Annotated in this window: 365 protein-coding genes, 4 tRNA genes, 1 rRNA gene, 10 pseudogenes and 1 CRISPR repeat array (2 of these 381 cut by a window edge); of the genes and pseudogenes, 233 read left to right on the top strand and 147 right to left on the bottom strand. The window is 61.2% G+C overall.

The window, feature by feature from the left end; genetic code table 11:
• Positions 1 to 230: the start of a calcium:cation antiporter family protein gene (locus AC6H1L_RS08810; RefSeq protein WP_497601123.1), read on the bottom strand. Its footprint begins 1,180 nt before the window's first position; 230 of the gene's 1,410 nt are visible here — the first part of the coding sequence; its start codon is at positions 228 to 230; its stop codon lies beyond the left edge, outside the window.
• Between the two features lie 421 nt (positions 231 to 651).
• Between AC6H1L_RS08810 and AC6H1L_RS08805 the strand changes: the two genes are divergently transcribed.
• The 3 genes from AC6H1L_RS08805 to AC6H1L_RS08795 all read left to right on the top strand — a co-directional run bounded on the left by AC6H1L_RS08805 (position 652) and on the right by AC6H1L_RS08795 (position 3,684).
• Positions 652 to 1,287 (top strand): GtrA family protein, encoded by a 636-nt coding sequence (locus tag AC6H1L_RS08805; protein WP_497601122.1) that lies wholly within the window; start codon positions 652 to 654, stop codon positions 1,285 to 1,287.
• 241 nt (positions 1,288 to 1,528) lie between these two features.
• Positions 1,529 to 2,323 (top strand): type I methionyl aminopeptidase, encoded by a 795-nt coding sequence (gene map / locus AC6H1L_RS08800; protein WP_497601121.1) that lies wholly within the window; start codon positions 1,529 to 1,531, stop codon positions 2,321 to 2,323.
• A 155-nt stretch (positions 2,324 to 2,478) separates the two neighbouring features.
• Positions 2,479 to 3,684, top strand: a complete 1,206-nt coding sequence (locus AC6H1L_RS08795; protein WP_497601120.1) for a WD40/YVTN/BNR-like repeat-containing protein — start codon at positions 2,479 to 2,481, stop codon at positions 3,682 to 3,684.
• A gap of 205 nt (positions 3,685 to 3,889) precedes the next feature.
• Here the strand turns inward: AC6H1L_RS08795 and AC6H1L_RS08790 are convergent, their stop codons facing one another.
• The 4 genes from AC6H1L_RS08790 to AC6H1L_RS08775 all read right to left on the bottom strand — a co-directional run bounded on the left by AC6H1L_RS08790 (position 3,890) and on the right by AC6H1L_RS08775 (position 10,608).
• Positions 3,890 to 6,625, bottom strand: coding sequence for a valine--tRNA ligase (locus AC6H1L_RS08790; protein ID WP_497601119.1), 2,736 nt, complete (start codon positions 6,623 to 6,625; stop codon positions 3,890 to 3,892).
• A gap of 950 nt (positions 6,626 to 7,575) precedes the next feature.
• Positions 7,576 to 8,283 (bottom strand): protein disulfide oxidoreductase, encoded by a 708-nt coding sequence (gene pdo / locus AC6H1L_RS08785; RefSeq protein ID WP_497601118.1) that lies wholly within the window; start codon positions 8,281 to 8,283, stop codon positions 7,576 to 7,578.
• 258 nt (positions 8,284 to 8,541) lie between these two features.
• Positions 8,542 to 9,981 (bottom strand): MBL fold metallo-hydrolase, encoded by a 1,440-nt coding sequence (locus AC6H1L_RS08780; RefSeq protein ID WP_497601117.1) that lies wholly within the window; start codon positions 9,979 to 9,981, stop codon positions 8,542 to 8,544.
• Positions 9,982 to 10,251: 270 nt separating this feature from the next.
• Positions 10,252 to 10,608 (bottom strand): rhodanese-like domain-containing protein, encoded by a 357-nt coding sequence (locus tag AC6H1L_RS08775; RefSeq protein WP_497601116.1) that lies wholly within the window; start codon positions 10,606 to 10,608, stop codon positions 10,252 to 10,254.
• Between the two features lie 177 nt (positions 10,609 to 10,785).
• On the opposite strand from AC6H1L_RS08775, the gene AC6H1L_RS08770 reads away from it, so the two are divergent.
• The 3 genes from AC6H1L_RS08770 to AC6H1L_RS08760 all read left to right on the top strand — a co-directional run bounded on the left by AC6H1L_RS08770 (position 10,786) and on the right by AC6H1L_RS08760 (position 12,938).
• Positions 10,786 to 11,199 carry an ArsR/SmtB family transcription factor gene (locus tag AC6H1L_RS08770; RefSeq protein WP_497601115.1) on the top strand — a complete coding sequence of 138 codons (414 nt, stop codon included), beginning with the start codon at positions 10,786 to 10,788 and terminating at the stop codon, positions 11,197 to 11,199.
• A gap of 299 nt (positions 11,200 to 11,498) precedes the next feature.
• Positions 11,499 to 11,909, top strand: a complete 411-nt coding sequence (locus AC6H1L_RS08765) for a DUF302 domain-containing protein (protein ID WP_497601114.1) — start codon at positions 11,499 to 11,501, stop codon at positions 11,907 to 11,909.
• Between the two features lie 120 nt (positions 11,910 to 12,029).
• Positions 12,030 to 12,938 carry a GntR family transcriptional regulator gene (locus tag AC6H1L_RS08760; RefSeq protein ID WP_497601113.1) on the top strand — a complete coding sequence of 303 codons (909 nt, stop codon included), beginning with the start codon at positions 12,030 to 12,032 and terminating at the stop codon, positions 12,936 to 12,938.
• A 70-nt stretch (positions 12,939 to 13,008) separates the two neighbouring features.
• On the opposite strand, the gene AC6H1L_RS08755 is transcribed toward AC6H1L_RS08760, so the two are convergent.
• Together AC6H1L_RS08755 and AC6H1L_RS08750 are read right to left on the bottom strand one after the other, a co-directional pair.
• A tRNA-Asn gene (locus tag AC6H1L_RS08755) sits at positions 13,009 to 13,080 on the bottom strand.
• A 249-nt stretch (positions 13,081 to 13,329) separates the two neighbouring features.
• Complete coding sequence (locus tag AC6H1L_RS08750) at positions 13,330 to 13,950, bottom strand: DUF2269 family protein (RefSeq protein WP_497601112.1); 621 nt, start codon at positions 13,948 to 13,950, stop codon at positions 13,330 to 13,332.
• 452 nt (positions 13,951 to 14,402) lie between these two features.
• Here AC6H1L_RS08750 and cydD point away from each other — a divergent pair, with 452 nt between their 5' ends.
• The 9 genes from cydD to AC6H1L_RS08705 all read left to right on the top strand — a co-directional run bounded on the left by cydD (position 14,403) and on the right by AC6H1L_RS08705 (position 26,712).
• On the top strand, positions 14,403 to 16,172 hold the full coding sequence (gene cydD / locus AC6H1L_RS08745) for a thiol reductant ABC exporter subunit CydD (protein WP_497601111.1): 1,770 nt from the start codon (positions 14,403 to 14,405) through the stop codon (positions 16,170 to 16,172).
• Positions 16,169 to 17,938, top strand: a complete 1,770-nt coding sequence (gene cydC, locus AC6H1L_RS08740) for a thiol reductant ABC exporter subunit CydC (RefSeq protein ID WP_497601110.1) — start codon at positions 16,169 to 16,171, stop codon at positions 17,936 to 17,938. The genes cydD and cydC overlap by 4 nt, the downstream gene beginning before the upstream one ends.
• A 103-nt stretch (positions 17,939 to 18,041) precedes the next feature.
• Complete coding sequence (locus tag AC6H1L_RS08735; RefSeq protein WP_497601109.1) at positions 18,042 to 19,442, top strand: cytochrome ubiquinol oxidase subunit I; 1,401 nt, start codon at positions 18,042 to 18,044, stop codon at positions 19,440 to 19,442.
• A 28-nt stretch (positions 19,443 to 19,470) separates the two neighbouring features.
• Positions 19,471 to 20,517, top strand: a complete 1,047-nt coding sequence (cydB, locus tag AC6H1L_RS08730; protein WP_497601108.1) for a cytochrome d ubiquinol oxidase subunit II — start codon at positions 19,471 to 19,473, stop codon at positions 20,515 to 20,517.
• Positions 20,518 to 20,760: 243 nt separating this feature from the next.
• Positions 20,761 to 22,935 (top strand): sigma-54-dependent Fis family transcriptional regulator, encoded by a 2,175-nt coding sequence (locus AC6H1L_RS08725; protein ID WP_497601107.1) that lies wholly within the window; start codon positions 20,761 to 20,763, stop codon positions 22,933 to 22,935.
• Between the two features lie 422 nt (positions 22,936 to 23,357).
• Complete coding sequence (gene dhaK / locus AC6H1L_RS08720) at positions 23,358 to 24,359, top strand: dihydroxyacetone kinase subunit DhaK (protein ID WP_497601106.1); 1,002 nt, start codon at positions 23,358 to 23,360, stop codon at positions 24,357 to 24,359.
• A 336-nt stretch (positions 24,360 to 24,695) separates the two neighbouring features.
• A complete protein-coding gene (gene dhaL / locus AC6H1L_RS08715; protein ID WP_497601105.1) occupies positions 24,696 to 25,325 on the top strand; it encodes a dihydroxyacetone kinase subunit DhaL in 630 nt (209 codons plus the stop codon).
• A 378-nt stretch (positions 25,326 to 25,703) separates the two neighbouring features.
• Positions 25,704 to 26,156, top strand: a complete 453-nt coding sequence (gene dhaM, locus AC6H1L_RS08710; protein ID WP_497601104.1) for a dihydroxyacetone kinase phosphoryl donor subunit DhaM — start codon at positions 25,704 to 25,706, stop codon at positions 26,154 to 26,156.
• Between the two features lie 193 nt (positions 26,157 to 26,349).
• Positions 26,350 to 26,712 carry an HPr family phosphocarrier protein gene (locus tag AC6H1L_RS08705; protein ID WP_497601103.1) on the top strand — a complete coding sequence of 121 codons (363 nt, stop codon included), beginning with the start codon at positions 26,350 to 26,352 and terminating at the stop codon, positions 26,710 to 26,712.
• On the opposite strand, the gene AC6H1L_RS08700 is transcribed toward AC6H1L_RS08705, so the two are convergent.
• Complete coding sequence (locus AC6H1L_RS08700; RefSeq protein WP_497601102.1) at positions 26,709 to 27,284, bottom strand: glycerol-3-phosphate responsive antiterminator; 576 nt, start codon at positions 27,282 to 27,284, stop codon at positions 26,709 to 26,711. The genes AC6H1L_RS08705 and AC6H1L_RS08700 overlap by 4 nt on opposite strands.
• A 282-nt stretch (positions 27,285 to 27,566) precedes the next feature.
• On the opposite strand from AC6H1L_RS08700, the gene AC6H1L_RS08695 reads away from it, so the two are divergent.
• The 5 genes from AC6H1L_RS08695 to AC6H1L_RS08675 all read left to right on the top strand — a co-directional run bounded on the left by AC6H1L_RS08695 (position 27,567) and on the right by AC6H1L_RS08675 (position 34,206).
• Entirely contained in the window at positions 27,567 to 28,181 is a 615-nt protein-coding gene (locus tag AC6H1L_RS08695; RefSeq protein ID WP_497601101.1) for a glycerol-3-phosphate responsive antiterminator, read from the top strand.
• A gap of 751 nt (positions 28,182 to 28,932) precedes the next feature.
• A complete protein-coding gene (locus AC6H1L_RS08690; protein WP_497601100.1) occupies positions 28,933 to 30,627 on the top strand; it encodes a glycerol-3-phosphate dehydrogenase/oxidase in 1,695 nt (564 codons plus the stop codon).
• A 485-nt stretch (positions 30,628 to 31,112) separates the two neighbouring features.
• Complete coding sequence (gene menA, locus AC6H1L_RS08685) at positions 31,113 to 32,030, top strand: 1,4-dihydroxy-2-naphthoate octaprenyltransferase (protein ID WP_497601099.1); 918 nt, start codon at positions 31,113 to 31,115, stop codon at positions 32,028 to 32,030.
• A gap of 64 nt (positions 32,031 to 32,094) precedes the next feature.
• Positions 32,095 to 32,895, top strand: a complete 801-nt coding sequence (locus AC6H1L_RS08680) for a class I SAM-dependent methyltransferase (protein ID WP_497601098.1) — start codon at positions 32,095 to 32,097, stop codon at positions 32,893 to 32,895.
• A gap of 177 nt (positions 32,896 to 33,072) precedes the next feature.
• The gene (locus AC6H1L_RS08675) at positions 33,073 to 34,206 is read left to right on the top strand and encodes a sensor histidine kinase (RefSeq protein ID WP_497601097.1); all 1,134 of its coding nucleotides are present in this window, start codon (positions 33,073 to 33,075) and stop codon (positions 34,204 to 34,206) included.
• Between the two features lie 47 nt (positions 34,207 to 34,253).
• On the opposite strand, the gene AC6H1L_RS08670 is transcribed toward AC6H1L_RS08675, so the two are convergent.
• Positions 34,254 to 34,730, bottom strand: coding sequence for a TIGR03668 family PPOX class F420-dependent oxidoreductase (locus tag AC6H1L_RS08670; protein WP_497601096.1), 477 nt, complete (start codon positions 34,728 to 34,730; stop codon positions 34,254 to 34,256).
• Positions 34,731 to 34,851: 121 nt separating this feature from the next.
• Positions 34,852 to 35,760: an LLM class F420-dependent oxidoreductase gene (locus AC6H1L_RS08665; protein WP_497601095.1), complete on the bottom strand. Its 909-nt coding sequence runs from the start codon at positions 35,758 to 35,760 to the stop codon at positions 34,852 to 34,854.
• Between the two features lie 336 nt (positions 35,761 to 36,096).
• On the opposite strand from AC6H1L_RS08665, the gene AC6H1L_RS08660 reads away from it, so the two are divergent.
• From AC6H1L_RS08660 to AC6H1L_RS08635, 6 genes are all read left to right on the top strand, one after another.
• A complete protein-coding gene (locus AC6H1L_RS08660) occupies positions 36,097 to 36,747 on the top strand; it encodes a GlcG/HbpS family heme-binding protein (protein ID WP_497601529.1) in 651 nt (216 codons plus the stop codon).
• Positions 36,744 to 37,676 carry a hypothetical protein gene (locus AC6H1L_RS08655; protein WP_497601094.1) on the top strand — a complete coding sequence of 311 codons (933 nt, stop codon included), beginning with the start codon at positions 36,744 to 36,746 and terminating at the stop codon, positions 37,674 to 37,676. Before AC6H1L_RS08660 ends, AC6H1L_RS08655 begins: the two co-directional genes overlap by 4 nt.
• 576 nt (positions 37,677 to 38,252) lie before the next feature.
• On the top strand, positions 38,253 to 39,326 hold the full coding sequence (gene aroF, locus AC6H1L_RS08650; RefSeq protein ID WP_497601093.1) for a 3-deoxy-7-phosphoheptulonate synthase: 1,074 nt from the start codon (positions 38,253 to 38,255) through the stop codon (positions 39,324 to 39,326).
• A gap of 485 nt (positions 39,327 to 39,811) precedes the next feature.
• Entirely contained in the window at positions 39,812 to 40,393 is a 582-nt protein-coding gene (locus tag AC6H1L_RS08645) for an ANTAR domain-containing response regulator (RefSeq protein WP_297162365.1), read from the top strand.
• A 386-nt stretch (positions 40,394 to 40,779) separates the two neighbouring features.
• Positions 40,780 to 41,832 carry a PSP1 domain-containing protein gene (locus tag AC6H1L_RS08640; protein ID WP_497601092.1) on the top strand — a complete coding sequence of 351 codons (1,053 nt, stop codon included), beginning with the start codon at positions 40,780 to 40,782 and terminating at the stop codon, positions 41,830 to 41,832.
• 32 nt (positions 41,833 to 41,864) lie between these two features.
• Entirely contained in the window at positions 41,865 to 43,436 is a 1,572-nt protein-coding gene (locus tag AC6H1L_RS08635; RefSeq protein ID WP_497601091.1) for an SPFH domain-containing protein, read from the top strand.
• A gap of 214 nt (positions 43,437 to 43,650) precedes the next feature.
• Here the strand turns inward: AC6H1L_RS08635 and AC6H1L_RS08630 are convergent, their stop codons facing one another.
• Positions 43,651 to 44,595, bottom strand: coding sequence for a LolA-like protein (locus tag AC6H1L_RS08630; RefSeq protein WP_497601090.1), 945 nt, complete (start codon positions 44,593 to 44,595; stop codon positions 43,651 to 43,653).
• A gap of 251 nt (positions 44,596 to 44,846) precedes the next feature.
• Positions 44,847 to 45,857 (bottom strand): LolA-like protein, encoded by a 1,011-nt coding sequence (locus tag AC6H1L_RS08625; RefSeq protein WP_497601089.1) that lies wholly within the window; start codon positions 45,855 to 45,857, stop codon positions 44,847 to 44,849.
• A gap of 466 nt (positions 45,858 to 46,323) precedes the next feature.
• Between AC6H1L_RS08625 and AC6H1L_RS08620 the strand changes: the two genes are divergently transcribed.
• The 53 genes and pseudogenes from AC6H1L_RS08620 to rpsI all read left to right on the top strand — a co-directional run bounded on the left by AC6H1L_RS08620 (position 46,324) and on the right by rpsI (position 100,097).
• The gene (locus AC6H1L_RS08620; protein WP_497601088.1) at positions 46,324 to 49,449 is read left to right on the top strand and encodes an AAA family ATPase; all 3,126 of its coding nucleotides are present in this window, start codon (positions 46,324 to 46,326) and stop codon (positions 49,447 to 49,449) included.
• Positions 49,439 to 50,710, top strand: a complete 1,272-nt coding sequence (locus AC6H1L_RS08615) for a DNA double-strand break repair nuclease NurA (RefSeq protein WP_497601087.1) — start codon at positions 49,439 to 49,441, stop codon at positions 50,708 to 50,710. Before AC6H1L_RS08620 ends, AC6H1L_RS08615 begins: the two co-directional genes overlap by 11 nt.
• 137 nt (positions 50,711 to 50,847) lie before the next feature.
• Positions 50,848 to 51,624, top strand: a complete 777-nt coding sequence (locus tag AC6H1L_RS08610; protein WP_497601086.1) for a CpXC domain-containing protein — start codon at positions 50,848 to 50,850, stop codon at positions 51,622 to 51,624.
• A 10-nt stretch (positions 51,625 to 51,634) separates the two neighbouring features.
• Positions 51,635 to 52,120, top strand: coding sequence for a molybdopterin adenylyltransferase (gene mog / locus AC6H1L_RS08605; RefSeq protein WP_497601085.1), 486 nt, complete (start codon positions 51,635 to 51,637; stop codon positions 52,118 to 52,120).
• 227 nt (positions 52,121 to 52,347) lie between these two features.
• Positions 52,348 to 53,280, top strand: a complete 933-nt coding sequence (locus AC6H1L_RS08600; RefSeq protein ID WP_497601084.1) for a WD40 repeat domain-containing protein — start codon at positions 52,348 to 52,350, stop codon at positions 53,278 to 53,280.
• 105 nt (positions 53,281 to 53,385) lie between these two features.
• Complete coding sequence (locus tag AC6H1L_RS08595) at positions 53,386 to 53,658, top strand: hypothetical protein (protein WP_497601083.1); 273 nt, start codon at positions 53,386 to 53,388, stop codon at positions 53,656 to 53,658.
• A 73-nt stretch (positions 53,659 to 53,731) separates the two neighbouring features.
• A complete protein-coding gene (locus AC6H1L_RS08590; RefSeq protein ID WP_497601082.1) occupies positions 53,732 to 54,541 on the top strand; it encodes a class I SAM-dependent methyltransferase in 810 nt (269 codons plus the stop codon).
• A 685-nt stretch (positions 54,542 to 55,226) separates the two neighbouring features.
• On the top strand, positions 55,227 to 56,891 hold the full coding sequence (locus AC6H1L_RS08585) for a cytochrome c biogenesis ResB family protein (RefSeq protein WP_497601081.1): 1,665 nt from the start codon (positions 55,227 to 55,229) through the stop codon (positions 56,889 to 56,891).
• A 214-nt stretch (positions 56,892 to 57,105) separates the two neighbouring features.
• Complete coding sequence (locus AC6H1L_RS08580; protein ID WP_052890681.1) at positions 57,106 to 57,546, top strand: RrF2 family transcriptional regulator; 441 nt, start codon at positions 57,106 to 57,108, stop codon at positions 57,544 to 57,546.
• Between the two features lie 383 nt (positions 57,547 to 57,929).
• Positions 57,930 to 58,340 carry a response regulator transcription factor gene (locus AC6H1L_RS08575; RefSeq protein WP_497601080.1) on the top strand — a complete coding sequence of 137 codons (411 nt, stop codon included), beginning with the start codon at positions 57,930 to 57,932 and terminating at the stop codon, positions 58,338 to 58,340.
• Positions 58,341 to 58,362: 22 nt separating this feature from the next.
• Entirely contained in the window at positions 58,363 to 59,298 is a 936-nt protein-coding gene (gene cysK / locus AC6H1L_RS08570; protein WP_497601079.1) for a cysteine synthase A, read from the top strand.
• A gap of 552 nt (positions 59,299 to 59,850) precedes the next feature.
• Positions 59,851 to 60,702, top strand: a complete 852-nt coding sequence (locus AC6H1L_RS08565) for a hypothetical protein (RefSeq protein WP_497601078.1) — start codon at positions 59,851 to 59,853, stop codon at positions 60,700 to 60,702.
• A 714-nt stretch (positions 60,703 to 61,416) separates the two neighbouring features.
• The gene (rpoB, locus tag AC6H1L_RS08560; RefSeq protein WP_497601077.1) at positions 61,417 to 64,914 is read left to right on the top strand and encodes a DNA-directed RNA polymerase subunit beta; all 3,498 of its coding nucleotides are present in this window, start codon (positions 61,417 to 61,419) and stop codon (positions 64,912 to 64,914) included.
• A gap of 353 nt (positions 64,915 to 65,267) precedes the next feature.
• Complete coding sequence (gene rpoC / locus AC6H1L_RS08555) at positions 65,268 to 69,614, top strand: DNA-directed RNA polymerase subunit beta' (protein WP_497601076.1); 4,347 nt, start codon at positions 65,268 to 65,270, stop codon at positions 69,612 to 69,614.
• 82 nt (positions 69,615 to 69,696) lie between these two features.
• Positions 69,697 to 70,155, top strand: coding sequence for a 30S ribosomal protein S12 (gene rpsL / locus AC6H1L_RS08550; protein WP_297166256.1), 459 nt, complete (start codon positions 69,697 to 69,699; stop codon positions 70,153 to 70,155).
• Positions 70,156 to 72,088: 1,933 nt separating this feature from the next.
• Positions 72,089 to 72,538, top strand: coding sequence for a 30S ribosomal protein S7 (gene rpsG, locus AC6H1L_RS08545; RefSeq protein WP_497601528.1), 450 nt, complete (start codon positions 72,089 to 72,091; stop codon positions 72,536 to 72,538).
• A 9-nt stretch (positions 72,539 to 72,547) separates the two neighbouring features.
• Positions 72,548 to 74,623 carry an elongation factor G gene (gene fusA, locus AC6H1L_RS08540; protein ID WP_497601075.1) on the top strand — a complete coding sequence of 692 codons (2,076 nt, stop codon included), beginning with the start codon at positions 72,548 to 72,550 and terminating at the stop codon, positions 74,621 to 74,623.
• 548 nt (positions 74,624 to 75,171) lie between these two features.
• Positions 75,172 to 76,386 carry an elongation factor Tu gene (gene tuf, locus AC6H1L_RS08535; RefSeq protein ID WP_497601074.1) on the top strand — a complete coding sequence of 405 codons (1,215 nt, stop codon included), beginning with the start codon at positions 75,172 to 75,174 and terminating at the stop codon, positions 76,384 to 76,386.
• A 65-nt stretch (positions 76,387 to 76,451) separates the two neighbouring features.
• Positions 76,452 to 76,769: a 30S ribosomal protein S10 gene (gene rpsJ, locus AC6H1L_RS08530; RefSeq protein WP_052890671.1), complete on the top strand. Its 318-nt coding sequence runs from the start codon at positions 76,452 to 76,454 to the stop codon at positions 76,767 to 76,769.
• A 198-nt stretch (positions 76,770 to 76,967) separates the two neighbouring features.
• The gene (rplC, locus tag AC6H1L_RS08525; RefSeq protein WP_497601073.1) at positions 76,968 to 77,795 is read left to right on the top strand and encodes a 50S ribosomal protein L3; all 828 of its coding nucleotides are present in this window, start codon (positions 76,968 to 76,970) and stop codon (positions 77,793 to 77,795) included.
• Between the two features lie 8 nt (positions 77,796 to 77,803).
• Positions 77,804 to 78,427, top strand: a pseudogene (rplD, locus tag AC6H1L_RS08520) (50S ribosomal protein L4); the annotation flags it as partial.
• A 153-nt stretch (positions 78,428 to 78,580) separates the two neighbouring features.
• Positions 78,581 to 78,880, top strand: a complete 300-nt coding sequence (rplW, locus tag AC6H1L_RS08515) for a 50S ribosomal protein L23 (RefSeq protein ID WP_322481034.1) — start codon at positions 78,581 to 78,583, stop codon at positions 78,878 to 78,880.
• 10 nt (positions 78,881 to 78,890) lie between these two features.
• Positions 78,891 to 79,724, top strand: a complete 834-nt coding sequence (gene rplB, locus AC6H1L_RS08510; RefSeq protein ID WP_497601072.1) for a 50S ribosomal protein L2 — start codon at positions 78,891 to 78,893, stop codon at positions 79,722 to 79,724.
• A gap of 44 nt (positions 79,725 to 79,768) precedes the next feature.
• Positions 79,769 to 80,056 (top strand): 30S ribosomal protein S19, encoded by a 288-nt coding sequence (gene rpsS / locus AC6H1L_RS08505; RefSeq protein WP_052890667.1) that lies wholly within the window; start codon positions 79,769 to 79,771, stop codon positions 80,054 to 80,056.
• 61 nt (positions 80,057 to 80,117) lie between these two features.
• The gene (rplV, locus tag AC6H1L_RS08500; RefSeq protein WP_497601071.1) at positions 80,118 to 80,468 is read left to right on the top strand and encodes a 50S ribosomal protein L22; all 351 of its coding nucleotides are present in this window, start codon (positions 80,118 to 80,120) and stop codon (positions 80,466 to 80,468) included.
• Positions 80,469 to 80,509: 41 nt separating this feature from the next.
• Positions 80,510 to 81,253, top strand: a pseudogene (gene rpsC / locus AC6H1L_RS08495) (30S ribosomal protein S3); the annotation flags it as partial.
• 738 nt (positions 81,254 to 81,991) lie between these two features.
• Positions 81,992 to 82,423: a 50S ribosomal protein L16 gene (rplP, locus tag AC6H1L_RS08490; RefSeq protein ID WP_297165228.1), complete on the top strand. Its 432-nt coding sequence runs from the start codon at positions 81,992 to 81,994 to the stop codon at positions 82,421 to 82,423.
• Positions 82,410 to 82,619, top strand: coding sequence for a 50S ribosomal protein L29 (gene rpmC, locus AC6H1L_RS08485; RefSeq protein WP_497601070.1), 210 nt, complete (start codon positions 82,410 to 82,412; stop codon positions 82,617 to 82,619). Before rplP ends, rpmC begins: the two co-directional genes overlap by 14 nt.
• Before the next feature lie 101 nt (positions 82,620 to 82,720).
• Positions 82,721 to 83,062, top strand: a complete 342-nt coding sequence (rpsQ, locus tag AC6H1L_RS08480) for a 30S ribosomal protein S17 (RefSeq protein ID WP_497601527.1) — start codon at positions 82,721 to 82,723, stop codon at positions 83,060 to 83,062.
• The gene (gene rplN / locus AC6H1L_RS08475; protein ID WP_497601069.1) at positions 83,059 to 83,427 is read left to right on the top strand and encodes a 50S ribosomal protein L14; all 369 of its coding nucleotides are present in this window, start codon (positions 83,059 to 83,061) and stop codon (positions 83,425 to 83,427) included. Before rpsQ ends, rplN begins: the two co-directional genes overlap by 4 nt.
• A gap of 94 nt (positions 83,428 to 83,521) precedes the next feature.
• Positions 83,522 to 83,866, top strand: coding sequence for a 50S ribosomal protein L24 (gene rplX, locus AC6H1L_RS08470; protein WP_497601068.1), 345 nt, complete (start codon positions 83,522 to 83,524; stop codon positions 83,864 to 83,866).
• Positions 83,867 to 83,871: 5 nt separating this feature from the next.
• Entirely contained in the window at positions 83,872 to 84,414 is a 543-nt protein-coding gene (rplE, locus tag AC6H1L_RS08465; RefSeq protein ID WP_497601067.1) for a 50S ribosomal protein L5, read from the top strand.
• A gap of 5 nt (positions 84,415 to 84,419) precedes the next feature.
• A complete protein-coding gene (locus AC6H1L_RS08460) occupies positions 84,420 to 84,605 on the top strand; it encodes a type Z 30S ribosomal protein S14 (protein WP_297165238.1) in 186 nt (61 codons plus the stop codon).
• 360 nt (positions 84,606 to 84,965) lie between these two features.
• A complete protein-coding gene (gene rpsH, locus AC6H1L_RS08455; protein WP_297160156.1) occupies positions 84,966 to 85,361 on the top strand; it encodes a 30S ribosomal protein S8 in 396 nt (131 codons plus the stop codon).
• Between the two features lie 15 nt (positions 85,362 to 85,376).
• Positions 85,377 to 85,964 (top strand): 50S ribosomal protein L6, encoded by a 588-nt coding sequence (gene rplF, locus AC6H1L_RS08450; protein ID WP_497601066.1) that lies wholly within the window; start codon positions 85,377 to 85,379, stop codon positions 85,962 to 85,964.
• A 186-nt stretch (positions 85,965 to 86,150) separates the two neighbouring features.
• Positions 86,151 to 86,351 (top strand): annotated as a pseudogene (locus tag AC6H1L_RS08445) (50S ribosomal protein L18); the annotation flags it as partial.
• Positions 86,352 to 86,576: 225 nt separating this feature from the next.
• Positions 86,577 to 86,789: pseudogene (locus tag AC6H1L_RS08440) on the top strand (50S ribosomal protein L18); the annotation flags it as partial.
• Positions 86,790 to 86,822: 33 nt separating this feature from the next.
• Positions 86,823 to 87,320: pseudogene (rpsE, locus tag AC6H1L_RS08435) on the top strand (30S ribosomal protein S5); the annotation flags it as partial.
• A gap of 307 nt (positions 87,321 to 87,627) precedes the next feature.
• Positions 87,628 to 87,810, top strand: coding sequence for a 50S ribosomal protein L30 (gene rpmD, locus AC6H1L_RS08430; protein WP_497601065.1), 183 nt, complete (start codon positions 87,628 to 87,630; stop codon positions 87,808 to 87,810).
• Positions 87,810 to 88,346: a 50S ribosomal protein L15 gene (rplO, locus tag AC6H1L_RS08425; protein WP_497601064.1), complete on the top strand. Its 537-nt coding sequence runs from the start codon at positions 87,810 to 87,812 to the stop codon at positions 88,344 to 88,346. The genes rpmD and rplO overlap by 1 nt, the downstream gene beginning before the upstream one ends.
• Positions 88,347 to 88,654: 308 nt before the next feature.
• The gene (gene secY / locus AC6H1L_RS08420) at positions 88,655 to 89,986 is read left to right on the top strand and encodes a preprotein translocase subunit SecY (protein ID WP_497601063.1); all 1,332 of its coding nucleotides are present in this window, start codon (positions 88,655 to 88,657) and stop codon (positions 89,984 to 89,986) included.
• A gap of 51 nt (positions 89,987 to 90,037) precedes the next feature.
• On the top strand, positions 90,038 to 90,709 hold the full coding sequence (locus AC6H1L_RS08415) for an adenylate kinase (protein WP_497601062.1): 672 nt from the start codon (positions 90,038 to 90,040) through the stop codon (positions 90,707 to 90,709).
• 119 nt (positions 90,710 to 90,828) lie between these two features.
• Positions 90,829 to 91,578, top strand: coding sequence for a type I methionyl aminopeptidase (gene map, locus AC6H1L_RS08410; protein ID WP_297160148.1), 750 nt, complete (start codon positions 90,829 to 90,831; stop codon positions 91,576 to 91,578).
• Positions 91,579 to 92,414: 836 nt separating this feature from the next.
• Complete coding sequence (gene infA / locus AC6H1L_RS08405; RefSeq protein WP_052890653.1) at positions 92,415 to 92,636, top strand: translation initiation factor IF-1; 222 nt, start codon at positions 92,415 to 92,417, stop codon at positions 92,634 to 92,636.
• A 586-nt stretch (positions 92,637 to 93,222) separates the two neighbouring features.
• A complete protein-coding gene (gene rpmJ, locus AC6H1L_RS08400; RefSeq protein ID WP_112431582.1) occupies positions 93,223 to 93,339 on the top strand; it encodes a 50S ribosomal protein L36 in 117 nt (38 codons plus the stop codon).
• Between the two features lie 544 nt (positions 93,340 to 93,883).
• A complete protein-coding gene (gene rpsM / locus AC6H1L_RS08395) occupies positions 93,884 to 94,267 on the top strand; it encodes a 30S ribosomal protein S13 (RefSeq protein WP_322480700.1) in 384 nt (127 codons plus the stop codon).
• A 301-nt stretch (positions 94,268 to 94,568) separates the two neighbouring features.
• Positions 94,569 to 94,967, top strand: a complete 399-nt coding sequence (rpsK, locus tag AC6H1L_RS08390; protein WP_497601061.1) for a 30S ribosomal protein S11 — start codon at positions 94,569 to 94,571, stop codon at positions 94,965 to 94,967.
• Between the two features lie 42 nt (positions 94,968 to 95,009).
• Complete coding sequence (gene rpsD / locus AC6H1L_RS08385) at positions 95,010 to 95,639, top strand: 30S ribosomal protein S4 (protein WP_322480702.1); 630 nt, start codon at positions 95,010 to 95,012, stop codon at positions 95,637 to 95,639.
• A gap of 59 nt (positions 95,640 to 95,698) precedes the next feature.
• Positions 95,699 to 96,688 carry a DNA-directed RNA polymerase subunit alpha gene (locus AC6H1L_RS08380; protein ID WP_322480730.1) on the top strand — a complete coding sequence of 330 codons (990 nt, stop codon included), beginning with the start codon at positions 95,699 to 95,701 and terminating at the stop codon, positions 96,686 to 96,688.
• Between the two features lie 5 nt (positions 96,689 to 96,693).
• On the top strand, positions 96,694 to 97,320 hold the full coding sequence (locus tag AC6H1L_RS08375; RefSeq protein ID WP_497601060.1) for a bL17 family ribosomal protein: 627 nt from the start codon (positions 96,694 to 96,696) through the stop codon (positions 97,318 to 97,320).
• 744 nt (positions 97,321 to 98,064) lie between these two features.
• Positions 98,065 to 98,940 (top strand): tRNA pseudouridine(38-40) synthase TruA, encoded by an 876-nt coding sequence (gene truA / locus AC6H1L_RS08370; RefSeq protein WP_497601059.1) that lies wholly within the window; start codon positions 98,065 to 98,067, stop codon positions 98,938 to 98,940.
• 140 nt (positions 98,941 to 99,080) lie between these two features.
• Positions 99,081 to 99,572, top strand: coding sequence for a 50S ribosomal protein L13 (gene rplM / locus AC6H1L_RS08365; protein ID WP_497601058.1), 492 nt, complete (start codon positions 99,081 to 99,083; stop codon positions 99,570 to 99,572).
• A gap of 150 nt (positions 99,573 to 99,722) precedes the next feature.
• Positions 99,723 to 100,097: a 30S ribosomal protein S9 gene (gene rpsI, locus AC6H1L_RS08360; RefSeq protein WP_497601526.1), complete on the top strand. Its 375-nt coding sequence runs from the start codon at positions 99,723 to 99,725 to the stop codon at positions 100,095 to 100,097.
• A 276-nt stretch (positions 100,098 to 100,373) separates the two neighbouring features.
• Here rpsI and AC6H1L_RS08355 read toward each other — a convergent pair whose 3' ends face one another.
• Both AC6H1L_RS08355 and rocF read right to left on the bottom strand, forming a co-directional pair.
• Positions 100,374 to 101,315, bottom strand: a complete 942-nt coding sequence (locus tag AC6H1L_RS08355; protein WP_497601057.1) for a branched-chain amino acid transaminase — start codon at positions 101,313 to 101,315, stop codon at positions 100,374 to 100,376.
• A gap of 256 nt (positions 101,316 to 101,571) precedes the next feature.
• Entirely contained in the window at positions 101,572 to 102,468 is an 897-nt protein-coding gene (gene rocF, locus AC6H1L_RS08350; RefSeq protein ID WP_497601056.1) for an arginase, read from the bottom strand.
• Between the two features lie 455 nt (positions 102,469 to 102,923).
• Between rocF and AC6H1L_RS08345 the strand changes: the two genes are divergently transcribed.
• Together AC6H1L_RS08345 and AC6H1L_RS08340 are read left to right on the top strand one after the other, a co-directional pair.
• Positions 102,924 to 104,645: a peptide ABC transporter substrate-binding protein gene (locus AC6H1L_RS08345; protein WP_497601055.1), complete on the top strand. Its 1,722-nt coding sequence runs from the start codon at positions 102,924 to 102,926 to the stop codon at positions 104,643 to 104,645.
• A 515-nt stretch (positions 104,646 to 105,160) separates the two neighbouring features.
• Positions 105,161 to 106,414 carry a Glu/Leu/Phe/Val family dehydrogenase gene (locus tag AC6H1L_RS08340; protein WP_497601054.1) on the top strand — a complete coding sequence of 418 codons (1,254 nt, stop codon included), beginning with the start codon at positions 105,161 to 105,163 and terminating at the stop codon, positions 106,412 to 106,414.
• Positions 106,415 to 106,496: 82 nt separating this feature from the next.
• On the opposite strand, the gene recJ is transcribed toward AC6H1L_RS08340, so the two are convergent.
• The 6 genes and pseudogenes from recJ to rpsF form a co-directional block, all read right to left on the bottom strand.
• The gene (recJ, locus tag AC6H1L_RS08335) at positions 106,497 to 108,299 is read right to left on the bottom strand and encodes a single-stranded-DNA-specific exonuclease RecJ (RefSeq protein WP_497601053.1); all 1,803 of its coding nucleotides are present in this window, start codon (positions 108,297 to 108,299) and stop codon (positions 106,497 to 106,499) included.
• Between the two features lie 43 nt (positions 108,300 to 108,342).
• Positions 108,343 to 109,566, bottom strand: coding sequence for a radical SAM family heme chaperone HemW (gene hemW, locus AC6H1L_RS08330; RefSeq protein ID WP_497601052.1), 1,224 nt, complete (start codon positions 109,564 to 109,566; stop codon positions 108,343 to 108,345).
• A 212-nt stretch (positions 109,567 to 109,778) separates the two neighbouring features.
• Positions 109,779 to 111,236 carry a peptidylprolyl isomerase gene (locus AC6H1L_RS08325; RefSeq protein ID WP_497601051.1) on the bottom strand — a complete coding sequence of 486 codons (1,458 nt, stop codon included), beginning with the start codon at positions 111,234 to 111,236 and terminating at the stop codon, positions 109,779 to 109,781.
• Between the two features lie 720 nt (positions 111,237 to 111,956).
• Positions 111,957 to 112,181, bottom strand: a pseudogene (gene rpsR, locus AC6H1L_RS08320) (30S ribosomal protein S18); the annotation flags it as partial.
• A 245-nt stretch (positions 112,182 to 112,426) separates the two neighbouring features.
• Entirely contained in the window at positions 112,427 to 112,837 is a 411-nt protein-coding gene (locus AC6H1L_RS08315; protein WP_297160125.1) for a single-stranded DNA-binding protein, read from the bottom strand.
• A 193-nt stretch (positions 112,838 to 113,030) separates the two neighbouring features.
• Positions 113,031 to 113,633, bottom strand: a complete 603-nt coding sequence (gene rpsF, locus AC6H1L_RS08310; RefSeq protein ID WP_497601050.1) for a 30S ribosomal protein S6 — start codon at positions 113,631 to 113,633, stop codon at positions 113,031 to 113,033.
• 992 nt (positions 113,634 to 114,625) lie between these two features.
• On the opposite strand from rpsF, the gene rpmI reads away from it, so the two are divergent.
• The 3 genes from rpmI (at position 114,626) to AC6H1L_RS08295 (ending at position 116,301) form a co-directional block, all read left to right on the top strand.
• On the top strand, positions 114,626 to 114,832 hold the full coding sequence (gene rpmI / locus AC6H1L_RS08305; RefSeq protein ID WP_497601049.1) for a 50S ribosomal protein L35: 207 nt from the start codon (positions 114,626 to 114,628) through the stop codon (positions 114,830 to 114,832).
• A gap of 86 nt (positions 114,833 to 114,918) precedes the next feature.
• Positions 114,919 to 115,308, top strand: coding sequence for a 50S ribosomal protein L20 (gene rplT, locus AC6H1L_RS08300; protein ID WP_497601048.1), 390 nt, complete (start codon positions 114,919 to 114,921; stop codon positions 115,306 to 115,308).
• 147 nt (positions 115,309 to 115,455) lie between these two features.
• A complete protein-coding gene (locus AC6H1L_RS08295; RefSeq protein ID WP_497601047.1) occupies positions 115,456 to 116,301 on the top strand; it encodes a TrmH family RNA methyltransferase in 846 nt (281 codons plus the stop codon).
• 598 nt (positions 116,302 to 116,899) lie between these two features.
• On the opposite strand, the gene AC6H1L_RS08290 is transcribed toward AC6H1L_RS08295, so the two are convergent.
• The 4 genes from AC6H1L_RS08290 to rny form a co-directional block, all read right to left on the bottom strand.
• Positions 116,900 to 119,221: a methyl-accepting chemotaxis protein gene (locus tag AC6H1L_RS08290; protein ID WP_497601046.1), complete on the bottom strand. Its 2,322-nt coding sequence runs from the start codon at positions 119,219 to 119,221 to the stop codon at positions 116,900 to 116,902.
• 583 nt (positions 119,222 to 119,804) lie between these two features.
• On the bottom strand, positions 119,805 to 120,392 hold the full coding sequence (gene lepB, locus AC6H1L_RS08285) for a signal peptidase I (protein ID WP_497601045.1): 588 nt from the start codon (positions 120,390 to 120,392) through the stop codon (positions 119,805 to 119,807).
• A 171-nt stretch (positions 120,393 to 120,563) separates the two neighbouring features.
• On the bottom strand, positions 120,564 to 121,448 hold the full coding sequence (locus AC6H1L_RS08280) for a PHP domain-containing protein (protein ID WP_497601044.1): 885 nt from the start codon (positions 121,446 to 121,448) through the stop codon (positions 120,564 to 120,566).
• A gap of 81 nt (positions 121,449 to 121,529) precedes the next feature.
• Positions 121,530 to 123,095: a ribonuclease Y gene (gene rny / locus AC6H1L_RS08275; RefSeq protein WP_297165820.1), complete on the bottom strand. Its 1,566-nt coding sequence runs from the start codon at positions 123,093 to 123,095 to the stop codon at positions 121,530 to 121,532.
• Between the two features lie 260 nt (positions 123,096 to 123,355).
• Between rny and AC6H1L_RS08270 the strand changes: the two genes are divergently transcribed.
• Positions 123,356 to 123,826 (top strand): NUDIX domain-containing protein, encoded by a 471-nt coding sequence (locus AC6H1L_RS08270; protein ID WP_497601043.1) that lies wholly within the window; start codon positions 123,356 to 123,358, stop codon positions 123,824 to 123,826.
• A 156-nt stretch (positions 123,827 to 123,982) separates the two neighbouring features.
• Here AC6H1L_RS08270 and AC6H1L_RS08265 read toward each other — a convergent pair whose 3' ends face one another.
• A complete protein-coding gene (locus AC6H1L_RS08265) occupies positions 123,983 to 125,548 on the bottom strand; it encodes an NAD(P)H-hydrate dehydratase (protein ID WP_497601042.1) in 1,566 nt (521 codons plus the stop codon).
• A 208-nt stretch (positions 125,549 to 125,756) separates the two neighbouring features.
• On the opposite strand from AC6H1L_RS08265, the gene AC6H1L_RS08260 reads away from it, so the two are divergent.
• A complete protein-coding gene (locus AC6H1L_RS08260; protein WP_497601041.1) occupies positions 125,757 to 126,770 on the top strand; it encodes a TRM11 family methyltransferase in 1,014 nt (337 codons plus the stop codon).
• Positions 126,771 to 126,817: 47 nt separating this feature from the next.
• Here AC6H1L_RS08260 and AC6H1L_RS08255 read toward each other — a convergent pair whose 3' ends face one another.
• The 4 genes from AC6H1L_RS08255 to AC6H1L_RS08240 form a co-directional block, all read right to left on the bottom strand.
• On the bottom strand, positions 126,818 to 127,927 hold the full coding sequence (locus AC6H1L_RS08255; protein ID WP_497601040.1) for a LolA family protein: 1,110 nt from the start codon (positions 127,925 to 127,927) through the stop codon (positions 126,818 to 126,820).
• Positions 127,928 to 128,150: 223 nt separating this feature from the next.
• A complete protein-coding gene (locus AC6H1L_RS08250; protein ID WP_497601039.1) occupies positions 128,151 to 128,582 on the bottom strand; it encodes a FixH family protein in 432 nt (143 codons plus the stop codon).
• A 9-nt stretch (positions 128,583 to 128,591) separates the two neighbouring features.
• Entirely contained in the window at positions 128,592 to 129,551 is a 960-nt protein-coding gene (locus AC6H1L_RS08245; RefSeq protein WP_497601038.1) for a Rieske 2Fe-2S domain-containing protein, read from the bottom strand.
• A 57-nt stretch (positions 129,552 to 129,608) separates the two neighbouring features.
• Positions 129,609 to 130,181 (bottom strand): RNA polymerase sigma factor, encoded by a 573-nt coding sequence (locus AC6H1L_RS08240; RefSeq protein ID WP_497601037.1) that lies wholly within the window; start codon positions 130,179 to 130,181, stop codon positions 129,609 to 129,611.
• Positions 130,182 to 131,031: 850 nt separating this feature from the next.
• On the opposite strand from AC6H1L_RS08240, the gene sdhC reads away from it, so the two are divergent.
• From sdhC to AC6H1L_RS08215, 5 genes are all read left to right on the top strand, one after another.
• On the top strand, positions 131,032 to 131,412 hold the full coding sequence (gene sdhC, locus AC6H1L_RS08235) for a succinate dehydrogenase, cytochrome b556 subunit (protein WP_497601036.1): 381 nt from the start codon (positions 131,032 to 131,034) through the stop codon (positions 131,410 to 131,412).
• A 512-nt stretch (positions 131,413 to 131,924) separates the two neighbouring features.
• Positions 131,925 to 132,344 (top strand): succinate dehydrogenase, hydrophobic membrane anchor protein, encoded by a 420-nt coding sequence (gene sdhD / locus AC6H1L_RS08230; protein ID WP_497601035.1) that lies wholly within the window; start codon positions 131,925 to 131,927, stop codon positions 132,342 to 132,344.
• Positions 132,345 to 132,357: 13 nt separating this feature from the next.
• Positions 132,358 to 134,094 carry a succinate dehydrogenase flavoprotein subunit gene (gene sdhA, locus AC6H1L_RS08225; protein ID WP_497601034.1) on the top strand — a complete coding sequence of 579 codons (1,737 nt, stop codon included), beginning with the start codon at positions 132,358 to 132,360 and terminating at the stop codon, positions 134,092 to 134,094.
• A 45-nt stretch (positions 134,095 to 134,139) separates the two neighbouring features.
• Positions 134,140 to 134,847 (top strand): succinate dehydrogenase iron-sulfur subunit, encoded by a 708-nt coding sequence (locus tag AC6H1L_RS08220; protein ID WP_497601033.1) that lies wholly within the window; start codon positions 134,140 to 134,142, stop codon positions 134,845 to 134,847.
• A gap of 333 nt (positions 134,848 to 135,180) precedes the next feature.
• Positions 135,181 to 136,107 carry an alpha/beta fold hydrolase gene (locus tag AC6H1L_RS08215; protein WP_497601032.1) on the top strand — a complete coding sequence of 309 codons (927 nt, stop codon included), beginning with the start codon at positions 135,181 to 135,183 and terminating at the stop codon, positions 136,105 to 136,107.
• A 13-nt stretch (positions 136,108 to 136,120) separates the two neighbouring features.
• Here AC6H1L_RS08215 and AC6H1L_RS08210 read toward each other — a convergent pair whose 3' ends face one another.
• A complete protein-coding gene (locus AC6H1L_RS08210; protein WP_497601031.1) occupies positions 136,121 to 137,767 on the bottom strand; it encodes a molybdopterin-dependent oxidoreductase in 1,647 nt (548 codons plus the stop codon).
• A 476-nt stretch (positions 137,768 to 138,243) separates the two neighbouring features.
• Here AC6H1L_RS08210 and AC6H1L_RS08205 point away from each other — a divergent pair, with 476 nt between their 5' ends.
• From AC6H1L_RS08205 to AC6H1L_RS08150, 12 genes are all read left to right on the top strand, one after another.
• Positions 138,244 to 139,314 (top strand): ROK family protein, encoded by a 1,071-nt coding sequence (locus AC6H1L_RS08205; protein WP_497601030.1) that lies wholly within the window; start codon positions 138,244 to 138,246, stop codon positions 139,312 to 139,314.
• A gap of 31 nt (positions 139,315 to 139,345) precedes the next feature.
• On the top strand, positions 139,346 to 140,095 hold the full coding sequence (locus AC6H1L_RS08200; RefSeq protein WP_497601029.1) for a TlyA family RNA methyltransferase: 750 nt from the start codon (positions 139,346 to 139,348) through the stop codon (positions 140,093 to 140,095).
• A gap of 644 nt (positions 140,096 to 140,739) precedes the next feature.
• Positions 140,740 to 142,350 (top strand): benzoate-CoA ligase family protein, encoded by a 1,611-nt coding sequence (locus AC6H1L_RS08195; protein ID WP_497601525.1) that lies wholly within the window; start codon positions 140,740 to 140,742, stop codon positions 142,348 to 142,350.
• Between the two features lie 92 nt (positions 142,351 to 142,442).
• Positions 142,443 to 143,306: a hypothetical protein gene (locus AC6H1L_RS08190; protein WP_497601028.1), complete on the top strand. Its 864-nt coding sequence runs from the start codon at positions 142,443 to 142,445 to the stop codon at positions 143,304 to 143,306.
• The gene (locus tag AC6H1L_RS08185; protein ID WP_497601027.1) at positions 143,303 to 143,911 is read left to right on the top strand and encodes an NUDIX hydrolase; all 609 of its coding nucleotides are present in this window, start codon (positions 143,303 to 143,305) and stop codon (positions 143,909 to 143,911) included. Before AC6H1L_RS08190 ends, AC6H1L_RS08185 begins: the two co-directional genes overlap by 4 nt.
• Positions 143,912 to 144,387: 476 nt before the next feature.
• Positions 144,388 to 145,143, top strand: coding sequence for a response regulator (locus AC6H1L_RS08180; protein ID WP_497601026.1), 756 nt, complete (start codon positions 144,388 to 144,390; stop codon positions 145,141 to 145,143).
• A complete protein-coding gene (locus AC6H1L_RS08175; protein WP_497601025.1) occupies positions 145,140 to 146,750 on the top strand; it encodes a sensor histidine kinase in 1,611 nt (536 codons plus the stop codon). The genes AC6H1L_RS08180 and AC6H1L_RS08175 overlap by 4 nt, the downstream gene beginning before the upstream one ends.
• A 136-nt stretch (positions 146,751 to 146,886) precedes the next feature.
• Positions 146,887 to 147,306, top strand: a complete 420-nt coding sequence (locus tag AC6H1L_RS08170; protein ID WP_497601024.1) for an FAS1-like dehydratase domain-containing protein — start codon at positions 146,887 to 146,889, stop codon at positions 147,304 to 147,306.
• Positions 147,307 to 147,361: 55 nt separating this feature from the next.
• Positions 147,362 to 147,443, top strand: a tRNA-Leu gene (locus AC6H1L_RS08165).
• Between the two features lie 130 nt (positions 147,444 to 147,573).
• Positions 147,574 to 147,655, top strand: a tRNA-Leu gene (locus AC6H1L_RS08160).
• Positions 147,656 to 147,741: 86 nt separating this feature from the next.
• A tRNA-Val gene (locus tag AC6H1L_RS08155) sits at positions 147,742 to 147,815 on the top strand.
• Between the two features lie 544 nt (positions 147,816 to 148,359).
• Complete coding sequence (locus AC6H1L_RS08150; RefSeq protein WP_497601023.1) at positions 148,360 to 150,009, top strand: acetolactate synthase; 1,650 nt, start codon at positions 148,360 to 148,362, stop codon at positions 150,007 to 150,009.
• Between the two features lie 571 nt (positions 150,010 to 150,580).
• Here AC6H1L_RS08150 and AC6H1L_RS08145 read toward each other — a convergent pair.
• The 3 genes from AC6H1L_RS08145 to AC6H1L_RS08135 all read right to left on the bottom strand — a co-directional run bounded on the left by AC6H1L_RS08145 (position 150,581) and on the right by AC6H1L_RS08135 (position 153,634).
• Entirely contained in the window at positions 150,581 to 151,240 is a 660-nt protein-coding gene (locus AC6H1L_RS08145) for a LysM peptidoglycan-binding domain-containing protein (protein WP_497601022.1), read from the bottom strand.
• A gap of 480 nt (positions 151,241 to 151,720) precedes the next feature.
• Positions 151,721 to 152,890: an ABC transporter ATP-binding protein gene (locus AC6H1L_RS08140; protein WP_497601021.1), complete on the bottom strand. Its 1,170-nt coding sequence runs from the start codon at positions 152,888 to 152,890 to the stop codon at positions 151,721 to 151,723.
• A 468-nt stretch (positions 152,891 to 153,358) separates the two neighbouring features.
• A complete protein-coding gene (locus tag AC6H1L_RS08135; RefSeq protein WP_497601020.1) occupies positions 153,359 to 153,634 on the bottom strand; it encodes a helix-turn-helix domain-containing protein in 276 nt (91 codons plus the stop codon).
• Between the two features lie 678 nt (positions 153,635 to 154,312).
• Between AC6H1L_RS08135 and AC6H1L_RS08130 the strand changes: the two genes are divergently transcribed.
• The 16 genes and pseudogenes from AC6H1L_RS08130 (at position 154,313) to AC6H1L_RS08055 (ending at position 173,348) form a co-directional block, all read left to right on the top strand.
• Positions 154,313 to 155,563, top strand: coding sequence for a Gmad2 immunoglobulin-like domain-containing protein (locus AC6H1L_RS08130; protein WP_497601019.1), 1,251 nt, complete (start codon positions 154,313 to 154,315; stop codon positions 155,561 to 155,563).
• Between the two features lie 318 nt (positions 155,564 to 155,881).
• A complete protein-coding gene (locus tag AC6H1L_RS08125; RefSeq protein WP_497601018.1) occupies positions 155,882 to 156,733 on the top strand; it encodes a sulfurtransferase in 852 nt (283 codons plus the stop codon).
• A gap of 403 nt (positions 156,734 to 157,136) precedes the next feature.
• Complete coding sequence (locus AC6H1L_RS08120; protein ID WP_497601017.1) at positions 157,137 to 157,493, top strand: NADH-quinone oxidoreductase subunit A; 357 nt, start codon at positions 157,137 to 157,139, stop codon at positions 157,491 to 157,493.
• A 68-nt stretch (positions 157,494 to 157,561) separates the two neighbouring features.
• Positions 157,562 to 157,970: pseudogene (locus tag AC6H1L_RS08115) on the top strand (NADH-quinone oxidoreductase subunit B); the annotation flags it as partial.
• A gap of 278 nt (positions 157,971 to 158,248) precedes the next feature.
• Positions 158,249 to 158,710, top strand: a pseudogene (locus tag AC6H1L_RS08110) (NADH-quinone oxidoreductase subunit C); the annotation flags it as partial.
• An 848-nt stretch (positions 158,711 to 159,558) separates the two neighbouring features.
• Positions 159,559 to 160,719: an NADH dehydrogenase (quinone) subunit D gene (gene nuoD / locus AC6H1L_RS08105; RefSeq protein ID WP_497601524.1), complete on the top strand. Its 1,161-nt coding sequence runs from the start codon at positions 159,559 to 159,561 to the stop codon at positions 160,717 to 160,719.
• Positions 160,716 to 161,264, top strand: a complete 549-nt coding sequence (gene nuoE, locus AC6H1L_RS08100) for an NADH-quinone oxidoreductase subunit NuoE (RefSeq protein WP_497601016.1) — start codon at positions 160,716 to 160,718, stop codon at positions 161,262 to 161,264. Before nuoD ends, nuoE begins: the two co-directional genes overlap by 4 nt.
• Positions 161,265 to 161,317: 53 nt before the next feature.
• Complete coding sequence (nuoF, locus tag AC6H1L_RS08095) at positions 161,318 to 162,616, top strand: NADH-quinone oxidoreductase subunit NuoF (RefSeq protein WP_497601015.1); 1,299 nt, start codon at positions 161,318 to 161,320, stop codon at positions 162,614 to 162,616.
• Positions 162,617 to 162,712: 96 nt separating this feature from the next.
• The gene (gene nuoG, locus AC6H1L_RS08090; RefSeq protein ID WP_497601014.1) at positions 162,713 to 164,881 is read left to right on the top strand and encodes an NADH-quinone oxidoreductase subunit NuoG; all 2,169 of its coding nucleotides are present in this window, start codon (positions 162,713 to 162,715) and stop codon (positions 164,879 to 164,881) included.
• Positions 164,874 to 166,115 (top strand): NADH-quinone oxidoreductase subunit NuoH, encoded by a 1,242-nt coding sequence (nuoH, locus tag AC6H1L_RS08085; RefSeq protein ID WP_497601013.1) that lies wholly within the window; start codon positions 164,874 to 164,876, stop codon positions 166,113 to 166,115. The genes nuoG and nuoH overlap by 8 nt, the downstream gene beginning before the upstream one ends.
• Positions 166,116 to 166,338: 223 nt before the next feature.
• Positions 166,339 to 166,995: an NADH-quinone oxidoreductase subunit NuoI gene (gene nuoI / locus AC6H1L_RS08080; protein ID WP_497601012.1), complete on the top strand. Its 657-nt coding sequence runs from the start codon at positions 166,339 to 166,341 to the stop codon at positions 166,993 to 166,995.
• Positions 166,992 to 167,528, top strand: coding sequence for an NADH-quinone oxidoreductase subunit J family protein (locus tag AC6H1L_RS08075; RefSeq protein WP_497601011.1), 537 nt, complete (start codon positions 166,992 to 166,994; stop codon positions 167,526 to 167,528). Before nuoI ends, AC6H1L_RS08075 begins: the two co-directional genes overlap by 4 nt.
• A gap of 44 nt (positions 167,529 to 167,572) precedes the next feature.
• The gene (nuoK, locus tag AC6H1L_RS08070) at positions 167,573 to 167,881 is read left to right on the top strand and encodes an NADH-quinone oxidoreductase subunit NuoK (protein ID WP_497601010.1); all 309 of its coding nucleotides are present in this window, start codon (positions 167,573 to 167,575) and stop codon (positions 167,879 to 167,881) included.
• Between the two features lie 4 nt (positions 167,882 to 167,885).
• Entirely contained in the window at positions 167,886 to 169,943 is a 2,058-nt protein-coding gene (gene nuoL / locus AC6H1L_RS08065) for an NADH-quinone oxidoreductase subunit L (protein ID WP_497601009.1), read from the top strand.
• Positions 169,944 to 169,949: 6 nt separating this feature from the next.
• Positions 169,950 to 171,500: a complex I subunit 4 family protein gene (locus AC6H1L_RS08060; protein WP_497601008.1), complete on the top strand. Its 1,551-nt coding sequence runs from the start codon at positions 169,950 to 169,952 to the stop codon at positions 171,498 to 171,500.
• Between the two features lie 90 nt (positions 171,501 to 171,590).
• Positions 171,591 to 173,348, top strand: coding sequence for an NADH-quinone oxidoreductase subunit N (locus AC6H1L_RS08055; protein ID WP_497601007.1), 1,758 nt, complete (start codon positions 171,591 to 171,593; stop codon positions 173,346 to 173,348).
• A 337-nt stretch (positions 173,349 to 173,685) separates the two neighbouring features.
• Here AC6H1L_RS08055 and AC6H1L_RS08050 read toward each other — a convergent pair whose 3' ends face one another.
• The 8 genes from AC6H1L_RS08050 to AC6H1L_RS08015 form a co-directional block, all read right to left on the bottom strand.
• Positions 173,686 to 175,080, bottom strand: coding sequence for a pentapeptide repeat-containing protein (locus AC6H1L_RS08050; protein WP_497601006.1), 1,395 nt, complete (start codon positions 175,078 to 175,080; stop codon positions 173,686 to 173,688).
• Positions 175,077 to 176,561 carry a pentapeptide repeat-containing protein gene (locus tag AC6H1L_RS08045; protein WP_497601005.1) on the bottom strand — a complete coding sequence of 495 codons (1,485 nt, stop codon included), beginning with the start codon at positions 176,559 to 176,561 and terminating at the stop codon, positions 175,077 to 175,079. Before AC6H1L_RS08045 ends, AC6H1L_RS08050 begins: the two co-directional genes overlap by 4 nt.
• Complete coding sequence (locus AC6H1L_RS08040; protein ID WP_497601004.1) at positions 176,558 to 177,916, bottom strand: pentapeptide repeat-containing protein; 1,359 nt, start codon at positions 177,914 to 177,916, stop codon at positions 176,558 to 176,560. The genes AC6H1L_RS08045 and AC6H1L_RS08040 overlap by 4 nt, the downstream gene beginning before the upstream one ends.
• Positions 177,917 to 178,421: 505 nt before the next feature.
• Entirely contained in the window at positions 178,422 to 178,547 is a 126-nt protein-coding gene (locus AC6H1L_RS08035) for a hypothetical protein (RefSeq protein WP_497601003.1), read from the bottom strand.
• A 527-nt stretch (positions 178,548 to 179,074) separates the two neighbouring features.
• Positions 179,075 to 179,380, bottom strand: coding sequence for a co-chaperone GroES (groES, locus tag AC6H1L_RS08030; protein WP_497601002.1), 306 nt, complete (start codon positions 179,378 to 179,380; stop codon positions 179,075 to 179,077).
• Between the two features lie 196 nt (positions 179,381 to 179,576).
• Positions 179,577 to 180,380, bottom strand: a complete 804-nt coding sequence (locus AC6H1L_RS08025; RefSeq protein ID WP_497601523.1) for an ABC transporter permease — start codon at positions 180,378 to 180,380, stop codon at positions 179,577 to 179,579.
• Positions 180,381 to 180,402: 22 nt separating this feature from the next.
• Positions 180,403 to 181,203, bottom strand: coding sequence for an ABC transporter ATP-binding protein (locus tag AC6H1L_RS08020; RefSeq protein ID WP_497601001.1), 801 nt, complete (start codon positions 181,201 to 181,203; stop codon positions 180,403 to 180,405).
• The gene (locus AC6H1L_RS08015; protein ID WP_497601000.1) at positions 181,200 to 181,796 is read right to left on the bottom strand and encodes a MarR family winged helix-turn-helix transcriptional regulator; all 597 of its coding nucleotides are present in this window, start codon (positions 181,794 to 181,796) and stop codon (positions 181,200 to 181,202) included. The genes AC6H1L_RS08020 and AC6H1L_RS08015 overlap by 4 nt, the downstream gene beginning before the upstream one ends.
• A 469-nt stretch (positions 181,797 to 182,265) precedes the next feature.
• Here AC6H1L_RS08015 and AC6H1L_RS08010 point away from each other — a divergent pair, with 469 nt between their 5' ends.
• From AC6H1L_RS08010 to radC, 3 genes are all read left to right on the top strand, one after another.
• Positions 182,266 to 182,694, top strand: a complete 429-nt coding sequence (locus AC6H1L_RS08010) for a hypothetical protein (protein ID WP_497600999.1) — start codon at positions 182,266 to 182,268, stop codon at positions 182,692 to 182,694.
• Positions 182,695 to 182,926: 232 nt separating this feature from the next.
• On the top strand, positions 182,927 to 185,275 hold the full coding sequence (locus AC6H1L_RS08005; protein WP_497600998.1) for an ATP-dependent helicase: 2,349 nt from the start codon (positions 182,927 to 182,929) through the stop codon (positions 185,273 to 185,275).
• Between the two features lie 659 nt (positions 185,276 to 185,934).
• Positions 185,935 to 186,663 carry a RadC family protein gene (radC, locus tag AC6H1L_RS08000; protein WP_497600997.1) on the top strand — a complete coding sequence of 243 codons (729 nt, stop codon included), beginning with the start codon at positions 185,935 to 185,937 and terminating at the stop codon, positions 186,661 to 186,663.
• Positions 186,664 to 186,971: 308 nt separating this feature from the next.
• Here the strand turns inward: radC and lon are convergent, their stop codons facing one another.
• Both lon and AC6H1L_RS07990 read right to left on the bottom strand, forming a co-directional pair.
• On the bottom strand, positions 186,972 to 189,773 hold the full coding sequence (lon, locus tag AC6H1L_RS07995; protein WP_497600996.1) for an endopeptidase La: 2,802 nt from the start codon (positions 189,771 to 189,773) through the stop codon (positions 186,972 to 186,974).
• Between the two features lie 72 nt (positions 189,774 to 189,845).
• A complete protein-coding gene (locus AC6H1L_RS07990; protein ID WP_297161285.1) occupies positions 189,846 to 190,328 on the bottom strand; it encodes an Hsp20/alpha crystallin family protein in 483 nt (160 codons plus the stop codon).
• A 1,347-nt stretch (positions 190,329 to 191,675) separates the two neighbouring features.
• On the opposite strand from AC6H1L_RS07990, the gene AC6H1L_RS07985 reads away from it, so the two are divergent.
• Positions 191,676 to 192,188: a hypothetical protein gene (locus tag AC6H1L_RS07985; RefSeq protein ID WP_497600995.1), complete on the top strand. Its 513-nt coding sequence runs from the start codon at positions 191,676 to 191,678 to the stop codon at positions 192,186 to 192,188.
• A gap of 740 nt (positions 192,189 to 192,928) precedes the next feature.
• Here the strand turns inward: AC6H1L_RS07985 and AC6H1L_RS07980 are convergent.
• The 9 genes from AC6H1L_RS07980 to AC6H1L_RS07940 all read right to left on the bottom strand — a co-directional run bounded on the left by AC6H1L_RS07980 (position 192,929) and on the right by AC6H1L_RS07940 (position 201,174).
• Positions 192,929 to 193,387 (bottom strand): hypothetical protein, encoded by a 459-nt coding sequence (locus tag AC6H1L_RS07980; RefSeq protein WP_497600994.1) that lies wholly within the window; start codon positions 193,385 to 193,387, stop codon positions 192,929 to 192,931.
• Positions 193,388 to 193,787: 400 nt separating this feature from the next.
• On the bottom strand, positions 193,788 to 195,044 hold the full coding sequence (menA, locus tag AC6H1L_RS07975) for a 1,4-dihydroxy-2-naphthoate octaprenyltransferase (RefSeq protein WP_497600993.1): 1,257 nt from the start codon (positions 195,042 to 195,044) through the stop codon (positions 193,788 to 193,790).
• Between the two features lie 225 nt (positions 195,045 to 195,269).
• The gene (locus AC6H1L_RS07970) at positions 195,270 to 195,923 is read right to left on the bottom strand and encodes a haloacid dehalogenase (RefSeq protein WP_497600992.1); all 654 of its coding nucleotides are present in this window, start codon (positions 195,921 to 195,923) and stop codon (positions 195,270 to 195,272) included.
• Positions 195,924 to 196,152: 229 nt separating this feature from the next.
• On the bottom strand, positions 196,153 to 196,602 hold the full coding sequence (locus AC6H1L_RS07965; protein WP_497600991.1) for a hypothetical protein: 450 nt from the start codon (positions 196,600 to 196,602) through the stop codon (positions 196,153 to 196,155).
• A gap of 342 nt (positions 196,603 to 196,944) precedes the next feature.
• Complete coding sequence (locus AC6H1L_RS07960) at positions 196,945 to 197,310, bottom strand: translation initiation factor (RefSeq protein WP_497600990.1); 366 nt, start codon at positions 197,308 to 197,310, stop codon at positions 196,945 to 196,947.
• A 102-nt stretch (positions 197,311 to 197,412) separates the two neighbouring features.
• Positions 197,413 to 198,303, bottom strand: coding sequence for a metal ABC transporter permease (locus tag AC6H1L_RS07955; protein WP_497600989.1), 891 nt, complete (start codon positions 198,301 to 198,303; stop codon positions 197,413 to 197,415).
• Between the two features lie 53 nt (positions 198,304 to 198,356).
• On the bottom strand, positions 198,357 to 199,208 hold the full coding sequence (locus AC6H1L_RS07950) for a metal ABC transporter permease (RefSeq protein WP_497600988.1): 852 nt from the start codon (positions 199,206 to 199,208) through the stop codon (positions 198,357 to 198,359).
• 43 nt (positions 199,209 to 199,251) lie between these two features.
• Complete coding sequence (locus tag AC6H1L_RS07945; RefSeq protein WP_497600987.1) at positions 199,252 to 200,118, bottom strand: metal ABC transporter ATP-binding protein; 867 nt, start codon at positions 200,116 to 200,118, stop codon at positions 199,252 to 199,254.
• A gap of 120 nt (positions 200,119 to 200,238) precedes the next feature.
• The gene (locus AC6H1L_RS07940; protein ID WP_497600986.1) at positions 200,239 to 201,174 is read right to left on the bottom strand and encodes a metal ABC transporter solute-binding protein, Zn/Mn family; all 936 of its coding nucleotides are present in this window, start codon (positions 201,172 to 201,174) and stop codon (positions 200,239 to 200,241) included.
• 455 nt (positions 201,175 to 201,629) lie between these two features.
• Between AC6H1L_RS07940 and AC6H1L_RS07935 the strand changes: the two genes are divergently transcribed.
• The 4 genes from AC6H1L_RS07935 (at position 201,630) to hemH (ending at position 206,082) form a co-directional block, all read left to right on the top strand.
• Positions 201,630 to 202,742 carry a dipeptidase gene (locus AC6H1L_RS07935; protein WP_497600985.1) on the top strand — a complete coding sequence of 371 codons (1,113 nt, stop codon included), beginning with the start codon at positions 201,630 to 201,632 and terminating at the stop codon, positions 202,740 to 202,742.
• A gap of 63 nt (positions 202,743 to 202,805) precedes the next feature.
• Positions 202,806 to 203,588 (top strand): class I SAM-dependent methyltransferase, encoded by a 783-nt coding sequence (locus tag AC6H1L_RS07930; protein WP_497600984.1) that lies wholly within the window; start codon positions 202,806 to 202,808, stop codon positions 203,586 to 203,588.
• Between the two features lie 278 nt (positions 203,589 to 203,866).
• Positions 203,867 to 204,958: a uroporphyrinogen decarboxylase gene (gene hemE, locus AC6H1L_RS07925; RefSeq protein ID WP_497600983.1), complete on the top strand. Its 1,092-nt coding sequence runs from the start codon at positions 203,867 to 203,869 to the stop codon at positions 204,956 to 204,958.
• Between the two features lie 140 nt (positions 204,959 to 205,098).
• Positions 205,099 to 206,082 carry a ferrochelatase gene (hemH, locus tag AC6H1L_RS07920; protein ID WP_497600982.1) on the top strand — a complete coding sequence of 328 codons (984 nt, stop codon included), beginning with the start codon at positions 205,099 to 205,101 and terminating at the stop codon, positions 206,080 to 206,082.
• Positions 206,083 to 206,515: 433 nt separating this feature from the next.
• Here the strand turns inward: hemH and AC6H1L_RS07915 are convergent, their stop codons facing one another.
• The 8 genes from AC6H1L_RS07915 to AC6H1L_RS07880 form a co-directional block, all read right to left on the bottom strand.
• Positions 206,516 to 207,274 carry a TolB family protein gene (locus tag AC6H1L_RS07915; RefSeq protein WP_497600981.1) on the bottom strand — a complete coding sequence of 253 codons (759 nt, stop codon included), beginning with the start codon at positions 207,272 to 207,274 and terminating at the stop codon, positions 206,516 to 206,518.
• 341 nt (positions 207,275 to 207,615) lie between these two features.
• A complete protein-coding gene (locus tag AC6H1L_RS07910) occupies positions 207,616 to 208,980 on the bottom strand; it encodes a hypothetical protein (RefSeq protein WP_497600980.1) in 1,365 nt (454 codons plus the stop codon).
• 10 nt (positions 208,981 to 208,990) lie between these two features.
• Positions 208,991 to 209,410: a hypothetical protein gene (locus AC6H1L_RS07905; protein ID WP_497600979.1), complete on the bottom strand. Its 420-nt coding sequence runs from the start codon at positions 209,408 to 209,410 to the stop codon at positions 208,991 to 208,993.
• 438 nt (positions 209,411 to 209,848) lie between these two features.
• Complete coding sequence (locus AC6H1L_RS07900; protein WP_497600978.1) at positions 209,849 to 211,459, bottom strand: hypothetical protein; 1,611 nt, start codon at positions 211,457 to 211,459, stop codon at positions 209,849 to 209,851.
• A 310-nt stretch (positions 211,460 to 211,769) separates the two neighbouring features.
• Positions 211,770 to 213,101: a hypothetical protein gene (locus AC6H1L_RS07895; protein WP_497600977.1), complete on the bottom strand. Its 1,332-nt coding sequence runs from the start codon at positions 213,099 to 213,101 to the stop codon at positions 211,770 to 211,772.
• 187 nt (positions 213,102 to 213,288) lie between these two features.
• The gene (locus AC6H1L_RS07890) at positions 213,289 to 214,656 is read right to left on the bottom strand and encodes a hypothetical protein (RefSeq protein WP_497600976.1); all 1,368 of its coding nucleotides are present in this window, start codon (positions 214,654 to 214,656) and stop codon (positions 213,289 to 213,291) included.
• Positions 214,557 to 215,081 (bottom strand): hypothetical protein, encoded by a 525-nt coding sequence (locus AC6H1L_RS07885; RefSeq protein WP_497600975.1) that lies wholly within the window; start codon positions 215,079 to 215,081, stop codon positions 214,557 to 214,559. The genes AC6H1L_RS07890 and AC6H1L_RS07885 overlap by 100 nt, the downstream gene beginning before the upstream one ends.
• Before the next feature lie 113 nt (positions 215,082 to 215,194).
• Positions 215,195 to 215,479 carry a hypothetical protein gene (locus tag AC6H1L_RS07880; protein ID WP_497600974.1) on the bottom strand — a complete coding sequence of 95 codons (285 nt, stop codon included), beginning with the start codon at positions 215,477 to 215,479 and terminating at the stop codon, positions 215,195 to 215,197.
• Positions 215,480 to 216,005: 526 nt separating this feature from the next.
• Between AC6H1L_RS07880 and AC6H1L_RS07875 the strand changes: the two genes are divergently transcribed.
• Both AC6H1L_RS07875 and AC6H1L_RS07870 read left to right on the top strand, forming a co-directional pair.
• Positions 216,006 to 216,917 carry a hypothetical protein gene (locus AC6H1L_RS07875; RefSeq protein WP_497600973.1) on the top strand — a complete coding sequence of 304 codons (912 nt, stop codon included), beginning with the start codon at positions 216,006 to 216,008 and terminating at the stop codon, positions 216,915 to 216,917.
• On the top strand, positions 216,896 to 217,861 hold the full coding sequence (locus AC6H1L_RS07870; protein ID WP_497600972.1) for a hypothetical protein: 966 nt from the start codon (positions 216,896 to 216,898) through the stop codon (positions 217,859 to 217,861). Before AC6H1L_RS07875 ends, AC6H1L_RS07870 begins: the two co-directional genes overlap by 22 nt.
• Before the next feature lie 697 nt (positions 217,862 to 218,558).
• On the opposite strand, the gene AC6H1L_RS07865 is transcribed toward AC6H1L_RS07870, so the two are convergent.
• A complete protein-coding gene (locus tag AC6H1L_RS07865; protein ID WP_497600971.1) occupies positions 218,559 to 219,389 on the bottom strand; it encodes a hypothetical protein in 831 nt (276 codons plus the stop codon).
• 710 nt (positions 219,390 to 220,099) lie between these two features.
• Entirely contained in the window at positions 220,100 to 220,909 is an 810-nt protein-coding gene (locus tag AC6H1L_RS07860; RefSeq protein ID WP_497600970.1) for a hypothetical protein, read from the bottom strand.
• Positions 220,910 to 221,014: 105 nt separating this feature from the next.
• Between AC6H1L_RS07860 and AC6H1L_RS07855 the strand changes: the two genes are divergently transcribed.
• Positions 221,015 to 221,359, top strand: coding sequence for a hypothetical protein (locus AC6H1L_RS07855; protein WP_497600969.1), 345 nt, complete (start codon positions 221,015 to 221,017; stop codon positions 221,357 to 221,359).
• 240 nt (positions 221,360 to 221,599) lie between these two features.
• On the opposite strand, the gene AC6H1L_RS07850 is transcribed toward AC6H1L_RS07855, so the two are convergent.
• The 4 genes from AC6H1L_RS07850 to AC6H1L_RS07835 form a co-directional block, all read right to left on the bottom strand.
• Positions 221,600 to 221,959 (bottom strand): hypothetical protein, encoded by a 360-nt coding sequence (locus tag AC6H1L_RS07850; RefSeq protein ID WP_497600968.1) that lies wholly within the window; start codon positions 221,957 to 221,959, stop codon positions 221,600 to 221,602.
• A gap of 752 nt (positions 221,960 to 222,711) precedes the next feature.
• Entirely contained in the window at positions 222,712 to 223,938 is a 1,227-nt protein-coding gene (locus tag AC6H1L_RS07845) for a hypothetical protein (protein ID WP_497600967.1), read from the bottom strand.
• Positions 223,939 to 223,998: 60 nt separating this feature from the next.
• The gene (locus tag AC6H1L_RS07840; RefSeq protein ID WP_497600966.1) at positions 223,999 to 224,364 is read right to left on the bottom strand and encodes a hypothetical protein; all 366 of its coding nucleotides are present in this window, start codon (positions 224,362 to 224,364) and stop codon (positions 223,999 to 224,001) included.
• A 442-nt stretch (positions 224,365 to 224,806) separates the two neighbouring features.
• Positions 224,807 to 225,475, bottom strand: a complete 669-nt coding sequence (locus AC6H1L_RS07835; protein WP_497600965.1) for a hypothetical protein — start codon at positions 225,473 to 225,475, stop codon at positions 224,807 to 224,809.
• A gap of 382 nt (positions 225,476 to 225,857) precedes the next feature.
• Here AC6H1L_RS07835 and AC6H1L_RS07830 point away from each other — a divergent pair, with 382 nt between their 5' ends.
• On the top strand, positions 225,858 to 226,085 hold the full coding sequence (locus tag AC6H1L_RS07830; RefSeq protein WP_497600964.1) for a helix-turn-helix domain-containing protein: 228 nt from the start codon (positions 225,858 to 225,860) through the stop codon (positions 226,083 to 226,085).
• Positions 226,086 to 226,515: 430 nt separating this feature from the next.
• Here AC6H1L_RS07830 and AC6H1L_RS07825 read toward each other — a convergent pair whose 3' ends face one another.
• The 13 genes and pseudogenes from AC6H1L_RS07825 to AC6H1L_RS07765 all read right to left on the bottom strand — a co-directional run bounded on the left by AC6H1L_RS07825 (position 226,516) and on the right by AC6H1L_RS07765 (position 241,053).
• Positions 226,516 to 227,019 carry an HIT family protein gene (locus tag AC6H1L_RS07825; RefSeq protein WP_497600963.1) on the bottom strand — a complete coding sequence of 168 codons (504 nt, stop codon included), beginning with the start codon at positions 227,017 to 227,019 and terminating at the stop codon, positions 226,516 to 226,518.
• 169 nt (positions 227,020 to 227,188) lie between these two features.
• Positions 227,189 to 227,662 carry a winged helix-turn-helix transcriptional regulator gene (locus tag AC6H1L_RS07820; protein WP_497600962.1) on the bottom strand — a complete coding sequence of 158 codons (474 nt, stop codon included), beginning with the start codon at positions 227,660 to 227,662 and terminating at the stop codon, positions 227,189 to 227,191.
• Between the two features lie 202 nt (positions 227,663 to 227,864).
• Positions 227,865 to 229,571, bottom strand: a complete 1,707-nt coding sequence (locus AC6H1L_RS07815; protein ID WP_497600961.1) for a tetratricopeptide repeat protein — start codon at positions 229,569 to 229,571, stop codon at positions 227,865 to 227,867.
• 157 nt (positions 229,572 to 229,728) lie between these two features.
• Positions 229,729 to 231,987 carry a serine/threonine-protein kinase gene (locus AC6H1L_RS07810; protein WP_497600960.1) on the bottom strand — a complete coding sequence of 753 codons (2,259 nt, stop codon included), beginning with the start codon at positions 231,985 to 231,987 and terminating at the stop codon, positions 229,729 to 229,731.
• A gap of 196 nt (positions 231,988 to 232,183) precedes the next feature.
• On the bottom strand, positions 232,184 to 232,369 hold the full coding sequence (locus AC6H1L_RS07805; protein WP_497601593.1) for a hypothetical protein: 186 nt from the start codon (positions 232,367 to 232,369) through the stop codon (positions 232,184 to 232,186).
• 23 nt (positions 232,370 to 232,392) lie between these two features.
• Positions 232,393 to 232,488: pseudogene (locus AC6H1L_RS07800) on the bottom strand (tetratricopeptide repeat protein); the annotation flags it as partial.
• Between the two features lie 27 nt (positions 232,489 to 232,515).
• Positions 232,516 to 232,755, bottom strand: coding sequence for a hypothetical protein (locus AC6H1L_RS07795; RefSeq protein WP_497601592.1), 240 nt, complete (start codon positions 232,753 to 232,755; stop codon positions 232,516 to 232,518).
• A gap of 46 nt (positions 232,756 to 232,801) precedes the next feature.
• Positions 232,802 to 233,026: pseudogene (locus tag AC6H1L_RS07790) on the bottom strand (tetratricopeptide repeat protein); the annotation flags it as partial.
• Between the two features lie 786 nt (positions 233,027 to 233,812).
• Positions 233,813 to 235,876, bottom strand: a complete 2,064-nt coding sequence (locus AC6H1L_RS07785; RefSeq protein WP_497600959.1) for a tetratricopeptide repeat protein — start codon at positions 235,874 to 235,876, stop codon at positions 233,813 to 233,815.
• Between the two features lie 526 nt (positions 235,877 to 236,402).
• Positions 236,403 to 237,653 (bottom strand): MFS transporter, encoded by a 1,251-nt coding sequence (locus AC6H1L_RS07780; RefSeq protein ID WP_497600958.1) that lies wholly within the window; start codon positions 237,651 to 237,653, stop codon positions 236,403 to 236,405.
• Between the two features lie 619 nt (positions 237,654 to 238,272).
• Positions 238,273 to 239,541 (bottom strand): serine/threonine-protein kinase, encoded by a 1,269-nt coding sequence (locus AC6H1L_RS07775; RefSeq protein WP_497600957.1) that lies wholly within the window; start codon positions 239,539 to 239,541, stop codon positions 238,273 to 238,275.
• Between the two features lie 519 nt (positions 239,542 to 240,060).
• Positions 240,061 to 240,306, bottom strand: a complete 246-nt coding sequence (gene secG, locus AC6H1L_RS07770; protein WP_297160892.1) for a preprotein translocase subunit SecG — start codon at positions 240,304 to 240,306, stop codon at positions 240,061 to 240,063.
• 171 nt (positions 240,307 to 240,477) lie between these two features.
• The gene (locus AC6H1L_RS07765) at positions 240,478 to 241,053 is read right to left on the bottom strand and encodes an HNH endonuclease signature motif containing protein (protein ID WP_497600956.1); all 576 of its coding nucleotides are present in this window, start codon (positions 241,051 to 241,053) and stop codon (positions 240,478 to 240,480) included.
• Between the two features lie 584 nt (positions 241,054 to 241,637).
• On the opposite strand from AC6H1L_RS07765, the gene AC6H1L_RS07760 reads away from it, so the two are divergent.
• From AC6H1L_RS07760 to AC6H1L_RS07750, 3 genes are all read left to right on the top strand, one after another.
• Entirely contained in the window at positions 241,638 to 242,315 is a 678-nt protein-coding gene (locus tag AC6H1L_RS07760; protein ID WP_497600955.1) for an MBL fold metallo-hydrolase, read from the top strand.
• A 461-nt stretch (positions 242,316 to 242,776) separates the two neighbouring features.
• Positions 242,777 to 244,486 (top strand): CTP synthase, encoded by a 1,710-nt coding sequence (gene pyrG, locus AC6H1L_RS07755; RefSeq protein WP_497600954.1) that lies wholly within the window; start codon positions 242,777 to 242,779, stop codon positions 244,484 to 244,486.
• A 58-nt stretch (positions 244,487 to 244,544) separates the two neighbouring features.
• Entirely contained in the window at positions 244,545 to 245,822 is a 1,278-nt protein-coding gene (locus AC6H1L_RS07750) for a magnesium transporter (RefSeq protein WP_497600953.1), read from the top strand.
• 194 nt (positions 245,823 to 246,016) lie between these two features.
• Here AC6H1L_RS07750 and AC6H1L_RS07745 read toward each other — a convergent pair whose 3' ends face one another.
• Positions 246,017 to 246,766 carry a hypothetical protein gene (locus AC6H1L_RS07745; RefSeq protein WP_497600952.1) on the bottom strand — a complete coding sequence of 250 codons (750 nt, stop codon included), beginning with the start codon at positions 246,764 to 246,766 and terminating at the stop codon, positions 246,017 to 246,019.
• A 99-nt stretch (positions 246,767 to 246,865) separates the two neighbouring features.
• A complete protein-coding gene (locus AC6H1L_RS07740; RefSeq protein ID WP_497600951.1) occupies positions 246,866 to 247,885 on the bottom strand; it encodes a ribose-phosphate diphosphokinase in 1,020 nt (339 codons plus the stop codon).
• 803 nt (positions 247,886 to 248,688) lie between these two features.
• Between AC6H1L_RS07740 and AC6H1L_RS07735 the strand changes: the two genes are divergently transcribed.
• Together AC6H1L_RS07735 and AC6H1L_RS07730 are read left to right on the top strand one after the other, a co-directional pair.
• Positions 248,689 to 250,035 carry an MFS transporter gene (locus AC6H1L_RS07735; protein ID WP_497600950.1) on the top strand — a complete coding sequence of 449 codons (1,347 nt, stop codon included), beginning with the start codon at positions 248,689 to 248,691 and terminating at the stop codon, positions 250,033 to 250,035.
• Between the two features lie 29 nt (positions 250,036 to 250,064).
• Positions 250,065 to 251,198, top strand: a complete 1,134-nt coding sequence (locus tag AC6H1L_RS07730) for an aminopeptidase (RefSeq protein WP_497600949.1) — start codon at positions 250,065 to 250,067, stop codon at positions 251,196 to 251,198.
• A gap of 200 nt (positions 251,199 to 251,398) precedes the next feature.
• On the opposite strand, the gene greA is transcribed toward AC6H1L_RS07730, so the two are convergent.
• Together greA and AC6H1L_RS07720 are read right to left on the bottom strand one after the other, a co-directional pair.
• Complete coding sequence (gene greA / locus AC6H1L_RS07725; protein WP_297167568.1) at positions 251,399 to 251,911, bottom strand: transcription elongation factor GreA; 513 nt, start codon at positions 251,909 to 251,911, stop codon at positions 251,399 to 251,401.
• A 1,036-nt stretch (positions 251,912 to 252,947) separates the two neighbouring features.
• Entirely contained in the window at positions 252,948 to 254,198 is a 1,251-nt protein-coding gene (locus AC6H1L_RS07720) for an alpha/beta fold hydrolase (RefSeq protein WP_497600948.1), read from the bottom strand.
• 327 nt (positions 254,199 to 254,525) lie between these two features.
• Here AC6H1L_RS07720 and AC6H1L_RS07715 point away from each other — a divergent pair, with 327 nt between their 5' ends.
• Both AC6H1L_RS07715 and plsY read left to right on the top strand, forming a co-directional pair.
• A complete protein-coding gene (locus tag AC6H1L_RS07715) occupies positions 254,526 to 255,407 on the top strand; it encodes a 4-phosphopantoate--beta-alanine ligase (protein WP_497600947.1) in 882 nt (293 codons plus the stop codon).
• A gap of 484 nt (positions 255,408 to 255,891) precedes the next feature.
• Positions 255,892 to 256,593, top strand: a complete 702-nt coding sequence (gene plsY / locus AC6H1L_RS07710; protein WP_497600946.1) for a glycerol-3-phosphate 1-O-acyltransferase PlsY — start codon at positions 255,892 to 255,894, stop codon at positions 256,591 to 256,593.
• A 103-nt stretch (positions 256,594 to 256,696) separates the two neighbouring features.
• Here plsY and pgsA read toward each other — a convergent pair whose 3' ends face one another.
• The 5 genes from pgsA to AC6H1L_RS07685 all read right to left on the bottom strand — a co-directional run bounded on the left by pgsA (position 256,697) and on the right by AC6H1L_RS07685 (position 263,409).
• Complete coding sequence (gene pgsA / locus AC6H1L_RS07705) at positions 256,697 to 257,323, bottom strand: CDP-diacylglycerol--glycerol-3-phosphate 3-phosphatidyltransferase (protein ID WP_497600945.1); 627 nt, start codon at positions 257,321 to 257,323, stop codon at positions 256,697 to 256,699.
• A 650-nt stretch (positions 257,324 to 257,973) separates the two neighbouring features.
• The gene (locus AC6H1L_RS07700) at positions 257,974 to 259,041 is read right to left on the bottom strand and encodes a M42 family metallopeptidase (RefSeq protein ID WP_497600944.1); all 1,068 of its coding nucleotides are present in this window, start codon (positions 259,039 to 259,041) and stop codon (positions 257,974 to 257,976) included.
• Positions 259,042 to 259,259: 218 nt separating this feature from the next.
• The gene (locus AC6H1L_RS07695; protein ID WP_497600943.1) at positions 259,260 to 260,585 is read right to left on the bottom strand and encodes an NYN domain-containing protein; all 1,326 of its coding nucleotides are present in this window, start codon (positions 260,583 to 260,585) and stop codon (positions 259,260 to 259,262) included.
• A 1,262-nt stretch (positions 260,586 to 261,847) separates the two neighbouring features.
• Positions 261,848 to 262,147 (bottom strand): hypothetical protein, encoded by a 300-nt coding sequence (locus AC6H1L_RS07690; RefSeq protein WP_497600942.1) that lies wholly within the window; start codon positions 262,145 to 262,147, stop codon positions 261,848 to 261,850.
• Between the two features lie 263 nt (positions 262,148 to 262,410).
• Positions 262,411 to 263,409, bottom strand: a complete 999-nt coding sequence (locus AC6H1L_RS07685; RefSeq protein WP_497600941.1) for a hypothetical protein — start codon at positions 263,407 to 263,409, stop codon at positions 262,411 to 262,413.
• A gap of 727 nt (positions 263,410 to 264,136) precedes the next feature.
• On the opposite strand from AC6H1L_RS07685, the gene AC6H1L_RS07680 reads away from it, so the two are divergent.
• Positions 264,137 to 267,282: ribosomal RNA gene (locus AC6H1L_RS07680) — 23S ribosomal RNA — on the top strand.
• A gap of 192 nt (positions 267,283 to 267,474) precedes the next feature.
• Here AC6H1L_RS07680 and queG read toward each other — a convergent pair.
• From queG to AC6H1L_RS07665, 3 genes are read right to left on the bottom strand one after another with little or no spacing between them, the layout of a single operon-like run.
• Positions 267,475 to 268,731, bottom strand: coding sequence for a tRNA epoxyqueuosine(34) reductase QueG (gene queG, locus AC6H1L_RS07675; RefSeq protein WP_497600940.1), 1,257 nt, complete (start codon positions 268,729 to 268,731; stop codon positions 267,475 to 267,477).
• A 15-nt stretch (positions 268,732 to 268,746) separates the two neighbouring features.
• On the bottom strand, positions 268,747 to 269,706 hold the full coding sequence (locus AC6H1L_RS07670; protein ID WP_497600939.1) for an ABC transporter permease: 960 nt from the start codon (positions 269,704 to 269,706) through the stop codon (positions 268,747 to 268,749).
• Between the two features lie 23 nt (positions 269,707 to 269,729).
• A complete protein-coding gene (locus AC6H1L_RS07665) occupies positions 269,730 to 270,833 on the bottom strand; it encodes an ABC transporter ATP-binding protein (protein ID WP_497600938.1) in 1,104 nt (367 codons plus the stop codon).
• 394 nt (positions 270,834 to 271,227) lie between these two features.
• On the opposite strand from AC6H1L_RS07665, the gene AC6H1L_RS07660 reads away from it, so the two are divergent.
• The gene (locus AC6H1L_RS07660; protein WP_497600937.1) at positions 271,228 to 272,370 is read left to right on the top strand and encodes a nuclear transport factor 2 family protein; all 1,143 of its coding nucleotides are present in this window, start codon (positions 271,228 to 271,230) and stop codon (positions 272,368 to 272,370) included.
• Between the two features lie 487 nt (positions 272,371 to 272,857).
• The gene (locus tag AC6H1L_RS07655) at positions 272,858 to 273,925 is read left to right on the top strand and encodes an Rv0361 family membrane protein (RefSeq protein ID WP_497600936.1); all 1,068 of its coding nucleotides are present in this window, start codon (positions 272,858 to 272,860) and stop codon (positions 273,923 to 273,925) included.
• Between the two features lie 198 nt (positions 273,926 to 274,123).
• Here the strand turns inward: AC6H1L_RS07655 and hutU are convergent, their stop codons facing one another.
• The 11 genes from hutU to AC6H1L_RS07600 all read right to left on the bottom strand — a co-directional run bounded on the left by hutU (position 274,124) and on the right by AC6H1L_RS07600 (position 287,213).
• Positions 274,124 to 275,833 (bottom strand): urocanate hydratase, encoded by a 1,710-nt coding sequence (gene hutU / locus AC6H1L_RS07650; protein WP_497600935.1) that lies wholly within the window; start codon positions 275,831 to 275,833, stop codon positions 274,124 to 274,126.
• 167 nt (positions 275,834 to 276,000) lie between these two features.
• The gene (locus AC6H1L_RS07645; RefSeq protein WP_497600934.1) at positions 276,001 to 276,162 is read right to left on the bottom strand and encodes a hypothetical protein; all 162 of its coding nucleotides are present in this window, start codon (positions 276,160 to 276,162) and stop codon (positions 276,001 to 276,003) included.
• A gap of 525 nt (positions 276,163 to 276,687) precedes the next feature.
• Positions 276,688 to 278,160 (bottom strand): hypothetical protein, encoded by a 1,473-nt coding sequence (locus tag AC6H1L_RS07640; RefSeq protein ID WP_497600933.1) that lies wholly within the window; start codon positions 278,158 to 278,160, stop codon positions 276,688 to 276,690.
• Between the two features lie 55 nt (positions 278,161 to 278,215).
• Positions 278,216 to 278,515 (bottom strand): hypothetical protein, encoded by a 300-nt coding sequence (locus tag AC6H1L_RS07635; RefSeq protein ID WP_497600932.1) that lies wholly within the window; start codon positions 278,513 to 278,515, stop codon positions 278,216 to 278,218.
• Between the two features lie 395 nt (positions 278,516 to 278,910).
• Positions 278,911 to 279,804, bottom strand: coding sequence for a hypothetical protein (locus AC6H1L_RS07630; RefSeq protein ID WP_497600931.1), 894 nt, complete (start codon positions 279,802 to 279,804; stop codon positions 278,911 to 278,913).
• A 230-nt stretch (positions 279,805 to 280,034) separates the two neighbouring features.
• Positions 280,035 to 280,931: a hypothetical protein gene (locus AC6H1L_RS07625; RefSeq protein ID WP_497600930.1), complete on the bottom strand. Its 897-nt coding sequence runs from the start codon at positions 280,929 to 280,931 to the stop codon at positions 280,035 to 280,037.
• Between the two features lie 408 nt (positions 280,932 to 281,339).
• On the bottom strand, positions 281,340 to 282,398 hold the full coding sequence (locus tag AC6H1L_RS07620; RefSeq protein ID WP_497600929.1) for a hypothetical protein: 1,059 nt from the start codon (positions 282,396 to 282,398) through the stop codon (positions 281,340 to 281,342).
• Between the two features lie 736 nt (positions 282,399 to 283,134).
• The gene (locus tag AC6H1L_RS07615; protein ID WP_497600928.1) at positions 283,135 to 284,547 is read right to left on the bottom strand and encodes a hypothetical protein; all 1,413 of its coding nucleotides are present in this window, start codon (positions 284,545 to 284,547) and stop codon (positions 283,135 to 283,137) included.
• Between the two features lie 78 nt (positions 284,548 to 284,625).
• Positions 284,626 to 284,787 (bottom strand): hypothetical protein, encoded by a 162-nt coding sequence (locus AC6H1L_RS07610; RefSeq protein WP_497600927.1) that lies wholly within the window; start codon positions 284,785 to 284,787, stop codon positions 284,626 to 284,628.
• A 615-nt stretch (positions 284,788 to 285,402) separates the two neighbouring features.
• Positions 285,403 to 286,296 (bottom strand): hypothetical protein, encoded by an 894-nt coding sequence (locus AC6H1L_RS07605; RefSeq protein WP_497600926.1) that lies wholly within the window; start codon positions 286,294 to 286,296, stop codon positions 285,403 to 285,405.
• A 20-nt stretch (positions 286,297 to 286,316) separates the two neighbouring features.
• Positions 286,317 to 287,213, bottom strand: a complete 897-nt coding sequence (locus tag AC6H1L_RS07600) for a hypothetical protein (RefSeq protein WP_497600925.1) — start codon at positions 287,211 to 287,213, stop codon at positions 286,317 to 286,319.
• Positions 287,214 to 287,255: 42 nt separating this feature from the next.
• Here AC6H1L_RS07600 and AC6H1L_RS07595 point away from each other — a divergent pair, with 42 nt between their 5' ends.
• Positions 287,256 to 287,402: a hypothetical protein gene (locus tag AC6H1L_RS07595; protein ID WP_497600924.1), complete on the top strand. Its 147-nt coding sequence runs from the start codon at positions 287,256 to 287,258 to the stop codon at positions 287,400 to 287,402.
• Between the two features lie 262 nt (positions 287,403 to 287,664).
• Here the strand turns inward: AC6H1L_RS07595 and AC6H1L_RS07590 are convergent, their stop codons facing one another.
• Positions 287,665 to 288,006, bottom strand: a complete 342-nt coding sequence (locus AC6H1L_RS07590; RefSeq protein WP_497600923.1) for a WXG100 family type VII secretion target — start codon at positions 288,004 to 288,006, stop codon at positions 287,665 to 287,667.
• Positions 288,007 to 288,821: 815 nt separating this feature from the next.
• Here AC6H1L_RS07590 and AC6H1L_RS07585 point away from each other — a divergent pair.
• Together AC6H1L_RS07585 and AC6H1L_RS07580 are read left to right on the top strand one after the other, a co-directional pair.
• Entirely contained in the window at positions 288,822 to 290,048 is a 1,227-nt protein-coding gene (locus AC6H1L_RS07585; RefSeq protein ID WP_497600922.1) for a M20 family metallopeptidase, read from the top strand.
• 512 nt (positions 290,049 to 290,560) lie between these two features.
• Positions 290,561 to 292,393, top strand: a complete 1,833-nt coding sequence (locus AC6H1L_RS07580; RefSeq protein WP_497600921.1) for an FAD-dependent oxidoreductase — start codon at positions 290,561 to 290,563, stop codon at positions 292,391 to 292,393.
• 176 nt (positions 292,394 to 292,569) lie between these two features.
• On the opposite strand, the gene AC6H1L_RS07575 is transcribed toward AC6H1L_RS07580, so the two are convergent.
• Positions 292,570 to 293,451, bottom strand: a complete 882-nt coding sequence (locus AC6H1L_RS07575; protein WP_497600920.1) for a DUF1028 domain-containing protein — start codon at positions 293,449 to 293,451, stop codon at positions 292,570 to 292,572.
• 686 nt (positions 293,452 to 294,137) lie between these two features.
• On the opposite strand from AC6H1L_RS07575, the gene AC6H1L_RS07570 reads away from it, so the two are divergent.
• The 7 genes from AC6H1L_RS07570 to AC6H1L_RS07540 all read left to right on the top strand — a co-directional run bounded on the left by AC6H1L_RS07570 (position 294,138) and on the right by AC6H1L_RS07540 (position 300,731).
• Positions 294,138 to 294,806: a sigma-70 family RNA polymerase sigma factor gene (locus AC6H1L_RS07570; protein ID WP_497600919.1), complete on the top strand. Its 669-nt coding sequence runs from the start codon at positions 294,138 to 294,140 to the stop codon at positions 294,804 to 294,806.
• Entirely contained in the window at positions 294,787 to 296,091 is a 1,305-nt protein-coding gene (locus AC6H1L_RS07565; protein WP_497600918.1) for a hypothetical protein, read from the top strand. Before AC6H1L_RS07570 ends, AC6H1L_RS07565 begins: the two co-directional genes overlap by 20 nt.
• 247 nt (positions 296,092 to 296,338) lie before the next feature.
• Positions 296,339 to 296,569 carry a helix-turn-helix transcriptional regulator gene (locus AC6H1L_RS07560; protein WP_497600917.1) on the top strand — a complete coding sequence of 77 codons (231 nt, stop codon included), beginning with the start codon at positions 296,339 to 296,341 and terminating at the stop codon, positions 296,567 to 296,569.
• A 163-nt stretch (positions 296,570 to 296,732) separates the two neighbouring features.
• Positions 296,733 to 297,983, top strand: coding sequence for a PQQ-dependent sugar dehydrogenase (locus AC6H1L_RS07555; RefSeq protein WP_497600916.1), 1,251 nt, complete (start codon positions 296,733 to 296,735; stop codon positions 297,981 to 297,983).
• 114 nt (positions 297,984 to 298,097) lie between these two features.
• A complete protein-coding gene (locus tag AC6H1L_RS07550) occupies positions 298,098 to 298,718 on the top strand; it encodes a TetR/AcrR family transcriptional regulator (protein ID WP_497600915.1) in 621 nt (206 codons plus the stop codon).
• A 61-nt stretch (positions 298,719 to 298,779) separates the two neighbouring features.
• A complete protein-coding gene (gene ccmA, locus AC6H1L_RS07545; protein ID WP_497600914.1) occupies positions 298,780 to 299,568 on the top strand; it encodes a heme ABC exporter ATP-binding protein CcmA in 789 nt (262 codons plus the stop codon).
• Positions 299,565 to 300,731 carry an ABC transporter permease gene (locus AC6H1L_RS07540; RefSeq protein ID WP_497600913.1) on the top strand — a complete coding sequence of 389 codons (1,167 nt, stop codon included), beginning with the start codon at positions 299,565 to 299,567 and terminating at the stop codon, positions 300,729 to 300,731. Before ccmA ends, AC6H1L_RS07540 begins: the two co-directional genes overlap by 4 nt.
• A 188-nt stretch (positions 300,732 to 300,919) precedes the next feature.
• On the opposite strand, the gene AC6H1L_RS07535 is transcribed toward AC6H1L_RS07540, so the two are convergent.
• Entirely contained in the window at positions 300,920 to 301,387 is a 468-nt protein-coding gene (locus AC6H1L_RS07535; protein WP_497600912.1) for an SRPBCC family protein, read from the bottom strand.
• Between the two features lie 834 nt (positions 301,388 to 302,221).
• Between AC6H1L_RS07535 and AC6H1L_RS07530 the strand changes: the two genes are divergently transcribed.
• The 3 genes from AC6H1L_RS07530 to AC6H1L_RS07520 are packed head-to-tail and all read left to right on the top strand — an operon-like array spanning position 302,222 to position 303,966.
• On the top strand, positions 302,222 to 302,557 hold the full coding sequence (locus tag AC6H1L_RS07530) for a hypothetical protein (RefSeq protein ID WP_497600911.1): 336 nt from the start codon (positions 302,222 to 302,224) through the stop codon (positions 302,555 to 302,557).
• A 16-nt stretch (positions 302,558 to 302,573) separates the two neighbouring features.
• Entirely contained in the window at positions 302,574 to 303,644 is a 1,071-nt protein-coding gene (locus AC6H1L_RS07525) for a hypothetical protein (RefSeq protein WP_497600910.1), read from the top strand.
• Between the two features lie 13 nt (positions 303,645 to 303,657).
• Positions 303,658 to 303,966 carry a hypothetical protein gene (locus tag AC6H1L_RS07520; RefSeq protein ID WP_497600909.1) on the top strand — a complete coding sequence of 103 codons (309 nt, stop codon included), beginning with the start codon at positions 303,658 to 303,660 and terminating at the stop codon, positions 303,964 to 303,966.
• 252 nt (positions 303,967 to 304,218) lie between these two features.
• Here AC6H1L_RS07520 and AC6H1L_RS07515 read toward each other — a convergent pair whose 3' ends face one another.
• Positions 304,219 to 306,531 carry a WD40 repeat domain-containing serine/threonine protein kinase gene (locus AC6H1L_RS07515; RefSeq protein ID WP_497600908.1) on the bottom strand — a complete coding sequence of 771 codons (2,313 nt, stop codon included), beginning with the start codon at positions 306,529 to 306,531 and terminating at the stop codon, positions 304,219 to 304,221.
• Positions 306,532 to 306,832: 301 nt separating this feature from the next.
• The gene (locus AC6H1L_RS07510; RefSeq protein ID WP_497600907.1) at positions 306,833 to 307,735 is read right to left on the bottom strand and encodes a Yip1 family protein; all 903 of its coding nucleotides are present in this window, start codon (positions 307,733 to 307,735) and stop codon (positions 306,833 to 306,835) included.
• Positions 307,736 to 308,050: 315 nt separating this feature from the next.
• Here AC6H1L_RS07510 and AC6H1L_RS07505 point away from each other — a divergent pair, with 315 nt between their 5' ends.
• A complete protein-coding gene (locus tag AC6H1L_RS07505; protein WP_497600906.1) occupies positions 308,051 to 308,854 on the top strand; it encodes a COG4280 domain-containing protein in 804 nt (267 codons plus the stop codon).
• A complete protein-coding gene (locus AC6H1L_RS07500) occupies positions 308,854 to 309,051 on the top strand; it encodes a hypothetical protein (RefSeq protein ID WP_497600905.1) in 198 nt (65 codons plus the stop codon). The genes AC6H1L_RS07505 and AC6H1L_RS07500 overlap by 1 nt, the downstream gene beginning before the upstream one ends.
• A 183-nt stretch (positions 309,052 to 309,234) precedes the next feature.
• Here AC6H1L_RS07500 and AC6H1L_RS07495 read toward each other — a convergent pair whose 3' ends face one another.
• The 5 genes from AC6H1L_RS07495 to AC6H1L_RS07475 all read right to left on the bottom strand — a co-directional run bounded on the left by AC6H1L_RS07495 (position 309,235) and on the right by AC6H1L_RS07475 (position 316,517).
• Entirely contained in the window at positions 309,235 to 310,689 is a 1,455-nt protein-coding gene (locus AC6H1L_RS07495; protein WP_497600904.1) for a selenium-binding family protein, read from the bottom strand.
• 226 nt (positions 310,690 to 310,915) lie between these two features.
• Positions 310,916 to 312,109, bottom strand: coding sequence for a 2-isopropylmalate synthase (locus AC6H1L_RS07490; RefSeq protein ID WP_497600903.1), 1,194 nt, complete (start codon positions 312,107 to 312,109; stop codon positions 310,916 to 310,918).
• A gap of 406 nt (positions 312,110 to 312,515) precedes the next feature.
• Positions 312,516 to 313,514, bottom strand: coding sequence for a carboxylesterase family protein (locus AC6H1L_RS07485; protein ID WP_497600902.1), 999 nt, complete (start codon positions 313,512 to 313,514; stop codon positions 312,516 to 312,518).
• Positions 313,441 to 314,898 carry an acyltransferase gene (locus AC6H1L_RS07480; RefSeq protein ID WP_497600901.1) on the bottom strand — a complete coding sequence of 486 codons (1,458 nt, stop codon included), beginning with the start codon at positions 314,896 to 314,898 and terminating at the stop codon, positions 313,441 to 313,443. Before AC6H1L_RS07480 ends, AC6H1L_RS07485 begins: the two co-directional genes overlap by 74 nt.
• Positions 314,895 to 316,517 carry an AMP-binding protein gene (locus AC6H1L_RS07475; protein ID WP_497600900.1) on the bottom strand — a complete coding sequence of 541 codons (1,623 nt, stop codon included), beginning with the start codon at positions 316,515 to 316,517 and terminating at the stop codon, positions 314,895 to 314,897. The genes AC6H1L_RS07480 and AC6H1L_RS07475 overlap by 4 nt, the downstream gene beginning before the upstream one ends.
• 496 nt (positions 316,518 to 317,013) lie before the next feature.
• Here AC6H1L_RS07475 and AC6H1L_RS07470 point away from each other — a divergent pair, with 496 nt between their 5' ends.
• A complete protein-coding gene (locus AC6H1L_RS07470) occupies positions 317,014 to 317,721 on the top strand; it encodes a response regulator transcription factor (protein WP_497600899.1) in 708 nt (235 codons plus the stop codon).
• 49 nt (positions 317,722 to 317,770) lie between these two features.
• Positions 317,771 to 319,324 carry a sensor histidine kinase gene (locus AC6H1L_RS07465; protein WP_497600898.1) on the top strand — a complete coding sequence of 518 codons (1,554 nt, stop codon included), beginning with the start codon at positions 317,771 to 317,773 and terminating at the stop codon, positions 319,322 to 319,324.
• Between the two features lie 159 nt (positions 319,325 to 319,483).
• On the opposite strand, the gene AC6H1L_RS07460 is transcribed toward AC6H1L_RS07465, so the two are convergent.
• Together AC6H1L_RS07460 and AC6H1L_RS07455 are read right to left on the bottom strand one after the other, a co-directional pair.
• Positions 319,484 to 320,434, bottom strand: coding sequence for a PLP-dependent cysteine synthase family protein (locus tag AC6H1L_RS07460; RefSeq protein WP_497600897.1), 951 nt, complete (start codon positions 320,432 to 320,434; stop codon positions 319,484 to 319,486).
• Positions 320,435 to 320,487: 53 nt separating this feature from the next.
• A complete protein-coding gene (locus tag AC6H1L_RS07455) occupies positions 320,488 to 321,951 on the bottom strand; it encodes a pyridoxal phosphate-dependent decarboxylase family protein (RefSeq protein ID WP_497600896.1) in 1,464 nt (487 codons plus the stop codon).
• Between the two features lie 434 nt (positions 321,952 to 322,385).
• Between AC6H1L_RS07455 and leuC the strand changes: the two genes are divergently transcribed.
• The 7 genes from leuC to AC6H1L_RS07420 all read left to right on the top strand — a co-directional run bounded on the left by leuC (position 322,386) and on the right by AC6H1L_RS07420 (position 330,863).
• Positions 322,386 to 323,795 carry a 3-isopropylmalate dehydratase large subunit gene (gene leuC, locus AC6H1L_RS07450; protein WP_497600895.1) on the top strand — a complete coding sequence of 470 codons (1,410 nt, stop codon included), beginning with the start codon at positions 322,386 to 322,388 and terminating at the stop codon, positions 323,793 to 323,795.
• Positions 323,796 to 323,955: 160 nt separating this feature from the next.
• Positions 323,956 to 324,576, top strand: a complete 621-nt coding sequence (leuD, locus tag AC6H1L_RS07445; protein WP_297159955.1) for a 3-isopropylmalate dehydratase small subunit — start codon at positions 323,956 to 323,958, stop codon at positions 324,574 to 324,576.
• A gap of 378 nt (positions 324,577 to 324,954) precedes the next feature.
• Positions 324,955 to 326,052, top strand: a complete 1,098-nt coding sequence (gene pdhA / locus AC6H1L_RS07440) for a pyruvate dehydrogenase (acetyl-transferring) E1 component subunit alpha (RefSeq protein ID WP_497600894.1) — start codon at positions 324,955 to 324,957, stop codon at positions 326,050 to 326,052.
• Between the two features lie 42 nt (positions 326,053 to 326,094).
• On the top strand, positions 326,095 to 327,060 hold the full coding sequence (locus AC6H1L_RS07435) for an alpha-ketoacid dehydrogenase subunit beta (RefSeq protein ID WP_497601522.1): 966 nt from the start codon (positions 326,095 to 326,097) through the stop codon (positions 327,058 to 327,060).
• A 211-nt stretch (positions 327,061 to 327,271) separates the two neighbouring features.
• Entirely contained in the window at positions 327,272 to 328,621 is a 1,350-nt protein-coding gene (locus AC6H1L_RS07430) for a dihydrolipoamide acetyltransferase family protein (protein WP_497600893.1), read from the top strand.
• A 134-nt stretch (positions 328,622 to 328,755) separates the two neighbouring features.
• Positions 328,756 to 329,097 carry a hypothetical protein gene (locus AC6H1L_RS07425; protein ID WP_497600892.1) on the top strand — a complete coding sequence of 114 codons (342 nt, stop codon included), beginning with the start codon at positions 328,756 to 328,758 and terminating at the stop codon, positions 329,095 to 329,097.
• A 389-nt stretch (positions 329,098 to 329,486) separates the two neighbouring features.
• Positions 329,487 to 330,863 (top strand): dihydrolipoyl dehydrogenase family protein, encoded by a 1,377-nt coding sequence (locus tag AC6H1L_RS07420; protein WP_497600891.1) that lies wholly within the window; start codon positions 329,487 to 329,489, stop codon positions 330,861 to 330,863.
• Between the two features lie 126 nt (positions 330,864 to 330,989).
• Here AC6H1L_RS07420 and AC6H1L_RS07415 read toward each other — a convergent pair whose 3' ends face one another.
• Entirely contained in the window at positions 330,990 to 331,517 is a 528-nt protein-coding gene (locus AC6H1L_RS07415; protein WP_497600890.1) for a hypothetical protein, read from the bottom strand.
• Positions 331,518 to 332,096: 579 nt separating this feature from the next.
• Here AC6H1L_RS07415 and AC6H1L_RS07410 point away from each other — a divergent pair.
• Complete coding sequence (locus AC6H1L_RS07410) at positions 332,097 to 332,813, top strand: hypothetical protein (protein WP_497600889.1); 717 nt, start codon at positions 332,097 to 332,099, stop codon at positions 332,811 to 332,813.
• 334 nt (positions 332,814 to 333,147) lie between these two features.
• Here the strand turns inward: AC6H1L_RS07410 and AC6H1L_RS07405 are convergent, their stop codons facing one another.
• On the bottom strand, positions 333,148 to 333,381 hold the full coding sequence (locus AC6H1L_RS07405; RefSeq protein ID WP_497600888.1) for a hypothetical protein: 234 nt from the start codon (positions 333,379 to 333,381) through the stop codon (positions 333,148 to 333,150).
• 54 nt (positions 333,382 to 333,435) lie between these two features.
• Positions 333,436 to 334,164 (bottom strand): hypothetical protein, encoded by a 729-nt coding sequence (locus AC6H1L_RS07400; protein WP_497600887.1) that lies wholly within the window; start codon positions 334,162 to 334,164, stop codon positions 333,436 to 333,438.
• 239 nt (positions 334,165 to 334,403) lie between these two features.
• Between AC6H1L_RS07400 and AC6H1L_RS07395 the strand changes: the two genes are divergently transcribed.
• From AC6H1L_RS07395 to AC6H1L_RS07380, 4 genes are all read left to right on the top strand, one after another.
• Positions 334,404 to 334,628, top strand: a complete 225-nt coding sequence (locus tag AC6H1L_RS07395) for a helix-turn-helix domain-containing protein (protein WP_497600886.1) — start codon at positions 334,404 to 334,406, stop codon at positions 334,626 to 334,628.
• A 429-nt stretch (positions 334,629 to 335,057) separates the two neighbouring features.
• Complete coding sequence (locus tag AC6H1L_RS07390; protein WP_497600885.1) at positions 335,058 to 335,294, top strand: helix-turn-helix domain-containing protein; 237 nt, start codon at positions 335,058 to 335,060, stop codon at positions 335,292 to 335,294.
• 271 nt (positions 335,295 to 335,565) lie between these two features.
• The gene (locus tag AC6H1L_RS07385; RefSeq protein WP_497600884.1) at positions 335,566 to 336,408 is read left to right on the top strand and encodes a hypothetical protein; all 843 of its coding nucleotides are present in this window, start codon (positions 335,566 to 335,568) and stop codon (positions 336,406 to 336,408) included.
• Between the two features lie 18 nt (positions 336,409 to 336,426).
• Positions 336,427 to 337,020, top strand: a complete 594-nt coding sequence (locus AC6H1L_RS07380) for a nucleotidyl transferase AbiEii/AbiGii toxin family protein (RefSeq protein WP_497600883.1) — start codon at positions 336,427 to 336,429, stop codon at positions 337,018 to 337,020.
• A 101-nt stretch (positions 337,021 to 337,121) separates the two neighbouring features.
• Here AC6H1L_RS07380 and ilvD read toward each other — a convergent pair whose 3' ends face one another.
• Entirely contained in the window at positions 337,122 to 338,822 is a 1,701-nt protein-coding gene (gene ilvD / locus AC6H1L_RS07375; RefSeq protein ID WP_497600882.1) for a dihydroxy-acid dehydratase, read from the bottom strand.
• 462 nt (positions 338,823 to 339,284) lie between these two features.
• Here ilvD and AC6H1L_RS07370 point away from each other — a divergent pair, with 462 nt between their 5' ends.
• Positions 339,285 to 342,875: a TIR domain-containing protein gene (locus AC6H1L_RS07370; protein ID WP_497600881.1), complete on the top strand. Its 3,591-nt coding sequence runs from the start codon at positions 339,285 to 339,287 to the stop codon at positions 342,873 to 342,875.
• A 25-nt stretch (positions 342,876 to 342,900) separates the two neighbouring features.
• Here the strand turns inward: AC6H1L_RS07370 and lhgD are convergent, their stop codons facing one another.
• Complete coding sequence (lhgD, locus tag AC6H1L_RS07365; RefSeq protein ID WP_497600880.1) at positions 342,901 to 344,151, bottom strand: L-2-hydroxyglutarate dehydrogenase; 1,251 nt, start codon at positions 344,149 to 344,151, stop codon at positions 342,901 to 342,903.
• A 185-nt stretch (positions 344,152 to 344,336) separates the two neighbouring features.
• On the opposite strand from lhgD, the gene AC6H1L_RS07360 reads away from it, so the two are divergent.
• The 4 genes from AC6H1L_RS07360 (at position 344,337) to AC6H1L_RS07345 (ending at position 348,412) form a co-directional block, all read left to right on the top strand.
• Entirely contained in the window at positions 344,337 to 345,785 is a 1,449-nt protein-coding gene (locus AC6H1L_RS07360; protein WP_497600879.1) for an NADP-dependent isocitrate dehydrogenase, read from the top strand.
• A 235-nt stretch (positions 345,786 to 346,020) separates the two neighbouring features.
• The gene (locus tag AC6H1L_RS07355) at positions 346,021 to 346,455 is read left to right on the top strand and encodes an OsmC family protein (protein ID WP_497600878.1); all 435 of its coding nucleotides are present in this window, start codon (positions 346,021 to 346,023) and stop codon (positions 346,453 to 346,455) included.
• A gap of 625 nt (positions 346,456 to 347,080) precedes the next feature.
• Positions 347,081 to 347,962, top strand: a complete 882-nt coding sequence (locus AC6H1L_RS07350) for an ROK family protein (RefSeq protein WP_497600877.1) — start codon at positions 347,081 to 347,083, stop codon at positions 347,960 to 347,962.
• 252 nt (positions 347,963 to 348,214) lie between these two features.
• Positions 348,215 to 348,412: a hypothetical protein gene (locus AC6H1L_RS07345; RefSeq protein ID WP_497600876.1), complete on the top strand. Its 198-nt coding sequence runs from the start codon at positions 348,215 to 348,217 to the stop codon at positions 348,410 to 348,412.
• A 151-nt stretch (positions 348,413 to 348,563) separates the two neighbouring features.
• Here the strand turns inward: AC6H1L_RS07345 and AC6H1L_RS07340 are convergent, their stop codons facing one another.
• Both AC6H1L_RS07340 and AC6H1L_RS07335 read right to left on the bottom strand, forming a co-directional pair.
• Positions 348,564 to 350,240, bottom strand: coding sequence for a tetratricopeptide repeat protein (locus AC6H1L_RS07340; protein ID WP_497600875.1), 1,677 nt, complete (start codon positions 350,238 to 350,240; stop codon positions 348,564 to 348,566).
• Between the two features lie 241 nt (positions 350,241 to 350,481).
• Positions 350,482 to 352,065, bottom strand: a complete 1,584-nt coding sequence (locus AC6H1L_RS07335) for an acyl--CoA ligase family protein (RefSeq protein WP_497600874.1) — start codon at positions 352,063 to 352,065, stop codon at positions 350,482 to 350,484.
• Between the two features lie 650 nt (positions 352,066 to 352,715).
• Here AC6H1L_RS07335 and AC6H1L_RS07330 point away from each other — a divergent pair.
• The 11 genes from AC6H1L_RS07330 (at position 352,716) to AC6H1L_RS07280 (ending at position 368,076) form a co-directional block, all read left to right on the top strand.
• Positions 352,716 to 360,029: an RHS repeat-associated core domain-containing protein gene (locus AC6H1L_RS07330; protein ID WP_497600873.1), complete on the top strand. Its 7,314-nt coding sequence runs from the start codon at positions 352,716 to 352,718 to the stop codon at positions 360,027 to 360,029.
• A gap of 94 nt (positions 360,030 to 360,123) precedes the next feature.
• The gene (locus tag AC6H1L_RS07325) at positions 360,124 to 361,506 is read left to right on the top strand and encodes a tetratricopeptide repeat protein (protein WP_497600872.1); all 1,383 of its coding nucleotides are present in this window, start codon (positions 360,124 to 360,126) and stop codon (positions 361,504 to 361,506) included.
• A 39-nt stretch (positions 361,507 to 361,545) separates the two neighbouring features.
• Positions 361,546 to 361,749 carry a hypothetical protein gene (locus AC6H1L_RS07320; RefSeq protein WP_497600871.1) on the top strand — a complete coding sequence of 68 codons (204 nt, stop codon included), beginning with the start codon at positions 361,546 to 361,548 and terminating at the stop codon, positions 361,747 to 361,749.
• Between the two features lie 94 nt (positions 361,750 to 361,843).
• Positions 361,844 to 362,188 (top strand): hypothetical protein, encoded by a 345-nt coding sequence (locus tag AC6H1L_RS07315; protein ID WP_497600870.1) that lies wholly within the window; start codon positions 361,844 to 361,846, stop codon positions 362,186 to 362,188.
• A gap of 44 nt (positions 362,189 to 362,232) precedes the next feature.
• Complete coding sequence (locus AC6H1L_RS07310) at positions 362,233 to 363,231, top strand: tetratricopeptide repeat protein (RefSeq protein WP_497601521.1); 999 nt, start codon at positions 362,233 to 362,235, stop codon at positions 363,229 to 363,231.
• 39 nt (positions 363,232 to 363,270) lie between these two features.
• Entirely contained in the window at positions 363,271 to 363,474 is a 204-nt protein-coding gene (locus AC6H1L_RS07305) for a hypothetical protein (protein ID WP_497600868.1), read from the top strand.
• 85 nt (positions 363,475 to 363,559) lie between these two features.
• Positions 363,560 to 364,948, top strand: coding sequence for a tetratricopeptide repeat protein (locus AC6H1L_RS07300; RefSeq protein WP_497600869.1), 1,389 nt, complete (start codon positions 363,560 to 363,562; stop codon positions 364,946 to 364,948).
• Positions 364,949 to 364,987: 39 nt separating this feature from the next.
• Positions 364,988 to 365,191: a hypothetical protein gene (locus tag AC6H1L_RS07295; protein ID WP_497600868.1), complete on the top strand. Its 204-nt coding sequence runs from the start codon at positions 364,988 to 364,990 to the stop codon at positions 365,189 to 365,191.
• Between the two features lie 94 nt (positions 365,192 to 365,285).
• Positions 365,286 to 365,426: a hypothetical protein gene (locus AC6H1L_RS07290; RefSeq protein ID WP_497600867.1), complete on the top strand. Its 141-nt coding sequence runs from the start codon at positions 365,286 to 365,288 to the stop codon at positions 365,424 to 365,426.
• A gap of 244 nt (positions 365,427 to 365,670) precedes the next feature.
• A complete protein-coding gene (locus AC6H1L_RS07285) occupies positions 365,671 to 366,336 on the top strand; it encodes a TetR/AcrR family transcriptional regulator (protein WP_497600866.1) in 666 nt (221 codons plus the stop codon).
• A gap of 60 nt (positions 366,337 to 366,396) precedes the next feature.
• Entirely contained in the window at positions 366,397 to 368,076 is a 1,680-nt protein-coding gene (locus tag AC6H1L_RS07280; protein ID WP_497600865.1) for a DHA2 family efflux MFS transporter permease subunit, read from the top strand.
• Here AC6H1L_RS07280 and AC6H1L_RS07275 read toward each other — a convergent pair.
• The gene (locus tag AC6H1L_RS07275) at positions 368,073 to 368,753 is read right to left on the bottom strand and encodes a class F sortase (RefSeq protein WP_497600864.1); all 681 of its coding nucleotides are present in this window, start codon (positions 368,751 to 368,753) and stop codon (positions 368,073 to 368,075) included. The two genes, AC6H1L_RS07280 and AC6H1L_RS07275, sit on opposite strands and share 4 nt — an antisense overlap.
• Before the next feature lie 175 nt (positions 368,754 to 368,928).
• On the bottom strand, positions 368,929 to 369,768 hold the full coding sequence (locus tag AC6H1L_RS07270) for a DUF4397 domain-containing protein (RefSeq protein WP_497600863.1): 840 nt from the start codon (positions 369,766 to 369,768) through the stop codon (positions 368,929 to 368,931).
• Between the two features lie 418 nt (positions 369,769 to 370,186).
• Here AC6H1L_RS07270 and AC6H1L_RS07265 point away from each other — a divergent pair, with 418 nt between their 5' ends.
• The 10 genes from AC6H1L_RS07265 (at position 370,187) to AC6H1L_RS07220 (ending at position 382,177) form a co-directional block, all read left to right on the top strand.
• Positions 370,187 to 370,927, top strand: a complete 741-nt coding sequence (locus AC6H1L_RS07265) for an RNA polymerase sigma factor (RefSeq protein ID WP_497600862.1) — start codon at positions 370,187 to 370,189, stop codon at positions 370,925 to 370,927.
• On the top strand, positions 370,920 to 372,302 hold the full coding sequence (locus AC6H1L_RS07260; protein ID WP_497600861.1) for a hypothetical protein: 1,383 nt from the start codon (positions 370,920 to 370,922) through the stop codon (positions 372,300 to 372,302). The genes AC6H1L_RS07265 and AC6H1L_RS07260 overlap by 8 nt, the downstream gene beginning before the upstream one ends.
• Before the next feature lie 488 nt (positions 372,303 to 372,790).
• Positions 372,791 to 373,813, top strand: coding sequence for a phytoene/squalene synthase family protein (locus tag AC6H1L_RS07255; RefSeq protein ID WP_497600860.1), 1,023 nt, complete (start codon positions 372,791 to 372,793; stop codon positions 373,811 to 373,813).
• Complete coding sequence (locus AC6H1L_RS07250; protein ID WP_497600859.1) at positions 373,803 to 375,041, top strand: glycosyltransferase family 2 protein; 1,239 nt, start codon at positions 373,803 to 373,805, stop codon at positions 375,039 to 375,041. Before AC6H1L_RS07255 ends, AC6H1L_RS07250 begins: the two co-directional genes overlap by 11 nt.
• Positions 375,038 to 376,732, top strand: coding sequence for a carotenoid biosynthesis protein (locus AC6H1L_RS07245; protein WP_497600858.1), 1,695 nt, complete (start codon positions 375,038 to 375,040; stop codon positions 376,730 to 376,732). Before AC6H1L_RS07250 ends, AC6H1L_RS07245 begins: the two co-directional genes overlap by 4 nt.
• Positions 376,729 to 378,309 (top strand): phytoene desaturase family protein, encoded by a 1,581-nt coding sequence (crtI, locus tag AC6H1L_RS07240; protein WP_497600857.1) that lies wholly within the window; start codon positions 376,729 to 376,731, stop codon positions 378,307 to 378,309. The genes AC6H1L_RS07245 and crtI overlap by 4 nt, the downstream gene beginning before the upstream one ends.
• Positions 378,310 to 378,343: 34 nt before the next feature.
• Positions 378,344 to 379,261 (top strand): UV DNA damage repair endonuclease UvsE, encoded by a 918-nt coding sequence (gene uvsE / locus AC6H1L_RS07235; RefSeq protein ID WP_497600856.1) that lies wholly within the window; start codon positions 378,344 to 378,346, stop codon positions 379,259 to 379,261.
• 103 nt (positions 379,262 to 379,364) lie between these two features.
• Positions 379,365 to 380,669, top strand: a complete 1,305-nt coding sequence (locus AC6H1L_RS07230) for an NAD(P)/FAD-dependent oxidoreductase (RefSeq protein WP_497600855.1) — start codon at positions 379,365 to 379,367, stop codon at positions 380,667 to 380,669.
• A gap of 40 nt (positions 380,670 to 380,709) precedes the next feature.
• Positions 380,710 to 381,207, top strand: coding sequence for a hypothetical protein (locus AC6H1L_RS07225; protein ID WP_497600854.1), 498 nt, complete (start codon positions 380,710 to 380,712; stop codon positions 381,205 to 381,207).
• A 172-nt stretch (positions 381,208 to 381,379) separates the two neighbouring features.
• On the top strand, positions 381,380 to 382,177 hold the full coding sequence (locus tag AC6H1L_RS07220) for a ferritin-like domain-containing protein (RefSeq protein ID WP_497600853.1): 798 nt from the start codon (positions 381,380 to 381,382) through the stop codon (positions 382,175 to 382,177).
• Positions 382,178 to 382,531: 354 nt separating this feature from the next.
• Here AC6H1L_RS07220 and AC6H1L_RS07215 read toward each other — a convergent pair whose 3' ends face one another.
• The 4 genes from AC6H1L_RS07215 to AC6H1L_RS07200 all read right to left on the bottom strand — a co-directional run bounded on the left by AC6H1L_RS07215 (position 382,532) and on the right by AC6H1L_RS07200 (position 386,261).
• Entirely contained in the window at positions 382,532 to 383,491 is a 960-nt protein-coding gene (locus tag AC6H1L_RS07215; RefSeq protein WP_497600852.1) for an aldo/keto reductase, read from the bottom strand.
• A 60-nt stretch (positions 383,492 to 383,551) separates the two neighbouring features.
• Positions 383,552 to 384,220 carry a hypothetical protein gene (locus AC6H1L_RS07210; RefSeq protein ID WP_497600851.1) on the bottom strand — a complete coding sequence of 223 codons (669 nt, stop codon included), beginning with the start codon at positions 384,218 to 384,220 and terminating at the stop codon, positions 383,552 to 383,554.
• Positions 384,221 to 384,510: 290 nt separating this feature from the next.
• Complete coding sequence (locus AC6H1L_RS07205; RefSeq protein ID WP_497600850.1) at positions 384,511 to 384,936, bottom strand: hypothetical protein; 426 nt, start codon at positions 384,934 to 384,936, stop codon at positions 384,511 to 384,513.
• Between the two features lie 98 nt (positions 384,937 to 385,034).
• Entirely contained in the window at positions 385,035 to 386,261 is a 1,227-nt protein-coding gene (locus tag AC6H1L_RS07200) for a 5'-methylthioadenosine/S-adenosylhomocysteine nucleosidase family protein (RefSeq protein ID WP_497600849.1), read from the bottom strand.
• Between the two features lie 580 nt (positions 386,262 to 386,841).
• On the opposite strand from AC6H1L_RS07200, the gene AC6H1L_RS07195 reads away from it, so the two are divergent.
• From AC6H1L_RS07195 to AC6H1L_RS07180, 4 genes are all read left to right on the top strand, one after another.
• Positions 386,842 to 388,173, top strand: coding sequence for a phosphorylase family protein (locus AC6H1L_RS07195; RefSeq protein ID WP_497600848.1), 1,332 nt, complete (start codon positions 386,842 to 386,844; stop codon positions 388,171 to 388,173).
• 250 nt (positions 388,174 to 388,423) lie between these two features.
• Positions 388,424 to 389,734 carry a TRM11 family SAM-dependent methyltransferase gene (locus AC6H1L_RS07190; RefSeq protein WP_497600847.1) on the top strand — a complete coding sequence of 437 codons (1,311 nt, stop codon included), beginning with the start codon at positions 388,424 to 388,426 and terminating at the stop codon, positions 389,732 to 389,734.
• Positions 389,735 to 389,737: 3 nt separating this feature from the next.
• A complete protein-coding gene (locus tag AC6H1L_RS07185; protein ID WP_497600846.1) occupies positions 389,738 to 390,604 on the top strand; it encodes a DNA methylase in 867 nt (288 codons plus the stop codon).
• 549 nt (positions 390,605 to 391,153) lie between these two features.
• The gene (locus tag AC6H1L_RS07180) at positions 391,154 to 392,125 is read left to right on the top strand and encodes a DMT family transporter (protein ID WP_497600845.1); all 972 of its coding nucleotides are present in this window, start codon (positions 391,154 to 391,156) and stop codon (positions 392,123 to 392,125) included.
• A 57-nt stretch (positions 392,126 to 392,182) separates the two neighbouring features.
• On the opposite strand, the gene AC6H1L_RS07175 is transcribed toward AC6H1L_RS07180, so the two are convergent.
• Together AC6H1L_RS07175 and AC6H1L_RS07170 are read right to left on the bottom strand one after the other, a co-directional pair.
• On the bottom strand, positions 392,183 to 393,187 hold the full coding sequence (locus AC6H1L_RS07175; protein ID WP_497600844.1) for a DUF3761 domain-containing protein: 1,005 nt from the start codon (positions 393,185 to 393,187) through the stop codon (positions 392,183 to 392,185).
• Between the two features lie 310 nt (positions 393,188 to 393,497).
• Positions 393,498 to 394,697 (bottom strand): DUF3761 domain-containing protein, encoded by a 1,200-nt coding sequence (locus AC6H1L_RS07170; RefSeq protein WP_497600843.1) that lies wholly within the window; start codon positions 394,695 to 394,697, stop codon positions 393,498 to 393,500.
• 567 nt (positions 394,698 to 395,264) lie between these two features.
• On the opposite strand from AC6H1L_RS07170, the gene AC6H1L_RS07165 reads away from it, so the two are divergent.
• On the top strand, positions 395,265 to 398,522 hold the full coding sequence (locus tag AC6H1L_RS07165) for a glucodextranase DOMON-like domain-containing protein (protein ID WP_497600842.1): 3,258 nt from the start codon (positions 395,265 to 395,267) through the stop codon (positions 398,520 to 398,522).
• 384 nt (positions 398,523 to 398,906) lie between these two features.
• Here AC6H1L_RS07165 and AC6H1L_RS07160 read toward each other — a convergent pair whose 3' ends face one another.
• The 3 genes from AC6H1L_RS07160 to AC6H1L_RS07150 form a co-directional block, all read right to left on the bottom strand.
• Complete coding sequence (locus AC6H1L_RS07160) at positions 398,907 to 399,554, bottom strand: GerMN domain-containing protein (protein ID WP_497600841.1); 648 nt, start codon at positions 399,552 to 399,554, stop codon at positions 398,907 to 398,909.
• Between the two features lie 307 nt (positions 399,555 to 399,861).
• Positions 399,862 to 401,232, bottom strand: a complete 1,371-nt coding sequence (locus AC6H1L_RS07155; protein ID WP_497600840.1) for a D-arabinono-1,4-lactone oxidase — start codon at positions 401,230 to 401,232, stop codon at positions 399,862 to 399,864.
• Positions 401,233 to 401,396: 164 nt separating this feature from the next.
• Positions 401,397 to 402,539, bottom strand: coding sequence for an amino acid deaminase/aldolase (locus AC6H1L_RS07150; protein WP_497601520.1), 1,143 nt, complete (start codon positions 402,537 to 402,539; stop codon positions 401,397 to 401,399).
• 607 nt (positions 402,540 to 403,146) lie between these two features.
• Between AC6H1L_RS07150 and AC6H1L_RS07145 the strand changes: the two genes are divergently transcribed.
• From AC6H1L_RS07145 to AC6H1L_RS07125, 5 genes are read left to right on the top strand one after another with little or no spacing between them, the layout of a single operon-like run.
• The gene (locus AC6H1L_RS07145) at positions 403,147 to 403,848 is read left to right on the top strand and encodes a sigma-70 family RNA polymerase sigma factor (RefSeq protein ID WP_497600839.1); all 702 of its coding nucleotides are present in this window, start codon (positions 403,147 to 403,149) and stop codon (positions 403,846 to 403,848) included.
• Positions 403,841 to 405,064, top strand: coding sequence for a bifunctional diaminohydroxyphosphoribosylaminopyrimidine deaminase/5-amino-6-(5-phosphoribosylamino)uracil reductase RibD (ribD, locus tag AC6H1L_RS07140; protein ID WP_497600838.1), 1,224 nt, complete (start codon positions 403,841 to 403,843; stop codon positions 405,062 to 405,064). The genes AC6H1L_RS07145 and ribD overlap by 8 nt, the downstream gene beginning before the upstream one ends.
• A gap of 38 nt (positions 405,065 to 405,102) precedes the next feature.
• The gene (gene ribA / locus AC6H1L_RS07135) at positions 405,103 to 406,422 is read left to right on the top strand and encodes a GTP cyclohydrolase II (RefSeq protein WP_497600837.1); all 1,320 of its coding nucleotides are present in this window, start codon (positions 405,103 to 405,105) and stop codon (positions 406,420 to 406,422) included.
• The gene (gene ribH, locus AC6H1L_RS07130; protein WP_497600836.1) at positions 406,400 to 406,924 is read left to right on the top strand and encodes a 6,7-dimethyl-8-ribityllumazine synthase; all 525 of its coding nucleotides are present in this window, start codon (positions 406,400 to 406,402) and stop codon (positions 406,922 to 406,924) included. The genes ribA and ribH overlap by 23 nt, the downstream gene beginning before the upstream one ends.
• Before the next feature lie 6 nt (positions 406,925 to 406,930).
• Positions 406,931 to 407,650 carry a riboflavin synthase gene (locus tag AC6H1L_RS07125; protein ID WP_497600835.1) on the top strand — a complete coding sequence of 240 codons (720 nt, stop codon included), beginning with the start codon at positions 406,931 to 406,933 and terminating at the stop codon, positions 407,648 to 407,650.
• A 123-nt stretch (positions 407,651 to 407,773) separates the two neighbouring features.
• Here the strand turns inward: AC6H1L_RS07125 and AC6H1L_RS07120 are convergent, their stop codons facing one another.
• A complete protein-coding gene (locus AC6H1L_RS07120) occupies positions 407,774 to 410,344 on the bottom strand; it encodes a beta-sandwich domain-containing protein (protein WP_497600834.1) in 2,571 nt (856 codons plus the stop codon).
• Between the two features lie 523 nt (positions 410,345 to 410,867).
• Between AC6H1L_RS07120 and AC6H1L_RS07115 the strand changes: the two genes are divergently transcribed.
• Together AC6H1L_RS07115 and AC6H1L_RS07110 are read left to right on the top strand one after the other, a co-directional pair.
• Entirely contained in the window at positions 410,868 to 412,616 is a 1,749-nt protein-coding gene (locus AC6H1L_RS07115) for a DUF2079 domain-containing protein (protein ID WP_497600833.1), read from the top strand.
• A gap of 167 nt (positions 412,617 to 412,783) precedes the next feature.
• A complete protein-coding gene (locus tag AC6H1L_RS07110) occupies positions 412,784 to 413,464 on the top strand; it encodes a GntR family transcriptional regulator (RefSeq protein ID WP_497600832.1) in 681 nt (226 codons plus the stop codon).
• A 194-nt stretch (positions 413,465 to 413,658) separates the two neighbouring features.
• Here AC6H1L_RS07110 and AC6H1L_RS07105 read toward each other — a convergent pair whose 3' ends face one another.
• Complete coding sequence (locus AC6H1L_RS07105) at positions 413,659 to 414,987, bottom strand: MFS transporter (protein WP_497601519.1); 1,329 nt, start codon at positions 414,985 to 414,987, stop codon at positions 413,659 to 413,661.
• A 381-nt stretch (positions 414,988 to 415,368) separates the two neighbouring features.
• Between AC6H1L_RS07105 and AC6H1L_RS07100 the strand changes: the two genes are divergently transcribed.
• The gene (locus AC6H1L_RS07100; RefSeq protein WP_052890408.1) at positions 415,369 to 415,527 is read left to right on the top strand and encodes a DUF5679 domain-containing protein; all 159 of its coding nucleotides are present in this window, start codon (positions 415,369 to 415,371) and stop codon (positions 415,525 to 415,527) included.
• Between the two features lie 216 nt (positions 415,528 to 415,743).
• Here AC6H1L_RS07100 and AC6H1L_RS07095 read toward each other — a convergent pair whose 3' ends face one another.
• From AC6H1L_RS07095 to AC6H1L_RS07070, 6 genes are all read right to left on the bottom strand, one after another.
• Positions 415,744 to 416,307: a VOC family protein gene (locus AC6H1L_RS07095; RefSeq protein WP_497600831.1), complete on the bottom strand. Its 564-nt coding sequence runs from the start codon at positions 416,305 to 416,307 to the stop codon at positions 415,744 to 415,746.
• Positions 416,308 to 416,445: 138 nt separating this feature from the next.
• Positions 416,446 to 417,498 (bottom strand): SMP-30/gluconolactonase/LRE family protein, encoded by a 1,053-nt coding sequence (locus AC6H1L_RS07090; protein ID WP_497600830.1) that lies wholly within the window; start codon positions 417,496 to 417,498, stop codon positions 416,446 to 416,448.
• Positions 417,499 to 417,541: 43 nt separating this feature from the next.
• Positions 417,542 to 418,588 (bottom strand): fumarylacetoacetate hydrolase family protein, encoded by a 1,047-nt coding sequence (locus AC6H1L_RS07085; RefSeq protein WP_497600829.1) that lies wholly within the window; start codon positions 418,586 to 418,588, stop codon positions 417,542 to 417,544.
• Between the two features lie 6 nt (positions 418,589 to 418,594).
• The gene (locus tag AC6H1L_RS07080; protein WP_497600828.1) at positions 418,595 to 418,924 is read right to left on the bottom strand and encodes a putative quinol monooxygenase; all 330 of its coding nucleotides are present in this window, start codon (positions 418,922 to 418,924) and stop codon (positions 418,595 to 418,597) included.
• A gap of 133 nt (positions 418,925 to 419,057) precedes the next feature.
• The gene (locus AC6H1L_RS07075; RefSeq protein WP_497600827.1) at positions 419,058 to 420,038 is read right to left on the bottom strand and encodes an NAD-dependent epimerase/dehydratase family protein; all 981 of its coding nucleotides are present in this window, start codon (positions 420,036 to 420,038) and stop codon (positions 419,058 to 419,060) included.
• Positions 420,039 to 420,482: 444 nt separating this feature from the next.
• Entirely contained in the window at positions 420,483 to 424,298 is a 3,816-nt protein-coding gene (locus AC6H1L_RS07070) for a WD40 domain-containing protein (protein WP_497600826.1), read from the bottom strand.
• Between the two features lie 515 nt (positions 424,299 to 424,813).
• On the opposite strand from AC6H1L_RS07070, the gene AC6H1L_RS07065 reads away from it, so the two are divergent.
• The 3 genes from AC6H1L_RS07065 to AC6H1L_RS07055 all read left to right on the top strand — a co-directional run bounded on the left by AC6H1L_RS07065 (position 424,814) and on the right by AC6H1L_RS07055 (position 428,175).
• Complete coding sequence (locus AC6H1L_RS07065; protein WP_497600825.1) at positions 424,814 to 425,845, top strand: VOC family protein; 1,032 nt, start codon at positions 424,814 to 424,816, stop codon at positions 425,843 to 425,845.
• 68 nt (positions 425,846 to 425,913) lie between these two features.
• Complete coding sequence (locus AC6H1L_RS07060) at positions 425,914 to 427,053, top strand: FAD-dependent oxidoreductase (RefSeq protein ID WP_497600824.1); 1,140 nt, start codon at positions 425,914 to 425,916, stop codon at positions 427,051 to 427,053.
• A gap of 132 nt (positions 427,054 to 427,185) precedes the next feature.
• A complete protein-coding gene (locus tag AC6H1L_RS07055) occupies positions 427,186 to 428,175 on the top strand; it encodes an amidohydrolase family protein (protein WP_497600823.1) in 990 nt (329 codons plus the stop codon).
• A 308-nt stretch (positions 428,176 to 428,483) separates the two neighbouring features.
• Here AC6H1L_RS07055 and AC6H1L_RS07050 read toward each other — a convergent pair whose 3' ends face one another.
• Positions 428,484 to 429,908, bottom strand: a complete 1,425-nt coding sequence (locus AC6H1L_RS07050) for an FAD-binding oxidoreductase (RefSeq protein ID WP_497600822.1) — start codon at positions 429,906 to 429,908, stop codon at positions 428,484 to 428,486.
• Between the two features lie 999 nt (positions 429,909 to 430,907).
• Between AC6H1L_RS07050 and AC6H1L_RS07045 the strand changes: the two genes are divergently transcribed.
• From AC6H1L_RS07045 to AC6H1L_RS06980, 14 genes are all read left to right on the top strand, one after another.
• Entirely contained in the window at positions 430,908 to 431,669 is a 762-nt protein-coding gene (locus AC6H1L_RS07045) for an SDR family NAD(P)-dependent oxidoreductase (protein WP_497600821.1), read from the top strand.
• A gap of 204 nt (positions 431,670 to 431,873) precedes the next feature.
• Positions 431,874 to 433,586, top strand: a complete 1,713-nt coding sequence (locus AC6H1L_RS07040) for an ATP-binding cassette domain-containing protein (RefSeq protein ID WP_497600820.1) — start codon at positions 431,874 to 431,876, stop codon at positions 433,584 to 433,586.
• Between the two features lie 174 nt (positions 433,587 to 433,760).
• Positions 433,761 to 434,978 (top strand): amino acid ABC transporter substrate-binding protein, encoded by a 1,218-nt coding sequence (locus AC6H1L_RS07035; RefSeq protein WP_497600819.1) that lies wholly within the window; start codon positions 433,761 to 433,763, stop codon positions 434,976 to 434,978.
• Positions 434,979 to 435,233: 255 nt separating this feature from the next.
• Entirely contained in the window at positions 435,234 to 436,103 is an 870-nt protein-coding gene (locus tag AC6H1L_RS07030; protein WP_497600818.1) for a branched-chain amino acid ABC transporter permease, read from the top strand.
• Positions 436,100 to 437,182 carry a branched-chain amino acid ABC transporter permease gene (locus AC6H1L_RS07025; protein ID WP_497600817.1) on the top strand — a complete coding sequence of 361 codons (1,083 nt, stop codon included), beginning with the start codon at positions 436,100 to 436,102 and terminating at the stop codon, positions 437,180 to 437,182. Before AC6H1L_RS07030 ends, AC6H1L_RS07025 begins: the two co-directional genes overlap by 4 nt.
• Before the next feature lie 134 nt (positions 437,183 to 437,316).
• On the top strand, positions 437,317 to 438,294 hold the full coding sequence (locus AC6H1L_RS07020; RefSeq protein ID WP_497600816.1) for a fumarylacetoacetate hydrolase family protein: 978 nt from the start codon (positions 437,317 to 437,319) through the stop codon (positions 438,292 to 438,294).
• Between the two features lie 138 nt (positions 438,295 to 438,432).
• Complete coding sequence (locus AC6H1L_RS07015) at positions 438,433 to 438,708, top strand: hypothetical protein (protein WP_497600815.1); 276 nt, start codon at positions 438,433 to 438,435, stop codon at positions 438,706 to 438,708.
• A gap of 37 nt (positions 438,709 to 438,745) precedes the next feature.
• A complete protein-coding gene (gene yhfZ, locus AC6H1L_RS07010; RefSeq protein ID WP_497600814.1) occupies positions 438,746 to 439,669 on the top strand; it encodes a GntR family transcriptional regulator YhfZ in 924 nt (307 codons plus the stop codon).
• A gap of 104 nt (positions 439,670 to 439,773) precedes the next feature.
• Positions 439,774 to 440,160, top strand: coding sequence for a hypothetical protein (locus AC6H1L_RS07005; protein ID WP_497600813.1), 387 nt, complete (start codon positions 439,774 to 439,776; stop codon positions 440,158 to 440,160).
• Positions 440,161 to 440,348: 188 nt separating this feature from the next.
• Positions 440,349 to 440,720 (top strand): DUF2620 family protein, encoded by a 372-nt coding sequence (locus AC6H1L_RS07000; protein WP_497600812.1) that lies wholly within the window; start codon positions 440,349 to 440,351, stop codon positions 440,718 to 440,720.
• A 294-nt stretch (positions 440,721 to 441,014) separates the two neighbouring features.
• Positions 441,015 to 442,385, top strand: coding sequence for a YhfT family protein (locus AC6H1L_RS06995; protein WP_497600811.1), 1,371 nt, complete (start codon positions 441,015 to 441,017; stop codon positions 442,383 to 442,385).
• A 137-nt stretch (positions 442,386 to 442,522) separates the two neighbouring features.
• Positions 442,523 to 443,482, top strand: a complete 960-nt coding sequence (locus tag AC6H1L_RS06990; protein ID WP_497600810.1) for a phosphotriesterase family protein — start codon at positions 442,523 to 442,525, stop codon at positions 443,480 to 443,482.
• A complete protein-coding gene (locus AC6H1L_RS06985; RefSeq protein WP_497600809.1) occupies positions 443,479 to 444,606 on the top strand; it encodes an aminotransferase class V-fold PLP-dependent enzyme in 1,128 nt (375 codons plus the stop codon). The genes AC6H1L_RS06990 and AC6H1L_RS06985 overlap by 4 nt, the downstream gene beginning before the upstream one ends.
• A gap of 4 nt (positions 444,607 to 444,610) precedes the next feature.
• Positions 444,611 to 445,831 (top strand): alanine racemase, encoded by a 1,221-nt coding sequence (locus AC6H1L_RS06980; RefSeq protein ID WP_497600808.1) that lies wholly within the window; start codon positions 444,611 to 444,613, stop codon positions 445,829 to 445,831.
• Positions 445,832 to 446,009: 178 nt separating this feature from the next.
• On the opposite strand, the gene AC6H1L_RS06975 is transcribed toward AC6H1L_RS06980, so the two are convergent.
• Positions 446,010 to 446,720 (bottom strand): siderophore-interacting protein, encoded by a 711-nt coding sequence (locus AC6H1L_RS06975; protein ID WP_497600807.1) that lies wholly within the window; start codon positions 446,718 to 446,720, stop codon positions 446,010 to 446,012.
• A 350-nt stretch (positions 446,721 to 447,070) separates the two neighbouring features.
• Positions 447,071 to 448,324 carry a helix-turn-helix domain-containing protein gene (locus tag AC6H1L_RS06970; protein WP_497600806.1) on the bottom strand — a complete coding sequence of 418 codons (1,254 nt, stop codon included), beginning with the start codon at positions 448,322 to 448,324 and terminating at the stop codon, positions 447,071 to 447,073.
• 237 nt (positions 448,325 to 448,561) lie between these two features.
• Here AC6H1L_RS06970 and AC6H1L_RS06965 point away from each other — a divergent pair, with 237 nt between their 5' ends.
• Positions 448,562 to 448,885 carry a hypothetical protein gene (locus AC6H1L_RS06965; protein ID WP_497600805.1) on the top strand — a complete coding sequence of 108 codons (324 nt, stop codon included), beginning with the start codon at positions 448,562 to 448,564 and terminating at the stop codon, positions 448,883 to 448,885.
• 253 nt (positions 448,886 to 449,138) lie between these two features.
• Here AC6H1L_RS06965 and AC6H1L_RS06960 read toward each other — a convergent pair whose 3' ends face one another.
• The 3 genes from AC6H1L_RS06960 to AC6H1L_RS06950 form a co-directional block, all read right to left on the bottom strand.
• Complete coding sequence (locus tag AC6H1L_RS06960; RefSeq protein WP_497600804.1) at positions 449,139 to 449,615, bottom strand: hypothetical protein; 477 nt, start codon at positions 449,613 to 449,615, stop codon at positions 449,139 to 449,141.
• A 65-nt stretch (positions 449,616 to 449,680) separates the two neighbouring features.
• Positions 449,681 to 449,848: a hypothetical protein gene (locus AC6H1L_RS06955; protein WP_497600803.1), complete on the bottom strand. Its 168-nt coding sequence runs from the start codon at positions 449,846 to 449,848 to the stop codon at positions 449,681 to 449,683.
• On the bottom strand, positions 449,845 to 450,039 hold the full coding sequence (locus AC6H1L_RS06950; protein WP_497600802.1) for a hypothetical protein: 195 nt from the start codon (positions 450,037 to 450,039) through the stop codon (positions 449,845 to 449,847). The genes AC6H1L_RS06955 and AC6H1L_RS06950 overlap by 4 nt, the downstream gene beginning before the upstream one ends.
• Before the next feature lie 313 nt (positions 450,040 to 450,352).
• On the opposite strand from AC6H1L_RS06950, the gene AC6H1L_RS06945 reads away from it, so the two are divergent.
• From AC6H1L_RS06945 to AC6H1L_RS06925, 5 genes are all read left to right on the top strand, one after another.
• The gene (locus AC6H1L_RS06945) at positions 450,353 to 451,615 is read left to right on the top strand and encodes a helix-turn-helix transcriptional regulator (RefSeq protein WP_497600801.1); all 1,263 of its coding nucleotides are present in this window, start codon (positions 450,353 to 450,355) and stop codon (positions 451,613 to 451,615) included.
• 511 nt (positions 451,616 to 452,126) lie between these two features.
• Positions 452,127 to 453,389, top strand: coding sequence for a helix-turn-helix transcriptional regulator (locus AC6H1L_RS06940; protein WP_497600800.1), 1,263 nt, complete (start codon positions 452,127 to 452,129; stop codon positions 453,387 to 453,389).
• A gap of 755 nt (positions 453,390 to 454,144) precedes the next feature.
• Positions 454,145 to 454,963 (top strand): helix-turn-helix domain-containing protein, encoded by an 819-nt coding sequence (locus AC6H1L_RS06935; RefSeq protein ID WP_497600799.1) that lies wholly within the window; start codon positions 454,145 to 454,147, stop codon positions 454,961 to 454,963.
• A gap of 102 nt (positions 454,964 to 455,065) precedes the next feature.
• Positions 455,066 to 455,320: a hypothetical protein gene (locus tag AC6H1L_RS06930; RefSeq protein WP_497600798.1), complete on the top strand. Its 255-nt coding sequence runs from the start codon at positions 455,066 to 455,068 to the stop codon at positions 455,318 to 455,320.
• 396 nt (positions 455,321 to 455,716) lie between these two features.
• Positions 455,717 to 457,009 (top strand): hypothetical protein, encoded by a 1,293-nt coding sequence (locus tag AC6H1L_RS06925; protein WP_497600797.1) that lies wholly within the window; start codon positions 455,717 to 455,719, stop codon positions 457,007 to 457,009.
• A gap of 227 nt (positions 457,010 to 457,236) precedes the next feature.
• Positions 457,237 to 458,384: a CRISPR direct-repeat array (repeat unit 37 nt; unit sequence GTTTCAATCCCAGACGGGGGAGGAAAGGCCTTTCGAC).
• A 523-nt stretch (positions 458,385 to 458,907) separates the two neighbouring features.
• Here AC6H1L_RS06925 and AC6H1L_RS06920 read toward each other — a convergent pair.
• Positions 458,908 to 459,270, bottom strand: coding sequence for a hypothetical protein (locus AC6H1L_RS06920; RefSeq protein ID WP_497600796.1), 363 nt, complete (start codon positions 459,268 to 459,270; stop codon positions 458,908 to 458,910).
• Between the two features lie 522 nt (positions 459,271 to 459,792).
• Here AC6H1L_RS06920 and AC6H1L_RS06915 point away from each other — a divergent pair.
• A protein-coding gene (locus AC6H1L_RS06915; protein ID WP_497600795.1) for a PEP-utilizing enzyme crosses the window boundary here: on the top strand, positions 459,793 to 461,373 show its 5' portion. 153 nt of this gene lie beyond the right edge of the window; only the first 1,581 of its 1,734 coding nucleotides appear in the window; the start codon lies at positions 459,793 to 459,795; the stop codon falls past the right edge of the window.

The raw sequence follows: 461,373 nt of genomic DNA, 5'->3' as shown, positions 1-461,373 counted from the left end.
CCAATAATCAGCTCAGTGACGTTCCCAAAGGTGGCAAACAGCAGGCCTCCAATGCGCTCGCCAGTATGTTCGGCCACAGCCTCAACTGCCCGCCCAATCAGCGCCGCCAGCGGAAGAATCCCCAGGGCAGCACACCCAAAGCGCACCAGTGGAGGAATCTCTACCTGCAACAGCTCCAGCGCCACTGCCAGCGCTGCGAAAACTAATAGACTATAGAACCAGCGCGACATAGATGTCCCTTCCCATTTCGCTGACCTGGAGCCACTCCCAGGCTCCCACAAAGAGCCAGAAGCGAACGGCCCCTGTCTGCCAGTAGTTAAGCCTATGCTCTTCCCCTCTGTCCACCGTAATCCTGCGGAAAGGGCCGCATTGCTGCTTATCATTAGATGCGGCACCTATGCTGAAAAAGAGAACTCAGCCACTCAGCCCGGTGCAGCAAGTCCCTGGCTGTGGCCTGCAAGCGAGATTGTCAGTTTCGCTCACCTGCCCGCTGATTGAACACCAGCTACCAGGGAGAACGCAGGAGGCGCTACCCAGGGAGACGCTGGTACTAACATCCCTGGCTGGAAACGGGGCTGTTACTTTATCGATCTCTCACTCGCTTGTGCCAATGTAACAATTCTAAGTGGCCATTGTAGGCACGGAGAACGCATGAAGAATACGATTACGCAAGATCGTCAGGACGACCTACTGGATCTGATCGCTCTGGTTGAACATAGCACGCAACCACAGCCGGCTGTCTCGGCCAGTGGGGCCGGGGCCGCCGCTCAAGCCTCGGCGCCCGGTCTGCCGAGCTATCAGCCAACCTCCCTGGCTGTTGTGAACCGCTTCCTTGATTTCGTCGATGCTATCACTGGCGGCAAAGCCGGCTGGTTTCAGCGGCTCTTCACATATCTTTTCATCGGTGGTGCAGCGGCTGTCGTCAATATGGTTGTCTTCTATATTGTTTTCTATCGCATGTCTATACCGGTTAATACTACGCTGCACAATGCAATTGCGAATATTAGCGCCGCTGAAATCTCGATTATTGCCAATTTCGCAGCCAACGATTACTTTACCTTTCGCCATCTCCCAGGCCACCAACGCGCCTGGTGGCAGCGCTGTCTGCGCTTCCACCTCACGGCCATTATTGGTAGCCTGTTGAATTTCTGTATCGAATTGAGTCTGACCAGCTTTGCGCATATGCCTGCGCTCTTGTCGCAAGCCATCGCGATTCTGCTGGTCTTGATCTACAATTTCTCCTTCCATCACATCTTTACCTATGGAGGGATGAGCACAGCCCACTGAGGAAGCGGCCTGGCTGGCAGAGACAGCGCAGCAGACGGCGGCTTCTGGCAGTAGAGGCGGACGCGGCCCGGCCCGGCGCCGCGCGATGAGCTGCTGCGGCAACGACAGTCAGGCAAGCCTGCGGCCTGGCTCACCGACCGACTCACTGGCTCATCTAACTGACGGTAACTGAACCGAAGCGAAGCGCTTGAGGCAGCGGAGTGATTGTCTGTCTAAAGTGAGCTGGGGATAAGCACAAGCCATGAGCAGCAAGGGAGTGACCTATCGACTAAAGTCGCGCGCTGAGATTGAAGCTATGCGCGCAGCAGGAGAGATCGTCTGGCGTGCCCATCAGGTGGCGGCTTCGCTGGTGAAACCTGGGGTGAGCACTGCCGAAATTAACGAGGCAGTCGAAACGTTTCTCACAGAGCAGGGAGCGGCACCGCTCTTCAAAGGGGCCCCGGGACCGGTTCCTTATCCGGCGACTACCTGCATCTCGCTCAATGAGCAGATCGTCCACGGCATTCCCGGCAAGCGCCGCCTCCAAGAGGGAGACATCGTTAGCATCGACATTGGCTGCCGCCTCGATGGCTGGTGCAGCGATGCTGCCGTGACGCATGCAGTAGGCCAGGTTGATGCGCGCGCCAGACGGCTGCTGCAGGTAACCGAAGGGGCCCTGCATTTGGCCATTGAACTCCTTGCACGCAAGTCACGCTGGGCCGACGTCGCGCGCGCCATGGAGCAATCTATTCGCCAGGCCGGTTTCACCGTGTTTGAGCAGTTGATCGGGCATGGCATTGGACGGGAGATGTGGGAGCCTCCCCAGGTCCCCAACTTCTACCGCCGCGACATGGACTTCCCGCTGCGGCCCGGCCTGGTCATTGCCGTTGAGCCGATGGTAGGTATGGGCAGCAAGGAGATTCGCATTCTGCCTGACCACTGGACCATTGTCACCGCCGACGGCTCGCTCAGCGCCCATTTTGAGCATACCATTGCCCTCACCGAAGATGGTCCCCAGGTGCTTACTACTGGTAGCGGTGGCCTCGTCTGGGGTTGATCCGTTGGTCGTGGGGGCCTCGACTCAGCTCAACTCAAGGCAAGTCTTAATCTCTTGCAACAATGAGGGCAAGCAGTACCTTGTTAGAGCAGTCAATGGGCCATGAAGGGCCTACCGCCCGTTGGCAGGCCAGCGCAGCGAGGAGGGTTCGCCCTATGCAGGAAGCAATAGCAGAAGTATATTGTGATGTTCAGCAGCAGGACCTGCACAGAAGGCAGATTTCTCTGAAGTGGCTGGCGCTCACAACCTTGGTCCTCCTGGTGCTTGGCAGCGGCTGCGGCCCCCTGGGGAATGCGCCTCCGCCCTCGCCGACCTCACCTGTCAGTGCGGCGGCGCAGCAGATGCAGGCCCTCTGGATGTACGATGAGCAGCATGGCTGGGCCTCAACGCAGAGCTCCGTCTTGCGTACTACGGATGGAGGCGTTCACTGGCGCGATGTCACTCCCCGGCCCGAAGCTGACTCGGCCTCGCAAGGGCCAGTCGAGCGCATCGTCACCGCCTATCTGGATGCTCAGACGGCCTGGGTAGCGCTGATCTTCCAGAACGCCCGGACGACTCCCATTTACCATACGAGCGATGGGGGGCAGAGCTGGCGGCGGACAAATGTCCCTGCTCCAGGCATCGGCGTTGTGCAGCTAACCTTTGTTGATGCGCTTCACGGCTGGCTACTGGTCAATCTCGGCATTGGTAGCAATGCCGAAGCCGTTGCTATCTGGCGTACCAGCGATGGAGGCGGCCACTGGCAGCGAGTCATGCAGGTCTCGGCGGCTCAGGCCCAGACGGCTCAAAGCCTGACCACTCTTCCCTACAGTGGCAGCAAATCGGGCCTGGCCTTTATCAATACAACTACTGGCTGGGCCACCGGCAGCGAACCGGGCCTTAATCGAGCCTGGCTCTATGTGACCCATGACGGCGGCCAGAGCTGGCAGTTTCAGTCTCTGCCGCTCCCCACTGGAAGCGAGAAAGCCCAGATCGCTACCTTGCCGCCGCGCTTCTTCTCCAGTCGCGATGGCCTCCTGCCCGTCAATCTCTATGCCGCTGGCAAGGCAAGTCTCTATTTTTACATCACCCATGATGGCGGCCAAAGCTGGCGCTATGGGGCAGCTCTCCCAGCCTCCGTTATTGCCTGGTCCTTTGTGTCGGCCACTATCGGCTATGCTACCGACCGCACAAGGCTCTATGTGACTCGCGATGGGGGACAACATTGGAGCCAGCAGCTATCCGCTGGCCCCTTTAGCGACGTCATTCAACTGGATTTTCTGACGGCTAACATTGGCTGGGCCTTATGTCTGGCGCCGCCGGCGCAAACTCATATTCTGAAGACCACCGACGGTGGCCAGAGCTGGCAACAGCTCAGCTAGTGCCGTGATCAGCCGGACAAACCAGCCAAACAGACAGGCAAAGCAAGATCGTTTCTCTCCTCGTCGGTGGCGTGTCTGGAAAAAGGAGCGGCCCATCGCAGTAGGCGATGAGCCGCTCCCTGCCTGTGCGCGCGAAAAAGGAGGAACATGGGGATTGCTACTCTGCTCTGTTCTCCGCCGAGAAGCGAGAAGAAGGAAACTGCCCCTAGCTGCTCAGAGCCGCGCGCCGCTCACGCAGCTTCGCTAGCCGCTCCTCTTGCTCGCTGAGGCGCTCGCGCTCGCGCTCCACCACTTCAGGCTTGGCGCGCTTCACAAACTCCTCGTTCGCCAGACGCGCCTGAAAACGGGCGATCTCCTGCTCCGTGCGAGCGATCTCCTTATCGAGACGCGCTAGCTCCTTCTCCACATCAAACATCCCAGCCAGCGGCAGATAGATCTCCACTGGTCCCGCCAGTAAGCCCATAGCCCCCTGTGGCTTCGGCTCCAGGCGCTCATAGAAGCGTGGTGCCTCGGTGCGTGCCAGGAACTCAATCAAGGGCGCCTGCTCGCTGAGCAAAGCCAGTTTCGGACCGGCGGCCAGCAAGACCTGAATGCGGCGCGCCGGCTCCACGCCGAGCTGATTGCGAGCGTCGCGGATGCGCGTGATCAGCTCCTGTAACAGGGCGAAGTCCTCCTCAGCCTCCTCATCTCTGGCCGAGGGCAACGGCTGGGGCCAGGGCGCCACGATCAGCGCTGGCGCGGGCCAGCGCACCGCCTCTGGCTCGCTGAAGCGATAGAGATGCTGCCAGACCTCTTCTGTCACGAAAGGCATGAAAGGATGGAGAAGGCGCAGCGAAGCATCGAGCACCGAGCGTAGAATAGCCGCCGTCGTTTCGCGGGCTGCGGCATCCCCCTGGAGCTGCACCTTGGCGATCTCCACATACCAATCGCAGTATTCGGTCCAGAAGAACTCATGAATGCGGCGTCCGGCTTCACCAAGCTGGAACTCCTCAAGAAGCTGCGTCACCTCGGCGATCAGCTGTGAGATGCGGCTCACAATCCAGCGATCAGCCAGTGTCCGAGGACGCAGGGCCTCCAGAGGAGGAACGCCGCCCCCGATCTCTGCGGTAGCTGTCAGCACGAAGCGCGAGGCGTTCCAAATCTTATTCGCGAAATTGCGATTGCCGACGATGCGCTCCGGCACCAGCTTCATATCGTTGCCCGGCGTACTGCTCGTCGCCAGAGTGAAACGCAGGGCATCGGTGCCGTACTGATCCATGACCTCGATCGGATCGACGACGTTGTTTTTCGACTTGCTCATCTTCTCGCCCTTGGCGTCGCGCACCAGGCCGTGTAGATAGATCGTATGGAAAGGAATGGTCCCCATGAAATGGATGCCGGCCATCACCATGCGCGCCACCCAGAAGAAAATGATGTCGTAGCCTGTCTCCATCACCGAGGTCGGATAGTAGCGACGCAGATCCGGCGTATCGTCGGGCCAACCGAGCGTACTGAAGGGCCACAGCCAGGACGAGAACCAGGTATCAAGCACATCCTCATCCTGATGCAAGCGCTCGCTCTCGCAATGTGGACAGCGCGTCACATCCTCGCGACTCACGATCGTCTCGCCGCAATCGTCGCAGTACCAGACAGGGATACGATGACCCCACCAGAGCTGACGCGAGATGGTCCAGTCGTGGATATTCTCCAGCCAATCGCAGTAGATTTTCGTGAAGCGCTCGGGCACAATGCGGATCTGACCGTACTTGACCGCATTGAGGGCCGGCGTAGCCAGCGGCTTCATGCGCACAAACCACTGTTTTGAGACCAACGGCTCAATGACCGTATTGCAGCGCTGGCAATGACCCAGAGGAACCGTATAATCCTCGATCTTGACGATCAAACCCTCCTGCTGAAGCTGCTCGACCAACTGCTTGCGAGCCTCAAAGCGGTCCAGACCGGCAAAAGGCCCGGCCTCTGGGGTCATCTTGCCGTCGAAGCCGATCACCTGCACGCGCGGCAGGCCGTGGCGCTGACCGATCTCGAAGTCGGTCGGATCGTGGAAGGGGGTCACCTTGACCGCGCCGGTACCGAAGCCCATTTCCACGGCCTCATCGGCGATAATCGGAATCTCTCGCCCGATAACCGGCAGAATGGCTGTACGCCCCACCAGGCTCCGATAACGCGCATCACGCGGATTGACTGCCACCGCTGTATCGCCCAAGATCGTCTCTGGGCGCGTCGTGGCCACACTGATATATTCAGGCGCCTCGGCGCTGCGACCAGCCTCCGGCTTGAGCGGATAGCGCACATAGGTCAACTTGCCGGGCGTATCCTCATGCTCCACTTCCAGATCAGAGATGGCACTCATGCAGCGCGGGCACCAGTTAATGATGCGCTCGCCGCGGTAAATCAGGCCCTCCTCGTAGAGGCGCACGAAAACCTCACGCACCGCTCGCGAGAGGCCTTCATCCAGAGTAAAGCGCTCCCGCGACCAATCACAGGAGGCGCCAAGGCGGCGATGCTGGTCCTGAATGCGCTTCTTATAATGGCCGACCCACTGCCAGACCCGTTCGAGAAAGGCAGCACGGCCCAGGCGATGACGATCAGTACCTTCCTTGGCCAGCTCACGCTCTACCACCGCCTGGGTCGCAATGCCGGCATGGTCTTCTCCCGGCACCCAGAGCGTCTCATCTCCACGCATGCGGTGGTAGCGAATCAGAATATCCTCAATGGTAGCCGTGATGGCATGGCCCAGATGCAGCGCACCGGTCACGTTCGGGGGCGGCATGCTGATCACAAAGGGAGGCCGCTGCGGATTTGGGCGCGGCTTGAAGTAGCCGCCTTCCTCCCAGAAGCGATACCATTTTCCCTCAACCGCCTGCGGATCATAGGCTTTGGGAAGCGCCGCTAACAACCGTTTCTTCTCCTCGGTGCTGGCTATCTTGTCCTGTTCAATCATGTTTCCTCCTGCGGTAGTAGGTGGACTGCTCTGTCACCGCCTGACTAGCACTGCTCTTGTACACGAAACTGATGAATGCTGGCAACGATAATGACAACAAGGGATAGATACTTGAAAAACTGAATAAATGCCGCAGCAGGCTGAACTGAACCCGAGGCAGGTCCAGTCAGGTCAAACATCAATCGTTGAGAGCATGGCGCTGCCTGGCTGACCGTCTTCTTGCCTATTGCCTGGCAACCAACCAGCGCCTTGCCATTAAGCTTCCCTCCCGAGGTAGGGAGCCAGGCGGATAACGGTTTTAACAGAAAACCCTTCCCGTCGTCAAGGACGAGAAGGGTTCATACTCGTGGTACCACCTTGCTTCAGCCAACCGTCCTGCTCCTCTCCTGGTTGCCTGCCTGAGTAGACTGCCGGCAAGGCGCTCGCTCGCCAAACAGCAAGCAGAGCAGCTTTTTGCTCGTCATTTTCCCCGCATCCTGGAGGACGATTGACCCTCATTAGTGCATTAACGGGCACACCGGAGCAGCTCACGCCTCCACCGGCTGCTCTCCCTCTCCTGCCAGCCTGCAGGTAGACTGACAGGCCCGGATTGGCCGGACCGCCAGCGGGAGCACAGCGGGGAAAAGACCCCACCCTCGTGCAAGGATGTTGAGGATCGGGCGCGATGCTGCCTCTTTCAGACTCCCAGGCGACCTTCAGCGCTCGCCATCCGGGGAAGACTTGCAGCCGATGATCTTCCCTCTCTGCCGGGGTCAGAGCGCCTACTCCTCCTGTTCAGCGTCTGCATCGCTATGATGGCGCATCAAGTGCGCCTTTGTTCGGATTATTTTTAGTGTAACGGATCGCGTAGCAAATGTCAAGCAGGGGAGGAAACCAGGCCGCCGAACGGGCAGTCAGCGCGCCAATGGAGGAGTGGGGCCTGCCGCGTAGACGAGCGCCCTGAGACAGCCTCACGGCTGTGACTGAGCAGCCTGGGAGGTCTGAGCTGCCTGGGGTGCGAAGGCCTGAACGATCTGCTGCATGAGACGCGTCTCCGGCACCGCCCCCAGCACCTCAAGACGATCATTGACAACCGTCTTGGGCACCCCCTGAACGCGATAGCGCTGGGCCAAATCGACAAATTCCGAAATCTCTACAACATCCGCTGTCACCCGTTCACTGGCCATAGCTAGCTGATGAGCCAGCAAGGCCATGCGTGGACAGTAGGGGCAGGTCGGCGTAACAAACACCTGAATGTGCAGGTCCTGCTGGAGCGCCTGTAATTGCTGCTGTGTCTGGGGACTGAGCGTCAGCTCACCCCGCGAGAGCGCGCGAATATCCTCGATCAGCGTACTAAACTCGTAGCCTGCAGGAATACCAAAGAAGCGCAGCCGTCCTCTGGCCTTGCCCTCCAGAATGAAGGCCGGAATACGCTCAATCTGGAGCTGCTTGGCCTGCGCCTCATCGCGATAAAAATCCTTGATCTGAAGATGGATCTTCTCCGAGAGGCCAGCCACCTCCTCCAAAAGCTCACGCGTCTCCTTACAGAACTGGCATTCGTGTCCGGGGATCAGCAGCGGCGACTCACGTTGTGTAAAGTAGGTGATCGTCACCTCCCCATCCAGATCCTTGAACAGGTCGCGGATCTTTTCACGGTCGCTTGCACCGATCAAAGCCATAGTATCACCTTCTTTTTCTGGTTACAGCTTAGCGTCACACTGCTCCTCTGCTGGCAAGCTACCGGCAACCCTCGCGAAGACGGGTCCCATCTCCCTCCGCCCATAGCAGAGAATCTGGTAGGGAGACGGGGGACCCGCCACATTCTACCGCGCCACGCAGCAGCTTGCATGCACAGCTATAGCGGCCAGCAAGACCAGGGCCAGCTACCGTGCGCGGGCAGGGGCCGAGCGCTAACTGACAATAACACCGACCGCACCTCACGGATGAGCGTGGGTCGCCAGGTCCTCGGCAGTTGTCAAGGCAGGCTCCTCTACCGGCTCGCTCACCAGCGGCAGACCGCGGGCCTCCCAATCGGGGACGCCGCCGTCGACCGCCACAACCTCACGTCCCGTAGCCGCTAGCATACTGGCAGCGATCGAGGCGCGGTGACCGCTGTGGCAGATGACCGCCAAAGGCGTATGGCGCGGCAGGCTCTCCAGGTGCTGCGGTAAATCGCCGATGTGCATATGGAGAGCGCCAGGAATATGGCCCTGTCGCCACTCATCGTCACGGCGCACATCCAGGACAGTCAGCGACGGCTGGCCCTTCCAGCGGCGATAGAGCGTCTCAATGTCAATGCGCTCGAAGCTGCTCGTCGGTAGAGCCGCAGCCTTCCAGGCGGCGATACCGCCCGCCAGGTAGCCCTGAGCCTGCTCATAGCCAATGCGGATCAGCTGAACCACGGCTTCGCGCCGGCCCTCTTCGTCCTCGATCAACAGCAAGAGCGGCGTATTGAAGGGCAGCAGCCACCCGACGTAGGTTGCAAAGGAGCTGTCTAGCTCGATGTTCAGCGAGCCGGGGATATACTCACGAGCGAACTCACGGCGGGAACGCCCGTCGATCAACGGCAGACCCTGCTGTAGCCAGCGCTGCACCTCCTGCGGCGAACGTGGCGGTAGCTCCGGTAGATGGCCCAAAATGCGCGGCCCCTGCTGGTTAATGTCATGCATGTAGCGGTAATAGTGCGGATAGGCAGTGTAGCTGGCGATTTGGCGGCGCACAAAGTCGGCCTCGTCGCGCGCCCGCACAACAGGGTTGGCCAGGCGCTCCTGACCAATAGTCGTGCTGCGCTTGGCCCCAACGGCGCTGGCTACGCAGAAGGAACCGGCTCCGTGGGTCGGGTAAACCAGCACACTATCGGGCAAGGTCTGCAAGAGGCGCATGAGCGAATGATATTGCTGGCGCGTTAGGGTCAGAGTCAGCTCGGGACCCAGCAGGTCAGTACGGCCCGCGCTGCCAACGAGCATGCTGCCACCGCTGAAGAGGGCGTAGGGCTGGCTACTCTCCGGCTCATAGACCAGGTAGCTTGTATGCTCGGGTGTGTGGCCCGGCGTTGCCAACGCCTGAAAGGTTAGCTCGCCCACGCGGAAGCGCTCGCCGTCGCGCACCGGCTGGTGGGGATAGCGCAGGTGAGCATCAGCGCTGGCGACAATGGTCGCGCCGGTGCGTTCCGCCAGCTCACGCCCGCCGGTCACGTAGTCATTGTGAATATGCGTCTCCAGGATGTGGGTGATGCGCGCCTGGGCCCGCGCGGCAGCCTCCAGGTAGACATCGACATCGCGGCGTGGGTCAACGACCGCTGCCTGACCACTGCGCCCATCGCTGACGAAGTAGGATTGGTGCCCCAGTCCTTCAATGTAGAACTGCTCAATTTGCATGGCTCTCACCTCGCTGCCACCCGCCTGCTACCAGCTTCGGGAGGGGTGGCGCTCGCCCAAAGCTGGGCCGCTCTCTGGTCTACGGGAGCGGCCGCTCTCCTCTATCAGTATATCATCTTGATACGTTATGTCGATATGACAACTTTTGCCGAACGAAAAACGAAGGCTACCAGACTGCTTAACACATGCCCCTGACGGGACCTCGCCATCCTGCGGCCTCTCTGCTCCTGGCCTGGCGGCGCGCAAAGAGCGACTGGGCTGACGGGCTGCCTATTCAACCGGTAGCCCATGCAGGCGCCAACGGGCCATACCACCTTTGACATTGACTACGCGCGAGAAGCCCAGATGTTGTAGCTGTCTAGCTGCCTGGGCGCTGCGGTGTCCACTCAGACAGATCAGCAGCAGCTCGCAATCGCGGGGTACTTCGCTCACGCGGCTGCCAAGTTGGCCAAGTGGAATATTGAGCGCGCGCGGTGCGTGGCCGCTGCGATATTCCCACGGCTCGCGTACATCGATCAGCACAGCGTTGCTGTTTGCACTGGCGAGCCGCTCCCAGGCTTCCCGCACGTCGATTGTCGGGATCGCCTGCTCTCCGGTTTCTGAACGTCGTAGGAAGCGTTCAAACATTGGTCTTACTCTCGTACCTGCCTTCCACTCGCATTGCGGGGGAAGCAGCCATCCCTTGGTGATGGGCTGCCACCCTCCTTGACTTTCCTCTTTAATTATATTACTATATAGTCATGAAGTCAAGGGGTGATGGGTGGCAGGTGGTAGTCAGTACTCACAGTGAGAAAGGAGAGCATCTTGACTGAGGAAAGACTCTATGCAGCTCAGGAGAGAGAGGAGCGGCGACCGCAGGACCTTGCGGGCGGGGCGCGCTGGAAGCAGATGAGCAGCGAGGGGGGCTTTCCTGATCCGCTGCTGGAGCTGATTGCGGCGCGCTTTCGGCTCTTGGGGGAGCCGCTGCGTCTCAAGCTCCTGGCGGCCCTCACAGGCGGTGAGCGCAGTGTTGGCGAGCTGGTAGCCATGACGGGGGCCAGCCAGCCGAACGTTTCCAAGCACCTGGCGGCTCTCATGCAAGGGGGGCTAGTCAAACGGCGCAAAGTCGGCACGAGCATCTACTATGCTCTCGCCGATCCCAGTGTTCTGACGCTATGTGACATCGTCTGTGCTGGCGTCCAGGAGCGCTTTACCTCGCTGGCTCAGAGCCTTCAGTAGCCATCGGCGGCAGGCAGTACTAAGGGGACGCTGATCGGGCGGAGAAGTCCGGCCCTGTCGCCTCAAGAGAAAGGGCGCTCAAGAGCGCTTCACCCCGTGCAGCCGGGGCCTGACTTCCTACAACTGCCGTCTGCGGTCCAGCCTGCGCTTGCTTACATTCGCTGGCGAACGTGACCAGCACGGCGCTGAGCGAGCCAACGACGATCAGGCTTACTCGCGGATGCCGGGCAGAAAGAAAGCCTGTTTCCAGGCAGCGCTCATCAGAGCATAGATAGATCATAGAAGGAGGGAGAAGACTGATGGCAAGTTACGGTTTTGGTATCACGTTGGCTTTACCCTATGAGCAGGCGATTGAGCGCGTCAAGGAGGCTCTCAAGGCGGAGGGCTTTGGTGTCCTGACCGAGATCGATGTGCGACGGACTCTGCGCGAAAAGCTCGGGCTGGAGACGGCCCCCTATGTGATTCTGGGGGCCTGCAATCCACACCTGGCTCATCGCGCTCTAGAGATCGAACCGGAGATCGGTCTCCTGCTCCCCTGTAACGTCGTTGTGCGCGCCGCTGAGAACGCTAGCCGCGTTGAGATCGCTGATCCCAAGGCCATGCTGGCTATTAGTGGCAATCCGCAGCTTGATCAGCTTGCGCAGGAGGCGAGGGCACGGCTACAGCGTGCTCTCGCTGCGCTTGCTCCATTGAGTGCCCCCTCAGCATGATGCCTTGCTGCCTGTGCCCTGGTATCCTATAATGAGGGGCAGCGTCCCGCTGTGAGCATATCGTCATGACCATAGCCGCATAAGCGGACGCGAGCGAACTGGGCCAGGCTGAGGAGGAGTATGCCAACACCGCAACAATTGACGCCTGGGCCGACGCCGCTCTATCATCAGCTCAAGCAGATTCTGCGTGGCGAGATTGAGCGCGGCGTCTACCGTCCCGGCGACCGCCTGCCGACCGAGCAGGAGCTGATGCAAACCTACGGCGTCAGCCGCATTACGGTACGCCAGGCTCTGAACGAATTAGAAGATGAGGGCCTGGTCATACGGCGTCACGGCAAAGGCACCTATGTAGCCGAGAAGCGCATCGAGCAGAGCCTTGTCCGCCTGACCGATTTTGTCGAAGACATGGAGTTGGCCGGCCTTGAGCCATCTTCGCGGGTGCTGGCCTTTCGACGCGAGACGGCCAGTCGCGCCGTGGCGACGGCCCTGGGTCTGCGTGAGGGTGAGGAGGTGATGCGCCTCGACCGTCTGCGCCTGGCCAATGGCCGGCCCATTGCCTTCGACGTCACCTGGCTACCGATGCGCTTCGGTGTGCTCTTGCCTGAGGAAGAGCTGAGCCGCGAGACCATCTATCATCTGCTGGAGTCGCGCTACGGCATCCCTATTGAGGCCGGCACCTTTGAGATTACGGCAGCCAATGCGACGCCCGAGCAGGCGCGCCTGCTGGAGGTGTCGGTAGGGACCGCTCTGCTGCTGATTCGCCGTCTCTCCTGTACAGGAGGCAATGCACCTGTTTATATACAAGAACGCTACTATCGGCCCGACCGGGTGAGCTATCGGCTGTGCCTGCAGCGCCGCAGCGGTACGGGAGGCCGCCCACCGACGATCAGTGAGCTGCGCCCAATTTTCGCCGAAGCCGAGGCAGGTACTTCGCCGTCCCAGGGCCTGCGAGGGCGCGCCCATACGGAACCTGGGAGAACGCGCGAAGAGACCGCTGAGGGGAGAGAAGAAGGCTCGTCCGCCCAGTAGTGAAGGCTGACCAGCGCGCAAAAAACAGAGCCACAGAAGCTCATGCTTCTGTGGCTCTCGTCTTCGGAGGCTCCTCGAGCAGGATTCGAACCTGCAACCCACCGGTTAACAGCCGGTTGCTCTACCGTTGAGCTATCGAGGAATGGAACTCTCACAACGGCTTGCGACATTATTATAACGCGGACGGCTGAATTAGTCAACACCCTTTTTCTGACTGGGGAGCCAGGCCAGAGTGACACACTCCCAGGTCGGCGCTGTGGCAGCAGTTCCAGCCCAGCAGGTAAAAGAACCGCTGCAGGGGCGAGAAAGCGGTCCGAGCCAGCCCTAGCCTGGCACTTCCTTTAGCATGTCCTCTAGGGTTCCGCCGCTCATCGTTGAGCGTCCTGGCAGATCACCCCTCGCTGCGAGGCTGGCGAGGAAGGTGGGTGGCCGAAAGCAGCTCATGGGGGACTGCCGTTGCGCTGGCTCTGTTACGACGAATCATGAGCCAGGAGCTGATGATCCCGAAGATCAGGGCGATGAGGATAGTGACCAGCGTGCCAGCGAGGTCCGGCTTGATTACCATCAGGAAGACGATGCCAATGGCCAGGAATGAGGTCGTGATGGTGGTAGCCCAGTGCAGCGGATAGGTCAGCGCCTGGCGCAGCTCTAGGCTGACCGGTCCCTCGCTGGCTTGCGCCAATAAAGCGCCGAGGCGGCGCCCATGCGCCCCGTTGACCGGGGAGACAACCAGGCCAATGAGCAGAAAGAGCACAAGCGAGACATCGAGCCAGGCGTGACGCCATCCCCAGGCGCCCAGGAGCATGGCCAGCCCTGCAAAGAAAATGACGGACGACGTAAGAGGCATGAACAGCGCCAGGGGACGATTAACACTAGACCAGACGCGCACGGCCTCAACGCTTCTCGCCTGACTTGCTCCGATCATAGCGGTTAGCTCAATAGCCACCCCCATGAAGAGGCCGAGGGCACCTAGAATGTGTAAGAAGAGCACAAGATGGTACCAGTCAAGCATAGACGGTCTCTCCTTTGCGGACACTCCTCTGTCGGTCATTGGTTGGGCGACGAAAGGGCACTCTCAAAACCCCTGCGCCAATAATTATGCCGGGCGGCTCCTTGCTGAACCAGGAACGAGTTCACAGACAGACTGCCCAACTCCTCACTCCAGGAATGTGAGCGCTTTCGCTCTCGCTCTGCGAGCGTTGTCGCGCATGGCCAACCCTGGAATTACTTACGATCTCATCACAAAAGGGCTGAGGCCCTTTCTCGACGACCTGACAGCGTTGCAACTTCGCTGCTCAGGTGTTCTACTATTTGTCAGGAGCTGGCGGATACGGTATTCTCCGCAAAAAAGTTCAGGTTCTCTCCCGATGGCAGCGACCTGCTATTACGCTAGAGTAAAGAGTGTCGAGAGCACATCTGAGAGAGCTGAGAAGGCGGAGAGCAGAATTTGCCAAGAGGAGTGCGATGGAAAAGCAGATATTGCGCAACTGCACAGCGGCGCGCTGGCCATTAGCTCTCAGCGTCGTGGCCGGCCTGCTGGCGCTGCTGGCGACCGTTGGGCAGATGGCCTTACTGAGCTGGATCGTCGCACGGGTCTTTCTTGGCCGTGCTGGCCTGCAGCAAGTCGCAGCAGCCCTAATCGCTCTACTGCTGATGATCTGCTTGCGGGCAGGGCTGGTCTGGTTGCGCGAGTTCTGGGCGCGGCGGGCTGGCCATCGGGTCAAAAGCCAGATGCGACGGCGCCTGTTTGCTCACCTGCTACAACTTGGCCCGCTCTTTGTGCGCGGCGAGCGCAGCGGTGAGCTGGTCGCTACGCTGAATGAGGGCTGTGAGCGCCTGGAGACCTATGTAGCTCGTTACCTGCCGCAGACTGTTTGGAGCCTGGTCATTCCGCTCCTCTTGCTGGCCATCATTTGGCCGCTCGATCATCTCAGCGCCGTGCTCCTGTTGATCACCGGGCCGGTCATTCCTATCCTGATGATCGCTGTCGGCAGCTATTCCCAGAAGCATATTCAGCGCCAGTGGACGACCCTCGCTCGCCTGAGCGCCCACTTTCTGGATACGATCCAGGGCCTGGTGACCCTCCACCTCTTCGGGCGCAGCGGCGCCCAGGAGGCGCGTGTGGCTCATCTGAGCGAGGAGTACCGCCGCCGCACGCTGAAAGTCTTGCGCTACGCCTTCCTCTCTGGCGCGGTCCTGGAATTTATGACCATGCTGGCCATTGGCCTTATCGCTGTTTTCCTGGGTGTGCGTCTTCTCAATCGAGAAATACCTTTTGAACAGGCTTTTCTTGTCCTGCTGCTCATACCAGAATTCTATCGCCCGCTGCGTGAACTGGGCACCCAATATCATGCCGGCATGGAGGGACGTGTCGCGGCGAAGCGCATGCTAGAGATCCTGGCTGCCACGCCGCCGGTCAAGGAACCGACTGCGGCCCCGTCAGCGTCAGCGCTGCCCGTTGCTCCCTTGACCATCACCTGCGAGCAGGTGACCTGTCGCTACGCCGATAGCGAGCGTCCGGCGCTCCAGAATCTGACCTTTACGCTGCCGGCGGGGTCGTGCACCGCCCTGGTTGGGCGCAGCGGCGCCGGCAAAAGTACGCTGGTCAATCTACTCATGCGCTTCATGGAGATCGAGAGCGGAGCCATCCTTGTCAATGGGCTGCCCCTGGACCGCTTGCCGGCGGACCTGTGGCGGGAGTACGTGGCGCTGGTGCCGCAGCGTCCCTATCTCTTCAGTGGCAGCGTACGCGACAATCTGCGTCTGGCGCGACCGGAGGCCAGTGACGAAGAGATCGAGCGCGCCGCTGAGCTGGCGGGGGCGGCCTCTTTCATCCACGCGCTGCCGCAGGGGTATGAGACCGAGCTTGGCGAACGAGGCTTACGCTTAAGCGCCGGGCAGCTCCAGCGTCTGGCTTTGGCGCGTGCTTTCCTCAAGCAGGCGCCGCTGCTGATCCTGGATGAGCCGACCTCTAGTCTTGATCCCGAGAGCGAGACCCTCCTACGCGAAGCGCTGGCCCGCTTGCGTCGCGAGCGTACTCTACTGGTCATCGCTCACCGGGTCAACACAGTGGCCGCCGCTGATCAGGTGCTTGTCCTTGACGGCGGACGCCTGGTCGAGGTTGGCGAACCGGCAACGCTGCTGGGGCAGCCTACCAGTGCCTATGCTCAATTGATGACGGCTCGTATGCGTGAGGCTGGGGCCTTACCCGGAAAGGAGGCCGAGGCGCTATGACTCGCCGGCGATCAGCTCCACTAAGAACAGCCTGGCGTCTGCTGGCCTTTTTACGGCCTTTCATCCCTCAGATTGTGGTGACGGTGCTGCTGGGAGGCGTCATGGTCGTGTCCAATATGCTCTTATTGAGCATGGCCTCCTATCTGATCGCCGGCGCGGCCATCGTGACCATGATCGTCCTGCTGAGTATCCCGATCACGATCGTGCGCCTGATGGGCCTGGTGCGGGCCGCGGCTCGCTACGGGGAGCGCCTGCTCTCGCATAATGTCACCTTCCGCCTGCTGGCTCACATTCGCGTGGCTGTCTATCGACGGCTGGCACCGCTGGCGCCGGCCCGCCTGCTCCAGTTGGGCAGCGGCGACCTGCTGGCTCGTCTGGTCTCGGATGTGGACGAGCTGCAGAATCTCTATCTACGTGTTGTGTCTCCGGTGCTGGTGGCGGCTCTCGTGACGATTGTGACCTGCTGGCTCTTTGCCATCTTTCATACCGTTCTGGCTCTGACGGCGCTGGTCTTTCTGCTGGTGACCGGCCTCGGGCTGCCGCTGCTGGCTTTGCGCCTGACGCGCGGACTAGGTCGAGAGCAGCTCGCCCTGCGTGGCAAGCTCAATGAGCACATCGTTGAGAGCCTGCAAGGTATGAGCGATCTCCTGGCTTATGGGCAGGCCACTCGCCGCCGTGAGGAGTTGGCTGCCTGGGAGCAGCGGCTTGATCGTCTTCAGCGTCGCCTGGCCGTGGCGGGCGGTCTGCAGGAAGGCCTGCAAGAGCTGCTGACGGGCCTGGCCGTTTGGGGCATACTGCTGCTTGCTATCCCTCTGGCGGTGACCACCCAGATCAACAGCGTCTACCTTGGTTTCCTGGCCATGCTCATCCTGGCCGCTTTCGAGGCCATTACGCCGCTGGCGCAGGCCTTTGGCCAACTGGGTCACTCCCTGGCCGCTGGCGAGCGCCTCTTTCGCATCATCGATACACCGCCTGCCGTCAGCGATCCGCCCCAGCCCGCCCCCTTACCGGCCAGGGCCTCGCTGGAGCTAGCCTTTGACGGGGTCCATTTCCGCTACGAGGAGCAGGGCCTGCAGAGAACGCTGACTGACATCTCTTTTCGCGTTCCTGCCGGGGCGCGCGTGGCCATTGTCGGCCCCAGCGGCGCCGGCAAAAGTACCTTGCTGCGCCTCGCCCTGCGCTTCTGGGACCCGCAAGAGGGGCGTATTCTGCTGGCCGGCCAAGATATTCGCTCCTTTGCCTTAGCCGATCTGCGCAGCCTGATGGGAGTCGTTACTCAGGAGACCTATCTCTTCAACGACACCATCCGCGGCAACCTGCGTCTGGCGGCGCCCTCTGCCACAGAAGAGCAGATCTGGCGCGCTCTGGAGCTGGCTCAGCTTGATGACTTTGTGCGCCAGCTCCCTGCCGGCCTCGACACCTGGGTCGGCGAGCAGGGCCTGAAGCTGTCGGGCGGCGAGCGCCAGCGCCTGGCCATTGCCCGCGCCCTGCTCAAAGATGCGCCCATTCTCTTACTCGATGAAGTGACCGCTCATCTGGACCGTCTGACTGAGCAGGCTCTGCTTGAGGCGCTGAATACCTTGATGGAAGGCCGTACCACGCTGCTCGTGACCCATCGTCTCCTGAACATGGAGCGTATGGATGAGATTCTTGTACTAGATGAGGGGCGCATTGTCGAGCGAGGCAGACACGAGCAGCTTCTTGCTCATGATGGTCTCTACCGACGTTTGTGGGAAGTGCAAAACGCCCTGCTGCCTGTCGCCTGAGCCTGTGGACCCGGCGGTCGATCTAGCTAGCCGGCCAGCCACGGGCTAAGGAGCAGCAACCGTCGTGGCGTTTCGGTCAGTCTGTGGGAGGTTTTGCCTGCACATGGATCTATCAACCATCTTATCACGTGTACAATTCGCCTTTACCGTAGGCTATCACTATATCTTTCCCCAAATCACAATGGGGTTAGCCTTCTTGATCGTCCTCTTAAAGACGCTCTACCTGATCAAGAAGGACGAGCGCTACAACATCAGTGCCCGCTTCTGGGCCAAAATCTTCGCCACCAGCTTTGTGCTGGGCGTCGTCACCGGCATACCGATGGAGTTCCAGTTTGGCACCAACTGGGCCCGCTTCTCAGCCTACGCCGGCGACATCATTGCTCAGACGCTGGCAATGGAGGGAGCCTTTGCCTTCTTCCTGGAGTCGGCCTTTCTTGGCGTCTTCCTCTTCGGCGAGAAGGTTTTTGGGCAGAAAGTGCACTGGTTTGCTGCCGTCATGGTCTGGCTAGGCACCTGGGCCTCTGGGGCCTTCATTGTGGCCTCCAACGCCTGGATGCAGCACCCTGTCGGTTACACCATCGTTGGCAATCGCCTGCACATCTCCAATTATTGGGATGTCCTGCTCAATCCCTGGATCTTCCCGCAGTATCTGCACACTATGAGCGGGGCGGTTGTCACAGGTGCCTTCATCATGGCTGGGCTGGGGGCCTACTACCTGCTGGCCAAGAGCCACGTTGACTACGGACGCATCTTTGTGACCCTGGGCGTCATCGTTGGCCTCATCGCCAGCATCATCCAGCTCTACCCCAGCGGCGACCTTGAGGGCCAGCAGGTGGCCAAATATCAGCCGGCCAAGCTGGCAGCCTTTGAAGGCCTCTTTCACACCGAACAGGGGGCCGGCATCGTCATTCTGGGCCAGCCGAATACAGCGACTGGTCAGCTTGATAACCCGCTGATTGTCCCCAAAGTCCTCAGCTTCCTGACGTATCGCCGTTGGGAGGCCGTGGTCAAGGGCCTGGACGCTTTCCCGCCGGATCAGCGGCCCGACTCGATCGAGCTGCTCTACTATAGCTATCACATTATGGTTGGCCTGGGAACCTTCTTTATTCCGATCATGGGGATGGCCTGCCTGCTCTGGTTCTGGAAACGGCGCCTCTTTACAGCCCGCTGGATGCTCTGGATCTTGATGCTGGCGACCCCCTTCCCGGTGATCGCTAATACCGCAGGCTGGTTCACCACCGAGCTGGGACGGCAGCCGTGGATCATCTACGGCTTGTTGCCCACCGCGCAAGGCTCGTCGGCCAACTTATCGGCGGGTAATGTCCTCTTCACTCTCATCGGCTTTGCCGGCATGTACCTGTTGCTCGGCTTGCTCTATGTGGTGCTCTCTGTGACCGAGGCCCTTAAGGGACCTGAGAGCGGCGAGGGCGAGGGCGAAGAGGCTGGAGTCGAGACAGAGGGCGGTCTGCCCGGCCTGGCTACCGGTACGGTGGCAGAAGGCTAAAGGCGCTGGTTGAGGGAGGTCAAGGCTGATGGCAACACTCTGGTTTATTCTTGTCGCCTTCATGCTGACGATGTATGTTCTGCTGGACGGCTTCGATCTGGGGGCTGGCATCATCCATCTGATTGCTGCCCGCACCGACCAGGAGCGGCGCCTGATCCTGCGCGCCATTGGGCCGGTGTGGGATGGGAATGAGGTCTGGATTATCGCCGCTGGCGGTACCCTCTTTTTCACTTTCCCGGTCCTCTATGCGTCCAGCTTCAGCGGCTTCTATCTGCCGCTCTGTATTGTGCTCTGGCTGCTGATGTGGCGGGGCGTCTCCATCGAGTTGCGCTCTCGCGTGCCTAGTCCCGTCTGGGCCTCCTTCTGGGACGGCATGTTCTTTATCGGCAGCACTCTGCTGGCCATCTTCTATGGCGCCGCCCTGGCGAATGTCATCCGCGGCGTGCCACTCGATGAACATGGCGTTTTCTTTGAGCCGCTGTGGACCGATTTCGACCCCTTCAGCAAGACGCCCGGCATTCTCGATTGGTATACCATCCTGATCGGTCTGATGGCCGCCAGCACCCTGACCATGCACGGGGCGGCCTACATCGCGCGTAAGACCGACGGGGCCCTGAATGCGCGGGCGCGCCGCATCCTGCGCATCAGTTGGCCGATTACTATTGTGCTGACTGTGGTGAGCACGATCGCGACCTTTGCTGTGCAGCCACAGATCTACGCCAGCTTCAATGCTCGCCCCTGGGGGGCAATCTTCCCGCTGGTGGCCTTCATCGGCCTGCTCGGTGTGGGCCACTTTGCTTTCCGCAATCGGGACCTGGCGGCCTTCTTCTCCTCCTGCGCCTTCATTGCCGGAATGTTGGCCAGCTCGGCTTTCGGCCTCTATCCCGATGTGCTGCCCGCCGTTGATCCGGCCCATAGCCTGACCATCTACAATGCCTCGGGCAGCCCCTACGGGCTGACCGTTGGCCTGGTCTGGTGGATCATCGGTATCGTGCTGGCCGTCATCTACTTCGTCTTTACCTATCGCCTCTTCTGGGGTAAGGTGACGGCCAAAGGAGAGTACGGCGGCTACTAGCTAGCATTATTCAGGAAGTGAGCATAGAGCTGCCATTAAGCTGCTCGCTCCGCAGCGCTGGTCTCGCCAGGAGGCCCCTGGTGGGCCAGCGCTGTGCTATACTGTACTATCCAGGCCAGTCGCAGCAGTTCATGACTGTACCTGTTGCTCCTTTCTTGCTGGCTCTTCTATCGAACGAGCGAGCGGTCAGTAAGAGCAATGAAGAGGGGTAAGAGCAAAGCAATAGCCAGAGACGGAGGGAACATGCTCGGCAGCGCCCAAGATTATCGCGCCATTTGGGAGCAATTTGTACTGCGGGGCCGTCTGCGCGAGGATCTGTTACCGCCGGCCCTTGCTCAGGCGTGGCGGCGCTGCGCAGCGCTAGGCCTTGATCCCTATGGCCAACCACCTGAACCTGACCCCCCCGGTTTCCCAACCACACAGCCGCTCTCGCGGCGCCTGCTGGCCCTCATCCGACCAGCGATGGAGGACCTCTATCAGTTTATCGAAGGGTCCGATTGCCTGGTAGCTTTCGCCAACGCCGAAGGGCGCATCATTGATCTCATCGGCGATCACGAGACGCGAGCCCGGCTTGAACCCCTGGGGATGCGCGTCGGGTCGCTATGGACTGAGGAACAACAGGGGGCCAACGCCCTGGCCCTGGCTCTTCAGGAATCCTTCCCCATGCAGCTAGAGGGGGCAATGCACTACCGCGCTGCCCTGCATGACCTCTACACCGCTGCCGCGCCGGTGCACGATCCTCTTGGGCAGGCCGTGGGCGTTCTGGCGGTTGTGGGTCCCTGTGACCGGGCCCATGTACATACCCTGGGGATGGTTGCCGCCGCGGCCCAGGTCATCAGCGGTCAGCTCCAAATGCAGGTCTGGCTTGGCAATGCCAACGAGCTACTCGCCGAACTCAAGATCATTCTGCAGAGCCTGCCGGAAGGCATCCTCCTGCTGCGGCGCGATGGCGTCATCTCCCAGATGAATGGGCCTGCTGGCGCCCTGCTCGGCCTTGTGCCGGCGCGCGTCATGGGGAGACGACTACGCGACGTCTTGCCCCTGCCCTCGCTACTGCAGCAGGCGCTTACCTGCCAGCAGCCCCTGAACGAAGAGGAGATGGTCTTTGAAACTGCGCGCGGGCGTGTCACCTGCCTCTGCTCGCTCAAACCTATCGCTCTCACGGCTGGAGAGCCTGAACCCATCTTCGGACGCCTGACGACAGGTGCGGGTACTGGCTCGGGCGGCCCGCTGATCTCCGATGGCTTCGTGCTGATCCTGCGCAGTATTGAGCGTGTGCAGAAACTGGTCAATAGGATGACCGGCACGCGGGCCCGCCTGACCTTTGCCGACGTTGTGGGCAAGAGCGCCCCTTTGCAAGAGGCCCTGCGTCTGGCGCGCCTGGCCTCGCACAGCAATTCTACTGTCCTCTTACACGGCGAAACCGGCGTTGGCAAGGAGATCTTTGCTCAGAGCATTCACAATAACAGTCCGCGAGCCGATGGGCCTTTTGTGGCTATCAACTGTGCCGCCATTCCGCGCGAGCTGATCAACACCGAGCTGTTCGGCTACGAAGGTGGCTCCTTCACTGGGGCCGACCGCCAGGGGCGCTCGGGCAAGTTTGAGCAGGCCCACGGCGGCACGCTCTTCCTCGATGAGATCGGCGATATGCCCCTCGACCTGCAGACCACCCTGCTGCGCGCCATCGAGACGCGCACCATCATGCGGATCGGAGGCCAGCGCCTCATTCCCGTCGACGTGCGTATCATCGCAGCCACCCATAAGGATCTCCGCGAGGAGGTCCGACGAGGGACCTTCCGCTCCGATCTCTATTATCGCCTCAACGTCCTATCTATTCACATCCCACCTCTACGGGCGCGCCTGGAGGATCTTCCCCTGCTTGTAGAGCATTTTCTGCAGCGCCAAAGCCGGACGCTGGGACGCTCCTTTCGGATTACACCAGAGGCGCTAAGCCTGATGGAGCGCTATAGCTGGCCGGGCAACGTGCGCGAGCTGGCCAACCTCGTGGAGCGCCTCACCTATCTGGCCCGCTCCGATAGCATTACCGTGCAGGACCTGCCGCCGGAGATCCGCCAGGCCGCAGAAAGTGAAGCGCCCAATATGGCCCTGCCGCCGTCGACGGTGGCCTCAGCGCCTGAGCCGCCGGACCAGCCTGCTGACACTGATGCCGGCTGGCAACCGGAGCCAGCCGGCGCCACGCCGGCCCTGCATCCGCTCAGGGAGCGCAGTCGCTCGACAGAGGCCAGCGCCATTCTCCAGGCCCTAGAGCACTGCCAGGGCCGTCCGAGTGCGGCAGCCCGCCTGCTTGGCATCAGCCGGACGACCCTATGGCGCAAAATGGTCCGCTATGGTCTGCGTCCCGGTCCCGTCACATCGCCGCCCTCAGCCGCCGACCAGAGCGAGATGTTTCCACAATGAAACAGTCGCCGTTGCAATAATGAAACTGTGACAGAGAAGTGTTGCAATAATGCAACATAGCCCAGACAGCTGCGGAGCGCTGCCCGAACGCGCAGCGCCTGCTCCAGGCTGCCTCACGTTGCTCTCGGGGAACTGGCACGAATCTTGCATATCTCAGAGACAGAGATAGGCAAAGCCAGAGGCTCTCATCTGTAGCGAGTGGGTAGCGAGTGAGCGCCCGCGTCAGCTCAGGCGGGCAGATAAGCCGGAGGAGCCAGCGACAGCGGAGAAAGCTCTCCCTGGGCAATGGCGAACCGGCGGGCGGGATGGGCGGGCGGCTCTGAAGGCGGGGCCGAAAGCAGGCGAGCCAGGCAGCAGAGCCGCTGTCCACGAACAGGGGAGGGCAACGGAGCAGCCCTCGACTTCTGGGAAAAGGAGGCAGCATGAAAAAGCTCATCAACAGTCCAGAGACAGTCGTCAAAGAAGCGCTAGAAGGCATGGCGGCCATGCATCCCGAGCTGATCCGCGTTGATCTGGAAAACCAGATCATCGTGCGAGCAGACGCGCCAGTACGCGGCAAAGTAGGCGTGGTTTCGGGGGGAGGCAGCGGCCATGAGCCGATGCATGGAGGATTTGTCGGGCGGGGCATGCTCGACGCGGCCTGTCCGGGTGCCATCTTTACATCACCGGTTCCCGATCAAATCCTGGCGGCCATGCGGGCGGTCAACGGTGGAGCGGGCGTCTTTCAGATCATCAAGAACTACACGGGCGATGTCCTCAACTTCGAGATGGCGGCGGAGCTGGCCCAGGCGGAGGGAATTGAAGTCGCCAGCGTCATTACCAACGATGACGTTGCTGTTCAAGACAGCCTCTACACTGCCGGTCGGCGCGGTGTTGGGGTCACCGTGCTGCTGGAGAAAATCGTAGGTGGCCTCGCCGAGAGCGGTGCCCCGCTAGACCAGGTCGCGGCCCTTGCCAGGCGCGTCAACGAGCAAGGGCGCAGCATGGGAATGGCCCTGACCTCCTGCACGGTTCCCGCTAAAGGGACGCCCACCTTTGAGTTGGGAGAGGACGAAATGGAGATCGGCATCGGCATCCACGGCGAGCCGGGCCGACGACGTGTCAAGCTGGCGCCGGCTGCCGACATTGTAGAGATGCTCGCCAACCCCATTATCGATGACCTCGGCCTCAAGGCTGGCGAACGCGTCCTGGCCTTTGTCAATGGCATGGGAGGCACGCCCTTGATCGAGCTATACGTCGTCGCCCGAGAACTGGCGCGTATCCTTAAGGGGCGCAACATCACGATCGCCCGCTCCCTGGTAGGCAGCTACATCACTTCGCTAGAGATGGCCGGCTGCTCTATTACACTGCTGCGCGTCGACGACGAGATGCTGCGCTACTGGGATGCTCCTGTCTTAACCCCGGCTCTACGCTGGGGCATCTGAACCTGGTTGGAGCGATCGCAACGGCCTCGTTCGTTTGCTCGCTCGTCGTACTGGCTCAGGCCGGCCTGAACGTCAAGCCAACGAACGCAACGGGCAGGGCAAGGGTCTTCTTAAGCCAGCGCCCACCCCTTGCCTTGCTCTCCACGCTGGTCTCGCATAGACGGGCTGTGCCGGGCTGGCGCTGAGCCGGAGCCCAACCCAGTGGCAGACAAACCAGGCCAGGCGATCGGTGCGCAGAATCACAGCATCTCTCGATGCGACTTTGACCAGGCGTATGCTGCGCGGGCGGACCGCCCGCACCCGCCCGTACCGCAACACTACGGAGGAGAGCAGGCTATGCCAATCACAACAGAGGATGTCTTACGCTGGATAACGCAAGCGGCCCAGGTGTTTCACGAACAGCGTGATTATCTGACCCAGCTTGATGCCCCGATCGGCGACGCCGATCATGGGGTCAACATGGATCGTGGTTTCCGCGCCGTTCTTGACAAACTGCCCTCACTGAGCGGCATGGATATCGGTTCAATCCTGAAGACGGTGGGCACAACCCTGGTCTCAACGGTAGGCGGCGCCAGCGGTCCGCTCTACGGAACTGCTTTTCTACGCGCCGGCGTGGTGACCGCCGGTAAGCATGAACTGGATGAGACGGACATCATTGAGCTGCTGCAGGCTGCCCTCGATGGCATTAAGGCCCGTGGAAAGGCTCATACGGGTGAAAAGACGATGGTGGACGCCCTGGAGCCAGCGCTAGCGGCGGCTCGTAAGGCGCAAGAAGAGCATGAAGGCTTGTCCATGCTCCTGCGCCGCGCCGCTGAAGCTGCTGAGGAGGGAATGAAGGCCACGATCTCCATGCAGGCCACCAAGGGTAGAGCCAGTTACCTGGGCGAACGCAGCATCGGTCATCAGGACCCGGGTGCTACCTCTAGCTGGCTGCTATTGAAAACGCTTGCCGAGGTCGCTGGCTAACTGGTTAACCGGCTGAGCAGCCTGAGCTAAGCCGGAAACAGGCCGCAAGCTGTACGGCTCAACTGAGGCCCTCGCTGTCTATTTGTTTGTCTTTTCTCTCGTCTGCTCGTTTGCTATTAGCCTGGCCTTTCAGGTGAAGAGGGCTGTTCGCTCTGGCAAGCTGGGCGGACGGAGAGCGGAGGCCCAGCCCCTGATTGGAAAGGCCTCGCTCGTCTCCCTTGAGAGAGCGAGGATAGGCCTCAGTCGGCCTGAAGAGCAGGATCAGCTCAGTCGATCGACCTGGGTGATCAGGTCAGACTGGGTATGCGCTGATACGGAACCGCGGCAGGAGGCCCGGAGCCGGCCCTCCTCTGTTGCTTATGGCGAGGAGAGTATCTGATGACGGTTGGCTTAGTGATTGTCTCACATAGCGCGCGTCTGGCCGAAGGGGTTGCCGAGCTAGCAGGCCAGATGGCGCAGGGAAAGGTTGTGATTGCGCCGGCGGGGGGGGCTGCCGAAGGAGGACTCGGTACCTCGGTTGACAAGATCCTACAGGCCCTACGCCAGGCAGCCAGCCCTTCAGGGGTTCTGATCTTACTTGACCTTGGCAGCGCTGGCATCGCCGCTGAGATGGCTCTAGAACTCTTCAAGCAAGATCAGAATTGCCCGGTGATAATTAGTAGTGCCCCGTTGGTCGAAGGGGCGGTAGTAGCTGCTGTTGAGGCCTCGATCGGCAGTCCGTTGCAGGCCGTGGCCGAGGCAGCGGCGGCGGCTATCAATCTACCGAAGCTGCCTTCGTCGGCAGAAGGGCCGACAGCCGGGGAGGTGCCCCCTGCCGATCACCGGGTGTGAGTAAGGTAAGAGCAAAGGCCGGCAATGTGCCCCCAGGGAAGAGAAGGCGAGGCCCGGCCAGGTGCGCCTACCTGAGACGCGCCCTGGCCGGAGCAGCGCCAGGCGCCGAGCAGAGATGGTTGGATTGAGGGAGGAAGAACAGCGCTGGGCGGCGGCAAGCGGAAGGAAGGAAGAAAGGGAGAAAGAGACGATCATGCCCGTCGTAGAACGCAGTCTTGTCATTACCAATAAAGTCGGCTTACATGCCCGTCCAGCCCGCTTGCTGGTGCAGACGGCGGCCCTTTTTCAGTCGCAGATCCTGCTCCAGTATGGGGCGCAGACGGTCAATGCCAAGAGCATCGTGGGCGTGCTGCGCCTGGGTGCGCGCTGTGGAAGCACGATACATCTGCGCGCCGAAGGAGAAGACGCTGAAGAGGCGGTACGCTCCATTGCTGAGCTAGTCCTGCGTAATTTCGACGAGGAAGCAGACAACAAAGAAAAAGACCAGGAAGACCCCAGCAGGTCCCAGGAAGAGCATACGGGGGCAACGGGAACCTCTGGCGAGACCGTGGCCTAGGCAGCCGCTTGCCAGAGCTGGCGTGCGCTGCTGCTGACCAGCACGCAGCCGGTCGCCAGGAGCTGAGCCACCTCTTGGGGCGTGCGAATGAAGCCACCAGCGATGAAGGGGCCAGGCACAAGGGCGCGAACGGTGCGCGCAAAGGCGGGGAAGATGATGCCGGGGAGCACTTCGATCAGGTCGGGCTGGGCCTGCGCGATCTGACGAACGCAGCTCACCACAGCTGACTCTTCGGTCAAGAGGAGCGGCTGAATGGTTAGCAGTCCCTCGGCCCTGGCCGCGCTCACCAACACGGGGCGGCTGGTAATCACGGCGTCAAAGCCGATCTGGCGCAGGTAGGCCAGGCCAGCGCGATCCTTGCCAATGCCGGCCAGCAGGTCGAGATGGGCCACCATCCTCTTGCCCCGGGCATGAGCCTGCTCGACCAGCGGTGCGAGCGCGAAGGCATCGCCTTGGAGGGCAAAGAGCAGGCAGGCCCGACTCTCTAGGGCCGGGGACCAGTCTTTCTCTGCTTTGATAGCCGCGGCCACCGGATGGACGCGGGCCAACCTGAGAAACTCGTCTCTGGTCATTACGCTCTCATTGTAGCAAAGAAAGCGTGGCGCCTACCAGGGTACGGCTGCCACTTGACAGAAAGTACCTGGGACAGGTATGATTACTCTTGGAAAGGCTGTCCTAACCAGCAGGTACAGCGCAGCGGGGAGGGGGACCCTTCTCCCCGGTGTGATTGATCATCGCGAATATCGTCCGGACAGAGACGTGAGAAGTCCTGGCGCTGCCACGGTTGTGGCAGGCTCAGGACTTTATTGTTTTTTAGGCGTTTGTTCCAGGCACGTGCGAGATGGGTGATGCGTATGCAGTCCGGTATATCACTGCTCAACCTACCGGCCTCCAGCGTGCTGGTGCCCGTTGTGGAAACCCGCCCGCGCTTTGTACAGGCGCTGGAGACGCCGGCGGTGCGGGCCATTCTGCTCAGACACTGCAACCTGTTCGAATTCAAGGCACTGGTTGAGCGCGCCCATCGCAACGGCTATGCCCTCTATGTGAATATGGATCACATCGATGGTGTCAACGCCGATTACGCGGGCCTGCGCCACCTTGCGACTCACTTTCATATCCGGGGCGTCATTTCCAGCCATCCCAAGGTGATGGTCCTTGCTCACGAGCTAGGGCTAGAGGCCATCCAGCGTATCTTCGCGGTCGATTCGACCGGGCTGGAAATGGCTCTGGAGTCGGTGGACCGTGGTGTGGTGGATATGCTGGACTTCACCCCGGCGCATGTGGTGCCTTACATTATGCCTGCGCTCAGGCCAACCCTCGATCTGCCGTATATGGCCTCGGGCCTCCTCTATGGGGCGAATCAGTTACGCGCCGTGCTGGCCAGCGGTGTCCGCGCGGTGGCGGTAACCCGCCTTGATCAGTGGCTGCCCGTGATCAGCGCCTGTAGCTCTTCGGCAGAAACGCACTGAGTGAGGGGATTGGTCATGCGAGATTGAGGTACGCGCTCGCTCGACTCGACTCGACTCGACTCGGCTCTCTCTCCCCGCTCGCTGGCTCGCTCGCTCGCCTGCGCACCTGCTGGCAGGATAGCTAAGCCCAGGATATGGGTCGGATCGATCAATCGGTCGGCTCGGTGTAGGCTCGTGCTCGCTGCTGTCGCCAGCGGCACAGGTGCGCTCGTATGCTTGCTTCGCTGCTGTGAGTCGATCTGACAAGCAAGGACACGCTGGTGTTGGCAAGGTGGCATCATGATGAGCAGTCTACGATACATCCTGTAAACTTCCGCAAGCAGGGGTGTCAGGGAGGTTGGGGCCGCTGGTGGATCAGCCAGAGACCCGGCCCATTACAGGCCGGGGAGAGCCAGGGCAGGAGCATCTCCAGCGGCGCCGCGGAGTGGAGCGGGATGACGATCGTCGCTGCAGCTCAGCATGGTATGGGCAGGCGTAGGAACCGTCTCATCTTATGGAGATAGAGAACGAAGGCGATGACAGCAGGAGCAAGATCCACTATCGCATCTGCTGAGATGATCGATCCGTCCTGACCTTGACGGCCCCCACTGGCTCGCGTGGGTGCGGGCTGGTGGGGCAATGCACGTACGCTGGCTGGCGCTGGGGGCTGAACCTGCTTGGGTGACATGGTGGCCGCCTGAGCAAGCGCCGTCAGCAGCGGACGTAGCTCGGCCCCAGGCCGGCGCTGGCCAGATCTCTACAGATGGGAGCCATGCAATTGCTATCAGCAACCACACGCCGTCAAAACCTCAACGCACTGCAGCAGGAGCGTTTCGACGTCCTGGTCATTGGGGGCGGAGTGACCGGGGCCGGTGTCGCTCTCGAAGCCGCTGTACGCGGCTACCGTGTTGCTTTGGTCGAGAAGGCCGATTTTGCCGGCGGCACCAGTAGCAAATCGACCAAGCTCGTTCATGGCGGCATCCGCTATCTACCCAATTTTGATTTCCCGCTGGTACATGAAAGCCTGGTTGAGCGTGGCCTGCTGCTGCACAATGCGCCCTTTCTGGTGCAGCCGCTGGCCTTTGTGCTCCCGCTCTATCGCGGTGATCGCCATCCGGTCGGCATCCCTTTTACAACGCCGGGGGGGATCGGCTTAAGCGCTGTGCTCGATATTGGCTTAACGCTCTACGACCTGATGGCGGGCCGCTACGGTATCGCGCGTCACCGGCGTCTGAGCCGCCAGGAGGTGCTACGCTATGCGCCTGATCTGGTGAGTGCCAGTCTCAAAGGCGGTTTTCTGTACTACGATGCCCAGACCAACGATGCCCGTCTGACTATGACCCTCATTCGCACGGCGGCTCGCTACGGAGCGGTCATTGCCAACTACTGCGAGGCGGTGGGGCTCCTGCTTGAGAAGGGGCGTGTCTGTGGGGCGCGCCTGCGCGATACGTTGGATGGCACTGAGCTGACGGTCCAGGCGCGCCATGTGGTCAATGCCGCGGGCGTCTTCGCCGAGCGAGTTGAGGCCCTTTGCGGGCTGAAACCGCGCGTGAGCATCGAGCCAAGCAAGGGCGTCCACCTGGTCTTTTCGCGCGAGGATCTCCACGTCGGGGAGGCGGCTGTTGTGCTGCCCGAAACCGAGGACCGGCGTATTCTCTTCATTGTCCCCTGGCAGTCACGCGTTATTGTCGGCACTACGGACACCGGCTCGGGTGATCTGGATCATCCCCTGCCTGATACCGGCGATATTGCCTACTTGCTGAAGCATCTCAATCGCTATCTGTCGCTTAGATTGACACCCGAGCAGATTATTAGTAGTTACGCTGGCTATCGCCCGTTGTTCAAGCCAAGTGAGCAAAGCGGTGGCGATACGGCGCGCCTTTCGCGCACTCACGCCGTGCTCGAAAATGAGGCGGGTCTGGTGACGATTGTAGGGGGGAAGCTCACCACCTACCGGCGCATGGCTCAGGATACGGTGGATCGGCTTGACGAGCGTGATGGGCGTCAGCCGCGCCATCCAACGCTACGGCTACGCCTGGCCGGCAGTGAAGATTGGTCGCTGGCGCGTCCTGAGCTTGAGCAGCGTGCGGCTGCTGCTGGTTTGGCGAGCGATATTACGGCCCATCTGTTGCAGAGCTATGGCACCGAGACGCGAGCGATTCTGCAACTGATCGCAGACGATCCGACGCTCGCTCAGCGCCTTGTTGCTGATCTGCCGTATATTCGGGCCGAGGTCATCTATGCCTGCCGCCATGAGATGGCCATGACGCCCGCCGATGTACTGGCCCGTCGGACCTCGCTGATCCTGGAAGATCGGCGGCGCGGCTTGGAAGCGCTGGAGGCGGTGGCCGCCCTGATGGCGCCCGAGCTAGGTTGGTCTCCCGAGCAGATGCAGCGCCTGAAAGCGGCCTATCGTCAGGAGGTCGAGCGCCAGCTTGCCGCCGAGGAGGCGCGCCTGAGTGCTTGACGGGTCGCGGGGTCTTGCTGGTGACAGCTTCCCCGCGACCTACGTTTGCGCCCTTGAGCAGCTCCCTCCAATGGGTGCTAAGGCCCTCGCTCGTTCCTTCGTTGGCTTCCTCGCTCGCCACTCCCTCGGCTGCTCTTCGTCGCACCGCTACCTGTCTGCCCTTTGATCCTGACCAGCTCAGAGCGCGACGCTGGGCGGTGGTGCGCGTCTCTGCTGAGGCAGATAGCTGTGACCTGCCCTTATCTGTCCTGATCGAAGCCAGTTTGACGTTTTCCGGCTGGCGCACTATCCTTAATTATGAGGATGAGATGAAGAGAACAGCCTGTCTCTGCCTCGCTCCCGTCAAGCGTGTCCATCTGCTCGGCTGCTCAGCGAGCCTTTCTCTCGCTCTCCGGGGAGAGGGAGGAGCATAGCGGGTCAGACGTGGCACAAGCTAGCTACCTGCGGGCTGCCTGGCAGAGGGCCATAGAAGGGGGAAAAGTAACGTGCCAGCCTCGTGGAAAGACTGGAGAATCTGGGTCAAGAATGCCCGCCCGTTCTCGCTGACGGCGACCGTGAGTCCGCTCCTGGTCGGTACGGCGGTGGCGGCCTACGAGGGCGTCTTTCGCCCGTGGCCGTTTATCCTGGCGCTGCTAGCGGGCCTCTTCCTCCAGATTGGCACCAACTACTTTAATGAATATTTTGACTATCGCTACGGTCTCGATAGCCCGCAATCGCTCGGTGCCAGCACTGTCATCTTTCGGGGCGAGATGACGGCGGGTCAGGTCTTGGGAGGCGGAATCGCCTGCTTTGTGCTGGCGGCGCTGCTCGGTTTGGTGCTTGTTTTCCTCTGTGGACCGGCTATCTTACTCTTTGGTCTCATTGGCATGGTCATCGCTTATTTCTACAGCGCCAGACCGTTCCAGTTGGCGGCGCGTGGCCTGGGCGATCCGCTTGTCTACATCGCGATGGGCTTTCTCATGACCTGGGGAGCCTACTATGTGCAGATCCCGCGCTGGTCCTGGGTAGCCTTCGCCGCCAGTGTGCCAGTGGGCTTCCTGGTGACGGCCATTCTCAACATGAACAACATTCGCGATTATGAAGAGGACCGCGCTGTACGCAAGCTGACGCTACCGGTGCGCCTGGGCCAGACGTTTGCCCGCCGCTATCATGCCACGCTAGTCGTAGGCAGCTATCTGGCAGTCAGCCTCTTTGCGCTCGCTGGCCTGCTGCCGCTGCATACCCTCATTGTCTGGATCAGCTTCCCGCTGGCCTTTGTCAACGTGCGCGCCGTCCTCACTGCGCGCGAGCGCGCCGCCTTTATCGTTGGTTTCAAGCGCACCGCTGCCTTGCATCTGCAGTTTGGCCTGCTCCTGGCCTTGGGAATCACTGCAGCAGCTCTGTTGCGCCCGCTTGGCCTCTAAGCCCGAGTCGGGGCGCTGAGGTCAGCACGGCTTGCGGTCGCCTTGGATAGAAGATGAGGAAGGAATGGAAAAACCTGTGACTGGGGATACGCTTCTTGAAGAGTCCTTCAGGCGTGCTGGAGGTAAGCGCTCCTACGTCCAGCGGCTCTTTGCGCGGATTGCAGGAGTCTATGATCTGCTCAATCGCTTGATGAGCTTTGGCCTCGATCGGCGCTGGCGGGCTTTTGCCGCCCGCTGTCTGGCGCTGGGGCCGGGCGAGGTCGGCTTGGACCTGGGAGCGGGTACGGCGGACCTGTCAATTGCTGTCATTCGACAGGCCGGCCCGGGGGCGCGCATGATCGGCATGGATATTACTCCTGAGATGCTGGAGCTGGGGCGGCGCAAGCTAGCGCGCCTGGGACTGCAGGATCGGATTGAGCTGCGTGTGGGCGACGCTGAGCATATCGATCTGCCAGATAACAGTGTCGATGGCTGCTGCTCTGCTTTTATGATGCGTAACGTCACTGATCTGCGCCAGACGCTGCGGGAAATGCTGCGCGTCGTACGGCCCGGCGGGCGGATGGTCTGCCTGGAGATCAGTCATCCGCCTGGGAGGGTGCTGGGCACCCTCTTTCACTTCTATTTCTATCGTATAGCACCGCTCTTCGGGGCTATCATTGGCAAAGCCGCCGAGGAATATCGCTATCTGCCGCGCTCGCTCACTCACTTTCCAGACGCGCCGGCTCTCAAGGCCATCATGGAAGAGGTCGGTTGGAGTGCTGTGCACTTTTATCGCCTGAGCGGCGGCATTGTCGCCGTGCACGTTGCCACCAAGCCAGCCCCCGCCAATAGCGCTGCCTCAGAGACCGGCGCGAGCCAGGCTTAGCCGCGTTCGGCTGAGGGAGCACGGCCAGGCGCCGAGACGCCGGGCTATGCCAGGGTGGACAGCCCCCTCTGAGGAGCGCGGGCGCAGATGAGAACAAAAGATGGTGAGACAAACAGTGCAACCGCCGCAGACGGTTGGCTTGCTGGGTTGCCTATGCAGCGAAGCGAGGAAACAGTCTTGACAGAGCGCACCACTGCCGAGAAGGCAACGAGCATCAACTATCGTCATTTCTTCCTGCAGCTACTGGAGGCTGCGCCCTGGCCAGTGCTCGTCATTGATCGCACGCTCACGATTCGCTACTATAACCGCCATGTCTGCAGCCTCCTGAGCGTCAGCGGGCCGCTGCACAAAGAAAAACTGGACCGGCTCATCACCAGCGCCGCCATCATTCAGCTTGTACGTGAGAGCATCGAAGGCAATCGCTCCCAAAGCGCCGAATTTAACGAAGGGCCGTCTGGCCCCTGTTGGAAAGTCTCGGTCACGCCTCTGGAGCACCAGAAGCCTCCGGCGGGCCAGGAGCGACTGACAGAGTACCACTACTTTGCCGTCGCCATTGAAGATCTGACCGAGCTGCGGCGCCTGGAGCGCGTCCGCCGCGACTTCGTGGCCAACATCTCCCATGAGCTGCGGACCCCCCTGGCCTCGGTGCGCCTGCTGGCTGAGACCCTGGAAGATACCATCGAGACTGATCCAGAGCAGGCGCAGGTCTTTGTCGAGCGCATCGAAAAAGAGGTCCAATATCTGACCTCGCTGGTCTCCGAGCTGCTAGAACTATCGCGCATCGAGTCGGGCCAGCTCCCGATGGTCATCGAGCCGGTCGAAGCGCAGCAACTTGTCCGCGAAGGCATGGCCCGTTTGCTCCCACAGGCGCAGCGCCACCGCGTGAAACTGAGAACAGAGATCCGCGATGGGCAGGTGCTGGTGGCTGCCGATAGCAAGCAGATCGGGCGCGTGCTCGTCAATCTCATTCACAATGCCATCAAATTCACGCCCTCCGGCGGCGAGGTCGTGGTTGGCACCTTTGCAGAACCAGATGGGCGTAGCCAGCGCTTCTTTGTGCGCGATACGGGGGTCGGTATCCGGCCTGAAGACCTGCCGCGGATCTTCGAGCGCTTCTACAAGGTCGACCGCTCGCGCTCGAAATTCGACCAGATTGGAGCTGGTGGAGGGGGGAGCGGCCTGGGGCTGGCCATCGCGCGTCACATTGTGGAGGCCCACGGGGGACGCATCTTCGCCGAAAGCACCGTCGGCAAAGGAAGCACCTTCTTCTTTACCTTGCCTGTTGCCCACGCGGAGCGCCCGACCTCCTGAGCGACTGACTTGGCTGACCGCTGATGGTCTTTGTCCTTTCTTACAGCTCATGCTGACTCGGGAGTCGGTGCGCCAGGGACCAGGCCCAAGGCCGGCCCCCACGAGGCCACGGCGCGCGGTATCAGCATAATCACGGGCAACTGCTCGAGCGCCATCCTCTGGTACTGAGGATAGCGCGCGCGCAGCAGCGCTACGGCGCGCCGCTGCCGCTCATCACCAGGTTGCAAGAGATGGGCCTCCCCTTCGATCAGCACGTAGCCGAGGCGCGACCAATCCTCCTCGTAGTGATCGATCAGCAGCGCCGCCTCATGGCGTGCCTCAATGTTGCGCACCCGGCGCAGCTCCGTGACGGCCACGCGCTTCGGCTTCTCATCGAGCGGCGTATAGAAGCAAGCCCCATCGAAAGCGTAGCAGACCGGTACCAGATGAGGATGACCGTCAGCATCAGCCGTGGCCAGGCGCGCCACCCGCTGGCCGAGCACAAAGCGCCGCTCCTCCTCGGTGAGCACAGTACGCTTGCTCATAACGCGCCTTGCTTTCCTTCTTCTCAAGCTTCTCTGCCTGCTGACAGGGCCTGCGTCAGCGGCCTGCAGGCCGCTGACGTCGAAACCCACCCTGATTATGAGAGATGGCTGCCCAGCCCTATCAGCGGCCGGCGACTGCTATCTTCTCCACCTGGGGCACGATCTCCGTCGCCAGTAGCTCGAACGGCTCCAGCTCGTGGACGTTCGGCAGGCTAAAAATAGCGTGATCGATGCCTAGCTCGGCCAGGCTGCCGAAGAAGTCCACAGCCGCGGCTGGCGAAAGCGAGCCATTGCGCCCATCGCGCGTCAGGCGCAGCGTCCCTAGAGTGGTCTTCTCGATCTGCTCGTACGGTCGCCCAATAGCCTCACAATGCTCCCGAAGCACCTCCAGCTTGTGCCGTAGCTGCTCGCTGCCGGCGTAGGCGAAGAGATTACAGGCATCGGCATAACGAGCGACCAGGCGCAAGGTTTTCCGCTCGCCGCCGCCGCCGATCAAGATTGGAGGATGAGGCTGCTGTACTGGACGTGGCGAATTCAGAGGACGTTCGAGCTGATAGTACTTGCCCCGAAATGGGCGCTCATCGCCTGCCCACATTTGGAGAGCGATCTGTAGCGTCTCCTCCAGTCGCTCAAAGCGCTCGGCCAGCGGCGGGAAAGGTACTCCCAGGCCACGATGCTCCTCTTCATACCAGGCGGCGCCGATGCCAAAATAGCTGCGCCCGTGGGAAAGCACATCGAGAGTTGTCGCCGTCTTCACCAGCAGGCCGGGATGGCGGTAAGTCACACCGGTCACCAGAGTGCCCAGGCGAATGCGGTGCGTGCGGCCGGCAGCAAAAGCCAGCGCCGACCAGCCCTCCAGCATCTCATGTTCGGCTGGCCCCACAACCGGAATCTGGAAAAAATGATCCATGACCCAAAGACTATAAAGACCGGCCCGCTCAGCCCGCTCGGCAATAAGGGCAAACGTATCGCCAAGCGCGCCCTGCTCAATAGGCCAGGTAAAGTTTGGTACCTGTAGGCCCAAACGCATGCCGGTGGCTGCCTCCTTGTAGAGTAGCTAGCTAGAGAGACACACTTACTTTATTATAGTGAGTATGGTCCAGACACCTGGCAGCTCTCCCAGAGCGGTAGGCCGTGCTGCCTGGGAGACGAGGCGAGTTGAACCCGCCATCAACAGAGGAGCCGTAAATTTCTATCTATTGCACCGTTTCAACGAGTGCGATACAATGTGCGCAATGCAATGGACACTGAGGATGGTCCCAGCTAGGGCAGCAGAATAGGCACCAGAGGATTATACTGGAAGCGGAGGCTGCTAGAGGAAGAGGGGCCGGCCTGCTGGTGTCGAGGAGGAGCAAACCGCGTGAGCATGTCGATTGAAATTGCGCGTCGCATTGCAGAAGCATGCAAGCAGCGCGCCAGAGAATTGCGCAGTCCTGTCAGCATAGCCATTGTTGATGCGGGAGGGCATTTAGTCCTGTTTGAGCGCATGATGGCGCCGTATGGCTGGGCCACAGCCAACATTAGTATTGCCAAGGCCACCACAGCAGTGATGTTTAACCAGCCGACGGATGCGGTAGCCCAGTGGGGGTCGGCCATTCCGGGTTTTGCTTCCAGCCTGGCGGTCATGTCCCAGGGGCGCTTTATCATGGCTGCCGGCGGTTGGCCGATTCGCCTGGGGGGAGCCACCATCGGAGGCATAGGCATTAGCGGAGGGAATGCCCCAGGTCGCGATGACGAAATTGCCCGCGCCGGCCTGGCGGCTCTCGAAGCCCTGGCCCCTGCGCTTATGCCGCAGCCGCAGCCTCAACTCCAGCCTTCTGTAGCCTATCCTACCGGCTCAACCGGTCCTGGCCAAGAGCTAGCGGGAGCCGCGCAAACGGCGGACTATGCGCTCCAGGAGCAGCCTGCTAACCAGCGAGCGGCGGGAGAGAGAGAGCTAAGGGGACAAAGCAATGAGCAGATTCCTCAAAGTGAGGAAGTGACCTTGCGGCAACATCCTGCGGGAGGTCCCTCATGACCCGTGATGCTGACCAGCGCCCAGCCAATCCCCGGAGGCAGCGTCCCCTGCTGGTGATCTCCAGTAACGCCAGCACTGGCGCCACTGCCGACCAACCATCTAAGGAAGGGGCACAGCGGGAGCCGACTCGGGAGGAAAAGCCGGCTGCCCCTTCTTCTGAGAACAAGACAACAGGCGCTACTGCTCAGAGCAGTAGCACCCGGCGTCAGCCCGGCTTTTTCGCCTCAGTCACTCAACCTGCGGGAGAGCAGGAGCAGAAGGGCCAGAACCTACAAAGCGCTGCGGGCAAGATGCGCCTCTGGCGAGCCTTGCGCCTGCGCAGAGGGCAGAGTCCCGAAAGCGAAGCTGCCGGCGCCGCGCGTGCCGGAAAAACGCCAGCCGAGGCAGCCGCCAAAGGACAGCCGCCCAAGGCCATGCTGCGCAATGTCAAGAAGTCCCAGCCCGGCCAGGAGCCGAGCAGCGCCTCCCGCAACGTCCCAGCTAAAAGCGGTGGCCAGCCAGCCAGCAGCGCGGCTGACCAGCCGAGCCAGCCACTCCTGAAATCGCGCCACTTCCTGGGCCTGCTCATTTACATCGTGGTGGCCACCTTGCTTGAGGTGCCGCTAGCCTATCTCTCGGAGATCTTTCATCTCAATCAGATTTTGTTCCAATTCTCAATTTTCAGCTTTTCCGCAGCCATCAGGCAAGTACATGTGATTTACCTGGTTTTGCTCGTGGCCTTACTCATCATCCTGAACCGTTTCGACCTGCTTCCCTCCTTTAGCCGGACGGCGGCGGAGCGGGGGAAGAGTACGGCCCAGAGCGGCAGTCGGAGCAAGGCCAGAGCCAAAGGAAAGGAGAAAGAGACCGGCAAAGGCGAGCATGATCACCTCTACGAGGACTATCGCGATCTGCGACGCTACCTGCGTCGGCGGGCCCGTAAGCGCTAGCGCCGGCCCTGCCCTGGCACATGGCCCGCGTCGGCTCTCATCCGACCAGACATTTGGGCCCCGGCCTTGACAGCAGGGCTAATCGTGCCTATACTTCTCCTACAGAAGATCATTCGAGTGGCGGCAAAGACTCGCCCTCAGCCTGATGCCCGCACAGTGGCCCTCGCGCCACTGTGGCAAGTGTTGCACGGCACCTGTGCGCGTTAGCAGGCGCGCAGCGTGGCAGCAAAGCGAAGCGAAGCAAAGCAAAGCAAGGCAAGAAAAAGGATAACGATCTCATGCTCAGTAAGCCCTGGCAACCACACCTGCAGCTTCAGCAGAAAGCAGAGGCGCGCTGCTGGCAGAGCGAGCGCGCAGTGGTTGCCTGCGCTTTTTATTACTACTTTTACTTTAGCCCTCCAGCATGCTGGTGGGCCGCTTCAGGCTGAGCTGAGCAGAACCACCTAATCCGTGCAGATCCCCAGCATGCTGGAGTAAGCAGAGGCGAAAAACCTCTGCTTTTTTATTTCCCTGAAAACTTGCCCTGTCTGGGAGCACGCAGTCAGGAGTTTAGGAGAAGAAAGGAACTGACAGCCAATGATCATCGTCATCGATGCCCAAGCCAACCAAGAGGAACGCGCCGCCTTACTGGCGCTTGTAGAGCAAGCCGCTGGTCACCGCAGGCCGGTGGCCGCCACCTGTATTGGAGAGAGCGAGGTCATCGCCATTGACCACGCCGTTATCGATGCCCAAATGCTCGAAGCCATCCGACGTCAACCCGCTGTCGCCCAGATCCTTACTCTCAACACTCCCTACCAGCTTGTCAGCCGCCACTTCAAAGCCAGCCCCAGCCGCATTGTTGTAGGAGACCCACGCCACTGTGAGCCCGTCACCATCGGAGGAGAACAGGCCGTACCGGTCATCATGGCGGGGCCGTGTGCTGTCGAGAGCCGCGAGCAGCTGCTAGAGACCGCCCGCGCCGTAAAGGAAGCGGGGGCCACGGTGCTGCGAGGAGGAGCCTTCAAGCCACGCACCTCACCCTACCAGTTCCAGGGGCTTGGCATCGAAGGCTTGCAACTGCTGGCCGAAGCGCGCGAAGAAACAGGCCTGCCCATCATCACCGAGGTCATGGAGCCGGAGATGGTCGAGGTGGTGGCAGACTACGCTGATATCTTGCAAATCGGCGCTCGCAATATGCAGAACTTCCCCTTGCTGCAGGCCGTCGGTCGACGGGGACGGGGCAAACCAGTCATGCTCAAGCGAGGTCTCTCCGCTACCATTGATGAATGGCTGCTTGCCGCCGAATACATTGTCGCTGCTGGCAATCCGAACGTCATCCTCTGTGAGCGCGGCGTACGTAGCTTTGATCCCCAAACACGCAACCTGCTAGATCTTGCCTGTGTTCCCCTGCTACACGAACTGACTCACCTGCCAGTGATCGTCGACCCCAGTCATGCCACCGGACGGCGCGAGCTGGTGCCCACGATGGCGCGTGCTGGTATTGCCGCCGGGGCCGAAGGCCTGATCCTGGAGGTCCATCCTGATCCCAACAGCGCCCTCTGCGACGGGCGCCAGTCCATCACGCCGGCTGAGCTACACACGATCGTCTATGAGGCCCGCTTGATGGTCCAAATCATGCACGGCGCTGACAGACTATCACAGGTCGCCTGAGCAGGCCGCTACTTACCAGGCTACACGCCGCTTTGCTCTGCCAGTCTCTGTCTCCGATGGCAGCGCTGCCAGTGCTCGCGAAGAGGAGGGCACGTCAAACACCAAAAAAGCGAGGCCATACCGCGTGGCGGTATGCTTGGACGAAAGAAAACATGGGGGTGCGACGGCGCGCCCTTTTTTTATGAGGGCGAGTTACAGCAAGCGTGAGCGATCAGTGGTCAGCAAGACCAGCCTGGAGCGGACCAGTTCAGAGGGATGCGTGGGGAAGGGTTCAAAGCGAGACCGAAAGTGCCAATAACTGGCAGAAAACTCTATCTCGACTCTCATCAAACACATATGGTATACTCTTGGTACAAGCCAGAGAGCACAGAGCGAAGACCGGAGGACGGTCGTTGTGTCTGTGCTAGCGGCCAGGTCGAATACGTCGTTTGAGAAGTTGCAAGAAGTCTGGTTTGTTTTTGAAGTCATACCGACAGGATACGAGCATGCCAACACGTGTGATCATTGCCGACGATGAACCCATTCAACGCATGGACCTGAAAGATGTCCTCACCAAACAGGGCTACCTGGTCATTGGTGAGGCCGGTGACGGGCAGAGCGCTGTGAACCTGGCTCGCGAACTGCGCCCGGACCTGGTGATCATGGATATTCGCATGCCCGATATGGACGGCATTGCTGCCGCCGAGATTCTGACGCAGGAACGCATCGCACCGGTGCTGCTGCTGACCGCCTTTGGCGATCAACCGCTGGTCGAGCGTGCGAAGCAGGCTGGTGTCGTGAATTATATTGTGAAGCCGCTCCGCGAGAGCGAGGTGGCCCCGGCCATTGAAGTGGCTCTCGCCCGCTACAACGAGTTCCGCGCTATGGAGGGGAAGGCGAAGGAGCTGAGCGAGCAGCTTGAGACACGCAAGGTGGTGGAGCGGGCGAAGGGGCTGCTAATGCAGCGCTATGGCCTGACCGAGCAGGAGGCTTTCCGCAAGATCCAGAAGGCCAGCATGAACAATCGCAAGTCGATGCGCGAGGTGGCGGAGGCCATCCTGCTGACCAACGAGATCAACGAGATGTAGCCTGGCCAGTCGAGCCGCTTGCGCCCTTTATCTGGCTCTCCTGTCACCTGGCTGAACCTGTTCTGGCTCTATGCAGGTCAGGCGAAGCTGGTGATAGAAAGTGCTGCAAGCGGGAAGTGAGCGAAGCGGTTCGGCCTGGTAAGAGAATGAGCTGCGCTCGGAGAGAGCAAAGAAGGCTCAAGCCGGGGGCGGCGTTGCCGCCGTCCCCCCCTCTAGATTGTCCTCGTTGCGCGTCACGTAAGGTCGCATCGGCTTAAGGAGAGCTAGCTGTCTGTCCCGTCCGCCTGCTCCGGGGCGAGGCGCGTAAGCAAGGCAAGAGGAAGAGGGAACAAAGCAGAAGCAAGCCGAGACGGAAGGAAAGACAAGAAGGGCATCAGACGGGAGCGATGCAGCCGACGGTTTCTGCTACTGAGAACGTTGTCACAGTTGTCGGTATCCGGTTCCGTCCCGCCGGGCGCATTTACTATTTCGATCCCCAGGGACAGACCTATCGCACAGGCCAGTATGTGATCGTCGAGACGGTGCGTGGGGTGGAGGCGGGTCGTGTAGTGATCCCCTCGAAGAAGGTGGCAGAAAGCGAGCTGAGCGATCCCCTGAAACCTGTACTCCGCCTGGCAACCGAAGAAGAGCTGCGCATGATGCTCGCCTATAAGAGTAAGGAAAAGGAGGCACTGGTCCGCTGTGCGCAGCGTATTGCTCAGCACAAGCTTCCTATGAAATTGGTGGAGGCGGAGTATACTTTTGATGGGAGCCGTTTAACGTTCTACTTCACCTCGGATGAGCGCGTTGACTTTCGGGCCCTGGTACGCGATCTGGCAGCTACCTTTCGCACGCGCATCGAGCTACGCCAAATCGGTGCTCGTGACCAGGCCAAGCTTCAGGGTGGCGTGGGTCCCTGTGGCAAGACGCTCTGCTGCAGCTCCTGGATCAGCGATTTCGGCATTATCTCGATCAAGATGGCCAAAGAGCAGGGGCTTCCCCTGAACCCGGCCAAGATCTCGGGGGTCTGTGGCCGTTTGCTCTGCTGCCTGTCCTATGAGAATGAAAACTATATCCAGGCTAAGAAGCGGATGCCGCAGATCGGAACGATCCTGGAGACCCCCAGCGGACCCGGCAAGGTAGTTTCGATCAATGTGCCTAAAGAGACGGTCGAGGTCATGTTAGAAAGCGGGGCGACCATCCAGATCCCCGCTCCTTTGCGACAGGAGCAAGATCCTGACCCAGGCCCAGTTTCAGGGCGCGCCCCATCCGCGGGTGGCGGTTGTTGCCAAACCTGTCGGCTGAACCCTCATCGTCAGGATGAGTCTGCGGCCCCTGGCGTCGGCTGTAGTTGTGGTAGTGCGGGCGCTGGTCCCTGTCCGCGCTGCGGTTCTCAAAACGGCTGCCGGTCGGGCTGCAGCACAAACAACACCAATGGAAATCAGCAACGGGCGGATTAGCTTCTCTGGTGCTGAGAGAGGGAGGCGCGTCTATGTCTTCACAATGGATGGACCCGGGCCAGGCCGATGACCTCGTCGCTGGGGCGATCTGGACGGCCCCAGCCCAGGAGCCGCAGGCGGCGCAAGCTGGCGCTGCCCACCAGGGTCCATTAGCTTCTGAGGCCTCGACATCCGTTTCCGCTCTGCCTGAGACAGAGGCGGATACCGAAGGTTTAGCCGATGAAGGCTATCCTTCCTCGCGTTTTGAAACGCTGTGGCTGCTGCTCAAGCAGTTTTCTCCTGTACTTCTTCCACTACTATTTGGTACCGTTACGTTTCTGCTCCTGGTGCCGGCTGCGCTACATGGCAAGGCCTACCTGTCGCATGCTGGTCTGTTGCCGGCGGCTCTGATCCTGCTGGCGATCGCCATTCTGCATGGCGTCATGCTCTATTATGCGGCTGACAACACGGTGCTGTGGTCGCTGGCGCTGGCCTGTGGTGTGGGCTTATTCCTCATCGCCGGCTCCTTTGCTCTCTTCGGTCCTCTCATCAGCCTGATCCTTCTGATCCTGTTGGTCGCGGTCGGGGTCGCCGTGCTGCGCTATCTGCTCCATCCCGTGCCTGAAGGCTATGTTGATGTGGTCTTCGCCTTCGGGCAGTATCGCCGCACGCTTTTCCCCGGGCCGAATCTGTTGCTCCCCTGGGAGCATGTGGCCCAGCGTCTGAATACGCGACGCACGCAATGGACCTGTCCGCCCCAGGTAGTGCACCTGACCCCTGAAGAGGACGTCTATCTTTCTGCAACGGTCTGCTATCAGCTGCTGCCAGAAGATGCCTATCTGGCGGTCACCGAGGTCAATGATTGGGAGGCCAGTCTCCAGCAGCTCCTGCTGACGACCATCCAGGCGGTGGTGTCAACCTTCAGTGTGGGCTATTTCCTGGCCCGTCGCTCGCCGGTCTATGAGTCTGCCACGTCTTTTGATGAGGGGGCCACCAGTTGGGAGGTGGTCAACAGCGAGCTGACAGAGCGCATGCAGGATCAAGTAGCGATCTGGGGGGTGCAAATTCACTGGGTGCATATTCATGATGTGGCCGTGGTCCCGCGTGGCTCGCTGCCACCGGATACGGACGCTATGGAGACGGTGAAGGCCGAGAGCAGGGCCGCCAACGGTTCTGAGACGGGAAAAGAGTCGGGCTTAGCCACTTCGGGCAGTGGCGTCGCCCAGAGTCTGGCGGCGACCGCTCGTGTTATCGATCCTGCTCGTGGTCCAGGTAGGGCTGTCAATGCAGCTCCGACGCAGGCTGAAGAGCAAAGTGCTGGGGCTGCCCCATCCGCTCCGTCGCCGTCGCCCAAGACGCTGAAAGAAGAGATCCTGGTGAGCACCTATAATGCGGTGCGCGAGGGGCGTATCACTGATCCCGAGACAATTTCCTCAATCGCGGCCCGTTTTGAGGCCGTGGCCAACGATCCAGAGCTGAATCGCCAGGTCAGTTTTGATGCGGCGCGGGCGGCGCGGGCCCTCCGCCAGCGCGCTGAGTTGATACGCGAACAGCGGCAGCGTATACAGGCCTATGCCCCGCAGTACGCCGATCGAACAGAGCTGGAGCGTCCAGGCCATGATTAGCTCACCGGAGCGCTGAGGCCTTATTTGGCCCTGCTCTACCCTGGGGGACCAGACGCGAGATTAAGTGCGAGCAGTAGAGAAGGGCATGAAGCTGGGCGAGAGCAAGACCGCCCGTTCGCGGGTTTGGTCGCTCTCGCCCTTGTTGGTCCTGGCAGCGAGTCGCTCTCTCTTCTCGTGAGCCGTTAGCGACTCGCTGCTCATTCAGGCCTGACGGTCACTGTTCGAAAACGATCAGCGGGTTAGTGGTAGGGATGGCGTTGGCTGGAGCGTTAATCGTCACTGGTTGATTGAACTTGCTGTAGTCTACGGTGGCGTTGTTCTGCACAGTGAAAACGCCGCTCAGACTCGAGGCGCCGGACGTTGGCGTAGCTTGCAGTAACTTACTCAAATCGATATCTATAATCGTCTTCAGATTCAGCTCGTGAACATAGAAGTTCTGCTCGTCGATCCAGAGTTCCAGGTTAGCCTGTCGCAGCGTGAGAGACTGCTCGATTTGTTGCAGATCACTCTGGCTGAGGCCACTGGGAAGCTGCCCAAAGGAGCTAAAAAGGTCCTTAAGAGCGTCTTTCCCAAAGGTGACGCTGATATGGCGCAGACTCTGGCCATGCAGGGTCTGGTCTCCATGATCGGTAAGCTGCCCTTTCTGCGCCAGCGAGAGCAGGCGACTGTACTGCTCATTACTGGCTGTCCCAAAGAGGTTGCTTGAGCCGCTCAGGCTGCCTTGATCCAGGACGTACCACTGTCCCTGCTTGTTTTGCAAATAGATCTTACCGTCTTTCAGAACTTCATGCACTTGCAGGTCCGAGCCAAGACCAGGTATCGTCAGTCTGAGCTGGGCCGCACCCTGATCTGGAAGAATATCATCGCTGCTGCCTTGCATGGAGAGGGTCTGGTTGGTGGGCAGCGTGCTGCTTTGACTGGCTGGCGTAGCTGTTCCCTGTCCTTGCATCTGGAGGTTGTCAGTCAGAACAAAGTCCAGATGGACTGTCTTCAGGTGCTGCATACTCGCAATTGCCTTCTGTAGCACTTGCCCTGCAGTGAGCGTACTTTGGGTGTTGGTGCCACTGCTGCTACTGGCGTTTCCGCAGGCACTGAGCAGAAGCATCAGCCCAAGCAAGCCGAAGAGAAGCGAACTGATCGATAGCCGGCGGATCAGCATGACAGGCTCCTTTCTTCAGGGGTTTCTCCTCTAAGAAAGGATAAACGAATGATAGCGAGATCTATAAAATCGGGAGCTTGCTGCGCTGTTTTACCCGCAGATAGTCTGAACCTCGCTCCTGTAGCCGGAATCTCCATCATCCTGGAGCAGACCAAAAATCCCGCGTCGCTGGCAAGGCCACGGCATTATTGGCCGTAGTGCTCACTCGACGCGGGATTGTCTCGCCTGCTCCGCCTGAAATTTTAAAAATCTTATCCTGCCTGAAAAACAGCGCTTGGATCATCAGTCGGAATAGCGTTTGATGGGGCGCTGATGGTCACAGGCTGGTTGAACTGCTGGAGGTCAGCGGTACTGGAGAGATTCACCACAAGCGTGGGTGGCAGCAGCGTGCTCGCCACACCGGCGACCGGCGTCAGCAGGCCGCTCGTCTCGGCGTTCAGCGCGAGCTTAAGCTGGACGCGGTGCAGGTAAAACTGGGTTTCGTCGATCCACAGATCAAGGGTAGCCTGGAAGCTGCGCGTGTGGTCGACCAGGCTGTCCAGGTTCTGGCGGCCTATCAGATTGCCGAGTTGTGTATTGCTGGTGAGCAATTGACGCAGGCCCTCTTTATCAAGAACAGCGCTCAGATGCCGCAAGCTCTGACCGTTGAGGGTCTCGTCGCCGTGATCACTGATGCGGCTATGCAGAGCCAGCGTCAGGAGCGCATTAGTATCTAGCTTCCAGCCAGCGAGCAGGTTTCCCCCGGCTGCCTGCAGGCGCGAGGCATCGATAACGTACCACTGACCACGCGGATTCTGTAAGTAGACCTGCTGGCCGATGATAATCTCCGCCAGCCGGGTGCTCTGGTTCAGGGTCAGATGCAGGGCCTGCTTCCCCTCGGCTAGCGATTGTTGACCATCGCCTGTTACGTTAAAGGTCAGGCTGATCACAGGGGAGGCGCTGGCGGTCGCCGTGGGCACGGAGCTCCCAGCCCCGGGCGTGGCGCCAGCGGTAGCGCTGGCCTGGCCCTGGCTGGTTCCCTGCAAGGTACCGCTGGCCGCCAGGGTAAAGGCGAAGCTCTTGAGCTTCTGCATGGCCTGACTGCTCTTTTGCAGAACCTGACCAACTGAGAGCTGGCTGCCCTGCTGTGCTGGCGTGATACTGACAGTACAGGCACTAAGGGCCAAAGTCAGGCCCAAAGCCAGGCTGATCCCCAAGGCTCGCCAACCAGCTAGCGCCTTGCGCTCTGCTCGGTACTTCTGTGCTACAGCAATGCTCTGCATGTAAGACTCCTCTGGCTATGCTCTCCTGTTCCTCGCTAGTTCAAGGCGAAAGCGGCTGCTTCCTGGCGGAAACCCCCTGTTCCTGTCCCACTGCAACACCTGGCCTGCACCGTCGCAGGGCCGACGCGCCTGCCCCGCTGCAGGAAGCAGAAACCCGCTGTGCATCTTTTCGCATCTTCCTTCCCCTGACACGTGGTAAGGCGATGCTGTGTTTCAGAGCGCGGGCATGGTATAATGCGCCTGGGCACTACCGCTTTCGGCCTCGCAGGGAAGAAACAACAACCATCACCTTGTCGATAAGCAGGGTTTTTGCTTGCTTCTTTCACTATCCTGAGTAAGCGCCTGCCTCCGCGCGCAGCGCGGCCTCTCTGGCCGACGGCGGGAGGGCGTAGTACTGAGGAGAGCACCAGTGCAGACCGCTCCCTATCTTTGCAGGGAGCAGAGCAGAGCAGAAGGCTAGTGCGGCATGTTGATTACGCGTCTTGAGTTGGAGAACATCAAGAGCTACCGTCATCTGGCGGTCGAGTTCCGTCGAGGGACAACGGCCATTCAGGGGGCCAATGGAGCCGGCAAAACCACGCTGGTCGAAGCCATTGGCTTTGCCCTCTTCGATGCTTTGCCCTATAAGCAGCATAGCCAGTTTGTGCGCGAAGGCGAAAAATATGGCCTGATTCGCGTCCATCTGCTGGGCAACGATGAGCGACGCTATATTGTTGAGCGCCGCTGTGGCGCCGGCGCCTACTGGCAGCTCTACGACTGCGAGGCCGATTATCGCCTGGAGCAGCGCACCGACGTGCTCGATAAACTTCATGAGCTGTTCGGGATCGAACGTGAGCGCCCCTTGCCAACGCTCTTCCAGGATGCCCTTGGCGTTCCTCAAGGAACTTTTACCGCGGTCTTTCTGGAAACACCAGCGAAGCGCAAGAAAACCTTCGACGAGCTGCTGCAAATCGAGGATTATCGTCTGGCCTCTGATTACCTGCGAGAGGTGCAAAATTGCTATAAAGATCAAATGCAGCAGAAACAACAGGAAATTCAAAGCCTCAGCTTTGAAACGCGCGACCTGGGCCAATGGCGGCAGGAGCTGGAGCAGGCTCGCCAGGAGGAGCGGCGCCAGACGGAGCTGATTGCCGCTGGTTCGCGCCGGCTGGCGGAGCTGGAGAGCCATTACGCCACCTTGCAGCATCAGCGCGATGAGCTGCTCAACTTGCGCCATCGCTTCGAGCAAGCTCGCCTGAGACGCGACGCCGCCCGCCAGCGATTGCACCAGTGCGAGCAGGAACTGACGCTAGCTCGCCAGGCTCAGGAGCAGGTCGAGGCCAATCGAGCCGCCTATCTGGCCTATCAGGAGGCCGAGGCCACCTTACAGGAACTACGCCAGGCCGAACGCCAGCGTAACGCCTTGCGTCAGCAACAGACCGCCCTTCAGCACCGCCAGGCTGGCTTGAGCGCCAATAAGACCCATCTAGAGACCGCGCTCAAGGAGATCGAAGGCGCTCGCCAGCGCGTCATCGAGCTGTCTCCGCTCGCCGATCGCCAGCGCGAGCTAGAGCGCCAGCGAGAGGAGCTACGTCAGCAGGCCCAGCGCTATGATGAGCTGGTCGAAGAAGGGCGTAACCTACGCCGCCAGCAAGAGCAGCAACTAAAACGCTTACAGGAGTTGCAGAGCCAAATACGCGAGATCGAGCCGCTCCAGGAGTTGGCTAACCAGCTCCCTGAGCGCATTACCCAGCTCACCCGACTCCAGGCCCGCCTTTCAGAGCGCAGCCAGAAACAGCTTCAACTCCAGGAGAAGCTGGAAGCTCTGCGCCAGAAGGAAGAAGAGCGCGCCCGAACCGCGGAGCGCCTGCGCAGCCTGGAAGAGACAATCGCCTCAGTCGAAGCGCGACGCTCAGAGGTAGAAGCCCTGCCAGCCCTGCGCGAAGAGCAGGCCCAATTGACTGCCCGCCGCTATCGGCTAGAAGGGAACATCGATAGCTATCGCGAATCGTACCAGCGCTCGCGCGGGGGCCTGTGTCCTCTGCTCCATGAGCCGTGCCTCAATATTCGCCAGAAGGGGCTGACCAGCCTCGAATCCTATTTCTCCCAGCTCATCGCTAACGATGAGGCTCAACTTGCTGATCTTCGTAAACAGCAACAAGAGCTAGAAAACAGGATTTCTGAAATCACTATCTACGCTCAAGAATATGAGCGCCTGGGCAATTATCGGGCGCAGCAAACTGAATGCGCAGAGCGCCTGCGCCAACTGGCCGCCGAGCTGCTGCGCTTGCAACGGGACGTCGACGGTCTGCGCCAGGATCTGAGTGAATTGCAAAGCTTGAATCAAGAGATTGCTCAAGCTGAGCAGGCCAGGCGAGAGAGTGAGGCTGCAGATCAGCGTGTGCGGGCTTTGCCTGGTCTGCGGGCACGGGTAGAGCAGCTTGAAGAGCAGTTAAAACACCTTGAAGATCAGCTTGTTGAGCGCCGTCAGCAAGTGCAGCAGTTACAAGGCGCTCGCGAGCAGCTCAAGGAGGTCGAAGAGCAGCTCACAGCACTGGATGACCCCGCTGGCCAGATTCGGGGCCTCTTAACCACGATCGAGCGCGAGCCCCGACTACGTGAGCAGCTTGCCAGGCTCATGCAAGAGGAAGAGGAGCTAGAGCAGAAGCTGCAGGCTCTCACTGAGCAACTGGCCGCTTATCAAGACCTTGATGGGCGGCTGGCTGAGCAAGAGGCCCGGCGTCAGCGTGCTCAGGCTGGTTATCAGACCTACCTGGCCCACGAACAGGGAGCGCGTCAACTGCCGCAGCGGCAGCAAGCCTACGAGCGTGCCGCTGCCGACCACCAGGCGGCTGAGCGGGAGCTGCAGCAAGCTGAGCGCACCTATCATCAAGCTCAGATCGCCTTTGATGAAGCCGAGTTTCAGCGCACCGATGAAGAGATCAAGAAGCTGCGTGCCGACCTTAAAGGCTATACCACAGCGCTCCAACATATGCGCAGTCGCATCGCTGAGCTGGAGGCGCGCATCCGCCAGGCCGAAGCTCTGCTTGTCGCACTGGAAGCTGCTCAGCAAGAATATCGCACACTTGAAGAATTGAGCAGCACAGTGGATTTCTTCCGACAAGTGCTCAAGGAAGCCGCGCCGCAGATCCTGCGGGCCCGCCTGGCCGAGATCTCCGCCGAGGCCAATCGCATCTTTGGCGAAATCATGGGTGACCGCAGTGCGCAACTGAGCTGGCAAGAGGACTACGAGATTATTGTACGTAACCGCAGCGCCACGCGCACCTTTGCCCAGCTCAGCGGCGGAGAGCAGATGAGCGCTGCCCTGGCCGTGCGCCTGGCCCTACTCAAAAAGCTCTCCAATCTGACGATCGCTTTCTTCGACGAGCCGACCCAAAACATGGATAGCACGCGCCGCACCAACCTTGCTGAACAGATTCGGCGCGTTCGCGGCTTCGATCAGCTGATTGTCATCAGCCATGACGATACCTTTGAACAGGGACTAGACAGCCTGATCCGTCTGCGCAAAGAGAACGGCGAGACGCGCCTGGTCAGTGACGAAGAGTGGCAGATGGCCTTTGAGCGGGAGGAGGAACACGCCCATGCTCCATAGAGGCAAGCTACTGGCTGCCCTGGCCAGCAAGCGAGATCAGTTTGCGCTCTACGGTGGGGCCTACAGCGATCAGCTTGGGGCCTACCGTCATGCGCTGGAGACGCTCCATCGCCGTTACCGTTCAAGCGCCCATCTAGAGCAGCACCTGCCGCCCGCCGGGCCAGGTCTGCCGCCAGCGGGGGCGCGCCCGACGATCGAATTTGACCGCTGGCTTGTTCAGGCCACCCAGGATGACTATCACGGCCCCGTCTTTCGTTTCGCCGAGCACTTTGCCAACCATGAGCAGGCGCGGCAGTGGGCGGAATGCATCGAAGGAATCACCACCCTGGCCGTTGATGGCAGCCAGCTACAGCCCTGGCGCGACGCCTCAATCCCCGTAGCACTGGTCCAGGTTGGCCTCTTTCTCAATCCGCACCAGCGTGGGCGCCCCTACGTCAAAGATGTGCGCCTCGAAGTGCTGACGCCCGATGAAATCCTGGAGGAAGCACCCAGCGAGAGCGCCGACCCCAGTGGCTACCCCTACTCTGAGCTCCAGGTCTCGCTGCGCCGCTTCCAACTCGAAGTCGAGACCCTCTGCAGTCAGATGGAGCAGCTCGCCCGTCGGCGTCGCCCCGACGAGCCGGCCCACAGTCCAGTTGTCTTCTTCGATGGCTCTCTGGTCGTCTCCTTCGCCCTGACGATGCCCAGTCCTTACCGCGAGCGTTACATCGCCGGCGCTGTCTCACTGCTGCAAGCCTCGGAGCGCTTTCGCGTTCCCTTAATTGGCTACATTGATACCAGCTATGCGCGTGACGTCATCACCATGCTCCTGCGTCTCGACGCCATGCAAGCACAGCCGCTGCTACGCGAAACGAAGCGCATTCACGATGCCTTGCTCTGGCAGGGACGTCTGCGCTGGGGCGACCGCACGCCGGCCATGCTCTGCGCCCGTGGCGATGTCCTTGACCACTATGGACCCTATCGCGACCGCATCGCCTTTTGCTATCTCCAGGCCGTCAGTCAGCGTCCGCCAGCGCGCCTCGAATTCCCACGCTGGATCGTCGACGAGGGCCTGCTTGATGCGGTCATCGATGTCGTACGGGCCGAAATCATCGCTGGTGGCCAGGGCTACCCTTACGCCATCGAAACCGCTGACGCCGTGGCGGTAATTACTCTGCAGGATCGCAACGAATTCTACGCCCACTTTCAGCACTTTATCGAGAGCCAGGGCCTGAGCTTCACCTTCTCCTCCAAAGCGTTGAGTAAGAGTCGCAGAAGATGAGGGCAAAAGCACGGCCCTGAGAACAGTGGCGGCAGATGGGCGCGCTGAGAGGAACCAGGTCGGGGCCTCGGCGCCAGCCCGTTTGGTCCGGCGCCGAGCGCTGTCGATGTGATATGATAAGGATGTTTAGAGCTTGTGTGGTCAATTTTGCTGGAGAGGATGTCATTTTCGAAGCGCTATCATCTATGTCACAACTTGCCTCACGGACAGCCAGCTACCGGCTGACCTGTCGCTGTGGTCATAGCTTTGAGTGCCAGGTATATGAATATGTCAACGTCGCGCGCGATCCTCACCTGCGCTATGCTGTCCTGGCGGGTCGCCTCAATGTGGTCACCTGCCCCGCTTGTGGACGGCGGGCTCAGGCGCGGCGACCGTTCATCTACTCCGATTTGCCCAATCGCCTGCTGGCCTATGTGCATCCCCGCGACAACGTGCCGCCTGAAGGACGCGAGCTAATTGAGGCCAAATTGCGCGATGTCTATGAGCGCGTGGCGCAGCGGGGGCCAGCGGAAGAAGGGCCGGACACCCTGGCCCAACAGGGAAGGGGAACGCCGGAGCCGCCTGATGGGGCAGAGGCCCCTCATGAGGACGAAATAGCTGCCTCGCTGGCCGCTGCCGGGCCTGGTCGAGGGGAGGAGGTCCCTCCCTTACAGATCATCTTTGGCCTGGATCAGCTCGCCCTCCTCATCAATGCCGGCCTGAGCCAGGAGGAGCGGCTTGGCAAAATCGCTTTGCGGACCCAGAGCCGTAGCACGGCCCAACGTGGCCAGATGTTCGACATCGCGCGGCGCCTGGCGCGTGAAATGCAGTGTATTGTCGAAGAGGAAGAGCAGGGAGAAACGTATACAGTATGGCTGTATGGCCCGCGTCGTCAAATCGGCGCCATCATGCGCGCGCTGGCTCCCAGGGGGTAGCGAAGCCATCATGATTACAGTAGGAGTCTTGACGATCAGCGACGGCGCCGCCCGCGGGACGCGCCAGGATACGAGCGGCGAGACCATCCGCTCCCTGGTAGCCCAACTGCCCGAGGCGGTGGTGAGCACTAGCGCCATTGTGCCCGATGAGCGGGACCAGATCGAGGCTGTGCTGCGGTCCTGGTGCGACGATCTGCGGCTGAATTTGATCTTGACAACCGGGGGTACCGGCCTGGCCCCTCGCGATGTGACGCCCGAGGCAACGAAGGCCGTCATTGAGCGCGAAGCTCCAGGCCTGGCCGAGGCGATGCGGGCCGCAAGCCTGCAACATACGCCCTTCGGCATGCTCTCGCGTGGCATCGCCGGTACGCGCGGGCAGACCCTCATTGTGAACCTGCCAGGCAGCCCCAAGGCCGTCAAGGAATGCCTGGAGACCATTCTGCCCGTTCTCCCTCACGCGATTAACCTGCTGACCGGTGGCCCCAGCGAACACTAGCTACCAGCTAGTAAACAAGCAAGCAAGAGAGGCGCGGCGCGGGGAGTCTCTCCCTCCGACGAAGAAGCGCTTTTCAGCCCACTGGCCATGACTTTAGCTTTGGCCCGTAGCTGGCCCAGCGGAGAGCAGACAACAGCGGGCGCTGCCTGCTATCCTGCCAGACGGTGCCTTCAAACGCTATGTGACAGGCGCCGCCATTGCCACTGAAGGGGACTGAAAAGCCGGCCATGCGTACGACAATCAGACGCTACCCAGGTCACAGCGATGCTATCTTCGCTCTGGCCTGGTCGCCAGATGGTCAGTTCCTCGCCTCTGCTGGACGTGATCGCAGCGTGCGCCTCTGGCGCTCTGCCGAGGAAGGCGCGCTTGAGCTTATTGCCGTTTACGCAGACCACGAACAGTGTGTTCTCTCCCTGGCCTGGTCCCCCGATGGGCAGCTCCTGGCCTCGGGGGACACCGCCGGGGCCGTTCACTTGTGGGAAGTGGCTGCGCCCCAGCGTCGCCGCCTGATCTACCGTGGGCATCGCCGCTTCGTGCGCTCCCTGGCCTGGTCTCCTAGCGGGGATTATCTCGTCTCGGGCGGCGACTACGGCGACAGCAGCCTCCAGCTCTGGGAGAGCCACAGCGGGCGCTGCCTGCTGTGCGATCGTCAGCAATACCGGCTCTTTGCTGTCGGCTGGTCCCCCAGCGGTCAGCAACTGCTCAGCGCCAGCTTTGACGGCTACGTGGACATCTGGACAATCACCACGGTTCCCAGGCTACAGGCGGAGCGCTGCCTGCGCTTCCGCGAGCATGGCCGACCCGTCTACAGTGCCGTCTGGTCGCCAGATGGTCAGCTCGTCGCCTCGGGAGGGGCTGACAGCCAGGTCCTGATTTGGCGGCCACAGACCCAGGGGTCCCAGCCTCCTCAACTCATCACCACCTATCACGGCCATAGCCGCCCCCTGAAAGCCCTGGCCTGGTCGCCAGACAGCCAGGTCATCGCCTCCGCCGGCGACGATTGTCGGCTCCTGCTCTGGCAAGCCCACAGCGGTGCCACGCTGCTCAACTACGAGGGGCATCAGCGTTGGATTCGCTCCCTGGCCTGGTCCCCCAGGGGTAGGCAGATTGCTTCTGCCAGTGATACACTGATACATATCATCGAGATAGATGTAGATTAGCTCAACAGTAGCATCAAAGGGACCTGAGTCACAGTCATCACCAACACGCGCGTGAGAGAATCAGCGATGTCCAGCGAAGGAACCAGCACAGAGCAGGGGCGAATCATGCGACGCCGCGAAAGCAACCTCGACCTTTTCCGAGAGGCTGAGGAAGTCAGGGAGCTAAGCGACGGCTATGCTTTTCGCTTCAGCGCCACCCACGAACAGCTAGCGGCCATTCTCGCCCTCATCGAAGGCGAGCGAGAATGTGCCCCCCTGCTCACCTTTGAATTAGAGTTTACGCCGCAGCGCGGACCGCTCTGGCTGCACATTCGCGGTCCAGAGGGGACCAAAGCCTATATCAAACAAGGGCTAAGCGCCCCCCGGCGCCTCACCTGAGTGTCAGCCGGCCCGCGTGGCGAGCGCGTCGCGCTGAGCGATATGCGTCAGACAGAAGGAAGGAGCGGGAACAATGGCGACACGAGTCTACCCAGAAAAAAGAGGACTGCTGCAAACCAGCGATCGCCCTGATCCCGCCTGGCTAGAGGCAGTCACCACCCTCATCCCGCCCAACGGCAAACTTGTCCTCGACCTTGGCTGTGGCAATGGTCTCTACACCCAAGCTCTAGCCGATCTGGGGGCTGCCTACGTGATCGGCCTTGATCGTTCCGAAGAGCAGCTAGAGCAAGCGCGCCAGCGCTGCGCCGGCGCTCGCAATCTTGAATTTCTGCGCGGCAATGCCCTGGCCACCGGCCTGCTGGCCGAGCGCTATGACATCGTCTTTATGCGCGCCCTGCTGCGGGACCTGCGCCCGACAGAGCTGCGGCCCTGTTTCATCGAAGCCTATCGCCTGCTCAAGCCGGGCGGCTGTCTGCTTGTCCAGGACCAGACCCCCGAAGATCTGCTGGAGCCGGGCAGTAAAACCCATGTCTGGGGCTACCTCTTTAGCCGCTATCCGCGCCTGGTTGATCAACGTGTCCTGGCACGCTGCAAACGCGAAGAAGTAAGACAAATCCTGCAGGACGTTGGCTTTCGCGAGATCCAGCAGCGCACCCTCTGGGAGACGCGAGGCGTCTATCCCGACAGCAGTGCCCTGGCCGAGGAACTGGTGAGCTATGTGCTCAACGCTCCACCTTACGAAATGAGTGAAGAGGAAGTCAACGAGCTGCTCGCCTACATCGCCTTCCTTGAAGAGCATCTCGCCCAACAGGGGCAGGCCCACGGTGGCGAGATCATCGCTCAAGAGTGCTGGACCCTCTGGTATGGGCGCAAAGCAGCGTGAACCGAACCCCATATCGGAGAGAGGCCTCCGTCCCAGGCAAAGGCACGCCGAGAGCGGGCAAGCCTAGCTCCGATTGACTGACAGGTCAGCAGCAGGCTTGCCCCTCTCCTGGCTGGTGCCTGCGCCCTCAGCTCAAGAAGCGTCCGTTTGCAGAGCAAAGCTGACCATCGGCCTTGACACGGCCTTCAAGAAGATCGGTCCCCATATCCCAATGGATCGTCGACCGATTGCATCCCCCGCCCTCGGGCAGTAAGGTCCCAGGGGCCAGATGCCTCGTTAAAGGCGCTCAAGGACCTCCCGGCGTTCTGGGCATCAGCCTGCCTGCATCGAAAAGGGAGGAGCGCCCCAGCTTGCGGCTCACCAGCGCCTGGCATGCACCCTGGTAGAGGGCCAGCCGTTGTGGATCGATCACAGCCAAAGCGCACTTATTCTCAGCGCCCCGCGCATCGCGGCAATCACTGTATTGCTCAACCCGGCAACGTTCCTGACTCCCCGAGATGGGCGCCTGGCCTCCTGCGGCTCGCACTCTCCCCACGCACGGAGAACGCTGGACGGACGCTTGTCAGAATGCCGCCCTTGCTCTATCATACTACAAGAATACGCGAGATAACCGGTGGCACTCTATAAGCAAGCAAGGACCGTTCCATTTCAGCCAGCAGGCAGGAAGGAAAGACCATAGATTCTCATGGCGACACTGCTCAAGCAACCACAACGTAGCGCATCAGCCCGCCGCTCGCGGTCCTCAACCAGCAAGAAGCGGTCTGCTGCCCCGCGGCTCAGCCCTGGCCAGCGCCTCAAAAAGCGTCTGGCCTATGCCCTGCGGCACCCTCTTGATGCCCTCTGGGGCTGGCTCAGCTCAGTGCGCACGGCTATTTTTTTAATTGTCTGCATCATCATCGTCTGCATCCTGGGGATCTACTTTCCCCAGGCGCCGGGCGAAGTGCTCAACGATCCGGCGGCTTACCAGGCCTGGCTACAGCAGAATGCCCTGCCGCAGTATGGGTCCCTGACGCCTATCTACGACTGGCTGCATTTCTTCACCATTTTCTCAAGCTGGTACTTTATGCTCCTGCTGGGCATTTTGGCGCTCAGCATCGTCGTCTGCACATTGAACCGGGCACCGGCCATCTGGCAAAACTTTGCCCATCCGCTCATTCGACGCAGCGACCGCTTTTATCAGAATGCCCTGGAGCGGGCCAGCTTCAACCATCCTGACGCAGTAGCCTGGACCAGCGCCGCCCTCCGGCGACGCGGCTATCGCATCCGCAGCGAGAGCGACGGCGAAGTCACCTATCTCTACGCCAACAAAAACAGTTGGGCCACGCTGTCCACCTTTGTCTTTCATGCCTCGCTCGTCGCCCTCTTACTCGCTGGCATGATCAGTCAATGGCATGGCTTCCCGCTCAACAGCCCAGCGCGGCGCATCCTGCCGGCCCCCATTGTCAGCCTCAGCGATGCCCTGGCCGGCTTTAGCTTCGACCAGGCCCTCCCCACCGGCGAGAGCGCAGTTGTCTATCCGCGCGGCACCCCCCACAACATCAGCTTTCGCGTCAACCGCTTCACCGCGCGCTTCGACCCGCGAACGGGCCAGCCGATTGACTACGTTACTGACCTGAGCGTCTACCGCGACGGTGAGCTTGTGGCTCATAGCGATCACCTACGCGTAAATGACCCATTGACCTACGATGGCATCACCTTTCATCAATCCTCGCTCGTGGCCTCAGCGGTCGTGACCATTACCGACGCTCAAGGCAACGTCCTCTATCACGATGCCATCGTCCTCGACAGCAGCAGCACGCTGCCTTCAGGCAACGGCGTCGTTGACTATGCGCGCGGCATTCCCATTGGCGGCACAAACTACACGATGGGCGTCTTCTTTATCCATGCTGACGGCCTGCACCTGTCACAGATTGCCCATCCTGTGCTACTGATCACCATAGGCACGCCAGGCACCAGCAACAACGAAGATAAAGCCCTGCTGCGTCTCGCACCCGGACAGAGCGGTAAAAGCGTCGATGGCCAGTGGACCATCAAGCTCGATGCTGCCAGCGATGCCACCGTCCTGCTCGTCACGCGTGACGCTGGCGCCCCTCTTGTCTGGCCAATTGCCGTCGTGCTCGTCCTCAGCCTCTGCATCACCTTCTACTTCCCGCAGCGTCGCATCTGGCTGCGTATCCGAGGCGATCAGGTTGAAATGGCAGCTCTGCGCGAGCACTTTACCAATATCCGTACCGATCTACTGGGCGTCGCCCGCGAGGCACGGGCGGCACTGGCACGGCAAGAACACGGAGAACAGGAGTCCGTAGTGAATGGCGTGGCCTCTAGCGCCTCACAAGCAAGCGCTAAATAAAGCCGCTTGGGAACGGTTCTCAGGGCGACAAGGCTCATAGAAGCGGCCATTGACAGTGATTCACAATTGATATATCCTAGCGGTAGAAACACGTCCTTGTCCTGTCACACAGAGGCAAGAGCAAGCAGCACAGGTCAAAGGGTTCGTGGCCCAGTCCATCCGCAAGAGGCTAGTGCTTGCAGCAAGGCATGAGCATACCGAAAGGAATAGGCATATGAAGCTCACAATGAAAGGCGACTACGGACTACGGGCCATGCTTGACATGGCGGCCTACTATGGACAGGGACCGGTTGAAAGTGCGGATATTGCCAGTCGGCAGTATATTCCTGAGCATTATCTTGATCAGATCCTGATGGCGCTGCGCAAGGAGGGACTGGTCAAGAGTGTGCGCGGTCCCAAAGGCGGGCATATGCTGGCAAGGCCGCCCTCTCAAATCACCATGGCCGAGGTTGTACGGGCCCTGGAGGGCTACGTACCACCAATGAAGTGTTTGCCTTCTCCTGGTGTCTGCGAGCTGTCGCCAGGCTGTGCTTTGCGCGAAGTCTGGCAGAAGATTGATGAGATGACCTGGCAGATTCTGCTCTCGACCACCATCGAGGAGCTGGCGCAGCGTCACCGCACTGGTGCCGCCGCAGAGACCATGTATTATATCTGAGATCGAGTCTTGCCGGATCGAGAGACCCCAGCTTGCTTACTTACTGGCTGCAATGGGAGCAAGCCGATCGATCGGTCGGGTCGCCAGTGCGGCGGCGCATCGGTCTGGGGAGGAAGCAACTGGACTGACTGGCGGGGCGAGCATAGTGGCGGGTTCGCGCAGGGGGGACCATAGTGCCTGGCGTGGGCAAGCTCACCTAAGCTGAGATAATGGGCCTCCCTCCCGCAAGGCCCTGGCTGCTCGAGAAGGTTGCTTGATCCGCAGGAGGGCGCTTTCAACGAGAAGATGCGAAAAGCTCGCAGCAGATAACTGGGTGAAGCAGCAGGCTAGCTGGCAACCGCCGCCGGCCTGAAGGGGAAGGGTAGTAAGACGTGGCTGTTCCTGTGCGCAAAGCGAAAGAGACGAAAGTAATCGCTCTGGTAGAGGATGATCCGCGCCTCATCGAGATGGTGCAGGTGGTCATCGAGGCCGTCAATTCCTGGCAACTGCACGTCTTCCCCGACGGACAGGAGGCCCGTGAGCGTTTACCTCACATCGGGGCCGATCTGATCCTCCTCGATGTCGGATTGCCCAACCTCGACGGCGTCTCCCTCTACAGGATCTTGCGCGGCCATAGCCAAACCAGACATATACCGATCATCGTCATCACCGGTAGCTACGAGTGGGAGCTACATCGCATGGGCTTGCATACGGGTTTGATGCTACGCAAACCCTTCAGCGTGCAAGAACTCCTCTTTCTCATGCGCGCCCTGCTCGCGGAGGAGCCGGAACAGCAGGAGCCAGCCCAAGGTTAGACAGGCAAGCAGGTAGGTGAACATGGCGCGCTGGGCCAAGGATGCAACGGAGCTGGTCGGTCGCACGCCGCTGGTTGAGCTGAAGCGCTTTGCCGCGTCCTGCGGCGCCACCGTACTGGCCAAACTGGAAATGTTCAGTCCTGGTGGCAGTCTCAAGGATCGTCCAGCTCTCAAGATGATCTGCGAGGCCGAGACGCAGGGCCTGCTGCGTCCTGGCGGCATCATCACCGAACCGACCAGCGGCAATATGGGCATCTCCCTGGCCTGGATCGCTGCCGCGCGGGGCTATCGCTGCATCCTCACTATGCCCGACACCATCAGTCTGGAGCGCCGTCTCCTCCTGCGTCGCCTGGGCGCTCAAGTAATTCTCACTCCCGGCAACCAGGGGATGCGCGGCGCCATCAATAAAGTGATCGAGCTGCGGACCTCTCTCTCAAACGCCTGGTATCCCCAGCAGTTTTATAATCAAGCCAATCCTCGCGCTCACCGCGAGGGCACTGCCGTTGAGATCTGGGAAGATACCGGCGGTGCGGTTGATATGGTCGTCATCGGGGTTGGCACGGGCGGCACCCTGACCGGTGTGGCCGAGGGACTGCGCGCACGCAAGCCAACAGTCGAAGTCGTGGCGGTCGAGCCAGCAGCCTGCGCTGTTCTCTCTGGTGGCCGTCCCGGACCCCATCGCATCGAGGGCCTCGGCGCTGGTTTTGTCCCCGATACCCTGCGCGTCGATCTGATCGATCGTGTCATCCCCGTCAGCGATCACGATGCTGTGACCACTGCGCGCGCCATTATGGAACAAGAGGGCCTCTCTGTCGGTATCAGCAGCGGAGCTGTGGCCTGGGCCGCGCTCCAGGAGGCCCGCAAGGAAGAGAACGAAGGGAAAGTCATTGTGACTATCTTTCCCAGCGCCGCTGAGCGCTATCTCCACACGATCCTGTTCGACGACCTGCGTGTCTAGCTAGCCTCGGCGCTCGCTGCCAGCTATCTATCTGCCTGGCTGTTTCCCTCCCGACTGCTCTTTTCCCCGCACCCTTCTTCCTTGTTCGGGCCGTCCTCTCGCTGCTCGCCTTCCATCCAGGCGAGTGCCCTGGTAAACAGCCTGTCTAGCGCTGACGCCAGGCAACCAGGCTGCCGGAAAGCAGAGTCGCCTGCTCTTTCATTCCTGCTTCTGCGCGATACAGAGTGAAGCACGCTCAGCAAAGTGGCAGCACCAAGATCGCTCCTGATTAACTCTAGCGACAGCCTGCTCATGAGACCGAAGTCCCATCTGATTCGTCTTAAAACATAGTGGCTACGATCAGCGTCCAGGCAGATTGCCAGAAAGTATCAGGTCGCCTCTGCCCAGCTCAGCCTGCCTCATCTCTGCCAGAGAGCGCCAACAGAACGGGACTCTACTCGCGCCTGGCCCCAGTTGCGGCACAAGTAGGCGCGGCGGGTACATGGCTGGAGAGACCTGGCGGCGCTGGTCAGCCGAAATGTCTGGCTGCACATGGGGGGGATCGCACGCGCGATGTCGACAACCGGTCAATACCAAAGCGGGACGGAAGTCCAGCGCTTTCAACTGAAGCGCTCTGCCTATGTGCGCAACAGCCTGTTAGCTCTGCTAACGGCAATAGCCTTCCTGCTGGCGGCGACGCTGCTCGTTGGGGCAGGGCGCTGGCTGTGGGGAAGCTACAGTCATGCCTTCACCCCGTACCTGAAATGGCAAGATGTACTCCTGGCGCTGCTGCTCTATCTTACGCTGAGCGCGCTGGCTGGCGGCCTCATGAGCCTGCGTTATCTCTATGCCCTGCGCATGGGCTACCGCCGGGCCATGCTGCTCATCGACGAACAAAGCCTGACCGTGCGCGATCTGTCGCATAAGAATCTGGGCAGCATCTTCTGGATGATTGGCACCACCTTACTCTGCTTTCTGGTAGTTCTCTGTGGCCTGATCCCGCTGATCCTGCTCGGCTGGGCGCAAAGCTGGACAGATCCCGTGCTCTCAGCCCTGGGCACCGGCCTGTTGGTGCTGCTCAGTCTGCCCGGGCTGGCGCTGAGCGTAGGAATGCTGGCACTGCTGGCTTGCATTCTGGTGAGCTGCTTCTCACTGGCCCGCCAAATGGGGGCTCCACGCACCTACCGGCTCGATAGCCATACATCGCTCTGGATTCATGACTTTATGCTCTCTATCCTCTCTCCCGGAGAACCGGAGTCCCTGCTAGAGCTGCGGCTACTATCAAGCGCCGATCAACAACGTCTGCTGGCATTACTGCGCAAGCGCTGGATCGATGCCGATCGGCCCTGGAATCCTGCCCTGGGCGACGAGATCGAAGCGGCCCTGGCGGAGGTGCAACAGCAACAACTGGCCCTTTCCGCCTGAGCGGCCCCGCTCGGCTCAGGGCCGCCGGCTTCAGCGGACCTGGCTGGCCTGGCCCGGTCTGGCCTGGGGAGAGGCGAACGGTCAGCTTGAGCGAGAGGAGGAGAAAAATGGGCTGGTTGAAAAATTCCCCCTTTGGGGGACTTGACAAAGCCCCGAGGAGGGGATATACTTTCAAATTGCCAATTGACAGGGAGTGACTGGGTGCAACCCTGGAAACGGGTCGGCACACAGCATGTTTTTTTCTCTGAGTCAGTGTGTAGGGCCGTGCATGTGGGTGATTCAGCGACGACCAACTGAACGAAGACGAAGGCGACAAGGCAATTCCAAGTAACCGCTTGTGGGAGCACGAAGCGGTTACTTTTCTTGTCACACAATGCTCCCGACACAGAAATTATCAGCAGCAATAAGCAACAGCAGCAATCATCGTTTTCACGATCCTCCGGAGAGGTGCGCCGAGGCGCCTCTCGGGACAACTTTCCCTTCACGACAGCAGACGCAGATGTGACCTGGCGGGCAGATAGGCCCTTCCTGGTGACTGCCTTTCCCATTGTAGCTTGAGAGACCGACGACCGCAACAGCCTGGCCTGGTTTGTTTGAGCTTGGTCTTTCTGCCTGCATGGGTGAGGCAGGATCTGGGTTGCGTGCAGCGAGGCCGTCTGTCGCGCAAGGAAAGGTTTTCCTCCGTGAAGCTCTAGTGAGAGGAGAATATCACACATGACAGTGAGCAGCAAGGCCGTTGCGCTCCCGGAGCGTGTCTCTTTCGCGCGTATTCCGGATATACGGCCAATGCCGGGCCTGATCCAGATCCAGCTTGATTCCTTTGAGTGGTTCAAGCGAGAGGGCCTGCGCGAGGTTTTTGAAGAGATCTCTCCTATTGAAGATTTTACTGGAAAAAATCTCAGTCTGGAGTTTATTGTCCCGCCTGAGCCGTTCGGCAAGCCCAAGTATAGCGAGGATGAGTGTCGCGACCGCGACGCCACCTATGCCGCCCCGCTCACGGTCAAGGCTCGCCTGATCAACAAAGAGACAGGCGAGGTCATCGAAAAAGACATCTTTATGGGGGACTTTCCCCTGATGACCAAGCAGGGCACCTTTATTATCAATGGCGTCGAGCGCGTCGTCGTCAGCCAGCTTGTGCGCTCGCCGGGGGTCTACTTTACCGCCGAAGAGGATGCCAGCACTGGGCGCAAGCTCTTCGCGGCCAAGCTCATCCCGAACCGCGGCGCCTGGCTGGAGTTTGAAACGAGCAATAAAAATCTCCTCTCCGTTAAGATTGATCGCAAGCGCAAGCTGCCTGTCACTACTCTGCTGCGCGCTGTCGCCAGCATTGCCCGTGAGCAGTGGCACACCGAGGACGTCGATCTGACGACGGATCAGGGCATGATTAATGCCTTCAGCGAGGCTGACAACGATCCCAACGTGCGCTACATACAGACCACGCTGGATCGTGACCCGGTCAAGCGTGAAGAGGAAGCCCTGCTCGAACTCTACAAGAAGCTACGTCCTGGTGATCCCGCCACCCTCGATAACGCGCGCTCGCTGGTACGTAACCTTTTCTTCAATCCGCGGCGCTATGACCTGGGCAATGTAGGCCGCTACAAGCTCAACCGCAAGCTAGAGCTGGCGGTGCCGCAGCATATCCGCGTCCTGACCCTGGATGATCTGGTCCATATTATCCGTCGCCTGATCCGCCTTAACAACGGACACGGGCGCAAGGATGACATTGACCATCTGGGCAATCGCCGCGTGCGCTGCGTCGGCGAGCTGATTCAGTCGCAGTTCCGTGTCGGCTTGCTGCGCATGGAGCGCGTCGTTAAGGAGCGCATGAGCATCCAGGAGCCGGGCCAGGCGACGCCTAACGCCCTGATCAACATTCGCCCGGTTGTGGCGGCCATGCGCGAATTCTTCAGTGGCAGCCAGCTCTCGCAGTTCATGGAGCAGACCAACGCCCTGGCGGAGATCGGCCACAAGCGCCGCCTGTCGGCCCTGGGTCCTGGTGGCCTCTCGCGCGAGCGTGCCGGGCTGGACGTGCGCGACGTCCATCGCTCGCACTACGGGCGTATCTGCCCCATCGAGACGCCGGAAGGCCCTAACATCGGTCTGATCGGCTATCTGGCCACCTATGGCCAGGTCAACCCTTATGGCTTCATCGAGACGCCCTATCGCAAGGTCTACCGCCGTCTGCGGGCCAATGACCCCCGTCTCATCGGGCGGGAGTTCCGCGGCGTGGTCGGGCGCGAGCGCGAAGATGTCGTCGACGAAAACGGCCAGGTTCTGGTGAAGGCCCACGAGCGCGTGCGCGTTGATGAAGAACTCTTCCAGAAGCTGTCGAAGGTGCTCGGCGACGCCTGGGTACATGTCCGGGCCTTTGTCACCGATGAGGTGCAATATCTGACCGCCGACGACGAAGAGAACTACAAGATCGCCCAGGTGAACGCCCCGCTGTTGGAGAACGGCGAGTTCGCCGAAGAGCGCACGCTAGCCCGCTATCAGGGCGAGTTCATCATGGACAGCACAGACAACATGGACTTCATGGATGTCTCGCCCCGTCAGGCGGTGAGCGTAGCGACCGCGCTCATCCCCTTCCTGGAGCACGACGACGTTAACCGCGCGCTTATGGGCGCTAATATGCAGCGTCAGGCGGTGCCCCTGCTGCGCCCGCAGGCGCCGGTCTGCGGCACTGGTATCGAGCGGCAGGTGGCGATTGACTCCGGTCAGGTAGTCGTCAGCGAAGTCGATGGCGAGGTCGTCAAGTCGACGGCGCGCGTCATCGAAATCATGGACGACAAGGGCGAGATCCATACCTATCGCCTGCGCAAGTTCATGCGCTCCAACGCCGGTACCTGCATTAACCAGCGGCCCATCGTGCGCAAGCGCGATCGCGTGCGCGCCGGGCAGGTGATCGCTGACAGCTCCTCGACCCAGGATGGCGAGCTGGCCCTTGGACAGAATATTCTGGTGGCCTTCATGAGCTGGGAGGGCGGCAACTTCGAGGACGCCATTCTGATCAGTGAGCGTATTGTCCGCGAGGACCTCTTCACCTCGATCCATATCGAGAAGTATGAGGTAGATGCGCGCGATACCAAGCTCGGCCCCGAGGAGATCACGCGCGATATTCCGAACGTGGGTGAAGAGGGCCTGCGTAACCTCGACGAGCGCGGCATCATCTATGTCGGCGCCGAGGTCGGGCCGCAAGATATCCTGGTAGGTAAAATCACGCCCAAGGGCGAGACCGAGCTGACCGCGGAGGAGAAGCTGCTGCGCGCCATCTTCGGTGAGAAAGCGCGCGAGGTCAAAGATACCTCGCTGCGTGTCCCGCATGGCGAGCGCGGCAAGGTGGTCGAGGTCAAGGTCTTCTCGCGCGAGAACGGCGATGAGCTGCCGCCGGGAGTCAATCAGTTGGTGCGCGTCAGCATTGCCCAGAAGCGCAAGATCGGCGCTGGCGACAAGATGGCCGGGCGCCACGGTAACAAGGGCGTCATCTCGCGCGTTCTCCCCATCGAGGATATGCCGTTCCTGCCGGACGGCACGCCCGTCGATATCATTCTCAACCCGCTGGGTGTGCCGCACCGCATGAACCTCGGGCAGATCCTAGAGACGCATCTAGGCTGGGCCGCCACGGCGCTGGGCATCAAGATCGCAACACCGGTCTTCGATGGTGCCACTGAGGCCGACGTGACCGAGCTACTGCGCCGGGCCAACCTGCCGGAGAGCGGCAAGATTCAGCTCTTCGATGGGCGCACCGGCGAGCCGTTCGATCAGCCGATCACGGTGGGTTACACCTACATGCTCAAGCTGGCCCACCTCGTCGAAGACAAGGTCCATGCGCGCTCGACCGGCCCCTACAGCCTGATCACGCAGCAGCCGCTCGGTGGTAAGGCGCAGTTCGGAGGCCAGCGCTTTGGCGAAATGGAGGTCTGGGCGCTCGAAGCCTACGGCGCGGCCTACATCCTGCAGGAGATTCTCACCGTCAAATCGGATGACGTAGTAGGCCGTGTCAAGACCTACGAGGCCATTGTCAAAGGCGAGAACATTATCGAGCCGGGTGTGCCCGAGTCCTTCAAGGTCCTGGTCAAAGAATTGCAGAGCCTGGGGATCAACGTAGAGGTCCTCAACGAAGATGATCAGAAGATCCAGTTCGTTGAGGATAGCTCGAACGACGTCATGCCCGAGCTAGGTATCAATCTGTCCGGTTTCGAGGGAGATCAGTAAGGGAACCGGTGAGAGCGCCCCGCGCCATCTCTCCGTCCCGGCGGTCGCTTGCAGCGCTCCGCTACCGACCGAGCAGAATGGTGGCCCTGGTCCTCTGGCCCGTGCCTTCCAGGCCTAAGCCAGCGCCCTCGGCCTGGCAACTAGCGCCCTTTCCTCAGCGTCCACCGCAAGGCAGAGCAGGCGCCAGGTCCCAAACGAAGGCACTGGCCGGAGGAATCGGCGCGCCGCACGACCCTGGCAACGAAACGGCAAACGCGACAGCGCAGAAAAAAAGCACACTCATTGAGGAAGGAACGAAGAAGTGAGCATAGTGGAGGTGGCCGGGGCCTTTCCCTTTCCCACCAGGAGGCAGCATGCTCGAAGTCAACGATTTCAACGCAATTCGCATTAGTCTCGCCAGTCCCGAGCAGATTCGCAGTTGGAGCTACGGCGAGGTCACGAAACCGGAGACCATCAACTACCGCACTCTCAGACCAGAGAAAGACGGCCTCTTCTGCGAACGAATCTTCGGCCCTACGAAGGACTGGGAGTGCTATTGTGGAAAATATAAGCGCGTCCGTTTCAAGGGCATCGTCTGCGATAAGTGTGGCGTCGAGGTCGCGCGCTCAAAGGTGCGCCGCGAGCGCATGGGCCATATCGAGCTGGCTTCGCCGGTCAGCCACATCTGGTACTTTAAGGGCATCCCCAGCCGCATCGGCCTCTTGCTCGATCTGTCGCCGCGCAACCTGGAGCGCATCCTCTACTTTGCGCTCTACGTGGTCACCCATATCGACGAAGAGGCGCGCCAGAAAGCCCTGATGGAGCTGGATCGCGAGCTGGCCAACCTCCAGCAGACGACAGAGGAGGAGGTTGTCGAACGTGTCGACAGCCTCAAGGAACAGCGCGACAGCGAGATCCAGGATGAGCGCGCCCGTCTGGCGGCTCGCATCCGTCAGATCCAGGAGGAGCGCGAGCGCGATCTAGAGCGAGCCCGGCAGGCTGAGAGCGAGACGCTGGCCGAGCTGCGCGCCCAGCGTGGCAAGCCGGCGGAGGATGATATTGTCTATGAGCCGACCGGCCAAATCATCGTCCCTCGCGGCGAAGTCGTCACCCTCAAGCATATCGAGCTGCTAGAGCAGGTGGCTGAGACCTGTCGCAACGACATCGCCGAGCAGGCTCGCCACGCCCTAGAAGCCGTGCGCGCCGAGAGCGAACGCGAGGCCGAGCGCCTCAACCTGGACTACCAGGGCCAGATCGATTTATTGCAGTCGCAGCTTGAATCGCAGCGTACCGATCGCCGTCATCGCCTGGAGCAGCTACGCCGCGACCTGGTCAACCTCAAAAAGATGGATCTGCTCCAGGAGAATCGCTACCGCGAGCTGAAGGAGGCCTTCGGCAACGTCTTCCGCGCTGGTATGGGCGCCGAGGCCGTGCGTGAACTCATTGCCGATATCGATCTCGATAAGCTGGCGATGGAGCTGCGCCAGGAGATCAGCTCGACGGTGGGCCAGCGGCGCAAGAAGGCCACCAAGCGCCTCAAGGTCGTGGAGGCCTTCCGCAAGTCGGGCAACCGCCCTGAGTGGATGATCCTGACGGTTCTGCCGGTCCTGCCGCCTGAGCTGCGCCCGATGGTCCAGCTTGATGGCGGACGCTTCGCAACCTCTGACCTCAATGACCTTTATCGGCGTGTCATTAACCGTAACAACCGACTGAAGAGGCTGCTGGAGCTGAGCGCGCCGGAGATCATCATTCGCAATGAAAAGCGCATGCTGCAAGAGGCATGCGACGCCCTCATCGATAACGGGCGCCGCGGGCGCGCGGTAGCCGGCTCAGGCAACCACAAGCTTAAGAGCCTCTCCGACATGCTCAAAGGAAAGCAGGGCCGCTTCCGCCAGAACCTGCTTGGTAAGCGCGTTGACTACTCTGGCCGCTCGGTCATCGTCGTTGGCCCTGAGCTAAAGCTGCACCAGTGTGGCCTGCCCAAGCGCATGGCGCTGGAGCTATTCAAGCCCTTTGTCATGCGCAAGCTGGTTGAGCGCGGCGACGCTCACAACATCAAGAGCGCCAAGCGCTTCGTCGAGCGCGTCCGGCCCGAAGTCTGGGACGTCCTTGAGGAAGTCATCAAGGACCATCCCGTCCTGCTCAACCGTGCGCCGACGCTGCACCGCCTGGGCTTGCAGGCCTTTGAAGCCGTGCTTGTCGAAGGCAGCGCCATCCAGCTTCACCCGCTGGTCTGCTCGGCCTTCAACGCCGACTTCGACGGAGACCAGATGGCCGTTCACGTCCCGCTGTCCGAGAAAGCCCAGGACGAAGCGCGCCAGTACATGATGTCCACGCGCAACCTGCTCCTACCGGCCACCGGCGAGCCGTCAATCGGTGCCACCGGTGACATGGTGCTTGGCTGCTTCTACCTGACGCAGGATCGTCCGGGCAAGAAGGGCGAAGGGCGCGTCTTTGCCGATCCTACCGAAGCCCTGCTGGCCTACCATCATGGCGTCATCGACCTGCAGGCCTTGATCAAAGTGCGCATGGACGGCGTGCATATCTACGACGAGCCGCCACCGGCGGGGCCGACCATGTACGCGCAGCGCCAGCTCATTACCACCACTGTCGGGCGCATCATCTTCAATGAGTCGCTGCCCGAGCGCATGCGCTTCAAGAACTACCCGATGAGAAAAGATGACCTGCGCGCACTGATCTCCGAATGTTACAAGGAGTATGGGCGCGTCAAAACCTGCGAGCTGGCGGACGAGATCAAGCGCCTCGGCTTCTCCTATGCCACCAAGGCCGGCGCTACCATCGCCATGAGCGATGTCAAGGTGCCCGAGGGCAAGGCCGAGGAGCTAGCCAAGGCCGACGCCAAGATTGCCGCGCTAGAAGAGCAGTACCGTGAGGGTCTCATCACCGACTTCGAGAAGTACCAGCAGACGATCGACATCTGGAACGAAGTCACCGAGAACATCACCAAGATGGTCGAACAGACGCTGGACCCCTACGGTGCCATATACACAATCGCCAAGTCTGGCGCGACCAAGGCCCGTTTCCAGCAGATCCGACAGCTCTCCGGCATGCGCGGCCTGATGGCCAGCCCGTCCGGTAAAATCATCGACGTGCCCATCCGTGGCAACTTCCGCGAAGGGCTGAGCGTACTGGAGTACTTTATCAGCAGCCACGGTGCGCGCAAAGGTCTGGCTGACACCGCCCTGCGCACGGCCGAGTCGGGTTATCTGACACGGCGCCTGATCGACGTCGCCCAGGATGTCATCGTCACAGAAGAGGACTGCCAGACCACAGAAGGCATCCTGATCACCGATGAGGACAGCAAAGAGATGATGCTGCCCGATATCCGCCAGCGCATCATCGGGCGCATCCTACTGGAGCCGATCCCTGGCTTCGAGCACCTCATCGAGGTCGGCGATGAGATCACGGAAGATATCGCCGATGCTCTCGTAGCAGCGGGCGTCAAGCAGGTGCGGGTCCGCTCCGTGCTGGGCTGCCAGACGCGCCGCGGTGTCTGCCGGAAGTGCTATGGCCGCGACCTGGCCGAAAACAGCCTGGTCCGCCTGGGGCAGGCCGTCGGAATCATCGCCGCCCAATCCATCGGCGAGCCAGGTACCCAGCTGACTATGCGTACCTTCCACACCGGTGGTATCGCGGGCGCTCAGGGCGACATCACCCAGGGTCTACCGCGCATCGAAGAGCTGTTCGAGGCGCGCGTCCCCAAAGATAAGGCGGAAATCAGCGAAATCGATGGTGTCGTCGAGATCATCAAAGACGAAAATACCGGCACGCGCACCGTGCGTGTTGTCTCGACCAACACCATCTTTGATGAGTACCGCCTGCCGCCTGGCTCGGAGATCCTCGTCAACGAGCACGACCAGGTGCAGAAAGATCAGTTGCTGGCGCTGGAGCCGCCACAGAACGGCAGCGAGCCGCGCGAGGTGCGCGCGCGCACCAGCGGCGAGGTGCTTTTCAACCAGGAGGGTGTTCTGACGATCCGCTCCGAAGAGCGCGACGAGCGCACCTATCCAGTGCCGGCGGCCCGCAGCCTGGCCGTTACCCAGGGGCAGTACATCAAGGCCGGTACGCCCATCACCAGCGGCCACCTCGACCCGCAGGACGTCCTGCGCATCCTCGGGCGCGAAGCGGTACAGATGTACCTGGTCAAGGAGGTACAGCGCATCTACCGCAATACCGGTGTGCGTATCAACGACAAGCACATCGAGATCATCATTCGGCAGATGCTGCGCCGTGTGCGCGTCGAGGAGCCGGGCGATACCGACATGCTGCCTAACGACCTGGTTGACCGCTTCGTCTTCGCCGAGACCAACGCGCGTGTCCTGGCCGAAGGCGGCGAGCCAGCCCGCGCCCAGACCGTGCTGCTGGGTGTCACCAAGGCCTCGCTCAACACCGATAGCTTCCTGGCCGCAGCTTCGTTCCAGGAGACCACGCGTGTACTGACCGAGGCGGCCATTCAGGGCCAGACCGACCATCTGGTGGGCCTCAAGGAGAACGTCATCATCGGCAAGCTCATCCCGGCTGGCTCTGGCTTCCTGCAGCGGCGCCGCGAACAGTTGGCGCGCCAGCAGCAAGTTCAGCAGCGCCTGGCGAGTGCTCCCAGCGTGGCCGGCGTGGGTGCAGGCCTGAGTGGCAGCTCTGGAAGCAACGGCCACAGCAGCGGTACCCCTGGCGTGGCTCTTGACAGCCTGAGTGATGAGTGATACCATATACAACCGCGCATAGATTGAGAAGGGGCGCGCACCAGCGCGCCCCTTTAGAGGACAGTTAGGGGAGGATTGCTCGTTGCCAACGATCAATCAGTTGGTCCGTAAGGGCCGTTCCAAGAAGGTCAGACGCTCGAAGGCTCCAGCGCTGTTGTTTTCCTATAACGCGCTGAAGAACCGTGTTATGCGCATGCGGGGCGCGCCGCAGAAGCGCGGCGTGTGCACGCAGATCCGTACGATGACGCCCAAGAAACCGAACTCGGCCATGCGCAAAATTGCGCGCGTGCGCTTGAGTAACTTGATGGAGGTAACGGCCTATATCCCTGGTGAGGGCCACAACCTCCAGGAGCACTCGGTAGTGTTGATCCGCGGTGGGCGCGTCAAGGATCTGCCCAGTGTGCGCTACCATATCATTCGCGGCACGCTGGATAGCGAGGGTGTCGCCAAGCGACGCCGCGGTCGCTCGAAGTATGGAGCCAAGCGGCCCAAGCCTGGGCAGGCGGCGGCCACTCCAGCCGCCAGGGGTGGTAAGAAGTAGCGCGTGGGCGGCTGCTGAAGCGCAGCAGAAGCATGCCAGAAGCATAGCCATCCGACCCGCCTCATTCCCCGCTTCCCTGCCCGATACCGCCTGAGAGCGTTCAGGTAGGTCGGTTTACAGGTCGTGCATCTCGTTCGAATCACGCACGCATCGGCGCCCTTCTCGCTCGATGTGTGTCGGGTGTCCTCCACGTCTGTCCCTCTGCCAGGCAGGCAATAAAAAAGGCATGCGCTCGCTCTGGCGTGTCACGTGGAAAGAGACGCTCGTTTGTTTGTCTGTCCTTCGCTCACCTGCGCCAGAGAGCGTCGGCGTTGGTGAGCGGGCCAGGGCAAGTAAGCAAGAGAAGGAAAATGGCAGCCAGGAAGACACATGGCTGCCTCCAGAGAGCTGATCGCTGAGAAAAGAAAAGCCGACTGGCTGGCTGGCTACCACCCCTGGCCTCGTATCTCGTCTAGAGCTAGCCGGCAAGGTCATCCTCGCTGTATCGTCTGGGGTACGGGTTGTTCTAGGTAAGACCGTTAGCAACAGGGAGAGAACACGAAGGAGAGGCTTGCCAGCGCCGCTTGCTCATCTCGTAATAACCAGCCCCGGGCGGGTCGGCAGATGGAGGCTGGGCCAAACAGAGTGCCAGCAGCCAGGTGCAGCATACGCAATAGTAGCAGCAGAAAAATACTGGTAAGCACATACACAGCGCAGAATAACGGTATGGAGAGGCCCGCTGGCTAGAGCCGAGCGCCAGGCAGGTAATGAGCTACCTGCGCTGGCCTTCGCTAGCAACGTCGGCCTGCCCCTGTGGGGAGCTTCCCGCCAGGGGAGCACCAGGGAAAGAAGAGGCTTGTTGTGCCACGACTGGCGGGGCGGTCTGCTCTCGCCGCGTGGAGTGGAGTAGCTGTCGCTGCCTCCATGCCGCGCTGTGGGCCTGACCTGGCTCCCGTTCATCTGGGGAGTGGTGGAGGCAGGTGGTGGTAGGTATGGCAAGAACCATGAGCGTAGGCCAGGTGGGCGAGGAGCAAGATGGCACCTCACCGTCAAGGCAAAGAACGCTAGGCTAGCTGAGAAGAGGAGAAAGGCGGAGACGTCTGGCCGGATCGCCCTGGGTGGATGCGAGAAGCGGGAGGAGTAAGCAGGTAAGCGCGGCCAGCGAGCAAAGAAAAAAGCATGTTCGCGGCAGCAGATCCGCTGCCCTGCCGAACAAGCAAGCAGTAGAAAAGGGCCTGCACCGGCCAAGGCAGACGGAGTCTCCGCTATTGGGCTTGCACCGGCCGTCAAGCGGTGGTGTAAACTCAAGAGCGGCTGATCCGCGATCCGGTGCGGCTACTATCGTTGCTGATGCTGTAGGCGTCCGTATCCGATTGTAGCTTCCGTTCTCATCGGCGAGCAGCAGAAGCAAAAGTACATTCCTCTCATGCAAGGATGGGTGTCCTGTCCGAGAGAGCTGCCAGGCTGGTGGCGCGAGCAGTAGCCTGCCTGGCTCAGCAGCGCAACTGGCCGAAGTCGCTGGCAGGCCAAGGTGCCACAAGCAGAGGCAAGGCCAGTCTCAGCAGGCGCTCGAAATAGCTCGGCGTTCGCCTTGCTGCCCTCTGACCGACCGTGGGAAAGCGGGTGAGGGTAGAAGAGGCAGAGCAGACCAGGTCGGGTCAGCAGGTCCAGGTGTCAGCTACAATCGAAGCGACGCCTTTTCTGGTGCTTTGCACAAGGCAGGTATCATAGGTACATACGTAGGTAGCGTAGCGTAAATGCTCGTCTGCGCGCGTGAGTGGTCTGTGGCCCATCTCACGGCCCGGGCTGACAGGAGGAGCGGCGGCGAGCATATGTGTCGACCGCGAAGCGAAAGGGAGGAAAAGGAACCTTGCCAAGACGCAAACGTGTCCGTCGGTCAGAGTCAGACAAGCAGAACAAGGACACTAGCCGGAAGTATGAGTATCGACGTGGGGTGCGCCGGCTCGAAGTCGTAGACCCTAAGTACCAGAGCCGCAAGGTGGCGAGCTTCATCGGCAAGCTGATGGTCGACGGCAAAAAGAGCCTGGCCGAGCGTATCCTCTACCAGGCTTTCGCTTTAATCGAGCAGCGGCAAAAGCGCCCAGCGCTGGAGGTCTTTGAACAGGCAATTAAGAATGCTACGCCGACGGTCGAAGTCAAGCCTCGCCGTGTCGGCGGCTCGACCTATCAGGTGCCTGTCAATGTCCGCGAAGAGCGCGGCCTCTCCCTCGCTATGCGCTGGCTCATCCACTCTGCTCGGGCGCGTACCGGCAAGAGCATGGTGGAGAAGCTCGCTAACGAGATTATGGACGCTGCCGCCGGACAGGGTGCCACCATCAAGAAGAGGGAGGAGACCCACAGGATGGCGGAGTCCAACAAGGCTTTCATCCATTATCGCTGGTAATACTCAAACATGTCTAGAGAATATTCACTCGAAAGAACGCGGAACATCGGTATCATCGCCCATATTGACGCGGGAAAAACGACGACGACCGAGCGCATCCTCTTCTATACCAAGAAGATTCACCGCATGGGTGAGGTTCACGAAGGGGCTGCGACGATGGACTGGATGGTACAGGAGCAGGAGCGCGGCATCACCATCACGGCTGCGGCTACAACCTGCTTCTGGCTTGACCATCGCATCAATATCATCGATACGCCCGGTCACGTCGACTTTACGGCTGAGGTCGAGCGCTCACTGCGCGTCCTCGATGGGGGGATTGTTATCTTCGATGCCGTCGCCGGCGTCGAACCCCAGTCCGAGACTGTCTGGCGCCAGGCCAATAAGTACAATGTCCCGCGGATCTGCTTTGTCAACAAGATGGACCGCGTCGGAGCTGATTTCTGGCGCACCATCCAGATGATCCGTGACCGTTTGGGGGCGAACCCTCTTCCTATCCAGATACCTATCGGTGCAGAGAGCGACTTTAAGGGCTTCATCGATCTCATCGAGCAGCATGCCGTGATTTTCCTCGATGAGTTGGGGACGCGGCCTGAACCGACGCCCATCCCTGCCGAGCTGGAGGAAGAGGCCAAGCGTCACCGTGATGCGCTCATCGAGCGTGTCGCCGAGACCGATGAGGAGCTGACCCTCAAGTATCTTGAGGGCGAGGAGATTACCAAGGAGGAGATCCGGGCTGCCCTCCGCAAAGCAACGATTGCCGGCACTCTGGTGCCGGTACTTTGTGGCTCCGCCTTGCGTAATAAAGGCGTTCAGGCTTTGCTGGATGCGGTAGTCGCTTATCTTCCCTCCCCGCTCGATATCCATCCTCCCGTCGGCATCAATCCCAATACCGGAGAACAGGTGACGCTCAGGGTGGCTGATGATGCTCCATTTAGCGCCCTGGCCTTCAAGATTGTCTCCGATCCCTTCGTGGGCCGTCTGGCCTATCTGCGCGTCTATTCCGGCACTCTGACCAAAGGCTCTTCGGTCGAAAATACGACCAAGGGCAAAACAGAGCGCATCGGTCGCCTGCTGCGCATGCATGCCAACCATCGCGAGGATATCGATGAGATTCGCGCCGGCGATATTTGTGCCGCCGTTGGCCTGCGCAACACCTTCACCGGCGACACCCTCTGCGATCCTCAGCACCCGGTGATTCTGGAGTCGATCTCCTTCCCTGAGCCGGTGATCGAGATCGCTATAGAGCCGAAGACGCGCGGTGATCAAGATAAAATGGCCATCGCCCTCGGGAAGTTGGCCGAGGAAGATCCCACGTTCCAGGTGCGCACTGATCCCGAAAGCGGTCAGACCATTATCCGTGGAATGGGTGAGCTGCATCTGGAGGTGATCGTCGACCGCCTCTTCCGCGAGTTCAAGGTTGAGGCGAACATCGGGCGCCCCCAGGTGGCCTATCGCGAGACCATTACGCGCGAGGCGACGGCCCAGGGCCGCTACGTCCGCCAGACCGGTGGTCGCGGCCAGTACGGCGATGTCTGGATTCGCGTCGAACCCAATCCTGGCAAGGGCTTCGAGTTTATCAACGCCATCGTGGGCGGCGTCATCCCGAAGGAGTATATCAAGCCGGTTGAGATCGGTATCCGCGAGACGCTGGAGAACGGCATCATCGCTGGCTACCCGATGATCGATGTCAAGGTCACGCTCTTCGATGGCTCCTATCACGAGGTCGATTCGAGTGAGATGGCCTTCAAGACCGCCGGGTCGCTAGCGATTAAAGAGGCGGCGCGCAAGGCTGGTCCCATCTTGTTGGAGCCGGTGATGCTGGTCGAGGTAACCACATCCGAGGAGTTCTATGGCGATATCATCGGCGACCTGAACCGTCGCCGTGGCGTGATCTTGGGCATGGAGAGCCGTGGCTCCGTGTATGTGGTGCGGGCTCATGTCCCCCTGGCCGAAATGTTCGGCTACGTCAATGATCTTCGTTCCTTGACCAGTGGGCGGGCCAGCTATTCGATGCAGTTTGATCACTACGAGCCGGTGCCGCGCAATATCGCGGATGAGATTATTGGTAAGGCGGCTGCCAGCTAGGAAGAAAAGACGCTGCTGCTGGCAGCGCCTCCTTTCCCGCTGTGGGATAGGCGGACTCTGGAGTCCGGTGCGCGCCTCTCTCCTTCCTTCGAACAAAGTGATAGAGGGCAGGAGAGACAGAAAGGCCAGGCCCGCGCCGCTCCTCCTGTACCAACGGCTGGCAATGCCCGGCTCTCGCGAGTCCTGGAGCCGATGCCAGGGGACGGCCTCCCAGGGCACTGTCCTGAGCTATATGCCGCTCAGATGGGCGCCGGGGACGTCGGTCCAGGCAACCAACCCCGCCCGGCGGCAGGCTTAGCTCTTGGTGTACGGTCTCTTCTCCTTACTTTGGAGCGGACCGACTCTATCTCTGGTCGCGTCGTGCGGCGCTCGCTTCCCGAACGCGCCCGCACTTCACGCACCCTTGCTCGCACAAACAAACCAAGTGCGTGCTACTCTATCTTGGCTGGTAATCGTGAAGCGATGCTGTTGCAAGGTGCAGCCCCTGGGCACGTTGTCGCATGTCCTATTGCACTGAGCATGTGAGCATTAAGAAGTGAGGATGAACAATGGCGAAGCAGAAGTTTGAGCGGACGAAGCCGCATGTGAATGTGGGAACGATCGGGCACATTGACCACGGGAAGACGACGCTGACGGCGGCGATCACGCGGGTGCTCTCGCGGGTGCTGCCCAGCAGCGTGAACAAGTACGTGGCCTTCGACCAGATCGATAAGGCGCCCGAGGAGCGGGCCCGCGGGATCACGATCTCGATCTCGCACGTGGAATACGAGACGGAGAAGCGCCACTATGCGCATGTGGACTGTCCCGGCCACGCGGACTACATCAAGAACATGATCACCGGGGCGGCGCAGATGGACGGGGCGATCCTGGTGGTGAGCGCGCCGGATGGGCCGATGCCGCAGACGAGAGAGCATATCTTGCTGGCGAGACAGGTGGAAGTGCCGGCGATGGTGGTGTTTTTGAACAAGGTGGATATGCTGGAGGATGAGGAGCTGCTGGAGCTGGTGGAGCTGGAGGTGAGGGAGCTGCTGTCGAAGTACGAGTTTCCGGGGGATGAGGTGCCGGTGATCCGGGGGTCGGCGCTGAAGGCGCTGGAGAGCAAGGGGGACCTGACGCGCAACGATCCGGATGCGCGCTGTATCTGGGAGCTGCTGGATGCGGTGGATACGTACATTCCGACGCCGCAGCGGCCGATCGATAAGCCGTTCCTGATGCCGATCGAGGATGTGTTTGGGATTAAGGGGAGAGGGACGGTGGTGACAGGGAGGATTGAGCGAGGGAAGATTAAGGTGAATGATCAGGTGGATATTGTGGGGTTCAGCGATGAGGTGAGGACGGTGGTGGTGACGGGAGTGGAGATGTTCAACAAGACGCTGGATGAGGGGCTGGCGGGGGACAATGTGGGCTGCCTGCTGAGAGGAGTGGAGCGAGACGAGGTAGAGCGAGGGCAGGTGTTGGCGGCGCCGAAGTCGATCAAGCCGCATAAGGTGTTCAAGGCGCAGGTGTATGTGTTGTCGAAGGAGGAGGGAGGGAGGCACACGCCGTTTGTGTCTGGGTACAAGCCGCAGTTTTACATTCGGACGACGGACGTGACGGGGACGGTGAGGTTGCCGCAGGGGGTGGAGATGGTGATGCCGGGGGATCATGTGAACATGACGGTGGAGCTGATCTATCCGGTGGCGATGGAGGAAGGGGTGCGCTTTGCGATCCGCGAAGGTGGGCGCACCGTCGGCGCCGGCGTCTGCACCGAGGTGATTGAATAACACCGCGGCGCCGGTGGCTCACTTGAGCAAAGGCCAAGGTCAAGCCAAAAAGGAGGCAAGAGACAATGGCTACCGGAGCGAAACAGCGCATCCGCATTCGCCTGAAGGCCTATGACCATCGCATTCTAGATCAATCGGCGATGCAAATCGTCGACACGGCGCAGCAGACAGGAGCGCGTGTTTCAGGCCCTGTACCGCTGCCCACCGAGATCCAGAAATTCACCGTGATCCGTTCGCCCTTTATCGATAAAGACTCGCGTGAGCAGTTTGAGATTCGCACCCACAAGCGCTTGATCGACATTGTCGATCCAACCAACAAGACAGTTGAAGCGCTTACGCGCTTAAATCTGCCCGCAGGTGTCGACATCGAGATCAAACTGTAGGTGGATCGACTGGAATCTTCGCCTCTGGCCATTAGCCCGGCTGGTTGCTAAGAGCGCGCAAGCGAACGGGACAGAACGGCAGCACCGCAAGTGGTCGCTCGGTCCCGTTCACGCTCCTTAGAGGCCGGAGCAGGGCAGGGCCGAGGCGAAGAGGGTCCGGCTCCATCCCTCCCTACAGAGGAGAGTAGGTAGAGAGTTATGCTCAATGGATTGTTGGGCAGGAAAGTGGGCATGACGCAGGTGTTCGGGCCGGATGGCAATGCCATCCCCGTAACCGTCATAGAAGCCGGCCCGTGCATCGTTACCCAGATCAAGACCACTGCCCGTGATGGCTACGAAGCAGTCCAGATCGGCTTTGAACCGATCCCTGTCAAGCGGGCCACGCGCCCGCTACTGGGGCACCTGGGTCACCGACTGCCCCTCTTAAGGGCCCAGCGCCGCCGTCTGCAGCAATACCAACAGGAGCAGCGCGCCAAAGCCCGCAGCCAGGAAGAAAGGGCTGAGGGTGGAGCAGGGGCGCAGGCCTCCGAAGAGAAAAAGCCAGACAAGCAAATACAGAAGCTCCTGGCCCTCCAGGAGAACCGTCAGCGCCGTCCAGGGCCAGAGCTAGGGCCTTTCCGCGTCCTGCGCGAAGTCAAGCTGCAGGAAGGCGTCACGCCCGACAAGCTCGAACTAGGCGCCCGCTTTGACGTCAGCCTGTTCAAGGTCGGAGAATTTGTCGATGTGATCGGCACCTCCAAAGGAAAAGGGTTCCAAGGGGGTGTCAAGCGCCACGGCTTTGCGGGCGGTCCCAAGACGCATGGCCAGTCGGATCGTCACCGCGCACCTGGCTCCATTGGCTCCGGCACCACCCCCGGGCGAGTGCTCAAGGGCCTGCGCATGGCTGGTCACATGGGCAATGCGCGCGTCACAGTCAAACGGCTGCGTGTGATTCAGGCCGACCCGGAGCGCAATCTCCTGGTAGTCAAAGGCTCGGTGCCCGGTGCAAATGGCGGCCTGCTCATGATTAGGAAGCATAAGAGGTAGGTACGGCGATGCCCTCGACGACAGTGTATAACATGGCCGGCGAGGCCGTGGGAGAGCTTGAGCTAAACGAGCAGGTCTTCGGGATCACGCCCCATATCCCGGTGCTCCACCAGGTGGTCACCGCCCAACTGGTCAACCGCCGCCAGGGCACCGTCTCCACCAAGCGCCGTGGGGAGGTCTCGGGAGGAAATAAGAAGCCATATCGGCAGAAAGGCACCGGTCGGGCGCGCCAGGGAAGCATTCGCGCGCCTCACTTCCGTCACGGTGGCGTGGTCTTTGGACCGCGGCCTCGCGTCTATCATCACGATGTGCCACGCAAGATGCGGCGCCTGGCGATTCGCTCGGCGCTCTCAGATAAAGTGGCCAATAACCGCCTGATTGTTGTGGACCGACTCCAACTGGAGCGGCCACGCACCAAGGACATGCTAGAGGTGCTCAACAAGCTGCCCGTCGGCGATAGCAAGCGCGTGCTGCTGATGCTGCCGCGGCGCGATGAGAATGTCTTGCTCTCAGCGCGCAATATTCCGGGTACCAAAGTTGAGCATGTTTGTGCCATCAACGTCGTAGAGCTGCTAAAGCACGACAGTGTCATCATGCCGGTGCCGGCTGTACGTTGGCTGGAATACGTCTTTGGCGAAGGGTTGAGCGCCGAAGAGGCTAGCCGACGGATCGCCGAAGCCGAGGGCGAGGTCGAGGCCCAGGCGGAGACCGCGGCGCACGTTGAGCCTCAGAATGAGGCCAATGCTGATACCGAGGGCACCGGTGACAGCAAGGAGGAGTAGGCCGTGGAAATCACCGAGGTTCTGCGTCAGGGAATCATCACGGAAAAATCGGTCAAACTCCAGGAGAAATACAATCAGTACACCTTTAAGGTGGCTCCAGAGGCCACAAAGATCGATGTGCGCCGCGCCGTCGAGCAGCTCTTCAACGTGAAGGTGCTCAAGGTGAACATCATCAATGTACCCGGCAAAAAGCGCATCCTCCGCCGGCGGGGGGCTATGCCGCGCGTCATCCACGGACGGCGCTGGAAAAAGGCTATCGTGACCATCCAGCCGGGTCAGACCATTGAAGCGCTGAAGGCGTAAGGGGAAGACGATGCCAGTAAAGCAGTATAAGCCGACAACTCCCGGGCGGCGCGGCATGACGGTTTCCACCTTCGAAGAGATCACGAAGACGGAACCGGAGAAGTCGCTCATCAAACCGCTCAAGAAGCATGCTGGTCGCAACAACCAGGGGCGGATCACCACGCGCCATCGGGGTGGGGGCGCGAAGCGGGCCTATCGGATCATCGATTTCAAGCGCAACAAGCTGGGCGTACCAGCCAAAGTGGCGGCCATCGAGTACGATCCCAACCGTTCGGCCCGCATTGCCCTCCTGCACTATGTCGATGGAGAGAAGCGCTATATCATAGCGCCGCTCGGGCTGAAAGTAGGGGACTATGTGATGTCGGGGCCGGATGCCGACATCAAGCCGGGCAACGCCCTGCCGCTCAAGAACATCCCCGTAGGCACCACCATTCACAATATCGAACTTGTGCCCGGGCGAGGGGGTCAACTGGTGCGCAGCGCTGGTGTGGGAGCGCAGCTGATGGCCAAAGAGGGTGACTATGCCCTGATCCGTTTGCCCTCGGGGGAGCTGCGCTATATACACAGCCGCTGCATGGCCACCATCGGCCAGGTTGGGAACCCTGATCACGAGAACATCACCATAGGCAAAGCGGGGCGCTCCCGCCATATGGGTCGACGGCCCGCGGTACGCGGCGCAGCTATGAACCCCTGTGACCATCCGCACGGCGGTGGTGAGGGCCGGGCCCCGCGCGGTGGCCAGCCGCAGACGCCCTGGGGCAAGCCCGCGCTCGGCGTCAAAACGCGGCGCAACAAGCGCACCGACCGCTTCATTGTCCGCCGGCGGAATGCTGGTCGACGCTAGTCAGCTAGCCGGACAGGCACAGGTAGGAGGAGGAGAAAGAAAGCATGTCGCGCTCGCGTAAAAAGGGACCATACATCCACGAATCGCTGAGAAAGAAGGTCCTGGCGATGCGACGCAGCGGTGAGCGTCGCCTGATCAAGACCTGGTCGCGCGCCTCAACCATCTTCCCCGAGATGGTTGGCTTGACCATCGGCGTGCACAATGGCAAGACCCATGTGCCCATCTATATCACTGAGAACATGGTAGGCCATAAGTTGGGAGAGTTCGCTCCCACGCGGCACTTCCGTGGCCATTCGGGTGGAAAGAGCGAGCGGACCACCTCGGTCCGTTAACCTGCTCTCTCCTCCCGCCCCTGGCGGAAGGCCAGCGGAGCCATCTTTGATGGAGTAGGAGATGCAAGTCAGGGCTATTGCTAGAAACATAGGCATTTCGCCGCGCAAGTTGCGCCTGGTCACCGATGCGGTCAAGGGGCTGCGCGTCAGTGAAGCGCTGCCGGTGCTTGATTTCTTGCCCAACGCTGGAGCCAGGCCAGTCAAGAAGGTGATCCAGTCGGCGGTCGCCAATGCTGAGAACAACTACAACCTCGATCCCGACCAGCTCTATATTCTCAACATTGTGACAGATGAGGGGCCGCGTCTGAAGCGCTTCAAGGCCCGCTCGCACGGGCGGTGGTCCTATATCATCCGCCGCTCCAGCCATGTCACAGTGATCGTTTCGGATGATCGAGCCGACCTGGGACGCTAACAAACTGAGCGAGCGAAGTGCAGTGAAGGAGGAGCACGTCAGTGGGACAGAAGGTTCATCCCACAGGGTTCAGGCTCGGCATTATTAAAACCTGGCTTTCTCGCTGGTATGCTGAGCGTGACTACAAAGACCTGCTCGCGGAGGACATGTTAATCCGCGAGACGATCAATCGCGAGCTGGCCAACGCGGCGGTCTCGCGCATCGAGATCGAGCGTGCGGCTGCGACGCAGGTGTCGGTGACGATCCACACCGCCAGGCCGGGCATCGTGATCGGCAAAAATGGCGAGAAAGTAGACCGGCTGCGCAATCTGCTGGAGTCGAAGATTCATAAGCGAGTGCGCCTCAATATTGTGGAGATCCGTCAGCCGGAGCTAGATGCCTACCTGGTTGGTCGCACGATCGCTGAGCAGCTTGAGAAGCGTGTCTCATTCCGGCGCGCCATGAAGCAGGCGGTGCAGAAAGCGATGCGCGCCAATGCCAAGGGGATCAAGATCATTGTCAGTGGGCGCCTTGGCGGCGCGGAGATTGCACGCAGTGAGAAGGAGGTTGAGGGGAAAGTCCCCCTGCATACCTTGCGCGCCGATATCGACTATGGGCAGACAGAGGCTCACACAACCTATGGCGTGATTGGGGTCAAAGTCTGGATCTACAAAGGGGACGTGCTCCCCGGCAAAGGCCCAGGTCCCGAGGGGCAGGAAGCTGCGCCGCAGCCTGCTCTGCTGCCGCGCGAGATCAGCGTTGGAGAGAGGCGCGCGCCTGAGCGACGCGAGCGACCCGAGCGACGTGAGCGGCCTGAGCAGCGTGGCGGGCGTGCGCGTCCTGAGCATGCTCAGGCAAGACCCGGGCGTGAGCGCGGTCAGGGCCAGGCTCAGGCTGGTCAGCAGACCCAGGCTCAGGCGGAGCGTGAGCGCGGTCAGCGTCCTCCGCGCGGCGAACGCGAGGGCCAGCAGGGGCGTCAGGGCCGTCCGTCTCGTCCTCCCCGTCCGCCACGGGGCGAGCAGGGTCAACGTGGTGGTGAGCAGGGGCGCCAGGCTCAGCACCACCAGCCGCACCAGCCGCAACAGCAGGCCGAGACGCAGCCGCCGACTCAGCACCAGCAGCAGCAGCAGCAACAGTCTGTCCAGGGAGCAGCACCGGCTGCCCCGTCTGAACAGGCGGCCCCGCCAACTACGGCTGAGCAAGCGCAGAGGAGCGAGCAGTCTCCGGCCAGCGGCGCTGAAGAGTGAGCGGGCTGAAGGGGCGTGGCCGTGGGCAGGCTCGGGCCAGCCTGCCAGCCCAATAGCCTCGCCAGTGGCAAGGCGCTGGCGGGCTGCAACAAGAGGTAGGCTATCCCTGAACGTAGGCCCGTTGCTTCCAATCGTCTCTCGCCGGCGAAGGCGCCAGGCTGGCCGACTGAACGTAGCGGCGAGAGAAAAGAGCAGCCAGTGGCAGAAGAGAGCAGATGCATTAGCCCCGACCGGCACAGATTGCAGCAGTAGGCGGAGAGGCGGGGCTACCTGTGGCAAAGAGGAGAAAAGGCAGCCATGTTACTGGCACCAAGACGTCCAAAGTATCGCAAACAACATCGCGGTCGTCTCAAGGGGACCGCTCATCGTGGCAATACCATCGCCTTCGGCGACTATGGCTTGCAGGCCCTGGAACCCTGCTGGCTGGAAGCGCGCCAGATCGAGGCCGCCCGTATTGCTATCACGCGCTTCATGAAGCGCGGTGGCAAGGTATGGATTCGGGTCTTTCCCGATAAACCTGTGACTGCCAAACCGGCAGAGACCCGTATGGGGAAAGGAAAGGGCGCCCTCGACCACTGGGTAGCGGTGGTTAAGCCCGGCCATATGATTTTCGAGATTGGTGGCGTGAGCGAGGAAGTCGCCAGGGAAGCTGCTCGCCTGGCAAGCCATAAGTTGCCAATCGCCACGCGCTTTGTAGTCAAAGGGGAGGCGGAGCGTGCCGAAGCTTAAGGAGCGTCGTCAACAGATTCGCGAGATGTCGCTGCAAGAGGCCCAACGCGAGCTGAAAGAGCTGCGTATGAAGCTCTTTAACCTACGCCTGCAGAAGCAGCGCGGGGAAGTTAAGAATACGCGTATCTTCGCTCAGACTCGCAAAGATATCGCTCGCCTGCTCCACCATATCGCACAGCTGGAGGCTGAGCAATGACGCAGGGAACAACTGAGCAGAATGCGACCGCACTCAGCTCAACCGCCAAGCAGCCGCAGCGCCGTCGTCAGCAGAAGGTGGGGCTGGTCATCAGCAACAAGATGGACAAGACCATCGTTGTTGCGGTTGAGCGGCTCAAGATGCATCCACTCTACAAGAAGACATATCGGCAGACGAAGCATTTCTATGCCCACGATGAACACAACGTCTGTCAGATTGGGGACATTGTCCGCATCGAAGAATGCCGCCCGCTGAGCAAGCTCAAGCGCTGGCGCTTGATCGAGATCATCAAACGTGGCAGCGGTGTTGTGCCCGTTGAGGAGGTGCTGGGTCAGGAGATCACCAGCGAACTGGAGCGGGTGCAGCAGGCTCAGGCTACTGGCCGGGGCCAGGGAGAGCCTGGCGGGCAGCATGAGCAGCAAGGAGAGGAGGGAGCCGAATGATCCAACCCCAGACCCGCCTTAAGGTGGCCGACAACACGGGCGCCAAGGAAATTATGTGCATTCGGGTCCTTGGCACTTCTAACAAGAAGTATGCTACAGTTGGTGATGTCATCAAGGCCAGCGTCAAAAGTGCAGCTCCCAACGGTCAGGTGAAGAAGGGAGAGGTAGTGACTGCGGTTGTGGTGCGCGTCGCCAAGGAATATGCGCGCCCGGACGGCTCTCGCATCCGCTTTGACGATAATGCTGCTGTCCTGATTGGCTCTGGCAACAACCCGCGAGGAACGCGTATCTTTGGTCCGGTGGCCCGCGAGCTACGTGAGAAAAACTATGTGCGTATCCTCTCGCTCGCGCCAGAAGTGCTCTGAGGGAGCGTGAGGAGAGGCAGGAAGGCAGGTAGACAAGACGATGGCTGTCAAGGCAAAAGCGAAGCAGGAAAAGCGACCGTTGCACCGGGCCAAAATGAACATCAAGAAGGGCGACACCGTGCTCATCATCACGGGCAAGGATCGGGGCAAGCAAGGGACAGTAGTCAAGGCCCTGCCGCAACTCAACAAGGTCATTGTTGAGGGGATCAATCTTGTCAAGCGGCATCAGAAGCCGCAGGGTCAATTGCGGCAAGGTGGTATCATTGAGAAAGCCATGCCCATCCATGTCTCGAACACCATGCTGATCTGCACGGAGTGTGGTCAGCCGACGCGCGTGGCCCATGAGCGTCGTCCGATGGGAGCGGATCAGAAGCTCCGTCCGGTGCGTATCTGCAAGAAATGTGGCAAGGTCATTGCTGATCGGACGAGGAGTGCGTAGAGATTATGGCAGCACGCTTGAAAGAGAAGTATCTCAAGGAGGTGGTACCGGCCCTGCAGAAGGAGTTTAACTACAAGAACCCGATGCAGGTGCCGCGCATCCACAAAGTAGTCATTAACATTGGGATGGGCGAGGCCATTCAGAACGCCAAGGCGATGGAGGCGGCGGTGAACGATCTCTCGCTTATCACCGGTCAGCGCCCGGTCATTACGCATGCGCGGCGCTCGGTGGCCTCGTTCAAGGTGCGCAAGGGCATGCAGATCGGCTGCATGGTGACGCTGCGGGGCGAGCGCATGTACTACTTTCTGGACAAACTGATGAATGTCGCTCTGCCGCGTCTGCGTGACTTCCAGGGAGTCTCACCCAATTCTTTCGACGGGCGTGGCAACTATACGCTTGGCTTGCGTGAGCAGCTCGTCTTCCCCGAGATTGACTATGATAAGATCGATAAGGTCCGGGGCATGGAGGTCAGCATTGTAACCACGGCACGCACCGATGAGGAGGGGCGACGTCTGCTCAGCCTGCTCGGGATGCCCTTCAGGAGGTAGGATCGATGGCCAAGGTCTCGATGATCGTCAAGGCTCAGCGCAAGCCTCGCTTTAAGGTGCGCAAGCGCAATCGCTGTCGGGTCTGCGGACGTCCGCGCGCCTACATGCGCAAGTTCGGCCTGTGCCGCATCTGCTTCCGTGAGCGGGCTTTGCGTGGTGAGCTGCCCGGTGTGACGAAATCAAGCTGGTAGCTTCAGCAATCGCCAGGTCGGCAGCGTGAAAGAGCGAGCGCGGCTCTCTCTGCTTTCGTTCAGGTGCGAACGAAGAGGGAACGAACGGAAATGAAGGAAGGAAGCACCAGATGCCCGCCGCGGGAGCAGGCAAGCCGGGCGTGACGGTCTTTGTACTGTTGCTGCTGCGGTTGCTGTATGGAAGCGTGCCGACGCCGGCGCGGACTGGCCGTGACTGATGGAGCAGAACAGGCGGGACGACCGTCAGGTTGACTGGCTTGAGCAGTCGTTTCCCGACCGATGGACAGGACTGGGTTGAGTGAGAGTTTCATTGCTGATGCTTGCACGCTCGTTCTTTCATGATCGTGGAGGTGTTGTACTATGAACATGACCGATCCCATCGCGGATATGCTCACCCGCATCCGCAATGCGATCATCGCGCGGCACACGCGGGTCTCGATTCCGGCCTCCAAGATGAAGTTGGCCATTGCGCGTGTGCTCAAGGAAGAGGGCTATATTAAGGATATTGAAGTGATCAAAGATAATCCGCAGGGGACGATTCGCATCACTTTGCGCTATGTCGATAAGAAGCCGGTGTTGACGCAGCTGCAGCGTATCAGTAAGCCTGGGCGGCGTGTCTACACCAAGCGCAAAGATATTCCCCTGGTGCGGGGTGGGCTGGGGGTTGCCATTCTGTCCACTCCCAAGGGCGTGATGACGGGACGCAAAGCCTATCAGCTCGGTCTTGGGGGCGAGGTTATCTGTCACGTCTGGTAGACGGGAGGTTAACACGTGTCGCGTATAGGGCGTATGCCGATCCCGATCCCGCCAAAGGTTGAGGTCAGCTGGAACGAAGAGAATCTCGTCACGGTCAAAGGTCCCAAGGGCGAGCTGTCCCTCAAGGTCCCCCCGTTCCTCTCGCTGACCCTGGAGAATGGCACGCTCAAAGTGGCGCGCCAGTCCGACAGCAAGCTGCATCGCTCGCAGCACGGCCTCTATCGCACGCTGATCAATAACATGGTGGTCGGCGTGACTCAGGGCTATAGCAAGCAGTTGGAGATCCACGGCACTGGCTACCGTGCCGCCAAGATGGGCGATAACCTGGTGATCCTGGTGGGCTATTCCCATCCGGTGGAGGTGCCCCCGCCGCCAGGGATCTCGTTCACGGTCGACGGGGTGGACCCCGTGACCAAGGCGACCAAGATCAGCGTGGTCGGGATCGATAAGCAGAAGGTGGGCGAGATGGCAGCGATCATTCGCCGCATTCGCGAGCCGGAGCCCTACAAAGGCAAGGGCATCCGCTATGCGGGCGAAGAGATCCGGCGCAAAGCCGGTAAGGCTGGCAAGACGGGCAAGGCTGGCGGTGGCAAGAAGAAGTAAGCTGCCTGCAATGGAAGCCGCTTGGCTGGCCTTGCCTGAGCTGGCCAGCCCTCCAGGCCGGCTGAGGGTCAGGGCTGGCGTCGTAAAAACTTCTGCGCGGAAGAGGGACGTAGTGCCGATCACGTCCCTTGCAGCGCCGGTTCATCATTCTTTATTACTTATTACTAAGAACAGGGGCATGTTCTCATGATCAAGACTTTCAATGCCAACAAGGCGCGGCTGCGTCGGCACCAGCGGATACGTCGCCGAGTCAAGGGCACAGCGGAACGGCCACGCTTGAATGTCTTCCGCAGTGCTCGTCATATCTATGCCCAGATTATCGATGATACTGTGGGACGGACGCTTGTAGCTGCGTCTTCACTGGAGCCTGCTCTGCGCAATTTCCAGCCGGCGCCGCCCCCCGAAACTGAAGCGGCGGCTGCCGCTCAGGCGCAGGCTGCTCAGGAGGAAGAGGTGATCGTTGAGAGCGCCGCGGAGGCAGCGCCCTCGCGCAAGGCCGCTCGCGCGGCTGCGCGGGCCCAGGCTCAGGCGCAGCAGGCCAAGAGCGGCAAGGGCGGTCAACAGCAGCGAGGCCGTCCTCCGACCCAGGTCAAAACCGTCCTGCCCAGCGCCCAAAAGGGCGAGAAAAAGACGCCGGTCGAGGCGCTGGCGGCAATCGCCTATAATCGCAAAGTTGCCATTGCGCGTGAGGTTGGCAAGTTGCTTGCGCAGCGCGCGAAAGAGAAGGGGATTGAGAAGGTCGTCTTTGACCGTGGAGGCTACGCCTATCACGGGCGCGTAGCCGCGCTCGCTGAAGGGGCGCGTGAAGGCGGCCTACAGTTCTAGGTCAGGTAGGTAGGCACGAGCACGAGGAGGAACATGCCGAGAATAGATGCATCAAAACTGAACCTGGAAGAGATCGTGGTCGAAGTCACCCGCGTCTCCAAGGTCGTCAAGGGTGGGCGCCGCTTCAGCATCCGGGCGCTCGTGGTAGTTGGGGACCGCAATGGCCACGTTGGCTATGGCATGGGGAAGGCCGCTGAGTACACCGAGGCGATTCGGAAGGCCGCCGAGGATGCCAAGAAGCATTTGATTCATGTCCCCTTGACCGGGACAACTATCCCCTTCATGGTCAAGACGACCTTTGGAGCCTCGCAGGTGATGCTCAAGCCCGCCGCTCCTGGTACTGGTGTGATTGCCGGAGCGGCAGTGCGCGCCGTCGTGGAGCTGGCTGGCATTCGCGATATTCTGACCAAGGTGATTGGCAGCTCCAACCGCGCCAATACTGTTGGTGCTTGCATTGAGGCTCTCAAGGAGCTGCGTTCGCCCGAGGAGGTAGCGGCTCTGCGTGGCAAGACGGTTGTGGAGCTGTTGGGGCGCCGCCGCGCCGAGCGGCTGGCGGCGGCGGCGGCTAGTGCGGCTGAGCAGGCGGCGGCCTTGCGCGCCGCTCGCGAGGAAGAGGCTCGTGAGCAGCGTGCTCTCCGGCGTGCTGCTCGTGAGCGTGCCGAGCGAGCTGAGCGCCGCGCCGAGCGCCGTCGCTAGGTCTCGCTCTGACTCGCCGCTGCTTGGCCTCTGCCTCTGAGCCTCCGGCCTTGCTTGGCAACGGGCTGCGCAAGGCTGAGGATGCAAGCCTCTGGAGCAGGGCAAGCAGGCACTGGACCCGTTGCGTTGAGGAGAGAGTGTTATGGCAAAGCTGCGCATTAAGTGGGTGAAAAGTGCCATCGGCTATGCGCGGGATCAGCGCGAGACGATCCGCTCGCTTGGACTGCGCAAGCTGCAACAGGAAGTGGTGCGCGAAGATACACCCACCACTCGCGGAATGATTCAGAAGGTAAGACACCTGGTCAAGGTAGAGGAGATAGCCTGATGAAACTGTCGGATCTGCGACCAGCTCCCGGTTCGCATAAGCGGTCGAGACGAGTTGGGCGAGGGCATGGCTCGGGACGTGTTAAGACCGCTGGCCGCGGTACTAAGGGCCAGAAGGCGCGCACCGGCGGAAAGGTGAGCCAGACTTTCGGCGGTGGCCAGACACCGCTTTCGCAGCGCTTGCCCTTCCTGCGCGGCATTGGAAACAGCAATGCGCCTTTCCGCAAAGAATATGCGGTTGTCAATGTCGCCAGCTTGGAGCGCTTCTTTGAACCGGGTGCCTATGTGACACCAGAGGCCCTGGCGGAGAAACGGCTGCTCTCGCCTGGTGAGAGCCGCGGCCTCGTCAAGATCTTGGGCGATGGCGAGCTCCATCGTCCGCTCAAGGTCCGGGCTCATAAGTTTTCTGAGAGCGCACGAGCCAAGATCGAGGCCGCTGGTGGCAGCATCGAAGTGATTCCAGTCAAGGTCTACGAGAAGACCAAGCGCCGCAAAGATCAAGGGAAACTGGCCCAGGGTGCGCAGGCTCAGGCCTGAGCGTACCGCCCGCCTGGGCCACTTCCTTCTTAACTTACTGACTTCTTCCTGACCTACCTAGCCTGTTCACCAGGCGGCGGGTCAGTCACTTGCTAACCCGCCAGCCTGATCTGACGCGGTGAGCAGCAGCCAGACAGGCAGCGTTGTCTCTTATCTCTAGCGAGACAATGGCCGATGACCAGCGCGGCCAGGGTTGCTCTTGGCCGCCGGTGTGGGAAGGACCCCAAGCCAAGAAAGGAGCCAGGAGCAGGCCCGGGGCCAGGAGGCTGCTTATCCGCGCGACGCCTGTTGTTTGAAAGGAGCCATCCATGTTAGGACGGCTGCTCAGTGTCTGGTCTATTCCCGACCTGCGCAAGAAAATCATCTTTACGCTGGTCATCCTGCTACTCATGCGGGTGCTGGCCCATATCACGGTGCCGTTGACCCACCAGCAGGAGCAAACGCTAGCCAGCCTCTTCACGAGCGGTCAAAACCAGAATCTGGGCCAGTTACTCGGCCTCCTGGACATCTTTTCGGGGGGATCGCTCCAGACCTACTCGATCATTGCCATGAGCGTCTACCCCTACGTCACGGCGACCATCGTGATGCAGTTGCTGACGCCGATCATCCCGGCGCTCCAACGCCTCATGGAAGAGGGTGAGGCCGGACGGCTCAAGTTTAGCCAGATCACGCGCATCATCACGGTCCCGCTGGCCTTTCTCCAGGCGCTGGGTAGCGCGGCCATCTTTGTGAGAGTGGGCGTTCTCGACGCCAGCACCTTCAGCCTCTTTGGCCCCAACTGGCTACAGACGCTGGCCATTCTGCTCTCGCTGACCACGGGAACCATGATCCTGGTCTGGTTCGGCGAGCTGATCACCGAATATGGTGTCGGCAATGGTATCTCCATCATTATTCTGGGGAACATTGTCACCCGCTTGCCCACGCTGGTGCAGCAAGGCTATCTCTCCAGCACCACCACGGGCGGCACGAGCAGCAGCATTATCAATCTGGTCGTGCTTGGGATTATTACGGTGGTCACTATTGCCGGCATCGTCTACATTTACCTTGGGCAGCGACGTATTCCGATTCAGTATCCCACCAAGCGCATTGTCGGACGAGGGATGCTGGTCGGCTCGGCGCAGACCACCTATATTCCGATGATGGTGAACAGCGCCGGCATGATCCCGCTGATCTTCGCTAACTCGGTCTTGCTCTTCCCGACCGTCATCTCTCAGTATCTGGCCAGCAGCAATGCCAGTTGGTTGACGGCGGCGGCAAGCTGGGTCAGTAGCTATGTTCTCAATACGACCCTGCCCTGGTACTGGCTGGCCTACTTCGTGTTGGCGGTCGGATTCACCTACTTTTACGCCGAGCTGGTCTGGGATCAGCAGAACACTGCCGAGAGTCTGCAGAAGCAGGGCGCGCACATCCCCGGCTATCGCCCCGGCGAGCAGACGCGTGTCTACCTCAAGACGCTGCTGAGGCGGGTAACGTTTGGGGGGGCGCTCTTCCTGGGCATTCTGGCGGTGCTGCCCTATCTGGCCAGGACCCAGATGCTCAGCTCGACAGCCCTATTGGTTGTCGTAGCGGTAGCGCTAGACACCATCAGACAGCTTGAAGCACAGGTTGTAATGCGCAATTACTCGGGTTTCCTGTCGTAGGTCGGCGAGGCGCGATGTTGCGCCTCGTCCGCTTCCATCGGAGGAGAAACGGTGCTGATCATTCTCATTGGCGCTCAAGGGTCGGGCAAAGGGACCCAGGCGGAAGCGCTCTCTCAGGAACTTGGGATTCCGCATGTAGCCAGCGGAGATCTGTTTCGTAAGGAAGTCGCTGAAGGCACTGAGCTGGGCCTCAAAGCCAAAGACTATCTGGACCGTGGCGAGCTGGTCCCTGATGAGCTGACGATTGCCATGATCCTGGGTAGGCTGGCCCGTCCCGATTGTGCCAGGGGGGTCTTGCTAGATGGCTTCCCGCGAACCATTCCCCAGGCGGAGGCTCTGGATAAAGGGCTGCAAGCCGTTCAGAGGCAGGTCGATCTGGCCGTTTATCTGGAGGTGCCACGTGAGGAATTAGTGCGGCGGCTGTCAGGTCGCTACATCTGCCGCGCCTGCCAGCATGTCTACAACATCTATAGCAAGCCACCCAAGGTTCCGGGTGTCTGCGATATCGATGGAAGCGAACTCTACCAGCGCTCCGATGATGTTGGCGAGGCAGTCGAACGGCGCCTGGACATCTTCTTTAAGGAGACCATCCGCCTCCTCGACTACTACGCGGCTCAGGGGAAGCTGGTAAAGGTCAATGGTAATCAGAGCATCGAGGACGTTCATCAGGAGTTGCTCTCGACCATCAAACGCTATGACCAAGATCTGCATGGGTCGGCCTGATTGAGGAGAGAACGCTGATGGGTTCACGAAGACAAGGGCTGGCAGCCCTGGCCTTGGCTGGGGCGCGCTGGCCCAGCCAGCCCAGCTTCCAGCCCGGCCACCCATGAGGAGAGTTGATAGTGGCGATTATCCTAAAATCAAAGGAAGAGCGCGAGCGGATACGCGAGACGGGTCGCATTGTGGCCGCCATTCTGGCCGAGCTCCGTAGCGCCGTTCGTCCAGGGATCACCACCGGCGACCTGGATCGCCTGGCGGCGGAAGCATTGCAGCGCTATGGGGCAAAATCCAGCTCGCTCGGCTACCACGGCTATCCCGGTCACCTCTGCACATCCGTTAACGATGAGGTGGTGCATGGTATCCCGGGCAAGCGCGTACTCCAGGAAGGCGATATTATTAGTATCGACTTCGCCGCGAATTACCAGGGATGGCATGCCGATGCAGCCATCACGGTCGGCGTCGGCGAGATTAGTCCCGAGCTAAAGCGCCTGCTGAAGGTAACTGAAGATGCCCTCTATCGCGGGATCGCGGCGGCTCGGGCTGGTAACCGCTTGCTGGATATCAGTCGCGCTATTCAGCAGTTTGTGGAAAGCGCTGGCTTCTCGCTGGTACGCCAGTATGGAGGCCACGGCATTGGCCGCAGTATGCACGAAGATCCACAGGTCCTGAACTATGTGGAGCCTGGGCTGCCCAATCCAGTCCTGCGGCCCGGGATGGTGCTGGCAATCGAGCCGATGGTGAACATGGGCGGCAAGGAGACGCGCGTCTTGGCTGATCGCTGGACTGTGGTGACAGCGGACCATAGCTATTCCGCGCATTTCGAACATACGGTGGCGATCACTGAGGGCGATGCCGAGATCCTGACCCTTTGACGAGGACAAGGTAAGCGGGCAAAAATAGCGAACAAAAAGATCAGGGGAGCCGGAGAAGAGGACGGGGCCGCTGGCGTGGTGTGGCGTGGCCAGGCTCAGGCAGAACAGAGCGACTGTGCAGGCTCTGAGCGGGTTGGGCGACAGGGAAGACGGCGCGAGAGGCAGTATCGCGGGTGGTCGCTGCGCTGCCAGACAGACAGGCACCTGCTCCGACAAAGCTCATGCTGCTGGCCCTGTCAGCCTTCTGATGCTGGCTGAATCCTGTAGCTTGACCGGGGCGATCAGCCGCAGCCCCGCGGCGCGGCGGCGTCAACCGCCTCGTAAAGATAACGCTTGCTCGCTCAGCCGCGGAAAAAGGCACAGGTTGACCTCTCACTCTGGTAGAAAGAGGGTCTGCCCCTCGACTTTCTCAGAGGTTTGTGCTATAATTCGCAGTTGGTCGCAGCAGTCTTCCCTGCTGCTTTTTGCCACTCTGGAAAAGCACACAAGTCGTAGGGACAAACGACCTTCTCATAGAGAGCGAACTCGCCTTGTTTCCTCATACGTGGCGTAGTACAGGAGCGGGCCACCCGTCTCCTTGCTCGAACGAACGGGGCAGGTCCGTAGCCGGGGCGGTAGGTTGATGGATCTGGCAGCCTCGTATGAGGAATCCTTATCCGCCGGTCAGCCAGCTAGCCAGCCAACGCCAGCAGGAAGCGGGAAAGGGGAGGAGGGAGGAAGGAAGGAAAACGGCGGCAGGGTGAGGTGGTGAGTGAGGAGCGTAGATCGTTTGCGCATAACCTGCTGTTGGAAACGCTTCGGTGAGCCACTGCAACAGGTGACGACGAAAGGGTGCTATGCCAAAAAAGGATGAGATCGAGGTGGAGGGCGAAGTGACCGAAGCCCTCCCAAATGCAATGTTCAGGGTCAAGATCGACGAGAACCATCAGGTTCTGGCCACGTTGTCGGGACGTATCCGCATGAATTTTGTGCGTATCGTCCCCGGCGATCGGGTCAAGGTGGTGCTCTCGCCCTATGACCTGACGCGGGGCCGCATCACCTGGCGCGTCAAGCCCTGATTGAAGCGGCTCCCTGAATCGCCGCAGCCGCAGAGGCAGACAAGACAAGACAGGTTGGCCCTGTTGTTTCGCCGCTTCCTATGCTACGGCAAGGCGAGTAAGCTGCTTATTCTAATAAAAGTAGTTTTAGTGTGAGTGTCAGCAGAGCGCAGACAGAGAGCAGACTGTACCGCTTATCGCTGGCCGGGGCGCTGTGAACTGCATAGCGTGACCTGGCCCGAAGGATAGTGGCCCCTGCTCCTCGCTCCCATGTCGTACGCTCAGTCAGATCGCTCTGGCAGCGTTGCTGCTGCACCCGGATCAGGGAAGCGGCAGGCGCCTGCCACGGGCCGCCGCCTGCCGGACGGGGGAAGGAGCACGCCAGCGGCGGGCTGACTGGCGTGTGGGCGTCTCGTCGACACCTGCCCTTTCGTCTCCGGTTGCCTGCCTCGGTAACTCTGGATGAGTCTGGCTCTGCGCTGCTGCGTTCCGCTTCTCTCGCCTGGCTCGATTGACTGGATTCGCTTCAATCGCTTTGACGGAGCACATGAACATCGGGCAATCGGCTCAATGAAGAAAAAGCAAGCAAGGAAGGAGGGAGGGAGCCGTGAAGGTACGCGCCTCGGTGAAACCACGCTGCGAGCATTGCAAGGTCATTCGCCGCAATCGCGTGGTAATCGTGATTTGTACTAAAAACCCCAAGCATAAGCAGCGCCAGGGCTAGGCGGCGCCAGGAAAAGAGCTGCTCGCTGACCACGGTGGTGGCTGGCAGCGGTACGAGCTGACTTGGCGAGCGAGCTTGCTGCCGATACCAGCGGGACCAGGCAACCAGGCGCTGACAGGTGAGGCCGCCGACAAGCGTTGTCTTGTGCGCGGCTGTGGTCCTGCTTATGCTGTTTCCTACTGTCAGCAGGCGTCAGGCCGAAGGTTCTGCCTGTGGCCCGGCGGGCAGGAGCGCCGGCCGGAGATCAGGCAGTCGCCTACCAGACCAATAGCAATGCGCTGTTAGAGGACAGAGACGGGGCAGGCTAAACCTGCTACTGCGGCCTGAGCATCCCATGCTGACCGACCAGCGTTAAAGCTGCTCTGGCTAGTGGTCATCGCACGACTGGACTTGTTGTTATCGCCATACTATTGCCGAAAGCGCAAGCGTACCAGTTGCCTGGTAAGGGCAAATAAGGGAGTGAGCGGCCAAGCTCAAACAAGGAGCAGCAAGACGGGGCGGAGGCCAGCCCAACGGTCCCGGTCTATCTGATCTGGAGGAGAAGATGGCTAGAATTGCCGGAGTTGATATCCCACGCGAGAAACCGGTTGAGATCTCGCTGCGCTACATCTATGGGATCGGTCCTACGACCAGCCGGCAGATCCTGGAGAAGACCCATGTGAATCCGTCGAAGCGGGTGAAGGATCTGACCGAGGATGAGATCAACCGTATTCGCGAGGTCATTGATCGCGAGTACAAGGTTGAGGGTGATCTGCGACGCGAGGTCGAGCAGAATATCAAGCGCCTGATTGAGATCGGCTGCTATCGCGGCCTGCGCCATCGCCGCAATCTGCCAGTGCGTGGCCAGCGCACACGAACGAATGCGCGTACTCGCCGCGGCCCGCGGAAGACGGTGGCCGGCAAGAAGAAGGCTACGGCCAAGAAGTAATAGTAGTGGCCGTATCAGGCGCAGCTCTCCCTCTCCTGCCTTGGCTGACTGGCTATCAGCCACCATACCTGGTCTGTCTGCTGGCTTGCTTGCCTGTCAAGGCCTACAGGAGTAGCGGCTGACTTGACTACTTGGCGGGTGAGAGACGAACGGAACAACGGGCCGGAGAGGTATAGAGCTGCGCGGGGGCTGTTCCGTACGCTCAATTACAGAGCGAGTAAACGTTATTACGGGATATAGTGCTGGAGATAATTGTCGAGAATAAGCAGACCGTCTCACTGGAGGTAGAGATAAAGAGAATATGGCCGAGAAGAAGAAGCAGGCGGGCAAGCCGCGCAAGCGTGAACGGAAATCGGTGCCACGTGGCCAGGCACATATACAGGCGACCTTTAACAATACGATTGTCACCATAACCGACCCGAATGGGAATGTTATAGCCTGGAGCAGCGCCGGCTCCCAGGGCTTCAAGGGGTCGCGTAAGAGCACGCCCTATGCGGCGCAGGTAGCAGCCGAGGCGGCGGCTCGCAAAGCGATGGAGCACGGCATGCGCCAGGTTGAGGTCTATGTCAAGGGGCCTGGCTCTGGCCGCGAAACGGCGATCCGCTCGCTGCAGGCTACTGGTCTCAATGTTGTTTCGATCACAGATGTCACGCCGATTCCGCACAATGGCTGCCGACCGCCGAAGAGGCGTCGTGTGTAGGTGCGCTGTGCGATTGAACGTGTGAGGAGGAAAGAGCTAAAGATGGCACGCTATACTGGCCCTGTTTGCAAGCTGTGCAGACGTGAGGGGGTCAAACTGTTTCTGAAGGGCGAGAAGTGCCTGACCAATTGTACGCTGGAGCGGCGCAACACCCGACCCGGACAGCATGGCGGCAGCCGCCAGCGCAAGCTTTCAGGCTATGGAGCTCAGCTGCGCGAGAAGCAGAAGATTCGCCGCACCTACGGCGTCCTGGAACGTCAGTTCCGCCGACACTACAATGAGGCACTGCGCCGTCCGGGCCGCACGGGTGAGAACCTACTCCAGATTCTGGAGATGCGCCTAGACAATCTGGTCTATCGCCTGGGCTTTGCCGATTCGCGGGCGCAGGCGCGTCAGCTTGTCTCGCATGGCCATTTTGAGGTCAATGGTCGCAAAACAGATATCCCCTCGTTTGTGGCTAAGCCTGGGGATGTGATTGCCGTGCGCGAGCGCAGCAAGAGCCTGGAGTACTTCAAGACGCGCGCCCTGCAGCTATCGCAGAAGGCAGTACCAGGCTGGCTGAGCCTGGATATCGCCAACATGAGCGGGCGTGTGCTCTCGTTGCCCTCGCGTACCGATCTCGAACTGCCTTTTGAAGAGCAAATGGTGGTTGAGTATTATCAGGTTCGTTAAGCTCGCAAGAGAAGAAGCTGTTGTAGGCGGTGGTAGTACAAGAAAGGCAGGTTAGAACCTTGCAAGACATCACTCTGCCTTCGCGCATCAGGAATACGAAAACCCAGGGCAATTACGGGTGCTTCGACATCGAGCCGCTGGAGGCGGGGTACGGCGTCACGGTGGGCAATGCTCTCCGGCGTGTGCTCCTCTCGTCGCTGCCGGGCGCTGCTGTGACGTCGATCCGCATCGAGGGGGTGCAGCACGAGTTTCAGGATATCCCCAACGTCATGGAGGACGTGACGGATATCGTGCTCAATATCAAAAAGCTGCGCCTGCGTTGCTTCTCGGATCATCCGGTGACGATGCACCTGAACGTCTCCGGCGAGCGCGTGGTGACGGCGGCGGACATCACGGCGCCCAGCACGGTGGAGATTGTCAATCCTGATCTCTACATTGCGACGCTGGATAACGAGAATGCGCGCCTCGACATGGAGATGGTTGTCGAAACCGGGCGTGGCTACGTCCCCGCCGATTCTAAGGAGGACCAGCCGATCGGCGTCATCCCGGTCGATGCCATCTACTCCCCGGTCGAGAAGGTTAATTTCACCGTGGAGCATACGCGTGTCGGCCAGATGACGAACTATGAGAAGGTCGTCCTGGAGATCTGGACCGACGGCACGATCACGCCCGAGGAGGCTCTACGGCAGGGGGCCGATATCCTGGTGCGTCTCTTCTCGCAGCTCGCCAACTATCGCACTACCTTGACGACCGAGCAGGAGAAGCCGCCGCTGAGCAGTCTGCCGATTCCTCAGAAGATCTACGATACACCGATTGAGGAGCTTGACCTCTCGGTGCGCGCTTATAACTGCTTGAAGCGCAGCAATATTACGAAGGTCGGCCAGATCCTCTCGATGAATGAGGAAGATCTGCTGGGCGTGCGTAACTTTGGCGAGAAGAGCTTACAGGAGTTGCGTGATCGTTTGATCGCGCGCAACTTCCTGCCGACGAATCTGCGCGCCAGCACGGTCGGGGCCGAGATGAACGGCGATCACGAAAGGGAGGGTTAGTTAAGTTGAGGCATCGTGTTGCCGGTAATAAGCTGGGAATGCCGGAGCACCGCCGCCGCGCTGTCCGTCGCAGTCTGATGGCTGGGTTGCTCCGCTACGATCGAATCAATACTACCCTGGCCCGCGCCCGCGCGATTCGCGGCGAAGTCGAGCGACTGATCGCGACCGCTGTTGAGGGCCGCGCCGCGGCTCAGCGCCATCTGGCGCAGGTGGTTCCCGATGAGGAAAAGGCGGCCAAGCTGCTGGCTTTCGCTCGACGGGGCCGTTTCTCGCTTCATGATGAGGTGGCAACGAACGAGGAACGCGCCGCTATGGGCATGCCCCCGCTGACGGAGCAGGGCCGCAAGTTCCTGGAGAATAAGCTGAAGGAGCGCCGGATGGAGCTCCTGCGCATTATTCCCAAGGAGGATGAGGCGGAGCGGGCCCTGCGGGCTGCTTATGAGGCTTTGGTGATCGAGCTGCGGGCCCGACGCTATGTCTTGAGCCATCTGCCCGATGAGCTGGTGGTGCGCCGTCTCTTTGATGAGCTGGTGCCTCGCTATATGGGGCGCCCCGGTGGCTATACGCGCATCACAAAGCTGGGGCGGCGCAAGGGGGATGCCGCTGAAATCGCTCAGATTGCCCTGGTCTGAGAGACTTGAGGCGGCTGGTGGTCAGGCCTGGCTCCGCTCGCTGCTCCAACGGCTCCGGCCTGCTGGCAGCAGAATAGGGCGGGCCGGCTGGGGGACAGAGTGAGATCGCCTGAGCAGGCAGGTGCATGAAGCGGGATGCGATAGGGGGCGCCCAAGGCCTGGCAAGGCCGGCATATGCCGGCGAGCAAGCGCGCTTGCTCCGCGGCAGGCCTCGCGGCTGGCTGATTGGTGGACTGGGGACGGAGAGCGCTGCCCGGTGCTGACCAGACGAGGCCAGACCTCGGATGAGGAAGCAATCTGGCGGGATCAGGGTCGCCGTAGAGGGCAGACCGCCGATTCCCTCTTTTGCCTGCTCTGGCTGGTTCGTAACGACGGCTGGTTGGCTGGCTGGCGAGCGAACCGGGAGGGAGGCAAGGCAAGAGAACCTCTTGAGTGAGGAGCAGATAAGCCTCGGAGGTATGGAGGAGCAAGGTCGAGGCAAGAAGGTATGGGGGCAGCTTTGGACCGCGCTCTCTGGCTCTAGCGGTCTCTAATATGGTCTTCAGTAGCGCTTGCTTCCTCCATTCTGAAGCGTCCTCTGTTGGCTTGGGGCGCGGCCGGCCTGGTTGAGGGGGCTGACCGAGCGACGTAGTGATAGTGGTGGCCCTCGCATGGAAGGCAGGCCAGGAGCATGAGGGGCAGGAGGTAGGCAGCGCGAGCCAGTGCAAATGAGACGCGATTGCCGAGGTTGCAAGAGATTAGTGTATGAATATCGCCTGTGGCATTGAGTACGATGGCACAGACTATCACGGCTTCCAGCGCCAGCCAGCCGCCCACGGCCCCACGGTTCAGGGGGTGCTGGAGACCGCCATTGCGCGCATTGCTGGTGAGCGGGTTGTAGTGCATGGTGCCGGGCGCACGGATGCTGGTGTCCATGCCTCGGGCCAGGTGATCAACTTCCATACGACGGCGCGACTCGCTCCCGACGTCTGGGTACGGGCCTTGAATGCTACCCTGCCACCAACGGTGGTCGTGCGCTGGGCGCGTGAGGTGCCTGAGCGCTTTCATGCTCGCTTCAGCGCCGTTAGTCGCTCTTATCGTTATACGATTTGGAATGATACGATTCCAACGGCCCTCCTGGCTCGTTTCACGTACCATCGTTCTCAGACGCTGGCGGTCGATCTCATGGCGGAGGCCTGCCGCTATCTGCTAGGGACCAAAGATTTCGGGGCCTTTGGGCATAGTCCCGAGGATGCCTCTCATCCCGATGAGGCTGGCCCGCACCACTGTATTCGCACGATGCTGGCGGCGTCCTGTGTGCGCTATGGCGCCTGCATCTTCTGTGACTTTACGGCCAATGCCTTTCTGACTGGTATGGTGCGCCGTATAGTGGGGACGCTCCTGTTGGTCGGTCAGGGACGGCTCAGCCTGGAAGAGTTCGCGGCCATTGTTCAGCGGGCCGATCGTTCCCATCCTGGGGTGGCGGTACCGGCGCGTGGGCTGTGCCTGGTAGGCGTCTCCTATCCCAAGGAGCTGGGGCTGCCAGAGCCGCGTTTGACGCTGCCAACCGCTGTCTGGCCCGCTTTGGTGGGTGTTGGCGCAGAGCCGCAGCCCGACGCAGGTCCGTCTGCTCCTTGCTGAAGACTGGGGCAAGGGAGGGGAAGGCGGCAGCGACAAGTCTGGCTGTCTGTCTGCCTGGCCGGGCTTGCGCTTCGGCGCTCTGCGATCTGATGCTGTCTGAGTGAGCAAGCAAGATTGCGTTGTTTTGGGAGATGTGACCTATGAGAAAGACCTATAGCGCCAGGGCTGCTGACCTGCGCCCGAAGTGGTATATCATTGATGCTGAGGGGCAGGTATTGGGCCGGCTGGCGTCGCAAATTGCGACAATTCTGCGCGGCAAGCATAAACCGACGTTTACTCCGCATATGCCCTGCGGCGATTATGTGATCGTGATCAATGCCGATAAGATCGCCGTGACGCGCGGGCGCCTCGATAAAAAAGTCTACTTTCGCCATACCCAGTACCCTGGTGGGGTGAAGTTGCGAACGCTTCGCCAGGTGCTCGAGGGTCCTCATCCTGAGCGCGCCTTGATTCATGCGGTGCGCGGTATGGTGATGCATAATAGCCTGGGCAACCAGTTGATGCGGCGGCTGAAGGTCTATGCTGGCCCTACCCATCCGCACCAGGCGCAGAAGCCTATCCCCTGGCGCGGACCGCAGGCCCTGCTGGAAGAGTATCTTTCGGAGCAGCCGCCTGCTTCTAGCGAAAAGTAAGTAAGTAAGTAAGCAGCCTGTGCTGCTGCTGCTGCTCTTGTCGCTTGACTTACGGACTGTTCGAGATGCAAGAAGAAGGAAGGGAGAGGAGTACAGACCTTGGCTGAGAGCACCAAACTGGAGCTGCCTAAAGGGGAATACTACTATGGGATGGGACGGCGCAAGACAGCTGTGGCGCGCGTGCGTCTTTATCCCAATGGAAGCGGCAGGATCATCGTCAACGGGCGCGATTTCCACAATTACTTTGGGAACCGCGAATCGGTGGTGGCGACTGCTCTTGCCCCGCTCCGCTTGCTTGATTTGACCAATGCTTACGATATCTCTGTGCGGGTGCTTGGTGGAGGGCTGAGTGGCCAGGCTGGCGCGATGCGCCATGCGTTGGCACGGGCCTTGCTGCGCATCAATCCTGATTGGAAAAGCGCCTTGCGCAAGGCTGGTTTTTTGACGCGCGATCCGCGCGTGAAGGAGCGCAAGAAGCCAGGTTTGAAGCGTGCGCGCAAAGCGCCACAGTACACCAAGCGTTAAAACCCGACCCGGTTCTGCTGTTGGCTGCCGCGCTTGCTCTTACCGCGTTCTGGCGCTGAGGCGGGGAACAAGCGGAAGTGGCGGCAAGGAACGGGGAGCTGGCGAGTGCTGTCCTGCCGTTCTGCGAAAGGCCAGAGATGGTGACGGAGCGGGCTGTACGCCCACAGGAAAAAACAGGAGCGGGGAAAGCTGAGTGACCCCGCGCCTGTTTTTTTTTGTTGGAGATGCGTCGTGGTCCCTGAGCCGCTGCGGTCTCTGTCTGTAGCAGGAACTGGCTTAGCTGGTGCTAGCGGGGACGCTGCTGTAGACAGGGGTACACCAGCGCGCCCTATATTCTGGTCGCTTGCCGCGCACGACCTCGAAGTAGAGATCTTGCAGCGCCTTACTGATGGGTCCAATCTGGCCGTTGCCGACGGGGCGATGGTCCACCTCTACGACGGGAGCGATTTGGGCGCCGGTGCCGCACAGGAAGATCTCCTCAGCGTTGTACAGCTCGGTGCGATCGATGCTGCGCTCACGTGTGACGCGCCCCAGCTCGCGACGCGCCAGCTCCATGACGGTGTCGCGGGTGATCCCGAGCAGGATATTTTCGGTTGGGGCGGGGGTGACCAGTTCGCCATTCAGCACCAGGAAGATATTTTCAGCGCTGCCTTCGGAGACATGGCCATCGTGAGTGAGCATAATGGCCTCATCGTAGCCGTTTTGCAGCGCTTCACTCTTGGCCAGAGCCGAATTGACGTAGGCGCCGCAGACCTTAGCGCGTGCAGGAATGGCATTGTCATCGATGCGTCGCCAGCTTGAGACGCAGCAGCGCAGGCCTGTGGTGGAGACGTAGTCGCCAAACGGCTCAGCGGTAATCAGAAAGCTATCGCTGATGCCATGCAGGCGCACGCCGATCGTTTGATCGCTCTTATAAGCGACGGGACGGATATAGATATCCTGGCGCTGGTTGTTGCGGCGCACCAGCTCGACGGTGATCTCTAGCAACTGCTCGACGGTGTAGGGGAGCTTGATTTGCAGCGTCTTACAGGAGCGCAGCAGGCGCTCATAGTGTTCGCGAGCACGGAACAGATAGAGCTGCTGATCTTGTGCATTCCAGTAGCCACGGATGCCCTCGAAACAGCCAGTGCCGTAGGCAAAGCCGTGGGTGCGTACGGAGATCACGCCGCGCTCGGCAGGAATGAATTCGCCGTTCATGAAGAGTTCTAGGGCTTCCATCGCTGTTCTGGCAGAAAGCTCCATTGCTCTCTGCCTTCCCTCCTTCTCTGAATAAAGCTGTGAGTGGTTGCCTTGCCTGTGACCTGCTCACTCAGCAGAGCCTGGCTCGGCCTCGGTAGTCTGATCAGGTTGGGTGAGGCTAAGTATCATTGGCCGCTTAGCAAAGCTGCTGAGTAAGGAACTGGGCCGGGCTTGAGCCAGCAGGTCAAGGCTGCGAGCAAGCCGGCGAGCTGGCTGGCTGCTGGTTGGCTAAAGACTAAAGAATCGTTTTGCCCAGAGCGGAGAGCACCAGCCCGACAGCAAGCGAGGCGGTCGCGTTCTCGCGGTCCAGAATCGGATTGACTTCGACCACGTCCATTGAACAGAGTTGACCGCAGGCGGCCAGTAGCTCCATCGAAAGATGGGCCTCGCGGTAGCTGAGGCCGCCGCGTACCGGCGTTCCCACCCCCGGCGCTTCGCTGGGATCGAGCGCGTCCAGGTCGAGGCTGAGATGGATACGTCTGCCATTGTGCCCGGCCACCTCGATAGCTTCTTCCATGATGGCAGAGATACCGCGGCGGTCAATGTCGGTCATCGTAAAGACGTGGATGCGATTGGCGCGCAGCAATTCGCGCTCACCGGGGTCGAGATCGCGCACACCGACGATGGCGATATGCTGGGGGTTGACCTTGGGGGTGCGGCCAGCCAGGTGGACAAGGCGCTCATGACCCAGACCGGCCAGGGCGGCCAGCACCATGCCATGAATGTTGCCAGAAGGGGTAGTTTCCGGGGTATTGAAATCGCCGTGGGCGTCGATCCAGATGACGCCAACGTCGCCATCATAGAAGCTGGAAACCCCCGTGATGGAGCCAAGGGCGATGCTGTGGTCTCCACCCAAAACAAGCGGCAGATCGCCTTCCTGCAGAGCTTGATTGACGGCTGCCGCTAGCTCTTCTGCCACCTGGACGATCGGCTCCAGGTACTTGACATGTGGGTCACCGGCTGGCTGGTTTTCAGGGAGGGGGACGTGCAGATTGCCGATATCTTTGACACTGTGGCCTAGCGCACGGAGTTTCTCGTGAAGGCCGGCATAGCGGATAGCACTTACCCCGATATCCACACCGCGTCGATCTGCCCCGAGGTCCATCGGCACGCCAATCACACGAATCTGCATCTGTTTGCTTACCCTCCTGTTCGCCATTGAACAGTGTGATATTCCTTTCTCCATTATAGCCCTGGCTCAGGGCCTTGTCCATCAGCCAATTGCTCCCAAAATCGCCGCGCGAGGCAGCCATTGTCTTGCTCGCTGGAGAGAAGAGGATCGATCAGGTCAGTGGCGGCCCACAAAGCTGACCAGGAGGCGACAGGTGAGGTTAGATGGCCAAGGTGGGCAAGCGGCTGCAGGCCTAGGCCTTGACTTGTCGCCGAAGACGAGCGCGCTATACAATAAAAACTATCTCGCTTGCTTTGCCTTGCCTGATACTTTAGTCAGGCTAGCCTCTGTGGCCCAAGCGCAGGGTGGGCCGTGCCTGCTGGCCTGCGGCCTGCACCTGGAAAAGAGATCGGGGGAAGGCTGAAAGGCGCGCTACTCTAGCTACTTCCCTTGTTGTGGAGAAGGAGGCGCTTGTCGTGTATCGCTGGTTGCATGCTTTCCATTGTGGGAGCCATCGCCAGGGAGAGGCGGCGGCTCCAAGCCGGCTGCCGACAAGGAGGTCATCATCATCCGCTCCCTGGCTCAGGGGTGTACTGTTGGGAGCTGCCTTCTGGTGGCTCATGCTGCTCCTCGCTGCTTGTGGCGGGAGTTCTTCGCCCTCCACTACCGCTCAGCAGCCTCTGCCCGCGGGGCAGCAGGTGCTACTTTTCCCGAACGTCGGCACAAAGGACATCAGTACTCTGGACCCGGCGCAGGGACCCGATGCCAATTCGGCGCTGGCGGTCAATATGATCTATAGCGGGCTGGTACGTGCGACCGCCGATCTAAGTGTGGTCCCTGATCAGGCGACATGGCAAATCTCGTCTGATCAGCGTGTCTATACCTTTCATCTCAAACCAGGTATTGCTTTTTCTGACGGGACCCCAGTTACTGCTCAAACCTATGTCTTTACTCTGACGCGCCAGCTCTTGCCAGAAGTGAAATCGCCTATTGCCTCCTTCTTTGAGGGCTTTATTGCTGGTGCGGCAGATGTGGCTGCCGGCAAGACGCGAACGCTGAGCGGGGTACGCGCACTAGATAACTTAACGCTCCAGATCACCCTGACTCGTCCGACACCTTTCTTCCTGGAGGTGCTGACGAACCCGCTCTTTGATCCATTAAATCCCGCCGTGATTCAGAAATATGGTCAAGCAAACTGGGCGAGCCAAGCGGCGGGCAATGCGCTCGGCACGGGGCCATTCATGGTGAAGAGCTGGCTTCACAATGTCAAGATGGTGTTGGTACCCAATCCCCACTACTACGGCCCGAAGCCGAGGCTACGTGAGGTCGATATGCTCTTTGTGAGCGATCCGGCGACAGCCTTCAAAGCCTACGAGGCCCATCAGTATAGCTTTATCTGGAATATTCCTCCTGACGAGCTTGGGCGGGCCCGTCAGATGCCGGGCTTCGTGCAGCGCTCGCTGTTACAGACCGACCTGCTCTTCTTCTACACGCGCAAACCGCCCTTTGATAAGACCGCGGTGCGGCAGGCTTTCGCCTATGCGATCGACAAGAAGACCCTGGCCCACGCCATCTTTAAAGATGCGGTGCTGCCGGCCAACACGATTATCCCTCCTGGCATGCCCGGCTACCAGGCCGACTATACGGGGCTGCCCTACGACCGGGCCAGGGCGCGTAGCCTCTTGCTATCGGTCTATCCCGATAGCAGTAAGGTCCCGCCCATCGTCTTCACCTACCCATCATCGCAGGTCTCGCAGAGCGAGGCTGCTGCCCTGCAGCAGATGTGGCAGAGCGCGCTAGGTCTTCAGGTCAAGCTGCGCGCTATGGATCTGACGACCTACAATGACGAACTCTCGAAGCACCTGGTGCAGATGGGCTTTATCCAGTGGACCGCCGATTTTCCCGATCCCTATGATTGGCTGACGCTGAACCTCACCACTGGCTCTCCCAATAATAACGGCGAGTGGAGCAATCCACAATTTGATCACCTGGTGGCCCAAGCCGAGCAGGAGAGCGGTGAGGCGCGTTTGCGCACCTATAACGAGGCGGAGCGAGTGGCTATCGAAGATGTCGGCTGGTTGCCGCTGGATCATCAGGCGCTCGCGGCAGTGATCCCTGCCTGGCTTCACGGGGTGACGCTCAATGGTCTGGGCCTCTACTTCGGCGATTGGTCTGCTGTCTATCTGCTTCAGCATTAGTTACAACAACGAGGGAGCTTCTCGCTGTCTGACTGAGGAGAGAGGCAGTCAGGGCCAGCATCGCCTTGAAGGCCACCGCGCTGCGATGGTATAATAGAGCTGCCACGTTCATCATTGTGCTTGAAAGCAAGCGAGGTGCAGCGCCCTCCGATCATGCCGCCCGCCGGGAACGGCGGGCTTTGTTATGCGGCTGTCAGGAGCTGGCGAGCCTGAAAGCCTCTGCTGTCCTGCTTGCTGGCCGTAGCGCACTCTCTGAGACTCTTGTCATTGCTCCCTTTGGAGAACCTCTCGTTCTCCCATTGTCGGGTGGCAGGAAGCGAGGACGCTTCCAGACTTGTGGTATGCATTATCTGTATGCAGCGAGGCATACGAGCCTGGCCCCAGCCAATCGGCAAAGAACCGCGCGTAGGTGGAAGGCAGGCGCAATTTGAGCGAGCGTCAGCCTGCTTGAGCTTGCTAGCTGCCGACGTCTTTCCTGGCTGACCAGGCGCATTTCTGAGGAGGTTCTAAACGCGATGGCTGTTGATATCCTCAACCCCTATGAAGTAGCAGTTGCTCAGTTTGACGAAGCCGCCGAAATGCTGGGCCTCTCGCAAGCCATGCGAGCTATTCTGCGCAAGCCTAAGCGGGAGCTCATCGTCAATTTCCCTGTGCGCATGGATAACGGCGATGTCCAGATGTTTACTGGCTACCGTGTCCAGCACAACATCAATCGCGGCCCCGCGAAAGGCGGCATTCGCTTTAGCCCCGATGTCTCGCTAGACGAAGTACGGGCCCTTGCCATGTGGATGACGTGGAAATGTGCCGTAGTGGGAATTCCCTTCGGGGGAGCCAAGGGAGGTGTCGTCTGCGACCCGCATAAACTCTCACGCAGCGAGCTGGAACGTCTCACCAGACGCTATGCGACCGAGATCTCCATTCTGATTGGCCCCAACAGCGATATTCCCGCCCCCGACATGAACACGAACCCGCAGATTATGGCCTGGATTATGGATACCTATTCCATGCATCGGGGCTATTCGGTGCCCGAAGTCGTCACAGGGAAACCGCTCTCGATTGGGGGCAGCGAAGGGCGTCTGGAAGCAACGGCGCGCGGCGTGCAGGTGGTGACGCGCGAGGCACTGCTGAGCCTGGGCATGCAGCTCGAAGGAGCCAGGGTCGTCATCCAGGGCTTTGGCAACGTTGGAGGCAACTCAGCCCGACTGCTGCAGTCCCTTGGCTGTAAGATTGTTGGCCTGAGCGACATCAGCGGCGGCGTCTATAACCCCAATGGCATTGATGTCATGCGCGCACTGCGCTACTCGCAAGAGCATGGCGGTCTGCGCGGCCTACCCGATAGCGAGCAAGTAACCAATCAGGAACTGCTGGAGCTGCCCTGCGATGTGCTGATCCCGGCGGCGCTAGAGAATCAGCTGACGGCCCAAAATGCCCCGCGTGTCAAGGCCCGTCTCATCATTGAGGCTGCCAATGGACCAACGACCCCCGAGGCTGATCGCATCTTTCAGGACCGCGGCATTACGGTCGTGCCCGATATCCTGGCCAATGCCGGCGGAGTGACCGTCAGCTATTTCGAATGGGTTCAGGATCTGCAGCGCTTTTTCTGGTCGGAAGACGAAATTAATCAGCGCCTGGAGCGCATCATGGTGCGCTCGTTTCAGGCGGTCAAAGAGCGTGCCGAGCGCCAACGTACCAGCCTGCGGATGGGGGCTTACTTGCTGGCTGTTGCGCGGGTCGCCGAGGCTACCGAAGCGCGTGGCATCTATCCCTAATCGGGAGAAGCTGTCTCGCATTGCTGCGAACGAGCGCTGTCGAGAGCGGCAGGGCTGCCTGCTCGCCTCTCGACTGATCGGCTCAGGGCGAGGGTGCAATATCGAGGATCTTCAGCGAGATCTCACGCGTACTCTCGCCCTCCTGGGGATGCCAGGCCGGCTCGATACGAAAGATGACATCGACGTGAGAGGCGCCACTGAGAACACTCATATGGGTAGCCCCGCGGACAAAAGTCCCGGTGACCTGCACATGGCCGATACCCAGACGCAGGCGCAGATTGCGTCCCTCTGGTCCACTGCTCCAGTAGTTGAGGAGACGCATTTTTTCTGCTTTGAAGACCGGTTCGGGGTTAGAGGCACCGAAAGGACTAAGCTGGCGGATACGATGATAGGTTTGATACTGGAAATACTCAGGACGGCGCAGCACCAGGTCAACGGTGAGGATACTGGTCGGAGGGAGAGAGAGACTCTCCTGCTCGCCGGGCGCGGCACTGGCCGCAGCCGCCAGCATGGCTGGCTCTGAGGCGCTGCCCTGGCTATCATGCCAGCTTAACAGATGCCGGTGCAGCTCTTCAACATATTGGTTAGCGATCGTAAAGCCAGCGGCCTGAGCGTGACCACCATAGCGCTCGAAGAGATGAGCACAACTGCGCAAAGCGGCAATCATATTGAACCCCTCTCGACTCCGGGCTGAACCCCGGCTGAAGTCCTTGCCGCGGCTCAACACAAGGACAGGCCGCCGAATCTCCTCGGCCAGCTTACTGGCCACCAGACCGATAATACCCTCGGGCCAGTTGTCGCCGCTAACCAGCACCACGGCGTCATCGGGATGGCGCGCCGCCTCCTCACGCGCCAGACTCATCAGCTCCTCAGTCTGGACCTGACGCAGATAATTAAGGCGCTCCAGGTGAGCAGCATAGGCCCGGGCCTCAGCCGGATCATCCGTCATCAGTAACTCGCAGGCCAGGCGGGCATGCTCCATGCGCCCTGCTGCATTAAGGCGCGGTCCCAACACAAAGGCTACATCACGCTCGCGCACCTGACCAGGCTGCAGGCCAGCGCTTTCCATGAGGGCCAGCAACCCCGGACGCCTTGTCTGATTGAGCCGCTCCAGTCCCAGGCGCACAAGCGTATGATTCTCGCCAAGCAGCTCGGCCACATCGGCGATCGTGCCGATCGCCACCAGATCAAGCAAGGCTAGCTCCTCCTCGCGTGGCAAGCCAAAGGAGCGATAAAGGGCCTGGACCAGCTTAAAAGCCACACCAACCCCGCAAAGCACGCGCTCGGGATAGAGCGAGTCGGGACGCCAGGGGTTCACTACGGCATAGGCCGGCGGCAGCACTTCGGGCGGGCGATGATGATCCGTAATAATGACATCAATGCCGAGTGCCTCACGGGCATAATGCACTTGAGCGACATCAGAGCTAGCGCAATCCACAGTGATAATCAACGAGGTCCCCTGGCGCTTGAGCCAGTCAAGGGCGCCCACATTAAGGCCACACCCCTCATCGATCCGTGAGGGAATATAGTAATCCAGTGGGGCATCTGCCTGCTTCAAACGGCGTAAGGCTCGCATCAAGAGCGCTGTCGCCGTCACCCCATCGGCATCGAAGTCACCATAGACGGTGATATGCTCTCTCTCTTGCAAAGCACGGCGAATACGCTCCAGAGCGCGGGGCAGATCAATTAAAGCCAGGGGATCAGGCGTCTGCTCGTAGCGCGCCTCCAGAAAGGCTCTCATCTCTTCGGGAGTGCGCAGACCCCGATTATACAGCAATTGAGCATGCAAAGGCTCAATCCCTGCCGCGCGAAAGCGGCGAAACTGACTAGCGCTTAGCAGCTCACAAACACGCCAGCTAAGACGTGCGGCTCTCTCTGGCTCCACAGGCAGTATCCTTCTTCTTCGTTTTTTCGTTATCTATGCTTCGCTAATCTTCGTCGGGAAGCAGGCATAGAAAGACCTCATTGCCGAGCAAGCGACCGCGCTTGCTCAAGCGCAGCCAGCTCCCGTCGTACTCCAATAGGCCGGCCTCTGAGACGCGTTGCAAGCGTTGCCCAACGAACTGCCAGAAATCCAGGCCGAAGCGTTCGCGGAAGGAAGGCAGATGCAAACCGCGGGCGGTGCGCAGAGCGAGAATAGCTGTCTCAGCCATCTGCGTCTCAGGTGAGAGCGTCTCACTTTCCGCCTCGGGACGCTGGCGGGAGGCCAGCAGACGTATGTACTGGCGAGGCTCGCGCACATTCGAGAAGCGCCGCCCGCCAAAGCAAGAATAGGCACCGGCTCCCAGGCCTAGATACGGCAGATTAAGCCAGTAAGTCAGATTGTGACGGCACTCATGGCCGGGGCGAGCCCAGTTCGAAATCTCATAATTCGCGTAGCCGGCCTCTTGCAGCAGCGCGTCAGCGTACTCATACATCTCGGCGCAAAGATCTTCGTCCGCCGGGACAAGACGACCTTCCTGAACCCAGGTAAAGAAAGGCGTACCCTCTTCCACGATCAGCGAATACAAAGAGAGATGATCAGGCTCCAGCTCAAGCGCACGCAGCAGCGTTTCACGCCACTGGGCCATCGTCTGCTCAGGCAGACCAAACATCAAATCAAGGTTGAGCGAAGAAAAGCCGGCGGCGCGCGCCTCTCGCACCGCCCGAGTAACATCATCCGGCGAGTGAGTACGTCCCAGCAGCTTGAGCAGGCGAGGGTCAAAGCTCTGGGCTCCCAGACTCAGACGGTTTACCCCCAGCCTACGGAGCGCCTGCAGATATGGACCGGTAAGGGAGCCTGGATTAGCCTCAAGCGAGATCTCGGCCTCAGAATCAACGGCAAAGGCCGTATGGCAGGCATCAAGCAAGCGATGAATCTGCTCAACACTCAAGAGGCTGGGAGTGCCACCGCCGAAGTAAATAGTACGAGCGCGGCGGGGGCGGCCGCTGGCGGTGCGAGCCAGTGCGCCGGCCAATTCGATCTCCGTTAGCAAGGCGCGTACATATGGCTCGCGCAGAGGCAACAGGCCCGCATAAGTATTAAAATCACAATAGTAGCAGCGTGTGCGGCAGAAAGGGACATGCAAGTAGAGTGAAACGCTCTCCAGAAGAGCAGAGAGCGGCTCGCCAAAGAAGACATTACAAGAAGCGCGGCAAATGGAAGTAGTCATACTTTTCAGCCTGACTCAAAGAAGCGACAAAGGAATAGCGACGACTCCCCTACCAGCACCAGGCCAGCCACAGCTGAACAAAGAGAGAGAGGGGAGCTGCTGGTCTTAACTCGGCCAGGCTATCAACTCTCGCCGGTAAGAGAGAGTGATGCCCAAGCAGAGCAGCCCCCCAAAGCGAAAGCGCCGCGATCTACGCTACCAGACGAAGCGGCTTACTGACTTGGAGCTGTTAAGCCACCGCTGCTCTGCGAAGGACCGCTCACAGGCAGCTCTGTCGGCATATTGATCGGATCGAAGAGCCGGTTCTGATCGGCGGGTGTAATATGCGTTGTTGGCAAAGCCCGGATCTCAAGAGACCAGTTAGAGAGGGCATTATCCTTCAGCGTCTTCAGCGTATTGGCATCCACGGGACGAGAAGGATCGATACCGAGGATCTGCACGATATGATAAGCGCCGTTCTCCATAATGATTGGACTGATCTCATTGATCGTGCGGGCCGGATCGAAGAGCCAGTTATCCACGTAGGCCTGACCTTCCTGATGGGCGTACTGGCCACGAGCCAGCCAGCCGAGATAGCCGCCCTTTGTATTCGTCGTCGTATCGACCGACTTCTGACGGGCCAGCGTGGCGAAATCGGCGCCCTTCTTCAACTGCTGAAGAATCTTCTCCGCATCGGCCTTCGTACTGAGCGTCATGGTGCGAGCCAGCACCTGATAAGCAGGCGACTTAATCTGCGAGGCCAGATAATTCTGCATATTGTCGCGGCGCAGCTTTAAGGCCATCATCTCATGCATATCGGCATCGGTGACACCATCCTGAGCGAGCATCTGCTGATAGCTGCGCGCATATTGACCAGACTTTGGCATATTGGCCTTGAGATCATTGAGGGCCCGCTCAACCTGAGCGGCTGTCGGCTCGATACGAGCGCGAACCGAGGCGGGCTGCGTTTGAAGCCACTCGCGGATCAGCTCATCGTCCTGCAGCCAGGTTGCGCTATCATTACCGATCTGGGACTGCGTGAAAGGTCCCTGTTGCTCGAACGGAATCGTATTTTGAGTCAGATCGTTCAGCTGAGACTGCAGCTTATCGTGTTGGGACTGCGCGTTAGCATACGCCTGCTTGGCCTCATTCAGCTCCTTAGTCAACTGGGCGCGCTGGGCGCTGGCGCTAGCAGGAAGCTTACTAAGCTGCTTGTTGAGATCATCGATCTTCTTTGAAGCGTTATTCATCGCCTGCTGCTGCTGGGCGACCGCCTTTTCAAGGTCGGTGCGCTGGGCGAAGAGGCCATGAGGACCATAGAGCTTGTTGATCTCAAGCTGGGTTTTCAAGACGACCAGCTTATGGTACTCGGACTGGGGAATATCGTGCCCATTGACCGAAGTAATCGGCAGGCTCGGCACAATTACGTTAATATTGATCCAGAAACCGATGATGACGCCGACGATGGTCAGCAAGATAAAGATCGTGAGGGCCCAGGTAGCGCGGACACGGATACGATTTTTCTCGCTCTGAGAGAGGTGACTACCCCAGCCGAAGATCAGGGGCTTGCCGTCTCGGCGGGCCGCCACCAGAGCAGTTTGACGGACATAGCGCCTGGGCTTCGCCTTCTCCGAACGGCTGGCTCGCGTTGACCGCTGATTTTGGGGTTCACGCGCTGTTTGACTCTTCATAGTGGGAGACCCTTTCCTGCCTTCAGCAATGGCTGCTCATGGCTTCATGATACACAGGAACGGCCAATGAGACAAGAGGGCAAACGCTGGCTCAGGGCAAGCAAGAAAGCAAGCCGAGCCAGCGAATAAGCAGCGCCTCACATCCTCCTCATCTCACAGGCAAGCAAGAACAGAAGAGAAAGGCGCAGGCATCGCTGAACTGGTTTCATCTGCTGCTATGCCTGACCTGATCTGACCGGGTAGCCCTCTTTCTGCTTCACCTGGCTGGCGCATCTGACCGCCCTAGCGCCCTGGCATTGCCGAATAGAGCAGGCAGACGACAGGTGCGATGACCTTCTTCGCGGTCAAAGCAAGCTGAGCGAGCCTGCAACGGACCGCCGTCGGCTGTTGCCGTCCCGAGGCATGGCGGCAACAGAGGAAGGGAGGCGGAGCAGCACCGAGCCGAAGCGTGGGTTGCACAAGACCTCTTGGGAGACTGGCGAGAGAAACGCCAGACCTGGCTGGGCGAGGCCGAAATCGTTTCCTGCGTGCATATGGGCCTGCCTGTCTACTGGTTGTTGAGGGCATGCCTCGGCTGGGCTGGCAGCTCCGACCTCCATTCTGTCAGCTAAGCCACCGCTTTTGTAGCCATCATTTTGAGCGGCGCCAGCCGTGGCCACTGCTGGCAGCGGAGCATATCTTGTGTGCTCAGCTAAGAATACTGCCGACTTGCTACATGCTGCGCATATGCTCTGCCGTATAGGGCAGCAGGGCCATGAAACGAGCCTGCTTCAGCGCGCGGCTCAGGGCGCGCTGGTGCTTGGCACACGTCCCCGTCTTGCGGCGAGGCTCGATCTTACCGCGATCGGAGATGTAGCGTTTCAAGAAGCGAGCAGCATCCTTATAATCGATCTCCCGCACGCGGTCATGACAAAACTGGCAGACCTTACGCCGGGGACCACGCACGCCCTGGCGAGCCTGGCGAGCGGCGGCCTGAGCGGGAGCTTGGGCCTGAGAAGAAGCCTGAGCGCTAGCCCCACTTTGAGCCGACTGGCCCTGCTGAGCCTGCGTATTCTGCTGAGTAGCTGCTGCGCTTGGCTGATTTGCCGCTTCATTGCGTTTTTGCACGGACTGTCCTCTCCTCCTTCGAACACACAACAGAGTACGTCTTATTACGAGTCAATCAGCCCTTTTCTTCCTTCTCGCAGCGATTAAAAGGGCTGAGAATCATCCAGATCTTCGAGGAAATCGCCACTATCGGTCGGGAACTCATCCGAGACATCGGCCTCCTGTGGTCTGGGCGAGAGGAAGCGCAGATCAGTAGCGATCACATCGACGGCCACGCGCTCGACACCATTTCTATCGGTGTACTTCCGCTGGGTAACTCGCCCTTCCACATAGACCTTGCTGCCCTTGCGCAGGTACCGATGGCAACGCTCGGCCAGCGAGCGCCAGGCAACCACATTGAACCACTCGGTTTCCTCGCGCTTTTCGCCGCTCGGCGTCTTATAGGTACGGCTGACTGCCAGCGAAAAGCGAGTGAAAGGGGTCCCACCATTATCGGTATAGGACAATTCGGGGTCGCGGCCCAGGTTGCCGATCAACATGATTTTATTCAGCATCGCTCAGATCCTTTCGTCGCACTGGGAGACGCCGCACCATGCTCTCCTGAAGGGAGGCCAGACGGGGAGGAATACCCGGCCCCAGCTCTCGCTGGCTTAGTGCTTGCTGCTATACTCTCCGAGAGAGCCTGGGCCATTGTCTCGTCTCGTCTTGTTCGCCATGTGCTCATTCCCGAACCGATCGCTATAGCAGCTAGGCTTGCTCAGCCTCCGGGGCTGGCTGCTCATCGAGGGCGGGAGGGGCACTCTCCATCTCCTCTGGCGAGACGGCGGGCGCCTCTTCATCTCCTACTGCTGACTCCGATGACTCTGATTCTGACAGGGTAGCTGCTTCAGAAGCGTCGGCAGGAGCCTCAACTCCCGCTTCAGCGGCGCTGCCTGCAGCAGCCTCGACCTCTGCACTGGTGCCAGCAAGCTCCTCACTGGCGACGCTAGCAGGGGCAGGGGCCGGGGCAACCCCGGCGGCGCTCGCGGCGGCGTAGGCTTCGCGCTCCTTCTGTACCACCCGCGGATCGCGTCGTTTGATCAGATGCCGCAGCACCTCCTCAGACACCTTGAGGGTGCGGTCCAGTTCTGGGAGGGTCTCAGGGGAAACACTCATATCAACAAAGACATAGATGCCATCGCGTTGATGCTGGATGGGGTATGCCAACCGTCGCCGTCCCCAGTGGTTCACCCTGACAACCTGGCCGTCATGCGCGGTTACGATCTGCTCGATCCGTTCTAGTATAGTACGTGTTCGCTCCTCACTGACTTCGGGATGGAGAATAAAGCCAAGCTCGTAGTCTCTCCTCACGAAGCCACCTCCTTCCTATGGGTTTGCTCGCGGTCAGTCGCGGTGAAGCGTGCTCGTCGTGCTGTGCTGCCGGAGCAGGTGGAGTATGGCGATTGCTCTTGTCGCCATCCGCTCTGCCGCTATCTCGTGCCCTCTCGTGCTCTTGCCCTTGCCAACCACTCTTTCTGCTGCCTCTTCTCAGGCTGGCTAGCTGGCCTGCCACCCGCGTGGCGTCTGGTTCCGCCTGAGAAGATCAGGGTACTCTCTGCTCGTTTGGCAGGCAGGCGTGGCCTATGGCTGTTGAGAGAGTCGGTACAGTGCCCCGCTATTATAGCATTGTCCTCCCTTTCTGGCAAGAGAAGGTCCGACCTGCTAAGCAGATGGCTGCTCCTCTGCGACGCCTTCGTGACGGCCAGGCTTGCCGGGCAGGGTCGTTTCCCCTGGTTGTCTCCAGGTAAGGTGACCAACCAATAAGTAAGGTTGGCTTCCTGGAGGGTTTTCCCCTGTTGTTGCCCCTGTCCCTCCCTGCCTTCTGCTCTCATATTCTTGTTCTTGGGGCAGTTCATCAAGGCGGAAATGCTGGACGTCACAGCGCGCCCAGCGGGCTGCGTCTTGAGCCTCTTCGCGGCGCAAAGAAGCGCTGCGCGGCCCGCTGGGCCGGGCAAGATCTCTGGGGGTAGGGTCCTCCCCTACTGGACAGCAGGGGCAATCTATGCTATACTCGCAGACGGCATGCGGGGCTTCTTCGCTCTTGAAAAAGGCTTCTCTGCGCCTTCGATGGAGCTTTTCTTCTCTATTGTGCTGTCACGCACGCGACCTCTGGCTTGCCTGCTGAACCTGCCAGCCTAGGGCGTGCCAGGTATGCAAGCTACTCTCTCCGCTGAAGCCGTTGCAGCGGCCCCGTCGTTTGCTGGTCAGGACCTCCCTTTAGTTTGAGCAGGAGGAGCGTCAGGGAGAGGAGGATCTGCCGCTACTTGCCCCGCAAGAGAAGAAGGAAAGAGAGTGTGTATCTCATGAAGCAGAAACTGAAGACGCATAAAGCGACTGCAAAACGTATTAAGATTACAGCAAGCGGTAAGCTTCTACGTCGCAAGGTTGCGATCAGCCATCTGCGCCGTAACAAGTCGTCCCGCTCGATCCGTGCGGCCGATAAGACCTTCGAGCTGGCCCGTGGGGATGCTCGTCACGTGCGGCGCTTGCTCCCCTATTCTGGCCGTTAGGGAGGGCGAGGATAGCGAGGGCTCTCTCGCTGGCTATCCTATCTATCAGGCTAGAAACTGGAAGAGAAGGGAAGGACGAATAGGCTATGCCAAGAGTGAAACGAGGCGTTACGGCGCGTCGCAAGCATAAGAAGGTATTACAGTTTGTTGAGGGCCACCGCGGCACTCGTCGGCGTCTGATCAAAAAGGCGCGCGAGTCCATGATGCACGCCCTGGCCTATGCCTATCGCGACCGCCGCGATCGCAAGCGCGATATGCGTCGACTATGGATCACGCGCATCAACGCTGCTGCTCGCATGTTTGGTGTGACATACAGTCAGTTGATGCATGCGATTCGGGTGGCCAACATCAGTGTTGATCGCAAGATCCTGGCTGAGATGGCCGTCAACGATCGGCCTGCCTTTGCCGAACTAGTGAAGACAGCGATGGCCGCAGTGCAGAGTCAGGGTCAGCCTCAAGCCCAGGCCCAGAGCTAGCGAGTGGCTGACGCGCTACCTGTACTGCCTACGGGAAGGTCTGAGGTTACTCTCCTTCTATCTGGCTGGGCGGGACTGTACAGAATCTCAAGGGGCGACTGCGCCAGCGGTCGCCCCTTCTGCCTGCTAAGGGGAGTTGTCGTCGCCATGCCGGTGATCAGTAGTCCTCTCAATCCCCGCATTGCTCGTCTGCGTGAGCTGCATACGCCGCGCGGACGTAAAAAGCATGGCCTCTTTCTGCTAGAAGGGCCGCATCTACTTAAAGAGTTGCTTGATCGGGCTGTGGCGCCGCTTGAAGTCTACTATCAACCTGAGTTACTGGCGCGCACCGCTGAGGGACAGGCCTTGTTAGAGCGCTTGCTGAGTGGGGCAGTAGACAGGCGGGCTCTGGTGCAGGTCAGCGTACGTGTGATTGAAGCTTTGGGTGAGGTGCAGACCTCACAGGGAGTGGTAGCTGTATTGCCGCTGGCCGCTTGCAGCTATGAGCAAGTGGCGGCCCGCCGGCCAGCGGCTTCGCGGCCTGCCCTGCTCATTCTCGATCGCCTGGCTGATCCGGGCAACCTGGGTACAATCCTGCGTACAGCGCTAGCAGCGGACGTCGCCGCGGTGCTGCTGACACCAGGTTGTGTGGACGCGTTCAACCCCAAGGTAGTACGAGCTGCCGCCGGAGCCCATCTGGCCCTACCGCTTGCAGAAGAACTGGCTTGGGAGGAGATTGGGCGCCGTGTGAGAGAGCATTGTGGCGCGCAACTGCGGGTCTTTCTGGCTGAGGCCGGGGCGCCTCACCTCTATTACGAGCAGGACCTGCGGCGGCCATTCGCCCTGATTGTTGGAAACGAGGCTCATGGTCCCTCAACGGCTGCCCGAAGCCTGGCCACTAGCAGCGTGAGCATTCCTCTGGCCAATGGGGTCGAGTCGCTCAATGCGGCCATGGCTACCGGTATCTTACTCTACGAGGCTGTGCGCCAACAGCGTCAGAGCCGCCTGTCCTAGCCAGCCAGCCAGTCAAGGGGCTGCAGACTCTTGATATCCTGGCAAGTGGGAAATGGCTGGGAGGGGAGGCGTAAGCTGGTGAGAGATCGGCGGTTCCCGGTGAAGAGAATAACAGAGGCGGCAGGACCTACGACGCCGACGCTCGCCGTAGGCCCTGCCGCCTCTGCGGGTAAGAGGGGGCAGTGTCGTTAGCCAGAGAAGAAGTAGTCTGCAAGAGGTGGTCGGCAGTCTGCCGGCTCTCGCTAACTATAACCTACACCATCAGTCTAACAGAGGAATTAGGCGCTTGTCTATGAAAAAAGATAGAGATTACAGATACTACCTATAACAAAAAGGTTATAGACAGAGACAGGGAGAGCAGCCAGACGACCAGCCGCTGAGCGAGGAAGGAGAAGAGGAGGGGAAGCCAGTGGTTATGCGGCCAGTCCCAACCCGGGCCAAAGGGGAGCGGGGACCAATCCCGTCTCTCTTCGTCTCCAATGGGTGACTGGTCCCCGCTTCTCGCTACTTGTCTAGCACGTCGCTGACGTGCTAGGAGCGCTCATTGAGCGCCGCTCTGCGCGCGTGACTCGCTTGCCGCTGACACTGGCGCTGACGCTTATGGGCGACCACTGCCGTGGCTGGGCGTGCCAGGCTGCCAGGGATCGTAAGGCGACTGCTCAAAGGGAGCTGCCTTCGTGGGTGAGGGAGAGGGGAAGCCAGAGGAAGGCGCCGAGAAAGGCCAGCCTGGCTGGGGGCCACTGCCTGTCGAGGGCATCGAGGGCAATGGCTGGCTCCACTCACTATTCCCAGTCGGAGCAGGCGAGGGCGAGAGCGGTTGGAAGGGCGCGAAGCCCTCGGGATTCGGGCCAGCACCTGGCTGGCGGGCCGGAGGAAGAGCATTATACATGCCGGCGGGCGTAGGAGTGGGCTGAGCCTGAGCGGTCGCGGTCACCGTGCGGAAAGCGCCGCTCAGAGACTGCTGACCCTCTGCACCATCTTGGACCGTCAGCGCGTCAGTAAAGCCCGTTGTCGACAGATAGCTCTGATCCTCATTGAGCTTGAACGCCTCCACCGAAGCGCGCAAGCGCTCGACCAGGCGAGCCAGACGACCCATTGCCTGAGCGGCCTCGCGTGTTGTTGTACTGCTGCGCTGGGTCGCCTCAGAAACACTGTGCATAATCTGTACCACGGAGCTGGACGACTCCAGCTGCTGGTTGGCCATCTGGTTGATCGTTTCGATCTCGTGGGCCTGCTGCTCGATCACAGAGAAGACCGTTTCCAGCGCGCTGCCGGCCTCCTGTGTCAAGCGGGCGCCGGCCTCTGTCTCACGCTCCGTATCCTGCATAGCTACAGCCACCGCACCGATATCCTCGCGGACACTACGGACGATGCGCGTGACATTGCTGGCCTGCTCCTTCGCGCGTTCGGCCAGGCGGCGAATATCGGCGGCAACGGCACCGAAGCCCTTGCCATGCTCGCCGGCCATCGCGGCCTGAATAGCGGCGTCAAGCGCCAGGCGATTGGTCTGGTGGGCAATGCTGGAGATGGCCTCCACGATATTATTGATCTCACGCGAGCGATCGCCGAGAACCTGGACCTTCTTAGCGGTCGCCTGCACATTCTCATGGATGCGTCCCATACCAGCGATTGCCAGCTCCACAGCCTCGCGGCCTCCCTGAGCATCTTTGCGCGCCTCGATGGCCACATTGTGGAGCAGTTGGGCGCGTTCAGCTACGCGACGGCTGGCCGCTGCCATCTGCTCGACCTCAACAGCGGCCTCATTGATTTGGCGGAGCTGCATATCGTCCTCTTCCACCAGTTGGGTCATCCCATCGATAAGCTGGCTTGTTGTCTGCTCCACCTCGCGGGCCACCGTCTTGACGCGGATCACCAGGTTCCCCAGCTCCTCGACCATATAGTTAAAGGAGTCCGCGAGCACACCGAGGGCATCAGCGGTCACTTCGGCCTGCACGCGCAGATCACCCTCACCCACGCCGCTGACCTCGCTCACCAGCTTCTCAACCTGGGCCTGCAGATTATCGCGCTGCGCCTGGGCCTCCTGGATCAGGCGCACGATATTATCGAGCATATTATTCATCGAATTGGCCACGATGTAGATCTCATCGCGGCTATTGATCTTGACGCGGGCGGTCGTGTCGCCCTTGCTGATGCGCTTGGTCAGATTGGCGAGCTGGCGCAGGGGGCGGGTGATCGTCAAATTAATGATATAGCCGATGGTGATCACCACCATCGCCGTTGCCAGGATAGCAATGACCGTGCCGAGGGTGATCATCCCAATCTGGTTAGAGCCGATGGTTGTCACCTCATTGCTGATGGTCTGCGTCACGGTCACAAGCTGCTGCCAGCTTTTGAGGAGCGAGGCGTACCTGGAATTCGCCTGTTCGAGGAGGCTATGGGTCTGGCTGTGCGGTAGATTGGCCTTCAGCGCTGTTAGCTCGGCGTCCTGAGCCTGCTTGTAATCCGACCACTGCTGGCTGGCCGTACGGAAGATCTGCGCCTGATTGGCGGCCTGCGCGTTGATATCTCCCTGGAGGCTTCGACGCACGCTTTCCATATTCGGGGACGATCCCAGCAAGAAATTCTGCTGGTAGGTGCTCAGCTCGTTGCCGAAACTATGCTCCAGGTCGAGAATCTCTGTCTCGGCAGAGGTGGCCATGCGGGTCATAGCGCTATTGTTGAGGCCGTAGGGACCCTCGTTCGCATAGAGCGTCGAGTGGTACTGACCCAGCAGGGCATTCATGCGCTCAAGGTCAGACATGGCCTGCAGCGAGATGGTCGTTGCCTGGTTGGCCACCTGCATCGCCTGGCCGTGGACGGTCAGGGTGTTTAAAAAGAAAGTTCCCAGCACAATAATCACGATGGCGGGAATGATCGCAGCCAGCGCGAAGGCCAGGAAGAGCCGGAGGAAAATAGGCATGCGCGTAATTGCTCTCATGACAGCTCTCGCCCCCTCTAAGAAGGTACGCAATGATCTGTATTGCTTAAAGGAATGGGCCTTGCCGTTGCCAGCCTGTTGTTGATGTATGGGCAAACGTCAATGAGACCTGGAACAACCTGACAAAAGACTCCCAAGGTAGTGTACTCCACCCTGGACAATTTTGAAACTCTCTTGTGAGAGATTACCCTGTTTTTCCTAGATGCGTGGCGCGGACAGCACAGAGGTACAAGTGAGGCTGTACCGCCAGCAGGCCGTGTGGCGGTGGAGGGAAACGACTGTCTGCGCTACACCCTTATAACGATAGCGGAAAAGGCTGTTTCCAGCAAGTGATCTGCCCTCAGAAGGCCCTTTCTTGGGGGGCGGGCGATGCGCTCTCCGCCTGCTTGGGGGCGAAAGGACGGCCCGGAACGGGCAGTTAGACAGGTCGATACCGGAGGAGCAGCCGGCGTCTGGAGCGCATGAAAGCCAAGCCCGCTGCTCCCCCAGCGAGATCGGCAAGGAAGAAGCTGGCCTTCGCTTGCCAGGTCTACTGGCTGGTCTGGTGCTCAGACTGAGTCACTAGCTACTTAATGCCAGCGAAGACACTGCTGACGTCGGGCAAGAGACCGAAGTTGTTGGCTCCGAGTGGCCAGTAGACGAGGGTAGCCTTGCCCACGATATCCTGTCTGGGTACGGTCCCCCATTGGCGTGAGTCGGAGCTGTCACCACGGTTATCGCCCATCACGAAGTATTGGTCAGGGCCGATGACCAGATTGCGGATCGGCGGATAGACGGCCAGGCTGGCGGGATCGTCAGGGTTGACATATGGCTCATGCAGAGTGACCCCATCCACGATCACCGTTTGCCCGATGACGGTGATCGTGTCACCAGGAATAGCGATAATGCGCTTCACATAGTCTATATTTGGGTCTCTGGGATAGTGGAAAACAATAATGTCGCCGCGCTGGGGCGGATGGAAAAGATAGGCGAGCCGATCGACAAGGATGTATTCCTGATTGTGCAGCGTCGGCTCCATGCTTGGACCATCGATATAGTAATGCTGGACCGTCAGGCGTACTACGAGGAGCAACAGCAGCGTCAGTGCTACCGTTTCCAGGATATCGCGCAAGAGCCGGCGGCCTCTCTCCTCTTTCTCTGGTTTCGCGCTCAAAACCCTTGCCTTGCCTCCTGTTCTATCTCAAGGTCAATGCGTGGCAATCTGCCGCTCAGGAAGAGGAGTCAGCAAATTGGTTGGTTAATTGATGCCTCCTCCTGCTTCCTGGCTGGCTGAAAGCCTGTAAAAAGAGCCGTAGCTGCGAGCGCTGGGTAATCGGCAGTGCAGCTACTCGGCAGCCGGTTCTGGCAACCTGAATGGGGGCGGCGTCTGGCGACTGCGTGCCGCCGCGGCTTCTTTCAGCCGGGCCACGCTCTCGGCGGGCACAGGATGGCCCCCCAAGGGCGTGGGGTGGATGCCAGGGCCGTGATAGTCGCTGCCACCCGTGGGGATGAGATCAAACGCCCGCGCCAGGTCAAGCAGCAGCTCCTCCTCCTCGGCGGTGTAGGGGCCATAGTAGACCTCCAGTCCCACCAGCCCTAGAGCGCATAGCTCGGGGAGCCATTGTCGCAGAGTCTCTGGACCGGGTAATTCCAATGGGTGGGCAATCACCGGCAGGCCCCTGGCGCTGACAATGAGGCGCACCGCATCTTGAGGCGACAACTTGTAGCGTGGTACGTAGGCCGGACACCCTTTGCTCAGGTAGCGCGCAAAGGCCTCCTCGATGCTCTGGGCATAGCCGGCCTCAACCAAAGCCTGGGCCACGTGGGGACGTCCAACTGCGCCCTGAGCCAGCTCGCGCACTCGCTCCCATGTAATAGCAATGCCCTGCTCATTAAGCAGCTCAACCATCCGCTGACCGCGACGCTGCCGCGCATCGCGCAGCGTGCGCAAAGCTTGCTGAAAGGCCTCCTGCTGATAGTGCAGGAAATAGCCAAGCATGTGCACTTCGCCAGCAGGAGTTTCAGTGTTGATCTCGATGCCGGGAATAAAGTCGATGTCGAGCTGGGCGGCAGCTTCAGCTGCTTCCGCCAGCCCCTCGGTGCTATCGTGATCAGTAAGGGCCAGCACACGCACCCCCGCCTCGTGAGCCTGCTGCAGCAGGACCCGCGGCGCATAGAGGCCGTCCGAGGCGGTCGAGTGCGTGTGCAGATCAATCGCGTAATCGGTCATATCTCCTCCAGCCTGCCTGACCCGGTGTCATGGGCCTGGGACCTTGTCGGCGTCCAGGCAGTAGCGGCGCGGCGGCTCGACTTATCTGGCGTAGTCGACAGCGCGCGTCTCGCGCACCACGCAGACCTTGATCTGACCGGGGTAGTCAAGGCTCTCCTCAATCTTATGGGCGATTTCGCTCGCCAGGCGGTTGGCTCCATACTCGTCGATCTCATCAGGCTTGACGATAATGCGAATCTCGCGTCCAGCCTGGATGGCAAAAGACTTTTCGACGCCGGGGAAGGAGTTGGCGATGCTCTCCAAGGCTTCGAGGCGCTTAAGATAGAGATCGATGGTCTCGCGCCGTGCGCCAGGTCGGGCGGCAGAGATGGCGTCAGCGGCCTGGACGATGGCAGCCTCCAGGCTCTGCGGCTCCATCTCGCTGGCATGGTGAGCAACCATCGCATGAATAATCTTGGGCGACTTGCCAAAGCGACGCGCAATCTCGCCGCCGACAACCGCGTGTGGCCCCTCGACCTCCTGGTCGATAGCCTTGCCGATATCGTGAAGCAGAGCGGCTGTCTTGCAGACGTTGACATCGGCCCCCAGCTCATGGGCGATGGTGCCCGCGAGAATGGCCACCTCGACCGAGTGGGCCAGCACGTTCTGACCGTAGCTGGTGCGGAAATGGAGACGGCCCAGGATCTTGAGCAGCTCAGGCTGCAGGCCGTGGACGTTGGCCTCCATTGCCGCCCGCTCGCCGGCCTCTCGAATGATGTTGTCGACCTCTTGCTGCGCTTTGGCTACCACATCTTCGATGCGTGTGGGGTGGATGCGTCCATCGAGAATCAGACGATTCAGCGCCAGGCGCGCTACTTCGCGGCGTACTGGATCAAAGCCCGAAAGAATGACCGCTTCCGGTGTGTCGTCGATGATCAGATCAACGCCGGTCGCGGCCTCTAAAGCGCGAATATTGCGGCCCTCCCGCCCAATAATGCGCCCCTTCATTTCCTCATTGGGCAGGGGGACAACCGAGACGACTGCCTCGGAGACCTGGTCGGAGGCGCAGCGCTGAATGGCCAGCGTGATGATTTCACGCGCTCTCGCCTCAGCCTGCTCGCGCGCTTCTTCCTCGATAATGCGCGCCCGCCGCGAGGCTTCGGCCCGTACCAGGGCCTCCATCCGGCTCAGGAGCAGCTCGCGCGCCTCCTCTTCGCTTAGTTGTGAGATGCGCTCTAGCTCGGCTTGCTGCTGACGCTTCAGCTCTTCAACCTCCTGACGCTGCTCCTCAACCGCCCGCTCGCGCGCCTGTAGCCGGCGCTCCCGCTGCTCTAGCGCCTCGATCTTGCGCTCAAGGCTCTCCTCCTTTTGCTGCAAACGCCGCTCCTGTCTTTGCAGCTCTGCGCGCCGTTCGGCGTTTTCTCGTTCGATGGTGGCCCGGAAACGGGCCGTCTCTTCGCGCGCTTCACGCAGAGCCTCTCGCTGCTGCTGCTGCATTTCGAGAAGGAGGCGCTCGCTGGCCTCTTTTTCAAGGCGGAGACGCTCCTCGAATTTGCTTTTATTTCGTGCCTCCCCTAAACGGTATCCGATGACGAGTGCGATCCCGGCTCCAAGGAGCGCCGCCAGGATGATGCCCGCCGCGAGGATGGCGATAATGGTCGGCGTCACGTTAGCCTACCTCCAGAGTGATCAAAGGCAAACAGACCTGCCTGCTGGGCTTGGGGTGACCGAGTGCTTGCTGTGTTCCATCGTATCGAGAGACGGTATATGCTAAGTATACTATATAGAAGGCGTATAGTACGCCGAGCATACTATATAAGAGCGTCGAGGAGCTGTCAAGAACGCTCAATTGAGAAGATCGATTGTTTCTCTAGCAGGTTCGCTGCCTTTTCTAGTTTCCTGCAATCAATTTCTACGGGAGTCGCATCATGACACACCAACCAGCGGAGTCCGCTCCTCCCCTGCGCCCGACGCCAGTCGTCACCAGTTTCCTCCTGCGCTTCGATCGGCCTGGGGGGCCTCAGCTTCTGATCGTCCAGCGCAGCCCGCGGGTGGGGAGCTATCAGGGACGGTGGGCCGGCATCAGCGGCTTTATCGAGCCGGGGGCTAGCCCTGAGCAACAAGCCTACACGGAGATCCGCGAAGAGACCGGTCTGGAGCCGCAGCAGGTGCGTCTGCTCAAGCGCGGGGCCGTCGTCGAGTATCGCGATCAGGAGCTGGGCCGGCACTGGTTCATCCACCCGTTTCTCTTCGAGGTCCTGACCCCCGAGGCCATTCAAACCGATTGGGAAGCGGTCACCATGCGCTGGATCTCTCCGACAGAGCTGGAGCGTTACGAGACGGTCCCCCTGCTCAAGGAAGCCTACGAAGCGGCGCAGCGCGGCGAGAGCGAGATCTGAGGGGAATAGGGCTGAGAGACCATGCGTCGGCGTGACGCCGGCGCGCCACTGAGGGCCTCTCTTCCCTGCTCACTCCGCCCGCTGCCTGCCGAGAGGTCCTGCGCTGGCGAGCCGGAGCGCGAGATCGCTGGGAGCGGTCGATCGCTGCGGCCCCGCTCAGGTGGGCTGGAGCAGGGCCAGGCGAGCTGCGGGAATCTGAGGAAGGAGATCTGAGGCCAGCAGACCAGCGTCGCCGCAGCGCTGACTGACCAGCTTCGAGGCGGCCACATGTAAGTAGACGGCCAGGCTGGCGGCATCAAAGGGAGGAAGACCTTGGGCCAGATAGCCGGCGATCATGCCGGCCAGCACATCACCTGTGCCGGCGCTTGCGAGGGCTGGATTGCTTTCCCAGTTGATGCGCAGCCGCCCCCCTGGTTCGCTAACCAGCGTGCAGGCCCCCTTAAGAACAAGGATAAGGTTCCAGTCGCGGGCACAATGGCGCGCCACCTGCAGACGGTCAATGCCGCCCCCGGAAACCTTCGTGCCGCCGAGGAGGCGGCTCATTTCGCCGGGATGCGGCGTGATAACGGTGCCTGGCGGGAGCCGCCGCCACCATTCCTCGACCTCGACCAGATTGTTGAGGCCGTCGGCATCGATCACCAGGGCCGGGCGCTCACCCTCGGGCCGAGCGCGCAGACCATCGAGCAGGGTCAGAATAGCGGTGCGCATGGTCGGGGTCCGGCCAAGACCCGGGCCGATCAGCAAGGCACGATAACCGCTCAAGTGCTCTAAGAGCGCCTGGGCTTGCGCCTGGCCAAGCTGCTCGCCCGGCTCTCCAGAAGGTAGGAGGACATAGGTAGCCTCATGCAGCGAGGAGGCGTAGATGGGCAGCAGATCAGGTGTGACGGCCAGAGTGACCAGGCCGGCGCCGACGCGCAGCACGGCACTGCCAGCCAGGTAGGCCGAACCGGGGTATGGGGGAGAACCGCAGAAGAGCATGACCCGCCCAAAGGTGCCTTTGTTGCTTTCCAGAGGACGTGGCGGCAGCAATCGGCGCGCCAGTGAGGCATCGAGCATCTCATCGCTGAGATCGCGCTCCAAGGCTTCGGGCAGGCCGATGCTCCCAACGAACAGCTCGCCAAGATAGGCACGAGCGGGGAAGAAAAAGAAGCCCTGTTTAGGACAGGCCAGGGTAATTGTCAGATCGGCGCGGATGCTGCCGGGGTCAACTTCGCCGGTATCGGCGTTGACGCCTGTTGGCAGGTCGATAGCTACGACGAGCAGCTCACTGGGGCGACGGGCCCGCTCCTCATCAACGCGCGCCAGCAGGGCGCGCATATCGTCGGGCAAAGGACGCGAGCGCCCGGTACCCAGTAGGGCATCGATGACATAGCCAACGCGCTGTAATACGGCGTTCAGCTCCTCTTCGAGCCGCTCTGCTGGGATCTCGCGGCCCTCGCATATGAGCTGTCGCTCCTTCCAGCGGTAAAGATTGATGCGCGCTCCCTCTGCTGCCAGGTGGCGGGCCATGACCTGGCCATCGCCCCCATTGTTCCCAGGGCCAATGAGAAAGAGAAGCTCGCACTCATTCAGCGAGCGCTGCTGCCGCTCGCGGATATAGCGAGCCAGCAGCTCGGCAGCACTGCGACCGGCATTCTCCATCAGGATGGTGGTATTCAGCCCGTACTCTTTATCGGCCCGCATCTCCAGTTCGCGCATGCGGGCGACGTCAACAATATGCATGGTTCTCCTCTCCCTGCTTTCTGTTCTTTATTCTACATGGCAAGGCTCTCCCTGTCACGGTTGCTTGAGAAAGCGTCACGGCCTGACCCCTGACCAGCGAGCGCCCGGCTCTCTACTGTGAGATGTCCCAGGCGTGAGCAGTGGGAATCTCCTTACGAATACGAAAAGGGACAGGACAAAGGCGACGCAACCTGCTATACTCCACGCTATGAAACTGGCACTCAAGATCAGGCCCCAGCGCAGCAACCAGTACACCAACATGGTCGAGGCCCTGGCCGAGCCAGAGCTGTCTGCCAGTCCCCTCGGCCCGGCCATTAGCGAGCTGCGGCGCGCCGCCCTCGGCGGACAGAGCTATCTGCTGGTAAACGTTGAGGAGGAACGGATCGGGCGCGAAGAATGTTTACGTCTTCTGGCCCACCTGGGAACCATTAGCGAGGTCTACGAATACTTTGCCGAGGTGGGGGGCGTCGAGGGACCCTTTCTACGGCCGCTGGCGCTACCCTGGCAGCCGTTCATCTCGCCAGAGATCGCCGAGGTGCGCCGCTACAAGGGCAAGACCAATGAGATCTTTACACGCGTCCTCTTGAACGTAGCGATCTTTGCCGGCGCCTACGCGACCAGTCGCGAGCGCCTGCGCATTCTTGACCCTCTGGCCGGCGGAGGAACAACCCTCTTCGTCGCGCTGGCCGCCGGCTATGACGCCTTCGGCATAGAGCAAAAACGCCAGGATGTCGAAACAACGGCGGTCTTCTTGCGTCAGTACCTCAGCGGAGAGGGGATCACCTTCAAGGAAGTCTGCGAGCGCCGTCGCAGCGGCAAACGCTACCAGTTTGAGATCGAGCCAGCGGGCAAGAGCGGCGAGGCGCGCCGACTGGTTCTGGTGCATGGTGACAGCCGCGAGGCTCCGCTCCATCTGCGCGAGCTGCCCGGGGGACCCCGCGTGCACGCCATTGTCGGCGATCTTCCCTATGGCATTCAGCATCTAGGCGAAATCGGCGAGCTTCTGCGGCAAGCCCTTCCGGCCTGGGTGGAGCTGCTCCTGCCCGGGGGAACGCTGGCCCTGGCCTGGAACGCCACGCGTCTCGCGCGCGCCGACATCTGCGCCCTCGTCGAGCGCTATAGTGGTCTACAGACGCGCAACGATCCACCGTACACGCAGTTCACGCATACGGTGGATCGCGTCATCAAAAAGCGCGACCTGCTGGTCGCCGTCAAAAGCTGAAACCGGCCAGGCGCTCATCACCTGCCTTCAACGCTGCTCAGCTCAGCTCAGGTGAGCAGGTTAGCCACAGCGATGGCCTCCTGCTCATCGAGATCGCCGCTGACACGAATACCTAGACCCTGCTCTTTCCAGGCCAGGGTAGGGTTATCGCTACTCGTTGAGTAGGTCGCTGTCGTGCCGCGCAGCGTCAGCGTCGTACCGCTGGGCAACGGCTCAGCGGCCAGGGCCTTGCCTTCGAGAATCGAAAAACTCTGATCGCCTTTGAGATAGTGAAGCACAAAGACCTGTCCGCTGGCGGTAGTGAGCACATCGACGCCTTCAAGCTGGTAAGCGCTCTGGGAGGTCGGGATGCTCAGCAAATGGTAGCCAGCTAGCTGCTCTGCCTGACCAAGGGTCAGCGTACCGCTCGTCGGGGTAGCGCTGGCTTGCAGCAGCGAGGCCACCTGCACATTAGCTGGTGGCCTGAAAGTGAAGAGGCTGTCGGCCAGAGGGCGATTCAGCTCAAGTGTTGGCAGCTCCAGGGTCACCTGAGCAAATCCCTGCAGATTCAGCACCAGCTTAAGAGGCAGGTGACTGCTGTAGTCCAGATAAACATCGCCGCTGTAGTCCGGGCCGGAGGTAGCGGGCTGCTGAGAGGTGACATGCACGACCGTAGCGCGATGCCCGTCAACCGTAACCGCTTGCGAGGTCACGGTGGCCCGACTCTGGCTAAAGATAGGATCAATCAGGTTGAGCGTCAACTGATTGGCCGGGCTGGAGCTGCTCCCGAAAAGCGCTGACCCGCCCTGAGTGCTCTGGCTGGCAACGCTTCCGGTGTAGACAATGTGGCGGGCAGGATTATAGATCCAGAGCTGCTCTCCGTTGCTAATCGTCAGCTCGCCGGCGGGAAACTCGCTCAGCGTCGAACGCAGAATCTGGCTGCGGCTCCTGGCCGGAGCAGCTTTCCAGACCTCGCTTGTTAATGTTCCCTGATAGGTTTCGCCATCGATCTGGATAGTCACCACTGCGTGCAGCGTCCGTGCGGTCGTCAGTTGCTGTTCGCTCTGCTGTAACAAATGTTGAGCACTGGCGCCACTAGCACCAGCCGCCTGCGGCTGCTGAGACTGTCCCGGGTTGCAGCCGGCGAGCAAGAGCAGCAGCATAAGCAGAAGAGGCATAGAGTCGCGGCATCTTTGAAGGAAGGTAGACATAGAGGGTCTCTCCGTTGCAGGATGGAACATCTTTGCATAGAGACACACATTGCAAGACATTTGAGTATTTGAGAGAGTAGCATCGCCAGATGCCTCCCTATTCTACGCCGCTAGTATCCGGGGGGCAAGCAGATAGGAAGGAGAGAACACGAAGCCGATGGGCAGGCCAGACGAGCGGGTAGCGAACGGCTCAGTGAGCAACGAACTGGAAAAGGAGGCTCTCGGATGGTTGAGCACTGCGCTCAATAGTGACACGCAGTTGCCAGAGGCCGCTCATAGCGAGCTGAAGGCGGGCGCGATAGAGACCATCGCTGCCGGGGCTAGCCGAGACGGGGGGCAGCCCCATATTCATCTCCGGCATCGTTCCCTCTACCTGAACGTGCGCATCGCTGACGAGCACACCGCTGGCGACCTCAGTGATCCGCAAAACGATGATTGCTGGTTGGGTGCTGAGCGGTGGGTCTGGGCTCAGTTGGAGGGTCACCTCATAAGGACCGGCCTGCGCTTGCCGTTGCTCTGAAGCTGGTGAAGCCGGGGTCAGCGTTGCCACCAGTCCCCCTAACCAGGTCAGAAGCGCCAGAAAGAGCAGACCAAGCACGATAACCAGCAGATTGCGCCTCATACTATGCCTTCAAGAAGATGTTCGGCTAGCTGGAATCCTCACATAGATCTTACCATCCTCGATACGAGTGTCAAGCCGAGGCAGGGGAGCCAGATAACGCAGATGCCCGGCGCTCGGGTCTGCCGCCCCGCTGGCGGTAAAGACGCCGCCGTGGCAGGGACAATGGAACTTGCCATCGCTTTCCTGCCATTCCACCAGGCAACCCATATGGGTACAAGCTGCCGAAAAGGCGATGATCTCCTCTTCCGAAGCTGTCGTCTCATTCCCAGTCTCCGACCAGGCCTCAGCCCCGTAGCGGCTCGGGCCGCGCGCCTGACGGATCACATAGCCAGCGATCGTCTCGGTGACGAAGCGCACGGGACGATCTCCGAGAGCAGAGACCTCAGCCACAAAGTGCCAGCGCGAAGGCACATCAGCGCCGATCAGGGCAGGATAAGACGCAGGAGCGCTTGGATGCGTCCCTACGGGCGGGGTAGAGGCCTGATGAACGGCCTCATGGGCCCCGCTACCGGCCTGCTGCAGAGCACGATCAAGGCCAGCACCAGCCACGAGGGAGGCAGCAGCGACCGCGCTGCCGGCTAGCAAAAGGCGACGTGAGACACGTGGGTGCCGCTCCCCAGATGGCGAAGGCGCAGCGGCCACGGAAGCAGCAGGAGCAGTCAGGCCCGGCGACTGCCCAGAAGAAGACGAAGTCTCACGCTGCTCTGATGGCTCCTCTGGAGTATGGTCGTCTTCCGCCGGCGTAGCTAATTCACGCTCCAGCAGCGCGCGCAACTCTGCGACAAACTCCGGGCGGGGTTCCGCAACGCCAGGAGCTGACGCGCGCAAGAGCGCGGCCAGACGATAGAGCCGCGCCTGAGCCGGCGTTAGTTGCGCGGACAGCGGTGGCCTGCGATCCTCCTGCAACGCTGCAAGATAGCGCTCTAGCTCTAGATAGTCCTCAAAGCGTTCCTGGTCTCCCTCGGGCATAAACCTCGCCTCCCTTCCGGTCCGTTACCTTCAGCGAATACCTCCGTGCTCAACGCATCAGCCTGTCACAACGCTCTCTAATGCCGCGGCGCGCTTAAGCGCCCGGAATTGGAGAACCTTCACATTAGCCTCGCTCAACCCCATGCGGAGGGCGGTCTCCTTAATCGAGAGATTCAAGATAAAGCGACAAATTAATACTTCTCGGTAATGGGCGGGAAGGGCCTGCAGGATACGCTGGACGCGCTCGGCAGGTCGCTCATCGGGACAGGAGAGCGAGATCTCTTCACTTGGCCCCTGCCAGCCGGCATCAAGCAGCTCCTCCAAAGAATCAAGAGGCAGGCGATAATGGCTGCGCCAATAGTCGGCCAGCGTTGTCCTGGCCACCTGAAAGAGCCAGCGTTGCCAGCTAGTCTGGTCGGTGCCGCGCTCCCGACTCAGCATACGTACAGCCTTCATGAAGATTTGCGAAGTCAAGTCCTCGGCTTCTTCACGATTGCCAACCTTGCTATAGATATAGCGATAGATCAGATGGAGATTTTCCTCATAGAAGCGTTGAAATGCTTGCACATCCACGGCATCCTGTCCTGTTGCAAGAATTCGCTCCTGTTCGCTCTGGCGTGCAATATTCACACTGGCCCTCCTCGCCCTGCCTGCGCACAGGCCGAGGCCCGGATCTTTACCGCTGCTAGTTACTGTGAATCTTAGAGAGCTATCACCTATTACGTCGGCAGGTTACAGTAAGAATGGACGAAGGGGGGGCATAGCTCTAGCTGGTGGAGCGAGCAAGCGGGGGACCGACGAGAGGGCGGAGGCGCGCCAGGTTTGCGCCATGATGGCAACTGCAGTATAATAGGCAATGCAACAGGAGCGTTGGCGCATCCAGAAGGGTGCGCCACGGGGAGCACTGCAGCGCGAAGGGAAGCGCGTCATGGGGGAGAGGCAACCAGGCGAAAGCCGGAAGCAGCAAGAGACGGCTGGCCTGGGAGGCTCATCGGCTGACTGGCAGGCCGGGCCACCGAAGCGCCAGGGATGCGCGACTAATCCTCCTGAGCGCGCTCTCCGGGTCGACCGGGGAGTGCCTGGCAGACAAGCAGACAGGCGAGCAGATAGCGAGATGATACACCCTGGCTGTCTAACTCACTGCTGAGCAGCTCGTCTCGTTCAGCGCTATCAACGCAAGCGAGCACTATCACAACATTACGACTACATCACAGGCGGGAGCGGTGGGCGGCTGCAGTCGTAGAGGTTATCCTGGATGGCCTTCCGATGCACAAGCAACAAGCCGTTGTGAAACATCTTGAAGGTGAGGGGTGATGAAGCGCGGGCCAGGGATGGCCAGGGGCACAATGCGCACAAGAAGGTGAACGGGGGAGGGAAGACATGGCCTCAGCTTCTAACCCAACGCAACGGCTGCCTGATCTCTCAGCCCGCCGTGCAGCGCTTGCTCTCCCCCGCCTCCGCCTGAGAATCGAGGAGCGGCATGTATAAAGGACAATCTGGAATGTGGTCCTGGCTGCTGCATCGCGTGACAGGACTGGCGGTTCTTCTCTTCCTGCTTGTGCACATCGTCGATATCGGGTTGCTCTCCTTTGGGCCGGATATATATAACGAAGGCATCGCCCTCTTTAGTACCGGCATCGTGCGCGTAATCTCGCTTGGCCTGATCGCCTCCGTGCTCTATCACGCCTTTAACGGCGTGCGCATTATTTTGATTGATTTCTGGCCGCGGGGCGCGCGCTATCAGGGGATCATGTTTGCCGTAGTAATGGTCCTCACTATACTCTGCTTCCTGCCGATGGCCTACTTCGTAGTGGCTCCCATTTTTCAGCCGGGAACCTCCGCTGTGGCGCCGCCAATGTGAGAGAGGTGGAAGAGGCGCCCTCCGGAAAGGAAGCTCCTGAACCGGGCAGGTATCTGCAGGCCCGGCTTACGCCTGTCGCCTGATGACCTGCCTGATCCGGTTGGTCTGCTTGGCCCTGCTTTGTCCTGCTTTGCCCGCTAACGAAGCCAGACTTGTGAGCAAATGCCCTGAAACGAATAAGCCAACTGGTGAGAGAGATGATCGCCAACCCCAGGCAGCAGTTTGGCTCCCCGCGGACTTCCTGCATAAGCGCGGCGATGGCCAGGTCGGTCCCTGATACTCAAGGAAGGTCAGTGAGCGAGCAAGCGAGCAACTCTGCTCGGCGCTGAGCTAAGGGAAGGGAACGCGTGAGAGGCGCCTGAAAAGGGGCCAAAGGGAGGGAGAGAAGAAGGCGGGAGCAGGGTGGCAGAGGCAAGGGCTTGCTGACCAGTCTATTCCTGTAGCGCAACGTCGCGCCTGCCTGCGATGAGACGACGATCGATCTTGCTCTCGTGAAGAGGAGTGCTGCAACTATGTTACGTGTTTCCAGTGGCTATGGCCCGCGTCCCACGGGTGGTGGCTTTGAGACCTTTTCCTGGTACTTCTTCCGTGTCTCCGGGATAGCACTTATTTTTCTGGCGATCATCCATCTGATCCTCATGCACGTCACGACCGATGTCGCCTGCACCAGCTATCAGTTTGTGGCCCATCGCTATCAAAATCCCTACTGGCGCCTCTATGACTGGCTGCTGCTGACGCTGGCGCTCTTGCATGGCATGAATGGCCTGCGTGTTGTGATCGATGACTATGTGCGTAGTCGTGGCTGGCGCCTATTCCTGGTCTCGCTGGTAGGGCTGGCAACGCTGGCTTTCTTCCTGCTGGGAACGATTACGATTGTGACTTTCCAGCCTGTGCCGGGTAGTTTGCAAGGCGCTTCCTGTGTGACCCACTAGAGAGGGGAATAGTATGTACCAGAAATTTGATGTCGTCATCGTCGGCGCTGGCGGCGCCGGGCTGATGGCAGCGATGCAGTTGCCCAACGCCAGCGTGGCCGTCCTCTCGAAGGTCTACCCCACCCGCTCCCATACGGGCGCGGCCCAGGGAGGGGTTGCGGCGGCGCTGGGCAATCTAGAGGAAGACCACTGGAAGTGGCATATGTATGATACCATCAAGGGCGGCGACTATCTGGTCGATCAGCCGGCGGCGGAGATCCTGGCCCGTGATGCGATCGACGCGATCTACGAGCTGGAGCATCGAGGACTGCCGTTTAACCGCACGCCGGACGGGCGCATCGATCAGCGCCGCTTTGGCGGCCATACGCGCAACTATGGCGAAGCGCCGGTACGCCGCTCATGTTACGCCGCCGACCGCACCGGGCATATGCTGCTCCAGACCATGTACCAGAACGCCATCAAGAATCAGGTACGCTTCTTTAATGAGTTTCTGGCCCTCGATTTGCTGATCAACGAAGGGCGTGCCTGCGGCGTAGTGGCGCTGGAGATCCGCACGGGCGAGATCCATACCTTCCACGCCAAGGCCGTGCTCTTTGCTACCGGCGGCTATGGGCGTGCCTGGCGTGTGACCAGCAATGCCTTTGCCTGCATGGGCGATGGCATGGCGATCGCCTATCGCCGCGGCATCCCCCTGGAAGACATGGAGATGTATCAGTTCCATCCGACGGGCCTCTACAAGGTGGGAGTGCTGCTCAGCGAGGGGGCGCGTGGCGAGGGGGCGCGTCTGCTCAATGGCAAGGGCGAGTACTTTATGGAGCGCTACATGCCCACGCTCAAGGACCTGGCGCCGCGCGATATTGTCTCACGCTGCATTATCAAAGAGATCAAGGAGGGGCGCGGCGTCAACGGCGAAGATTATGTCTATCTCGATCTGCGCCATCTCGGCGAGAAGGTCATTACGGAAAAGCTGCCGGATATCACGGAGTTTGCGCGCAATTATCTGGGCGTGGAGCCGATCCGCGAGCCGGTCCCCATTCAGCCGACGGCTCACTATGCGATGGGCGGCATCCCGACCGATAACGATGGGCGCGTAGTGATCGATTCCAAGTGGACGCCGCTGCCGGGCTTCTACGCTGCTGGCGAGGTAGCCTGTGTCTCGGTGCACGGCGCCAATCGCCTGGGCACCAATTCGCTGGTCGATCTGATCGTCTTCGGGCGCCGCGCTGGCAAGCACATGGCCAAGTTCATCACCGAGAACGATCATGTTCCTCTGCCGCCCCATCATGAGGATTTTGCTCGCGAGCTGGTTGACCATCTGCTGACCTCCAAGGGCGGCGAGTCTGCGGCGCGCATCCGCAATGAGCTGCAGGGCGAGATGCTGGAGAATGTCTTTGTCGAGCGCCATGAGAAAGGCCTGCAGCATGCGATGGAGACCATCGCTGGCCTGCAAGAGGCGTATAAGAAGGTCCAGCTTCAGGACAAAGGGAAGACCTTCAACACCGAGCTAGTCGAGGCCATTGAGCTGGGCTTCCTGCTGGAGTGCGCGGCCGCCACCGTTCACGGCGCTCTCGCTCGCAAGGAGAGCCGCGGCGCCCACTATCGCCTTGATTATCCTGAGCGCGACGATGTGAACTGGCTCAAGCATACCTTGATCTATAAGGGCGATGGCGCCTGCGATGCTCGCCTCGATTATAAGGATGTTATTCTGATCGATGACCCGATCTTTAAGCCCAAGGAACGCAAATACTAGGCGCGTCCCAGCTCTGGGAAGACGCTCTAAGACAGGTGAGGTGCTATGAAAGTTACCCTGCGCATTAAGCGCTTCGATCCCGATAAGGATGCGAAGCCCTACTGGGCTGAGTATACGGTCGAGGCCAGCCCCGTTGACCGCTTGCTGGACGCGCTCAATACGATCAAGTGGACAATCGACGGCACCTTGACCTTTCGCCGCTCCTGCGCGCATGGCGTTTGTGGCTCGGATGCCATGCGCATCAATGGGCGCAATCGCCTGGCCTGCAAGGTGCTGATCCGCGACGTGGGCGAGAAGGTGACGGTTGAGCCGATGCTTGGCTTCCCGGTGATCAAAGACCTGGTGGTCGATATGGACCCCTTCTTCCGCAAGTACGAGTCGATCAAGCCGTATCTGATCACCTATGATAATGAGCCGGGGACCGAGCGCCTGCAGAGTCCCGAGGAGCGCGCTCGCTACGACGAAGGGACGAAGTGTATTCTATGTGGGGCCTGTACTGGCTCGTGCCCCTCGATCTGGGGTAATCCCGACTGGGTTGGGCCGGCGGCCATCGTCAACGCCCACCGCTTTATCTTCGATAGCCGCGATCAGGGTACGGCTGAGCGCCTGGCGATCCTTAGCCAGCGTAACGGCGTCTGGCGTTGCCGGACGATCTTCAATTGCTCCGACGCCTGCCCGCGTGGCATCCCTGTGACCGATCTGATCGAGCAGGTGAAGCGCGCCATCGTCTACGGCGATCGCAATATTGACTGAGTGGCTGACGGAGCTTGCCTGGTGAAGGCCAGCGATAGCAATCGGCTACTTGCTTCCCGGCTTGTCTGCTGTCCTGTACCGCCCCGTAGGGGTCGGTTAAGCTGCTCAGTGACCTGGTCGGGTAACACTGACGGCGCGAACAGGCAATCTGCATAGCGGCCCAGCGCCCAGCCCATCAGGCTCGGCACTTGCTCCCGGGCTGGGCTGGCTGGGCCGCGCTGTTGTAGCCGCAAGTTGAGGCGCCGGTTTCTGGGCTGCTTGCTCTGCTCTGCTCTACAGGTCCGACGCTTGAAAGAATTGCCAGTGAAACGCGCTGGCGAGGAGGCTAACGCTATGTCCTCGGCGATGATCGACATGGAAGAAGATGCACGGGCCTCCTGGGAACACCGCTTTATTGAGGCCAACGGTATTCGCTTCCACTATGTGACTCAGGGTCACGGCCCGCTGGTGCTCCTGCTACATGGTTTCCCTGAGTTCTGGTACTCCTGGCGCCATCAGATCCCTGTGCTGGCAGAGGCCGGCTACTGCGTAGTGGCGCCCGACCTGCGCGGCTACAACGAGAGCGAGAAGCCGCGCCGGGGCTACGACCTGCGCACCCTGGCGCGCGATGTAGCGGCCCTGATTGTGGCCCTGGGCTACGAACGGGCCATTGTCGTGGGCCATGACTGGGGTGGGGTCATCGCCTGGCAGGTGGCCATGCGCTATCCCGAGCTGGTGGAGCGCCTGGTGATTATGAACGCCCCCCATCCGGCGGCCATGCTGCGCGAACTGCGCTCCCTCAAGCAGCTCCGCATGAGCTGGTATATTTTTGCTTTCCAGCTCCCCTGGCTGCCGGAGTATGTCCTGAGCCGCAACGGCGCCACTGAGATCGGCAGAATGCTGCGCGGGAGCGCCGTCCAGAAAGAGGCTTTTCCGCGGTCCGTGACGGCCCACTACCAGGCCGCCATGTCCAAGCCCGGTGCCCTTCCGGCGGCTCTGGCCTACTATCGACAGTTTGTACGCGACCTGCCCCGGGCGCTCTGGCGGCGTCAGGCGCTTCATTTTCATCGCATCCAGGCGCCAACGCTGCTGATTTGGGGCCTGCAGGATATTGCCCTGAGCGTTGAGCTGACCCGCGGCCTGGAGTCGTACGTCGAACAGCTACGGATTGTCTATCTACCTGAAAGTGGGCACTGGGTGCAGCAGGAACAGCCCGAGCAGGTCAATCGGCTGCTCCTGGAATTCCTGCGCGGACAGACAGAGAGCGGCGGGCAGACATGAGGTGGGAGGCGGCTCAAGAGACGCTGACGCTAATCGTATGGTAGCCCGAAGCTCCAGCGGGCAAGGGCGGCGCCGGGTGTGGATCTTGAACATTGCCCTGCAAATCGATAGCGCGCGCCGTGATGGTATAGCTGCCAGGCCGGGTCGGCACGCGCCAGGGCAGTTCCCACAGCACCCAGGTGAGATTTGATAGAGGGCGCTTGAGTGTGGCGCGCTGCCAGCTCTCTCCCAGATCGAAGCTGACATCGACCTCGCTGATGCCGCGATCCCCGGAAAAGGCCACGCCGGCAATATAGGTCAGGCTGCCGGCCTGAAGATGACTGCCATCCAAAGGGGTATCGATGCGCGTGGTCATGCGAATCTGGGCCTCGTCGCTCCAGCCACGCTGCTGCCAGTAGCCCTGGTAGTCGTAGTTAACGACCTCGATGCGCGTAATCCACTTGGCATGCTTCATGCCATAGATACCGGGAACCAGCAAACGCACGGGAAAGCCATGCCGTTCCGGCAGCGTGACGCCGTTCATGCGCACGGCGAGCAGCGTAGTCGGCTCCAGAGCCTTGGCGAGGTGGATGCTATCGCTGTAGTCGTCGGCGCAGTAGAAAACCACTTTCGTGGCCCCCGCCTGGGGGCGCGCGCGCTGGAGAAGATCGGCCAGGGGGACACCCTCCCAGAGAGCGTTACTCATATAGGGACCGCCGACCTCGTTGCTGATGCACATCATCGACTCGTATTGACGCCGCATAGGCAGCGCCAGTAGCTCGGCATAAGTGAGCGTGTAGGGCTGCTCAACCTTGCCGCCGATGTTCAGGCGCCAGCTTTCGCCGTTCACAACCGGATCAGCCAATAAGTTCTTAGAGACCACGTAATATTGATCGTTCGGCGTGATCTCGGGAGATAGATGGGGCACGGGCACCAGGGAACCGTAATTGGGCTGCGGTGGGGGAACAATGCGGCTCTTGAAGCCGCGCAAGGTGACGATTGGGGCGCGGGCGCCCTGCGTAATGAAGCGGAAGGCGAAGGCTGCCAGCAAGCCCACCCCGCCCAGAATCAGGCCACGGCGCAGCAGCGTCTGACGCCGCTCGCGCACCTCTGCGCGGCGCGGCTCCTCGCGGATGCTGCTGGCGGCCAGCCAGTGGTAAGCTGGTGAGAAAAGCAGCGCAAAGACCAGGCCGCTTGCGGCCAGGCTCCACATGCTATTGAGCCAGCCGATGCTGAGCGAAGCCCCAAAGAGGCCGGCACCCGTCAGAGGCAGCACCACCAGACCGGCAAAGAGCCAGAGCAGCGCCGCCAACACCAGGCCATCGCCAAGGTGCGGACCATGTTCGCGCCCTGGCTGCACCTGCCCGCGCCGGCGAACCAGCAAGTACAAACCGCCGCTCACGGCGAAGACCAGACACTGCCCGAGCAGCACGCAGACCAGTAGATAGCGCTTCGCCTCGTCGCCGATCAATTGCTGCAGAAACTGAAAAAGGGATAGGGGCATCAGGGCCGTAATGGTGGCCCCGACCTGCTCCGGCAGAGACACGCCGTGGGCAAAAACATTCAACAGGAGCATACAGCCCGAGGAGGCCAGCCCGGCCAGCAGACCGGCGCCGCACCCAACGAGAAAGGTTTCGCGAGCCGAAGACGGGGTAGGCGATGAAGTCTCAGGCGCAGCCATTCTCAAAGCAACAGCCCTTTCTAGGCGCGAGCATAAGGTGAGGGGCGCACAACGCACAACACAAAAAGGCGAAAAAGCAGCAGCCCCAGCAATAGATCACCAACGCGCCATCTTGATGGTCCCAGGCCTTATTGTAAGGCAGGCCGCATCATCAATGCTACACGCTCAGGCCAGGCGCCATTAACAAGCTCAAAAAGAGCCTGGCCTCTAGCGCGGGCGGCGGGGGCCGGTCAGCAGGCACAGAGGAGAAGCAAGCTCGGGAGAACGGTCACTTGTTGCTTGCCTGCAAATGGAGTATCATCTATGCCGAATAGCGCTTCCCCTGCCTCTCCAAGCCGCACCTGGGGTGTAGCGTGCGTCCCGCTCGCTGGCTGGTTGGAGGAGCAGGAGCGCACACAAGTATCAGTCGCCCCTCTCTGCGTCCCGGAAGAAGGGACACACATAGTACAAGACCATCTGCGAGGAAGCCGAGACATATGCCAGAAGACCAAGTGATCACAGCTACGACGACAGCAGCGACGACAGACACTGCGCATCTCCCCCTGGCCGTCGGCGTTGATCTGGGAGGAACGCAGCTACGGGTAGCGGTGCTGCGTGGGGCCACCTTGCTTTCGCGCGTGGGCCTGCTGACCGGCGAAGATGCAACCCCTGAGCGCCTGATCCCGCGCATCTGTGATGCCATCCGCCAGGCGCTCACCGAGGCGCGGGTTGAGCTAGAGCAGGTAGCCGGCATTGGTTTAGGTGCACCTGGCCCGCTCAACAGCAAGACAGGCGTCATCTACTCGCCGCCCAACCTCCCAGGGTGGGAAAACGTCCCCATTCGCGACATTCTGCAAAAAGAATTTCCGGTTCCTGTGCTGATCGAGAACGACGCGCACTGCGCCGCTCTGGGAGAATACATGTTTGGAGCGGGACGAGGGAGTGAAGACATGGTCTACATGACTGTCAGCACGGGTATTGGTGGAGGCATCATCTGCAAGGGCCGTCTCCTGGAGGGGGCAGGTGGCACCGCCGGCGAGCTGGGGCATATGACCATCGATCTGCATGGTCCCCGCTGCAACTGTGGCAACATCGGCTGTCTGGAAGCTATCGCCTCGGGCACAGCTATTGCGCGGCGAGCCAACGAGGCCATTGCGGCTGGCCAGGGGGCTGAGTTGCTGGCTTTTGCACGCTCGCTTGACGAGCAGACGGCTCGGCAACTGCACTTACCCGCCGGTAGCGAGAAAGAGAGTATTGAGCGCGTTAATGCGCGTACGGTCGGCGAAGCGGCGCGGGCCGGCATCGCTCTGGCGCGGCAGATCATCAGCGAGGCGGCGCGGGGGCTGGGCGTGGGCCTTGTCAATGTGATCCATGTCTTCAACCCGCGTAAAATTATTCTGGGGGGCGGCGTGATGCAGCTCGGCGACCTGATTCTAGGGCCGGCCCTCGACGTGGTAGAAGAGCGGGCCATGAAGGCCCCGCGCTCCATTGTGAGCATCGAGCTGGCCCAGCTCGGTCCCAATGTCGGGCTAATTGGGGCTGGCACCTTGATCTACTATCATCGCTGATGCCACACGAGGAGTAGCAGTCAGGCTCAACATGGCGACGAAGAAGAAAGAGCGTCTTGACGTAGCAATGGTACGGCGTGGCCTGGTGCCTAGCCGTGAGCGGGCACAGGCCTTGATCATGGCCGGGCGCGTCTATGTAGGTGCACGGCGCCTGGAGAAGCCCGGTGCCCAGGTGCCCGACGATGCCGACATCCGACTCGACCTGGACGCGCCTGAACTGCGCTACGTCAGCCGCGGCGGGCTGAAACTTGAAAAGGCCCTTGATGTCTTCGGTCTTGATCCCCAGGGATTAGTCGCTTTGGACGTCGGGGCCTCTACTGGCGGCTTCACCGATTGCTTATTACAGCGGGGAGCGGCGCGTGTCTATGCTGTCGATGTCGGACATGGACAGCTCGCCTGGAAGCTCCGTAGCGATGCGCGCGTCGTCGTCATGGAAGGGGTCAATATCCGTTATCTGGAGACCTTGCCAGAGCGCCCGCAATGTGCCACGATCGATGTCTCCTTTATCTCTCTGCGTCTCGTCTTGCCGTCGGTAGCGCGCTTGCTGGCTCCTGGCGCCTGGGTAGTGGCGCTGGTCAAGCCGCAATTTGAGGCAGGCAAAGAGGAGGCCGACCGCGGTGAGGGGATCATCCGCGATCCACGCGTCCATGAGCGCGTCTTACGCGAGCTGGCGGCCTGGATTCCTGATCACACCCCGCTCCGGCTGCGCGGTATGACCGAATCGCCTATTCCTGGCAGAGAAGGCAATAAAGAGTTTTTAATCTATCTTAGTCTGACATAAGCGACGGTGCGTGCAGCAAGAGCCAGTCTGTGCGCGCTATCACATGTGGGGCAAAGGAAGGCCCGTACGGAGCGGCGCCCCGTCGTTCGCTCTCGCCTGCAAACCAGCTTGTCGCTCTCTTCCTCGGCGCGGCAGAAGATCCGTCTGAGGGGAGAGAGAGGGAGCCAGGAGAGCGAGGGGCCGAGAACGACAGAGAGGGGTAAGCTGGCTTGCAAGGCGAAGGAAGGCCATCAGTTGGGGCTGTCTGCCTGGCAGGCAGGCAGGAGCAGCCGACAAAACCATCTGGGAAGGTCGGGCCGCAATCTGGTACAATAACAGCAAGGTAGAGGTAGACCATCCCTGGAGTGACGCGCCAGCCTGCTCCCTCTGATATCCTGGCGGGCCTTCATTGTCCCGCTATTACGAACTACAGCCGAATAGCTCAAAGCCATCAGATCAGGCTCATGCGCGCAAAGGAGCGCGTTGGTACAGCCTGGATTCAAGAGCCGGCGAAGAGAGCAGCGCCAGCGCTGCGATCGATGGGAAGAGGCCAGGCAGAGAAGCGAGGAGCAAGGCCGCTCAAAGGAAAGAAAGAGAAGAAAGACGCGTCAGCCGGGGGCAGCCAGGCGCCGTCTGCAGGCGAGAAAAGAGGGACTATTATGGAGATGCCAACGGTCAACGTGCCCGACCAGTTCAATGCGGCCAGCGCCTTTCTCGATGCGAATCTTGCGCAGGGGCGTGGTGGCAAGGTAGCCATCTATTATGAAGATCAGACCTTTACCTACGCGCAGGTGGCCGAGCTGGCCAACCGCGTCGGCAATGGATTGCTAGAACTCGGCGTTGAGATGGAGCAGCGTGTGGCCCTCCTGCTGCTCGATTCCCCGCAGTTTGCCGCCGCCTTCTTCGGAGCTATCAAGATGGGCGCGGTGCCGATCCCCATGAACACAATGCTGCGCCCCGAAGACTATGTCTACATGCTCAACGACAGCCGGGCGAAGGTCCTGCTCATTCATGCCGCTCTCTGGCCGCCGGTGCGGCAAGTACTATCCCAGCTACGCTTTTTACGACATGTAGTCGTTGTTGGCCTGGAGCCGGAGAGCGCTGGAACAACGCTGTTAGCAGGCCGTCAGCGCGTGACCTTGCACGATTTTGAGCGCTGGATCGCCCGAGCCTCGCCCTCGCTCAGTCCTGCCCCCACCAGTAAAGATGACAGCGCCTTCTGGCTCTATAGCTCAGGCAGTACAGGTTTTCCTAAAGGCTGCGTGCATCTTCAGCACGACATGACCGTCTGCCTGGAGTGCTATGCCAAACCGATTCTGGGCATCACCAAAGATGATATTACCTTCTCCGCAGCCAAGCTTTTCTTCGCGTATGGACTGGGCAATGCCCTCTATTTCCCCTTCGGCGTTGGAGCCAGCACGGTGCTCTATCCTGGGCGGCCCCTGGCAGAAGACATGTTCAAGGTGGTCGAGCGCTATCGACCGACGATCTTTTACGGCGTGCCCACCCTCTACGCCAACATGCTCAATGTCCCTGACGCTGAGAAGCGCTTTGATTTCTCGTCGGTGCGCGTCTGCGTCTCGGCGGGCGAGTCCCTGCCGGCGGATATTCTGCGGCGTTGGGAAGAGAAATTCAAGGTTCCCATACTTGACGGCATTGGGAGCACCGAGATCCTGCACATCTTTATCAGTAACCGCCCTGGCGACATCAAGCCGGGCAGCTCGGGCAAGCTCGTGCCGGGCTATGAAGCGAAGATTGTCGATGAAGAGGGCCAGCCGGTGGGTCCGGGCGAGATCGGCAACCTGCTCATTCGTGGGGATAGCATCGCCGCCTACTACTGGAACAAGCATGAGAAGACCAAAGACACCATTACTGGCCACTGGATTCATACCGGTGACAAGTATTATGTAGATAACGAGGGCTACTATTGGTACTGTGGGCGTGCGGACGACATGCTCAAGGTCAGTGGTCAGTGGGTTTCGCCGGTCGAAGTAGAGAATGTCCTGATCGAGCACCCGGCGGTGTTGGAAGCGGCGGTAGTCGGGGCCTACGATAGTGATCGGCTCGTCAAGCCCAAGGCTTTCGTAGTGCTGAAGCCTGGCTATGAGGCTTCCGAGGCGCTGATCAGCGAGCTACAGAACTTTGTTAAGGGCCGTCTGGCACCGTTCAAATATCCTCGCTGGGTGGTCTTTGTCTCGGAGCTGCCCAAGACGGCAACGGGCAAGATCCAGCGCTTTAAGCTACGCGAGACGGGCGAGACCGCGCCTCTCTCCTGACTTGGGGCGCAGCGCCAGTCGGGAGAGCGGAGGCAGTTCAAGCCTGCTCGCTCCGGTGCAAGAGGCCCGCCTCACCTGCCACGGAGGGAAGAGTGCAACAGGCTTATCGTGCGCTGCGTATTCTAGCCGAAGCGCAGACGGTACGCATGATGTTAACGGCCGAGCCGTGCGCGCTGCTACTGGATGAACTGGCGAGCGCATGTGCGGCCTTGCAGAACGGGGGCAGCGGTCTGACCTGCGTCATCCTCGACTTTGGCGCTCTCTCGCAGCGAGCTGAGCAAGTCGGCTCGGCGGGGGGACTGCTGGGAACAAGTTGCCGACCGGGCGTAGGAGAAGCGGCAAAGCTGCGCAATGCGGCTGAACGCGCGGCGGCGCTGGTGCGGGCGGTACCGCAACCAGTGCTGGCCGTAGTGCGGGAGGCAGTGTCAGAGGAGGCCTCGGTACTGGTTCAGGCCGCTGATCTGGTGCTGATCGCGCGAGAGGCCACTGTGATCGCTGCCGCCACTGCAACACGTCGGGCCGAACGCTTGCCAGGTGAGCAGGCGGTCCGGCTAGGTCTGGCCACCTGGTGTGCGCCGGCGCGTCAGCTTGATAGACGCCTGGAGGAGGTGCTGACCCTCTTGCGCCGGAGCAGCGCGCTCGCCTTACGCCAGGCTAAGGCCGCTGTGCGGCTGGCGTTACGCTGGCTTCCACCCGCCGAGAGCCTGCCCGCGTCGCCCTGGTTAGAGCCTGGCAGCTTCTCCCTGCCACTGCCCACAGAGGACGAAGATGAGGGCGCCCGTCAGCTACGTGTGGGCCGCGCGCGCCTGGAGGCGCTCCGACGTGTCAACGCCTTCTATCTCAGTGAGGTGTCGCGCTCGGAGGACGCGCAGGAGGGCTTGCGCGCCTTTCTGGAGAAGCGGGCGCCGCGCTGGCAACAGCAACAACGGGAGCAACGGGAGCGCGAACGAGCATGACCACAGATCATCAGGCTACCCGGCAGCAGGAGCAGTCGCGTCTGCGCCCCTGGGTAACACGCGCCGCCGAGCGGGTGCTGGACACGCCCTATCTCAAGGTGCGGCGTGAGGAGGTACTGCTGCCGGATGGCACGCTTATTCCCGACTACTATATTATCGAAAATCGGGGTTGGGTGGGCATTGTTCCCCTGACCCCCGATGGTCGTTTCTTGCTCAACCGCCAATACAAACATGGGATTGGCTTGGAGGTGCTGGAGTTCCCCGCTGGCGCCATAGACCCTCATGAGGACGATCCTCTGCTCACTGCCCATCGCGAACTGATGGAGGAGACAGGCTACAGTCTCGCGCCTGACAAGATTGAATTGCTGGCTCAGATGTATGCCAATCCGACAGGAGCCCAAACGCGCATCTGGTGGTATCTGGCTCGCGACGTTACCAAGACGGGCGAACAGAAGATAGATCCGCGCGAGGTCATAGAGAATCTGCTCGTAACCCCGCGTGAACTGCTCGATCTGATTCATGGCGGTCAGTTCGCGGTCCAGGGCCAGATCGCCGCCGCCTATATGGCTCTGGAACGTCTGGGATATCTGCGGGCTTCCTTCTAACGCTGCTGGGAGGAAGAAACAAACAGCTTTTCGATGAGAGAACCGAGCTGCTTGCTCGTCTTTCTGAGCCACCTGATCAGGCTCTCCGCAAGCTGCAGGCTGATCAGGCGCTTGGCCAATGGTTAGCCTCTTCCTCCCTCAGCTTCTGGCGCTTTAGCGTTGACGCCGGCGCCAAAATGCTGGCTGGAGGGGTCCTTCCGCGATCGAGCACCCCTGATCTACCGGCGGGCCTGGCTGGCTTGAGGCCGCGGCCACAGACGGGGTCGCCGCTGCACAAAGCAGCAGCGAGCAAACTAGGGGAGGCATCCCAGCTCGCCCGCCCTTCAGTATTTTCTCTTGTCTTTGCGCGCGCTGCCTTACAGAATCTTTACAGAATATTGCAGATTTCCTCACTGTCTGGAGCTATGCTCTATATGCTATAACTTAGTGGATACTTCCTACCTGTTAACAGGAAAGCAGGACAGGACAGGTGGGTTATGAAGATCCTGATCATAGAAGATGAAAATAACATTGCGCAACTGATCCGTCTCTACCTGGAGCAGGCTGGATATGAGGTAATCATTGCCGGGGATGGAGCGGCGGGGCTGGAGCTGCACGCACGAGAAAAGCCAGATCTAGTAATTCTGGACCTGATGCTGCCGGCCCTTGACGGCATGGAGGTCTGTCGTCGGATTCGAGCCTGGGCCGACACTCCCATTCTGATGTTGACGGCGCGGCAGGGAGAAGAGGATCGCATTGCCGGGCTAGAGCTGGGAGCCGATGACTATCTGGTCAAACCGTTCAGCCCGCGTGAGGTGGTCAGTCGAGTGCGAGCCATCTTGCGGCGCACTGCTCTGGCCGGCGTCCATCGGAACGCGGGAGGAAACGGAAGCGAAGGAAGCGCCAGCGAACAAAGCCGGCAGGGAGGCGAGCGCGAGCGAGAAGAGTTGCGCTTCCCGGGACTGGTCATTAATATTCCGGCGCGGCGCGTCGAGGTCAACGGGCAGCGTGTCGCCCTCACGGTCAAAGAGTTTGATCTCCTGGTTGTCCTGGCCTCTTCGCCGGAGCGCGTCTTTACCCGCGAAGTCTTGCTCAACAAAGTCTGGGGCTATGACTACCTGGGCGACGGACGCACGGTCGATGTTCACATTGGCACGCTGCGCAAAAAGATCGAGGCGGTGCCTGGGGCGCCGCGCAACATCAAGACCGTCTGGGGGGTTGGCTACAAATTTGAGCCAGAGGCGCCCGCATGAGTGAACCGGCGACCAGTTCCTCTCAAGTGCCTCCTGCCTTCCAACCCGAACACGCGGCTAATAGGCTCCCGTCGTTGAGTCTACGCAGCAAGCTGGTGCTCAGCTACCTGGCGGTGGCCCTGGGGGCGATTATTGTGCTCGCCATCGCTGTCATAGCCGCCGTTTACAACTACTACTACACGGCCCAGATTCGGCAGCTACAAGATGCCGCCCAGACTTATGCTCGCGGTGTCGAGGACTTCTACACCTACCAGCTTGGTGGGCACTGGGGTCCATTTTCACTGCGCTTTCCCGTGCCCGCACTGCTAGTGATTGTCGACCAAAATGGCCATCAGCTCCTCTGCAATCCCCCCAGCGGCTTTGATGCACAATTCTGTGCCGATGCGGCCATCGCACAAACGGCGGCGCAGGCCCTGCAGGGCAACGAGGTCGACGGTCATCTAGAAAGCGGAGGCTTCAAGGGACTCTATGTTAGCGTCCCGCTCTACGAGCAGAATAACAGCAATCATCAGCTCATCGGGGCATTGCTCATAGCCGAGCCTGAAGCGTCGCCGCAGCGCTTTCTCAGCAATGTAACACAAGCCATCCTCCTGGCCGGCCTGCTGATCAGCGTAGCAGTAATCATCTTTAGCCTGCTGCTAGCGCGCAGCCTGACCCGTCCGCTGGAGTCGTTGACCGCCGCCGTAGAGCGCATGAAGGAGGGCGACTACTCGCAACGGGTTGACCCACCTCCAGCGCAAGACGAGCTAGGGCGCCTGGCCCAGACCTTCAATGCGATGGCCGACCGCATTGAGGCCGATGTAGCAGAGCTACGCCGGCAGGACCAGATTCGGCGCGATATGATAGCCAATATCGCTCACGATCTGGCGACCCCCCTCACGGCCATTCAGGGCTTCAGCGAGGCTCTGGCCGATGAGGTTATCCAGGAGCCAGCCGCGCGCAAGGAAACAGCACAACTCATCGCGCGCGAGGTCCAGCGTCTGCGCCGTCTGGTCGCCGATATTCAGCATATGACCCTGCTGGAGTCGGGCCGGGCCCGACTCGACCTTGCGCCGCTCGATCTGGCGGTCCTGGTCGATGAAACGCTGGCAGTCATCGAGCCTGAATGCACTCAGGCCGGTATTACCCTGCAAAATACGATCGACCCACGCACCCCGCCGGTTCTGGCCGATAGCGATCGCATCACCCAGGTCCTGCTTAACCTGATCGATAATGCGCGTCGTCACACGCCCCCCGGTGGCACAATCACGGTGGGGGCTCGGCGCCTGGGGCGCATGCTGGAGGTCTGGATTCGCGATACAGGTGTGGGCATCGATCCGATCGATCTCCCCCACATTTTTGAACGCTTCTACCGCGCCGATCGAGCGCGCAGCGGAGGACGTGGCGGGAGCGGCTTGGGCCTGACGATTGTCAAGGCCATCGTGACGGCCCACGGCGGTACGGTGGCCGCGGAGAGTACGCCTGGCAAGGGAACTTGCATCCGCTTTACTCTGCCGCTGGCCACTGGTCAAGAGGAGCAGGGCAAGCCCTCGGGACCACACTCGGGACGTGGGCGCAGCGATCCAAGTGAACGCTTGCTTCCCCCAACACGAGGATATAATACATAAAAGAGCCACCAGGATTCGGCGCGGCCTGGCAGGGCAGTCGGAGCCTAACCTGACGCGACAGGCCGCGCCGAAGGCAGTGGAACGGCGGTCAACCAGCGTTAGCGCTGCACATCAGGCAGAAAGGAGCGCCTTATTCATGGCGATCGATCAAAGCTTGATTGGCAAGGCTTCGGCCCCCCAGACCTTTGAAGTCACAGAGGAGGCAGTACGGCGCTTTATGGAGGCGACAGGCGATCCCGCGCTGGAGCGCCACACTCCGCTTGTCTATGCGCCCCCTACTTTCCCAACGACCTTTCGCGTCCGTCCCCCGGAGCTGCAGATTGATCCTGCGCAGATGCAACTGCTGCATGGCGAGCAGAGCTATAGCTACCAGCGACGCCTGCGCATCGGGGAAAAGGTGACCTGCGTGGCTCGGGTGGCCGATGTGCGTGAGCGTACGGGGCGCTCCGGCCCTATGACCTTTGTGATCTTGGAGACCGAAGGGCGTGATGCCAACGATCAGCTCATCTTTACGGCACAGGGAACACTGATTGTACGTGCTAAAAAGCAAGGCTAACCGTTGACAAATCTCAGGGGTCAGTATACAATACAATGCGGAATCTATGAGAGATGCCCTCGTGGCGGAATGGTATACGCAGCAGGTTGAGGGCCTGTGCCCGTAAGGGCGTGGTGGTTCGAGTCCACTCGAGGGCACCTCTTCGATCAGGCTTGCACCCGCGTGGCGAGCGACATGAGTGAATGGCTCGCTCGCCAGCGGTGCAGAGCGCTCTTCTCTCCTCTTCCTTTCTCTTTTTCTACTGGCTACAACAGAAATGATCACGATGCCCTCGTGGCGGAATGGTATACGCAGCAGGTTGAGGGCCTGTGCCCGTAAGGGCGTGGTGGTTCGAGTCCACTCGAGGGCACCGCTCGTATGGTGGGGAAGAGGCGGACCGGTGCAGGTAGCCGCCTCTTCCGCTTTCCTGGCTCGCTTCGCGAGTCCTGATCACGTGGGCGACTAGCTCAGTTGGGTAGAGCGGCTGCTTTACACGCAGTAGGTCAGGGGTTCGAGTCCCTTGTCGCCCATTCCTCTTTGTTCCGCCTCTCCTTCCTTTCTCTCTATCTCCTCTTTTTCTTCATAGGTTGGATAGACCGGCTCTGGCCTTGCCTGCCTGCCCCCGGCTATGACCTATGGACCAGTGTTCCCCGAACCCGAAAATCGCTCCTTGCCTTTCTGGTTGCTCCGGCTTCAGGAGCGCCCTGCTCACCTGCGGCGGAGGCTCCTCCGCCAGCGGCGAACCAGACAAGCAAGCGTGACGTACCATCAGGGCGCGCAGAGCTGTTAGCGTGCTACATTGTCAGGTGAGGAAGCAGGCGCTATCATTCATCATAGCTGCGCAGGTGAGCGAAGTCGCATCCGAGACTGTCAGTTGTAGCGGCTGGCCCTTCTGTCAGCAGCGAGTGCGAGCCTGTCGGCGGAGGAAAGCCATCTCCCTGCGTACCGGAAGGGAGCCTTTGCTCATGACAGGAGCAGACGGCGGAGCGAGATTGACCCAAAAGCTGGCGGCCTTGGGCTGACAGAGAGAGAGAAGCAACTGAGCAGAGCTGCTCAAGACAAAGGAGGCGAAACGTGAGTATCACGCATGGTGGCTGGCTGGTTGCCAAGATCCTGAAGCGCGAGGGCGTTGAAGTCGTCTTCACGCTCAGCGGAGGACATATCGCGGCCATCTACGACGGCTGTGTCCGTGAGGGCATTCGTGTCATTGACACCCGGCACGAGCAGGCAGCAGTCCATGCAGCCGAGGGCTGGGCCAAGTGCACGCGTCGACCGGGCGTAGCCTTGTTGACAGCCGGTCCGGGGGTCACCGACGGAGTAACGGGGGTTGCCAATGCCTATCTGGCCGGCAGCCCTGTCCTCGTCATTGGCGGAGCGGCGCCGCTGAGCCTGTGGGATCGCGGTGCCTTGCAAGAAATGAATCAGATCGATCTCTTGCGTCCTATCACCAAATGGGCGCGCACTGTACACGAAACTGGACGCATTCCCGAATATGTCGCGGCAGCCTTCCGCCAGATGCTTAACGGGAAGCCCGGCCCCGTCTTTCTAGAGATCCCGATGGATGTCCTCAATAACCTGGCCGACACCGACAATGTGACCGATCCTGGCGAGCCGCAAAGCTATCGTCCGGCGGGTCCCATCCAGCCAACGCCTGACCAGGTCGAGAAGGCTGCCGCTCTCCTGGAGCAGGCTGAGCGCCCGGTCATCATGGCCGGTAGCGCCGTCTGGTGGTGCGATGCCTCCGAAGCCCTGCGCGAGCTGGCCGAGCGTATTCAGGCCCCGGTCTACCTCAACGGCGCCGGGCGAGGTTGCCTGCCTCCCACTCATCCCCTCTTCTTCAGCGCCTCGCGGCGCAAAGCCCTGGAAGGCGCCGATACGATTCTGGCCATTGGAACGCGCATGGACTTTCGCCTCAATCACGGGCGACCGCCGCTCATCCCTGCTGAGGCCCGCTTAATTTGGTTTGATCTTGCAGGCGAGGATATCGGAGTCAATCGTGGGGCCGATGTAGGACTGGTAGGAGATGTAGGTCTGGCCATGCGCCAGGTTGCCGCGGCCAGCAAGCCCTATAGCGGTGAACGGGCCTGGCTGCGCTTCATTCGCGAAGAAGAAGCCAGGGCCTGGGAGCGCGATGCGGCGGCCCTCAACTCCGACGCTGTGCCCATCCATCCGATGCGCCTCTGCAAGGAGATTCGCGACTTTATCGATGAAGAGACCACTGTCATCGGAGATGGAGGCGACATTGTCAGCTATGGCGGACGCGTGATCAACGTCTACCGACCCGGCTACTGGCTGGATGCCGGTCCGATGGGAACGCTGGGAACGGGCACCGGCTTTGCAATGGCGGCCCAACTGGCGCGCCCGGGCAAGCGCGTCCTGATCCTGCATGGAGATGGTGCCTTCGGGCTGAACGGAATGGAATTTGAAAGCATGGTGCGTCATAAGCTGCCGGTGGTCTCGGTGATCGGCAATGATGGCGCCTGGGGCCAGATTAAGCACCCCCAGAAAGCGCTGATCGGTCATGCCACGGCGGCAGAGCTGGCGCCGGGCATTCGCTACGATAAGATGGTGGAGGCTCTGGGTGGTTACGGCGAGCTGGTAGAGCGCCCCGAGGAGATTCGCCCGGCCCTAGAGCGTGCTTTCGCGTCAGGGCTGCCTGCCTGTATCAATGTACTGATTGATCCCGATAAACCTTATAGCCGTTCGACCAATGTCGCGGTCTAGCCCGCCGCCTCTCGCGGCGGCGCTGCTTCCCCTCCCTTCTCCTGCGCGCCCTGGCTCTGCTGGGCACTGGTAAGGCGTTCACGCGAGATGGCCGGCCTGGGAGACGGCAGCCAGTCCAGGGAACGGGAGATGAGAGACGAAACAAGCGCCATCGCTGCAAATATAAAGAGCGGCGGAGTCGCGCCGGCCAAAGCTTCTAGCTCAGCCGGAGCCACCTCCGCCGCTTTGCCTCTTGCTCAGGGAAGCGGGCCTTGTCTGCTCAGAGCTGACTACCTGTGCTCTTCCGCAGAGAGTCAGACCACTGTGCTGGCAAGCCGCCCCCTAGAAGATACTCCTTTCGTTGTGAGCGCTCTGTTTGGGAGACGGACGACTCCTGATACTTGCTCCTTTCAAACTGGCCTCTGTCTTCCTCACTTTGCTTCAGGCCCAGGCTCTCAGGCCGCTTGATGCTATGGCGCGGCTGTGAGCGATCGACAGGGCAGACTGGAGGCCAGGAAGGTCCTCACTTGTCTTGTGCGGTGTCTGCGGTATCTGCAGCCTCTCTCTGGCTGCCCACCAGGCTGAGCGTCGGCTACGGCTGGCAGGACCATTCACGCCAGGAGAACCCGTCACGCGCGAAAACCTCGTAAGCGGCGCGAATATTCGCCGCCGCGTTGTAGGGCGAGTAGGCCGCCTGCGAGGTGGTGGCCCAGGTGCTGGGCAGGAACTGGAAGAGACCCGCTGCTCCAGATGAGCTGTTGGTCGCATACGGATTTAGCCCTGACTCACACTGGGCGACGCTCAGGGCCTGGGCGCCATAGGAGCCGAAGACCTGATAAATCATCTGCGGAATCGAACCGCTGACGCTCTGAGACGAGGTGGTTGACACTGCGCTGCTCTGCGTCGTCTGGCTCTGACTCTGGACGCTCACCGAGGTCGCGCTGTTGCTCCCTTGACCAGGAATGCAGACCTGCTGCCCCGGGAAGATCAGGTTCGGGTTGGGAATATGGTTATAGGAAGCCAGCGTCTGCCAGCTTGTACCATAGCGCACGGCGATCCCACTCAGGGTATCACCCGAGACAACGGTGTAGCAGCCGCGGGCGGCCTGGGCATGGGCCCCCTGGCTGCTCAGAGTGAGCAGGGCGCCCGCCAGTGCGAGAGCCAGCATGAGGCTGGCGGCGAATTTCGTAAAGAGACGACCTCCTTTGTTCTGCTGTCCACACTTACGAATGTCCGTATGTAGCAACTGCATGTAACCCCTTCTGACTAAACCTACAAGTCTCCCCAAACAGCGGCTCCGGCGGGCCAGATAGCCTTTGCGACCGCAGCGATCGGCCCGGCGCTGCGCCCGGTGGATGGCCAGAGGCCGCTAGACCAGGCCGATCAGCTCACTCGGGCAACCCGCCGCAAGCTCTAGCGTTCCCACGAGGTGCAAAGACGCTCCCTGTGGAGAGCAATCAACCGGCGCGGGAACACGGATATAATAGCATGAGCTAAATTGAAGCATGCAAATACTATTTGAAACATAGCCAAAACTGGCTATTGTAGTGCTAAAGCAAGCATGCGTAACAATGATTGGGAGACTATAGGTGATGGACTGACTATTTGTGCAGAACCGCAGGGGCAAGAAAAACCTGAATTACCAACGAACGGGGAGGGGGGAGCGTTTCAAGCGCCAACCCCCGGACCAGGGGAGGGCGCTAGCAGCACGGGGAGAAGCTCTACATCGCACTCACAAGTAGGCGCGGGCCTCGGTAGCCTTGAAGCCAGCATAGATATGGGCGCCCTCATGTAGCTCCAGGCGTTGCAGGGAGTCTTCAGTAATCTCGGCGGTGAGCGGGGGCAAAGCCGGATCGATTTCGATGCTCACGCGGACGCGCCCGTCATGCGCCGAACTATGGCTAGCGGTCAGGGGCAAAATCTGGACAATCTGGCCGGCGAAGAGATTACGAGCCGAGCCTTCCGGTGGCGTACGATAGAGCGTAATGCTGCGGGGGTCAACGACCACACACGCCTCGCGCAGCTCCTCTCCTGCTATGCGCTCGCTCTCCTCCAAAACGGCACTCACCAGCAAGGGGCGACTGCCGCCGCTGATGGCCAGCGTACAGAGGGCCCCCGCCTCCTGCGCCACAAGTTGCCCGCGCAAGAAATTCAACCCCACCAACTCAGCGATGTAGGCTGAGCGGGGATGCTCCAGCAAATCGCGTCGGCTGCCCTGCTGAATCACCTGACCGTTGTCAAGCACCAGAATCTGATCGCCGAAGAGCAGAGCCTCCAGGTGGTTATGCGTGACGAAAATCGTGGTGATGCCGATCTCACTCAGCAGGCGACGCAGCTCCTGGCGTACCTCGCGCTGGGTCTGCACATCCAAAGCCGCGAGCGGCTCATCGAGGAGGAGCAGGCGAGGCTGAAGCACGAGTGCGCGGGCCAGAGCGACGCGCTGTTGTTGACCACCGGAGAGCTGAGCCGGGCGGCGGGTGGCCAGACCGTTGAGGCGCATTTGTTCGATGGCCGCCTCTGTACGGCGGCGTACTTCCTGACCGCGCAGGCCCTGGGCCCGCAGTCCAAAGGCGATGTTTTCGAAGACCGTCAAATGGGGAAAGAGCAGATAATCCTGAAAGACATAGCCAATAGGCCGCTCCTGGGGAGGGACAAAAATCGCACGCTCACTGTCAAAATAGCAGATGCCGTCAAGAACCATCTGCCCGCGCGTGGGACGCAAGAGGCCGGCCAGCAGTCGCAAGACCGTCGATTTGCCGGCACCGCTCTCGCCCAGGAGCACCGTGGTGCGACCAGTCTCGGCCTGGAGGCTGAGCTGAAGATGAAAGTGACTCGTCTGCTCTGCTGATGCTCGCCGTCCTGACTGGCCAGCAAGTTCTACCTCAAACGTGGCCGTCAACATATCTGCTAGCTAGTATAGGCCAAGGTCTGCCTTTCTGCAAGCTGCAAGCGCATGGGCGCATGATCAAGCCGGAGCCTCGGCCCGCTTCGTGCGACAGGTCCCCTTCCATCTGGCGCTTCCCCCTGGATGCCCCCCGGCTTGCCCCTGCCTGTCCCTGCAGTCCGCAAGAGAGGTGATACAAGCAAGAATGCCGGCTTTTCTTCACTTGAATCAAGCAATCGATAGGAACTGTCTCTGTTGAATGAAGCAGATGAGCCGATAAAGAAGAGTAGAGAGGGGGAGCGTCCGAAGTGTTCAGTGAGCCGCTGCCACTTCTCTCCTCTCCTAGACCTGTGCCTCCCGTCTCTCCCGACCAGCCCGATCCGACCCCCAGGACGCTTCCCTTACTCTCCTTACCGGACGGGAAGGGGCTATCAACGATAGCCCCTTCTCTTTTGTTTGTCACCCAATGATGGCATGGGATGGAGTTCATGGCCGGCGCCGGCTCGGCTTGGGATAGCCCAGATCCTCCGGCTTAACCTGGAGGACCTCGCAGACAAGCCTGAGATGGAAGCTCCGCGGACATTGTTCGCCCCGTTCCCAGCGCGCGATAGTGCTCACATCAGGCACACGCCGACCCGGATAGCGCTCGCTGGCGAGGTCGCTCATCCGAGTGAGGAGCTTCTCGCGCGTGAAACCACGGGCCTCGCGCCTCTGCCGCAGTGCCTGGCCGAAGCGCTTAAGACTATCTTTGGACGCGCTCATCTTTTCCCCTCCTCCTTTGAGGGTAAAAAGTGTAATAGATGCATATAAAAATATAAAGATTGTGGCTAAGAAGACCGAAAAAGGGCCCGACTTGAGCGCCGGTCGCCTGGACAAATGTTCAAACATGACAGGCTGTTATCCTTCCTGATGACAACGCTATTCACATTGTGAATAGCAAATTGACACATGAAAATAACAAATTAGAATTTTGACGGGGGGAATCCTAAAGCAGAGCGAGGTTTTTTTAAAGTGCGTTTTGGAGGGGTAAGCGGGTAGAGCAGAAAAGAGCCGAGAGATCCCTGTTTATTAGCATGATCTCAGCCCTACTGCACTGGCTCTAGAGGACCAATTGGAAGATGCTCCCCACCGAATTATGGAGCGCTGTTCTAGCTGTAATTAGGCTGATACTCAAGCGTTAGGAGAAAGGTACCAGGCGGTAAGAAAGAAGCCCAGATAGCGCTAAGGGAGCAGCCTGCCGACCTGGCGAGAGACGGAAGTCGCTGGCCCGAGTAAGAAGGCCTCGCCAGACGTGTCGGTCTGGAGACCAGAAAAATAATAGCGAGCTAGTAAGTAGTTCACATAGCTCATATGTGCCAATTCACAGAAGCCCTTGGCAAGCCATGTTATGCTAATGCTGCAGCGGGAACGAGCGCAGTCCCATACCCGAGGAGAAAGCCCATGCTGAACTGCTTTCATCGACCCACGCGGCCCAAACACCCAAAGCACCCACTCAGGCCTCATGCCTATCGCGGCCTGACCCTGAGCGGTGGCATCGTGCTGCTGCTCCTCAGCCTCTGCCTGGCGGCCTGCAGCTCCCCATTTGGAGGAGGGAGCCAAGGGACATCGGGGACTGGCGCCACGGCCACAGTTGGGGCGGGAGGAGCCACAGCCACCGCCTCGCCGGTCGTGCTACTTGGGCCCCGTCCCTGTCCCTCGGCCATCCAAACCGCGGCCTACTGGAGCAGCATCGTGCACGCTGTAGCCGGCGTCACCAGTGTGACGCGCGTCCAATGTGCCAACCTCATGGGGACGCCGGAGCTGCAGGCCCTGGTCACAGTCGCGCATCAAGGGGGCCATGCTCTTGACGTCCACGTCTACAACCACATCACCGGCCCCAACCCACAGCAAATCTTTCAACTCCTCAACCTCTACGATGGCGACGCCATCATCAGCGGCTACAACACCGTACTCACCGCCGAAGTGGATCAGAATTCGGCCCTCAACCACGGGCGCAACCCGGCCAATTACCAGCGCGACCTTTTTCGTGAGTTCAAATGGTCGGATGCTCAGCAAACTCTGGTCCAAATCGCCTTTCCGGCCTTCTTTCCTGATCTGACGCGCTACCAAGCCGAAGCGGATCAGGCGGCGGTCAACCAGGGACATGACCCCTGGAAACTGGATGCGGTCAAAGTTGCCCAGGCCCTGGCCGCCTCCACCGCCTTTTTCAACTGGGGACCAAATGCCCCGGCCCACCTCATCAGCGGCGGTGGTCAGCACGATGTCAACGCACTCGTCGAGGTCAAGAGCCCTCACCCGGGTGGCAGCACCATTCGCGTCAGCATGAGCCGGCTCGAATCCAACACCAATGGAGGCATCTGGGAAGTAACCAATGTCAGCAGCCCCACGCTCTCCATTAGTGCGCCAGCAGCCCTGGATCGGCTGCACAGTCCCACGACTGTCACCGGGAAAGGCAACGCCTTCGAAGGGGTGATAGGCAGCCTCCGCGTGCTCGATCATCTCTATAACCAGGTAGGTCAGGCCCAAGTGCACGGCGCGAGTGGCAACGGCCCGACCACCTTCTCGACTAACCTCACCTATAGCAGCGACTTCAATGCCGGCGCCCAAGAGGGCATCCTCATGCTCTCCGCGCCCAGTCAGGCCGACGGCTCGATCGCCACAGGAACCCTGCTCAAGGTCCTGCTCACCTGAAGCAAACCGGTCAGACCCGGCTGACTCAGCTCACCCGCAAAGAGTCGGATCGCCTGCCGGATCATCGCGGTCCGACTCTTTTCTTCCCCCACTCTCGCCCGGCCAGATCTCCGCTCCTGAGCGAGATCACGCCTGGTCCCCTCACCCAGTAGTGGGCGCTTCCTGTTGCCCTGCCCTTTGCACCCGAAGAACATTTCCACACCCCGCTGGCTGGAATAAAACCGACCACCTCGACCGTTTCTAATAAGAGAAAGGACTTTGTTGAGTATGTCGCTCAACAAAATCAAAAATATTTCAGGCAGAACATGGAGGAGATCGATGGCAGAAAACAAAGGCTATGCCCATCCTGAAGTGCTGGTAGATGCCGACTGGGTTGAGGCACATCTTAACGATCCCAACGTACGCCTCATTGAGGTAGATGTAGACACCAGCGCCTATGAGCAGGGGCACATTCCCGGGGCAGTGGGCTTCAACTGGCAGAAAGAGCTGCAGGACCAGGTCATTCGCGCCCCCATCAGCAAGGAGCAGCTAGAGGACCTGCTGAGCCGCTCAGGCGTCAGCAATGATACGACCGTTATTCTCTATGGCGACAACAACAACTGGTTTGCCGCCTGGGCGTTCTGGCTGCTCAAATACTATGGACACAAAGATGTGCGTCTGCTTGACGGTGGGCGAGCCAAGTGGGTAGCTGAGAAGCGGCCCCTGACCACGGAAGTGCCGAGCTACCCGCGCACCGAGTACCGCGCTGAGGAGCCACATCGCGAAGTCCGGGCCTTCCGAGACGACGTGCTGAGCAAGCTGGGCGACAACCATGTGGCGCTAGTTGACGTACGCTCACCGGGCGAGTACAAAGGTGAGCTGCTGGCGCCGCCCAACCTGCCCCAAGAAGGGGCCCAGCGAGGTGGGCACATTCCGGGGGCCAAAAATATTCCCTGGGCCAGCGCCGTCCGCGAAGACGGGACCTTCAAATCGGCAGACGAGCTGCGCGCCATCTACGAGAGCCAGGGCATCACAGGCGACAAAGAAATCATCGCCTACTGCCGCATTGGCGAGCGCAGCAGCCATACCTGGTTTGCCCTGCGCTACCTGCTGGGCTATCCCAACGTGCGCAACTACGACGGCTCCTGGACCGAGTGGGGAAGCCTGGTCGGGGTCCCCATCGAGAAATAGCGGCAGACAAACAACTAACACGTCCCTCCTGTATCCAGAGCAAGCCAGGCCGCGGGGCGAGCGCAGAGTTGCGCTCACCTACCTGCGGTCCTGGCTTTTGTTCCTTTCCCGCCTGGCTTACTCCTCTGCCTGCTGAACCCAAGATCTTGCTCCTCTCTTGAGCGGAAATATAATAAAATCTTCCCATTCACTTATTATTGCATCTGGCATCATAGCAATGAGAGGAAGGAGCGGCGTGGGCGAGAGCGCGACAGCGGGCCGGCTAGCCCAGGTCCAAGTGTTTGACAGCCTGGACATGCTGTGCTACCATACAAACTGAAGTAGTGTATAAATGACACCAGGTACCAGCGCCGGTACCCTGAAGAACGCGCAGAGTATTTATCGGAAATAAAGGATATCCACGATGGGCGATCCTCTCCCCATTTTTCTCATGGTGGCGCTGGCGCTTCTCTTTGGCCTGCTAGTTATGGCGGCGACGACGGTTCTTGGCCCGAAGAAGCCGACGCCCGAGAAGCTGGCGCCCTATGAATGTGGCATCCAGGAGATACAGGCGCCGAAGCGGCGCTTTCCTGTCAAATATCTCCTGACGGGGATGCTTTTTATTGCCTTTGATATTGAAATTGTCTCATTGTATCCCCTGGCCGTCCTCTTAAAGGATCAACTGAAGACGCTGGGCCTGATCGAGCTGCTCATCTTCTTCGTGATCCTGATGATTGGCTACATTTACGTCTGGCGAAAAGGGGCATTCACATGGGAATAACCAATCCCTGGGAACCGGTACAGACCTTTTCCAACACACAGACGCCACGTCGTCCGCGCCAGTTGCCGATGCGCACTGGCGAATTTGGCATCCTGACGACGCAGGTTAGCAAGCTTATCGAGTGGGGGCGAAGCTCATCGCTATGGCCGGCGCTCTTTGGTCTGGCCTGCTGTGCCATTGAAATGATGGCCACCAGTGCCGACCGCTTTGACATCGCGCGTTTCGGAGCCGAGGTCTATCGAGCCTCGCCGCGCCAGGCCGATCTAATGATCGTCGCGGGCCGCTGCTCGATCAAGATGGCCCCTGTGCTGCGCCAGATCTACGATCAGATGCCTGAGCCAAAGTGGGTCATCGCGATGGGGGCTTGCGCCTCCTGTGGCGGCGTCTTCAACAACTATGCCATCGTTCAGGGTGTGGATAAAATTGTCCCGGTCGATGTCTACATCCCGGGCTGCCCGCCCACACCCGATATGCTGCTCTATGGCTTCAATGAGTTGCAGCGTAAGATCCGCGAAGGGATTCCCAATCCTCCCGATCCGCTCAAGGAGAGCGGCCTGAAGCTTCCTGGTCCTACCGAGGAGCGGCCAGGCTAAAGTACTGAACTGCGAGACCTTCCCTGGCCGGCTTGCCGCCGCTGTGCTGGCTGGCCTTGGAAGGCGAGAACAAGCAAACAAGCAAACACAAAGCGTGCAGAGGTGGGGCAAGAGGGAGGATGGGAGCAGCGCGGGGAAAGCGAGGCGAAAGAAAGAGCGATCATGGATACATTTGCCGAGGCTGCCGTAGCAGCCCTACGCGAGCGTTTCCCCCAGGCGGTGGTAGAAACCGTCGAGCATCGTGGCGAGCTGACGGTAGTTTTGACCACTGAGCACCTGGTTGCTGTCTGTGACTATCTCAAGCGGCACCATCAGTATACCTTTCTCTCAACGATCACCGCTGTCGACTGGCTGGAGCGCGTGCCCCGCTACGATGTGGTGTATCAGTTGCTCTCGCTGCCGCGACGCAGCACGCTCGCGCTCAAGGTGCGCGTGGGTGGCAGGCGCGAGGAACATCCCCAGGTGCCATCGGTGACCGGTGTTTGGCCGGCGGCGAACTGGTATGAGCGCGAGGTCTATGATCTGTTTGGCATCATCTTTAGCAATCATCCCGACCTGCGCCGCATTCTGATGCCGAGCAACTGGACCACTCATCCGTTGCGCAAGGATTATCCGCTGACCGGCTTCGATCTGCCTGAACCACACTGGGGCGGTCAGGTTCCCTACGACGTGGACCCCGGCGTTGGCCGCCAGACCCTCCGTACCCCCCAGGGCCGCGAGCTGAACGAGAGTCGCAGCGCCTTTACTAGAAACCCAGAGCCGGGTACCCCGCGAGCGTGAGCACCTTACCGGCTGCTTTAGCTTGATCTATTGCTCTACCTGCCGGGCTGATTTGCTGTCCGCCCGTCGGAATGGCATGAGGATGGGCAGGAAAAGAGAGCCTTGACCAAGGCTTCCCGCCCTCCTTCCTACCTACTCTTCTGGAGGTCAGGAAGCCAAGGCTCGCTTGCTCGCTGGCCTGCTTCTCTGGGGCTGATCAGATCACTTGATCTGGCCCCGCCTTCGCCGCTTTGGCCTGCGCTGCCTGTAGAGGCGTTGATCCGCTCTAGGATACTGAAACGAGGATACTGAAAGAAAGGTAAAGAGAGAACAGCGGGGGAAGACAAGGCCGGACAAAGCAACGCAGCCAGCGTGCCATCTTCCAGACGGCATGGACCGCCGGCCAGGCTCCATGCCGTGGGCGCAGAGCTGAAGTGACTGGAAAACGTAGGGGGCAGCAGCCGCGGAGCAAAGACAGAAGGGAAGAGAAGGAAGAGGGGACAGCCCTGGTCTGCCGGGGCTGCGAGAACGCAGGCTGAGGAAGCAAGCGCAGTCAAAGCAGGACGTGGATGCTCTTGCTGCTTGATCCGCTCGCTTCTGGAGTGCAACGGCTGACATGCAGCAATGAGGGCTTGCTTATGCAACAGGAGCTAGAAACGCGCTATACCATCGAAGAAGGCCAGGTAAACGAGAGCGGTCAGCGTCAGGATACGATGACCATCAACATGGGGCCACAGCACCCGAGCACGCATGGTGTGCTGCGCCTGATGCTGACCATCGAGGGTGAAACGGTGGTCAAGGCCGAGCCAGATATTGGCTACCTGCATACTGGGATCGAGAAAACCGCCGAATCGAAAACCTACCATCAGGCCCTGGTGCTGACCGACCGCATGGATTATCTGGCCCCACTGTGCAATAACCTGGGCTATTCGCTGGCGGTGGAAAAGTTGCTGGGGATTGAGGACGAGATCACCGATAAAATTAAATATGCACGCGTGCTGCTGGCCGAGCTGCAGCGTATCGCCAGCCATCTGGTCTGGCTGGGCACCAGTGCGCTCGACCTGGGGGCGATGAGCGTCTTCCTCTACTGCTTCCGCGAGCGCGAGATGATCCTGGATATCTTTGAGTATGTCTCGGGCGTGCGCATGATGACCAGCTACATCTGCCCGGGTGGCCTGCAGGCCGATCTACCACCTGGCTTCGATGAGAAGGTGCGGGCCTTCACGCGCGTCTTCCCTGATCGCCTGGCGGAGTATCATGACCTGCTGACCAATAACCCGCTCTGGCTGGAGCGTACCAAAGGGGTGGCAGTGCTCAGCAAAGAGGATGCCATTGCCTATGCAACCAGTGGCCCAACCCTGCGCGGCAGCGGCATCGCCTGGGACATCCGCAAGGCCTTCCCGTACAGCGGCTACGAGCAGTTCGATTTTGAGATTCCGGTTGGCAGCAATGGCGATGTCTATGATCGCTATATGGTGCGCATGCTAGAGATGGAGCAGAGCCTGCGCATCGTCAACCAAGCGCTAGAGGGCATGCCGCCCGGTCGCTATCGCGTGGCCAATCCGAAGGTGGCGCCGCCGCCCAAATGGCAGATCACCGGCAGCATGGAGGCCCTGATCCATCACTTTAAGCTCTACACCGAGGGCTATCGTCCACCCGCCGGCGAAGTCTACGTCCGCACGGAGTCGCCCAAGGGCGAGCTGGGCTTCTTCATTGTCAGCGATGGCTCAGCGCGGCCCTACCGCATGCACGTGCGCGCGCCTTCCTTTGCGAATCTGCAGGCGCTGCCGAAGATGATCCAGGGAAACCTGCTCTCGGACGTGGTGGCCGCCATCGGGAGCATCGATATCGTGCTCGGTGAGGTTGATCGATGATTTCAGAACAGGCAAAGCAGCGCATGCGCGAGCTGGCAGCTCGCTATCCGGTGGCCCGCTCCGCCGTGATGCCGGCGCTCTATATCGCGCAGGCCGAGGAAGGCTATATTAGCCGTGCGGCGCTGGAGGCGGTGGCAGAGGTCCTAAATATGACGGTCGACGACGTGGAGAGCGTTGCGACCTTCTATACGATGTACTATCAGCGCCCGCCGGGCAAGAAGGTGATCAAGGTCTGCAATAGCATCTCTTGCTATCTGCGCGGCTGCGATGCTTTGATCGAGCAGCTAGAGCGTCGTCTTGGTATCAAGCGCGGCGAGACCAGCCCCGATGGCCGCTATACGCTCTTGACGGCGGAGTGCCTGGCCTCCTGTGGCACGGCCCCGGTACTCCAGGTCAACGACGAGTTCGTCGAGAATCTGACGCCCGAGCTGGTTGATCGCCTGGTCGATCAATGGGAAGCGGAATTACAGAGCGAGGGCCAGCGTCAGAGCCAGGGCCGTGGCCAGGTCCTGGGGCAGCGCCCATCAGGCGCCGGCGGCTGCTGATGGGCAGGGCTAGCTGGTTGGCCGATGTTGTGCTGGAGTGAAGGAAGCGTACTATGCCAGAACTGATTGTTACGAAGCACATCGATGTACCCGGAATCGATCGCCTCGACGTCTATCGCCAGTACGGTGGCTATGAGGCCCTGGAGAAGGCGCTGCGCGAGTACCAGCCGGAGGAGATCGTCGAGCTGGTCAAGAAATCCGGCCTGCGCGGGCGCGGCGGCGCTGGCTTCCCAACCGGCATGAAGTGGGGATTTCTGGCCAAGAATGAGCCGCGGTATTTGTGTTGCAACTGCGACGAGAGCGAGCCGGGTACGTTCAAGGACCGCATGCTGATGGAGAAAAACCCCCATCAGCTGGTTGAGGGCGTCATCATTACCAGTTACGCCTGTCGCGTTTCAACGGCCTTTATCTATGTGCGCGGCGAGCTGGCCTATGCCGCCCGCCAGGTGCAGCGCGCCGTCGACGAAGCCTATGCCGCCGGCTATATCGGCAAGAATATTCTGGGCAGCGGCTATAGTCTCGATGTGATTGTCCATCGCGGGGCCGGCGCCTATATCTGTGGTGAAGAGAGCGCCCTGATGGAGTCTCTGGAGGGGCGCCGCGGCTATCCCCGTCTCAAGCCGCCCTTCCCGGCGGCGGTCGGCCTCTACGGCGGGCCAACGGTGATCAATAACTGTGAAACGCTCTCGACAGTGCCCGCCATTGTGCGCAACGGGGCTGACTGGTATGCCTCCTTCGGGACCGAAAAGAGCAAGGGAACGCGCATCTTCTGCCTGAGCGGCCATGTCAAGAAGCCGGGCAACTACGAATTGCCTCTGGGCACGCCGCTGCGCACGTTGATCTACGATGAGCAGTACGGCGGCGGCATCCTTGACGATAAGCGGCTCAAGGCCGTCATTCCCGGCGGCTCCTCGACCTTTATTCTGGGGGCCGACAAAATTGATACGCCGCTCGATTTTGAGTCGGTGGCGGCGGCTGGCTCGATGCTCGGCTCCGGTGGCGTTATCGTGATGCATGAGGATACGTGCATTGTTGATGCGGTCCTGCGCATGACCGAGTTCTATCGCGATGAGTCCTGCGGCAAGTGTACGCCCTGCCGCGAAGGCACCTACTGGCTGGTGCAATTGTTGGAGCGCATCGAGCACGGCCACGGTAAACTGAGCGATATCGATCTCTTGCTGGATATCTGTGATAATATCAGCGGCAAGTCGTTCTGTCCGCTGGGCGATGCGGCAACCTCTTCGATTACGAGCAGTATCAAGCTGTTCCGCGAGGAATACGAATATCACGTGCGCGAGGGGGGCTGCATGGTAGGACCAAAGGCGCGCAGGCCGGCTGCCGCCGCGCTCTGAAGCAAGTCTGAGCGAGTGGCTGCCGTGCCGGTCGAATGGTGACCAGCTCTGAGCAGTATAGCTGGCGGCCCTCCCGCGTGAAGGATAGAAGAAGCTATGGCTGAAGAGGCAAAAAACGACGGACTTGTCCATCTGACGATCGATGGTATCCCGGTGGCTGTGCCCCCCGGGACGCTGGTCTGGGCGGCGGCCAAGCAGGCGGGCATTGAGATCCCTATCTATTGTTATCACCCCAAGATGCCCCCGCTCGGCGCCTGCCGCATGTGCTTTGTCGAGATTGAGAAGATGCCCAAGCCCCCGCAGACGGCCTGTACGACGCCGGTCAGCGAGGGCATGGTCGTCCATACGAAGACAGAGAAGGTGCTCAAGGCGCGCCGTGGCACCCTGGAGTTTCTCCTGATCAACCACCCGCTTGACTGCCCGATCTGCGATAAGGGTGGTGAATGTGATCTACAGGATTTCACCTTACGGCACGGGCCAGGCGCGACGCGCTTCGATCTACGCAAGCGGCACTATCCCAAGCCGATCCCTGTCAGCGATCGCGTGCTGCTCGATCGCGAGCGCTGCATTCTCTGCCAGCGTTGTACGCGCTTCTGCTCCGAGATCTCGATGGATAACGGGCTGGTGATGATCAACCGGGGCTACCGCATGGAAGTAGGCACGGCCCCTGGCCAGGCCTTCGATTCAATCTTCTCGGGCAACACGGTCGAGATCTGTCCCGTTGGGGCCCTTACCTCAGTAAAGTATCGCTTCAAGGCCCGTCCCTGGGAGCTGAAGCGCATCCCGAGTGTCTGCAATAACTGCAGCGTGGGCTGCAACGTGCGCATCGACGTGCGCGTCGACAAGATTATGCGCCAGATGTCCCGCTGCAACGATGACATCGACGACGGCTGGTTGTGCGATCGTGGGCGCTGGGATTTCGACTATGTCAACGATGCGCAGCGTCTGCGAACGCCGCTAGTGCGACGACAGCCGGGCGGCTCATTGGAGCCGGCGGGCTGGGGCGAGGCCCTGGGTCTGATTGCCGAGCGGCTGCGCGCCATTAAGGAGCGGTATGGGGCCAATGCCATCGGTGGTATCGGCTCAACACGCACCACGAACGAGGAAGCCTATCTCTTCCAGAAGCTGCTACGCGAGGCTCTAGGCACACCCAACGTCGATCACCATCATGGCTTCTTCCCGGGCCCACGTGATCCGCTGACCGGTCGGCCCTGGATGCTGACGACGGCCATCGCCGAATTTGAGCGGGCCTCCCACATTATCCTGGTGGCCTCTGATCCCTACGAGCGGCAGCCGATTTTGAACCTGCGCATCAAAAAGGCTCTGAAGGCTGGCGCCAAGATTTATATTGTCAACGAGGGTTCGACCGAGCTGGATCGCCTGGCCACGCGCGTCATTCGCCTGCCGCAGCATGGGGCGGGAGCAGCGGCGCGTCTGCTGCTGGAGGCCGCTCTGCGCCAGGAGAATCTGCGCAACCCACGCGAAGACGTGCGGCGGCGTCTCCAAGAGACATCCCAGGAGACAGAGCAGGCCGCGGCCCTCTGTGGTCCAGAGACGACCGCTGCCCTGCGCGAGCTGGCGCGTGAGATCGCTGCAGCCCCGGCGGCCCTCATCCTCTACGACGAAATGGCGACCCTGGCTCCCGGCTGTGCCAATTTGGCCCCCGATCTGCAGGCGCTGGCGGTAGTGACCGGCAACATTGACCGACCCGGGGCCGGCGTAGGACCACTCTTTGAGGATGCCAATTCGCTGGGCGCGCGCGACATGGGCCTGCTGCCCGATAGTCTGCCTGGCTATCGCCCGGCCTCGCCGGCGGGCCTGAGCTATCAAGAAATGCTCACCAGCGATGCTGTCAAGGCTCTCTACATCATGGGCGCCAATCCGGCGCGCCATCTGGCCGACGGCAACCTGCGCCGCGGCAAGGAATTCATTGTCGTGCAAGAGATCCTGCTGACCGAGACGGCTCAGCAGGCCGACGTAGTCCTGCCAGCTCTAACCTACGCCGAGAAAGATGGCAGCATGACCAACGTCGATCACCATGTGCAGGCTATTCGCCGCGCTCTACGGCCCTTGCCCGGAGCGCGTGCCGACTGGGAGATCCTGATGGACCTGGCGGCTCTGCTTGGCCATCCCTGGACCTATGAGGGACCGGAGGATGTCCTCCTTGAGATCGCCGCCCAGCATCCGCTCTACCGAGGCCTGACCTGGGAGGGCCTCGGCCTGCAGGGTGTGCGCACAGAAGAAGTGGAGGTGGCCCATGCCTGAGAATAGCCCTACCTGGCTGCTCGTGGTCGCCTCGCTTGTTAAGAGCGCCATTCTGATCGTCATCCTGCTGACGATCTTCGCCTACATGACATGGATTGAACGGCGCGTAGTGGCACGCATTCAGGGACGCCTGGGGCCGAATCGTGCCGGCCCCTTCGGCGCTCTCCAGCCATTGGCCGACGCCATCAAGATGGCCTTCAAGGAGCAGATTATCCCGGCCCAGGCCCACAAGGTCATCTACTTGATCGCCCCAGTCATCTCGGTAGTAGTGGCTCTGAGCGCTTTCGCTGTCGTGCCGGTCGGCAATAGCTGGACACCCGGCAAACCCAGCGTCTGGGACCCGTGGGTCGGCGATATCAATGTCGGCCTGCTCTGGATTCTCTCGATTTCCTCACTGGCGGTCTACGGCATTGTCCTGGGCGGCTGGTCCTCGGGGAACCGCTATTCACTGCTCGGCTCCCTGCGCAGCGCGGCTCAAATGATCTCCTATGAAACCAGCCTGGGGCTTGCCCTCAGTGGTACCCTGATGTGGGCGGGCACGCTGAGCATGGTCAGCATTGTCCATCAGCAGACGCTGCAAGGTCAGGGGATCTGGTTCATTATGGCCCAGCCCCTCGGCTTCGTAATCTACATGATTGCTGCCGTGGCCGAGGTGAACCGCGCTCCCTTCGATCTGCCAGAGGCCGAGCAGGAGCTGACCGCTGGTTACCTGACGGAGTATAGTGGCCTGCGCTGGAGCCTCTACCAGATGGCCGAGTATATCAACATGATCACCGTCAGCTCGGTGGCTACGACCCTCTTCTTTGGGGGCTGGAGCTTCTTCGGACTGGAGCGCATCCCGGGGCTATCGCTGGTGATCTTTGCGGTCAAGGTAGCTTGCTTCCTCTTCCTCTTCATCTGGTTGCGTGCCACCTTGCCACGCATTCGTTACGACCGTCTGATGCGCCTGGGATGGCAATTCCTGCTGCCGCTGGCGGTGCTGAACGCCATAGTCAGCGCGGCCTGCGTAGCGCTGGGGCTGCCGTGGTGGATTAACGGCTTGATCGGGCTGGCGATTATTGTAGCCATCCTGGCCCTCACCTGGCTGCGCAGCCGCCAGACACGCTTTGCCATCAGCAAGACCGGGGCCGAGCTATTGCCGCCCTCGGTGCGCCTGGTGAAGTCGATCGAAGTCGACATAAGCCCGAGCAGCAGCGGCCAGGCACTACTGCAAGATGGCCGTGTGCAGGCTTGAAGCTCTGCAGAACCATCAGGCTTGCAGTACCAGGCAAAGCAGAAGAGCAATAAAAAGAGATGTGAGAGCTGCCAGACGAGAAAAGAAGTGTGAGAAGTGGATAGAAGGAAGTTTCGAGTTGACGATCAAAGAAGAGTCTGGCAGCTCTGGCGAGGCCTGTGAGCGAGAGTGAGAGAGTGAAGAGACGAGACAAACACGTCTCACGGAGGCAGCGAAAGAAATCATGTCGCTAGATATACTCAAAGGGTTAGCCACCACCCTCAAAAATATGGGGCGCAAGCCGACCACGGTCTCCTTCCCGGAGCAGGAGCGCGAGCTACCGCCGCGCTTTCGTGGGCGCCACGTCCTGCACCGCTATCCGAACGGGCTAGAGCGCTGTGTCGGCTGCTTCCTCTGTGCGGGCGCTTGCCCCGCCGATGCCATCTACATTGAAGCTGAAGAGAACACGGAAGAGCATCGTGTTTCGCCGGGCGAGCGTTATGCCAAAGTCTTTGATGTCAACCTGCTGCGCTGCATCTTCTGTGGCTACTGCGAGGCCGCCTGTCCGACGGGAGCCATCACCCTGGAGCGCGAATACAAACTGGCGGCCTACTATCCCGAGGACATGATTTACCACAAAGAGCAGCTTCTAGAGCCGCTGGGGCAGGCGACAGTCGGCTCTGCCGCCTACTGGTTTGATCCGCCGCCACCGGAGGAAGAGGCGCCGCAGCCGGTGCCGCAGCAGAGTCGGGTCTTTGATGGACTGCAGGCCAGCGCGGCGGCGGTGGGCCTGGGCGACGCCCAGACAAAGCCGGAGGTGCTGCTGCGCAACGAGGAGCAGGACGAAGATCGGCGCAAGTTCCTGCAAGAAGAAGCAGAGGAGGAGGGCAGGCGAGCATGAGCGGACCGGCGCTGATCATCTCCTTTTTTGTACTGGCCGTAGCTAGCGTGGCCTCGGCCCTGGGCGTGATTCTCTTCCGAAACGCGGTCCACAGTGCCCTGAGCCTGATTCTGACATTACTCTTTCTGGCCATGTTCTATCTCCAGCTCGGGGCCATGTTTATTGCCATTGTGCAAATCTTGATCTATGCCGGCGCCATCATGGTGCTCTTCCTCTTCGTAGTAACGATGCTGGCCGCCGACCCGCGCGACCCCGATCTGCAAGATCGCTTGCCATGGCAGCGAGGGGTCGCGGCGGTGCTAGGCCTGGTTTTGGTGGGGGCCCTCAGCTATCTCTTGCTCAGCGGAACGCCGCTCAATGAGGCGGCGCGGGCACATGGCTCTGAGGCCCTCTCGCGGGTTGTGGCTCAGCAGGGGAACATTCAAGCCTTCGGTCAGGCGCTCTTCCACGGCTTCTCGTTTGCCTTTGAGGTGACCAGCCTGGTCATTGTGGTGGCGATCCTGGGGGCCCTGGTCCTTGGGCGCAAGGCCTGAGTAACTAAGAGAGATGGCGCGGCGCGGCGAGGAGGCTGACAACAATGACAACGATACCGCTATCCTGGTATCTGATCGTGAGCGCGTTGCTCTTCACCATCGGCACCATTGGCGTTCTGGTGCGGCGCAATCCGCTCATTATCTTTATGTCGATCGAACTCATGCTCAACTCGGTCAATCTGGCCTTTGTGGCGCTCTCAAGCTATCTGGATTCGGCGGATGGTCAGGTTTTTGTCTTTCTCGTATTGACGGTGGCCGCCGCTGAGGTGGTGGTCGGGCTGGCGATCATTGTCTCGATCTTCCGAACACGGCGCAATATCGACGTGGACGAGATGAACCTGCTGCGAGGGTAACGCGATGGCAAGTCTTCTTCTCTGGGTGCTGATCCCGCCGCTGCTGGGCTTCATCATCCTGGGGCTGCTCGGCAGAACTTTGCCGCGCTCGGCGATCCTTACTGTTGCCTGGGGCACGGTGGCCCTCTCCTTTCTCTTCGCTCTGAGCGCCTTCCTGGGACTGCTGGGCATCCACCCGGATAGCCAGCGTGTGAGCGATGCGACGGTCTACACCTGGACGATCGCCGGCGACCTGCAGGTGCACTTTGGCCTGTTGCTCGATCCGCTTTCGGCGACGATGCTGCTGGTGATCACCGGGGTCGGCCTCTTGATCCATATTTATTCGGCTGGCTATATGGCGGATGATCCGGGCTTCTGGCGCTTCTTCTCTTATCTGAATTTCTTCATCTTTGCAATGACGCTGCTGGTAAGCGCGGATAATCTGCTTTTCCTGCTGGTGGGTTGGGGCCTGGTCGGTCTGGCCTCCTTCTTGTTGATTGGCTTCTGGTATCAGCGTCCGGCGGCGGTCGCGGCAGCGCGCAAGGCGCTGGTGATCAATGTCATTGGCGACTTTGGCCTGATGCTGGCTATCTTCTTGCTCTTTAAGCACTTCAATACAGTCGACTACGGCTATGGCGGCCCAAACTGCATTCCAGGCACAAGCGGCTACGGGGTGCTGACGGCGGCCTCCTGTCAGTCGTTGGGCGCGCTGGTTTCGCTGGCCATTCCGCTGCTGCTCTTCGTGGCCTGCGCGGCGAAGTCGGCGCAGTTGCCGCTCTATATGTGGCTGCCTGATGCTATGGAAGGTCCAACGCCGGTAAGTGCTTTGATCCATGCGGCGACGATGGTAACCGCCGGCGTCTATCTGGTGGCGCGCGCGCATGCGCTCTTTACGCTCTCGCCCTATGCGCTGCCGATTGTGGGCGCCATTGGAGGGCTGACGGCCCTCTTTGCGGCGACCATTGCGCTGACGCAGCTCGATATCAAGCGCGTGCTGGCCTATTCGACGATCAGCCAGCTCGGCTATATGTTCATGGGTGAGAGTGCGGGGAGCTATAGCGCGGGGATTTTCCATCTGACGACGCACGCCTATTTCAAGGCGCTGCTCTTCCTGGGAGCGGGAGCGGTCATCCATGCCCTGGGTGGTGAGCAGGACATGCGCGAGATGGGGGGGCTGCGCTACCGCATGCCGATTACGTTCTGGACCTTTCTAATCGCGGTGCTGGCCATCAGCGGGATTCCGCCCTTTGCCGGTTTCTGGAGCAAGGATGATATTCTGAGTGCCCTGCTAACGCAGGCTGCCAGCAGTGGCGGAAGTATGCGTTATCTGTACTACGGGCTGTGGGGCCTGGGTATCTTGACTGCTGGCCTGACGGCGCTCTATATGTTCCGCCTCTTCTATGCCGTCTTTATGGGCAACTATCGCGGCACGGGACCGCTCAGGCATGGGCATGGGGCTGTCGACGAGGAGGAGGGAGAGGAAGAAGAGGAAGCAGTACGTGTAGCGGCGCGGCGGCGACGCCCTGAGTCGGCGCTCTATGAGATCTATGAGGCGCCAGCGGTGATGACTGTCCCTCTAGTGATTCTGGCTATCCTGTCGACGATTGGCGGTCTGGTTGGTTCGTTTGCGCTCTTCAACTACAGCCGCTGGCAGCCATTGAATACCTTCCTGGAGCCGGTGCTAGGCAGTGCGCCGGAGGGCAATGTGCGTCTGCTCTGGCTCTCGACAGGGGCCAGCCTGGTCTTCGCGCTGCTTGGACTGCTGATCGCCTGGCGGCGCTACGGTCAGGGCTTTGTTTACAAGGAGAGTCGCAATCCCCTCTATCGCCTGGTCTACAACAAGTACTATGTTGACGAGGTTGGCATTGCGCTCTTGATTAATCCCTTGCTGTGGCTGGGACGTCAGGCGACGGTTCTGCTTGAGGGTGGGCTGCTTGATGGGGGCAGCCGGCTGATAGCGCGGGCCTTTGGGCTGGTGAGCGCGGGCGTACGTCGCTTGCAGACCGGTTATGTGCGTAACTATGCGCTGGCGATCCTGGTCGGGGTGATTCTGATTTTGCTCTACTATGTTGTGAGGGGGTAAGCCGGCATGTTCCCGATGCTATCAACGATTATCTTTCTCCCGCTGTTGGGGGGCATCGTCGTGCTCTTGCTCCCCCGCGAGCGTGTCAATGTGATCCGCTGGACGGCGCTGGGAGTGGCCTGGCTAGACTTGCTGTTGGCCCTGGGGGTGCTGCTGGCCTATGCCCAGCCGCATCCAACGGTGATTACGGTGGGCACGGTTCCTGTGGTGGTAGGTGAGGCTTCGCCGACGGTGGCTAGCGTGACCTTCTTGCTGCAAGAGCATCTGAGCTGGCTGCCGGCCCTGGGTATCAATTATAGCCTGGGCGTGGACGGCGTGAGCGTCTTACTGATGACCCTGACGACGCTGTTAACGGTGGTCTGCCTGGCGGCCTCGTTCCGCGTCGAGCAGAAGCTACGCACCTATCTGGCTTTCATGCTCTTGCTGGAGAGCGGTTTGCTAGGGGTCTTTCTGGCGACCAATCTTTTCCTGTTCTATATCTTCTGGGAGCTGATGCTGATCCCGGCCTACTTCCTGGTTGGGGGTTGGGGCGGACCACGCCGGGTCTATGCGGCTATTAAGTTTGTGCTTTATACGGCGGTGGGCAGTCTGCTGATGCTTGCTGCAATCATCGCCCTGGGCTACTATTATCGCACAGGCGGACATTATACGCTCGATCTGGCGGCCATGATCAATAGCTCGACGCGCCTCAGCAGCACTGTGCAGCTCTGGCTCTTCCTGGCGTTTGCTGCTGCCTTTGCTGTCAAAGTGCCGCTGGTGCCCTTCCATAGCTGGCTGCCGGATGCCTATAGCGAGGCGCCGGCGCCGGTGACGGCCATGCTCTCTGGGGCGATGGCCAAAGCTGGGGCCTTTGGGTTCCTGCGCTATTGTCTGACGCTCTTCCCGGATGCTGCCCATCGTCTGGCGCCGCTGATCAATACGCTGGCGGTGATTGGCATTCTCTACTGCGCGCTGCTGGCCCTGGTGCAGAGCGACATGAAACGCCTGCTGGCCTATTCGAGCATCAGCCACCTGGGAGTGATTACGCTCGGCATTTTCGCGCTCAACGCCCAGGGGGTGGCCAGTCAGCAGGGGATCGACGGTGCGGTCCTACAGATGGTCAACCATGGCATCACGATCACGGCGTTGTTCCTGATTGTGGGCTTTCTGGAGGCGCGGACGGGCACGCGGCGTTTGGAAGACTATGGAGGGATGGCGCGCCGCTGGCCGATTATGGCGAGCGTCCTGATGATTGCTTCTCTATCGTCGCTGGGCCTGCCTGGCCTCAACAGTTTTGCGGGTGAATTCCTGACTCTCTTAGGGGTCTTCCGCACTAACGCGGTTTTTGGCGTGCTGGGCACACTGGTCGTCGTGCCGGCGGCCTGGTATATGGTGCGGCTGGTGCAGAATGCGATGATGGGGGTACGTCCAGCGGGTGGCCCGCTGCTGGCGGCTGAGCGCAAGGGGGGCTTGCCTGATCTGGATATTGGCGAGTTTTTGGTGCTACTGCCGTTGCTGGTGCTGATCTTTTATATCGGTGTGCATCCGCTGCCGCTGACGTTCTTCGTGGAACACTAAGCGGGGGAATTAATGGTGAGGTGAGTGAACGGAGCGGGGAAGGGTGGCAGCGGAGGGGAGCGGGAACAGGTTTTGTCGCGAGGTTCTACTATGTCGTTTACGTACATTGCATCGGCTGCCGACTGGGCCCGCATTGCGCCTGAACTGGTACTGGCCGGAGTAGCGCTGCTGGTCCTGTTGGTCGATCTGCTCTTACCCCAGACGGGGCCTGTGCCTCGCGAGCGCGGGGCGGCTAATTTCTTTGTGCTGCCGCTGTTGGCCTTGCTGGGAGTGCTGGGGGCGCTGGCGGCTACGATCGTGCTCTTCGTGGTCGGTGACGGTCAGCGGGCTTTCTTTGGCCTGGTCGGCTCTGACTGGGGATCGCTCTACGCTTATCTGGCGATCTTAAGCGCTGCTGGTTTAGGGATTATCTTTTCGCCCGCCTATCTGAAGCGCCTGAAGCTGGTGCATCAGGGTGAGTATTATGCCTTGTTCCTGGCGGCAACGCTGGGGATGATGCTGCTAGCGGCGGCCACCAGCTTTATGACCCTATTCTTGGGACTGGAGACGTTGTCGCTGGCGCTCTATATCCTCTGTGGCTTTGTGACACGTCGGCAAAGCTCGCAGGAGGCGGGGATGAAGTACTTTTTGTTGAGTTCGTTCGCCTCCGCTTTCCTGCTGTATGGGGTGGCGCTGATTTATGGAGCCACGGGAACGACGCGCTTCGGGGCGCGGGGGACGAGCGCTTTGCCGGGGGTGCTCCAGTTTTTGCAGGCGCATCCGCAGAGTACGACCTTGTTGCTCATTGGGATCGGGCTGCTGACGGTGGGCTTTGCCTTTAAGGTGTCGGCTATTCCTTTCCAGATGTGGACGCCCGATGTCTATGAGGGAGCGCCGGCGCCGGTGACGGCCTTTATGTCGGTCGGCACAAAGGCCGCGGCTCTGGTGGCCTTTGCGCGGGTCTTCGCAGTGGTGTTGGCGCCGGTGGCGGCGGACTGGCAGGCGGTGGTGTGGGCGCTGGCGGTGCTGACTATGGTGGGGGGCAATGTCTTAGCGCTGGTGCAGCGCAATGCCAAGCGGCTGCTGGCCTACTCGAGTGTGGCTCATGCCGGCTATCTGCTGATTGGTGTGGTTGTGGGAGGAGCGACCGGTCTGGCTGCTATTCTGTTCTATCTGCTCTGCTATGCCTTTCTGAATGCGGGGGCCTTTGGGGCGCTGAGTGCTCTGGAGCGGCTGGACAATGGTGGCTGTGATCTGGAGGATTTGCGTGGGCTGTGGTTTCGGCGGCCCTGGCTGGCGGGCTTTCTGGCCTTCTTCTTGCTGGCCTTGGCCGGTTTCCCACCAATGGCCGGCTTTGCTGCCAAGTACTATCTATTCCTGGCTGCGTTGCAGGGAGGGCATCCTGAGCTGCTGCTGATCGGTGTGCTGACAAGTGTGCTGGGGATGTATTATTACCTGCGTCTGATCGCGGCGATGTTTATGGAGTCGGCGCGCGAGGCAGTGGGGGAGTCCCATGAGGCGGCTCCGGCTCTGGCCGTGGCGGGAGCGGGGGCTGGTAGCGGGCCAAGGGTTTCCGGGCCATTGGGGCGGGCGGTGGCGACGCATGCAGGGGGGGTGAGTTCAGGAGCGGCTGGGGCTGCAGTAGCGGTGAAGGCTGCTCCTCAGGCGGCGGCGAGGCGCGTGCCTGCAGCAGAGCAGGCGCCTGAGATACGAGAGCAGGCTGCCGAAGAGGGGATGCTGGCTGGCAGCTCGCTAGGCTGGATAACCTGGCTCGGTCTGGGGCTGGCGGCTCTGGGTGCGCTGGCGCTGGGTACGGTGTTACCTTTCTGGTTGGTCGATCTGGCGCTGAAGGCGGCGGCAACGCTCTAGCGCCGGGACCAGTGCAGGGGTACCAGGCCGCCGCGCCGCTGATATGGCGGGGAGGCAGGCAGGTGGATCACACGGTAGAAGTCCTGATCCACCTGCCTGTTTCTTTTTTGGGAATGCCAGGCCCAGGCTAGTATTTAGCAGCAGTGAAGGTCTGCAGCATTACGTTATGCGGTGGGGCCTCTCGCGCTGTCTGCCTTCAGGGCGCTGCTGTCACAGGATCTTTATTCAGGCTAGATGGATGATCTTGCTAGGACACCTGTGGCCTTCTCCAGAGGGAGTGACCGGCTCGGCGGGGGAGCCTGTTCTTGGCAAGAGGCTCCCCCGCGTGCATGAGGCATCAGGAGGGAGGTGCTGTGGCGACCTCCAGGAGCCAGCGGCGAGCGGCTTCGCCGGTGAGGCGTTCGGAGTGTGCGGGAGGGCCGACATCGAGCCAGTCGACGCGTACGGACTCCAGGCCGGTGGCGCCGGAGAAGGAGGTGTTCCAGAGGCGGGCGCCGGTGAGGTCGGCACCGGTGAGGTTGGCGTGGGCAAAGCAGGCCTGTTGCAGGTTGGCGTGAGCAAAGCAGGCCTGGGATAGCTCGGCGTCGGAGAAATCGGTCTGGGCAAGATGGGCGGAGCTGAGATCAGCGCCCTGCAAGTTGGCGAGCCAGAAGGAGGCGTGGGAGGCGTCGAGGTGCCGGAGGCGGGCTTGCTGGAAGCGACCTTTCCAGCAGAGGGCCCAGCGGAGGTTAGCCTGGTCGAGGTTGGCGTGCAGGAAGGAGCAGGAGACGAGATAAGCGCAGGCGAGCTGAGTGCGGTGGAGCGTGGAGTGGTTGAAGTTGGAGGCGGGCAGGTAGGCGTGGCTGAGGCGCCGGGCAGAGAGATCCAGGCCGTGCAGGTCCACGCCGCCATCCACCAACCGCTGCTGACGTCTCCCATCAGTAAGCCAGTGCTCATGTTCCTGGAGGCGTTGCTGAAGATAGAGGACAAAGGATTGGGAGGCCAGCTTGAGGAGCCAGCGGCGGGCGGCTTCGCCGGCGAGACGGTCGAAGCCAAATTCATTCCTACTGTTCCAGAGTTCCTCTTGCAGGAACTCCCAGTCAGGTTCGAGCAGGCTAATTTCGAACCATTCAGGCCAGTGAAGGATGGGTTCGCCGAGGAGGTCTTTGGGCTCCTCCTCGGGAGGGCTGAGGTCGAGCCAGTCGGCGCGCACGGACTCCAGGCCAGTGGCGCCGAAGAAGGAGGCGCCCCAGAGGCGGGCGCCGGTGAGATCAGCGCCGGTGAGGTCAGCCTGGAAGAAGGAGGCTTGCTGCAGATTGGCCTGCCGGAAGGAGGTGCCCAGGAGGCGGGCCTGATCGAAGCGGGCCAGGCGCAGGGAGGAGGCCGAGAGGTCAGCCTGGGAGAGGTCGGCCTCGCTGAAGTCGGCGCGCTCGGCCTGCAGGTGCGGGAGGGAGGCGCCGAGCCAGAGGGTCTGCCAGCAGATGGCCTGGGAGAGGGAGGCGGCGGGGGCGTGGACCTGCTGGAAGAGGGAGCCGGTGAGCACGGCGCCGGAGAGGTCGGCGTGAGCGAGCTGGCAGGAGGAGAAGGAGCAGGAGCGCAGGATGGCCTCCTGGAGGGAGGAGCCGGAGAGATCGAGGGCGTGCAGGTCGAGGCCGGTGGCGCGGTAGCGCTGGCCGGCGGAGCCGGAGGAGGAGCGCCAGAGCTGGTGGGCCTGGAGGCGAGCAGAGACCTCAGCGGGTAGGGGTCGGTTCATGGGTGATCCTCGCTTTCTAGCTGAGATGGAAGGCCAGGAGACGGGTCGGGGTCTCCTTGATCCCGCAGGCGGGCCAGGAACGGTGGCAGAGGCGAGGTGGCGACCTCCAGGAGCCAGCGGCGAGCGGCTTCGCCGGTGAGGCGTTCGGAGTGTGCGGGAGGGCCGACATCGAGCCAGTCGGCGCGCACGGACTCCAGGCCGGTGGCGCCGGAGAAGGAGGTGTTCCAGAGGCGGGCGCCGGTGAGATCGGCGCCGGTGAGGTTGGCGTGGGCAAAGCAGGCCTGTTGCAGGTTGGCGTGAGCAAAGCAGGCCTGGGATAGCTCGGCGTCGGAGAAATCGGTCTGGGCAAGATGGGCGGAGCTGAGATCAGCGCCCTGCAAGTTGGCGAGCCAGAAGGAGGCGTGGGAGGCGTCGAGGTGCCGGAGGCGGGCTTGCTGGAAGCGGCCTTTCCAGCAGAGGGCCCAGCGGAGGTTAGCCTGGTCGAGGTTGGCGTGCAGGAAGGAGCAGGAGACGAGATAAGCGCAGGCGAGCTGAGTGCGGTGGAGCGTGGAGTGGTTGAAGTTGGAGGCGGGCAGGTAGGCGTGGCTGAGGCGCCGGGCAGAGAGATCCAGGCCGTGCAGGTCCACGCCGCCATCCACCAACCGCTCGCTGTAGATTGACCGTTGCCTATCAGCAAGCAAGCGCTCATGTTCCTGGAGGCGTTGCTGAAGATAGGGGACAAAGGATTGGGAGGCCAGCTTGAGGAGCCAGCGGCGGGCGATTTCTCCAGTGATACGGAAGCCCAAATCATCCCAACTGGTGTGGGGGTCCGGGCATAGGAATTCCCAGTCCGGATCAAAAGTGCTGATTTCCATCCAGTCAAGCCAGTGAAGGATGGGTTCGCCGAGGAGGTCTTTGGGCTCCTCCTCGGGAGGGCTGAGGTCGAGCCAGTCGGCGCGCACGGACTCCAGGCCGGTGGCGCCGAAGAAGGAGGCGCCCCAGAGGCGGGCGCCGGTGAGATCAGCGCCGGTGAGGTCAGCCTGGAAGAAGGAGGCTTGCTGCAGATTGGCCTGCCGGAAGGAGGTGCCCAGGAGGCGGGCCTGATCGAAGCGGGCCAGGCGCAGGGAGGAGGCTGAGAGGTCGGCCTGGGAGAGGTCGGCCTCGCTGAAGTCGGCGCGCTCGGCCTGCAGGTGCGGGAGGGAGGCGCCGAGCCAGAGGGTCTGCCAGCAGATGGCCTGGGAGAGGGAGGCGGCGGGGGCGTGGACCTGCTGGAAGAGGGAGCCGGTGAGCACGGCGCCGGAGAGGTCGGCGTGAGCGAGCTGGCAGGAGGAGAAGGAGCAGGAGCGCAGGATGGCCTCCTGGAGGGAGGAGCCGGAGAGATCGAGGGCGTGCAGGTCGAGGCCGGTGGCGCGGTAGCGCTGGCCGGCGGAGCCGGAGGAGGAGCGCCAGAGCTGGTGGGCCTGGAGGCGAGCAGAGACCTCAGCGGGTAGGGGTCGACTCATGGGTGATCCTCGCTTTCTAGCTGAGATGGAAGGCCAGGAGACGGGTCGGGGTCTCCTTGATCCCGCAGGCGGGCCAGGAACGGTGGCGGAGGCGAAGTCGCGGCCCAGAGGAGCCAGCGGCGGGCGGCTTCGCCGATGAGGCGTTCGGGCTGCCTGAGTGGGCCGACATCGAGCCAGTCGGCGCGCACGGACTCCAGGCCGGTGGCGCCGAAGAGGATGGCCTTCCAGAGGCGAGCGCCGGTGAGGTCGGCGCCGGTGAGGTCGGCGCGGTCGAAGAAGGCGTGCTCCAGGTTCGCAGAACGCAGGCAGGTGCCCTGCAGACAGGCCCAATCGAAGTGTGAGCCGTTGAGGAGGGCCTCGGAGAGATCGGCGCCGCGCAGATCGGCAAAGCTGAAAGAGGCGGCGGTGCCGTTCAAGCGGCGCAGGCTGGCCTGCTGGAAGCGGCTCCTCGAGCAATAGGACTCGTGCAGACTGGCCTCGTCAAGGGTGGCATGGTTGAAAGAGCAGGCGGCCAGGAAAGCCTCATTGAGATGGCAGCCCCGCAAGAGTGCCCCATGGAAATTGGCGTAGGAGAGGTCGGCATAATCAAGCTGGTGTGCGGAGAGGTCCAGGCTGTGCAGGTCTAGACCCTCTCTGACGAGTTGGTCTCCCTCCTTGCGGTAGGTCCGCAGCCAGCGCTCGTGAGCCTGGAGCCAGGCGTGAAACTCAGGGGGGTGGGAGTCAGTAGAGGCGGCGCGGAGCCAGTGGCGAGCGGTTTCGCCGGTGAGGCGTTCGGGCTGCTCGGGAGGGCCGACATCGAGCCAGTCGGCGCGCACGGACTCCAGGCCGGTGGCGCCGAAGAAGGAGGCGCCCCAGAGGCGGGCGCCGGTGAGATCAGCGCCGGTGAGGTCGGCCTGGAAGAAGGAGGCTTGCTGCAGATTGGCCTGCCGGAAGGAGGTGCCCAGGAGGCGGGCCTGATCGAAGCGGGCCAGGCGCAGGGAGGAGGCTGAGAGGTCGGCCTGGGAGAGGTCGGCCTCGCTGAAGTCGGCGCGCTCGGCCTGCAGGTGCGGGAGGGAGGCGCCGAGCCAGAGGGTCTGCCAGCAGATGGCCTGGGAGAGGGAGGCGTCAGGGGCGTGGACCTGCTGGAAGAGGGAGCCGGTAAGCACGGCGCCGGAGAGGTCGGCGTGAGCGAGCTGGCAGGAGGAGAAGGAGCAGGAGCGCAGGATGGCCTCCTGGAGGGAGGAGCCGGAGAGATCGAGGGCGTGCAGGTCGAGGCCGGTGGCGCGGTAGCGCTGGCCGGCGGAGCCGGAGGAGGAGCGCCAGAGCTGGTGGGCCTGGAGGCGAGCAGAGACCTCAGCGGGTAGGGGTCGACTCATGGGTGATCCTCGCTTCTCTGAAGAACGCGGAGTTTTCACCTGCTTTATCAACCTAATGGATTCAAGCGGCAGAAGCCAGGGTAGATCTGACATGTGGAGCCGCGATATCGGGGCTTGCCTGAAACCATAAAATATGCTTTCTTCATTCCATCCCTCATCCTTTTTGCAATTTTCCTTTTTATCTTGAATCGTTAAATTGAGATCAGACCGATCAATATTGAAATTATCGCTTATTATCTCAAATCCTTCTGAATGGATTCCTGTAACCTCTTATCCTAAAAGCCTTGATTAGAAATCGCTGAAGCCTTCTGAGGAGGCATAGCCCTCTGGTAGCTGACTAGCCTAGCCACTTTATTGTACAATAAACTTTTTTCGTAGTATAGTTGCTATCTCATTAACGGTCAGTAGTGCGATCAAAAGCTTCTCCAGGTGCCGATGAGAGCTAGCTGCCATCTGAGTTCTCCTCATCAGACCAGGTCTGAACCCTGACCCAGCTCTGATCATGCTAGTTGCGTGCTAACGAGGCTTTCACGAGAATCGTCGCCGCAACATTGCTCAAGACATCGAGAGGATAAAGCGCCCAATCGCTTGAGCTATTGGTGGGATCATCTAAGGGAGCAAAAGACATCATTCCCTCCTGTGAGAAATATCACACGCTTACTGGCTAACAGTAAGCTATCCTCGTCTTTCTTAAAGATCTGCCAAAGCGCTTCAGAGGGGAAGCTCTGTCACCAGTATAATTGCAAATACTAATTATTTCAATATTACGATTTTGCTACGCTTCGGCCCAGCCTGGCCCGCTCTGAAAGCATAAGATAGATTTCTAGTACCATGTCCATACAAAGAAAAAGACCCCCTTTGAGCCTTCAACATAGCCCTCTGTCGCAGCTACCCTAGTAGCACAAGTGATCTTATCTCTCTTCCCTGACACAGCCGTAGCGGAGGGCTATAGACATAAGTTAATAGGGAAGGCCTTTAAGAGGGGGAGAGCACGAGGAAGCAGAAAAAATTCCAGTGCCGTGCACAGCGTAGCTACAGGCACTGGAATCAACGCGGTACACTCAAGTAGCAAGTTGAGGCAATAACAATAAAAGAACAAAGGGAAAAGTGAGGCAGAACCACACCTTCAGGAGTAGAGCGAGAGAGGCCGGCAGGCAGCTACTCCTCGACCACGCCCATCACATCGCTTTCACGCAGGATCAGCAGCTCCTCATCGTCGATCTTAATCTCAGTGCCAGAATACTTAGAGAAAAGCACGTGGTCGCCGACATTCACCTCTGGCTTCACACGCTGACCATTATCGAGCAGCTTTCCAGGACCAACCGCCAGAACCAACCCCTGCTGCGGCTTCTCCTTCGCCGTATCGGGGAGCACAATACCGGTCTTCGTCACCGACTCGCGCGTAACAGGCTTAACCAGGACACGATCAGCCAGTGGGCGAACCTTCTCACCTGCGCTGGACATAGACTCTACCTCCCTTGCACAGACAGATAGCATGACACTCAACAACAACAACAACAAACAGAGCCGCCACGCTTGCCCTAGCTTGCCTGAACCTGGCAGCGTGGCGCCCAGCCGATTAGCACTCTCACAAGGAGAGTGCGAACCGGCTATTATCATACACCAGAGCGGGCCACATCGCAAGAGGGAAAAGGCGCCCTTACAGCACAATCGATTGATACGTTGAAGCCGCCAGCGCCTGCGCCACAATCACCGCCAGCAGCAACACACCCCAATCCAGCAGAGCATCGGGAACCGTGCCGACCACCAAGAAGCCGCGCAACAGATCCACAATATAGCTCAACGGATTAATCTGCGCCAACACCCGTAACCAGTCGGGCATGATAGCCAGTGGATAGATAGCATTACTGGCGAAGAAGAGCGGCATCGTCAACACCTGACCAATGCCCATAAAGCGCTCGCGTGTCTTAACGATAATCGCGATCAACATTGACAGCGTTGAAAAGAAGCTGGCTCCCAAGAGAACCGCCAACAAGCTGCCGATTACACCCACGACACTCCACTGCAGATGCACGCCCAGGATCAAGGCCAGCACAAAGATGATCACCGCCTGAGTGAGCGAGCGCACAGCCGCCCCCAATCCCTTCCCGGTTACAAAGCTGGCGCGCGGCACCGGTAACACCAAAAACTTCTGCAAGATGCCGGCATCGCGCTCCCAAATGATGCTCAGTCCATAGAAAATCGAGACGAACATCAAGGACTGCGCCAGGATGCCGGGCGTCATAAATGTCAAGTAGCTCACCGAGCCAGTAGGAATAGCACGCAAGCGCGAGAAGGCTTCCCCGAAGACCACCAGCCACAGAGCCGGCTGCACCGCGCGCGTCAGCAATTCCGTGGGATCGTGACGCAACTTGCGCAGCTCGATCTCCGCCACTACCAGCACGCAACGCACATAGGTCACCAGAGTCTCCCAGGGCGAAGGAGGGCGTAGCAAGGCCTCCAGCTCTGTCCCTTGGCGCTGAGATTTATCCGAAACGCTGAGCGCGCCGACGTAGCTGTCTGACTTCACGATAACTGCCTCCCGATTCCAGAGTATTGCCTGTCACGGACGTGAAGACGTCCTCAAGCGTAGCACCAGGTCGATTCAGACTGGCCTTCAGGGCTGCTGGCTCACCGATGGCCGCGATGCGCCCGTGATCCATGATGGCCACGCGCTGGCAGTAGGCGTCAGCCTCCTCCATATAGTGCGTCGTCACCAGCAAGGTGATCTGCTCCTGGCTGCGCAGCAGCTCTAGCGCCTCCCAGACCGAACGTCGGGCCGTTGGATCGAGGCCGATGGTCGGCTCGTCCAGGATCAAAATGCGCGGACGGTGCAGAATAGCCTGACCGATCTCCAGGCGCCGAACCATACCGCCCGAATAGGTGCGTACCAGACTATGAGCTGCATCGCGCAAATTGAGCAGCTCCAACACCTCCCAGATGCGCCGCTCGCGCTCCTGGCGCGGGAAGCCGAGCAGCTTGGCCACCACCAGGAGATTCTCATAGCCAGTCAGCGTGCTGTCCGCCGACAGCGACTGTGACACATAGCCAAGCAGACGGCGAATCACCATCTTATGGCGTTGCACATCCAACCCTGCGATGCGCATCTGGCCACTGGTCGGCGGGATCAACGTAATGAGCATACGAATAGTGGTGGTCTTACCGGCCCCATTGGGGCCGAGTAACCCAAAAGCTTCGCCCTCCTGGATGGAGAAGCTGATGTGATCGACTGCAACTTTCTCGCCGAAACGCTTGACAAGATCTTCAACTTCAATCATTGGCCTCATTCGGCCTGACCTCCCTCTACGGCAGGGATAGCGTCGCTTGCCGGACCGGCGCCGCTGCCTTCGCTCTTCGGCACGCCAGGACCCTGGTCCTGATCCGGTTTACCTGGCGCATGGCCCCGACTGGGCCTCTCCTGGCCCTGGCCGTCACCTTCACCTTCGTGCCAGCCTCCTGCGGCTTCGGCTGCCGCCAGCACTCGCTCAATGAGTCGTTGCAGCTCATCCTGCTCTTGAGGGGTTAACGGCTCCAACATGCGCGAGAGCACGGCACGCCGCTCCCGTTGCCAGGCCGCCACCTGCTCGCTACCGCGCGCCGTTAGCTCAACCAGTACCACCCGCTCATCGCCGCCTTCCCCCTGACGCACACGCCGCACAAAGCCCGCCTTCTCCAGCCGCTTGCAGGCGCTCGTCACGGAGCTGCCACTCAGCCCGAGGGCGGTCGCCAGCTCGCCAACGCTGCACGCTCCCCGCCGACTCAGGCTCTTGAGTAGCCAGTATTGCTCAGGCGTCATTTCGGCTCGCCTGACCGGGTGCGTGCTGCGCCTCAGCAGCCGCCACAAGGCCAGCAGATCTTCTACCAGGCGCTCGCTGGCCATAACAACTTGCTCCCTTCTTTTTTACAGACTAATATTTTTACTATCAAATATATTGATAGTATAGTTTGTGGCAACTGTCAAGAGACAAAAGGTGAGGAGAGTGCGCCCCCGTGAACGCCCGTAGAGAGAGCTTCAGGGAACTTATCGGAGGGAAGCCCGGTCTCTCTATGAAGGGAAGCTAACCGCTAACGGGCGGCGATGGCTCAAGGAGGTGGAGTTTGTCCCGCCGGAGCGGGGCGACGAGGCTGGTTCCCGCTCAGAGCCTTCCACCTGAACGGTCGCCTTCGTCCCACTGGCTGGCTAAAGCGCTGTCTCAAAGCCGCTGGAGCGGGCCCTGATCCATGACAGGCTCGTGACCGGTAGTGGTACGAAGGAAGCGACAGTACGAAAGAAGGTTCTCTATATGCAGAAGCGTGCTCATACGTTCCTTTTGATAAGAATCGCAGAAAGAGCCTCGTTTTCGTCTTGCATGATCTTATTTGCTTTGACCCTTCTACTGGTCTCAGCCTCAGCATGCGCGCAGCCGCAGCAGAATCAGGCATCGGCGCTTGACTGTGGTACCGTCACGAGTAGGGAGGCCTTGAGCAAGAACGTCGCAGATCGCAGGCGTGCCATGCTGGCAGGGGCCTGTTTCCTTCATGCCTACCAGCGCTGCCGGGCGGCCAGCCTGACCTACGTCGACCAGGAGCGGATTCTCAGACAAGATCAGGGGGAGACTATTGTACGGACTCTGACCGTCGAGGCCACGAGCTGCCAGGTCTTAGAGACTCTTCAGGGAGAGGCCAGCTCTGCGATCTATAGCTGTGACAGGGTGGAAGGTCTGCGCGGGGCCTTGCGCCTGGTTTCCTGCGGGGCTGATGGCACGTTCTACCTGGTCCTGGATGCTGCCGTTCAATAGGGGGGCTGATCAGAAGCCAGAGACAGCGAGGGGCACGGGTGGGCGAGAGCCAGAAGTCACGGGGCATCCTTGCTACGCTTGTGCCCGTGGCTGGAATGCGCTACAATAGAAGCCCAAGACGCCCACCAGAGTGGGGCGCCAGTCGTCAGGTGAGCAACGGCATTCTCTCTTCACAGCATCGATGCTCGCCGATTGCAGCAGACTCGCCGGCGCAAGAGATCTGGATCGTACGATGCCTGAGTATACCGACCTGGAACAGGAGATATTGGCCGGCCTTAACGGGCCACAGCGAGAGGCCGTCACCACGACCGAGGGACCGCTACTGATCCTGGCAGGTCCCGGCAGTGGCAAGACGCGCGTCATCACCCACCGCATTGCCTATCTGGTGCGCTGCCGCGGCGTGCGGCCCTGGCACATTCTGGCCGTGACCTTCACGAATAAGGCCGCGCGCGAGATGCAGGAACGCCTTGAAAGGTTAGTGGGCCTCAGCGAGGCTCGCGAAATGTATATCGGCACCTTCCACGCCATCTGTGCCCGCGTGCTGCGCGCCGAGGCGGAGCTGCTGGCACCGCTCGGCCTGTCCCGCTCTTTTGTCATTCTCGATACTGATGATCAGGCCGCTCTCATCAAGCAAGCTCTGCGCGATCTCGATCTCGATGAGAAGCAGTATCGCGTCTCGCTGATCCACGCTTTGATCTCGCGCGCTAAAAACGCCATGCTCTCTCCCTATCAGATGGCCGAGCAGGCCCGCCGCTATACCGAGGAGGTGGCCGCTCGCGTCTACCGTCGCTATCAGCAGCTTCTGCGCGCTAATAACAGCGTCGACTTCGACGATCTCCTGATGCTCACCGAGCAGCTCTGGCGTACAGAGCCGGAGGTCCTGGAGCGTTACCAGCAGCGCTGGCAGTATATCCATGTCGACGAGTTCCAGGATTGCAATGTGCCGCAGTATAAGCTGATTCGCCTGCTGGGGCGGGGCAGCTACGAGCGGCCCGGCGGCAGAGGCAATGTCTGCGTGGTGGGCGACGATGACCAGATGATCTATAGCTGGCGCGGCGCCAGTGCCGAAAACGTCCAGGCCTTTGAGCGCGATTTCCCCGAGGCGCGTATCATCCTGCTCGAGCAAAACTATCGCTCGACCCAGTATATCCTTGATGCCGCCCAATGCGTGGTGCGGCGCAACACGGCCCGCAAGGAGAAACGGCTATGGACGGCCCTCGGTCAAGGCGAGAAGCTGATCTACTATGAGGCCTATAACGATGAGGCTGAAGGGCTATACGTCGCCGATGAGATTCTGAAGCTGCTGGCCCGTGGCGAGGTGGCCCATCGCGGCGAGATCGCTGTCATGTATCGTACGAATGCCCAGTCGCGCGCCCTGGAAGAGCAGTTCCTGCGGGCCAACATTCCTTACAAAGTGATCGGAAGCCGTAAGTTCTACGAGCGCAAAGAAGTCAAGGACATGCTGGCCTACCTGCGCCTGCTGCTCAATCCCCACGATGACCTGAGCCTGCAGCGCATTATCAATGTCCCCAATCGCAAGATTGGTCCGAAGTCGCTGGGCGAGCTGCAGCGCTGGGCGCGCGAGGAGCAGCTTTCGCTCTATGCTGCCCTGCAGCGCAGCGAGGACCATCCGACCCTGGGCCGGGCCGCCAAGAATGCTCTGCAACAGTTTGCCCACCTGCTCGAAGAGCTGCGCGCCTCAGTGGCGGAGCTGCGCCTACCAGAGCTACTGGACCGCGTGGCGGAGCGCACGGGCTATGGTCCCGAGCTGCGCGCTTCTCCCGAGGGGGAGGAACGCTGGAGCAATATCCTGGAGCTGCGCCGCGTCGCTGAGGACTACGCCGAGATCGAAACCTCTCTTGCCCTGGAACTGTTCCTGGAGAATGTGGCCCTTGTCGGCGGGGCCGACGTGGTGCAAACCGGTGAAGAGGGAACCCTCCTGCATGAAGAGGACCAGGATGCGGTAACGCTGATTACCTTGCACGCGGCCAAAGGTCTGGAGTTCCCGGTCGTCTTCATTGTCGGGCTGGATGAGGGCATTCTGCCACATGGCCGCTCCATCGATTCGCCCGAGCAACTGGAGGAAGAGCGCCGTCTGGCCTACGTCGGCTTCACGCGCGCCATGCGCCGCCTCTATCTGGTGCGCGCTCGCCGCCGCTCGTATTTCGGCGATGTGGTCTATACCGAACCGTCGCGCTTTCTCGCTGACATTCCCCCCGATCTCTTTGCTTCTGGCCCCGGAACTCTGGGAAGCCCTGGCTCGCCGTTTCAGCCCTCAACCTGGGAGCGCTACGAGAGCTATGGCCATGACGGGCGTGGCGCTGGCTCCCGTCCGCGCCGCTCCGCGCCGGCCATGCCCGCCGACACAACCTTCACACCGTCATCCGCCGATGTTGCCACTGCGCCGGCGGCCCCGCGTTTCCAGCCTGGCGATCGCGTGCTGCACCATCTCTTTGGTCAGGGCATCGTCCTCAAGAGCGAGCTGGAAGGTGGCTCTGAGTTTGTCGAGGTCCAGTTTCAGGGGAAGCACGGCAAGAAGCGTCTCAGCCTGGATTATGCGCGCCTGGAGCGCCTCCCCTGAGCCGCGTCGGTCCACGCCAGTGGGGGAACAGAAAGGTCAGATGCTCCTTGCGGCGGCAGAGCAGGCAGTGCGCTGATCCCCCATCCAGGTCCGGCTTCCCCAACTTCTTCGTCTCGTTGCTTGCCTTAGCGCCCCCTCCTCTGCTCCATCACGAGTTCAAACAGGAAGCAGCCAAGCAGCAAACCAGCTAGCCCCCAGAAATACAGAAGCATAGTTTGAGGGATAGAATAACCATACAGATAGCCAACTACTACGGTGGCGAGCAGCTCAATCAAAAGGACCAAAGTAGCCAGAGATCAGCTCGGCAGGAGCGGGTCGTCATCGCTCTCCAGATCTGGAGGAGGAGCGTCGTCCCACTCGTGGTCCATGCCAGAACTCCTGTGCTCAATGAAGGCTTGCCGGCGCTCCCCTGACTAAAAGGAGTGTAGTCCCTCTCTGTTAAGGTCGTGCAACTAGCAGGTAATACTCCCGTTAAAAGCTGTCCTCGTTCAACTCGTTCTGGTTCTGAGCAGAGAGGCAGGAAAGCGAAAATATCAAAAATCCGCCTGCTTCCAAATATGGCTATTGCCAGACCAAATATAATCATTTATCATAGATTTAGCCTTTTATTCTTAGATCAATTTCCTGGATGGAAGAAAGGGTTGTGGATATAAACACTGATGGGAAATAAGCGCTTTAAAGAAGAGAAAAATGGCGAGCGAGGGGAGTATCACATTACTATCCACGATATGCCTAGTAGCGAACGCCCACGGGAGCGCCTGCTGCACTACGGACCGCAGGCCCTCTCGACGGTCGAGCTGCTGGCTATCGTCCTGCGCACGGGAACGAAACGGAGCAACGTTGTGGAGCTGGCGGGCAAACTCCTCGTGCTTTACGGCGGCCTGGGTGGCCTCATGGGGGCGGATCTGGCGAAGCTGTGCCGCGAGTACGGTCTTGGCTCTGCTAAAACGGCTCAGCTCAAAGCAGCGCTGGAACTGGGCCGGCGCCTACAGCTAGAGCAGCCCGAGGCGCGCTATCGCATCACTTCCCCGGCAGATGCGGCGCGCCTGGTCATGATGGAGATGGCCTATTTGGAACATGAGGAGATCTGGATTCTCTTGCTGGATACCAAGAATCAAGTGGTGGCTATCGAGAAACGCTACAAGGGAACGGTCAACAGCTCGGTTCTGCGGGCAGCAGAAGTTTTTCGCCCGGCGATCTTGCGCAATTGCCCGAGCATTCTCATCTGCCACAATCACCCAAGCGGGGACCCAACGCCCTCCCCGGAAGATATCGCCATCACCGAACAGCTTGTCTCCGCTGGCCGCCTGCTCGATACGGAGCTGATCGATCATCTCATTATCGGCAAGCAGCGCTATGTCAGCCTCAAGGAGCAGCTTGCCTGGTAGATAGCCATTGCGGTGTAGCTGCACTGCCCTGGCTGCAGGGAGATGTCCGGCTTGGCCAAAAATAGAGCAAAAGCAGTAGCATCAGAACAGATTCACCCAACCATTGACGAACGTCCTGCATGCGCAAGCGAGCTGGCTGGGGCAGTAAGGAGAGGCGCGCTGGCGGAGTGGACAGCAGGCTTTGCACCCGGCGAAGCAGAGGTCAGAACAGCAGAAAGGGGCGAAGAAACAGGCCGGCTGCAATGGGGTCTTGTGCCTTGCTTGGCTCGCCGTGGGCTTCCCACTGCAGCCGGCTGACTGCCGTCCAGTCATGTAGCGCGGACAATCGCCTCAGCCGTTTCCTGGGGGCCGGTCTGATCCTGGCTCCGATCCTGATCACCCGGGCCCTCAGCGCCCTCCGCGCGGGGTGCTGGCAGGCCGCCCTCCAGGGCCACATCCAGCACCTGCTTAATATCATCGACAAAGACAAACTCCATCTGCTCGCGCAGCTCGCGCGGCAGGTCCTCCAAGAGATCCTGCTCGTTTTTGCGCGGCAGAATCACCGTGTGGATACCGGAGCGATAGGCGGCGAGCACCTTTTCCTTGACGCCGCCGATGGGCATCACACGCCCACGCAGCGTAATCTCACCTGTCATAGCCACATCCGAGCGCACCTTGCGCCCGCTGGCCAGCGAGACCAGCACCGTCACCATCGTCACGCCCGCCGACGGTCCATCCTTGGGGATAGCTCCCGCGGGAACGTGAATGTGGACAGCCTGGTTCTCGAAAACATTGTTGGGCAGGCCCAGCGCAGCAGCATTGGAGCGCACGTAGCTGAGAGCTGCCATCGCCGACTCTTTCATCACATCGCCGAGCTGGCCTGTCAAAATCAGCTGGCTCTCCTTGCTGGGCATCACCGCCGCCTCGACAAAGATGATCTCCCCACCGACCGGGGTCCAACTCAGGCCTGTCGCGATGCCGGGCCGATCGATGCGCTCGGCGGCCTCCTCGAAGAAACGCCAGCGGCCCAGGTACTCAGTGAGCTGCTCCGTCGTAATATGGATCGGAGCCTGACGCCCCTCAGCAATCTGGCGGGCTGCCTTGCGGCAGAGCGTCCCGATCTCGCGCTCCAAATTGCGTACGCCTGCCTCGCGCGTATAGCCGCGAATAATGTGGCGGATCACCTCATCGTCGACGATCAGCTCATCCGGGCGCAAACCGTTGGCCGCAATCTGCTTGGGCAGCAGATAATTGCGGGCGATATGCATCTTCTGCTCCTCGGTATAGCCTGAAAGCTCCAGGATCTCCATGCGATCCCGCAGCGGCGCCGGAATTGGCTCCAGAGAGTTGGCCGTCGCGATGAAGAAGACCTTCGACAGATCGAAAGGCAGATCCAGATAATTATCGCGGAAATTATAGTTCTGCTCGGGATCAAGCACCTCCAGCAGAGCCGAAGAGGGGTCACCGCGCCAGTCGGCCCCGACCTTATCGACCTCGTCGAGCATAATCACGGGGTCGTTGGTCTCGACACGTCGCAACGTTTGAATAATGCGCCCCGGCATGGCCCCGATATAGGTGCGACGATGGCCACGAATCTCCGCCTCATCGCGAATGCCACCCAGCGACATGCGAGCAAACTTGCGTCCCAAGGCGCGAGCGATCGACTGACCCAGCGAGGTCTTACCCACACCAGGCGGGCCGACAAAACACAGGATCGGCTCACGGTTAAGCTGGCGATTCGCCTCGCCCGAATGCAAGGGCTGCGTTGGACGACGCTTATCGGCCTCGCCCTCCGCTGCGGCTTCTGCAGCCTCCTCCTCGCGCTTGGCCCGCTCAGCCATGCGCTCCTCCTTCAGGCGCCGCACCGCCAGATATTCCAAGATGCGCTCCTTGATCTTCTCCAGATCGTAATGATCCTCGTCAAGGACCTGGCGGGCCTTCTGAACATCGATCGTCTGGCCAGTGCTCTTGCTCCAGGGAAGGCTGACCAGCAGCTCAAGGTAGGTGCGGATAATGCTGTACTCGGGCGACACTGTCGGCAGCTTCTCCAGGCGAGCCAGCTCGCGATTCGCCTCCTTGAGGGCCTCCTCAGGCATCTTGGCCTCTTCGATCTTGGCGCGCAGCTCGTTGATAGTGGCCTGCTCTTCGCTTTCCTCACCCAGCTCGCGCTGAATGGCCTTCAGTTGCTCGCGCAAGAGGTACTCGCGCTGCATCTTATTCATCTCTTCCTGGGCACGACTCTGGATCTTGCGGCCCAGCTCGAAGATCTCCAGCTCGTGAGCGAGGAAGCTACTCAGCTCCTTGAGCTTCGCGCGCACAGAATCGAGTTCAAGCAGCTTCTGGCGGAGCTGCAGGTCCATCTGAACGAAGGTGGCGATCAGATAGACCACCTGGCGCGGTTCCTCCAGGTTGAGATTAGCGGCGGCAGCGCCTTCCGGCACATTCTGGACGAGGGCAACCATGCGCTGGAAGTAGCTGACGACGTTGCGCTTGATGGCCTCCGTCTCGGTATCATTCTCCTGCTGATCAGGCCGGAGGGTCACGCGCGCCTTCAGATAGGGCTTTTCCTGAACGAACTCGCCGATGGTCACGCGCTCCAGTCCCTGGACGATGATATGGATGGTGCCATCGGGCATGCGGATCATCCGCGCCACGCGCGAGACCGTCCCAATCTTAAAGATGTCATTGGGGCCGGCCTGCTCGATATCCGCCGACTTCTGGGCCACCAGTACCACCAGGCGATTGCCGCGCATGATATCGTCAATCAGGCGGATCGAGCGCTCCTGACCGACCGCCAGCGGCTGCATGGCGAAAGGATAGACCACGACATCCTTGAGGGGAAGGACCGGCAGGATCTCAGGGATCGAGAGCCGCTCCTCATCCTCACCCTCCCGCTCCTCGTGATAGTGGTGGTGATGATGAGAGCGCTCCTCACGGGAGGGTTCGGGGTCCTCATCGACCGCATGCCGCTGACGCCGTCGCGACTTCTTGCGCGCCGAAGTCGCTGTCGCTGTTCGCCTGCTACGCGCCGCACGACGCCGCGCTGGAGCACTTTCCGCCTGAGACTCCTCTTCGTCTTGTATTCCCTGAACCTGTTCTTCCTCTTCTTCTTCGACCGCCTGCTCAGGCATAAGCTCGCGCTTCTTCTGATCCTTTTCCATAAACCTTTCTCAATCAGTAGTCGTTCGGTTCGCTAGTTTCTTCTACTTCTCCGCGGCACTCTGCCGGACCTGGACGCGCTGCGGCTCGCTGCGGGTTGCGGGCAGCTTGGGCAACGTGACCCAGAGAAAACCGTTTTCGTAGCGTGCCGTCACTGCCTCGCGATCGATGGGCGAGGGGATGAAGACCTCGACGCGGAAAGGCCCATAGCGGATCTGTGCCTCCTGGTAATAGAGATTCTCGCGGTCTTCGCTGTCGTCTCGCCGCTCGCCGCTGACCACCAGCGCGTCTTCGTAGAGTGTCACGTTAATTTCATCCTCTGACATGCCTGCAAGCTCTATCTTCACGACGACCCGCTCCGCCGATTCGCGTATATCGGCGGGGGGTCGCCAGACCTCCGAGCGTTGAAGGAGGGCCTGCTGACTCTGCCGCAGGACCTCCTGCAACAACTGACGGTAATGGCGTTGCAGTTGTTGCCCCGACCCATCGATATAGCGATAGGTCACATAGCGGTAGCGCATCCGCATACTGGTTTACCTCGTTTCACTCTCCTCAAACGGATCGTGAGGCGTGACCTTACATGCAGCTTCCTTGCCTCTTCTGGCTCTCTCTGCAGCCTCTTGGCCTGCCTATCTCTCTCCTTGCGTTGGCTCCCTCCAGCGCTAGCGGCTGGATCTCTCCCCTAAGCTCTTGAGTAAACACTTGCTAGACTAGACAAGACTGGAAGAAATGGCAGTTGAAGCGCCCAGGCCTGCCCAGTCCCCCTTGTCAATGTTGGCCCGGTCGAGTCGGGTCAGGCGCCTTAGCCACCCTGTAGCTGGCACAGGAGGACAGTGAGCAGGACCTGCGCAGGCCAGCAGTCCGGCTCACGTGGTGATGGCCAATGCCGCTGCCCCCCACTGAGCTACTCTCCTCCTCTCAAGGCCCTCTCTGCCTGCTTGCCTACCACGCAACAAAGAAACACTCCGCCCGCCTCGCCCTTCTCTCCCCTATCTTACATAGACAGAGAGAGCGGTACTGGACATTCCCTATCTTGCTGGCTGCTTCAGTCCGCTCTTCGCTGCTGTCTCATTCGTTGCGGACGGCGACGATGGAGAGAGAAGGGAATTGGCGGCTACGCCCCTTTCTCACCCTATAGGCCCGTAGGCTCCCAAGGCTCTGTGGACGCTACATCTGCTTACCTTACTGAGTTAGAGCAGAGGAAGATCTTTTTCGCCACTGGCCAGCGCCTTCTGACACTCCGGGCAGAGGTATTCATATTCTGAATGGCTCTCGGAGAGGACGTCGCTCTGGATGATGCGCGCATAGCGCAGACGAGTTGCCTTATTGCACCTGGAGCAGTTGACGTATGTATCAGATATAGCAGTCCTTCTGGTACCAAGGATGTCTTCCTGCATGACCGACACATGCCTTTCTTTCTGCTTCAAAGGTCACAATCACCCGGTAGCAGCGTGGGCCAGGGCGCGATGCCATGCAGCTGTCGGCTTGGCTGCAGGCTGGGCGTCCGGCCCTCTCACGGGAGCGGAGTGCATGCGTATGGGCAGGCGTGCCTTTCCCGTTTACAGGCCAGGTCTGTCCTTGTGGCCGCCTGGCCTTTTTGATTATGGCATGCAGGCGCGAAAATTGCAAGGTGGTTTGACGTCTTCATGACGATATGCTACTATGTCTCTTAGGCGTCATTTATTTTTCGTGCGTTTTCAAAAGGTTAGCAGGCAACTCAGCAGCTATCAGGCGCGTCTTTCCTGGTTGGTTAGCCGGGCGCGGCCAGCGCCCTGATATGAATAGAGGGCACTCCCATGATCGCGCGAACACTCTCTCAATGGCTGGCTCGATTGTTCGCATGGTGGCCCGGGAGAAAGCGGCGCTCCCAGGCGGTGGCGGCGGAAGCGGGTGGGGCCTCTAGCGCCCCGGTGTTAGCACCGCGTCAGCGCCCTCTACCGGGCATGCCCACCTCTCCCTCTTCTCCATCCACGCCGGCCAGTGGTTGGGCCTCGCAAGCCGGCCCTGCTTCTCGGCGTTGGCTCTCTACTGACTGGCCCGATCTTTTCGTGCCACCGACGCTCACAGCTCCGCCCGGGGCGATCGGGGGCATGCCATTTCTCGGCCAGGGCCTCCAGACCTTCCCAGGTCCTACCTCCGACCCCGACGCTGACTCGCTGACAGGCGCGCGCACGAGCTGGACCCAGGAGAACAGTCTCTTGCAGCCCGCTGAAGCTGCCTCTTGTCGCGGCTCCGGCTCCGAAGCGGACGAGACCCCCGCCGAGACTTCGCCGGCTGCTCTGCTTCAGCAGCGCCGCCTGGAGTTCCTGCGCTACCTGGTCAGGCGCGGCCTCGTCAACGAAGGCTTTGATCAGGAGCACTTGCCAGAACAATACCGCCTTCCCTGAGCCTGTTCCTTCCTGGTCACCTGTATCTTCGACTGCGTTCGCGTCTCATCTCAGGTGGGGGGCAGGGCAGCAAGCAAACAAGCAGGACTAAGATGGACCGAGCCGCTCCCCCGGCTTGGCCAGCCAGAGTGCTGCCTGTCTTGATGGGGCCGGGGGACGCCGTTGGCGGGAGCAAAGAAAGAGGTTGTCCGCCTGGACCCTGCCCAGAAGCAGGGCGCTGGGCCGGGCAGGCTAGTAGAACAGGAGCATGAGCCGATCTGATCGGGCGAATGCTTGGTGGGGCCAGGCGGGCACGGGACTGGTTCCGCCTTTCGCCGGGTAGGGGGAAGAAAACAGCTCTGCACTTCTTGTGCTCGCTGGGGCAGGCATCAACAAGTAGCGGCAAGAGCGGCAAACATAAGAGACATCGGCTGCTGTCCTTCCTCCGAGCAGCAGCTCAGGTTGCTTGTTGGCCGCTGTCTTTCTTCTCGCTTGCCCTCATCTCTGCAGTCAGCTAACCTGCGCGCTCTCAAAGAGCACTGAGACTCCGCTGCTCTCCTGACTCGCCAAGCGGTGCTCATCAAGGCGCGTGCAGACACTCTCGACCGGACCGCGCTCTCTCAAGTGAGCGATCTGCAGCTACTATCAGTGAGACCCTGGCTTGGGGGGCCTTAGTGCAGTAAGATGAGAGCTATGGGCTGGGTCTGGCCGTGTTCTCTCGCATTGCCGGGCGGTAAAGAGCATCACTCTGCTCGCTCGGCTCAGTCCTCAATGGCGGTCTCGCTGAGGCGCAGGACCAGACGGCAGAAGTGGAGTATCGCGGCGGCGAACTCCAGATAGGTCTCATCGCTGGGAGTGGCATAGGGACCAGGTGAGGCGCGTCGGCGTAAGGCGCGGAGCACAACCATAACATCTTCTTTCAAGGAGGCATCGAGGTCACCGTTTTGCATCAGGCGGACCACCTGAGCCACAATGGAGTCGACTTCAAGGCGCATCAGGCGCAGTTCTGTTAACCAGGCATCTTCGTCAGCGGGTGGGGGAGCATCGTCGTCCCATGTGGAAAGCGCGGAGGCCTGGCCCTCCTCGTCGACTTGTCTGACATCGCTGTAGCTCGCACGCTGTTTGGCCTGGAGGTGAGTTTGGGAGTCAGGTGCTTCGCCTTCGAGCGTTACCCCCAGCTCACGCAGTAGCTCGGCTAGTTCCTGTTCCCAGCCAGCCATGAGGCACCTCCTTCTGAAATAACCGCCAGGACGTCCTTGACACATCCAAAGTGTAGCACAGTGTACCATCCCTGTAAATGGGTCGAATGGGCTGAGACACTCGCGTGGGCTGCCTGGGCGGAACGTGCTTCTTGGCGCAAGCTGGCTGACTGCGGCGGCGAATGTTGAGGAGCAGGCTTTTGCTGTGAAAGTTTCCCTCAACGAGATCGACGGCTTGGCAAGTAACTGCGGACCGACCTGCTGGCAAGGCTCAGCCTGATAGAGAAGCTCGCCAGCAGAAGGAAGCGGCTGGCAGTCAGGCTAGCTGGCCGCTCCCTTCTGCTGGCGCCGGTGCCGGATTCTCTCTTCTCGCATCGGTATTGCTGGCTGAGTGCTGGAGAACCCGACACCGGCGAGCGGCTCATGGCAGGGCCAGGGAAGGCAGCTGAGGCAGGATGGGCAGGATGGCGGAAAGCAGCAGGGCCACGACGAGCAAAGCGATAAACCAGGCCTCTAGCTTCAGGGTGTCGCGCATGACCAGGTGAAGACCGGAGGCGAGGTCGGTACGTACGATGCCGCTCACCACAACAACCAGGATGGGCAAGGTCCAGAGGGCGATGAGTACCAGATGAGGCGCGTTATGGGGCAGGCCGATAAGCAAGAGGACAAAGTAAGCGCCTCCCAGCAAGAGCAAAAAGAGGGTCCGGTTGAGTCCAAGACCCAGGGTATTGGCCAGCGTACGCTTGCCGGCCTGGGCATCGTCCTCAACGTCGCGCATATCATTGACATGCACAAAGGCGGTAGCCAACAGACCTGGCATCAGGCTGTAGAGGAACGCTTGCCCGTTAAGCTGGGTTCGCTGTAAGTAGTAGGCCCCCAGAGTGATGAGCGGGCCGTAGACGCAGAAGGTGGCCGGTAGGCCAAGCATGAGCGAAGAGAGCGCTCGCCGCGTGGCGCTGTAGAAGTAGGCGACCAGTAGCCCCAACAGGCCGAAGACGAGCAGCGGCCAGCCAGCGGAGAGGGCTAGCAACAGGCCAAGCAGCGAGCCGCCGGCCAGAAGGACCAGGCCGAGAGCCAGCACGCGTGTTGGCTTGATTAGCCCTTGCTGAATGAGCTTGCCCGGCCCCAGCGTGTTGCTGGTGTCGATTCCGCGCAGGTAGTCATAGTAGTCGTTGATGAGGTTAGCCCCGAGCTGTAAGAGCACCACGGCCACCAGCCCCACCAGGAAACGCTGAGGATGCCACTGCCCCAGCCCCGTCGGCCCGTGTAGGCCAAGCGCCTGCGCCAGGGCGAGAGCGCTTCCTAGCAAGAATGGCATGATGCTTAAGACAAGGTAGCGTGGCCGCATGCCTTCCCACCAGATGCGTAACCACTCGCCCAGGCTACGCCGGTACTCCGCCGGCTGCGCTACCAGCGGGGTCGGCGTGCTTACCGCTTCTCCGGCTTCAACCGAATGGACCGAGACCTCGGGCTGCAGAGTGCTAAGGGTCTGCAGTGATCCCAGGGGAATAGTGGGTACCTCTTCTGCCTGGACCGATTCGGCGGTCACGATCTGTGAGCTGGCTTTGATTTCATTCTCTTTTTGTGTTCCTTTCCCATTACCGATATGATCGCTAGGTGCTGTACTCTCTAACTCTTTTGCGGGCTGCTCTTTGTTCGTAAGCTCTTGCTGCGACATATGCCCCCCTTTTGCTGCGCGCTTGCCGCTGGCTCCGGCGGCACGCCATCAGGTCTTTGCCTGATGGCCAGAAGACAGAGAGACGCTGAACAAAAAACAAGGTGATAGAAGAAGATAACTGCTCTGGTTTCGCGGCTCACACCTGCAGGCGATGCAGCGGCCTGCAAGCTGAGCAGGTGACGCCTTCGTCACTGTTAGTATACAACCTGCCGGCCAATCGGCACATCACGAAGGCGCCGCATCCTTCCCGTGAAGCGCGGTTAGCAGCTCGCTGATCTTTTCTTCAAGCTGCGCCTGCCGGACCGCGACGGTGAGGTCGCCGCGCGTCTTCTCTAAGATTGCGCGTGCTGTGTCGGTGGTACGGCGCAGGCCGCCAGTGATGGCGTCGGGGAAGTCGATGGTGATAAGCAGGGCGTAGATATCGTCCATGTGCTGCAGGAGCTGCTCACATTCGGCAAGCCAACCGTGGCGCAGGCGATCGAGGACGTAGCGCCGCAGCTCTCCGACAGCCTCCCCCAGGCCATTCAGGTAGGGCGCCCAGTCAACATTGAGACTCTGCGGGTGAGGTAAGGCTCTCCCCTGAACCAGGGCCAGAAAGGCCGCTGCCTCGGCGTACTCTTTCTGGGCATCCTGAACAAAACCGGCGTAGAAGACATCCGGCTGCTCACGCAGGTCTATCCCGATCTGCGCAAGCAGCTCCCCCGCCCTGGCAAGCAGCTCCTCGGCTGCGGCAAATTCCCGCCGATGGGCCGCACGGATGCTGTTGGCGCAATAGCGGATCAAAGTGCGCGCACGCGGCAGGGCTTGCTCACGTGCGGTGTTCTTCTGGTTAAGGTAGTCGAGCGCTTCTTGACCAAGGCTCTCAAGGTTCTCGATCATGGCGTTTCCCTTTGCAGACCTCTTTCGAATATAGCCAGTGTACCATAGATCAATATGCCTGGCATCGTCTCGGGGGCACAGCCAGCAAAAAATCCCACTCGCCCAGCCTCACTAGCCGGGCGAGTGGGTGCGTTGCGGCTTGATGGAGAGATGAGCTGTGCTCTGTGGAGTTGCTCTGCTTGGGCTGATCTGATCGCTTTTCTGCTTGGCGAGCGCTGCTCTGGCGGCTCTAGACCAGGCGAGTTACCTCAATCTCTGGCGGAAACTGCATCCGATCCAGGTCACCGGCCCAGAAGAGCTGCTTCATAATCTCGGCCACAGCGTAGAGAAGATGCTGCAGGCTGACCTCGCGGCTGCGCTCAAAGGTGGCGCTGCCACGGTAGCTGGCGAGGCTGCGAAACCAGTTGTTGATGCCTGTCCGCTCGCTCAGGCGCACCAGGTATACTTCCATCTTCAAGGCCCCGTATTCGACGGGCACGATAATGCGTAGCTGCGGCTCGTGCTCAATGATGTCGAGGCGGTAGAAAACGCCGTAATGGTCGCGCGATGCCTGAAAGATGGAGACTTCGGGTACCTCGTTCTCAGCCCCTTCGTGCTCCTCATAGGGCTCCGGTTGCTGCTGCTCCATAGTCACTCCTAGGTTGGCCAGCAAACTCTCTAGCTGTTCGTGAATATTCATGGTTGCGCTTCCCCTTCCTGTGTTTGCAGCATACTTGGTCGGCCATGATGCCCTTTAGCATCCCGCTTCTTGGCTTGACTGCAGCGGCTGCCTGACAGCTTGCCGCATGCTCGTCCGTGCCTGGCTGAACTGAAATCGCCTGACCTCGCCTGGACTGGGCGCTCCACTTACTCTCTCTTTCTCTCGGTCTGACTCAGAAGCGGAACTCGCTCAAGTACTCTGCTCTCTGTGCAGGAGAAGCGCTTCTTTTCTCTTGCTGATCTTTATTCCTGATCTTGGGTAGACTCATGTTGGGGCGAGCAAGGGCCGGGGAGACGCGCTGAGAGAGGTTTGCTGACTGCCTTAGCCGCCAGCTCGTTTGACCCGGTAGCCCAATGCTTGCAAATGGTCCAGGATTTTATCGCAGTGGTCGCCCTGAATTTCAATAGTGCCATTTTTAACGGTGCCACCCGCCCCACACAGACGCTTGAGGCTGCGAGCGAGGGCCTCCAGCTCGCTCTGGCTGCCGGACAGGCCGCGAATCACGGTGACCGTTTTGCCACCGCGCTGGGCCCGCTCACGGCTGACGCGTAGACCTCCTCCGCTGGGAAGGCCCGGCGTGGCTGGCTGATCACCACTGTCGCAGCGGCAGTGGCGGTAAGGCTGATGGCAGACGGGGCAATGGGTGACTCGTCCGCTGTCGGTACTGTAGACGAGACGGTCTGGCATGGCGATGCTTTTCTTCCTTTCTTTTGTATGTATTTCTTCCCTTGATTGACTGCTCGCGCCTGGCTCTCCCTCTGCTAAGAGCGCGACCTGACCGCGCTCGCTTCAGGCGGCAGTTCGCCGTCCTTTGCAAGGGTGTGGTGGTTGAGCTGGTTGCTGTGAGGAACGACGGCGGCGCAGGCGGACGCTCAGCGCGGCTCCGGCATAGCAGCCTGTGGCCAGTGTGGCGATGCAGAAGCTGGCTGGCAGGTGCTGCCCCGGCCCGAGGAAAGCGATAAGCAGGCCGCCCCAGGTACTGCCAAGGGCGAAAAGAACGGAGAGCAGGAGGGCGCCCGCCGGCGAGGGGCTAAGGCGCTCAGCGGCGGCGGCGGGCGCCACCAGCAAGGCAAAGACTAGAAGGACACCAATGACAAGCACAGCAATGGCCGTGGCAAGGGCGAGAAGCAGCAAAAAAAGCACGGAAAGCAGGCGCACAGGCACACCTCGCGCTGCGGCAACTTCGGGATCAATGGAGGCAAAAAGAAGCGGGCGATAGAGAATGAGCAAGGCCAGGCCACAGCCGAAGGCGCAGGCAAGGCCCAACCAGACGTCTCCACGGCTGACGCTGAGGATGGAGCCAAAGAGGATGCCAACGCCGGCGCTGGCATGGCTGCCGCTGCTAGTTGCATAGAGGCTGAGAAAGAGAACGCCCAGGCCAAGGGCAAAAGAAAGAACCATACCAATCTCTATGTCGCGCCCGCGCAGGCGCTCGCCGAGCAGGCCGATGGCGAGTGCGGCTAGCAGGCTCAAGACGAGCATCCCGGGCAGGGGACTGAGACCAAGCAGGGCGGCCCCCGTGGCTCCGGTGAAGCCAATGTCGGTCAGGGCCTCACCGGCGAAGGTTTGGGCGCGCAAGACCACAAAATAGCCAATCAGGGCGGCAGCGATAGCGACACAGCCACCGGCCAGGAAAGCATTCCGAATAAACTCGTGCTGCCAGAGTAGACTGATACTCATAGCGCTCCTCTCGTAGACGATCTGACATAACTCTCCCTTCATTTAGCTGGCGCTTAGCGGCTGGGGGGGTCGCTCGCCGGCGCCTGTGGGCGCCCTGGGTGCCGGCGGAAGATCCCAGCTCCAAAACGCACGGGCACATAGACCATGAAAGAGAGGAGAGCGATAAAGAAGCTCACAGGAATAGTCGCGCTGAGCACGGCCAGCAGAATACCGAGCCAGGTGTAAAGCAGTCCCAGAAGGATGGCCAGTAGAATAACTGCCGCTGGACGCAGGGCCAGCCGCCCTGCTGTGGCCGCCGGACCAACGAGCAGCGTGAAGACGAGGAGGGCACCAACGATCTGAACGGCGATGGCGATGGTCAGCGCGACAAGCACCAGGAAAGCGATGGCCAGCAGACGGACAGGCACACCACGGGCCGCAGCGACCTCGGGATCGTAGGAACTAAAGAGCAAGGGGCGGAAAAGTAGTAGGATACTGACAAGAATCAGCAGGCTGACGCAGAAGCTGAGCAAGACGTCGAGGCGGCTGATGCCCAGGATGGTACCGAACAGAATACTGTAGACGCGCTCGGCATAGCCGCTATAGAGCGAGAGGAAGAGCAGGCCCAGAGCCAGGGCGAAGGTCATAGATAGACCAATGGCAAGATCGCGCTCGCGCAGATTACGCCCGAGCAGGCCGATGCCGATGGCGGCTCCGATGGTAAAAGCCAGCAGGCCAAAGAGTGGGTCGAGGCCGAGCAAAACTGCACCGGCGGCCCCTGCAAAGCCGATATTAGGCAGGGCGTGGCCGGCGAAAGTCAGGCCGCGCAACAGCAAGAAATAGCCTGTGACGGCGGCCACGATGGCGATGCAGGTGCCGGCCAGAAAAGCATTCTGAATAAAAGGATAACTCAACAAGCTAATCATAGGGCCTCCCTCGGCTCCTTGCTGTCGTTTCTGGCTGGCCTGATTAGATGTCGACGCCGACGACGAAGAGCCGTCCCAGGGCCTCGACGACCTCGACGGGGGCGCCGTAGAGGGCGCTCAGCGTGGAGCTAGTGATCACCTGCTCCGGTTTGCCGATAGCGGCGTGCCCGCGTGCCAGGTAGAGGACCCGGTCGATGACCGGGAGCAGAGGATTAACATCGTGCGAAACGAGTAGCACGGTCATGCCGCGGGCGCGACAGAGGCGGGCGATGAGAGCAATGATCTCTTGCTCGTGGCTGATGTCCAGGTTAGAGAGCGGTTCGTCGAGCAGGAGCAGGCGCGGCTGACTGAGGAGGGCCTGAGCAATAAGCAAGCGCTGCTGTTCGCCGCCCGAGAGCTGAGCGACAGGCATATCGGCCAGCTCCAGGGCGTCGACCTCGGCCAGAGCTTCCTCAATGATGGCCTGACGTCGCCGACCGCCGGAGATAAACCAGCCCGGACCCCAGCGGTGACCATCGAGGCCAAAGCCGACAAGATCGCGTGCGCGTAGACTGAGGGCGCCCTCCAGCGTGCGGTGTTGGGGGGCATAGCCAATGAGCTGGTTGCCGCGTCGCGGTGGCTGCCCGAAGATACGCACGCGGCCCGCACTGGGCCTGATCAGCCCGAGCAGCACCTTGAGCAGGGTGCTTTTGCCGGCGCCGTTCGGTCCCAGCACCGCGATGAATTCGCCGGGGCTAATACTGAAAGTAACCTCCTGGAATATGGTTTTCCCTCCCAGGCAGACACTGACTCCCTCTAGCTCAATGATCGGAGCAGGCGTCGTCGCTGCCTCCTGGTCCGCTCCCCTGGGGAATGGCATCTGAGATGCCAGATGAAGAGAACCAGGGCGCTGGTTGTGCTGCGTGCTCACTGCATGCGCTCCTTTCCTATCGTGCCATACTTGTCCGCTACTAACTTCCAGGCGCTCACCGCGAGCAAGACGACTGACCGGTCAGATTGATCGCTTGCTCGCTGATTCTCGTCCACATGCTCAGGCCGCCCGCGTGCTCTGCAACGCAGTCTCTAGAGCGTCAAGCTGGGCCAGCATCCAGGTCTGATAGCTTTGGCCCGGCGGCATGGTCTCGCTGACAGGCACCACTGGGATCTGCTGCGCCTGAGCTTCGCTACGCAGTTTGCTCGTGATGGCTGTAGCGGTCTGTTCATTATAAATCAAAACCTTGATGCGGTGTTGCTGGATCTGGTTTTCAACAGTGACCACGCTACTGGCATGGGGATCATTGCCCTCGGCGATGGCCTTCTGAAAGTCGCTGGGGGTCAGGACGTTCAGGCCCATGAGCGTGGTCTGATAGAGGAAAAGCGTTTCGGTCAGCCCTACAGGCGTACCGGCATAACGCGCTTTAATCTCGGCAAGTTTGTTGTTGATCTCTCCGAGCGAGCTGAGGAAGCGCTGCAGGTTCTGACTGTAGCTGTTGGCGTGGAGCGGATCAAGCTTCTGCAGCGCCTGGCTGATGGCGCGCGCTATGACGGCGATGTTGGTGGGGCTGTACCAGACGTGCTCGTTATCCGGGAGCTTGACGGTGGCCAGATCGTAGCCCTTGAGAACGATACGTCCCTCCTGGGGCGCCGCTGCCAGCAGGCGATCGATCCAGCTATCGTAGCCGCCCCCATTGGCGATCACAAGCCTGGCCTGAGCAACGGCGGTGGCGTTCTGAACGTTGCTTTCGTATTCGTGTGGGTCGATGTTAGGATCACTCAGAATGCTAGTAACGGTCACATACTGACCTCCGAGCTGGCGCGCAATGTCACCATAGAAGTTCTCTGCTGCGACGATGGCAACCTTCCCCGTGCTGGCTCCGCCGCCACTGCCGCTGAGGACGCCTGGACTGCAGGCGCTTCCCAGCAGACTGAGCAGCAAGATGCCAACGATGAGCCAGATGCGGGCCGCTCGGCCTTCTCTCAAGCGCATGTTGCTTCTCCTCTCCCAATCACAAGCCCTCTCCGAGCTTGCGGCGTTATTGAGACGCTATCTCTCTTGCTGAGGAGGATACCACACTGGATACAGCGCTGTCAATGAGATAGTGTCTCAACAAGCGAGCGCTGCAGGAAGAGAAGGGAACGCAGAGCGAGAAAACTAGCACGGGCTGAGAGAGGGGGTAGGGGCTGAGGCAGCGGACAGCTTGCGAGCTGCCTGGTATGAGTACTGTTGGCTTTCTCGACAGTGGTGGCGCATGTGACATATCATGGAAATATGGCCGACAGCAGCGTAGCGGAGCGCTGACCACAGTCTAAGGCGATCTGTTCTGCTGGTCCTGCTGAGAGAGCGAGGAGCGGACTGGCTTGACGACTGAAGGTGTGGTAGGGGCGCTGGCGCAGGCTGTTTGAGCAGTTTTTCTGAACTGGAGGAGGAAGCGACAGCCAGAGATGTTCATTGTTGATGCCCATCAGGACATTGCCTACAACGCTTTGGAGTGGGGGCGTGATCTGCGGCGATCGGTAGCAGAGACGCGCGCGCTTGAGGCCCGCGAGCACCCTGATTACTGTCGTGAGGATGCCCAGGGGGGCATCTGTATGGTGGGGCTACCGGAGCTGCGCCGTGGGAATATAGCGCTTGTCTTCGGGACGCTCTTCGCCTATCCCCTGGTCGGCGTAGGTAAAAGGGTGAATTCTCGCTATCGGCTCACCCAGGCCTATCGCGATCCAGACGGGGCCTGGCGCGTAGCGCGGGAGCAGCTTGCCTACTATCAAGAGCTAGCCCGCGAAGCCGGGGTGTGGATGATCCTCACCCAGAACGACCTGGAGCGTTTCATTGGGGCCTGGTCACAGAGCAGTGTAGCTGATCCGCAGCGGCCCTTTGGCATTGTGCCGCTCATGGAGGGAGCTGATCCTGTGCGCAGGCCCGAGGAGGTCGAGGACTGGTTTGCGGCGGGCCTGCGTGTGCTGGGATTAGCCTGGGCGCATGGCTCACGCTACTGTGGTGGAAACGGGCGTCCCGCCCCTCTGACGGCTGAGGGACGCAGCCTGTTGCATCACATGGAGCGTCTTGGCCTGATCCTCGATACCAGTCACATGGCCGAAGAGAGTTTCTGGCAGGCGCTAGAGCACTTTGGCGGTGTGGTGATCGCCAGTCACAGCAACTGTCGAGCGCTGGTCGACAGCCCGCGCCACCTCAGCGATGCCATGATTCGCGCTATTGCCTCCCGTGGAGGAATCATTGGGGTGGCCCCGATCAATCCCTTCCTCTACAGCGACTGGAAGAGAAGTCAGCCATTCCCGGTCTCGTTGCGGCGTGTGGTCGAGCACATTGATCATATCTGTCAGCTCACAGGAAGCGCTAACCATGTGGGGATCGGCAGCGACCTCGATGGCGGTTTCGGACGCGACGAGACCCCGGAGGAGCTGGAAACGGTGGCAGACTTTCCGCGCCTGGCGGAGGCTCTGGCGGCGGCTGGCTATGCTCAGGAGGATATTGTGCGCATCATGGGCGGCAACTGGCTGCGTTTGCTGGAGCGCGCTCTGCCGCGGGACCCTGCTTAACACTGGGCCGTCGACAGTCATGTTATGCAAGATAGAGAGGCATCTGACGAAGGAGCGACTTCAATGGAAGATTCTCTCGCTTTCGAGCGAGAGCGCGTCAAGCGCTTTCAAGAGCGCCGCCTGGTTGACCATTATCATTTGCGGCCTCCCTATCCGCCGGAGACCTTTGACATTCTCAAGGGGTTGATCACAGATGAGCCGCGGGTCGTGCTTGACCTGGGCTGTGGCACTGGCAATATCGCTCGTCCGCTGGCTGCCTTTGTTGAACGCGTAGATGCTGTAGATAGCTCGCTAGCCATGTTGGAGCGGGCCAGGGAGCTGGCTGGTGGCGATGATCCGAGGATTCGCTGGATACATGGACGGGCTGAGGATGTCGCCTTGACGCCTCCCTATGCTCTGGTGACGGCGGGCATGAGCCTCCATTGGATGGATTGGAGACGGCTTTTGCCTCGCCTCGCCCGTATGCTGACGCCGCGGGGCCTGCTGGCCATTCTCAATCTGCAGCAGCAGGCCATGCCCTGGCAGCAAGAGTACCGTCAACTCCGTCGACGTTTCGCCGACGGCCCGCCTGCGCTGCGGCCTAACCTGGTGGCTGAGTTCGAGCAATCCGGGCTGTTTCGCCAGCTTGGTGAGCGTCAGACTGCGCCGCTGCTGATGCAGCAGAGCATCGAGGATTATATTGCTGCTCAGTATGCCTACAGCTCGCTGGCGGGACTGACTGACCGGCAGAGGGCTGGCTTTGAGCGAGAGATGTGGGAGCTGCTAAGGCCCTTTGCGCAGGGTGGGCGGCTCAGCTTCGAGGTAGTAGCAACTATCACCTGGGGCAAACCGTGCTGTCCTGACTGAGAGCTGAGCTGGTCAGGCTTTAACTGATCCTCCCTCTGACGGTGGCCTGCCGGACCGTTGGGAGTGGCGTTTAGGGGAGGGGGGCAGGCCAGGAGTTACAAAAATCTCACAGTCTGGTAGAAAGCGGTGGAGATTTTTGCAAAATTTGCCGCCGCCCTTCCTTCCACGCTATCATATGACATGGCACAGAGGCGGAGATCTGTGGGTAGAGCTGTTGGATCTCCTGGCCTCATCCTCACAACAAGAAAGGACTCCTGCTTTCAGGATAGCGTTCTAGTATGCAGACTGAGCAAGAGCATCAATCGCAAGTGGAAGGCGCGGGGGCGGTGGCCTCGACGGGGCTGGCGCGCTTTCTGGCGGCCTGTCGTAGGCAAGAGCCGGACGCTACGCCGGTCTGGTTTATGCGTCAAGCCGGGCGCTGCCTCGCCGAATACCGCGAACTGCGCAAGCGCTACGATATCCTCACCATGGCCAAGACGCCCGAGCTGTGTGCCCAAGTGACCCTGATGCCGGTCGAACAGCTCGGGGTCGATGCCGCGGTCCTCTATGCCGACATTATGTTACCGATGGAGGGCATGGGGGTCTCGCTGGAGATTCAGCCTGAGATTGGTCCCATCATTCATCATCCGATTCGCACCATGAGCGACGTAGCGGCGCTGCACGTGCGTGAACCAGAGGAGGCTACGCCCTTTGTGCTGGAGGCGGTGCGTCTGGTGCGGCGCGAGCTGGAAGGAAAGAAGGCGATTATCGGCTTCTCGGGAGCGCCGTTTACGCTGGCCTGCTATTTGATCGAGGGGCGTCCGTCGCGCGACTACACCCAGGCGAAGGCGGTGATGTATGGGCAGCCGGCGCTCTGGCATGCCCTGATGGAGAAGCTGACCGAGGTGGTGACGCGCTATCTGCTGGGACAGATCCGCGCTGGCGTGACAGCGGTCCAGCTTTTTGATAGCTGGGTGGGGGCCCTGGGGCCGGCGGCCTATCGGCGCTACGTGCTGCCCTACAGCCAGCGGATCTTTGCGGCGATCAAGCAGACGGGGACGCCGAGTATTCATTTTGGCACGGGCAACGCCGCGCTGTTGGAGCTGCTTGCCGAGGCGGGTGGTGATGTGATTAGCGTGGATTGGCGTGTCGATCTTGATACCGCCTGGGAGCGCATTGGTTACGGGCATGGTATTCAGGGAAACCTTGATCCGGCGCTGCTGCTGGCCCCGTGGGAGATCATCGAAGAGGGGGCGCGTGATGTGCTGCGCCGGGCGGCGGGCCGACCCGGTCATATCTTCAATCTTGGGCATGGGGTACCTGCTGAGGCTGATCCGGCTGTGCTGCGTCGGCTTGTCGAATTTGTGCATGAGGAGACGCGCCGCTCATGAGGCGTTGTCTCGTGATGCGGAGCTGGCTCTCACCGCCTGGTGGGAGCCTACAGGCAGCGATTGAGGGAAACAGCAGCGTCAACAAGACGAGAGAGCTGAATGAATACCTATCTCAAGAGAAGAGAGAGGGATACACTGCGATGGAGAGCGTCAAGCGTGTCGGCGTGGTCTTGATGACCTATGGTTCGCCGGCCACTCTCGATGACGTTGAGACCTATATGACTAATGTGCGTGGGGGGCGCAAGCCTGAGCCTGGGCTGGTAGAGGAGTTCCGTCGCCGTTATGAGCTGATTGGTGGTTCGCCGCTGATTCGCATTACGCAGCAGCAGGCGGCGGCAGTGGAGGAGGAGCTGAATCGGCGCCATCCGGCAGGGCCGCGCTTCCGGGTTGTGGCGGGAATGCGCTTCTCGCCTCCGTTTGTGGCTGATGTAGTCCCCGAGGCGGCGGCAGGTGCTCAGGTTTTGATTGGCGTGATCATGTCACCGCAGTATTCGCCGATCATCATGGGGGGCTATGTGCGGGCGCTCACAGAGGCGGCGGCGCGCCTGGGGCGGACCGATCTACTGGTGAAGGTGGCTGAGGATTGGCATTTGCAGCCTGATTTTATTGAAGCGCTGGCTGGCCGTGTGCGTCAGGCGCTAGATCGTTTCCCGCCGGAGGTGCGTGCGCGGGTGCCGGTGCTGTTTACTGCCCACAGCATGCCAAAGCGTGTGGTAGATGGGGAGCCGGGCTATATTGCGGCTCTGAAGGAGACGGCGGCGGCCATTGCTGAGCGGGTAGGACTGCCGTCTGAGCGTTGGCTCTTCTGTTACCAGAGCGCTGGTCACACGCCGGAGGAGTGGCTGAAGCCGGATTTTGCTGATGTGATGCCGGAGCTGAAGGCGGCGGGCCATACGCATGTGTTGATGGCGCCGGTACAGTTTCTGGCTGATCACCTGGAGATCCTCTATGATATTGATGTGGGGGCGCGGGAGCAAGCGGAGCAGGCCGGCTTGCAGTTTGCACGCATTGAGTCGCTGAATGTGGAGCCACGCTTTATTGCTGCCCTGGCGGCGGTGGTGGAGGAGACGCTGCAAGCGGCGCTCTCTGAGCTGCCGTCAGCGGCTCAGGCTCAGGTGGGTTGAGTGCGCTAGACGGGCTGTGTTGAGTGTGTGGGGGCGCCGGGTCGGTGGGGCACCGGAGGCATCGGAGGCATCGGGGCCAGCAGGGCGGCAGACCCGTGTTGGCCTTGTGCCTCTGCTGGTGCTCTCGCTTGACCCGGCTTTTGCGTTCATTTCTCCCTCTGGAGAAGGGATTTTTATGAGTTTCTCGTTCAAGCCAGGAAAGCAGCTTGCTATGAAAATGGTAAAGAAGAAGAGAGAAAGATGTCAATAGTATGATGAACGATGATGTGGTGTGATGCTTGAGAAAAGATGGAGATGGCGCAGGATGAGTACAGGTGAAAACGGTAAGATAAGCAAGCAAGGAAAATTATGCAAAGGAGTAGGAAGAAGGTTAAAGATGAAAAGCGGGCGTGCTGTCGAAGAAGAGCTGGCTGAGAGGCTGGCTCTGTCGGCGTCAAGGGGTCAAATGTTGCTGGGTCATCCAGGCGGAGACGGGGAACTGATAGAGGGTCCGCGTGCTCACCTGGGTGGCGACGAGCAGGCGACCGTCGGGAGACCAGGCAGGAGCAAAGAGCTGACCTTGCCTGTACGAAGAGGAGAGCTTGTACGATCGGCCTGAGCCGTCGGTAGCTTGCAGGAAGAGGTAATCTTCGCTCTCGTAGGTGCCGTGGCGGCAGACCAGCCAGCGGCCACTGGGCGACCAGGCGACTGGTTCGCTATCGCTGCTGGGGAGAGGGAGACGGCGTAGCCAGCGGAGCGTTGGCAGGCCACTGGCGCGCTGCACAAGCTGGTAGATAGTGATGGTGCCGGCCTGATCGATCACGGCGAGCTGGGTGCCATCCCAGGACCAGCTTGCAGCTGTGGCGTAGATGGGAGCGGGCAGCGGGAGCTGGTGACCTTGCAGGTCGCTTAAAAAAAGTCTCTCTTGATTACGAAAAATGATAAGGGCAATGAGTGGATAGCGCGGGTTGGCATGGAGAAAGAGCGGAATATCGGAGGAGGAGAGAGAGAGACCCAGAGGCGCCTGACTTTGATAGTGCAGGTGACCGGCGCTATCAATGGAGAACCACAGGTAGTGGCTTTCAGCCCGGTCGAGGCAGACCAGACGGTCGCCCGACAACCAACTGAAGGTGGGACCGGGCGGGTCTAGGTCGCAGAAAGCGTCAGCGTTCCATAAGCTGGCAGACTGGCCATCGGGGCGCAGGATTTGCACTTGATGGTTATCTAAAACGGCCAGCCAGTGGCTGCTAGGGGACCAGGCGCTGAAGAGGAAGGAAGAAAAGAGACTGTCGGACCCGAATTGTCGCCACTGTGCCTGAGAAGTATTGCTGCATGATAGTAGTAATAAAGAGAGTAAGATCCCAGATAAATAGTATATGAAGATTTCAAGGGGCAGGAGGGCCGGCCTCTGAAGCCTGACTTCTTGGCCAGCGGCTCGCTCCTCAAGAGCGGGGGGAATGGGCTGCGAGGAGCGGAAACCCTGCCTGCGCTGCAGGGTGGACCTGGAGGGCAGGACTCTGTGATTGTTTCTGATCATGCGTAGCCTCCTTATGCTTAACCTTCGGTGCCCCTGACTCTGATAAGCAGCTCGATCAGTGGAGAAGCTGCCACTGGGTTAGTGATAGCAAGCCCAACAGTCTCTTCTTGCTTGATAAAAGCTTCCGCATCTGAAAAATCATTATAATCACTGGGATAGTAGATTTGAGCGAGCAGGCCGGTAAGCCTGGAGCGAGGGCTGAAGATTGTGGCGCCATCGGGTAGGGTGGGGATAGTGTTGATGACAGTGACAGTTTCTTTGATGAAAAGCTGTTCAAGTATGCTTTCCTGACCAACAAGTCCCTTGTCGCGCGCCTGCTGGTCGCCGTAGTTGATGCTGGCGTTATGGGCTTGCCACCAGGCGGCCTCGTTCTCGGTGCGTTTGCCGTTCTCTTCATTGGCTTTCCAGTGAGTAATAAAGTTCATCCAGTTCTGGACGCGGGCATTCTGGGCCTGCTGGTGGTAAAGGGTGTTGTAGGCGGCAAAAAACTGGTCCTGGATCAGAGCGAAGTCAGTAAAGTCCCAGTAGCCTCCATGTTTGCTTAAGCGGTGGGAGCTATCCAAATACGTCCAAAAGTCTATTTCAGCCTGGCCGTAACCTGGGGCGAAGGTGCTGTAGAAATCCTCCAGAAATTGCTTTCTCAGGCTGGGGTTGGCCCGGAGAGCAGCGAGCGTATAGGTATGGGATTTCTCGCCAGGGCGAGAAGGAGGGAAGGTAAGCGTGCAATCTTGATCGTTGCAGGGGGGGCAGTGCGAGGTAGCTGTCTGGAGGCTCAGGCTGAGCTGGGTCAGGAAGTAGCCAAAGCTGCCCTTGGGATCAAGGGGTGAGGGCGGCAGACTTGGGAGCGGCTCCTGATCAGGTCCATTGCCCATTTGGGCCTGGTAGCTGGCGAGTGCACTGGCTACGATTTGTTGGAGGAGGCTGGTGGTGCGCTGGCTGTCACCCTGGGGATCAGGATTCCCGAGGGGTAAGGGATGCTGTTGCCTGTCCAGCCAGTGCTGGATAGGGGGCTGCAGTTGGGAGTCCAGGTCGTCAGCGGTGCGTTCGCTGATCTGGGAGGCGAGCAGTAGACGTCCGAGGAGCATGTTGGGGTCACTGCCGGCGAGCTGCTGGGCGGCATCGATGAATTGGCCGAAGGTTGTGGCTAGGGCCTCGGCGGCTGCCCCCTTCATGAAGGGACGTCCTAGGGGATCGGAGCCCGAAAAGAGAGTGGCCAGAGCGGAGGCGCAGTTCTGGGCGCAGGTGATATGAGCGTGGTTGAGGGGGCTCACCTGCTGGCGTAGGGAGCGCAAAGGGGTAAGGATCTTGAGTTGGACATGGGCCTGTAGTTGGATAGGGTCGTGACTGACGCTAGTATCCAAAGAAGTGTTGGGAGCGAACATGGACGACCTCCTAGGGAAAAGTAAACGAGCCAGATCCGGCGAGAGCGCTGGGTGGAAAGGGGGTAGTGGAGTCTAGGGGGCAAAGCCGCGGGAGGGGCTGGAAGGCGTTGGTCAGGTTCTCGTCGGTGGCGTTCAGAAAGTCGGCGGCGGCAAAGAGGGCTTGGGCCAAATCGGTCAGCCAGGCGTAGGAGGCGTGCAGGCGCTGGGCATAAGGGGCGAGGCAAGCGCGCATGACATCAGCCCATTCAGGATCAACTTCGGTGTTGAGCCAGTTCTGTACCTGTTGCCAGGTGGTGGTGTGCTGCTGGGAGGCGTTATGGACTTCGGCCAGAATGCGGGCCGCCGTTTGACGCATGTGCTCGGGAGAATATGAAACAACGTTAGCGCTGGAGGAGCTATCGGTTGGTCCTACAGGTCGAATGAAGCCCATACGTGCTTCTCCTGTACTAGGCTTGATCAGCAGTGACATTGCTGAGCTAGGGTAAGCCGTTTGCCTGGGTTGCCGCCGTCTTCAGGTCGGTGAAGCGGCTCGCTCTCTACAATGATAAAAGGGTGAATAGAGAAAAGTCAACGTCTCGATGAAGTAGCAGGTAGGCTTGATGTTGAAGATGATGTCAGGTGAGGAGGTAGAAGTGACTAGTTGAATAGTTCGGCAGATCCGAGGTGATCGTCGGTGATAGGCGAGCGAGAGGAGGGAGGAGGGAAGAAGGGGCGAGAGGACGGCGAGTGTAGGCCATGTCCCTCGCCCCCAGCGAGACGTGGAGGGGAGGCACGGGAAGGGATCACGCCCTGAGTCGCAGAGCGGTTGGCTGGTAGTGGGATTAGCCCGTGCGCTGCGGCTGGCTCTGCGGGGGCCGCTCGCTCTCCCTCACTGGCGGGTCAGCTCTCGCTCCTGCTGGTGCTGGGAGAGGAAGGAGTCAGGGTCGAGGCCGGGGGCGAAGCGGGAGCGCAGGAGGAGCAGGCTGCTGCCGAGGACGGGGGCCGAGGGGGCAGCGGCTGGGTCGGAGAGGGCCAAGGGAGGCTGCTGAGGGAGCAGGAGGAAGAGGCGGGCGTCCTGCTGGCAGAGGCGCAGGAGGAGGGCCTGCCACTGAGGGGGGTCAAGGGCCAGGAGCAGGTGGGAGCCGAGGAAGGTGAGCCAGTAGAAGCGCGAACTCTCTTGCAGGAGGGGGTCGAAGGAGGCCGGAGAGGGCCGGCGCAGGAGGGGCAGAAGGCGGAAGGCGAAGCGGACCCAGGAGCAGGCTTCGTCGTGGAAGCCGAGGCGGACGAGGAAGGCGTAGGGGGCCTGGTGCTGGTGCCAGAGGGAGGCCCAGGCCAGGGCGAAGGAGGTTTCCTGCTCAGGGGAGAGGCGGGCGAGGGCCTGGGGGTCCCACTGCAGGTCGAGGGTGACGTCGCCGAAGGAAGTGAGGAGAGGATGGAGCAGGCCGGGGACGTCGGCGAACTGGAGCTGCCAGGAGACTGGGTGGGGACCAGGGGAGTCGAGGAGCTGGAGGACAGCTTCCCAGGGGAGGGAGTGAACGGGGGTATAGTGGAAGGATTTGTCCAGTGGGCTGGTCTGGCCCAGGCGTTCAAAGTGGCTGTCAGTGAGAACACAGTGAGCGAGGAGGGAGTGGTGCTCGTGCAGGGAGAGGAGAAGGGAGCGCAGGAGGGAGCGGGCGCGTTGGGGCCAGTGCTGGTCGGGAGAGGAGTCAGTGGGGGCCAGGAGAGCAAAGCCTCTGCCGCCCTGGGGCATAGGTGTGGGGGCTTCTGCAAAAGAACCCCAGAAGTTGAAACCGGAGCGAGCGAACCAGCCGCCGGCAGAGGTACGGCCAAAGGCGATGAACTCGGAGGAAGTGGGGTACCATTGCTGCTTGGTAGCGAGGGAGGCTTCGCAGGAGGCGAGGGCCTGGCGGGTGGCGGGCTGCTGGAGCAGGTCGGGGCCAAGGTAGAGCAGCCAACACTCGACCCCGGCCTCTTTGAGGAGAAGATGACCCTGGCGTCGGAAAGCCGCAGAGCGCCACAGGGTGAGTGTCCGCTGGGCTGTGCCATCCAGACAGTCCTCTGAGAAGCCAGCGAGCCAGGCGGCGCGGGCTTGCAGGGACTCGCAGAGCAGCAGCCAGGAGTCGATGAACCACTGGACATGCTCAGGGGGAAGCAGATTGTAGAAGGAGTAAGAATCGAAGTAGTAGCCATCGATCTTGAGGATGACCTCGGAGCAGGTAGGAGAAGGTTCGCCGATCTGGAGAGTGATGGGGATATCGAGCAGCTTAATTTCGAGCTCTCCCTCTTCGAGGTTGGGAATCTGCTCCCAGACGATGAGTGGGTCGGCGTGACCAAGGTTGTGGCCCGAGGAGTGGGTATGACGCTCAGAGTGAGCGGGTTCACGGAACCTGAGAGCGACGCAGTAAGGGTGCCAGAGGCGCAAGAGGTTGTGCAGAAGCTGGCGGCGACTGCGCCCCTGGTGGGGAATGATCACATGGCCGATGCAATAATACCTTGCCATCTCAAGAGCCTCCTGCTGAAATGAAGCTTCAAGCCTGATCTTCTTAACAACGCGGACGGTAGTGAATATTGACGGAGGGCCTCGCTTATCCCGTCAAGCGCCTCCTGTTCTACCCTACCCAAGACGTGCCACGGTGTAGCGTAGGCGGAGCGGCCTGTGCTGGTCTGTGCCGGTGCTGAGAGAGAGGGAACGGGTGGCCTGGCTGGGCAAAGTCCTGGGGAGGAAACACCCTTGTTCGCCCTGGCCGTCTGCGCGGGTTGAGCAGCGGGGCAGCACCGCTAGTGTGGCCCGAAGCCTGACGCTGCCTGGTTCAGTGCGAGCCGGGCGGGCTGGCGTCGCCAGGCCCCTTGTCTGCCTCCGTCGCTTCATCCCGCCTGACCAGATGGACATCCTGGTAGCCGGCGGCGAGCAGCCGCTGCTGGTAGCGTTCCAGGAGCCGTTCGCGAACAGCCAGGCAGCGCTCCACGTCCTGGTAGGTGTGCAGGTCCTCGGTAAAGGGCAGCAGCTCCAGGCACACGCCTTCCCTGTCGCCCGCTCTCAGGTTGGAGAGACGGGAGGCGAAGGAGTAGCCGTCCTCTTCTTCCTCACTTTCATTCGACAGGCCCAGGGACTTGGTAACCCTATCTGCAGCTGCGCCTTCAATGATAAGCTTCAGGTCACAGGGCTGGCCGAAGCTTACTAGATCCTCTCGCTCCTCCCTCATCTTCTGAAAGTGGCGCAGGTTGCTCTGCTCGCCAAACTGCTCGGCTCGCCGATACCAGGGGAAGAGTTGTAGATACTTTCGCTCATGCAGCTCGTTCCAGTGGAAGGCTCGGGAGAGGAGGACGCTGGCAATGGCGGCGTTGAAACTATAGTCTGGGGGCCAGGCCAGGGTTAGCAAGGCGCCCGAGGGGAGGCGCTGGAGCCAGCGTCCCTGCTGCAGCAGCTCGGGGAGGAGGGCGCGCTCGCTAGCCGCCCGTGCGAAATCGGGGCCCAGGAGGACCAGCCAGGGCCAGTCTGGCAAGGGGGGGAGCTGACCCGCGGCAAGCTGCTGCTCCAGGCGCACGTAGTAGATGGGGTCAGGGTAGAAGTCGTCCCAGGGGGCGTCGGCTTGCAGCCAGAGGGCGCCGGTCTCCTCCGCGAGCCGCCTGCTCAGATGAACGAAGGCCAGGAGGGCTTGCTGGGCGGCTGGGAGCAGACGGCTGGCGGGACTGAGGCCTGGCTGGCTCTCATACAGATAGGGGTCGAGGTAGGACGAGCCGAGGCGGAGCTCCAGGCGAGCGAGCAGGCGCTCCTGAGTGGGGCGGGGCTGCTCTTCATAGCCGTAGAGGCCGCTTTCATCGATGGTGAGGAGGAAAGGCAAAGAGGACTGGGGGTGTGGGGAGAGGGTGAAGAGGGAGAGGCGCAGGCGAGGGTAGTCGGCCAGGTGAGAGAGGAGCTGAGCGAGAGGGAGGGTCTGCAGCTGCTCTTCGGCGTCCTGGTCGAGGAGGATGGTAACAGGCTGGTGTTGCTCATCCTCCCAGGAGGGGGAGCCGGTGGAGGAGAGGGAGAAGCCGGCCAGCCAGAGGCGATGCAGGAGCCAGCTGCGCCACTGAGGATCGGGAGCCGAGCCGCGGCGCGGCAGGTAGAGGAAGGCGGTGAGGTCGAAAGGGAAAGAGAGCATCTGAGAGCCTCCTTTGGTTGGTGTAGATAATAGACAGAACGGGCAGGCAGGCTGGGACGGAGGTGATGAAGCACTCCAGTGCCGGAGCGGAAGCTCCAGGTGGAGGAGGCCGGCGGTGTGGCGGCCAGCTGTGCTGAGCCGAGCCGGGTCCTCGTGGGGAGAGGAGTGGCTGCCCTGGTGTAAGATGTCAGGGTGATGTATGTGAATGAGTCGAGTTGAGTATAGCACGGATGGTTTGAAGGGTCAAGAGGGGCAAGTGCAGCCAGAGGGAAGGGGAGCGCGTGCGAGGGAGGGAGAGCGGGCGCTCCCCGAGGGAGAGGTGGAGCGTGGGCACGGGGGAGCGAGCGGGTCGTGACTGAGGGGGCCGCCACCAGTGGCGGATCAGCTCTTGCTCCTGCTGGTGCTGGGAGAGGAAGGAGTCGGGGTCGAGGCCGGGGGCGAAGCGGGAGCGCAGGAGGAGCAGGCTGCTGCCGGGGACGGGGGCCGAGGGGGCAGCGGCTGGGTCGGAGAGGGCCAAGGGAGGCTGCTGAGGGAGCAGGAGGAAGAGACGGGCGTCCTGCTGGGATAGGCGCAGGAGGAGGGCCTGCCACTGAGGGGGGTCAAGGGCCAGGAGCAGGTGGGAGCCGAGGAAGGTGAGCCAGTAGAAGCGCGAACTCTCCTGCAGGAGGGGGTCGAGGGAGGCCGGGGAGGGCCGGCGCAGGAGGGGCAGAAGGCGGAAGGCGAAGCGGACCCAGGAGCAGGCTTCGTCGTGGAAGCCGAGGCGGACGAGGAAGGCGTAGGGGGCCTGGTGCTGGTGCCAGAGGGAGGCCCAGGCCAGGGCGAAGGAGGTTTCCTGCTCAGGGGAGAGGCGGGCGAGTGGCTCGGGTTCCCATTGCAGGTCGAGGGTGACGTCGCCGAAGGAGGTGAGGAAGAGGGAGAGCAGGCCGGGGACGTCGGCGAGTTGCACTTCCCAGGAGGCCCTAAGTGGATCAGGTACGTTTGTGGCAGGGATAAAGGCTTCCCAGGGAAGGGATTGAATGAACAGCTTGTCGGTGTGGTGTTGGAGAGGGAGGACCTGCCCCAGACGAGCGAGGGGCGCGGAGAAAGCACGGGCCAGGAGGGAGCCGTGCTGGTGGAGGGAATGGAGGAGGGAGAGCAGGAGGGAGCGGGCGCGTTGCTCCCAAAGCTGGTGGGGGGAGGAATCGGAAGGGGCCAGCAGGGCAAAGCCTCTGCCGCTCTGGGGCATGGGAGCGGGTGAACCAGAAGGGATGGGGCCTTTCAGCGTGAAACCGTGGCGAACGAACCAGCCGCCAGCGGGGGTAGAGCCAAAGACGATGGAGTCGGGGGGAAGAGAGAGGCGCTGCTGCTCGGCAGCGAGGGAGGCTTCGCAGGAGGCGAGGGCCTGGCGGGTGGCGGGTTGCTGGAGCAGGTCGGGGCCGAGGTAGAGCAGCCAGCAGGCCCCAGCCAGGAGCCCGTTCAGGAGGAGGCTGGCCTTCCGGTTGAGAGCGGCGGTGCGCCAGGCGGCGAATTCCTGGTCGGCGAGGTCATTGATGGAGGAGAAGTAGAAGACGGGCACCCAAGCAGCCGAGCCTGCAGGGAGTGGCAGAGCAGCAGCCAGGAGTCGATGAACCACTGGACATGCTCGGGAGGAAGCAGAGTATAGGGGGAGCGAGTCTCGAAGTAGCTGGTGCGGATGCCAAGGGTGACCTCGAAGCAGATCGGGGAGGGTTCGAGAATCTGAAGATCGAGGGGGATGTCGAGCAGAGAGAGCTCGATCGTACCCTCTGCCAGGTGAGGGAACTGTTCCCAGGCGAGGAGGGGATCAGCATGGCCGAGGTCGTGGCCCAGGGAGTGGGGATGGAGCCGGTAGTGATCAGGTTCGCGAAAGCGGAGAGCGACGCAGTAAGGGTACCAGAGGCGCAAGAGGTCAGAGAGGAGCTGGCGCCGGCTGCGTCCCTGGCGAGGGATGATCAGGCGACTGGTGCAGTAATAGTCTTCCATACAAACGAGCCTCCTGATAAAGGATGTCTCTGAGCCAGGTTTGCTGAGCGAAACACGAAAGACTAGGAAGAATGTAGGGAAGGGCACGCGTGTCTGAGCAAGCGTTACCGAGCCTAGGGTGTGGCCGTGCCCACGACCGTGGGGGTGGGAGTCGGGATAGAGCTGCACCAGATGAAACTCTGAAGCTCCTCGAAGGAAGAGGAAGCGGGCATGGTGAAATAGCTTTGGTAGGGGATGCCGGTCTGCTGAGATTGCTCCCCGATCTGAGCGGGCGTGCTGTCACTGATGCGGTCTCCTCGGAAGGAGCAGTCGACTGCGCTGCTGCCCTTGACCTTGGCGTATGGAACCAGCCTGGAAAGCTGGCCCAGCGCGTCGTCGATCTCGTGTGGCTGGGGCACATTGCTGGCTTGCAGCTCGGCAAGAACGTATCCAGCGCTGGTCAAGGCCTTGTATAGAAAGGAATATACACGGTGGATGATGACGAATCAAGAGAGCAGGGAGAGGCGAGGGGAACGGAACGATTGTGAGAGGGGCACAGGAGCGGATCAGGTGGGAGGGGAGAGCTGAGCGCGAGTGCCAGAGGGCAGGCTTTCCCGAGGGCGAAGCCGCGCAAAAGAATCTCTCGAAGAGGCTCTTCAAGCCATCGAGTCCAATGACGTAAATGTCATCATACTCGTTGTCGTTGAGGACGCCGCTGAGCCGTAAGAAGGAGATCCCTGAATTTATAGGGTATTGAAGATGATGTCAAGTGAGGAGGCAGAAGCGGCTGATTGAATAGCTCGGTAGATCTAAGGTGATCATCAGGGATAGGCGAGCGAGAGGAAGGCGGAGAGAAGAAGGGGCGAGAGGGCGGCGAGCGTAGGCCATGTCCCTCGCCCCCAGCGAGACGTGGAGGGGGTGCACGGGAAGGGATCACGCCCTGAGTTGCAGAGCGGTTGGCTGGTGGTGGGATTAGCCCGTGCGCTGCGGCTGGCTCTGCGGGGGCCGCCACCACTGGCGCTGGCTGGTCAGCGCTATCTCCTGCTGGTACTGGGAGAGGAAGGAGTCGGGGTCGAGGCCGGGGGCGAAGCGGGAGCGCAGGAGGAGCAGGCTGCTGCCGGGGACGGGGGCCGAGGGGGCAGCGGCTGGGTCGGAGAGGGCCAAGGGAGGCTGCTGAGGGAGCAGGAGGAAGAGGCGGGCGTCCTGCTGGCAGAGGCGCAGGAGGAGGGCCTGCCATTGAGGGGGGTCAAGGGCCAGGAGCAGGTGGGAGCCGAGGAAGGTGAGCCAGTGGAAGCGGGCGCTGTCCTGCAGGAGGGGGTCGAGGGAGGTCGGAGAGGGCTGGCGCAGGAGGGGGACCTGCTCGAAGGCGAAGCGGAGCCAGGGGCGGGCGTCCTCGTGGAAGCCGAGGCGGACGAGGAAGGCGTAGGGGGCCTGGTGCTGGTGCCAGAGGGAGGCCCAGGCCAGGGCGAAGGCGGTTTCCTGCTCAGGGGAGAGGCGGGCGAGGGCCTGGGGGTCCCAGAGCTGTTCGAGGGCGAGGTCGTCCCAGATGGTGGTCCATTGGGCGAAGATGGCGGGGATGTCAGCGAAGCGCAGCTGCCAGGCCCAGGTAAGGCGGGCCTGGGCGAGCAGGTCCTCGGGGGAGAGGGTCTGCAGGTTCTGTGGGCTGAAGAAGGAGCAGGAGGGCTCGATATGGCCGTAGCAGAACTGGGAGAAGCCCCCGGTTCCGAGGAGGAGGCTCTGGTGATGATGGAGGGAGAGCAGGAGGTGGCACAGGGCAGGATGAAGGGGGGGGTGGGTGCGCCCGAGAAAGTCGTCCTGAAGGAGAGAGGATCAGGGTGGAGGGAGAGCAAGGCGTAGCCGGAGCCGCCGCCGGGCACGGGGCTGGTAGGCGTGTTGGGGCGACCAGAAAAGGAAGGTCCCCAGCGGAGGAAGAAGCCGCCGCGAGGGGTAGTCTGCCAGGAGAGGCCCTCCTCGGGGAACCACTGCTGGCGCTGGTGGAGGGAGGAGAGGAAGGACTCGAAGAGGGGGCCGGCCTCGGGGAGCTGGAGCAGATCGGGGCCGAGGTAGAAGAGCCAGAAGTCCTGGTCGAGGGCGGCCTGCAGCAGGGGGGCGAGCTGGCGAGCGCGGGCGTCGCGAGGCCATTGCTCAACGCGTTCGCGAGCCTCTGGGAAATAGCCGGTCGCATAGGAGCTGTTGCCCAGGCTAAGCAGCCAGCCGGCGCTGACCTGGAGGGCGTCGCAGAGCTGGCACCAGGCGGTGGTCCAGGCGTCGAGGACGAAGGGGGGAACATATTCGTATTCCCCGCCGAGGTTACCGAGGTGGTGGATGCAAGAGAGCAGATAGTCGGGGGGGAAGTCAGGGGGAGTATCGAGGAGGGAGAGCCTGATGAATTTGAAGTCGATGTGGAAGACGGAGAGATCCAACCAGTCCTCCTCCCAGTCGATCAGCGTGGTGATGAAGGGCAGGGCAGCCGGTGCGCTGGCGGCGGGAGCAGAGAGCTGGAGTCTCGACGTGTGCTGCTTGAACTGGAGGGAGCCACCGTGCTGGCAGGTGGCGAGCAGGAGCTGCAGGACCTGCTGGCGGCTCAGGTCGCGGGCTGGGAAGAGGAGATAGCTGCTTGTAAATCCTCTCATGGCCAAACCTCCTGTGCTATGGATGATAGAGTTGCTTATGGGAGCGCCAGCGGTGTAGGGACAGCCCGGGGAGTAGGGGAGGGGCTGGGCGTGGGCGTGGGAGTCGAGAGTGGGGGGCCAGAGGGGCCTGGGCCGGTGCTGCCAGGGGGCGGAGTCTGTGTAGGCTGACTGGATGGGGTTGGAGTGGTCTGCAAGGAGGGATCACTGCACCAGGTGGTGCTCCGGGGATAGGGGTCAACCTGCATGCCGAGATGGATTTGGAAGGAGATGCCGGTTGCCTGAGACTCCTGCTCGATCGTTGCTCGGATACGGTCGTCGATGCTGGCTCGTTCGAAGTAGAACTCGACTGTGTGAATGTTGTGCTGTTTGGCGTAGGTGAACACCCTCTCGATCTGATCCAGCAGGTCACCGATCTCTTTCGGTCCGATCAAACTGCTGCTTTTTAGCTCGACGAGAGTGTCGCCATTAATGGTCAGGTCGATGTCTGTCTCCACGCCATTGATCTCCTGGTCTTTGGGTCCCCTGACTTGTTGTCCCTGGCCGCACAGCTTCTCAATCCAGCTCAGCTCGTACCAGACTCCCTTGATTTGACCGGCCACACCCTGTATGGTCTCGAAAAGCACCGTTGGATCGAAGAAGAAACGGAGCATTCTGTTCAGCAGGTCAGCTATTCTCTGCGGCAGATTGCCCACCGTGTCAGACCCATACTGGTTCGCCACCCGGGTCGCTTCTTCTTGTACGGCCTGGATCTGGGAAAGGACCTCCAGGTAGTACTTGGCTTGACGGACGGTGAAATTGCCGTGCGCGTTGAGAAAGCGCTCCCAGTCAATGGTACTACAGCCAAACGACTGGATCAAGTTATCAATCACCAGGGCTCGTTCCTCTGGGCTAAGCTGGCTACATGGTTTCTGCACGAGATCATCGGGAAGATCTGGGCCAGATCAGAGGGAGTAGTGTCTCCTGAGAGGCCTAGGCCAGCTGTAACCCCTAGGGCGGTGACAAGCAAGACCCACTTGCCAAAGGGGCTTTGCGGCCCCGTGGGAGAGGGCGGCTCGGGAGGGAGCGGCTCCTGATCGGGGCCGGTCTGCATGTCAGAGGAATAGGCTTCACGATTGTTCGCCTCGATCTCCTCCAGAGTCTCAACCTCGCGTGCGGCTGTGACTTGTGGGGCGGTGCTGAACGCCACGGCTGCAGTGAACCCAAGCGCTACAAGGCCCACCGCCACAGTTACTGCATCCCAGGGGATGTCAAGACCTCCCTGCAGTACCGCGCCAGCACTCAGGGTGGCGGCTGCCCCATCAGCGCTAGCGGCTATCGTCTCAAGGCTCAAGCCCTCAGCAGCTGCGGCTGCTCCATCAGTGCTAGCAGTCAGTGGAACACTCGCGTCCACATCAGGTGCGGCTAGCACGGCCGGCGGCGCGTACTGCAGAGTGTGAGAGAGATCATTCTCTAGGTCGTTAGCGCGGCGCTCGCTGGTTTGGGAGGCGAGGAACAGACGCCTGAGTAGCTCGCCCGGCGTGCTGCCAGTGAGCTGCTGGGCACTGTCAAGGAACTGGCTGAAAGTATCAGCCAGGGCATCTGCGCCGGCGCCTTGCATGAGCGGCAGGCCGTTGCTGCTCGTGCCCTCCAAGAGGGCAGCCAGCGCCTTGGCACAGTTCTGAACACAGGTGATGTGCGTGTCATTGAGCGGTGCCACCTGCTGGCGGAAGGCGCGCAGGGGGGAAGGATCTGCTGCTGGATAGGTGCACCTAGAGCTGAGGCTGAGAAGCGGTGTACTGACACTGGTCTCTGGGGGGTGGGGGCAGAGGGGCCATGAGAGATACATATGGGTAAGTTCCAGGAGGAGCCAGGCAGGGCATAAGTGAGCACGTGGATTGAGGGGCCTGCTGAACAGTGAGCCATCCGCTGATCAGCGTACTCAAGCCAATCACCATTCTCATTCAAGCGGAACACTGGCCAGATTGGCAAGGCAGTCGTACTGGCGTGATTTGCCGCTCCCTCAGAGATGTCTCACCTGTGGACTGTGCAGACTGGCGGAGCGACCCACTGTGTGAATGAAGTAAAACAACATATGTTCTGGTTTGACTGATGCTAATGATAGATACTATTAAGGATGGAAGAAGGGCAGACTGAGCAACGCGGGAGCAGGCGCTGTGACTGGCAGTGGACTGGGGCAAAGATTACAGGAGCGAAAGGGACAATGGCCATAAAAGCGCAGCAACCAGTCCAATGCCGAATTGGAGACTAGCAGCCTGCTCCTGCCCCTCGTGTAACGGCCTTCAGCGGCGGTGACCACGAGCTAACCAGTCCCAGTCATTCGCTCCAGCCATTCCCTTGCTGTCAAGCTGTCCATTGAGCAGTGCCAGGCTCTGAGTACGTCTTTTGTACCTGCGAGGCTGAAGGGTCCTAGCCTTTCCCCTCACCCGATGGGACATAATATAAGGACATTTTGAAAGATGCTCCTGCAAGGCTGTTATAATCAGTATATGTTGTTACTATATTTGTTAATGAGCAACCTTGAGGCTTATGAGTCACTGGATTTTCCTCACAGACTGTAACTGCGGTAGCTCTAGTCTTCTCCTCGTAGGCATCATACTCAGTTAGGCGGATTACGTATTTATTCCAATCTTTTGGTGGAACGTGATATTTCAAATATTTAAATAAAGGATCGTAGTTATTATACAACCAATTGTTGTACCATCTATCAATATCCTCTTTGGTTCGAAATTGTACGATATGTGCACCTTGCAATTGTAAGATAGAGGCTAGATTCATTAAGTCTCCTATTGCTCCTCCGGAAGTTGATGTAAAAATAAGTCCACCTTTAATAGCTTTAAGCTTATTTAATCCTGTGAGCATGCTAGGTAGACCTGACGCTCCGGATAGAACTCCTCCCCATCTGCTTAGATTGATGGCATCATTATCCTGATCTTGAAGGGCATCTTTCATCCATTCAACTAAGGGGTCTAGGAATCGTGTCCTCAGATTGATCAGCCCCTGTAGTCCAACAGCGTAAACCTCATCATTTTCATCCGGGTTAACTAGGCCTGAGAGTCGTAAGAGGGACACTCCGCCATTGTTATAATCTCCATTAGTTACGAACCCGTTTGGTTCACCTGCCCACATGGCTGCTGTCGAAATCTCATCCGGTTGAGGTTGAGGGAGGACATGAGCCTTGCCTGTCGCATCGTAGTAGGTGGTCTGGTTCCTAGCCATGCTGAGGTCACTAAACTCCGGAGGGAATTGGTCCCCAAACTGGGTTGTGAAGATATCAAAGGAATCGTCAGCATCACGGAGGGGGGGCAGAGCCGGCAGGGGTTCTTGATCAGGTCCGCTGCCCATCTGAGCCTGATAGAGGGCCAGGGACTGAGCAACGATTCCCTTGAGCTGACTGGCGGTACGCCGGTTGTCGTCCTGGGGATCGATAAAGGGCGAGGGGTGCTGTTGCCTGTCCTGCCAGCGCTGGATGCTGGTCTGGATCTGAGAGTCCAGGTCGTCAGCGGTATGCTCGCTGAGCTGGGAGGCGAGCAGCAGGCGTCCGGCGAGCGTGGTGGGGTCCTTCCCAGTGAGCTGATAGGCGGCGTCGTTGAACTTGCCGAAGGTAGTTCTCAGGGCGTCGGCGCCTGCTCCGTGCATGAGAGGGTGCCCCTGGCGATCGGTGGCTGAGAGAAGGGCATTCAGGGCGTTGGCGCAGTTCTGGACGCAGGTGATATGAGTCTGGTTGAGGGGGGTCACCTGCTGGCGCAAGGAGCGCAGGGGGTCAAGAATCGTGAGTTGGGTCTGAGCCTGCACTTGGATCGGGTCGTCACTAGTGCTGGTGTCTGGGATGCTAGAGGGAGTGAACATGGGCAACCTCCTTGGTGAGCGTGATCAGGCCTGGGTAAAGGGGGTGGTGAGCAAGATGGCTTAGGGAACGAACCCGCCGTGGGCGGGACCGGGTTGGAAGGAGTTGGCCATCTGCTGGTCGGTGCCCTCGAGGAAGTCGGCAGCGGCGAAGAGAGCGCTGGCCAGGTCGGAGAGCCAGTCGTAGGAGGCGCGCAGGCGCTGGGCATAGGGGACGAGACAGGTGAGTATGACGTTGGCCCATGCAGGATCAACCTGTTTCTTATCCGTGAGCCAGTCGTGTATCTGCCGCCAGGTGGCGTCGTGCTGCTGGGTAGCGATACCGACCTCAGCCAGGATGCGAGCTGCGGCCCGGTGTATCTGGGAGGAAGAGTAAGAAACAGGCTGAAGGCTATCAGGGTGAGAGGACGATGTGAAGCCCATAGCTAATGCTCCTGTGCTACGTGTGATCAGTAGTAAAGTGATGAGTAGTGAAGGCCTGAGAACCTGGCCGAAGTCAGGCTTCAGGTTGGTAAGACAACTTACTATGTAAATAATAAGAAGCCGAGAGAGAGATGTCAATAGATCGATTAATGATGAGGTAGCCCAAGAGGTGTGGGATGATAGGGGAGAGAAGGGAGAAAGAGTAGAAAGAGAAGTGTCTGAGGCTATCAAGGTGACTGATGATAGGCTAGCAAGAGGGGAGTGACGGGGAAGAGAAAGGGGGCCAAAGAACGTCTGGTGCACGTTGTCTCCCTTGTCCCTTGCTAGACGTAGAAGAGACTGTTGCAGGTGAGCGGCATTTGCTGGAAGATGCCATTGATGCAGTGGGCAACGCTCTGGAGGAGATGAAAGAGGAGAAGCCTCGCTCTTGATGCTTGCTGGGAAGGCTTCCCTCGGAGGAGAAAAGCTTAGTGTAGCCTAGCCTGGGTGGAGCCTGCGTCATTGGCTGGCAGGGAACGGAGGTAGCTGAATGGAGGTGGAAGCTAGAGAGCGGAATTGTAGGGTGAGTAAGAAAACCACCCCTGACGAGCTGAACGCTGGTAGTCATCGTTTACCTTCCTGTAGTTGGGATGAATCTTTGAAACAGCGGCAACCGGCCATTCCCTGGCCAAGTTGTCGATTAGCCAGCGCAGACTCGGACAGGCTGCGTCTTCATCTGCGCAGTTGACTGCTTGTGATTCTCTCTCTACCTGTCAAACATAATATACTGACAATGTGAAAAAAGCGCCTACTAGGTTATGATTATTATCATAAATATCATGCTCAGTTAAACAAAATATATATCTATTCTGCTGATCTTCCGGAATATTTTGCTCTACATAGTCTAATGCTGGATAGAAGTTGTTATGTAACCAGTTTCTGTACCAATAATCGATATCAGTTGCATGTTTAAACTGAACAACATGTGCATTTTCTATTCCTAAGTCAGAAGCTACGCTAAGTGCGCTTCCTGCTACTCCTAAAACAATTGATGTAGTGAGGGCTGCACCTCCAATCGGCCCCGCCCCTGCAAGCGGGGCGATTGCGCCTGATGCTCCGGATAGAACTCCTCCCCATCTGCCTATATTGACGGCAGTATCGACCTGACCTTGAAGGGCATCTTTCATCCAGCGAAATAGGCGGCCGAGGACTTCTGTTTCCAGATTCTCCAAGCCTTTTGGTCCAACAGCGTAAAACTCGTCGTTTCCGTTGGCGTTAATTACGCCAGAGAGCCGTAACAGGGAGTCCCCCTTATTGCGGAAATCTCCGGACAACCACATCCCATTTGGTTGGCCTGCCACTCGGCGGCGTAGGAGTGTTAGGATTGAAGGACTAAATTGGTCCTTAAACCGATTGGTGAAGGTATTGAAAGAACCGTCAGCATCACGGAGGGGGGGCAGAGCCGGCAGGGGTTCTTGATCAGGTCCGCTGCCCATCTGAGCCTGATAGAGGGCCAGGGACTGAGCAACGATTCCCTTGAGCTGACTGGCGGTACGCCGGTTGTCGTCCTGGGGATCGATAAAGGGCAAGGGATGCTGTTGCCTGTCCTGCCAGCGCTGGATGCTGGTCTGGATCTGAGAGTCCAGGTCGTCAGCGGTATGCTCGCTGAGCTGGGAGGCGAGCAGCAGGCGTCCGGCGAGCGTGGTGGGGTCCTTCCCAGTGAGCTGATAGGCAGTGTCGTTGAACTTGCCGAAGGTAGTTGCCAGGGCGTCGGCGCCTGCTCCCTGCATGAGGAGGTGCCCCTGGCGATCGGTGGCTGAGAAGAGGGCGATCAGGGCGTTGGCGCAGTTCTGGACGCAGGTGATATGAGTCTGGTTGAGGGGGGTCACCTGCTGGCGCAAGGAGCGCAGGGGGTCAAGAATCGTGAGTTGGGTCTGAGCCTGCACTTGGATCGGGTCGTCACTAGTGCTGGTGTCTGGGATGCTAGAGGGAGTGAACATGGGCAACCTCCTTGGTGAGCGTGATCAGGCCTGGGTAAAGGGGGTGGTGAGCAAGATGGCTTAGGGAACGAACCCGCCGTGGGCGGGACCGGGTTGGAAGGAGTTGGCCATCTGCTGGTCGGTGCCCTCGAGGAAGTCGGCAGCGGCGAAGAGAGCGCTGGCCAGGTCGGAGAGCCAGTCGTAGGAGGCGCGCAGGCGCTGGGCATAGGGGACGAGACAGGTGAGTATGACGTTGGCCCATGCAGGATCAACCTGTTTCTTATCCGTGAGCCAGTCGTGTATCTGCCGCCAGGTGGTATCGTGCTGCTGGGTAGCGATACTGACCTCAGCCAGGATACGAGCCGCGGTCTGGCGCATATGCTCAGGAGAATAGACTACGAGATCGGAAGAGGTATCAGTTAGGCTAGCTGGCTTGGTAAAACCCATTGTTATTACTCCTGTATTGTGCTTAAGTTGGGGATGAACTGGTTTTCTGCCATGTGCCAGTCCTCAGACTATGCTTTGTCTGCAGGCCAGCAAAGAGACTTACTACTTAAATGATATAGCAACTGATATATAGATGTCAATAGAATGATGAGAGATAAGGCAAGTGTATGAGATGTGAAGGTGAAAGGAAAGTAGGCGGGAACGGTCGTTAGAACAGTGTTTGAAGCGAGCAACGCGCCTATTGGGGGCAGGGAGGAAGAGGAAGAGGGAAAGGGAAAAGGGGCGAGGGGAGAAGCCTCCCTCGCCCTCTGTCCAGGGGAGAGAGAGATCCAGGGACGAGATTACCCGCGGAACCGAACAGGAAAGGAATGAACAATCTGCTAGGAGCTGGCCACTCGCCGACCCTCTGGCTTGCCCTCCTGACTGCCTGTGCTCTCCGCCGCTAAGAAATACTGTCCCTCAACCAGGCTACCATCGGGACGGACATGGATGAGCCATGATAGTGGCCATGAACAAGGGTCAGGCCCGTGGAGAGCGGCAGCAAGGCCCGCAATTTGACCCACGGAGCTAACTGGCGTAACCACTCCTGTGCCAGAGCCTGCGCCTCTTCTTCATCGGCGGCATAGAAGAGATAGAGCAGATCCGAAGTGGCTCCAGCATTGCTGACCAGCAGCCAGAGCGTCTTCGGCCCCGCCGGCTCGTCCTCGCCAGCAGCACCGTCCTCCTGCAGCGCCGGCAGCGGCTCCGTATCTCCACCGGCGCCGTCGCTCACCGCCAACCCGACACCAGCCTGCTCCCTCTCCAGCAGACCGGCCTCCGTCTCGGACGGAGCTACCTCTGCCACCGACATCGCCTCCCCCGATGCCGCGCCCTGGCCCTGGCTTGCCACCCGCTCCGGTAGCAGGCTCTCGCCGCGCTCAAAAACTAAGGCCATCGCCTGCTCCGACCCCACCAGCTCGCAGAGCCGCTGATGACAGCGCTCCATGTTGCGCAGCCGCGCCTCAATGAAGGCATGCTTCGACCAGCCACTCGCCGGCGCATAGAGCGCCCGCCGCCCGGCTATGTGCTCCGCTTCCAGCCGCTTGCGCAGCTCCGCTACTTCACTCACCATCTCTAGAGCTTCTCCTTTCTCTTCTCTTTTTTTCTCAGCGCTGACCCTTGCGGGCTGCTTCAATTTCTCCTGGCCCTGGTATAGAACATTTTGGAAATTTCTGCAATACACATAATTGCTTATTGATGAAGATATATGAACTAAGATGAATGAAAGTGAAGGTAGATGATTGCTGTGCGGTTGCCTGCTCTGATGTTGTCTCCTATACTTAGGTTGGAACTGCTTCAGGAATGCATAGCGATGCATAGGAATGCAGAGAAGTACTCAGGGATGTATAGCAATGCACAGAGATGAAAGCTCGCTATGATTTGGACCCGTGGCAGGCCAGCAGGCTCAACTCGAAGGAGGCCATTTCATCCAGGCAAGGGAGACCGTCGATCTTATGCAAAGAGAGAGCGAGCTGATGACAGCCGAAGAGGCTGCCAGTTACATGAAAGTGAGCGTCCGCACGATCCGAGAATGGGTAATGAAAGGAAAGCTCTCTGTTGTCCGCATAGGGAAGAGACGCTACCACATTCGCAGGGCGGATCTCAATCAGTATATCAAGGAGCATCGCGTCCGTAGGAAAGCGCCTCAGCAAGAGGATGGACTTGCTGAGCAGGACGAGTAGCTTTTTTATATCGCCATGCGGCTGCCTAGAAGTACATACATCCTGATAAGTTAATAAAATAAATTGAGCCGGGATGATGGCTTGTAGACCTTCTCACCACTCGCCGTAGCCATAGGCAGTTTCCTCTGCGATCAGGGAGCGCTCTGCCTGGTCGAGGGCGAAGACGTCGTAGACGGCCTTATTGAGGGCTGGCGCCAGGCGCACGATCTCGGCGCGGCGGCGGTGAGCTGGGCGCTCTCCTGGCCGACCAGCAGAGACGTGCGGCTTAGCACGTGACTATAGCACAGCAGAGGCGCCAAGGCAAAAAGCCCGCGGAGCACGACCCGATCACGATCACTGCGGCACAGGCCGGGCGCCTGAGTCCTCTCCTGGAGGCAGGAAGGAGCCAGCGAGCAGCGCCCTGAGCGGACCGCAGGCCCTGACTCCTTCTTCAGACGCCCTTGAGAGAAGCGAGCGTCTCCTTAAGCTGACGATAGACATTATCGAGATGTTCCGGGATCACCTTAACATCGGCGATCACCGGCATAAAATTCGTATCGCCGAGCCAGCGCGGCACCACATGCAAATGCATATGCTCGGCGAAGCCGGCGCCAGCCACCTTGCCCTCATTGATCCCCAGATTAAAGCCATCGGGGCTCATCAGCTTGCGCAACGCCCGTAGAGCCAGTTGCGCCTGAGCCATCAGCTCCCCAAGCGTCTCCGCATCCAGCTCCGTGATGCTGGGCACGTGGCGGTAGGGCGCGATCATCAGGTGGCCATTATTGTACGGGTAGAGATTAAGCATCATAAAACAGCGCTCGCCGCGATAGACGATGTGATTGCGGGCATCGTCGTGGGCGGCGGGCTTGCTGCAGAAAATACACTCATCAGACTTCGCCTGCTCGTCCTTTGGCGTAATATAGGCCATGCGCCAGGGAGCCCATAAATTTTCCATGCGCGCAGTTCTCCTTGCTTTGCTGAGACTGGATAAGATCAGAGGAGCGGAGCAAGCGCAGCGCGGGTAGCACCCAAGCCAGGCTGCACTTGTATAACTGGGCGAAGACGAGTATAGCAGGATGGAGAGAGCAAGGTCAATCTACCTGCCAGGCGTAGGAGGAGCCGGCTCATGACTGGCTGCCGCAAGCCTCTCCCTCGGAGCAGGCGGAGTCGGTCGGCAGCTCCGTGGCGGCAGGCGGACATGAACTTGAGGGATAGGGCAGCTCGATCCACTGCTCGGCCCAGGTGTGGATCGCCTCGATCACCGGCTTCAGAGCACGGCCCTTCTCTGTCAAGCGGTACTCCACACGAACCGGAATCTGTGGATAGACAACGCGCTCTACAAGTCCCTCCTGCTCTAGCTCGCGCAGACGGTCGGAGAGCACGCGGTCAGAGAGGCCGCCGACGGTAGCGGTCAGCTCGCTGAAGCGGCGCGGACCCTCTAGCAGCGAAGCGATCAGCAGGCCAGTCCAGCGCTTCCCGAGGATCTGCATCGCCTGCTCATAACGAGGACACAGCCGGGTAATCTGCTTGTGCTGTTGTTGTGCGCGTGGCGAAGTTGAAGACGACGCTGAGGGCGCCGACTCTTGTGGCTTTTCCATGCTTCTCTTGCGCTATATTGCTCTTCTCATTGACCGGTTCGCGTTTGCAGCAAACAAGCGTTGCTGGCAAGACGCGGGAGGTGGTCCGGCGCTTCCAGAGTCTCAGTGGTTCGCAGGGAAGAATACCCGTACATAACAGTATAACATTGTCTTCCTGTTGAGACAAGGCCGGGCTGGCTGCCTCCGGCTGGGGCCTACTCTACTACTTACCTACTGATCGGGCCTCGGCGCGCTTCAGAGCCTGCCGGACCTCGCGCAGGATCTCGGCGATAACCCTATTGGTAGGCTGCAAACGCTGGGCCTTTTCCAGGTCGGCGAGGGCGAGTTCAAGCTGACCTCGTTGCCGATAGAGGAGACCGCGATTGGTGTAGGCTGCGGCAAAGGTAGGCTGGAGACGGAGCGCCTCATTGAGGTCGGCAAGAGCGGAGTCAAACTGACCCCGTTGCTGGTAAAGGAGGCCGCGATTATTGTAGGCTGCGGCAAAGGCAGGCTGGAGACGAAGCGCCTCATTAAGATCAGCGAGAGCCAGATCGAAGCGCCCTTGTCTGGCGTAGAGCGTACTGCGGTTGTAGTAGGCCAGTGCAAAGGAAGGAGCGAGGTGGATGGCCTGATTGAAGTCGGCGAGGGCGAGTTCAAGCTGACCCTGTTGCTGGTAGAGGACGCCGCGATTAATGTAAGCGGCGACAGAGGCGGGATCGAGGCGGATGGCCTGATTGAAGTCGGAGAGAGCGAGCTTGAGCTGACCCTGTTGCTGGTAGAGGACGCCGCGGTTAATGTAGGCGACAACAGAGGCGGGATCGAGGCGGATGGCCTGATTGAAGTCGGAGAGAGCGAGCTTGAGCTGACCCTGTTGCTGGTAGAGGATGCCGCGGTTAATGTAAGCGGCGACAGAGGTGGGATCGAGGCGGATGGCCTCATTGAAACAGGTCAGAGCCTCGTTAAAGCGTTGTTGACCAAGGTAGGCCTGGCCCTGACCCAGGAGATCGGCGACCGGCGAGGGGGGCTGAGCCTGGGTGGAAGTGGAGTCAGGCGGACAGACGATCGTAGTAGGATCCTCCGGCGGAAGAGAAAGCGCGGCGGCCTGCTGGAACGCAGCGGCGAAATCCTGCACGGAAGGGAACCGTTCGGCAGGCCGTTTGGCCAGGGCACGCATCAGCACCTGTTCGACGGCGGGCGGAATCTCTAACTCTGGAGCGCGCTCGTGCAGAGTAGGAGGAGGAGTGTGCAGGTGCTGACCGACCAGCTCCATAAAGGTGCCAAGAAAGGGTGGGGAGCCGCAGAGCCATTCATAGGCCATGACAGCAAGAGAGTACTGATCGCTGGCCCGTCGTGGCTGGCCCTGGAACTGCTCCGGCGCCATATAGATCGGGGTACCCTGGATGCTGGAATTGCTCCGCAGAGAAGTACCGAAGGTGCTGGTGAGCTGGGCGATGCCAAAGTCGCCGAGCAGCAGGCAGTCCTGAGCATCGAGCAAGACATTATCGGGCTTGAGATCACGATGGATGACGCCAGCATCATGGGCGTATTGAAGGGCTGAGGAGAGCTGAGCCACATAGTCAAGAACGGTGCCCAGCGGGAGGCGGGAGCCGCGTGGAAGGCGCTGACGCAGGGAGCCGCCAGGAGCGAAGGCCATGACGAGGAAGGGCAGGAAGCGCTGAGGATCGAAGCCCAGATCGAGCAGAGGGACAATATGCGGATGGCGCAGGCGCAGAGAGGCCCGGACCTCGTTGAGAAAGGCAGACAGATCGTCTGGGGCGAGCTGGAAAGCGAAGAGGAGCTTGAGAGCGACCTGCAGAGGAGGAGAGTGGCGCTGGTCCTCAGCCAGGTAGACCTGGCCGACGGAGCCGGTGCCGAGGAGGCGAAGCAGATGGTAATGGTCGAGGTGCTGACCAGAGAGATCCGGGAACATCTGGCTTCTCCTTTCATTGTTCATCAGCTATAAGATGAGCCTTATCAGGGGGGCCATCTGCTGCTGCCTGATATGAAAAACGCTAGAGGAATGTACGATATAAAAAGCCGGGCGGGAGCGAGCCTGCAGAGCCGTCAAAGGAGAGTCAGCAGAAAGCTCAGCTCTGATCTGAGCGCAAGAGCTGACGCACGCGCTGCAGAGCCTGCCAGATTTCCTCGTCCTCTGGCGCATAGCGTCGGGCGCGCTCCAAATCGGCCAAAGCGTACTGAGGTCTTCCTTGCAACTCATAGAGGCGTGCTCGTTCGCGGTAGAAAGCGGCCTCATTGGGGCGGAGGCGGATAGCCTCGCTCAGATCATCAAGAGCGGCCTGCAACTTGCCCAGGTCGGCAGAGAGCAGGCCACGATAGTAGTAGGCCTCGGCGGTCTCGGGAGCCAGGCGAATGGCCTCACTAAGATCGGCAAAAGCCGGCTCCAGCTCGCCCTGTTCAGCGTAAAGCATCGCCCGGTAAAGATAGGCCGCTACCAGGCCGGGGTCCAGACGCAGGGCCTGCTCAAAGTCGGCCAGCGCCTCCTCAATTTCTCCTCGTTGCCGGTGCAGATTGCCGCGATGGGCATAGCTCAGAGCCTCGGCGGGGGCCAGACGGATCGCCGCCTCCAGATCGGCCAGAGCGCGATCAAAGTCGCCCTGCTCCTCATAGAGGCTGGCGCGCTCTCGATAAGCCAGGGGATCGCTGGGAGCCAGACGAATAGCCTCGCTCAGGTCCGCCAGCGCCTCAGCCTCCTCCCCCTGACGCCGCCGCAGTAGACCGCGTTGCAGGTAAGCCTCAGCGCTCTGGGGATCGAGCTGGATAGCCCGATCGAAGTCGGCGCGGGCCTTATCAAGCTGTCCTAGCGCTGCGCGAACTTCACCACGGACCAGATAGGCAGTGACGTCGGTTGCATCGAGGCGAATAGCCTCATCCAGATCAGCGAGCGCTCGCTCAAGGTTGCCCTGCTGCTGATAGAGTGTGCCGCGATGAAAGTAAGCCGGCGCATGTGACGGATCAAGGCGGAGGGCCTCCGTGTAGTCAGCGATCGCGCGCTCGCTCTCACCCAGCTCCTCATAGGCATTGCCGCGGTTAAAATAGGCTGGGGCATAGTCAGGATCGAGCCGAATAGCCTCGTTGAGATCGGCCAGGGCCTCCCGAGGGCGACCCAGCTCCAGATAGATGCGCCCGCGATTGTTATAGCTCACCGCCCGTCCCGGCTCCAGACGCAGGACCGTCGTATAATCTTCGAGGGCCTGCTCCAACCGGTCCTGTTGTAGAGCCAGGAAACCACGATGATGGTAAGCTGTCGGATCGGTAGGAGCCAGGCGGATCGCGGCATTGAAGTCGGCCAGCGCCTCTTCATAGCGTCCCAGCTCCGAGTAGACCTGTCCTCGCCGATTGTAGGCATAGACATTGCGAGGATCGCGACGCAGCACCTCAGTGAAAGCCGCCAGCGCCTCCTGCCAGCGTCCATGTCGATAGTGCTCGTTGCCTTGTTGCAGCCATAGCTCAACAAGCTCACGCTCGTGAGGGACAGCCACCTCGAGAGCAGCGGCGGCCCGGTTGAGGGCCTCTGCAAAAGCCTGAACCGAGGGGAAGCGCTGGGCCGGATCAGGGGCCATCGCCTGCGTCAGGACTGCCTCGACGGCGTCGCTCAGCTCTGGCGGATGGGGGCGCCGCTGTTGACCAGCCGGGCCAGCGCTCTCTGATGCGGCTGATGGTGTCTCACCAGTCAGCCACTCGTAGCAGAGAGCTGCCAGCGCATATTGATCACTGGCGGCCACAGGCTGACCAGCGCTGATCTCAGGGGCCTGATAGGGAGAGCGGGTCGGCGCGGGTCCGCCGAAGCTGGCTGACGCCGGGCCGGTTGCCCTTGAGAAGCGCCGCATCAGCGGCCACAGGCCCATCTCGCTCAGCCAGAGCCGCTCATCGTCGCCGAGCAGCACATTCTCTGGCTTCACGTTGGCGTGCAGCCAGCCGGCCTCGTGGGCGGCCTGCAGGGCTGAGGCAAGCTGGCTAGCGTAGCGCACCACCGTGAGCAAGGGCAGACGTGAGCCGCGGGGGTAGCGCGCACCCAGGGAGCCAGCGGGTATATAGGGCATGACCACAAAGGCCAGGCCGCGGCCCTGATCATAGCCATAGGCCAGCAACGGCAGCAAGTGCTCATGCCTCAGCGTCCTCAGTGCCTCCAGCGCGCCCAAAAAGGCTGATAGTTGCTCCTCTCCGAGCGCGAGCGCGCTCAGTATCTTGAAAGCCACCACTGAGGAGGGGGCCTCCTTCTCGCTGTCTGCTGCGCGGCTGGCCAGATAGACCTGGCCCAGGCTCCCCCTGCCAAGGAGGCGCAGCAGACGGTAGCCCTCAAGCTCAGCTCCTATCAGATCCTGCATATCCCTCATCTACCTGATTTAAAGCCTCTTTTGCATCATAAGGCCATAGTTATAGTGGACTGTTGGCCTGGGCGGATGCCTCGCTGCCGTTGACGTAGGTAGTATAGAAAATGCCCTGGGCTGACGCAAGTTAAACCGCGATCCAGCCCTTGAAAGGTGCCCGGCCCTCCCATCCAATTATATGGCAGCCGTTCCCTTAGCGTTGCTGGCGGCGCCTGGCCTCTTGTACCATTGCCAGCGCCCGCTTGATCTCAGGATCATCGGGCTTGAGGCGATGGGCCTGCTCCACATCGGCCAGGGCCTCTGCATAGCGCTCCTGACCCGCGTAGATCGCGGCCGTTGCAGATACGCCTGCCCGAAGTCGGGTCGTAGCTGCAGGCAACGTGTCAGGTCAGTCAAGGCCTGCTCATCGTCACCGTGGCTGAGATAGAGATTCCCCCGGGCCAGGTAGATTTCAGCCATCTCGGGATTGAGGAGAGCCGCCTGATCGTAATCAGCCAAAGCCTCGGCGTATTCACCCAGGTCCCGCTACGTGCTCCCTCGATGGAGATAGAAAACCGCCTGGGGCTGCGAGACGAAATGAATGGCAGCCGTCAGATCGACCAAAGCCCGCTCCAACTCGTTCAACCAGTAGTAGCAGGTGCCGCGATAGAAATAGAGCGCGGCCCAGCGAGGCTGACGGCGCAGGGCCACCGTTAAATCGGCGACAGCCGCCCGATAATCGCCCTCTTCCGCCAGCAGGCACCCGCGATGATAAGGTGAGGCCATCGCCTCCATTGAGGCGGAGAGCCGCATTGAAGTCGGCCAGGGCCTCCTCTAATTGCCCCTGCTCAAGATAGAGCGTACCACGGCTGGAATAGGCCACGGCGTGGTTGGGGTTGAGACGCAGCGCCTCGTTGAAGTCGGCCAGACCCCGAAGCTGATCGCCCTGCTGGCAGTAGAGAAGGCCGCGCCGCAGGTAAGCCTCGGCATCGTTGGGGCGCAGGGCGATGACTCGGCTGTACAGGGCGATCAGCTCCACGTTTGACTGCCCTTGCATGTCTCCTCCTCGTCGGCACTGAACTGCTGCCTTGTCGCCTGTAGAAGAGACTCATCGTTTGCTGCCTCATTGCCTCAAGCAACTCGTCCAAAAAGACGGCACTCTCCTCGCTGCTCGCGATCTTGTCCAGGGCAGTGAAATGCAACCAACGCCTCCGCATGCCTGGGGTCGCGCGCTCAGGCAGCTACTCCGCCTGGCTACTCCTTTTCCAACACAGAATCCGGCGGCTTGTAGCAGGCGCCAGGCTTGCAGAGCCACACGGAGAGCCTGCTGCGGATCAGCGGCGAATCGAATAAGGATTTGCTCCCTCCGTCTGTCTTTGGCCGCCTGCCCCGGCTCTGTCTCTGGCGGCTGTCTATCGCTAAACTCTGCAGAAAGACCAGTCATCCATCTCTGCATTGCTCCTGATGCTGAAACCTGGCTATCTGATTCCTGGTAATTTTGTAATTTTAGCAAATGCTATCTATCCATTCATCCAGAGAGAAAGCGTCAGGCCACTTGATCACGATGAGCCGTTACATAAAATCAGCACTGCTCCCTCTGCCAACACCGCTCGGTCCTGCCTGGCGCCTGCTAAGCGGCCCGCCGTTCGGGTGAGCACACGCCTGGACTGGGGCAGCAGCCGGCCTGATCAAGAGTGGGCAGGGAAGCAAAGGGCCTGAAGAAGGGCAGAAAGCAAACCAGGCCTGGCGGCCTTGCCGCAAGGCAATGGAAGCCAGGGAAGGCAAGGGTGCAATGCAAATCGGACAGAGCAGGACCAGAGGCCGGGGGCGGGACCGGGCAGACTCAGCGAGCCTCGCGCCGCCGCTCCTGGCGCAGCCGATAAAGCGCCTCCTCACGACTCGCACGCACCAGGCGATTACCTGGGTCTAATTGCAGGGCCCGATCGTAGTCCTGAATAGCTCGTTGGTAGTCCCCCAGACGAAAGTAGGCTACACCCCGATGACGGTAGCCCTCAGCATCATCGGGCCGCAGCTCCAGCGCCCGATCATAATCCAGGATAGCGCGCCGGTAGTTTCCCAGACCAGCATAGGCCAGACCGCGATAGATATAGGTACGGGCTAGACATGGGGACAGCTCCACCGCGCGATTGAAATCGGCGATGGCCTTCTCGTACTCCTGCAAGGCATCGTAGGCCATGCCGCGCCGGATGTAGGCCTCGACATAGCCGGGATCAAGCTCCAGGGCCCGATCGAAATCGAGAATGGCCCGCTCGTAGTCCTGCAACTCGTAACAAGTCAGGCCGCGATTATAGTAGACCAGAGCATAATCGGGCTGGATCTCCAGCGCGCGCTGATAATCCTCTAACGCCTGCTCATATTCTTGCATATTGCGATATACTGTTCCGCGATTATTATAAGCATTAGCGTAGAGGGCATCCAGCTCAATAGCGCGGGTCAGGTCAGCAAGAGCAAGCTCGTGCTCTCCAAGCGCATCGTAGGCATTACCGCGATTGTTATAGGCCAGAGTATATTCAGGATTGAGGCGGATCGCCTGACTGAAATCGGCGATAGCCTGCTCGAAGTTACCCAGACAGCAGTAGGCATTGCCACGATTATTATAGGCATCGGCGTTAGAAGGATCGAGCTGCAGCACGCGACTATAATCAGCGATCGCCTTCTCATATTCCTGGAGGCGGCGGTAAGCGCGGCCACGATTAAAGTAGGCCTCCAGATAGGTTGGCTCAAGCTCCAGAGCGCGATCGAAATCGGCGAGGGCGCGGCGCTCATCGCCCAGAGCGCAGTAAGCGTAGCCGCGTCCATTATACGCGATGGCCTGCTGAGGATTCAGCTCCAGAGCGCGATCGAAATCGGCAATCGCCTTCTCGAACTCCTGCAACTGGAGATAGCAACTGCCGCGGTTCGCATAGGCATCAGCATAAGCAGGGTCCTGAGCGATCGCCTCAGAGAAAGCCTCAGCCGCCTCCTTATAACGGCCCTGAAAATAAAAAGCCACCCCATCATCGAAGCACTCCTGACGGCTACGCGGCTGAATGCGCGGCACATAATTCAGCACCTGCAACGAGCGCGCGGCGCGCTCCAACTCCTGAGCGAACTCGCGCACACTGGCGAAGCGCCCTTTGGGGTCCTTTGAAAGCGCGCGCATAATCACATATTCGATCTCCGGGGACAGTTCCGGCACGCGTTCCAGCAACGAAGGAGGAGGGACCTGAGAATGCTGAGCATACAGCTCGTAGAAGCTCCCATCGAAGGGAGGGTCGCCACAGAGCCACTCATAGACGATCACCGCCAGCGCATACTGATCGCTTGCGCGGCTGGTGCGCCCCATGAACTGCTCCGGGGCCATATAATGGGGAGTGCCGGCGATACCGGCGTTCTGCTGCTCTAACGGTGTCTGGCCGGGAGGGGTCTGCACAATCACCGAGATCCCGAAATCGGTCAGCAGGATGCGATCCTCCTGATCGAGCAGCATATTCTCCGGCTTCAGATCGCGGTGGATCACATTTTCATCGTGGGCATACTGCAGAGCATCGGCAAGCTGGTGGACATAGTGGAGCACCAGCTCCAACGGCACGCGCGTTCCCTGCGGATGACGCTGGCGTAGGGTGCCATTAGGAGCGTAGTCCATCACAATAAAAGGCACCCCAAGCGCCTGCTCGACCCCGAAGTCCTGGACCGCCACAATGTGCGGATGCCGCAGGCGAAAGAGGCGGGCCTCATTGACCAGGTGGCGCAGCGCTTCATAGTTCAGACCGGTGTGCAGTACCTTGACCGCCACCAGATGCTTGCGCTGGATATGCTCGCCCAGGTAGACCTGGCCATAGTTGCCCTGCCCAAGCAAGCGGAGGAGAAAATAGTTATCGAGTTGTCTACCCGAATGATCAACCATCGTGCCTGTACTCTCGCCTATGCTTGCAAGCCCTGGATTGGGCACACTTCCCCGCGTAGCGCTGCCGGTACGGATGCTGACTGTGGTCTGCCTTCCGTTGGCTCTGGCTCCCTGGCTCACAATCTACCAGCATACTTATTGTAGGAGAGAGGAGAAAGCTCGTCAAGTACTCGTAAGACGCTGAAAGTACTTGCTGCCTAGTTCTTGCGCGGCAACGTCTCGATAGCGTCTTGTCGTACAAGATCCCTGCATGACGAGGAGCTAACAATTTGTGAGTTGTGCGTAAAAAAAGGACAAGTCGCCAGTATCAAGCCCGCCCATAGCTGGACTATCCCGGCGCGGGGAGGTAGCGACCGAGCCAGAGAGATCGGCGCAGGCGACGGGTAGTCCAGGCCTGACTGACCCTGGGCGCAGATCCGTCCGTCCCTGGCCGATCTTCTGTTCCCTCTCCGCGCGGCGTCCTGTAACAGGCTGTTCCGTCCTGTTGGCAACCTGAGCGCGAGGCCTCACCCCTCTGGACCGCAGATCACGATCTCTCTCGGCTGGCGCCTCGCTGACGGCCCCAGAGCAGTCCCAGCCCGCTGATCACCAAACCGCCACTCATCACCAGCACGAGCGCGCGGTAGAGCAGGCGATAACTCGTCTCTCCGATGCCCAGCCCAAAAAGGGGGAAAAGCACCACCATTGTCACGCTAAAAAAGGCGGTCTGCAACGACAGCACCGTTGCCCGCTGGGCCTCGGGGCTGCGCTCATTGAGCCAGGTACTGATCACCGGCTGCCAGAGAGCATAGGCTCCCTGGAAGAGAACCAGAAAGCCTGCCAGACTGAGCGGCGCCAGCGGTAGACTCATCAACAGCAGTCCACTGGCCAACGCACTCAGCAGCAGCAGCAACAAGCGGGCGCGGGCCAGGCGCGCCAGCAGAACAGGAGCCAGGGCAGTGCAGGCGAAGCTGATCACCTGGCTGGCGGCAATCACGAGGCCGACCTGAGCCAGGGTCAGCCCCAGATCGGCCAGATAGAGCTGATGATAATAATAAATGGTCAGGCCACAGCCCTCGACCAGGCCCGCCAGCACCAGCAAACCAACCAACACCCTATCGCCGCGCACAGCGCGCAACCCCTGTAACAGATGCTGCAGCGGCTGACCTTGAGAGGCTCCGCGCTCCTCGGGCAGGACCAGCAGGGGCAGCATGCCCAGCAACGAGAGGGCTGCCTGCACCAGAAACGGCAGCGTCTCTTGTACCTGGCCGAGCAAGCCCCCTGCGCTCGTGCTGACTGCCTCTGCAACCAGCACCAGCAGATATATCCGGCTGATCAGATGACTATAATAGCGCTGCTGCAAGCGCTCATCGCTGACCAACCGTCGCGCCAGCCCCCAGAGCAGCGCCTCCTCAGCTCCCCCGCGGAAAGCAAACGCCAGCCCCCACAGCACAAAAGCCAGAACGATCAACGGCCAGAACGAGAGCGCCAGACAAAGCATCGCCGCCGCCGACAAGCAGCAATAGACAACAAGACTGCGGCGCCGTCCCAACAAATCGGCATAGATCCCCGTGGGAATCTCTGCACCCAGCTTCGTCACATGCAGCGTCATCTCTAGCAGACCAATCACCACGGGACTGTAACCGTGATGCGCCAGATAGATGATCCAGACCGCACTGCTCAGGGTGGCATTGGTTGTCAGCGTATAGCCTGCATACGCCACCAGCAGCCGCAAACGGGGGCCGCGCGTCCCTGACGGCAGCGCCTCTTCTCCCTTAGCCTCCATACGCTTCTCCATGCTCCAGACTGTTCCTTTCTATTCTCAGATAGACTGTGTAAGCAGTAATAAATGAAAAAGGAGCAAGAAAGAAGAGAAGGCCTGACACAGCATGCAGCGGAGCGAAGATCACAGCCACCAAAGCCGGAGAGAGCGAAGGCCAGAGAGCGGCTTATCGCCTATGCTTGCCGGCGCGGGATTGGCGTCTGTGAAGGAAGGAAAAGCCGGCGAGTCAATCAGAGCTGGCGAGAAGAGAAGAGTGAAGCCAGACGTTGCCGGGTGGAGGGCCTGCCCCCTGGAAGAGCGAGCCAGGCGGAGGCACGAGCCAACCACGCCGCAAAAGGATCAAAACCCCTCTTAACGCGGCGTATAAGCGCAAAAACACACCCTGAGCATGGCCCGGCCTTGCCTGCTCAATCAACATCAAGAATGGCGCTGCCCCTCTCTTCTGCCGCATAAGCTGCGCCAGGCCTATGCGGCTGAGGCATGCGCGATATGGGACGGGCGAATAGCGTCGCTACGCAGCGCAGCCGTGCGCAGACCAACGCCGCCGACGATGAAGTGAAGAAGCGAAGCGATCACAGTCTCGATGGTAGCATAGGCAGAGCCTGGCTGTCAAGGCAAGATGAACAGCACGCACTCAGGGTCGAGCTACAGGCGGCGACGGAACAATAACAGGAGTCAGCGCCTGAGCAAACTCTGAAGAGGAAGAAGAGAAAAAGGAGGAAGAAGAGTCATGGCTCTCGTGATGCTGCCCGTGGGGGGCTGATATAGCAGGCGTTGACTGCGCTGGGGCCTGAAATGGGTGCCCTGTCGGCTGACTCAGAGGAAGCGGACAACCAGGCAGAGCAGAACGTCCCGGGCGCTGCTGAGGCGAGAGCGCCAGCCAGGCCAGCCCGCCGCCCAGCAAGCCACTGGCGGCCAGACCGGTGATCCCCACCATCAGCGCCCGCCGCGTCGGACGTACGACCTGGAGCTGCGGCCTCAGAGGGCGCGGGCGCAGAGCCTGACCTAATGCCCGCTCATAGGCTTGCACAAACTCCAACACCGTGGCAAAGCGCGCCTCCGGCTGCTTCGCTAGCGCCCGTTCTACCACCGCCACCAGTGCCGGCGGCAGGCCCGGCACGCGCTGGCGTAACGGTGGCGGCGGCGCATGAACATGCTGAGCCAGCACCTCTGCGGGGGAGCCACGGAAAGGACACACTCCGCACAGCCACTCATAGACCACGACCCCCAGCGCGTACTGATCGCTGGCAAACTGCGGCTGACCAGCTAGCTGCTCTGGCGCCATATAGGCCAGCGTCCCGGCGATCGCCTCCGCCTGCTGCCAATCTGGCTCTCCCTGCCTGGCCAGGGCCGCAATACCAAAATCGCTCAGCAAGAGCGACCCGTCGCGACCAATCAGCATATTCTCAGGCTTAATGTCGCAGTGGATGCACTGCTGACGATGAGCGTAATCGAGCGCACTGCCTATCTGCTGCAAATACCCTAGAATTGTCGCCGGATGCAAGCGACTGCCCCGCGGATGGCGCTGCCGCAGCGTTCCCCCAGGGGCATACTCCATCACTAAAAAGGCTGTGCCGCTCTCCTCCAGCAGCACAAAATCGAAGATGCTCACAATGTGAGGATGGCGCAGGTGAGCCGCAATACGCGCCTCGGCACAAAAGCGCCGCACTATCTCGGGCGCCAGGCCAGTCCGCAGCAGCTTAATCGCCACTTCGGTCCTCAGATAGCGATGCTCGCCTAGATAGACCTCTGCAAAGCCCCCTCTGCCCAACAGCCGTACCAGACGGTAAGGGCCTAGCTCGCGCGGCACTTCCGGCGGTAGCCGCTGCTCACCCTCTTCAGGCTCGCTGCTGGCCCCTTCGCCCTGATCCGCCTCAGCCGAGAAACTCAGCGGTTGCTCCATAGTGCTCGCTCTCCCGCTCCTTGCTTGCCTGCTATGATTGTAAAGAGCCGGCAAGGAAGATGTCAATGTACTTACACGGAAGCAACTTGCCTGAGAAGCTCATAGCATTGAAGACGACTCCAGAGAACCTGGACAGCTCTACATCTATAAATCCACTTATGCTTATCTATTGTTAAAGAAAAACACAGCCGTAGGTGGGGGAGTAGAGGAGCAGGTGGGAGAGAAGCAAGACCGACGGAGAAGCACAACGCGCGGGAGCCAGATCCTCAAGTCCGAGCGAACATCAAAAAGAGCCAGAGACGCCCTCTGTTCCCTCTCCTGACATCATGGTCATGGCGGCGTTGTGGCGCGCAAGCGCCTGCCAATCACGCTCGGAGGCCTTACCGGGCAGGCAGGCGAGCAAGCAGAGCGATAGAAGGAGAGAAGCTGGCGGGGCGCGGAGCAGCCCTGACGAAGCGCAGCATAATGGCGAGAGGCCTCCCCATGCGCCCCTGAACCTGCCCGCAGCGACCAAACTCGCTAGACAGGAATCAGCATCATAATGACCGAGACCAGCGCGAAGAGCGCCACAAACACGATTGTCAAATTAAAGATCAAGCGTTCCACACCGCGGCGCGTCTTAAAGACCGAGCCGGCGCTTGAACCGCCGAAAATGCTGCCCAGGCCGGCGCTGCGCGCCTGCAGCAAGATAAAGAGAATAACAGCGACAGACAGAATAATCTGAATCACCCGGAGAGCCGGGGCCCAGGCTTGCAACGTATTCAAGGTCCACCCTCGCTTTCATCGCAGGCCAAACTCTTGGCCAAACCTTCGCGGCGATTATATCACAGAAGCCTGGTCCCGTCGAGACAACAAAAAACAGCACAGCCAGCCAGTCTGCTGGCTTCCAAAGACCGACCCCGGGCGCAGCCTCTTCCCTCAGCTTACCGTCCTGAGCTAGGGACGGGAGGGTGAGCTGTACTGCAAAGTCGAACTGAAGCGGGCCTCTCCCCGCAGGTGGGCCAGGCGATGACACTCTGGGCAAAGCACCACATAATTGGCCCGGCGGTAGCGTGCCAGCAGCGTACGCAGCGGGCGGCGTGCATGTAGCTCCAGCCGTGTCACCGCGCGAGCGCAGAGCGGGCAGCGTCCGGCGGCCTCCCTCTGAAGCTGCTCCTGAAGGCGGCGCACCAGACGATTGTTGCAGGCATCCAGACCCACGTGAAACAGCATACCGGCCAGCACCAGCCACAGCCAGCGCTGACGGCTCAGGGCTGCCAACGCCGCCAACGCGCCCAGCGTCACCGGCTGATGCAGCGGCTTCGGGAACGGACCACGCTGGCGCTGAGGAGTGCGCAGATAGCGCAGCGCCTCGCGTAAACTCAGGCGCCGGCGAGCGACCACGAACTCCAGATAGTGATCAACATCGATCAGAATACTCGCTGCATAAGGCAGCCAGACCTCATCTTTCAGCCACGGCAGCGCCACCAGGGCCGCCGCCGTTGAAAAGGCCACATGTTCCTCCAAACGCATACGATCGTCTCATCCCTACTTCGAGCACACAAGCGTCTCAACGTCGCAGCCTGACCCGCCCGCAGCGCCACGCCATGCCACATACGCTCTGGCGTGATCACCAATCGGCCCACTAGCCTGGCTGGCCCAAGCCAGCAACTGAGCGGCACAAAGGCGGCGTAGACCTGTGAGCGGAGCAACGCGCTTATCGCAGCAGTATAAACTGCCAGCAGCAGCCCCGTCAAGCCAATCGGCCTGATGAGAGCCTGGAGCGGCGCGCTCAACCAAAGCCGCATGGCGAAGGGCATGGAGAGAAGGAACAAACGCATGGACCCGGACGGCTGGGCAAAGCCAGCAGCCAATCATCCTGGCAAGGAAAAAAGCCTGGCTGGCGAATAGTTCCCTTGTAGAAGACCTATCCCTGTGGTACAATATAATCCGGGCGAGGACTGCAGTCCCCGCCCGAACTTATGTTTTCCATGCTGAACAGTCGACCAGTAAGGCAACACGAGGGGAGCCTGCCAGGTATAAGCGCCTGACTGACAGCTACCCTCTTCTTGAATTTAGTGGGAGCGGACACCTGCGGGTGTCCTCACATTTTTGCAATGGAGATTTCCTGGCTCGGCCACTCCTGTTTTCAATTGCGAGGAAAACAAGTCACACTCATCACAGACCCGTTCGCTCCCCAGACGGAAGTCGCCCCACAGCAGAAGGAGCCTCTGCGCCTGGGTAAGGTCAGCGCCTCGATTGTCACCATCAGCCATGATCATCCCAATCACAACTATGTCCGCGCGGTCCAGGGGAATCCCCGTATTGTGCGCGGGCCAGGCGAGTACGAGATCAGCGACGTGCTGATTACTGGAGTTGCCTCCTATCATGACAATCAGCGGGGGCGCGAACGTGGGCGCAACACCATCTATGTGATTCACATGGATGGCGTAGTCGTCTGCCATCTTGGCGATCTAGGCCACACCCTGCAGGAAGAGCAGCTTGAGGAAGTCGCCGATGCTGACGTCCTGCTCGTCCCCATTGGGGGCAAGCACACCCTCAACGCCTCGCAGGCGGCTGAAGTGATCAGCCAGGTGGTGCCGCGTATCGTCATTCCCATGCACTACTATCCTCTGGCAGCCGACGGCTCGCAGTCGCTGCCTGAAGCGCTTGTAACCTTTTGCCGCGAAATGGGCGTGGAGTCGATCAATCCCCAGCCCAAGCTTGTGATCTCGCAAGGCAATCTGCCGGCGGAAACGCAAGTCGTGATCCTCTCCTGCCGCAGTCTAAGCTGAGCTGGGCGGTGGTGTCGTGCTCAGTAAGTAAGTAAGTAGTAAGTGGGTGAGTTGCTGGGTTGTGAAGGGAAGTAAATAAGAGAGGGAAAGCGAGATGCCAGGGGCGGCTATCCTCCCTTGCCGAGGGCAGGGCGGGGTAGGGTAGCAGCCCACTTGTATGCGCATGGCGGGCGAGCCGACCGGCGGGCCTGCTCTGGTTATAGGCCGCTGGGGTGGACTGGACTAACCCGGCCTGGGGCAGTCTGGGAGCCGATTCCCGCTTGTTTGATTGCCTGCCGGGGCAGCCCAGCCACACAGGCGTTGCTCCTGGCTTACGTGCATGCAGGAGAGAGAAGCGGAGCGGGAGCGTGGGGCGGCACAGCAGGCGGTTGCCAGTGCCAGGCAGTCTGTGAGGGACTGAGTGAGAGAGTGAAGACGGTCTCATATGCGATGGTGAAGGCTCCACACGAGGAGGAGTTCTTATGTCAAAATTCATCTTTGTGACCGGCGGTGTGGCGTCGTCTGTGGGCAAGGGTATCAGCGTCGCATCCATCGGGCGCCTGCTCAAGAATCGGGGCATCTCCGTCTCCATCATGAAACTCGACCCCTACATCAACGTTGACCCCGGCACCATGTCCCCCTATCAGCATGGCGAGGTCTTTGTGACTGACGATGGAGCGGAGACCGATCTCGATCTGGGCCACTATGAGCGCTTCACCGATGAACCAGCTTACCAGGCCAATAACGTCACCACCGGCCAGGTCTACGCCACGGTCATCAGCAAGGAGCGGCGTGGCGAGTACCTGGGGGGGACAATTCAGGTGATTCCCCATATTACCAATGAGATCAAGGAGCGCATCCACAATGTGGCGCGTCGCTCGGATGCCGATGTTGTCATTGTCGAAGTAGGCGGCACCGTCGGCGATATCGAGGGCGAGCCATTTTTGGAGGCTATTCGTCAGATGCGCAAAGATGTGGGGCGGGCGAATGTGCTCTATCTGCATGTCACCCTGCTTCCCTATCTTGGCGCGACCCGCGAATTGAAGACCAAACCCACGCAGCACAGCGTTAAGGAGCTGCTGCGCGTCGGTATTCAGCCCGATGTCATCCTCTGTCGCTCCGACTACCCTGTCAGCGAGGAGCTGCGCGAGAAAATCGCCCTCTTCTGCAACGTTGAAACCCGCGCAGTCGTGCCCCTGCTGACCGTCGAAACGATCTATGAGATCCCCCTGATTTTGGAAGAGGCCGGCCTTGGCGATTATCTGGTGCAGGCGCTCTCGCTGCCTGGCCATCCTCCCCAGATGGAGGAGTGGCGGGCCCTGGTCGAGAAGATCAAGAAGCCGCGCCCGGCTCTCACCGTTGGTCTGGTGGGCAAGTACGTTGAATTGCACGATGCCTATCTTTCGGTGGCCGAGGCCCTGCGCCACGCCGGCTGGTATCATGACGTGGATGTCCAGATTAAGTGGATCAACTCGGAGGCCCTGGAGAAAATGGGCGAGGCCTATACCGAGGTACTGGAGGATGTCCACGGGATTGTCGTACCCGGGGGCTTCGGTCCCCGAGGCGTCGAAGGCAAGATCAAGGCCGCTGGCTATGCGCGCCGGACCCATACGCCCTACCTGGGCCTCTGCCTTGGTATGCAGGTGAGCGTCATCGAGTTCGCCCGCAATGTGCTCGGCCTAGAGGGTGCCAACAGCTCGGAGTTCGATCCGCATTCTCCTCATCCCGTCATTGATCTGATGCCAACTCAGCGCCATATCTCGGAGAAAGGTGGGACGATGCGCCTGGGTAACTGGGTCTGTTGCCTGATCCCTGGCACCCGGGCCTACCAGGCCTATGGCGAAGCCATCGTCTTCGAGCGCCACCGCCATCGCTACGAATTCAACAATGAGTATCGCAAGCGCATGGAAGCCCACGGCATGGTCATCAGCGGGCGCTCCGCTGATAATAGCCTGGTCGAGATCATCGAGCTGGCCGACCACCCGTGGTTTGTGGCTTCACAGTTCCATCCAGAGTTCAAGAGCCGCCCGAACCGTCCTCATCCGCTCTTCCGCGACTTCATCGCCGCCTGCAAGCGGCACGCCGGCATGAGCGTGAGCGCCCCGGCAACCGGCGAAGGCGTGGCCCACGTCGGAGCCGCACGGGTCCCCGGTGGGGTCGCTTCGGATGCGCGACTCGAAATGTCGAAATAAAGGCAAAATGTTGTATTTGAGCCATCTACTGGGCGCACCCGTAGAGGACGCGCAGGGAATGCGTGTGGGCAAACTCAGCGATGTCCTGGTAGCGCCGGCGGAGGCCCGCGCAGAGAGTGGCGGCCCTACCTATGCCAGCGCACTGCTAGTAGAAGACCAGGACGGACGCCGCTGGCGCGTCACACCGCTGGCGGTCCAGGTCCGTGATCATACGCTGGTCCTGCGTATGGCCCTGCGCGAGCTACCTCCTCCCGCCGCCGTTGAGCGCGAAATCAGCCTGGCCCACGACGTGCTTGACAAGCAGGCTGTTGACCTGGAGCGGCGGCGCCCGGTGCGCGTTAACGACGTCTGTTTAGAGCCGGATTGGCGCATTCTCGGCATCGACACCAGTACCTGGGGGTTGCTCCGGCGCTTGATGCCGGCCTGGCTACTCGGGGCCAGGGGGCGCGAGGCGCCGGGCAATCTCATTCCGTGGGAGCGCCTGGAGCCGCTGCGCGAGGGCGAGCCGTCGCCAGAAGAGAGCGCCGCAGCCCCGGAGGGGAGTGAGCGCGAAAGCGGAGCGGCGGAACCGCTGGCGGAGGGGCGCCGTCCGCCGAGCGGTCCCCTGGCCGAGCTGCGTCCTGCCGACATCGCCGACATCATTCATCAGCTAACCCCGGCTCAGGGCGCACGCCTGCTGGAGGGCCTGGACAACGAAACCGCGGCTGACATTCTCCAGGAGGTTGATACCGAGCGCCAGACCTATATTCTGGAGAAGCTCAGTGCAGCGCGCGCCGCCGCCATCCTGCGGGCGATGGAGCCGGACGAAGTGGCCGACCTGCTGGCTCGCCTGCCCGAAGAGCGGGCTCAGGAGCTGCTGCGCCTGCTTACGCCCGAGGAATCAGAGGATGTCCGCGAGCTGCTGGAGTATGCCGAGAACTCCGCCGGTGGCCTGATGACCACCGACTACCTGGCCCTGAGTGGCAGCCGCAGCAGCGCCGAGGCTCTGGAAGCTCTGCGCCGCCATATCCTTGAGCGCGATGGCCACACCGTCTATATCTACGTTGTTGATGATGAGGAGCGCGATGAACCACGTCTGCTCGGCGTCGTATCGATCTGGAACTTGCTAGTCGCCTCGCCAGAGCAGACACTGCAGGAGCTGATGCATCGCGACCTTGTCACGGTGCGGCCCGAGGCCGACGCTCGCAGCGTGGCCGAGGTCATTGCCAAATACAATCTCTTCGCCGTGCCGGTGGTCAACGATGAGGGATTGCTGCAAGGGATCGTCACCGTCGATGACGCCATCGACGTCCTACTGCCGCCGGAGCGCCGCCGCCGACCACCGCGCCGCTATTGAGTCCAGAGCCTGAGACCGGGCTTGCCTGTACTGTAATGCTGTAGAAAAGCCGGCGAGGGCCTGCCCTCGCAGGGTGGCTCTACAGTCATCATAGCATAGCAATGGCGGCAGTCAAAAAAAGGACAGGAGTGAAAGAACATAAAGAAAGTAGATAGAGGGAGCAGACAAAGAGGGCGGTCTGCTCTCCCCCTTCCCTAGTCGGGAAGAGAGCAGACCGCGCTCAAAGCTTCAAGCACATGTACAATGTCCTGGCAGACATCGACCATGACCCGAGGTAGCCATTCTTCGGGATGCGGGTCATCGGCCACGATTTCCGCCTCGCCCTCCTCCTCCTCTTCCTCATCGTAGCTGTAGCGATGACTCCAGCTAGGACTCAGTGCATGACCCCCGCTATACTGATAAGGAGAACTCTCGTGAAGACCACGCAAACCCTCTGGGTGCCAGATCGGGAGCTCCACGCGCTGCTGTAGCGTCAGGGACTCTGGCACCAGGCGGTGATCCTGCAGAGTCAACGTGACGCCGGGCCGGGTCTCGATCGTACGGCTGCTGTGCTCGCTGGCGCGCAGCCTGAGCATCTGGGTCAGGGAGAGGAGGGTCTCTTCCGAGAAAGCAGTGCCCTTGAGGGAAAGCGAGTAGGAGAGGTCCAGCACCAGCGCAGGGATCTCGCGTGTGCGCAGATGTGGACAATCGGCGTGGGGCTCGTGGAAGAAATCGCAGACCCCCCTAGGCCCTTCGAGGGAAAGCGCGGTATCCAGACTGCCCCAGCTAAAGGAGACGGTGCAGATGCTGGAGTTTTCAACCTGTTCGCAGCTTCCGATGTGACAGGTGCAGGCAAATTCACGTTCCATGGTGCGGGAGTTGATCCAGTATTCGGGATGTGCCGTCAGCCCGACCTCCGCAGCCGCCTTCAGAAAGAAACCGGTCACATCTTCAAAGGTTAGCATGAAACGCTCCTTGCTGCCCCTGGTTGGGGCAAGTATGCCCGTGGCACCCGTGATAAGATGCCTCTATATTATGAGCGTTCCCGATAGGATGTGTCAATATTAGACAGGGTAGCTCTCACGCCAGTCGCGGAAGAGGGCACTGATCGAGCGTCCCTCGTGCAGGCGCTCGATCGTCTCCGCCAGCAGCGAGGCGACAGAGATGACCACGACCTTGCCGCCAAGAGTCTTGTTCCCCAGGGGAATAGTATCAGTAGTAACGATACGCGTAATTTCGGGCATACAGAGCCGCTCCTCCGCCGGCGGCGTCAGCACAGCATGAGTAGCGACCACCGTGATGTCTGGTTTGGCTCCGGCCTCCAGCAGGGCCTGAGTACAGGTAACGATCGTTCCACCGGTCGAGATAATGTCATCCACGATGATGGGCCGTTTGCCAGCGACCTCGCCAACGATGGCGCGCACTTCGACATCCTGAGCGTGGTTCCCTCCACGCCGCTTGTGCATCACGACCAGCGGGATATTCAGCATGTTGGCATAGACATCAGCCACCTTGACCCGCCCGGTGTCCGGGGTCACGACCACGGCGTCGCTCAGGTCCATGTGCTGGCGCAGATACTCGCCCAGCAGGGGAATGGCTGTCAGGTGATCCATGCCGATGTCAAAGAAACCCTGGATGGCTGGCGAATGCAGATCAACGGAGACCACCCGATCAGCCCCGGCGGTCGATAGCAGGTTGGCGACCAGTTTAGCGGTGATCGGCTCGCGCCCCGTGGTTTTCTTCTCCTGGCGCGCGTAGCCATAGTAGGGGATGATAGCCGTGATGCGCGCCGCTGAGGCGCGACGGAAGGCATCGATCATTACCAGCAGCTCCATCAAGTGCTCATTGACCGGGTGGCAAGTCGATTGGACAATGTAGATATCTCTCCCCCGTACACTGTCCTGGATCTGCACGTGACATTCGCCATCGGCAAAGCGGTGCAGCTCCCGCCGTCCCAGGGGACGCCCCAAACAGTTGGCTACCGCCTGCGCCAGCTCCGGGGTCGCTGAGCCACTGTAGATGTCCACATCGATCGGCGGACCGCTCCGGTTGGGCCTTCTCGCTGCCGCTGCGCTCTCTGTCATGAATGGTCTCCCCCTCTTAGAAGCCACAGAACCACTGTGGCTGGCAATACCCGCAGTGGTTACCCCTCTATTGTAGCATGTCTCGATAGCTATCAGCCAGCCTTCTTTTTTTCTTGCGAATTGCAGAGATCACGGGCTATCCTTGCCAGACCTTCAAGCTGATGATCTTGCTCCAAAATACCTTGACAACATGGCCATCTGTACTTTATCTTTTTGCATGATTGCAAGTGTCGATCGGTAAGAGTAGATCAATGCTTGAGTATTACGAACCGTAGGTAGCTAAAAGGCCCTGCTAGATCTACATGTTCAAGGCTTTGCCGCTGCTGTTCGGCTCATAAAAGCCGCGATGTGGCATAGCAGCGCGGACCGCTGACAAAGGTGCCTGTTTGCCTGTTGAACCAGGAAAGTAGATCAGGCGCGCCTGATCAGGGGCCGAGGCTGCAGGGCAGAGCACACGCAGGGAATGAGCTGGGGCGGCTCTTGTGACGCTGCCTGCCCGGCCTGGTAGGTTGCTGGCTGCTGGGGCTAGCGAGGGCAGCGTTGCTGTAGGTGCCGGGCCGTCATCTGCTGTCCTGCCTGGTTGGAATAGCTTACCTCCCGTGTCTCGTGCTGTTGTCTCGCTCTATCTCTGGCCAGGCTCTGACTTTCGCCAGCACTTTCTATGCTTGCTCGTTTGCTCGTCTCCCTGCTCATTTCGACGCTAGCGCCGGGCCAGCGGCCTGTACTGTGGCCGTGATCTTACGCTCGTCTGCATTGGATGCGAAGCGATTGGCCACTATTCTGACAGAGAAAGGAAGTTCTGCATGGCTTTGGATTCGCAGCAACCTACCGGATCACAGGCAGTTTCCCATTCCCAGTCTCTTGACGAGACTCCCCCTCCCGGTCTGCTACGCAACAGCAATTTTCTTCTTCTGACCGGCGGCCAGATCATCTCCTATCTAGGAGATTTCATCTATAGCACCACCTTACAGATCTGGGCTTATGCGCTGGTCCCTACGGCGGCCTCTGTAAGTGGGATCTGGGCGGCGCAGTATCTGCCGTACGTCGTGGTGGGGCCGATTGCTGGAGTCTTTGTAGATCGTTGGAACCGCCGGCAGATCATGATCGTTGCTGACCTGCTGCGCTGCTTTATCGCCCTATGGCCGTTATTAGTGCCGCCGGCGCTACGTCTACCAGCGATCTATCTCGCCGTCTTCCTGATTAACAGCCTGGGACGCTTCTTCTCGCCGGCCCGCTCAGGCGTCATGCAAGTCATTTTGGCCCAGCCGGATCAACCGCGAGCGGCCTCCATCCTGCAATCCAGCTTTGCTTTTGCCGTCATTGCTGGCCCCAGCCTGGGAGCCGGCCTCTACTTCCTGGTTGGCCCTTATCTGGGCACCATCCTCAATGCTGCCTCCTTCCTGATCTCGGCTCTCTGTATTCTCGCCATGCGCGTCTCGCCCCAGGCCCTGCATCCGGGCGCCCAGCGCCAGGCAACTGAGGGGAGCGCTCTGCGCGCCGTTTTGACGGAGCTAATCGATGGTTTTCGCTTCGTCCTTGGCTCGCGAGTGTTGCGCGTTGTCATGATCCTGCTCGTCGTCAACTGGTTCGGTGTTGGCGCGCTCAATGCTCTGGAGATTGTCTTTATCAGCCAGCGTCTCCATGCCAGCCCTGAACTCTACGGCCCGATGGCCACGGGCAGCGGCGTAGGGCTACTGATCGGCTCACTGATTGCTGGCGCCTTGAGCAAGAAGCTCTCTCCGCGCACCTTACTGACCGGCAGCATCTTCCTGACGGGGCTAGGGATTGTCATCCTTGGCCTCCAAGTCTGGTTCCCCCTGGCCTTGTTCTTCAGCAGCCTCACGGGCCTACTGCAAGGGGGGATCGAAGTCGGCTACATGGCTCTCCTGCTGCTCTGTTCTCCGCGCACGCTGATCGGGCGTGTTGAGGCCGTGATCCAGACCAGCATGTTTATTGCCAGCGTGCTTTCGATCGCCATAGGGGGCTACACTGCTCAATTCATTCCGGTGTATATACTCTTCATCATTGGAGGCTGGCTGACGGTGCTGGCCGGTCTCCTCGGTTGGTTCGGATTGCCGACCAGGATTGAGCCGGTTGCTGCGTCGCCGGCCTCTCCTGAGGCGGGGCCGGAGCAGGCGGCGCAAGCATAAGTGTGAGGAAAAGGAGGCAAGGCAAGATTATGCCCGATCCGCGTGTACAGCGCATGGCGCGTGTCCTCGTCCATCATTCATTAGAGCTGCGCCGAGGCGATCGCCTGGCGATTCTCGCCACCCCGTTGGCCGCCCCTCTGATTCGCGAGGTCGCGCGCGAGGCTGTGCGAGCCGGGGCCCATGTTTCCACCCTCTTGCAGCTACCGGGCCTGGCGGAGATCCTTCTCAAGGAGGCCTCTGAGGAACAACTGACCTTTGTATCGCCGCTGCAGCGTTTGATCTGGGAGGAATACGAAGCCCTGCTCAATATCGAGTCGGACGAGAACACCTGCGAGCTAAATGGCATCGATCCGGCCCGTCTGGCCCTCGCCCAGCAAGCGATGCGCGAGCTGAGGCAGCGCCTCTTGGAGCGTGCCCGACCGGATCAGCGGCGCGAGCCAGGGTCAGTGCCAGTGCGTTGGACGGCGACCATGTTTCCGACGCCTGCTTATGCTCAGGACGCCGGCATGTCCCTGAGCGATTTTGAGGACCTCCTTTACGGAGCCTGCTTTTTGAACGAGGAGGACCCTCTGACACATTGGCGGGCGCTGCAGCACCAGCAAGAGCGGCTGGTGGCCTGGCTGGCCGAGCGTGAAGAAGCCAGCGTCGAGCTGCGTGGTCCCGATGTCGAGCTGACTCTTTCCTACAAGGGACGCCGCTTCCTCAGCGACGATGGCCATTACAATCTGCCCGGCGGGGAAATCTTCACCAGTCCTGTGGAGACCTCGGCCAACGGCTGGATTCGCTTTCGCTTCCCGTCTAACTGTCAGGGGATGCAGCTAGAAGATGTGCGCCTGCGCCTGGAAAATGGGGTTGTGGTTGAGGCTCAGGCGGCCCAGGGTCAGCAGCATCTTGAGCATATGCTGGCCATCGATGAGGGCGCGCGGCGGCTGGGGGAGTTCGCTATTGGCAATAACTACCGTGTGCAGCGCATTACCAAGCATCCGCTCTTTGATGAAAAGTTTGGGGGGACCATCCATCTGGCGTTGGGGGCCTCCTATCCTGAGACCGGTGGCTGTAACCGGTCGGCTATTCACTACGATCTGGTCTGTGATATGCGCCAGGATAGCGAGATCCGTGTCGATGGTTTGCTCTTCTACAAAAATGGCCGCTTTGTCGTCTGAGCCAAGCCGCCGCTAGCCGCCTCAGTCAGCTCCTGGTCTTCTGGCTCTGCAGCGACTGCGGAGGTCTGGTTTCAATCAAAAAAAAGCAACAGGGTGGCAATCAACGCCCGCCCTCGCGCCTCGACCTGGGCTAGGGCGCGAGGGGAGAGCGGAGCCACCCTGCTCTCATTGATGAGCGTGTGCCTATAGCGCTTGCTCGCTTAGAGCATGGGACGCACCGAGAGAATCTTGTAAGTTGTCACGCCGCCTGGCGTCGAAACGCTTACCACATCGCCCGCCTTGTGGCCGAGCAGAGCCTTGCCGACAGGAGACTGGTCAGAGATCAGACCGGACTTGGGATCGGCCTCATAGGTCTCGACAATCTTGAAGGTGCGTGTTGCGCCGCTCTCCGTTTCCACCTCCACCTGCATACCGATACGCACCACGGCGGGGCCTTGGAGATCGTCGGCAGTCATGATCTCGGAAGAGGCCAGCAACTTCTCCAGCTCCAGAATCTCGCCTTCTACCGCAGCCTGCTGGCGCTTGGCCTCCTCATAGGCGCCACTTTCACTGATGTCGCCGGCTTCCTTGGCATCATGAATGAAGTCTGCGACCTCCTGGCGCTTGACCGTGCGCAGGTATTCCAGGCGTTCTTTCTTCTTGCGATATCCTTCAGGGGTCAGAAAGTAGACCTTGCGCTCGGGTGTTACATCGCTCTGTCCACCAATACTCATATTAGACTCCTACTCCTCTCTGGTCTTAAGGCTCGTGATCGAAGCGTGATTCGTTCGCGGTTGCCTCTCCCAGATCTTCGCGATAGCTAGCTCAAATGCGTACTTGTCCGGTCTCTCGGGCGGCTCTCTGACTTGACTGCCTGTCCCCACGATCAGGCAGGCCGCTGCAGCTCGGCTGACGCTGCGTCCGCTCCAGGCACAGCTGTACTGTCCTATATCGCCCGCGCAGCCTCCTTCCTCCCTCGCTCACCGGCGTCCTGCCAGCTCTTCCCTCTCGGCTCTGGGTCTGCTGCTCGCCGCAGCGTGGCTCGGGGCGGCTCAGCTCGGGATAGAAGGCCCGGATACCCGACTGGCTTACCTGTCTGCTTGCCTGCTTCTCTCCCTCTTCCTCTGGCAGCGCGGGGCCGCTGCCAGCACCTGGATGGCCTGCCGATGCCAGAGGCTGGCCAGGGGTAGAAGAGCGAATCCGTGGCCTCTCCCACCAGGCGCACCCGGTGAGTTGCGAAAACCGGGGAAGAGATCAGGCATGCTCCTATTGCAATTGATCGCTGGGCCGCGATCTACTCAGGCACGGCTCGGCGATCATAGTCCACTGCGCATGCATCCGTGCAGAAATTGGGGCAATGCTGCCATGTGGTTATGCCGCCAGGACCCTTCAGGGCTGTCAGCGGGCGGCAGGCGCTACGCCAGGTGCGCAACACATGACAGAGATTATACGGTCTCAAAAACCGGACGTCAAGTCAAATCAGGTAGCCATTTTTGCTATGGTAGAGCACTCTTGAGTTACGCGCCAGCCTGGGCCGACGCCTATCCAATGAAAGCGCGGGGTCGGTGCGCCCGGCGCGTGCGCCCGGCGCAGCTAAGCCCCAGCCGGGCCAGGCCCTTGACTGACGCCAGCTCCTTCCTTCACTGCTGGTCCAGCCCTCCTTATGGTTAAAACGGCCTACAGATCTGGTTTCGTTCCACACGATGCCCGAGAGGGCACCCTCATCAGGCACCGGCGAACCGCACTCCCTCGCCAACCGACGAGAGCAATTCAGCGCCGACCAATACGGTACATGCGCGCTCCACAGCGCGCGCAGATGCCCTGCAGAGCCGGGCGCCCGTTCTTCAGCGTTGTTTCCTCCACATCAAGCATCTGGCTTTTTTGCCTACACTTGACACAGTAGGCTTCAACAACGGGCAGCCCCTCTGTAGGCGACTGCTGCTGAGTCTGCGCCTCCGTCGAACTGGGGCGTGTCAGATTGGCTTCGGCTCCCTGTGGCTCCGCCTCGCCGCCTGCGACCCTGGCAGGCGCCGAAGTCTCGACCTGCGCCGGCAGAGAGGCCCAGGCGCCTAAACGGGCACTGATCAAAGAGGCAGTCTGGCGATCGAGCGTATAGCCCTGGGGTTTCAGCCAGAGCTGCTCTACAAGAGAGGTCTGATCGGCCAGCCTGAGCCAGCCCTGCTCTTCTCCCGGGTCTGCCCATACCAGCAGCACAGGGCAAGACGAGGAGATCCCAGGAGGAGATCGGAGATCGCCGTCGGCCTTCAGCAGGAGCTGGTTAGCGAGCCAGGCCCGCGCGGCATACTCTGCACCAAACTGGTGAGTTGTGGCATATCTGTAGTCCAGGTCACTGCGTGCCTGACCCGGGGCCAGCAGATAGCGCAGAGCGAGTCGCGTCGTCAGCAAGCAATATGCAAAAAGCCCTAGCAGAGGCATACGGGCCAGGGGGGCAAGCAGCGGCTTGAGCCGACGGAGGCGCTGCGGCCCCAGCAGGCGATCAGCCTCTGGCCAGAGCAGCGCCAGGCCGCTGCACAGCTCGGGGTTGCGTCTGGCTGCTTCCAGCACGTACTGACAGCTCGTTCCCTGAGCTACCAGCAGCGCCGGCTGTCCGACCACCTCACGCAGGAAGTCACCCACCAGTTCCGCATAGAGCGCCCCACTGTAGCGAAGGGCGGGTCGATCGGAGAGGCCGAAGCCCAGCAAGTCAGGAGCATAGACGCGATAGCCATACTGTTCCGTTAAGAGCGCCACCAGTTCACGCAGCTCATGGGCCGAAGCTGCCAGCCCTGGCGCATGCCAGAGCACCAGCGCTGGCCCTTGCTCTGGGCCGGCCAGCTTGTAGAAAATGTGGCCGTGGCGCCAACGATAAAGCCGTGCCTGACCAGGTAGAGTGCTCTCTAACAGCTGAGGCGTCAGCAAGCGATGCCAGACAACAGCGACACTGGCTCCCAGAGCCCCTAGCAGGCTGGCCAAAGCGCCCAGACATAACAGCTGTTTCAGGCGGCGCAGCGCGTTCTTCATGGGTGAGACGCAGACCTCCTCGCTGAGTAGTATAGCATGAGAGGAGAGGCGACGCTACTCGCCAGTGCCCTGGAGGGCCTCGGCAAGGCGCGTCGGAGCTTCTCCGGCAGCGTAGAGAGAGAGGCGTGGTTTCTACGCTGCAGAGCCAGGCCAGGATCATGGCGACCAGGGGCCTTGCGAGACCTCCGTGAAAAGCATGCTTGCTCGCTGAGTAGTATAGCATGGTAGGTAAGTTGACGCCGCACGGAGAAGCATCTACAATACGCGCCACATAATGAACAATAGAGATACATTTTTGTACAAGTGGGCGCAGCCCGGGGAGAAAGTATGCGCGTGATTCAAGAACTGTGGGAGATGACAGAAACGGCACGCGGCTGGTTGACTGGAGGAGCTGTAGCGCTGGTACCAACGCAGGGCAGTCTCCACCCGGGGCACCTGGCTCTCATCGAGGTGGCCAGACGGGAATGCGAGATTTGCGTTGTCAGCCTCTTTGCTGATCCTCTCCAGTTCACCTCACCCGAGGAATTGGCTCGCCATGCACGTGAACGGGAGTCCCGCGAGCATAACCTGCGACTGCTAGAGCGCCTGGGAGTCGATGTAGTCTTTGCGCCGGAGCGGGAGGCCATGTATCCGCCGGATTTTGCCACCTATGTCACTCCCGCCGGTTCTCTGGCCGAATGCATCGAAGCCCGCCTCTATCCGCAGCGGTTGCGCGCCATCGCCACCACCGTCTGCAAGCTGCTGCTTCTTGTCCGTCCAGATATCGCCTATGTATTACGCAGCGAGATCTATACCGTTGCTCTCATGCGTCGCCTTGTACGCGACCTCAATATCGATGTCAGTATCTCCGTATTGCCTGAGCAGCGAGATGCCGACGGTCTGGCCTACAGCGAGGGCTATCCCCTGCTCACGCCACAAGAGCGTCTTGCCGCTCGTATCCTCTATAGTTCTTTATTAACCGGATTGGGATTGTTGCTTGCTGGCGAGCGGCGACCGGAGGCGATTCTCCAGGCGATGGAGCAAGTCATCAAAGCCGAGCCTCTGGCGACCCTTGAATATGTCGCGCTGTGCGATCCAGATTCTCTGGCAGCTCTGGCGGTACTTGAAGAGCGAGCCCTCCTCCTGGCGGCCATACGCATCGGAGGCGTTCGCCTACTAGATAGCCTGCTCTGGTCTCAAGATCCGCAGAGTCAATCGACCGCCAGCTAACGCCAGACAGGGACAAATAACGGTGCGCTAGCGGCCTGTAGTCGTTCACTGGCGGGACGGCTCAGCGCGTGGCCTCTCTCGACCTGGCCAATTCCCAGTTTTAGCCCTCCTGATCTACCAGACTTTAGCTCTCGCCGCTGTCGGCTTCCAGCTAAGCGAATGCCCAGCAAGAGAGCGGGCGGCGCTCTGGTGGCTCGGCAGCCCTTCGCCCACCGGGCCAGGTTGCAGGCCCTGGCTGGCGGCAGTCGAGCCAGTCAGCCGAGTCCAGTCGCTGTGCGGCCTCTGCTCTCCCGCTGGCTATCGCCCCGGAGAGCAGACTCCTTAGCGAGGAGCCTGGCACGGCAGAGCTGCCGATAGCTGGCGGGAGGAACTGGCTGGCTGGAATCCGGCGGACTTTGTGACCTATAATAAGGGCGCGCTACGACGCGCTATCAACAGGTTGCTAGCTAGCTCCGACTTCACAGAGTCAACGAAGGAGGCTCCTATGCCGCTTACTGCTGATCAACCCATCTTCATCGCGCTCAGGCTCTTGCTCATCGCTCTCATTGGCTATCTCTGGGGGTCATTGCCACCAGGCTACTGGATGGGCAAGATCCTGCGCGGGCGCGACTTCGATATTCGCAACTATGGCAGCCGCAAAACCGGGGCGACCAACGTCAGCCGTGTGTTGGGAATAGGGCCAGCCATCATTGTCATGATCCTCGACCTCTCCAAAGGTATTTTGCCGATGCTGCTGGCCGTTTATGTCCCGTTCTTCCATGTACTGGGGTGGGGTCCCCTGCTGGCTGGCTTAGCGGCCCTGATCGGCCATCGCCATCCTATCTTTATCGGCTTCCAGGGCGGAAGAGGTGTGCTCACCGGAGCAGGCTCCTTGCTCTTCGTTGCGCCCCCCGTTTCCTTCCTCATCTTTGGCATTGGGGCGGTCCTCACCATCAGCACTATTGCCCTTTCCCGCTATGTCTCCCTTGGCTCCCTGGTAGGCTGTGTCACAGTCATGATCTGTGGCATCGTCTTCGGCATCCTTGGCTGGCTACCTGTGCCGGCCATGATCTTCATGATTGTTGCCCCTCTGCTGGTGATTATCTTCCACTCTGACAATATCGAGCGGCTCCTTGCTGGCAAAGAGCGCAAGCTGGGACAAAAGGAGGTGATTGCCTCGCCGGGTGGGGCAGCTTCCTCGCGCTGAGCAGAGCTTGCCGCGAGCGGGGCCAGAAGCAGGCGCTTGCCTGTGCCTCTCACATAGGGTGCTGGCGCTCTAGACCACGTGTTGCCGCGAACGGAGGAGCGGCCTAGGCCTGTAGGCGCTCTTTCTTGCTGCCTTGTAGCAGGGGCAAAGCCCGTAGCACATATTCCGCTCCTGACATAATGGTCCAAAACGTGGCCAACAGCAGAGCGATGTCTGCCAGCAGGTGTAGCACACTGCTAACGTCCCAGGCCGCGGGAGAGAGTGTCAGGACGGGGGTAGGAAAGAGCGCAAGACGAGGGTCGCCGAGTCCGTGGGCCAGGAGGATACCGCCGATGGCGAGCAAGGTAATAAAGGTTTTTTGCTTTCCCCAGCGTCCCGCGGCGATCACGGTACCCTGGGCGGCAGCCATTGAACGCAGGCCCGTGACCAGGAATTCGCGGGCGACGATGATGACCACGATCCACGCTGGCACCAGCCCGATCTGCACCAGGGCGATGAGGATGCTGGAAACAAAGACCTTATCAGCAGTCAGATCGAGGAAGACGCCGAGCGATGAGACCAGATGATAGCGGCGCGCCAGATAACCATCGAGCAGATCGGTGATCGATGCCAGCACAAAGAACAGCGTAGCAACGAAAAAAGCCCAGTGCTGGTTAATCAGCACCAGGATAAAGATGAGCAAGGTGCTGGCAATCCGGCTGAGGCTCAGTAGATTGGGAATATGCTGCATAATCCAGCGGTCTCCTTACGGCGTTGGGTACTCACATTATAAGCAAAGTGCTGGCGCTTGGGTAGGGCAGAGACATGGCCGCCGCCTGCACACAGGCCGCGCGTGGCAGACTTCCTTTCCTGGCTGGCCTCACCGCCTTGGTTTGGGCACCACACTCACGCGGGCGGGCCAGGCGCCAAAAAGGAGGGCCTGGCTCCCTTCTCTGCTATCTCTTCAGACTGCCATCCCGCGCCGGCGGACAGAGACCCAAGCCGGCCAGCGCCAAGGCGCTCATCGCCTCAGTCCGCCAGACAAGTGCACAGCTTGCCAGGCCCCATGCATACAGGCTAGTGACAAAATAGGGGGCAGTAGAAAAAGGAACCAACCAACGCCGGCCCGCGTGGGGCAAACCAGCCGCCGAAGCTCATGGCAGCTAATCCCGTGGCCAGGCCAAGACTGCCAGCGCCAGAGAAACGCGTTAGCTTGCTGACCAACCGGACAAGAGCAAGCGGCAAGAAAGACCAGGAAAGAAGGAGAGGAAGAGAGAAACTCTTCCTCTCATTTCCCGGCTTCTCTCTGGTCCGCTTGCTTTAATGAGGCGAGCGGCGATCTGCTCGCTCTCCACGATCGGGGGGCCAGCCAATCGAGCTAATCACTGTCTCAGAGTGCAGCTAGGGGATCAGATTCACCTCGGCGCTCAGAGCCAGTGTGAAGCGACTCAGGAGAGCCACCGTCTCCTCAATATCCTCCAGAGAAACGATCTCTGAGCCTGTATGAAGATAGCGACAAGGGATACTGACCAGGCCAGTTGCCACCCCTTCGCGACTCACCTGCAGCAGGTCCACGTCGGTGGCCGTGCGTCCAGGAGTAGGATCGAGCTGATAGCGTAGGCCTGCCTCGCGGGCCGCCTGGACCAGCAGCTCATAGACCCGAGGACTCACATGGGCCCCAATGGTCACTATCGGACCCGCCCCGAGCCGGAGATCGCCGATTTCCTGCTTAGAAGTCTGGGGATGATCAGCAGTTGGGGCCACATCCACCGCAATCGCCAGCTCCGGCTGCACGGCATAGGCACTGGTACGTACACCGCGAGAGCCAATTTCCTCTTGCACAGCCGAGACCACGTAGAGCGCCGCCTGTAGTTGCTGGCGCTGGGTGGCCACCCGCCGCAGTGTTTCCAACACCGCGTAGAGACCGGCCTTATCATCTAAGCCGCGTGAGGTCACCAGCGATCCGCGCAGAGCTTGCAGCCGCGTCGCGCGCGTCACCACTGTACCTGGCGGAGCAAGCTCCTCAGCTTCCTTTTTACTGCTGGCCCCGATATCGATCCACAGCTGTTTCAGGGACGGCGCCTTACCACGCTCCTCAGCTTCCTGCAAATGGATTGGCTTGACCCCGATCACCCCCGGCACCGGGCCGGAGGCCGTATGGAGGAGAACCCGTTCGCCAGGCAAGGTAGCCGGATCAAATCCCCCAATCGGAGCGAAATATAGAAAGCCTTGCTCATCGATATAGCGCACTAGCAAACCCAGCTCATCGCAATGGGCTGTCAGCATGAGGCGTGGATGACCACCGGGGTTCAAAGCAGCGATCACGTTCCCATGCACATCGGTCGATACCGTATCGGCATAGCGAGCGCACTCGCGGCGCACCACCTCCTGGACAGGCTGCTCGAAGCCCGAGGGGCTGGGACGCTCAATCAGCTCTTCTAACAAAGAGAGGCGAAACTCTTCACCCATGAAAGCAAACTCCGCAGCGAGTAGAGATTATCTACTAAAATAAGTAGCAACCAGAGAGAAAGAAGCAGCACACAAGAGCCGAAATGAAAGCGCCTGGCGCTTTACAGCTACCAGGCGCCTGGACCTTTGGCAAACTGAATTGGCCGCGCGCTGAGGGCGCGGAACGAAGGCAAGAGAGCAGCGCTACGCAAGACGAACCTCCCGACCTTTCCCAGGCATCAGCGTACGAACTGCTTCAATACCTCTTCCACCTCTGGATGAGAGCGGTTCAGGCGGAGATCCTCGGCTCCGCTGGCATCGGTCTGTACCAGCAAGATCCCTCGCTGGATACAGGCATGGAGCAATTCGCGAGCTGATTCGCGTGTCAGGCGACCGCGGAAGCGGTTTTTCGGATTCAAGGGGTCGCCGATAAAGTTGGCCACGCCCATCACCGTACGCCAGGACCAGTTACGATCGATGTAATCCAGGAACTGCAGGAACTGCGGGTCCAGTACATCGATCGGCGGCTGTGGGTTCACAGCAGGCATATGAGGATTAGTACCCGGATGCACAGCAGGCATATGGCCTGTGCTACCCGACGAGACGGCAGGGACGTAGCCACTGCCAGTGTTAGTGGACGAGGCCGAGGCGATGCCTGGAACCAGAGGAACGAACTGGTTGGCGCTGCTAATCAGATCCCGGCTGACGGTTCCCGGTATCCCAACAACAATCACCGTTTTATTAAGACGTAACTTCAAGCGAGCGCAGATGCGGGTAAAATCCTTATCGCCCGTCATCAAGACAAAAGTTGAGATTGAAGGACGGTCAAAGACCGTCTCAATGATATCCATCAGCATATTCAGATCGACGGTACTCTGAACGATCGTACTCTGCACGATCGCATTGGTGCCAGGCCCGATAGCGGGCAAATGGCCGGTACCGCCGCTATGCTGCTGATGGGAATATCCCAGGGGACCAGACCCGGGGCCACCTTGATGGGGGGAGAGGGGTCCACTGGGAGGCTGGCCATGCGGATAGGGGTAGGAGAGACTCTGACGAGGCACCGGTTGATAAGCGGTATCCTCATCCCCAGAAGAGCGAACCTCCGCATCCTGGCGTGACACCTGATCCGGCTGATAACCGGACCAGCCATTCTCTTGATGAGGATGGACGGCCGGGAACGGGCCGGTATGTCCACTATGGGGGGAGCCTCCCGCGAAACCTCCCGCAGACCACTGGCGCTGATACGGACCTTCAGAAGCGTAGCCTGGCACTCCGAGCGCGCCTGTTGAGGGATTCCCTGGAGGATAGTGAATTGTCCCGATGCGGATGCGATCACGCTGCTTGGCTGGGCAGTCAACGCGGTCAATCATCGCCGCGGTCAGGCTGCCCTTGAACAGCTCCGGCTGACGCGACCAGTCCGCATAAGCGCGGGCCACCATGACAGTTCCATAACGGCGAGCAACTGCAATCAGCTCTTGCGGATCAGGCTCTCGCCGCTGGATATTCAGCATACTGTAGCGAATGTTCTCAAAGTCAATGAATAGAGCGATCTCTTCTGGCACAATCTTCTCCTCTCATGGGGAGAAACCGCGCAGACCAGGATTGCTGATTGTTCAGGTGCTCGGATTGCCTGCTATGCAATCCTACAACTATGAGCATATCATACTTTATTGGCGAAGTCGAGTGGTCTGCGCTTTACTTTTCAGAACTACTTATGGTATAGTCTCTCATTAAGATAGCTACCGGACAGCTTATCAGAAAGTGAAGAGCAAATACTAAAGCATCATTGGCATACGATCACCTCGATCTGACCGACCAACGTTGGCCGGTAATATGCTCGCCGCTCCTGGCACCTCGCTCGAAGTCGCTGGTACTGGTAGCAGCAAGCTGTCTGAACTGAGGGCTCAGACAGAGCCGATGGAAGGCCATCGGCCAGGCCAGCCAGTCGGGCGAGAGCGCCAGAGCAACAGATGCAACAACGCAAAGGCTTACGGTCTGGTCTGCTGGGGGCCAGGAACCTGGTGAGGGAGCCAACTATCCAACATGAGATAGTGGCTCAACTCAGTAGGACGCTAGTCAGTCAGAGGCTGCAGTGAACCAGGCCGGCTAACCTTCTCTTCTTGCTGCTGCATCCTGATCAATCCACGCGCACGATATCAGGTGCTGTGCAAGCCGCATTCCATTTAGCGAGCGACTTGCTGCCTCCCTCGTTGCAAGGGGAGTCAGCCAGCATAGACATCTACCAGCCCCGACGTCCTGAACTCCAGGCTATGGCTACTGCCTTGGGTCTTCCATCTGCCAGCCATTCACACCAAGGCGTATGGGAGAGCGGGAGCTGAATAGTGGACGCGAGAAGCCGAGAAGCAAACGAGATAAAAGCTCAGAAGGGCCAACTCGCTAGCCCTGCAGTGCAGTGCGGACCATCTCTTCTCCTGGCCCTTCTCAGTCTGGCGGCCTGACGGACCGCGCTAGAGCTGAGCGAGCCGACTTCTCCCAGCTCTCTCCCAGCCTTCCCTGGCTTTCCCTGGCCTTCCCAGCTCGCCATAACTCTCACTTATCCGTTCCGTGCTACCCTTTGTTGCGACCGGCGCCGCCATTTGCCTGCGAGCCGGCCCTGGCCTAGACGGATCGGATCAGCAGCCCGGGTGCTGCCTTACCCCTGACGTTCCTGGCAGGTAAGCTTATCCTGCATAAACCCGGGAGAGCTGGCAGGCCTCTGCCGAAAGCGTTGTGTTGCTCGCCAGCACTGCTAGCCAGAGAGCGCCATTGATACACAAGAACCGGGGACATCCCCCGGTTCCTCCGGATGAACACTATTCAGATGCTAGCGAGAAATACCAACCAACTCGCGATCATGTTCTGTTAAGAAGCGATGCAGCAGCCCCTCCACCTCTGCTGTTTGCGGCAGCTCCCGCCCATTCTCCTGCTCTTCTACGCGCGTCAGCAACTCGTAGAGGCTGGGGATATCGTAGCGTAGCTGGACCTGGAGCTGACCATTGCTATTATAGCCCTCGACGAAGAGGCCATCCTCCTCCTCGCGGAGAGCGATGCTTTTCACCCCGATCTGGTCCAGCACCTGGCCTACGGCGTAGAGGATACGCGCGTAGCTGAAAGTGGTCGGCATTGATCCCTCCCTAAGATAGTGGCAATATGGGAAACCTGTAGCGCACAGATTGACGGCGCTGTCACTGTATACGTCAAGACAGGTCAGAAAGTTTCTCCACTGCTCTTGGTTAGTCTATCATATCGTTGCAACGGACGTCAAGGTAGTGAGCGGAGAGGCGCCCGGCTCCCTGGCTGCCTGAGAGTAACCAATGCAAGAGAAACGCGAGGAGCTAAGGAGCCGGGCCTATTGCCCTCTGCCGCGCGATGCAATGGCCAACGGCGCTAGCGTCGACCAAGCGAGCCATTGGCGACTTCGCGTGTGGCCCAAACGCCAGTCGTATCACTGACTCCGTTCTTTGCATGATTCTGCCCGGCGCCATTATGCCCGTTAGCATTGAGGATTTCCAGAGCTTTCAGGCGCCAAAAGCGGGCGCTGGCGGGGCGTTTGAGGGCCAGGTACTGAGCCAGGGCCTCATCGGTAATCGAGGGGTTTGACTTCAGGACCTCGATGGTCATTTGGAGCTTATCGGGGTTGCCCTCACCTGGCGTAGCCAACATAGCCGGGTTGGTATTCTGCTCGCCGTTGGGACCTTCGTTGCCCACCGCTACGATCTGACCAGTGATTGGGCGAGAGAGGTCCTGAGTGCCTTCGCGCGCCATCCCGTTGGCGGCGTTGGCTGCTGGGGCCACCTCGGTCGTGCGCTCCTGATTGGCGATCGGCAGGAGGCTGGCGGGGTTCAGGCGCGAGCCGGTTGTCAGAGCGCGGCGTAGGGTCGACATGGGGAGTTGCACCTGTTTTGCAAGCTCAGAGAGCGCCGTCAGCTGTTGCTGCCGCGCCTTCTTCTCCTCTGCCTCGGCCTCGCTGATGGTCTCGGCCATCATGGTATAAACGATGCCCAGCAGCGGGAAGGCGCTGGCCATGAAGGGGAAAATGTTGGTCAGCCAGGGCGCTGCGTGCTCCGCCGCGCTCAGCATCTGCGGGCTGTGGAATTGCTTGGCGTAGGCCCAGTTCACTGCCCAAGAGAAAGCTGTACAGATAATAATAAGTAGCCAGTGCTGCCAAACAGCCTTCGGGGTCCGATAGCGTCGATAGCGCTGAAAGGCCGTCCAGGACAGCAGATAGATGGTCACATCAATGCTGATCGCTATGGCATAGCTTACACCCCACCACCAGATCCCCTCTGGACCCGATGATGGCTCAAACGATGCAAAAAAGTAAGCAACATGTGGAATAGAGGCCGCGAGAAATACGGCGAATGCTATCCAGAAAAAATATTTCATCAAAGAGACTCCCCTTCCGCAAAGGTATGGTGACCCCTCGTACTATCACGTAGCAAAGCGTACGTCAGCACAAAGAAATCCGTCAATCCTCTCTGGGAGATTCTGGCTAATCTTCATCTCTTCCCCGCATCTCAATAGCAGAGGTATTGACAAACTCCCTCCTCCTGTGCGATAGTATGCAGGCACCACGCGCCAGTGGCTGCAGCCCAGATCGGGTACAGTCAAAGTACTGGTGGTCGCCCTCCGGCGGATGCGTGAACAATCCTTCCGCTTCCGGTAACCCAGTTAGGCGGTCTCATCCCAGTACCCTCTTGACAAGCGGCGCCTGGTGTGGAATACTTAAAGACGCCGCAAGCAATGCGGCCCAGTCACACGACCCCGGCGACAGGAGGTCCGTTCGACTGGTTGTGGGCGTACCCTCTAGCAGGAGAGTGCCAGGGACGCCCAGCAGGCTGCGTATGCAGTTCCTGAAGGTGAGTTGCTTCTCCTCTACTCCGCTGCAAAAATGGTTGTGAGGGGATGTCATGCTCACTTGAACAGGTAGCGTAAAAGGACTGCTTGCGCCGCCGCTCAGTTGCTCGTTAGTGATGCACCTTGACAACTGAATCGCGTTAGTGATACTTGCTTCAATTTTGCTGAGAGCCTGAAAGCAGACAGCATGTCTGCAGGCCGAGTGCAACGCGACAGAGGTAACGACGAACGTTGTGCTTCGGTGTCATAGGATGGCGCACAAGCGAGAAGCGTACGCGGGGGATGCCTAGGCGCTGAAGGCCGAAGAAGGACGCGGCGAGCGGCGAAACGTTCAGGGGGAGCTGCTGGCAAGCGATGATCCCTGAGTCTCCGAATGGGGTAACCCCTCCGGCGTGATGGCCGGAGATCGGCGGCCACTGGGCCGACCGAGGGGCAGTGGGTGAACTGAAACATCTTAGTAGCCCGACGAAGCGAAATCAACCGAGAGGCCCTCAGTAGTGGCGAGCGAACGGGGCTCAGCCCAAACCGTTCTGGGACCGGCAACGGCTCCCCGAGCGGGGTTGGAGGGCCAGCGCGGGGCAACGCCCGGCTCAGCCGAGGCTGTACCCGAAGTGGCTGGAACGCCACACCAGAGAAGGTGAGAGTCCTGTAGGGGAAACAGCTCAAGCGGGGTTGGCGCTGGTGCCTGAGTACCACAGGGCACGAGGAACCCGGTGGGAAGCAGGGGGGACCACCCTCCAAGGCTAACTACCTTCAGCGACCGATAGCGGACGCAGTACCGTGAGGGAAAGGTGAAAAGCACCCCGAGAGGGGGATGAAAGAGGACCTGAAACCGCGTACGCGACAAGCAGTCAGAGGCCCATGCCGTGGGCGGCAGGCCGCTGGGTGAGCCAGGCGACTGGGGAGCCCAGGCAGGCGGACCACGAGCGGGCTGATGGCGTGCCTTTTGCAGAATGATCCGGCGAGTGCATCGCCGTTGCCGCAGGTTAACCTCCCGTGAGAGGAGGGGAGCCGGAGGGAAACCGAGTCTGAAGAGGGCGCCGCTTCCAGGGAACTGGGAGCAGGTAGCGGCGATGGGACCCGAAACCGTGTGAGCTACCCATGGCCAGAGTGAAGCGGATGTGACAATCCGTCGAGGCTCGCACCCACTGGTGTTGCAAAACCAGGGGAGGAGCTGTGGGTAGGGGTGAAATGCCAAGCGAACACGGAGATAGCTGGTTCTCCCCGAAATGCATGGAGGTGCAGCCCGCCGCGGCAGCGCTGGGAGGTAGAGCGCTGTGTGGGTGCGGGGCCAGGAGCTGGTTACCAAGCTCACGCAAACTGCGAATGCCCAGCGCGGCAGGCCGACAGGCCGTCAAGAGGGGCGGCGGAGTGAGTCTGGCGGGGATAACCTTGCCAGACGAGAGGGGAACAACCCAGACCACCGGCTAAGGTCTCCAAGGGGCTGCTGAGTGGGAAAGGAGGTCAGCTGGCCCAGACAGCCAGGATGTTGGCTTAGAAGCAGCCATCATTGAAAGAGTGCGTAATAGCTCACTGGTCGAGCGAGCTGGCGCCGACAACATCAGGAGGCTGAAGCAGCCGACCGAAGCCGTGGAGCCTTGTGGGTGACGTGGGCGGACCACGCGCCGCGAGGCTGGTAGGGGAGCGTTCCGCGAGCGGGGAAGCCGGACCGCAAGGACCGGTGGAGCGAGCGGAAGTGCGAATGCCGGAATGAGTAGCGCCAAGGGGGGTGAGAATCCCCCCCACCGAAAGCCTAAGGGTTCCTGGGCACCGTTGATCGACCCAGGGTGAGGCGGGCCCTAAGCCGAGGACGGTAGGTCGTAGGCGATGGAGAGCAGGTGGAGAATCCTGCCCCAGAGGGCGTCGAGAAGAGCGAAGGGGGGACGCGGTAGGGAAGGTGAACCCATCGAGTGGACAGGATGGGCTGCCTGTTGGAAGCGAGGCGCCGAGGGAAAGCCCGGCGCCAGGAGGCGTGACCGCAGGCACGAGCCTCCGAGAGGAGGCGACAAGTCACCGGCCCCCAGGCCGCCAAGAAAAGCCTCTAGCCAGACGGCCCTCTGCCCGTACCGCAAACCGACACAGGTAGGCAGGGAGGTAAACTCCCGAGGTGAACGAGTGAGCCTCTGTCAAGGAACTCGGCAACTTGGCCCCGTACCTTCGGAAGAAGGGGCGCCTTCGTAGCTGGCGCTGACCGGAGGGGCGCTCCGAGAGGGGCGCGTAGAGCAGGTCAGGGCTGGTGAGGAGGCCGCAGGAATAGGCCCAGGCGACTGTTTACCAAAAACACAGGTCCCTGCGAACGCGGAAGCGGAGATATAGGGGCTGACTCCTGCCCAGTGCCGGAAGGTGAAGCTGGCGGGTGAGCGCAGCTCGCCAGGGAAGCCCCGGTGAACGGCGGCCGTAACTCTAACGGTCCTAAGGTAGCGAAATTCCTTGTCGGGTAAGTTCCGACCCGCACGAAAGGAGGAACGACCTGGGCGCTGTCTCGACAGAGGGCTCGGCGAAATTGCAGTACCCGTGAAGATGCGGGTTGCCCACGACAGGACAAAAAGACCCCGTGGAGCTTGACTCTAGCCTGGCCTGGTGCCGAGGGCACACCTGCGGAGGATAGGTGGGAGCCGAAGAAGCCGCCCTTGCGGGGGCGGTGGAGGCGCCGGTGAAATACCACTCTGGTGTGTTGTCGGGACTCATGCGGAGCCGGTGGAGCCCGGCCGCAGACAGGGCTAGGTGGGGAGTTTGACTGGGGCGGTCGCCTCCTAAAGGGTAACGGAGGCGCCCAAAGGTTCCCTCAAGGTGGATGGACATCACCTGAAGAGTGTACAGGCAGAAGGGAGCTTGACTGCGAGGCTAACGAGCCGAGCAGGGACGAAAGTCGGGCTGAGTGATCCCACATGTCCGAGTGGAAGGCGTGTGGCGCAACGGACAAAAGCTACCCCGGGGATAACAGGCTGATCCTGCCCAAGAGTTCCCATCGACGGCAGGGTTTGGCACCTCGATGTCGGCTCGGCGCATCCTGGGGCTGGAGTAGGTCCCAAGGGTTGGGCTGTTCGCCCATGAAAGCGCCACGTGAGCTGGGTTCAGAACGTCGTGAGACAGTTCGGTCTCTATCCGTCGTGGGCGAGAGGAAGCGTGAGGGGAGTCCGCTCTAGTACGAGAGGACCGAGAGGGCTTGACCGCTGGTGAGCCGGTTGGCCTGCCCAGGCCAGAGCCGGGTAGCTACGTCAGGCGAGGAGAAGCGCTGAAAGCATCTAAGCGCGAAGCCGACCCCAAGAGGCGCTTCCCGCTCCAGGCGGTAGCCGCCGCCGGAGATAAGGTCCCAGGCAGACGACCTGGTCGATAGACCGGAGGTGGACACCTGGTAACAGGTGCAGCTGACCGGCCCTAATGACCGAACGGCTTGTGCCTCCCTATGCACTTCATGACACTGCGTTCGTCGTCCTGTGTGTTGCTACTCGCGTGTAGTGGCTGTCTGCTCTCTCGGCAAAATTGAGGCAAGTGTCTCGCGATCAGTTGTCTCTCATCCCTCAGCTAGTCCATGAGAAAAGGCGTTGCCAACGCCTTTTTTTATTGCCTCTGAGCGCGATATCCGGCGCTATCTTAGCTGTGATCCCCGAGCATGTTCAGAGCGTAAAGGATTTCTTGCCGGACCTCGGGATCTTCTTCTTGATCACGCCTGGCTAGCAGGGCCTGACGCGCCTCTTCCCCTCCGAGACGCCCCAAAGCCCAGGCCGCATGCCCGCGGACAAGGGCCTCGGAGTCGTTGAGCGCCTGAATCAAGGCTGGCACAGCGCGCCGGTCTCCAAGATTTCCCAATGCTACGCAAACATTACGTAACAGGCCACGTCGTTTAGCGCGCCAGATAGGTGTATGGCGAAAGCGTGCACGAAACTCCTCCTCGCTTAACGAGAGCAGGGGGATCAGTTCGGGGGCGCCTCCGATCTGGGGCCGTGGGCGAAACTCATCGCGTTTCCTCAACCAGATGCGCGGTCGCTGTTTCTGGCCATCCGCTTCTCTGCCTGCTAATGTATCCGCTGCTGGCTCCTGCGTTCGGTCCGCCTGCCGCAGACCAAGTCGCTTCTCGACTACCTGATTGACAGGGCAAACCTCCTGACAGATATCGCAGCCGAAAATCAGATTACCCATCAGAGGGCGCAGCTCAAGCGGGATGCTGCCGCGCAGCTCAATGGTCAGATAAGAGATGCAGCGCCGGTTATCTAACACATAAGGAGCAGGTAAGGCTCCCGTCGGACAGGCGTGCAGGCAACGCTCACATTTGCCGCAATTGGCCTGCAGAGGCTCATCTGCTGGAAGCGGCAAATTGGTGACAATCTCGGCAAGAAAGACCCACGAGCCCCAACCGCGGGTCAGAATTGTCGTATTTTTGCCATACCAGCCAATGCCTGCCCGCTGGGCCACGGCACGGTCAACCATGCGCCCGGTGTCGACGAAAAGCCGCGCTTCTAGCTCTTGACCGGCCTCGCGTCGCGCATACTCTCGCAGCCATTCGGCAAATTGCTTCAACTTAGGCTTGATCACCTCGTGGTAGTCCTCACCCCAGGCGTAACGCGAGATACGTCCACGGGGCAGATCATCCTGCGGCTCTTCGGGCGGCTCGCTCAGGTAGCACATGGCCAGGGCAATGATTGAGCGTGCCTCCGGCAGGAGGGCATCGGGATGGCAGGAAACTTCTGCCCGCTCGCTGGTGAACCAGGGTAGACCATCCATGAGGCCCGCGGCGATGCGCTCCTTAATGACTCGCTCGGTCTCAGGGAACGCTTCTGCTCCTGTAATGCGAACGAGATCGAAGCCTAGTTCATAGCCATATGCTTTGATCGGGGCAGCATCTAACAGCATGTCCATCACACGGTCTCAGTTGGTGATGTCTCTCTTCTGATTCAGCCAGCCTGCAATACTCAGGAGAAGCACAATATAGGCCAGCAACACCGCTATGGCTCCCAGGTCGGGAAGCCGCGAAGAGCTGCTGCTGCCAAAGATATAATACCCCTGATGGGCCATCAGAGTGGCCAGGTTGTTGCCGATCAGGTAGTCTGGTATCGCCCGCAGAAAGGCGCTGACTGGTCCCTGCACAAGCTCGCTGCTTAGCTGGCAGATTTGTCCAACGATAGGCTCTAGCAGGTACCAAACGATGCCGCCGCCAATACCCGCGGCACTGGAGCGCCCCAGAGTGCCGAAGAACAAGGCGATGACGCCAAAGATAAACCAATTCAGCATTGCCAGGAGCAAAAAGAGGCCTGTGTGAAGCAGCCAGCTCGCTGTAAGAAAAGGACTGGCCTCGGGCGTCTGTCGCAGTAGACTGAGCAGGTAGCCGGCGATCAGGCCGCTGAGGGCCATGCTGCTAATGCCCAGTATGCAGCAGATCAATATAGCTGCTACCTTGGCCAAGAGAAATTGGGTACGGGTTGGGCCGCGGGTGAACAGCAGGCGAATGGTGCCCTGGGTGTACTCGCCTCCGGCGGCGCTACCTGCAAGAATGATAATGACAATGGTAAAAGGGGTAAGGGCCGTCTGTACGGCGATGTGAAGAGAGGTAGGAGGGAGGAGCAGCCGAGCCACCTCGCCGGTGTTGTCTCCCATCGAGAAGAGGAAAAGGGCAAAAAAGACTAGTAAAATCGTCAGCAGGGTCACTACGGCTAAAACACGCGTCAAAGGGCGAAGACGGAGCTTGTAAAGCTCCATTGCGACCAGACGCAGCAACACGCTCAGGTAGTCACGCCGGCCCAGAAGAATGGAGGTGCTGGTGCGCTGATTGGGTAGGGACTGTCTATCGCTGGCCCGGATTGGTGGACTGGTGTCGACTGGTGGATGCATAGGCTCTGCTCCTTATCGCTTGCTTACTGGCGCCTTCCTTCGCCCAAGGTTGTCTTGCCCAGGGATGCCGGCGCTGAAAAGCCGCTGACGGCTGAGGCTCCTGGGAGCTGAGCCGTGGCCGTGAGTTCAAGAAAGGCCTCTTCCAGGCTCCCTTGATAAGGGTGTAGCTCTGCTGCAAAGAGATCGTGGCGGGCCAGGAGAGCATTGATCTCTGCCGAGCGCACCGCCGGGGCCTCGACGCGAAGCACCGTCGGGTCCTGTTCTCTGGCGGCTCCTGCCCGAGCCGGTTGCTCGTTGGCTCCGTCTCTCAGGCCGACGATGGACCTGATCCAGGTGGCCCCTCGCTCACGCGCTTCTTGGAGCACCTGGAGGGCGGCGTCTGCCTCTTGGGCACTGTTCATACGGATCAGAATATACTCACTCTGACGCAGGAGATCGGCTACATCGCCCTGCTTGATGAGGTTGCCCCGATGCAGAATGGCTACGCGGTTACAGACCTGCTGAACTTCGTGTAAAATGTGGCTGGAAAGAAAGATGGTCTTTCCTTGTTGGGCAAGGTGGGTAATCAGCCGGCGGATTTCAAGCATGCCCACGGGGTCAAGCCCGTTGGTCGGTTCATCCAGAAGAATGAGTTCGGGATCAGTCAGTAGGGCGGCTGCGATGCCAAGCCGCTGCTTCATGCCCAGCGAGTATTTGTGATAGGCCAGGCCGGCATAGGCGCGCAGTTCGACAAGCTCAAGAACCTCCTCGATGCGCTTATCATTGAGAGGATGACGCGCCATATCTGAAGCCGCTGCAACGACGCGCAGATTGTCTCGCCCTGAGAGGTAAGGATAAAAGACGGGCATTTCGACAACGGCCCCAATACGTCGCAAGATGGCCGGGAGCTGATATTGAATATCCATACCAAAGATGAAGGCGTGCCCCGCTGTGGGACGGATCAATCCCAGCAGCATACGGATGGTGGTGGTCTTGCCCGAGCCGTTAGGGCCAAGGAAGCCGAAGACGTCGCCTCGCATCACGCGCAGATTCAGGTCATTGACTGCCACGAGGTTGCCAAAGGCTTTCGTGAGCCTACTGGTGCTGATGATGGTATCGTCTTCTCCTGGGAGAATGATATTGTTCACGCTTTGCTCCTTGAGACGTACTCATCTATGCTGCCAGTGGTGCTTGGAGTGCTGGACGCTCCGGCCTGCGGCGCGATCGCCGGGAGTGAAAAGCAGCGATCGGCCTCATAATGGGGCCAGTCCCTTGCTGCCTCTGTTTTCCTCCCTTTGCTTCTGTGGCGCTCGTGCTGTCTCTTTAGTATGCCCTCTTTGTCCAGTACTGGCAAGTAGCCTAAGTGGGCCTGTTCCTGCTGTCAGCGCTAGCGGGAGCAGTAGCGCGGTCTCCTGCCGATTCCCAGGCCGACTGATTGCCTGGCCGAGCGCTTAGCGGTGCAGGGAGGGGAAGGCCCATCGGCTCAGTGAAAGTGGGAGGCGAGTAAGGAAGGAAGGAAGAAAGAAAGGAAAAGACGCGCGCATGTGGTCTGTTCATCCTGATGGTGAGAGGCTGCCGGGGCCACACGTCAATTACAATGGTCATATGAGTCTCGGTCACGGTGGCTCACAAGGGACATTCTTGCGGGCAGCGACAGAGCCGGGCTGGTCGTCACCCGCAGCGCCGACTAACCCAGGGCGGAGACGTGCGGGTCGGCGGCTACTCTGGGCCAGTCTGGCCGTGGGGTTGTTGCTGGCTTTGCTGGTAGGAAGTGCCGTCTACTATCTCTATGGGCTGCGCTCAACCCCTGAGAAGACATTGTCGGCCTTCTGCTCGGCTCTCAGCCGCCATGATTCTCGCGCGGCCTATCAGTATCTGGACCCTGCTCTGCAGCGTCAGACTCCTTTTCTGGTCTTTGCTGGCTTGCTAGAGAAAACCGAGCACTGTGGCTATGGGACCTTGGGCACTCAGGGCCCGGTGGCGACGGCAAAGCTGCAGCTCACCGTCGCTGGTCAGGTGCAGACATGGCAGGTTAAGCTGAGCGAGCAGGACGGAATCTGGCTGATCGCTGAAGACGCGGCCCTTACTGCTTTGCCGCGCTCCCTCTCCTCATTTTGCACAATGCTCCGGACCGGTCAGGCAGAGGCCGCTTATGGCAGCTTGACCCCGCTTTTGCAGAGCCATGTAGCGCGTGGAGTTTTTCGCTTGCTTGTGGATGGGATCACGGCCTGTTCGGCGCAGCTTGTAGCGGTGGATTCCACGCAAGCCAAGGCCCTGGTGGTGGTAAGCTACCGCAATGAGGCTCAGCCCGAGCAGAACACGGCCCTGCTGGTACCGGCTGGCGGGCGCTGGTTGATCGATGCCCTTTCGTCGCTCTCGACGCCAACGCGCTCCCTGCTGAGCTTCTGTCGGGCGCTCCAGGAGGGCGACTATGCTGCTGCCTATGCACTGCTCAGCCTTGATTTCCAGGCCCACTTTGGGGGGCAGCGTCAGTTTGTCGCTGTGGTTGATCCGGTCATCAAGAGCAATGGGGGGATCAAAAGCTGCGCGGCGGGAGCTGTTCAGCAAAAAGGTGAGCGCTTCGTAGTCAATGGCGTGATTACCTATGCCAATGGTAAGGTGGAGACAGACCGCGATGAGTTGGTGCTAGAGGCCGATATCTGGCGCCTCGCCTCTATTGCATAAGAATTGGTGTGGGGTAGCGAGGAGGCGTATCAGCTAGCCTGCTCAGCTTGGAAAAAAGGGTGCTTGTCGCGTTCTTTTGAAAGGGATAGCTGCAGTTGGAGAGGAAGGACGCCGCAAGTAGGGCCAGATTGCCATCTTCTTCGGGGTATGGTGCAAGCTCTCTGCCAGAGCACTTTCGTTCCTTTCATGCATTCTTGGCTTGGCATGCAGAAATAGATTCTTACGTCTCTTCCTGAGCGAATAAAAGCGGCGGAGAAGGGACCGCTTCTTGCCCGCGGGGGCCACTGGCCGGGCTGGCTGACTGACTAACTGGCTAGCCAGGGAATGGATATGCCGCCGAAGCCGCATGGGTTCTGCTTGCGTAGTAAGCAGTGTAAGCACGACAAGGAAAGCCTTCGCTGCGCTGCGGGGAAGAGGGGTCTGGTAGAGTGGCTACTTCAGGCAAGAAGAAGGTGGAGACCCTAAGTGAAGAAAAAGGAGTTCTCTTGTGGAAGCAAGCTTGAATGGTCCCCGGGGACGTATCCCTTTGGGACCGGGTGTGACGACCATCGGACGTGCTCCTGACAATCAGATTCGTTTGGATGATCAGCAAGTTTCGTCACATCATGCTGAATTTCGCGCTGAGGATGGTGGCTATAGCCTGGTTGATCGGGGCAGTACCAATGGTACTTTTGTGAACGATGAGCGTTTGACCAGTCAGGTTCCCAGGCGCCTCAGACCGGGTGATCGCATCCGCTTTGGCGAAACTGTCTTTACCTATGAGGTAAGCGGGAGTGGAGCTGAGGAAGAGCGGACGGTAGTAGCTGGTCCACCCGAACCGTTTCAGTCGCCTGCTGCTGGGCCTTCCTATCCTCAGTCGCCCTATCAGGGCTTTGCTGCCAGTGCAGCGGCGGCGCCTGCTCAGGGGCCGGCAGTGGGCCAGCCCTATGGGGCCCCGTCGTACCAGCCATACCAGGGGTATGGTCAGCCGCCTATAAATCAGCCAGGCTACCCGGGGCAGCCGGGGCCTTTTGGTCCCTCAATGCCGGCGGGGCCGTCGTTCCCGTCGCAGGTGGCAGGCTATCCCCAGTTGCCGCCACAGCCGCAGCCTCAGCCGCGACGCGGGGGGAGAGCAGGCTGTCTAATAGGCAGCCTGGTGGCGCTCGTGCTATTGGTGCTTGTTCTAGTAGTAGTGCTCTTTAATCCATTCAATTTCCCTGGTCCTCTAGGGCTGCTCTCTTCCTCACCTCAGAAAACAGTCGACGCCTTCTGCAATGCTCTCAAGAATGGAGACTACCATACGGCCTATAGCCAGCTTTCGTCAACGCTGCAGGCTAATGAGAGCGAGCAGCAGTTTACACGCGCCTTTCAGGCCGCGACGGCCCTCTTGGGACCAGTGACGACCTGTGCTGCCACTGATTTTCAGCAAAATGGCGACCATGCAACCGCTCAACTGTCGCTGGGCTTCCAGCGGAGTTCACGCCTGGTGACGGGTACACTGAACTTTGTGCGTCAAGATGGGACCTGGAAAATTGATGAGGCGCCGCAGACACAGAGTCAGCTGCAGAACACATAGGAGAGTAGTGGCACTGGTGGCGAGGCTTGCTGTCTAAGCTTAAGGTAGGGCTGGCGCTCTCGTCTGGCGAGCCAGGCTAAGCTGATGGGGCGAAGGTGGCCGGTAGCGCTGGGATGCAGAAAAAGTGTCGCAGCGCTACCGGCCACGCCGTTTGCTGGTAGAGTGGATGATGAAGTGTCGGGAGCGCCTTCCTGACAGTCAGGAAGGCTCTTTCGGTGGCATAGGCAGTTTCAGGCCCCATTGACGGGCACAGGCCAGGGCCTCTTCATAGCCGGCGTCGACATGACGAACAACGCCGATGCCGGGGTCATTAGTGAGCACGCGCTCCAGCCGGCGCGCGGCCTCGGGGGTACCGTCGGCCACGATGACCTGGCCAGCGTGCAGCGAATAACCGATGCCGACGCCGCCTCCGTGGTGGAAAGAGACCCAGGTTGCGCCGGAGGCCGTATTGAGGAGGGCATTGAGAATAGGCCAATCGGCGATGGCGTCGCTGCCGTCCTTCATTCCTTCTGTCTCGCGGTAGGGGGAGGCGACGGAGCCGCTGTCGAGATGATCGCGTCCGATGACGATGGGGGCCTTAACCAGGCCGCGGGCTACCAGTTCGTTGAAGGCCAGGCCGGCTTTAGCGCGCTCGCCGTAGCCAAGCCAGCAGATACGCGCTGGCAGGCCCTGGAAGCGGATTTTCTCGCGGGCGAGGGTAATCCAGCGGCGCAGGGCCTGATCTTCGGGGAAGAGTTCGAGAATAGCTTCGTCAGTGCGATAGATATCCTCGGGATCGCCTGAAAGAGCCACCCAGCGGAAGGGACCTTTACCCCGGCAGAAGAGAGGCCGGATGAAGGCAGAGACGAAGCCGGGGAAATCCAGGGCATGGGGCTCGCCGGCGGCGAGGGCCTGACCACGCAGATTGTTCCCATAGTCGAAGACGACGGCGCCGCGTCGTTGCATTTCAAGCATGGCTTGTACCTGGCTGACGAGCGAGCGGCGGGCGCGTTCGATGTATCCCTGGGGGTCGCGTCGGCGCAGATCGTTAGCTTCCTCGAGCGAGAGGCCGGCGGGAATGTAGCCATTCAGGAGATCGTGGGCGGCGGTCTGGTCGGTGACCAGATCGGGAATGATGTTGCGGCGAACCAGTTCATTGTAGATGTCGGCTGCGTTGCCGATGAGGCCGATAGAGAGCGGCTGGCCGTTGTTGCAGGCCTCGCGGATCTGAGCCAGGGCCTCGTCGAGGGTGCTGGCCATCTCATCGCAGTAGCCAGTTTGCAGGCGACGCTGAATGCGCTGCTGGTCGACCTCGACGGCCAGGCAGACTCCTTCATTCATCGTGATGGCCAATGGCTGAGCGCCGCCCATGCCACCAAGGCCAGCGGTGAGCACGAATTTCCCTCTGAGGGTGCCACCGAAGTGCTGGCGTGCGGCCTCTGCGAAGGTCTCGTAGGTGCCCTGAACGATACCTTGAGAACCGATGTAGATCCAGGAGCCGGCGGTCATCTGGCCGTACATGGTCAGTCCCAGGGCCTCGAGGCGGCGAAATTCGTCCCAGGTAGCCCAATGGGGGACCAGGTTGGCATTAGCGATGAGGACGCGCGGTGCGTCGCGCTGTGTGCGGAAGATACCGACGGGCTTACCTGACTGGACGAGCAGAGTTTCGTCGTCTTCCAGTTGCTGGAGGGCGTGCACGATGGCATCGAAGGCTTCCCAGGAGCGGGCGGCCCGTCCCGAGCCGCCGTAGACGACCAGGTCATCGGGTCGCTCGGCGACTTCTGGGTCCAGGTTATTCATCAGCATGCGCATGGCGGCCTCTTGCTGCCAGCCTTTGCAGGAAAGCTGCGTGCCTCGCGGGGCGCGGACGATGCGCGGTCCACTGGTGCGCGGCTGCTTTGCCGGGCCAGGATGCTCTTGCTGTGACATGCTTATGTTTCTTCCTTTCCAGGTTGATCAGCCCATTGGAATGCTGTCAGCTCAGCGATAGATAGCTTACTGCTGCTGGCTGGGGTCTCCCCCGCTTATGTTATACACTCTCCCTCTGGGGGACGGAAGGTGAGCGAGGTGCTGGGGGACGTGCTGGTCTCACGGTCTTACAGGACAGGATAGGCTGTCAGAATACAGCTGGTGCCATTGGGAGCTGTTGCCACGACGGCAAGCAGCAAGGCGGTTGCACTAGGGATGAGCGTGCTATTTTGCCAGGAGTAGGTGTAGACATAGCCAACATTGGCAGGGAAGGTAGCTGAGGAGATCATTCGACCGCTAGGTAGTTACTGCAGAGAGCTATGATCAAGGACATATTGTACAGCATCCTCTGCTCTAGCGAGGGAATAGAAGTACTCGCCTGACCAGGGACTGCATGTAGATCGGTAGCGAGCAAGCGATCTCTTCTCTGTGCCTGGGTGATCCTCTCCATCCCAGGTCAGGTCATGGCGAGGAAACTGCTGGGGCTGTGGTTGGTCTGGCTGGTCAGCAGCGTACGGGGGGGGAGCCAGGCTATCCATTCTGGGCGGGTGGCAGTCCTCGGCCTGCACCGCCTTCGCCCTCGGCAGGCGTGAGGGGAAATGGTCGAGTATGCATGCGAGCATGCTGATCCTCCTGCTCGCCAGAGCTGTAGAGGCCGAGATCTTTCGTGGCTTCCTCCAACTGCTCGCTCTGGCTGGAGGAGAGGCCAGCAAGCAGCGCCTCGCCCAGAGAGGGCGGTCCTGGCTCAGGTGGGTGTTGGAGGGCAGGAAGCGCTGAGCCAGGACGGGGGGAGGAATAGCGGGGGCGAAGGGGGGTCAGGAGGGGAAGACCTCGACGAGGCAGAGGGAGCCGGAGGAGTCGGCGGCGAGGAGGACGAGGCGTGGAGAGCCGTCGGGAGCTTGGAGGGCAAGGGCGGGGAGGGAGCGCGGATTGGGGAAGGGAGGGCGTAGATGGGAGAGGGTGATGGAGTCGAGGAGGGAGCCGTCGGAAGAGCGGCGCAGAGAGAGGAGGAGCTGGTTGGGGGAGACGAAGAGGGACCAGAAGTGGGAGGGAGGGGGAGAGGAAGGAGTGGGGGAAGAGGGAGCGAGCAGGGAGAGGAAGGAGGAAGGGGAGGCAGGGAAGGAGTCGAGCAGGAGCCAGGAGTTGGGAGAAGAGGAGGGGAGCCAGCGCCAGAGGCGCCAGGAGGAGGGTTGGAGGTCGGAGCCGAAGAGGGAGGGACCGAGGGAGAGGAGGGAGGGATGAGAGCCGAGCCAGGGGAGGGAGGCGAGAGGAGAGAGGGAGGAGGAGAGCCAGAAGAGGGAGCCGGAGCCCTGGAGGGGGGAGGCAGGGCGTGAGAGGAAGTCGTCGGGGAGGGAGGGAGCGCAAAGGAGGAGGGAGAGGGCGGCGAAGCAGGAGGGGGAGCCGTTGGGGTCGGAGGGACCGGAGGAGAGGGCGAGGGAAGGCAGGTAGTGCTCGACGAGATCGTCGGTGGGAAAGGAGAGAGAGCGGATGGGGAGGGAGAGCAGGTCGGGCCAGAAGGAGGAGAGGAGCTGGCCGGAGGAGAGGGAGAAGGTTTCCAGGCCGAGGCGCCAGTGCCCCGGGCCGCGGCGCTCAAGACTGGCAGGACCTGGCTTCAGGAAGCGGCGGACGCCAGCACTCAGCAGCAGGTCAGGCGACAGGGGGAGAACAGAGACGTTATCGAAGGAGGCAAGAGCCAGGAGCTGAGGCGGATGTTGGGGGTGAACGGGACTCCACCGTACCAGAAAAAGCGTGGCATCGGAGATCTCATCAAAGGCAGACTGCAAGAAGGATAGAGTAATCAGGTCGTGGGTGCACAAGGCATGCAGGAATTGCTTTTGTCCAAGATGGGTGTAAAGACCTCTGCCGAGGAACCAACCTTCAGAGCTGCGCTGGAAGGGGGACAGACGGGCCTCTGTATCAGAGAGATCACTAGTTGCTTCCTGGTGAGGGAAACCGAACAAAGAGAGCGTAAGGGTAAAGTCAGAAGCTGCAGCGACGAGCCAGCCTCTATATGCTGGGGCAGGGGAGAGGAGCAGAGGGAATGAGAAATTGACCAGGCTAAAAGGTAGGGTGAGCGTTTCGATCCGATGTTGAGCAGAAGGGGCTTGACCGGGTGGCAACAGTCGGCACAGACGATAGTAAGGGGGGTAGTTATGAGGTTGAGAGCGAGCTGTTTCCAGGTAAACAATAAGTACATAAACACTATTATCGTCATCTGGCTGAATTGATGATGTAATAAAGCGACCATGTGGCTGTTCATGAATAGGATGTATAGTGCTAGAGAGCATGTACTTCCTCCCTTCTGGGTGTTATCCTGATCCTCGCGGTTCATCGTTTGAAGCGTCAGGGAGTCACCGGATAAGCTGTTAAGATAAAAGTGGTGCCATTGGGTAGGATTCTCTCGACCACTCGGACGATATTGGTATCGGTTCTAGTGCCATTGCGGTCATAGACATAGCCGATGTTCTCTGGGAAAGAGGCGACCAGGACGCGAACAGCCCCTGTATCCTCGACGATGGTACCATGATCTAGGGCATACTGGACAGCCTCCTCGGCGGTCTCTTGGGAATAGAAGGCACTGGCTTCTCCTCCCGGCAATCGTTTGAGCCCGGAGGCGAACCTGATCCTCGGTAACGTTGACATGACGGCCGAGGGTATGGCCACCGAGCTGCTCATTCGCGGTCAGGTTCCGGCGAGGGAGCTGCTGGGGCTGTGGTTGGCCTGGCAGGTCAGCAGCGGGCTGGGAGGAGCCAGGCTGTCCATGCTGGGCGGGTGGCTGATCCTGGCCGGAACCGCCTTCCCCCTCAGCGGGCCTGAGAGCCAATGGCCTCTTGCCTCGCACATGCGATTCTAGATCTCCTTGCCAGAGGCTGGCAAGCTCAAGCAACATCGCGGCGTGAAAGCCTCCTCCTATGGCCTGTCTCAAGCGTGCGAAGGGAGGGTTGACGCTCTCCTTGAAGGGCGAGGAGAGGGAGGAGCTGGGGAGGAGCTGAGAGAGGGCCAGGGGGGAGGGGGCCAGCCCCCCTTCCCCGGCGAGGTCAGCCAGTGAGGAGCCAGTGGACATCCCGAGGGATGGAGAGGGTCTGGTAGAAGTGCTGGAGGATGCGCCAGGCGAGCGGCTGCTGGACGGCAGTGCGTGCGGGGGAGCTGGTGGGAGGCTGGGTGCAGACCGAGACCGAGGGGCCAGAGAGAGAGGGATCGAAGGCGAGGAGGGTTGCTAGAGGGAAGCGCTGGTCGTGGGGGAAGAAGAAGACGGCGTAGCGTTGCTGGAAGCCGCCGAGGACGGCGAGGGTGCCGCGGTCAGGGAGGGTGAGGAAGACGTGGGTGACGATTTGGCCGTCAAGGAAGCCCAGTGTGGTTAGCAGGGTGTGCCAGTTTGGTGCGAGGGAGAGGTGGGAGGTATCAGGAGACAGTTCGACCAGGGTGGGGGTGTGAGCGAGGTCAGGTCGAGGGGAAGGGGGCACAGGCAGGGTGTGAGGGGGAGGGTCGGTTTCGAGTGTCCAGCCTAAGTCCCGTTGGTGGGGCAGAGAGCGGTAGAGCTCGCCGTGCGTGAGGAAGTGGCGGGCGATGGGGACCAGGAGGGGCCAGGACAAAGTGGCGTAGGCAGGGGAGAGGAGAGGGGGCTGCAGGCAGAGGGGCAGGTCTGGGCCGGTCTGGAGGAGGTGGACGGCCTGCAGGGAGCGGGTAGGGATGAGAGGGGCCGGAGCGGGCCTGGTGGGGCTGGAGTCGAAGAGGACGAGGTAGCGCTGGGAGTGGCCGCCGCGGATGGAGAGAGACTGCTGCTGAGGACTGCTGAGGGAGAGCCGACAGGTCTGAGGGCTGAGGCCGTCGAGGGAGAAGAAGGCGTCGGAGATCTGGGACCAGGAAGGGTCAAGGATCACGACCTGGTCTTCAGAGCCGAGAGAGAGCCGCCAGGGATGAAGCGCAGTCATGGGTACAAGCAACCTCCTTTGGTGTCGGTCATGTGCACATGAGCGAAGAAGCAGGGCGAGCCAGGAGAGGGGAGCAGCAGCGATGAGGAAGAGGAGAAGAAGGGCTGCTCCCGAGCGTCATCAAGGTGTTTGTGCCAGCGTGCAGGGGAGAGCAACGGAGCCTGGGGGCGAAGTAGCGGCGTGGTGGGCTGAGTCGGGCGAGGCAGGGGCTGTGGGGGCAGCCCTCGGCTTTAAAGGAGGAGCCAGTGAACATCGCGGGGAATGGTAAGGGTCTGGTAGAAGTGCTGCAGGATGCGCCAGGCGAGCGGCCGCCGGACGGCAGTGCGCGAGGGGAACTCGACACAGACCTGGATGCGCAGTTCGACGTCGGGGCCGGCCAGGGAGGGGTCCATGGCCTGCAGCAAGAAAACTGGGAGGGGCTGACCCTGGGGGAAGAAGAAGACGGCGTAGCATTGCTGGAGGCCGCCGAGGACGGCGAGGGTGCCGCGGTCTGGGCGGGAGAAGAAGGCGTGGGTGAGGGAGTGGCCGTCGAGGCAGAAGAGGGCGGTTTCCAGGTCGGACCAGTTGGGGAGAGGGAAGGAGTCGGAGGAGGTCGGACCGAGGACGAGGAGGGAAGGAGAGGAGGCGTGGGGGGAGTCAGCCGGCGGAGCAGGGGGAACAGGCAGGAAAGCCGGAGCGGGTTCAGTCTCGATCTCCCAGGAGCCGTCGAGGGAGCCTTCCTCAAAGAAGGAGCGGGCGAGCTGGGAGAGGCGGGGCCAAGAGAGGACGGCGTAAGCGGGGGAGGAGACTGGGGGCTGCAGGCAGAGGGGCAGGTCGGAAGCGGCCTGGTACAGATCGACGGCCTGCAGGTAGCGAGTAGGAAAGCGAGTAGGAGTGAAGCGGGCCGCAGTGTGAGGAGCCACCCAGGCGGGTACAGGCTCAAGGAAGACGAGGTAGCGCTGGGAGTTGCCACCGCCGAAATGAAGGGAGCCATAACTGGGGCAGGTGAGAATGAGCAGGTCGCGGCGGACGCTCGAGCCGTCGAGGGAGAAGAAGGCGTCGATGATTTGGAACCAGGAAGGGTCAAGGATCTCTTGAGGGTCTTGGGAGCCGAGGGAGAGCACCCAGGACAGGGACGAACTTGGCAAAGCACTCAGCCTCCTTTCGAATTTGCGTGAGAATGTTGCTCGGTGTATGCCCCAAGACTCTTCATGGTCAGCGAAGACGACGGCGACGGTCTGGCGATCAGCTAGGGAGCGGCGCCAGAGGGGCAAGCCCAGCTCCTGCCTGATCTGGTTGAGCTTCTGCCGGAGATCGGGCGGGCTGAGCTGGGTTGAGTCAGGAGGCAGGGAGGAGCCAGGGGCATCAGATGCCTGGCCCCCTGAGCCTGACGGTCCATGCTCAGCGGGTGGCAGTCCTCGGCCTGCACCGCCTTCGTCCTCGGCAGGCGTGAGGGCAAATGGCTTATTATTGATTCTATCATGCAGGTCTTCCTGCTCGCCAGAGCTGCAGAAGCCAGGGGAGAAGAGGTCTCGCCTGGGTAGGGGAGCGGGCAGCTAGTAGAGAGCGGAGGGATCATTGATCGCTCCCAGCTGCTCGAGGGAGAGGCGCAGGGAGGCAATAAAGTCCTGCAAGACTGCTCTATCGACAGGAGCGAGTCCTCCCAGGCGGATCGTCTGCTTGTCAGTTTTGGAGCAGAAGAGCGGGAGGCAGAGCAGCTGCACAGCGCCAGAGCCATCCTGCAAGCGCTGACCGCCTTGAGCTTGCACGAGGAGATCAAGCTCAGAGCTGATCCATTCTGGGGAAATAAAGGAAGGATCACGCTGCCACTGATACAAATGGTGTTCTAAATAGTCGGCTAGAGAGAAGAGATCAGCAGCCGGAAAGGACGAGGCGCGTTCATGCAACCACCATCGGCCTGTGCTGCAGGGGAGTGCTATCGCGAACTGAAGGCCCAGGTAGCTGCGAGTGGTGGGGAGTGGCCAAAGAGAGAGGAGGAAGGTGTAGCCTTCGGTCGGAAGAGAAAGCGTGAAGGATTGGGGAGGAAGTCCCTGAAGGAGCGCAGAAGGAGGTTGAGCAGGGCCGAGATAGCTGGAGGAGAGGGACCGTGAGGGGGATGGGGGAGGAGGCAATAAGGTGGGGAGAGCGTCGAGGGCCTGCTGCCAACAGGAGAGAAACTGAGTAAGGGAAGAGAGGGCCAGGGTCTCTTCGCCGCCAGCGAAGACAGGGCAGGACCAGTGTGAGGAGAAGCCGGTTTGCAGGAGGATACGGATAGCGAAGGAGCGGGAGCCTGAGGGCGTGGGAGCTAGATCAGCGGCGAAAGCTTGCAGGCGGAAAGGGAGATCGTTGGCCTGAAGAGGGGGGGATTCAGAGTCGGGGTCAGCGTGCAAAAGTGTAAGGTGGCGTTCGAGATAGGCGGGAAGCTGATGGAGAGCAGGCAGGGAGCAGGGAGTCCAGGGTGTTTGCAGCGAGAAAGATCTGAAGGCGGGATGGGGATAGAGGAGAAGCCGCAGCCAGAGTGGTGAAGGAACATCGGCAGTCTCAGCAGGAGAAGCAGCCAGCTCAAAGCGCAGGCTAAAGGACTGGTGCAAGGTAGTAAGGCTGCACTGAACCATTGTGAGACTTGTTCTCCTTTCTCAAGAGTGAGGATAGAGACCTTCAATGCATTGAGTGCTTCTAGCCCAGTATAGAAGGTGCCAAATGTGTGTTCAATTGAGGAAGATCCACCCGTTGGCGCGTGCAGATCGGTTAAGCTCTGCTCTATTCCTGGCGATGAAGACGGTCACGATTTCGCCGTCTGGGTCGCAGACGACAACGAGAGACTTACCTCCCCAAGTTTTGATAAAGATTTGTCGAGGAGGAGAGGGCTGGATAGCCTGTCTGCTCCATTCATCTATCGCGAGATCAATTTCATCGGGGGTGATGCCCCGCCGAGCCATCTGCTGCGAGGCGTACTGAGAGAGGGGGCGACCCTTGGGAGTGCAGGGTCTGTTGACTGAAGCCGTTTGGGTCCCTGGTTCCTCACCGGCGGACTGGCTGGGTTGGGGTGAGTCAGGAGGCAGGGAGGAGCCAGGCTATCCATTCTGGGTGGGTGGCAGTCCTCGGCCTGCACCGCCTTCGCCCTCGGCAGGCGTGAGGGGAAATGACTTATTCTAGCATGCAGGTCTTCCTGCTCGCCAGAGCTGCAGAAGTCGAGATCTTTCGTGGCTTCCTCCAACTGCTTGCTCTGGCTGGAGAAGAGGCCAGCAAGCAGCGCCTCGGCCAGAGAGGGCGGTCCTGGCTCAGGTGGGTGTTGGAGGGCAGGAGGCGCTGAGCCAGGACGGGGGGAGGAATAGCGGGGGCGAAGGGGGATCAGGAGGGGAAGACCTCGACGAGGCAGAGGGAGCCGGAGGAGTCGGCGGCGAGGAGGACGAGGCGTGGAGAGCCGTCGGGAGCTTGGAGGGCGAGCGCAGGAGGGAAGCCCGGATTGGGGAAGGGAGGGCGTAGATGGGGGAGGGTGATGGAGTCGAGGGGGGAGCCGTCGGAGGAGCGGCGCAGGGAGAGGAGGAGCTGGTCGGGGGAGACGAAGAGGGACCAGAAGTGGGAGGGAGGGGGAGAGGAAGGAGTGGGGGAAGAGGGAGCGAGCAGGGAGAGGAAGGAGGAAGGGGAGGCAGGGAAGGAGTCGAGCAGGAGCCAGGAGTTGGGAGAAGAGGAGGGGAGCCAGCGCCAGAGGCGCCAGGAGGAGGGTTGGAGGTCGGAGCCGAAGAGGGAGGGACCGAGGGAGAGGAGGGAGGGATGAGAGCCGAGCCAGGGGAGGGAGGCGAGAGGAGAGAGGGAGGAGGAGAGCCAGAAGAGGGAGCCGGAGCCCTGGAGGGGGGAGGCAGGGCGTGAGAGGAAGTCGTCGGGGAGGGAGGGGGCACAAAGGAGGAGGGAGAGGGCGGCGAAGCAGGAGGGGGAGCCGTTGGGATCGGAGGGACCGAGGGAGAGGGCGAGGGAAGGCAGGTAGTGCTCGACGAGATCGTCGGTGGGGGAGGAAGGAGAGCGGATGGGGAGGGAGAGCAGGTCGGGCCAGAAGGAGGAGAGGAGCTGGCCGGAGGAGAGGGAGAAGGTTTCCAGGCCGAGACGCCAGTGCCCCGGGCCGCGACGCAGAGTCCTGGGCAGAGCGGTTGACTCCAAGGATCGCTGGCAGAGAGCAAGAAAGACCTGATCCTGGCTAGGCAAAGCGCAGACGCGATCACAGAAGGTTTGGTGACGCAGCAGCAGCTCATCGGTGGGATAGGACTGCTTCCAGCGACAGAAGAAAAGAGAGTCGTCAGAGACCTCATCTACGTATCCTTCCTGTTCCAGGAAGAGAAGAAAGCTCTCCTCCTGATGCGTCCAGAATTCAAGGGGAAGGCGAGGACCTCGTTGGGGAAGATCATGGCCGATCGACCAGAGATGAAGCCAGAGTTCCTGAGAGGGCAACCTGCGATAGAAGGACAGCTGTTTCTCACTACCGAGTAGCAGCAGCCACTCCTGAAAGGAAGAGGAGTAAGTGAGGAGGAGATCCGTCGTGGCGCTGGGGGGAAGAATTCTGCCTTGCCAGGAACGCAGACGCGCCGGTTGGGAGGGAGTGGAAAGGGAAAGCTCCCAAAGCTGACAGAGGGGAGTCTCTGGACCAGCCGTTGCTGTAGCAGCGGTGAGGAGAGCAACGCTGACGCAGTTCTCTGGACCATCCGTGAGTGCTCCAATAATTGGCTGCGGTAGCTGCCTGTCAGTTAGGGGATGATAAGCGACGGTAAGCATGATCGTCCTCCTGTTGTAAGGTGCAACATGCGTCTCTCTTGCTAGCTAGAGAGAAGAGTATGTATCCTCTCTCCTGGTCTACAGGACAGGATAGGCTGTCAGAATACAGCAGGTGCCATTGGGAGCTGGTGCCACGAGGGCAAGCAGCGAGGCGGTTGCACTAGGGATGAGCGTGCTATTTTGCCAGGAGTAGGTGTAGACATAGCCAACATTCTCAGGAAAGGTGCCTGAGTAGATCATTCGTCCATTAGGTAGCTGTTGCGGAGTACCATGATCAAGGACATAGTGTACAGCATCCTCTGCTCTAGTGAGGGAATAGAAGTACTCGCCTGACCAGGGACTGCATGTAGATCGGTAGCGAGCAAGCGACCTCTTCTCTGTGCCTGGATGATCCTCTGGCGTGCCTCACCAGCCCGCTGTTCAGCCCGGAGGCGAACCTGATCCTCGGTAACGTTGACATGACGGCCGAGGGTATGGCCACCGAGCTGCTCATTCGCGGTCAGGTTCCGGCGAGGGAGCTGCTGGGGCTGTGGTTGGCCTGACAGGTCAGCAGCGGGCTGGGAGGAGCCAGGCTGTCCATGCTGGGCGGGTGGCTGATCCTGGCCGGAACCGTCCTTCCCCTCAGCGGGCGTGAGAGCCAATGGCCTCTTGCCTCGCACATGCGATTCTAGATCTCCTTGCCAGAGGCTGGCAAGCTCAAGCAGCGTCGCGGCGTGAAAGCCTCCTCCTATGGCCTGTCTCAAGCGTGCGAAGGGAGGGTTGACGCTCTCCTTGAAGGGCGAGGAGAGGGAGGAGCTGGGGAGGAGCTGAGAGAGGGCCAGGGGGGAGGGGGCCAGCCCCCCTTCCCCGGCGAGGTCAGTCAGTGAGGAGCCAGTGGACATCCCGAGGGATGGAGAGGGTCTGGTAGAAGTGCTGGAGGATGCGCCAGGCGAGCGGCTGCTGAACGGCGGTGCGTGCGGGGGAGCTGGTGGGAGGCTGGGTGCAGACCGAGACCGAGGGGCCAGAGAGAGAGGGATCGAAGGCGAGGAGGGTTGCTAGAGGGAAGCGCTGGTCGTGGGGGAAGAAGAAGACGGCGTAGCGTTGCTGGAAGCCGCCGAGGACGGCGAGGGTGCCGCGGTCAGGGAGGGTGAGGAAGACGTGGGTGACGATTTGGCCGTCAAGGAAGCCCAGTGTGGTTAGCAGGGTGTGCCAGTTTGGTGCGAGGGAGAGGTCGGAGGCGTCAGGAGACACCTCGAGCAGGGTGGGGGTGTGAGCGAGGTCAGGTCGAGGGGAAGGGGGCACAGGCAGGGTGTGAGGGGGAGGGTCGGTTTCGAGTGTCCAGCCTAAGTCCCGTTGGTGGGGCAGGGAGCGGTAGAGCTCGCCGTGCGTGAGGAAGTGGTGGGCGATGGGAACCAGGAGGGGCCAGGACAAAGTGGCGTAGGCAGGGGAGAGGAGGGGGGGCTGCAGGCAGAGGGGCAGGTCAGGGCCGGTCTGGAGGAGGTGGACGGCCTGCAGGGAGCGGGTAGGGATGAGAGGGGCCGGAGCGGGCCTGGTGGGGCTGGGGTCGAAGAGGACGAGGTAGCGCTGGGAGTGGCCGCCGCGGATGGAGAGAGACTGCTGCTGAGGACTGCTGAGGGAGAGCCGACAGGTCTGAGGGCTGAGGCCGTCGAGGGAGAAGAAGGCGTCGGAGATCTGGGACCAGGAAGGGTCAAGGATCACGACCTGGTCTTCAGAGCCGAGAGAGAGCCGCCAGGGATGGAGCGCAGTCATGGGTCCAAGCAACCTCCTTTTTAGAAGAACCGGATATGGAGGAGCCAGTGAACATCGCGGGGAATGGTAAGGGTCTGGTAGAAGTGCTGCAGGATGCGCCAGGCGAGCGGCCGCCGGACGGCAGTGCGCGAGGGGAACTCGACATAGACCTGGATGCGCAGTTCGACGTCGGGGCCGGCCAGGGAGGGGTCCATGGCCTGCAGCGAGAGAACTGGGAGGGGCTGCCCCTGGGGGAAGAAGAAGACGGCGTAGCGTTGCTGGAGGCCGCCGAGGACGGCGAGGGTGCCGCGGTCGGGGCGGGAGAAGAAGGCGTGGGTGAGGGAGTGGCCATCGAGGCAGAAGAGGGCGGTTTCCAGGTCGGACCAGTTGGGGAGAGGGAAGGAGTCGGAGGAGGTCGGACCGAGGACGAGGAGGGAAGGAGAGGAGGCGTGGGGGGAGTCAGCCGGCGGAGCAGGGGGAACAGGCAGGAAAGCCGGAGCGGGCTCAGTCTCGATCTCCCAGTAGCCGTCGAGGGAGCCTTCCTCAAAGAAGGAGCGGGCGAGCTCAGAGAGGCGGGGCCAGGAGAGGACGGCGTAAGCGGGGGAGGAGACTGGGGGCTGCAGGCAGAGGGGCAGGTCGGAAGCGGTCTGGTACAGATCGACGGCCTGCAGGTAGCGAGTAGGAATGAAGCGGGCCGCAGTGTGAGGAGCCATCCAGGCGGGTGCGAGCTCAAAGAAGACGAGGTAGCGCTGGGAGTTGCCGCCGCCGAAATGAAGGGAGCCATAACTGGGGCAGGTGAGAATGAGCAGGTCGCGGCGGACGCTCGAGCCGTCGAGGGAGAAGAAGGCGTCGGTGATTTGGAACCAGGAAGGGTCAAGGATCTCTTGAGGGTCTTGGGAGCCGAGGGAGAGCACCCAGGACAGGGACGAACTTGGCAAAGCACTCAGCCTCCTTTCGAGTTTGCGTGAGAATGTTGCTCGGTGTATGCCCCAAGACTCTTCATGGTCAGCGAAGACGACGGCGACGGTCTGGCCATCATCTGGGGAGCGGCTCCAGGGAGGCAAGCCCAGCTCCTGCCTGATCTGGTTGAGCTTCTGCTGGAGATCGGACGGGCTGGGTTGGGTTAAGTCAGGAGGCAGGGAGGAGCCTGGCGCATCAGATGCCTGGCCCCTGAGCCTGACGGTCCATCCTCAGCGGGTGGCTGCCCCTGGCCGGAACCGCCTTCCCCCTCAGCAGGCGTGAAGGCAGATGGCCTATTATGCATTCTAGCATGCAGGTCCTCCTGCTCGCCAGAGCTGCAGAAGCCGAGATCTTTCGTGGCTTCCTCCAGCTGCTCACTTTGACTGGAGAAGAGGCCTGCAAGCAGCGCCTCGGCCTTCGAAGCATCCTCTATGGCCCCCTCGAAGCCTTGCTCAAAAGGGTCAGCCTTTCGGAGGAAAACCGAGAGGAAGAAGAGGAAGAATCGATGAGAGGAGGTTGCAAAGCTTGCTGCTGAGCCAGATCTTGTTCCAACTGCAGCAGCGGCTCATAGCGCCGGATAGCAGGAACGGCCTGATCGATCTGATCAGCGACGGTTTGGCAGGAGCTGATAAGCACCTGCAGGCCTTTGGAGACGTGGCGGTGATCTCCTCGCGCCTGCGCCCATGCTTGCATAAACGCCTGGGCAGCCTGGCCCACCCAGCGTTGCTGATCGGACCGTAATCCATCAACCACTCCTTCCAGCCCCTGCATATATTGGTCAATGGTCTGCTTGGTGGTGCTGCAATGGCCAGCTAACCCCAGCTAACCTGCGCAAAGAAGCTGCAAATTGTTCAAGATCATCGGCCTTGCCCATGTGCCTTCCCTCATAAGCAGGCTCCAGGAACACCCACCGTCCGTCTGTCTACCAGGGCGAAGACTTCAGGAGAGTGCAGCTCTCCTCCGCTCTGGCGATGCTCCTCCCGGAGTAGGAGAAGCCTGCTGCTAAAAGCGCAGCAGAAAACCCGCCAGCCAGGGGGGCCTACTGACTGTCAAGGCTCTTCGTCTTCAAACGAAGGGATCTGAAAGCTAATTCCCGGTCCAATCTGCGCTCCCTTGGGGACGAGCAGGGGCCGTGACTGCTTGCTAGGCTGATATGTCCCTTCCAGGTCGGATGCAAAAGAGGATGTCGGCTTGGAACCAGTCTGCAACCCATAGTTGGGCTGCTGCAGTTGCAATGAAGGACCCTGCTGCCCCTTGCTGGCGGTTTGCTTCCAAGCAATAGCAGTGAAAATCGGTCCTGGAGCCAGCGCTGGATCAGGTTCGAAATCGCCAGAGACCGCAGAAGTACGTAGAGGATTGCTTTTCACAGGCTGAGAGAAGCCAAAGCTGGTTGTGAATCCCTCCTGAAATCCGTGATCGGATGCCCAGGTGGCACGGTCCGGGGAAGACTCAACCTATACCAGTGATACAGCGATGTATTGCAGATGAAAGACAAATGTCCTCCAAACCCTTGACAAGAATACACAACTCGTCTATCCTCTCGTTTAATTACAACAAAACAAGCCCTGGCCCGTAGGGAGACAATCATGGATCTGCACTCGCTTGTCGTAAGCGTTCAAGCATATGTCCGCCAGCGACTGGCGCGCTATATTGATGAATTGAGCACACTCTGCGCTTTTGAGACATTCACCTTTCACAAAGCCGGCATCGACCAAGCAACGGAATGGCTTGCCACACGCCTCCAAGCCCTTGGCATGGACATCACCATTGTCGAACGCCAGGAATGGGGCAACGACCTGCTGGGCAAGCTACACGGCCACGGCGATCACAGCGACATTGTGGTCCTCCTGGCCCACAGCGACACCGTCTATCCCGTTGGCACCGCCGCCGCGCGTCCCCTGCGCCGCGAAGGCAACCGCCTCTACGCCCCCGGCGTCTGCGACATGAAAGGCTGCATCCTGGCGGCGCTCTACGCCCTCGAAGCCCTGCAGGCCCTGAACTACCGGCCCTTCGGCGAACTGCGGTTTCTCTGCGTCTCCGACGAAGAAATCAACGTCCGCCACTGCGACGACCTCATGCAGCAGGTTCTCCACGACGCTCGCCGGGCCTTCGTCCTGGAAGCCGCCCGCGCCAACGGCGCCATCGTCAGCGCCCGCAAAGGCAACGCCGGCTACACCCTGCGCGCCTACGGCAGAGCCGCCCACGCCGGCGTCGAACCCGAGAAGGGCCGCAACGCCATCATCGAACTGGCCCACCAGGTCCTCCAACTGGCCAGCCTCTCCGGCTGGCGCGAAGGCCTCACCATCACGCCAGGCCTCATCAGCGGCGGCAGCGCCACCAACGTCGTTCCCGACTACGCCGAAGCCCGCTTCGACCTGCGCTTCCTGCGCCTGGAAGATAAAGAGGCCACCGAAGCCCGCTGGCGCACCCTCCTGCAACAGCAGCGCGTGCCCGGTGTCCGGCTGGAACTTGAAGAGGACCCACATCTCAAGCATCCCCTGGTCTGCACACCCATCACCCGCCGTATGGCAGAGCAGGCCCAGGCCATTGCCGCGATGCTCGGCTTCCCCCTGGACCATGTCCTGACGGGCGGCGCCTCCGACGCCAGCTATGCCGCCCTCTACGGCGTGCCCACCCTCGATGGCCTCGGCCCCATCGGCGGCAACGACCACAGCCCCGATGAGTACCTCTTGCTCGACAGCGTCGCACCTCGCGCCGCCTTGCTCGCCGGCCTCATTGCCTCGCCGCTGCCCACCGAAAGCTGTGCCATGATCCCCCGTGAAGAGACCACGGCAGTCCCCCACGCGCACTAGCAGCACAGGCCCACGACAGTCAGCAGCTACGGCGCCAGAGCCCCTCCCTGGCAACAGCCAGGTCGAGCACCTTGCTCACCTGACAGCCAGGCTCTGGCCCCTTTGCGCCTTGTTCCTCTCCATGCGCTATGCTATAATCTGACGGACGGAAGAAATACACCGCCCCGCACAGCGGTCCAGTCTCGTCAAAAACAACAGCCAACGCTAGCAACAAGCAGCAAAGCAAGCTGAACCTGTGCATTGACCGGAAAAACCGGAGAGAGGGAGAGAGGAAGCCTGACGAGGCCGCCGTAACTAAGGGTCAACCGCTCGCTGAGCAGGGAAGAGGAGAACTGGCAGGAAGCAGATACACAAACAGGCAGAGATAGCACCGGGCAAGCAGCAAGCAGGACGAGCGCCCTACGGTCCGCCCTGGCTTCCCCTCACTCTTCGGCCTTCAAGCAAACAGAGCCGAAAGTCACTCCGGGTTGAGTAGAGCAAGTACCGGATGCTCAGGAAAGGATTCTCCCGCTATGATTGATCCTGATCGCGAACTGGAACCCCGATACCAGTCCTTCCTGGCAAGCCCCGACTGGTATCAAACCAATATACCGTGCCAGGTAGGCTGTCCGGCGCATACCGACGTCGCGACCTACATCGGCCTCATCTCGCAGGCCCGCTTTGACGAGGCCTACCTGCTCAACCGCAAGGCTAACGTCGTGCCTGGCGTTCTGGGACGCACCTGCGCGCGCCCTTGTGAGCCGGTCTGTCGGCGCAACAAGATCGATGGCAAGCCGATAGCCATCTGTTGGCTCAAGCGGGCCGCCGCCGACCATCGCCAGTTCCGCCATCGCGCCGAGCGGCCCCCGATCACCAAAGACAAGAAGGTGGCCATTGTCGGGGCCGGCGCTGCCGGCATTGCCTGCGCCCGCGATCTGCGCGAGATGGGCTATCCGGTGACCATCTACGAGGCTGATCCCGTGGCCGGCGGTGTCATGGTCAACGGCATCCCGATCTGGCGCCTGCCGCGCAGCGTCACCTATGAGGAATGCAACGAGTACATGGAGGACCTGGGCGTCGAGGTCATCTATAACACACGCGTCGGGCGCGACATCCAGCTCACTGACCTGCTCAAGCAGTACGATGCCGTCTTCCTGGCCGCCGGCTGCTACATCTCCAACCCCATCACCGGGCCTGATGGCAAGGTCGTCCCTGGCGCCGACCTGGTCGGGGTCATGAACGGCATCGAGTTCCTGGCCAAGACCAACTACGGCGAGCCGGTCTTTGTCGGCAAGCGCGTCGTGGTTCTCGGCTCCGGCTTCACCGCAATGGACTGCTGCCGCACCGCCATCCGCTTCGGCGCCGAGAAGGTCTACGTCATGTATCGCCGCTCCAAAGAAGAGCAGCCCGCCGACGAATACGAGGTCGAAGAGGCTATTCGCGAGAACGTCGAGTTCCAGTATCTGGTGACACAGACCGAAATTCTGAGTAAGGATGGCATCCACGTCAGCGGCATTAAGTTCGTGCGTAACAAGCTCGGCGATCCCGACTCCAGTGGACGCCGCCGCCCGATCCCCATCCCGGGCAGCGAGTTTGTCCTTGATGACATCGACATGGTGATCGCCGCCTTCGGCCAATACAGTGATGCCTCCTGGATTCCGGCCAAAGAGCTGAATCTAGAGGTCAATCGCCGCACTGGCGTGCCGCTGATTGATCGCGAGACCTGGATGACCAGCTATCCCGGCCTCTTCGCCGGCGGCGACTTCACCGAAGGCTCGCGTAATCTCATCTCGGCTATCGCCGACGGACGCGATGCGGCCATCGCCATCAATCGCTACCTCGGCGGGCAGGATAAACCGGCAGAGCCGCCTGAAGAGATCGAACTGCCTGACTACCGCCGCGGCATGGTTGACGACTATGAGTCGATCCCACACGAGAATATTCCGTCACTGCCCGTCAAGGAGCGCTATAGCTATACGCGCGAGACCGAAACCGGCTACACTCCCGAGCAGGCGGTCATTCAGGCTCGGCGCTGCTTGCAGTGCCAGCTCAATATCATGATCGACCCCTCGATCTGTATCCTCTGCTCGGGCTGCGTCGATATCTGTCCCTACGACTGCATCAGCATGGAAGGCCTCTCGCGCGTGGTCAAGGGCGATCCCCTGCATCAGCTTGCCGAGAGCTGGGAGGGCGGTGCCGACATGATCATCGACGAGGAGAAGTGTATCCGCTGCGGTCTGTGTATTGTGCGCTGCCCGACCGACGCCATCTCAATGGTGCAGTTCGAGGTCGCCAGCCCGAACGATCGCTGGACCGTCTCCAAGATCCCTGTGCTCAATCGCAGCCAGGCCACAGCCCGGCGCTAGGCACCACTAAGGCCAGGCAAAACAACCAGGGGAGCAGTTCAAACGGCGGACTGCTCCCCTTCTTCACAAAGTTTATTTCACACGACTAGCCCAAACGAGGCCATAGATAGCTAGAAAAAGGAGTGGCCCAGGCTCCAATGAGAGGAGAGCAGCCACCCCCGCTCTCTCCTCATTCATCAAGCCGTCTCGCCGCCGTCGGGCTGGCCACCCAGACGCTCGCGCATGAAGTCCAGGACCACGCGATCGATGCGTTCCCCCTCCAACCAGCGCTCTTCCAGATTCTCGCGTCCACAGAAGTGCCAGAAAGCCTCACGTGTCCCCTCATCAAAGACGCCCGAGAGCGGACCGCGGTAGTCACCGCTGCGCCTGAGCAACTCCTGCAACTCGCGGGCGATCGCCTCATCAATCGGCAAAATATCTTGCGGATCAGGCGGGAAGAGATAGAGCTTGTGCAGCCGCAGAAGGCGAGCCAGCTCCTCAATCGGACGGGGATGGTCATCAACGCGCAGATCAATAAAGCGGTCGTTGAAACCGCCATAGCCTCCCTTCTCGCGCACCACCAGCAAGGCTGCCGACTGCTGACCACGACTGTCGCCGCCAGCCGCCTGCCCGGCGGCCAGAGCAGCCAGCAAACGATCACAAAGCGGCCCCGACATCTCTTCAAAAGTGCGCGCCATCGCGTTCACGGTTTCCTCGCTCACCAAAATATTGCCCTGACAGGCATAGTGCTCCCCGACGCGCCCACCGGCCCAAGGGAAGCACTCAGCACCCGTATAAGTAACCGGCGCCCCACTGGCGGGCACAATGCCCACCTGACGCTTGGCGCGCTCCGCGTCGTCCGCCAGTAGCTGCTCTAGCGTCTCGGCAGCCGAGAGGCCGCGAGCCAACAACTCTAAACCACGAGGGCCATAGGTGGTATTGGCCCAGGATTGAGTAGCGATGGCGCCGATGCCAGCCCTGGCCCAGGGAACAACAGCCCCCACAGCCAGAAACTTCGATTGGACGGCAATGCCCAGCTCGCCCGTCTGAGGATCACGGGCCACAATGGAGAAGGTCATCTTCAGGCACCCCTTCACGTGAAGCTGGTTGGATTGGGTTACGTTGATTGAGCCATGCGTTGAGCTATGATGTTGAGGTATTATAACATGCCCTGGTCCCGAAAGTAAGCGGGCGCTGATGCAGGAACGCGGAGAAGAGCGAGAGCCTGGGCCATCAGAGAGACCAGAGGGTGTCAGGAACAGGGAGAAGAATCTTTACCACAGGAGTCCAGGGCACCTGTGGCCTTGACTTTCAGCAAGCTTTCCGTCACAATGGAAAAAACGCCATCACTGGCAACGGCAAGCGACAAGCAGCAGTACTCACGCGCGGGAGAAGGGAGCAACCCATACGCCAGAGGGAGTGCAAGGAAGCAACACGGGTCCAAGGGGAGACAAATCAAGGGCCAGCAAGCACCAGGGACACCTACGCAGAATGATAGGCCAGAGAGGGTGGAAGGGGAGTGGCAAGCACGACACAGACGGGGCGGACGGACACGGGCGATGGCCGCAGCGGCTGAGTATGTGAGAAGCCCCGCGGGGCGGGGCGTAGTATGTTGTTGGATGATGGCGCAGCACCACCACTCGGTATATCCCCCAGCCAGGGGCGCTGCCGCGGTGCGCGGTGACGCCACACGACTTGCTGAAGAGGTGGTCGGCAAGCAGGTCCTGTTTGTGGGAGGATATACCTGATACCCCAAGGAGCGAGCATGGTGCGACAGGACTGGTCGGATGAAGACCTCGTTCAGCAGTTGAAGGAGCGCAATCCCGATGCCCTGGAGACCCTCATTGCGCGTTATTCGCGCGAGATTTATTATTTTATTCGGCTGATTCTGAATGGGGTGGGGGTAGCCCAGGATGCTGAGGAATGCGTCAACGATCTCTTTGTGGCCGCCTGGCAGGAGATCGAGACCTTCGATGCCAGTCGTGGTACGCTCCGTACCTGGCTGACGATGCGCGCGAAGTATATTGCGCTGGACCGACGCCGTCAGCTCTGTCGACGACAGGTGCACGCTGTCCAGCCAGCGGAGGAAAATAGTCAGTGGGCTGCCGCCGATGGCAGCGGTGGGCGAAAAGGGAACCGATGGGGTGGCCAGGAACAGGATAATCGGGTTCCTTTGCCTCCTCATCCTGATACCAGCATGGAGCTTCTGCTGGAACAGAACGAACGGCGCGAAGAATTGCGCCTGGCCTTGGCGACGTTGCCTGAGCTTGACCGCTACCTGATCTATCAGCGCTATTTCCGGTTCGCCAGCACGGAAGAGCTGGCGGCCAGAACAGGTCTTACTCGCCACGCGGTCGATACTCGCCTGTGGCGAGCGCGGAAGAGCTTGCGCGAGGCGCTCAAGGAGTATGCACATGAGTATGAGCGAATTTGAGGAGCAGGCAGAGAACAGGGAATGTCGCGATGCTGTCTCTTTCTCATTCGGTGGCCGCAGGGTAACACTGCCTCCCGACTTCAGTGAGGAGGAAGTGGCTTTCGCCCAGGAGCTGGATACGCTCTTCTCTCTCCCCGAAGAGGAAATCCCGCCATACTTTGTGCATACCTTACTTGAGTCCGAAGATCCGCGTTTTGCACCTGTTGATCCTGGTTTCGAACAAAGAATACGGTCCCGCGTTTTTCAGCGCTTGAAGCTGCAGCGTCGGCTCTTCGTCGTAGAGGAGCGACGTGTCTGGAAAGAGCTGGTCCACGGGGTGGGCCTGAGCCGGCGCCTGCTCTTGGCCGGCGTCTCGCTTCTGCTCTTCATGCTGCTGACCATGCTCATCACGGCTCCCTCGTTCGCCTCTGGCCTGGTGATCTTGCTGCAGGGGGTGCAGAGCGGCGTCTATCCGGTACATGGCCCGCTGACAAGGCCTGTGGTTAGCTCGCCTCTCAATACCACTGTCGGACACAACGATCAGGTGAGCTTGCTAGCTGTGCAGCGCGAACTCCATTTTCCCCTCTATTGGCCGACTGAAATTCCTAATCACTATGTCCTGCGCAACATTTATCTGTATAGCGACCACGTGCGGGGCTGGCCCGTGTGGACCGATGGGCCAATGCTGGAGTTCCGCTACTCGTTGATGGCCCCCGGAAGCCCGTGGCATGAAGCTGGTGAGCTAGCGATCCGCGAGTTTAAGCCTCATGGTCAGGTCTATCAAGTCGTAGAGGCCGATGCTATCCATCCCCTCCAGGTCGATGATCAGGGGCGCGCAGCGGCTATCTATGTCGAAGGCCAATGGGTCACGATCAATACGTATGCTCGTCGCTGGATCTACAACGGGCATTGCGAGCTACTTACCCAGCGCAATGGGGTCGTCTTCTGGATCGCAGGCCAGTGCGTGCCTCAAACTGGCCTCAATGTAGAGACTTTGCTCTCCGTGGCTGATTCCTTGGAGGAACTGCAGCTACAGCACTTGTTGCACGCTGGCGTGTCGTTGGTTTCGGCGACGGAGGTGAATCGCTACCTGCCTGGCCCCTTTGATGGTGTCATTCTCTCGCTCTCGCTCGATAGTAGCCTGGATAGCCCCTATCTCCGCCTCGTGGGACCTGATCAGCCTGCCGATGGCCTGAGTCAGGCTAAAGGAGGGGCCTCCCATAGCTCGCAGGCCCAGGGCGCCCAGGGGAGCCATCCGGCTACCAACGCTCCGCCTGCCCAGACGAAGCACCAGCAGCACACTTAGCTGGCCTGGTGGGCCTCTCTCGTTTTGGGGGCCTGACCTTAAGCCAATGATTCCTCTCTGGACAGAGGCCGGGCTGATCTGGTATCCTGTATACAGAATGGGCAGGATCGTAGCGCTGCTTGTCGCGCAGACCTTAGATTGCTCGCGTGACAAAAACAGGGAAGATCCTGCACAGGACGGCGCTGACTCTGCAATGACGCCGGGAGGCGCCATAAGGAGGGAGCTTATCCTCAAAGGAGAGGGGTCCATGAAGGCACAGGCAACCCAAAGGAAGGCACAGTCTCGACGGCGCGGTCTCCCCAATCTCCGCCTCTGGCGGCAGCGCCGCGGCCTCAGTATCGGGCAATTAGCCGATATGACCGGCCTGCGTCGCACAACGATCGCCCATCTGGAGGACGGGCGCGAGGAGCCTCAGCCTTATCAGGTTCGTCTCTTAGCGCGTGTTCTGGAGATCTCTCAGCTGGAGCTGGTTTCTTAGCCAGTCCCTCTGGCAGGCCAGGGCGGACAGGGTGGCGCGCTGGTGGCTGAGGAGCCTGCCGTTATTTCCTGGTCCTGTGCTGTGTTAGATGGAATTTGATGGCCTCGGGTGTGCGCGGCCCTGTGGGCAGTTCAGCGCAGGCCCCAAGCCGGGCGAAAGCTTTATGCCGGACGAAAAAGAGGCCCGTCTACACCTCGATAAGAGTGAGCAGCTAGCGCGATCTGTCCGCCGCCGCGGCCGACGGCGCCTGGTGCTGATTCTCTCGCTCCTGATGGCCGCGCTGGTGGTGCTGGCCGCCCTGCTCTATAGTCAGCGGGCGCTGGTGCGCGGCCTGCTGACCGGTTCGCATTTCGTGGGCGGCAATGCCGCCGTAGCTCGTCTGCATCTTCCCCCAGGCTTTAGCGCCACCGTCTTCGCGCAAGGTCTCTCGGCTCCTCGCTTTATTACCTTTAGCCCTGAAGGGACGCTCTTCGTGGCCGAGCGTGGTACCGGTAGTATTGTGGCCCTGCCCGATCCAACGCACAGCGGGAAGGCCGCTCGCCGCGTGGTTGTGGTCTCGGGCCTCGATGATCCAACCAGCCTTGTCTTCTATCAAGGCGCACTCTACGTGGGCGAGGCCTCGCGCGTGACCCGCTTTACACTGGATGCCTCCTTCCATGTGACGAGCCGCAAAGTGATTGTGCCGAACCTGCCTACTGGCGGCAACCATGTAACGCGCACAGTCCTGATCGGCCCCGATGGCCGGCTCTATGTCTCGATCGGCTCCTCCTGCAATGTGTGCATCGAGTCTGACCCCCGCCGCGCTACAGTGATGGTCTTTAATCTCGATGGCAGCGGCGGCAGGATCTACGCCCGTGGCCTGCGCAATGCCGTCGGGATGGCGATCAATCCGTGGAATAACCAGATCTGGGTGACCAATAATGGCCGCGATCTGATGGGCGATGATACGCCCCCGGAGACGATCTATGCCCTCCAGGACGGTGGTAACTATGGCTGGCCACGCTGCCATGCCGGCGATATTATTGATCCCGACTATGGTCACCCCGGCGATTGCCGCGGGGTGGTGCAGCCGCTCGTAAAGATGCAGGCACACTCGGCCCCCCTGGGCCTGGTCTTCTATACGGCCAATCAGTTCCCCGCTCACTACCACGGCCTCTTTGTGGCCTTCCACGGCTCCTGGAATCGCACGGTACCCACGGGCTACAAGGTGGTCTTTATCCCGCTCGACTCCCACGGCGCAGTCGCCGGCCCGGTCGAGGATTTCGCTACCGGCTGGCTGCTGAATAATAACGATGCTACCGGGCGCCCGGTAGGCCTGGCCATTGATCCTCAAGGCTCGCTCTATGTGAGCGACGATAAGGGCGGCTATATCTATCGCATTAGCTATACGGCTGCGCCAACCGTCGACCCCTGACCTGACTTGACGGGGCCGCTCGCTCCTCTCCCCGCCCACTGCGGGCTTGACAACTCCACCAGGTCAGGCTATCTTATTAATTAGCTAGTAAATTAAATTTTGGGGGAGGCGAGCATGGCACGCAGGCCGAAGGCGGAAGGATCAGAGGATCGCCGCGAGCAGATTATTGATGCGGCCTTGCGCGTCTTTGCGCGCAAGGGTGTCGCGCGGGCTACGAATAAGGACATCGCTCGCGAAGCGGGCATTACGCCGGGCCTGATCTACTATTATTTTGCCGATAAGGATGCTCTCCTGCAGGCGGTGATTGAGAGTCGCTCGCCGCTGCGCCTCTTTGAGCAGTTGGCTCCGGAGCAGTCGGATGCCCCGCCTCCCGAGTTTTTGCGTGCCATCCTGGTGCAGGCTCTCACCATTATTGAGAGTGAGCAGGTTTTCAGCCTGATCCGTACCGTGCTCTCGGAGCTGCTCCACGATAGTACCGTTCCCGCTCTGCCCGCTCTCTTTCTGCCGCAGGTCATCAGCAGGCTCAAGCGTTACCTGCATCTGCAGCGCGAGAAGGGAGTAGTGCGCGCGGAGGTCGATCCCGAGGAGGTGGCCCAGGTGCTCCTGAGCGCCATGATGGGCCTGGTCATGCGCCGCCAGGTGCTGCGCGATGCCAGTGTGTTGCGCTATTCGCACGAGGAACTGGCCTCGCTGGTGCTGAAGACGGTGCTACCTGGCTTGCTACCAGCGGGCTAGCGGCTTTTTTTTGGCATTGCTTATTAATTAATCAGCCAGTTAATGGAGAGGAGTGAGCGCGATGGCTGAGAGCAGTCCGAAGGAAGCGACCTCATGGCAGGCGATCGCAAGTGAGCCGCCTGTCATCTGTGAGGGCCTGGTCAAGATTTTTGGCAAGATGCGGGTGCTAGATGGGCTAAACCTCAGCGTTGGGGCCGGGGAGACCTTTGGACTGGTTGGCCCCAATGGCTCCGGCAAAACCACCCTGATGCGCATCCTGGCGGGGTTGGTGCGTCCCACGGCTGGCAGTGTGCGCGTGCTTGGGCGGCGGCTGCCCGATCCGACGGTGGCGGCTTCGATCGGCTACATGACCCAGCTCAGCGCGCTCTATCTTGATCTGACGGCGCGCGAGAATCTGCGCTTCTTCTGCAGCATCTATGGTCTGCGCGGAGAGGAGCGCGAGCGGCGCATCGCTGAGATGCTAGAGCGTGTCGAGCTGAGCGCCAGCGCTGATCGGGTCGTTGCGACCTTTAGCGGCGGCATGCGTCAACGTCTCTCGCTGGCCTGCGCGCTGGTGCATCGTCCGCGACTGGCCTTGTTAGATGAGCCGACGGTCGGCGTTGATCCCGAGCTGCGTCGCTCCTTCTGGGATTACTTCGCCCAGCTCAATCGCGAAGGAACGACGATTATCGTCTCGACCCATCATTTAGACGAGGCGGCGCGCTGCCAGCGACTGGGACTGCTGCGCTTTGGCAAGCTGCTGGCCTGCGGTACGCCACAGGAGCTGCTAGCGGAGGCCGGAACCAGCGATATGGAGGCGGCCTTTCTCTACTATGCCGGGCGGGGACAGCAAAAGGAGGCCACAGCATGAATGGTACGCGCGTCCTGGCATTGACATCACGTATTATACGTCAAATCGTGCGTGACAGACGTACTCTGGCGCTGGTTTTTCTCGTGCCCTTGCTCGTGATGAGCGTCTTGTATGTTGTGCTCACAGAGAGCAGCGGTAGTGTCCCCACGCTGGCCCTGGTGCGTCCCACGGGGGCCGGCAGCGCTGACCTCAACGCGCTAATTGATCGTCTCTTGCCGCCGGCCTCACGTCTGAAGACCATAGCGGTTCGGGCCGATGAGGTGGAGGACGTCCTCAACAAAGGAGAGGCCGATGCGGCGCTGATCTTCCCGGCCGATCTGGCGACCCAACTGGCGCGTGGCGGGCAGGCGAGGCTGCAACTCGTGCTTGAGGGATCTGATCCTGCGGTCGCCAGCGCCCTGCGTGAGAGCGTAACGGCTCTGGTACGTCAGCTAGATGTGGCCCTGGCGCAGGCCCAGAGTCGAGCCAGCCAGACAGCAGGACAGGCCCCTCCTGTCGGGGCACAGACCATCCCGCTCTTGACACTGGCCGCCCCGCGCTATCTTCATGGCGGCCCCGACTATACCGCTAACGATGCGCTGGCCCCTGTCTTTATCGGCGTCTTCTCCTTCTTCTTCGTCTTCCTGCTGACCTCCGTTGCCTTCCTGCGCGAGCGTTCCCAGGGCACGATCGAGCGGGTTCTGGCCTCGCCTCTGGGCCGTGCTGAGCTGGTCATGGGCTACGTCTGCGGCTTCACGCTCTTCGCCCTGGTGCAGGCCGTCGTCGTCTTGCTCTTTGTAATCTTTGTACTGCGAGTGCACTATCAGGGAAATCTCGGCCTGGTCTTCCTGGTAACGATCCTGCTGACGGTGAGCGGCGTCAATCTGGGCATCTTCCTCTCGACCTTTGCCCAAAACGAATTTCAGATCATCCAGTTCATTCCACTGGTCTTCGGGCTGCAGGTTCTGCTCTCGGGCATCTTCTGGCCGGTGGGCCAGCTTCCCACCTGGTTACAGCCCGTCTCCTATCTGCTCCCGCTGACCTATGCCAATGAGGCCCTGCGCGCTGTGATGCTCAAAGGGAGCGATTTCGGCCAGATTGCCCCGCAGCTAGCAGCGCTACTGATCTTTATGCTGTTGATGATTGGATTAAGCGCCTTGACCGTGAGGCGTCAAGTGGCCTGATGGAAGGAAGGCTGAGCGAGAAAGGAGGCTCCGCAGGGAGACAGCATCAGAGAGGACGGGATGGGAGGAGAAGGAAGAGCTGAGTGGATAACCAGCCTCGGTCCTGCGCGGGCGCCGGCATCTCCTGATTGGCGCCGCGCAGGAGGCGAGGGGGTAGCTCTCGGCTGTGAGCCTTCGTGCGCAGGCACTCAGGCCGTGATGGCGCCGACCTGCTTCTCGAAGTTCTTGAAGAACTGATCGAGGGCCAGCTTGAGCGTATTTTTCATCACGACCTCGGGAGTAGCAGCGATCTTGCCTTCAAGGATGGCTTCGGCGGCATAGTTCAAGTTGGTCGCCGCGGCGCCGTCCTCGGTGAGCGTGATCGTACAGCTAGCCTTGATGCGGCCCAGGGCGTTGTACGGCTCGCTGAGTAGCACGACGCGCTCGGGGGCCACAACCTCACCGGTGCGCACGTAGACCGTATAGGGTCCTTTCAAACCGGGAACGTTGGGAGAAATAACTAGCTTCAGCTCGCGCCCCGTGCGCCCATCGGGGTTCTCAACGTACTCGGCATTCTCGCAGCCCGGGATGCTCTCCTTGAGCACCTGGGGATCAAACAGGGCGTCGAAGACACGCTGGCGCGGGGCCTTGATCTGCTGACTTCCCGTGATTTCCATCGCGGTCTCGAAACCTTCCTCACCAGATAGTATGGCCCTGCCCAGCCCTGACGGCATGATGGTGCTGTGGGGACTGGCAGGGAGGTGCGTGTAAGGAATCTTCCTCAACACGATCAGTATATCCCCTCTATGAAGGTGCTTCAATCCAGAGGCTAGGAAGTACCAGGAGTGCTCGGCACATGGCAGACGCGGGGGCGGCGAGGATACCCAGGCCCGCACCTGCGCCTGATCAGCTCCTGGGGGAGGGCTTAACCATAAGTGAGCTTGTTCCTTATCTCACTGATGCTTCCGCACTACTGGCACTCTATATTGACAATCAAGATTTTCTACGCTATCCTCGAAAATGATAAAGGTTCTCATCTGCAATTGCCTACAGTAGAAGGAAGGAGGAAACCCTAATACTGCCTTCTTTTTTTCTCCATGATTGGCAGTCTCTGCTGTTTATATTGGATTAAATGATAAATATTTCTTAGACAGCTCTGACTGCTCTGCTGAATTTCGCCCCTGGCAAAGGGCGGAGGCTGCTTGAATACGCTCTTGCTTGTCCGCCTGACCGCCTGTGTCAGCGAGAACTCGGCCTTGCAAATTGCTCCAGGGGGCTATCTTCGTTCCCATGAGGAGTTGCCTTGCTCCCTTGAGAGGGGACTACGCTGGCCATTTTGCGATCTCGCGGCGGCTGCTGTTGGTGTTGGCGGCCGTGCCTGCCAGACACGGGCGGAACAGCCTACGTTGGTGTACCAGGCAAGCCCCTATGGGCCGGCTACCGATAGCTCAAAGCACTATGCCTGCGTTTCCAGAGAGGACCTCTCTGGAGCCGTAATGTGAGGTGCGGCTTTGAAGATTAACAAATTGTTTGACAAATATCATATTGCTGCATTTATAGTCATTCTGCTTGCCTCTCTGCTACGCTTCTATCTGATCCTGCTAGGCTGGCCCTCTCTTGATAGCGACGAAGGGACGATGGGCCTCATGGCTCTCCACATTGCCTATCAGGGCGCACGCCCCCTGGTCTTCTACGGTCAGGACTACCTGGCTCCCATTGATGCCTATCTGGCTGCCTTCTTTTTTCCACCTCGGGGGCCCCTCGGTCCTGACTCTCCGCTTAAGCGTCCTGCTTCTCTTTGGCTTGTTTCTGATACAGATCTATTTACTTACCAGTTTGCTCTATAGCAGAGCAATGGCACTGGTGACCATCTTGATAGTTGGGGCTGGCCCTGGCGAGGTGCTCTTTAGGGAGCTTGAGGCTGCTGGCGGGGCGCCTGATGTCCTCTTTTTTTGCTCTCTCCTCTTGCTGGTAAGCTGCTGGCTTGTGTTTGGGCGCCAGAGGCATATCATGAATCAGCAAGCGTCAAAATGCCTTGATGGCATGGCTCTTGGTCTCTGGGGCTTTTTGGCCGGTGTGAGCATCTGGAGCGATCCGCTCGTGCTGCCTTTTGTAGGAACTGCTTTTCTCTTCCTCCTTCAGGGCTACCACCAGCAGCTCAAGTCACCGCTACTCTGCCTTGTGCTAGTGGGTAGCGTACTGCTGGGCCTGGCTCCCGAGATTATCGATAAGCTCACTGTTCCTCCCTCGCCATCTGCTCTCTCTTTGCTTGGACCCGGCTATCGCGAACCTGCTTATCCCTCTATTGGGCCGAGCAGCAAGCCGTTATCCGAAGGACAGGCAGCACCTCAAGCTTCGTTGCCCTTACAAATTGCCGGCGCAATGTTGGTGAGCCTGCCTTTGGCCACAGGAGGCAATGCCTTGTGTACGCTGGGGCCGAGCCGGGCCTGGCCATTGCAAGCTGACCCCCAAGCTCAATTGTGCACGGCGTTTCATGGGATCTGGTCTTTCGGCTACCTTCTGCTCTGGTGCCTTGCGACTGGCCAGGCCCTTTCCGCCTGGTGGCGCTTACGGCAAGCAGACGTGAAAGCCAGGCCTGATGCCCTTCGGACCAGATATGTGGAGGGAGCCAGACTCATGATTCTGGGAGGCGCTGGCGGCACCCTTTTTCTCTATTGTCTTTTCCCCCAGGCTGCGCTTACTCCCTGGCCTTCATCTCGCTACCTGGTCGGCCTGATCATTAGCCTTCCGGCCGTGCTTTTCCCTCTCTGGCGTCTAGCCTCCTTGCCCTCTGATCGCTTGCTCTGCAAACCGCCTTTTCAAGCTGCTCGCCTTGGGGCAATGTTAACAGTGGGTATGGTTGTAGCTGTTTGGTGGTTGGGAAGTGGCCAGCTCCTGGCTCAGGCTCCTGGGGTTCGTTCAAAGGGTGAATGAGGAGCAACAGGCTTTGATTAACTTTCTTCAGAGACAAGGCGCTACCCATATCTATGCAGACTATTGGACGTGTGACCGGCTCGCTTTTCTGAGCACTGAGCGCATTCTATGCAGTGTCCTGGATGCTGGGCTGCGACCTGGCCTTGATCGTTACCCGCCCTATCGCTCCCTGGTCGAGGCGACCCTTTCGCCTCCTTACTATGTTTTTCCCATTGGCTCGCCTCAAGATCTCAGACTGCAGCAGCTCATAGCGCTTGGCTATGATTATCATCGTCTGACCTACCTCAATTATGCTCTCTATGAGTCATTTATACGGATATAATTTGCGTCATATTCTCTTTGGAGACGATCTTGCTCTAACATCTGCCGCTGCGCCGGCCAGGCTCAAAGGCTCTCTGAGCGATAGACCAAGAAAAACCTGCAGGCTTTGAAAGAGGGGCTGGCAGGCTCCTGGCAAGCCCTCCCTCTTTCAAAGCGCTTTGACTGCTGTGCCTGCTTCTTTTCTTAGCCTGGATGCCCACGCTGCCCAGCCCAGCCCAGCCCAGTTCGTCATCGCCCGCTTCCCAGGCTTCTCCTATCCGTTTACGCGCCACAAGATCACAGTGTGATCTGTTGAAGCGGAAGCCAGGGCCTGCTGACCCCAGGCCACAGCAGTAACGCTGCCGTGATGGCCGCTGTAGACCGTCGCGCGAGCCGCGGCGCCGTTACTGCCCAGCGTCCAGACGCGTACATGCTCATCGCTGCAAGCCGTTGCCAGGCGTCCAGACGTCGCAGGGTCCCAGGCCAGGCCATTGACCGGGCCGGGATGGCTCAGCCGCGCCTGAACGACGCCCGAAACACTATCCCAGATCACCGCCTGGTGATCGGCCCCACCCGAAGCCAGCAGCGTGCCGTCAGGGGACCAAGCGACACTCAGAGCAGCCCCGCGGTGACGACGATAGCTTTGTAAGAGGCGTCGGTCACTCAAGCTTAAGGTCACCACCAGACCACTATCGAGGGCCAGCGCCAGCGTCTCACCCCCGGGGGCCAGGGCCAAAGCCCGAATGCGGGCCTTCAGCAAACTGCGCGTCGTCCGCCCATTGACCAGCAGCTCGTGACCACCGTTACCAAGCGTACCAGCCAGCAGCACATCGCGGCGCTCCGTCCACACCAGAGCACTGACGGGAGCGCCCAGATCGTTAAACGTCTGCTGTAAAGCCCCGCTTGTCGTCCAGATCTGCACCGAATGATTCTCTCCGCCCGAGGCCAGCAGCGTCCCGTCGGCGCTCCAGGCCACCGCCAGGATAGGAGTAGCCTGGAGACTGTAAGTGAGCACCGACCGGGCCTCACTCGCCAGCCAGAGGCGCGCCGTCTGATCACGCGAACCTGAAACCAGATGCGCCCCATCGGGAGACCAGGCCAGGCTTGTCACACTGTCTTGATGACCTTGTAAAACGGCCAGGGCCTGCGAAGGACGACTATTCAGCAGCAAATACAGACTGGCCCCCATAACGCCCACCCCAATCGCCCCAGCGGCCATCAACGCCAAGGCGCGCCGCCGACTCAAGGCCTTGCCAGGCCAGCGCTCTACCCAGGCAGGCACCTGCAGCGAGCGCAGACGAGGCAGCCCCATCCTCCTCCGCGACCCTGCTGACGATGGCTGAGGCAGCGAGGGAGGAGGTGGCCCAGGCTGCCACAGGTCTGGCGAGCGAGGGGGCACAGCCGACGTGGCGAAGACCGTCGGGGCTGAGGCCGCTGCCTGCCGCTGCTGCGTATTGCCAGGTGCCGACGCTCCCTCCGGTCCTGAGAAGCCACCCAGCGCCAGCGGCTGCCCGCTGCGCGGCAGCTTTAACTGCTCGATCCTCTCCACCGCTGGCCTGGTGGAACTGATGGTCTGTTCCGGCGCTTCCCGCAGCAGCAAGGTACTGGCCGGATTAGCATCGCTTGCCGGCTCGCTTTTCGTCGGCAGCCCGAGGCGGGGCTGCAGCAAAGACGAACGGCTGCGAGCCGCATGATCAAAGGCGGCGGCGAAGGCGGCGATCGATGGATAGCGCGCCTGCGGACTTTTAGCCAGTGCGCGAGCAAACACCTCCTCCAGCGCTTCCGGCAGAGCAGGATTGAAAGAACGCAAAGGCGGTGGCTCTCTGTTCAAATGCTGGTGCATCAACTGGGCCGGATCGCCCTCGAAAGGCGTCCGTCCGGTCAACAACAGGTAGAACATCACCGCCAGCGCATACTGATCGCTCTCGGGGCGCGCCTCACCGCCGAACTGCTCGGGCGCCATATAGAGGGGCGTCCCAAAAATATGGCTGGTGTCCAGGCTAAAAGAAAAAAACTTGGCCAGACCAAAATCGGAGAGCAACAGATGCACGCGCGGCCCGGCCTCGATGCGCAGCAAAAAATTGGCCGGCTTAATATCGCGGTGGACGATACCACGGTCGTGCGCATACTGCAGAGCAGAAGCGGCCTGCTGAAGATAGTCTGAGGCCTCGCTTAAGCTAAGGGGCCAGGCCGAAGGCAGGCCCGCTGGCAACTGCGGGGCGCGGCTGAGCGACTGCTGCGAGGCCAGGCCCGAACGACGGCGCAGCCAGTCCCATAACGAGCCTTCAGGGCGATACTGCATCACCATGTAAGCGCGCCGACCCTGACCGGTCTCCTCTTCTCCATAGCGATACAGTGGCAGAATATGCAGATGATCCAGGCTCGCCACAGCACGCGCTTCCTGCTTAAAGCGCTCAAGGGCTTTTTCTGCGTCGGGGAAATCGGCGGCCTCGGCCCGTACCACCTTGATGGCGACCTGCTGACCGATCATGGGGTCCTCGGCCAGGTAGACCGTGCCCATGCCGCCGCTGCCAATGAACTGCTTAATAATGTATCCCCCGATCACGGAGCCGATCAATGTATCCACAGCCTTTGTCTCTCCTGCTCATGAAGCGTTCGCTTGGGTTGGGCTGCCTCCTATCCAGGCAGCGGCAAAGCGAGCACGGCAGACCAGCGAGACAGGCCATCCGGGCAGGACCCATCTTTTCCTTGCTTGCTTATGTGTTCACTTGCCGCTGCAGAACAGCCCATCCTGGGATAATAGCATGAGCCGGGCTGTCTGTCGACCGCTTGCTGACCGGATAGAAACCTGCCTCGCCGATCTTGAGCGATTCTAGAGAATCCGCCAGCGAAACTCCCGTCCCCCGCCGGCCAGGCTGCAAAGTTAGTTAGTAGGTTATATGCATAGTGGAAACAACCGTCGCTGCCAGGAGAGTAGAGACGCAACAGGCCAGCAGAAAGAGGCCGCCGACGGGGATCAGCACCGCGGCGCTCGCCTGACCGCCAGTGAGACGCTGGCTGCCCATTGTGGCAAAAACGAGCAGAACAATTGCATAAATAAGTAATATTAATCTAACAAGAAAAACGATAATATCGACAAAAGGAATGATCTCGAGGATGCCACTGACTATGGTGATAGCCAGCAGCGGCCCATAGATAAGCATGCTGCTATAGCATTGCTGCAGAAAGCTCCCTTGCCCGTTGAAGGCTCTGGCTAGCAGATAGATCAGTCCCTGAAGAATGAAGAAGGCGCCGACCAGCAAAACAAAGCCAATCAGAGCAACGAAAAGCGCGTAGCCAAGGCTGGAGCGGGCGGCCAGACTCGACAGAACTCCGGAGTAACCGGGTAAAATGCTCATGGGCAGAGCGCTTGAGGCTAACTCGACAAAAAACCTAATAATAGCATATAGCGCTGAAAATCCCAAGAGCTGTACCCAGACAATATCCCAGGAGGCCTTTCCCAGCTCCTGGACAAACGTCTCTGCGGATGGGCGCGAGATCACACGCCAGTACTGACGCGGCAACTCACGTAGGGCCTGTCCCAGCGGTAGAGGCGCGACCGGCGGGTAGGAACCGGGCTGCCCACCATAGTACGTCGGCGGCATATAAGGGTTCGCCGGCGGCTGCCCGTAGCCATAGGGGTTCGGCGAAGAGGGTGGCCCATAGGGGTTAACCGGTGGCTCGTAAGGATTAGGCGGCGGTGGTGTTGGGAAAGAAGGCGCCCCATAAGGATTAGGCGGCGGCGTTGGCTGCTGCGGCACTTGTCCCCCCTGATTAGGTTCCCAGCTCATCAGTGTAAGCTCCTTTCCAGCTTCTTCCGAGAGATCAATCAGTCCATCAGATGAATGGATACAGGCTTCTCAATGATAACATAACGTCATAGGTTGCGTCTACTACAATTGTTCATTCTCGCGCTTGCGAGCACAGTCATATCATGCCTATAATCAAGGGAAAAAGCTGCTCTCTCGTCCACTCGTCCGTCACAAGAAAAGAAGATCCTGTCTCTTTTTGTCAGACTTACTGATATTGATCTGCGAACCAGTATTTGCCGGATGAGAGATCAACATCTATTGCTAGCTAGCTAGAAGGAAGGGGAAGCATTACCTATGGCCTGGGCAATTCTGACCGCCGCCTTTCTAGCCTCGGCGGTCGAATTTGTCGAAGCCTTCACCATTGTGCTCGTTGTGGGATTGACTATCAACTGGCGCAGCTCGCTGGCCGGTGTAGCCGGAGCCGTTCTCACGCTGGCCTTGCTGGTTGCCATCCTGGGAGTGGCGCTTGTCTACTGGATTCCGCTCACCCTGCTGCGTCTCGTGATCGGCGTCCTGCTCATTCTCTTCGGCCTCAAGTGGCTCAAGAAGGCTCTTCTACGCTACAGCGGCCTCAAGCCCCTGCACGATGAGGAAGCCATCTTTGAGGAACAGATGGCCGCGCTGCGAGCACGTGGAGAGCAGGCCCGTCCGCGTCTGGAGCCATTCGGCGTGGCCCTCTCCTACAAAACGGTGCTGCTAGAAGGCTTAGAGGTAGCCTTTATTGTGATCTCCTTTGGAAGCAGCGCCATAACGCCCACCTGCAGCGCCGGCTGTGCACTTGGCACAGCCTCCCTCGGTGCCGCGGCTGCCGGGCTGCTCGTGGTGCTCATCGGGCTGCTGCTACAGGCCCCCCTGAAGCAGGTGCCCGAAAACACGCTCAAGTTCCTGGTCGGCATCATGCTCACGACCTTTGGCACCTTCTGGGGTGGCGAGGGCCTGGGCATCAGTTGGCCCCTGGCCGATGCTTTCCTGTTGATCCTGGCCGCCTTCTATTTGCTCTGCTCGGCCCTGCTCGTACTCTGGCTCAAGAGCCTGGCCCGTCGGCGCAGCGTCCTTGGCCTCGGCTCCGCCAGCTTACCTGAAAGGGGAGGAGACTGATGCTGGCGCGCCTGCTGAAGCCACTCAAAGCCCTCTATCTCTTTCTCGTCGGTGATCCCATTATTCTGAGCGGCGTTGTACTGCTCTTTGTCCTGCTCCTGCTGTTGCCAACGGGCATGCAACCGCTGCAGGCTGTGCTGCTGGTGGTGGCGCTACCCGTGATCCTGACCGCCTCGCTCTGGCGCGAGCTGCACTAGCGCTGATCAGGCCCATTCCAGAAAGGGCGAAAACGGGGAGCAGGCTGAAAGTCGCAAGGCCAGGCCCGCCAGGAGCGCATGAGGGAGATACTACCTCAGCCTTTCCTGGGCGGCCTGGCCCCAGAGAGAGGGAAAGAAGAAAGGACAGACAGATACTGCCTTAGCTTAGCAAAGGTGAAGAAACTAAATCCAGATGTCTGAAGTGCAGTCGCCGCCGGGATAGCGCATCTCATGTGCGCGCGCCGGACCCGCTGGCTCCTGGCCGAAGTCAACGTAGAAGTTCTCGTTGATCTTCATGCCACCGTGCTCGGGATCGCAGTCGATCTGCAGCAGATAGGAGCCGCGCTTGGCCAGCTCTGGGTAGAACTGATTATCCCAGCTACTGTAAAGCGAGTTCGTCACGTAGAGTCGGCGCCCATCAAGGCTAAGCTGCAGCATCTGCGGACCACCGACCAGCTCGTGACCCTTGACCGGCTGCGCCTTGCCCAGCAGACCGCCACACCAGACCTGGCCGGTCAGACGGGGGTGAGCCGGGTCACTGATGTCGTACTGGCGGATGTCGCCGTGCAGCCAGTTCGAGAAATAGAGATAGCGGTCATCCATCGAAACCAGCAAATCGGTGATGAGCGAAGGCACCGGGAAAGGCCAGCCCTCCAGCTCAACCGGAGGAACCTCGATAACCGGCTGCACGCGCCAGCTCCCATTGACACGCTCCCAGTGCCAGATGACGCTACTGAGGGCGGCGCCGACAAAGCCATGCGTGCTGTCAGGATTATGATGGAAACGCACTTCTAGGGGGATCAAGCCCTTTTCGCCCAGGTCGACGCTCTGGACAATTTCATGGCGCTGCCAGTCCCAGAAGTGGATCTGACGCCCATACTTGCCAGCCTGGACATCCTCCAGGTTGAAGCCGTCAAAGTAGGTCTTCGGCGCCCCCCACTCGCTGCTGACCATTACGTTATGGCGCGGCTGATACCAGAAGTCATAGTTAAAGCGCATGCCGTCGGCCTTGTGCTCCCAGCGCCCGGCAATGCGAAACTCTTCGTCAAGGAGCAGGAAGCCGCCAGGACCGTTGCCCTCCGCATCGCCCAGCATGGAGATCATGACATGGCCATCGGGCAGGCAATGTACGGTGTGTGGAGCGCTGAGGTTGGTCTTGGCCTTGATCTCTTCCGGCTCGATGACCTTGTGCAGCCTGGGTGCCCGCTCATCTTGCGCATCAACAATATAGATGCGGCTGGAGCGATTGCCCGGGATGACCAGGAAGCGCCGCGATTTGTGGGCGTCGCCGTGGCAGGAGCTGCAGGCATTCCAGCCGAAGTGATGCAGTTCGTCCCCAACATAGGGCATCACCGTGCGGTGGATCACCTGCGAGTAGGTGGGTGAGCCAGGATCAACGTCGATGGTCGCCAGATAGTCAGGGGCCTCGACGCCTGTCCCAACGTGCAGCGCAATGGCGTATAGCACCTTCTCCCGCGGCCCCTTGATGGCCTCTTCGGGCGAGGCATAGCCCGGCCCACAGGCAGCGCCGTTGTGCTCGTGATGCTCATGCGCATGCGACTGCTCAGATGGGTGATGATGAGTGTGTTCGTGGGCGTGTTCGTGTTGATGTGCGTGCTGCTGCTCGTCTGCACTCATGGTTTGCTCTCCTCTGGCTGCCTTACCTGGCCGGCGGGCAGGTCTACAGCTCGCTTGCTGCTCGGCTTGAGACCCGTCGGCGCTCCGACAACTCATTACATGATTTAGTTTATCCAGAAAATCAACAATACGCAAGGGGAAAAAAGCGCCGCCCCAAGGCGGCGCAGTGGCGCGCCCGCCGCGCCCAATGGGGCCTGAGCAGCGGGCACCCACAACTACTTTCTACCTACTTCATAGCCGTCTCGGCGATGTAGCGCAGATCCAGCTCTTCCAGCTCGCGTTTCTTGCCCAAGAGCAGCTTAGCCATCTCGAAGGCCCGATTGAGCTGCTCCTGCTCAAGGGTATAGCCCAATTCACGCATCTGAGCAGCGAGGGCGGCGCGGCCCGAAAGCTTACCCATGCGGATGCGCCGATCGGCAGCAGTCAGGCCGATCGACTCGGGAGTCATAATCTCATAGGTGCGGGCATCCTTCAGCACCCCATCCTGATGGATACCGCCGCCGTGGCTGAAGGCATTCTGACCAACGATCGCCTTGGTCCACTGGGGCTGCATGCCTGAATACCTGGCGATCAGGCGACTGGTGGGAATAATCTTGGTAGTATCGACGCGCACATCAAGGCCCAGGTCTGCCGAGCGTGTACGGATGGCCATCACCACCTCCTCGGTGGCAGCGTTGCCGGCGCGCTCGCCCAGGCCGTTGAAGGAGGTATCAACGCGCTCGGCGCCGTTGCGCAGGCCCTCCAGGGCATTGGCCACCGCCAGGCCCAGATCGTTGTGACAATGGGCCGAGATGCGGATCGTCGGAAACTCGCGCTTGAGATCGGCGATCAACTGGCCAAACTCCCAGGGCAGGGCATAGCCCACGGTATCGCAGATAGTGACGAAGCGCACGCCCTCCTTGAGGATCGCCTCGCAGACCTCCAGAATGAAATCATGCTCGGTGCGCGTCGTATCTTCGAGGGCGAAATCGACCGTGTCGGTCAGGCTGCGGGCGTAGGCCACAGCCGTGCGGGCCATCTCAAGCACTTCCTGACGGGTCTTGCCCAACTTGACCTGACGGTGGATCGGGGAGACGCTGATGAACGGCTCAATGACCGGATGGGCGGCGACCTTAACAGCTTCCCAGGCGGCATCGATGTCGCCCTTAACGGCCCGCGCGATGGCACAGATCTCGGCGTTGTCAACCTGCGAGGCGATCAAGCGTACGGCCTCAAATTCGCTTGGCGACGAGATCGGAAAGCCCACATCCAGGGTGTCGAAACCCATGTCGGCCAGGGCTCGCGCGATCTCTAGCTTCTCTTCGGGAAAGTAGTTAACGCCGGGGGTCTGTTCACCATCGCGGAGGGTGGTTTCATAAAATTTGACGATGCGTGGCTGCGGTCGCTCTGGCTGCTGTTGCTGCTGTGGCTGGGTCGTCATTGTTCTCTCCTTACTACAATGTAACACGCTGTTCCGCGCGCCCTTGCGCGAAGCAGCGAGCGCGACGCCATACTATCGAGGAAGACAGGCGCCGATCGCGTGCCGGCTGACCAATTGGCCCACCGCGGCGAGCGCGATGACGCCCACCTCCAACCGCTCGCCCTCACCCGCTTCCTCACCCGCCTCAGCTTCTTCCTGGTGTTAGCCTGCTGGTCGTCCTGTAGACATTATATGCCTCTCGCTGAAGGGGACGCAAGCGCCGCCCTGTCCAGACAGATAGGCTCCTGCCGGACAAGACGGCGCGGCCCAGCCCGGCGCGGCGCAAGGCGGCAGGCTCTCGTTCCGGCTCAGCCCTGCCCTGAGCAGGGGCTTTCTCGTTCGTGTTCGTTTGCGCGCCCCGCCTCCCTCAGCGGTGTTGTGAGAAGAGCCAGGGGAAGAAAGCGCTAACGCGCAAAGGGCTATCTTCCAGGGAGTAGACGTAGCCCCAGACGCCATGTCCTGCTCCGGCGAACTCGGTATAGCGTGGGTGACCACCGACGGCGCGCAAAGCGGCGATCATGTCGCGCGAGCCGCTCACAGGGACCACCGGGTCGGCGGAGCCGTGGAAGGCCCAGATCGGCAGATCCTTGATACGGGCCGCTAGCGACGGATCGCCGGCGCCGGCAATGGGAGCGGCGGCGGCGAACAGATCAGGCCAGCGCTCGATCGCATCCCAGGTACCGTAGCCGCCATTGGAGAGGCCCGTGATGTAAAGGCGCGTGCGGTCGATATTGTTAGCGTAAGCCTGCAAGACGCGCTCAAGGAGAGCCTTCGTGAGCTGGAGCGGAATGCTCGGCTGGGCTGGCTGATGATAGGAGCCGCCATTGATGGGGACGTTAACCCACTGCTGCCCCTGTTTCATCTGCGGGACCAGTACGAAGCAGGGCCAGCGCTGCTGGATATGGGGATTGGCTGGTCCCTGGTAATCGCTGCTCCAGACGCGCACATACGCTTGATTGAGCAGCAACTGCTCATTCTGGGCGGCGGTGTAATTGGAGCGACTGCGCTCGCCCCCGCCATGTAGTAGCAGCACCAGCGGATAGCGCCGCTGGGGATTCAATGGGTGAGGGATGTAGAGATAATAGACGAGGCTGTTTCCTCCCTGCGAGAAGATATGCGCTGTGAAGCCCAGATAATTGAGGCCCGGCAGGGCTGGCGACAGCAGGGAGGCGCTGGCGGTGGGAACGGGTGTCAGGCGCCGGCCCTGTAGCGACTCCTGCTGCTCGCTGCGATGGGCCTGGATAGCCAAGGGCGAGGCCACGCTCCGGCGCAGGCCAAGCGTGCCGCGCAGGCTATAGAGAGTGGCTCCCATCAGACAGGCGAGAGCCAGCGCTATCAGGGCCAGGTGTCTTACTCGCTTGCTCATAGCGGGCCAGTGCTCCAGACCGGAGATGATGGGGCGCGGAGGCGCCGGCGGCATCTGCGGGGCCGGTCTGCGAGACTGCCGGCACAAGGGCGACGTTGGTGGTGGCTGTCGCTGACGAGGGAGTCGGCTGCCTTCTGCCGACATCGGGCAGCACCTGGGCTTTGCTCGCCTGCCCCCGACTGCCCGCCGTGGCTGGGCCGCTGCGACGCCGCGGTCCCGCACGCCCCACCAGGCGACTCAGCCAGGGCGTATACATCAGCGCGATGCTAATGGCCAGCGAGAGGCCAGCCACGGCGCCCCAGAGCAGGACCACGCGCAACCCTACGGGCCAGCTCTCCGGCAGGAGAGACAACAGGCTGCCGCGTAGCTGGTTCAGGATCAGCACATGCACCAGGTAGACGCCAAAGGAGGCGTCCGAGCAAAGGCCCCAGAGACGCACACTCAGCCGCTTGCTCACTTCCTGGCCTGGGAGATCCACGAAGCCAATCGCCCAGCGACAGCAAAGCCAAAGGGCCAGGCCGATAACCGCCACGCTATAGAATACCATACTTGGCTGCAAGACAGAAGTGGCGTAGCCCATTGGCTCACGATAAACGCTGATCTGCTCGGCAAAATGTACCCAGAGCGCTATCAGAGTAACGAGAAAGATGGTCATGATCAGACGGGCGTGGCGCAGGACGAAGGCCCGCACTCGCTCGAAGTGGAGCGCCGCCAGCCCGCCTAGCACGAAGTAGAACTGATACATCAAGACAAAGCGATCCTGGTAGACCGCCACCGTGTGCCAGAACGGGTTACTGCTGCGCTGGACCGTATGGTAGTCCACGTAGAAAAGCAGCACCTGGAGCGTGAAGCTCCCCAGCAAGAGCAGCCAGGGATGGCGCGACCAGCGCTTGAGCAGCGCCATGAAGAGCGGGAAGATCAGGTAGAACTGAATGGTGAGCAGGATGTAGTAGAGCTGATAGGAAGCGTTGCCCGTGACCACATCAAAAAGCGCGGTCTTGCCAAAAGTCTCCCAGGAGCTGGGACGCGTGTTGACAAGCACGTAGACCAGGCTCCAGAAGACGTATGGGAAGATGACGCCCAGGCTGCGTTTCTTCCAGAACTGCACGAAGGGGAAGCGGCGCCCATTGTAGACATAGACGAGGGCAAAGGCCGTTACGAACATGAAGATCTCGCGCGTGAAGTGGAAGGCGACCAGCAGGGCATTCTGGATCGCGTAGCCTGGCCCATTGCCGTTGAGAATGGCAGTCGCCGCCAGGACATGCACCGCGACGACGCTGAGCGCGGTGCATGTGCGCAGAGGGTCAAGCTCATAGACGTGCGGTCGCTTGCCGCCGCCGCTGGGGCTGCGGCTCAGGCTGATGCTGGGGCTGCTCTGGCTCAAGGTTGACGTACGGCCTCCTCCCTGGCGATCTGGTGCAGCTCGCGGCGCGCCTGCTCGCGGGTGCGCAGCAAACGGCGGTCGATCTTGCCGGTGGCATTGCGCGGCAGCTCAGGCAAGATCAAGAAATCGACGGGTACACGCGGCGGACTGAGACGCTGACGGGCATAGCGGCGCAGCTCCTCGACGCTGAGCTGACGGCCCTCCTGCAGGCTCAAGTAGGCCACGACAACCTCACCGTAGAGCGGATCAGGACGTCCGACAACCGCCACTTCGCGCACCGCCGGGTGTTCCTGTAATGTCTCCTCGATCTCGCGCGGGGCGATGTTCTCTCCGCCGCGATTGATGACCTCGCGCAGGCGCCCTTTAATGAAGAGATAGCCGTCCTCATCAAAGTAGCCGAGATCGCCGGTGCGGAACCAGCCATCCTGGAACGAGGAGGCCCCGGCCCCATCCTCATAGGCACTGATGACGTTGGGGCCAGCGATGCAGATCTCGCCCACCTCGCCCGGCGGCAGGTCGCACAAGGCGCCCGCGCGGTCTTCCGGCCCTGCGCCGTTGGGGCGCGGCGCACAGATGCGCATGGCCACGCCGGTCGGGCGGCCCACCGAGCCGGGCTTATGCAGAGCCGGCGGCAAAGGATTGGCTGCCACCTGGCTGCCGGCCTCCGACAGGCCATAGGTCTCGATCAGCGGAATACCAAAGCGCTCCTCAAAGGCGCGCAGGTTGGCCGGGGGCAGGGGGGCCGAGGCGCTGCGGGCGAAGCGCAGGCGGCCCGGTAGGAAGGCCGGTCGCTCCTCGCTCTCAAGGAGGAGGGCCACAATGGTAGGCACAAGGCTGATCCAGGTGGCCTCATAGCGCTCAACCCAGGACCAGAAGCGGCGGCGGCTGAAGCGCGCGGCCACAATCAGCGAGGCCCCAGCTAGCAAGGAGGCACAGAGGCTGACCACTGGGGCATTGATGTGGAAGAAAGGCAGGGTCGTCAGGCCTCGGTCGGCCTCGGTGAGAGCGTGGCTGCGACGGATCTGCTCGGCGGTCCAGACAAGCTGGCGCTCGCTGAGAGCCAGCCACTTCGGCTCTCCCGTGCTGCCAGAAGTGCTCAGGTAGACGCGCCCTTCGCGAACACTCAGGGGCTGCTCCGGCTCAGGAGCATGGCTGAGGCGCTCGGCGAGCTGCGAGGCTGTGAAAAGACGCTCTCTGCCCGACAGAAGCTGCGCGCTCCAGGCGCTGGTTCCCTCGTCGGGAGCACACAGAATGCTTGGCTGCTGGCGTTCGAACAGCCGACGCGCTTCGTCGGCACTGGCCGCCGGAGGCACAGGAATTAGAGCGTAGCCGCTACTAAGAGCGGTCAGCCAGATCAGTCCGTTGAGCAACCCGCCCGGCAGGGCGAGCATGATGCGCTGAGGCGGTGGACCAAAGAGCCGGCGCAGAGCGGCCAGCCCGGCCAGCGCCTGGCCATAGCTCAAGTACTCTCCACTCTCGGCCTCAATCAGCAGCGCTTTGGTCGGCGTGTAGCGGGCACCGTGCTGCAGGCTCGCCAGCAAACGACCTACAGGCAGCTCCTCGCGCCGCGGCAGCACGGGCTGTACTCTGCTCGTCACAGGTAAACTGATAGTTGTCATCGTCTATTCCATTCCTGAATATATTGGCTCGTATGGCTTGCGATACTGAATTACTTACTTACTTGCTTGCTTGATTATTCAGAGATCGGCGAGAGCTAGAACCAACGGATCAGCACAGCGTTGAGCACAAGCGAGCACTTGTCTTCGAGACTGCTTTTCATCTTGCCACCTGGGGCTGAAAAAAGGCCGCAGCGAGCCTGAAAATTCGCTGAAATGGCATCGCGACCGGCCTGATAAGCGCCCTGACTGCCAACGCGAGCCTAGCAAGAACCAGTAAGAAAAAGCGGTGAGGGAGGAGAGAAAGATCAGCGGAGCCCCAGGGCCAGGCGAAATCGGCCTGGCGATTCAGCAAATTTTCAGCCGGGCTTGCTATATACCATCAGAGTATTGTTCACTATCCCGGGGGCCATTGCGCCAGAGCAGGGCAGTGGGCCCCGACTGAGCGTCTCTGAAAAGAGAGCATTGGCGAGAGAGAAGATAGGGCACAGGACACAGCATGTTAGCGAATAGCAAGGAGCACAACGGCAACAAGAACAAGCAGCCAACCGTTTTGATCGTAGATGACGAGCCGCAGATCGTCGATTTTCTGCAAATGGGTTTTGTCTATGAGGGCTTCCAGGTGCTGATTGCTACCAGCGGGCCTGAAGCCCTGCGCATGGCCACGCAGCACCAGCCGGACATCATCATTCTCGACATCATGTTGCCGGGCTGCGATGGTCTGGAAGTCACACGCCAGCTACGGCGCAGCCATGACATCCCGATCATCATGCTGACGGCGCGCGACGAAGTTGACGATCGCGTCGCTGGGCTGGACTGCGGTGCCGACGACTACCTGACGAAACCCTTTGCCTTTCGTGAGCTGATGGCGCGCACGCGGGCCGTGCTCCGCCGTCATGGCAACAACGTCGCCGACATCCTCTCGTTCCAGGACATCACCCTTGACCGTGGCACCCACACCGTCACTTTGCGCGGCGAGCCGATCGAGCTAACGCCACGCGAGTTCAGCCTGCTGGAATTGTTCTTGATGCACCCGCGTCAGGTGCTTTCGCGCGACACCATTCTCTCGCGCGTCTGGGGCTACGACTACGTCGGCGACGACAACATTGTCGAAGTCTACGTCCGTCATCTGCGCGAGAAGCTGCACGACAATCCGCCACGCTTACTGCAGACGGTGCGGGGTATTGGCTATACCCTGCGAGGCTAAAGCAAGCATGAAGAAACGCGCCACTCTTCTGTCGCGACTCATACGCCACGTGCCAATTCGCTGGCGCCTGGTGCTGGTCTCCCTTGGTCTTTTGACCATCCTGCTCGGTTCGCTCGGCGTCATTATCTCATTGATCGCTGAGCAAGACCTGCTTTCTAATCAGGTCGATGTGCTCTGCAATGAGGCCCAGGTGGCCATTAAAGGTATCATGAAAGGCAGCCAGGATCATCCTTTCCGCCTCTCCTATACCTTTATGCCTCCAGAGAAGCCACCGACAGATTTCCTCTATACAGCCTCAACTCTAGCGTTTCGCCTCTCCAGTCCAAGTACGAACGCAGCGATTCTGGCCACCGATGGCAGCGTCCTGGTGCCGGGCAGCAGTTCCCCCTTTGCGCTACAGCCCATTACGGTGCCGCCTGCCCAGGTGCGGCTAGCCCTGCAGCATAGCGACCAGCGCCCGCCCTACCTGGTACTCAAGGACAGCAGCGGACAGCCGCAACTGGTAGTCTTTCTGCCCCTGGTCGACACCTTCCGCGATCACACCCTGGGCATTTTGCAGATCAGCACCTCGACCATGCCCATCGATGACTTTCTACGGACCCTCCATCTGACGCTCTTCATGGGCGTGGTGGTCTTGCTCGGCCTGGCCACGGCCCTGATCTATCCGCTGGTCAGTGTGGCCCTGCATCCGCTGGTCGAGATCGAGCGCACCAGCCAGCGCATTGCGCGTGGCGAGCTATCGATGCGCATTGAGCCGCCGCCGACGGACGACGAGATCGGGCGCCTGGCTCACTCCTTTAATCGCATGGTCGCACAGTTGGAGAGCGCCTTTCAGCGCCAAAAACGCTTTGTCTCGGATGTCTCGCATGAGCTGCGCACGCCACTGACGGCCCTGAGCGGCAGCCTGGAGATGCTGCTCTTAGGAGCGGACCGCGGCGACCTGGAGGCGGCGCGGCGTCTGGCGCGCGGGATGTATGCCGAGGTGCAGCGGCTCCAGCGCATGGTAGAAGATTTGCTGGTGCTGACGCGTCTCGATGCGGGGCGCCTGGAGATGCGGCGCGAATTGATCCGGGCTGAGGATATGCTGGCGACCGTCTGCGAGCAGGCGGAACACCTGGCGCGGGGCCAGGCCTTGCGTTGGAGTGTCGCTCCGGGAACGCCGGCGCTGGTGGGCGATAAGGATCGCCTGCGTCAGGCCCTGCTCAATATTGTAGATAATGCTTTGAAATATACGCCTGCTGAGGGAACAGTCGAGCTGCAGGCTCAGCCTGCCGGCGGGGGTCTGGTCAAGCTCAGCGTGCGCGACACGGGCGAAGGGATTCCGCCCGAGGCCCTGCCGCATGTCTTTGAACGCTTCTTCCGCGCCGACCCGGCCCGCAGCCGCGCGGGGCGCCGACCCGGCGGCAGTGGTCTGGGTCTGGCGATCACGCGCGAGCTAATCGAGGCTCAGGGGGGCAAGATCCAGCTAGAGAGCCGCCTTGGTGAAGGCACCACAGTCACCATTCTCTTTCCCGCCGCCGTCGAAGGGCGCCTGACCTCGCGCGCCGCCGAGGAGAGCGCCCGCGGTCGCAGCCTCTCCCAGCCGAGCAGCCGGATCGATTGAGCATCCACCTGGCAGGGTGGAGCGCGCCGGCTCAATCGCTCTACCTATCAGAGCGGGCCAGAGGCCGGACAGGCGGGTACATGACGGGCGAGTGGGAGCGAGTAGATGAAGAGGGATCAAGGTGAAAAGAAGAGGGACGCCAGAGTGTGGCGTCCCTCCTCAGCAGGGCGAAGGTTGCAGGGTAGCGCTGGCCGTGGCCAGTTGGCTCTGACCGGCGGGCTGCATAAGCCAGCGCGGCTCACTCAAGTACTTCCAGCCGCCATCGGCCAGGATAATCACAATCTTGCCTTCCTCCATGCGCTCAGCCACGCGCAAGGCTACATCCAACACGGCCCCGCTCGACGGACCGGCAAAGATCCCCTCCTGCTCCTTAAGCTGGAGCGTGCGCTCCCAGGCTTGTTGACTGGAGACCAGCACGCGTTCATCGATGACGCGCAGGTCGAGCACCGGCGGCACGAAGCCATCGGCCAGATTGCGCAGGCCCTGAATGCTGTCGCCCTGAACCGGCTCGGCCCCGATCACGCGAATGGCCGGGTTATACTCCTTGAGACGGCGCCCGATGCCGGTCAAGGTTCCCCCGGAGCCGAGGCCAGCGACGACCACGCTGAGATCAGGCAGGTCGCGCAACAGCTCTACGCCGGTCGTCTCATAATGGGCGGCGGGATTAGCCTCATTGCCATATTGGAAGAGCATGACATAGCGTGGATCGTCGCGCGCGATCTCCTGAGCCAAACGAATCGCGCCGTTGCTGCCCGCCGCGCCCGGCGAAGTGATGACGGTCGCCCCATAAAGCTCCAGCATGCGCCGCTTATCCTGCGTCCCCTTCTCCGAGACCACCGCCGTGAAGCGATAGCCCTTCATGGTGGCGATCAAAGCCAGAGCCACGCCCGTATTGCCGCTGGTCGGCTCCAGCAAAATCGAATCGGGCTTGAGGAGGCCGCGCGCCTCAGCGTCCTCGATCATTCTGAGCGCAATGCGATCCTTAATGCTGCCCGAGGGGTTGGCCCCTTCCATCTTGGCGAAGATGCGCACGCGCGGGCGTGGGCTGAAACTCTTCAATTCGATCAAAGGCGTATTACCAACGGTCTCCAGAATACTGCCGTAGTACATGCGAAAAGCCGTCCCTCCTTTCAAGGACGCTCCAAGGCCCAGGCCCGGACGGGTCAGAGAGCGCAGAGCGCCCTGCCGACAGTGAGCACCTCATCGATCATTGCCTGAATATCATCGGCGCCGGTGCCGTAGTGCACCAGACAGGCGCGCAGCAGCTCCTGACCGCGCAGGCGCGTGCTGGTCAGAAAGACCCGTCCGCGGCGCTGGATCTCGCGCGCGAGCTGCCGGTTGAGGCGGTTAAGCAGCGTCGGCTCATCGCGCAGGGCGGGTGGAGCATAGCGGAAGCGCACAATGCTGAGGGGGCCGCCTGAGATCAGCTCTAGCTCCTGCTGAGCGGCCACCTCACGCGCCAGCAAGCGCGCCATACTGATATTGTTGCTGATGGCGCGGGCCAGACCGGCGCGGCCCGCCGTACGCACCGTAGCCCAGGCGTCGAGCGCGCGGAAGCGGCGCGTACGCTGTAACGTGTACTCAGACATCCAGGCGGCATCGTCCTCGTCGTCGCTGTGGGTCAGGCGGAAAGCGTCGTGCAGGGCGGCGCCGTGGCGCACAAGCGCGCAGCCGCAGTCGATGGGGACCGAGAGCCACTTATGCTGATCGGTGGCCAGGGAATCGACCTGGTCGATGCCGCGATAGAGGGGAGCAACGCGCGCGTCGAGGATGCCAAAGGCGCCGTAGGCCCCATCGACATGCAGCCAGAGGCCCTCGGCGTGGCACAGCTCGGCCAGCTCCTTGAGCGGATCAATGGCCCCCGTTTCGACGGTGCCCGCGGTGGCCGCCACACAGAACGGACGCAGCCCGGCGGCGCGGTCCTCGTGAATACGGCGCTCCAGCGCCTCCAGGTCCATGCGATAATCAGGTGTCGAAGGCACAATATGGATAGCAGCGCTGCCCAGGCCCATCGCTTCGACTGAGCGGCGAATGCTGAAATGACCTTGATCGGACTGGTAGAGCACAAACGGCGGGTGGTTGCCTTGCAGGCCCTCGCGGCGGACGTTCCAGCCATCCTGTTCGGCGGCCCAGTAACGAGCGGCCTGCAGACAAGTAAAGTTCGCCTCGGAGCCGCCGCTGACGAAGACGCCGGCGCTGCCTTCCGTTGGCAGGCCAGCCAGCTCCATCATCCAGCGCACGGCGCAGCGCTCCAGCTCCTGGCCGGCATGGTCGCCGATGCCGCAGTTCGGGTTCATGGCCGCCGCCAGCGGCTTGAGCAGAATGCTGGCATGCGAGGGAGCCGAATTGATCCAGCCGGCAAAGCGCGGGTGGCCGTTGCCCTGGGGATAGGCTAAAATCAGCTCGCGCAGCAGCGTGAGCGTCTCCTCAAAGGGCTGCCCCTCTTCGGGCAAGGTCTGCCCACTGATTTGCTGCCGTACCTCAGCAGGCATCGGCTGCCAGACGGGGCGCTCTGCTATGCCGCTGAGATAGCGCTCTAACTCCTCAAGCACCAGGTCGCCGTAGCGACGCAGGCGCTCTGGTTCAAAGGTCAAGCCTGTTGCGATCTGTTGACTGGTAATGGTCATCCTGAATAGGGGCACTCCTTTCTGTTCTCTCAAAGCATGCCACTGCTGTCTGAAATTTGGGCGCAGGCTTGCTAAAAATTCGCTGAATCTGGCGGCCTTAGTGAGGGACTTTACAGAATTGTTACAATTTTTTGGCCTGGGCTTGATCAAGAGAGGATCGTCTGACGGTCTGGCAGCGAACGACAAAGCGGGGCGGGGAGGCGCGGGACAGGGACGGGGCCGCGCGCTATTGTGAACAACTCACCATATGAGGTAAAATAGAGGAACAGATAGAGGGCGGAAACACCATTGCCTGCTGCTTTCCCAACGTTTTTGTTTTATCCTGCTTTTTCCGGCATAGCGTGCATATGCTATGCACTCAGGCAGGACCGCCGCCCTACTCAACGAGCGGAGCGGCCCGCAGCCAGACTCAGACAGGAACTGGAGAGAGAAGTATGCCAAAGTCCATGTTTGAGAAGATCTGGGAAGCGCATGTTGTGCGCGACGTTCCCGGAGAGTCGACCATTCTCTACATTGATCGTCACCTGGTGCATGAGGCGACCTCGCCGCAGGCCTTTGCTGGCCTGAAGGCGGCAGGACGCAAGGTCAGGCGGCCCGATGCCACGATTGCTGTGCTGGATCACAACGTGCCGACCCTCCAGGTGCGCGGCAGGCGGGTGCTGGAGCTTGTGGACCAGGCGAGCGCGCTCTGTATCACGACGATGGAGCAGAACGCCCGCGAGTTCGGCATCACCCTGTTTGATATGAACGATGAGCGTCAGGGGATCGTGCACATCATTGGCCCTGAGCAGGGGCTGACGCTTCCCGGGATGACCATCGTCTGTGGCGATTCGCACACCTCGACGCATGGGGCGGTAGGCGCGCTGGCCTTTGGCATCGGCACCAGCGAGATCGAACATGTGCTGGCGACTCAGTGCCTGTTGCAGAAGAAGCCGCGCTCGATGAATATCCGCATTGAGGGGAGTCTCGGCCCGGGCATTACGGCCAAGGATATCGCTTTGTATATGATCGGACGCCTGGGGACAGGCGTGGGCACGGGCCATGTGGTCGAGTTCAGCGGCTCCGCGGTGCGCAGCCTCTCGATGGAGGGGCGCATGACGTTGTGTAACATGGCCATCGAGGCGGGCGCGCGCGCTGGCATGGTGGCCCCCGACGAGACCACCTTTGCCTATCTCAAGGGCCGTCCCTTTGCTCCCAAAGGGGCCCTCTTTGAGAAGGCGGTCGAGGCCTGGAAGCAGCTTCCGAGCGATCCCGGCGCCCATTTCGATACGGTCCACGAGATCAATATCGATGGTCTGGCCCCACAGGTGACCTGGGGCACCAATCCCGGCATGGTGGTCGATGTCACCGGCTGTGTGCCCGATCCCGCCGATGAGCCTGATCCTCAGAAGCGCCTGGCTTATGAGCGCGCCCTGCAGTATATGGGGCTGGAGCCGGGCCAGAAGATTACGGATATCCGCATCGATACGGTCTTTATCGGCTCGTGCACCAATTCGCGCCTGGAAGATCTGCGCCTGGCCGCTCAGATCGTGAAAGGGCGCCGCGTGGCCCCGGGCGTGCGCGCGCTGGTGGTGCCCGGCTCAATGCAGGTGCGGCGTATGGCTGAAGAAGAGGGCCTGGCCGATATTTTCCGCGAGGCCGGTTTTGAGTGGCGCGCCTCTGGCTGCAGCATGTGCATCGCTATGAATGGCGACCGCTTGAGCGAGGGGGAGCGCTGTGCCTCCACAAGCAACCGCAATTTCGAGGGCCGTCAGGGCAAGGGCGGACGCACCCACCTGGTCAGTCCGCCGATGGCCGCCGCCGCGGCGATCGCGGGCCACTTTGTCGATATCCGCGATTTCTAGTCGCTGAGGGCGCGGCCCTCACTCTGCCCGGTCTTGTCCGGGCAGGCTCTGGTCCGTTCGTTCCGTTCCTCCCCTGCAAACGACGACAGGACGGGTCAGAGCTGCAGGGGAGGAGAGCAGGCAGACAGAGAGAACACCTCTAAGGAGGCAGAGCGAGCGTATGGAACCCTTTACGCGCCTGAAGGGGCTGGTTGCCCCGCTGAACCGCACCAATGTCAACACGGATGAGATTACGCCGGCGCGTTTCCTCAAGACGATTAGTCGCACCGGCTTCGCTCAGGCGCTGTTTGCCAACTGGCGCTATTTGGGCGATGATAAGACGCCGAACCCCGACTTTGTGCTGAATCAGCCTCGCTATCAGGGGGCGACGATCCTGCTGGCCGGAGATAACTTCGGCTGTGGCTCCTCGCGCGAGCATGCCCCCTGGGCGATCCGTGAGTACGGTTTCCGCTGCGTGATCGCTCCGAGCTTCGCCGATATCTTCTACAATAACTGTTTCAACAATGGCATTCTGCCGGTGACGCTCCCAGAGCCAACGGTCCTGGAGCTGTTCAAGGAGGTCGAGGCGACCGAGGGCTATGAGCTGGAAGTCGATCTAGAGGCCCAGACGGTGACGACACCCGACGGGCGCGTCTTCCAGTTCCCGATCGACCCCTTCCGCAAGCAGGCGATGCTGCAGGGTCTCGACAATATCGGCTGGACGCTCTCGCATCTCGATGAGATCCAGGCCTACGAGGAGCGTCGGCGGCAAGAAGCTCCCTGGGTCTTCAGCATCCGGTGACAAGGGGGTCGCCGGCTCGGGTTGTGCTGGCTGGCTGAGCTGACTGGCTGGCCGATGCGTTGAGATAGTGGCTGGTGAGTCAGCGGCTGAGCGAGCGGGCGAGAGAGGAGAGCGCAGCGCCGTCCGCCTCCGTCTCGGCGCCGGAGGACATGGCTGGACTGGCTCGAACAGGAGAGGAGACCTCTGGCGAGCAGAGCGGCGCCCAGCCAGCCAGCCCGAGAGTAAGCGAGCAAGCAAGGACGTTAGCAGACCGGTCACTCCGCCGCGGACGCGGGACCGGTGCCGCGGCAGCGGACAGCCTCCAGGGGCTGGCCTGCCGGCGCGCCGGGCTTGCGTCCGTCTATGCGCGGGGCGAATATAGAAGAAAAGGAGCGCAAAGTGGCGATTCACCAGATTGATCCCGGTCTGGTCCCTTTTCAGATCCTTGATCCAGAAGGCAACCTGGTGGGAGAGATGCCCGCTCTCTCGCCGGAGCGCCTGCTCTATTTCTATCGGATGATGCGCCTGGCGCGGGCCTTCTCGGACCGCATCATTGCCATGCAGCGCCAGGGACGGGCCACGACCTTCGGCTCTCTCACCGGCCAGGAGGCGGCTACCGTGGGGCTGGCCGCGCCCCTGCAGCCGCAGGACTGGCTGGCGACCTCGTACCGTGAGATTGCCTCGCTGATCGTGAAGGGCGTGCCTCTCAGTACCCTCGTCTATTCCTTCCGTGGCTATACTCCCCCGAACTGGCCCGCAGAGACGCGCTGTCTCCCCTATCAGATCGTGATCGGGACGCAGATCCCTCATGCGGTTGGCCTGGCGATGGCGGCCAAGATTGCCGGCGATCCGGTGGTGGCGGTCGGCGTGTGCGGCGATGGGGCGACCTCCGAGGGGGACTTTAATGAGGCGCTCAATTTTGCTGGGGTCTTTCGCGCGCCGGCGGTGATCATTGTCCAAAACAATGGCTGGGCTATCAGTGTGCCGCGCCATCGTCAGTCGGCGGCGCCGACGCTGGCCGCCCGCGGCATTGGCTTCGGGGTGCCCTCGGCGCTGGTCGATGGCAACGATATCCTGGCGGTCTATGAGACGGTGCGCCAGGCAGTGGAGCGGGCGCGCGCCGGGGACGGGCCAACCCTGATCGAGCTGCTGACCTATCGCATTGGCTCGCATACGACCGCCGACGATGCCAGCCGTTACCGCGATCCCGCCGAGGTCGAGGCCTGGCGTGCCAGAGACCCCATTGCTCGTTTGCAGAAGTTCTTGCGGCGGCGCGATCTGCTCAGCGAGGAGCAGGATGAGGAGATCGGGGCCTCTGTGCTGGCGGAAATCGATGCGGCGGTGCGCGAGGCCGAGGCGATGCCGCCAATGGCCCCCGATAGCTTCTTTGACTATGTGAGCGCAACGCTGCCGCCGCGCCTGCAGGCCCAGCGCGCCGAGCTGCTGCGCTTCGTGGGTCCGTCTTCCACGCAGCCTCGGTCGGGCGAGCGCCATTAGCGAGCAGGGGAGGTGAGTGTAATGGCTGGGCGTCCAATGACGATGATTGAAGCGCTCAATAATGCTCTGGCCCTGGAGCTGGAGCGCGATGAACGCGTGGTCTTGCTGGGCCAGGATATCGGCCTCAATGGCGGGGTCTTCCGCGTGACCGATCAGCTCCAGCGCCGCTTTGGCGAGCGGCGCGTTTTCGATACGCCGCTGGCGGAGTCGGCCATTATCGGCACGTCGATCGGTATGGCGGTCTATGGCCTGCGCCCGATCGCTGAGATCCAGTTTGCTGGCTTCCTCTTCCTCTGTATGAGCCAGCTCGTGACGCAGGCGGCGCGCATGCGCTTCCGCAGCGGGGGCGCCTTTAGCTGCCCGCTGGTGGTGCGCTCGCCCTATGGCGGTGGTGTGCGCACGCCCGAGCTGCATTCGGATAGCCTGGAGGGGGTCTTTTTGCAGACGCCGGGCCTCAAGGTGGTGATTCCTTCGAATCCCTACGATGCCAAGGGGCTGCTGGCGGCTGCTGTGGCCGATCCCGATCCCGTGCTCTTTCTGGAGAATATTAAGCTGTATCGTTCCTTCCGTCAGGAGACGCCAGAAGAGTATTATACGGTGCCGTTGGGAAAGGCCAGAACGGTGCAGGCGGGCGAGGATGTGAGCGTCTTCGCCTATGGGGCGATGGTGCCGGTGGCCCTGGAGGCCGCGCGCCAGGCTCAGCAGGAGATGGGGATCAGCGTGGAGGTGATCGATCTGCGCACGGTCTGGCCGCTGGACGAGGAGGCGATTGTTTCATCGGTTGAGAAGACGGGGCGGGCTGTGGTGGTGCATGAGGCACCGCGCGCCGGCGGCATCGGGGCCGAGGTGACAGCGGTGATCAATGAGCGCTGCCTCTATTCGCTGCTGAAGCCGGTGGCGCGCGTAACGGGCTACGATACGCCCTATCCGGTGCCCGGCGTGGAGGACTATTATTTGCCAACGCCGGCAAAGGTGCTGGCGGCGCTGCGCCAGGTGATGGAACCCTGAGCTGAACTGAAGCGCGAGCGGAGGCCGGTTGATTGGTTGGTAGGGCGGCCTGGCTAGCTCACTCCTAGTAGACGCAGAGCAGAGCAGGATAACAGACAGACGAAGATCGCGGGCTGGGCTGCAATGCTGGAGCGGATGACAAGGCTGACCGCTCCGCGTGGGGGTCTTTGCCTCTGCGGCAGGACCCGGCCCGTGGCGGAAGAGGTTTGCTATGGTTGAGTTCAGATTGCCCGATCTGGGCGAGGGTATGGAGGAGGCGGAGATTCGCCGCTGGCTGGTGCGCGTGGGCGATCGCGTGACAGCCTATCAGGCGATCGCAGAGGTGGAGACCGATAAGGCGGTGACGGAGATCACGTCGCCGGTAACGGGCCGCGTGGCGGAGATTCGCGTCGGTGAGGGGACGGTCGCGCGTAAGGGTGAGGTGCTGGTGATCTTCGAGGAGGAGGCCGCCACTGCGCCGACGGCAGGGACGCGCCCGCCCGAGGCTGTGAGCGCGTCCGAGAGCAGGGCGCAGGTGGAGAGGCAACCCCCGGCGACAGCCGCGTCGGCGCCGCAGGCCGGCAGCGGCAGCGCCGCAGCGCTGGCCGGTGGGGGACGGCGCCGGGTCCTGGCGGCCCCAGCGGTGCGCAAGCTGGCCTTTGAGCTGGGGGTCGATCTGGAGCAGGTTCCCCCGTCGACGCCGGACGGGCGGGTGACCGTGGCCGATGTGCGCGCCTTTGCCGAGCGCCAGCGGGCGGCCTCTGTCGCGGCTGCCTCGACCGCTGCGAGCGCGACTGTCTCGGCGGCTGCAGGCACAGGCACTGAGGCGACCGCCGTCGGCTCGCCGTCGGTGGGGCCAGCGCCAACGGCACCCGCGGCGGAAGAAGAGCGCCAGGCCCTGACGGGGCTGCGGCGGCGCATCGCCGAGCGTATGGAACGCTCCTGGCGCACAATTCCCCATGCCACGGCCTTCGATGAGGCCGACGGCGCTGCTCTGGTGGCCCTGCGCGAGGCTCTCCTACCCGTGGCCGAGCGGCGCGGGCTGCGCCTGACCTACTTGCCCATTCTGGTCAAGCTGCTCATCCCTGTCCTCAAGGAGTTCCCCATTTTCAACGCCAGCCTCGACGAGGAGCGGCGGGAGATTGTCTATAAGCGCGTCTACCACATTGGTATTGCTACCGCCTCGCCCGAAGGGCTGCTTGTACCCGTATTGCGCCATGCCGAGCGGCTTAGCCTGGCGCAGATCGCCAGCGAGCTGGAGCGTCTGATCGAGGGAGGGCGGCGGCGTACATTGGGCCTGCATGAGCTGACGGGCAGCACCTTCACGCTCAATAACGTGGGGAGCTTCGGCGGTAGCTCTGGTACCCCCATCATCAATTATCCCGAGGCGGCCATTCTGGCCGTAGGCCGGCTCCAAGAGAAGGCCGTCGTACGCAATGGCTCGCTGGTGGCCCGTCCCGTGCTGCCTTTGGCGCTCTCCTTTGACCATCGCCTCATCGATGGGGCCCAGGCGGGCGCTTTTCTGGCACGGTTCAAGGAGCTGGTTGAGAACCCGCAGCAATTGCTGCTTGATACGATCTGACCGATCGCAGCGCGGAAGCTGAGAACGTGATTCTTGGTGCTGGCAGGAGGGACGGCCCGGCCCGCCCGCTCCCAACGGGGAAAGCGCTGTGTTGTCCGGCCCTCCTGCGGCAACGTGTCGGAAGGAGGCCGACCGTGGCAACTGCCGAAGAGATTATCAAGGCTGTCGCCGTTCTGGTGAAGCAAGAGGGCAAGGAGATCTTTAGCCGCGAAGACATTCGCCGCCAGCTTGGAGTTGATCGCCCGACCTGGGAGCGCAGCTATACCGGCATCTTTCAGATGATGCGCTCAGATGGCGTCTCGAAAATCAAGTATGGGACGGCGCGCCCGCGTCGGGTGGACAATCTGAACCATCCCTTGAAGGTGGGTCCCCGCTTCAAGGATGTCTTTCGCCGCGTCGAGCATGGGCGGCATACGCTGACCGAATATGGCTGGCGCCTGATTGATGAGGTGCTGGCCGAGGAGCGCTCGGGTTGAGTGCCCGCGGCAGAGGGCGGCGCTGCGGCTGCCCTGACAGGAAGGCTGAGAGATAGCTTTGTCCTCTCCCCCCCCCCGTGTCAGCCGGGCGAGCGCGGCGGCGAGCGAGGAGATGGCCGCAGCGCGCTCGCCCGGGACAGCGCAGGAGCGCCGCGGCAGCGATCTGCTCTAAGTGGGTCTGGGTCGCCCGCGATTGCGGAAGGCAAGAGAAAGAGTGGCCTGGCATGGCAGGGAGCGCCTGCGGGTCCTTTCACGCTGGGCTGGCCGCGCGGCTCGCCGGGCCTGGGAGAGCACGAGCACGGGAGCGGGCGCGCGCCAGGCGCCAGGGTCACCAGACGAGACGGCAGGCAAGGCAAGCTCTAGCGAGAGAGAGGGAAGGAACGTCTATCATGGTCGTAGGCGATGTGACCACGGCGGTCGATGTGCTGGTCCTTGGCGGAGGACCGGCGGGCTATGTGGCCGCCATTCGGGCCGCGCAGTTGGGGCGACAGGTAACGCTGGTTGATCCGGTACCGCCCGGAGGAACCTGTCTCCATCGCGGCTGTATTCCGCTGAAGGCGTTGCTGACCGCCAGCGAGCGCTACGCCGGGCTACGCGGTGAGGCCTTGGAACCCCTGGGGATCAGGCTGACGGGGGTCAGCTTCGATTGGAGCCGCATGCAGGCCTGGAAGGCGAGCATTGTGGCGCGCCTGGCCGAGGGCGTACGGCGCCTGTTGGCCGGCAATCGCGTGCACTATGTGGCCGGGCGCGCCTGGTTTCTCAGTCCCGAAGAGGTACGCGTCGAGAGCGAACAGGGCGAGCGCTTGAAGTTTGAGCACTGCCTGATCGCTGTAGGGGCCGAGGCCGAGCCGCTGCCGGGCCTGGACTACGATGGGCGGGAGGTGCTGACGCCGGAGCAGGCCCTGAGCCTGGAGGAGCTGCCGGAGACGCTGGCGGTGGCCGGCGCTGATTATGTGGCCCTGGAGCTGGCGACGCTCTTTGCGCGCCTGGGGGTGCGTGTGCAGCTCTGCCTGCCGGGCGATGAGATGCTGCCAGGCGTGGAGGCGACGGCTCTGCGCCTGGTGCAGGCCGGGCTGCGTCAGCTCGGGGTCGAGATCAGCAGCAATCTGCCGCCCGAGCGGGTGGAGGGGCGCCCGCTGGTGGTCTGCGGCGGCCTGCGCCCGCGGACGGCGGGGTTGCAGCTAGAGATGGCGGGTGTAAGCTGCAATGCGCGCGGAGCTGTGCGGGTCTCGCCGTCGTTGCAGAGCAGTGCCGCCCGCATCTATGCCGCGGGCGATTGCGCGGCTACAGGGGCGCCACCCCTGGCCAGTGCCGCCATCAAACAGGGCAAGGTGGCGGCTGAGGCGCTCTGTGGGCGCCGTGTGCAATTTGCGCCGCTGGCGCTGCCGCGCGTGGTGCTGACCTCGCCCGAGCTGGCCAGCGTGGGCTATACGGCGCAGGAGGCGGAGCGCGCCGGCTACCGCGTCAAGACGGGCCGCTTTCCGCTGGGGGCGAATGGGCGCGCCCTGATGCTGGGCGGTGAGGCGGGGATGGTCCTGGTGGTGGCCAATGCCGCAGATGAGAGCCTTCTTGGCATGACGATCGTGGGACCGCGCGCCGGCGAGCTGATCACAACGGGGGTGCTGGCGATCGAGATGGGAGCGACGCTAACCGATCTGGCTGAGCTGCTCTATGCACATCCCGGGCTGGCTGAGGGCCTGCTGGAGAGCGCCGAGGGGGCGCTTGGGCTGGCCATCCATGTGCTGGGCCGGGCCGCGAGAGGCTGAGGGGGCAGGTCCCGGGTGTACCTGCGCTCAACCTCTCGCCAGCCAGCTAACCAGCCTGCAGGCTGGTCGCCCGCTGAGCTACCTCCCTTCCTGCCTGGCAGCGACGGCAGGCAGAGCAAGCGCTCCCTAGCGCGACGAGGCGGCGTGCATCGACCCGAGGTGGCCGCCGATGATGCCGCTGATCAGGGCAAGCAGGAACGAGAGCAGATTGATGAAGATCAGGATGATGTAGAGGTCAAGGAGTTGGCTGCCAGGGATGGAGGTGCCTGCGCTTTGGTCGATGAGCGGTGACCGCGTCGCGGGCAGCATGGAAACGATGGTAATCACCAGCCAGACGCCGGTGCCGATAGTGGTCAGCAGGGCGGCGGTACAGCCGGTTGTTCCCCCGACGGTGTAGCCATCGTCGCGCACCCCGGTGCAGCGCGCGATGAGGCTCGCCAGCAGCAGTGCCAGACTGCTGGGTAGGCCAAGCCAGAGGCAGAGCAGTATGAGTAGCCGCACCTCCGGCGCCCACGCTAGCCCGAGTTGGTCGAAGAAGAGGGCAAAGAGGAGTAAGAGCTGACCCGCTGCGGTGATTGCCCCTCCCAGGAGGCCGATCGTCAATGGCAGGCGTTCACTCAGCGTCGGCTCACAATGTACTGATGGGTGTTGCATACTGCCCCCCGCCTGGGTTTAAAAGAGAAAGACGATGATCTCTGTTCGCTTGTCTCTCCTGTGATAAGGTACGTCTTGCGGGTAGAAGACTTCTCGGCCAGGATTCCTGGATGTGCCGCTATTATGGTCTTAATCTGAGCCGTTCCTGTCTCTAAGGCGCGCCGCAGAAGTTATGCCTCACTTCTAGTTATGTATCCTTTTATGGAAATTTGCAAGACCATAGACAAAAGGGGGGTGACGAAGAAAGTATACTGCTTGCTTCGTTGTTAACGTTGGAGTCACTTGAGTGTGGCAAGGTGTTTCTTTTCTTGTGTACGTGACCGCTGGTGATTCTTTTCTGCTTTTGATGGTTCTGCTTTCTCTGCGTGGCCTTGCCGGGACGGGGCGCCGCTCGCGCTGCCTGGCGCGCTGTTGAGCGGCGACGGTGACCAGCGCGGTCGCCAGTGGACGCCTGCCCTCCGGCTCACGCGTGGTCCTCGCGCGGTGAAGCTGCCCGGGCCAGTTCCCGGGTCGGTCCCCCGGCCAGCGACGCGGTTAGCTCGTGGCGTTGACTGCTGTCTGCAATAAGGAGGTTTCAGCATGATAGCCGGTCTGGTCAATCTCATGCTGGCGTTGCTGCGCCTGCTCTGGTTCCTGCTCTCGACGCGCGTGGGCAATCTGCTGGCGGCGGCGGGCTTACTGGTCGGTGGTTTGCTCTGGGGGCTGACCTCGCATCAGGTCCACTTTCAGAGCGCCCCCCCGATTACGTGGTTTCAAGATTATTCCTCTGACGACGGCTACGATTATGTGCAGATCAATCATGGCCGGCAGTTCTACGTGATCAAGGACGCCGATTTTTCGCCCTATCCCGGCGGGGTCTTTGTAGATACGCGGCCCAGGCTGCTTTCTCTGATCTATGAGAGCGATGCGCAGCAGCCGGTAGAGCTGAATCTAGAGAGTGGCGAGCGGCTGACGGGCAGCGGCTACCGCGTGGTGGCCTTTTCGCTGGTGACCGACACCGGCCAGCCCTATACGTTTACGACGCCAGACTACCGCGCCTATCCCCAGGGCTTCTACGATGATCATTGGCCGCTGGCGACGGGGCTGCTGCTGGTCGGCTTTGCCTTTCTGGCCTGGGCCTTGCTGGGGCCGCTGGTGCTGGATCTGCTGCTGCTGCGGCAGGGTCGTAGGCCGGGCGAAGAGCAGATCTCTACAGAGCGGGCCTATCGCTTGCTGGGACGCCAGCTAAGCGATCCGTGGCCGTCGCTGAGACGGAAGAGCGTGCGCGAGTTCGATCCGCGCGATCTGGCGAAGTAGCGTAAGGCGGGCGCCAGACGCGGGGCCGCCTGGCTCTTGGGGCTGGGGCCCGCACTGCAGCAAAAAGACCAGCGGCGGAGGGTGGGCGCGCACGGCGCTCGCCACTGGGCAGGCGCCGGCTCCTCCTGCCGCTGGTCGCTGCGGGCCTCAAGAGCCGCAGGCAGAAGAAGGTTAGAGCAAATGAAGCAGGACACGCTAGATGTGGAAGTGGTCTGCTTGCTTGCTTGATTGCTTGCCTGCTAACCTGATTAGTCGAAATGGGACATGCCGGGCGCTCCTCCTTTCCAGGGACCAGGTCCGGGATAGAGGAGCCGCCAGTAAGCAGTATGCCCGCTCATCCGGTCTTCCGCTCTGGAAAGGGAAGGTCTTTCCAGATCTGGCGCTCGGGATCGTAGATGCTGCGCAGGGCGTGGAGCGGTATTTCGACCTCGTAGCCCGGCTCTTCAAGGGTGATGCGCAAGCGGGCCGTCTTTTCGTCGGCGGCCAGAACCCTGCCCGACCAGATGCCTGGTCGCAGGCCGGGCAGATAGTAGCGGACGCGCTGGCCGACCAGTGATTGAATGAACATGATGGTGTGGCCTCCTCTCTTCTCGCGTCGCGTGCTGCCGCGCGCGGCGGCTGCTCAAAGGGTAATGACAGCTTGACGGACGTAGCCGGCCTGACAGGCGCGCCGGCGAAAGGCGCGTTGCTCGTCCGGCGTGCCGTAGAGCTTGGTCTTGATGGCTGCCCACTCCCATTCAAGGGCGCGGTAGACGTAGAAGGTCTTGTTTTCGATCGGAAGGAATTCCTGAGTGAGCCGGTCGGCCTCGCGCAGGTGCTGGCTGAGAATGAGCGTTTCGAGGCTCTTGACGATGAAGCCGCCGCGGGCCCAGTGCCATGTACCGTCGGTGAGCATCTGGCCGGGCTGCTGCCAGACGTCGAGCGAGAGGCGCACGAGGGCGGATGCGGCTCCCTCTCGGCCCTCCAGGCAGGCGAGCTGATAGTGAAGCTGCATGATGTCGCCATCGTGGAGAATGCGACCACGCAGGCGGCGGGCTTCCTGGATGGCCTCGTTGAGGGCGCCGGGATCGCCCTTTTCGCGGGCGTATTCCCCCAGAAGCACGGCGCGGTAGGCGTGGCAGACTTCTTCATACGGACGCCCGCGGACAAGCGCCAGGGCGCTCTGGACAAGGTTCAGGGCTTCAAGATAGCGACCCGCACGCTCAGGAACGACGGCGCTGCGCATCAGTAGCCGCGCCGATAGCTCCGGCTCGCTGAGGGCCCGCAGGACCAGGGTGGGATCGTCTGCGCTGCTGCAGGCCACGGCGAAAAAGGGCAGCGATTGACAGATGGTTCGCCGACTCAACAACATAGGCTTCCTCCTCCAGGAACTGCCCGCCTGGGACAGATACAATCAGGGGCGCTACTATGCCAACTCGCTCGTGAAGCTCACGCGCTCACAAGCTCTGACCATCCGCTATCTCTATCCGAAATAGATTACGGTAATAAGTATACGATAGATATATCACAAATTCAATACCGAAACCATGTTGGCTACCGATTGATCCGAAAAAGCGTTATAGTAGGGATACACTTGGACAGGAGCTAGTGATGTATCGTTTGCGTATCGCTGAACTCCTGCGGGAGAGGGGGCGGAGCCAATCGTGGTTAGCGAGAGAAGCTAAGATACCCGAATTGTTGGTCCGGAAAATGATCAGGGAGCCTACAACTTACCGCCCGACCTACGTCACACTGGACAAGGTCGCACGCACGCTGAAAGTGCGCGTAGATGACCTCTACGAATGGCTGCCTGATCCTGAAGATGAGGCGTCCTGACCCACACCCCTTTCAGGCTGGCAGATAGACTGGCCATCTTTGCCCTTTTATGATTGTGTTCCCATCCAGGTCCTTGGCCATCGTGCTGCCCTGGCCTGCTGCCCTTGGGGGCCCCCTCTCTGCTGCGGGTGGTGTGCTTGATTTCCTCCTCACTCCTCTCTCAGCTCAATGCCGTACGCTTCCTGCTAGGAGCACTATCGTGCTCCTTCTCTTATCCTGAGAACAAAACATCCTATTGAGCGTCTTCTCAGGCTGTACCAGCCTGCGGCTCGCCCGCCTTCCTTGGGGGCAAGGGCTATACTGACTATGCATAGTATAGTCTTTTAAGAAGGGTATGTCAATAGAGGGTATTAATATACAGCCTCATTTAAAGAGGGTGGTTCTCATGGAGACTCCACTGATGTAATAGAGATATGCTATGCTTGCGCCATGCCGATACGCATCAAGCTTCGAGAGGTTGCCCAGAGCAAGGGAATAGGGCAATCACGCCTGTCGCGCTTGGCTGATATGGATGTCCATATGATCCAGCGCCTTTACAGAGATCCTTATGCAAATATTACCTTAGCGACGCTGGAGAAGCTGGCGCGGGCGTTGCGTGTTGAGCTGGCTGAGCTGATCGAACTGGACCCGCCGTTGGAAAAGGAGCCAGAGGCAGACGGGTCCTGACAGCTTTCCGGGCGGCCTCGCTCTCCCGGGTGGCGCTACTGGCAGCGCTTGCCAGGGGGCTAGAGGGTCTTCCTGTGCCCGAAAACCAGTTCACAGGTTTGAAAAAGGCCCGCTGGGAGGGAGGCTTGCAGCGGCTTGACGGGGATGGAGCCAGATGCTATCGTAGAGCCGGAAGGCCGAAGCGGCCTGCCGGGTAATTGCGAGCAGCGCCCGAGGGAATTGGGAGAAAACCGGGAGCTGGAAGAGCATCGCCAGGAAAGGAAGCGAACAGATGGAGGCGCTTCTCTCTGCAGATACACCGCTGGAAACGGAAAGGGTCTGGCTGGGCATGCTGCGCGCCCTGCCGCCGGCCCGACGGGTAGCGATGGCCTGGAACTGGACCGGCTCAGCGATCAACATCGGACGCCTGAACGCCTTGACCCAGCACCCTGAGATCGATGCCCATGAGGCGGCCCTGAGCCGTGTGCGCTTTCGTTACGGGGACGCGCTTGAGCGCCTGAGCGAGGAGCGTCGTCGCCGGCTGCCAGATGCTGAGCTGGGGAGCTTCCCGCCGCTGCAAGAGGTGCTCTGGCCGCTCCTCTCCGCCCTGGAAGCGCTGCAGATTACTGCGGTTCCCCTCTCGCTGGCCATCCCCTTCTATGGCGTCCCCCGTGCCCTGGGCGAAATCTCACTGGCCGTCGAGCGCCTGCCGGAGCGCGCGGCCTGGCAGCAGCGGCTGCCTGAGCGTTTCTGGCTTGATGAGACGGCTGGGGCTGAGCCGGGTCTGCGCCTGATCGAACTGCAGAGCCTGCTGCCCGTCTGGCTCTGGCCCGCCGACAGCGGCAACAACGCCGCCCTTCTGCAGTGCCTGCTTGACAGCCGCCGTGTAGCGCCCCTGCTCGAAGAGGCCCCACCGCTCCCCGTGCCCTCCCCTGAAGCCCTCCTTCTCTACCTGCTGGCCTGGCGGGGCGAGCTGCGAGCGACCAGTGATGAGCGCTGGTATGATTTCCTGGGCATTCTGAAAATGCAGCAAATCGCGACCCTGGACCTGGAGCGACTGCGGGCGCTGGCCAGAGACCTGCACTGCCTGCCCCTGCTAGAGGAGGCTCTTGCGCGTACTGGCCTGGATTTCTGAAGAAGAAAGGAGCCAAAGGTGTCTTCTTCCCCTCCTCCTCTCGAAGAGACCTTATTGCCGCTGGCCGAAGCCCTGGAAGCGCTCGCTATCCGCTATGTGATAGGCGGCTCGGTCGCCAGCTCGCTCTATGGCGAGCCGCGTCAGACAGCCGACATCGACGTAACCATTGAGTTGCTCGATCCCCAGCAGATCAAAGCCCTTGTCAAGAAGGTCACCCCTTTCTACTATATTGATGAAGATGCTTTTCGGCAGTCATTTCGCTATAGAAGAAGTTTCAGCATTATATCGCTCAAAACATACATCAAAGTTGACATCTTCTTCCCTCAGCATCGTGCTCTCGACCGCGATGCCTTCGCCCTGGCTCGCTATCGGCCCCTGGAGAGTGGGGGAAAGCGTCTTTTCCCTATTGCCCCGCCCGAGGTCATCGTCCTGCAAAAGCTAGAGTGGTATGTCCTGGGAGGGCGTAGTTCCGCCAGGCAGTGGAATGATATTCTCGCAATCTTACGGATGCAGGGGTCTCAGCTCGACCTGGCCTATCTGCGAGCCCAGGCCATCGCCCTCCAGGTGAGAGACCTGCTAGAGCAAGCCTTGCAGGAGGCCGGCCTCCAGTAGGTTGGGCGAGCCTTCCTGCGACAAAAAAAGAGCGAGCCGGGGGTAAAGCCCCCGACTCGCCGGCCTGCAATCTCTCCAGACGGGCTGAGCCTGGCCCCCACTCAGGAGGCCGCAGAACGCGGCTGAGGCGGGCGCGTAATGGCCCCCTCCGAAGCTGACGAAACCAGCGCCGCGTACTTGGCAAAGACCCCGCTCGTATAGCGTGGAGCTGGTGGCTGCCAGCCGGCCAGGCGGGCAGTCAGCTCCTCATCCGACAGCTCCACACTCACCGAGCGCTTCTCAATATCGATCACCACCGTATCGCCATCGCGCAAAGCCGCCAGCGGGCCACCGACCGCCGCCTCGGGAGCGATATGGCCGACCATCAACCCGCGTGTCGCCCCACTAAAGCGGCCATCCGTCAGCAGGGCCACCGTCTCCCCCAGGCCCTCGCCCACAATCGCGCTCGTCACCCCCAACATCTCGCGCATCCCCGGACCGCCGCGCGGCCCCTCGTAGCGGATCACCACCACATCGCCCGGCTGAATCTGGCGCCCGATCACCGCCTGCATAGCATCCTCTTCCCGATCAAAGACGCGAGCCGGCCCGCGATGATAGAGGCGCTCGTGACCGGCGATCTTCACCACGCAGCCCTCTGGCGCCAGATTTCCCTTCAGAATCACCAGGCCGCCATTCGGCTTAATCGGATTCTCCACCGTGCGCACCACATCCTGACCCGGGGTCTCCTGAGCCTGGGCCGCCTCCTCACCGATCGTCCGGCCAGTGGGCGTCAACTGATCGCCGTGCATCAAGCCCGCCTCGATCAAACGCCTGGCCAGCAGAGGCGTCCCGCCGGCGCGGTCCAGATCCAGCGCCACATAGCGCCCGCCCGGCTTCAAGCTAGCGATCAGCGGTGTCCGGCGGCTAATCTCATCGAAATCATCGATCGTCAGCGGAATACCGGCCTCACGAGCCAGGGCCAACAAATGCAGCACAGCATTCGTCGACCCGCCCGAAGCCGCCACGCCGGCGATAGCATTCTCAAACGACTTACGCGTCAAAATATCGCGCGGCGTCAGACCGCGATAGAGCATATCCACCACCAGACGCCCGCAGCGCTCGGCCACCTCATCCTTGCGCGGATCGGTGGCTCCCACGCTGGCCGTCCCCAGTGGCGACAACCCCAAAAACTCCAGAGCCATCGCCATCGTATTGGCCGTATACTGGCCGCCGCAGGCCCCGGGTCCGGGACAGGCCACATTCTCCAGCTCATGCAGATCCGCCTCACTCATCCGTCCGGCGGCGGTTGCCCCGATGGCCTCGAAGACATCCAGAATCGTCACATCCTGGCCGCGGAACTTACCGGGAGCGATCGAACCGCCGTAGAGCACCAGGCCTGGCACATTCAAGCGGATCAGCGCCATCGCCGTCCCGGGCAGGGTCTTATCGCAAGCCGCCAGCGCGATCACCGCATCAAACATCTGGCCGTGGCTGACCAACTCGATCGAATCGGCGATCACCTCGCGGCTCACCAGCGACGCTTTCATGCCCTCGGTGCCCATCGAAATACCATCGCTGACCGCGATCGTATTGAACTCCATCGGTGTCCCACCGGCGGCGCGGATACCTGCTTTGACCCGCTCGGCCAGGCGGCGCAGATGGAAATTGCAGGGCATCGTCTCGATCCAGGTATTGGCCACGCCGATCAAGGGCCGCTGCAAATCCTCATCGCGGAAACCGATAGCCTTCAGCATGGCGCGAGCCGCGGCCCGCTCGCGCCCATCGATCAAGACTCGACTGCGGTGCCGGGGATCAAAAGCCATAGAACAGCCTCCCTTAGAGTACTGCCTGTATTATACTCCTAATACGCCCAACGCTCAACGCAAGAACACGTCCCAGAGCGCAGCCGCACAGGAGCGCTGGCGCGGACTGACGACAAGCGCGGCTGCCCCGCCAAAGCGCCCGTCCTCGCCCTACTCGCTGACGCCGCGTCTGAAGACAGCCACCCTGACTGAGCGGTCGGCCATAGCCCGACCTCAGCCCTCATCGCTAGCGCCAAAGTGCCTGAACTTTCAGAGCCTGGCAACAAGCGCTCTGGAGCATGCCCCATGACTACAGGTGCCAGACCGTGCCCATAGGCGTCAGACCGCATAGGCCGCCCAGACGTCCATAGATGACTCTAATGACCTACCGGGCGATCAGATCCTTGACATGACAATAGAGCCGAAGCATGCTATTATATCCCTGCACCTGAATCACCTGTCAGTCAGCAGGAGCGCACCCCAATGACAACAACCGGCGTCGCAGCACTACCAGTCTTCCTTTCCTGGTCGGGATCAACTCAAGATCAGCTCTGGCGTAACAGAATCTATGACTGTCTGGAGCGGCTTCAGACTCGCTACCAGATCACCTGCTATGATGCGCACGCCATTCCCCCGGGCCAGGAGCGGGAGAGCTATCGGCGAGACTGCTTTGAGCGCGCGCGCCTGATAATACTCATCATCAGCCCTGATTTTCTTAAAGAAAAGAGCTGCCTGCGCGAAGCCGAGGAGGCGCTGAAGAAGCAGCAACAAGGGCGTGCGCGCCTTGTTCCCATCAATGCCCGCGAGGCCTACCTGAGCGAAACCATCAAGTCGCTGCAACTGGTGCCAGCCAAACCGCTCAAAAGCTGGAAAAACAGCGACGCCGGCCTGAAAGAAGTAGAGGCACAACTAGCGACAGTCCTCGAAGAACTGGGAGCCATCCCCAGTGAGCAGCCGGCCCTCACGCCCCAGGAGCGCGAGCGCCTGCGCCCCCTCATCATCGACTGGCATGTGGTAGCGCAACAGCGCCTGAGCCATTTCGTAGGGCGCGAACAAGAGCTAAACGCCGTGCGCCAACACATCGCAGCCCTCCAAGAACAGGAGCAGGGCGGCTATCTGGCCGTCACCGCGCCAGCCGGCGAAGGCAAAAGCAGTCTCATCGCGCGGCTCATCGTCGAAGAAGAGCAGCGCGGCCAGAAGGTCATTGCCTACTTTCTCCCCGGGCAGCCCGGCCCGGACGGACAGATCGACCTGCTGCGCCATATCCTGGCCAGCCTGGTAGACAAGCATCAGCTCCCCATCAGCTACGCCACCGTTGGACGCGATGAGCTGCGGCTTGCCCTGCGGAGCATCCTGGCTGAGCTAGCGCGGAAAGGCCTTCGCGAAGTCATCTACATCGATGGACTCGACCAGCTCGCAGCCGGTCCGAACGGAGAGCGTGATCTGAGCTGGCTCCCCGAGAGACTGCCACAGGGCATCGTCTTTGTCATTGGCCTCCGGCCCGACGATACACTGCACCACCTCAAGAGAGGCCGGCGATTATCTGAATACCAGCTTCCGCACCTCAGCCAGAGCGACTTTGGCGCCCTGCTCAAGCGGCAACAGGTGCAACTCCCTACGGACCAGATCGCGCGCTCTTACCGCATCCTGCAAGGCCATGCCCTCTATCTCAGCCTACTGACCAACGAGCTGGCCCAGCGGGGGGAACCGATCTCGCCGGCCCTCGTCGAGGAAGTGCTTCGGCGCATCGAGAACAACCCCGCAGACCTCTTCGGGTCAGCGCTGGAGCGGCTCAAGCACGACCCGGCCCTCTGGGAGAAGCTCCTCTACCCCTTGCTCGCCGTCCTGGTAGTCGCTCAAGAGCCACTCAACGAAGGACAACTGCGCTCCATCCTGGGGCTAACGCACGAGCGCTGTCAAGTGGGCCTGGAGCGCCTCGGAGGCCTGCTCACCCGCGACGGACAGGAGCGCTACGAACTCTATCATCTCAAGCTACGCGAGTATCTCCAGGGGGAGAGTCAGCCTGACCAGGGGAAGCCCGGCGCCCTCCTCGCGCCCGATGAAGTAGCCGTCTGGCATAGCCGCCTGGCAGACTGGTGCGCGGGCGAAGACCCCGCCGTGATCTGGCAGGACAGTTACGAGCCGCGAGAGCAAGGGCGGCGCCAGTATGCGCAGCGCCACCTCATCCGTCACCTTTACCTGGGCGGCCTCTCCCAGTGGTCACGACTCTTTAGCCTCCTCGATCTCGGGCACTACAGCCGGCAGAAACTGCAGATCGACACAGGAGGGAGAGCCTTAGTGCTGGATCTCGACCTAGGGCGCCGCGCCGCCGGCTGGGAGGGCTGGTCTCCAACGGAAGCGCTGGCCCAGCTCCCGCGTCTATGGGCCTACACCCTCCTGCGCTGTCTGCTGGCGAGCAAAGCGAACGGCTACCCGCCGGAAGCCTTTCGCCTGCTCGTGGCCCTGGGCGATACCACCAAAGCCCGCGAGCTAGCCGCGCTCGTCACCGAGCCACGCTGGCGAATTGAAGCCCTCCTGTCAGTCACCTGCCAGCTAGCGCAACAGGAGGGAGCGAGGCGCAACGAGTGGCTCCAGACCTACAGTGCAGCCGAGGACGAGATCGCTGCACTTGAAAACCAGGACCTCAAAGATAGCCTCTCTGCCAAACTGGCGCTGATTGCCCTCAACGCTGGCGACCAACGGCGCGCCAGCCAGGTCGCAGACCAGATCGCCGACGCTTTCCAGCGCACAGCAGTGCGCCTGAGCCTGGCCGAGAGCTGGCTGACAGCAGGAGAGACCGAAGCGGCGCAGGAGATCCTTGACGAGGCCTGCCAGCTCCTCCTAAGCGCCGCTCATCTGGCCGAGACCGACGCCCTTTGGAGCCGCTGCGCGCTCCTGTTCTGGCGGCTTGGCCAGCCCCAGCGAGCAGAGGAGGCTCTGCGCCACGTGCAAGATGCTCTCCAGCGGGCCCGCCATCACCTGGCCCTGGGCTGCCTGTACGCAGCGCAGGACCGCCAGGAGCAAGCCGGACAGGAGTGGGAAGCGATGCGCCGGGAGCTCCGGGCGGTCAAAAGCCCCGAGCGCAAGATCGAAGTCTGGCTAGAGCTGGTGGAACGCTTGCTGCAGCTCGGCGGGACCGGACTGGCAGAGAAGGCCAGGGCCATTCTTGACAGGCTAGAGCAGCAAATACTACAGAACAACAACCGCCAGCTCTGGAGCAAGCTGATGCTGGCCTGGGCGCGTGCGGGGAACTGGGAAAAAGTGGCGCAGATAGAGAGCCGTCTGATATGGAGTCGGCAGCATCTACTGATCTCCATTGAGCTAGCACTCATCGCCCTGGAAAGCGGCGAGCGCTTGCGAGCTTACCAGATCTGGCAGCGTATCCAGCCAGACATCGAGCTACTGGCGGAAAGCTGGCGCTGGCCGATTCTGAGCGAGCTGGTCAAAACGCTGGCGGCCGTTGGCGCCTGGGAAGAACTCCAGGCTGTCATTGATAGCAGGCGCTCGCCTGTCGAGCAAGATCGCCTCTGGCAAGAGGCCTGTAAGTCTCTACGGGAGCGGTCCCCGCAGCAGCGCCCAAAGGAAGGAGCGCTGAGCAAACTGCGTCGCTGGCAAGAGGCCAAACAATGGCTCCGGTCGCGGCTATTAACTGGAGAAGGCCGGGGAATAAGGCCGCTCTTCGCCCAGAGCGAGCAAAGCAGCGGCACCGCGGCCGGCCTGGCCGCGTCTGGGCTGAGCATGCCGAGCCTCTGGAACGGCAATCAGCCCCTGTCCGAGGCAGAAAAAAAGGCCCAGAGCCTGCCAGCTCCAGAGCCACAGGGACAACTCGCGGAGCACCTGCGCCAGCTCCAACGGGCCTGGCGCGAAGCACGCGCCATCAACGAAGCGCGCAAACATTTCGCCCTCATCAGCGGCCTGCTGCCGCTCACACCAAAGCTGGCCACGGGCCTTCTCAGAGCCTGCGAATGGGTTGAGAACTTCGTACAAGGTCAAAAGCCGCTGCCGGCCCTCAACTTTCCCGAACCCCCCGAGCGGCCAACGCCCGGACCAGACGGATCGTACCAACCGCATTAGTACAAGAGCGCGAGCCGAGGCCGAGCTAGAGGGCAAACTGCGCCTCGGCCTCATCGACGATCATCTGAGCGATCACCAGTGAAGAAGTAGCCGCCGGCGAAGGGGCGTTCTGCACATGCAGCACGCGCTGCCCGCGGCGAAAGACAAAGTCGTCGACCAGGCTACCATCGGGAGCCAGGGCCTGGGCCCGCACCCCACTCGGCCCCGGCAGCAAGTCCTCCTCTCTAAGCGTGGGCACATAGCGCTGGACCTGGCGCACATAGGCGCGCTTCACGTAGTCGCGATAGAATTCGGCCAGACCCAGGCGCCAGTAGCGGCGGGCCAGGCGCCAGAAGCCACCATAGCTCAGCGTCTCCCACAGCTCGCGCGGATGAAGCTGCCAGCGGCCATAGCCTTCGCGCGCCAGAGCCAGCACGGCGTTTGGTCCCACCCAGACCTCACCATTGGGCCGCAGCGTCAGATGGACCCCCAGGAAAGGAAACCGCGGATCGGGAACAGGATAGATCAGGCCGCGCACCAGATGGCGCCGCTCGGGGCGCAGGACATAGTAATCGCCGCGGAAAGGCACAATACGCAGGCCGCCGTCGTCGCCGGTCAGGCGCGCCAGATGATCGGAATAGAGGCCGGCGCAGGTAATCACAGCGCGCGCCCGCAGCTCTTCCTCCTGGCTGCCAGACTGGCCTGACGCTTTAGAAGGAGCACCAGGACAACGGATCTGAACCACCACTTCATCGGCCCGCGGCACGAGGCCCACCACCTGGCTGCGCAGGCGCAGCTCAGCCCCGTGAGCGGTGATCTCCTCAGCCAGGGCAGCGGCCACGCGCGTGAAATCGACGATCCCCGTATTAGGCGAATAAATGGCCCGCAGCCCCGCGGCGGCTGGCTCGATCTCGCGCAGGCGCTCAGGGCCAATCAGCTCCAGGCCCTGGACGCCATTGCGCTGACCGCGCTCGTAGAGGGCCTGCAGGCGTGGCAGCTCCTCCTCCGTCAGCGCCACGATCACCTTACCGCAGAGCTGAAACGGAATGCCGTGCTCGCGACAAAAAGCCAACATAGCCCGCTGGCCGGCCACGCAGGCGCGGGCCTTCAGCGAGCCAGGGGCATAATAGATACCGGTATGCAGCACGCCGCTATTATGGCCTGACTGATGAGCGGCGATGCGCGGCTCCTTCTCCACCACGAGCAGGCGCAGGCCCGGGCGGCGTCGCAGGTACTCGCGCGCCGTAGCCAGCCCCACCAGGCCGGCACCGACAATAATCAAATCGTAGCGCTGCATTTGTCTAACCAAAACAGCGAAGCCGGCCGCTTTATTCCCAACCGTGGGACCGGGTCGGGGGAGAAACTGCTCCTGTTGAGCTAGTCGTGTGCTATACTTAAGTGGCAATCTCCAAGAGAACCCACTGGTTCGTTAGCCAGAGAACGCGAGTCACCACTAGAGACGCAACAGAGGTACAAAGATCCATGTCACAGAATACGCCCATTACCGTTGCGTATGGGGATGGCATTGGCCCGGAGATCATGGCGGCCACCCTGGAAGTGATCAAGGCCGCTGGGGCGCGGATCGACATTGAAGAGATCGAAGTAGGAGAGAAAGTCTACTTGCGCGGCGTGCCCTCGGGCATCGAACCGAGCGCCTGGGAGTCTCTGCGCCGCACCAAAGTCTTTCTCAAAGCGCCCATTACCACGCCGCAAGGAGGGGGCTACAAAAGCCTGAACGTCACCATTCGCACGATGTTCGGCCTGTACGCCAATGTCCGCCCCTGTGTTGCCTATTACCCCTTTGTCGACACCAAATATCCGGGGATGGATGTCGTCATCATCCGCGAGAATGAGGAGGACCTCTACACCGGCATCGAGTACCGCCAGACACATGACATGGTGCAGAGCCTCAAGCTCATCAGCCGACCGGGCAGCGAGAAGATCATTCGCTACGCCTTTGAATATGCGCGGGCCTACAACCGCAAGAAAGTCACCTGCTTCGTCAAAGACAACATCATGAAGCAGACCGATGGCCTCTTCCACAAGATCTTTGAGAAGGTGGCCGCCGAGTATCCAGACATTCAGAACGAGACCTGGATTGTTGACATTGGCTCGGCCAAGCTGGCGGATACGCCCGAAGCCTTTGATGTAGTGGTACTGCCCAACCTGTACGGTGACATTCTCTCGGATGTAGCGGCTCAAATTGCTGGTTCGGTGGGGATGGCCGGCTCGGCCAACATTGGTGACCAGTGTGCCATGTTTGAGGCCATTCACGGATCGGCGCCGCGACGTGCCGGTCAGAACGTGGCCAATCCCTCGGGGCTGCTGCTGGGCGCGGTGCTGATGCTCGTGCATATCGGGCAGCCGGAGGTCGCGACGCGCGTGCACAATGCCTGGCTGCGCACCCTGGAGGACGGCATTCACACCTACGATATCTACAGCGAGAAGGTCAGCAAGAAGAAGGTAGGCACGAAAGAGTTCGCGCAGGCCATTATTGAGCGCCTGGGGCAGATGCCGCAGACGCTCAAGCCGGTCAACTACACGGCGGCGCCGAAGCTGGCCAACGTTCAGCGGGTCAATCAGGAGCCGCTGGAAAAGAAGGAGCTGGTAGGAGTAGATGTCTTCCTGGAGTGGCGCGATGGCGGCCCGGATCAGCTAGGCGAGGCCATCAAGCGGCTGGAGGGCGACGGGCTGCAACTGACGATGATTACCAACCGCGGGGCCAAGGTCTGGCCCAATGGTCTGCCAGAGACCTTCTGTACCGATCATTGGCGCTGTCGCTTCCTGGCCAGCAACGGGCAGGCGCTGCGTCCGCAGCAGATCATTGCTCTACTGCATCGCCTGGCGGAGGCCGGCTTTGACTTCATTCAGACAGAGCATCTCTATACCTTCGACGGGCGCCCGGCCTTCTCGACCGCCTCGGGCGAGTAGCTAGCCGACTGACTGACTGGCTAGCGGGGAGCGGCCACACTGGCCAACAGACAAGAGGAATTAAGCCTACGGGGAGCAGCGACACAGAGGGCCTGCAAAATGAGACGTAGGTCACTTCTGGAGTCCTGCTCCCTGTGTGCTATTATCTTGAGAGAGGCTCTGTTGCCTGTTGACGGCTGAGTCTCAGGAGATGAGAAGCAATCTCTCTATCTGCGTAAGTAAGGAGGATCTTGCTATGCCAGTTCGCACCGCTGAGGCGGAATGGAAAGGTGACCTGCAGAGTGGTCAGGGGCAATTGAAGCTAGGCACGGGAGCCTTTGAGGGCCAGTATTCCTTTAAGACGCGCATGGGTGATGATACATCGGGGACCAATCCCGAGGAGCTGATTGCGGCGGCGCATGCGGCCTGCTTCTCGATGGCGCTCTCCGCGGGTCTGGCGCGTGCCGGCTTTACGCCGACGAGCGTGAAGACGAATGCGCGTGTGCATTTTAATGCGACGGGCCAGGGCTATGCGATTGGCCCGATTGAGCTGGAGACCACAGCGGTGGTGCCCGGCATCGATGAGGCGAAATTTCAGGAGCTGGCCAACGAAGCCAAGCAGAATTGTCCGGTCTCGAAGGCGCTGGCCGCCACAGAGATCCGGCTACAGGCGAAGCTCGTCCAGCAGTAAGGTCAGCGGGAGCCGCCTGAGAGAGATTTGACCAGACGGGTAGTTAGCAGCCTCTGGTCTGGCTCCTGTTGGCCTACGCCAGCCAGGCGTATTACTTCCTTCCGTACTTTCTTGCTTCCCTGTGTGTTTGCCTGCTTGTGTCCCCCTTAGCAGGGTGGCGGTCTGCCCTGGGCGGAGCGGTCCAGCGCGGCGCTGGCCGGCTGCCTGGTGGCAGCCGCTGCATGTGCGGTCCTGGCCGCTTAGCCGCTGATCCTTCTCGCATCGTTCCGTTCCCTTGTCTTTCACGTATGGCCTGGGCTGGGGTAGGGCCTGGCCTTGCCGGAGGCTGGGCATCAGTATGCTGCAGCCTGCTGTCGAAGGTGGGGAGAGAAAGGCGAGATGAGTGGATTGGTGGATAGGTGGGTGGGTGGTGGCTGAGGGATAGTGGCGCCGTTGTTAGGGATGTTGCGTTATAGAAGTGGTAGGGGTGCAAGTTGGAGCGGGTGGACGATGGGGTAAGATTAGAGTGGACAGAGAACGTGCTAGAGGAGTCTGTGAGCTGCAACAGAAGGCGCGTCGCAGCGGGCGGCGTCTGCGCTGTGCCGGCTGGCGGTGGCCAGGCCAGGCAACGACAAGGGGTGAGAGCATGTATCTCGGCATCGACGTGAGTGAGCAGACCCTACGCGGGGCCTACTTTCAGCAGAGAGAGGTAGTGCTGACGTCGCCGGTAGCGGTGCCGGCCAGCTATGAAGAGCTAGTAGAGGCGCTGGTCCAGCAGGTACAGGAGGCTTCACGGGTGGGCGAGGCCATTCGGCGGGTAGGGGTGAGCATTCCTGGCAACTGTACTGAGCGGCGAGCGATTTGGGTGCCGTCGCTGCCCTATCTCAACGGGCGCGATCTGGCGGATGATCTGCGGGCGCGGTTGGGAGTATCGGTGATGCTGGCGAGCGATGCGCAGCTAGCCTTGCTGGGGGAGGTCTGGCGTGGGGCGGCGCGTGATCGCCAGAGTGCGGCGCTGGTCAGTGTCGGCACGGGGGTGAGTGGGGCGCTGATGTTGGGGGGGCGCATTGTGCATGGGGCGCATGGCAGTGCGGGCGCCCTGGGCTGGCTGGTGCTGGATCGGCAGCAGGCGCCAGATCCGGGACACGGCTATCTGGATCTGTATGCATCGGCGTCGGCCCTGGCCTCGCAGGGGCGCTTGCTTGATCCGCCACTGTCGCCGGAGGAGATCATTGCGCGGGCGCGCGAGGGGCAGGCGGCCTGTGTGAAGCTGGTTGCCGACTGTGCAGCGGTGTTGAGCATAGCGGTGGCGGGCCTGGCCAGTCTCTTTGATCCAGAGGTGTTGATCTTTGGGGGGGCGCTGACGAGTGCCTTTGATCTGTTTGCCCCGGTCTTGCGCGAGGGGCTGCAGCGCTATGGGTCGCCGAGTGTGCGGCAGACGCCGTTAGTGGCTGCTCAGCTTGGGAGCGATGCGCCGGCCTACGGGGCCTTGCGGGCGGCGATGCTGTTGCAATCGGTGTGGGCTTGACGGCGCGGGGTAAGTGAGATGAGGTGAGGTGAGGCGGGGGCTGGTAGCGCTGAAAGGGGACTGAATGGGCAGGACCTCTTGCTTTTTCGGTCCCGGTCGTGCTATAGAGAGGAATGCAATCGATGGCTGAGTGGCTGCCTGCGTCCGGGGCAGGGCCTGGGTGCGCTGGCGTGGTGGGCGCGGCGGCTGGCCGTGAGCTGAGTGGGTCAGCGACGGAAAGGAAGGATCTTTTCGGAAAGGGGGGCCTCTGATATGGTCTACCGCAGTGTGGGACTCTATCGTCTGTTGGGGGTGCTCGCTCTGGTGGTGACGCTGCTGGTGGTCTGGCTGGGCTGGCAGTTTGAGGTAGCTATTCGCAATGCACTGCTGATTATGTGTCTCTTTTTCCTGGTGATTGCCTGCATGTACTTTCATTTGGGAAACGAGGAGGCGCGCGGAGCTTTCCTATAGTTTAGAGAGCGCGGAGAGGTGTGCGAGATGGCGAACAGACGCTGAGCGGGCCGGGGCTGCAGCGTGGTGGCTGCGGCGCTGGTCCGCTGGCTTTTTCGGGAGGGCTGTTGCGCGGGGAGAATGCGGGCGGAGGTGAGCGAGGGCGGGATGGTCAGCCTGCTTCGGCCCGAAAGAGGCGGTAGGTCGTGCGAAGCTGGCGGGTGAGCGGGTGATCAGGGCCGGCTGCTCGCTCGTAGATGGCCAGCGCGCGCTCCAGCAGGGGCAGCGCTTCGTCAGAGCGGCCCACATCCTTATAGAGCAGGGCCAGATTATACAGAGTAGCAGCGACCCGCCGGTCAGCCGGACCAAACGTCTGCTCCAGGAGAGTAAGGGCGCGTTCGAGCAGAGGCAGAGCCTCAGCGAGGCGACCCAGGCGGCGATAGAGGAGAGCCAGATTATGGGCAATCGAACCCGTAAGGCTCGGGTGTGGCTGATGAGCCTGCTCACTGAGGGCGAGGGCCTGCTCAAAAAGGGCGCAGGCCTCTGGCAGGCGGTTCAGACGCTCATAGCAGAGAGCCAGGGCGTTCAGAACCGAAAGCGTCCTGGGGTCAGATGGGCCGAAAACCTGCTCCGAGAGCGGGGCCAGGCGTTCGAAGAGAGGAAAAGCCTCAGCCAGGCGGCCCGAGCTTAAGTAGAGAGAGGCCAGATGCTCAAGCGTCGCGGCGGTCAGCGGATGAGCGGAGCCAAGCACCCGCTCACGGATAGAGAGCGCCCGCTCAAGCAAAGGCAGCGCCTCCGAAGAGCGCCCCAGGAAGCGGTAGACGAAAGCCAGATCAGAGAGAGAGGTCGCTGTCTCAGCCTGGTCAGGGCCAAGCACCCGCTCGCGGATAGAGAGCGCCCGCTCAAACAGCGGCGCAGCCTCCTGATAGCGTCCCTGCTGGCGCAGATAGGTACCGGCCTGCTGAAGCAAGCTGGCCGCGGTCGCGGTCTGCAGCGCTGGCTCTTGGGTGATCCAGGCGGCGCAGTGCAGCGCGTGCGGCAGCAGGCCCTCATACGTCGGCCAGTGCTCCCGCTCCTGGCCGGGGTAGGCGATCGCCAGGGCCTCGATCGCCAGCCGCTTCCAGGCCACCTGCTCCTCTGCTGGCAACCGCTCGGGCAGGGCCTCCCGCATCAGCATATGGATCTGCAGCGTCTCTCTCTGGGGATCACGCATCAGGAGAGCCTCGGATTGCAACGTTGTCAGTGCCGACCCATCTGCAGCCGTGGCCGCCAACGGATGAGGAAGCCGGGCCAGCCCTCTGGTCAGGAGCAGCTCGGGGATGGCTTCAGGGGCCAGGCAGGCGCAGAAGCATAGCAGCCCAGCGGCGGCGACGTCGCGCTGACGAAGGCGCTCAAAGAGCAGGCTGCTCAAGACCTGGCGCAGGCCATGCTCGATCTGACGCAGACCCTCATCGGGATCGTCGCGGCTGGCAAGGGGCAGCCCGTCGGCGGGCAGCGGCGCCAGATCGTCGCCCACGCTTCCTATCCACGCGCAAGCACGCAGCACGACCGGGATCAGCACCAGCTCCCCGATAGCCTGACGTCGCCGGGCCTGCTGTAGCTCGGCCAGGCGCTCGGACACAGCGAGATAATCAGGGCTGAGCAGAGCCAGGAAAAGCGCGGCGCGAGAGAGGGACTGCGCTCGCGCCTGCGTAGCGGCCTTATCGGGAGCCGATGGGCCTTCATCCCAGAGCGCGATCAGATCCTGCGTTGCCAGCGGCCTCAGCACCGTCAGCACGCGCTCGCGCCAGGGAGCATCAGCGTTGGCCCCAGACCAGGAGCAAAAAACGGTGACAGCGGGTGATCTCATCGCTCTCCTTCTCGCGCCGTCCGCCTCAGAGAGCAGCAAGGCAGCGTTTGCTTAGTAGCGGTCCATTGCTAACGAGTATAGCTGAAAGTGGAACAGGAGGCAAGAGAAACAGCGAAAGCACAAAGTAGAGACTGCGGCTCAAGCGGTGCGGTAGGCCAGGCGCTAACCAGCTAAAAGAGGACGCCGGGCGAGCCTGCGCCTGCGACGCCCTCCCTCTCACGCCTGAGTGCCAGGCGCCGACCTAATTGATGCGCTTCTCGCGACCGGCCCACTCGCGTTCACGAAGCACAAACTTCTGAATCTTGCCCGTCGACGTCTTTGGCAGCTCGCCGAACGAGACCGCCACCGGGCACTTAAAATGCGCCAGATGCTGGCGGCAAAACTCGATGATCTCCTGCTCTGTCGCGCTCTGGCCAGGCTTCAAGGTCACGAAGGCCTTCGGGCGCTCGCCCCAGGTGGGATCGGGGATACCGATCACCGCGCATTCCAGCACGGCGGGATGGCGCGCCACCACCTGCTCCACCTCGATCGTCGAGATATTCTCGCCGCCCGAAATAATAATGTCCTTGGCGCGATCGCGCAGCTCGATATAGCCATCGGGGTGCCAGACCGCGATATCGCCCGAATGAAACCAGCCGCCGGCAAAGGCCTTCTCCGTCGCCTCGGGGTTCTCATAATAGCCCTTCGCCACATTATTGCCCCGCATCAGCACCTCACCCATTGTCTGCCCATCCCAGGGCACGTCGTGCATCTCGCTATCGACCACGCGCGCCCGCTCGGCGACAACGTAGCCCTGGCCCTGGCGTGCCAGCAAACGGGCCTGCTCCTCCTCTGGCAGCGTGCTCCATTCCTCATGCCACTCGCAGACCGTATACGGGCCGTAGGTTTCCGTCAGCCCATAGACGTGGATCGGGCGCATATTCAAACGGCGCATCTGCGCTAGCAGTGTGGGCGAAGGCGGCGCCCCAGCCACGGTCACCGTCACCCCGCGTTCGATGCGGTGGGCCTTCGGATGATTCACAATGAAGATATGCACCGTTGGCGCCCCGTTATAGTGCGTTACCCCTTCCTGCTCCAGGAGGTCCCACACCAGGCCAGGATCAACCTTACGCAGGCAGACATGGCGCGCCCCCACGGCGGTCACCGCCCACGGGAAACACCAGCCATTGCAGTGGAACATCGGCAACGTCCACAGATAGACGCTGCTACTGCTCATCCCTGTCTCGATGACCTCGCCCAGAGCATTCAAGTAGGCGCCGCGGTAGGTATACATCACGCCCTTCGGATTGCCTGTCGTGCCCGAAGTATAATTGATCGAAATCGTTTCCTCCTCATCCTCCAGCCAGCTCTCTGGTGGCTCTGGCGAGCCGGCGGCCAGAAACTGCTCGTAGGGGTCAGAGGGCTGGCCGCTATCGTCAATGCGCACCACCTCGACGCCGGTCAGCTCCAGAGGCTCCACCAGCGGTAGCAGCTCGGCGTCGACGAACAGGAAGCGGGAGCCAGAATGCTTCAAGATATAATCGATCTCCTTACTGGTCAGGCGCGTATTGATTGCCACCAGGATGCCACCGGCGGCGGGCACGCCGAAGTGAGCTTCCAGTAGGGCGGGAGCGTTGGGGCTGAGGAAGGCGACGCGATCGTGTTTGCGCAGGCCGGTGGCGCGCAGTTGATTGGCCAGGCGATAGACGCGCTCGGCGAACTGGCGGTAGGTATAGCGGCGCTCGCCGTGGACGACGGCCACCTTCTCGGGGAAGACCAGAGCGCTGCGCTCCAAAAAGCTGACTGGTGTCAGCTCGGTACGATAAACCTTAGCATGGGCGGCCATACAAGTTCTCCTCCTTGCCGTTCCGTTCCCATCGACAGGGGGGCGGCGCAGGCTCCCCTGTGAGCCTGCTGCGCCTGCTTCTTTGACCTGGCCTGATTGTTGGTGCTGCCGTGCTGGTGCTGGGGTGGGGCCTCTTGCGGCCTGCATTTCCACCCGGACGGCAGGCCGGCCAGGCTGACGATACCTTGTTATTATTGCTTAGTATACATCATCGCAGGTCGCCCAAGGTCCTGGGGTCGCTCTTATGTCCGGGCGCTGCGCTCTTGCATCGTCGCAGGCCGTTCAGGCCAGATAAGCATCGCGTTCGGGTGATAATAACTATAACTGCCTTCAGTCTATCAAGCTCTTTCGTCTGGTCAGATCAATCGAAACTCTCATATATTGACAATGATCTCCGTCTGTTGTATATCATATAGAAGACTGTGTATAGAGAAGGCGCATCCTGAGCATCGCTTTCTGATCCTCTGCGATCGCCCCCTCTGATATACAGAACAGCTGGTTATCTGACCTGCATTTTAACAATGATCCACACTGTCGGAGGTGGTATTTTTATGCCCCTCGAAGCTCCTCATGATCGTCCTACTCATTTCAATCTAGATTCTGGCAAAAAATCCATTTCTCGTAGAAGAAGGAAAAATCCATTTTTATTTTTGGTCTATACGTGTCTGCTCATATGGTATCTACTGGGACAGAACTGGACACTCATCTCACCGGTAGCGCATGCCCAATCGCTGCCACCGGCCTTGGCGCCGGCGCAGCTGACCTTTGCCCAGTTCCTGCAGCAGCGTCAGCCGGCGAATAATCCCGACGCATTCAACTTCCCTGCCAGTGTTCCTGCCCTCCCTATTGACAGCGAGCCTACCCAGCTAGCCAAGCTTCCCAGCGCTCAGCCGGCGACTATGAAGCCTCTGACGCAAAGTCTGAGTCCGGCCTTGTTGAGTGGCTCGGCGGGTGGCAGCCCCCTTGACCTCCAGGGAAGCGATGGGCGTCTAGAGATCCAGATTCCTGCCGGCTCACTGGACTTTTCGCAGGCCCAGGTTGCCAGCAGTACCATCCCCAATGCGCTCGTTGGGCCACCCTCGCCGCAGCTTACTCCCATCCCTGTAGCTTCGCCGACGCCTACTCCCACTGTTGCGGCTTCGCCGACACCTAGTCCCTCACCCACGCCTCCACCGACAGGCACGCCGACGCCTCCATTCTCATTGAACGTGACCCAGCTCCACGGTCTTTTCCCTGGTGCGGTCAGTGTGCTGGGGATGTACCAGATTCAGGTAACCGACAGTCAGGGACGTCTGGTGAGCGGCGTGCGTCTGCAGCAGCCTGTGAACGTGCTCTATCACTACCAGCCGGATGATCTGGCTCGCCTTGATCTCGACCCGGGCACGCTTTGGCTGACCTGGCCCGATGCCATTGCTGCGGCGCGAGCTGCTGGACAACCCTTCTCCCAGTATCAGGTTCCCCTCCAGAACGACCCGCAAACACACACGCTATCGGCTCAGATCACCGCGCTGGCCAGTGGCACGCTGGCCATCAGTGGCGCTCCCGAAAATGGAACACCTCCCATCCCATTGCTGGATGCTGTTCAGGGGAACTCGGGGCAATTCTCATATAGCTATCCCCTCTCGGTTGTCGCTGGCCCGCCGGGCGCGACACCGGCCCTGGCCCTGGTTTACTCCAGCGAGAGCACCAACGAGCATCACAATGCCTCGGCTCCGAGCGACATGCTGGGAGAAGGCTGGTCCCTGTCTGGCCTGGGGGCAATCACTGCCGATGACTATCCCAGCGGCAGCGCAAAGGCGGGCACCTGGTATTTCCTGAGCGGAGCTGGAGCCAGCGATCGCCTTGTGCCCAATCCGGGAAGCACCACCAGCTTCATCCCCCAGCACATCAACGGCTATCGCATTCAGATGATGAATGCGAATACAAGTACGCCCTGTTTCCAGGTCTGGGACGATGTAGGGAATTACTACACCTTTGGCTGCACCAGCGACTCATTGCAATATGTTATTGAGAGTGATGGAACACGCAAAAACTACGAGTGGGATCTGAATCGGGTCACCTTGGCCAATGAAGGGCCGGGGGCCTCGGGGCGTTACATCAACATCACTTATTTTCAAGACAAGACCTCACATGGCGTGCGTAGCGCGGCTCCGCGCCAGATTGTCTATGGCGATGCCTCCGGGGTCGCTGGCACAATCGACTTCTACTACCGTGCCCCCTTCAGCAGCGCGCCCTATGTCACCAGCTACGGGACAAACTACAACTGCAGCCGGACCCCGCCCGTCAATACCACGTTGCGCTGTGATGATCCGCTGGATCACCCCAATGGACTGCCGGCCCCGTCCGTGATGAGCACCTTCAGCCTGCAGCAGATTGTCAGCTACATTGGTGACGATAGCAGCGCCTCGCACAAAGCCTACAGCTATCAATTCACCTATCACGACGATCCCTTTGTACAGGCCTGGGATGATTACACCCAGATCCAGATCTATCACACTGGCAATCACCTGCTCACCCAGGTTACGCCGACCGTCTATCAGAACGGCACTGCGCATAACCTGAAGCCGCTGGTATTGACCTATACTTCGGATGGTCTGGCTGATGGTTATACCGATTTGAGCCATTCCATTCAGAATGGCCAGCAACACTATACTCAGATCACCTACTGGCGTTATCTCACCCAGGTAGTTGATGAGCAGACCGGCCAGGGGGCCAGCATCAGTTACGCCACAGCCACGGCGAACGCTCACGGCACGCCCTATGACAGCGCCACCGGTGATGATCGCCACGATCCTCTCTATTGCAGCACGCACAGCGACTGTACGGGTACTTTTGCTCATCCAGACGATAAGCAGTGGGGCGTCCAGGTGGTTACCCGCATCACCGCTCTGGGAACAGACAGCAGTGCCTCGGCCATTCCCAAAGCCACCTATGTCTTCCACTATCGGCTCAAGGTTGTAGGCACCGGCTGCCCCAAAGACTCCCAGGGCGACAGCGACTGTCTTGCCGATAGCTGGGCTCCGCCCAGTGAAGGCGACTGGATGGATTTCTACCATCAGGAGTTTCGCGGCTTCCAGTGGGTCTACATCACAACTCCTGCTGGCAACCTGATCGCGCGCGCTTACGCCACCACCAATGGCTGGGGTTCACAGGCTGGCGACAGCGGCAATTACACGGCTGGCAGTCTCTATGAGGAGGACATCTATCAAGGCAACAGCACCAGCAGCCCGCTGCTCCAGCAGACCAGAAATGTCTATGCTGGCAACGGCATGCACAATGCCTGTGATGGGCGCTACGATCTTACCTACGTCCCTTGTGCCGTGCTCTTGCTGACCAGCAAGACCACCTTCTACGAAGGGACGAGCAACAGTAATGCCCCCTGGGTCCAGGTCAGCAATACCTACGCGGGCTACAGCTCCACCAACGGCATCGATCAGAGCCAGTATCAGAACCTGCTTTCGCAGCAGATCACGGCCTCTAACGCTCCCACTGTCACGCGTAGCTGGACCTATCAGCCGACTGACACCACCATCAACGGCTGGGTCTATCACAATCTTCGCTCGGTTGTGCATAGCCAGCTCACAGACAGCAGCGGTCACGTCTGGCTCTGTCAGGACACAACCTACGATGAGGGGGTGGCCTCGGGGGTGCCGCGCCCGGCTGCCGGCTGGCCCACGACGGTGAAGACCTACAGCGATTGCACCAACCCCAGCCAGACGGCCCTGACCGCCTATTATGGCTACAATGCCGATGGCAACCTTCTGGCAAGCGTAGATGCCGTTGGCGCTGCTAACCCCGGCCTTTACGCGAACGCGGGCTGTAGCCTGAGTAGTGCACCTCCCTTCATGTCCTCTGCCTGGACCGCCGGTCGCTATACCGCTTGCACGATCTACGACAGCTATCAGGCTCGTCCCGTGAGTGAGACGAATGCCCTGGGGCAGACGGTGACCCTGGCCTATGACTATACTCAAGGCGGCCTCCTGCGTAGTACGACCGATGTCAACGGCCAGACCACCAGTCAGAACGTGAGCTACAATGGCGCCAATACGACCACCAGCGTCACGCTGCCACTGGAGACGGCCAGCTACACGTATCAGGAGACCGTCAATCCCTCCTCGTGTACCGCCAGCAGCAGTTTGCCCTGCTACGAAGTTGACACGGTCAGCAGTCTCTACCCCAACGCTATCAGTCGCACCTTCTACGATGCACTGGGGCGAGCCGTCGAGACGCGCACGCCTGGTCCCACGCCGGGTCAGGACACGGTCGTCTTCACAGTCTACGATGACAGCACCAACAGCGTCTTCCAGAGCGTGCCATTCCAGGTTGCGAGCGGCAGCGGCTGGGTTGATCCTAACGGCGCCGTTGACATCAACGGCCAGGCGCCTGGTGGTACTGTAACCTTCTACGACGCGCTCGGGCGAGTCATCGCTGAGCGTGATCCTAACTACGGCTCCAGCCAGGAGCCGGGTATCGCCTGCTCGGCCGTCCTGAGCGGGACCTACACCGCTTGTGTCAACTACGGCCTGGGGAGCCCGGTCGGAGACAGCGCGCTCTACAGCTACGTTCAGAGCATCGATGCTGACAATCACATGACGGTCAGCTTCAGCGATGCCCTGGGGCGTACCCGTTACAGCCAGACCTACAATGGTGTGGCCAGCCCATCGGCTTCGGCGATTAGCAGCAACGTGGCGGCTCAGCGCGCTGTGCAGTACAACGCTCTCGACGAACCGACCGTCGTGACCGTGACCGATCTGGCGCCGCAGGCTGGCCAGACCATCACCAGTGTCAGCACGAGCATGAGCTACGATGATCTGGGCCGGCTCGTGCACCTCTTCGATCCCGATCGTGGTCCCCATGACTACAGCTATGACCCCAATGGGCGCCTGGTGACCGATGTCTCGGGTTCGCGCACGCTGGGCTACATCTATGACCTGCTAGGGCGGCTGGTCTGCTTGCAAGATGCGGCCCCGGTCCAGAGCGTGGCGGGAGCCTGTAGCAGTGGGGCCCATCCCTTTGTCCAGAACACTTATGACACGAGCACTCTTGGAAGCCAGGGGAGCAGCGATTTCCCCGTCGGGCGCCTCACGCAGAGCATTGCCACGACCTGGTACCCCGACGGCAGCTCGGCGACGGTCACCGAGCGCTTCCAGCATGACCAGCGTGGGCGCCTGACAACCAGTACGCTAGCGCTGGGGCTGCCGGCCTCCTGGAACGTGACGACGCCGCTGCCGACCTATCAGCAGCAGATCAGCTACAACGACGCTGATCAGGTCACGACCACCACGACCAGCACCAGTGTAGCCGGCGACCCGGGCTACAGCTTCACGCAGGTCTATGATCCCAATGCTGGCGCCCTGGTCGGTCTAAGTCCCACGACAGGGAGCAGTCCGTTGCTGGCGAGCGTGACCTACAATGCGCGCGCTCTGCCCGACACGGTGACGATCCAGACGGCCAGTGGAAGTGCTCCAGCCGCCACGGAGCAATTCAGCTACGATGCTGATCTGCGTCCGGTAGCGGTGCAGGCGCTTTGGAGCAGCGGTAGCGGTCAGAGTGGTAGCATCTTCAGCCAGACCCGCAGCTACGATGCTGCTGGCAACGTGCTCAGCCTGACCACGCAGCAGAGCAGTGTCCCGGGCGTAGCCAACTCCGGTGGCAGCGAGACGCAGGTCTTCTGCTATGACGCGCAGGAGCGCCTTGTCTGGGCGGGCAACCTGGGGACGCCGCCGGCGGCGGGCAATGGCCTCTGTGGTACTGCCACGCCTTCCAATACCATTAGCGGGGCGGGCTATAGCAGCAGTTTTAGCTACACCAATCTTGGTCAGCTCTGGCAGGGGCCGCTCAATGGCAATGGGCCAGCCTTGCAGTACCTCTACTGCGACAGCTCGCACCCGCATCAGCTGACGGGTCTTTACCCTGCCGGGACGACCTGCTCAAGCCTTGGCGGCGTGGCGGCGCTCTATGCGGCGAGCTACGACCTCTGGGGGAACATGACCACGCGCAGTCTCAACGGGGCGTCTCAGACGCTAGACTATGATCCCCTGGATGAGCTGGTGCACTGGCAGAATCCGACTGCCTCGGCGGAAGAGTGGTATGTCTACGATGCCTCGGGAGAGCGGGTGCTGCGTCGCTCGGTGACGCCGGGGTCGACGACGCTGACGGTCTATGCCTTTGGACTGGAGGAGCATGCCTACACCGGTGATGGTCGCCTGCTGAGCACGACCCACTACTATGACCTGGGGGGCCATTTGTTGGGCGAGCTGAGCGGTGTGGGGAGCCAGCCGGGCAGGACGCAGCTCTTCTTGACGGACCAGGTGGGCAGTGTGGTTGCGACCTTTAGCAATGCGGATGGGGCGGCGGCCCTATTGGGGAACCAGGGATATGGGCCGTATGGGAACCAGCGCTATCGGGCGGGGGACATGGGGACGGCGCGCGGGTTCACGGGCCAGTATGGGGATGATGTCAGTGGGCTGGACTACTATGGGGCGCGCTACTATGACCCGCAGGTGGGCCTCTTCCTGTCGGCGGACCCGGTGCAGGGGAATGGCCAGGGGATGGACCCGTACGCCTATGTTGCAGGGAACCCGGAGACGTTCAATGATCCCAGTGGGCAGGCTTTCATAGTCCCAGAAGGGGGCGGTGGGGGTGGTGGACCAGCTCCTTCCCCGAAGCCATCCTCGTCTCCCTCGCATAACAACGGCAACAGCGGTGGGGGGTTCCTCGGGACCATCTGGAACGCGGTCAAGACGGTGGGCACTGCGGTTCTGGATGCTACCACGGGTATCCCTTCGATGGTTAACGATGTGCAGACGATCTTCTTTAGCAGCGCGAGCTGGCAGGAGAAGCTGCTGGCGGGTGGGGATCTGCTGCTCAACATTGGGATGGATGCCTTGTCGTTGACGGGAGTGGGAGAGATTGCCAGGGTAGGGGTACACGTGCTGCTGGATGCGGGTGAGCACATCGTGGCCAATGTGGTGAGGCATGCGGTGGCTGATGTAGCGGAGCATGCGGTGGCTGATGCGGCGGAGCATGCGGTGGCTGATGCGGCGGAGCATGCCCTGGTGGACAGCGCCGAGCATGCTGCTGCTGACAGCGTGGAGCATGCGACCGCCGATGAGGCTGAGCGGGCCAGTGTGGCGGTGGAGAGTGGCGCCTGTAGCTTCACGTACGAGACGCCGGTGCGAACGGCGCAAGGGGAGCAGGCTATTGGGACGCTGCATGTGGGCCAGCAGGTCGTAGCCTACAATCCGCAGACGCGCCAGGAAGATCTCAAGCCGGTAGTGCATGTGTGGATCCACGCAGACAATGATCTGGTGGATCTAACCGTGAAGACGGTCAGCAAGGATGCGCATGGGAAGGTCACCACGAGGAGCGAGGTGATCCATACCAATCAGAAGCATCCGTTCTTGACGCAGGAGAAGGGCTTCGTCCCTGTGGCCCAGATCCAGGTAGGGATGCACCTGGTGGAGGCCGATGGGAGCGTTGGGGTGGTGACGGACAAGCGGGCGGTAGCAGGTTCGCAGACGATGTATAATCTGGAGGTGGCCCAGGACCACACCTTCACGGTGGGGAGTGGGGCCTGGGTGGTGCATAATTGCGACAGGCTGCAGCTGCGTGCTAGTATGAAGACTAGCCGTGGTTACCAGGCTCATCATGTCGTTCCCTGCGAGTGTGAGAGTCATCCGCTGGTGCAAGATGCCATAGCAGACGGTTTGGTTTTTGACGGACCCGACAACGGTATGAACCTTCCTGATAATGCTGCCGCTGCCGCTGCCGAAGGCGTTCCCTATCATCGTGGTCCCCATCGCAACTATACCACTTGGATATCGAAAAGGCTGGACGAGGCCTATCGTAAGGTGCAGGCTGGGGAGCAAACCGCTCGCGACGCCTTCGACTGGGTCGTAGCGCAAGGGAAACAACATATCTATGATCTGGGTGCGCAGCACCCGGGAGACAGGCTGCGGTGAGGAGCCGGTGGTTGGGGCGGGGAGGGGCGTCCCGCTGGGGAGGGTTCGTGCTTGTCTGTCTGCCAGATAGTGAGCGAGAAGCCAGGAGGGAGCAATGGAACAAGAGAGGAGCTATTGGTTGCTGGCGGCGGTGGCGGAGACGAACGTGCCGAGAGACGCTGCAGACCCGAGGCGCTGGGAGCGCTGGCACGAGGGCTGTGAGCACGTGCTGGCGGAGCCGCTGGAGCGGGAACGGTTGGAGAGGCTGCTGGCGTGGGAGGAGCAGGGGCGGGGAGGGGAGGAGGAGCCGCTGGAGTTTGCGGTGCCGGCGAGGGCGCTGAGGCTGGACTATGTGCCGGTTGGCCTTCACGAGGGGGTGGGTTTGGCGTCGGCGAGGTTGCAGGGGCTGCTGGCGGATTACGGGGTGGGGCATCGGGTGTATAGGGCGAGGCTGAGGCAGCAGAGGACGGGGAGGGAGCTGTCGGGGGAGTATGGGTTGGTGGTGCTGCCGAGGGAGAGGGCGGAGGAGGTGATTGCGTGGGAGAGGACGGAGGTGGTGTGGTGGCTGAGTGAGCGGTGTGTGAGGACGTTGGGGATCAAGGAGAGCTGGGCGAAGCGAGGGAGGCTGCTGGTGGGGCTGATGGAGGTGGGGAGTACACGGGTGGCGAGAGTGCTGGTGGAGGAGCGGTTGCGTCGGGCGTTGGAGGGGGCGAAGCTGCGGGGGCTGGCGTGTGCGCCGCTGAGTGCGTGTCTGGACCCTTGTGGGGGAGTGAGGGCGGAGGGCTTGCGTGCCTACCTGGAGCGGTATCCGGAGGATGAGGAGGGCTGGTATCGCCTGGGAGCGGAGTATGGGGGGCTGTGCCACTATGAGAAGGGGCTGGAGGCGTTCGAGCGGGCGTTGGAGCTGAGGCCGGACGATGCGAGGGTGTGGGAGTTGCGAGGGAGGCATCTGTGGGAGCTGGGGAGGAAGGAGGAGGCGGTGGAGAGTGCGCGGCGGGCGTGGGAATTGGGGAGGGAGGAGGAGGCAGGAGGGTGGAGGTATGCGTGGGGCTATGGGAGGATGCTGCGTAAGGTGGGGAGGGCGCAGGAGGCGGTGCGGGTGCTGGAGGAGGAGGCGAGGAGGGGGAGGGCGCCGGACGACCGGCTGTGGTATGAGTTGGGGAGGGGGTATCAGGAGCAGGGGGAGGAGCAGGAGGCGTTGGAGGCGTTGGAGAGAGGGCTGGCGGTGCCGTTTGGGAGGAGGCGGTTCAGCTGGGAGCTGTATCTGAGACAGGGGCAGGTGCTGGCGAAGCTGGGGAGACAAGAGGAGGCGCTGGCGGCCTATGAAGGGGGGCTGAGATGGCTGTCAGGGGGGTTGGAGCTCTGGAGGGGGAAGCTGGAGGCGTTGCGTGCGCTGGGGAGGGAGGAGGAGGCGGAGGAGGCGGAGCGGAAGGTACGGAGGCTCGAAGCGGCGGAGGCAGCCGAGAAGAGGAGGGAGAAGCCGCCGTATCCTTTCTAGGGAGGCGGCAATGAGAGGAAGCGGCCTGGTAGGGCGACAGTGTCCCGTGCGCGCCAGCGGCTTGATCAGGCTGGTTCTTCTGCTGAGCATCGCGCTTGCAGCGTTGAGAAGCTGGGCGTGGCCGATGGTAAGGTGCAGGCTGGGGAGCAAACCGCTCGCGACGCCTTCGACTGGGTCGTAGCGCAAGGGAAACAACATATCTATGATCTGGGTGCGCAGCACCCGGGAGACAGGCTGCGGTGAGGAGCCGGTGGTTGGGGCGGGGAGGGGCGTCCCGCTGGGGAGGGTTCGTGCTTGTCTGTCTGCCAGATAGTGAGCGAGGAGCCAGGAGGGAACAATGGAACAAGAGAGGAGCTATTGGTTGCTGGCGGCGATGGCGGAGACGAACGTGCCGAGAGACGCTGCAGACCCGAGGCGCTGGGAGCGCTGGCACGAGGGCTGTGAGCTGGTGATTGCGCGTCCGCTGGAGCGGGAACGGTTGGAGAGGCTGCTGGCGTGGGAGGAGCAGGGGCAGGGAGGGGAGGAGGAGCCGCTAGAGTTTGCGGTGCCGGCGAGGGCGCTGAGGCTGGACTATGTACCGCTGCCTCTGGAGCTGGGGGGGGGGGAGGGCTGGCGTCGGCGAGGTTGCAGGGGCTGCTGGCGGATTACGGGGTGGGGCATCGGGTGTATAGGGCGAGGCTGAGGCAGGAGAGGACAGGGAAGGAGCTGTCGGGGGAGTATGGGTTGGTGGTGCTGCCGAGGGAGAGGGCGGAGGAGGTGATTGAGTGGGAGAGGACGGAGACGGCGCGGTGGCTGAGTGAGCGGTGGGTGAGGACGTTGGGGATCAAGGAGAGTTGGGCGGAGCGAGGGAGGCTGCTGGTGGGGGTGCTGGGGATAAGGAGCAGGCGGGTGGTGAGAGTGCTGGTGGAGGAGCGGTTGCGTCGGGCGTTGGAGGGGGCGAAGGTGCGGGGGCTGGCGTGTGCGCCGCTGAGTGCGTGTCTGGACCCTTGTGAGGGAGTGAGGGCGGAGGGCTTGCGTGCCTACCTGGAGCGGTATCCGGAGGATGAGGAGGGCTGGTATCGCCTGGGAGCGGAGTATGGGGGGCTGTGCCACTATGAGAAGGGGCTGGAGGCGTTCGAGCGGGCGTTGGAGCTGAGGCCGGACGATGCGAGGGTGTGGGAGTTGCGAGGGAGGCATCTGTGGGAGCTGGGGAGGAAGGAGGAGGCGGTGGAGAGTGCGCGGCGGGCGTGGGAATTGGGGAGGGAGGAGGAGGCGGGAGGGTGGGGGTATGCATGGGGCTATGGGAGGATGCTGCGTAAGGTGGGGAGGGTGCAGGAGGCGGTGCGGGTGCTGGAGGAGGAGGCGAGGAGGGGGAGGGCGCCGGACGACCGGCTGTGGTATGAGTTGGGGAGGGGGTATCAGGAGCAGGGGGAGGAGCAGGAGGCGTTGGAGGCGTTGGAGAGAGGGCTGGCGGTGCCGCTTGGGAGCAGGCTGTTGAGCTGGGAGCTGTATCTGAGACAGGGGCAGGTGCTGGCGAAGCTGGGGAGACAAGAGGAGGCGCTGGCGGCCTATGAAGGGGGGCTGAGATGGCTGTCAGGGGGGTTGGAGCTCTGGAGGGGGAAGCTGGAGGCGTTGCGTGCGCTGGGGAGGGAGGAGGAGGCGGAGGAGGCGGAGCGGAAGGTACGGAGGCTCGAAGCGGCGGAGGCGGCCGAGGAGGGGAGGGAGAAGCCGCCGTATCCTTTCTAGGGAGGCGGCAATGAGAGAAAGCGGCCTGGTAGGGCGACAGTGTCCCGTGCGCGCCAGCGGCTTGATCAGGCTGGTTCTTCTGCTGAGCATCGCGCTTGCAGCGTTGAGAAGCTGGATGGGGCCGATGGTAAGGTGCAGGCTGGGGAGCAAACCGCTCGCGATGCCTTCGACTGGGTCGTAGCGGAAGGGAAACAATCTATCTATGATCTGGGTGCGCAGCACCCGGTACCAAGGCTAGGCTGAAGAGCCGGCGGGCCAGGGCAGGGAGGGCGTCCCCAGGGGTTCTTCCCTGCCTGCTGTGCTGGGGCTGGCGAGCCAGGAGGGAACAATGGAACAAGAGAGGAGCTATTGGCTACTGAAGGCGGTGGCGGAGACGAACGTGCCGAGAGACGCCGCAGACCCGAGGCGCTGGGAGCGTTGGTGCGAGGGCTGTGAGCTGGTGATTGCGCGTCCGCTGGAGCGGGAACGGTTGGAGAGGCTGCTGGCGTGGGAGGAGCAGGGGCAGGGAGGGGAGGAGGAGCCGCTAGAGTTTGCGGTGCCGGCGAGGGCGCTGAGACTGGACTATGTGCCGCTGCCTCTGGAGCTGGGGGAGGGGGGAGGGCTGGCGTCGGCGAGGTTGCAGGGGCTGCTGGCGGATTACGGGGTGGGGCATCGGGTGTATAGGGCGAGGCTGAGGCAGGAGAGGACGGGGAAGGAGCTGTCGGGGGAGTATGGGTTGGTGGTGCTGCCAAGGGAGGGGGCGGAGGAGGTGATTGAGTGGGAGAGGACGGAGGTGGTGTGGTGGCTGAGTGAGCGGTGTGTGAGGACGTTGGGGATCAAGGAGAGTTGGGCGGAGCGAGGGAGGCTGCTGGTGGGGGTGTTGGGGATAAGGAGCAGGCGGGTGGTGAGAGTGCTGGTGGAGGAGCGGTTGCGTCGGGCGCTGGCGTGTGCGAAGGTGCGGGGGCTGGCGTGTGCGCCGCTGAGTGCGTGTCTGTACCCTGGTCGGGGAGTGAGAGCGGAGGGCTTGCGTGCCTACCTGGAGCGGTATCCGGAGGATGGGGAGGGCTGGTATCACCTGGGAGCGGAGTACGGGCTGCTGTGCCAGTATGAGCAGGGGCTGGAGGCGTTCGAGCGGGCGTTGGAGCTGAGGCCGGACGATGCGAGGGTGTGGGAGTTGCGAGGGAGGCATCTGTGGGAGCTGGGGAGGAAGGAGGAGGCGGTGGAGAGTGCGCGGCGGGCGTGGGAATTGGGGAGAGAGGAGGAGGCAGGAGGGTGGGGGTATGCATGGGGCTATGGGAGGATGCTGCGTAAGGTGGGGAGGGTGCAGGAGGCGGTGCGGGTGCTGGAGGAGGAGGCGAGGAGGGGGAGGGCGCCGGACGACCGGCTGTGGTATGAGTTGGGGAGGGGGTATCAGGAGCAGGGGGAGGAGCAGGAGGCGTTGGAGGCGTTGGAGAGAGGGCTGGCGGTGCCGCTTGGGAGCAGGCTGTTGAGCTGGGAGCTGTATCTGAGACAGGGGCAGGTGCTGGCGAAGCTGGGGAGACAAGAGGAGGCGCTGGCGGCCTATGAAGGGGGGCTGAGATGGCTGTCAGGGGGGTTGGAGCTCTGGAGGGGGAAGCTGGAGGCGTTGCGTGCGCTGGGGAGGGAGGAGGAGGCGGAGGAGGCGGAGCGGAAGGTACGGAGGCTCGAAGCGGCGGAGGCGGCCGAGGAGGGGAGGGAGAAGCCGCCGTATCCTTTCTAGGGAGGCGGCAATGAGAGAAAGCGGCCTGGTAGGGTGACAGTGTCCCGTGCGCGCCAGCGGCTTGATCAGGCTGGTTCTTCTGCTGAGCATCGCGCTTGCAGCGTTGAGAAGCTGGATGGGGCCGATGGTAAGGTGCAGGCTGGGGAGCAAACCGCTCGCGATGCCTTCGACTGGGTCGTAGCGGAAGGGAAACAATCTATCTATGATCTGGGTGCGCAGCACCCGGTACCAAGGCTAGGCTGAAGAGCCGGCGGGCCAGGGCAGGGAGGGCGTCCCGCTGGGGAGGGTTCGTGCTTGTCTGCCTGCCATATAGTGAGCGAGGAGCCAGGAGGGAGCAATGGAACAAGAGAGGAGCTATTGGCTGCTGAAGGCGGTGGCGGAGGCGAACGTGCCGAGAGACGCTGCAGACCCGAGGCGCTGGGAGCAGTGGAGCTGGAAGGTAGTGATCGCGCGTCCGCTACAGCCAGGAACGCGTTGAGTGGCTCCTGTATCAGCTCGTACTGATGACGACCTGATTGGGCCGACCTCGGCAACAATCCGCATGACTTCCTTCCCCAGTCGCTCCCTTTAGGCATCAGCGTTGGAAGGACCACAGACACCTGCGGACTAGATCCTATTTTCCCCTGGGCTGGCCCTTGACATCCTCCCTATCCCGGGATATACTCCTTATCAGTTGATAAATCAGCAGACCAACTGGCAAGAAAGGCAGCCTGGCCACCGGAATGAAAAAGTCAGCGCGGCGCAGCTCCCGCGAAGGATACGCGCGCATCGCCAAAGAAGAAGAGAGCGAAGAGACACGGCGCCTCATCCTGCAGGTCGCCCAACAGCTCTTTATGGAATACGGCTATCGGGCCGTCACCACGCGGCAGATCGCCGACGCATGCGGCCTGACGCAGCCGGCGCTCTATCACTACTTTGCCGACAAAGAAGCCCTCTATCTGGCGATGGCCCGCGAAGAGCTAGCTCGCATCAGAGGCGTTCTAGAGCGGATTGCACGCCGCAGCGAACCCGTACCCGAGCGCCTGCGCCGCCTTGCCAGCTATCTGCTCACAACCACCCGGCATGACCTGGCGCTCATGCTGCATGACATTCGCTACGAGCTATCAGCCGAAGTGCGTGCCCAGCTCCATGCGCTTTTCGAAGAGAGCCTGATCGCCCCTATCGCTGCGGTCTTCAGCGAAGGTTTGGAGCAGGGCCTACTGCGCTCGCCTGACGAAGGCGGTGTCGACGCCAGGATGGCCGCCTACCTCTTCATGAGCCTGATGTCACGCTTCGTTGTCTGGGGACGCGAAACCCTGCCTGCCGTGACCGAGAGCCGTCGTGAGACCCTCGCCAGCGAACAGGCCGCCCTGCTGGTGCGCGTCCTCCTCTATGGCCTGGCACGCTGATGGCACACTTTTTTTGCGACCGCTATTTATCATTTGATAAGGAAAAAGGAGGTCTCCGCAATGGAGTCAGATAGGACCCTGGCGGCTCAGCCACAGCCGGAAGCCCAACCGGCGACGTCCGCTGCACCGACCGAGGCTGCGCCCGCCGATCCAAACTATCGCTGGAAAGTCCTTTTCTCAGTCGTCTTCGGCACCTTCATGGTGATCCTGGACGCCACCGCCGTCAACGTGGCCTTGCCCACTCTACAACATGTCTTCAAAGCACCAGTTGACCAGGTCGATGGCGTCCTCACTGCCTACGTACTGGCCCTGGGCATCATCACACCGCTGGCTGGCTACCTCTCCGAGCGCTTTGGCATCAAGCGTATGTACCTGATCTCGCTCTTTCTCTTTGTGCTGGGTTCAGTCCTCTGCGCCTTCGCCCCTTCACTGCCCTGGCTGGTAGCCTTCCGCGCCCTGCAGGGGTTGGGCGGCGGCATGCTTGCCCCTCTAGGCATCTCCCTGCTCTTCGGCGCCTTTCCCGAGAAACAGCGCGGCCTGGCCTTCGGCCTCTACGGCATCCCGCTGGTGGTGGCCCCGGCCAGCGGCCCCGTGCTCGGCGGCTACTTTGTAGAATACCTTGACTGGCGCTACATCTTCCTGATTAACATCCCGGTCGGCCTGGCTGGCCTTATCCTGGGTCTGATCTGGCTGCGTGAGAGCCGGCGCGGCACCGCCGCCCGCCTGGACATTCCAGGGGTCCTGCTCTCAGTGATCAGCTTCGGGACCCTGCTCTACGCTATCCAGCGCGGCTCTAGCGAGGGCTGGACCTCGGCCCGCATCCTGACGCTGCTATCGATCGGCCTGTTAACCTTTGCCGTCTTTGTGGTGGTGGAGCTGCGCCGACGCGACCCTCTGCTCGACCTGCGCCTCTTCACGCGTCGCACCTTTAGCGTTGCCAGCGTCATTGGCTGGGTGAGCACGATCGCCCTCTTCGGCGCAGAGTTCCTGCTGCCAATCTACCTGCAGAGCCTGCGCGGTCGCACGCCCCTGGAGGCCGGCCTGATTGTGCTGCCGCTGGCCATCAGCTCGGGCATCGTCACGCCCCTGGCCGGCGCTCTTTATAACCGCATCGGCCCGCGCTGGCTGATCCTGGCGGGCAGCCTGCTCCTGGCAGTCAACACCTGGGGCTTTGCCCATCTGGCGCTGGACGCCTCCTACACGGAGATCATGACGCTGGCCGCCATCCGCGGCGTAGCGCTGGGCCTGACTCTGCAGACCACGCTCACCGTGGCCCTGACGGGCCTCAAGCCGGCCCAACTGCCGCGCGCCAGCTCGCTGCTCAATGCCACCCGTAACGTCTTCCAATCCTTTGGCATCGCCATGCTGGGCACCATCGTCACCCATCAGCTGACCGCCTACCAGGATGCTGCCCGCAGCGACCTGCACAATGCTGCCACCGCTCTCGGCCAGCGCTTCCTGCAGCTCGTGCAGGTACTCCAGATGCGCGGCCTGCCGGCAGCCGCCGCGCAGAAGGCCGCCGCGGGGCAACTGCTCGGTTCGCTGGTGCCGCAGCAGTTTATGCAGAGCATCAACGATGCCTATATCGTCACCTTCTGGCTGGCGCTGGCGATTGCCGTGCTGGCGCTCACCCTGCCCGGACGGGCACGCCTGGCGGAGGCGCGCGCCGCGGCTGAAGAGCGCACCTCGACTGCTCCCGCCCCTGCCACAGCACCGGCCAGCAGCGCTCAGAGCAACTAAGTTCCCTGGAGAACGCTGTAGACCACCAGCCGCTCGCTGGTCTGATGCTCACTCGGAATCCAGGTGCCAGCGCAGGTGATCAGATTCAGGTAGTGCCCCGAGCGGTCGGCAAAGATGCGCAATAACGGCGCGCGCTGAGGTGGGTAGGAGGCGACCGCTGTGACACGGAATGACCAGCGTTGGCCTCGCGCATCAATGACGATGACGGCCGCCCCGGCGCGTAGCCGGCGCAGATTCCAGAAAACCGCTGGGGAGCCGCCGGGCCGATCAAGATGTCCCGCGATGACAGCACTGCCCTGCTCTCCAGGGCGCGCTCCGAGGCTGTACCAGCCAACGTCATCCCAGGGGTGCCGCTCTGGCGTGGCCAGCGTCCCTGCCGCAGTCAGGCCCACGCCCTCTATGGCAGCAGCAACGCCAATGCTAGGAATGAGCAGGCGCACGGGCGGCGCCGGACTCCTCGCCTGAACCCGAGGAGTGGATGTCACCGTAGCTTGTGGAACCTGTTCGACCTGCCCGTCAGTCGCTGGTCTGGCGCTGGCCGGCGGCACAGCCTGCCAGGGGGCCTCACAGCCGCTGAGCAGCAGCGCGCTGCTCACGCTCAAGAGCAAGAAAAGAGAAAGCCACCGACGGCGCAGTGATCTGTCGCTTCGCCTGGCAGACTGGGCCTTTCCTGGCACCGGACAACACTCCTTCATGCCTACCGAAACAAGAGGCGGCATGCAGCTCACAAGGCGCTGCCTGTGAGCCACACACCGCCAGTCAGGAGGGGAGAGAAGGCCGTGACACGAGTGACTCTTGTGAATAGCTAGCCGGCAGCCTGTCAGCCTGGCAACTCTCCCCTGTGGTTTCCGCTCAGCGACGCCGTCGGACGATGGCCCCTAGCGTTCCCGCCCCGACACCCAAGCCGAGCAGTGCCAGCACGATAGCCAGCCAGGGGAGCACTGCGGTGGAGGCCGTTGGCTGCGGCATAGCGTTGGGGTCGCTGCCCGTGTTGGGCATGCCCGGCACGCCACTGACGGCAGCGACGACAAATTTCAGCTCGGGCGTCCCTTTATAGAGGCCGACCGCGAAAACACTGTAGACCATGCCACTCTGCAGCGTGGCCGAGACCGGTACAGTAGCATTGGCCTGCGTGGCCGTCACGTCAAACGTGTAGGAGCCAGGCGGCACACTCAGGTAGTCGCTAGCGTTCTTGTATGTCAGTCCGCTAATGACCGTCTTGCCGCCCGTGGCAATATCGACCGGGCCGGCGTTGGGCGAAAGATGGTAGACCCGCACCTTGGCCATGCCACTGCTGAGCTGATTGTTATCGACGAAAGCCTGCAGACCAAGGTTGGAGGCGCTATCGCCGATAGCCGCCACCGTATAAGCCATGTCGGCATCGACCGAGACGGTCTGATTGATGACCGCCGCATCGATGCCCTTGCCCGCTGGGGCCACCTGGATGCGATGCGGCCCCGCTGCCACCGAGACATAGTCGGTGACGGTGCCGAAAGTGAAGTTGCTCAAGAGCTTGCCGCCATCGACAAAGACATCAACATTGCCGGCAGCCGGGGAAGCATGAACGACGCGCACCAGGGCATTCCCCTGAGCCGCGGCCCGCCCGCCCGGCAGCAGCCAGAGCGTCAGAGCCAGCACCAGCATCAAGGCAGGGGTCGTTTTCAAGCATGCCAAGAGAGCATTACGACGCATCACGTATCCTCCTTGTTGAAGATAGACCGCTGGCGACCGGCACACGCCACCGCAAGTGGCTCGCGCCGCCGCAAGCGGCTCGGCGCGTACCGGTCGCGAGAGCCACCGCGCCTGCGTCTGGGTCATCCTGGCGGAAAGGCAGGATGACAAGACAACAGGACAAAACTGCGATCATCCCTGATCCAGGAAAGCCGTGAACAGAGAGGTACCCGGAATTGCAAGATCCAACCCAGGAGACGTCAGGGCGCGGCCAAAGTGGTACCAGTCTCTAACATCGTCGCTCGTTTACCCATTCGCCATCTTCTGCACGTCCTGAGAATGGAATCAAGGAAGCCACCATGAGGAAGACAAGCATGGGGCCGGGGAGCCGCCATGTTGTGAACGAGAGGTACGCATTGTGTCACAGGAACCATCTGGAGTGGAGAGAGACAGCCGATTGGGGCCGCCTGGGGGAGAGGCAGGCTCGGAAGAGGTAGAAGCGCTGGCGCGAGCGGAAGCGGAGGCAGCAACCGAGGGGGCCTCCTGGGAAAGAGAGTTAGTAGCGCGTTGCCTGGCCGGCGATGAAGAGGCCTTCGCGCGCATCGTTGATACCTATGGGGGACTGCTCTTGCGCACAGCCTATTTGCTAGTCAAAGATGAGGAGGCTGCCAAGGACCTGGTCCAGGAAGCCTTTTTCCTGGCCTGGAAAAACATGGCGACCTTGCGCGACCCGGCGCTCTTGCGTTCCTGGCTGCTCAGAATCCTGGTCAACCAGACGATCAGCCTCAAGCGCCAGCTTGCGCGGCAAGCTGCCCTCCTGCGCGAGCGGCTCACCGGCGAAGAACAGGAGCAGCTGCTCCCGAAAACGTCGCTGCGCGAGGGGCGGGTAGAGGACTGGCTTGATGTTGTGGCGGCCTTGCAGCGCCTTCCAGTGAAACAGCGGGTGGTGCTGGTCCTCTTCTACTATCATCGGCTGACCATGCCGGAGATCGCCGCCATGCTGGGGGTGGCCGAAAACACCCTGCGCAAGCGCCTGCAGTTGGCACTTAAGAAGATGCGCCGCCTCTTGCAGATCAGGCCGCCAGATCAGCAGGCACGCGCAGCGACAGAGGAAGAGCGCGCCGACACGGATGCACCCCCGTTTCAGATCGCTTCAGGGAGGGAGGAACAGCATGAGTGATGCGCGGAACGAGCCGCAGCCAGGCGAGGAGCTGCAGCCGGATCAGTCTGCAGAGCGCCGCGGGCGGCAGGGGGAGCATGAGCGGCGCGCGCATGAGCGCTCTCAAGTCAACCATCGGGCCGTGGCGGATGATCTCCTGCTGGAAGAAATCATTCGCCGTGCGCTAGAAGAGCAGGCGGCCCAAATCCACTTTTCTCCCGAGCTACGGGCCCGCATCCTCAGCAGGCTGCCGCCACGTTCTCCCCAACCCCGGCGCCCGGGCTGGCTCCGGCCCCGCTCTCGCCTGGCGCTCGCTCTGGCAGCGACCTTGACGCTGCTGCTCTGCCTGGTGCTGGTGCTCCTGCTCTGGCTACCGCGGACACCGCAATCCCCCGCGACGGCTGTGCTGCGCTACCAGGTGACGCAGACGCTGGCCGCCCCGCCGGCGCTGGCGCAAGGGGGAAGGCTGGTCGCGATCGACCCCACGGGGCAGCACCTGGTGATTCAAGATGGGCGTGACCCCGGGGTGATGTACACAGCCAGCCTGAGCGATCCTGTGGGTAGTCAGGTGTTGGCGATGCGCGAGGCCCACGATGCCGCCTGGTCGCCTGACGGCTCAGCCCTGGTCACTGTGGTGACGCCCCCCGGCGCCTCACAGCCGCTGCTCGCCCTTGTGCCCTATGGTCAGTATATGTATCCGCTGGGTGAACCTGCCCTGGCCGCTACCTGGACCCCCGGTACGGGCAGTACCTCCATTACCTATGTCACAGGGACAGATGGGCAAACCCAGCTCTGGCAGACAACGCGCGGGGGCCATCCGACGCAGCTGTTGGCAACTATGAACCTGCGCCTGACCGTACAGCATTTGGCCTGGTCTCCCGATGGGCACTATCTTGCCCTCCTCGCCAGCAGCGAGGGCCTGAGCGGTCCGGGTCGGGCCATCTATCTGATGGACCACGAGACGGGCCAGGTTAAGGCCCTGGTCCCTGTCGGCGACTTCACCATCACTAGCTTTGGCTGGTCGCCTGATGGGCAGCGTCTGACCTATGCGCGCCGCGACCCGGCAGGCCAGACGCTGCTGATAACGCTGGCGATCCCCGACGGGCGTCCGTTGCTCAGCCTCCCGGTAGCAGGCGAGCTTGATGGCTGGAGTTGGTCGCCGGATAGCCGCGATCTGGTCTACAGCGCGAGCGGTCGCCTGCACGTCCACGCCTTTGCCGGGCCGTCAATCCGGTTGCCGCAGCCCGAGGTCGGCGCCCGCCAGCTCTTCCCGTTCTGGCTGCGTGATGGGCGCCTGCTGATCGTCTACGTGGCGCCCACTGGGCAGCGCAGCTTGCAGCTCCTGGCTCCGCTCTCGTCTTCCTCTCCCACCGGCTCGCCATCTGCTCGACGCTGACGCCAGGACCCGGCGGCGCAGGTAAGTCAATACGTACGTGTGTACTAGCGGGGCCTGCTTGTCTGGCCTGCCTGGGAAAGGAACCTGCACCGGGCAAACCAGCCAGGCCCTGGCTAGCCTCTCGTTGCGGCCTGGGCCGCTCCACGCTGACCCGTGCTTTGGGCCAGGCTCTGAGCCAATGCCGCTCCGTCGCGCCAAAGAGCTGTTACTAGAATGGGCCTCGCGGGACGTCATATGAGAAGGACCTGAAGCGTATGACGCTCGCTAGACCCGTGATGCCTGCCCAGTCTGACGCCATTTTCTCCCCTGACCGACCCGAATGATCCAAGGAGAGCCGCTGCGAACACAAGGGTCAGAAGCCGTCTCTGTCTTTTGTCTAGACGGGCTGCCTGGGAGAAGCGGCGCAGGTGCCTGGCTCGCTGGCTCGCGTTGGACGAAAAGGGAGCGGCGCCGGGTCCACTGGAGAGGAGCAGATGGCCGCTATGCGCATGCCAAAGCCGAGTTCTGAGAGAGTGGGGCCACCCTCAAGCGAACTCTTGCAGGAAGCTGTCGCCTCGTGCTGTCCCGCTTCCACCGTCGCTGCTGGGCAGGGCGAGTCTGAAGAGGAGGCGCTGCTAGCCCGGCACGGGCGCACCTTTCATTTCGCGGCGCGTTTCCTGCCAGGGGAGCTGCGTCCTTCGTTTGTGACGCTCTATGCCTTTTTCCGCACGCTTGACGACCTGGTCGATGAGCGTGATCCTGCCGAGTCTCCGCAAACCATTGCTGGCGAGCTGCGGGCCTGGCGCGCCTGGTTTCTGGAGAGCTGCCAGGGCCCGGCGCCGCGCGAGCCGCTCGGTGCCCGTCTGGCTCGGTTGGTCGAGCGCTATGGCCTGCCAACCACGCTTTTCCTCGATTTTCTGGAAGGGCTGCACTGGGATCTGTGGCCGCGCGAGTTTGCCAGCTTCGAGCGGCTGCGCGCCTATTGCTATCGCGTGGCCGGTACGGTCGGGCTGGCGCTGGCGCATGTTCTGGGGGCTACTTCACCAGGAGCGCTCTCCGCTGCCGAGGGCCTGGGCATCGCTATGCAACTGACGAATATCTTGCGCGATGTGGGGGGCGACCTGCGAAAAGGGCGCCTCTATCTGCCTCTGGAGGACCTGGCGCGCTTCGGCCTCTCGCGCTCTCATTTGCTCCAGCTCCTCAATGCTGGCCAGGGACCGGATGCCGCCTTTCGGGCGCTGATGCGCTACCAGGTGGCGCGCGCTCACCTCTATTATGCCCAAAGTCTCCCAGGCGTCTGGCTCTTGCCGCCAGATCGGCGCTTGCCAATTCTGCTGGCCGGGCGCCTCTACCGCCGCATTCTGCATGCCATTGAACAGCGCGGCTACGATGTGCTGCGGGCGCGCGCCCATACCACGCTCAGCGAGAAGCTGCGCGAGGCGATGCTGGCTTTGACTCTCGATCGGCTTTGGCGCCGCGGCGAGCAGCTCGCTGATCCTACGCTGGAGGGGGAGCTAGCGGATGAGCCGTAGTCAGAGCACGCCGCTGCTCTTCCTGCTACGGGGACTGGCGGTGGCACAGTTGACCCTCGCGCTGCGCGTGCTATGGCGGTTGCTGCGCACCGCTGGCGGCCAGGCCCTGGAGCCTGTCTCGCCGGCTCGCCCGACGTCGGAACAGGTCGGGTCGGTAGCAGTGCTGGTGCCTGTTCTCAATGAATATGAGCGCCTGGCTCCCTGCCTGGAGGGCCTGCTAGCTCAAGGCCCCGAGGTGGGCCTGATTCTGGTCATCGACGGCGGCTCCTACGATGGAACACCTCAGCTTGTCTGTGCTTACGCTCGCCGCGACCAGCGCCTCCGCCTGCTTGAGGCCGCGCCCATTCCAGCCGGCTGGAATGGCAAGGTCTGGGGCCTGGAAGCTGGCTGGCGGGCGCTACCGCCGGCCTTCCCCTGGGTGCTCACTGTCGATGCGGATGTGCGCCCAGCGCCCGGCCTGGTGGCGGCCCTGCTGGCACGGGCCCAGCGCGATCGCCTGGCTGCCATCAGTCTGGCAACCCTACAAACGTTGCCGCCGGCCCCTCTCCTCGGGATGCTGCACCCCTCCCTGTTGACGACCCTGGTCTATCGCTACGGGAGTCCTGGGGCCGTGTATGCTGGCCCTCGCGCTGTCCTGCGCGTGCAAGCCAATGGGCAATGTTTTCTTGTGCGGCGCGAGGCGCTGGCTGCCTGCGCTGGCTTTGCTCCCCTGCGCTATTCGCTCTGCGAAGATATTACCCTGGCGCGCCGTCTCGTCCAGGCTGGCCAGCGCGTGGCTTTTGTAGAGAGCGGTGCCCTGGCCAGCGTCGAGATGTATCCTACGGCGCGCGCGGCCTGGCAGAATTGGACGCGCTCGCTCCCATTGCATGACCATCTCAGTCCTGTCTGGCACACCCTGCTTGGCTGGCTGGAGGTGCTCCTTGTGCAGGCCTTGCCACTGCCACTGGTGGGCCTGCTCGCGGCAGCGCTCACGCGCTTACGACGTCAGGGCCTGCTAGGGCGAGGGCTGGGCCTGGTGCTCGCTCTCAATAGTGGCCTGCTCCTGCTGCGCATTGGCACTCTGGCGGGGATGCGGCGCGCCTATCGTCGCCCGCCGTGGACGTACTGGCTCTCTCCGCTCTGCGACCTGGCGGTGGCCCTGCAGCTTGGCCGACAGGCCCTGCGTCGTCGCCATCGCTGGCGCGGACGCCTGATTATCCGTGGGAACGCTCCTGGAGGTGCTGTATGAAAGCTGTGAAAGTGCTCTTTATTTGCCACCTGGCGGCGCTCCTTTTCGGGCTGGCGGGCATGCTGATCGCCCTGCCTCATCCCGAGCTGTGGAGCTTCAGCCCGCTGCTCGTCTCGGTCTTCAGTTTTGGTATCAACTATGCCGGCTCGCTGCACATCCTCTTTGGGGCGGCCACGGTTCTGCTCTTTGGCCTGCGGATCGTAGGCGTGCGTCGCACGCTCATTTTCTTTGCCGCCTCAACGCTGATCTCGCTCAGCATCGAGTTGATCGGAACCTCGACCGGCTTTCCCTTCGGCCCCTATTCCTACAATACCTTCCTGGGCTTCAAGATCCTGGGTCACGTGCCCTACTCGATCCCGCTCTCGTGGTTCTACATGGGCTTCTCGGCCTATCTTCTGGCTCACCTGCTGCTGAGGCGCCGCGCTGAGGAGGCTGAGCCACGGAAGGGGCCTGGCCTGTGGGCGGTCCTACTGGGCGCCTATTTGCTGACTGTCTGGGACCTGACGCTTGATCCGGCGATGGCCAGCGAGCGCCTGCCCCTGCATTTCTGGCAGTGGGGCGTTCAGGGGGCCTACTTCGGCATGCCTGTGCAGAACCTGGTCGGCTGGTCGGTGACCGGGCTGCTCTATATGGGGGTGAGCCGTCTGCTCTGGCGCAGCGATCTCGCTGAGCAGCGCCTGAGCGGTGCGGCCTGGCTGCCTTTTGGGATCTATACAGCCAATACGCTCTTTGCCATTGCTCTCGACCTGAGCGTCGGGCTGTGGCTGCCGCCGCTGCTGGGCCTCTTCCTGGGTATTCTGCCGGCGGCCCTGGTGCTACGCCGCAGCGGGGGCGACGAGCGCGGCGCCTCCGGTAGCGGGCCAGCGGCGCGTGATGAGGAGCTGGCTCCCTCTCTAGCCCAGACGCAGGCTCCGCAGGGCAGCCGCGGTCTGGTACAGCGCAGCCTGCACAGCATCGCGCGCCTGGTGATGCGCGGCGGCGCCGCCTTCCTGCTCTGGCGCCGCGGCTTACGCATCGCCGTTGAAGGCAGCGAGCATCTGCCACCGCGAGGCCCGGTCATTGTGGCTGCCCGGCATTATCACCATCTCTACGATGGCTGCCTGTTGCTACGGAGCGTACCGCGTCCCGTGCACATCCTGGTCGCCCTCGACTGGGTGCGCACGAGCTGGCAGCGCTTCCTCATGGAACGGCTCTGCGCCCTGGCCGGCTGGCCAGTCATGTTGCGTCCCGAGCGCCTGCGGCCCGGCACCGAAAGCGCCGCCGTCAGTGCCTACCGTGCGAGCGAAGTGACCCCTTACCTGCGCCGCGCCTGGCGTCAGGCTGTCGATGTCCTGCGTGGCGGCGGCCTGCTGGTCGTCTTCCCCGAGGGCTATCCTGCCGTTGATCCGCTGCCCTCACCACGCCAACCGACGGAGGCGCTGCTGCCCTTCCGACCCGGCTTCGCCCGCCTTGTAGAACTGGCTGAGCGTGCGAGCGGGGCCAGCATTCCAGTGCTGCCGGCGGGCATCGTCTGGAGCGCGACACACCCGCCGCGCCTGACGCTGCGTCTGGGAGCGCCTCTCTTCCGTCGCCTCTACGCCGACACCGCCCAGTTCATCGCCGCCGTAGAGGGCTGCGTCCGTCTCCTCTCGGGACTCGACTATGATCAAGCTCTGGCCAGGCTGCCAGACAAGGAGGTGCTCCAGTCATGAGTAGTCGCTCTAGCATTACCCGGCCATCCAGTAGCCTTCCCATCGAGCGCGGCGGTGGCCGGCCCCGCGTCATTGTCATCGGAGCCGGCTTCGGCGGCCTGGCGACAGCCATCCGCCTGCAGGCTGCTGGCGCCCAGGTGACCCTGATCGAGGCGCGAGAACGCCCCGGCGGACGCGCCTACCAGCTCAAGGCTGACGGCTTCACCTTCGACATGGGCCCCACCCTGCTCACGGCTCCCTGGCTGCTGCAGGATCTCTGGCAGGCCGCCGGGCGCCGTCTTGAAGAAGATCTGACCCTGATACCGCTGCGCCCCTTCTATCGCATTTATTTTGCTGATGGCAACCATTTCGACTACTGGGGCAATCCCCCCGAGGACGAGGCTGAGATCGCCCGCTTCGAGCCGCGCGACGTCGCCGGCTACCGCGCCTTTCTGGAGGCTACGGCTCGCATCTACCAGCGCGCCTTTGCTGAGCTGGCTGGCGAGCCATTCCTGCACCTGAGCGATTTTCTGCGCGTGACCCCGGAGTTGGTGCGTCTGGGAGCACAGCGCAGCGTCTATCGCTTCGTTGCGCGCTACTTCCGCCATCCACAATTGCGCATGGTCTTCTCATTTCACCCGCTCTTTATTGGCGGCAACCCGTTCCGCGCCAGCGCCATCTACAGCATCGTTCCCTATCTGGAGCGCCTGGGAGGCGTCCACTTCCTGCCCGGGGGAATGTATACCCTTGTCGAGGCTATGTCACGCCTGTTCATCTCTCTGGGCGGGGAGCTACGCTGCGGCCAGCCTGTGGAGCGTATTCTAATGCGCGCCGGGCGCATCTGGGGCGTGCTTCTGGCCGACGGCGCCTTGCTGCAGGCCGAGGCGGTAGTGGCCAATAGCGATGTCGCCACCACCTATCTGCACCTGCTCCCGGAGGAAATGCGCCCCCGCCGGCTGGTGCGTCGCCTGGAGCGGGCACGCTACTCGATGAGCTGCTTCTTGCTCTACCTGGGGCTGAACCGGCAGTATCCCCAGTTGCGCCATCATACCATCTTCATGCCGCGCGACTACCGCGGCATGATCGGCGCGCTCTTTGATGGCCAGGGCCTGCCAAAAGACCTGGCGCTCTACCTGCACACGCCGACCCGTACCGATGCCAGCATGGCCCCAACGGGAGGCGAGAGCCTCTATGTGCTGGCGCCGGTGCCGCACCTGGGGCACGGCGTCGACTGGCACCGTGAGGCGCCGCTCCTGCGCGAGCGCATTCTGAGCTATCTCGAAGAGCAAGCGGGTCTGTCTGGTTTGCGCGCTAGCATTGTCTGCGAGCAACATTTTACGCCGCTCGACTTTGCCGGCGAGCTGCGCAGCCACCTGGGCGCGGCCTTCTCGCTAGAGCCGACCCTTTTCCAGTCGGCCTACTTCCGTCCCCACAATCGCGCTCCCCACGTTGAGGGTCTCTACTTCGTCGGCGCCGGTACCCATCCCGGGGCGGGCATTCCCGGCGTTCTGCTCTCCGCCTCTATCACTGCGCGCCTGGTTCGGCAGGACCTGGCGATCCGGGACCGGGCGGGGGAGGGCCTGGCATGCCGTGTCTGAAGAGGGGTCGGAGGCTCGGGAGGATGGTGGTGAGATGAGACTAGGCTATGCCTGCGTCAATCTCTCGCTGGGTGGCAAGATGCGCAGCCTGCGCCTGACTACCCTGCGCGAGCGCGGCCTTGCCTACCTGCAGGCCCTGGTCGATGCCAATCTGGCGCTCCTCGTGGCCATCCTGCGCTGGAACCTGGCCCAGGGCATCAGTGTCTTTCGCATCTCCTCTGATCTGGTACCGCTTGGCTCCCATCCCGAGGTCGCGCTTGAGCAGATCCGCTTTGATCCGGCCCAGGTGACGGAGATAGGGCGGCTGGCGCGCGCAGGCAACATGCGCCTTTCGATGCACCCTGGTCAATACACGCTCATCTCTGCCGACGGTCCCGTCTGGGAGAGCAGCTATCGCGACCTCTGCTATCATGCCGAAGTGATGGAGCGCCTCGGCATCGAGGGCGACATTATCCTGCACGGAGGCGGTGTCTACGGCGACCGGGCGGCGACGGCGCGGCGCATGCTGGCCCACATCGAGAAGCTGCCTGACAGCGTGCGCCGACGCTTGCGTCTGGAAAACGACGAGCGCTGCTGGTCGGTCTCCCAGTTGCTGCCTATCTGTGAAGCCAGCGGCCTGCCCTTGGTCGTCGATAACCTGCACCACGCCCTGAACGGAGGCGCGGAGACTCCGCTAGAGCGCCTGCCCTGGGAGCGCATTCTGACTACCTGGGCCGGACGTCGTCCCAAATTGCACTATGCCGAGCAAGACCCGCGCAAACGCTTCGGCGCTCACAGCGAGTATGTCACCGTCGACCGTTTCCGGGCCTTCCTCGCCGCCGTTCCCTGGTCTGACTATGATGTCATGCTTGAGTGCAAGGCCAAAGATCTGGCGCTTCTGCGCCTGCGCCAGGAGCTAGGCCTGATCGCTGCTGGCCCCGCACCCGGCGAGCGCTGCGACCAGCCAGGCTAAGCTGACTCCTGTCCTGGCTCCTGCACGTGCTTCATTCAGGTGAAGTAAAGCAGCAGGCTCGCTGCTTGTTGATGGAGAGTAGAAAGGAGAGAGAGGCGTCATCATGATCATCATTGTCGGAGCCGGCCTGTCCGGCCTGGTCTGCGCACGCCACCTCAGTCGCGCCGGGCTGAGTGTGCTGGTGCTGGAAGCCAGCGACCGCCCTGGAGGCCGTGTGAGCAGCGATCGCCATCCCGATGGCTTCCTGCTCGATCGCGGCTTTCAGGTGCTCTTTACTGCCTATCCCGCCGTGCAGCGCGAGCTTGATCTAGAGGCCCTCAAGCTGGGGCGCTTCCTACCCGGGGCAGTGCTCATCAAAAGGGGCCGTCGTTATCCGCTGGCCGACCCGCGCCGCCAGCCTGGCTGGCTGCCCGCTTCTGCCGCCAACCCACTGCTTCCCCTGGCCGACAAGTGGCGCGTTCTGCGCCTGACGCGCAGCATTCTACGCACAGTCTCGGCGGAAGGACCCGCCGCCTGGCCGGCGGCCACGCTCGACGAGAGCAGTGAGCTGTACCTGCGCCACTGGGGTTTCTGCCGCGACGGCTTCATTGCCAACTTCGCCCGCCCCTTCTTCGGCGGCATCTTTCTCGATCGAGGCCTGCAGACCAGCGCGCGCATGTTCCGCTTTGTCTGGCGCATGCTGGCAAGCGGCGATATTGTCTTGCCGCAGCAAGGGATGGGAGCCATTGCCGCCCAGCTCGCCGCCAGCCTGCCGCCGGGCAGTCTGCGCCTGCAGACGCGCGTCGAGGCGCTTCTACGTGAGCAGGGGCGCGTCACTGGGGTACGCCTGGCCAACGGCGAAGAGCTGCGGGCCGAGGCCGTCGTAGTCGCGACCGACAGCCCGACAGCGGCCCGCCTCACTGGTCTGCCCCTGCCAACAGAAGGCCGCGGCTGTACCTGCCTCTACTTCGCCGGTCCGCAATCGCTTTACAATGAGCCTGTCTTGCTGCTCAACTGCGAGCCGGATGGGCTGATAAATCACGCTGTCCAGCTTACCAATATCGTCCCGCAGTATGCCCCTCCCGGGCAGCACCTGCTCTCGGTTACCATACTCGAGCCAGGGGCTCAGGCCGAGGAGGATGATGAACGGCTGGCCCGGCGCGTCTTACAAGAGCTGGCCGGCTGGTTCCCGGAGCATGACCTGCAGCGCTGGCGTGTGCTGGCTGTCTATCGCCTACCCTTCGCTCAATTTGCCCAGCCGCCCGGCATCTTCGCCCGGCTGCCCGAAGCGCGCAGCCCTGTGCCGGGCCTCTACCTGAGCGGCGAATATCTGCATTCGAGCAGCATTCACGGGGCTATCAGCGCTGGCGCCCGCACCGCACGCGTAGTGCTCGCCGATCGGCAGGCGCGGCTACTCAGCGCCAGCTAATGGCCAGCGGAAGAAAAGAAAGAAGGGGGAGCCTCAAGCAATGCAAGAGCTTGTCGAACGTCGACCGCCGCCCTGGCGACCCGGAAAGGCGGCCCTGGCGGGCCTGGGAGCCACCGCTGTCTACAGTCTCGTCATGGCCCTCGACCAGCGCCTGAGCGGCAACCACTTCAGCGACGTGCGCTTCATCGAGGGACTGCTTGGGCCAGGGGCAAGGCCAAGACGAGGCCGCCGCCTGCTGGCCTGGGGATTGCATCTTCTCAATGGGGTACTGCTTGGCGAGATCTACGCCGCCCTGGTCAGGCCGCGCCTGCCAGGGCCAACCTGGCTCAAGGGATTGCTCTTCGGCGAAGGCTTTCTAGCTGCCGTCTGGTGGCTGACCCCGCTGGCCGACCGCTTTCATCCTCTCATTCGCCGCGGCGAGCTGCCCCGGCTGGCAAGCTGGCCTTCCTTTGGGCAGAACGTCCTGCGCCATCTGGCCTTTGGCCTGGCCCTGGCCCTCCTCTACGGCGAGGAACACGAGCTGCCGCCGCGTCCCTGAAACGTCTCGCCGCCCCTGATCCCGGGGCCGTTGGTATCAGTGGATGTCGATCCTTTTCTTAGAGAGCCTGCTAGAGTGGAACTGTGAGGATGAGAGGCGGTGGAACGTGAGGGGAACCCGGAAAAGCAGCTCTCACCTAAAGTGTGCAGACAGAAAGGATCAATCCATCGCCATGCGAATCTCTATCGATCAGAGCTATGGCAGCGCCGGCAAGACCCCGGCACGTCAGGGGCGTCGACGCTTTCTCCGCCGAGCCACCGCCGGCCTGGCGGTGGGTGGCCTGGGGCTGGCGACACTGGGAACCATTGGCCGACCGTTGCCGGTGCGCGCTCAAGGGGCCCTCGCTGAGCGGCTCGTCACCCTCGATGATGCCGTCACACAGATTCTCTCGATTGCGCGCACGGCAGAGCAATTAGCCGTCACCTTCTATAGCAACGGCATCGCCAACGCTGACGCGCTGGGTCTCAGCGGCGACGACCTGTCCTATCTCAAAGCCGCCCTTGTTGAGGAGCAGATTCACCAACAATTTTTCGCTGCCAATGGTGGCCAGTCGCTGGCCGAGACCTTCAGCTTCCCCAAGGGGGCCCAGACCTTCAGCGACCTCAAGACCTTCATTCAGACTCAGCAGGAGCTTGAGGGGGTCTTCGATTCAGCCTTCCTGGCGGCCATCAAAGAGTTTGCCGCGATGGGCCGGCCCGACCTGGCGCAGGTCGCCGGCCAGATCGCCTGCATCGAGGCCGAACATCGGGCCTTGGGGCGCGTCATCGGCGGTTTGCGCCCCGCCGACAACTGGGCCTTCACACCGGTGCTGATCGCCAGCGTCGCCGATGCCCCCCAGGTCGTCCAGGATGCTGGCTATCTCAGCCCCACCGACGGCAATAGCTACCGCTATCACGAGGTCAGCATCGAAGATGCTGGCGTGGAGCAGCGCGTCCCCTTCGTCGCCAGCAGCGGCGTCGGACGTGGCTGATCTGACGCGTGCTCTGCTCGGCTCTGCCTGGCCAGGGTAGGTAGAGGTAGCCTTTGCTCTCTCTCTAGAGAAGAGAGGCCGGGGCGGCCCGTGTCAGGAGAGCCTGCTAAGCAGAGAGCCAGGGACATGGCGGCCTTCAGTGCCAGCAAAGGGAAACGCAGCGCAGTAAAACCAGAGCCAGCGAGCCGTTGCCCCGCCGTTCATCGCTGGCGCCAGACGGCCTCTGGCCACAGCGGCAACATGGGCAACGGCTCCCCCTCATCTGACTTCAGCATATTGACGGCTGGATCTTTGCGCGCCTCGTCAGCGCGATCTCATGCTCCTGCTTGGCCGCCTGCTATCAGGCAGAGAGCACTAGAGGCCCTGAGAGACCGTGGTCAGACGGTCGAGCTGTTCGGGCGAAAGCTGCAACTGTAGAGCAGCGAAGCCGTCTTCCAACTGCGCGGGCTGACTGGCGCCGATAATCGGGGCGGTCACAGCCGGCTGAGCCAGGAGCCAGGCCAGGGCTACCGCCGCAGGAGTACTCGCTGTCTCCTCAGCGATGGCCTGCACCGTCTCCAGGGTGCGCCAGGCCTGCTCATGGTCATAGCGTCCCAGCACCGCCGCAGCGCGCGCACTCTGCCGGCTCTGCCCACGGCGATAGCTGCCGCCGAGAAAGCCGCCCGCCAGAGGGCTGTAAGGGATCACGCCAAGCCCGTACTGCAGGCAGATCGTCTGCAGCTCCTGCTCAAACTCGGCGCGGTGTACCAGATTATAGTGAGGCTCCAGGACCTCGTACCGGGCGGTGCGCTCATAGCGTGCGCACCAGAGCGCCTCGACCAGGCGCCAGGCCGGATAATTCGAGGCGCCGATGTAGCGCACCTTACCGCTGCGCTGTAGATCGTCGAAAGCGCGCAGCGTCTCCTCTATCGGCGTCTCCGCGTCGAAGACATGGGCCAGGTAGAGATCAAGATAATCGGTCTGCAGACGGCGCAGCGAGGCCTCGACGGCCTCCACGATATGCTTGCGTGAGAGGCCGCGATCGTTCGGTCCCTCGCCCATCGGATGGTAAACCTTGGTCGCAATGATCACCTGGCTGCGGTTGCCGCGAGCGTGCAGCCAGCGCCCGATAATCTCCTCAGACTCGCCGCCGCGCTTGCCCGGAATCCAGCGCGCGTAGAAATCGGCGGTATCGAAGAAATTGCCGCCGCGCTCAACGAAGGCATCCATGATGGCGAAAGCCGTCGGCTCATCGACCGTCCAGCCCCATTGCATGGTGCCAAGGCAGAGGCGCGAGACCTTCAAACCAGTTCGTCCAAGTGTGCGGTACTCCATACCTCTTATTGTCGCGCGCCGGCGTCCTCAATGCAAGAGCGTCTCACGCGCCCACTTACCTTACAGCTCATGCTCTTCTGAGGTGTCCACTCGCTCCGTCCCGGGCTGCGGCTGAGCCTGTGGCTGGACCTCCTGCCCAGCGAGAGGAGTGTCAGAACCTGTCGCAGACTCACCCAACTCAGCGGCGGCTGCCGTGTCGCGCTGGACGACACTGAGACGGCGCAGCAGAAAGCGGGTCTGGTCCGAGAGAGCGCGGACATGAAAGGTCAGCTCCTCATAGGAGTGGAGCAGTCGCTCCCAACTGTGGAGCAGCGTCTGCTGCTGTTGACGCTGGCGCTGGCGCGTTGAGGTACGCTCTGGCTCGACTGGAGGGAGAGCAGTGAGCAGATCAAGCAAATGACGTGTCTGGCTCTCAGCATTCTGTAGGAAAAGAAGTGGCAAATAGCGGCGGGGAACGACCTCGTCAGGGAGAGCCTGCGGCTGCTCTAGCAGGCCACGGAACGATAGGAGCTGCTCTTGATACTGACTCAGCAAGCGCTGCAGATGCCGGCGCTGCTCCGAGCGTAGACGGGCCTGGCCCCGCAGCGCCAGGTACTCCGACGAGAGCGCTTCCTGTTGCTGGCCAATGACGGCTAAATAATGATTCAGCGTCTGACGAAACTGGTCGAGCGAGTGCGGCGTCGTTGGGGCGGCGAACAGCCCCGAGGACCGGCCCAAAGTATCATTCAAAGTTGACCTCCCTCCTCTCGCGTCCTGGTGCCCTAGACCCGGCTGGGCATGGCAGAATCAGCATCACAGCCGCTCATCACCAGCGAGCTTTTTCAGAGCGACTGACCGCATCACTTGTATAGACGCACGAACTCCTTTTCCCTCTGCGCCTGCGGCTGGTGCTGGGGACGCACCTGTGCTCGATCACTATCTGCTCACAGCCTGGCCTGCTTTAGACCTGAAAGCCATAACCACTATGATATTACCATAGAGGCCATGAAGGACGCATTAAAAATCTTTTGAACAAAAATTCAAACGTTGCTAGAGGAGGCATCCTGAAGAATATCGAGAATATTGGTGATCGCGTCAGCGATACTTTTGTATTCGTAAAGGAGGAGTCTAAGTTTGCTATAAATATTTTTCGACTGAATTTCCATACGTAGAGAGATAGCGAGATTAATATGGATCGTGGCATCGAAAATGGCCTTGACGAGCGCGTCAGTATTTCGGAGGGAGGCTTTCAAGACGGGATCGGTATCGAAATGCTCGGAGATGCTGCGCAGCTCGCGATCGAAGTCCTCCAGCAAGGCAACCCCGATCTCGCGCAGGTTGACCTTATAGAGGAACAGAGCGCGCATTTCTTCCAGGCAATCTTTGACCGTGCGCAAGTAGCGGTGCACCCATTCCTCTGCATTCTCCTGACCGGGAGAGAAGAAGATATTTGAGTCGTTTACCATGAGCTTTCTCTCACAGCGAGAAGTCTCCCGGGGATATTGATCCCTGACTACCCCCCGGTCGCGAGCCTCATGATAGCCCAGGCCCTCCTTCCTTGGCCTCAAAGAGGGCGCTTCTCCAGAGACTCACCGAGGCGCTCCAGGCATTGCAGGGCGCACTGAAGAGCCTGAAGAGTGTGCTGTAGAGCTGTCTCATAAGCGCGCTGCTCCTGGCGAGAGTCGCCGGGAGGAGAGCAGCGGCGCAGGTGCTCAACAGCCTGCTGAAGCTGCCTGACGGCGTCAGCCAGATTCTTGAGGCGCAGGCGCAGAGCGCGATCGGCTGGGGGGGCCATCGACACCTGCTGCAACAGTCCGGCCAACTGCTGTAGCTGCTGAAAGTAGTACCGGCATTGATCCTTGTAGATCACTTTAGAAGTCGAGAGGACGCGCAGAGCAGCGTTGAGCTGCTCCTTATAGCCAAGGAGCTGCTGCAGGAAGATCGGCCAAGAGGGAGAAGCAGGAGGATCAGTCGCAGCGTTTGCCTCCTGAGCAGCGCTTAGGGTCTTTGCGGCTGACTGAGTGTGGGAAGAGAGGGCCAGCCACTGAGCCACAAGCTCAAGAGCAAAGGCATTGGCATGAGCGACCGCCTGCCGCTGATAGCCCTGGGCATCGCGCTCCGGCTTATCATCGATCTGATCGGAAATCCCGCGCACGACAATGGCCGGGGTAGAAGTGCGATGAGTGGCCTCCATAAAGCCAACGTCTTCCATCGCGACAGCAACCGCATCGCTGTAGTAGGTCCGAATCAGACGATAGAGCTCTGATCTTCTAGAGGCCAACAGCGAGTCACCGGCGACAAGCGGCCTGGTGTGGCAGATGGGTCTAGGCTCGGGCTGAACCGGCAGGCGCTGCTGCCAGCCTTCAAGGCGAGCGATGCTGCGGGCCAGATCGAGCAAATACGGGTCAGGACGATAGGTGCGCGGACGTGGCAAAAACTGGATAGCGGCCTTGCCCGATTCATAGTCGTAGATCACATCGGGCACGACTATGTCACCTGGTACCGCATCGCGTATGCTGCCGGCAACGCCGATCAGCAGGGCCAGGGTTGGCCTGGTTTCCAGAATGGCGCGTGTCGTCACGGCTGAGCAGACCTTATTCAGTTGTCCGCTCTCCTTCAGAATCACTTCACAGCTCCCTCTGCTGTCCTGGAACTCCCACAGCTCATACTGACTGTCTGAGGAGGGCTGGAGATAGCCCAGGTGGGTCAGGTGGCTTTGCACTTCTCTGGCTTCCAGTGACAGTGCGGTAATAATCAAGATGCGTCGTTGTCCTTCCAGGCTCTCTCCCATGATGCAATCCTTTCTGCACCATCAGAGATGTTTTGTAGCTACGGCAGTGATGCTGCAGCGATCAGCTTTCCTGTGAGCGCAGAGACTCTCTCTGCACGTCTCCGGCATTGCAGGTAGCCTTCCACCTCCTCTTGTCAGTCACCGCTTTGACGCGTGGCACTGTTCTCCAAAATACACGTTGCTTGCTCTATTGTAAATGGCGTTACCAGCAATTCTTACTTTTTATCGATCATGTATTTCCATAAACAAGCAAGCAGTATTTGACAGCGTGGCTATGCGTCGTAGACAAACAGGCTATAGATTTAAAACAAGCTCGCCTTCGCGTACAATAATGCTATGCAGGAGTTCTATCTACAGGAGAAGCCGACTGACCCGACCATCGAGGAGAGCCACCCATGTTTCAACAGGCTATCGAAGAAAAAAGTCAGAGCTGTGGCGCAGGCGCAGGATCATCGTGCGCCTCTGAGCCAGCGCTCACTTATCTTCCCTGCCTACTCATTTTGCCAAATGGCCGCTACATAACTATATTAGAATGCTCTTCGTGCAGCGGCCACTTGCTAAAGAGAGAGTGAGGTGATCTGTGTCTATCAAACTCTTTTATCTCTGCTCCCGCAGCGATGAAGATCAGCGCCTGCTGGATCAGATCAAGAATTTTATCGGTCCATTGCGTTTAGCCCAGCTTATCGAGGACTGGGAGCCGCGGCAGATCCGTCCTGGGCGACCGATTCGCGACGAACTGCACCGGCGCCTGAGCGAGGCCCAGATCATTCTGATTCTGTTGAGTCCAGATCTGCTCGTTGACCCATTCTATCCAGAGTTGAAAAAGCTCGCGCTGGAATGTCACCAGCGTGAACCTGAGCGTGTGCATCTCGTGCCTGTGAAGCTGCGGGAATGCGCCTATGAGCATGAGCCATTTGCCGGGCTAGCGATCTTCCCCGCCAGTGGAAAATCGCTGCACGAGCTCCCGGCCTCCCAGCGTGAGAAGGAGCTGAAAAAGCTGGGCATCCAAATCCGCGCCCTGGCCCAGGAGCTGGCAGCCGATCGAGACGAGAGAGCCAAGTCGGCGGCGACGCCTGCTGCCGCTGCTATTCCCTCTCAGTCTAGCGGCTCTTTTGGGGCAAGTCAAACGGTTGAGGTTGTTCGCGACGGCTCGACCCCCTCGACCCCGCGCTGCGATGTCCTGCTCGTGACGGCCACCGATGTTGAAATGCGAGCCGTCCGCGAGGTTGCCGTAAACGAGTGGAAGGCGCGTTTCGAGCGTCAGTATGGCCGCATCGAAACCTATTACTTCCTGGGCGAGATCGGCGGAGCTGCCACCTGGTTAGTACGCACGCAGATGGGAGCATTGGGGCCTGGCGGTGCGACCCTGGCGGTCAGTGAAGCCATCAGTAAGCTGAGGCCAAAAGCAGTGATCATGGTCGGCATCGCCTTTGGCCTGCGGCCTGACGAGCAGCAGCTAGGCGACATCCTGGTTTCGCAGCAACTCATGAGCTACGAGCCGCAGCGCGTTGGGGTGGGAGCTGGCGGAAAAATGCTCGTGATCCCGCGCGGAGACCGTGCTACTGCCTCGCCGCGCCTGCTGAATCGCTTCCAGGATCTAGGCCTCGACTGGACGGAAGCCAAACCCCATTTCGGGCTGCTGCTCAGTGGAGAGAAGCTTGTTGATCATCCCAGCCTGCTCAAGCGGTTGCGCGACATGGCACCCGAGGCCATCGGGGGCGAGATGGAGGGGGCTGGTCTCTATGCAGTGGCCATGCGTGAGAACTGCGAGTGGATCGTAGTCAAGGCCATTTGCGATTGGGGAGACGGCCACAAGCGCGAGAACAAGGCCGAGAATCAGCGCCGGGCTGCCGAAAATGCGGCCCGCTTTGTCCTCACCGTGCTCGGGAGAGGCGGCCTGAGTCACTTCTAGCCTGGCGGGAGCAGGCGGTCTGGTCCGGTGCCCGGTCACCGGGCCAGCGCCCTGGCTCAGGCGGCGGTGCCAGACCAGAGGTGAGAATCGCTGACAAAAGCCAGGACTGCTGGACCAGAACGGTGAGCGGCGAGGTCACTCTGTGATAGACTGAAGAATAATCACCATCCATTTGGAGAGGAGCCCAGCCCACTCTGGGAAGGCTTCCCAGCCATTGATAATAGATGAGGGAGGCTGTAGCATAGCTGTGGTGCAAGAGTATTATTCCTGTGAAACGCTCTTTCCCGAGCTGGCACCCCAAGCAGCGGAGGGGCGGCGGGAACGCAGTGGCACCTTTGCCGACAACCTGACTTTACCTGTCCATCGCTGGTTCCGTTATCCGGCAGGCTTCTCAGCCCTTTGGGTGCGTCAGCTTCTGCAGCGCGAGCAAAGCCAGGGACGCCGGCGCGTACTTGATCCTTTCTGCGGTACTGGCACAGTGCTACTGGAGGCCGAATATGCTGGTTGGGAGGCCATCGGTCTGGAGGCCCATCCCTTCCTTGTACAGGTAGCGGAGGCAAAGCTGCGCTGGCGTGAGAAAGCCTCTTTACTGCGGCGGGCTGCCTCTGAGTTGGTGGCAAAGGCCCAGCGGTTGCCGACGATCAGAACAGACCCTCCCGAGCTATTGACCAGATGTTATCGGCCCGAGGTGCTCCAGAAGCTGGTACAGTTGCGGCAGGCCTGGCTGGAGCAGGCGGCGACCTGGCCTGCGTCGCTCTCTGAACTGCTCTGGCTGGCGCTGGCTGCTATTTTGCGGCCCTGTGCCTCAGTGGGCACTGCTCAATGGCAATATGTCTTGCCCTCGAAAGCCAAAACCCATGTCGCCGACCCTTTTGAGGCTTTTCTCGGCAGATGTGAGCTGATGTCCGATGACATGCGCTGCTGGCAGCGCCAGGCTCGCTATGGGTCAGCAAAGGTACTGCGAAGCGATGCCCGCACCTGCGAGGGTGTGCCTGCCGGCTGGGCCGAGCTGGTTGTGACTTCGCCGCCCTACGCCAACAATTATGATTACGCTGATGCTACCCGCCTGGAACTCTGCTTTTTTGGAGAGATCGAGCGTTGGCGCGATTTGCAGCAGACGATTCGTCGCCATCTGATCCGCTCTTGCACCCAGCACGTCAGTGACTTGGTGAAGGAGACAGAGCGCTTGCTGGCTGATCCGTTGCTGGCGCCGTTACAGCCTGAACTCCGAGTCGTCTGTGGCCACTTGGAGCAGGAGCGTCTGCTGCATGGCGGAAGAAAAGCCTACCATACGATGATCGCCGCTTATTTTCAGGATATGGCCCAATATTGGCAGGCACTCCGTCGCGTCACGGCCACAGGTGGGCTGGTCTGTCTGGTGGTAGGAGACTCTGCCCCCTATGGGATTCATGTGCCGGTGGAGGAGTGGCTTGGCAGGCTGGCGCTGGCCAGTGGCTTCCGCTCCTGGCGCTTTGAACGCTTGCGCGCCCGCAATGTCAAATGGCAAAATCGCAAGCATCGAGTTCCCTTGCATGAGGGCCTGCTCTGGATTGAAGGATAGCTTATGGCTCAGTCACCTACTCATCGCTTTGGTCAAATCATTGGCGAGGTTCTAGAGAAGGCTGTAGAGCCGCTCTTGCAAGAATTTGCTCTGAGGTATGGCCTCTACCTGGACAAGAAGGGGCCTCGCCCTGCTCGGGCAGGCAATAAGGTGACCTGGCGTGATTTATATGGCAATGCACATGACCTGGACTTCGTTCTAGAGAAAGGTGGAACGCATGAAACGCGAGGAACCCCTGTCGCTTTTATTGAAACAGCATGGCGTAGATATACGAAGCATTCAAGAAATAAGGCTCAAGAGATTCAAGGTGCTATCATACCACTAATAGAAACATACCAACATGTCAAGCCATTTTTTGGTGTAATCTTGGCCGGTACTTTTACTACCGGTGCTCTGGAACAACTACGCTCACTCGGCTTCACCGTAGTTTATTTTCCATACGAGAGAATAGTACGAGCATTCTCATCTGTAGGAATTGACGCGCATTTTGATGAAAATACTCCTGATAGCGTAGTAGCAACAAAAGTCGCCCGCTGGGAAGCCCTGCCTGCAAGCGATCGTAGTCGTGTGTCTCGATTACTTATCGATATGCATCAAGATCAATTATTGTCATTTATGAATGAGCTTGATAAATTTATCACAAGGAAAGTAAAAAATGTGATTATTCTCGCCTTGCATGGACAGCATTTGATATCACCTTCAATTGATCAGGCCATTCGGATTATAGAAGAATATAATGAAAGCGCAGTTAATAAAGATCAGAAGTTTATTAAATATGAGATAGAAGTCATTTATATGAATAATGACCAGATAAGGGCTAGTTTTTCCGAAAAATATAGAGCACTGGAATTTCTGCGTTCATTTCTCTAACGTAAGGTTAGCTGCCTACCAAGCAACGCTCTGGCCTTCCTCAAACAGCAAGGCGGACGTGACAGCCAGGAGGGGAACGGCGTGCGCTCCGTTCACCGAACCGGGATGGGTCCGTCGCTGCTGAGAAACCAGAGCGGCAAAGCTTGCCCTGACCATCCACATCCGCCTCGCTAGAAGTATACGCAGAGCTTGCACAAATGGATTACCTCCTTTGCACAGAGTAGCTATCACCGCAGCCGCCGATCCTCAAGGCCTTGACTACCCCCGCTCGCTCTCTGCTCACCGACAAACCCACTGCAAAGTATCAACAGATAGAAGAACCAAGCTTGAGTAAGGTCCCCAGACCGCCAGATCCTGCCCGTCTCGTCTTACAGCTCTTCCCGGGTAGCCCGCCTGGGACCTCCCTCCTGACCGGAGGCGCGATCGCCTTGCCCGCGACGCCTATTGTCCAGCGAGCAATTGGCCGGTCCCAGACCTGACCATCTGGCTGGTGGAGAGGGCAGCCCTTCTGGACTATACTAACCTGTATTGGAAATGGAGGTTGCAACGATGCACACATCGACCAAGCCAGGCGATGCCCGCGCCGCCCTCTCCCTGATCGTCACCCTCCTGCTGTGGGCCTCCGCCTTCACCGGAATCCGTGCGGGCCTGCAGAGCTACTCAGCGGGCGCCCTCATCCTGCTCCGTTTTCTGGTCGCCTCGCTGGCCCTGGCGCTCTACGCCCGGCTGACGCGCATGCGCCTGCCGGCCTGGCGCGACCTGCCCGGTCTGCTCGTGCTCGGCCTGATCGGCATCACCGGCTACCATGCCGGCCTGACCTTCGGCGAGCTGACCGTGAACGCGGGAACAGCCAGCTTCCTGGTGGCCTCAGTCCCCTGCTTCACAGCCCTGCTAGCTCTGCTTATACTGCGCGAGCGCCTGACGCTCTGGGGCTGGCTGGGCATCGTCATCAGCGTCGTGGGTGTCACGGTCATCTCCCTCGGCGGCAAAGAGGGACTACACTTTACCCCCGGCGCCTTGCTCGTCCTACTGGCCTCACTCTGCGAAAGCATCTACTTTATCGTTCAGAAACGCTATATGCTGCGCTATAGCAGCAGCGAGATAACGGCTTACACGATGTGGGCCGGAACGCTCTTCATGCTGCCCTTTGCCCCAGCCCTCTGGCACGAGCTGCCACAGGCCAGACTGGCGGCGACGCTGGCTGTCATCTACCTGGGCCTCTTCCCGGCAGCCATCGCTTACGCCACCTGGGCCTTCACGCTGGCCCGCCTGCCGGCCTCGCTGGCCACCAGCTTCCTGAATATTTCTCCGCTCCTGGCCCTCGTGATCTCCTGGCTCTGGCTGCACGAAGTGCCAGCGCCCCTCGAACTACTCGGGGGCCTGGTGGTCATCGTCGGCGTCTTGCTGGTCAATACGCGCGGCAAAGTGCCGCCTGCGCCCACGGTAGAGCAGCCCTCCACCTCGCGGCTGGAGGCCCAATCAGAGCCTGCTACCGCGGAAGGACGCCGCCCCATCGACTGAGACCGAGGCTGCAAGCTCAGCCTCAGCCTCAGTCGTGCCTCTGGGGCGCAGCGCTCCCTAGTGGGCGTAGAGCGGACGCCAGACGCCGCCGTGATAGGAGCAGGCGCCGCGGATGCCCCCCGATTTGCTGTACATCCCGTCGCTGCATTCGACCACGTAGCCCCGACCATTCCAGAAATTGCCAATGCAGGCAAAGTAGAGGCAGAAGTCCGCCGGGGGTGAGTAGATAAGGTTGCCTGGCTCAAAGTTGTAGCCCCAGGGATTGCAGTTGACGCCGGGACAGGGGGTCGGAGTCGGGGTCGGCGTAGGCTGCGGCCTGGGCGTTGGCGTCGGTCGGGGCCGCGGCGTTGGCGTTGGGGTCGGCGTCGGCGTCGCTGTCGGCCTGGCTGGGGCTTGCGCTACCTGGACGGTCTGGGTGCGGTAGACAACGGGACTGGTCACGGGATGCGTCGCCTGCGCCGCGCTATTGGCTACCGCGCTGAGCGCCGGTGTAGGAGTGAGGCTGTTCAGGAGTGCCTGGCGCTCGCCGAAAGCCAGCGCGGTAGTGCACAGCGAACAGGTGATCACCAGTGTGCTGCAACCCAGCACCAGCGCAAAGCGGCTGCGGCCAGAGCCTTGCTGATCGCTCTGCCTCTGATTCTGAAGAGCCTGGCTCAGACTTGGCCGCTGACTCCGCAGGTACGAGCGCAGGGCCAGAACGAGGTAGATGGGCACGATCAGGCCGCTCAGGCACCCTAGCACGACAAGCGACTTCTGCCACCAGTGAAGTCGCCTCCAGACCAATCGCCCCTCCAGGGTGAACAGGCTACGGCCCTCACTGATCATCAGTGTGAGCAGCAGGAAGAGGATTACGATCGCGCCGATGATCCCCAATGGTCTCGGATTTTCTACCTGACCATAGGTGCTGACGTCACTGACAATCACTTCTTCGATGACGAAGAGCAGCGTTGCAAAGCAGTAGAGAAAAAGTAAAGCAAGCAGAAATAGACCCCGATGCGGATGGGGCGAGGCGTTATCGCTCCCCTCGGGAACGGTGGGTCTCGCTTCGGCTGATGGTTCCATGCTGTCTTTCTCCGACTTCGCTTTATAGGGAGTATGCTCCCTTGCTTTCTTTGAGGAAGAATATTCTGACAAGTTAACATAGTATATGTCAATATATAGATCTTGATTTGCGAGAGGAAAGCGGAAACTGCGCTGACACCATCCTTACAAGCAGCCTTTGGAGGGCGGCCAGCCAATCCATACGCTGGTACCAGCGCGATGCTGCGAGCTAGCAGGCGGCCCCTTCGCAGCGAAAGAAAGGAGCCGGTAGCTGTCCTTGCCCTTGAGCAGCTACCGGCTCGCGGGGGGCGCGCCGTGCGGTGAGCTTGCTTCAGTGAGCATAAAGTGGGCGCCAGACGCCACCGTGGCCGGAGCAAGCCCCGCGGACCCCGCCCGATTTACTGTACATGCCATCGTTGCACTCAACCACGTAGCCCTTGCCCTCCCAGAAGCTGGGGATACACTCGAAGTAGCTGCAGAAGTCGCTGGGAGGCGAGTAGATGAGGCTCCCGTTGGTAGAATCAAAGTTGTAGCCCCAGGGATTGCAATTGACACCAGGACAAGGGGTCGGGGTAGGTGAGGGCGCCTCGGTCGGCACTGGCGTGGGGGTTGGCGTAGGAGGTGGTGTCGGGGTAGGCGAGGGCGCCTCGGTCGGCACTGGCGTGGGGGTTGGTGTAGGAGGTGGTGTTGGGGTAGGCGAGGGCGCCTCGGTCGGCGTCGGCGTAGGACTCGGGGTCGGCGTAGGCGAAGGTGTTGGAGTAGGGAGAGGTGTAGGTGTAGGCGAAGGTGTTGGGGTAGGCGAGGGCGTGGGGGTGGGCGTCGCTGGCCGCGTCGGCACAACGGTCACGACTGGCCTGGTCGCGCTCGGCGTTGAAGTTCTGGCGCCAACGCTGACCGTGCTGCTGCCGGCGGTCGGCGAGGCTACCAGAGAGACGGCGCGATTCTCCGGCGGAACCGTGGGCGAGGCTGGCGAGAGCGCTTGAATGAAGCTCTGGCTAAGCATGCCCGCCGTGCAGGAGCAGAGGGCGCAGAGCAGGACCAGAATGGTTCCCCCTATGCCAAAGGCGATGCGCCTGCCTCTTCCCTGACTGCGCCAGCTCTGTAGGAAGGCCGTGTTCGGCCTCTCTTCACGCGCGCCCAGATAGTTGTGTCCAGCCTGGCGCAGATAGGCCAGCGGCATGAGGACAAGCAGCGCATAGAGCGCGCCCATCAGGAGTTTACGCCACCAGCTCCAGGCCGCCCAGCGGAGCGCTCCGTGAAGGGTCAGGAAGGAACTGGCATCGCTGAGCAGAATCAGCAGGTTCACAAGTAGGAAGAGCAGTAGACTCAGGAAACCTAAAAGACCAGCGCTGAGGCCAGCCTCAGTGCCCAGGGTGATGATCACCAGGCTCTCCGCTCCAGCAAAAACGGTCGCTAGCCCGTAAAGCAGGCTGAGGAGCAGGAGCCACCCACCCTGCTGCCAGGTGGGGGACGCTGGCGCGCCAGGTCCCTCCGGCGGATATGGGGCTTCTGCCGTTGACCACGCTTGCATCTTGTTCACCTCTCCGCAGAAGTACAGGACGCTTCCGCTACTATGGCTTCAGTTCGCCTGCTCAGCTGTGTGAATAGCACGACAGTGGCAGAAATATATATGATAGATATATTGGAAATTGTCAATAAATAGGATATAGGTATTTTTATCTATTTATTGTAGAGTTAGCAATATTAATGGTAAAAGCAGAAAGAGAGCAAAGTACGTTTACAGCGAGGCAGAGAGTCTGAGAAGCTTCTTGCTCTCATGGCTCGTGGCATCGCCGCGACATCTTCTGTGTGTGCTGTGTGTAGCACAGAATCGGGCACGCTTCTTGCTCTTAATATCTCTGGAAAGATCAGCCTCGCTGGAAAGCGGCGCCGTGCGGCAGAAACAAGCGAGCGAGGAGCATGTAAGCGAGGCCGGGGAGGAAGAGCTGTCTCTGCGGCGCGGCTCCCTGGTTCGGAGGTGCCAATGACCATGAGGATCTACGACGACGAAGTCAAGCCAGCCACACGTGAGAGATGCCTGAAAGCTGAACCGCTGTCAAGAGCAACGGTACGCTCGTTTCTGACCTTACTCTGCTGTATGCTTCTCCTGCTGCTGCCGGAGAGCCAGGCCACGGCTGAGGCCAGTCGGAGCCTGTCTGTAGCCTCCGATGGACCGGGCGCGCTCTCCTATTTCGATCTGGCGCGCAAAGACTGCATCGGCACGGCCCGTAATACGACCTCGAAGGTCTGGTTTACGCTGGCCGACGGCGTCCTCAGCGATGTCTATTTCCCCACCGTCGACAATACCAATGTCAAGACTCTACAATACATTGTGACCGATGGGCGCACCTTCACCGACCTGCAGACGCGCGATACCACCTATAGCGTACAGCTCCTTGACGGGGCTGCCCTCGATTGTCGCGTCATCGCCACGGCGCGCAGCGGTCGCTATCGCATCGTCACCGATTACGTGACTGATCCAGCGCGCAATAGCGTCGTGATGCACCTGCGCTTTACGCCACTAGCTGGCAGTCTAAGCGATTATCATCTTTATCTGTATTTTGATCCAACGGTCAACGGTAACGGGGGCGGTGGAGCTGGAAACGGCGGAGCCGACAGTGCCCTGACCGATACCTCAACTGGTCAGCCGCTCCCGATAGCCTTCGACACGAACACGCGCAGCAATGCCGCCAATCGCAGCTATGCCGTGCCCGTCTATACAGCCCTTGCGGCCTCGCGGCCCTTCCTGCAGGTCAGCAACGGTTTTCTGGGAGCGGCCAGCGATGGGCTGGTGCAGCTTGAGCAGGCCCATGCCCTGACGCAGCTCTACGCCGAAGCCGACAATGGCAACGTCGTCCAGACAGCGGAGCTTGATCTCAGCCACGGCCCAGAGCTGACCGTGGCCCTGGGCTTTGGTACCACACGCACGGCGGCGCTACAGGCAGCCCGCGGCTCGCTGAATCTTCCTTTTGCGCGCATACGTGCCGACTATGCTGCGGGCTGGCAGCGCTATGATGCCATGCTGCGCCCGGCGCCGCGCCTGCCTGGAGTTGATGGAAAGCAATGGCAGGCGCTGCAGCGCGAGTACTATCTGAGCGCCAACGTCATCAAGGCCTCCGAGGACAAGACCTTTCCTGGGGCCATCGTCGCAAGCCTGGCCTCTCCCTGGGGTCAAGCCGTCTCTGCCGGTGATCCCAACAATCTCTTTTTCGGCTCCTACCGGGAAGTCTTTGCGCGCGACCTTTACGAAGCCTGGACCGGCTTGCTCCTGGATGGCGATCTCCAGACGGCCCGCGATGCGGTAACCTTCCTTTTCTACCGTCAGCAGCGCCCCGACGGCTCCATGCCGCGCAACAGTCTTCTCAACGGCCAGCTTGCTCCCGATTCCTTCGGTACCCAGCTTGATGAGACCAGCTATCCGATCTTGATGGCCTATCAGCTCCACATGAGCGACGCCGATCTCTATCAGCATCATATCAAGCCGGCGGCCTATTTTGTGATGAGCCACGGCCCAGCTTACGGCGTCGAGCGCTGGGAAGAGCAGAGCGGCTACTCACCCTCGACAATTGCGGCGGAGATCGCGGGCCTGGTGGCGGCGGCCCAGATCGCGCGCGCCAACGGCGATGAGGCCAATGCGCGGCTCTGGCTCGGGGTGGCCGACGACTGGCAGCGCTCGCTGGAGCGCTGGACGGTGACGACCACTGGTCCCCTGGCCACTCACCCCTACTATATTCGCCTGTCAAAGGCCGGCGATCCGAACGCGGCCATCAGCTATAATTTGGGCAACGGTGGCCCAACCCTCGACCAGCGCAGCGTGATCGATGCCGGCTTTCTAGAGCTAGTGCGCCTGGGACTGAAACCGGCCAGCGATCCTGTCATCGCGGAGTCGCTGCCGGTGGTCGATGCCACCATCAAGAGTCAGACGAGCAGCGGGCCGGGCTGGCATCGCTATAACGGTGACGGCTATGGCGACGGGGCCAGCGATGGGCATCCCTGGGCGCCTTCCGGCGTTGGTACGGGCCATGTCTGGCCGGTGCTGGGCGAAGAGCGGGGCGAGTACGCGCTTGCCAATGGCGACCTGGCGACGGCGGTCGAGCTGCTCACAACCATGCAGCGCTTTGCCTCGGGCGTCGGCCTCATTCCTGAACAGGACTGGGAGCTGCCCGATCTGGCTCCCTCGCCCTATGGAACCGACCCTACGGTGGCTTCCATTGGCTTCCAGAACGGTCATCCTGCTGGTTCGGCCTCGCCGCTGACCTGGGCTGAAGGGGCCTTTGTGCGTCTCTTTCTCGACCTGGGCGCTCGCTCCCTCTTGGAGCGGCCTACGGCCACTTATGCACGCTACGTGCTTCAGCGCCCGGGGCAGACGCCGCTCAGTATCGCCACCCCTGCCGATCTGACAGCGGTTGATGGCTCACCGGTGACCGTGCGCGGCAGCTCGGCCCCAGGCAATACGATCTATGTGGCGGGCACGAATACTGACAGCGACGGTCAGACAACACTGGTCAGCGCCGTTGCCGCGGCAGATGGCAGCTTCAGCGTCCAGTTGCCCATCAGCAGCGGCACCACTGTCATCACGGTGGTGGCCTTCAGTCCCGGAGGTGCCACGGCCCACGCAACGCGTACCATCGTCTGGGATTACACGCCCGGCACCGTGCTGCTCGACGTCAATGATCCCGCTGGCGATGACAACGGTCCTGGCAACTATGCCTATCCGACGGCCGGCGACTTCCACGCCGGGGCCTTCGATATCCTGGAATTCCGCGTGATCGATAGCGGGGATAGCATTGTCTTCAAGCTGAAGGTGCGCGATCTGACACCGACCTTTGGCAGCCCGCTCGGGGCTCAGCTCATTGATGTCTACGTCCACGATCCGAACGCGGCCCCCGCTGACACCTCAACGGCGGCTTCCTTCCCGCAGCGCAACTATACTATTGCTGCCGCCGCGGCCTGGAGCCGTCTGATTGAAGTGCAGGGCTTTGGGCAGCGCTACATCGATGCGCATGGCACCAGCCTGGGCAGCGTCAGCATCAGTGCAAACAGCATCTCGCGCTTTATCACCTTCAGCGTCCCGAAGGCCAGCCTGGGCCAGCCGGGGCCAGGTTGGGGCTTTACGGTCACCCTGACTGGTCAGGATGGCTTCCAGCCAGATCAGGCGCGGGCTTTCACGAGCACGCCTGGCCCCTACACCTTTGGCGTCTGCAGCACCGTCAGCAGCGACCCACACTGTACCGCTGATCCGGGCACGGTGCCGAAGGTCATCGATACTCTGACGCCGCCTGGGGTTCAGCAGGCCGATGAGCTGGACTATACGCGCCATCAACCGGTCGTCTTGCAAGATATCGTCATTCCCTAGCTGTGCTTCTTCCTTCGGGTCGTCCCTATGGGGGTGTTGGCGGCGCTCCTCGGCGCGGTACCCGATCCGGCGCTGAGGAGCGCCAGGCCCGGCGCAACCTGGCGCTGACCAACGGCAGAAGCCACCCTCATCCGGTCCAGGTACAGAGAACAGCGAGCCGTCCCATCCACACGGGATGAGACGGCTCCGCTGCGTTGCGTAGGGAAGCAGTCCCCCTGTACAAGACAGGAAAGGAGCACAGCGTAGAGAGAGATGAATCCGTCTGTCTGTTCCTTGCCTCCGGTGAGCAACCAGGGTCTCTCTCGCGGTGAGTGAGAGCGCTCCTCTTTTTTAGTGAGCCAGGGCCAGATGAGCCAAGCGGGCTGAGCGCCCGCCGCCCCTGCGTTAGCTCAGGCAGCGATCAAGCCCACTTTCGTCGCCGAAGCAGTGACCAGCGCGCGTGAGAATCACCACCCTGCGAATGCTAGAGAACTGCGTCAAGGTGGCAGTGATTTCGGCCTGCACGCGGGCATCAGCGCCGCTGCCGGGCGAGGTCAGCTGACGGCAGAAGCGTACAGTAGCCGTGCCAGGCTCGGGCCGGTCGCCGCGCTGGTTCAGGGTCAGCGTGAAGTCGGGGCCGCCGACTGGCAGCGGGGCCGCGCAGTTTGAAGGACCGCTGAGCAGGGTATTCAGCTCACTAAAGAGGCCGGCGCTGCGCTCGCTGGGTGTCGGTCCGGCGATTAGCATCTGTAGGGCAAAGGTGCCCACCGCTAGCGTGGGTGAGATGCGCTGGACAGGATAGACGGCGGCTGGATTCGTCTCTACCGACACAGGGTAGCGTGAGAAGAAGACTGTAATCGGGTAGCCAGCCGCCGAGGAGGCTCCGGCCTCTTGCCCCTGGACCATCGGCGCCGCATTGACCTGACTTTGCGCAAGGCTGGCCCCACTGCCTGGCAGGAGCCAGCCCGCCAGCGCCAGGCTGAAAGCCCCAAGGATAGAGATGAAAAGGCCCGGTAAGGCAGGCCTTTCGTTCTGATGAGTATTGCTAGACATTTAAAGATTTTATTCCTTACTTTTTAGATTAGAGAGATGCTTTAAAAGACAGTATACGGAAAGATGCAAGAGGTGATCGAAAAGGATCGGCCTCCACCGGGCCAAGCGGATAGGGACCAAGAAGCAGGTACCGCACGACCTCGGCGGAGACCTGCTTTCTAAAAAGAAGTATGCCTGTTGAGGTCGGGAGCCGACAATGAAGCAGCTCACAGCGTATTTGTGAACTAGATCACATTGCCGGCTCCTGCGGCCTGGGCCTGCCGAAGGCTGGATTGAAGCCTGTGAATAGAGGGCGGGACCTGGTGCGTTAGGAAGGGCCTGGACCTGGGCCGAGATGGCTGGCCGGCGCGGGTACTGGCTCGTCAACGGCAAACAGCTCGCGCAGATAGGCATTCAAAAAGATCCCCTGGGGATCGAGCTGCGCGCGCAGGCGACGGAAATCGTGCCAGCGTGGGTAAAGAGCCGCCAGCTCATCGGGGCGGCGCGTATGGATCTTGCCCCAGTGCGGGCGCCCCTCGTAGCGGCGGAAGATGGCCTCTACGTGGCGGAAATAGGGCTTATACTCCATCCCCTTGTACATGTGCACGGCCACATAAGCCGAGTCGCGTCCATAAGCCGGGCTGAGCCAGATGTCGTCACCCTTGACAAAACGGCACTCGACAGGGAAATGCACCTTAAAGCGCTGCTCCTCAATACAGGCGCGAATCTCTTCCAGCGCCGGGCGTAGCTGAGCTGCAGGAATGCTGTATTCCATCTCGACGAAGCGCACCAGGCGCGGCGTAGCAAAGATGCGGTGAGGATAATCGATCTCGTCGACGCTGGCCACGCCCAAAGCTGAGATACGGCTAATAGTGGCCGAGAGGGCCGGCACCAGGCGATTGGCCTCTGACAGCAGCCAAAAGACGCCGTTCTCCAGGACCAACTGATTGAGGTTACTCCACAGCCGGCCCCAGCGGCTGCCCTCGCGCACGGCCTCCGCAGTCGTATTGATCCACTTGGCCTGGACCCAAGGCGTATACGGGAACCAGAAAAACTCAAAGTGCTCGTTCTCCTCGCGGTAGCGCTCCAGATTGTCCAGACAATCTTGTAGCGAGGCGCGGCGCCCAATATAGTGCAGCGGGCGGGCCGGCACGACGCGCAAAGTGACCTTAGCAATGACGCCCAGGGCGCCCAGCGAGACCTGAGCGGCCTTGAAAAGATCGCGGTTTTCCTCTTCGGAGCATTCGATAAGGTCGCCGCTGGCGGTCACCAGAGTCAAACCGACAACCTGAGTGGCCAGCGAGCCGAAGCGGATGCCCGTGCCGTGGGTACCAGTGCTGATGGCGCCGGCGATGCTCTGGACGTCGATATCACCCAGATTCTCCTGAGCAAGACCGTGGGCAAGCAGCAGCTCGCCCAGGCGCCCGAGGCGCGTACCGGCGAGCACGACCGCGGTGCCGCGCTCCCGATCAACCTTTTCCAGGCCCTGCAAATGGTCCAGGGAGAGCAAAACGTCGTCGCTCTCAACGAGAGGCGTAAACGAGTGACCGGCGCCAGCAACGCGCAGATGGCGTCCGGCGCGCGCGCACTCCGCAACGGTCCCGGCTAGCTCTTCCAGACTGGCCGGTCGTACGATCTCGGCCCGACAGGCAACGGTGCCTGACCAGTTCCTCCAGCTGGCTTTCTCTCCGCCAATCATGGCCTGCTCCTCCATTTCACAGTGCAGATTTTCTTATAGCTTATTGGAGTTGTCGCCGGTAGAGGGCAGCGGCGGGCGCTGGATCTACCTGCCCGAGCGCTGCGCTGCCAGACTCTCTCTCGTTCACTGCTGCGATCTGCAGCGGGCGAGCGCGGGAGAACGGCTCACAGAAAGCATTGACCATCGCCGCGGTAGGTCGTGACCTTGTCGACGATAGAGCCATTGCTGACCAATAGCAGATGAGAGAAGCGCTCGCACAGCTCGCCGGCCTTGGCGTGACGCAGAAAGATCGGGTCGCCGAGAGAGAGCGCTATGGGACCTCTGTAACGGATGGGCGTCTGAACTTCGCCAGCGCCCTCGGTGGCGATGAGCTGGGCACCCTGGGGCAGGTACGGCTGCGGCAGCTTATCCGCGCCGGCGGCCCCGGAGGCGACGTAGCCCCCGCCCAGGCAGGTATAGATCTGCGGATGCGGGCGGCGCACGATCTCAATGGCGAAGCCTGCCGCCGGTTGATAGCGGAAGTCGCGGTAGTGGTCGAAGAGAGCCGGGCCATAGAAAGCCGAGCCGACTGTGATTTCGCTGACGCACTCCTCCAGGCGCGTCGTATGCACGCTACCAGTGCCGCCGCCATTCACAAAGCGCACCTGGGGAGCATACTCCCTGATCAGGGCCACCAGAGCGGCGCGTCGCGCGGCGATCTCGCTCAAAGAGCGGCGCTTGAGCCAGGTCACCAGGGCGTTCTTAAGCAACTGGCCCGGGTAGCGATCACCAACGCCAGCGATTTGCGCCTCGTAACCCATGATGCCATCAAGCCAGACATGGGGTGAGGACATGATGCGCGCAATGAGCGGGCGCACCTGCTCCGCCGTACGCAGCGGCGAACGCCAGACGCCGAAGTGCAGCCCGGGGAAGTCGACGGACATATCGATGTCAAGGCAGAGCGGCAGGCGCACACCGTAGCGGCGGGCAATCGTCTCGATGTGCTCCACGTGGGCCAGGCTGTCGACCATCAATGTGATATGGGCCCCGTCCGCCGTGGCGCGCGCCACAGCAGCGATGTCCTCCTCGTGCCAGGTGGGATAGCCGATCAGCAGATCGTCCAGGCCCTGGCGAGCCAGATAGACCGCCTCGCGCGCTGTAAAGGCCATGATGCCCTGAAAAGTCGGTTCAGTGGCCAGGATGCGCTTGATGACGGCAACGCTGCGCACCGATTTCGAGGCGATACGAATCCGCTTGCCGCCGGCGCGCGCGCGTGTCAGACGGATGTTCTCGTCCAGCAGGTCCAGATCAAGATAGGCAAAGGGCATCTGCTGCCCGCGAAAGACCGCCCGGTAGTACTGATAGTCGCGGGGCGTGGTCTGGGCAGAGGCACGGCTCTGATAGAGGCCGACCGGGGGAGCTGCTCCGTTGCTGAACGAGGCGGGAGACTGGGCCGGTGCCGCGTCGCTCATAGCCGGATGTTGCTGGGTCTGAGGTGGCTGAGGCTCGGTCATAGGCGGTTCCTCCTTGTGGCCGGCGAGGCGAGGTAAGGCAAAGCGATGCCAGGCCAGGCAAGCGAGGAGAGCAGCAGCGCTCTCCTCCCCAGAAGTTCAGTTCAATCGTAGCATTGTCGCCTCTGGGAAATCAAGCGTATTGCTGCCGGACTGCAAGCTTAAAGGAGGGAGGGCTGTCACAGAAGAGGGGCCTTACTCGTCTCCTCTAGTAGAACAAAAAAAGAGTGAACGATGTCTTCGGGGCAGGGTGAGGGAGCCAGGCTGGTGCCCATCCCACACAAGCAGGGCAATGGCCTCTCCCAATTCCCGATCGGCGGTATAGCCCGTACGCCCGCGCGCTGGCTGTCGCATGGCGGCGCGTGGGCATGACCTGGGGAAGTTCCAGGGCCGACGGTATAGTCCGATAGGAGAAGACTGACGATTGGAAGAGTTCGATCGCTATTATCCTCTACTCTTCGCCACTGCGCGCAGCCTGCTGGGCAGCAGCGATGAGATCGAGGATATTTTACAGGAAAGCTATATCCGCTATGCCACGGCTGCGGAGCAGCAGATCGGCTCGCTACGCGCCTATCTGCTGACGATTGTCACGCGTCTCTGCCTGGATCACCTCAAATCGGCCCGTGCGCAGCGCGAGCAGCCTCTTGGCCTCTGGCCGTCAGCGCCGGCGGAAGGGCCAACGACAGAGCCAGAAGCGCTGGTGGTTGAAACCCTTGAACAACGTGAAGCGCTGGCGCATGCGCTTTGGCTCCTGCAGGAGCGTCTCAGTCCCGCCGAGCGAGCCGTATTTCTCCTCCACGAAGCCTTTGCCTGTCCCTACGACGAGATCGCCAGCCTGCTCAACAAGAGCGCCAGTGCGTGCCGCCAGCTTCTGCACCGGGCGCGTCTGCGGGTCGCTCAGGCGCGGGTGCGCTTCAGCGTCAAGCCCGAAGATCATCGGGCCCTCTTGAACAGCTTCCTGTTAGCGGCTCAGGGCGGCCAGGTGCAGCGCCTGATCGAAACGCTGCTGCCGGCTGCGGCGAGGCCTGCGACGGAAGCGGCAAGCCTGACGATGACAGCGCTGGCCCCTGCTGACGAGCATGAGGAGCCACGAGCGCTGACTGCCCTGGAGGAGTGCCATGCCTGACAGTGACCAGCAAAGGGCCTTACTGAACGAGCAAGAGCGCCAACTGATGAAAAGAGCGCTCGCACTGGCGCGGGCCGTCGAGGGACGCACCAGCCCACGCCCGCCGGTGGGGGCGGTGCTTGCGCGCAACGGGCAGATTGTCGGCCAGGGGGCGACAGCCCCGCCCTATGGACCGCACGCCGAAGCGCTTGCTCTCAGGGCGGCTGGCCCCCAGGCCCAGGGGGCCGACCTCTATGTGACGCTAGAGCCGTGCTGCATTGCACTGCACACGCCTCCCTGTACCGAGGCCCTCATTGCGGCAGGCGTGCGGCGCGTCGTAGTGGCGGCTCGCGACCCCAATCCGCGCGTTGACGGGCGGGGCCTGGACCAGCTCCGGCGGGCCGGCCTGCTGGTCGAGCTGCTGGACGAAGATGATCCCCTGGCCCGGCAGGCGCGCGAGCTGCTGCGTCCCTTTGCCACCTTGATGCTGGCCCGGCGCCCCTATGTCACGGCCAAATGGGCCATGACCCTCGATGGCAAGATCGCCTCTCACACCGGTGACGCCTTCTGGATCAGCGGACCCCAGGCCCGCGCCTGGGCCCACGCCCTGCGCGATCGCGTCGATGCCATCCTCATTGGAGCCGGCACCGCGCGCCGCGATGATCCTCTGCTCACCGTGCGTCTGGCCGTCGGCGGCAGGCGCCGAGCGCGCCGCCCCCAGCCGCCGCGGCGCCTGATCATCACAGCCAGCGCTCACCTTCCGCCACAGCTGCGACTGCTCAACACGCCCGAGGAAGCAGAGACCTGGCTACTGGTCGGTGAGCACGTGCCTGCTGAGCGACGCCTCGCTCTGGCCCGTCCGGGGGTGCGTCTCATCGAGGTTCCCTGCGAGCCGACAGGACGCGTTGATCTCGGGCTGGCTCTGCAGCGCCTGGCCGCTGAGGGCCTCATGCATATCTTGCTTGAAGGAGGGGCCGCGCTGACGGGCAGCGCCTTTGACTGCCGCTGCATCGATCGGGTCGCGGTCATTGTCGCCCCCGCCCTCATCGGGGGAGCCAGGGCCCCGGTCCCCCTGGCCGGTCAGGGCCTGCCCTATCTGCGACTGGCGGCGACGCTGCGCAATCGCCGCATCCGGTCGCTTGGCCACGACCTGCTGATTGAGGGTGAGGTCGACTATCACCCCTCTACCGCGCTCGCCGACCCGACGGACCCGCCACCAGAGGCAGCAACTTCATGAGCACTGGCCAGAAAGTGAGTGAGTAAGAGAGAAAGCCCATGATAGAAGCAAGTCACCCATTAGCGACCGATGACCTGTGGCTATCCGTACCTGCCGCTGTGCGTCGACTGCAGGCCGGGCAGATGGTCTTGCTCTGCGACGACGAGACGCGCGAGCACGAGGCCGATCTTTGCCTGGCAGCCCAGTTCGCGACCGCCGAGCGCATCAATTTTATGCTCCAGCAGGCACGCGGCCTGCTCTGCGTAGCCCTGGCCGGCGAGCGACTCGATGCCCTGGCCATTCCCCTGGCCGAGCGCGCTCATGCGCCCCTGCAGGACACGGCCTTTACGGCCTCGGTCGACGCCCGCCGCGGCACCACGACCGGCGTCTCTGCTCATGACCGCGCATTGACCGCTCGTCTACTCGTTGACCCAACCGCACAGCCGGAGGACTTCGCGCGCCCGGGCCATCTCTTTCCGCTGCGAGCCCACCCGGCCGGCACCCTGGGCCGCCGTGGCCACACTGAGGCCGCCGTCGACCTCATGCGTCTGGCTGGTCTAGAGCCGGGGGCAGTCATCTGTGAAGTACTCGATGAGCAGGGTGAGCCGGCGCGCGGTCCAACCTTATGGCACTTCGCCCGGCGCCACGGCCTGGGTCTCCTCACCGTCGAAGCCATCGCCCGCTTTCGACGCGAGCAGCGCGTGATGCTAGTCAATGAGACACGCCTGCCACTCCCAGAAGGCGACTTTCGCCTCCGTCATTACCGCGACACCCGTCAAGCGCGCGACTACCTGGCCCTCGTCCTGGGGGAATTGGACAACAAAGATAGGCCGCCGCTGGTGCGCCTCCACTCGGCCTGTACCACCGGCGAAATCTTCGGCTCCCAGCGCTGCGATTGCCAGGCCCAGCTCAAACAGGCCCTGGCGCTCATCGGGCACGAAGGGCGTGGCCTGCTGCTCTATCTCCCCCAGGAGGGGCGCGGCATAGGCCTGGCTGGTAAACTGCATGCCTATCGTCTCCAGGACAGCGGCTACGATACCGTCGAAGCCAATGAGCGCCTCGGCTATCCTGCCGATGCCCGCTCTTACGACGAGGCCGTCGCCATCCTGGCAGAGCTGGGCCTGCGCCGCCTGCGCCTGCTGACCAACAATCCGGCTAAGCTCCAGGCCTTGCAGGCCGCCGGCCTCCAGGTCGAGCGCATTCCGCTAGAGATCACGGCTGGCGACGATAACCGCGCCTACCTCGAAGTCCGGCGTCGGCGCCTGGGCCATCTGCTCACAGCCTCCCCCGGATCATCCCCGGCTGAAGCCGTCAAATACATCGACCAGAGTAGCAGGCGAACAGAGGAGGTGCCGCATGTCGGAAGCTGCCAGCACTGAGGAGCGGCCCGCTGGCCGCGGGCTGCGCATCGCGCTCGCCGTTGCCCGTTACCATCCCCAGATCACAGGAGCCATGCAAGAGCTGGCGCGTTGCAGCCTCATAGCCCACGGCGTTGCCGCCGAGGACATCGACATCTGGCATGCTCCCGGCTCCTTCGAGCTTCCCCTACTGGCCCAGGCCCTGGCCACCAGCCAGCGCTACGACGCCATCATCTGCCTGGGCTGCGTCATGAAAGGCGAAACGCGCCACGATGTCCTTGTCGGAGACGCCGCCGCCCGGGGCCTCCAGCGCGTCGCCCTTGAAAGCGGCCTGCCGATCATCTTCGGCGTCATCTGCGCCTCCAATCGCCTCCAGGCCCAGGCCCGCATTCCCCGCGCCGCTGAGTGCGCCCTCGCCGCCATCGAGCTGGTTGGCACCCTGCGGCGTATTCGCTCCTCCGGGACTAAAGGAGCCGAGGCGCCCCGCCAACCGGACCAGAGCACAGGCGAAAGGAGCAGCTAACGGATCATGTTTACTGGCATTGTCGAAGCCGTGGGCAGGATAATCGCAGCCAGCGCTACCGCGCTAGAAATCGCCGTGCCGTCAGACTGGACCGATGTCAAAGTTGGCGACAGCATCGCCGTTGACGGCGCCTGCCTCACCGTTGTCGTGCGCGGCGCGCACTGGCTGCGGGTTGAACTCATGCCCGAGACCTTGCGCCGCACGCGCTTCGCCGCCCTTGTCGAGGAGAAAGCGCACGAGCCAGAAGAGCGCGCCGTCAATCTGGAGCGCTCGCTCCCCGTAGGAGGACGTTTCGGAGGGCACATCGTTCAAGGGCATGTCGAAGCCGTCGTCGCTGTCCTCAGCACGCGCGAAGAAGGCAACTCCCTCATCTGTGAAATTGCCTTGCCCGTGGCCCTGCAGCCCTACATCGTCCCCAAAGGCTTCGTGGCCCTGAACGGCGTCAGCCTCACAGTGGTCACCTGCCAGACCGACCGCTTCTCCGTGGCCCTTATCCCATACACACGGGCCCACACTAACCTTGGCCACCTGCGCCCGGGCCGCCTGCTCAACCTGGAGAGCGACATCATCGGGCGCTACCTTGTCCAGCTCCTGGGCCGCTATGCTTTCGCGGACCAGAACCAGCCCCAGCCTCTGCCAGGCGCGCGCAACCCTGCAGCGGGCCCTCCAATACAGCAGGAGCAGGGAATAGCAGAGAGCGAAGCCCCAAAACGCCAGGAAGGGTAACGAAGTGAGCAGCTTCCTTGCTGGCTCCCCCGCTACCCTTCCAGCCGGGGTGAACGACGCTCGCTATGAGGTGGGTCTGCTAAGAAGCAAGGGTCAGCAACTGATAGCCACAATCAGAGAGAGCTATTGCAAAGCGACGGCGAAGACATGCATTCTGCCGCCGCTCACCGCTGCCGGCAAGGTCACACTTTTCACCGTCTTCCCCTGCGGCAGGGCAATGCTCACATAGAACAAGTAGCACTTCATCTGAACCGGACCGCTGGGACTATTAAAGTACGGCATACTGACCGCCTGTGGACTGCCCGGCAGCGGACGCGAGCCACCACCGTCAAGGGTCCAGTCGCTAAAGGCAATGGGAACCGTCAGCGTTGTCCCATCGGTAAAGGTAATCACGAGCTGACCGCGAGCAACGCCATGATCAGCGGCCCCCAACAGACCGAGCAACCTGGCGCGTGGCTGATGCTCCACCGGCAAGGTCTGGCCTGCCGCCACATAGTTATCTGGTTCGCCTGACAGCACATTGGGCCAGACGAAGACGAAGCCACCTGCAAAGACATGATCGCCGGGATTGACGCCAGCCCGCTGGAGGGCCTGGGCCGAATAGCTATTGCCCCCCTGATCAAAGTTGGCCGCTGTCGGTCGATCATCGTTGCTGACGCCCACATTATTGTAAGCGGGCACAGTCTGCGGCTCGGACTGGGCCGGCCCGCCGGCTGCCGAGCCGCTGGGCGCTGATCCAGCAGCCGAGAGCGACGCCGGTGGCACTGCCGCCGCCAGGGCACTCAGTGCCCGCGGCCCCGGCCTCAAGCCGCTGGCCGGGTTGCGCCCCGGCCCCGGCTCCGACTGAGGACCGGGCTGGCCCTGGGGACCCGGCCTGGTCTGCGGTCCAGCATGGGGCAAACGCAGCGGCTGCACCGGATGCGGCTCCGGTCCCTGCGGTCCTCCCTGCCTCTGGCCTGGGGAAGGCAGGAGGCGTACCGTAGGCAGCAGCCCGTAGATCACAAGAGCCTTCCCGCTCGGCACAAAGACCCGCCCATCGGCCACTGTCGGTACACTGAACTTCACATACCCTGGCAGGCTGTCACGCTCGGGGCTTTGGTCGCTGCTGTACAGCTCATGCGCCAGATTGCTGGCATCGTAGGCCCGCAGCACCCCGCGCGGATCGACCAGCCAGAGAATGCCCGTACCGGCGCGGTTCCCACTGGACGTGACCACTACATTAGCGCCCGGAAAAGGCAGCTCTTCCGGCGTGGCCGAGACCGGCTGAGACGAGAGGCGGCCATTATTGAGCAGCCGATAAGCCACCACCGGACGATTCACGCTCGCGAAGTAGACATACTCGCCATCAGGACCCCGCCAGTAGGCCGGCGTGCTGAAGAGGCCGCCGATCGTCGTGGGCGGAAACTCCTGGACGATCTGATCGACATCGCTGCGCCCCTGGTGATTGCAGGCGTCAGGAATAGTATGGTAGTGGCCCAGCCGATTGCGGGCCAGAACATAGATGCGCCCCTCTTTCCCCGAAGCGATCAGCTCCCCAACCGTTGGCAGCAGCAAGGGAGCGGCTGAGCCGAGATCGGCATCGGCATCGTCCAGGCAGCGCTCATTGAAGGGCGTAAAATAGTCCACCAGGCGCAGATCAGGCGAGAGCTTGCCCACCGAATCGCCAGCATTGCGCCCGCCCAGGTGGAGATTAAACGAGCCATTGCCGCTCGTAAAATAGAGGAAACCACGCTCATCGGCGGTCAAAGCACCGCCAGAGCCCCAGATTCCGGCGCGGGCCCCATCGGGCGTATCGTTAAAGACCGCCGTCTGACGGAAAGCGCTCCCGGTGTACTGGTAGCTCATGATCCAGCCGTGGTACGGCATATTATCGCAGAACGAGCCCCAGGCGATATAGATCTGCCCATTCGCCAGCACCAGAGCAGCACGCTGGCGCTGGAAGCGCGGATCGAAAGCGAGCAGGCCGCGGCGACTACCGGCGCCCGTCCCACGTACACTTGCCTGGATAGTAACCGGGCTGCCCTTGCGCTCCTGGCCGGTCGTAACATCCAGCGCATGGAGGCGATAGACCAGGCGTCCGCCCTCCTTGGTAAAAGCCACCACATAGAGCGTGCGGGTAGCGGCATCGATCACCGGCGTGCCCGTGATACCGATCTCGGGCACCAGGTCGTTACAGGCCACATCGTGGTTTGTAGGCACCTGAACACCGCGCCCCAGAAAGCTCGTGCGCCACAACAAAGCGCGCTCGGGCCTGGTGGCATCGGCATCAAAGGCGTAAACACTATCATGCTCAGTTGCCACAAAGACCACATTGCGCACCCGGCCCTGAATCGGCAGGCTGGGCACATAGAGCGGCTGAGCATAGACCTGGCCATCGACGGCCAGCGTCAGGCGCTTGCCGAAAGTACTGACATTAACGTTACTCGTTGTCAGCAGCACCTCCGCCGGATTGTGACCGCTGTGGCGGTTATTGTACTTGAACGTCAGCACAGCGGTACCGCTTGCCGGGGCAGCGTGGGCGACAGGGGCAACAGGCTGCTGGGCGTGGCCCACACCCTGTCGATCGGAGGTGGGCTTCCAGGCCAGCGCCCTATCGGTTCCGCCGGGCAGCCAGGAGGAAAAGAGCAGGCCCCCGAGTAGCAGCAGGGGCAAGGCTGCTACTACTCGGGGCAACAAGCGAGAGAGGTTGATCATCACGTCTCCTTCACCACTGCAGTCAGATAAGCAAGCAGGGGCATGGCGTCTACTGCCCGTCGGCGATCAGGACAGGAACGGAGTAGCAGCTCTTCCTCTCCTCGTGCTTGCTTGCTTGCTTCTCCTTGCTTCCACTCGCGCGTCGCGTCAACCCCTTACTGGAGGCGATTTCGTGTGTCGACGATCTGTGGCTTACTTGCGTCACATCACGTACACCGGCTTACTTTCCCCAGAAGCAGCTTACATGCTGCTTCCATTACTTATGATACTCAAGACACAAAATGAAAATCAGTATCTCAATCATGATCAATAGATTGACAGGGAAAGGAAAGCGAACGAGAGGAAGAGCGTGGAAAGTCGCGTGGTTGTTCATGGGAAGCAATAGCCAATTGTCCTGGAGGCTGGTCGAACGAAAAGATCTATGCTATCATAACAGAGCCAATCATCGTAAAGACGAGGCCTATCCCACTCAGCTCGCGTCCATCGCAGGGGCCTCAATTCCCCTTGAGAAGACTGACCTATCATGAAGAAGATCGGCAAGTGGCTCCATTTGACATTGCGGCGCTGGAGGGTGGCCTGTAGGAAGGAACTCTATCCCCCCCCTGAACCGCTACCACGGGGACGCGCCTTCTGGCTGGCCCTGGGTCTGGTAGTTGTGGCGATGCTCGCCTACAGCATCTATTTCATCATCTTTGTGACCAGCAAGCAGGATGCTTTTGCCACCAATGGCGAAGACCTGGGCATTATGGACCAGGCGATCTGGAATACGCTGCATGGCGCCTTGCTTCACCAGACCATCTGCAACGTCCTGACCGATACCAACTGCTACGGCCTGGAGGGCATCAATCGCTTTGCCATTCACTATGAGCCGATTCTTTTTTTAATTGTGCCGCTCTATATTTTTTGGGCTGATCCGAAAACGTTGCTGATTCTCCAGGTGCTGGTTGTCGCCACGGGGGCGCTGCCGGCCTTCTGGCTGGCCCGCCTGCGTCTGCGCAGCGATCTGGCGGCCGTGCCGTTTGCCCTGCTCTATCTGCTCTATCCCGCGCAGCAGTATGCCGTCGACTATGACTTTCATGCCGTGACGCTGACGCTCTCCCTGCTGCTCTTTGCGCTCTATTTCATGTACACGCGGCGCAACGGCTGGCTGCTGGCCTTCGTGATTTTGTCGCTGGCCTGCAAGGAAGAGATCGCCGGCGTCATCGCTCTACTGGGCCTGTGGATAGCGCTCTTTCAGCGGCGCTGGCGCGTCGGCCTGATCATTTTCGGGCTGGCCCTCGGTTGGACCGCCATCGGCCTGCTGGTCGTCCACTATGCCAGCCCTGTGGGTCACTCGCTACTGGCTTCCCGCTGGTCCGAATACGGTGACTCACCGCTAGAGGTAGCCCTGACCATTCTGCGTCATCCCCTGCAGGTGGTGCGCGAGCACGTGCTTGAAGCGCAGCATCGCCTCTATCTGCAGAAACTGCTCACGCCGGCGGGCTATCTCCCGCTGCTGGCCCCCTGGGTACTGGTCCTGGCCTCGCCGACGCTGGCCCTCAATCTGCTCAGCTCGTCGCCCAATATGTACAGTGGCCGCTACCAGTACAATGCCGAGATCGTGCCGATTCTGATCTTTGCGACCATTGAGGGAACGGTCCTGCTGCTCTGGCTGCTGCGGCTGCTGGTGCGCCGCGGGAGCGACCTGCTGGCGACCTTGAGAGCGCGGACCCTGACCGCCACCACCAGAGCAGCAAACGACCGTCCTTCAGCCTGGCCGCTGAGATCGGCGGTCTCGCCGTCAGGTTGGCAGCTCTGGCCTGTGGTGCGTGCTCTCTTCCTGCTACTCTTGTTGAGCTACGTGATGGTCCATGCGGTAAAGGCGACCGCCCGCTACGATGTCTATAGTGCCATGCCCTACGCTGCCGGCTTCATCTGGCCAGCGCCGGATGCCCACGATCGCCTTGCCGCTCGCTTCCTGCAAGAGATTCCGCCCGCGGCCTCGGTCTCTACCCAGACGATGCTGGTGCCGCATCTCAGCGAGCGGCGCAGTATCTATCTCTTCCCCTATGGAGCGGGCTACGCCGACTATATCCTGCTGAACGCCCCAGGCTACTATTATCCTTTCAAGAGCTATGCCGACTATGAACGGGCGGTCGACGCGGTGCTCAGCAGCGGAGAGTACGGCGTGATCGATATGCAGGAGGGCTATATTCTCCTCAAGAAGGGGGCCACAACCTCGGCCAACGCGCGAGCAGCCCGCATGGTGGCCCAGTATCGCCATACAGACTAAGCGGCGCAAAAGGACGCAAGCTTGCTTGCCTCTCTTGCGGGCTTCTTCCGCACCTTGACGCCCTTTTGCGCCCTGACCTATAATAATCAATAATCGATTGTGCCTGTTCGCAGGTGAGAAGCCGTGTCCCGGCATACGGGGCCAATTTGTGCGGGATTGCTACGCCAATGAACATACGTACTCCTATTCTGGGCAGGCGCGTTCTACGCGAAGATATCAAGGAATTCCTGATCGATGCCATTATCAAAGGCCAATATCGGCCTGGCGATCGCATCATTGAGAGCCGCGTGGCGCAGGAACTGGGGGTGAGTCAGGGGCCGGTGCGTGAAGCCCTGCGCGACCTGGAGCTGCTTGGCTTCGTCGTCAGCTCGCCCTATCGGGGCACACAGGTGCGCAAAGTCTCGCGGCGCGACCTGCTGGAACTCTATCCGATTCGGGCTGCGCTAGAGGGGGTCGCGGCCCATGCGGCGGCGACGCGCATCGATGAGGCCACACTGCAGCAGCTAGAGGAGCTGCTCAACGAGATGCGCGACGCTGCTGGGCGCAACGAGCTACACGCCCAAACAGCCGCCAATATTGCCTTTCACCGGCTGATTGTGCAGGCGGCGGGCAATCGCCTGCTGCTGCAGTATTGGGACAGCATGCAGCTCTATACCACGACCTTTGTGACCGTGGCGATGGCGCAGCGTACGCCGCAGGAGCTGGCTGAGCGGCACCAGGTGATCATCGAGGCGCTGCGGGCCCGTGATCCGCAGCGCGCTGAGCAGGTGATGCGACGTCACATCGAAGAGGCCGGCGAATGGCTCCAGATGGCTCCGCTGGCCGAAGAAGAGCGCGACCACAACTGAAGTCGGGCCGGATCGAGTGGCCCTGCTCGGACAAGGCTGCCCCGCTGGAAAAATAGGCAGCCTGCTTTCCTGCTCTGCGGGCAGATCAGCTTTCCGCCCTTGCGAGGCGGGGGCTGGCCTGCCCGCACAGACTTTCCTGGAGAGGAAGCAGGAGAAGAGCAGCGCCGCTAAAGGCGCTTTCCTGGCCTGGTTTGCTAGCTGCCGGCGAGCTGTTCCGCGTGCGCCTGACAGGCTTGACTCTCTGGCTCGGGGGCGAGAGGTCCGAGGCGGCGCATCTCGGGCCAGATCAGGGCCACACAAAGCACCACAAGGATGGTGCCGAGACCACCGCCGACGACGGCCAGCACGGGGCCAAAGAGCTGGGCCGCCAGGCCTGACTCAAAGCCACCCAGTTTATTAGAGGCGGCGATGAAGATCGTGTTGACTGCCGCCACGCGCCCGCGCATATGGTCTGGCGTGCGTGTCATCAGCAAAGTGCCGCGGATGACAACACTGATATTGTCGAGTCCGCCCAGGATAAAGAGCATCAAGAGCGAGAGCCAGAAGGAGCGCGAGAGGCCAAAGACAATCGTCGCCAGGCCGAAGCCGGCCACGGCCAGCAGTAAGGTGCGTCCGGCGCGCTTGAAGGGCGGTAGATGGGCCAGCAGGAAGGCGACGCAAACGGCTCCGATGGAGGGAGCAGCCTGCAGCCAGCCCAGGCCCGTCGGGCCGACGTTCAGGATATCGCGGGCATAGATCGGCAGGAGGGTCGTGGCGCCGCCAAAAAGCACGGCGAAAAGGTCGAGCGTAATGGCCGCCAGGATGACTTGTGTGCGTCGCAGGAAGCGCAGCCCCTCCACTAGTGAGCGCAGCGTACCCTCCGTGGGCTGGCCTGCACTCTGAGAAGGACCGGCCAAGGCCGGGCGCAGGCGTAGCAGGGCCAGCAGCACGAGAAAGAGGGCAATGGCCAGGGCGTTGAGACCATAGATGGGGGTGGCGCCGTGGAAGAGGGCCACCAGGAAGCCTCCCAGGGCCGGCCCAACTACTGATGCAAGTTGCCAGGCGCTACTTTCCCAGGTAGCGGCATTGGCATAGAGTTCCGACGGCAGGGTCTGCGGCAGCAGAGCGGCGCTGGCTGGCTCATTGAAGGCGGTAGCTATGCCCATGAGCAACAGGCAGGCGTAGATCAGCCAGAGGGGACCGCGTTGCCAGGAGAGCAACAGCAACCCCAGGGAGCCGAGGGCGAGCGCGGTCTGAGCCAGCATAACCATGCGGCGCCGGTTCAGGCGGTCCGCCAGGTGACCAGCCAGCAACGAGAAGCAGAGCACGGGCAGCACCTGGACCAGGCCAACCAGTCCCAGTGCCAGCGCTGAGCGCGTGCGGTCGTACAGCTCCCAGCCAATGGCCACCGTGACCATCTGTTCGCCGATCGAAGAGAGAAAGATGCCTATGAAGAGGAGGCGAAAGTTGCGATGGCGCAGGGCGCGATACGGGTCATGGCGCGTCGGCGCTCCCTCAGGCATAGGTGACTGAGCATTGGCCATCGGGGGAGCACTGTCAGCGCCTCGCTCTGGATCGAGATCCCTCACAGACATTCCTCGTGTCTTACCAAAAACTGTAATGGCGTCGCTCGCCTCTCCGTTATGTATTTCTATGTCTTTCCTTTTAAATGATGAAAAGAATTTTATTCATCATTAACAGGCGAGCGGCAAAGCTCTGGATTTTACTATAGCACAGCGAGAGAGACACTTTGCATAGCCAATCCAGCCCTATGCTTTCGGGAAATGAACCAGAGAGAGTAATATTGTCGTGTACCTAGATAGCCTCTGTCCTTCGTGAAGTACGAGGGGCGGAGCACGATTAACTACCGTGACTGACGGTCGTTTGTCGTGTACATAAGCTTTAGACGGAAAGGAATGTGAGTTATGGCAGACATGGCGTATTGTGTCAAGTGCAAAGAGAAGCGGGAAATCAAGGATGCGCATCAGGTGACGATGAAGAATGGTCGGGCGGCGTTGCAGGGTACGTGCCCTGTATGTGGCACGCGACTGAATCGCATTCTCCCTGGTGCGAGCAAGAAATAGCCTCGCGCGGCCCGCAGCCCTGTCGCTGACGGGCGATGGGGAGGGCCTGATCGGGAGCGTCGCCGCCGCGTAGGAGGCCTTAGCGCCCGCCTGTCCGGCTGAGACAGGGGTGGGCGGGAGGAAGCTGTCGCCCACGCCGCGGCGGCGTGTGGTCAGGTTCCTCCCCGCGGGCGGACAGGCTCCCTCCTCTCGGCCTCTCCTTTGGCCTGGCCTGAGCTAGAAGTCGCCGCGGCGGATGCGCTCGAAGAGGGCGCGATTCTCTTCATCAAGAGCGACCAGCTCAAGATAGGTACCGCTGCTGGCCAGCGTATCGAGGAAGGCAAAGCGGGTTCCCTGCCCGGCGATCCCGCTCTCGATGACGCTGACTGTTCCCCCACGTTCCTCACCTAGTGAACCCTCGCCGGCGCTGAGCTGGCTCTGCAAGGCCTGCAGCGCCCTGTCAAGATCTTCGACCTCCAGTCCCAGATGATGCACACCTGGGCCGCGTTGGCGCAGAAAAGCTGTCAGGCTATTTTCTCCTTCCAGCGGCTGCATCAGTTCGATCTGGAGAGGCCCGGCGTAGCCGAAAGCGACATGCTGGCGGCAGCAGGCAGGCTGGCCGCGATAGGTATAGGCACGGAACTGGATGTCTTTGATGACGAAGAAGCGGGGCACGCCAAGAACGTGCTGAAAGAAGCGCTGAGCTGCGGCGAGGTCGTTGACAGCATAGGCGAGCTGGAACCAGCGGGCGCCTGCCGCTGTCAGGGCCTCGAATGTAGGTGAAAAGTGCTGCTGGGACATAGCTGTAGCCTTTCGTCTCTGCTGCTGGTAATCTCCGCGGGTCTGCCACTCTTATCTGCTGGGTTCTGTTGCGCCGGCGCTCCGGTGGTGACTTGCCTGATGAGAGCAGGCGGGCCGGAGGTAACCGGGAGCCAGGAGCTAGCGCCAGTGGATCATTGGCAGGCCGGGGACCGGGCTGCGAAAATAGGGAATGGTTGTGCCGCGCAGGCTGCCCAGGTAGACGGTGCGCAGATCAGGCCCGCCGAAGGTCAGGCTGGCCAGCCAGGGGGCAATTGTGCCGTGGGTGGCGGCCAGGATCTCGGGAGTCAGGCTATGGCTCTCGTAGTGGGCGAAGAGACGCGCTCGGGTCTCCGGGTTACTGTCGTCAAGCAAAGTGAGCACCTCGCCCTCGGGCGTGATGGCGATGAGCTGATCGGTAAAAACCAGCGTGACCCAGAGATTGCCATAGGCATCAAAGGCGAAGCCGTCGGGAAAGCCGGGCAGGCGCTCAGGACCATAGATTTCGCGGTCGGTCAAGGAGCCGTCGGGCTGGACGCGCAGGCGGCTGATGCGCCAGGCGGTACTTTCGACCACGTAGAGCCATTCTTCGCGCGCGTCGAGGCGGATTTCGTTGGTGCCGCAGAAGCCTTCGGCGACGATACGGATGCCGCGCTCATCAATGAGGGCGATATAGCCGTCGGCGGTACGCGTGTTGAGCTGATTGGTCCAGGGGTGCTCTCGCGTATTGACGCTGAGCCAGATGCGGTTTTGGCTGTCGCGCAGGACGAAATTGGCTTTACCCAGCGGCTGACCATCGATCTCACGGTAGAGGGTGCGCAGGCGCCCGTCGCGCGTCATGATCTCGACGGCATCGGTCCCCCAGTTGGCGATGATAATGTCGCCGTTCTCAGCGAAGGCCAGGCCGTTGGGCAGCGATCCCTGCGCCTGGACATAGCGCTCTTCAAAGCTGGCAGCGCTCGCCGCCTGCTCCTGGCCCTCGACTGCAGCCTGCTCGCGCTCGACAACAGGCAAGATGAGCTGCTGGCTGCCGTCGGGATTGATGCGCATGACGCCGCCGCGCGCGTCTGCAACCCAGAGGGTGCCGTCGCGCTCGGCCAGGATGCATTCGGGGCGTTGCAGATCATGGCCGATAGTTCGGATGCTGCTGCGATCGACCTGCCAGTCTTTGAGTGGATTGGCTGAGGACACCATGCTGCTGCTCTCCTTTGCTATCTGTGACCGTGCTGGCTTGCCATCAGGCCTCTCCCGCGAGAGCGCTTTCGGCAATGCATTGGTTGCGCTGGGTGCCGAGGCCGCTGATGCTGCCTTCCAGGATATCGCCAGGCTGCAAAAAGCGCTGATAGTGCATGCCGTTGCCGCGCGGCGAGCCAGTGCAGATCAAGTCACCGGGCCAGAGCTGGACGTAGTGGGAGATATATTCGATCAGGCGGGCGACGCCGAAGATCATGTCGTCTGTGCCTTCGTCCTGCATGGTCTGGCCATTGAGCTTGAGGGTCAGGTGAAGCCGCTGCGGATCGGGCACGAAGCTGGCCGGCACGAGAAACGGCCCTGTGGGCAGAAAGCCCGGTGGGCACTTGCTGCGCAGCCAGTCGCTGCCGATGGCCTGCAGATCGGGGCGGTAGACGCGGTCACGGCAGGTCAGATCATTGACGATGGTATAGCCAGCAACGTAGGCGAGAGCTTCTTCGCGCTTGACGTGGCGCGCGGCTCGCCCGATGACGACCCCTAACTCTAGCTCCCAGTCCGGCTGGCTGCAGTCGGCTGGCAGAGGAATCGGGTCGTAGGGGCCAGTGATGGCCGATGGGATCTTCGTGAAGACGTACGGCTGGCCGTGAGCGATACGGGCATCCATGATCTGCTCAGCCAGGGCGCGCCGCTCGGCTTCGTCGCGGGCATCGTGGGCGCCGTGACCCTGAGCGACGGCCAGTTCGATAACGTGCTGGCGGTAGTTGGCACCGGCGCAGAAAATCTGGCGCGGGTAGAGTACCGGCGCATGGATGTGCACCGCTTCAAGTGGCAACCAACTGAGCGCTGCTGAGATGGCTCTTGGCGCCGATGCCTCTTCCAGTGCGTTGACAGCTTGCTGCAGAGCGCTCAGGTTGCGCTCCCACTGTTGCAAGAGGCCGAAAAGGCTCTCGCTATTGCTCAGGGGCTGACCAAGGCGCTCGCAGAGCGGCTGCAGGGCGTGAACGGCGATGACGCGCTCATCAAGCACGAGGCCCGCAAAGGGCGGGCAGCCGGCGACGGAAAAAGTGCCAAGAGTAAAGAAGCTGGTCTTCATCTGCTACTACTCGCCTGCTCTCTGGTCTGGGCGCGCTGGCGGCTGAGCTGCAACCAGAGTATAGAGGTTGCGCTCACGCTTCTCCAGCAGCGGTAGAATAGTTCCCTCAACGAACTGGCGATAGTGTGGGGTTTCACGATGCTGCTGCAGGGCAGCCTCATCGACGTACTGCTCATAGAGCAGGAACTGATCGGGGTGCTCCTGCGAGCGGCAGGCGTGATAGAGCAAGCAGCCGGGTTCGCTTGCGGCGACGCGCGGCGCCATTTGTTGCAGGGCGGCCTCAATGGCGTCGCCCTGGCCCGGCTTGCCGTAGTAACGTGCCATCAGCACAATCATCAGTTCTCTCCTTCCTTTCCTTTCCTTATCTCCTGGATGCTCCTCGTCTTCCCACGGCGCTCGGCTGTTTCTGCTGTGCGAGGAAACAGAAGCTGGACTGAGCTGAGCGAAGCTGAGCTCAGCTTCCGCCGCTCTACAGATCGACTGCACTCAACTCGCCACGAGCGACCAGCTCGCGAAAGAGAGCGATGGTGGCGGCCATGCCCTCGCGCAATGGCGTCTGAGGGAGCGACCCGATGAGACGGCTGAGGGCCTCCGCTGAGTACGTCTCAGGAGAAGGAAAGGCCGGCTCGGCGAAAGTGATCTGACCACGACTCTCAGGTACTAGCTCCTCGATCAGGGCGACGACCTCTCGCATGTGGGCGACGGTTCCATGCAGGTTAAAGACCTCTGCTCCCTCGAAGGGCACGCGGGCGCACGCGATGAAAGTTCTGGCCACATCGTCGGCGTACTGGAACTCGCCCCGTCCGCCGAAAGGGATATGAAAAGGGCGCCCTAGCACGGCGGCCAACATGGCCCGTGTCGGAGCAGAAGTCAAACCCTGGTCGCGCCCCGGCCCATAGACCGTTGCCGGGCGCAGGCCAATGCTAGTCAGACCATGTTCCTGCCAGTAGATGCGAGCTGTCCCCTCATTGGCCTGCTTGAAGACGCCGTAAAGCGAATTCGGGCGCAGAGGGGTATCGTGCTGGACAATGCCGCTCGGGCCGCCGGCCTGGGGATCGTAGACGGCAACTGAGGAGGCGTAGACGAGACGGCGAACCTGGTCAGCGTGCCGGCGCACGGCCTCAAAGACATTGACGGTGCCGACCACGTTGACGCGCGCTCCCAGAGGAGGATTGGCGCGCACAGAAGGCATCTGGAGGGCGGCCAAGTGAATGACGTGGGTAATGCCATGCTGATCGAGAGTCTGCTCCAGCGCCGCCAGCTCGCCAATGTCACCCTGGACAAAGGTCACGTGGGCCAATTCCTCGGACGACAAGATGAGCTTGAGCCGTCGCGGCTCCTGTCCCAGGTCGAAGGCCACCACCGGAGTGCCCTCACGTACCAGGTTGCGCACAACCCAGGCACCGATACAGCCCAGGGCTCCGGTCACTAGAAAACGTTCTTGGGTCATGCTGGTTGTCTTCCTCCTCTGCTGCCTGCCGCTGCGCTGACTTGTGGCGGAGCATGTCTGCTGGCCTGGTGCAGGCGGTTGGGCCCAGCCTGCCCCGGATCACCGTTCAGAGGCCAACCGCACGGGTCTGGCTGGGGCCTCACCCAGGAGGGGAGAGGCCCCGGGAAGCGTAACGGGACCGCCCAGGGGGAGCAGGCCCGAGCACAACTCATCCAGCACTAACCGTCTGTTCCTCCGCTCTGCTGCTCAGTGTAGCTGCAAGGCGATCAGAGGTCACTACCGTTCGCTTCCGTTTTCACTTTTCCGGTTGCTTCCGGTTCAGCACAGAAGGAGGAAGGGCGAAGGACAGCAGCCTGGCAGACGGCGCGGAGAACCAGGGAAGAAGCGGTCGGTAGCAAGAGGAAAGAAGGAAGGCTACCGGCAGAGCAGCCAGGAGGCCTTTCTTTAAGGGCGGGGCGGCTGGATCTCCGGGCCGTCGCAGGCGCCCAAGGCTCTGAGTGAAGCTTTCTGGGCCTCGCTGAGGCCGCGCAGATGGCGGATGTCCATGCCTTCATAGGGGCGCTCGCTGCGCAGTGTGTAAAGGCAGGCGCCAGTCTGGACCTGGGAGACCAGGATCACCCCATTGTCATCTCCGCTGGCGAGCAGGCTGCCATCGGCGCTGAAGGCTACCGACCAGACCTGGCCGCTGTGGCTGGCAAAGGACTGTTCGCAAAGGCGGTAGCCCATGCCATCGATCTGACCCAGGCGCAGGCTGTGCTCATCGCTGCTGGCCAGCAAGCGGGCATCCGGGCTGAAGGCGATCGCGCGGAACCAGGTCAGCGAGCCATGTCCCGGCCAGCGCTGGCGGCGGAGGCCGCTGCTCACTTCCCACAGACTCAGGCTACCATCGTTGCTGCTACTCAGCAGCCAGCGACCATCAGAGCTAAAAGTCAAAGCACCGATAGGGCTGGCCTCCCCTTGCAACGTCTGGACACAGCGTCCGCTCTCAACTTCCCACAGCTTGATCTCGCCGTCATTGTCCCCACTGGCGAGCAAGTGGCCATCGGGGCTAAAAGCCAACGACCAGACCATCGAGCCATGGCCGTGCAAGGTCTTCAAGCAGGCCTCAGAGCCGTCGCGGCGCAGGTCCCAGAGCTGGACAGTGCGGTCGTGGCTGCCGCTGGCCAGCAAATGGCCGTCAGGCGCCAGGGCCAGGGACCAGATAACGGCGCTGTGGCCGTGCCAGGTTTTGAGGCACGCTTCTCCATCCTGTTCGGTCAGTGACCAGAGGCGGATCGCCTGATCGTCACCGCTGCTGATGAAAGTATGGCCATCGGGGCGGAAGAGAATCGACCAGATCGGACCGGCGTGGCCCTGGAACGAGCGCAGACAGCGAGCCTGGCCATCTGGCTCCAGCCGCCAGAGGCGTAGCAGCCCATTGTCGTCGCCATGCACCAGGTAGCGACCATCAGGGCTGAAGGCCATTGAACGCGCAACGCTGCTGTAACCCTGGAGCGTGCGCAGGCATTTCCCGCTCTCCACATCCCAGAGCTTCGCCTTGCCGCTGTAGGAGACACTAATCAGCAAACCGGCGGGGCCGAAGGCCACGGCGCTCACAAAGGTCGAATGGCCGTGCAAAGTGCGCAGGCGCTGATATTCACCGCGCTCCCTGTTGATCTGCCAGATCTCGACCGCTCCATCGTAGCAGCCACCAGCTAACAGCGTGCCCTCGGGATTGAAAGCGACGGTCGCGGCGCGGGTGGTATGCTGCCGCAGCGTGGCCAGGCGTTGCCCGCTGGCCACATCCCAAAGATTGATCAGGCCGTCCTCGCCGCCGCTGGCGAACAGCCCGCCCTGGGGGTGGAAGGCCACGGCCATGATATCGCCGCTGTGACCGCGCAAGATACGCAAACAGGCGCCCGACTCTACCTCCCAGAGGCGCACCGTTTCATCGTTGCCGCTGCTGACCAACAAGCGCCCGTCGGGACTAAAGGCGAGATCCCAAACAGGCCCAATGTGGCCATAGAGCACCTTCAGACAGCGACCTGTCTCAATCTCCCACAAGCGAATCGTCTGATCCATGCCACTGGTGGCGAGCAGACGGCCATCGGGACTAAAAGTGACGGCACGCACCCACTTTTCATGTCCCTGGAAGATGCGCAAGCAATGCCCAGGCTCCTCGCCGCTGATCTGCCACAGCTTCACGCTGCGATCGTAGCCGCCGCTGGCGAGCAGGCGCCCATCGGGACTGAAGGCCAAGGCCCAGGCCATGCGGCTATGCCCGCGCAGCGTCAGAAGCGGGCGGCCTTCGATCAGGTGCCAGAGGCGAATCTGTCCGCTGAAGCTGCCGATGGCCAGCAAGTGCCCGTCGGGACTGAGCGTCAGCGAGGCGATGCTTTCCACCGGTTCCGTAAAGAGAGAATCGCTGATCCAGGCGGCGGCAAAGCTGGCGCGCTGGGCCTCTATGCCCTGCAGATAAGCCTGCCGGATAGCTAAACCGGAGAAATCCTTCTCGCGCAGATGCCCGCGCAGCGTCACCATCAAGTTCACCAGGTTGCCGCCTCCGTAACCCTGGGCGGCGTGAGGCAGACCGCGCAAGCTGCCCGCCAACGCCATCAGCCGCTCTTCTAGCCGCTGTTCATCGCCGCAGAACGATAGCAGGCGCTCTAGCAGCGGCTGCAGCAGCATGCGCGCCTGACTCTCGCGAATGTAGTCTTTGCTGCCGGCCTTCATCAGAGCATGCGAGAGCAGCAGGCGCGGGCGCTCCTGCAGGATCTCGCCACAGACCTCCTCAACCAGGCGCTCGCTCACGTACTCCATCACCACCGGCTGCAGCGTGAAAATGGCCCCCTGCTCAGCGCGCTCCACCAGGCAGCGCCAGCGCAGCGACTTCAAAGCTGCCAGCAGCTCGCGCCGTGAGACCGTGCCTTGCAGGTCCTGGCTCAGCTCCTCTAGCGGCACCATCTCGCGTTCGATCGCCAGCCAATACATCAGATCGCGCTCCAGTGGAGAGAGGCGCTCAAACTGGTAATCGAGGAGCTGGCGCACGGTATGGAGCAGCGTCGGTCCATCGCGCAAGAAAGCCGCAATCTGGCCGCCGAACACCTCCTGCACAGTCGCGGCGGCAATCTTCAGAGCCAGAGGATTGCCTGCGTAGTGGCGTACCAGCTCATCCCAGGCGTGCGGGGTACCGGACAGGCGGCGCTCCGCTAACAGTTGTTGAATGGCCTCGCGCTCCAGCCCGAAGAGCTTCAAGACGCGCACAGGCGAAAGCGGTCCCTCCAGCGGCTCCAACTCGCCGGGTAGCTCACGGCTGGTCAGCAGCAAACAGCTCTGATGCGTGCACTCCGCCACCTGGCGCAGCAGGCGGCCGTAGCCCTCATAGCCCTCACGATAGCGTCCCTCAAAGCTGCCAGGCTGCAGCAAAGTCTCCATGTTATCGAAGACCAGCAGGCAGCGGCGCTTGCGCAGTAGATCGAGCAACAGCGTCATGCGCCCGTCGGTCTGCGATGGCAGTGAAAGACTCTGCTGCTGAGTCAAGGCCTGGATACAATCGGCCAGCAACTCGGCGAGTGGTGGAGCATTGCGCAGCGAACGCCAGAGCACAAAGTCGTAGTGAGGAGCCACATGCTGAGCGAAGCGCACCGCCAGGGTGGTCTTGCCAATGCCTCCCATGCCGAGCACGACCACCAGGCGGCAATGATCGGCCAGTAGCCAGCGCTCCAGGGTAGCCAGCTCGCTGGCGCGGCCAAAGAACGAGGAAGCGTCTGGCGCCTCTCCCCACTCAGTCTGCGGAGCGGCGACGGGCTGCAGTGGCGTTGGCGAGGCCGGCCTCTGAGCTGGCCCTGCTCCTGTGAAAGGGGCAGTTCGCTCATGAGCAGAGGCGACGGGGAAAGCTAAAGAGGAGGAAGAAGACGGTGAAGAGAGACCGGTCTGAGAGGCAGCGCTACGCTGGGACTGAAGCAGCTCTTCAAACCACAGCTCATCGAAGGGGATCGGGCGGCGGGCCGCACTCTCAGCAGCCTGCTGCCAGAGCCTGCGGGCCTCTTCACGCGCATGCTCCCCGTGGAAGGCGCCATAATACAAATAGATCTCAATTAGCTTCTTCAGATTCTCACTGGTTGGAAAAGCCGTGCCACCCTCCCAGTGGCGGATCGTGCGCTCCGACACCCCGAGCATCGTTGCGATCTCGGCCTGGGTCAGGCCGGCCTTCTCGCGCAGCGTGAGTGCCAGCAAACCGAAGCGATCATCTTTGAGCTTGTACCGACGGTGATAGCCCACGGCGTCGTGCTCCCGAATCGATGTCCTTCCATTGGACAGAGCGCAGCGACTACTCTCCCTCACCGGAAGCAACCGGAAAGAGAAAAGCGGAAGCGAGTGGTAGTGATCTTTCACCCGCCCTTCGCTACACTGTGAGCGAGTCTAGCGAACAGGAGGGAGGGACAGATCGCTACACCAGGCACAGCCTTCGGTCGGTCAGGCGCCAGGCCCGATGCCCGTCGCTAGCAAGCGGGAAGGCAGGCCCTTTCACAGCGTTGTGAGAGGCACGACGGGCACTCAGCAGCGTCCTGGCTGTTATGGTAGCACAGAACTGGCTGAGCGTCAATCAAGCGTGGTTGCCCCTTCCTGCTCACCATCGCCGTGCGCTTGCAGATAAAGGGCGGCCTCGCTGCTATTGTCCAGCCCGGCACGTCGAGCATCGCTCTGAGCGCTATCGATCCTCCAATCCAGATATCCACCTGATCTGAGCTGCGAATGAACTAGCGACGCCCAATGAGGAGAGAAGGAAGGAGACTATGAGGAAACACCTGCTTGCCCATCTAGCCCATGTCGAGATCATCACCCCGGTGCTAGAGGATTCCCTGCGCTTCTTCACTGAACTGATGGGAATGGAGCTAAGCGAGCGCGTGGGTGACTCCTACTATCTGCGTTGCTGGGGAGAGTTCTATCACCATAGCCTGGTGCTCACGGCCGGCGAACAGCCGGCGCTGGGACACATTGGCTGGCGCACCTGGGGACCCGAGGAGCTGGAGCAGGCCGTCAAAGAGATCGAGGCTGCTGGCCAGCAAGGCCACTGGATTGAGCGCGGGCCGGGGCACGGTCCGGCTTATCGCTTCCGCGGCCCCGGTGGCCATCTCAACGAAGTCTTCTGGGAAGTTGACCGCTACGTAGCGCCAGCCGAGCTGCGCTCGACCTATCCGGCGCGTCCCCAGCGCTTCACGGGTCGTGGCGTAGCCCCACGCCAGATCGACCACGTTACCGTAGCCTCGCTCGATGTCATGCGAGACACGCACTGGTACTGCGACACCCTCGGCTTCCGCTTTATGGAGTACACCGTCCCTGACGAGCATCCCGATATTGTAGTCTTTACCCAGATCACGACCAATGAGAAGTCGCACGACCTGGGTTTTGTGGCCGACTTTTCGGGGGTACCGGGGCGCATCAATCATGTTGCCTTCTTCTTGCCAGAGATCAAAGATCTACTGCGGGCTACCGACATCCTGCTAGAGGCGGGGCTGAGTATGGAATATGGCCCTGGTCAGCACGGGATGGGCGAGCAATACTATCTCTACTTTCGCGAGCCTGGAGGCATGCGCATCGAACTGAACTCAGGCGGCTATCGCAACTACATTCCTGACTGGGAGCCGGTGCGCTGGGTGCCCTCGCAGGGATCGAACACCATGTATCGCAATGCGGCCATGCCTGACTCAATGACCGAGTCCTTTCCGCTGGCGCCGGGCGGCTCCTTCCCCGAGCCGGCGGCGACTGGAGGCACCCAGGTCGATCCCGATCTGGTGAACCCCTTCCGGCAGCGTGGGCGTGGCTAACCAGGCCTGCTCGTGTTGTGGGCGATGAAAAGGCAATCCTCAACGAAAGATGGATGGAGTGTCCTACGATGGACAGAAGCGCGCAGAAGATCCTGATTGTCGGCGGCGGCATCGCTGGCCTGACGGCGGCAGTGGCGCTGCGCCAGATCGGCTGTGAGGTTGAAGTCGTCGAGCAGAATCCCCAATGGTCTGTCTATGGCGTAGGGATTATCCAGCAGGGCAACGCCCTGCGGGCCCTCGATCGCATCGGTCTCGCCGAAAAGTGCATTGCTGCCGGGCATCCGATGGGGGGAGTTCGCTTTTATGACCGCCAGGGTACTTTTCTCTTCGAGGTGCCTCAGCCCCAGATTGCCGGGCCGCGCTATCCCCCTGGGAACGGCCTCACGCGCTCCCGTCTGCACGCCATTCTACAGGATGCCGTGCGCCAGTCTGGAGCGACCATTCGCCTGGGGGTGACCGTTGCGACCCTGGCCCAATCTCACAGTGAGGTCTCAGTCACCTTCTCAGATGGCTCCTTCGCCAGCTACGACCTGGTGGTAGGGGCTGACGGCCTCAAGTCGCTCGTGCGCCGTCTGGTCTTCGGCTCCGAGTATCAGCCGACCTACGTGGGCCAGGTCTGTTGGCGCTGCAACGTGCCACGTCTGCCCGAGGTCACGACTGGCTGGCTCTTCGAGGGTGGCCCCTATGGCAAAGCCGGCTTTATCCCTCTGGCGCCCGATTTGATGTATATCCTGCTGGTGGAGACGCCGCCACCGGGGCCGCCACCGCGTTTCCCGCGGGAGTGCCTGCCCGCAGCCTATCGCGAGCGCCTCGCTCCCTTCGGGGGGCCGGTGGCCCTGGTGCGTGATCGTTACATCACCGACGAGTCGGAGGTCATCTATCGTCCTTTCGAGACGCTGCTGATGCCCTCGCCCTGGTATCGTGGGCGCGTGCTGCTGATCGGGGATGCGGCTCACGCCATGACGGCTCATGTGGCTCAGGGGGCGGCGATGGCCATCGAGGATGCTGTTGTGCTAGCCGAGGAAATAGCGAGTGGTGACCCGCTGTCCCAGGCTCTGGAGCGCTTCATGCTGCGGCGCTACGAGCGCTGTAAGGCGCTCGTGGAGATTTCGTCGCAGCTCAGCCAGTGGGAGCGTGATCAGACGCCCGATGCCGATGTCGAGGGCCTAACACGCCGCTCGTTCGAGATTGCCGCTGCTCCCATCTAAACCCAGATGCAATAACTGCGGCTGGCCTCTCCTCTTTCCCGCCAGCCGGGCGAGAGGAGACAGCAGGCACAGGCATTGGTCGCTCTATCTCTGCTAGCTGGAAGGAAAGACACAAGTAGCTGGTCCAATGCGATGATCATTGATTTTCATGCCCATTACCTGGCGCGTGAGCATCTCCAAATGCATGCGCGGGCCCCTGATGGGCGCATGCTTGGGTGTCGCTGGCGTGGCCAGGGGACGGATGCGGTGCTCGAGACCGGCGGGGTCCCGCTCGGGAGCGCCTGCCGGCCCGAGGACTTTTACGATCTTGATGCGCGTCTGGAACTGCTGGCGACAGCGGGCGTTGATCTACAGGTGCTTTCTCCGCCACCCTTTATGGCCTTCTACGAGCTGCCAGGCGCGGAGGCTGCTCCTCTCTTACGCGAGCAAAACGAGGCCATCGCCACCGTCGTGCGGCGTTATCCAGACTCTTTCCACGGCCTGGGCCTGGCTCCCTTGCAGGACCCGGCGCGGGCCGTCGAGGAGATCGCCTATCTGATGGATCAACTGCAGCTAGCGGGCATCGAGATGCTGACGCGCGTTAACGATTGGAATCTCGATGCGCCCGAGCTAGAGCCGGTCTGGCAGGCCCTGGATGCGCGTCGTGCCCTGGTCTTTATTCACCCGCTGGAAGTGCTGGGGGCCGAGCGGCTGACGCGCTACTATCTGCGTAACCTGCTGGGGAATCCGGCGGAAACAGCCTTTGCCCTGGCTTCGCTCCTCTTCGGGGGCGTAGTGGAGCGCTATCCGCAGATCCGCTTTCTGGCGGCTCACGGGGGAGGCGTGGCGCCGTTTGTCATAGGGCGCTGGCAGCATGGGGCTCGGGTGCGGCCTGAGCTGGCTCATCTGCGGGCATCGCCGCTGACCCTGCTGCGCCGCATCTATGTTGACTCCCTGGTGCATGATGGGGAGGCCCTGCGCTACCTGGTGAGCGTCTTGGGCGCGGAACGCGTGGTCCTTGGTTCGGATCTGCCGTTCGATATGGGCACCCGTACGCCAGTAGCTCTCTTTGGGGCCGAGCTGGCACCGCCGGAACGCCTGCAGATCCTCAGTGGCCATGCTGACCTGCTCGCGCGCTCCTGAGTGGGCCATAAGAGCCGGAGGCGAGGCCGCAAACTGCAGGCCCCTTTTCTTGCCCTGGGGGGCCTCAGAGGTCGGTGGTCGGCTCGGCTGGGCCGAATGCGCTGCCCTGCTCGGGGCCGACGCTCGGCCTGAAGAGGCCGCCTCGTCCGCTGGCTGTGGGTGCAGCGCTAGAGGGCCATGCTAGCTGAAGCTGTCGGGCAGGGCAGGCTGACCACGGCTGGGCGGCCCTGCCCTGCGCGCCGAACCGATCATGGCCAGCCTGCCTGCGTTGCCTCCCCAGCGAGGTGAGACGGATAGCCCCGGCCCGCTCAGGATCGGCTCCAGAGATTGACGTTGATAGGGGTCTCGGGATGAATCAAGTAGGAGTGGAAGAGTCCTTCTGGATCATAGCGGGCACGCACCGCTTGCAGTCGCTGCCAGTGATGCTCATCCATGAAGCGCGCCGGGCGAGTCGTGAAGTCCGAATCAGCCAGAAAGAGGCCCTCGCTGATCGGCTCGATGCGTCGCATCTGCTCAGCCAGCCAGCGGCGGCAGCGGCTGTCATCCTCGGGCTCTTTCCAAATCACATAGCTGGCGAAATAGACGTCGGCCTGCAGCGAGAGGGCCATATCCGGTAGCGGATGCAAGGGGGCCATGCCGAACCAGAGCGAGAACGACTGCGCCGTCGGCAGGCTCACAAAGGCCTCCCGCAAGACAGGGATCGCTGTGGTGGCAGGAGCATTGAGCCAGGCATTGTCGACGGCGTAGCGGTGCTCCTTGGGGTTAGCGCGCCGCTGCTCGGCGTATTCGGCGGCCAGCGTTGTCGGGACCATGACCTGCTCCAGTAGAGCGTGCTGGCGCGCAGGGCAGCTCTCAAAGGGCGCCAGAGCCTCGCGGGCCTCGGCGGGCGTCTCGGCAAAACTCAAACCCTGTACCAGAAGCACCGGGGCCGCTGTCGCCGTGAGGTCGCCGCCGCTGCCCATGCCAACAGCTACCACCTCGACGCTGGGCGCCAGGGTCGGATGTAGCTCGTAGAGCCAGCCCATGACCTCGTCGAAGAGGGCGGAGGGATAAAAGAAGCTGCTGCGCGTTAAGGCCCCTGGCAGCGGACGCACCTTGAGATAGAAGCGTGTCACGATGGCGAAGAAGCCCGGACCGGCACCGCGCGCCGCCCAGAGCAGATCGGCGTGTTGCTCCTCGTCGGCGTGGATTAGCTCCCCATCAGCGGTCACCGCGTCAATGGCCACAACCCGCTGGCAGGCCCAGCCCCAGCCACGACAGTTCCAGCCCATGCCGCCCTGCAGAAGGAAGCCGCCCAGGCCAACATCGGGGCAGTGTCCCCCAGGAAACAGCAGGCCATGCTGAACAAGCAGGCTGTTTAGCTCGCTGCCCGTGACCGCCGGACTGACGCGCACAGTGCCCGCCTCACGGTCAAGTTCGATTTGGCGCAGACCGCCCAGGTCGATGAGAAGGGCGTCATCGCGCAGACTCCAGGCGGCCCAACTGTGGCCTCCGGCCCGCACGGCCACCTTTAAACCCTGGGACCGGGCCAGGCGGACACCGGCTACGATGTCTTCTTCGCTGCTGGCCAGAAGAATAGCGGCGGGATAGCGTGCGGGCCGGCGTCCGTTGAAAATGCGCCCGCAGCGCGCCTCTTCATAGCCGTCCTCTCCCCGCCAGAACAGACGCCCCTGGAGCGCCCTCGGTGTCTGTCCTCGCTGACCCGCTTGAACCTGTTTGCTCTCTTCGCTCATGGCCACCGCCTTTCTTCGCCTACATCTGCACCTGGCTGTCTCACGGTAACTACACAAAAACACTTTATGCTAATCATTTGATGTTTGCCCTCCTATCCGCTCGAATTCCGTCCCTCCCTCTTGCCCTCTCTCCTCTCTTGCCGGGCCAGGCCTGGTCTGGCGCTTCCCCCCGTCTGGGCTGGCTGATGGGCTACCGGCCTTATGACGGGGCGACCACGCTCAGCAAATGCAGCGCTGCCCTGGTCGGGCAGGCACTGGCCTACTAGCTGGCGCCCTTCTTATGGCAGCCTCTCCCGTCCTGTGCGGGGAGAGGAGCGAACAGGCCCGCACCAGGAGCAAGAGAAGAGCGAGAGCCGTGCAGGCCCTTGCGCCTGCCCGCTACCAGGCAGTGTAGCCGGGCGGCCCGACGAAATCACTACCACTTGCTTCCGACTTCCTCTTCCGCTCGCTTCCCCCAGGGACGGACTACCTGCCGCGGCTGGCACTGGGCTGCGCTGCCAGGAGCAACGGGCCACATCCCACCTGCATGCCAGGCCAGAAGCGAGCCGGCTCGCGACCAGCAAGAGCTAGCAGGGCCAGCCCACGCGCTCAACCGATCCCTGCGCCTGCTCAAAAGCTCGCTCTCGTCCTCTTGTGAACCGGAAGCGACCGGAAAGAAAAAACGGAAGTGAGTGGTAGTGATTTTGTTTCAGGCCTCCCCTACACTGCAGAAAAAGCATAGTCACAGGCAAGTCACAGGACGACGCGGATGCGATGCGACCAGGTGACCCGGTAGACGGCGAGGGAGGGGCCAGCTTGCCCACAGGCTTCCCCACCGGTGATTACCTCGCTCGTCTATCTCGCATACCTGTTAGCTCTCTCTGCCGGTAGCGCTGAGCGAAAGGGAAGCGGACGAGCGCAGCGCTCGCTCGCTCTACCCGAGTGGCCCGAGCTGATCCGAGCACAGGGATGCCAGTAGATATATCAGCGAACACGTGCGGGAGGAGAGAAAAGCGGATTATGAGCGGGCGACTTCAAGGAAAAGTAGCCATCATTACAGGCACGGCCAGCGGCCAGGGGCGCGTTGCAGCCCTGCGCTTTGCCGCCGAGGGGTGTAAGGTAGTTGGCTGCGACCTCAACGTCGCAGGCGCTGAGGAGACCGTGCGTCTGGTGCGTGAAGCGGGCGGAGAGATGGTCTCGCTGCAGCCCTGCGATCTGAGCGATCCTGAGCAAGCGCAGCGAGTCGTCGACCTGGCGGTCAGCACCTACGGCGGCTTCGACATTCTCTATAACAACGCGGGCACGGCCTGGATTGCACCAATTGAGCAGATGACGACGCGCATGTGGCAAGATACCCTGCGCAGCGAGCTAGATAGCGTCTACTACATGTGTAAGGCCGCCTGGCCGCATCTAATCGCGCGGGGAGGAGGCTCCATCATCAATGTTGGTTCCGTCTCGGCCAAGTTTGGCAGCGAAGACGTACCGGGCCTGGCCCACGCAGCCAGCAAGGGGGCGATCATTGCTATGACGCGCCAGCTTGCTGCCGAGGGAGGCAAGTACGGCATCCGGGCCAACACTATTTCTCCGGCCCTCATCCGCACGCCGCAAACCGAATGGGCCATCAACTCCGGCGCACTCGAAGGCATCATGCGCAAACTCATGCTCAAGCGCATTGGCACACCCGAAGACGTCGTCTTTTGCGCCATCTACCTGGCCTCTGACGAAGCCTCATGGGTTACGGGGGCAGACTTCGCCGTCGATGGCGGAGCGAGCGCACTCTAGCTTGAGCGAAGGAACCGAGGAAAAGCAGGAGCGGGTCCGGGCCATTGCCAGAGCAGAGGGGCTGCTGATCCGTCCGCCTGGGCCTACCAGCTTGCCCCTGCTCAGAGAGCCAGGGACGAAACAGCCAGCCATCCAGAGGCAGGCAAGCCAACACGCCAACACACTGAACAGACAGCAAGCCAAGCCAACAAGGGAGGGAGGGGCATGATGCAAGCAGCTTCCAAAGTGGGAAGGGGCCGACAAGATACCGAGGAGGCCCCGCTGCTGGTGCTGCGTCATGTAACCAGGCGCTTCGGGGGTGTCACAGCCCTCAACGATATCAGCTTTGAAGTACGCAGGGGCGAGCTGCTCGGCGTGATTGGACCCAACGGAGCGGGCAAAAGCACCCTCCTGAGCCTCATTTCGGGGGCCCAGCGGGTCAGTGAGGGTGAAATTCTCTTTGCCGGGCAGCGCCTGGATCGCCTGCCTGCCCATGCCATCGCGCGGCTGGGCATCGGACGCGCCCATCAAATCCCGCGTCCCTTTGGACGCATGACCGTGCTGCAAAATGTCCTGATCCCCGTCCATGCCCGCCGCAACGACTCGCGCAGTCGGGGCCGCTTCACAGAGGACGCAGAGAATATTTTGCGCCTCTGTGGCCTGTTCGATCGCAAAGATCGCCAAGCTAGCTCTCTCGCTCTGCTGGACCTCAAGCGTCTGGAGCTGGCTCGCGCCCTGGCCCTGGAGCCGCGCCTGCTACTGCTAGACGAAGTCGCTGCCGGCCTGGTAGGCCAGGAGATCGAAGAGATTACCCGACTGATTGCCTCGATCCATGAGCGCGGGGTGACCATCATCCTGGTTGAGCACGTACAGGCCGTTGTGCGGGCGCTGGCCAACCGCGTCATTGTACTAGACTGGGGGCGCAAGATCGCAGAGGGGACACCTGAAGAGATCGCCCGCCATCCCGACGTCATCGCCGTCTATCTGGGCAGCGAACAAGGTGAGCCAACCGCCTCAGCCGCACCAGCCGCCAGGCCCGGAGCCGCCCCGACAGGCGCGGCGACGACGCCCGCCGACTCAGAGAGCAAGAGCAGACCTTCTCTCCCTTCTGCCCGAGCAGCGTCGACAGCGGCGGCCCGACCTTCCCCGCCGCCGCTGCTCGACGTGCAACACCTCAGTGTCGACTATGGCAAGCTGCGCGCTCTGCGCTCCCTGGATTTCCAGGTAGGGGAAGGGGAGATTGTAGCGGTCGTCGGCGCCAACGGAGCCGGCAAGACCACGCTGACCCAGGCCATCAGCGGCCTGGTACCCGTCAGCGAAGGTCGCATTCTCTTTGCGGGTCAAGAGATTACGCGTCTGCCGGCCCATCAGCGCGCTCGCCTGGGCATCGCCCTCTGCCACGAGGGGCGACGGCTCTTCCGCGAGCAGACAGTACGTGAAAACCTGGAGCTGGGCGCCGCCTACGCCGCGCGCGGAGCTATCACCTCCTTCACCGAGCGCCTGGAGCGCGTCTATGATCTCTTCCCAGTTCTACGCGAACGCGCCAGCAGCCAGGCGGGCCGCCTCTCCGGTGGTCAACAGCAGATGGTCGCTATCGGACGAGCCTTGATGGCGGAGCCGCGCCTGCTGCTGCTCGATGAGCTGTCATTAGGCCTGGCGCCGGCGGTTGTCGACCAGCTTTTTGCTGCTCTGCCGCGCATTCTGGCCTGGGGGATCAGCGTCGTTCTCATCGAACAGCATGTCCAGCGTTCGCTCGCCGTAGCCGACCGTGTCTACGTGCTGGAGCGGGGGCGTGTCGTCTTCTGCGGTACGCCGGACCAGGTCCGCGCCCACCCGGCGCTGCAGCAAGCCTATCTTGGCATGGCGACCTCCCCCGCCTCACCGTCCGACCTGCTGCCCGCCGGCGAGCAAGAGCAGCACCCCGTCTCGGGAGGATAGGCCCTGCCCGTTCTGGCGTCCATCGAGCCAGCACCAGGCTTGACAGGCAGGCCCGATTATCGATCTATCCGTCTATCCAGCCAGCCATCAGCGCCCACGCGAGCAGAGAAGATCGCTAGCGTTCAGCGGCGAACGTCTCCGCCAGAGAGAGACAGACAGAGGAGGAGAATGTACATGAGCAGAGTCTCTAAGGCAGCGCGGTCCTTATTTTTCCTGGTCCTGCTGACTGTGAGCACGGTCGCCTGTGGCGGCACAGGCAGCGGCTCCGGGAACCAGACCATCGTGATCGGGGCAACGCTGCCCCTGACGGGATCACTGGCCGCCGTCGGCGTCCTGCTGAAAGCCGGCTATCAGGCCGCTGTCGATGACATTAACGCCGCCGGGGGCCTGGAGATCAATGGCCAGAAATACCACGTCAACCTGATCATTCTTGACAATACCTCCGATCCCAATACCGCCAGCAATCAGGCGACAACCCTCTATTTACAGAATAACGCCGTGGCCCTCTTGGGACCGTTCACGCCGCCGCTGGTCATCCCGGTCTCGCAGGTGGCCGAGCGCGTCAAGCGCCCACTGATCTCGACGACCGCTCCCATTGAAGCCTGGCTCTCGGCGCGCCCCTCGGGCTGGCAATATGCCTGGGATGTCTTCTTTGACGAGAAGCAACAGACGGCCATGAGCTTCCAGGTAGCCAACATGGTCAAGACCAATAAGCGCGTTGCGCTTTTCACCGACAACGAAGAGGACGGCGTCACAATGGGCAAGCTGTGGACCGAGGAGGCGCCGCAATTTGGCTACACCATCGCTTACCATGCTATCTTCCCCGTTGGCACCACGAATTTCTCTAGCCAGATTGCCGCGGCCAAAGCGGCCAATGCCGAGGTGCTGATCACCCAGATGACGCCGCCCGATGCAATGGCCCTCTGGAAGCAAATGAAGGCCCTGGGCTACCACCCGATCATTGCCGAAAGTGAGAAAGGGGCCTCAACCACAACCTGGATGCAGGCCCTGGGCAACGTCGGCGAAGGCGCCCTGATCGCCAATTTCTGGTCGCGCTCCTTTAGCTATCCTGGCAGCCAGGAACTGGCAGCGCGGGCCCAGAAAGCCGGGATCAAGGCCACCATCGAGCAGGCCGGCTACATCATGGGCTACTCGATTACGCAGGTGCTCTTTGACGCCATCAAAAAAGCTGGCTCAACCGATCCCGCCGCCATTAACCGCGCCATTGGCCAGACCAACAAGACCTACCCCGTCGGCCCGATCCACTTCAACAGCAACCATGCTGATCCTATTCAGGCCATCATGCTGCAGTGGCAAGACGGCGAGACGGTCCAGGTCTATCCGCCAGTCTCGGGGGTGAGCCTGGAGGCGCCCGCCAGAGGCCTGGCCTGAGCTAAGCGGGCCAGGGCCGGCGAAGGACCCGCCTTGCGGGAGAGGAACGGGCAAGAGCCGGGCAGAGCAAAGGCAGATGCGCCCACAAAGCTCTATGCCCTTCCGGTGGTTGCGCTAGTCCATGCGGAGCCAGGCCTGATCGGGCCTGGCCCCGCCGCGGCCTCTGACTGCACCGGCTAATGAGCCTGGCCCTGGTTGGGCCGCTGTCGCTGTGCGGCAGGCTGCTGTCTGGTAGAAGGAAGGAGAGAGACCTCTATGTTTCTCTACCATCTGATTGATGGCTTTTTCCTGGGCGGCCTCTACGTGACCATCGCCCTGGGGCTGACGCTGGTCTTTGGCGTCATGAATACGGTTAATCTGGCTCAGGGCGAGGTGCTCATCGGCTCCGCCTACCTCACCTATACATTGTCAAGCATCACCCATCTTGACCCGCTGCTCTGTCTGCTCCTGGTGGCCCCCATCATGTTCATCATTGGCTATGGGGTGCAGCGTCTCCTGCTGAACCCGCTCATTCCACGCGGACAAGAGACCCTGCTTGTGGCAACCTTTGGGCTGCTGCTGGTCGCAGAAACGCTTTTTGGGCTGATCTACGGCAATAACACCCTCTCGCTGAGCGCTCCCTACACCCTGACCGGTCTCACTATCTTCGGTGATACCGTGCGCAGCATCTACGTGATTGCCCTGGTAGCTGCCCTGCTCCTGGTGGTGGGAACCCACTGGCTCCTGACCTCTCTGCCACTGGGGAAAGCCATTCGGGCGGCGGCAGAAGATCCCGGCGCCGCGGCCTCAATTGGCATCAACGTGCCCCTGGTCTATGGCATCACCTTCGGGCTAGCGGCAGCCATTTCCGCCGTAGGGGGAACACTGATTGGCCTCTCCTTCGGCTTTGGCCCGACCACCGGCTCTAGCTGGCTGCTGCGCAGCTTCACAGTGATTGTGCTGGGCGGTATGGGCTCGCTGTGGGGAACGCTCATCGGCGGATTGCTGATTGGCATGTTGGAAGAGGTGGCGGCTAGCATTGTCGGACCGCAGTTCCGCGATCTGATTGTCTTTGGCTTCCTGGTCATGGTGCTCATTGTACGGCCCGAGGGCTTCTTTGGTCAGCGTGTGGGGGTGGCAAAATGACAAGGCATTCCGCTCAGTCAGATCGGCCCGCTGGTGCTCTGAGCTGGTGGGGGCGCCTGCAGCGCCTGGTCCCCTGGGTTGGTTGGGCCGTCCTGGGGCTGCTGCTGGTCCTGGCCTGGCTAGGACCGCTCTATCTGAGCACCTTTGATCTGATCCTGGCCTTTACGCTCTTTAACTATATGACGATGGCCCAGTCCTGGAATTTGCTGGGCGGCTACGGAGGCCAATTCTCATTAGGCCACTCGCTCTTTGTGGGGGCTGGCTCCTATACGATCGCTGTGCTGCTCCTTCATACCGGGCTCCCCTTGCTGCTTGATCTGCTCCTGAGTGGCCTGCTGGCAGCGGTCCTGGCGACCCTGGCAGCGCTCTTACTGATGCGCCTGCGCGAAGCCTACTTTTCGATCGGCTCGCTAGGGTTGGCGATGGCAAGCCTGACCTGGATGCTCAATTGGACCTTCACTGGCGCCACAAGCGGTCTGAACCTGCCGCCCGCCGCAACTCTGGATTACTCAACCCTCTATTATCTGGCCCTGGGGTTGCTGATGGCGACAACCCTGACGATCGTGCTCCTGGTGCGCAGCCCCTTCGGCCTGCGCCTGATGGCCATCCGGGATGATCAGGAAGCCGCTGCCGAGCTAGGAGTTAACAGCTTTCCAGTGAAGCTGGTGACCTTTGCGATCAGCGCCTTCTTTGTGGGGATCGCTGGCGGACTCATCGCCCTCAACAAGCTGGAGATCGAGCCGGATTCGGCTTTCAGCATGAACTGGGTGATTACGATGATCATTATTACGATCATCGGAGGCATCGCGACCTCGACAGGGCCGCTGGTGGGGGCAGTGGTCTTCTTTACACTGCAGCAGGTGCTGCAGAACTCGCAGGACTTGAGCAGCCTCTTGACCGGCCTGCTGCTGATCGTGATTATTCGCCTGGCGCCCGAGGGGCTCTGGCCGCTGGTGCTGAAGCTGGGGCGCCGCCTGGGTGAGGCCCTCATAGCGCGCCTGGGGCCTGGCGAGGCGCCCGCGGGAGCACTGACCAGCGAGGAGAGGCTGACGGGCCGACCCGGTCTGGGCGAAGGCTAGTACAGGCCAAGAGCACCGCGGCAGGCCTCGGTCAGGATACAGCAGAGCTGCCGCCCTCCTGCGCAGTGTGTGAGAAGTGCAAAGATATTCACCAAGGAGAGAGGAAGGTCACCGTGAAGTTCGCTCGGATCGCTATGACTGGTGTTGAAGGAGATGAAGCACGCCTGGCGGTAGTACAACCGGAAGAGCAGCGCGTTATTGATCTGGCGACGGCCTGGCGCCTGCGTCTCGAAAGGAAGGGAGCGACGCGCGAAGCGGCCCGCCGCCTGGCGGGGGCACTCTTCCCTCCCAGTATGAGCGCTGCCATCGCTCTGGGCGAGACCTTTATCGAGGCGGCGGCCGAAGCCAGCCTGTCCCCGCCGGAAGAGGCCGTACAGGCACTAGAGAAGGTGCGCTGGCTGGCGCCGCTTGATCCTCCTCTGATCCGCGACTTCACCGCCTTTGAGCAGCACGTACGCAACATGGCGGCGCGCCAGGGAGGAAAGGTCTTCCCCGAGTTCTATCAGAGGCCGCCCTACTTCAAAATCAATCCGCTGGCGATCATCGCCCCCGGCGCCGAGGTGCCCTGGCCACACTATACCCGCCATCTGGACTACGAGCTAGAAATCGGACTGGTCATCGGCCGCGTGGGCCGCAATGTCTCCCCCGAGGAGGCGCGCCGCCTGCTCTTTGGCGTGACCATCCTTAACGACTTTAGTGCACGCGATGTCCAGGGACCCGAGATGAGCAGTGGTTTCGGCCCGGCCAAAGGGAAGGACTTCGCGACCGCCCTCGGGCCGTGGATCGCTACTTGCGATGAGCTTGATCTGAATGGACTAACAATGGTGGCCCGTGTAAACGGTGAGGAGTGGTCGCGCGGCTCTACAGCAAGCCTGACCTGGAAGATTGAGGAGCTGGTAGCGTATGCCGCCTGTGGTGAGACGCTCTGGCCCGGCGAGCTGCTTGGCTCTGGCACGGTCGGTACAGGCAGCGGCGCCGAGCAGGGGCGCTCTCTGCAGCCAGGCGATGTCGTTGAACTAGAAGTGACGGGTCTGGGAGTGCTGCGCAACCGCATTGGTCAGCCAGAGCCGTCCGGTTGGCTGCCGGAGCCGCGTCAGCCCGCCCGGCGCTGAGGCATGACCCCCCTCGCCAGCGCACCGCGCCGCACCGATGGCGACAAGGAAAGAGGGGGAAGAAACCTCGCGCCACTCTGAGCGCTTGCTTGTCAGCCGCTATCGCCAGTCAACAGTGAGCAGACGATAAGGAAGGTCGTGGCCACCCTCATCGTGGTTGCCCCTACCCTCTACCTGGGCTGTGGGCGCGTCGAAGCCTGGCCGCTCTATCGCACGTTCCATCCGCTCGTCCGTCCACCCATCCCAGGTCGACGCGTCTCCCCCCCACGGCCTTCCCCCCTCTCCCTCCCTTTTCTCTCCTCCTCATTATCTCGTATCTCTGGGCCTGGCCTCTCCCCTGTTCTGGCCAGCGGGCGCCTTGACAAAGAGGCGTGGGCCGGTTATACTCTATCCAGTATTCTGGATATTGAGTGAGAGCACCGTGAGCAGAGCGAAGGAGAGCGCCAGTAGCATGGTCCTGCCGGAGGCGGAAGACTTCCTATCCCAGACGGGCAAAGTGACCCTCGGACTAGCGCGGCTCTTGCTGAACTATCGTCAAGGGGAGCGACTGCCGCGCATGGTAGACGTAGCGCGTCGGCTGCGGGCCGGCAATGGCACCGTGCAAGAAGCCTTTAGCTACCTCACGCGGGCTGGGGCCATTGTGGTGGCCGCGCATGGGTCGCAAGGCTCCATTCTTGAGCAAGTGAACTATCCGCTGCTCTGGCGCTATGCCGGCAACGAGTGGATCATCGGCTCTATGCCCTTGCCCTACACTCTGCGCTACGAGGGACTGGCCACGGCCCTCTACGACCAGCTCGAGGCCTCGGGCCTGCCCTTCAACATGACCTACCAGCGCGGTTCCCTCTCGCGGGCCGAGATGGTGCGTCAGGGCCACTATCACTACGCGGTCATGTCGCTGCTGGCTGCCGAGCATCTGGCTGAGCGCCATCCCGAGCTAGCCATTGTCGCCAGTCTACCACCTGGCTCCTATGTCAGTGAGCACGTACTCATCAGCCGTCTACCGCGCGAGCAGATCCGCCGTGTCGGTGTCGATCAGACCTCCCTTGATGAGATCCTGCTCACCGCTGAGGAATTTCGCGAGCGCAGCGACTGGGAGAGCGTGCCAGCCCGGCGCCTGCAGGTACTTGACCTGCTGCGCGAAGGGCAATTTGACGCCATCATCTGGAACCGTGAAGGCGTAGGTAACCTGCCCTCCGACCTGCTCCTGTTGCCGCTACAAGGCGATCACCGTCTGCGCACCCTGGCGACCCAGGCCGCCATAGTCGCCCTGCGCGATGCTCCCGTCTATCAGGTGCTGACCAGCATTTTCGCGCCCGAGGCCATCACCAGCGCTCAGCAGGAGGTGCTTAATCAGCGGCGCCTGCCGCGCTATTGACGCGGCAAAGGAGACCCCCAGGCCAGGCCAGGCCCGCCCGCTCCGCTCGCCTCGCCCGCCTGCTCATATCCAGCGAGCGACCCGGAAAGGAGCGACCCAACGAGATGGAAGCAGACCTTGAGCAGCGGCTGACCGTTTTCGAACGCGAGGGACTGGCGGCGCCGGAGATCGTGGCCTTTGTGCGCGAGATCGCAGGCTGGCTAGAGCAAGAGGCGCAATGCATAGGCGATGAAGAGCACATGGGGCCGCTGATCAGTCACCTGCTGCTCGCGCTGGAGCGTGTGCGCCGGGGGGAAGAACTAGGCTCGGCCTGGAGTCCTCTGGTGCACGAGGAAGCCAATGCCCTCAGAACCTTGCCCCGCCTGCAGGCCTGGGCTGAGGCCATCCGCGAGCGGGCACGCCAGCGCCTCGGTCTGAGCCTGCCCGCACAAGAAGAAGACTTTCTCCTGCTCCATCTGGGCGCCCTGGTGCTGCGCGGGCAGGACACCTAAGCCCTCCCCCTCCAGGCCGGCAGGACGGGCGAAGCGGCTGGCACACGAACAGAGGCGAAAGGAGGTGAGTTGACCTGACTGTCTGGTGCCGCTGACTCAGTCGATCAACAACATGACCGGACGACAGAAAAGCCTGGCACAGACCTTTCTACCAGGCTGCCATCAGAGAGGCAGGAGGTGCGCAAGCGATGGCAACCATCTACATTGGCGGGGTGGGCAAGGCTGATCTCAAGCGTCTGCTCGAACAGCGTCGTGATCCCACCCTCAAAGTAGTCGTGAGCAACGATCTGGAGGCGGGCCAACTCCTCAAGCGCAGCAGTGATGCCTACTACATCGGCACCTGCCACACCGGGGCGGGCGGCTCGCTGGGAGCCTTAATGGCCTTCCTCGGACGGCAGCGCTGCCACACTTTCGGGCGGCAGGCCCGCGTCAGCGTCGAAGAAGTACAGAAGCTGCTGGCGGCTGGCATTCGAGCCTTTGGCGTCTCGGTTGACCAGATCAATACCATTGTCCCCATCCTGATCGAGGCCATTCAGGGATACCAGGCGCCACGTTCCTAACCCAAACCGCGCTTGCCGTTGTTCGCCGTCTCCCTGCATAGTGAGCGACAGCGCATGCAAGCAGCATGCAGCAAGCCAAGCGAAGCGAAGCGGCAGCAGCTTGCTCCTCGACCGAAGCCCAGCATAGAGAAAGACGTTGTGCCGCGCCAGCGCCCGCCGCTTGCTTGGCTGAGCCGGAGAGCGGAGCGCCTAGCCCGACCTGTCCCGTGCGCGCCTGCTCCCGGGCCTGGCAGACAGACAGACAGACAGGCGGGTACGAGGCGTAGCCGGACGTCGTGAAAGGAAAGGACCGCTATGAGTCTGCATCTGACGCCCCTGGTCATTATCTTCACCATTCTCGCAACGGCCTTTGCCGCGCTCCTCTCGCAGATGGCCCTGGCCGTCTTCAACGACGGCGTGCGGCCCTTCCTGCTTGACTTTTACCGTGGAGAGCTGGCGCGTCCCCAGATGACCGCCATCGCCTTTGGCCTCTCGGCGGGCTTCATCTTTGGCCTCGGCGTGCCCGTAGCCTTCTCCTCTGGTGTCCTCAACCCCTGGGTACTCTTTCTGCCGTCAGACATCCTCGGCATTCTCTCGCCGCGCAAGTGGATCGCCCCCATCCTGGGCGCCGCCTGGGGGGCGGTAGTGGTCTTTGGTCTCAGCGCCGCTACGGCTGCTGCCAACAGCCTGCCAGTGAACTTCCTGACGGCCATGCAGCAGATGTCGACGCCCATCCTCTATCTCTTCTCTTTCTTCCCGGCGGTAGCGGTGACGATGCAATTCGGGCGTGTGCGAGGCCTCATTACCTTTGTAGTCAGCGTCCTGGTAATGCTGGTCACCATGAAATGGCTGCCGTCGGTCTTCCCGGGAGCGACCACGATGGCGGTCGGCGTCATCATGCTGGTCGCTTTGGCAGTGGTGGAAGAGGTGACGCGGGCGCGTAGCGAGCGGCTGCAGACGCAAACTGCGGCGGCGGGAGCGGAGGGCGCTGCAGATGATGACCCGCCGGCTGAGGCCGGTGCGGGGAGCGCCGTCGCCGATGAAGAGACCTCGTCGATCTTTGCCGCCAATGCGGCGCGCCTGCGGCGGCATGCTCCCTATTTTATGATCATGGGGCTGCTGCTCGGCGTTCTGGTCAATACGCATATGTTTGCCGGCGGCGAAGCGACCAGCTACATTATTGCCAAAGGGCAGTTTGCCAATGCGGCCCAGATCGACTTTTATCGCGCCCTCGGCTTCATTCCTCTGATTGTGACGACGGCGGTCGCCTCGGGAGCCTTCCAGATTGTGGGGTTTACCCTGATCTACCCGATCGCCTATCTGTTGCCCAATCCGGTGCTGGCGGCCATTGCGGGGGCCTTACTCTTCGGCGTCGAGGTCTTTATTCTGAGCTATATCGCCAAAGGGATTGCGGCCCTGCATACCATTCGCGATGCCTCCGATAACATTCGCAATGCCATCAACCTGACGCTGGAGGTGGCCATTCTCTTCGGCTCCCTGGCGGCGGGCAACGCTATGGCCGGTGGCCTGGGCATCGCCATTGTCGGGGGTCTCTATGCCCTCAATGAAGTCCTGGGACGTCCGGTAGTACGCATGGCTGCTGGACCGGTTGGAGTAATCATTGCTGGGGTGGTCCTGAACCTGTTGGCCTACGTCCATCTCTTTACGCCGATCCCCATCAAGTAACTATCCCTGGTCCGGCCAGGGATACGCTGGGAGAGCGCCCGTCTGCCTTGCCAGCTCGCGGCGCCGGGCGGGCGCTCTCTCGCCGTGTTCCTGGCTGAGCGCTTTCAGGCTGAGCTGGAAAGGAGCGGTCATTGGCTGTGGCCAGTGCATCTGAGGAGCGGCCCGCGCGGCTGCTGGTACCGACGGCGGCTGGGGTCCAGCCGCTGGCCGCCGGCCTCATTTATGCTCATGAGCATCTCTGGCTGGATCTGACAACGCCCGAAGACCCACAGGGCAAGCTGGACCGCCTGGATTTGATCGCCGAGGAGCTGAGCGAGCTGAAGCGTCTTGGCGTAGCGGCTCTGATCGAGCAGACCTGTCGCGGGATGGGGCGCGATGTCGAGCGCCTGCGCCAATTGCAGCTTGCCAGTGGGGTGCAGGTCATCCCAAGCACCGGTTTCTACCATCGACGCTTTCATCCGCCGGAGCTGGCGCGCCTCAGCGTCGACGCCATTGCCGCGCAGCTTGAGGAGGAACTGCGGACGGGCCTGGATGGTACCGGGGTCTCTCCTCTGGTACTGGGCGAAATTGGCGGCTCGGGGACAGCGCTGCATCCCGATGAGGAGAAAGTACTGCGGGCCGTAGCGCAGGTGGCCAGACGCTGGCCGGTGGTGGTGGCTACCCATGCGCATCTCGGTCAGGGAGGGCTGCGCCAGCTCCAGATCTTGTGCGAGGAAGGGCTAGAGCCGGAGCGCGTCCTGATCGGTCATCTCGATCTGGCGCCGGCGCTAGAGGAGGTGCTAGCCGTGGCGCGCCGGGGGGCGTACGTGGGCTTTGATACCATTGGCAAAGAGCGCTATGCTCCTGATGAGCGGCGGCTAACCTGGATCGTGACCCTCTGCAAGGAGGGCCTGGCGGAGCGGCTCTTGCTCTCTTGCGATATCTCGCGCAATAGCTATCTACGCCGCCTGGGCGGGCAGGGCTATGCCTATCTGGTACGCGACTTTCTACCGCGCCTGGCGGCGGCGGGCCTGGCGCCAGCGATGGTCAGCCGTCTGGTCGAAGAGAATCCACGGCGCTTTCTGGCGGCGGCCTGGTATAGTAGGAGGAAGGCATGAGCACGCTGAACGTAGTGCATGCCGGGGCACGCCTCCCGCCCCTGACGCTAGAGGAGGCGCGGCGACTGCAGTTCCGCCTGATCGAAACGCTGCGCCGCCACTTCTCCGGTCAGGAGTGGCTAACGCGGGGAGAGCTGGGGGTCGGCAGCGACGGCGAGGGAAGCCCCTTCACGCGCCGTGTCGAGCAGGTGCTGGCGGCTTTCTTCGGGAGTGAAGCAGCGGTACTGGTGACCGGAGCCGGCACGGGAGCGATCCGCGCCGCGCTCTTTGCGCTTCTGCCACCGCTCAGTCGCATTGTCGTGCATGACGCCCCGCTCTATGCCACCACCGCGGTCACCTTTCGCGCCGCTGGCTACGTGGCGGTGCCTGTCGATCTCCACGATCTGGAGCGCCTGCGGCAGGTGCTGAGCCGAGAGGAAGTGCAGGCTATCTATGTGCAGCATACGCGTCAGCGACCCGCCGATCACTATGATCTGGCGGCGGTGATTGCCTGTGTGCGAGGGGTCAGACCCGAGCTGCCGATCATCGTCGATGATAACTATGCCGTAGCCAATACGCCGCGCATCGGCGTTGAACTGGGAGCCGATGTCAGCGCCTTCTCGGCCTACAAGCTGCTAGGCCCGGAGGGAATCGGGGTGGTACTCTGCCCACGTCGGCTAGCGCAGGCCATTCGGGCCGACATGTACTCGGGTGGCAGCCGCGTGCAAGGCTTCCAGGCGCAGGAGGTCGTGATTGGTCTGGCTCAGGCATTTGTGGCCAATGCCCTGACCCAGGAGAGCGCCGAGGCGGTGGTCGAGCGCCTGCGCAGCGCGCCGCCGCCAGCCTGTGCCCGCCACATCGACGGCGCTTTCCTGGCCAATCTGCAATCGCCGGTCGTGCTGGTGCGCCTGCGTCAACCGCTGGCGGAGCGGGTTGTCGCGCGAGCTGCCGAGCGAGGGGCGGCGCCCTTCCCCGTGGGAGCTATGGCCCGCTACGAGCTGACGCCACTCTTTTACCGCGTCTCGGGCACCATGAGCGCCAGCCTGGGAGCGGGTGAAGCGCAGCACTGGCTGCGCATCAATCCGATGCGGGCCGGTCCCGAAACCGTGCTCGCCATTCTGGAAGAGGCACTCAGCGAGGTGTAACGGTATGTTTCTGGATGCTGTGCGCCGGCGCAATCCCGGGCTGTTGCGCTGCGCGGCCCTGCTGCATCGCGAAGGCGTGATTCCGCCAAATACCTTTGTCTTCGACCGCGGCGCGGTACGGCGCAATGCGGCGCGCCTGGCGGCGCGAGCGGCGGGGCTTGGGCTGGGCCTCTACTATATGGCCAAGCAGATTGCCTATGATGCCCAACTGGTGACGGTCATCCAATCCTCCATTCCAGGAGCGGTAGCGGTCGACTGGATGGGAGCCGAGGCCCTGCTGACGCAAGGGGCGACGGTGCGCCACGTCGGGCACCTGGTCCCGGTGCCTGTGCGCCTGGTGCCGTCCTTGATGGCGCGGGCTCAGCCCGAGGTCTGGACGTTGCTTGATCTGGAGGCGGCAGCGGTTGTCAACAAGGCGGCGCTGGCTTTGGGGCGGGTGCAGCCGGTGCTTTTGCGCATCAACGGGGGCGATTTCTTTCCTGGTCAGGAGGGCGGTTTCGCGCCAGCGGAAGTGCTGGGGGCGGCGACCGCGATCGCGCGCCTGCCTGGCCTGCGTCTGAATGGCGTGACCAGCTATCCCTGTTTCACGTGGGACGAGGAGGAGGCTGGCTATCGACCGACCGCCAATCTGGAGGCTCTGCTGACCGCTGCTGAGCGGCTGCGATCGGCGGGCTTCGCCATCGAGCAGATCAATGCTCCGGGCAATACCTCGCTGAGTGTCTTGCCGCTGCTGGCGCATTACGGGGCCAGCCACGGTGAGCCGGGCCATGCCCTGACGGGTACGACGCCTGAGCAGAGCCTTGGCAGCAGCGAAGAGGAGCCGGCGGTCGTCTACGTCAGCGAGGTCTCAGCGCAGCTTCCCTCGGGGCAGGCACTGGCCTACGGCGGTGGCCTCTATGCCCGCGCCCACGCCCGTCAGGCCCTGGTGGGGGAAAGCCCCGAAGAGCTGGAGGAGCGCGCCCCGGTGGCCGTGCACTTTCCTCCGCCGCAGTTCATCGATTATCAGTGCTTGCTGGAGCCGCCCGCCGGGCGCCGCCTGCCAACGGGGGCGACGGTGATTATGGCCTTCCGCTTCCAGCTCTTCGTTTTGCGTAGCTATCGGGCTGTGGTCGAGCAGGATGAGCAGGGGGAGTGGCGCCTGTTGAGCCTGACGCCGCCGGCGCTCTTGCCATCGGTGCCTCTCTCGACGGCGCGCACGGACGAAGCGGCCCAAGAAAGCCGATGAGGGCGTTGCTCACGGTGCCGCGAGCAGCGCCCTCATCACGCTGCAGAGTAAGGGGCACGCAGACTGAGGTGATGAAGGGATGATATGTCTGCCGGTCGGCTGAGCTGCGGCGCCTTCCCTCAGTGGGAACCAGAGCAAGAGGCCGCCGCTCCCTCGTCTGCTCGCTGCCTTTCTTGGCTTACAGCCCACGCTTGCCATCGGCCCAGTAGGGTTTCGTTTTGATACGCTGGCGTTCGATGTGGTAACGCTGCGTCAGGATCTGGCGGATGGCCTGGATGCTCTGCGTATGGCCGACCAGATAGAAAGTCAACTGGTCCAGGGCGAGTGAGGCCTGCTCAAGCCAACGGATGTGCGCGCTTCCTGGCTGAGCCTCAAGGCGGGGGATGATTGTCAGGTGAGGAAATAAGGTCATGATATCCGCATGTTCAGATGCACAGACCTCAATGACCGCATGGAAAGCGCCAGCCTGGGACTGGGCCGCCTGTAAGGCGAGGCCGAGGCCGAGGGCAGTTTCATCGCCAAAGAAGAGCGCGGGCAAGCGCAGCGGGATGAACGGGGCGCCGTTGGCTGGACCAGCCAGGGGAACTGGCTGGCCGACCCTAAGCTGTTCCACCCAGCGGCTGCCTGGTCCTCGCTGATTGAGATAGAAAATGATCTCCATTTCCCCTGGCTCCTGGCGGTAGCTCAGCGGAGTATAGTGCCGATAGTCGCGCTCCCCAACCCGGATTTTCACTTCTTGGCCCGGCACCCAAGAGCGCCGCTGCAGGGCTTCCCCCTCAAGGCGAACAAGGCGCAGGCGCGGCGTCAAGACCTCCACCGAGGATACGCTGAGCGTGGCCATCGTGAAGCGTTCAAAGCTTTTCGGTAGCAAAGACGATAGTTCTGGCATGGGCTTCCTTTCACCTGCCTGGCTGACGCAACAGGCGGCCACACGGTTCTGTGGGCTACGCCCCAGGCTCGCTATATATTAGGTCAGGCTAATATCCTACTACACTGCTAGGATATTAGCATTACCTAATATGACAAGTCAAGAGCAGCGAGCCGTAAAAGTGCGGGCGCCCCGTCCGGCTCGTCGTCATTGACGAGAGGGCAGGGCGCCCCATACGCAGAGAGCACCGCATGCAGCACCAGGCCGGTGGTGTCTGCAAGAGGTCGGAGAAGAGAGGGTCTGGCTCGTCACGGCTGGCGTAACACGGACCAGGTCCGTGGCCTGGCGGCTAAGGGGCCCGTGCTAACAAGCTAGAGCAGGCCCAGCTCAGCGCCCAGATGCAGCACATAGGGATTATTGGCATCGCGCTGCTGCAGACGCTCGTAGAGCTGTTGCACCTGCTCCTGACCCTGGCGCGAGCGCATAAACTGAGCCAGCTTCAGGGCATCCTTGGCGCTGCGGGCGCTGGCCTCCAGCTCGTTGGCTGCCAGATGCAGGCGGGCCTCTGTCAGAGAGAAATAGAGCTGCCAGAGCACCAGATCTGGTGTGAGAGCCTGCCAGGCTAAGGCCAGCTCCTCGCGCGCCTGCTGGAGCAGCCGGCGCTCACCCTGCTGTTGTCCGAAGACCAGCAGCGTTTTAGCGCGCTCGTGGTGGACGCCGGCCAGGTTCAACTTGAGAAAAGAGCCATCATCTTCGGGTGGGCGGCGGTAGGCGAGGACGGCGGCCTGTTCCTGCCAGCGCCGGCATTGGCTGCGCAACCCATCGTCTTCGGCGGCAAAGGGGGCGTGGGCGGCGGCGCTGACCAGGTAGATATTGCCCCGGAGCACTGGCTGAACGCGCTCGGCGTACTGCAGTGCGCCCTCAGCAGCCCGCTTTGCCTCTGCAAGGTCGCCATACTCAAGCTGGGCTTCGGTCAGGCTCATCCAGGTGGCTCCTGCCAGTTGCGGATCTTCCAGCTCCTCGGCCAGGCGCAGAGCGGTGGCGTAGTACTGGAGCACGCGCTGACGGGCGCCGGGGTCGCTGGCCCCCTGGTCACGTTCGATCTCAGCGGCCAGGCGATAGTAGCGGCAGAGCAGGGCCTGCCAGGCCTCGCGATCGTGGGCTGGTGCCTGCTGAGTGGCCAGCTCCAGCCGTTGCAGGCAGCGGCTCAGACGGTAGAGATAATTGCTCAGCGTCCCCTGGCGCCGCGCCTGCCAGGCCAGAGCCAGGATGTCTTCATAGTGGTAATAGGCGTCTTCGGCGGCCAGCTCGCTCAGAGGTTGCTGGTTAGTGGGCGTGCCGTAGGCGTCCCGATAGCCGAGCAGGCGCCAGTCGAGGCCGAAGAGGGCCGGAGGAATGCGCAGGAGCTTCGCCAGGAAGATCCGTCGCGCGGTGTCGTTGAGCATGGCGATCGCCTCCCACTCGCGCACCGTGCGCCATTCGACGCCGGCCGCGATGGCCAAGTCTTGCTGCGTCCACCCACGCCGCTTGCGATAGTAGGCGATGACCGCGCCGTGGTGGGGCTGGTTGAAGTCGCCGGGCGGGAAGTCTCCATAGCGCGACCACCAGTACGAGCCAGCGATCATCTTTCTGGGCCTCCTCCCTTCACTGTAAGCAGTATAACCGCTATCTTTTCAATTGAAAAGACGGTAGTTATGATGCTCGTTTCTCCAGTGACATGCTCTGGGTATTGTTAGTATGCTATGTCTGACTTATAATTGTCGAGAGAGATCGATTTATTGTCTCTCACTAAATTATGAATTCTGATTCAATTCTCTGCCCGCTGACCAGTACAAGCGCGTCAGTGGCAAAGGGAGGAGAAGATGGTAAGTGACCGTCAAGCGCGGGGGTCCCACGAGGAGCCAGGCCCGCCGTCTGAGCAGGCGGCCCGCTTGTTGCAGCGGCTTGCCGCCGAGTATGAGGCGGCGCGTCGGGGGTTGGCTCAGGCCTCTTGCGACTACAGCCGTCGGGCTTTGGTGGAGGCGCATCTGCAGGTCGTGACGGCCTGTCAGGCTGAGCTGAGCCAGTTGCTGGGCGAGGAGCAGGCGCTGACCTTGATCAGGCTGTGCCTGGCCCAGGTTGATCAGCACCTGGCCGCCGAGGAGGGAGAGGCAGCCGCAGGGCCGGGCGATCGACTGGCGACCTGATCGGGCGCGGGAGAGGGGACTCCTCGCTCTGCCGGCTGGCTGCCTGGCTGATCTGGGTCTGCTCTTTGGCGTGGGGGAGGGCCGTAGGCGGTGTGGCATGGTCAGGGTGTACCTCCTTCCTTATCCTGCCTTGTCCTGTTGCGTAGCGGCTGTGGCTTGTAGGCTGTCTGCCTGCTTTTCTGGCTGTTCCGACTGGGTGCCTCACGATCTGACTGGTTGACTGATTGACTGATCAGGCCGGGGCGGATGGCGCTCAGTTGAGGCTCTCGCGCCGCGGGTAATAGCGCAGGATGCGCCCGAGATAGCGGAAGAGGCGGCGCCCCATGTCTAGCTCCAGCGGGAATGGCTGCAGGCTGCGGCAGGTTTGCAGCCGGCGCAGGGTGCTTTCGCTCAGACCGATGAGCCAGCGGAGCTGCCGGATCTCCGGTTCGCTGAAATAGAGCGGAGAGTCAAATGGGTGTTCCAGGATCTCCTGTGTGCGGCTCTGTAGTAGTTCGATCCCTTGTTCCAGGGCGACCAGGATCTCTAGCAGGTGCTGGTCGCCGGGACTGAGTTGGGGGAGCAGCGTTTCTAGCTCGCTGATCTCCTGGGTCTCGTGCCAGCGCTGCCAGCGGGCTTGTGCCTGCTCTGGGAGCAGGCGCAGGGCCAGCTCCTGGAGGTCTTCGAAGGTGCGGCCGGCCAGGGCCCATTCAAGCAGCCCGGGCAGGGGAAAGTTCTGCGAGTTGGGCATGATGGAACGGCAGCGATGGCGTCGGCCTTTGCGGCCCTTGGGTGGCTGTGAGTGTTGGTGGCGGCTCATAGCTTGTACCCCCAGACGGCCAGGCCACCGCAGTGGGTACTGTCTTGGACCCATTCGGCGGGGAGGGCGGCCAGTGTGGCCTGAATTTGCTGGAATGGGATCTGAGTGAGGCTGGCGAGGGCAGGGGCGACGCTGTGCAGACGGGCGGGCCAGTGCCAGATCATGCCTGCTCCTCCTCTCCTCTCTGGCTCGACAGCAGGCGGCGTAGCTGGGCGGCCCACTGCGGATACTGTGGACGCGGCAGGACGATGGGCTGTGGCGCGCTGAGGCAGGCGTGACGCAGGCGACAGCTCGCGCAGGCGCGCGGAGGCCGCACGGGCAGACGACAGTTCACAGGTTGGGGCGCGCTGGCCATTGGTTGATTGCCTCCTTTCTGCTCTGAGCAGATGGGATAGATGTGACTTGTTCGGCTCTGGAAGAATATGCGAGGTTTTCAAGCTCGTCTGGTTCTTTATGACGCTTCCTTGCTTGCAAGCGACTAGATCGATTGCGTATCATATGGCTTGGCCTCTCCTGGACGAAGATACGTCTTGGGAAGGCAGAAAACAACGTCTCTCTGCTGACAGTGTCAGGAAAGGACTGAAGGGGTTCCAAGCGGCGCTTGCTGCGTGGGAAAAGCAGATGTTACAATGAGGCTGCCTGCAAGGCAGGGAAAGGATGGTTGTGGTATGCAGGACGGAGAGCCGTGGTGGTACCGCTACGGGCGGTATGCGCCCGGTCCCTACAACTCGCCACACATGGGTGAGGTACTGGCAGCGTATCGGAGACGACGCCAGTGGACCCAGCAGGCCTTCGCGGAGGCCATTGGTGTGAGCTGGCGCACAGTCCGCGAATGGGAGATGAGCGACGTGATCAGCGACATAGGGCGACGCATTTTTCTGGCGAAGGTGCTCAAGGTGCCACCGGTGCTGCTGGGGCTGACGTGGTATCAGGTCTATGGCGAGCAGGAGGCTCGGGGATATGAGGAGGGGCTGCTGAGCGCAGCAGAGAGGATGGAGGCGGATAGCTACTATCACTATGAGGATACGCTGGCGCTGGGGTGGGAGCTGTTCTATCAAGGGCGGTTGTTGGCGGTGGCGGATCGGATAGAGAGGAGGCTGAGGAAGTTGGAGGGGATTGTGGAGAGGCTGCCGGTGGGGCCAGAGCAGGAAGCATGGAGGGAGCTGCTGGGGCGGTACTATCTGCTGGCGGTGCAGATTGAGCGCCATCGGGGGCAGGAGGAGAGGCATCGGCAGGCGGCCCTGCGCTACAATGCTCAGGCTCTGCGCCTGGGGCAGGAAATCGATGATGTTCACTTGCAAGCTCATGCCCTGCTGGTAAGAGCGAGCACACGCTATGATCATGGTCAGCTTAGTCTGGCCAAGCGTCTGGCTCAGAGCGCTCTGGAGTCGGCTGCTCAGGTTCAGGTCCCCTTGCAAGGCAATCTCTATCTCATGGGGGCCTGGCTGGTAGCAGCGGCAGGGATTGCTGATGAGCAAGATGAGCGGCAGGTCCGTCGTTGGCAGGATCAGGCGCTGACGCTGGTCTACAAGCGGCGGATAGAGCCGGATGGCTCGTTTCTCAAGCTCAACCTGGCGGGGGTGCATCACGACCGGGCCAAGTTGTTGCTGCTGCTCTATCGGCAGCGTGGACGTCCAGAGCTGCTGAGGGATGCGAGGCAGGAGCTGATGGCGGCCTGGAAGCAGTTCACGCCGGATCTGCGGGTGTGGCAGGTGCACTTTGCCTTGACGGAGGCGGAGCTGGAGCTGGCAGCGGGGGAGGTGGAGGAGAGTGCCCAGGCGGGGCTGAACGCGCTGGAGGCGGCGCGGCAGATAGGGTCGCGCAAGTACGAGGGGGAGCTGAGGCAGGTCTATAGGCGGCTCAGGCAGGTGGCGGGTCCGGGGCAGCCGCAGATCGAGCGCCTGGGGATAGCGCTGGGTTGTTACGAGTAGGCAGGAGGCAGCATCCTGGTCAAGAGCGGGAGGGAGGGCCAGCGCAGGGACTATGGCTAGCTGAGCATAGGGCTGGTGCCGGCTCGGAGGCAGACCCTCCTGCTTTGGGTTGGAGATAGAGAGCTGGTCACTGGTGGCGCAGGCCTGCGGGGACGCCACGATTGGACGGCGATAGGCTGGTTGGGGTGTGCTGGCCATTGGTTGATTGCCTCCTTTCTGCTCTGAGCAGATGGGATAGATGTGACTTGTTCGGCTCTGGAAGAATATTCGAGGTCTTCAAGCTCATCTGGTTCTTTATGACGCTTCCTTGCTTGCAAGCGACTAGATCGATTGCGTATCATATGGCTTGGCCTCTCCTGGACGAAGATACGTCTTGGGAAGGCAGAAAACAACGTCTCTCTGCTGACAGTGTCAGGAAAGGACTGAAGGGGTTCCAAGCGGCGCTTGCTGCGTAGGAAAAGCAGATGTTACAATGAGGCTGCCTGCAAGGCAGGGAAAGGATGGTTGTGGTATGCAGGACGGAGAGCCGTGGTGGTACCGCTACGGGCGGTATGCGCCCGGTCCCTACAACTCGCCACACATGGGCGAGGTACTGGCAGCGTATCGGAGACGACGCCAGTGGACCCAGCAGGCCTTCGCGGAGGCCATTGGTGTGAGCTGGCGCACAGTCCGCGAATGGGAGATGAGCGACGTGATCAGCGACATAGGGCGACGCATTTTTCTGGCGAAGGTGCTCAAGGTGCCACCGGTGCTGCTGGGGCTGACGTGGTATCAGGTCTATGGCGAGCAGGAGGCTCAGGGATATGAGGAGGGGCTGCTGAGCGCAGCAGAGAGGATGGAGGCGGATAGCTACTATCACTATGAGGATACGCTGGCGCTGGGGTGGGAGCTGTTCTATCAAGGGCGGTTGTTGGCGGTGGCGGATCGGATAGAGAGGAGGCTGAGGAAGTTGGAGGGGATTGTGGAGAGGTTGCCGGTGGGGCCAGAGCAGGAAGCATGGAGGGAGCTGCTGGGGCGGTACTATCTGCTGGCGGTGCAGATTGAGCGCCATCGGGGGCAGGAGGAGAGGCATCGGCAGGCGGCCCTGCGCTACAATGCTCAGGCTCTGCGCCTGGGGAAGACGCTTGATCTCCCAGCCCTGCAAGCTCATGCGTTGTCGATGCGTGCCGATGTGCAGCATGAGCAAGGCCGTTGCGGGCTGGCCAAACAGTTGGCGCTGGCATCGTTGCAGCATCTCGACCATACTCAGCCTCCTTTGCAAGGCAACCTCTTGCTGATGGCGGCTGCAACAGTGGCAGCGGCAGGGATTGCTGATGAGCAAGATGAGCGGCAAGTCCGTCGTTGGCAGGATCAGGCGCTGACGCTGGTCTACAAGCGGCGGATAGAGCCGGATGGCTCGTTTCTCAAGCTCAACCTGGCGGGGGTGCATCACGACCGGGCCAAGTTGTTGCTGCTGCTCTATCGGCAGCGTGGACGTCCAGAGCTGCTGAGGGATGCGAGGCAGGAGCTGATGGCGGCCTGGAAGCAGTTCACGCCGGATCTGCGGGTGTGGCAGGTGCACTTTGCCTTGACGGAGGCGGAGCTGGAGCTGGCAGCGGGGGAGGTGGAGGAGAGTGCCCAGGCGGGGCTGAACGCGCTGGAGGCGGCGCGGCAGATAGGGTCGCGCAAGTACGAGGGGGAGCTGAGGCAGGTCTATAGGCGGCTCAGGCAGGTGGCGGGTCCGGGGCAGCCGCAGATCGAGCGCCTGGGGATAGCGCTGGGTTGTCACGAGTAGGCAGGAGGCAGCATCCTGGTCAAGAGCGGGAGGGAGGGCCAGCGCAGGGACTATGGCTAGCTGAGCATAGGGCTGGTGCCGGCTCGGAGGCAGACCCTCCTGCTTTGGGTTGGAGATAGAGAGCTGGTCACTGGTGGCGCAGGCCTGCGGGGACGCCACGATTGGACGGCGATAGGCTGGTTGGGGTGTGCTGGCCATTGGTTGATTGCCTCCTTTCACTGCTACAGTCTCTCCTCATTGAAGGCACTCGCTGGCAACGCTCTTATCAAGCCAGGTTCTCGCCGTGACGGCTTCTTCATCATTGGTCTCTTTCTATCCTAAGAGGCCGTTCTTATCCTGTGCTATGTAGTTGGGCCAAAGCTGAAGTTCCATTTCGGGATGCCGCTGCCCGCCAGACAAGCAGTTGCCTGATACGGTTGTGGCCGTGGCTTGACGCTGGCTGCAGGTGCTGGGCTCGGGCTGGTCTGGCCACGGGTGGTGTTAAAAGGCCTCCTTCCGTTAGCCTGGTCTATCCATGCTGTGGGCGCCCTCTGTAACATTGGTCACATGAAATGTTTCCTCTTATTTACCTGGCTCTTCTTTTTTAGATAAGGTTCTATGATAAAATGCAATGAAGTAGTAATTGTGATCTACAGACAACGATATTGTGTGAAGGGTCCTATTGTACACTAACCTCGATGGGGGTAACGCAAGCTGAAAGAGCCGTTCAGCGCACCCCCTTAGAGGGGGGTGCGCTGTGGTGAAAGAAGAGTGAGATGGATCAGATTGGACGCCTGATTCGCGAATACCGTGAGCGTGCTGGTATGACGCAGTCAGAGCTTGCTGCCCGCTGGCCACGCCATGCCCGCTTTGGCGGCGGGGAAGGAGTGAACTGGAAGTACATTCAGGATATTGAACATGGGCGCAAGCGCATTGAAGATCAGACGACCCTGCGCAAGGTTTGCGCTTTGCTCAATATTCCGCTGTGGCGCGTGGGACTGAGCGAGTATGATCCGCTTAGTGGCGTCCTGAGCTGCGCATCACCGTTCACTCGCTGTTTCGACCTGATGGAGCTGACGTTACGGCAGATCTGGCAACTGCGCAAAGCGGCCCTCTTAAGGGAGGCTCGTCAGGTGCTTGCTCGCCTGGGAAGCTGGCTCGATGTGCTCCAGCAAGAGCTGCCCCCATTGCAGCAGCGGGATCAAGCTCGTTTCGGGCACCTTCTGGCTGACTATCACTGTCTTCGGGGGGTACTGGCTGTTGATGCCGGCCAATATCAGCAGGCGCTGGCCCACTACCAGCAAATGGAGCAGCTTGCCCGGCAGCTCAATGATCCGGCGGTCTTGGCCCATGCTCTCATGAATCTTGGGGTAGAGTACGATCGCCGGGGCGAGCTACAGCGTGGCATCCAGTATCTGGAAGAGGCCTGTGATTTTGCTCTAGAGGCTTCGAAGGCCTGGAGCGTGCTGGTGCACTCCTACCTGAGTCGCGCCTATGCCCGCGCGGGAGAAGAGCGCCGTTTTCTGAGGGCGAATGACACGGCTCTGCGTTTAAGCCATGTCTTGGCGAAGAATTTTATCGAGGACCCTGACTAGGTCTACTACACGGTGGGTGGCATCCTGGCTGAGCGCAGCTCTGGCTATCTGTTGTTGGGACGCCCTCGACAGACGCTGGCCTTGCGTGAGGAGATTGCGCGGGTGCTTGAGCAAGAGCAAGACGCGCGCGTGGCTGCCTGGATGCCGCTGGATTGGGCTCGGGCCTATTTACTGCTGGGCGAGGTAGAGGCATGTGTGAAAGAGATGCGAGAGCTGTATCGCAGGTTCAAGTCGATGGGTAGTCCTCATGCTTTGGATCAGGCTAATAGACTGATAGATGATATAAAGCGGGAATATGGAGATGAAAAGATAGTAAATGATTTTTTGGAAGAGTTGCATAATATTATGGAGAATTGATTGCTGGATTTATGGAAGTAAGCAAGCAAAGCGTATGAAGTTATTACCTGCCTGGAGAGCCGGATGCCAGGGACAGAAGATGGCTGGCCCCAGGCAGGCAGATGATGGCACCGGTGCTATTGGGCGGCCTGGGGCCGTCGACCTGGTCCGCTAAAGTGATCACTGCGCTGCTGCTCTGAGGCTGTCGGCGACAGAGGCAGTTGATCCCCTCGCTCGATTGTAACACCAGGCCAGTCCCTCTTTCCCTGATCTAGTATCGATATCAAAAGATGATGAACTCCTGGTTCTGCTTTTCTCTCCGAAGCTCTTGCATTGCGCCTGCTCCCCCCGTATACTGGCTCTAGCGTTTACATAGCTTCCCTGTTTTGCGCAGATGGAAAGGAGCGCCTGATAGCAATGGCTGCTACGTCTGATTCGCTGGGGGGCTGTCATGATCGCGCTGGCGGTAGTCCCTGGTGGGTACAGCTTGGCTATCCGTCCTTTGAGGCGGGGCCGGACCATCTTCCGCGCCCGGGGCAGGTGGTCCGGCACTACCGGCGCCTGAAGCGGCGGCCTGATGGCAAGCGCTGGACCCAGGCCGATCTAGCGCGGGCACTTGGCGTAACTGAAAGGTATGTGAACCTCATGGAGCATCACGACGAAGGCTTTGACAGTTTCTCTCGACGGCGCTTTCTTGCAGAGATCCTGGCCATTCCTCCTGTTCTGTTAGGCCTGGCGGAGCTGCCGGGTTTGGGGAAGCAGACTACACCGCTGCAAGCTCCAGCAGTGATCAGCCGTCCGGCCATTGATGTAGAGCAGGTGGCAAGACGTTTGTCTGCCTTGAATCGGAAAGGGGACCTCAGTACCGCGGGGCCTGAGCTGCCGTTAGTTGAGGCCACGCTGAGAGAGCTGTATGAGGCGCTGCCCTTTGCCAGAGGGGATCAGCCCTATGTCAAGCGTTTACTGGTGGGCTATCACACGCTGGCGGGTTCGGTGCTGCGCGATGAGCAGCAGCCGCAGCGAGCGCTTGAGCATCTGAACAAGGCTGTTGGGTGGGCCAACTCGCTGCAGCAGGAGACGCTGCTAGCCTTTGCCCTCTACCGACGGATGACGGCGCTGATCGAGTTTGGTCAGGTTGAGCGGGCGTTACAGGATGAGCAGCGGGTCCGCCGACTGTTGCCGCGTCTGCCGGCTGATCTGCGGGTCGCGCTGTTGCTGCGCGGTGCCCTGGCTCAGGCGCGAACAGGGGAGGCACAGCGCCAGCCTGGTAGGGTGCTGGCGCTGTTGGATGAGGCGGCTGCCTGGCTGGGCGAGGCCCTGGCAGGCTCGGGAGATGATCGCTATCATCTTCCCTTGAGCCGGGAGCGCTTTCAGATTGATCGGGCTGCGGTGCTGTTGGCGCTCAACTGGCCGCGCGATGCTCTGGATAGTCTGCCAACGCGCCAGTTGAGCGGTATGACGCGCGCGAATGTCTATGCAGAGCTGCTGGCGGCGGAGGCCTATGCGCGCCTGGGCGAGTATGAGCAGGCGGCAGCCCTGGGATTGGAGGCTATTCCGGTGGCGCGCACGATCCGCAGTCAGGTGAACCTGGACCGGGCGCGCCGGCTGACGGAGCGGTTGGCAGCTTCGCCGTTTGGCAGTGCGCCAGAGGTGGCGCGCCTGCGCCTGTTATTGAACCAGCCGGGGCGCGGGCGAGGGCGAGCATTGTAGGCAAGCGGGCGCGCTGTAGGTAGACGCTGTCTGTCTGTCTGCCTGGTGTCCTGGCGGGCGCGCGTCACGCAGGGGGAGAGGAGAGAGAAGGGAGATGCTTGGGGGATGCTCCCATGTCCCCCAGGTCCCAGGCAGGCTGAGGTGATTGCTGTTCGCTCTCGCTGGGAGCGCTAAAGTAAAGCAAAAAGCCACGCTCGTTTGAGCGGGCTTTTTTTGTTTTGGTTCGGTTTCCAATCCCAGACGGGGGAGGAAAGGCCTTTCGACATTGCAGGGCGGCTGATGGTGACCTTGCGACCCCAAGCGTTTCAATCCCAGACGGGGGAGGAAAGGCCTTTCGACTTGGCGTGGCTGGCCGGCTGGCCGTCGCCTAGCGTGGGGTTTCAACCCCAGACGGGGGAGGAAAGGCCTTTCGACCGGGCTGCGTCCGTGTTGCTGTTGGCTCCCCTGCTCCTGTTTCAATCCCAGACGGGGGAGGAAAGGCCTTTCGACTTTGCTAGTTTTTGTGCGTCTTCGGCATCTGTCGTCTTAGTTTCAACCCCAGACGGGGGAGGAAAGGCCTTTCGACGGAGCGCAGGGGCTCGAGGCAGCAGGATGGAAATTACTGTTTCAATCCCAGACGGGGGAGGAAAGGCCTTTCGACTCCGGCTTGCTCGCACGCGCCATTCTCTTCGCGTTCGTTTCAATCCCAGACGGGGGAGGAAAGGCCTTTCGACCGGAGATTCATCATTCCAGATGAGTAGATCCTGCAGTTTCAATCCCAGACGGGGGAGGAAAGGCCTTTCGACATGAGCATTCGGCCCGCCTTGTGGACTGGAAGTCCAGTTTCAATCCCAGACGGGGGAGGAAAGGCCTTTCGACCCTGTGCCGGAAAGCCGCCGTTCGGATAACCGCCAACTAGTTTCAATCCCAGACGGGGGAGGAAAGGCCTTTCGACCTACGAGCACCGGGAAGCCCTGCACTCCCCGCGCGCGTTTCAATCCCAGACGGGGGAGGAAAGGCCTTTCGACCCTGTGCCGGAAAGCCGCCGTTCGGATAACCGCCAACTAGTTTCAATCCCAGACGGGGGAGGAAAGGCCTTTCGACCCAAGCCTGAGCCTGAGCCTGGTCAGCCTGACCAGTTTCAATCCCAGACGGGGGAGGAAAGGCCTTTCGACGCTCATGCCCCGAGGAAGACAGTGAGATACGTGGTACGTTTCAATCCCAGACGGGGGAGGAAAGGCCTTTCGACTTGGAATACATCTTCTACCCACACTGATACGAAATCGGTTTCAATCCCAGACGGGGGAGGAAAGGCCTTTCGACCCCATGCCTGGCCCATGCTCATGCCCATGCATGAGCGTTTCAATCCCAGACGGGGGAGGAAAGGCCTTTCGACGGTACCCCTGCTAGCGTAGCATCTGGAGCGGCCTCTGTCAAGCAGATTCGATGATCCCAAAAAAACGGTCATCAATGACCGCTTTTTTGCGGCAATGATGCCAGCCAAAATGGCCCTGGCAACGCTTCAAAAGCCTTTCGAGGATCGCTGCGTGAGAAGCCGGGTGCCGAGATCCTCGCAGTGACGAGCACTAGCGACAAGAAGAGCTTGAGGAATATCTCTATCTCAAAAAGAAGAAGCTAGTTCCTGGGCCAGCAATGGCGCGACACTGCGGTGCTGGCAGATCAGCGCCCTGAGCTGCAACGGGTGAAGCAAGTCAAGGAAAGGGGCTAATTCAGCGAGCGAGAGACCAGCATGGGAAGGAAGCCGCAACGATTGCCGCCGTAGGCCGTAGACGAGGGAAAGGAGGCTCTTGCCCTGCTCTTCAAGGCTCACACGGCCAGCGCAGAAGCAGCACCAGCGAGCGAGCCGCCGCGCAGTCCGGCGCCTGCTGCCGTGTGAGGGAGAAAAATCAGCCACGCTCCTAATCCGAGGGCAGCACGCGACGCAGCATGCTAATCACAAGCGCCATTTGCTCTTTGAGCACCGAGGTGTCGACTTTGAGACCAGAGACCTGCTCTGTGAGTTTTTCCGTGTCGGCTTTCAGCGCTGCAAATTGACGATTGGTCTGTTCCTCGAAGCGGATCAGGCGCTTTTCCTGGCGCTCGAAATCGAGCTTCAGGCTTTCCTGAGCGGTCTCGATGCGAGTCAATGCCTGACGCATATTGCGGTGATCAATGGCCAGGAGATCAACCTTGCCCAACTGAGCTTTGAGCATCGCGATCTCCTCTTGCAGAGGTGCCAACTTCTGATCGATCAGTTGCTCAACTTCCTCCCGACTTAGCATGCGACAATCTCCTCATCATCCTTACTGAAGGCACAGGCCTTTTCCTACCAGGTGGGCTGCTCAAAGCGAGACCGCCCACTGTGAGCATAACATCCCGGGCGTCTCCCGTCAAGCAACGCCAGGCAAACCCTGAGCTTCTATCGCCCATGAACCGGGTGAGCTGCCTGTCTGTCAGGCTGCCAAGCTGGCTGGCTTCCCCCTGTCCCCCTCTCGGGCGCCAGTCCCCCGCTTGACTTTCGTTTATCGATAATTTATTCTTGATAAAGAGCAGCGGCACAGAGACACGTGCCGTCCTGGCTAGCCTGGACCTGCTCTTGACCGACGCTACGCCACCTACTGGCTTACGTCCATAGCAGCCATGCGCCAGCCGTGTGCACGCGCCACACGGTCCCGGCCAGCGTTCAGCGCGAGGAACGCACCACCCGACCGCGACCGACGACCGGAGCGCTCGCCGGGCAGGCGAGCGAACGCCCAAGAAGTCGGAGCCGCAACGGGACCCGTTTTCAGAGAGGAAGGCTATTTATGAGCAGCAACGACGAAGTCCTGGGCACATTCTACGGTGACGAAAGCTTCCCCATCACCTGGGAAGAGGGCGAACAAGAACTATTCTGGATCTACGACGACCTGCACATCCCTAACCCCGTCTCGCCCATGTTCTTCGACATCGGCGGCTGGTGGCTCACCTGCGACCACATGTTCCGGCGCTTCGGCACCCCCTTCGCCTGCGACTGGATCGCCAAAAACATCAATGGCTACGTCTACACCGCCGCCGTACCTGCCGACTCCTCCCTGCGCGCCGAAGCCACCGAATACCAGGCGCGCTACGTCCCGCGCGTCCCGCGAGATCCCGACTATCCCCAGAAAATCGGCGCCTACATGAACGCCGTCCTACCCCACTACGCCCACAACTTCCTTGACTGGTGGCAGAAGCGCCTGCGCCCCGAAATGGAGCGCAACTTTGCCTATCTTGACAACTACGACACCGAGCACGCCAGCCTGATCGAACTGGCCGTCCTTCTGGAGGACGCCATCGACATCCACGACCGTCACTGGAAAATCCACTGGATGCTCAACTTTGCCCAGTTCTCTTCGACCCTCAACCTCAACGCGCTTATCCAAGAGATCAAAGGCCAGGTTGACCCCAACCTGATGGGCCGCCTGCAAAGCTCGCTGGCCGACCGTAACTGGGACTCCATCGAAGCCCTCTGGCGCATCAAAGAAGAAATCAAAGCCGATGACGACCTGCGCCAGCTCTTCAAGCGCGGCGAAACCGCTGCCGACATCTGGCGCGCCCTGCAACAATCCTCACGGGGTCAGCAACTCATTCGCGAGCGCATCGAACCCTACCAGCAAGAATTTGGCTACAAATCGATCTGGTCCCATGAATTCGCCTTCCCCACCTGGAAGGAACAGGCCACCCCCATCATCGAGATCCTGCGCGGCTACCTGGAGACCGACTACGACTATCCGCGCACCATCCAGAGCGTACGCGAGGACCTTGATCGCGCCATTCACGAACTGATGGACGACGTCCCGCCCGGCGAAGCGCGCGAGCGCCTGCAGCAGGCCCTTGACCTCTCCCTGCGCATGAACCCGCTCACGCCCGATCACCACTTCTACATCGACCAGGGCACCAATGCCCGCCTGCGCCTGGTCCTGATCGCCATCGGCAAGAAGCTGGTTCAGGCGAAACTGCTCGACGACCCCGAAGACGTCATGTACCTGCGCTACAATGAGCTGCGCCTGCTCATGACCAACCCCGGCGCCGTACCCGCCCGCGAGCTGGTCTCACAGCGGCGCGACGAGCGCGAGCGCGCCTACAACATTCGCCCGCGCGAATGGGTCGGCACGGCCACCAGGACCGCCCTGGCCTTCCCCTACAATGCCCTCTGGGGCTTCCCAGAGAAGTTCTACAAGCAACCGGCCCAAAAGAGCGACGAGATCCGCGGGCTGGCCGCCTCGCCCGGCGTCGTCGAAGGCCCGGCGCGTGTCGTCACCTCGCTAGAGCAATTCGACCAGGTGCGTGAAGGCGAAATCCTCGTCTGCCGCATGACAAACCCCGCCTGGGTTGTGCTCTTCACACGCATCGTCGGCCTTGTCACC

It is taken from the genome of Thermogemmatispora argillosa (assembly GCF_059696725.1).
This window is presented reverse-complemented; position numbering and strand designations above follow the sequence as displayed.

Bases quoted from the DNA above. Each gene is read 5' to 3' on its own strand.
- aroF (WP_497601093.1), top strand. From the start codon at position 38,253: ATGATCATCGTCATCGATGCCCAAGCCAACCAAGAGGAACGCGCCGCC.
- nuoF (WP_497601015.1), top strand. From the start codon at position 161,318: ATGCCAGAACTGATTGTTACGAAGCACATCGATGTACCCGGAATCGAT.
- AC6H1L_RS07220 (WP_497600853.1), top strand. From the start codon at position 381,380: ATGCGAATCTCTATCGATCAGAGCTATGGCAGCGCCGGCAAGACCCCG.
- AC6H1L_RS08775 (WP_497601116.1), bottom strand. From the start codon at position 10,608: ATGTTTGAACGCTTCCTACGACGTTCAGAAACCGGAGAGCAGGCGATC.
- fusA (WP_497601075.1), top strand. From the start codon at position 72,548: ATGTCTAGAGAATATTCACTCGAAAGAACGCGGAACATCGGTATCATC.
- AC6H1L_RS07575 (WP_497600920.1), bottom strand. From the start codon at position 293,451: ATGACCTTCTCCATTGTGGCCCGTGATCCTCAGACGGGCGAGCTGGGC.
- AC6H1L_RS07840 (WP_497600966.1), bottom strand. From the start codon at position 224,364: ATGGGTTTTACCAAGCCAGCTAGCCTAACTGATACCTCTTCCGATCTC.
- AC6H1L_RS07280 (WP_497600865.1), top strand. From the start codon at position 366,397: ATGGAGTCAGATAGGACCCTGGCGGCTCAGCCACAGCCGGAAGCCCAA.
- AC6H1L_RS07255 (WP_497600860.1), top strand. From the start codon at position 372,791: ATGCCAAAGCCGAGTTCTGAGAGAGTGGGGCCACCCTCAAGCGAACTC.
- uvsE (WP_497600856.1), top strand. From the start codon at position 378,344: ATGAGACTAGGCTATGCCTGCGTCAATCTCTCGCTGGGTGGCAAGATG.
- AC6H1L_RS08140 (WP_497601021.1), bottom strand. From the start codon at position 152,890: ATGTTGACGGCCACGTTTGAGGTAGAACTTGCTGGCCAGTCAGGACGG.
- AC6H1L_RS07555 (WP_497600916.1), top strand. From the start codon at position 296,733: ATGCCGGACGAAAAAGAGGCCCGTCTACACCTCGATAAGAGTGAGCAG.
- cysK (WP_497601079.1), top strand. From the start codon at position 58,363: ATGGCGCGCTGGGCCAAGGATGCAACGGAGCTGGTCGGTCGCACGCCG.
- AC6H1L_RS07160 (WP_497600841.1), bottom strand. From the start codon at position 399,554: ATGTCTAGCAATACTCATCAGAACGAAAGGCCTGCCTTACCGGGCCTT.
- AC6H1L_RS07155 (WP_497600840.1), bottom strand. From the start codon at position 401,232: ATGATTGGCGGAGAGAAAGCCAGCTGGAGGAACTGGTCAGGCACCGTT.
- AC6H1L_RS07005 (WP_497600813.1), top strand. From the start codon at position 439,774: ATGGAAGCAGACCTTGAGCAGCGGCTGACCGTTTTCGAACGCGAGGGA.
- AC6H1L_RS07340 (WP_497600875.1), bottom strand. From the start codon at position 350,240: ATGAGATCACCCGCTGTCACCGTTTTTTGCTCCTGGTCTGGGGCCAAC.
- AC6H1L_RS07230 (WP_497600855.1), top strand. From the start codon at position 379,365: ATGATCATCATTGTCGGAGCCGGCCTGTCCGGCCTGGTCTGCGCACGC.
- AC6H1L_RS06955 (WP_497600803.1), bottom strand. From the start codon at position 449,848: ATGATCTGGCACTGGCCCGCCCGTCTGCACAGCGTCGCCCCTGCCCTC.
- AC6H1L_RS07635 (WP_497600932.1), bottom strand. From the start codon at position 278,515: ATGTCAACGTTACCGAGGATCAGGTTCGCCTCCGGGCTCAAACGATTG.
- AC6H1L_RS07120 (WP_497600834.1), bottom strand. From the start codon at position 410,344: ATGATCAACCTCTCTCGCTTGTTGCCCCGAGTAGTAGCAGCCTTGCCC.
- AC6H1L_RS08765 (WP_497601114.1), top strand. From the start codon at position 11,499: ATGGCAAGTTACGGTTTTGGTATCACGTTGGCTTTACCCTATGAGCAG.
- AC6H1L_RS07150 (WP_497601520.1), bottom strand. From the start codon at position 402,539: ATGCCCTTTGCCTATCTTGATCTGGACCTGCTGGACGAGAACATCCGT.
- queG (WP_497600940.1), bottom strand. From the start codon at position 268,731: ATGCTGTTAGATGCTGCCCCGATCAAAGCATATGGCTATGAACTAGGC.
- AC6H1L_RS07105 (WP_497601519.1), bottom strand. From the start codon at position 414,987: ATGGCCAATGCTCAGTCACCTATGCCTGAGGGAGCGCCGACGCGCCAT.
- AC6H1L_RS08260 (WP_497601041.1), top strand. From the start codon at position 125,757: ATGAAACTGGCACTCAAGATCAGGCCCCAGCGCAGCAACCAGTACACC.
- AC6H1L_RS08005 (WP_497600998.1), top strand. From the start codon at position 182,927: ATGCCTGAGTATACCGACCTGGAACAGGAGATATTGGCCGGCCTTAAC.
- AC6H1L_RS07510 (WP_497600907.1), bottom strand. From the start codon at position 307,735: ATGAGCTGGGAACCTAATCAGGGGGGACAAGTGCCGCAGCAGCCAACG.
- AC6H1L_RS07245 (WP_497600858.1), top strand. From the start codon at position 375,038: ATGAAAGCTGTGAAAGTGCTCTTTATTTGCCACCTGGCGGCGCTCCTT.
- AC6H1L_RS07250 (WP_497600859.1), top strand. From the start codon at position 373,803: ATGAGCCGTAGTCAGAGCACGCCGCTGCTCTTCCTGCTACGGGGACTG.
- cydD (WP_497601111.1), top strand. From the start codon at position 14,403: ATGGAAAAGCAGATATTGCGCAACTGCACAGCGGCGCGCTGGCCATTA.
- ilvD (WP_497600882.1), bottom strand. From the start codon at position 338,822: ATGGCTTTTGATCCCCGGCACCGCAGTCGAGTCTTGATCGATGGGCGC.
- AC6H1L_RS07475 (WP_497600900.1), bottom strand. From the start codon at position 316,517: ATGACAACTATCAGTTTACCTGTGACGAGCAGAGTACAGCCCGTGCTG.
- AC6H1L_RS07335 (WP_497600874.1), bottom strand. From the start codon at position 352,065: ATGGCCGCCCATGCTAAGGTTTATCGTACCGAGCTGACACCAGTCAGC.
- rplB (WP_497601072.1), top strand. From the start codon at position 78,891: ATGCCAGTAAAGCAGTATAAGCCGACAACTCCCGGGCGGCGCGGCATG.
- AC6H1L_RS07205 (WP_497600850.1), bottom strand. From the start codon at position 384,936: ATGGTAAACGACTCAAATATCTTCTTCTCTCCCGGTCAGGAGAATGCA.
- cydB (WP_497601108.1), top strand. From the start codon at position 19,471: ATGGCAACACTCTGGTTTATTCTTGTCGCCTTCATGCTGACGATGTAT.
- AC6H1L_RS07260 (WP_497600861.1), top strand. From the start codon at position 370,920: ATGAGTGATGCGCGGAACGAGCCGCAGCCAGGCGAGGAGCTGCAGCCG.
- AC6H1L_RS08630 (WP_497601090.1), bottom strand. From the start codon at position 44,595: ATGCTGATCCGCCGGCTATCGATCAGTTCGCTTCTCTTCGGCTTGCTT.
- AC6H1L_RS07470 (WP_497600899.1), top strand. From the start codon at position 317,014: ATGTTAGCGAATAGCAAGGAGCACAACGGCAACAAGAACAAGCAGCCA.
- AC6H1L_RS08075 (WP_497601011.1), top strand. From the start codon at position 166,992: ATGAGCGGACCGGCGCTGATCATCTCCTTTTTTGTACTGGCCGTAGCT.
- AC6H1L_RS07885 (WP_497600975.1), bottom strand. From the start codon at position 215,081: ATGGAAGACTATTACTGCACCAGTCGCCTGATCATCCCTCGCCAGGGA.
- rpoC (WP_497601076.1), top strand. From the start codon at position 65,268: ATGCTCGAAGTCAACGATTTCAACGCAATTCGCATTAGTCTCGCCAGT.
- mog (WP_497601085.1), top strand. From the start codon at position 51,635: ATGATTACAGTAGGAGTCTTGACGATCAGCGACGGCGCCGCCCGCGGG.
- AC6H1L_RS08660 (WP_497601529.1), top strand. From the start codon at position 36,097: ATGTCGATTGAAATTGCGCGTCGCATTGCAGAAGCATGCAAGCAGCGC.
- AC6H1L_RS07000 (WP_497600812.1), top strand. From the start codon at position 440,349: ATGGCAACCATCTACATTGGCGGGGTGGGCAAGGCTGATCTCAAGCGT.
- rpsM (WP_322480700.1), top strand. From the start codon at position 93,884: ATGGCTAGAATTGCCGGAGTTGATATCCCACGCGAGAAACCGGTTGAG.
- AC6H1L_RS06960 (WP_497600804.1), bottom strand. From the start codon at position 449,615: ATGCCCAACTCGCAGAACTTTCCCCTGCCCGGGCTGCTTGAATGGGCC.
- AC6H1L_RS07825 (WP_497600963.1), bottom strand. From the start codon at position 227,019: ATGGAAAATTTATGGGCTCCCTGGCGCATGGCCTATATTACGCCAAAG.
- map (WP_497601121.1), top strand. From the start codon at position 1,529: ATGAGCAGCAAGGGAGTGACCTATCGACTAAAGTCGCGCGCTGAGATT.
- nuoE (WP_497601016.1), top strand. From the start codon at position 160,716: ATGATTTCAGAACAGGCAAAGCAGCGCATGCGCGAGCTGGCAGCTCGC.
- AC6H1L_RS08580 (WP_052890681.1), top strand. From the start codon at position 57,106: ATGAAGCTCACAATGAAAGGCGACTACGGACTACGGGCCATGCTTGAC.
- AC6H1L_RS07215 (WP_497600852.1), bottom strand. From the start codon at position 383,491: ATGGAGTACCGCACACTTGGACGAACTGGTTTGAAGGTCTCGCGCCTC.
- AC6H1L_RS06935 (WP_497600799.1), top strand. From the start codon at position 454,145: ATGGATCAGATTGGACGCCTGATTCGCGAATACCGTGAGCGTGCTGGT.
- AC6H1L_RS07780 (WP_497600958.1), bottom strand. From the start codon at position 237,653: ATGGAGAAGCGTATGGAGGCTAAGGGAGAAGAGGCGCTGCCGTCAGGG.
- AC6H1L_RS07095 (WP_497600831.1), bottom strand. From the start codon at position 416,307: ATGTCCCAGCAGCACTTTTCACCTACATTCGAGGCCCTGACAGCGGCA.
- AC6H1L_RS08215 (WP_497601032.1), top strand. From the start codon at position 135,181: ATGTCCTCGGCGATGATCGACATGGAAGAAGATGCACGGGCCTCCTGG.
- ccmA (WP_497600914.1), top strand. From the start codon at position 298,780: ATGGCTGAGAGCAGTCCGAAGGAAGCGACCTCATGGCAGGCGATCGCA.
- AC6H1L_RS08265 (WP_497601042.1), bottom strand. From the start codon at position 125,548: ATGCATATTGTTGACGTCGCCCGCATGCGCGAACTGGAGATGCGGGCC.
- AC6H1L_RS07100 (WP_052890408.1), top strand. From the start codon at position 415,369: ATGGCAGACATGGCGTATTGTGTCAAGTGCAAAGAGAAGCGGGAAATC.
- AC6H1L_RS07640 (WP_497600933.1), bottom strand. From the start codon at position 278,160: ATGCTCTCTAGCACTATACATCCTATTCATGAACAGCCACATGGTCGC.
- AC6H1L_RS08055 (WP_497601007.1), top strand. From the start codon at position 171,591: ATGTCGTTTACGTACATTGCATCGGCTGCCGACTGGGCCCGCATTGCG.
- AC6H1L_RS07585 (WP_497600922.1), top strand. From the start codon at position 288,822: ATGGATCTGCACTCGCTTGTCGTAAGCGTTCAAGCATATGTCCGCCAG.
- AC6H1L_RS07590 (WP_497600923.1), bottom strand. From the start codon at position 288,006: ATGCAGGGGCTGGAAGGAGTGGTTGATGGATTACGGTCCGATCAGCAA.
- AC6H1L_RS06945 (WP_497600801.1), top strand. From the start codon at position 450,353: ATGCAGGACGGAGAGCCGTGGTGGTACCGCTACGGGCGGTATGCGCCC.
- AC6H1L_RS07760 (WP_497600955.1), top strand. From the start codon at position 241,638: ATGGAGATTTCCTGGCTCGGCCACTCCTGTTTTCAATTGCGAGGAAAA.
- AC6H1L_RS07750 (WP_497600953.1), top strand. From the start codon at position 244,545: ATGCGTGTGGGCAAACTCAGCGATGTCCTGGTAGCGCCGGCGGAGGCC.
- AC6H1L_RS08625 (WP_497601089.1), bottom strand. From the start codon at position 45,857: ATGCAGAGCATTGCTGTAGCACAGAAGTACCGAGCAGAGCGCAAGGCG.
- hutU (WP_497600935.1), bottom strand. From the start codon at position 275,833: ATGTCACAGCAAGAGCATCCTGGCCCGGCAAAGCAGCCGCGCACCAGT.
- rpmI (WP_497601049.1), top strand. From the start codon at position 114,626: ATGAAGCAGAAACTGAAGACGCATAAAGCGACTGCAAAACGTATTAAG.
- AC6H1L_RS07175 (WP_497600844.1), bottom strand. From the start codon at position 393,187: ATGGAACCATCAGCCGAAGCGAGACCCACCGTTCCCGAGGGGAGCGAT.
- AC6H1L_RS07700 (WP_497600944.1), bottom strand. From the start codon at position 259,041: ATGGGTGAAGAGTTTCGCCTCTCTTTGTTAGAAGAGCTGATTGAGCGT.
- sdhC (WP_497601036.1), top strand. From the start codon at position 131,032: ATGTATAAAGGACAATCTGGAATGTGGTCCTGGCTGCTGCATCGCGTG.
- AC6H1L_RS08020 (WP_497601001.1), bottom strand. From the start codon at position 181,203: ATGAGGCCAATGATTGAAGTTGAAGATCTTGTCAAGCGTTTCGGCGAG.
- AC6H1L_RS08340 (WP_497601054.1), top strand. From the start codon at position 105,161: ATGGCTGTTGATATCCTCAACCCCTATGAAGTAGCAGTTGCTCAGTTT.
- AC6H1L_RS08590 (WP_497601082.1), top strand. From the start codon at position 53,732: ATGGCGACACGAGTCTACCCAGAAAAAAGAGGACTGCTGCAAACCAGC.
- AC6H1L_RS07385 (WP_497600884.1), top strand. From the start codon at position 335,566: ATGGAGGCGCTTCTCTCTGCAGATACACCGCTGGAAACGGAAAGGGTC.
- AC6H1L_RS07045 (WP_497600821.1), top strand. From the start codon at position 430,908: ATGAGCGGGCGACTTCAAGGAAAAGTAGCCATCATTACAGGCACGGCC.
- AC6H1L_RS07390 (WP_497600885.1), top strand. From the start codon at position 335,058: ATGCCGATACGCATCAAGCTTCGAGAGGTTGCCCAGAGCAAGGGAATA.
- AC6H1L_RS06995 (WP_497600811.1), top strand. From the start codon at position 441,015: ATGAGTCTGCATCTGACGCCCCTGGTCATTATCTTCACCATTCTCGCA.
- AC6H1L_RS08035 (WP_497601003.1), bottom strand. From the start codon at position 178,547: ATGATGTCTTTTGCTCCCTTAGATGATCCCACCAATAGCTCAAGCGAT.
- nuoD (WP_497601524.1), top strand. From the start codon at position 159,559: ATGACCATCAACATGGGGCCACAGCACCCGAGCACGCATGGTGTGCTG.
- AC6H1L_RS08255 (WP_497601040.1), bottom strand. From the start codon at position 127,927: ATGCCTCTTCTGCTTATGCTGCTGCTCTTGCTCGCCGGCTGCAACCCG.
- AC6H1L_RS08790 (WP_497601119.1), bottom strand. From the start codon at position 6,625: ATGATTGAACAGGACAAGATAGCCAGCACCGAGGAGAAGAAACGGTTG.
- AC6H1L_RS07830 (WP_497600964.1), top strand. From the start codon at position 225,858: ATGCAAAGAGAGAGCGAGCTGATGACAGCCGAAGAGGCTGCCAGTTAC.
- AC6H1L_RS07745 (WP_497600952.1), bottom strand. From the start codon at position 246,766: ATGCTAACCTTTGAAGATGTGACCGGTTTCTTTCTGAAGGCGGCTGCG.
- AC6H1L_RS07200 (WP_497600849.1), bottom strand. From the start codon at position 386,261: ATGGGAGAGAGCCTGGAAGGACAACGACGCATCTTGATTATTACCGCA.
- AC6H1L_RS08280 (WP_497601044.1), bottom strand. From the start codon at position 121,448: ATGACCGATTACGCGATTGATCTGCACACGCACTCGACCGCCTCGGAC.
- pyrG (WP_497600954.1), top strand. From the start codon at position 242,777: ATGTCAAAATTCATCTTTGTGACCGGCGGTGTGGCGTCGTCTGTGGGC.
- nuoH (WP_497601013.1), top strand. From the start codon at position 164,874: ATGCCTGAGAATAGCCCTACCTGGCTGCTCGTGGTCGCCTCGCTTGTT.
- AC6H1L_RS08725 (WP_497601107.1), top strand. From the start codon at position 20,761: ATGCTCGGCAGCGCCCAAGATTATCGCGCCATTTGGGAGCAATTTGTA.
- AC6H1L_RS06940 (WP_497600800.1), top strand. From the start codon at position 452,127: ATGCAGGACGGAGAGCCGTGGTGGTACCGCTACGGGCGGTATGCGCCC.
- AC6H1L_RS08460 (WP_297165238.1), top strand. From the start codon at position 84,420: ATGGCCAAGGTCTCGATGATCGTCAAGGCTCAGCGCAAGCCTCGCTTT.
- dhaK (WP_497601106.1), top strand. From the start codon at position 23,358: ATGAAAAAGCTCATCAACAGTCCAGAGACAGTCGTCAAAGAAGCGCTA.
- AC6H1L_RS07060 (WP_497600824.1), top strand. From the start codon at position 425,914: ATGGACAGAAGCGCGCAGAAGATCCTGATTGTCGGCGGCGGCATCGCT.
- AC6H1L_RS08600 (WP_497601084.1), top strand. From the start codon at position 52,348: ATGCGTACGACAATCAGACGCTACCCAGGTCACAGCGATGCTATCTTC.
- AC6H1L_RS07980 (WP_497600994.1), bottom strand. From the start codon at position 193,387: ATGGCTGGCTGGGAACAGGAACTAGCCGAGCTACTGCGTGAGCTGGGG.
- AC6H1L_RS08045 (WP_497601005.1), bottom strand. From the start codon at position 176,561: ATGAGTCGACCCCTACCCGCTGAGGTCTCTGCTCGCCTCCAGGCCCAC.
- leuC (WP_497600895.1), top strand. From the start codon at position 322,386: ATGCCAAAGTCCATGTTTGAGAAGATCTGGGAAGCGCATGTTGTGCGC.
- AC6H1L_RS07720 (WP_497600948.1), bottom strand. From the start codon at position 254,198: ATGAAGAACGCGCTGCGCCGCCTGAAACAGCTGTTATGTCTGGGCGCT.
- AC6H1L_RS07740 (WP_497600951.1), bottom strand. From the start codon at position 247,885: ATGACAGAGAGCGCAGCGGCAGCGAGAAGGCCCAACCGGAGCGGTCCG.
- AC6H1L_RS07565 (WP_497600918.1), top strand. From the start codon at position 294,787: ATGAGTATGAGCGAATTTGAGGAGCAGGCAGAGAACAGGGAATGTCGC.
- rplO (WP_497601064.1), top strand. From the start codon at position 87,810: ATGAAACTGTCGGATCTGCGACCAGCTCCCGGTTCGCATAAGCGGTCG.
- ribD (WP_497600838.1), top strand. From the start codon at position 403,841: ATGCCTGACAGTGACCAGCAAAGGGCCTTACTGAACGAGCAAGAGCGC.
- AC6H1L_RS06920 (WP_497600796.1), bottom strand. From the start codon at position 459,270: ATGCTAAGTCGGGAGGAAGTTGAGCAACTGATCGATCAGAAGTTGGCA.
- AC6H1L_RS08695 (WP_497601101.1), top strand. From the start codon at position 27,567: ATGCAGTCCGGTATATCACTGCTCAACCTACCGGCCTCCAGCGTGCTG.
- AC6H1L_RS07850 (WP_497600968.1), bottom strand. From the start codon at position 221,959: ATGGGCTTCACATCGTCCTCTCACCCTGATAGCCTTCAGCCTGTTTCT.
- AC6H1L_RS08690 (WP_497601100.1), top strand. From the start codon at position 28,933: ATGCAATTGCTATCAGCAACCACACGCCGTCAAAACCTCAACGCACTG.
- AC6H1L_RS06975 (WP_497600807.1), bottom strand. From the start codon at position 446,720: ATGCCAGAACTATCGTCTTTGCTACCGAAAAGCTTTGAACGCTTCACG.
- AC6H1L_RS07845 (WP_497600967.1), bottom strand. From the start codon at position 223,938: ATGTTCACTCCCTCTAGCATCCCAGACACCAGCACTAGTGACGACCCG.
- AC6H1L_RS07180 (WP_497600845.1), top strand. From the start codon at position 391,154: ATGCACACATCGACCAAGCCAGGCGATGCCCGCGCCGCCCTCTCCCTG.
- AC6H1L_RS08635 (WP_497601091.1), top strand. From the start codon at position 41,865: ATGTCTTCACAATGGATGGACCCGGGCCAGGCCGATGACCTCGTCGCT.
- AC6H1L_RS08145 (WP_497601022.1), bottom strand. From the start codon at position 151,240: ATGCAGTTGCTACATACGGACATTCGTAAGTGTGGACAGCAGAACAAA.
- AC6H1L_RS07110 (WP_497600832.1), top strand. From the start codon at position 412,784: ATGAACATACGTACTCCTATTCTGGGCAGGCGCGTTCTACGCGAAGAT.
- AC6H1L_RS07115 (WP_497600833.1), top strand. From the start codon at position 410,868: ATGAAGAAGATCGGCAAGTGGCTCCATTTGACATTGCGGCGCTGGAGG.
- AC6H1L_RS08060 (WP_497601008.1), top strand. From the start codon at position 169,950: ATGTTCCCGATGCTATCAACGATTATCTTTCTCCCGCTGTTGGGGGGC.
- nuoL (WP_497601009.1), top strand. From the start codon at position 167,886: ATGGCAAGTCTTCTTCTCTGGGTGCTGATCCCGCCGCTGCTGGGCTTC.
- AC6H1L_RS07325 (WP_497600872.1), top strand. From the start codon at position 360,124: ATGGAACAAGAGAGGAGCTATTGGTTGCTGGCGGCGGTGGCGGAGACG.
- AC6H1L_RS08655 (WP_497601094.1), top strand. From the start codon at position 36,744: ATGACCCGTGATGCTGACCAGCGCCCAGCCAATCCCCGGAGGCAGCGT.
- tuf (WP_497601074.1), top strand. From the start codon at position 75,172: ATGGCGAAGCAGAAGTTTGAGCGGACGAAGCCGCATGTGAATGTGGGA.
- AC6H1L_RS07620 (WP_497600929.1), bottom strand. From the start codon at position 282,398: ATGGTTCAGTGCAGCCTTACTACCTTGCACCAGTCCTTTAGCCTGCGC.
- AC6H1L_RS08295 (WP_497601047.1), top strand. From the start codon at position 115,456: ATGCCGGTGATCAGTAGTCCTCTCAATCCCCGCATTGCTCGTCTGCGT.
- AC6H1L_RS07455 (WP_497600896.1), bottom strand. From the start codon at position 321,951: ATGACCATTACCAGTCAACAGATCGCAACAGGCTTGACCTTTGAACCA.
- rpmD (WP_497601065.1), top strand. From the start codon at position 87,628: ATGGCAAAGCTGCGCATTAAGTGGGTGAAAAGTGCCATCGGCTATGCG.
- rpoB (WP_497601077.1), top strand. From the start codon at position 61,417: ATGACAGTGAGCAGCAAGGCCGTTGCGCTCCCGGAGCGTGTCTCTTTC.
- AC6H1L_RS07735 (WP_497600950.1), top strand. From the start codon at position 248,689: ATGGCTTTGGATTCGCAGCAACCTACCGGATCACAGGCAGTTTCCCAT.
- AC6H1L_RS07490 (WP_497600903.1), bottom strand. From the start codon at position 312,109: ATGACGACCCAGCCACAGCAGCAACAGCAGCCAGAGCGACCGCAGCCA.
- AC6H1L_RS07785 (WP_497600959.1), bottom strand. From the start codon at position 235,876: ATGGTTGATCATTCGGGTAGACAACTCGATAACTATTTTCTCCTCCGC.
- ribH (WP_497600836.1), top strand. From the start codon at position 406,400: ATGTCGGAAGCTGCCAGCACTGAGGAGCGGCCCGCTGGCCGCGGGCTG.
- AC6H1L_RS07580 (WP_497600921.1), top strand. From the start codon at position 290,561: ATGATTGATCCTGATCGCGAACTGGAACCCCGATACCAGTCCTTCCTG.
- AC6H1L_RS07970 (WP_497600992.1), bottom strand. From the start codon at position 195,923: ATGATCGAGAACCTTGAGAGCCTTGGTCAAGAAGCGCTCGACTACCTT.
- AC6H1L_RS08270 (WP_497601043.1), top strand. From the start codon at position 123,356: ATGACACACCAACCAGCGGAGTCCGCTCCTCCCCTGCGCCCGACGCCA.
- rplN (WP_497601069.1), top strand. From the start codon at position 83,059: ATGATCCAACCCCAGACCCGCCTTAAGGTGGCCGACAACACGGGCGCC.
- AC6H1L_RS08700 (WP_497601102.1), bottom strand. From the start codon at position 27,284: ATGACCAGAGACGAGTTTCTCAGGTTGGCCCGCGTCCATCCGGTGGCC.
- AC6H1L_RS07940 (WP_497600986.1), bottom strand. From the start codon at position 201,174: ATGCGCTTGAGAGAAGGCCGAGCGGCCCGCATCTGGCTCATCGTTGGC.
- AC6H1L_RS06965 (WP_497600805.1), top strand. From the start codon at position 448,562: ATGGTAAGTGACCGTCAAGCGCGGGGGTCCCACGAGGAGCCAGGCCCG.
- hemW (WP_497601052.1), bottom strand. From the start codon at position 109,566: ATGACTACTTCCATTTGCCGCGCTTCTTGTAATGTCTTCTTTGGCGAG.
- AC6H1L_RS07165 (WP_497600842.1), top strand. From the start codon at position 395,265: ATGCTTCTCCTGCTGCTGCCGGAGAGCCAGGCCACGGCTGAGGCCAGT.
- AC6H1L_RS07630 (WP_497600931.1), bottom strand. From the start codon at position 279,804: ATGACTGCGCTTCATCCCTGGCGGCTCTCTCTCGGCTCTGAAGACCAG.
- AC6H1L_RS08645 (WP_297162365.1), top strand. From the start codon at position 39,812: ATGCCAACACGTGTGATCATTGCCGACGATGAACCCATTCAACGCATG.
- AC6H1L_RS08290 (WP_497601046.1), bottom strand. From the start codon at position 119,221: ATGCCTATTTTCCTCCGGCTCTTCCTGGCCTTCGCGCTGGCTGCGATC.
- AC6H1L_RS07085 (WP_497600829.1), bottom strand. From the start codon at position 418,588: ATGAAGACCAGCTTCTTTACTCTTGGCACTTTTTCCGTCGCCGGCTGC.
- greA (WP_297167568.1), bottom strand. From the start codon at position 251,911: ATGAGTATTGGTGGACAGAGCGATGTAACACCCGAGCGCAAGGTCTAC.
- AC6H1L_RS07395 (WP_497600886.1), top strand. From the start codon at position 334,404: ATGTATCGTTTGCGTATCGCTGAACTCCTGCGGGAGAGGGGGCGGAGC.
- rpsK (WP_497601061.1), top strand. From the start codon at position 94,569: ATGGCCGAGAAGAAGAAGCAGGCGGGCAAGCCGCGCAAGCGTGAACGG.
- AC6H1L_RS08120 (WP_497601017.1), top strand. From the start codon at position 157,137: ATGGGCGATCCTCTCCCCATTTTTCTCATGGTGGCGCTGGCGCTTCTC.
- AC6H1L_RS07405 (WP_497600888.1), bottom strand. From the start codon at position 333,381: ATGTTCATTCAATCACTGGTCGGCCAGCGCGTCCGCTACTATCTGCCC.
- AC6H1L_RS08250 (WP_497601039.1), bottom strand. From the start codon at position 128,582: ATGAGGCGCAATCTGCTGGTTATCGTGCTTGGTCTGCTCTTTCTGGCG.
- rpsH (WP_297160156.1), top strand. From the start codon at position 84,966: ATGAACATGACCGATCCCATCGCGGATATGCTCACCCGCATCCGCAAT.
- AC6H1L_RS07540 (WP_497600913.1), top strand. From the start codon at position 299,565: ATGAATGGTACGCGCGTCCTGGCATTGACATCACGTATTATACGTCAA.
- AC6H1L_RS07355 (WP_497600878.1), top strand. From the start codon at position 346,021: ATGCCAGTTCGCACCGCTGAGGCGGAATGGAAAGGTGACCTGCAGAGT.
- AC6H1L_RS07935 (WP_497600985.1), top strand. From the start codon at position 201,630: ATGTTCATTGTTGATGCCCATCAGGACATTGCCTACAACGCTTTGGAG.
- AC6H1L_RS08175 (WP_497601025.1), top strand. From the start codon at position 145,140: ATGAGTGAACCGGCGACCAGTTCCTCTCAAGTGCCTCCTGCCTTCCAA.
- AC6H1L_RS06950 (WP_497600802.1), bottom strand. From the start codon at position 450,039: ATGGCCAGCGCGCCCCAACCTGTGAACTGTCGTCTGCCCGTGCGGCCT.
- AC6H1L_RS07025 (WP_497600817.1), top strand. From the start codon at position 436,100: ATGACAAGGCATTCCGCTCAGTCAGATCGGCCCGCTGGTGCTCTGAGC.
- AC6H1L_RS07505 (WP_497600906.1), top strand. From the start codon at position 308,051: ATGGCCTGGGCAATTCTGACCGCCGCCTTTCTAGCCTCGGCGGTCGAA.
- AC6H1L_RS08130 (WP_497601019.1), top strand. From the start codon at position 154,313: ATGCTGAACTGCTTTCATCGACCCACGCGGCCCAAACACCCAAAGCAC.
- lon (WP_497600996.1), bottom strand. From the start codon at position 189,773: ATGCCTGAGCAGGCGGTCGAAGAAGAAGAGGAAGAACAGGTTCAGGGA.
- AC6H1L_RS08015 (WP_497601000.1), bottom strand. From the start codon at position 181,796: ATGGCCAGCGAGCGCCTGGTAGAAGATCTGCTGGCCTTGTGGCGGCTG.
- AC6H1L_RS08040 (WP_497601004.1), bottom strand. From the start codon at position 177,916: ATGAGTCGACCCCTACCCGCTGAGGTCTCTGCTCGCCTCCAGGCCCAC.
- AC6H1L_RS07020 (WP_497600816.1), top strand. From the start codon at position 437,317: ATGACTGGTGTTGAAGGAGATGAAGCACGCCTGGCGGTAGTACAACCG.
- AC6H1L_RS08680 (WP_497601098.1), top strand. From the start codon at position 32,095: ATGGAAAAACCTGTGACTGGGGATACGCTTCTTGAAGAGTCCTTCAGG.
- AC6H1L_RS07605 (WP_497600926.1), bottom strand. From the start codon at position 286,296: ATGACTGCGCTCCATCCCTGGCGGCTCTCTCTCGGCTCTGAAGACCAG.
- AC6H1L_RS07560 (WP_497600917.1), top strand. From the start codon at position 296,339: ATGAAGGCACAGGCAACCCAAAGGAAGGCACAGTCTCGACGGCGCGGT.
- AC6H1L_RS07500 (WP_497600905.1), top strand. From the start codon at position 308,854: ATGCTGGCGCGCCTGCTGAAGCCACTCAAAGCCCTCTATCTCTTTCTC.
- ribA (WP_497600837.1), top strand. From the start codon at position 405,103: ATGATAGAAGCAAGTCACCCATTAGCGACCGATGACCTGTGGCTATCC.
- crtI (WP_497600857.1), top strand. From the start codon at position 376,729: ATGAGTAGTCGCTCTAGCATTACCCGGCCATCCAGTAGCCTTCCCATC.
- leuD (WP_297159955.1), top strand. From the start codon at position 323,956: ATGGAACCCTTTACGCGCCTGAAGGGGCTGGTTGCCCCGCTGAACCGC.
- AC6H1L_RS07690 (WP_497600942.1), bottom strand. From the start codon at position 262,147: ATGCCGACCACTTTCAGCTACGCGCGTATCCTCTACGCCGTAGGCCAG.
- dhaL (WP_497601105.1), top strand. From the start codon at position 24,696: ATGCCAATCACAACAGAGGATGTCTTACGCTGGATAACGCAAGCGGCC.
- rplX (WP_497601068.1), top strand. From the start codon at position 83,522: ATGAACATCAAGAAGGGCGACACCGTGCTCATCATCACGGGCAAGGAT.
- AC6H1L_RS07550 (WP_497600915.1), top strand. From the start codon at position 298,098: ATGGCACGCAGGCCGAAGGCGGAAGGATCAGAGGATCGCCGCGAGCAG.
- AC6H1L_RS07050 (WP_497600822.1), bottom strand. From the start codon at position 429,908: ATGAGCGAAGAGAGCAAACAGGTTCAAGCGGGTCAGCGAGGACAGACA.
- AC6H1L_RS08050 (WP_497601006.1), bottom strand. From the start codon at position 175,080: ATGAACCGACCCCTACCCGCTGAGGTCTCTGCTCGCCTCCAGGCCCAC.
- AC6H1L_RS06925 (WP_497600797.1), top strand. From the start codon at position 455,717: ATGGCTGCTACGTCTGATTCGCTGGGGGGCTGTCATGATCGCGCTGGC.
- pdo (WP_497601118.1), bottom strand. From the start codon at position 8,283: ATGGCTTTGATCGGTGCAAGCGACCGTGAAAAGATCCGCGACCTGTTC.
- AC6H1L_RS07485 (WP_497600902.1), bottom strand. From the start codon at position 313,514: ATGAGCAAGCGAGTAAGACACCTGGCCCTGATAGCGCTGGCTCTCGCC.
- rpsI (WP_497601526.1), top strand. From the start codon at position 99,723: ATGGGACGGCGCAAGACAGCTGTGGCGCGCGTGCGTCTTTATCCCAAT.
- plsY (WP_497600946.1), top strand. From the start codon at position 255,892: ATGCCGCTTACTGCTGATCAACCCATCTTCATCGCGCTCAGGCTCTTG.
- AC6H1L_RS08670 (WP_497601096.1), bottom strand. From the start codon at position 34,730: ATGAGCAAGCGTACTGTGCTCACCGAGGAGGAGCGGCGCTTTGTGCTC.
- AC6H1L_RS07570 (WP_497600919.1), top strand. From the start codon at position 294,138: ATGGTGCGACAGGACTGGTCGGATGAAGACCTCGTTCAGCAGTTGAAG.
- AC6H1L_RS08170 (WP_497601024.1), top strand. From the start codon at position 146,887: ATGGCGATCGATCAAAGCTTGATTGGCAAGGCTTCGGCCCCCCAGACC.
- AC6H1L_RS08210 (WP_497601031.1), bottom strand. From the start codon at position 137,767: ATGGCTGCGCCTGAGACTTCATCGCCTACCCCGTCTTCGGCTCGCGAA.
- nuoG (WP_497601014.1), top strand. From the start codon at position 162,713: ATGGCTGAAGAGGCAAAAAACGACGGACTTGTCCATCTGACGATCGAT.
- AC6H1L_RS08185 (WP_497601027.1), top strand. From the start codon at position 143,303: ATGACCACAGATCATCAGGCTACCCGGCAGCAGGAGCAGTCGCGTCTG.
- AC6H1L_RS07670 (WP_497600939.1), bottom strand. From the start codon at position 269,706: ATGCATCCACCAGTCGACACCAGTCCACCAATCCGGGCCAGCGATAGA.
- AC6H1L_RS07950 (WP_497600988.1), bottom strand. From the start codon at position 199,208: ATGATTAGCTTGTTGAGTTATCCTTTTATTCAGAATGCTTTTCTGGCC.
- rplP (WP_297165228.1), top strand. From the start codon at position 81,992: ATGTTACTGGCACCAAGACGTCCAAAGTATCGCAAACAACATCGCGGT.
- AC6H1L_RS08760 (WP_497601113.1), top strand. From the start codon at position 12,030: ATGCCAACACCGCAACAATTGACGCCTGGGCCGACGCCGCTCTATCAT.
- AC6H1L_RS07055 (WP_497600823.1), top strand. From the start codon at position 427,186: ATGATCATTGATTTTCATGCCCATTACCTGGCGCGTGAGCATCTCCAA.
- AC6H1L_RS07685 (WP_497600941.1), bottom strand. From the start codon at position 263,409: ATGAAATATTTTTTCTGGATAGCATTCGCCGTATTTCTCGCGGCCTCT.
- AC6H1L_RS08180 (WP_497601026.1), top strand. From the start codon at position 144,388: ATGAAGATCCTGATCATAGAAGATGAAAATAACATTGCGCAACTGATC.
- rocF (WP_497601056.1), bottom strand. From the start codon at position 102,468: ATGCAGATTCGTGTGATTGGCGTGCCGATGGACCTCGGGGCAGATCGA.
- AC6H1L_RS07225 (WP_497600854.1), top strand. From the start codon at position 380,710: ATGCAAGAGCTTGTCGAACGTCGACCGCCGCCCTGGCGACCCGGAAAG.
- AC6H1L_RS07430 (WP_497600893.1), top strand. From the start codon at position 327,272: ATGGTTGAGTTCAGATTGCCCGATCTGGGCGAGGGTATGGAGGAGGCG.
- AC6H1L_RS07360 (WP_497600879.1), top strand. From the start codon at position 344,337: ATGTCACAGAATACGCCCATTACCGTTGCGTATGGGGATGGCATTGGC.
- AC6H1L_RS07535 (WP_497600912.1), bottom strand. From the start codon at position 301,387: ATGGAAATCACGGGAAGTCAGCAGATCAAGGCCCCGCGCCAGCGTGTC.
- sdhA (WP_497601034.1), top strand. From the start codon at position 132,358: ATGTACCAGAAATTTGATGTCGTCATCGTCGGCGCTGGCGGCGCCGGG.
- AC6H1L_RS07955 (WP_497600989.1), bottom strand. From the start codon at position 198,303: ATGAGTATCAGTCTACTCTGGCAGCACGAGTTTATTCGGAATGCTTTC.
- AC6H1L_RS07765 (WP_497600956.1), bottom strand. From the start codon at position 241,053: ATGCGTTTGGAGGAACATGTGGCCTTTTCAACGGCGGCGGCCCTGGTG.
- AC6H1L_RS08615 (WP_497601087.1), top strand. From the start codon at position 49,439: ATGCTCCATAGAGGCAAGCTACTGGCTGCCCTGGCCAGCAAGCGAGAT.
- AC6H1L_RS07910 (WP_497600980.1), bottom strand. From the start codon at position 208,980: ATGTTCGCTCCCAACACTTCTTTGGATACTAGCGTCAGTCACGACCCT.
- AC6H1L_RS07645 (WP_497600934.1), bottom strand. From the start codon at position 276,162: ATGATCTCCTCAGCTACCTTCCCTGCCAATGTTGGCTATGTCTACACC.
- AC6H1L_RS08735 (WP_497601109.1), top strand. From the start codon at position 18,042: ATGGATCTATCAACCATCTTATCACGTGTACAATTCGCCTTTACCGTA.
- AC6H1L_RS08565 (WP_497601078.1), top strand. From the start codon at position 59,851: ATGTCGACAACCGGTCAATACCAAAGCGGGACGGAAGTCCAGCGCTTT.
- rpsS (WP_052890667.1), top strand. From the start codon at position 79,769: ATGTCGCGCTCGCGTAAAAAGGGACCATACATCCACGAATCGCTGAGA.
- rplC (WP_497601073.1), top strand. From the start codon at position 76,968: ATGCTCAATGGATTGTTGGGCAGGAAAGTGGGCATGACGCAGGTGTTC.
- AC6H1L_RS06980 (WP_497600808.1), top strand. From the start codon at position 444,611: ATGTTTCTGGATGCTGTGCGCCGGCGCAATCCCGGGCTGTTGCGCTGC.
- AC6H1L_RS07990 (WP_297161285.1), bottom strand. From the start codon at position 190,328: ATGCGGATGCGCTACCGCTATGTGACCTATCGCTATATCGATGGGTCG.
- AC6H1L_RS07415 (WP_497600890.1), bottom strand. From the start codon at position 331,517: ATGCAACACCCATCAGTACATTGTGAGCCGACGCTGAGTGAACGCCTG.
- AC6H1L_RS08805 (WP_497601122.1), top strand. From the start codon at position 652: ATGAAGAATACGATTACGCAAGATCGTCAGGACGACCTACTGGATCTG.
- rplT (WP_497601048.1), top strand. From the start codon at position 114,919: ATGCCAAGAGTGAAACGAGGCGTTACGGCGCGTCGCAAGCATAAGAAG.
- AC6H1L_RS07185 (WP_497600846.1), top strand. From the start codon at position 389,738: ATGGCTCAGTCACCTACTCATCGCTTTGGTCAAATCATTGGCGAGGTT.
- AC6H1L_RS07615 (WP_497600928.1), bottom strand. From the start codon at position 284,547: ATGCTTACCGTCGCTTATCATCCCCTAACTGACAGGCAGCTACCGCAG.
- lhgD (WP_497600880.1), bottom strand. From the start codon at position 344,151: ATGCAGCGCTACGATTTGATTATTGTCGGTGCCGGCCTGGTGGGGCTG.
- AC6H1L_RS07065 (WP_497600825.1), top strand. From the start codon at position 424,814: ATGAGGAAACACCTGCTTGCCCATCTAGCCCATGTCGAGATCATCACC.
- AC6H1L_RS08325 (WP_497601051.1), bottom strand. From the start codon at position 111,236: ATGAAGAGTCAAACAGCGCGTGAACCCCAAAATCAGCGGTCAACGCGA.
- AC6H1L_RS07660 (WP_497600937.1), top strand. From the start codon at position 271,228: ATGTGGTCTGTTCATCCTGATGGTGAGAGGCTGCCGGGGCCACACGTC.
- AC6H1L_RS08585 (WP_497601081.1), top strand. From the start codon at position 55,227: ATGGCGACACTGCTCAAGCAACCACAACGTAGCGCATCAGCCCGCCGC.
- rplM (WP_497601058.1), top strand. From the start codon at position 99,081: ATGAGAAAGACCTATAGCGCCAGGGCTGCTGACCTGCGCCCGAAGTGG.
- AC6H1L_RS08205 (WP_497601030.1), top strand. From the start codon at position 138,244: ATGCCAGAAGACCAAGTGATCACAGCTACGACGACAGCAGCGACGACA.
- AC6H1L_RS07905 (WP_497600979.1), bottom strand. From the start codon at position 209,410: ATGGGCTTCATTCGACCTGTAGGACCAACCGATAGCTCCTCCAGCGCT.
- AC6H1L_RS07435 (WP_497601522.1), top strand. From the start codon at position 326,095: ATGATTGAAGCGCTCAATAATGCTCTGGCCCTGGAGCTGGAGCGCGAT.
- AC6H1L_RS07965 (WP_497600991.1), bottom strand. From the start codon at position 196,602: ATGAATATTCACGAACAGCTAGAGAGTTTGCTGGCCAACCTAGGAGTG.
- AC6H1L_RS07090 (WP_497600830.1), bottom strand. From the start codon at position 417,498: ATGGTGTCCTCAGCCAATCCACTCAAAGACTGGCAGGTCGATCGCAGC.
- AC6H1L_RS07315 (WP_497600870.1), top strand. From the start codon at position 361,844: ATGGAACAAGAGAGGAGCTATTGGTTGCTGGCGGCGATGGCGGAGACG.
- AC6H1L_RS07270 (WP_497600863.1), bottom strand. From the start codon at position 369,768: ATGCGTCGTAATGCTCTCTTGGCATGCTTGAAAACGACCCCTGCCTTG.
- rplE (WP_497601067.1), top strand. From the start codon at position 83,872: ATGGCAGCACGCTTGAAAGAGAAGTATCTCAAGGAGGTGGTACCGGCC.
- AC6H1L_RS07400 (WP_497600887.1), bottom strand. From the start codon at position 334,164: ATGTTGTTGAGTCGGCGAACCATCTGTCAATCGCTGCCCTTTTTCGCC.
- AC6H1L_RS08620 (WP_497601088.1), top strand. From the start codon at position 46,324: ATGTTGATTACGCGTCTTGAGTTGGAGAACATCAAGAGCTACCGTCAT.
- radC (WP_497600997.1), top strand. From the start codon at position 185,935: ATGGGAAATAAGCGCTTTAAAGAAGAGAAAAATGGCGAGCGAGGGGAG.
- AC6H1L_RS07930 (WP_497600984.1), top strand. From the start codon at position 202,806: ATGGAAGATTCTCTCGCTTTCGAGCGAGAGCGCGTCAAGCGCTTTCAA.
- AC6H1L_RS07815 (WP_497600961.1), bottom strand. From the start codon at position 229,571: ATGTTCCCGGATCTCTCTGGTCAGCACCTCGACCATTACCATCTGCTT.
- AC6H1L_RS07795 (WP_497601592.1), bottom strand. From the start codon at position 232,755: ATGGCCTCACCTTATCATCGCGGGTGCCTGCTGGCGGAAGAGGGCGAT.
- AC6H1L_RS08665 (WP_497601095.1), bottom strand. From the start codon at position 35,760: ATGCGTTTGGGCCTACAGGTACCAAACTTTACCTGGCCTATTGAGCAG.
- AC6H1L_RS07810 (WP_497600960.1), bottom strand. From the start codon at position 231,987: ATGCAGGATCTGATAGGAGCTGAGCTTGAGGGCTACCGTCTGCTGCGC.
- nuoI (WP_497601012.1), top strand. From the start codon at position 166,339: ATGTCGCTAGATATACTCAAAGGGTTAGCCACCACCCTCAAAAATATG.
- sdhD (WP_497601035.1), top strand. From the start codon at position 131,925: ATGTTACGTGTTTCCAGTGGCTATGGCCCGCGTCCCACGGGTGGTGGC.
- cydC (WP_497601110.1), top strand. From the start codon at position 16,169: ATGACTCGCCGGCGATCAGCTCCACTAAGAACAGCCTGGCGTCTGCTG.
- rplV (WP_497601071.1), top strand. From the start codon at position 80,118: ATGCAAGTCAGGGCTATTGCTAGAAACATAGGCATTTCGCCGCGCAAG.
- AC6H1L_RS07125 (WP_497600835.1), top strand. From the start codon at position 406,931: ATGTTTACTGGCATTGTCGAAGCCGTGGGCAGGATAATCGCAGCCAGC.
- AC6H1L_RS08705 (WP_497601103.1), top strand. From the start codon at position 26,350: ATGCCCGTCGTAGAACGCAGTCTTGTCATTACCAATAAAGTCGGCTTA.
- AC6H1L_RS07820 (WP_497600962.1), bottom strand. From the start codon at position 227,662: ATGGAAAAGCCACAAGAGTCGGCGCCCTCAGCGTCGTCTTCAACTTCG.
- AC6H1L_RS07410 (WP_497600889.1), top strand. From the start codon at position 332,097: ATGATAGCCGGTCTGGTCAATCTCATGCTGGCGTTGCTGCGCCTGCTC.
- AC6H1L_RS07895 (WP_497600977.1), bottom strand. From the start codon at position 213,101: ATGCTCTCTTTCCCTTTCGACCTCACCGCCTTCCTCTACCTGCCGCGC.
- AC6H1L_RS07835 (WP_497600965.1), bottom strand. From the start codon at position 225,475: ATGGTGAGTGAAGTAGCGGAGCTGCGCAAGCGGCTGGAAGCGGAGCAC.
- dhaM (WP_497601104.1), top strand. From the start codon at position 25,704: ATGACGGTTGGCTTAGTGATTGTCTCACATAGCGCGCGTCTGGCCGAA.
- AC6H1L_RS07170 (WP_497600843.1), bottom strand. From the start codon at position 394,697: ATGCAAGCGTGGTCAACGGCAGAAGCCCCATATCCGCCGGAGGGACCT.
- AC6H1L_RS07420 (WP_497600891.1), top strand. From the start codon at position 329,487: ATGGTCGTAGGCGATGTGACCACGGCGGTCGATGTGCTGGTCCTTGGC.
- AC6H1L_RS06970 (WP_497600806.1), bottom strand. From the start codon at position 448,324: ATGATCGCTGGCTCGTACTGGTGGTCGCGCTATGGAGACTTCCCGCCC.
- AC6H1L_RS07730 (WP_497600949.1), top strand. From the start codon at position 250,065: ATGCCCGATCCGCGTGTACAGCGCATGGCGCGTGTCCTCGTCCATCAT.
- AC6H1L_RS07075 (WP_497600827.1), bottom strand. From the start codon at position 420,038: ATGACCCAAGAACGTTTTCTAGTGACCGGAGCCCTGGGCTGTATCGGT.
- AC6H1L_RS07860 (WP_497600970.1), bottom strand. From the start codon at position 220,909: ATGGCTAGGAACCAGACCACCTACTACGATGCGACAGGCAAGGCTCAT.
- AC6H1L_RS08780 (WP_497601117.1), bottom strand. From the start codon at position 9,981: ATGCAAATTGAGCAGTTCTACATTGAAGGACTGGGGCACCAATCCTAC.
- AC6H1L_RS07960 (WP_497600990.1), bottom strand. From the start codon at position 197,310: ATGCCAGACCGTCTCGTCTACAGTACCGACAGCGGACGAGTCACCCAT.
- AC6H1L_RS07370 (WP_497600881.1), top strand. From the start codon at position 339,285: ATGACAACAACCGGCGTCGCAGCACTACCAGTCTTCCTTTCCTGGTCG.
- AC6H1L_RS07080 (WP_497600828.1), bottom strand. From the start codon at position 418,924: ATGATTGTGCTGATGGCACGTTACTACGGCAAGCCGGGCCAGGGCGAC.
- rpsD (WP_322480702.1), top strand. From the start codon at position 95,010: ATGGCACGCTATACTGGCCCTGTTTGCAAGCTGTGCAGACGTGAGGGG.
- AC6H1L_RS08245 (WP_497601038.1), bottom strand. From the start codon at position 129,551: ATGCCCGAGGGAGACCAGGAACGCTTTGAGGACTATCTAGAGCTAGAG.
- AC6H1L_RS08315 (WP_297160125.1), bottom strand. From the start codon at position 112,837: ATGCTGAATAAAATCATGTTGATCGGCAACCTGGGCCGCGACCCCGAA.
- AC6H1L_RS07460 (WP_497600897.1), bottom strand. From the start codon at position 320,434: ATGTACTACGGCAGTATTCTGGAGACCGTTGGTAATACGCCTTTGATC.
- rpsQ (WP_497601527.1), top strand. From the start codon at position 82,721: ATGGACAAGACCATCGTTGTTGCGGTTGAGCGGCTCAAGATGCATCCA.
- AC6H1L_RS08125 (WP_497601018.1), top strand. From the start codon at position 155,882: ATGGCAGAAAACAAAGGCTATGCCCATCCTGAAGTGCTGGTAGATGCC.
- AC6H1L_RS07495 (WP_497600904.1), bottom strand. From the start codon at position 310,689: ATGAGTGCAGACGAGCAGCAGCACGCACATCAACACGAACACGCCCAC.
- AC6H1L_RS07300 (WP_497600869.1), top strand. From the start codon at position 363,560: ATGGAACAAGAGAGGAGCTATTGGCTACTGAAGGCGGTGGCGGAGACG.
- AC6H1L_RS08595 (WP_497601083.1), top strand. From the start codon at position 53,386: ATGCGACGCCGCGAAAGCAACCTCGACCTTTTCCGAGAGGCTGAGGAA.
- AC6H1L_RS07900 (WP_497600978.1), bottom strand. From the start codon at position 211,459: ATGGCAAGGTATTATTGCATCGGCCATGTGATCATTCCCCACCAGGGG.
- secY (WP_497601063.1), top strand. From the start codon at position 88,655: ATGTTAGGACGGCTGCTCAGTGTCTGGTCTATTCCCGACCTGCGCAAG.
- AC6H1L_RS08200 (WP_497601029.1), top strand. From the start codon at position 139,346: ATGGCGACGAAGAAGAAAGAGCGTCTTGACGTAGCAATGGTACGGCGT.
- AC6H1L_RS08135 (WP_497601020.1), bottom strand. From the start codon at position 153,634: ATGAGCGCGTCCAAAGATAGTCTTAAGCGCTTCGGCCAGGCACTGCGG.
- truA (WP_497601059.1), top strand. From the start codon at position 98,065: ATGAATATCGCCTGTGGCATTGAGTACGATGGCACAGACTATCACGGC.
- AC6H1L_RS08750 (WP_497601112.1), bottom strand. From the start codon at position 13,950: ATGCTTGACTGGTACCATCTTGTGCTCTTCTTACACATTCTAGGTGCC.
- AC6H1L_RS08355 (WP_497601057.1), bottom strand. From the start codon at position 101,315: ATGGAAGCCCTAGAACTCTTCATGAACGGCGAATTCATTCCTGCCGAG.
- AC6H1L_RS07040 (WP_497600820.1), top strand. From the start codon at position 431,874: ATGATGCAAGCAGCTTCCAAAGTGGGAAGGGGCCGACAAGATACCGAG.
- nuoK (WP_497601010.1), top strand. From the start codon at position 167,573: ATGACAACGATACCGCTATCCTGGTATCTGATCGTGAGCGCGTTGCTC.
- AC6H1L_RS07715 (WP_497600947.1), top strand. From the start codon at position 254,526: ATGCGCGTGATTCAAGAACTGTGGGAGATGACAGAAACGGCACGCGGC.
- hemE (WP_497600983.1), top strand. From the start codon at position 203,867: ATGCAGACTGAGCAAGAGCATCAATCGCAAGTGGAAGGCGCGGGGGCG.
- AC6H1L_RS07350 (WP_497600877.1), top strand. From the start codon at position 347,081: ATGTATCTCGGCATCGACGTGAGTGAGCAGACCCTACGCGGGGCCTAC.
- AC6H1L_RS06985 (WP_497600809.1), top strand. From the start codon at position 443,479: ATGAGCACGCTGAACGTAGTGCATGCCGGGGCACGCCTCCCGCCCCTG.
- rpsJ (WP_052890671.1), top strand. From the start codon at position 76,452: ATGGCTACCGGAGCGAAACAGCGCATCCGCATTCGCCTGAAGGCCTAT.
- AC6H1L_RS08795 (WP_497601120.1), top strand. From the start codon at position 2,479: ATGCAGGAAGCAATAGCAGAAGTATATTGTGATGTTCAGCAGCAGGAC.
- menA (WP_497600993.1), bottom strand. From the start codon at position 195,044: ATGTCGCAGCAAGAGCTTACGAACAAAGAGCAGCCCGCAAAAGAGTTA.
- AC6H1L_RS07035 (WP_497600819.1), top strand. From the start codon at position 433,761: ATGAGCAGAGTCTCTAAGGCAGCGCGGTCCTTATTTTTCCTGGTCCTG.
- AC6H1L_RS07290 (WP_497600867.1), top strand. From the start codon at position 365,286: ATGGAACAAGAGAGGAGCTATTGGCTGCTGAAGGCGGTGGCGGAGGCG.
- AC6H1L_RS07610 (WP_497600927.1), bottom strand. From the start codon at position 284,787: ATGATCTACTCAGGCACCTTTCCTGAGAATGTTGGCTATGTCTACACC.
- AC6H1L_RS08195 (WP_497601525.1), top strand. From the start codon at position 140,740: ATGCCAACGGTCAACGTGCCCGACCAGTTCAATGCGGCCAGCGCCTTT.
- yhfZ (WP_497600814.1), top strand. From the start codon at position 438,746: ATGGTCCTGCCGGAGGCGGAAGACTTCCTATCCCAGACGGGCAAAGTG.
- groES (WP_497601002.1), bottom strand. From the start codon at position 179,380: ATGTCCAGCGCAGGTGAGAAGGTTCGCCCACTGGCTGATCGTGTCCTG.
- infA (WP_052890653.1), top strand. From the start codon at position 92,415: ATGCCAAAAAAGGATGAGATCGAGGTGGAGGGCGAAGTGACCGAAGCC.
- pgsA (WP_497600945.1), bottom strand. From the start codon at position 257,323: ATGCAGCATATTCCCAATCTACTGAGCCTCAGCCGGATTGCCAGCACC.
- AC6H1L_RS07285 (WP_497600866.1), top strand. From the start codon at position 365,671: ATGAAAAAGTCAGCGCGGCGCAGCTCCCGCGAAGGATACGCGCGCATC.
- AC6H1L_RS07030 (WP_497600818.1), top strand. From the start codon at position 435,234: ATGTTTCTCTACCATCTGATTGATGGCTTTTTCCTGGGCGGCCTCTAC.
- hemH (WP_497600982.1), top strand. From the start codon at position 205,099: ATGGAGAGCGTCAAGCGTGTCGGCGTGGTCTTGATGACCTATGGTTCG.
- AC6H1L_RS08220 (WP_497601033.1), top strand. From the start codon at position 134,140: ATGAAAGTTACCCTGCGCATTAAGCGCTTCGATCCCGATAAGGATGCG.
- AC6H1L_RS07775 (WP_497600957.1), bottom strand. From the start codon at position 239,541: ATGGAGCAACCGCTGAGTTTCTCGGCTGAGGCGGATCAGGGCGAAGGG.
- AC6H1L_RS08010 (WP_497600999.1), top strand. From the start codon at position 182,266: ATGATCTTATTTGCTTTGACCCTTCTACTGGTCTCAGCCTCAGCATGC.
- AC6H1L_RS07345 (WP_497600876.1), top strand. From the start codon at position 348,215: ATGGTCTACCGCAGTGTGGGACTCTATCGTCTGTTGGGGGTGCTCGCT.
- AC6H1L_RS08640 (WP_497601092.1), top strand. From the start codon at position 40,780: ATGCAGCCGACGGTTTCTGCTACTGAGAACGTTGTCACAGTTGTCGGT.